This is a genomic window from Streptomyces mirabilis, assembly GCF_018310535.1.
GTDB lineage: Bacteria > Actinomycetota > Actinomycetes > Streptomycetales > Streptomycetaceae > Streptomyces.
Genome location: NZ_CP074102.1, coordinates 461,374 through 916,596, shown reverse-complemented (window position 1 = coordinate 916,596; position 455,223 = coordinate 461,374). Strand labels below are relative to the sequence as shown.

At 70.2% G+C, this 455,223-nt stretch carries 403 protein-coding genes, 2 tRNA genes, 27 pseudogenes and 1 riboswitch (1 of these 433 only partly in view); of the genes and pseudogenes, 253 read left to right on the top strand and 179 right to left on the bottom strand.

Annotated elements, in window-relative coordinates; translation table 11 throughout:
- The 3 genes from SMIR_RS04180 to SMIR_RS04170 all read left to right on the top strand — a co-directional run.
- Nucleotides 1-1,041 carry the 3' portion of a sensor histidine kinase gene (locus SMIR_RS04180; protein WP_168497299.1) on the top strand. 72 nt of this gene lie to the left of the window's left edge, so 1,041 of the gene's 1,113 nt are visible here — the last part of the coding sequence; its start codon lies beyond the left edge, outside the window; its stop codon occupies nucleotides 1,039-1,041.
- On the top strand, nucleotides 1,038-1,706 hold the full coding sequence (locus SMIR_RS04175) for a response regulator (protein ID WP_168497301.1): 669 nt from the start codon (nucleotides 1,038-1,040) through the stop codon (nucleotides 1,704-1,706). Before SMIR_RS04180 ends, SMIR_RS04175 begins: the two co-directional genes overlap by 4 nt.
- Before the next feature lie 61 nt (nucleotides 1,707-1,767).
- Nucleotides 1,768-2,328 carry a DUF4232 domain-containing protein gene (locus tag SMIR_RS04170; RefSeq protein WP_248003230.1) on the top strand — a complete coding sequence of 187 codons (561 nt, stop codon included), beginning with the start codon at nucleotides 1,768-1,770 and terminating at the stop codon, nucleotides 2,326-2,328.
- Between the two features lie 61 nt (nucleotides 2,329-2,389).
- Here the strand turns inward: SMIR_RS04170 and lplAB are convergent, their stop codons facing one another.
- The gene (lplAB, locus tag SMIR_RS04165; protein ID WP_168497304.1) at nucleotides 2,390-3,454 is read right to left on the bottom strand and encodes a lipoate-protein ligase LplAB; all 1,065 of its coding nucleotides are present in this window, start codon (nucleotides 3,452-3,454) and stop codon (nucleotides 2,390-2,392) included.
- Between the two features lie 143 nt (nucleotides 3,455-3,597).
- Between lplAB and SMIR_RS04160 the strand changes: the two genes are divergently transcribed.
- Together SMIR_RS04160 and SMIR_RS44835 are read left to right on the top strand one after the other, a co-directional pair.
- Nucleotides 3,598-4,167, top strand: coding sequence for a GNAT family N-acetyltransferase (locus SMIR_RS04160; RefSeq protein WP_168497306.1), 570 nt, complete (start codon nucleotides 3,598-3,600; stop codon nucleotides 4,165-4,167).
- Nucleotides 4,125-4,526 (top strand): DUF5808 domain-containing protein, encoded by a 402-nt coding sequence (locus SMIR_RS44835; RefSeq protein ID WP_422664396.1) that lies wholly within the window; start codon nucleotides 4,125-4,127, stop codon nucleotides 4,524-4,526. Before SMIR_RS04160 ends, SMIR_RS44835 begins: the two co-directional genes overlap by 43 nt.
- A gap of 512 nt (nucleotides 4,527-5,038) precedes the next feature.
- Here the strand turns inward: SMIR_RS44835 and SMIR_RS04155 are convergent.
- Nucleotides 5,039-5,509 carry a hypothetical protein gene (locus tag SMIR_RS04155; RefSeq protein WP_168486624.1) on the bottom strand — a complete coding sequence of 157 codons (471 nt, stop codon included), beginning with the start codon at nucleotides 5,507-5,509 and terminating at the stop codon, nucleotides 5,039-5,041.
- Nucleotides 5,510-5,551: 42 nt separating this feature from the next.
- Nucleotides 5,552-5,908: a hypothetical protein gene (locus tag SMIR_RS04150; protein ID WP_168497308.1), complete on the bottom strand. Its 357-nt coding sequence runs from the start codon at nucleotides 5,906-5,908 to the stop codon at nucleotides 5,552-5,554.
- A 278-nt stretch (nucleotides 5,909-6,186) separates the two neighbouring features.
- Here SMIR_RS04150 and SMIR_RS04145 point away from each other — a divergent pair, with 278 nt between their 5' ends.
- Entirely contained in the window at nucleotides 6,187-7,452 is a 1,266-nt protein-coding gene (locus tag SMIR_RS04145; RefSeq protein WP_168488627.1) for an IS701 family transposase, read from the top strand.
- Nucleotides 7,453-7,578: 126 nt separating this feature from the next.
- Here SMIR_RS04145 and SMIR_RS04140 read toward each other — a convergent pair whose 3' ends face one another.
- The 3 genes from SMIR_RS04140 to SMIR_RS04130 all read right to left on the bottom strand — a co-directional run bounded on the left by SMIR_RS04140 (nucleotide 7,579) and on the right by SMIR_RS04130 (nucleotide 9,884).
- A complete protein-coding gene (locus tag SMIR_RS04140) occupies nucleotides 7,579-8,133 on the bottom strand; it encodes a transposase (protein WP_168500633.1) in 555 nt (184 codons plus the stop codon).
- Nucleotides 8,103-8,660 (bottom strand): helix-turn-helix domain-containing protein, encoded by a 558-nt coding sequence (locus tag SMIR_RS04135; RefSeq protein ID WP_282190374.1) that lies wholly within the window; start codon nucleotides 8,658-8,660, stop codon nucleotides 8,103-8,105. The genes SMIR_RS04140 and SMIR_RS04135 overlap by 31 nt, the downstream gene beginning before the upstream one ends.
- A 153-nt stretch (nucleotides 8,661-8,813) precedes the next feature.
- Nucleotides 8,814-9,884, bottom strand: a complete 1,071-nt coding sequence (locus tag SMIR_RS04130) for an IS630 family transposase (RefSeq protein WP_168497310.1) — start codon at nucleotides 9,882-9,884, stop codon at nucleotides 8,814-8,816.
- A gap of 49 nt (nucleotides 9,885-9,933) precedes the next feature.
- Here SMIR_RS04130 and SMIR_RS04125 point away from each other — a divergent pair, with 49 nt between their 5' ends.
- The 7 genes and pseudogenes from SMIR_RS04125 (at nucleotide 9,934) to SMIR_RS44825 (ending at nucleotide 13,517) form a co-directional block, all read left to right on the top strand.
- Nucleotides 9,934-10,290 (top strand): hypothetical protein, encoded by a 357-nt coding sequence (locus SMIR_RS04125; protein WP_211118857.1) that lies wholly within the window; start codon nucleotides 9,934-9,936, stop codon nucleotides 10,288-10,290.
- A gap of 245 nt (nucleotides 10,291-10,535) precedes the next feature.
- Complete coding sequence (locus SMIR_RS44830; RefSeq protein ID WP_422664395.1) at nucleotides 10,536-10,856, top strand: nitric oxide synthase oxygenase; 321 nt, start codon at nucleotides 10,536-10,538, stop codon at nucleotides 10,854-10,856.
- Nucleotides 10,857-10,860: 4 nt separating this feature from the next.
- Nucleotides 10,861-11,463, top strand: coding sequence for a hypothetical protein (locus SMIR_RS04115; protein WP_212726533.1), 603 nt, complete (start codon nucleotides 10,861-10,863; stop codon nucleotides 11,461-11,463).
- 189 nt (nucleotides 11,464-11,652) lie between these two features.
- A complete protein-coding gene (locus SMIR_RS04110) occupies nucleotides 11,653-12,081 on the top strand; it encodes a potassium-transporting ATPase subunit C (protein WP_168497318.1) in 429 nt (142 codons plus the stop codon).
- Nucleotides 12,082-12,146: 65 nt separating this feature from the next.
- Nucleotides 12,147-12,572, top strand: a complete 426-nt coding sequence (locus SMIR_RS04105; RefSeq protein WP_422664394.1) for a DUF3592 domain-containing protein — start codon at nucleotides 12,147-12,149, stop codon at nucleotides 12,570-12,572.
- Between the two features lie 364 nt (nucleotides 12,573-12,936).
- Nucleotides 12,937-13,161: pseudogene (locus tag SMIR_RS04100) on the top strand (class I SAM-dependent methyltransferase); the annotation flags it as partial.
- Entirely contained in the window at nucleotides 13,074-13,517 is a 444-nt protein-coding gene (locus SMIR_RS44825; RefSeq protein WP_422664393.1) for a Ppx/GppA phosphatase family protein, read from the top strand. The pseudogene SMIR_RS04100 and the gene SMIR_RS44825, both read left to right, overlap by 88 nt.
- 408 nt (nucleotides 13,518-13,925) lie before the next feature.
- Here the strand turns inward: SMIR_RS44825 and SMIR_RS04090 are convergent.
- The 6 genes and pseudogenes from SMIR_RS04090 to kdpB (SMIR_RS04070) all read right to left on the bottom strand — a co-directional run.
- A pseudogene (locus SMIR_RS04090) lies at nucleotides 13,926-14,471 on the bottom strand (amino acid transporter); the annotation flags it as partial.
- 149 nt (nucleotides 14,472-14,620) lie between these two features.
- Complete coding sequence (locus tag SMIR_RS04085; protein WP_248003231.1) at nucleotides 14,621-14,983, bottom strand: hypothetical protein; 363 nt, start codon at nucleotides 14,981-14,983, stop codon at nucleotides 14,621-14,623.
- A gap of 52 nt (nucleotides 14,984-15,035) precedes the next feature.
- On the bottom strand, nucleotides 15,036-15,791 hold the full coding sequence (locus SMIR_RS04080) for a GNAT family N-acetyltransferase (RefSeq protein ID WP_212726532.1): 756 nt from the start codon (nucleotides 15,789-15,791) through the stop codon (nucleotides 15,036-15,038).
- Between the two features lie 60 nt (nucleotides 15,792-15,851).
- Entirely contained in the window at nucleotides 15,852-15,929 is a 78-nt protein-coding gene (locus SMIR_RS44820; protein WP_422664508.1) for a 50S ribosomal protein bL37, read from the bottom strand.
- Between the two features lie 31 nt (nucleotides 15,930-15,960).
- Nucleotides 15,961-16,779 carry an SDR family NAD(P)-dependent oxidoreductase gene (locus SMIR_RS04075; protein ID WP_212726531.1) on the bottom strand — a complete coding sequence of 273 codons (819 nt, stop codon included), beginning with the start codon at nucleotides 16,777-16,779 and terminating at the stop codon, nucleotides 15,961-15,963.
- A gap of 342 nt (nucleotides 16,780-17,121) precedes the next feature.
- Nucleotides 17,122-19,275 carry a potassium-transporting ATPase subunit KdpB gene (gene kdpB, locus SMIR_RS04070; protein ID WP_168497324.1) on the bottom strand — a complete coding sequence of 718 codons (2,154 nt, stop codon included), beginning with the start codon at nucleotides 19,273-19,275 and terminating at the stop codon, nucleotides 17,122-17,124.
- 701 nt (nucleotides 19,276-19,976) lie between these two features.
- On the opposite strand from kdpB (SMIR_RS04070), the gene SMIR_RS04065 reads away from it, so the two are divergent.
- Nucleotides 19,977-21,389 carry a GlnX family signal transduction membrane protein gene (locus SMIR_RS04065; protein WP_212726530.1) on the top strand — a complete coding sequence of 471 codons (1,413 nt, stop codon included), beginning with the start codon at nucleotides 19,977-19,979 and terminating at the stop codon, nucleotides 21,387-21,389.
- Nucleotides 21,390-21,656: 267 nt separating this feature from the next.
- On the opposite strand, the gene SMIR_RS04060 is transcribed toward SMIR_RS04065, so the two are convergent.
- The 3 genes from SMIR_RS04060 to SMIR_RS04050 all read right to left on the bottom strand — a co-directional run bounded on the left by SMIR_RS04060 (nucleotide 21,657) and on the right by SMIR_RS04050 (nucleotide 24,651).
- The gene (locus tag SMIR_RS04060; RefSeq protein ID WP_212726529.1) at nucleotides 21,657-22,178 is read right to left on the bottom strand and encodes a hypothetical protein; all 522 of its coding nucleotides are present in this window, start codon (nucleotides 22,176-22,178) and stop codon (nucleotides 21,657-21,659) included.
- Entirely contained in the window at nucleotides 22,115-22,792 is a 678-nt protein-coding gene (locus SMIR_RS04055; RefSeq protein WP_212726528.1) for a serine hydrolase domain-containing protein, read from the bottom strand. The genes SMIR_RS04060 and SMIR_RS04055 overlap by 64 nt, the downstream gene beginning before the upstream one ends.
- 266 nt (nucleotides 22,793-23,058) lie before the next feature.
- On the bottom strand, nucleotides 23,059-24,651 hold the full coding sequence (locus tag SMIR_RS04050) for a Na+/H+ antiporter (protein ID WP_212726527.1): 1,593 nt from the start codon (nucleotides 24,649-24,651) through the stop codon (nucleotides 23,059-23,061).
- Nucleotides 24,652-24,909: 258 nt separating this feature from the next.
- Here SMIR_RS04050 and SMIR_RS04045 point away from each other — a divergent pair, with 258 nt between their 5' ends.
- From SMIR_RS04045 to SMIR_RS04035, 3 genes are all read left to right on the top strand, one after another.
- A complete protein-coding gene (locus SMIR_RS04045; RefSeq protein ID WP_212728276.1) occupies nucleotides 24,910-27,453 on the top strand; it encodes a sensor histidine kinase in 2,544 nt (847 codons plus the stop codon).
- A 46-nt stretch (nucleotides 27,454-27,499) separates the two neighbouring features.
- On the top strand, nucleotides 27,500-28,273 hold the full coding sequence (locus SMIR_RS04040) for a DUF4118 domain-containing protein (RefSeq protein ID WP_249938338.1): 774 nt from the start codon (nucleotides 27,500-27,502) through the stop codon (nucleotides 28,271-28,273).
- A 157-nt stretch (nucleotides 28,274-28,430) separates the two neighbouring features.
- The gene (locus tag SMIR_RS04035) at nucleotides 28,431-30,359 is read left to right on the top strand and encodes an NAD-binding protein (RefSeq protein WP_349636891.1); all 1,929 of its coding nucleotides are present in this window, start codon (nucleotides 28,431-28,433) and stop codon (nucleotides 30,357-30,359) included.
- A 30-nt stretch (nucleotides 30,360-30,389) separates the two neighbouring features.
- On the opposite strand, the gene SMIR_RS04030 is transcribed toward SMIR_RS04035, so the two are convergent.
- Nucleotides 30,390-30,947: a hypothetical protein gene (locus SMIR_RS04030; protein WP_249938337.1), complete on the bottom strand. Its 558-nt coding sequence runs from the start codon at nucleotides 30,945-30,947 to the stop codon at nucleotides 30,390-30,392.
- A 163-nt stretch (nucleotides 30,948-31,110) separates the two neighbouring features.
- Here SMIR_RS04030 and SMIR_RS04025 point away from each other — a divergent pair.
- From SMIR_RS04025 to SMIR_RS03995, 7 genes and pseudogenes are all read left to right on the top strand, one after another.
- A pseudogene (locus SMIR_RS04025) lies at nucleotides 31,111-31,458 on the top strand (amino acid permease); the annotation flags it as partial.
- A gap of 301 nt (nucleotides 31,459-31,759) precedes the next feature.
- The gene (kdpF, locus tag SMIR_RS04020; protein WP_016434100.1) at nucleotides 31,760-31,849 is read left to right on the top strand and encodes a K(+)-transporting ATPase subunit F; all 90 of its coding nucleotides are present in this window, start codon (nucleotides 31,760-31,762) and stop codon (nucleotides 31,847-31,849) included.
- A gap of 8 nt (nucleotides 31,850-31,857) precedes the next feature.
- Nucleotides 31,858-33,522 carry a potassium-transporting ATPase subunit KdpA gene (gene kdpA, locus SMIR_RS04015; RefSeq protein ID WP_168489368.1) on the top strand — a complete coding sequence of 555 codons (1,665 nt, stop codon included), beginning with the start codon at nucleotides 31,858-31,860 and terminating at the stop codon, nucleotides 33,520-33,522.
- Nucleotides 33,523-33,557: 35 nt separating this feature from the next.
- A complete protein-coding gene (gene kdpB, locus SMIR_RS04010) occupies nucleotides 33,558-35,663 on the top strand; it encodes a potassium-transporting ATPase subunit KdpB (RefSeq protein WP_212726526.1) in 2,106 nt (701 codons plus the stop codon).
- Between the two features lie 6 nt (nucleotides 35,664-35,669).
- A complete protein-coding gene (locus SMIR_RS04005) occupies nucleotides 35,670-36,338 on the top strand; it encodes a potassium-transporting ATPase subunit C (protein WP_212726525.1) in 669 nt (222 codons plus the stop codon).
- Nucleotides 36,339-36,463: 125 nt separating this feature from the next.
- Nucleotides 36,464-37,147: a response regulator gene (locus tag SMIR_RS04000; protein WP_212726524.1), complete on the top strand. Its 684-nt coding sequence runs from the start codon at nucleotides 36,464-36,466 to the stop codon at nucleotides 37,145-37,147.
- Nucleotides 37,148-37,270: 123 nt separating this feature from the next.
- The gene (locus SMIR_RS03995) at nucleotides 37,271-39,817 is read left to right on the top strand and encodes a DUF4118 domain-containing protein (RefSeq protein ID WP_212726523.1); all 2,547 of its coding nucleotides are present in this window, start codon (nucleotides 37,271-37,273) and stop codon (nucleotides 39,815-39,817) included.
- Nucleotides 39,818-39,868: 51 nt separating this feature from the next.
- Here SMIR_RS03995 and SMIR_RS03990 read toward each other — a convergent pair whose 3' ends face one another.
- The 12 genes from SMIR_RS03990 to SMIR_RS03935 form a co-directional block, all read right to left on the bottom strand.
- Entirely contained in the window at nucleotides 39,869-40,252 is a 384-nt protein-coding gene (locus SMIR_RS03990; RefSeq protein ID WP_212726522.1) for a helix-turn-helix domain-containing protein, read from the bottom strand.
- 94 nt (nucleotides 40,253-40,346) lie between these two features.
- The gene (gene kdpA, locus SMIR_RS03985; protein WP_212726521.1) at nucleotides 40,347-41,996 is read right to left on the bottom strand and encodes a potassium-transporting ATPase subunit KdpA; all 1,650 of its coding nucleotides are present in this window, start codon (nucleotides 41,994-41,996) and stop codon (nucleotides 40,347-40,349) included.
- A gap of 2 nt (nucleotides 41,997-41,998) precedes the next feature.
- A complete protein-coding gene (locus SMIR_RS03980; RefSeq protein WP_212726520.1) occupies nucleotides 41,999-42,886 on the bottom strand; it encodes a potassium-transporting ATPase subunit C in 888 nt (295 codons plus the stop codon).
- A 2-nt stretch (nucleotides 42,887-42,888) separates the two neighbouring features.
- Nucleotides 42,889-45,054 carry a potassium-transporting ATPase subunit KdpB gene (kdpB, locus tag SMIR_RS03975; RefSeq protein WP_212726519.1) on the bottom strand — a complete coding sequence of 722 codons (2,166 nt, stop codon included), beginning with the start codon at nucleotides 45,052-45,054 and terminating at the stop codon, nucleotides 42,889-42,891.
- Nucleotides 45,054-45,143, bottom strand: coding sequence for a K(+)-transporting ATPase subunit F (gene kdpF / locus SMIR_RS03970; protein WP_101403875.1), 90 nt, complete (start codon nucleotides 45,141-45,143; stop codon nucleotides 45,054-45,056). The genes kdpB (SMIR_RS03975) and kdpF (SMIR_RS03970) overlap by 1 nt, the downstream gene beginning before the upstream one ends.
- 133 nt (nucleotides 45,144-45,276) lie before the next feature.
- Nucleotides 45,277-46,665, bottom strand: a complete 1,389-nt coding sequence (lysA, locus tag SMIR_RS03965) for a diaminopimelate decarboxylase (RefSeq protein ID WP_249938336.1) — start codon at nucleotides 46,663-46,665, stop codon at nucleotides 45,277-45,279.
- Nucleotides 46,666-46,674: 9 nt separating this feature from the next.
- Nucleotides 46,675-47,091: an SAV_915 family protein gene (locus SMIR_RS03960; RefSeq protein ID WP_212726518.1), complete on the bottom strand. Its 417-nt coding sequence runs from the start codon at nucleotides 47,089-47,091 to the stop codon at nucleotides 46,675-46,677.
- Between the two features lie 502 nt (nucleotides 47,092-47,593).
- On the bottom strand, nucleotides 47,594-48,373 hold the full coding sequence (locus SMIR_RS03955; protein ID WP_212726517.1) for a class I SAM-dependent methyltransferase: 780 nt from the start codon (nucleotides 48,371-48,373) through the stop codon (nucleotides 47,594-47,596).
- 305 nt (nucleotides 48,374-48,678) lie between these two features.
- The gene (locus SMIR_RS03950; protein ID WP_212726516.1) at nucleotides 48,679-49,470 is read right to left on the bottom strand and encodes an ABC transporter permease; all 792 of its coding nucleotides are present in this window, start codon (nucleotides 49,468-49,470) and stop codon (nucleotides 48,679-48,681) included.
- Nucleotides 49,467-50,462 carry an efflux ABC transporter ATPase subunit, DrrA-related gene (locus SMIR_RS03945; protein ID WP_168497326.1) on the bottom strand — a complete coding sequence of 332 codons (996 nt, stop codon included), beginning with the start codon at nucleotides 50,460-50,462 and terminating at the stop codon, nucleotides 49,467-49,469. Before SMIR_RS03945 ends, SMIR_RS03950 begins: the two co-directional genes overlap by 4 nt.
- Before the next feature lie 75 nt (nucleotides 50,463-50,537).
- Complete coding sequence (locus SMIR_RS03940; RefSeq protein ID WP_212726515.1) at nucleotides 50,538-51,380, bottom strand: DUF4097 family beta strand repeat-containing protein; 843 nt, start codon at nucleotides 51,378-51,380, stop codon at nucleotides 50,538-50,540.
- A gap of 82 nt (nucleotides 51,381-51,462) precedes the next feature.
- Nucleotides 51,463-51,981, bottom strand: coding sequence for a toxin-antitoxin system HicB family antitoxin (locus SMIR_RS03935; protein WP_212726514.1), 519 nt, complete (start codon nucleotides 51,979-51,981; stop codon nucleotides 51,463-51,465).
- 462 nt (nucleotides 51,982-52,443) lie between these two features.
- On the opposite strand from SMIR_RS03935, the gene SMIR_RS03930 reads away from it, so the two are divergent.
- The 5 genes from SMIR_RS03930 (at nucleotide 52,444) to SMIR_RS03910 (ending at nucleotide 59,514) form a co-directional block, all read left to right on the top strand.
- The gene (locus SMIR_RS03930) at nucleotides 52,444-54,264 is read left to right on the top strand and encodes a gamma-glutamyltransferase family protein (protein WP_168497332.1); all 1,821 of its coding nucleotides are present in this window, start codon (nucleotides 52,444-52,446) and stop codon (nucleotides 54,262-54,264) included.
- Between the two features lie 87 nt (nucleotides 54,265-54,351).
- Nucleotides 54,352-55,197 carry an inositol monophosphatase family protein gene (locus SMIR_RS03925; RefSeq protein WP_168497334.1) on the top strand — a complete coding sequence of 282 codons (846 nt, stop codon included), beginning with the start codon at nucleotides 54,352-54,354 and terminating at the stop codon, nucleotides 55,195-55,197.
- A gap of 691 nt (nucleotides 55,198-55,888) precedes the next feature.
- A complete protein-coding gene (locus tag SMIR_RS03920) occupies nucleotides 55,889-57,298 on the top strand; it encodes a phytoene desaturase family protein (protein ID WP_168497335.1) in 1,410 nt (469 codons plus the stop codon).
- Between the two features lie 157 nt (nucleotides 57,299-57,455).
- A complete protein-coding gene (locus tag SMIR_RS03915) occupies nucleotides 57,456-58,928 on the top strand; it encodes a glycoside hydrolase (protein WP_168501398.1) in 1,473 nt (490 codons plus the stop codon).
- 76 nt (nucleotides 58,929-59,004) lie between these two features.
- Nucleotides 59,005-59,514 carry an O-acetyl-ADP-ribose deacetylase gene (locus SMIR_RS03910; RefSeq protein ID WP_212726513.1) on the top strand — a complete coding sequence of 170 codons (510 nt, stop codon included), beginning with the start codon at nucleotides 59,005-59,007 and terminating at the stop codon, nucleotides 59,512-59,514.
- Nucleotides 59,515-59,738: 224 nt separating this feature from the next.
- Here SMIR_RS03910 and SMIR_RS43235 read toward each other — a convergent pair.
- Nucleotides 59,739-59,925: pseudogene (locus SMIR_RS43235) on the bottom strand (MBL fold metallo-hydrolase); the annotation flags it as partial.
- Nucleotides 59,926-60,095: 170 nt separating this feature from the next.
- Here SMIR_RS43235 and SMIR_RS03905 point away from each other — a divergent pair.
- Nucleotides 60,096-60,440 (top strand): annotated as a pseudogene (locus tag SMIR_RS03905) (DUF302 domain-containing protein); the annotation flags it as partial.
- On the opposite strand, the pseudogene SMIR_RS43230 reads toward SMIR_RS03905, so the two are convergent.
- Both SMIR_RS43230 and SMIR_RS03900 read right to left on the bottom strand, forming a co-directional pair.
- Nucleotides 60,441-60,733: pseudogene (locus tag SMIR_RS43230) on the bottom strand (heavy metal translocating P-type ATPase); the annotation flags it as partial.
- Nucleotides 60,734-60,765: 32 nt separating this feature from the next.
- Entirely contained in the window at nucleotides 60,766-61,041 is a 276-nt protein-coding gene (locus SMIR_RS03900) for a hypothetical protein (protein ID WP_168486626.1), read from the bottom strand.
- Between the two features lie 276 nt (nucleotides 61,042-61,317).
- Here SMIR_RS03900 and SMIR_RS03895 point away from each other — a divergent pair, with 276 nt between their 5' ends.
- The 8 genes from SMIR_RS03895 to SMIR_RS03860 all read left to right on the top strand — a co-directional run bounded on the left by SMIR_RS03895 (nucleotide 61,318) and on the right by SMIR_RS03860 (nucleotide 68,144).
- Nucleotides 61,318-62,013, top strand: a complete 696-nt coding sequence (locus tag SMIR_RS03895) for a response regulator transcription factor (protein ID WP_248003232.1) — start codon at nucleotides 61,318-61,320, stop codon at nucleotides 62,011-62,013.
- A gap of 6 nt (nucleotides 62,014-62,019) precedes the next feature.
- Nucleotides 62,020-63,417 (top strand): sensor histidine kinase, encoded by a 1,398-nt coding sequence (locus SMIR_RS03890; RefSeq protein WP_168497339.1) that lies wholly within the window; start codon nucleotides 62,020-62,022, stop codon nucleotides 63,415-63,417.
- 227 nt (nucleotides 63,418-63,644) lie between these two features.
- Nucleotides 63,645-64,064, top strand: coding sequence for a hypothetical protein (locus SMIR_RS03885; protein WP_168497341.1), 420 nt, complete (start codon nucleotides 63,645-63,647; stop codon nucleotides 64,062-64,064).
- Complete coding sequence (locus tag SMIR_RS03880; protein WP_168497343.1) at nucleotides 64,061-65,008, top strand: FAD:protein FMN transferase; 948 nt, start codon at nucleotides 64,061-64,063, stop codon at nucleotides 65,006-65,008. The genes SMIR_RS03885 and SMIR_RS03880 overlap by 4 nt, the downstream gene beginning before the upstream one ends.
- Nucleotides 65,005-65,775: a ferric reductase-like transmembrane domain-containing protein gene (locus tag SMIR_RS03875; protein ID WP_248003233.1), complete on the top strand. Its 771-nt coding sequence runs from the start codon at nucleotides 65,005-65,007 to the stop codon at nucleotides 65,773-65,775. Before SMIR_RS03880 ends, SMIR_RS03875 begins: the two co-directional genes overlap by 4 nt.
- Nucleotides 65,772-67,136, top strand: a complete 1,365-nt coding sequence (locus SMIR_RS03870; protein WP_249938335.1) for an NADH-ubiquinone oxidoreductase-F iron-sulfur binding region domain-containing protein — start codon at nucleotides 65,772-65,774, stop codon at nucleotides 67,134-67,136. Before SMIR_RS03875 ends, SMIR_RS03870 begins: the two co-directional genes overlap by 4 nt.
- A gap of 5 nt (nucleotides 67,137-67,141) precedes the next feature.
- Entirely contained in the window at nucleotides 67,142-67,387 is a 246-nt protein-coding gene (locus SMIR_RS03865) for a ferredoxin (protein ID WP_212726512.1), read from the top strand.
- A 118-nt stretch (nucleotides 67,388-67,505) separates the two neighbouring features.
- A complete protein-coding gene (locus SMIR_RS03860; protein ID WP_212726511.1) occupies nucleotides 67,506-68,144 on the top strand; it encodes a hypothetical protein in 639 nt (212 codons plus the stop codon).
- Between the two features lie 43 nt (nucleotides 68,145-68,187).
- Here SMIR_RS03860 and SMIR_RS03855 read toward each other — a convergent pair whose 3' ends face one another.
- Both SMIR_RS03855 and SMIR_RS03850 read right to left on the bottom strand, forming a co-directional pair.
- Nucleotides 68,188-68,625 (bottom strand): hypothetical protein, encoded by a 438-nt coding sequence (locus SMIR_RS03855; protein WP_212726510.1) that lies wholly within the window; start codon nucleotides 68,623-68,625, stop codon nucleotides 68,188-68,190.
- 457 nt (nucleotides 68,626-69,082) lie between these two features.
- Nucleotides 69,083-69,397 (bottom strand): annotated as a pseudogene (locus tag SMIR_RS03850) (GntR family transcriptional regulator); the annotation flags it as partial.
- Nucleotides 69,398-69,847: 450 nt separating this feature from the next.
- On the opposite strand from SMIR_RS03850, the gene SMIR_RS03845 reads away from it, so the two are divergent.
- From SMIR_RS03845 to SMIR_RS03830, 4 genes and pseudogenes are all read left to right on the top strand, one after another.
- Nucleotides 69,848-70,690 carry a hypothetical protein gene (locus SMIR_RS03845; protein ID WP_168497351.1) on the top strand — a complete coding sequence of 281 codons (843 nt, stop codon included), beginning with the start codon at nucleotides 69,848-69,850 and terminating at the stop codon, nucleotides 70,688-70,690.
- Entirely contained in the window at nucleotides 70,687-72,168 is a 1,482-nt protein-coding gene (locus tag SMIR_RS03840; protein ID WP_211118858.1) for an NADH-quinone oxidoreductase subunit NuoF family protein, read from the top strand. Before SMIR_RS03845 ends, SMIR_RS03840 begins: the two co-directional genes overlap by 4 nt.
- A gap of 554 nt (nucleotides 72,169-72,722) precedes the next feature.
- Nucleotides 72,723-72,998 (top strand): annotated as a pseudogene (locus SMIR_RS03835) (macro domain-containing protein); the annotation flags it as partial.
- A 45-nt stretch (nucleotides 72,999-73,043) separates the two neighbouring features.
- Nucleotides 73,044-73,562: an AAA family ATPase gene (locus tag SMIR_RS03830; protein ID WP_212726509.1), complete on the top strand. Its 519-nt coding sequence runs from the start codon at nucleotides 73,044-73,046 to the stop codon at nucleotides 73,560-73,562.
- Between the two features lie 10 nt (nucleotides 73,563-73,572).
- Here SMIR_RS03830 and SMIR_RS03825 read toward each other — a convergent pair whose 3' ends face one another.
- From SMIR_RS03825 to SMIR_RS03815, 3 genes are all read right to left on the bottom strand, one after another.
- The gene (locus tag SMIR_RS03825) at nucleotides 73,573-73,950 is read right to left on the bottom strand and encodes a Cif family virulence factor (protein ID WP_101401757.1); all 378 of its coding nucleotides are present in this window, start codon (nucleotides 73,948-73,950) and stop codon (nucleotides 73,573-73,575) included.
- Nucleotides 73,951-73,976: 26 nt separating this feature from the next.
- Nucleotides 73,977-74,690 carry an SDR family NAD(P)-dependent oxidoreductase gene (locus tag SMIR_RS03820; RefSeq protein WP_168497353.1) on the bottom strand — a complete coding sequence of 238 codons (714 nt, stop codon included), beginning with the start codon at nucleotides 74,688-74,690 and terminating at the stop codon, nucleotides 73,977-73,979.
- A 203-nt stretch (nucleotides 74,691-74,893) separates the two neighbouring features.
- Complete coding sequence (locus SMIR_RS03815; RefSeq protein WP_168497354.1) at nucleotides 74,894-75,814, bottom strand: LysR family transcriptional regulator; 921 nt, start codon at nucleotides 75,812-75,814, stop codon at nucleotides 74,894-74,896.
- A 188-nt stretch (nucleotides 75,815-76,002) separates the two neighbouring features.
- On the opposite strand from SMIR_RS03815, the gene SMIR_RS03810 reads away from it, so the two are divergent.
- From SMIR_RS03810 to SMIR_RS03795, 4 genes are all read left to right on the top strand, one after another.
- Nucleotides 76,003-76,305: a muconolactone Delta-isomerase family protein gene (locus SMIR_RS03810; RefSeq protein WP_168497355.1), complete on the top strand. Its 303-nt coding sequence runs from the start codon at nucleotides 76,003-76,005 to the stop codon at nucleotides 76,303-76,305.
- An 84-nt stretch (nucleotides 76,306-76,389) separates the two neighbouring features.
- Nucleotides 76,390-77,715 carry a YbfB/YjiJ family MFS transporter gene (locus SMIR_RS03805; protein WP_422664392.1) on the top strand — a complete coding sequence of 442 codons (1,326 nt, stop codon included), beginning with the start codon at nucleotides 76,390-76,392 and terminating at the stop codon, nucleotides 77,713-77,715.
- Nucleotides 77,716-77,734: 19 nt separating this feature from the next.
- Nucleotides 77,735-78,349 carry a GOLPH3/VPS74 family protein gene (locus SMIR_RS03800; protein WP_168497356.1) on the top strand — a complete coding sequence of 205 codons (615 nt, stop codon included), beginning with the start codon at nucleotides 77,735-77,737 and terminating at the stop codon, nucleotides 78,347-78,349.
- Nucleotides 78,350-78,354: 5 nt separating this feature from the next.
- On the top strand, nucleotides 78,355-79,410 hold the full coding sequence (locus SMIR_RS03795; protein ID WP_212728269.1) for an alpha/beta fold hydrolase: 1,056 nt from the start codon (nucleotides 78,355-78,357) through the stop codon (nucleotides 79,408-79,410).
- Nucleotides 79,411-79,438: 28 nt separating this feature from the next.
- Here the strand turns inward: SMIR_RS03795 and SMIR_RS03790 are convergent, their stop codons facing one another.
- Nucleotides 79,439-80,059 (bottom strand): TetR/AcrR family transcriptional regulator, encoded by a 621-nt coding sequence (locus SMIR_RS03790; RefSeq protein WP_168497358.1) that lies wholly within the window; start codon nucleotides 80,057-80,059, stop codon nucleotides 79,439-79,441.
- 627 nt (nucleotides 80,060-80,686) lie between these two features.
- Here SMIR_RS03790 and SMIR_RS03785 point away from each other — a divergent pair.
- The gene (locus tag SMIR_RS03785; RefSeq protein WP_168501404.1) at nucleotides 80,687-81,733 is read left to right on the top strand and encodes a polyprenyl synthetase family protein; all 1,047 of its coding nucleotides are present in this window, start codon (nucleotides 80,687-80,689) and stop codon (nucleotides 81,731-81,733) included.
- Nucleotides 81,734-81,940: 207 nt separating this feature from the next.
- A complete protein-coding gene (locus SMIR_RS03780; RefSeq protein WP_212726508.1) occupies nucleotides 81,941-82,792 on the top strand; it encodes a COG4705 family protein in 852 nt (283 codons plus the stop codon).
- Nucleotides 82,793-82,803: 11 nt separating this feature from the next.
- Here SMIR_RS03780 and SMIR_RS03775 read toward each other — a convergent pair whose 3' ends face one another.
- The gene (locus SMIR_RS03775) at nucleotides 82,804-83,700 is read right to left on the bottom strand and encodes a M56 family metallopeptidase (protein ID WP_212726507.1); all 897 of its coding nucleotides are present in this window, start codon (nucleotides 83,698-83,700) and stop codon (nucleotides 82,804-82,806) included.
- Nucleotides 83,697-84,080 (bottom strand): BlaI/MecI/CopY family transcriptional regulator, encoded by a 384-nt coding sequence (locus SMIR_RS03770; protein ID WP_168497359.1) that lies wholly within the window; start codon nucleotides 84,078-84,080, stop codon nucleotides 83,697-83,699. Before SMIR_RS03770 ends, SMIR_RS03775 begins: the two co-directional genes overlap by 4 nt.
- A gap of 218 nt (nucleotides 84,081-84,298) precedes the next feature.
- Between SMIR_RS03770 and SMIR_RS03765 the strand changes: the two genes are divergently transcribed.
- From SMIR_RS03765 to SMIR_RS03755, 3 genes are all read left to right on the top strand, one after another.
- Complete coding sequence (locus tag SMIR_RS03765; RefSeq protein WP_422664507.1) at nucleotides 84,299-85,804, top strand: glycosyltransferase family protein; 1,506 nt, start codon at nucleotides 84,299-84,301, stop codon at nucleotides 85,802-85,804.
- Nucleotides 85,801-86,748 carry a lysylphosphatidylglycerol synthase transmembrane domain-containing protein gene (locus tag SMIR_RS03760; RefSeq protein ID WP_168497360.1) on the top strand — a complete coding sequence of 316 codons (948 nt, stop codon included), beginning with the start codon at nucleotides 85,801-85,803 and terminating at the stop codon, nucleotides 86,746-86,748. The genes SMIR_RS03765 and SMIR_RS03760 overlap by 4 nt, the downstream gene beginning before the upstream one ends.
- Nucleotides 86,749-86,834: 86 nt before the next feature.
- Complete coding sequence (locus tag SMIR_RS03755; protein WP_168497361.1) at nucleotides 86,835-87,662, top strand: COG4705 family protein; 828 nt, start codon at nucleotides 86,835-86,837, stop codon at nucleotides 87,660-87,662.
- A 24-nt stretch (nucleotides 87,663-87,686) separates the two neighbouring features.
- Here the strand turns inward: SMIR_RS03755 and SMIR_RS03750 are convergent, their stop codons facing one another.
- From SMIR_RS03750 to SMIR_RS03735, 4 genes are all read right to left on the bottom strand, one after another.
- Nucleotides 87,687-89,051 (bottom strand): sensor histidine kinase, encoded by a 1,365-nt coding sequence (locus SMIR_RS03750; RefSeq protein ID WP_168497362.1) that lies wholly within the window; start codon nucleotides 89,049-89,051, stop codon nucleotides 87,687-87,689.
- 55 nt (nucleotides 89,052-89,106) lie between these two features.
- Nucleotides 89,107-89,769: a response regulator transcription factor gene (locus tag SMIR_RS03745; protein WP_168497363.1), complete on the bottom strand. Its 663-nt coding sequence runs from the start codon at nucleotides 89,767-89,769 to the stop codon at nucleotides 89,107-89,109.
- A gap of 91 nt (nucleotides 89,770-89,860) precedes the next feature.
- Nucleotides 89,861-90,466 (bottom strand): phosphatase PAP2 family protein, encoded by a 606-nt coding sequence (locus SMIR_RS03740; protein ID WP_212726506.1) that lies wholly within the window; start codon nucleotides 90,464-90,466, stop codon nucleotides 89,861-89,863.
- The gene (locus tag SMIR_RS03735) at nucleotides 90,463-91,164 is read right to left on the bottom strand and encodes a DedA family protein (protein ID WP_168497366.1); all 702 of its coding nucleotides are present in this window, start codon (nucleotides 91,162-91,164) and stop codon (nucleotides 90,463-90,465) included. Before SMIR_RS03735 ends, SMIR_RS03740 begins: the two co-directional genes overlap by 4 nt.
- Nucleotides 91,165-91,280: 116 nt before the next feature.
- On the opposite strand from SMIR_RS03735, the gene SMIR_RS03730 reads away from it, so the two are divergent.
- The 4 genes from SMIR_RS03730 (at nucleotide 91,281) to SMIR_RS03715 (ending at nucleotide 94,017) form a co-directional block, all read left to right on the top strand.
- The gene (locus SMIR_RS03730) at nucleotides 91,281-91,667 is read left to right on the top strand and encodes a BlaI/MecI/CopY family transcriptional regulator (protein WP_212726505.1); all 387 of its coding nucleotides are present in this window, start codon (nucleotides 91,281-91,283) and stop codon (nucleotides 91,665-91,667) included.
- Complete coding sequence (locus tag SMIR_RS03725) at nucleotides 91,667-92,608, top strand: M48 family metalloprotease (RefSeq protein WP_212726504.1); 942 nt, start codon at nucleotides 91,667-91,669, stop codon at nucleotides 92,606-92,608. The genes SMIR_RS03730 and SMIR_RS03725 overlap by 1 nt, the downstream gene beginning before the upstream one ends.
- Nucleotides 92,609-92,761: 153 nt before the next feature.
- Nucleotides 92,762-93,145: a carboxymuconolactone decarboxylase family protein gene (locus SMIR_RS03720; RefSeq protein ID WP_168497370.1), complete on the top strand. Its 384-nt coding sequence runs from the start codon at nucleotides 92,762-92,764 to the stop codon at nucleotides 93,143-93,145.
- Nucleotides 93,142-94,017: an NAD(P)-dependent oxidoreductase gene (locus SMIR_RS03715; RefSeq protein WP_168497372.1), complete on the top strand. Its 876-nt coding sequence runs from the start codon at nucleotides 93,142-93,144 to the stop codon at nucleotides 94,015-94,017. Before SMIR_RS03720 ends, SMIR_RS03715 begins: the two co-directional genes overlap by 4 nt.
- Before the next feature lie 72 nt (nucleotides 94,018-94,089).
- Here SMIR_RS03715 and SMIR_RS03710 read toward each other — a convergent pair whose 3' ends face one another.
- The gene (locus SMIR_RS03710) at nucleotides 94,090-94,467 is read right to left on the bottom strand and encodes an ArsR/SmtB family transcription factor (RefSeq protein ID WP_168497374.1); all 378 of its coding nucleotides are present in this window, start codon (nucleotides 94,465-94,467) and stop codon (nucleotides 94,090-94,092) included.
- A 34-nt stretch (nucleotides 94,468-94,501) separates the two neighbouring features.
- Here SMIR_RS03710 and SMIR_RS03705 point away from each other — a divergent pair, with 34 nt between their 5' ends.
- Genes SMIR_RS03705 through SMIR_RS03695 form a run of 3 tightly spaced genes read left to right on the top strand, consistent with a single transcriptional unit; the run spans nucleotide 94,502 to nucleotide 98,559 of the window.
- Entirely contained in the window at nucleotides 94,502-96,490 is a 1,989-nt protein-coding gene (locus SMIR_RS03705) for a heavy metal translocating P-type ATPase (protein WP_212726503.1), read from the top strand.
- 55 nt (nucleotides 96,491-96,545) lie between these two features.
- Nucleotides 96,546-98,027 (top strand): AlkA N-terminal domain-containing protein, encoded by a 1,482-nt coding sequence (locus tag SMIR_RS03700; protein ID WP_283959544.1) that lies wholly within the window; start codon nucleotides 96,546-96,548, stop codon nucleotides 98,025-98,027.
- A 49-nt stretch (nucleotides 98,028-98,076) separates the two neighbouring features.
- Nucleotides 98,077-98,559 carry a methylated-DNA--[protein]-cysteine S-methyltransferase gene (locus tag SMIR_RS03695; RefSeq protein WP_168497378.1) on the top strand — a complete coding sequence of 161 codons (483 nt, stop codon included), beginning with the start codon at nucleotides 98,077-98,079 and terminating at the stop codon, nucleotides 98,557-98,559.
- 41 nt (nucleotides 98,560-98,600) lie between these two features.
- Here SMIR_RS03695 and SMIR_RS03690 read toward each other — a convergent pair whose 3' ends face one another.
- The 7 genes from SMIR_RS03690 to SMIR_RS03660 all read right to left on the bottom strand — a co-directional run bounded on the left by SMIR_RS03690 (nucleotide 98,601) and on the right by SMIR_RS03660 (nucleotide 108,203).
- The gene (locus tag SMIR_RS03690; RefSeq protein ID WP_168497380.1) at nucleotides 98,601-99,332 is read right to left on the bottom strand and encodes an SIR2 family NAD-dependent protein deacylase; all 732 of its coding nucleotides are present in this window, start codon (nucleotides 99,330-99,332) and stop codon (nucleotides 98,601-98,603) included.
- Nucleotides 99,333-99,408: 76 nt separating this feature from the next.
- Nucleotides 99,409-102,780, bottom strand: coding sequence for an SAV_2336 N-terminal domain-related protein (locus SMIR_RS03685; RefSeq protein WP_212726502.1), 3,372 nt, complete (start codon nucleotides 102,778-102,780; stop codon nucleotides 99,409-99,411).
- A 91-nt stretch (nucleotides 102,781-102,871) separates the two neighbouring features.
- Entirely contained in the window at nucleotides 102,872-103,828 is a 957-nt protein-coding gene (locus SMIR_RS03680) for an AAA family ATPase (RefSeq protein ID WP_168497384.1), read from the bottom strand.
- A complete protein-coding gene (locus SMIR_RS03675; RefSeq protein WP_168497386.1) occupies nucleotides 103,825-106,044 on the bottom strand; it encodes a VMAP-C domain-containing protein in 2,220 nt (739 codons plus the stop codon). Before SMIR_RS03675 ends, SMIR_RS03680 begins: the two co-directional genes overlap by 4 nt.
- Complete coding sequence (locus SMIR_RS03670; RefSeq protein WP_060901035.1) at nucleotides 106,041-106,427, bottom strand: CU044_2847 family protein; 387 nt, start codon at nucleotides 106,425-106,427, stop codon at nucleotides 106,041-106,043. Before SMIR_RS03670 ends, SMIR_RS03675 begins: the two co-directional genes overlap by 4 nt.
- 70 nt (nucleotides 106,428-106,497) lie before the next feature.
- Nucleotides 106,498-106,989, bottom strand: coding sequence for an NUDIX domain-containing protein (locus SMIR_RS03665; protein WP_099944188.1), 492 nt, complete (start codon nucleotides 106,987-106,989; stop codon nucleotides 106,498-106,500).
- An 89-nt stretch (nucleotides 106,990-107,078) separates the two neighbouring features.
- Nucleotides 107,079-108,203: an ADP-ribosylglycohydrolase family protein gene (locus tag SMIR_RS03660; RefSeq protein WP_168497388.1), complete on the bottom strand. Its 1,125-nt coding sequence runs from the start codon at nucleotides 108,201-108,203 to the stop codon at nucleotides 107,079-107,081.
- A 178-nt stretch (nucleotides 108,204-108,381) separates the two neighbouring features.
- Between SMIR_RS03660 and SMIR_RS03655 the strand changes: the two are divergent.
- Both SMIR_RS03655 and SMIR_RS03650 read left to right on the top strand, forming a co-directional pair.
- Nucleotides 108,382-109,467: pseudogene (locus SMIR_RS03655) on the top strand (hypothetical protein).
- Between the two features lie 209 nt (nucleotides 109,468-109,676).
- Nucleotides 109,677-110,795 carry a glycerate kinase gene (locus SMIR_RS03650; RefSeq protein ID WP_168501408.1) on the top strand — a complete coding sequence of 373 codons (1,119 nt, stop codon included), beginning with the start codon at nucleotides 109,677-109,679 and terminating at the stop codon, nucleotides 110,793-110,795.
- A gap of 118 nt (nucleotides 110,796-110,913) precedes the next feature.
- Here the strand turns inward: SMIR_RS03650 and pssA are convergent, their stop codons facing one another.
- The 9 genes from pssA to SMIR_RS03605 all read right to left on the bottom strand — a co-directional run bounded on the left by pssA (nucleotide 110,914) and on the right by SMIR_RS03605 (nucleotide 122,312).
- On the bottom strand, nucleotides 110,914-111,732 hold the full coding sequence (gene pssA / locus SMIR_RS03645; RefSeq protein WP_101401789.1) for a CDP-diacylglycerol--serine O-phosphatidyltransferase: 819 nt from the start codon (nucleotides 111,730-111,732) through the stop codon (nucleotides 110,914-110,916).
- A gap of 22 nt (nucleotides 111,733-111,754) precedes the next feature.
- A complete protein-coding gene (locus tag SMIR_RS03640; RefSeq protein ID WP_095851695.1) occupies nucleotides 111,755-112,402 on the bottom strand; it encodes a phosphatidylserine decarboxylase in 648 nt (215 codons plus the stop codon).
- Nucleotides 112,403-112,582: 180 nt separating this feature from the next.
- Nucleotides 112,583-113,788: an acyl-CoA dehydrogenase family protein gene (locus SMIR_RS03635; protein WP_101401790.1), complete on the bottom strand. Its 1,206-nt coding sequence runs from the start codon at nucleotides 113,786-113,788 to the stop codon at nucleotides 112,583-112,585.
- 2 nt (nucleotides 113,789-113,790) lie between these two features.
- Nucleotides 113,791-114,303 (bottom strand): MaoC family dehydratase, encoded by a 513-nt coding sequence (locus SMIR_RS03630; protein ID WP_168497390.1) that lies wholly within the window; start codon nucleotides 114,301-114,303, stop codon nucleotides 113,791-113,793.
- Nucleotides 114,304-114,308: 5 nt separating this feature from the next.
- On the bottom strand, nucleotides 114,309-115,274 hold the full coding sequence (locus tag SMIR_RS03625) for an HpcH/HpaI aldolase/citrate lyase family protein (RefSeq protein WP_075029694.1): 966 nt from the start codon (nucleotides 115,272-115,274) through the stop codon (nucleotides 114,309-114,311).
- On the bottom strand, nucleotides 115,271-117,298 hold the full coding sequence (locus SMIR_RS03620; RefSeq protein WP_168497392.1) for an ethylmalonyl-CoA mutase: 2,028 nt from the start codon (nucleotides 117,296-117,298) through the stop codon (nucleotides 115,271-115,273). Before SMIR_RS03620 ends, SMIR_RS03625 begins: the two co-directional genes overlap by 4 nt.
- Nucleotides 117,299-117,307: 9 nt before the next feature.
- A complete protein-coding gene (ccrA, locus tag SMIR_RS03615) occupies nucleotides 117,308-118,645 on the bottom strand; it encodes a crotonyl-CoA carboxylase/reductase (protein ID WP_168497394.1) in 1,338 nt (445 codons plus the stop codon).
- Between the two features lie 912 nt (nucleotides 118,646-119,557).
- Complete coding sequence (locus SMIR_RS03610) at nucleotides 119,558-120,370, bottom strand: TetR family transcriptional regulator (RefSeq protein ID WP_212726501.1); 813 nt, start codon at nucleotides 120,368-120,370, stop codon at nucleotides 119,558-119,560.
- Nucleotides 120,371-120,506: 136 nt separating this feature from the next.
- On the bottom strand, nucleotides 120,507-122,312 hold the full coding sequence (locus SMIR_RS03605) for a 3-hydroxyacyl-CoA dehydrogenase family protein (protein ID WP_168497397.1): 1,806 nt from the start codon (nucleotides 122,310-122,312) through the stop codon (nucleotides 120,507-120,509).
- Between the two features lie 376 nt (nucleotides 122,313-122,688).
- On the opposite strand from SMIR_RS03605, the gene SMIR_RS03600 reads away from it, so the two are divergent.
- Complete coding sequence (locus tag SMIR_RS03600) at nucleotides 122,689-123,258, top strand: adenylosuccinate lyase (RefSeq protein WP_212726500.1); 570 nt, start codon at nucleotides 122,689-122,691, stop codon at nucleotides 123,256-123,258.
- 140 nt (nucleotides 123,259-123,398) lie between these two features.
- On the opposite strand, the gene SMIR_RS03595 is transcribed toward SMIR_RS03600, so the two are convergent.
- The 4 genes from SMIR_RS03595 to SMIR_RS03580 all read right to left on the bottom strand — a co-directional run bounded on the left by SMIR_RS03595 (nucleotide 123,399) and on the right by SMIR_RS03580 (nucleotide 127,244).
- Entirely contained in the window at nucleotides 123,399-123,935 is a 537-nt protein-coding gene (locus tag SMIR_RS03595) for a GNAT family N-acetyltransferase (protein WP_168501409.1), read from the bottom strand.
- Nucleotides 123,936-123,961: 26 nt separating this feature from the next.
- A complete protein-coding gene (locus tag SMIR_RS03590; protein WP_168497401.1) occupies nucleotides 123,962-124,360 on the bottom strand; it encodes a RidA family protein in 399 nt (132 codons plus the stop codon).
- A 56-nt stretch (nucleotides 124,361-124,416) separates the two neighbouring features.
- Nucleotides 124,417-126,021: an alpha/beta hydrolase gene (locus SMIR_RS03585; protein WP_168497403.1), complete on the bottom strand. Its 1,605-nt coding sequence runs from the start codon at nucleotides 126,019-126,021 to the stop codon at nucleotides 124,417-124,419.
- Between the two features lie 170 nt (nucleotides 126,022-126,191).
- Entirely contained in the window at nucleotides 126,192-127,244 is a 1,053-nt protein-coding gene (locus tag SMIR_RS03580; protein ID WP_212726499.1) for an Rv2578c family radical SAM protein, read from the bottom strand.
- Between the two features lie 206 nt (nucleotides 127,245-127,450).
- Between SMIR_RS03580 and SMIR_RS03575 the strand changes: the two genes are divergently transcribed.
- The 4 genes from SMIR_RS03575 to SMIR_RS03560 all read left to right on the top strand — a co-directional run bounded on the left by SMIR_RS03575 (nucleotide 127,451) and on the right by SMIR_RS03560 (nucleotide 134,022).
- Nucleotides 127,451-127,894 (top strand): SRPBCC family protein, encoded by a 444-nt coding sequence (locus SMIR_RS03575; protein WP_101401831.1) that lies wholly within the window; start codon nucleotides 127,451-127,453, stop codon nucleotides 127,892-127,894.
- Between the two features lie 184 nt (nucleotides 127,895-128,078).
- Nucleotides 128,079-130,463 carry an MFS transporter gene (locus SMIR_RS03570; RefSeq protein WP_168497408.1) on the top strand — a complete coding sequence of 795 codons (2,385 nt, stop codon included), beginning with the start codon at nucleotides 128,079-128,081 and terminating at the stop codon, nucleotides 130,461-130,463.
- Between the two features lie 159 nt (nucleotides 130,464-130,622).
- On the top strand, nucleotides 130,623-133,115 hold the full coding sequence (locus tag SMIR_RS03565) for a SpoIIE family protein phosphatase (RefSeq protein ID WP_212726498.1): 2,493 nt from the start codon (nucleotides 130,623-130,625) through the stop codon (nucleotides 133,113-133,115).
- Between the two features lie 160 nt (nucleotides 133,116-133,275).
- Nucleotides 133,276-134,022 carry a class I SAM-dependent methyltransferase gene (locus SMIR_RS03560; RefSeq protein ID WP_212726497.1) on the top strand — a complete coding sequence of 249 codons (747 nt, stop codon included), beginning with the start codon at nucleotides 133,276-133,278 and terminating at the stop codon, nucleotides 134,020-134,022.
- Between the two features lie 29 nt (nucleotides 134,023-134,051).
- On the opposite strand, the gene SMIR_RS03555 is transcribed toward SMIR_RS03560, so the two are convergent.
- The 4 genes from SMIR_RS03555 to SMIR_RS03540 all read right to left on the bottom strand — a co-directional run bounded on the left by SMIR_RS03555 (nucleotide 134,052) and on the right by SMIR_RS03540 (nucleotide 137,352).
- Nucleotides 134,052-134,684 (bottom strand): hypothetical protein, encoded by a 633-nt coding sequence (locus tag SMIR_RS03555; protein ID WP_168497414.1) that lies wholly within the window; start codon nucleotides 134,682-134,684, stop codon nucleotides 134,052-134,054.
- A gap of 130 nt (nucleotides 134,685-134,814) precedes the next feature.
- Complete coding sequence (locus SMIR_RS03550; protein ID WP_168497416.1) at nucleotides 134,815-136,728, bottom strand: zinc metalloprotease; 1,914 nt, start codon at nucleotides 136,726-136,728, stop codon at nucleotides 134,815-134,817.
- Between the two features lie 78 nt (nucleotides 136,729-136,806).
- The gene (locus tag SMIR_RS03545) at nucleotides 136,807-137,025 is read right to left on the bottom strand and encodes a hypothetical protein (RefSeq protein WP_101401837.1); all 219 of its coding nucleotides are present in this window, start codon (nucleotides 137,023-137,025) and stop codon (nucleotides 136,807-136,809) included.
- 108 nt (nucleotides 137,026-137,133) lie between these two features.
- On the bottom strand, nucleotides 137,134-137,352 hold the full coding sequence (locus SMIR_RS03540) for a hypothetical protein (protein ID WP_067362861.1): 219 nt from the start codon (nucleotides 137,350-137,352) through the stop codon (nucleotides 137,134-137,136).
- A gap of 227 nt (nucleotides 137,353-137,579) precedes the next feature.
- On the opposite strand from SMIR_RS03540, the gene SMIR_RS03535 reads away from it, so the two are divergent.
- The 9 genes from SMIR_RS03535 (at nucleotide 137,580) to SMIR_RS03495 (ending at nucleotide 147,771) form a co-directional block, all read left to right on the top strand.
- Complete coding sequence (locus SMIR_RS03535; RefSeq protein ID WP_067362236.1) at nucleotides 137,580-137,975, top strand: helix-turn-helix domain-containing protein; 396 nt, start codon at nucleotides 137,580-137,582, stop codon at nucleotides 137,973-137,975.
- Between the two features lie 687 nt (nucleotides 137,976-138,662).
- On the top strand, nucleotides 138,663-138,914 hold the full coding sequence (locus tag SMIR_RS03530) for a hypothetical protein (protein ID WP_248003238.1): 252 nt from the start codon (nucleotides 138,663-138,665) through the stop codon (nucleotides 138,912-138,914).
- Between the two features lie 53 nt (nucleotides 138,915-138,967).
- Nucleotides 138,968-139,780: an SAM-dependent methyltransferase gene (locus SMIR_RS03525; protein ID WP_212726496.1), complete on the top strand. Its 813-nt coding sequence runs from the start codon at nucleotides 138,968-138,970 to the stop codon at nucleotides 139,778-139,780.
- Nucleotides 139,781-139,934: 154 nt separating this feature from the next.
- A complete protein-coding gene (locus tag SMIR_RS03520; protein ID WP_168497422.1) occupies nucleotides 139,935-140,768 on the top strand; it encodes a M55 family metallopeptidase in 834 nt (277 codons plus the stop codon).
- 40 nt (nucleotides 140,769-140,808) lie between these two features.
- A complete protein-coding gene (locus SMIR_RS03515) occupies nucleotides 140,809-142,125 on the top strand; it encodes a M20/M25/M40 family metallo-hydrolase (RefSeq protein ID WP_212728265.1) in 1,317 nt (438 codons plus the stop codon).
- 10 nt (nucleotides 142,126-142,135) lie between these two features.
- Nucleotides 142,136-144,172 (top strand): prolyl oligopeptidase family serine peptidase, encoded by a 2,037-nt coding sequence (locus SMIR_RS03510; RefSeq protein ID WP_212726495.1) that lies wholly within the window; start codon nucleotides 142,136-142,138, stop codon nucleotides 144,170-144,172.
- Nucleotides 144,169-145,110, top strand: a complete 942-nt coding sequence (locus tag SMIR_RS03505; protein WP_168497426.1) for a S66 peptidase family protein — start codon at nucleotides 144,169-144,171, stop codon at nucleotides 145,108-145,110. Before SMIR_RS03510 ends, SMIR_RS03505 begins: the two co-directional genes overlap by 4 nt.
- A 26-nt stretch (nucleotides 145,111-145,136) precedes the next feature.
- Entirely contained in the window at nucleotides 145,137-145,688 is a 552-nt protein-coding gene (locus SMIR_RS03500) for a GNAT family N-acetyltransferase (protein WP_099919797.1), read from the top strand.
- Between the two features lie 109 nt (nucleotides 145,689-145,797).
- A complete protein-coding gene (locus SMIR_RS03495) occupies nucleotides 145,798-147,771 on the top strand; it encodes a DUF5107 domain-containing protein (RefSeq protein WP_168497428.1) in 1,974 nt (657 codons plus the stop codon).
- 143 nt (nucleotides 147,772-147,914) lie between these two features.
- On the opposite strand, the gene SMIR_RS03490 is transcribed toward SMIR_RS03495, so the two are convergent.
- A complete protein-coding gene (locus tag SMIR_RS03490; protein ID WP_101401843.1) occupies nucleotides 147,915-148,271 on the bottom strand; it encodes a VOC family protein in 357 nt (118 codons plus the stop codon).
- A gap of 180 nt (nucleotides 148,272-148,451) precedes the next feature.
- Here SMIR_RS03490 and SMIR_RS03485 point away from each other — a divergent pair, with 180 nt between their 5' ends.
- Entirely contained in the window at nucleotides 148,452-149,795 is a 1,344-nt protein-coding gene (locus SMIR_RS03485) for an NAD(P)/FAD-dependent oxidoreductase (protein ID WP_212726494.1), read from the top strand.
- Nucleotides 149,796-149,812: 17 nt separating this feature from the next.
- The gene (locus SMIR_RS03480; RefSeq protein WP_249938603.1) at nucleotides 149,813-151,660 is read left to right on the top strand and encodes a transketolase; all 1,848 of its coding nucleotides are present in this window, start codon (nucleotides 149,813-149,815) and stop codon (nucleotides 151,658-151,660) included.
- A gap of 169 nt (nucleotides 151,661-151,829) precedes the next feature.
- Here SMIR_RS03480 and SMIR_RS03475 read toward each other — a convergent pair whose 3' ends face one another.
- The 3 genes and pseudogenes from SMIR_RS03475 to SMIR_RS03465 form a co-directional block, all read right to left on the bottom strand.
- A complete protein-coding gene (locus SMIR_RS03475; RefSeq protein WP_101401845.1) occupies nucleotides 151,830-152,000 on the bottom strand; it encodes a hydrophobic protein in 171 nt (56 codons plus the stop codon).
- A gap of 42 nt (nucleotides 152,001-152,042) precedes the next feature.
- Nucleotides 152,043-152,864, bottom strand: a complete 822-nt coding sequence (locus SMIR_RS03470; RefSeq protein WP_212726492.1) for a class I SAM-dependent methyltransferase — start codon at nucleotides 152,862-152,864, stop codon at nucleotides 152,043-152,045.
- A 120-nt stretch (nucleotides 152,865-152,984) separates the two neighbouring features.
- A pseudogene (locus SMIR_RS03465) lies at nucleotides 152,985-153,557 on the bottom strand (phosphatase PAP2 family protein); the annotation flags it as partial.
- A gap of 426 nt (nucleotides 153,558-153,983) precedes the next feature.
- Between SMIR_RS03465 and SMIR_RS03460 the strand changes: the two are divergent.
- A complete protein-coding gene (locus SMIR_RS03460; protein WP_212726491.1) occupies nucleotides 153,984-155,603 on the top strand; it encodes an ABC-F family ATP-binding cassette domain-containing protein in 1,620 nt (539 codons plus the stop codon).
- 218 nt (nucleotides 155,604-155,821) lie between these two features.
- Nucleotides 155,822-156,058 carry a DUF6158 family protein gene (locus tag SMIR_RS03455; RefSeq protein WP_168497440.1) on the top strand — a complete coding sequence of 79 codons (237 nt, stop codon included), beginning with the start codon at nucleotides 155,822-155,824 and terminating at the stop codon, nucleotides 156,056-156,058.
- A 260-nt stretch (nucleotides 156,059-156,318) separates the two neighbouring features.
- Here SMIR_RS03455 and SMIR_RS03445 read toward each other — a convergent pair whose 3' ends face one another.
- Nucleotides 156,319-156,705, bottom strand: a complete 387-nt coding sequence (locus SMIR_RS03445; RefSeq protein WP_168497442.1) for a DUF2795 domain-containing protein — start codon at nucleotides 156,703-156,705, stop codon at nucleotides 156,319-156,321.
- A 146-nt stretch (nucleotides 156,706-156,851) separates the two neighbouring features.
- On the opposite strand from SMIR_RS03445, the gene SMIR_RS03440 reads away from it, so the two are divergent.
- Nucleotides 156,852-158,861, top strand: a complete 2,010-nt coding sequence (locus tag SMIR_RS03440) for a hypothetical protein (RefSeq protein ID WP_212726490.1) — start codon at nucleotides 156,852-156,854, stop codon at nucleotides 158,859-158,861.
- 201 nt (nucleotides 158,862-159,062) lie between these two features.
- On the top strand, nucleotides 159,063-159,857 hold the full coding sequence (locus SMIR_RS03435; RefSeq protein WP_168497446.1) for an RNA polymerase sigma factor SigF: 795 nt from the start codon (nucleotides 159,063-159,065) through the stop codon (nucleotides 159,855-159,857).
- Between the two features lie 3 nt (nucleotides 159,858-159,860).
- Here the strand turns inward: SMIR_RS03435 and SMIR_RS03430 are convergent, their stop codons facing one another.
- Nucleotides 159,861-160,988 (bottom strand): PAS domain-containing protein, encoded by a 1,128-nt coding sequence (locus tag SMIR_RS03430; RefSeq protein ID WP_212726489.1) that lies wholly within the window; start codon nucleotides 160,986-160,988, stop codon nucleotides 159,861-159,863.
- A gap of 293 nt (nucleotides 160,989-161,281) precedes the next feature.
- Between SMIR_RS03430 and SMIR_RS03425 the strand changes: the two genes are divergently transcribed.
- The 4 genes from SMIR_RS03425 (at nucleotide 161,282) to SMIR_RS03410 (ending at nucleotide 165,482) form a co-directional block, all read left to right on the top strand.
- Entirely contained in the window at nucleotides 161,282-161,869 is a 588-nt protein-coding gene (locus SMIR_RS03425; protein WP_422664391.1) for an ANTAR domain-containing response regulator, read from the top strand.
- Between the two features lie 157 nt (nucleotides 161,870-162,026).
- Nucleotides 162,027-163,019 (top strand): hypothetical protein, encoded by a 993-nt coding sequence (locus SMIR_RS03420; RefSeq protein WP_212728510.1) that lies wholly within the window; start codon nucleotides 162,027-162,029, stop codon nucleotides 163,017-163,019.
- A 94-nt stretch (nucleotides 163,020-163,113) separates the two neighbouring features.
- Nucleotides 163,114-164,361: an aminotransferase class I/II-fold pyridoxal phosphate-dependent enzyme gene (locus SMIR_RS03415; RefSeq protein WP_212726488.1), complete on the top strand. Its 1,248-nt coding sequence runs from the start codon at nucleotides 163,114-163,116 to the stop codon at nucleotides 164,359-164,361.
- Nucleotides 164,358-165,482 (top strand): MBL fold metallo-hydrolase, encoded by a 1,125-nt coding sequence (locus SMIR_RS03410; RefSeq protein WP_212726487.1) that lies wholly within the window; start codon nucleotides 164,358-164,360, stop codon nucleotides 165,480-165,482. The genes SMIR_RS03415 and SMIR_RS03410 overlap by 4 nt, the downstream gene beginning before the upstream one ends.
- Before the next feature lie 18 nt (nucleotides 165,483-165,500).
- Here the strand turns inward: SMIR_RS03410 and SMIR_RS03405 are convergent, their stop codons facing one another.
- On the bottom strand, nucleotides 165,501-166,151 hold the full coding sequence (locus tag SMIR_RS03405) for a DedA family protein (RefSeq protein ID WP_422664506.1): 651 nt from the start codon (nucleotides 166,149-166,151) through the stop codon (nucleotides 165,501-165,503).
- Nucleotides 166,152-166,189: 38 nt separating this feature from the next.
- Nucleotides 166,190-166,963: an MBL fold metallo-hydrolase gene (locus SMIR_RS03400; protein WP_168497454.1), complete on the bottom strand. Its 774-nt coding sequence runs from the start codon at nucleotides 166,961-166,963 to the stop codon at nucleotides 166,190-166,192.
- 85 nt (nucleotides 166,964-167,048) lie between these two features.
- Between SMIR_RS03400 and SMIR_RS03395 the strand changes: the two genes are divergently transcribed.
- The 6 genes from SMIR_RS03395 to dnaK all read left to right on the top strand — a co-directional run bounded on the left by SMIR_RS03395 (nucleotide 167,049) and on the right by dnaK (nucleotide 175,158).
- Entirely contained in the window at nucleotides 167,049-167,483 is a 435-nt protein-coding gene (locus SMIR_RS03395) for a hypothetical protein (protein ID WP_168497456.1), read from the top strand.
- Nucleotides 167,484-167,570: 87 nt separating this feature from the next.
- On the top strand, nucleotides 167,571-169,655 hold the full coding sequence (locus tag SMIR_RS03390; protein ID WP_212726486.1) for a phage holin family protein: 2,085 nt from the start codon (nucleotides 167,571-167,573) through the stop codon (nucleotides 169,653-169,655).
- Nucleotides 169,656-169,780: 125 nt separating this feature from the next.
- Nucleotides 169,781-170,842, top strand: coding sequence for an ATP-binding protein (locus SMIR_RS03385; protein ID WP_168497460.1), 1,062 nt, complete (start codon nucleotides 169,781-169,783; stop codon nucleotides 170,840-170,842).
- A gap of 71 nt (nucleotides 170,843-170,913) precedes the next feature.
- Complete coding sequence (locus SMIR_RS03380; protein ID WP_422664505.1) at nucleotides 170,914-172,650, top strand: vWA domain-containing protein; 1,737 nt, start codon at nucleotides 170,914-170,916, stop codon at nucleotides 172,648-172,650.
- An 86-nt stretch (nucleotides 172,651-172,736) separates the two neighbouring features.
- Nucleotides 172,737-173,162 (top strand): OsmC family protein, encoded by a 426-nt coding sequence (locus SMIR_RS03375; RefSeq protein ID WP_060901013.1) that lies wholly within the window; start codon nucleotides 172,737-172,739, stop codon nucleotides 173,160-173,162.
- 130 nt (nucleotides 173,163-173,292) lie between these two features.
- The gene (dnaK, locus tag SMIR_RS03370) at nucleotides 173,293-175,158 is read left to right on the top strand and encodes a molecular chaperone DnaK (protein WP_212726485.1); all 1,866 of its coding nucleotides are present in this window, start codon (nucleotides 173,293-173,295) and stop codon (nucleotides 175,156-175,158) included.
- Between the two features lie 62 nt (nucleotides 175,159-175,220).
- Here dnaK and SMIR_RS03365 read toward each other — a convergent pair whose 3' ends face one another.
- The 3 genes from SMIR_RS03365 to SMIR_RS03355 all read right to left on the bottom strand — a co-directional run bounded on the left by SMIR_RS03365 (nucleotide 175,221) and on the right by SMIR_RS03355 (nucleotide 177,617).
- On the bottom strand, nucleotides 175,221-176,087 hold the full coding sequence (locus tag SMIR_RS03365; protein ID WP_168497466.1) for a Sco1979 family transcriptional regulator: 867 nt from the start codon (nucleotides 176,085-176,087) through the stop codon (nucleotides 175,221-175,223).
- 55 nt (nucleotides 176,088-176,142) lie between these two features.
- On the bottom strand, nucleotides 176,143-176,994 hold the full coding sequence (locus tag SMIR_RS03360; RefSeq protein WP_212726484.1) for a helix-turn-helix domain-containing protein: 852 nt from the start codon (nucleotides 176,992-176,994) through the stop codon (nucleotides 176,143-176,145).
- A gap of 62 nt (nucleotides 176,995-177,056) precedes the next feature.
- The gene (locus SMIR_RS03355; protein WP_212726483.1) at nucleotides 177,057-177,617 is read right to left on the bottom strand and encodes a DUF6817 domain-containing protein; all 561 of its coding nucleotides are present in this window, start codon (nucleotides 177,615-177,617) and stop codon (nucleotides 177,057-177,059) included.
- Between the two features lie 178 nt (nucleotides 177,618-177,795).
- Here SMIR_RS03355 and SMIR_RS03350 point away from each other — a divergent pair, with 178 nt between their 5' ends.
- Nucleotides 177,796-178,707 (top strand): LysR family transcriptional regulator, encoded by a 912-nt coding sequence (locus SMIR_RS03350; protein WP_212726482.1) that lies wholly within the window; start codon nucleotides 177,796-177,798, stop codon nucleotides 178,705-178,707.
- Nucleotides 178,708-178,952: 245 nt separating this feature from the next.
- On the top strand, nucleotides 178,953-179,258 hold the full coding sequence (locus SMIR_RS03345) for a 4a-hydroxytetrahydrobiopterin dehydratase (protein ID WP_168497474.1): 306 nt from the start codon (nucleotides 178,953-178,955) through the stop codon (nucleotides 179,256-179,258).
- 33 nt (nucleotides 179,259-179,291) lie between these two features.
- On the opposite strand, the gene SMIR_RS03340 is transcribed toward SMIR_RS03345, so the two are convergent.
- Nucleotides 179,292-179,495, bottom strand: coding sequence for a YlcI/YnfO family protein (locus tag SMIR_RS03340; protein WP_249938334.1), 204 nt, complete (start codon nucleotides 179,493-179,495; stop codon nucleotides 179,292-179,294).
- 28 nt (nucleotides 179,496-179,523) lie between these two features.
- Here SMIR_RS03340 and SMIR_RS03335 point away from each other — a divergent pair, with 28 nt between their 5' ends.
- Both SMIR_RS03335 and SMIR_RS03330 read left to right on the top strand, forming a co-directional pair.
- Nucleotides 179,524-180,813 carry an RNA-guided endonuclease InsQ/TnpB family protein gene (locus tag SMIR_RS03335; RefSeq protein ID WP_168497476.1) on the top strand — a complete coding sequence of 430 codons (1,290 nt, stop codon included), beginning with the start codon at nucleotides 179,524-179,526 and terminating at the stop codon, nucleotides 180,811-180,813.
- A gap of 16 nt (nucleotides 180,814-180,829) precedes the next feature.
- Nucleotides 180,830-181,588, top strand: a complete 759-nt coding sequence (locus SMIR_RS03330) for a class I SAM-dependent methyltransferase (protein WP_212726481.1) — start codon at nucleotides 180,830-180,832, stop codon at nucleotides 181,586-181,588.
- Here the strand turns inward: SMIR_RS03330 and SMIR_RS03325 are convergent.
- Together SMIR_RS03325 and SMIR_RS03320 are read right to left on the bottom strand one after the other, a co-directional pair.
- Nucleotides 181,557-182,027, bottom strand: coding sequence for a hypothetical protein (locus tag SMIR_RS03325; RefSeq protein ID WP_212726480.1), 471 nt, complete (start codon nucleotides 182,025-182,027; stop codon nucleotides 181,557-181,559). The two genes, SMIR_RS03330 and SMIR_RS03325, sit on opposite strands and share 32 nt — an antisense overlap.
- The gene (locus SMIR_RS03320; RefSeq protein WP_211119084.1) at nucleotides 182,024-182,476 is read right to left on the bottom strand and encodes a hypothetical protein; all 453 of its coding nucleotides are present in this window, start codon (nucleotides 182,474-182,476) and stop codon (nucleotides 182,024-182,026) included. Before SMIR_RS03320 ends, SMIR_RS03325 begins: the two co-directional genes overlap by 4 nt.
- Nucleotides 182,477-182,615: 139 nt before the next feature.
- On the opposite strand from SMIR_RS03320, the gene SMIR_RS03315 reads away from it, so the two are divergent.
- The 3 genes and pseudogenes from SMIR_RS03315 to SMIR_RS03305 all read left to right on the top strand — a co-directional run bounded on the left by SMIR_RS03315 (nucleotide 182,616) and on the right by SMIR_RS03305 (nucleotide 185,419).
- Nucleotides 182,616-183,560: a helix-turn-helix transcriptional regulator gene (locus SMIR_RS03315; RefSeq protein WP_168497482.1), complete on the top strand. Its 945-nt coding sequence runs from the start codon at nucleotides 182,616-182,618 to the stop codon at nucleotides 183,558-183,560.
- A 98-nt stretch (nucleotides 183,561-183,658) separates the two neighbouring features.
- Nucleotides 183,659-184,207 (top strand): annotated as a pseudogene (locus SMIR_RS03310) (rhamnogalacturonan endolyase family protein); the annotation flags it as partial.
- Between the two features lie 546 nt (nucleotides 184,208-184,753).
- Complete coding sequence (locus tag SMIR_RS03305; protein WP_168497484.1) at nucleotides 184,754-185,419, top strand: nitroreductase; 666 nt, start codon at nucleotides 184,754-184,756, stop codon at nucleotides 185,417-185,419.
- Nucleotides 185,420-185,483: 64 nt separating this feature from the next.
- On the opposite strand, the gene SMIR_RS03300 is transcribed toward SMIR_RS03305, so the two are convergent.
- The gene (locus tag SMIR_RS03300; protein WP_212726479.1) at nucleotides 185,484-188,144 is read right to left on the bottom strand and encodes a cellulose binding domain-containing protein; all 2,661 of its coding nucleotides are present in this window, start codon (nucleotides 188,142-188,144) and stop codon (nucleotides 185,484-185,486) included.
- A gap of 235 nt (nucleotides 188,145-188,379) precedes the next feature.
- The gene (locus SMIR_RS03295) at nucleotides 188,380-191,301 is read right to left on the bottom strand and encodes a glycoside hydrolase family 48 protein (RefSeq protein ID WP_168497488.1); all 2,922 of its coding nucleotides are present in this window, start codon (nucleotides 191,299-191,301) and stop codon (nucleotides 188,380-188,382) included.
- Between the two features lie 256 nt (nucleotides 191,302-191,557).
- On the opposite strand from SMIR_RS03295, the gene SMIR_RS03290 reads away from it, so the two are divergent.
- Nucleotides 191,558-193,030 carry a glycoside hydrolase family 5 protein gene (locus SMIR_RS03290; RefSeq protein ID WP_168497490.1) on the top strand — a complete coding sequence of 491 codons (1,473 nt, stop codon included), beginning with the start codon at nucleotides 191,558-191,560 and terminating at the stop codon, nucleotides 193,028-193,030.
- A gap of 124 nt (nucleotides 193,031-193,154) precedes the next feature.
- The gene (locus SMIR_RS03285; protein ID WP_212726478.1) at nucleotides 193,155-194,870 is read left to right on the top strand and encodes a glycoside hydrolase family 6 protein; all 1,716 of its coding nucleotides are present in this window, start codon (nucleotides 193,155-193,157) and stop codon (nucleotides 194,868-194,870) included.
- Nucleotides 194,871-194,898: 28 nt separating this feature from the next.
- Here the strand turns inward: SMIR_RS03285 and SMIR_RS03280 are convergent, their stop codons facing one another.
- Nucleotides 194,899-195,669, bottom strand: coding sequence for a phytanoyl-CoA dioxygenase family protein (locus SMIR_RS03280; protein WP_249938333.1), 771 nt, complete (start codon nucleotides 195,667-195,669; stop codon nucleotides 194,899-194,901).
- A gap of 139 nt (nucleotides 195,670-195,808) precedes the next feature.
- On the opposite strand from SMIR_RS03280, the gene SMIR_RS03275 reads away from it, so the two are divergent.
- A complete protein-coding gene (locus tag SMIR_RS03275) occupies nucleotides 195,809-196,705 on the top strand; it encodes a class I SAM-dependent methyltransferase (RefSeq protein WP_168497496.1) in 897 nt (298 codons plus the stop codon).
- Nucleotides 196,706-196,715: 10 nt separating this feature from the next.
- On the opposite strand, the gene SMIR_RS03270 is transcribed toward SMIR_RS03275, so the two are convergent.
- Nucleotides 196,716-198,083 carry a glycosyltransferase family 39 protein gene (locus tag SMIR_RS03270; protein WP_249938332.1) on the bottom strand — a complete coding sequence of 456 codons (1,368 nt, stop codon included), beginning with the start codon at nucleotides 198,081-198,083 and terminating at the stop codon, nucleotides 196,716-196,718.
- Between the two features lie 255 nt (nucleotides 198,084-198,338).
- Between SMIR_RS03270 and SMIR_RS03265 the strand changes: the two genes are divergently transcribed.
- Both SMIR_RS03265 and SMIR_RS44815 read left to right on the top strand, forming a co-directional pair.
- Complete coding sequence (locus tag SMIR_RS03265; protein ID WP_212726476.1) at nucleotides 198,339-201,950, top strand: WD40 repeat domain-containing protein; 3,612 nt, start codon at nucleotides 198,339-198,341, stop codon at nucleotides 201,948-201,950.
- Nucleotides 201,951-202,035: 85 nt separating this feature from the next.
- Nucleotides 202,036-202,774 (top strand): annotated as a pseudogene (locus SMIR_RS44815) (SDR family oxidoreductase).
- A 37-nt stretch (nucleotides 202,775-202,811) separates the two neighbouring features.
- On the opposite strand, the gene SMIR_RS03255 reads toward SMIR_RS44815, so the two are convergent.
- Both SMIR_RS03255 and SMIR_RS03250 read right to left on the bottom strand, forming a co-directional pair.
- Nucleotides 202,812-203,507, bottom strand: a complete 696-nt coding sequence (locus tag SMIR_RS03255) for a glycoside hydrolase family 75 protein (RefSeq protein ID WP_168497499.1) — start codon at nucleotides 203,505-203,507, stop codon at nucleotides 202,812-202,814.
- A gap of 239 nt (nucleotides 203,508-203,746) precedes the next feature.
- Nucleotides 203,747-204,538: an aldo/keto reductase gene (locus tag SMIR_RS03250; protein WP_168501415.1), complete on the bottom strand. Its 792-nt coding sequence runs from the start codon at nucleotides 204,536-204,538 to the stop codon at nucleotides 203,747-203,749.
- Between the two features lie 366 nt (nucleotides 204,539-204,904).
- Here SMIR_RS03250 and pqqA point away from each other — a divergent pair.
- The 8 genes and pseudogenes from pqqA to SMIR_RS03210 form a co-directional block, all read left to right on the top strand.
- A pseudogene (gene pqqA / locus SMIR_RS44810) lies at nucleotides 204,905-205,000 on the top strand (pyrroloquinoline quinone precursor peptide PqqA); the annotation flags it as partial.
- 75 nt (nucleotides 205,001-205,075) lie between these two features.
- Nucleotides 205,076-205,786: pseudogene (pqqC, locus tag SMIR_RS03240) on the top strand (pyrroloquinoline-quinone synthase PqqC); the annotation flags it as partial.
- A gap of 281 nt (nucleotides 205,787-206,067) precedes the next feature.
- A complete protein-coding gene (gene pqqD, locus SMIR_RS03235; protein ID WP_282190335.1) occupies nucleotides 206,068-206,322 on the top strand; it encodes a pyrroloquinoline quinone biosynthesis peptide chaperone PqqD in 255 nt (84 codons plus the stop codon).
- The gene (gene pqqE / locus SMIR_RS03230; RefSeq protein ID WP_168497501.1) at nucleotides 206,319-207,404 is read left to right on the top strand and encodes a pyrroloquinoline quinone biosynthesis protein PqqE; all 1,086 of its coding nucleotides are present in this window, start codon (nucleotides 206,319-206,321) and stop codon (nucleotides 207,402-207,404) included. The genes pqqD and pqqE overlap by 4 nt, the downstream gene beginning before the upstream one ends.
- Nucleotides 207,401-208,600, top strand: coding sequence for a glycoside hydrolase family 88/105 protein (locus tag SMIR_RS03225; protein ID WP_168497503.1), 1,200 nt, complete (start codon nucleotides 207,401-207,403; stop codon nucleotides 208,598-208,600). Before pqqE ends, SMIR_RS03225 begins: the two co-directional genes overlap by 4 nt.
- Nucleotides 208,601-208,607: 7 nt before the next feature.
- On the top strand, nucleotides 208,608-209,402 hold the full coding sequence (locus SMIR_RS03220; RefSeq protein ID WP_168497505.1) for a Tat pathway signal sequence domain protein: 795 nt from the start codon (nucleotides 208,608-208,610) through the stop codon (nucleotides 209,400-209,402).
- A gap of 11 nt (nucleotides 209,403-209,413) precedes the next feature.
- Complete coding sequence (locus SMIR_RS03215) at nucleotides 209,414-214,921, top strand: glycosyl hydrolase family 28 protein (RefSeq protein WP_249938331.1); 5,508 nt, start codon at nucleotides 209,414-209,416, stop codon at nucleotides 214,919-214,921.
- 12 nt (nucleotides 214,922-214,933) lie between these two features.
- Nucleotides 214,934-216,961 (top strand): PQQ-dependent sugar dehydrogenase, encoded by a 2,028-nt coding sequence (locus SMIR_RS03210; protein ID WP_212726475.1) that lies wholly within the window; start codon nucleotides 214,934-214,936, stop codon nucleotides 216,959-216,961.
- A gap of 25 nt (nucleotides 216,962-216,986) precedes the next feature.
- Here the strand turns inward: SMIR_RS03210 and SMIR_RS03205 are convergent, their stop codons facing one another.
- Together SMIR_RS03205 and SMIR_RS03200 are read right to left on the bottom strand one after the other, a co-directional pair.
- Nucleotides 216,987-218,813, bottom strand: coding sequence for an AMP-dependent synthetase/ligase (locus tag SMIR_RS03205; protein ID WP_168497509.1), 1,827 nt, complete (start codon nucleotides 218,811-218,813; stop codon nucleotides 216,987-216,989).
- A gap of 333 nt (nucleotides 218,814-219,146) precedes the next feature.
- A pseudogene (locus SMIR_RS03200) lies at nucleotides 219,147-219,674 on the bottom strand (MFS transporter); the annotation flags it as partial.
- A gap of 638 nt (nucleotides 219,675-220,312) precedes the next feature.
- Between SMIR_RS03200 and SMIR_RS03195 the strand changes: the two are divergent.
- A complete protein-coding gene (locus SMIR_RS03195; RefSeq protein ID WP_248003243.1) occupies nucleotides 220,313-221,431 on the top strand; it encodes a PP2C family protein-serine/threonine phosphatase in 1,119 nt (372 codons plus the stop codon).
- Nucleotides 221,432-221,784: 353 nt separating this feature from the next.
- Here SMIR_RS03195 and SMIR_RS03190 read toward each other — a convergent pair whose 3' ends face one another.
- The gene (locus SMIR_RS03190; protein WP_249938330.1) at nucleotides 221,785-222,534 is read right to left on the bottom strand and encodes an FkbM family methyltransferase; all 750 of its coding nucleotides are present in this window, start codon (nucleotides 222,532-222,534) and stop codon (nucleotides 221,785-221,787) included.
- Nucleotides 222,535-222,805: 271 nt separating this feature from the next.
- Between SMIR_RS03190 and SMIR_RS03185 the strand changes: the two genes are divergently transcribed.
- Nucleotides 222,806-223,333 carry a P-loop nucleotide/nucleoside kinase family protein gene (locus SMIR_RS03185; RefSeq protein WP_249938329.1) on the top strand — a complete coding sequence of 176 codons (528 nt, stop codon included), beginning with the start codon at nucleotides 222,806-222,808 and terminating at the stop codon, nucleotides 223,331-223,333.
- Here the strand turns inward: SMIR_RS03185 and SMIR_RS03180 are convergent.
- On the bottom strand, nucleotides 223,291-223,689 hold the full coding sequence (locus SMIR_RS03180; protein ID WP_212726473.1) for a hypothetical protein: 399 nt from the start codon (nucleotides 223,687-223,689) through the stop codon (nucleotides 223,291-223,293). The genes SMIR_RS03185 and SMIR_RS03180 overlap by 43 nt on opposite strands.
- A 164-nt stretch (nucleotides 223,690-223,853) precedes the next feature.
- Here SMIR_RS03180 and SMIR_RS03175 point away from each other — a divergent pair, with 164 nt between their 5' ends.
- Entirely contained in the window at nucleotides 223,854-224,741 is an 888-nt protein-coding gene (locus SMIR_RS03175) for a hypothetical protein (RefSeq protein ID WP_212726472.1), read from the top strand.
- Between the two features lie 904 nt (nucleotides 224,742-225,645).
- Nucleotides 225,646-226,437 carry a hypothetical protein gene (locus SMIR_RS03170; protein ID WP_168497515.1) on the top strand — a complete coding sequence of 264 codons (792 nt, stop codon included), beginning with the start codon at nucleotides 225,646-225,648 and terminating at the stop codon, nucleotides 226,435-226,437.
- Nucleotides 226,438-226,541: 104 nt separating this feature from the next.
- Here SMIR_RS03170 and SMIR_RS03165 read toward each other — a convergent pair whose 3' ends face one another.
- Nucleotides 226,542-226,889: a hypothetical protein gene (locus SMIR_RS03165; RefSeq protein ID WP_168497517.1), complete on the bottom strand. Its 348-nt coding sequence runs from the start codon at nucleotides 226,887-226,889 to the stop codon at nucleotides 226,542-226,544.
- Between the two features lie 191 nt (nucleotides 226,890-227,080).
- Nucleotides 227,081-227,746, bottom strand: coding sequence for a hypothetical protein (locus SMIR_RS03160; RefSeq protein WP_168497519.1), 666 nt, complete (start codon nucleotides 227,744-227,746; stop codon nucleotides 227,081-227,083).
- A gap of 644 nt (nucleotides 227,747-228,390) precedes the next feature.
- Here SMIR_RS03160 and SMIR_RS03155 point away from each other — a divergent pair.
- Together SMIR_RS03155 and SMIR_RS03150 are read left to right on the top strand one after the other, a co-directional pair.
- A complete protein-coding gene (locus SMIR_RS03155) occupies nucleotides 228,391-229,671 on the top strand; it encodes a hypothetical protein (RefSeq protein ID WP_212726471.1) in 1,281 nt (426 codons plus the stop codon).
- A complete protein-coding gene (locus tag SMIR_RS03150; protein WP_212726470.1) occupies nucleotides 229,613-230,014 on the top strand; it encodes a peptidoglycan recognition protein family protein in 402 nt (133 codons plus the stop codon). Before SMIR_RS03155 ends, SMIR_RS03150 begins: the two co-directional genes overlap by 59 nt.
- Before the next feature lie 19 nt (nucleotides 230,015-230,033).
- On the opposite strand, the pseudogene SMIR_RS03145 reads toward SMIR_RS03150, so the two are convergent.
- Nucleotides 230,034-230,495 (bottom strand): annotated as a pseudogene (locus tag SMIR_RS03145) (transposase); the annotation flags it as partial.
- A 554-nt stretch (nucleotides 230,496-231,049) separates the two neighbouring features.
- On the opposite strand from SMIR_RS03145, the gene SMIR_RS03140 reads away from it, so the two are divergent.
- The 4 genes from SMIR_RS03140 to SMIR_RS03125 all read left to right on the top strand — a co-directional run bounded on the left by SMIR_RS03140 (nucleotide 231,050) and on the right by SMIR_RS03125 (nucleotide 232,872).
- Nucleotides 231,050-231,337, top strand: a complete 288-nt coding sequence (locus SMIR_RS03140) for a hypothetical protein (RefSeq protein WP_212726469.1) — start codon at nucleotides 231,050-231,052, stop codon at nucleotides 231,335-231,337.
- 2 nt (nucleotides 231,338-231,339) lie between these two features.
- The gene (locus tag SMIR_RS03135) at nucleotides 231,340-231,732 is read left to right on the top strand and encodes a hypothetical protein (RefSeq protein WP_212726468.1); all 393 of its coding nucleotides are present in this window, start codon (nucleotides 231,340-231,342) and stop codon (nucleotides 231,730-231,732) included.
- 78 nt (nucleotides 231,733-231,810) lie between these two features.
- Nucleotides 231,811-232,230 carry a hypothetical protein gene (locus tag SMIR_RS03130; RefSeq protein ID WP_212726467.1) on the top strand — a complete coding sequence of 140 codons (420 nt, stop codon included), beginning with the start codon at nucleotides 231,811-231,813 and terminating at the stop codon, nucleotides 232,228-232,230.
- Between the two features lie 366 nt (nucleotides 232,231-232,596).
- Nucleotides 232,597-232,872: a hypothetical protein gene (locus SMIR_RS03125; RefSeq protein WP_212726466.1), complete on the top strand. Its 276-nt coding sequence runs from the start codon at nucleotides 232,597-232,599 to the stop codon at nucleotides 232,870-232,872.
- Nucleotides 232,873-232,880: 8 nt separating this feature from the next.
- Here the strand turns inward: SMIR_RS03125 and SMIR_RS03120 are convergent, their stop codons facing one another.
- Both SMIR_RS03120 and SMIR_RS03115 read right to left on the bottom strand, forming a co-directional pair.
- Nucleotides 232,881-234,479, bottom strand: a complete 1,599-nt coding sequence (locus SMIR_RS03120) for an ISL3 family transposase (protein WP_212726465.1) — start codon at nucleotides 234,477-234,479, stop codon at nucleotides 232,881-232,883.
- Between the two features lie 163 nt (nucleotides 234,480-234,642).
- Nucleotides 234,643-234,816, bottom strand: coding sequence for a hypothetical protein (locus SMIR_RS03115; protein ID WP_212726464.1), 174 nt, complete (start codon nucleotides 234,814-234,816; stop codon nucleotides 234,643-234,645).
- A 95-nt stretch (nucleotides 234,817-234,911) separates the two neighbouring features.
- On the opposite strand from SMIR_RS03115, the gene SMIR_RS03110 reads away from it, so the two are divergent.
- Nucleotides 234,912-235,112, top strand: a complete 201-nt coding sequence (locus tag SMIR_RS03110; protein WP_212726463.1) for a hypothetical protein — start codon at nucleotides 234,912-234,914, stop codon at nucleotides 235,110-235,112.
- Nucleotides 235,113-235,150: 38 nt separating this feature from the next.
- Here the strand turns inward: SMIR_RS03110 and SMIR_RS03105 are convergent, their stop codons facing one another.
- Nucleotides 235,151-235,735, bottom strand: coding sequence for an HD domain-containing protein (locus SMIR_RS03105; RefSeq protein WP_212726462.1), 585 nt, complete (start codon nucleotides 235,733-235,735; stop codon nucleotides 235,151-235,153).
- Between the two features lie 12 nt (nucleotides 235,736-235,747).
- The gene (locus SMIR_RS03100) at nucleotides 235,748-236,863 is read right to left on the bottom strand and encodes a helix-turn-helix domain-containing protein (RefSeq protein WP_212726461.1); all 1,116 of its coding nucleotides are present in this window, start codon (nucleotides 236,861-236,863) and stop codon (nucleotides 235,748-235,750) included.
- Nucleotides 236,864-236,984: 121 nt separating this feature from the next.
- On the opposite strand from SMIR_RS03100, the gene SMIR_RS03095 reads away from it, so the two are divergent.
- The 8 genes from SMIR_RS03095 (at nucleotide 236,985) to SMIR_RS03060 (ending at nucleotide 243,087) form a co-directional block, all read left to right on the top strand.
- Complete coding sequence (locus SMIR_RS03095; RefSeq protein WP_212726460.1) at nucleotides 236,985-237,539, top strand: hypothetical protein; 555 nt, start codon at nucleotides 236,985-236,987, stop codon at nucleotides 237,537-237,539.
- Complete coding sequence (locus tag SMIR_RS03090; RefSeq protein WP_212726459.1) at nucleotides 237,539-237,943, top strand: ATP-binding protein; 405 nt, start codon at nucleotides 237,539-237,541, stop codon at nucleotides 237,941-237,943. The genes SMIR_RS03095 and SMIR_RS03090 overlap by 1 nt, the downstream gene beginning before the upstream one ends.
- Nucleotides 237,944-238,116: 173 nt before the next feature.
- The gene (locus tag SMIR_RS03085; RefSeq protein WP_212726458.1) at nucleotides 238,117-238,332 is read left to right on the top strand and encodes a hypothetical protein; all 216 of its coding nucleotides are present in this window, start codon (nucleotides 238,117-238,119) and stop codon (nucleotides 238,330-238,332) included.
- A gap of 240 nt (nucleotides 238,333-238,572) precedes the next feature.
- Nucleotides 238,573-239,691, top strand: coding sequence for a radical SAM protein (locus SMIR_RS03080; RefSeq protein ID WP_212726457.1), 1,119 nt, complete (start codon nucleotides 238,573-238,575; stop codon nucleotides 239,689-239,691).
- 1 nt (nucleotide 239,692) lies between these two features.
- Nucleotides 239,693-239,896, top strand: coding sequence for a hypothetical protein (locus tag SMIR_RS03075; RefSeq protein ID WP_212728509.1), 204 nt, complete (start codon nucleotides 239,693-239,695; stop codon nucleotides 239,894-239,896).
- A gap of 99 nt (nucleotides 239,897-239,995) precedes the next feature.
- Nucleotides 239,996-240,868, top strand: a complete 873-nt coding sequence (locus SMIR_RS03070) for a GNAT family N-acetyltransferase (protein WP_212726456.1) — start codon at nucleotides 239,996-239,998, stop codon at nucleotides 240,866-240,868.
- A gap of 813 nt (nucleotides 240,869-241,681) precedes the next feature.
- Entirely contained in the window at nucleotides 241,682-241,870 is a 189-nt protein-coding gene (locus SMIR_RS03065) for a helix-turn-helix domain-containing protein (protein WP_212726455.1), read from the top strand.
- Between the two features lie 359 nt (nucleotides 241,871-242,229).
- Nucleotides 242,230-243,087: a hypothetical protein gene (locus SMIR_RS03060; RefSeq protein WP_212726454.1), complete on the top strand. Its 858-nt coding sequence runs from the start codon at nucleotides 242,230-242,232 to the stop codon at nucleotides 243,085-243,087.
- Between the two features lie 362 nt (nucleotides 243,088-243,449).
- On the opposite strand, the gene SMIR_RS03055 is transcribed toward SMIR_RS03060, so the two are convergent.
- The 8 genes from SMIR_RS03055 to SMIR_RS03020 form a co-directional block, all read right to left on the bottom strand.
- Nucleotides 243,450-246,239, bottom strand: a complete 2,790-nt coding sequence (locus SMIR_RS03055; protein ID WP_212726453.1) for an AAA family ATPase — start codon at nucleotides 246,237-246,239, stop codon at nucleotides 243,450-243,452.
- A 71-nt stretch (nucleotides 246,240-246,310) separates the two neighbouring features.
- Nucleotides 246,311-247,138, bottom strand: a complete 828-nt coding sequence (locus tag SMIR_RS03050; protein ID WP_212726452.1) for an alpha/beta fold hydrolase — start codon at nucleotides 247,136-247,138, stop codon at nucleotides 246,311-246,313.
- Between the two features lie 44 nt (nucleotides 247,139-247,182).
- Nucleotides 247,183-247,419 carry a hypothetical protein gene (locus tag SMIR_RS03045; protein ID WP_212726451.1) on the bottom strand — a complete coding sequence of 79 codons (237 nt, stop codon included), beginning with the start codon at nucleotides 247,417-247,419 and terminating at the stop codon, nucleotides 247,183-247,185.
- A gap of 164 nt (nucleotides 247,420-247,583) precedes the next feature.
- Nucleotides 247,584-248,453, bottom strand: a complete 870-nt coding sequence (locus SMIR_RS03040; RefSeq protein WP_212726450.1) for an aldo/keto reductase — start codon at nucleotides 248,451-248,453, stop codon at nucleotides 247,584-247,586.
- Nucleotides 248,454-248,690: 237 nt separating this feature from the next.
- Nucleotides 248,691-248,969, bottom strand: coding sequence for a WhiB family transcriptional regulator (locus SMIR_RS03035; protein ID WP_212726449.1), 279 nt, complete (start codon nucleotides 248,967-248,969; stop codon nucleotides 248,691-248,693).
- Nucleotides 248,970-249,067: 98 nt separating this feature from the next.
- A complete protein-coding gene (locus SMIR_RS03030; protein ID WP_212726448.1) occupies nucleotides 249,068-249,901 on the bottom strand; it encodes an alpha/beta fold hydrolase in 834 nt (277 codons plus the stop codon).
- Between the two features lie 77 nt (nucleotides 249,902-249,978).
- Nucleotides 249,979-250,413: a GlcG/HbpS family heme-binding protein gene (locus SMIR_RS03025; protein ID WP_212726447.1), complete on the bottom strand. Its 435-nt coding sequence runs from the start codon at nucleotides 250,411-250,413 to the stop codon at nucleotides 249,979-249,981.
- A 32-nt stretch (nucleotides 250,414-250,445) separates the two neighbouring features.
- Nucleotides 250,446-250,748 carry a tautomerase family protein gene (locus SMIR_RS03020; RefSeq protein ID WP_212726446.1) on the bottom strand — a complete coding sequence of 101 codons (303 nt, stop codon included), beginning with the start codon at nucleotides 250,746-250,748 and terminating at the stop codon, nucleotides 250,446-250,448.
- 343 nt (nucleotides 250,749-251,091) lie between these two features.
- On the opposite strand from SMIR_RS03020, the gene SMIR_RS03015 reads away from it, so the two are divergent.
- The 4 genes from SMIR_RS03015 (at nucleotide 251,092) to SMIR_RS03000 (ending at nucleotide 253,256) form a co-directional block, all read left to right on the top strand.
- On the top strand, nucleotides 251,092-251,499 hold the full coding sequence (locus SMIR_RS03015) for a nuclear transport factor 2 family protein (RefSeq protein ID WP_212726445.1): 408 nt from the start codon (nucleotides 251,092-251,094) through the stop codon (nucleotides 251,497-251,499).
- Between the two features lie 55 nt (nucleotides 251,500-251,554).
- Nucleotides 251,555-251,845, top strand: a complete 291-nt coding sequence (locus SMIR_RS03010) for a YciI family protein (RefSeq protein WP_212726444.1) — start codon at nucleotides 251,555-251,557, stop codon at nucleotides 251,843-251,845.
- Nucleotides 251,827-252,006: a hypothetical protein gene (locus SMIR_RS03005; protein ID WP_212726443.1), complete on the top strand. Its 180-nt coding sequence runs from the start codon at nucleotides 251,827-251,829 to the stop codon at nucleotides 252,004-252,006. The genes SMIR_RS03010 and SMIR_RS03005 overlap by 19 nt, the downstream gene beginning before the upstream one ends.
- Nucleotides 252,007-252,269: 263 nt before the next feature.
- Nucleotides 252,270-253,256 (top strand): zinc-dependent alcohol dehydrogenase family protein, encoded by a 987-nt coding sequence (locus tag SMIR_RS03000; RefSeq protein WP_249938328.1) that lies wholly within the window; start codon nucleotides 252,270-252,272, stop codon nucleotides 253,254-253,256.
- 65 nt (nucleotides 253,257-253,321) lie between these two features.
- On the opposite strand, the gene SMIR_RS02995 is transcribed toward SMIR_RS03000, so the two are convergent.
- The 3 genes from SMIR_RS02995 to SMIR_RS02985 form a co-directional block, all read right to left on the bottom strand.
- Nucleotides 253,322-253,837: a cupin domain-containing protein gene (locus SMIR_RS02995; RefSeq protein WP_212726441.1), complete on the bottom strand. Its 516-nt coding sequence runs from the start codon at nucleotides 253,835-253,837 to the stop codon at nucleotides 253,322-253,324.
- A gap of 106 nt (nucleotides 253,838-253,943) precedes the next feature.
- On the bottom strand, nucleotides 253,944-256,733 hold the full coding sequence (locus SMIR_RS44250) for a helix-turn-helix transcriptional regulator (RefSeq protein WP_212726440.1): 2,790 nt from the start codon (nucleotides 256,731-256,733) through the stop codon (nucleotides 253,944-253,946).
- Between the two features lie 757 nt (nucleotides 256,734-257,490).
- A complete protein-coding gene (locus SMIR_RS02985; RefSeq protein WP_212726439.1) occupies nucleotides 257,491-258,000 on the bottom strand; it encodes a hypothetical protein in 510 nt (169 codons plus the stop codon).
- Between the two features lie 170 nt (nucleotides 258,001-258,170).
- On the opposite strand from SMIR_RS02985, the gene SMIR_RS02980 reads away from it, so the two are divergent.
- Both SMIR_RS02980 and SMIR_RS02975 read left to right on the top strand, forming a co-directional pair.
- Nucleotides 258,171-258,698: a hypothetical protein gene (locus SMIR_RS02980; protein WP_212726438.1), complete on the top strand. Its 528-nt coding sequence runs from the start codon at nucleotides 258,171-258,173 to the stop codon at nucleotides 258,696-258,698.
- A gap of 68 nt (nucleotides 258,699-258,766) precedes the next feature.
- Nucleotides 258,767-259,589: pseudogene (locus tag SMIR_RS02975) on the top strand (ISKra4 family transposase); the annotation flags it as partial.
- Between the two features lie 8 nt (nucleotides 259,590-259,597).
- Here SMIR_RS02975 and SMIR_RS02970 read toward each other — a convergent pair.
- On the bottom strand, nucleotides 259,598-260,479 hold the full coding sequence (locus SMIR_RS02970) for a PIN domain-containing protein (RefSeq protein ID WP_212726437.1): 882 nt from the start codon (nucleotides 260,477-260,479) through the stop codon (nucleotides 259,598-259,600).
- 228 nt (nucleotides 260,480-260,707) lie between these two features.
- On the opposite strand from SMIR_RS02970, the gene SMIR_RS02965 reads away from it, so the two are divergent.
- The 3 genes from SMIR_RS02965 (at nucleotide 260,708) to SMIR_RS02955 (ending at nucleotide 263,632) form a co-directional block, all read left to right on the top strand.
- Complete coding sequence (locus SMIR_RS02965) at nucleotides 260,708-261,829, top strand: IS630 family transposase (RefSeq protein WP_349636889.1); 1,122 nt, start codon at nucleotides 260,708-260,710, stop codon at nucleotides 261,827-261,829.
- A gap of 46 nt (nucleotides 261,830-261,875) precedes the next feature.
- Nucleotides 261,876-262,448 (top strand): S1 RNA-binding domain-containing protein, encoded by a 573-nt coding sequence (locus SMIR_RS02960; RefSeq protein ID WP_212726435.1) that lies wholly within the window; start codon nucleotides 261,876-261,878, stop codon nucleotides 262,446-262,448.
- Between the two features lie 686 nt (nucleotides 262,449-263,134).
- Nucleotides 263,135-263,632, top strand: coding sequence for a DUF2563 family protein (locus SMIR_RS02955; protein ID WP_212726434.1), 498 nt, complete (start codon nucleotides 263,135-263,137; stop codon nucleotides 263,630-263,632).
- Nucleotides 263,633-264,111: 479 nt separating this feature from the next.
- On the opposite strand, the gene SMIR_RS02950 is transcribed toward SMIR_RS02955, so the two are convergent.
- Nucleotides 264,112-264,300: a hypothetical protein gene (locus tag SMIR_RS02950; protein ID WP_212726433.1), complete on the bottom strand. Its 189-nt coding sequence runs from the start codon at nucleotides 264,298-264,300 to the stop codon at nucleotides 264,112-264,114.
- 862 nt (nucleotides 264,301-265,162) lie between these two features.
- Between SMIR_RS02950 and SMIR_RS02945 the strand changes: the two genes are divergently transcribed.
- The 4 genes from SMIR_RS02945 (at nucleotide 265,163) to istB (ending at nucleotide 269,904) form a co-directional block, all read left to right on the top strand.
- A complete protein-coding gene (locus SMIR_RS02945) occupies nucleotides 265,163-266,782 on the top strand; it encodes an ISL3 family transposase (protein ID WP_211119125.1) in 1,620 nt (539 codons plus the stop codon).
- Nucleotides 266,783-266,811: 29 nt separating this feature from the next.
- Nucleotides 266,812-267,240 (top strand): DUF4240 domain-containing protein, encoded by a 429-nt coding sequence (locus tag SMIR_RS02940; protein WP_168501690.1) that lies wholly within the window; start codon nucleotides 266,812-266,814, stop codon nucleotides 267,238-267,240.
- Nucleotides 267,241-267,445: 205 nt separating this feature from the next.
- On the top strand, nucleotides 267,446-269,083 hold the full coding sequence (gene istA, locus SMIR_RS02935) for an IS21 family transposase (RefSeq protein WP_212726432.1): 1,638 nt from the start codon (nucleotides 267,446-267,448) through the stop codon (nucleotides 269,081-269,083).
- 14 nt (nucleotides 269,084-269,097) lie between these two features.
- Nucleotides 269,098-269,904, top strand: a complete 807-nt coding sequence (istB, locus tag SMIR_RS02930) for an IS21-like element helper ATPase IstB (protein WP_283959543.1) — start codon at nucleotides 269,098-269,100, stop codon at nucleotides 269,902-269,904.
- Nucleotides 269,905-269,928: 24 nt separating this feature from the next.
- Here the strand turns inward: istB and SMIR_RS02925 are convergent, their stop codons facing one another.
- Entirely contained in the window at nucleotides 269,929-270,471 is a 543-nt protein-coding gene (locus tag SMIR_RS02925; RefSeq protein ID WP_212726430.1) for a hypothetical protein, read from the bottom strand.
- Nucleotides 270,472-271,021: 550 nt separating this feature from the next.
- Between SMIR_RS02925 and mycP the strand changes: the two genes are divergently transcribed.
- The 9 genes and pseudogenes from mycP to SMIR_RS44540 all read left to right on the top strand — a co-directional run.
- The gene (gene mycP, locus SMIR_RS02920) at nucleotides 271,022-272,332 is read left to right on the top strand and encodes a type VII secretion-associated serine protease mycosin (RefSeq protein ID WP_349636888.1); all 1,311 of its coding nucleotides are present in this window, start codon (nucleotides 271,022-271,024) and stop codon (nucleotides 272,330-272,332) included.
- 1 nt (nucleotide 272,333) lies between these two features.
- Nucleotides 272,334-272,768 (top strand): hypothetical protein, encoded by a 435-nt coding sequence (locus SMIR_RS02915; protein ID WP_212726428.1) that lies wholly within the window; start codon nucleotides 272,334-272,336, stop codon nucleotides 272,766-272,768.
- Nucleotides 272,769-272,792: 24 nt separating this feature from the next.
- Entirely contained in the window at nucleotides 272,793-275,126 is a 2,334-nt protein-coding gene (locus tag SMIR_RS02910) for a hypothetical protein (RefSeq protein WP_212726427.1), read from the top strand.
- Nucleotides 275,126-276,127, top strand: coding sequence for a hypothetical protein (locus SMIR_RS02905; RefSeq protein ID WP_212726426.1), 1,002 nt, complete (start codon nucleotides 275,126-275,128; stop codon nucleotides 276,125-276,127). The genes SMIR_RS02910 and SMIR_RS02905 overlap by 1 nt, the downstream gene beginning before the upstream one ends.
- 153 nt (nucleotides 276,128-276,280) lie before the next feature.
- The gene (locus tag SMIR_RS02900) at nucleotides 276,281-276,637 is read left to right on the top strand and encodes a hypothetical protein (RefSeq protein WP_212726425.1); all 357 of its coding nucleotides are present in this window, start codon (nucleotides 276,281-276,283) and stop codon (nucleotides 276,635-276,637) included.
- 307 nt (nucleotides 276,638-276,944) lie between these two features.
- Entirely contained in the window at nucleotides 276,945-277,367 is a 423-nt protein-coding gene (locus tag SMIR_RS02895; protein WP_212726424.1) for a hypothetical protein, read from the top strand.
- A gap of 102 nt (nucleotides 277,368-277,469) precedes the next feature.
- Nucleotides 277,470-277,676 (top strand): hypothetical protein, encoded by a 207-nt coding sequence (locus SMIR_RS02890; RefSeq protein WP_212726423.1) that lies wholly within the window; start codon nucleotides 277,470-277,472, stop codon nucleotides 277,674-277,676.
- Nucleotides 277,677-277,739: 63 nt separating this feature from the next.
- On the top strand, nucleotides 277,740-278,045 hold the full coding sequence (locus SMIR_RS02885) for a hypothetical protein (RefSeq protein WP_212726422.1): 306 nt from the start codon (nucleotides 277,740-277,742) through the stop codon (nucleotides 278,043-278,045).
- Between the two features lie 35 nt (nucleotides 278,046-278,080).
- Nucleotides 278,081-278,377 (top strand): annotated as a pseudogene (locus SMIR_RS44540) (phosphorothioated DNA-binding restriction endonuclease); the annotation flags it as partial.
- A gap of 50 nt (nucleotides 278,378-278,427) precedes the next feature.
- Here the strand turns inward: SMIR_RS44540 and SMIR_RS02880 are convergent.
- A complete protein-coding gene (locus SMIR_RS02880; RefSeq protein WP_212728508.1) occupies nucleotides 278,428-278,721 on the bottom strand; it encodes a hypothetical protein in 294 nt (97 codons plus the stop codon).
- Between the two features lie 328 nt (nucleotides 278,722-279,049).
- Nucleotides 279,050-280,234, bottom strand: a complete 1,185-nt coding sequence (locus SMIR_RS02875) for an ISL3 family transposase (RefSeq protein ID WP_283959542.1) — start codon at nucleotides 280,232-280,234, stop codon at nucleotides 279,050-279,052.
- Between the two features lie 214 nt (nucleotides 280,235-280,448).
- Here SMIR_RS02875 and SMIR_RS02870 point away from each other — a divergent pair, with 214 nt between their 5' ends.
- The gene (locus tag SMIR_RS02870; RefSeq protein ID WP_212726420.1) at nucleotides 280,449-281,057 is read left to right on the top strand and encodes a YdeI/OmpD-associated family protein; all 609 of its coding nucleotides are present in this window, start codon (nucleotides 280,449-280,451) and stop codon (nucleotides 281,055-281,057) included.
- A gap of 442 nt (nucleotides 281,058-281,499) precedes the next feature.
- Here the strand turns inward: SMIR_RS02870 and SMIR_RS02865 are convergent, their stop codons facing one another.
- Nucleotides 281,500-281,685, bottom strand: coding sequence for a hypothetical protein (locus tag SMIR_RS02865; protein WP_212726419.1), 186 nt, complete (start codon nucleotides 281,683-281,685; stop codon nucleotides 281,500-281,502).
- 293 nt (nucleotides 281,686-281,978) lie between these two features.
- Nucleotides 281,979-282,940: pseudogene (locus SMIR_RS02860) on the bottom strand (MFS transporter); the annotation flags it as partial.
- 157 nt (nucleotides 282,941-283,097) lie between these two features.
- On the opposite strand from SMIR_RS02860, the gene SMIR_RS02855 reads away from it, so the two are divergent.
- Nucleotides 283,098-284,042 (top strand): Lrp/AsnC family transcriptional regulator, encoded by a 945-nt coding sequence (locus SMIR_RS02855; RefSeq protein ID WP_212728261.1) that lies wholly within the window; start codon nucleotides 283,098-283,100, stop codon nucleotides 284,040-284,042.
- Here SMIR_RS02855 and SMIR_RS02850 read toward each other — a convergent pair.
- Nucleotides 284,017-284,910 (bottom strand): LysR substrate-binding domain-containing protein, encoded by an 894-nt coding sequence (locus tag SMIR_RS02850; RefSeq protein ID WP_212726418.1) that lies wholly within the window; start codon nucleotides 284,908-284,910, stop codon nucleotides 284,017-284,019. The genes SMIR_RS02855 and SMIR_RS02850 overlap by 26 nt on opposite strands.
- A gap of 179 nt (nucleotides 284,911-285,089) precedes the next feature.
- Here SMIR_RS02850 and SMIR_RS02845 point away from each other — a divergent pair, with 179 nt between their 5' ends.
- Nucleotides 285,090-286,103 carry a bile acid:sodium symporter family protein gene (locus SMIR_RS02845; protein ID WP_168501420.1) on the top strand — a complete coding sequence of 338 codons (1,014 nt, stop codon included), beginning with the start codon at nucleotides 285,090-285,092 and terminating at the stop codon, nucleotides 286,101-286,103.
- On the opposite strand, the gene SMIR_RS02840 is transcribed toward SMIR_RS02845, so the two are convergent.
- The 3 genes from SMIR_RS02840 to SMIR_RS02830 all read right to left on the bottom strand — a co-directional run bounded on the left by SMIR_RS02840 (nucleotide 286,036) and on the right by SMIR_RS02830 (nucleotide 290,248).
- Nucleotides 286,036-287,280, bottom strand: a complete 1,245-nt coding sequence (locus tag SMIR_RS02840) for a DUF5005 domain-containing protein (protein ID WP_212726417.1) — start codon at nucleotides 287,278-287,280, stop codon at nucleotides 286,036-286,038. The two genes, SMIR_RS02845 and SMIR_RS02840, sit on opposite strands and share 68 nt — an antisense overlap.
- Nucleotides 287,281-287,290: 10 nt before the next feature.
- The gene (locus tag SMIR_RS02835; RefSeq protein WP_212726416.1) at nucleotides 287,291-289,180 is read right to left on the bottom strand and encodes a sialidase family protein; all 1,890 of its coding nucleotides are present in this window, start codon (nucleotides 289,178-289,180) and stop codon (nucleotides 287,291-287,293) included.
- 153 nt (nucleotides 289,181-289,333) lie between these two features.
- On the bottom strand, nucleotides 289,334-290,248 hold the full coding sequence (locus SMIR_RS02830) for a quinone oxidoreductase family protein (protein ID WP_212726415.1): 915 nt from the start codon (nucleotides 290,246-290,248) through the stop codon (nucleotides 289,334-289,336).
- Nucleotides 290,249-290,351: 103 nt separating this feature from the next.
- On the opposite strand from SMIR_RS02830, the gene SMIR_RS02825 reads away from it, so the two are divergent.
- Together SMIR_RS02825 and SMIR_RS02820 are read left to right on the top strand one after the other, a co-directional pair.
- Complete coding sequence (locus SMIR_RS02825; RefSeq protein WP_212726414.1) at nucleotides 290,352-290,792, top strand: MarR family winged helix-turn-helix transcriptional regulator; 441 nt, start codon at nucleotides 290,352-290,354, stop codon at nucleotides 290,790-290,792.
- Between the two features lie 19 nt (nucleotides 290,793-290,811).
- The gene (locus SMIR_RS02820) at nucleotides 290,812-291,354 is read left to right on the top strand and encodes an isochorismatase family protein (protein WP_168497537.1); all 543 of its coding nucleotides are present in this window, start codon (nucleotides 290,812-290,814) and stop codon (nucleotides 291,352-291,354) included.
- Nucleotides 291,355-291,385: 31 nt separating this feature from the next.
- Here the strand turns inward: SMIR_RS02820 and SMIR_RS02815 are convergent, their stop codons facing one another.
- Nucleotides 291,386-292,105: an SDR family oxidoreductase gene (locus SMIR_RS02815; RefSeq protein WP_168497538.1), complete on the bottom strand. Its 720-nt coding sequence runs from the start codon at nucleotides 292,103-292,105 to the stop codon at nucleotides 291,386-291,388.
- 159 nt (nucleotides 292,106-292,264) lie between these two features.
- On the opposite strand from SMIR_RS02815, the gene SMIR_RS02810 reads away from it, so the two are divergent.
- Complete coding sequence (locus SMIR_RS02810) at nucleotides 292,265-293,101, top strand: LysR family transcriptional regulator (RefSeq protein WP_212726413.1); 837 nt, start codon at nucleotides 292,265-292,267, stop codon at nucleotides 293,099-293,101.
- A 91-nt stretch (nucleotides 293,102-293,192) separates the two neighbouring features.
- On the opposite strand, the gene fdhD is transcribed toward SMIR_RS02810, so the two are convergent.
- The 5 genes from fdhD to SMIR_RS02785 are packed head-to-tail and all read right to left on the bottom strand — an operon-like array spanning nucleotide 293,193 to nucleotide 299,639.
- Entirely contained in the window at nucleotides 293,193-294,050 is an 858-nt protein-coding gene (fdhD, locus tag SMIR_RS02805) for a formate dehydrogenase accessory sulfurtransferase FdhD (protein WP_168497542.1), read from the bottom strand.
- 7 nt (nucleotides 294,051-294,057) lie between these two features.
- Nucleotides 294,058-294,918, bottom strand: a complete 861-nt coding sequence (locus tag SMIR_RS02800; protein ID WP_168497544.1) for a 2Fe-2S iron-sulfur cluster-binding protein — start codon at nucleotides 294,916-294,918, stop codon at nucleotides 294,058-294,060.
- Nucleotides 294,915-296,747, bottom strand: a complete 1,833-nt coding sequence (locus SMIR_RS02795) for an NADH-ubiquinone oxidoreductase-F iron-sulfur binding region domain-containing protein (protein WP_168497569.1) — start codon at nucleotides 296,745-296,747, stop codon at nucleotides 294,915-294,917. Before SMIR_RS02795 ends, SMIR_RS02800 begins: the two co-directional genes overlap by 4 nt.
- Before the next feature lie 4 nt (nucleotides 296,748-296,751).
- A complete protein-coding gene (locus SMIR_RS02790; RefSeq protein WP_212726412.1) occupies nucleotides 296,752-298,671 on the bottom strand; it encodes a molybdopterin oxidoreductase family protein in 1,920 nt (639 codons plus the stop codon).
- Nucleotides 298,668-299,639 (bottom strand): 2-dehydropantoate 2-reductase, encoded by a 972-nt coding sequence (locus SMIR_RS02785; RefSeq protein WP_168497573.1) that lies wholly within the window; start codon nucleotides 299,637-299,639, stop codon nucleotides 298,668-298,670. Before SMIR_RS02785 ends, SMIR_RS02790 begins: the two co-directional genes overlap by 4 nt.
- Nucleotides 299,640-299,871: 232 nt before the next feature.
- Between SMIR_RS02785 and SMIR_RS02780 the strand changes: the two genes are divergently transcribed.
- The 4 genes from SMIR_RS02780 (at nucleotide 299,872) to SMIR_RS02770 (ending at nucleotide 303,316) form a co-directional block, all read left to right on the top strand.
- The gene (locus SMIR_RS02780) at nucleotides 299,872-301,209 is read left to right on the top strand and encodes an OFA family MFS transporter (protein ID WP_212726411.1); all 1,338 of its coding nucleotides are present in this window, start codon (nucleotides 299,872-299,874) and stop codon (nucleotides 301,207-301,209) included.
- Entirely contained in the window at nucleotides 301,175-301,348 is a 174-nt protein-coding gene (locus tag SMIR_RS44805; protein WP_422664390.1) for an MFS transporter small subunit, read from the top strand. Before SMIR_RS02780 ends, SMIR_RS44805 begins: the two co-directional genes overlap by 35 nt.
- A gap of 180 nt (nucleotides 301,349-301,528) precedes the next feature.
- Complete coding sequence (locus SMIR_RS02775) at nucleotides 301,529-302,476, top strand: beta-ketoacyl-ACP synthase III (RefSeq protein ID WP_212726410.1); 948 nt, start codon at nucleotides 301,529-301,531, stop codon at nucleotides 302,474-302,476.
- A 162-nt stretch (nucleotides 302,477-302,638) separates the two neighbouring features.
- Entirely contained in the window at nucleotides 302,639-303,316 is a 678-nt protein-coding gene (locus SMIR_RS02770; RefSeq protein WP_168497577.1) for a GntR family transcriptional regulator, read from the top strand.
- Nucleotides 303,317-303,375: 59 nt separating this feature from the next.
- Here the strand turns inward: SMIR_RS02770 and SMIR_RS02765 are convergent, their stop codons facing one another.
- The 4 genes from SMIR_RS02765 to SMIR_RS02750 all read right to left on the bottom strand — a co-directional run bounded on the left by SMIR_RS02765 (nucleotide 303,376) and on the right by SMIR_RS02750 (nucleotide 306,725).
- Nucleotides 303,376-303,672 (bottom strand): RyR domain-containing protein, encoded by a 297-nt coding sequence (locus tag SMIR_RS02765; protein WP_168497579.1) that lies wholly within the window; start codon nucleotides 303,670-303,672, stop codon nucleotides 303,376-303,378.
- A 3-nt stretch (nucleotides 303,673-303,675) separates the two neighbouring features.
- Nucleotides 303,676-305,037 carry a toll/interleukin-1 receptor domain-containing protein gene (locus SMIR_RS02760; RefSeq protein WP_168497581.1) on the bottom strand — a complete coding sequence of 454 codons (1,362 nt, stop codon included), beginning with the start codon at nucleotides 305,035-305,037 and terminating at the stop codon, nucleotides 303,676-303,678.
- Nucleotides 305,038-305,046: 9 nt separating this feature from the next.
- Entirely contained in the window at nucleotides 305,047-305,502 is a 456-nt protein-coding gene (locus SMIR_RS02755) for a DUF4231 domain-containing protein (protein ID WP_101403902.1), read from the bottom strand.
- A gap of 74 nt (nucleotides 305,503-305,576) precedes the next feature.
- Entirely contained in the window at nucleotides 305,577-306,725 is a 1,149-nt protein-coding gene (locus SMIR_RS02750; RefSeq protein ID WP_249938327.1) for a low temperature requirement protein A, read from the bottom strand.
- Between the two features lie 329 nt (nucleotides 306,726-307,054).
- Between SMIR_RS02750 and SMIR_RS02745 the strand changes: the two genes are divergently transcribed.
- The 16 genes from SMIR_RS02745 to SMIR_RS02670 all read left to right on the top strand — a co-directional run bounded on the left by SMIR_RS02745 (nucleotide 307,055) and on the right by SMIR_RS02670 (nucleotide 327,006).
- Nucleotides 307,055-308,236 carry an ROK family transcriptional regulator gene (locus tag SMIR_RS02745; protein WP_101401898.1) on the top strand — a complete coding sequence of 394 codons (1,182 nt, stop codon included), beginning with the start codon at nucleotides 307,055-307,057 and terminating at the stop codon, nucleotides 308,234-308,236.
- A 178-nt stretch (nucleotides 308,237-308,414) separates the two neighbouring features.
- Nucleotides 308,415-309,932, top strand: a complete 1,518-nt coding sequence (locus tag SMIR_RS02740; protein WP_212726408.1) for a sugar ABC transporter ATP-binding protein — start codon at nucleotides 308,415-308,417, stop codon at nucleotides 309,930-309,932.
- Nucleotides 309,929-310,951 carry an ABC transporter permease gene (locus tag SMIR_RS02735; RefSeq protein ID WP_212726407.1) on the top strand — a complete coding sequence of 341 codons (1,023 nt, stop codon included), beginning with the start codon at nucleotides 309,929-309,931 and terminating at the stop codon, nucleotides 310,949-310,951. The genes SMIR_RS02740 and SMIR_RS02735 overlap by 4 nt, the downstream gene beginning before the upstream one ends.
- Nucleotides 310,952-310,971: 20 nt before the next feature.
- Complete coding sequence (locus SMIR_RS02730; RefSeq protein ID WP_168497589.1) at nucleotides 310,972-312,030, top strand: substrate-binding domain-containing protein; 1,059 nt, start codon at nucleotides 310,972-310,974, stop codon at nucleotides 312,028-312,030.
- A 52-nt stretch (nucleotides 312,031-312,082) separates the two neighbouring features.
- On the top strand, nucleotides 312,083-313,387 hold the full coding sequence (locus SMIR_RS02725) for a Gfo/Idh/MocA family protein (protein ID WP_168497591.1): 1,305 nt from the start codon (nucleotides 312,083-312,085) through the stop codon (nucleotides 313,385-313,387).
- 13 nt (nucleotides 313,388-313,400) lie between these two features.
- Nucleotides 313,401-314,405, top strand: coding sequence for a sugar phosphate isomerase/epimerase family protein (locus SMIR_RS02720; protein WP_168497593.1), 1,005 nt, complete (start codon nucleotides 313,401-313,403; stop codon nucleotides 314,403-314,405).
- A gap of 80 nt (nucleotides 314,406-314,485) precedes the next feature.
- Nucleotides 314,486-316,990: a PQQ-dependent sugar dehydrogenase gene (locus SMIR_RS02715; protein ID WP_211118861.1), complete on the top strand. Its 2,505-nt coding sequence runs from the start codon at nucleotides 314,486-314,488 to the stop codon at nucleotides 316,988-316,990.
- A 15-nt stretch (nucleotides 316,991-317,005) separates the two neighbouring features.
- Nucleotides 317,006-318,349, top strand: coding sequence for a ThuA domain-containing protein (locus tag SMIR_RS02710; protein WP_212726406.1), 1,344 nt, complete (start codon nucleotides 317,006-317,008; stop codon nucleotides 318,347-318,349).
- Between the two features lie 119 nt (nucleotides 318,350-318,468).
- Nucleotides 318,469-319,602, top strand: a complete 1,134-nt coding sequence (locus SMIR_RS02705; protein WP_212728260.1) for an inositol-3-phosphate synthase — start codon at nucleotides 318,469-318,471, stop codon at nucleotides 319,600-319,602.
- Nucleotides 319,599-320,606 carry an SCO3242 family prenyltransferase gene (locus SMIR_RS02700; RefSeq protein ID WP_212726405.1) on the top strand — a complete coding sequence of 336 codons (1,008 nt, stop codon included), beginning with the start codon at nucleotides 319,599-319,601 and terminating at the stop codon, nucleotides 320,604-320,606. The genes SMIR_RS02705 and SMIR_RS02700 overlap by 4 nt, the downstream gene beginning before the upstream one ends.
- Nucleotides 320,603-321,544, top strand: a complete 942-nt coding sequence (locus SMIR_RS02695; protein WP_212726404.1) for a sugar phosphate isomerase/epimerase family protein — start codon at nucleotides 320,603-320,605, stop codon at nucleotides 321,542-321,544. Before SMIR_RS02700 ends, SMIR_RS02695 begins: the two co-directional genes overlap by 4 nt.
- On the top strand, nucleotides 321,541-322,245 hold the full coding sequence (locus SMIR_RS02690) for an EboA domain-containing protein (RefSeq protein WP_168497597.1): 705 nt from the start codon (nucleotides 321,541-321,543) through the stop codon (nucleotides 322,243-322,245). The genes SMIR_RS02695 and SMIR_RS02690 overlap by 4 nt, the downstream gene beginning before the upstream one ends.
- Nucleotides 322,245-323,093, top strand: coding sequence for a TatD family hydrolase (locus SMIR_RS02685; RefSeq protein ID WP_212726403.1), 849 nt, complete (start codon nucleotides 322,245-322,247; stop codon nucleotides 323,091-323,093). Before SMIR_RS02690 ends, SMIR_RS02685 begins: the two co-directional genes overlap by 1 nt.
- Before the next feature lie 3 nt (nucleotides 323,094-323,096).
- Nucleotides 323,097-324,266, top strand: a complete 1,170-nt coding sequence (eboE, locus tag SMIR_RS02680) for a metabolite traffic protein EboE (protein WP_212726402.1) — start codon at nucleotides 323,097-323,099, stop codon at nucleotides 324,264-324,266.
- The gene (locus SMIR_RS02675) at nucleotides 324,263-325,663 is read left to right on the top strand and encodes an alkaline phosphatase family protein (protein WP_212726401.1); all 1,401 of its coding nucleotides are present in this window, start codon (nucleotides 324,263-324,265) and stop codon (nucleotides 325,661-325,663) included. Before eboE ends, SMIR_RS02675 begins: the two co-directional genes overlap by 4 nt.
- A 176-nt stretch (nucleotides 325,664-325,839) precedes the next feature.
- Nucleotides 325,840-327,006, top strand: a complete 1,167-nt coding sequence (locus SMIR_RS02670) for a sugar phosphate isomerase/epimerase family protein (RefSeq protein WP_212726400.1) — start codon at nucleotides 325,840-325,842, stop codon at nucleotides 327,004-327,006.
- Between the two features lie 121 nt (nucleotides 327,007-327,127).
- Here SMIR_RS02670 and SMIR_RS02665 read toward each other — a convergent pair whose 3' ends face one another.
- From SMIR_RS02665 to SMIR_RS02645, 5 genes are all read right to left on the bottom strand, one after another.
- Nucleotides 327,128-328,531, bottom strand: a complete 1,404-nt coding sequence (locus tag SMIR_RS02665) for an OFA family MFS transporter (protein WP_168497607.1) — start codon at nucleotides 328,529-328,531, stop codon at nucleotides 327,128-327,130.
- A gap of 1 nt (nucleotide 328,532) precedes the next feature.
- On the bottom strand, nucleotides 328,533-329,921 hold the full coding sequence (locus SMIR_RS02660) for an OFA family MFS transporter (protein ID WP_097287090.1): 1,389 nt from the start codon (nucleotides 329,919-329,921) through the stop codon (nucleotides 328,533-328,535).
- 124 nt (nucleotides 329,922-330,045) lie between these two features.
- Complete coding sequence (locus SMIR_RS02655) at nucleotides 330,046-332,190, bottom strand: acetate--CoA ligase family protein (protein WP_212726399.1); 2,145 nt, start codon at nucleotides 332,188-332,190, stop codon at nucleotides 330,046-330,048.
- Between the two features lie 3 nt (nucleotides 332,191-332,193).
- Nucleotides 332,194-333,444, bottom strand: a complete 1,251-nt coding sequence (gene frc / locus SMIR_RS02650; RefSeq protein ID WP_168497612.1) for a formyl-CoA transferase — start codon at nucleotides 333,442-333,444, stop codon at nucleotides 332,194-332,196.
- A gap of 10 nt (nucleotides 333,445-333,454) precedes the next feature.
- Entirely contained in the window at nucleotides 333,455-335,140 is a 1,686-nt protein-coding gene (locus SMIR_RS02645) for a thiamine pyrophosphate-binding protein (protein ID WP_168497614.1), read from the bottom strand.
- Nucleotides 335,141-335,320: 180 nt separating this feature from the next.
- Between SMIR_RS02645 and sucC the strand changes: the two genes are divergently transcribed.
- The 3 genes from sucC (at nucleotide 335,321) to SMIR_RS02630 (ending at nucleotide 339,159) form a co-directional block, all read left to right on the top strand.
- Nucleotides 335,321-336,451 carry an ADP-forming succinate--CoA ligase subunit beta gene (sucC, locus tag SMIR_RS02640; RefSeq protein WP_168497616.1) on the top strand — a complete coding sequence of 377 codons (1,131 nt, stop codon included), beginning with the start codon at nucleotides 335,321-335,323 and terminating at the stop codon, nucleotides 336,449-336,451.
- Between the two features lie 14 nt (nucleotides 336,452-336,465).
- Nucleotides 336,466-337,365, top strand: a complete 900-nt coding sequence (gene sucD, locus SMIR_RS02635) for a succinate--CoA ligase subunit alpha (RefSeq protein ID WP_212726398.1) — start codon at nucleotides 336,466-336,468, stop codon at nucleotides 337,363-337,365.
- Between the two features lie 240 nt (nucleotides 337,366-337,605).
- Nucleotides 337,606-339,159: an aldehyde dehydrogenase family protein gene (locus SMIR_RS02630; protein WP_168497620.1), complete on the top strand. Its 1,554-nt coding sequence runs from the start codon at nucleotides 337,606-337,608 to the stop codon at nucleotides 339,157-339,159.
- Nucleotides 339,160-339,181: 22 nt separating this feature from the next.
- Here the strand turns inward: SMIR_RS02630 and SMIR_RS02625 are convergent, their stop codons facing one another.
- Complete coding sequence (locus tag SMIR_RS02625) at nucleotides 339,182-340,117, bottom strand: LLM class flavin-dependent oxidoreductase (RefSeq protein WP_212726397.1); 936 nt, start codon at nucleotides 340,115-340,117, stop codon at nucleotides 339,182-339,184.
- Nucleotides 340,118-340,178: 61 nt separating this feature from the next.
- Between SMIR_RS02625 and SMIR_RS02620 the strand changes: the two genes are divergently transcribed.
- Together SMIR_RS02620 and SMIR_RS02615 are read left to right on the top strand one after the other, a co-directional pair.
- A complete protein-coding gene (locus tag SMIR_RS02620) occupies nucleotides 340,179-340,640 on the top strand; it encodes a MarR family winged helix-turn-helix transcriptional regulator (RefSeq protein WP_168497622.1) in 462 nt (153 codons plus the stop codon).
- Nucleotides 340,641-340,869: 229 nt separating this feature from the next.
- A tRNA-Leu gene (locus tag SMIR_RS02615) sits at nucleotides 340,870-340,954 on the top strand.
- Between the two features lie 245 nt (nucleotides 340,955-341,199).
- Here SMIR_RS02615 and SMIR_RS02610 read toward each other — a convergent pair.
- Together SMIR_RS02610 and SMIR_RS02605 are read right to left on the bottom strand one after the other, a co-directional pair.
- Entirely contained in the window at nucleotides 341,200-343,101 is a 1,902-nt protein-coding gene (locus tag SMIR_RS02610) for a hypothetical protein (protein WP_212726396.1), read from the bottom strand.
- A complete protein-coding gene (locus SMIR_RS02605; RefSeq protein WP_168497626.1) occupies nucleotides 343,098-343,283 on the bottom strand; it encodes a hypothetical protein in 186 nt (61 codons plus the stop codon). Before SMIR_RS02605 ends, SMIR_RS02610 begins: the two co-directional genes overlap by 4 nt.
- An 828-nt stretch (nucleotides 343,284-344,111) precedes the next feature.
- Between SMIR_RS02605 and SMIR_RS02600 the strand changes: the two genes are divergently transcribed.
- From SMIR_RS02600 to SMIR_RS02590, 3 genes are all read left to right on the top strand, one after another.
- Complete coding sequence (locus SMIR_RS02600; RefSeq protein ID WP_212726395.1) at nucleotides 344,112-349,064, top strand: RICIN domain-containing protein; 4,953 nt, start codon at nucleotides 344,112-344,114, stop codon at nucleotides 349,062-349,064.
- 8 nt (nucleotides 349,065-349,072) lie between these two features.
- Entirely contained in the window at nucleotides 349,073-349,738 is a 666-nt protein-coding gene (locus tag SMIR_RS02595; protein WP_168497630.1) for a hypothetical protein, read from the top strand.
- 707 nt (nucleotides 349,739-350,445) lie between these two features.
- Complete coding sequence (locus tag SMIR_RS02590; protein WP_168497631.1) at nucleotides 350,446-350,892, top strand: RNaseH domain-containing protein; 447 nt, start codon at nucleotides 350,446-350,448, stop codon at nucleotides 350,890-350,892.
- Here SMIR_RS02590 and SMIR_RS02585 read toward each other — a convergent pair.
- Nucleotides 350,831-351,067: a hypothetical protein gene (locus tag SMIR_RS02585; protein ID WP_212726394.1), complete on the bottom strand. Its 237-nt coding sequence runs from the start codon at nucleotides 351,065-351,067 to the stop codon at nucleotides 350,831-350,833. The genes SMIR_RS02590 and SMIR_RS02585 overlap by 62 nt on opposite strands.
- A 926-nt stretch (nucleotides 351,068-351,993) precedes the next feature.
- Between SMIR_RS02585 and SMIR_RS02580 the strand changes: the two genes are divergently transcribed.
- The 4 genes from SMIR_RS02580 (at nucleotide 351,994) to SMIR_RS02565 (ending at nucleotide 357,707) form a co-directional block, all read left to right on the top strand.
- Nucleotides 351,994-353,538 (top strand): FMN-binding glutamate synthase family protein, encoded by a 1,545-nt coding sequence (locus SMIR_RS02580; protein WP_212726393.1) that lies wholly within the window; start codon nucleotides 351,994-351,996, stop codon nucleotides 353,536-353,538.
- Between the two features lie 7 nt (nucleotides 353,539-353,545).
- Nucleotides 353,546-354,337 (top strand): alpha/beta hydrolase family protein, encoded by a 792-nt coding sequence (locus tag SMIR_RS02575; RefSeq protein WP_168497637.1) that lies wholly within the window; start codon nucleotides 353,546-353,548, stop codon nucleotides 354,335-354,337.
- 1,013 nt (nucleotides 354,338-355,350) lie between these two features.
- Complete coding sequence (locus SMIR_RS02570) at nucleotides 355,351-357,057, top strand: IS1182 family transposase (RefSeq protein WP_168500831.1); 1,707 nt, start codon at nucleotides 355,351-355,353, stop codon at nucleotides 357,055-357,057.
- 254 nt (nucleotides 357,058-357,311) lie between these two features.
- Nucleotides 357,312-357,707, top strand: coding sequence for a hypothetical protein (locus tag SMIR_RS02565; protein WP_168497639.1), 396 nt, complete (start codon nucleotides 357,312-357,314; stop codon nucleotides 357,705-357,707).
- Nucleotides 357,708-357,714: 7 nt separating this feature from the next.
- Here SMIR_RS02565 and SMIR_RS02560 read toward each other — a convergent pair whose 3' ends face one another.
- From SMIR_RS02560 to SMIR_RS02545, 4 genes and pseudogenes are all read right to left on the bottom strand, one after another.
- Nucleotides 357,715-358,926, bottom strand: a complete 1,212-nt coding sequence (locus SMIR_RS02560; RefSeq protein WP_249938600.1) for a L,D-transpeptidase — start codon at nucleotides 358,924-358,926, stop codon at nucleotides 357,715-357,717.
- Between the two features lie 249 nt (nucleotides 358,927-359,175).
- Nucleotides 359,176-359,734: pseudogene (locus tag SMIR_RS02555) on the bottom strand (DEAD/DEAH box helicase); the annotation flags it as partial.
- A 279-nt stretch (nucleotides 359,735-360,013) separates the two neighbouring features.
- Nucleotides 360,014-360,163, bottom strand: coding sequence for a transposase family protein (locus SMIR_RS43200; RefSeq protein WP_248003734.1), 150 nt, complete (start codon nucleotides 360,161-360,163; stop codon nucleotides 360,014-360,016).
- Between the two features lie 242 nt (nucleotides 360,164-360,405).
- Nucleotides 360,406-361,320: an RNA repair domain-containing protein gene (locus SMIR_RS02545; protein ID WP_212726391.1), complete on the bottom strand. Its 915-nt coding sequence runs from the start codon at nucleotides 361,318-361,320 to the stop codon at nucleotides 360,406-360,408.
- 278 nt (nucleotides 361,321-361,598) lie between these two features.
- On the opposite strand from SMIR_RS02545, the gene SMIR_RS02540 reads away from it, so the two are divergent.
- The 6 genes and pseudogenes from SMIR_RS02540 to SMIR_RS02515 all read left to right on the top strand — a co-directional run bounded on the left by SMIR_RS02540 (nucleotide 361,599) and on the right by SMIR_RS02515 (nucleotide 368,745).
- Nucleotides 361,599-363,767 carry a hypothetical protein gene (locus SMIR_RS02540; protein ID WP_249938326.1) on the top strand — a complete coding sequence of 723 codons (2,169 nt, stop codon included), beginning with the start codon at nucleotides 361,599-361,601 and terminating at the stop codon, nucleotides 363,765-363,767.
- A gap of 251 nt (nucleotides 363,768-364,018) precedes the next feature.
- A complete protein-coding gene (locus SMIR_RS02535; protein ID WP_168497647.1) occupies nucleotides 364,019-365,191 on the top strand; it encodes a hypothetical protein in 1,173 nt (390 codons plus the stop codon).
- Nucleotides 365,192-365,434: 243 nt separating this feature from the next.
- Nucleotides 365,435-366,514, top strand: coding sequence for an SEC-C domain-containing protein (locus SMIR_RS02530; RefSeq protein ID WP_168497649.1), 1,080 nt, complete (start codon nucleotides 365,435-365,437; stop codon nucleotides 366,512-366,514).
- Between the two features lie 22 nt (nucleotides 366,515-366,536).
- Nucleotides 366,537-366,848 carry a hypothetical protein gene (locus SMIR_RS02525; RefSeq protein ID WP_168497651.1) on the top strand — a complete coding sequence of 104 codons (312 nt, stop codon included), beginning with the start codon at nucleotides 366,537-366,539 and terminating at the stop codon, nucleotides 366,846-366,848.
- Nucleotides 366,849-366,953: 105 nt separating this feature from the next.
- Nucleotides 366,954-367,649: pseudogene (locus SMIR_RS02520) on the top strand (RNA-guided endonuclease TnpB family protein); the annotation flags it as partial.
- A 349-nt stretch (nucleotides 367,650-367,998) separates the two neighbouring features.
- Nucleotides 367,999-368,745, top strand: a complete 747-nt coding sequence (locus tag SMIR_RS02515) for a PP2C family protein-serine/threonine phosphatase (protein WP_168497653.1) — start codon at nucleotides 367,999-368,001, stop codon at nucleotides 368,743-368,745.
- A 366-nt stretch (nucleotides 368,746-369,111) separates the two neighbouring features.
- Here SMIR_RS02515 and SMIR_RS02510 read toward each other — a convergent pair whose 3' ends face one another.
- Nucleotides 369,112-369,330, bottom strand: a complete 219-nt coding sequence (locus SMIR_RS02510; RefSeq protein ID WP_168497655.1) for a hypothetical protein — start codon at nucleotides 369,328-369,330, stop codon at nucleotides 369,112-369,114.
- A gap of 307 nt (nucleotides 369,331-369,637) precedes the next feature.
- Entirely contained in the window at nucleotides 369,638-369,763 is a 126-nt protein-coding gene (locus SMIR_RS44245) for a hypothetical protein (RefSeq protein WP_282190336.1), read from the bottom strand.
- 242 nt (nucleotides 369,764-370,005) lie between these two features.
- Here SMIR_RS44245 and SMIR_RS02505 point away from each other — a divergent pair, with 242 nt between their 5' ends.
- Entirely contained in the window at nucleotides 370,006-370,437 is a 432-nt protein-coding gene (locus tag SMIR_RS02505; RefSeq protein WP_168497657.1) for an SRPBCC family protein, read from the top strand.
- Nucleotides 370,438-370,682: 245 nt separating this feature from the next.
- Here the strand turns inward: SMIR_RS02505 and SMIR_RS02500 are convergent, their stop codons facing one another.
- The 4 genes and pseudogenes from SMIR_RS02500 to SMIR_RS43195 form a co-directional block, all read right to left on the bottom strand.
- A complete protein-coding gene (locus SMIR_RS02500; protein WP_168497659.1) occupies nucleotides 370,683-370,964 on the bottom strand; it encodes a hypothetical protein in 282 nt (93 codons plus the stop codon).
- A gap of 96 nt (nucleotides 370,965-371,060) precedes the next feature.
- Entirely contained in the window at nucleotides 371,061-371,537 is a 477-nt protein-coding gene (locus SMIR_RS02495) for a nuclear transport factor 2 family protein (RefSeq protein ID WP_168501425.1), read from the bottom strand.
- Nucleotides 371,538-371,684: 147 nt separating this feature from the next.
- Nucleotides 371,685-371,807 (bottom strand): hypothetical protein, encoded by a 123-nt coding sequence (locus tag SMIR_RS44240; protein ID WP_282190414.1) that lies wholly within the window; start codon nucleotides 371,805-371,807, stop codon nucleotides 371,685-371,687.
- A 214-nt stretch (nucleotides 371,808-372,021) separates the two neighbouring features.
- A pseudogene (locus SMIR_RS43195) lies at nucleotides 372,022-372,255 on the bottom strand (MFS transporter); the annotation flags it as partial.
- A gap of 428 nt (nucleotides 372,256-372,683) precedes the next feature.
- Between SMIR_RS43195 and SMIR_RS02485 the strand changes: the two are divergent.
- Nucleotides 372,684-373,559 carry a helix-turn-helix transcriptional regulator gene (locus SMIR_RS02485; protein WP_168497661.1) on the top strand — a complete coding sequence of 292 codons (876 nt, stop codon included), beginning with the start codon at nucleotides 372,684-372,686 and terminating at the stop codon, nucleotides 373,557-373,559.
- A 46-nt stretch (nucleotides 373,560-373,605) separates the two neighbouring features.
- Here SMIR_RS02485 and SMIR_RS02480 read toward each other — a convergent pair whose 3' ends face one another.
- Both SMIR_RS02480 and SMIR_RS02475 read right to left on the bottom strand, forming a co-directional pair.
- Nucleotides 373,606-373,923, bottom strand: coding sequence for an SDR family NAD(P)-dependent oxidoreductase (locus SMIR_RS02480; protein ID WP_168497663.1), 318 nt, complete (start codon nucleotides 373,921-373,923; stop codon nucleotides 373,606-373,608).
- Between the two features lie 127 nt (nucleotides 373,924-374,050).
- The gene (locus SMIR_RS02475) at nucleotides 374,051-374,335 is read right to left on the bottom strand and encodes an Atu4866 domain-containing protein (RefSeq protein WP_212726389.1); all 285 of its coding nucleotides are present in this window, start codon (nucleotides 374,333-374,335) and stop codon (nucleotides 374,051-374,053) included.
- Between the two features lie 298 nt (nucleotides 374,336-374,633).
- On the opposite strand from SMIR_RS02475, the gene SMIR_RS02470 reads away from it, so the two are divergent.
- From SMIR_RS02470 to SMIR_RS02450, 5 genes are all read left to right on the top strand, one after another.
- Complete coding sequence (locus SMIR_RS02470; RefSeq protein WP_168497667.1) at nucleotides 374,634-375,401, top strand: Atu4866 domain-containing protein; 768 nt, start codon at nucleotides 374,634-374,636, stop codon at nucleotides 375,399-375,401.
- Between the two features lie 150 nt (nucleotides 375,402-375,551).
- Entirely contained in the window at nucleotides 375,552-376,943 is a 1,392-nt protein-coding gene (locus SMIR_RS02465; RefSeq protein ID WP_168497669.1) for an amidohydrolase family protein, read from the top strand.
- A 154-nt stretch (nucleotides 376,944-377,097) separates the two neighbouring features.
- Nucleotides 377,098-378,336, top strand: a complete 1,239-nt coding sequence (locus tag SMIR_RS02460; RefSeq protein ID WP_212726388.1) for an MFS transporter — start codon at nucleotides 377,098-377,100, stop codon at nucleotides 378,334-378,336.
- Between the two features lie 177 nt (nucleotides 378,337-378,513).
- A complete protein-coding gene (locus SMIR_RS02455; protein ID WP_212726387.1) occupies nucleotides 378,514-379,158 on the top strand; it encodes a class I SAM-dependent methyltransferase in 645 nt (214 codons plus the stop codon).
- A 54-nt stretch (nucleotides 379,159-379,212) separates the two neighbouring features.
- On the top strand, nucleotides 379,213-380,262 hold the full coding sequence (locus tag SMIR_RS02450; protein ID WP_212726386.1) for a helix-turn-helix domain-containing protein: 1,050 nt from the start codon (nucleotides 379,213-379,215) through the stop codon (nucleotides 380,260-380,262).
- Here the strand turns inward: SMIR_RS02450 and SMIR_RS02445 are convergent.
- The gene (locus tag SMIR_RS02445) at nucleotides 380,238-381,686 is read right to left on the bottom strand and encodes an amidase (RefSeq protein WP_212726385.1); all 1,449 of its coding nucleotides are present in this window, start codon (nucleotides 381,684-381,686) and stop codon (nucleotides 380,238-380,240) included. The genes SMIR_RS02450 and SMIR_RS02445 overlap by 25 nt on opposite strands.
- 96 nt (nucleotides 381,687-381,782) lie before the next feature.
- Here SMIR_RS02445 and SMIR_RS02440 point away from each other — a divergent pair, with 96 nt between their 5' ends.
- The 5 genes from SMIR_RS02440 to SMIR_RS02420 all read left to right on the top strand — a co-directional run bounded on the left by SMIR_RS02440 (nucleotide 381,783) and on the right by SMIR_RS02420 (nucleotide 385,795).
- Complete coding sequence (locus SMIR_RS02440; protein WP_212726384.1) at nucleotides 381,783-382,634, top strand: helix-turn-helix domain-containing protein; 852 nt, start codon at nucleotides 381,783-381,785, stop codon at nucleotides 382,632-382,634.
- 297 nt (nucleotides 382,635-382,931) lie between these two features.
- Entirely contained in the window at nucleotides 382,932-383,519 is a 588-nt protein-coding gene (locus tag SMIR_RS02435) for a class I SAM-dependent methyltransferase (protein WP_249938325.1), read from the top strand.
- 78 nt (nucleotides 383,520-383,597) lie between these two features.
- Nucleotides 383,598-383,966, top strand: coding sequence for a BlaI/MecI/CopY family transcriptional regulator (locus tag SMIR_RS02430; protein ID WP_212726382.1), 369 nt, complete (start codon nucleotides 383,598-383,600; stop codon nucleotides 383,964-383,966).
- Nucleotides 383,967-384,205: 239 nt separating this feature from the next.
- Nucleotides 384,206-384,796 carry a hypothetical protein gene (locus SMIR_RS02425; protein WP_212726381.1) on the top strand — a complete coding sequence of 197 codons (591 nt, stop codon included), beginning with the start codon at nucleotides 384,206-384,208 and terminating at the stop codon, nucleotides 384,794-384,796.
- A gap of 456 nt (nucleotides 384,797-385,252) precedes the next feature.
- Nucleotides 385,253-385,795 carry a nitrobindin family protein gene (locus SMIR_RS02420; RefSeq protein WP_212726380.1) on the top strand — a complete coding sequence of 181 codons (543 nt, stop codon included), beginning with the start codon at nucleotides 385,253-385,255 and terminating at the stop codon, nucleotides 385,793-385,795.
- A gap of 316 nt (nucleotides 385,796-386,111) precedes the next feature.
- On the opposite strand, the gene SMIR_RS02415 is transcribed toward SMIR_RS02420, so the two are convergent.
- Nucleotides 386,112-386,702, bottom strand: coding sequence for a TetR/AcrR family transcriptional regulator (locus tag SMIR_RS02415; RefSeq protein ID WP_212726379.1), 591 nt, complete (start codon nucleotides 386,700-386,702; stop codon nucleotides 386,112-386,114).
- Nucleotides 386,703-386,838: 136 nt separating this feature from the next.
- Here SMIR_RS02415 and SMIR_RS02410 point away from each other — a divergent pair, with 136 nt between their 5' ends.
- The 6 genes from SMIR_RS02410 (at nucleotide 386,839) to ykgO (ending at nucleotide 390,310) form a co-directional block, all read left to right on the top strand.
- Entirely contained in the window at nucleotides 386,839-387,573 is a 735-nt protein-coding gene (locus SMIR_RS02410) for an SDR family oxidoreductase (protein ID WP_212726378.1), read from the top strand.
- Nucleotides 387,574-387,776: 203 nt separating this feature from the next.
- Entirely contained in the window at nucleotides 387,777-389,018 is a 1,242-nt protein-coding gene (locus tag SMIR_RS02405) for a cytochrome P450 (protein WP_212726377.1), read from the top strand.
- Between the two features lie 290 nt (nucleotides 389,019-389,308).
- Nucleotides 389,309-389,381 (top strand) — tRNA-Arg (locus tag SMIR_RS02400).
- A gap of 200 nt (nucleotides 389,382-389,581) precedes the next feature.
- Nucleotides 389,582-389,746 carry a 50S ribosomal protein L33 gene (gene rpmG / locus SMIR_RS02395; protein WP_054230143.1) on the top strand — a complete coding sequence of 55 codons (165 nt, stop codon included), beginning with the start codon at nucleotides 389,582-389,584 and terminating at the stop codon, nucleotides 389,744-389,746.
- A 65-nt stretch (nucleotides 389,747-389,811) separates the two neighbouring features.
- Entirely contained in the window at nucleotides 389,812-390,072 is a 261-nt protein-coding gene (locus SMIR_RS02390; protein ID WP_168497765.1) for a type B 50S ribosomal protein L31, read from the top strand.
- 115 nt (nucleotides 390,073-390,187) lie between these two features.
- Nucleotides 390,188-390,310 carry a type B 50S ribosomal protein L36 gene (gene ykgO / locus SMIR_RS02385; RefSeq protein ID WP_054244622.1) on the top strand — a complete coding sequence of 41 codons (123 nt, stop codon included), beginning with the start codon at nucleotides 390,188-390,190 and terminating at the stop codon, nucleotides 390,308-390,310.
- A gap of 111 nt (nucleotides 390,311-390,421) precedes the next feature.
- Here the strand turns inward: ykgO and SMIR_RS02380 are convergent, their stop codons facing one another.
- Nucleotides 390,422-391,540, bottom strand: a complete 1,119-nt coding sequence (locus SMIR_RS02380; protein WP_212726376.1) for a sensor histidine kinase — start codon at nucleotides 391,538-391,540, stop codon at nucleotides 390,422-390,424.
- Nucleotides 391,537-392,208, bottom strand: a complete 672-nt coding sequence (locus tag SMIR_RS02375) for a response regulator (protein WP_168497769.1) — start codon at nucleotides 392,206-392,208, stop codon at nucleotides 391,537-391,539. The genes SMIR_RS02380 and SMIR_RS02375 overlap by 4 nt, the downstream gene beginning before the upstream one ends.
- A 469-nt stretch (nucleotides 392,209-392,677) precedes the next feature.
- On the opposite strand from SMIR_RS02375, the gene SMIR_RS44800 reads away from it, so the two are divergent.
- The 3 genes from SMIR_RS44800 to SMIR_RS02360 all read left to right on the top strand — a co-directional run bounded on the left by SMIR_RS44800 (nucleotide 392,678) and on the right by SMIR_RS02360 (nucleotide 393,858).
- Entirely contained in the window at nucleotides 392,678-392,875 is a 198-nt protein-coding gene (locus tag SMIR_RS44800) for a hypothetical protein (RefSeq protein WP_422664389.1), read from the top strand.
- 163 nt (nucleotides 392,876-393,038) lie between these two features.
- Nucleotides 393,039-393,197: an SDR family oxidoreductase gene (locus SMIR_RS02365; protein ID WP_168497771.1), complete on the top strand. Its 159-nt coding sequence runs from the start codon at nucleotides 393,039-393,041 to the stop codon at nucleotides 393,195-393,197.
- 316 nt (nucleotides 393,198-393,513) lie between these two features.
- On the top strand, nucleotides 393,514-393,858 hold the full coding sequence (locus SMIR_RS02360) for an acetyl-CoA synthetase (RefSeq protein ID WP_249938324.1): 345 nt from the start codon (nucleotides 393,514-393,516) through the stop codon (nucleotides 393,856-393,858).
- 47 nt (nucleotides 393,859-393,905) lie between these two features.
- On the opposite strand, the pseudogene SMIR_RS02355 reads toward SMIR_RS02360, so the two are convergent.
- Nucleotides 393,906-396,550 (bottom strand): annotated as a pseudogene (locus SMIR_RS02355) (glycosyl hydrolase).
- A 300-nt stretch (nucleotides 396,551-396,850) separates the two neighbouring features.
- Here SMIR_RS02355 and SMIR_RS02350 point away from each other — a divergent pair.
- Nucleotides 396,851-397,048, top strand: coding sequence for an antitoxin (locus SMIR_RS02350; protein ID WP_168497777.1), 198 nt, complete (start codon nucleotides 396,851-396,853; stop codon nucleotides 397,046-397,048).
- Nucleotides 397,049-397,110: 62 nt separating this feature from the next.
- Here the strand turns inward: SMIR_RS02350 and SMIR_RS02345 are convergent, their stop codons facing one another.
- Nucleotides 397,111-398,292 carry a glycosyltransferase gene (locus tag SMIR_RS02345; protein ID WP_168501434.1) on the bottom strand — a complete coding sequence of 394 codons (1,182 nt, stop codon included), beginning with the start codon at nucleotides 398,290-398,292 and terminating at the stop codon, nucleotides 397,111-397,113.
- Nucleotides 398,293-398,851: 559 nt separating this feature from the next.
- On the opposite strand from SMIR_RS02345, the pseudogene SMIR_RS02340 reads away from it, so the two are divergent.
- A pseudogene (locus SMIR_RS02340) lies at nucleotides 398,852-399,248 on the top strand (alpha/beta hydrolase); the annotation flags it as partial.
- Between the two features lie 12 nt (nucleotides 399,249-399,260).
- Here the strand turns inward: SMIR_RS02340 and SMIR_RS02335 are convergent.
- On the bottom strand, nucleotides 399,261-399,743 hold the full coding sequence (locus SMIR_RS02335; protein ID WP_348774764.1) for a MarR family winged helix-turn-helix transcriptional regulator: 483 nt from the start codon (nucleotides 399,741-399,743) through the stop codon (nucleotides 399,261-399,263).
- Between the two features lie 181 nt (nucleotides 399,744-399,924).
- Between SMIR_RS02335 and SMIR_RS02330 the strand changes: the two genes are divergently transcribed.
- Both SMIR_RS02330 and SMIR_RS02325 read left to right on the top strand, forming a co-directional pair.
- Entirely contained in the window at nucleotides 399,925-401,460 is a 1,536-nt protein-coding gene (locus SMIR_RS02330) for an MFS transporter (RefSeq protein WP_422664388.1), read from the top strand.
- Between the two features lie 169 nt (nucleotides 401,461-401,629).
- Nucleotides 401,630-402,331, top strand: a complete 702-nt coding sequence (locus SMIR_RS02325) for an SDR family oxidoreductase (RefSeq protein WP_168497779.1) — start codon at nucleotides 401,630-401,632, stop codon at nucleotides 402,329-402,331.
- A 49-nt stretch (nucleotides 402,332-402,380) separates the two neighbouring features.
- On the opposite strand, the gene SMIR_RS02320 is transcribed toward SMIR_RS02325, so the two are convergent.
- Both SMIR_RS02320 and SMIR_RS02315 read right to left on the bottom strand, forming a co-directional pair.
- Nucleotides 402,381-403,763 (bottom strand): VWA domain-containing protein, encoded by a 1,383-nt coding sequence (locus SMIR_RS02320; protein ID WP_168497781.1) that lies wholly within the window; start codon nucleotides 403,761-403,763, stop codon nucleotides 402,381-402,383.
- Nucleotides 403,760-404,617, bottom strand: a complete 858-nt coding sequence (locus SMIR_RS02315; protein WP_168501437.1) for an AAA family ATPase — start codon at nucleotides 404,615-404,617, stop codon at nucleotides 403,760-403,762. Before SMIR_RS02315 ends, SMIR_RS02320 begins: the two co-directional genes overlap by 4 nt.
- Before the next feature lie 158 nt (nucleotides 404,618-404,775).
- Between SMIR_RS02315 and SMIR_RS02310 the strand changes: the two genes are divergently transcribed.
- Nucleotides 404,776-405,345, top strand: a complete 570-nt coding sequence (locus tag SMIR_RS02310; RefSeq protein WP_168497783.1) for a TetR/AcrR family transcriptional regulator — start codon at nucleotides 404,776-404,778, stop codon at nucleotides 405,343-405,345.
- Between the two features lie 9 nt (nucleotides 405,346-405,354).
- Here the strand turns inward: SMIR_RS02310 and SMIR_RS02305 are convergent, their stop codons facing one another.
- The gene (locus SMIR_RS02305) at nucleotides 405,355-405,708 is read right to left on the bottom strand and encodes an SCO4225 family membrane protein (protein WP_168497785.1); all 354 of its coding nucleotides are present in this window, start codon (nucleotides 405,706-405,708) and stop codon (nucleotides 405,355-405,357) included.
- Between the two features lie 154 nt (nucleotides 405,709-405,862).
- Entirely contained in the window at nucleotides 405,863-406,945 is a 1,083-nt protein-coding gene (locus SMIR_RS02300; RefSeq protein WP_168497787.1) for a beta-ketoacyl-ACP synthase III, read from the bottom strand.
- 308 nt (nucleotides 406,946-407,253) lie between these two features.
- Between SMIR_RS02300 and SMIR_RS02295 the strand changes: the two genes are divergently transcribed.
- Nucleotides 407,254-407,835 carry a dienelactone hydrolase family protein gene (locus SMIR_RS02295; RefSeq protein ID WP_168497789.1) on the top strand — a complete coding sequence of 194 codons (582 nt, stop codon included), beginning with the start codon at nucleotides 407,254-407,256 and terminating at the stop codon, nucleotides 407,833-407,835.
- Between the two features lie 10 nt (nucleotides 407,836-407,845).
- On the top strand, nucleotides 407,846-408,706 hold the full coding sequence (locus SMIR_RS02290; RefSeq protein ID WP_168497791.1) for a DinB family protein: 861 nt from the start codon (nucleotides 407,846-407,848) through the stop codon (nucleotides 408,704-408,706).
- Here the strand turns inward: SMIR_RS02290 and SMIR_RS02285 are convergent.
- Nucleotides 408,681-409,847 (bottom strand): acyl-CoA dehydrogenase family protein, encoded by a 1,167-nt coding sequence (locus SMIR_RS02285; RefSeq protein WP_212726375.1) that lies wholly within the window; start codon nucleotides 409,845-409,847, stop codon nucleotides 408,681-408,683. The genes SMIR_RS02290 and SMIR_RS02285 overlap by 26 nt on opposite strands.
- 58 nt (nucleotides 409,848-409,905) lie before the next feature.
- The gene (locus SMIR_RS02280; RefSeq protein WP_168497795.1) at nucleotides 409,906-411,108 is read right to left on the bottom strand and encodes a CaiB/BaiF CoA transferase family protein; all 1,203 of its coding nucleotides are present in this window, start codon (nucleotides 411,106-411,108) and stop codon (nucleotides 409,906-409,908) included.
- Between the two features lie 191 nt (nucleotides 411,109-411,299).
- On the opposite strand from SMIR_RS02280, the gene SMIR_RS02275 reads away from it, so the two are divergent.
- The 4 genes from SMIR_RS02275 (at nucleotide 411,300) to SMIR_RS02260 (ending at nucleotide 415,267) form a co-directional block, all read left to right on the top strand.
- Nucleotides 411,300-412,253 (top strand): LysR family transcriptional regulator, encoded by a 954-nt coding sequence (locus SMIR_RS02275; protein ID WP_212726374.1) that lies wholly within the window; start codon nucleotides 411,300-411,302, stop codon nucleotides 412,251-412,253.
- Between the two features lie 170 nt (nucleotides 412,254-412,423).
- A complete protein-coding gene (locus SMIR_RS02270; RefSeq protein ID WP_212726373.1) occupies nucleotides 412,424-413,302 on the top strand; it encodes an HTD2 family dehydratase in 879 nt (292 codons plus the stop codon).
- A gap of 61 nt (nucleotides 413,303-413,363) precedes the next feature.
- On the top strand, nucleotides 413,364-414,266 hold the full coding sequence (locus SMIR_RS02265; protein WP_168497801.1) for a helix-turn-helix domain-containing protein: 903 nt from the start codon (nucleotides 413,364-413,366) through the stop codon (nucleotides 414,264-414,266).
- On the top strand, nucleotides 414,263-415,267 hold the full coding sequence (locus SMIR_RS02260; RefSeq protein ID WP_168497803.1) for an SMP-30/gluconolactonase/LRE family protein: 1,005 nt from the start codon (nucleotides 414,263-414,265) through the stop codon (nucleotides 415,265-415,267). Before SMIR_RS02265 ends, SMIR_RS02260 begins: the two co-directional genes overlap by 4 nt.
- Before the next feature lie 118 nt (nucleotides 415,268-415,385).
- On the opposite strand, the gene SMIR_RS02255 is transcribed toward SMIR_RS02260, so the two are convergent.
- Nucleotides 415,386-416,426: a zinc-dependent alcohol dehydrogenase gene (locus SMIR_RS02255; RefSeq protein WP_168497805.1), complete on the bottom strand. Its 1,041-nt coding sequence runs from the start codon at nucleotides 416,424-416,426 to the stop codon at nucleotides 415,386-415,388.
- 375 nt (nucleotides 416,427-416,801) lie between these two features.
- Between SMIR_RS02255 and SMIR_RS02250 the strand changes: the two genes are divergently transcribed.
- The 3 genes from SMIR_RS02250 (at nucleotide 416,802) to SMIR_RS02240 (ending at nucleotide 419,799) form a co-directional block, all read left to right on the top strand.
- The gene (locus SMIR_RS02250) at nucleotides 416,802-417,326 is read left to right on the top strand and encodes a MarR family winged helix-turn-helix transcriptional regulator (protein ID WP_168497807.1); all 525 of its coding nucleotides are present in this window, start codon (nucleotides 416,802-416,804) and stop codon (nucleotides 417,324-417,326) included.
- Nucleotides 417,327-417,656: 330 nt separating this feature from the next.
- Entirely contained in the window at nucleotides 417,657-418,373 is a 717-nt protein-coding gene (locus SMIR_RS02245) for a response regulator transcription factor (RefSeq protein WP_168497809.1), read from the top strand.
- Nucleotides 418,374-418,536: 163 nt separating this feature from the next.
- Entirely contained in the window at nucleotides 418,537-419,799 is a 1,263-nt protein-coding gene (locus tag SMIR_RS02240; RefSeq protein ID WP_211118868.1) for an NAD(P)/FAD-dependent oxidoreductase, read from the top strand.
- Between the two features lie 55 nt (nucleotides 419,800-419,854).
- On the opposite strand, the gene SMIR_RS02235 is transcribed toward SMIR_RS02240, so the two are convergent.
- Nucleotides 419,855-421,372 (bottom strand): MFS transporter, encoded by a 1,518-nt coding sequence (locus tag SMIR_RS02235; RefSeq protein WP_168497812.1) that lies wholly within the window; start codon nucleotides 421,370-421,372, stop codon nucleotides 419,855-419,857.
- 124 nt (nucleotides 421,373-421,496) lie between these two features.
- Between SMIR_RS02235 and SMIR_RS02230 the strand changes: the two genes are divergently transcribed.
- The 3 genes from SMIR_RS02230 to SMIR_RS02220 all read left to right on the top strand — a co-directional run bounded on the left by SMIR_RS02230 (nucleotide 421,497) and on the right by SMIR_RS02220 (nucleotide 424,012).
- The gene (locus SMIR_RS02230) at nucleotides 421,497-422,717 is read left to right on the top strand and encodes a cytochrome P450 (protein WP_168497814.1); all 1,221 of its coding nucleotides are present in this window, start codon (nucleotides 421,497-421,499) and stop codon (nucleotides 422,715-422,717) included.
- Nucleotides 422,718-422,723: 6 nt separating this feature from the next.
- Nucleotides 422,724-423,407, top strand: a complete 684-nt coding sequence (locus SMIR_RS02225) for a TetR/AcrR family transcriptional regulator (protein ID WP_168497816.1) — start codon at nucleotides 422,724-422,726, stop codon at nucleotides 423,405-423,407.
- A gap of 119 nt (nucleotides 423,408-423,526) precedes the next feature.
- Complete coding sequence (locus SMIR_RS02220) at nucleotides 423,527-424,012, top strand: hypothetical protein (protein ID WP_168497818.1); 486 nt, start codon at nucleotides 423,527-423,529, stop codon at nucleotides 424,010-424,012.
- A 55-nt stretch (nucleotides 424,013-424,067) separates the two neighbouring features.
- Here SMIR_RS02220 and SMIR_RS02215 read toward each other — a convergent pair whose 3' ends face one another.
- The 3 genes from SMIR_RS02215 to SMIR_RS02205 all read right to left on the bottom strand — a co-directional run bounded on the left by SMIR_RS02215 (nucleotide 424,068) and on the right by SMIR_RS02205 (nucleotide 427,512).
- Nucleotides 424,068-425,369 carry a YhgE/Pip domain-containing protein gene (locus SMIR_RS02215; protein ID WP_212726372.1) on the bottom strand — a complete coding sequence of 434 codons (1,302 nt, stop codon included), beginning with the start codon at nucleotides 425,367-425,369 and terminating at the stop codon, nucleotides 424,068-424,070.
- 190 nt (nucleotides 425,370-425,559) lie between these two features.
- Entirely contained in the window at nucleotides 425,560-427,002 is a 1,443-nt protein-coding gene (locus tag SMIR_RS02210) for a DHA2 family efflux MFS transporter permease subunit (RefSeq protein ID WP_212726371.1), read from the bottom strand.
- 66 nt (nucleotides 427,003-427,068) lie between these two features.
- On the bottom strand, nucleotides 427,069-427,512 hold the full coding sequence (locus tag SMIR_RS02205; protein ID WP_168497824.1) for a DUF3291 domain-containing protein: 444 nt from the start codon (nucleotides 427,510-427,512) through the stop codon (nucleotides 427,069-427,071).
- Between the two features lie 122 nt (nucleotides 427,513-427,634).
- Between SMIR_RS02205 and SMIR_RS02200 the strand changes: the two genes are divergently transcribed.
- Nucleotides 427,635-428,261 carry a MerR family transcriptional regulator gene (locus SMIR_RS02200; protein WP_168497826.1) on the top strand — a complete coding sequence of 209 codons (627 nt, stop codon included), beginning with the start codon at nucleotides 427,635-427,637 and terminating at the stop codon, nucleotides 428,259-428,261.
- A 113-nt stretch (nucleotides 428,262-428,374) separates the two neighbouring features.
- Here the strand turns inward: SMIR_RS02200 and SMIR_RS02195 are convergent, their stop codons facing one another.
- The gene (locus SMIR_RS02195) at nucleotides 428,375-428,848 is read right to left on the bottom strand and encodes a hypothetical protein (protein ID WP_168497828.1); all 474 of its coding nucleotides are present in this window, start codon (nucleotides 428,846-428,848) and stop codon (nucleotides 428,375-428,377) included.
- Nucleotides 428,849-429,155: 307 nt separating this feature from the next.
- On the opposite strand from SMIR_RS02195, the gene SMIR_RS02190 reads away from it, so the two are divergent.
- Nucleotides 429,156-430,040 (top strand): dioxygenase family protein, encoded by an 885-nt coding sequence (locus tag SMIR_RS02190; RefSeq protein WP_212726370.1) that lies wholly within the window; start codon nucleotides 429,156-429,158, stop codon nucleotides 430,038-430,040.
- 55 nt (nucleotides 430,041-430,095) lie between these two features.
- Nucleotides 430,096-430,890: a maleylpyruvate isomerase family mycothiol-dependent enzyme gene (locus tag SMIR_RS02185; RefSeq protein WP_212726369.1), complete on the top strand. Its 795-nt coding sequence runs from the start codon at nucleotides 430,096-430,098 to the stop codon at nucleotides 430,888-430,890.
- 131 nt (nucleotides 430,891-431,021) lie between these two features.
- Here SMIR_RS02185 and SMIR_RS02180 read toward each other — a convergent pair whose 3' ends face one another.
- On the bottom strand, nucleotides 431,022-431,567 hold the full coding sequence (locus SMIR_RS02180; protein ID WP_168497834.1) for a MarR family winged helix-turn-helix transcriptional regulator: 546 nt from the start codon (nucleotides 431,565-431,567) through the stop codon (nucleotides 431,022-431,024).
- A 157-nt stretch (nucleotides 431,568-431,724) separates the two neighbouring features.
- On the opposite strand from SMIR_RS02180, the gene SMIR_RS02175 reads away from it, so the two are divergent.
- Nucleotides 431,725-432,240 carry a YceI family protein gene (locus tag SMIR_RS02175; protein ID WP_168497836.1) on the top strand — a complete coding sequence of 172 codons (516 nt, stop codon included), beginning with the start codon at nucleotides 431,725-431,727 and terminating at the stop codon, nucleotides 432,238-432,240.
- A gap of 65 nt (nucleotides 432,241-432,305) precedes the next feature.
- Here the strand turns inward: SMIR_RS02175 and SMIR_RS02170 are convergent, their stop codons facing one another.
- Both SMIR_RS02170 and SMIR_RS44795 read right to left on the bottom strand, forming a co-directional pair.
- A complete protein-coding gene (locus SMIR_RS02170) occupies nucleotides 432,306-432,995 on the bottom strand; it encodes a glutathione S-transferase C-terminal domain-containing protein (RefSeq protein ID WP_168497838.1) in 690 nt (229 codons plus the stop codon).
- A gap of 152 nt (nucleotides 432,996-433,147) precedes the next feature.
- Nucleotides 433,148-433,222, bottom strand: a complete 75-nt coding sequence (locus SMIR_RS44795; protein ID WP_351299548.1) for a putative leader peptide — start codon at nucleotides 433,220-433,222, stop codon at nucleotides 433,148-433,150.
- Nucleotides 433,223-433,258: 36 nt separating this feature from the next.
- Nucleotides 433,259-433,405, bottom strand: a riboswitch (SAM riboswitch).
- Between the two features lie 465 nt (nucleotides 433,406-433,870).
- Here SMIR_RS44795 and SMIR_RS02165 point away from each other — a divergent pair.
- The 9 genes from SMIR_RS02165 (at nucleotide 433,871) to SMIR_RS02130 (ending at nucleotide 442,780) form a co-directional block, all read left to right on the top strand.
- On the top strand, nucleotides 433,871-434,836 hold the full coding sequence (locus SMIR_RS02165) for an amino acid ABC transporter permease (RefSeq protein ID WP_212726368.1): 966 nt from the start codon (nucleotides 433,871-433,873) through the stop codon (nucleotides 434,834-434,836).
- Nucleotides 434,833-435,657, top strand: coding sequence for an amino acid ABC transporter ATP-binding protein (locus SMIR_RS02160; protein ID WP_212726367.1), 825 nt, complete (start codon nucleotides 434,833-434,835; stop codon nucleotides 435,655-435,657). The genes SMIR_RS02165 and SMIR_RS02160 overlap by 4 nt, the downstream gene beginning before the upstream one ends.
- Before the next feature lie 110 nt (nucleotides 435,658-435,767).
- Nucleotides 435,768-436,793, top strand: a complete 1,026-nt coding sequence (locus SMIR_RS02155) for an ABC transporter substrate-binding protein (protein ID WP_168497843.1) — start codon at nucleotides 435,768-435,770, stop codon at nucleotides 436,791-436,793.
- Between the two features lie 26 nt (nucleotides 436,794-436,819).
- The gene (locus SMIR_RS02150) at nucleotides 436,820-437,596 is read left to right on the top strand and encodes a GNAT family N-acetyltransferase (protein WP_212726366.1); all 777 of its coding nucleotides are present in this window, start codon (nucleotides 436,820-436,822) and stop codon (nucleotides 437,594-437,596) included.
- A gap of 28 nt (nucleotides 437,597-437,624) precedes the next feature.
- Entirely contained in the window at nucleotides 437,625-437,792 is a 168-nt protein-coding gene (locus tag SMIR_RS44535) for a putative leader peptide (protein WP_349636887.1), read from the top strand.
- Between the two features lie 75 nt (nucleotides 437,793-437,867).
- Nucleotides 437,868-439,103, top strand: a complete 1,236-nt coding sequence (locus tag SMIR_RS02145; RefSeq protein ID WP_168497845.1) for an LLM class flavin-dependent oxidoreductase — start codon at nucleotides 437,868-437,870, stop codon at nucleotides 439,101-439,103.
- A gap of 17 nt (nucleotides 439,104-439,120) precedes the next feature.
- Nucleotides 439,121-440,509 (top strand): NtaA/DmoA family FMN-dependent monooxygenase, encoded by a 1,389-nt coding sequence (locus SMIR_RS02140; RefSeq protein ID WP_168497847.1) that lies wholly within the window; start codon nucleotides 439,121-439,123, stop codon nucleotides 440,507-440,509.
- The gene (locus SMIR_RS02135) at nucleotides 440,506-441,639 is read left to right on the top strand and encodes an LLM class flavin-dependent oxidoreductase (protein WP_168497849.1); all 1,134 of its coding nucleotides are present in this window, start codon (nucleotides 440,506-440,508) and stop codon (nucleotides 441,637-441,639) included. The genes SMIR_RS02140 and SMIR_RS02135 overlap by 4 nt, the downstream gene beginning before the upstream one ends.
- Nucleotides 441,640-441,652: 13 nt before the next feature.
- The gene (locus tag SMIR_RS02130; protein ID WP_212726365.1) at nucleotides 441,653-442,780 is read left to right on the top strand and encodes an LLM class flavin-dependent oxidoreductase; all 1,128 of its coding nucleotides are present in this window, start codon (nucleotides 441,653-441,655) and stop codon (nucleotides 442,778-442,780) included.
- Nucleotides 442,781-443,052: 272 nt separating this feature from the next.
- Here SMIR_RS02130 and SMIR_RS02125 read toward each other — a convergent pair whose 3' ends face one another.
- The gene (locus SMIR_RS02125) at nucleotides 443,053-443,607 is read right to left on the bottom strand and encodes a cupin domain-containing protein (RefSeq protein WP_212726364.1); all 555 of its coding nucleotides are present in this window, start codon (nucleotides 443,605-443,607) and stop codon (nucleotides 443,053-443,055) included.
- A gap of 299 nt (nucleotides 443,608-443,906) precedes the next feature.
- The gene (locus tag SMIR_RS02120; protein ID WP_212726363.1) at nucleotides 443,907-444,674 is read right to left on the bottom strand and encodes an MBL fold metallo-hydrolase; all 768 of its coding nucleotides are present in this window, start codon (nucleotides 444,672-444,674) and stop codon (nucleotides 443,907-443,909) included.
- A 65-nt stretch (nucleotides 444,675-444,739) separates the two neighbouring features.
- Here SMIR_RS02120 and SMIR_RS02115 point away from each other — a divergent pair, with 65 nt between their 5' ends.
- Nucleotides 444,740-445,393, top strand: a complete 654-nt coding sequence (locus tag SMIR_RS02115) for a TetR/AcrR family transcriptional regulator (RefSeq protein ID WP_168497857.1) — start codon at nucleotides 444,740-444,742, stop codon at nucleotides 445,391-445,393.
- On the opposite strand, the pseudogene SMIR_RS44790 reads toward SMIR_RS02115, so the two are convergent.
- Both SMIR_RS44790 and kilB read right to left on the bottom strand, forming a co-directional pair.
- Nucleotides 445,353-445,820, bottom strand: a pseudogene (locus SMIR_RS44790) (hypothetical protein); the annotation flags it as partial. The gene SMIR_RS02115 and the pseudogene SMIR_RS44790 sit on opposite strands and share 41 nt — an antisense overlap.
- A 40-nt stretch (nucleotides 445,821-445,860) precedes the next feature.
- A complete protein-coding gene (gene kilB, locus SMIR_RS02110; protein WP_168497858.1) occupies nucleotides 445,861-446,325 on the bottom strand; it encodes a plasmid transfer protein KilB in 465 nt (154 codons plus the stop codon).
- A 252-nt stretch (nucleotides 446,326-446,577) separates the two neighbouring features.
- On the opposite strand from kilB, the gene SMIR_RS02105 reads away from it, so the two are divergent.
- The 4 genes and pseudogenes from SMIR_RS02105 to SMIR_RS02090 form a co-directional block, all read left to right on the top strand.
- On the top strand, nucleotides 446,578-447,078 hold the full coding sequence (locus tag SMIR_RS02105; protein WP_211118869.1) for a YfbM family protein: 501 nt from the start codon (nucleotides 446,578-446,580) through the stop codon (nucleotides 447,076-447,078).
- 493 nt (nucleotides 447,079-447,571) lie between these two features.
- A pseudogene (locus SMIR_RS02100) lies at nucleotides 447,572-448,399 on the top strand (IS701 family transposase); the annotation flags it as partial.
- Between the two features lie 251 nt (nucleotides 448,400-448,650).
- Entirely contained in the window at nucleotides 448,651-449,160 is a 510-nt protein-coding gene (locus SMIR_RS02095) for an allene oxide cyclase barrel-like domain-containing protein (RefSeq protein WP_248003251.1), read from the top strand.
- Between the two features lie 431 nt (nucleotides 449,161-449,591).
- Nucleotides 449,592-450,217, top strand: a pseudogene (locus SMIR_RS02090) (IS110 family transposase); the annotation flags it as partial.
- 254 nt (nucleotides 450,218-450,471) lie between these two features.
- Here the strand turns inward: SMIR_RS02090 and SMIR_RS02085 are convergent.
- Nucleotides 450,472-453,834, bottom strand: coding sequence for an AfsR/SARP family transcriptional regulator (locus tag SMIR_RS02085; RefSeq protein WP_249938323.1), 3,363 nt, complete (start codon nucleotides 453,832-453,834; stop codon nucleotides 450,472-450,474).
- 83 nt (nucleotides 453,835-453,917) lie between these two features.
- On the opposite strand from SMIR_RS02085, the gene SMIR_RS02080 reads away from it, so the two are divergent.
- Entirely contained in the window at nucleotides 453,918-454,250 is a 333-nt protein-coding gene (locus SMIR_RS02080; protein ID WP_168497862.1) for a hypothetical protein, read from the top strand.
- A 402-nt stretch (nucleotides 454,251-454,652) separates the two neighbouring features.
- Nucleotides 454,653-455,018, top strand: a complete 366-nt coding sequence (locus SMIR_RS02075) for a hypothetical protein (RefSeq protein ID WP_212726362.1) — start codon at nucleotides 454,653-454,655, stop codon at nucleotides 455,016-455,018.
- The last annotated feature ends 205 nt before the right edge of the window (nucleotides 455,019-455,223 follow it).

The window sequence follows — 455,223 nt, the reverse complement described above, 5'->3', positions numbered from 1 at the left end:
ATGACCGCGGCCGCGGTCGGCGACGGCGCGACTCCCGCCGACTACGCGCTGATCACCGTGGGCTCCCTCGCCCTCGCGGCCTACCGCTACGCCCCGCGCAGGGTACTCGCGGTCAGTACGGTCACCACGACGGCGTACGTTCTGCACGCCCACCCCGGCACCCTCGCCGCCCTCCCCGTCCTCGGCGCCGTCCACACGGCGGCCCGAGCGGGTCACCGAGGGGCGGCGGCGCTCGCGAGTGCCCTGTTCCTGGCGGCATTCGTGACGACGGACCTCACGGCGCGCGGAAGCGCCGAGCGCTCTCTCCTGCTCGCCGGCTGGTTCCTGTGCGCCCTGGTGACAGGCCTCGCGGACCGCAACTGGCAGGCGTATCTGCGCCAGACGGAACAGCGCGCGATGGAGGCGGAACGCACCCGCGAGGAGGCGGCCCTGCGCCGCGCGGGCGAGGAACGGCTGCGGATCGCCCGCGAGTTGCACGACTCGCTCACGCACAGCATCTCGATCGTCAAGCTCCAGGCGGGCGTCGCGGTCCACCTCGCCCGCAAACGCGGTGAGGAGGTCTCGCCCGCGCTGCTCGCCATCCAGGAGGCGGGCGGCGAGGCGATGCGCGAACTGCGGGCCACCCTGGAGGTGTTGCGCACCGATGAGCCGACCGGCACCCCCGCGCTGCTCGTGGAGCGGGCCCGCGCGGCCGGCCTCGCTGTGGAGCTGACGGTGAGCGGCGAGGAGCGCCCGCTCACGGCGACCGTGGACCGTGCCGCGTACCGCATCGTCCAGGAGGCCCTGACGAACGCCGCGCGCCACGCCGGCCGCGCCAAGGTGGCCGTCCAACTCGACTACAGCGCGGACGACCTGACGATATGCGTCGACGACGACGGCGGCGCCGACCCGTCCCGTCCACCCACCCCCGGCATCGGCCTCACCGGCATGCGCGAACGCGTCACGGCCCTCGGCGGCACCCTGCACGCCGCACCGCGCACCGAGGGCGGCTTCTCGGTGCGCGCCGAACTGCCGCTGGGCATATCGGAGGAGGTGCCGTGATCAGGGTCGCGCTCGTCGACGACCAGGCGCTGATGCGCGCCGGTTTCCGCGCCCTGCTCGACGCCGAGGACGGCATCGAGGTCGTGGGCGAGGCCGCCGACGGCGAGCAGGGCCTCGCGCTGGTGCGCGCGTCCTTGCCGGACATCGCCCTCGTCGACGTACAGATGCCGGTGATGTCGGGCATCGAGGCCACCCGCCGTATCGCCGCCGACCCGGAGCTGTCCGCCGTACGCGTCGTCATGCTCACCAACTACGGCCTGGACGAGTATGTCTTCGAGGCGCTGCGGGCCGGGGCCAGCGGCTTTCTGCTCAAGGACACCGAGCCCGCCGACCTGCTCCAGGCCATCGAGGTCGTCGCACGGGGAGAGGCGCTGCTCTCCCCGTCCGTGACCCGCACCCTGATCGGCGAGTTCGTCGCCCGGCCCCCGGACCGGGCCACCGCGCCCGGCCTGGAGTGCCTCACACCCCGCGAACGCGAGGTCACGGCGCTCGCCGCGCGCGGTCTGACCAACGAGGAGATCGCCGCGCACATGGTCATCAGCCCGTTCACCGCCAAGACCCACATCAGCCGGGCGATGACGAAGCTGGGCGCCCGCGACCGGGCCCAACTGGTCGTTTTCGCCTACGAGTCGGGCTTGGTGACGGCGCGGGGGAATGCGAACTGAGGGGTGCGTCGGAGGTGGTCGAGGCGGCGGGCGCGCAGAGGCGGCGTGGGATGATCGCTCGGTGATCGCGACAGACCTGGGACCGTTACGTGCCACCGCCCTCGTCGGTGCGCTGACGCTCGCCTTGAGCGGCTGCGGTCTCTTCACCGAACCCGCCCACAAGCCCAAGGCGGCCCGCTCGCCCGCCGTCGCGGTCCAACAGGCGCACGGCTGCCCGCCGTCCGGGGTGCGTCTCGGCACCGGCCCCGTCGACGGGGCCATGGGGTTGCGGGCCATGACCCTCACCCTCACCAACTGCTCCGAGCGGCCGTACGAGGTGAAGGGCTACCCGGCCATCCGCGTCCTCGACGAGAAGGGCGTCCCGCTCACGGGCGTGCGGACCGTCGAGGGGACGGACGAGGTATTCATGGCGCCGGAGGACCCCGGCGCCACGCCGCTCACCCTCGACCCGGGCGACAGCGCGCGGGCGGGCCTGTACTGGCGGATGGCCGCCGAGGACGGCACGTACCTCCGGGTCGTCCCGCAGCAGGGGCGCGAGGCACTGAACGTACGGCCCGCGGAGCCCCTCGACATCGGTCCGCAGAACACGCTCGGGACGACGGCGTGGGCGCCCGTGTCCTGAGAGAACCGGACCGGCTGTTCCTGAAAACCCCGGCCGGCCGCTCCTGGGAGCGCCCGTCCGGCTACGGCACCCTCGCCGTCCACTCCTCAGACCCGAACTTCGTCCGGGCCAGCTCCTCGGCACGGTTCAGTTCCTCCGCGGTCACCTTGCCGTCCGTCAACCCGTATCGGCCGCGGAACGAGTCGACCATCCGCCCGATGACCGCCTCGCGCGCGAGCCCGGTCTGCCGGCGCAGCGGATCCACCCGCTTCTTCGCGCTCCTGGTGCCCTTGTCGGAGAGCTTCTCGCGGCCGATGCGCAGCACCTCGACCATCTTGTCGGCGTCGATGTCGTACGACATGGTCACGTGGTGCAGCACGGCGCCGGGTCCGCCGCCCGGCCCGACCATCCGCTTCTGGGCGGCGCCCGCGATCTTCCCCTGCTCCGTGGCGATGTCGTTCAACGGCTGGTACCAGGCCTTGATCCCCATGTCGCCGAGCGCGCCGAGCACCCAGTCGTCCAGATACGCGTAGCTGTCCTGGAACGACAGTCCCTGCACGAGCGCCTCCGGCACGGAGAGCGAGTAGGTGATGGTGTTGCCGGGCTCCACGAACATCGCGCCGCCCCCGGAGATCCGGCGCACCACCTCGATGCCGTGCCGCGCGGCGCCCTCCGGGTCGACCTCGTTGCGCAGGGACTGGAAACTGCCGATGATCACGGACGGGGCGCCCCACTCCCACACACGCAGGGTGGGCGGGCGGCGGCCCGCGGCGACCTCGGCGGTCAGGACCTCGTCCAGGGCCATGTGCAGCGCCGGGGACTGCGGGCCCTCGTGGATCAGCTGCCAGTCGTAGTCCGTCCAGTCGGTGGCGTGCGCGAGCGCCCGGCGCACCGCGACTCCGATGCCTTCCGAGGTCAGCCCGTACATGACGGTGCCCTCGGGGAGCGCGGCGTCGACGCGAGCCGCGAGGCCCGTCGCGTCGGTGTCCGCCGGGGCGCCGTTCAGCGCGTGGTTCACGGCGCCCAGCGCCTCGTCCGGTTCGAGGAAGAAATCGCCCGCCACGCGCGTGTGGCGCAGCACTCCGTCCTCGACGTCCAGATCCACCACGACGAGCTTGCCGCCGGGAATCTTGTACTCACCGTGCACCGATGCGCCTCCGTTCCGTCCCAGGTGCGGCAACGTCCACCTGCGAGGATTGATTCCGTTCGGCGCGGGCCCAGCTCCGCGGGGTTCGACATGTTCGACATAACCGATCGACAGCCTGATCGTGATGGCGTTGGCTGGACGGCATGCCAGAACTGCGTACCGATCGTCTCCTGCTCCGCCGGTGGCGGGAGTCCGACCTCGAACCGTGGGCGGCGATGAACGCCGATCCCGAAGTCCGAGAACACCTGGGGGAACTGCTGACGCGGGAGCAGAGTGATGCCGCGGTGGCCCTCATGCGAGCCCAGTTCGACGAGCGAGGCTTTGGATGGTGGGCGCTCGAAGCACGGGAGACCGGTGCGTTCATCGGCCGCGTCGGCTTGGACCAGGTGGGCGAGGACATGCCGTTCGCGGGGGTGGATGTCGGATGGCGGCTGACACGTTCGGCGTGGGGCCACGGTTACGCCACCGAGGCCGCCCTGGCCTGCCTGGCCTTCGGCTTCGAGACCCTTGGGCTGTCGGAGGTCGTTGCGTCGACGACCGTCAACAACCTTCGCTCCCAGGCGGTGATGCGCCGGATCGGCATGACCCGGGACCCGGCGGACGACTTCGAGGACCCGAGCGTGCCCGAAGGGCCACTTCGCCAGTGTGTGCTGTACCGGATCCCCGCAAGATGCCCACGGGCTACACCACGCGGCGGAACACGACCGTCGTGATCACCGGACCACACGCTCTTCAACCCGGTCGTGACAACCGGATGTCGGACACCCTCCCTGCGTCCGCGAACCCCGGAATCGGAACTACTCAGCGACCAGAAACTTCCGCCGGTTGGCGATGCCGCTTTGCGAGGTATTTTTGTCCCACCAGGTCGGGTCCTCGGAGGTGGGTCATGAATCGGGACGCTGATCGCTACTGGTTCGGGCTCTTCTACTACAACCGTGACGATCCGCGCCTCGCAGTGCCCAAGCGCTACGGGTGGGGTTGGACCTTGAACTTCGGGCGTCCGATGGCCTGGACTCTCGGTGTTCCCGTTGCCGTGGGATTGATCGTTTATCTGAGTCAACGTTCACTCTGAAGCGCTGTTCACCCCTGGGTTGCTCGGATGATGCCGCCTGTCACCCGCACTTGGTTCCGGCGAGGGTCGGCGTGACAGGCGCAAGAGCTTCGCCTGGGCCGACTACCGCGACCTGCTGATCACCGCTCACCTTGTCGAGCGTGACCGGCTCACCGTCCACCAGTCGCACTCCTCCGTACCCGATCTCAACCCCGGCGAAGGCATCTGGGGTTGCTGCGCCGCACCACTCTGGCCAACCGCGCATTCATCGGCCCTGCAGACCTCATCGCCGCCGTCCGGCGAGGGCTGTGCCAACTCCACTACATGGGTCCGGTGCGAAGGGGCACGGGGACTTCCGTACCGGACGGTGGGATGGGCTATCGAACAAGACGCCCACCGCGGCGCGTCAGTATGTCGCCGGTCGGCTGTGTCACGGCATCGGATCCGGTGGGAAAGTGCCTCCGACGGAAACGGGAACAAGGAACTCGGAAACCCCCGTTCTCGCCGATCAGAGGCACTCTCCACGGAAACCGTCACCCAGCCGCCCAGCCCCCGCCGTTGGTTCCCGCCGGACGTGCAGGCGGGGCAACAGGGAGCGAATGAGTCTCCACCATGTGTCCGTCTTCATCGCGAGCTGACAACGAGATCTCTTCCACGCGGTCCACCGTCAGACCGAAGGCGGCAACGTTCACCCCAGGACAGCGAGGGATCGGGTACAGCTGAAGTGCGGTCGGCTCAGCCGATCCTACTGTCAGGGTCAGATGCGCGACGGACTCTGCGGTTCGCACGACGACTCCGAGGAAATCTCCCTCTCTGCCCCAGTAGAGGTTGAGGGTTTCATTCTCCGCAAGCGCCGGACCGCCCATGCCGCCACCGAATACCGCGGCGCCTTGCCTCGTGACGCTGAGCACCGTCATGACATTGTCCGACCGGACAGTGACAGCGAGCTGCCAGTCTTCTCCGGACGGAAAGACTCCATGGGCGACCACTTCATCATCCTGCATGTCGCTCCTGTTGAACGGGATTTCGTATGGACTACGACCAGGTCACCGATGCACAGTGGCACACGGATAGCCGGTGATTCGAGTCCATGCGTTGCACAGCTTGGTGTTCTGCGGGTAGGTCGTTTCCGGGTTCGTGTAGTAGTACACACCCGGGTTGTCGTTCGGCGGGCAGATGGGGGCCGATTCGAAGACCTGGTTCGAGTTCCGCACGTACTTGGCCTGGCTGCAACCCACGTTGGCGTTGGCCGTGGTGTTCCACTGGTTCACCTTGAGCCCCGTACCCTGGACGTCGATACACACCTGTGCGTTGCAGCCGAAGTGGCTCTGCGGCTCGATTCCGACAGATTTCGCCTGGGCTTCGAGGAACCCTGGGTGTGTCTGCAGATAGTCATTGGACACCTAGCCGTATGCGGCATCGCCATCCTGTACGGAGACCACTTCGTCCTGCGGTACGCCGGCTGACGCCGCCGATGTCGATCCAGCGAGGAGTGCAGCCGCAAGTGTGGTGCCGGCAGCGAGTATGCGGGTATGTCTCAAGACAACCTCCCGTTTTCAGCGAGTGCCCCGTTCCCCCGAGCGCTCGCCGTATGTTGCGGTCGATCGTGACGCTAGTAGGGCTTGGTCAGGTCGGTTGTGGTGGTGCGTGTCCTGTCGGCCCGGTGTGGCGTTGAGAGTGTGTGACTCCGGACGAGATTGCTGTGGTGCGTGGTGAGTTGGAGGCGTTCGCGGCGGAGGTGTTCGAGCCGTTCGCGCGCAAGGATCAGCGCCGGTGGGGGCAGGTTTATCTGCGGGGGCTGCTGACCGACGGGCAGCGTAAGTCGGTCGAGCCGATGGCCGCCCGGCTCGGGGAGGACGGCAATCGTCAGGCACTGGCCAACTTCATCACCACCAGCCCCTGGGACCCGGCACATATCCGGGCCCAGCTCGCCTGGCGGATGGAGAAGGTGATCGGGCCGGAAGCCCTGGTCTTCGACGACACCGGGTTCCTCAAGGACGGGACTGCCTCGGCATGCGTGTCGCGGCAGTACACCGGCACCGCGGGCAAGGTCACCAACTGCCAGGTCGGCGTCTCGGTCCACCTCGCGTCCGAGACCGCCTCGGCGGCGGTCAACTGGCGGCTGTTCCTGCCCCGGACCTGGGATCCCGCCTCACCGAAGGCCGATGCGGACAAGATCGCCCGCCGCACCGCCTGCGGCATCCCGGACGATGTCGGGCATGTGGAGAAGTGGCAGCTGGCCCTGGACATGCTCGACGAGACCCGCTCGTGGGGGATCGAGGTGCCGCTGGCCGTCGCGGACGCCGGATACGGCGACGCTGCCGCGTTCCGCCACGGACTGCAGGCCCGCGGCCTGAATTACGTGGTGGGGATCTCCACCACGCTGTCGGCTCAGCCCGCCGACGCGGTGCCGGTGGCCGAGCCGTACTCCGGGACCGGACGCCCGCCGGTGGCCAAGTATCCCGACAAGCCACGGTCGGTGAAGGAGTTGGTCATCGCGGCGGGGCGGAAGGCAGCTCGGCCGGTGCAGTGGCGTGAAGGCTCCCGGCCTGGCACCGGCCGCTCCGGCCGCAAGCGGATGTACTCCCGCTTCGTGGCCTTGCGCATCCGGCCTGCCGGACGCGAGGTTCGGCAGGCCACCAACGGCCCGGAGCTGCCAGAGTGCTGGCTGTTGGCCGAATGGCCTGCCGGTGAGAGCGAGCCGGTGCAGTTCTGGCTGTCCGACCTGCCCTCCGGCATGCCTCTGACCACGCTGGTCCGGCTCGCCAAGCTCCGCTGGCGCATCGAGCACGACTACCGGGAGATGAAGCAGGCCCTGGGCCTGGCCCATTTCGAGGGCCGGACCTGGGGCGGCTGGCACCACCACGTCACCCTTGTCTCTGTCGCACATGCCTTCTGCACTCTGCAACGACTGGCCCGGGCCCCAAAAGACACGGCGTCGGCCTGAGCCTCTACCAGGTCGTCCGCGAGCTACAGACACTGCTCGCGGTCTGGACCGGCGCCTGCCCGACCTGCCACCGCGACATACCAGCACCAATACAGACCTGACCAAGCCCTACTAGTGCTGGATTCCTCAAAGGAAGTACACATAGCGGCGGCGTAAACGCCTGGTGGGCGGTGCGGGTCTGCCCCAGATCCAGGGTCGGGCGCGGACGTTGAGCTGGGCCGTGGCCACTTCGGTGGCGTGGGTGATGTGGTCGCGGTCGCCGAAGGAGCGTCCGGCCAGGGCGGTCTTGCGGAAGATGCGCCACCAGCCCTCTTGGAGGTTGAGCCAGCAGGCGCCGACCGGGATGAACACATGCTGGATGCGGGGATGTTCCTCGAGCCAGGTCCGGGTGGACACGCTGTTGTGAGAGGACAGATTGTCGGTGATCACGTAGATGTCCCCGACGGGGTTGGCGTCCTCGACCAGCTGAAGGAACTGCTGGTAGAAGACACTGTTACGGGAGGTGGCCGTCATCGTGACCTCATGGCCGTCCCGGACGCGTAAGGCGCCGTAGACCCAGGTTTTCTCCGGTCCGCGGGAGTAGTCGAGCTCGTTTTTGATGCGGTGTCCGTCCGGCGACCAGCCCGGTGCCGGCGGGAAGGTGCGTGGGATCACCGGGCCGAGTTCGTCGGCGCAGACCACCGTCGCGCCGTCGGGCGGGCTGGTGTAGAGCTCGACGATCCGCGTCCTTTTCCCTCGAAGTCCACATCTCTCGAGCGGGTCCACGAGCGCGTGCGCCGCCAGCGCACCCCCTCGGCCAGCAGGATCCGACGCACCTGGGAGCGGCTGACCTCGATGCCCAGGTCCCGGGCCGCGGCGGCCAGCGCGTCCAAAGTCCACTCCGAGGGCCCCAACTCGTCCGCGGCCCACATCTCGTTCGACGGCTGCACCTCCAGCCGACCCGGCGGCGTCAGCTTGACCAGGCCGATGATCCTCGAGCGCTCGGCCTCGGTGATCCTTCGCTTGCGTCCCTGCCCGCCCAGATCCTCCAGTCCTTCCAGCCCCAAGCGGTTGAAGCGGTGCAGCCAGCGGCGCACCGTCTTCTGACCGCACCGCAGCTCGTCGGCTATCTGCGGGACCAGCCACCCGCCCCAGCTCAGCTCCACCATCCGGCAGCGCTCCACCACAACCTTCGGCGCCTTTCTGGCCGACGCCAGGCGGTGAACCACCGCTTGCTCGCCCTCGTCACGGCCCGGCCGTGCCCTCAGCACCACTACCCAGCACCCGCCCCCGAGCACCCACAACTGCCCCGCTACCAGCAGCTATACCCACCGAAAGAGGAATCCAGCACTAGTGCTGCTCCGCGTTAGTTCGTGGAGGTGTCATGCGGCTTTGAGTGGCCTGGCGTCGTAGGTCCAGCGGTAGGGCTTGGCGGTGGTGTTGTGCGCGATCACGTAGGCGTCCATTTTGTCGATGAGGTCGTCGCGGCTGGGGAAGTCGCCGTGTCGTAGAACCCGGCGGGTCAGGGCTGAGAAGAAGAGTTCGACCTGGTTGAGCCAGGAGGCGTGCGGCGGGGTCCAGTGCACGTGCCAGCGGGGGTGGTCGGCCAGCCATGCCTTGGTTGTCCGTGCGATGTGGGAGGCGCCGTTGTCCAGCACGACGTGGATGGCGTGGCACGGGTTGATGGTCCGCTCGAGCATCCGCAGGAAGTCGATGAAGGTCGCTGCGTTGTTGCGGGCGATGGGCTGCGTGAGGACCTCGCCGGTGCGCACATTGAGCGCGGCGCTGATCGAGACGGTGCCGTGGCGGATGTACTCAAATTCCTGGCGGGACGGCCGGCCGGGTCCGGCGGGACGGCCGGGGTGCTTGCGGGAGCGGGCGGCGATGGCGGTCTTCTCGTCGATGGACAGCACCACCGCGTCGTTTGGCGGGTTGAGGTAGAGATTGCAGATGTCGGCGGCCCGTTCCCAGAACTGGGGATTGTCGCGGCGGGTGAGCCAGCCGCGGACTTTGTGCGGCTTGAGGTCCAGGCCGGCCAGGATCCGGCCGACCTGGGACGGGGAGATAGCGGCGGACGTAGTGTCCGCGACCAGGGTGGCGATGGTCCGGTGCGTCCATGTCGACTCCGGGTGGGTCGGTGCACTGGTCGCGGAAGCCACCACGGCCAGCCGCACCCGGCTGTCGTAAAGGCGGGGCCGCCCTGGGCGTGGAGCGTCTTTGAGTCCCTCCATCCCGGCGGCGGTGAACCTCCCTCGCCACTTGCGGACCGTGTTCACGCTGACTCCCAGCGTGCGGGCGATCGCCGCGTTGGACGCTCCCGCAGCGGCAGCGAGCACAATCTTCGCCCGCAGCACCGCCCGCACTTGCCCGCGCGTGGAGCCGGCAAGGCTTGTCAGCCGCGCTCGTAACGCCTCGTCCAGCACCACCGACACTGCCTGCCTGTTCCCGCCCATGACTGGTGATCATGGCGCAGCGCGATCGTTGCCGGGCAGGATGGGGACCGTGCCGAAGAACCCGCCCGAGTCCATGCAGCACCACCTCCGCGTCCGCCTGCGCGACCGCGCGCGGGAACGCTGGCCCCAACTCTCGGGCATCCAGGTCCGTTTTCGGACCGGATTCGCCTACGTGGCAGGCGAAATGCCGGGCATAGAGGAACCGCTGCCACTGTGCCGTCTGCGCTTCACCGGCGTCCTGCACACCTGGGGCTTTGCCATCTACCTCGCCAGCAGCAGCAAATACCAAGACAACTTCCTTCCTACCGGCCTGCCATTCGGCTCACCCGAAGAAGCGCTCGACTGTGCATGCGGTCTCTACCTCAACGACCCCACCGCCTGGACCACACCACCCTCCACGAACTAACGCGGAGCAGCACTAGCTTCATTGAAGGGCCCATGACATGGAATGCGATTCCCCTTAGCGGTTCCTTAACCGAGCCTTCGAAGTTGGGTGGGGTTTGCGGTTGGCCTGCCTCGTCGTCACTGACGGTGAGAGTGAGGTGAGTTGAGCGCCTGCCCCCGGCTCGATACGTAGGCGGCGAAAACGCCGATCCGGCAGTGCGCGGACCGCTCGGCAGTGCCGGAATACCACCGCTGCACCCCGGTGAGATGACGTCCTTCTTGATGAACTCCGAGTCATTCGCGATCAGGACGCCGTCTGAATCGCCGGTTGCTCGCTCGCCACGTCATCCTGCCGGTCGCCTCGGAGCTCCTCGTGGTCCCATCGGCTCCACGACAGCGCCGCCGCACCTCTACCCGGCCCGACTGCTCGCTCACCCGCGCGGCTGCCCGGCCGACTGGTCCGCCATCGTGCCGGCCACCAGCGGCTCCACCACTCCGGTCTGGCAACGCCGATATGAGCCCACCAGGTCGCTCCCCAACTTCTCTCCCCACCCGGTGCCCTGGCCGACCGGCGGTGCCGAGGGATGAACGGGTGCAGCTCAGCTTGTTCGTGGTGCCGACCGGGGCGGTTCTCAACCTCTGCGGCAGCGGCGTCTACGCGCTGCGAACGCTGCGCGGATCGGTCCGGCCCAACCCCGTCACCTGGCTGCTGTGGGCCCTCGCGCCAAGCGTGGCGTTCGCGGCCCAAGTCGCCCGCCACGTCGGCCTGCCCGCCCTCACCACCCTCAGCGTGGGGCTCGGCCCGCTGCTGGTCTTCCTGTGCGCCCTCAGCCGCCCGGGGTTCCGCAGCACCCGGCCGAACCCCACCGAGCTCTGCTGTGTGGTGCTCTCGCTGGGCGCTCTCGCCGGCTGGTGGATCACCACGGACCCCAACACCGCGCTCGCCCTGAGTATCCTGGCTGACGGCTGCGCCGCTGTCCCCACGCTCGTCAAGTGCTACCGGCACCCTGAGACCGAAGACCGCACGGTCTACGGCCTCAGGGCCCTCAGCGCGGCACTGACCCTCGCCACGCTGCCCGCCTGGACCTTCACCGCCGCAGGCTTCTCCTGCTACCTGCTGACGCTCTGTGGCACCTTGCTGACCCTGCTGTGCCGCCGGTCGGGCCCGTCCGGCATCGGCGCGCTCCCGCCCTGACCCTCTGCGGAGCCCAACCCACGTCCTCGGGCAGGGCATCACTCACCGCCTGGTGACCCCGGCCGCCGGCAGCCCCACCGGGCCCTCGACCCGCGCGAGTTGCCAGTCACGCGGGCGGGCCCGGCCCTGCGGATCCGCAGGGCCGGGCCCGCCGGGCCTCAGCTCGGGCCGTAGGTGGGTCCCGACCCGATGTGGCAGGCTAGAGCGAAGAATCTGCCACCGCTCGGCGCTTACCCGGCCGATCGAAACCTCGCGGTCCAACAACACGGCCGCCTCCACACGGCGACCGCAACCGCGGACCTGCTCGATGAGCGGGACCAGAGCGTGGGAAGCGGCACAGACCGGTCCCGGGCACAAGCGAACCAGGAGCCTACGCGGACCAGGACACCCGCGTCGGGAAGCGGTGCCGACGGGTGCAGATCGATCCGGCGGACCGGTGCGATCTCCGCAGCGCACGCCTACGAACAGGTGGCCCGCGTCGCGAAGGCCCGCCACCTCGCCCCCGCCATGGTCAAGGCTCGGGTGGCCCGGCACGTCCAGGGGCGTGTTCTGGGATTCCTGGGTCAGGAACACGTCAACGTCGTCGAACTCAACCACGATCTGGCCGGGCTGGTGTGACCACAATGTGACGGCGTCGGCGACGGCGGCCGAGGCGGGGACGAACACCGGAATGGGGGCGTGGCGTGGACATGGGGGCCGTGGCCGTACTCGCGGGGATCGCCGCGTTCGGCGGCATGCTGGCCGTCCTCGTGGGGGCCTATGGGCTGCGCGAGGCGCGGCGCGTGAGCAGGACGGGCGTGCGCGTCGAGGCGCTGGTCAAGAGACGCCTGGGAGAGGCTCCTGAGGAGTCGCCCCCGCCACGCCCGGTGCTCCAGTTCGTGACGGAGGACGACAGAGTGATGGAAGTGGTCTGTCCCGTCCCCTCCACCCGGCGACAGCCGCTCCGCGCCGGCGGCAACGTACTTGTCTCCTACGATCCGGCCGACCCGCGAAACGTCGTCGTCCAGGGGCGGGAACGCCTCGGCCCCGAACGCGTGTTCATCGCCGGGGGCGCCCTGATCGTGCTGATCTCGGTCGTCCTGCTCGTTGTCGCGATCGCGGGGCAGTGACAGATCCGGACTGATGCTCGTCGATGCCTCTTGCGGGCGAAGTCCTACGAGTCGTGGCTGGGCGTCAGCACTGTGGACTGACCGGCGGCTCAGGACTTCGGCTTGTCCGATGGGGTCCGCGCCGCCGCGGTCCGCCGTGTCGAGTGCCGCCCCGACCTGGTCGGCCAGTGTCACCACGACCGGACGGGCGGCGAGTGAGAGGGCAGCCCCGGATGGGGGCTGGAGCAGGAAACGGCTGTGGAACCGTCCGTTGTGGAAGACCCGCAGTTCCAGCTCCCCGCCCGGCAAGACGTCACGGTCGCGTTCCGGCGCCGGTGGTCCAGGCAATGGTGCCGCCCTCCGTCAGACGCGGCGGGTGCCCGAGCTGTCCGCCCGGCTCGCCGAACGCCTGCCGGACGCGGAGATCGTCGCCGTGGACATGGACCCGCTGCGCCTGGAGCTGGGTCGTACGCACCACGCGGGCGTCGCCCGTTATGTGGATGCCGTGATCGGAACCGACGGGTGGACCGATGCCCTGGCTCTGCAGCGTCCCTTGGACGCGGTCGTCTTGACCATCGCCCTCCACTACCTTGCGGAGTCGACCCTCCTCGCGCAGGTGGCTCGTGCCACCGGAGGGTTCTGCCCGGTGAGGAAGAAGCGCGCCTGGCCTATGTGGCGGCCCGGCAGTGGGCGGGTTCCGAGACCGGCCCGCCGCTGATGCTGGACATCGGCGGCGGCACCGTGGAGATCGCCTCGGGCCGGGGAGCCCAGCCCCGCAGCGTGCTTTCACTGCCGCTGGGTGCCCGGCGGATCACCTGGGACTGCCTCCCGGGTGGCACCGTCCCGTCCACGGAGTGTTTGGAGGAGGTCCGGGAGTACCTCGGCCATGCCTTGAGTACGGCGCCCGGCCTGCCGGTGGCCGCGCGGGACGGGCGCGTCGTCGCCTGCTCCAAGACCTTCGAGTAGCTCGCCCGGATGGCCGGCACTCCACCCCGGCGCAGAGAACCTCATGCCGGGTGGTAGCTGACGCTGCCCCAGTTGCGGCGGTGGATCCCGGTGCTGGCCGGAGCGGATCCCGTCCCGCGGACCCGCTTGCCGGGCATCTCCCGGCACCGTGCGGGGCAGTCCCTGGCAGGCGCTCTGGTTGCCGAGGCTCTCCTCTCGGAGTGCGAGGCCGAGAGCGTCGACATCTGCCCTTGGTCCACCAGGGAAGGACTGCTGTTGGAGCAACTCGGCGTGGTCTCCCCGGCACCCCGGCATGACCTGCCTCTCGTCGGCTGACCGGGCTCCCGTGAAGACGCGGTACGACTCCGTACGGCGTCCTACGGCTTCACTGCCGACATCGGTCGGGGTACCGGCCGTGCCGAACTGACGCGCGAGATAGATCCCGACCAGGACGACGGCGACGCCGATCGCCTCCAGGAAGCCCTTGAGGAACACCGCGCCGAGGAGCGCCACCAGGATGAGCGTGATCAGCATCTGCTTGTCGTGCAGTGTGCTGGTGAGGTGGGGGTTCTCGACCAGGTGGGTAGAGGCGTCCGCGGCCGACAGGGTGATGGTGATCAGGAAGTCGGTGGCGGCGAAGCCCAGGAGGGTCAGGACGAAGAGCTTGCCCTGCCAGAAGGTCAGGAGCCGCTCCAGCATCGCGATGGAGCCCTCGCCGTGCGGGCTCTCCTCGGCGACCCGACGGTAGACGGGCAGTGCCCCTGCCAGGGTGACGATCACCAGCACGATCGTGGCCACCGGTGACAGCAGCCCGGCCGCGAGTGCCGCGATGCCCGGCTGGTACCCCAGCGTGGAGAAGTAGTCGACGCCGGTCAGGCACATCACCCGCCACCAGCGCTGCCCCCGGTGCACGGGCTCTGGCGGGGCCTGCGGGCCCTGCGGGGTCTTGCCCATGTCGGACAGGCCTTGCAGCATCCACCCACGCAATCGATTCGTACGGGCGTGTTCTGTGGTGGCCGTCGGCGTGCTCCTGACGTACCGGCGATGTGGAGGGTTCCGGCCATCACGCGGACGGCTGGGCCAGCGTATGCAACCTTGCCGAAAGGGGCGCCGCGAGGGGTGTGTCAGGGGCGAATGCGCAGGGTCATGTCGTACGCCGTCTCGCGGCTGTCTTGGACGAACGTGACACGGACGAGGAGGACTTGCGCCTCTGAAGCAGGGGCGGGCTGGCCGGTGAGGGAACCTTCGGTGCGGATTCCGTCTGGGCTCAGGCCGTAGGCGCCGCCCCAGTCGAGGTATTCGTTGCCCAGGTCGTCCTTCGCCTCCAGGAAGGGCAGAAAGGGGGGCGCGGCGCTGTCGGCGTCGGGCAGGGGCGGGGTGATCGAGTAGTGGATGGTGAAGGAGTCGTCCTGCAGTTTCAGCTTGCGGATCGTCAGCTCGTGGCCGCCGTCGAGGATCGGCAGGATGAGGAGGGGAACCCTGGTCACTTCGGATCTCTTTCCCGCGTGCGGTGTCTGGGGCCGTGCGGTGGTGTGGCTTCTATGCGGTGAGGCGGTCGTGCCGCGTGGGACTTCCGGCCATGTAGTGAACGTACTCGCGCTCCAATCGGAAACCGGCGGTCCAGGCGAGCAGGCGGCTGGGACGGTTGTCGCGGGAGCAGGACCAGCTCGCGGTGTGGCCGCGGGCCGCGATGTCCGTGCACAGGGCGGTGACGCAGGCGATGGCGAGGTGTTCGCGCCGGTGCTCGGGCACCGTGACGCAGGCGATGTCCTCGTAGGTGCTGCTCAGTAGGTAGGCGCAGGCGACGGCGAGGATGCGGTTCTTGTGGAGGGCGGCCCAGCCGAGACCGGAGGCAGCGAGAGCGGTCGGTCCGCCCCATGTGCCGTGGATCCACGCCGCATCGCTGCCGAGTTCGGCCAGGGCCGGGGCGTGCTCGGGCGTCAGCCGTCGCACCGTCACGCCCCACGGGAGACGGGGTGTCGAGGAGGGCGGAGTGCGCTGTACGTACACCATGCGCTCCCATGGGGTGACCTGGTCGAAGGTGGTGGCGAGGGCGGGGAGGAAGCAGTCGGCCAGCGGCGTGAGGTCGCCGGCGGTGAGGGCATCCGGGTCACCGCGCAGCAGGGCGTGGCCGGCACAGCGGACGGCGACGGTGCGGGGGTGTACCGCCCGGTCGGCCCACCATTGCCCGGTCCCGGTGGCCAGGGCGTGCTCGGCGAGGGCGGCGGGGCCGGGCGCCGCAGCGGGGAACCACCGGGAGAGGGCGGGCAGTTGGTGAGGAAGGAGCTGGATCACGGGGTTGCCTTTCACTGGGTACGGGGCGACCCCGGTGTGTGGTGGGGTCGCCCCTGGGGCTCAGCGCTGACCGGCCTTGCGGCCGTGGTTCGCTTTCTTCTTGCGGCGGCCCCTCTTCTTGCGGGCGCGCTTCGACATGGGCATCAACTCCGTTGTGTAGAAGGGAAGTTCAAGCGGTACGGCCGACGAGCAGGTCGGCGAGCTTGTTGAGGCGCTTGATCGTGCGGTCCTCGGTGGCCGCCGGAGCCGGTGCGACGCGCTCGGCGCGGTCGTAGTAGGCGCCGTTGACGATCTCGACGGTCGGGTCGCAGAGGCGGACCACGTACGCCGCACCCTCGGCCGGCGTGACGCCCTCGTGTGCGTACAGCGGCATAAGCGCCGTGTCGCACACACCCGGATGGACGGAGGCCGCGGTGACGCGGGGGTCGGCGGCGAAGACGGTGAGCGCGAGCTGCGACTGGGCGTAGGCGGCGAGCCGGGAGTAGCGGCGGGCGCGGTTGGGGTCGTTCCACTGGATGTTCGCGGTGCGGTGCAGGGACGACGAGACGTTGACGACTCGGCCGCCGGGGTCGCTGGTGAGCGCCGGTTCCAGCAGGCACGTCAGGAGGTAGTGGGCGAGGAAGTTGACCTGGAAGGCGATCTCGTTGCCGTCCGTGGTGACGGTGTGCCGCTCGGGCGCCGCGATGCCCGCGTTGTTGACGAGCACGTCGAGGTGCGGGTGTTCGGCGACGACATGGCTCGCCAGGGACTCGACCTCGTCGAGGTGTGTGAAGTCGGCTGCTACAGGGTGGAGTTGGGTGGCGTCGATGCCTGCCGTGGCGACCAGGCGGTCGGCGGCGGCGCGCGCCTCCTCGGTGGTGCGGCCGTGCAGCAGCACGGTGGCACCGCGTTCGGCGAGCTGCCGGGCGGTCTCCAGGCCGATGCCGGAGGTGGCCCCCGTGACGAGGAAGGTGCGGCCGGGAAGAGGGGAGAGGTCGTGGTCAGACATGGTCCATCCGGGGTTGCGGGCACGTCGGCGGCCCCTGCGCGGGGATGCCGAACATGTGCGGATACGAAGGACGGGGCGCCGGAACGAATCACGGCGCCCCGCGGGCTACGGACGACGCGTCGACGTCAGCGGAGAGCGGACGCGGGCGTTTCCGGGCAGCGCGGCGCACGACGGAGCGGCCGAGCGGGACTCGGCGGCCGGTCGAAGAGGAGCCAGGCGCTGTTCACAGGTTCCATCGAAGCGGTCCCGCACGCCCCGGACAAGCCGGAACCCCGTTCTCTGACGGGCTTCTGACGTGCGCATACGTGTCCTTGACGGCCGGGGCGCGGGAGCGTGCGCGGCTCAGCCAAGACCCGGCACCCCGGAGATCAGCAGATCGATCAGCTTGATGCCGACGAACGGCAGGACCAGCCCGCCGAGGCCGTACAGCATGAGGTTGCGTCGCAGCAGGTCGTGCGCCGAGGACGGCGTGTAGCGCACGCCCCGCAGCGCGAGCGGGATCAGCGCGACGATGATGAGCGCGTTGAAGATGATCGCCGAGGTGATCGCGGACGTCGGGCTGTGCAGGCCCATGACGTTGAGCGACTTCAGGCCCGGGTAGGCGCCCGCGAACATCGCCGGGATGATCGCGAAGTACTTCGCGACGTCGTTCGTGATGGAGAACGTCGTCAGCGCGCCCCGGGTGATCAGCAGTTGTTTCCCGATCTCGACGATCTCGATGAGCTTCGTCGGGTTGGAGTCCAGGTCGACCATGTTCCCGGCCTCCTTGGCGGCCGAGGTGCCGGTGTTCATGGCCACGCCGACGTCGGCCTGCGCCAGCGCCGGTGCGTCGTTCGTGCCGTCCCCGGTCATGGCGACGAGCTTGCCGCCTTCCTGCTCCCGTTTGATCAGCGCGAGCTTGTCCTCGGGGGTCGCCTCGGCCAAGTAGTCGTCCACGCCTGCTTCTTCGGCGATGGCACGGGCCGTGAGCGGGTTGTCGCCGGTGATCATCACCGTGCGGATGCCCATGCGGCGCAGCTCGGCGAAGCGCTCGCGGATGCCGTCCTTGACGACGTCCTTGAGGTGGATCAGGCCCAACACCCGTGGCCCGTCCCAGTCGTGCACGGCCACCAGGAGTGGGGTGCCGCCCGAACCGGCCACGGAATCCGCGAACCACCGTGCCTCGGACGGGACTTGGCCGCCGTACATCTGAACCCACTCGATGACCTGTTGGGCGGCGCCCTTGCGGATCGCGCACACCGCGCCGTTGTCCCAGCGCAGGTCGACGCCGCTCATCCGAGTCTGGGCAGTGAATGTCACCCACCGGGCGTGGCTCAGTTCGCCCTCGGCGGGCGCCCGTAGCCCGTAGCGCTCCTTCGCCAGTACGACGACGGAGCGACCCTCAGGTGTCTCGTCGGCCAGGGACGACAGCTGGGCGGCGACGGCGAGTTGGCCTTCCGTGATGCCGGGCAACGGCATGAACGCGGCGGCCTCGCGGTTGCCGAGGGTGATGGTGCCGGTCTTGTCGAGGAGCAAGGTGCCCACGTCGCCGGCGGCCTCGACCGCGCGGCCGGACATGGCGAGGACATTGCGCTGGACGAGGCGGTCCATGCCCGCGATGCCGATCGCGGAGAGCAGGGCGCCGATCGTCGTCGGGATGAGGGTGACGAGAAGAGCGACGAGGACGGTGGTGGACTGGGCGGCGTCGGCGTACTCGGCCATCGGCTGGAGGGTGACGACGACCAGTACGAAGATGATCGTGAGCGCGGCGAGCAGGATGTTCAGCGCGATCTCGTTCGGGGTCTTCTGACGCGAGGCCCCCTCGACCAGAGCGATCATCCGGTCGAGGAAGGAGTGGCCCGGGCGGGCGCTGACGCGGACGACGATGCGGTCGGAGAGGACGGTCGTGCCGCCGGTGACGCCGCTGCGGTCGCCGCCCGACTCGCGGATGACGGGTGCGGATTCCCCGGTGACCGCGGACTCGTCGACGGCCGCGACGCCGTCGATGACATCGCCGTCCGCCGGGATCAGCTCGCCCGCCTCGACCAGGACGACATCGAGCGGTTTGAGGTCGGTGGCAGCCACGGCCTCCGTCTCGGCGTGCCGCAGGTCGGTTCCGTAGTTCCAGTGACGCAGTCGTAGCGCGACCGTGTCCGTACGCGCTTTGCGCAGCGATTCCGCCTGTGCTTTGCCACGGCCCTCGGCGACGGCCTCCGCGAGGTTGGCGAAGATCACCGTCAGCCACAGCCAGGCGCTGATGACCCAGGTGAAGACGGCGGGATGGAGGACCGCGGAGAGGGTGGTGAGGACGGCTCCGACGGAGACGACGAACAGCACGGGGTTCTTGACCAGGACCCGCGGGTGCAGTTTGCGCAGCGCCTCGGGAAACGACTGCACGAGCTGCGCGGGCTCGAACAGCCCGCTCGATGCCCGGCGTTTCGCCCCTCCCTCCGATCCGGGCCGGGGCGCGCGCTGAGGGCGGGACGGCGGAGCTTGCTGGGGAGCGGCGGAGAACATGGGGACCTTCGTGCCTCGGTGGGGAACCGGGCCCACGCGCACAGAGGCACGCCGGCGACCGGTCGGGCTGACAGAGCGTGTGGTGGCCGCCGGGCTCTGCGGTGCCGGGGTCACGGCACCGCAGAGCTGCGCACGGGCGTCGGCGGCGCGATGACGACGAGAACGCCGCCGCGTGCTCGGCCGCCGGGAGGCCATTCGTACGTCTTCGGGGAGGAAGGCGTACGAGGATACTTCCGGGGTGAAGCCGTCATGTCACTGACGTCCGAGGCCTCTCCGGCGACCGAGGGGAAATCTAGCCCGGCCGCACCTTCGAAACGCCCGGGCGAGCGCGGAATTTGCGCCTCTCTTACGGCCGGTCGGAGGGCGACATCAAGGCCCCGTCAGGGTCGCCTCAGAATGCGTCAGGAGATCATCAACGGACGATGTCGGTGGCCGAAACCGGTCCCAGACTGAGCGGCACGAGGACACGGGCGACCGTCCGTGGCGTGACGTTGGAGGGCTCGTGACCTCCCCCAAGTTCTCGGCTTCGCTCGAACAGGGGGACCCCCATGGCCGTCACCACGCGCAGTCCTGAGGCGGGGGCCGGGACCAGCGCACAGCCACAGCACAGACCGGTCGCCCGGCCCGGGGGTGGACCCGGCCCGCGGCCCGGAGGGGGGCCGCGGCCGGGTGGCCAGGGGCGTCGCCTCCGTCGCGAGACCGTGGCCGCGTGGGCCGCTCTGCGCCGCCGCTACTGGGCCTCCCTGCCCGCGCGGCTGCGTCTCCTGCGCGTGGCCACGGTCTCGCTCGCCGCCGCCCTGGCCCTGTTGCTCGCGCTGGCCGGGCTCGCCGCGACCAGCACCTGGGACGCTGTCGCCGGCCGTGACGCGCCGCGCACCACCAGCGCGGCCGACCTCGACCTCGCCCTGAACGACATGGACGCGCAGGCCGCCAACATTCTGCTGTCCAGCGGGAACGCGGGCCAAGGGCGCCTGGCGACGCCGTACGAGAAGGCGGTCGGCTTCTACGGTGACGCCCGCCGCGCCATCGGCCACGACCTGCGCACGCTCGCCGTCGCCGCCCAGGGCGACCACACCGACGAGCACACCGTGGAGTCCCTGACCGACGACTTCGCCGAGTACCAGGAGCTGATAGGCCGCGCCCTGGAGAATGACAGCCGCACCGGCGGCAAACCGGCCGCACTCGCGGACTACCGCAAGGCCACCGACCTGCTGCGGAACCAACTCCTCCCAGACGCAAGGAAGTTGGTGGACTCCAACAACAGCGCGTTCAACACGCGGTACGCACAAGCCCGTTCGACCCTGGCAACCCAGCTCGTCGTCGCCGTCGTCCTCGGCGTACTGCTCCTCGTCTCGCTCGGCGTCCTCCAGTGGTACCTGGCCCGACGTTTCCACCGGATCCTCAACCCCGGCGTCCTGGCCGCCACGGTCTGCGCGGTGCTCGCCGTCCTGCTCGGTGTCCAGGCGCTGTCGGCCACCGCCGAGCACCTGCGCGGGGCGCGGCGTGATGCGTTCGACTCCGTCGTCGCGCTCTCTCGCGCCCGCGCGATCGCCTACGACGCGAACGCCGACGAGAGCCGCTATCTCCTCGACCCCGAGCGCCGGGACCAGTACGCGCAGGCCTTCCTCACCAAGTCGCAGGAGTTGTACGGGCTCAAGGGCGCGACCCTCGCCACGTACGACGACGAGCTGGCCACGACGTGGCAGGCATACGGCTCCGATCACGGCGACCTGCGCTTCACCGGAGAGTTCCGGCGAGAACTCGACAACATCACCTTCGCCGGCGAGCGGGCCGCGGCGGAGAAGACGGTCGAGACGTACGCCGTCTACCTGCGAGACGACCGCAAGATCCGCGCCCTGCTTGCACAGGGCAAGGAACGCGAGGCCGTCGCGTTCTGCATGGGCTGGGAGGCGGGTACGTCGAACGCCCACTTCGGGGCGTGGATGACGGCGCTGGACAAGGTGACGGACATCAACCGCCGGCACTACACCGCCTCGGTCCAGGCCGGCCGCTCGGCAGTGGGGGATCTGCTGCCCGGGGCCCTGGGAGCCCTCGTCTCGGCGGCCGCGCTCACCGCCCTCGGGCTGCGGCCGCGGCTCGCCGAGTTCCGCTGAGGCGCGGGGAGCGCTCGGCGCTGGCGGAACTGCTCGGTGATGCCCTCGGTGCGCACCGAGGGCTGGTCGTGCATCCGGTCCGGGGCCGTTCCGCCCTGGACCACAGAGTGCGCCCCTGACCGTCGCTGACGGTGTGGTCTTGATGGTGTGCTGCTTTCGCCTGCGCGAGACGCCCGCGCGCCGGCCCAGCCTGCCCGTTCTTGGGCGGCGGATACCTGGGGTTCCATCCCGTCGATCCGCAACGTGGCCTGCTCGCGGGTCAGTCCGTTACTGGGAGACCACGGAAACCCGATTGAACAACCGGCCGGCGAGGTCGGCCCCGACGATCACCCCACTCTCGTCGCGGGTGAAGAAGCCGCGTTGCCCCTTCAGGCCGCCGCCGGTGACGATGTATTCGTCCGCATCGCCGGGCAGCAGGCCGAGACCGGCCGGCGGTAGATCCGGGGGCAGTTCGGTGTCCGCCGCGCGGATCTCCGGCTTGATCCCGCATTCGATCGTCAACCCGGCCCCCTCCGTGGCGATGGTGAGCGTCATCATGTCGTTCGCGTAGCTCCCGACGATTTCCCGGGCCCGCTCCTCGTCGTAGGGGAGCGGCTCCGGGTCCCGGTCGACAGCCCCGAGGTAGTGCTCGAGCGCCCACCGGACTGCGGCCTGGTTGAAGGCGAGACCGCCTTCCGGGCCCGTGTTGGACAGTGCGACGACCGCGAAGTCGCGTTCGGGCACGATCAGCAGCTCGGCGAACTGGCCGTCGGCCGATCCACCGTGCCCGGCGGTGCGAACGCCGCCCACGTCGCCCAGGAACCAGCAGATGCCGAAGGCGTCGCCGAGCGCGGTGCCCCGCAGTTCGACAGGCCCAACGGCTCGAACAGAAGCGAGGTGATGGCCTGCTCGGTCAGCCCCGTGACCATTTCTATGATCCGCCCGGCCAGGTTGTACCCCAACTGGCTGTAGGAGGCCCGGGTACCAGGCGGCGCGATCAGATCCGACTCGGACATCCTTGCCACATACGCGGCCAGGGCATCGTCTCCCTCGCCGGTGTCGACGCTCATCCTCCAGTCGAAGCCCGCGGTGTGGTTGAGCAGTTGCAACACGGTGATCTCCGCCGCGGCCCGCTCATCCGGGAGCACGAGCTCGGGAACATACCGGCGCACCGGCGCGTCCAGCTCGACCCGCCCGTCCGTGACCAGGCGCATCAGCGCGGTCGCCGTGAAGGACTTCGTAACCGAGCCCATCACGAACAGCGTGTCCCGATCGACGGGCAGCGGATTCTCGACGCTCGTCACGCCATGGCACCCGTAGACCTCCCGGCCGTCCGCCCAGACCCCGACGGCAACACCGGGCACACCGATCTTCGCGGCCGCCGCCTCGACGAACTCCGACAGCGTGTCCTGCTCATCGCCCATGACAACTCCCTCATCGAGGAAGGAGAGGGTTCCCCCCCGTCTTCAGCCATGATCCTGGCCCGTCCCCGGCGTCGGCCGCTAGAAGATCGGGGAAGATGCGGGGCTGTTCTGGGCAGCCGGTCGGCCCGATGTGTGGCTCACCTGCCGGGAGTTGCTCCGGTCAGGAGTTGCACTGAAGGCGGCCGGCCGGCGTCATCGCTGCCGACCCGCCGGCCCAGTTGCTGAATCACCCACCAGCCGAGCCCCTCAGGCCGGGACACCCAAAATCAATCGCGGGGCTGCCCGTAGGCGTCCGCGAGTCGTGCCTCCTCCAGGTCCAGCGAGCGTTGCAGGCGGCGGCGGGTGGTGTCGCTGATGCGGTGTTCGTCGTACAGACGCTGGAGCTCGGCCTCCTCGACCGTGATCAGGTCGCGTCGTAGCTGGCGGTAGGTGAGGTCGGCGGATTCCGTCGGAGTGCCGTCGCCGTCGGCCTGCCCGAGGCGATCACTCGCGTCGTCGAGGCGGGCCGTCAGGCCCCGGCGGAGGCGGTCGAGGACGACATCGGGGACGGCCTCCAGTTCGGAGATCTCGTCCAGACGGCCCAGGCCCGCGTTCGCCAGGCTGCAGCGGGCCGCGGCCTCCTCACGTTCGGTGTGGTCGGGTTCGAGGGCGATGCCCGAGCGGCGGACGACGGAAGCCAGCGTGAACCCCTGGACGACGAGTGTGACGACCACCACCGAGGTGGTCAGGACGAGGACGAGGGGACGTTCCGAGAGCGTGGCCCCGGCCTTCGTCGTCACCGGGATGGACAGGGCGGCGGCCAGGGGGACTACGCCGCGGGTGCCCGCCCAGGTCAGTACGACCGGCACCCGCCAGTTCATGCGCTGGATACCGCCCTTGCGCTGCACCACCGCGGACAGCGGCGCCAGCCACAGCATGCGCATGGTGATCAGCGTGGCGGCGACGGCGAGCGCGTACAGCGGCCAGGCCCGGCTGCCGTCGGACAGGGCCCGCACCTGGGCCGGCAGAGCCAACCCGATGAGCGAGAACACCACGCTCTCCAGAAGGAAGACCACTGTCCCGTAGACGGCGTGCAGTTGGAGGCGGATGCGGGCGTTGGTGAGGCGATCGCCCCGGCCGCCGAGGACGACTCCGGCCACCACCACTGAGGTGACGCCCGACGCGTGCGCCGCCTCGGCCAGGACGTAGGCCGCGTAAGGCGTGACGAGGGCGATCACCGTCTCCAGGACCGGGTCCTCGGTGCGCCGCCGGATCAGCGTCACCACGCCCGCGACCGCCGCGCCGATGACCATGCCGCCACCCGCCAGCAGCGCGAACTCACCCGCCGCCGCACCCCAACCGACCGCTGCCGATGCCACGGCGACACTCACCGCGACCCGAAAGAGGACCAGGGAGGTCGCGTCGTTGAAGAGGCTCTCGGCCTGGACCAGGACCTGGACCTTGGGTGGCAGCGCCAGCCGTCTGCCGAGCGCGGTCACCGCCACCGGGTCGGTGCTCGCGAGCACAGCGCCCAGCACGAACGCCATCTGCCACGACAGTGGTGTGACCAGGGAAGCGACCGCCCCGACCGCGGCCGCCGAGGCCAGGACCAGGCCTATCGACAGCACCCCGACCGGTTTCCACACGGCGCGCAGCTCGCGCCAGGGCAGTTCCTCGGCGCTCGCGTACAGGAGTGGTGGCAGTACGACGAGGCCGATGATCTCGGGGCTGATCTGGATCTCCGGAGTGCCCGGTAGCAGTGCGACGGCGAGGCCCGCGACCACGAGCAGGGAGGGCGCGGGGATCCGCCAACGACGTGCGAAGGTGGCCACCACGGTGGCGAGGACCACGAGAGCCAGGACTGTCCCTACGCTGCGCATGCCATCCCTTTGGCCATGAGTAAGGAGACCTTGTGGCTCCCTGCCGACCAGACTTCCCGGCACACCGCCTTCACCCTATCGGGCCAGGGCCCGTCAAAGCAGTGTCAACGTCCACGTGACCGGCGCCAAGGATGCGTCAAGGAGCGCGCCGAACGACTCGCACAAGCGCTTCGGTGGGGGGAAGTAACCCTTCCCTCCGGGGAATTGATCTCCAGTGAGCGGAGCGCGTCGGCTGCGATGAGTGACGTACGGACCGATATGAGTGACGTACGGACCGGCTTGGGTGAGGTATGGACCGCCGCGGGTGACGTACGGCCCGGTCGGCTGAAGGTCTACCTCGGCGCTGCTCCGGGGGTGGGCAAGACCTACCGCATGCTCGACGAGGGGCGACGCAGGGCGGCGCGGGGTGCCGATGTGGTGGTGGGGTTCGTGGAGTGCCACGGGCGCTTGGGTACGGAGGCGATGCTCGACGGCCTGGAGGTCGTACCGCGCGCCCCCTGCTCCTATCGCGGCGGGGAGTTCGAGGAGATGGACCTGGCCGCGGTTCTCGCCCGTCGCCCGCAGGTCGCGCTGGTGGACGAGGTCGCCCACAGCAATGTGCCGGGAGGCGGTCGCAACGCCAAGCGCTGGCAGGACATCGAGGAACTGCTCGCCGCCGGGATCGACGTCATCACAGCCCTCAACATCCAGCACCTGGAGTCCCTCAACGACGTCGTCGAGAAGATCACGCGGGTACCGCAGCACGAGACGGTGCCCGACGAGGTCGTACGACGCGCGCAGCAGATCGAACTGGTGGACATTCCGCCGGAGGGGCTGCGACGCCGGATGGCGCACGGCAACATCTACGCGCCAGAGAAGGTCGATGCCGCTCTCGCCAACTACTTCCGCCCCGGCAACCTGACCGCCCTGCGCCAACTGGCCCTGCTGTGGGTGGCCGACCGGGTGGACGAGGCGCTCCAGTCGTACCGCTCCGAGCACGGCATCGGCGGGGTGTGGGAGACCCGGGAGCGGGTCGTGGTCGCGCTCACCGGGGGGCCCGAGGGAGACACCCTCATCCGGCGGGCCGCCCGGATCGCCGACCGGTCGGCGGGCGGCGATCTGCTCGCCGTGCACGTGACCCGCAGCGACGGTCTCGCCGCGGGCACCTCGCACGCCTCACTCGCCCGGCAGCGGCGGCTCATCGAGGACCTGGGCGGGAGCTACCACTCGGTCGTCGGCGACGACGTGCCGACCGCCCTCGTCGACTTCGCCCGCGCCGAGAACGCCACCCAACTCGTCCTCGGCACCAGCCGCCGGGGCCGCGTCGAACGCTTCGTCACCGGGCGAGGCACCGGCGAGACGGTCGTCGAACTCTCCGGCGACATCGACATCCACACGGTCACGCACGAACGCGCCGGACGCGGCACGCTGCTGCCCTCCCGCCGCCGTACCCTCTCGACCGTACGCAGGATCGCGGGCCCGGTGGCCGGGCTGCTGCTGCCCGTGGCGCTCACCTTCCTGCTCGATCTCGACTGGGCCCGGGACCGGCTCAACCTCACCAGCGAGGCACTGCTGTTCCTGCTCACCGTGGTGGGTGTGGCCTGCATAGGCGGGGTCGTCTCGGCGGTGATCGCCTCGGTCACGGCGTCCCTGCTGCTCAACTACTGGTTCATCCCGCCCGTCGGCCAGTTCACGCTGGACGACCCGAACGCGTTGCTGGCGCTGGCGGTCTTCGTGGTGGTTGCCGCAGTAGTGGCTGCCGTCGTGGACCGCTCGCTGCGCCTGTCGCGGCGCTCGGCGCGGGCCACCGCCGAGGCGGAGACCATGTCGTCGCTCGCCGGCAGCATCGTGCGCGGTGGTGCGACGATCCCGGCGCTGGTGGAACGGACCCGCGAGACGTTCGGCATGGACTCCGCGGAGCTGGTGGACGAGCCGCCCGGAGAGGACCGCGTGACAGCCGTGCCCGCGGGGCCCGGCGCCTTCCTGGTCCTGCGCGGTCGCACCCTTCCGTCGTCCGAGCGGCGTGTGCTTGCCGCCTTCGCCGCGCACGTGGGGTCGGCGGTCGAGCGGGCCAGGCTCGCCGAGGCCGCTGCTGAGGTCGAACCGGTCAAGGCCGCCGACCGGATGCGTACGGCGCTGCTGCGGGCGGTCGGCCACGACCTGCGGACCCCGCTCGCCGCCGGCTGGGCGGCCGTCGCCTCGCTGCGCAGCCGGGACGTCGACTTCTCCGACGAGGACCGGGACGAACTCCTCGCCACCGCGGACGAGTCCATGGCCAAGCTCAACCGCCTGGTCGAGAACCTCCTCGACCTCAGCCGCCTCCAGGCGGGCGCGCTCACGCTGAACCTGCGGGCCACGGCATTGGAAGAGGTCCTCCCGGCCGCGCTGGCCGACACCGCCGAAGTCGAGGTGGGGGACCTGGAGGAGGTTCCGGCCGTGCTGGCCGATCCACCCTTGTTGGAGCGGGTGATCGCCAACCTCGTCGCCAACGCCGCCCGCCACAGTCCGGCCGGGCGCAAGGTGCTGCTGACCGCCAGCGCCCACGCGGGCCGCGTCGAAGTCCGTGTCGTCGACCGCGGCCCCGGCCTGCCCCCCAATGACCGTGACCGCCTCTTCGAGCCCTTCCAGCGTCTGGGCGACACCGACAACACCACTGGCCTCGGTCTGGGCCTGGCACTCTCGCGAGGCCTGACCGAGGCGATGGACGGCACGCTCACCCCGGAGGACACTCCGGGCGGGGGCCTGACGATGGTGCTGTCGCTGCCCTTCGCCGAGCGGGCGGAGCACCCTGGTGGTACGCAGAGCGTAGGAGGCAGCGTATGAGCCCCGAAAGCGGCGTACCAGGAGGCGGGGGCTCGGAGCCGTCGTGATGAGCGCAGGAGGTGACGGCGTGATGACCGGCTATCCGCTCCGGGACCGGCTCGCCCTGGTGGCGGGCGTGGTGGGCCCGTTCCTGGTCGCGCTCGCGCTCGTGCCCTTCCGTACGGATCTCTCGCGCACGAACGCGGCGCTGATCCTGGTCGTGGTGGTCGTCGCGGTCGCCGCCATCGGGAACCGCCTGGCAGGCGCGCTCGCGGCGCTGTCGGCGGCGGCCTGGTTCGACTTCTTCCACACCCGTCCGTACCAGACCTTCGACATCACCGCGTCCGCGGACATCGAGACGGCTGTTCTGCTGCTGATCGTCGGCCTGATCGTGTCCCAGCTCGCGGCCCGCGCACGCCGCCTCGAAGTGATCACCGTGACGGACGCGGGTTACCTCGCCCGGATCCACGAGACGGCCGACCTCGCCCAGTCCGCCAAGTCCTCGGACACCGTGGTCGACCACGTCCGTCGCGAGCTGACCGAGCTGCTGGGCCTGCGCGGCTGCCGCTTCGAGTACGGCACCCTGATGGGGCAGCCGCCGCGCCTGGAACAGGACGGGAACGTGGCGGTCGGGCGGCGGCACTGGGACGTCGACGCGAGCGGCTGGCCGGACGGCGAGATCGAGCTGCGGACGTACGGCAACGGCCACTACCTCGGCCGCTTCATGCTCACCCCCGGCCCGGGCCCCGTACCGCCGCTCCCAGCACGCCTGGTCGCGGTCACCCTCGCCGACCAGACGGGCGCGGCCCTCGACACGGCGGGGCCGGTCAAGGACGGCTGACACCTGGGAGTGGCTGGGCGGGTGATGCCAGGGCAGCAGTCACGTCGGCACGGCTGAAGGACGCCTACGGGACGAGATGACAGACGCATACGGAACGTTGACGCCGAACCCTCGCCCACCAGGAACGGGTACGTCCGTGCTGCCGTTCTAGACTGATGTGACGTCAACTCTCCATCTCCGCACGGAACTTGGCCCCCGCTCCCAGCACATGGTGATCTGCGGCGACGACGGGCTCGCGCACCGGCTCGCCGTCGAACTGGACGCAGTGTGCGGCGAGGCCGTCACCGTCGTATTACCCTCCCGGCGCGACGAGCACGGCGCCGAGATCGCCGCGCTGCACCGTGACCCGCGCTCGCCCATCGAGCTGCTGGTGTCGGCGCACCCTGACGAGCAGACCCTGCGGGCTGCGGGCGTCCAGCGGGCCGCGGCCCTCGCGCTGACCTATGGCGACGACCAGGTCAACATGACCGCGGCGCTCCTGGCCCGGGGCCTCAACCCGTCGATACGCCTGGTCATCCGTATGTTCAACCGCGAGCGCGGCCGCCACCTGGAGCGCCTCCTCGACCGCGCGGCCGCCGAGATCATCGGCGGTGGCGACGACGATCCCCGGCCGGACATGTCCACCACGGTGCTGTCCGACGCCGACACCGCCGTGCCCGAACTGGTGGCCGCCGCCACGGTCGGCCACGGCCACACCCTCCAGGTCGAGGGCAAGGTCTTCCGCGGCGTCGTACGGGCCGCCGGATCGGCGCCCCGAGCGACCGATCTGGCCACGCTCGCCGTGCTCTCCGGCGCACACGAGGACGACCCGGCGAGCGAGGACAGCGCCGAAACGCCGGGAGAGGACGGCACGCAGCTGCTGCCGGACACCCGCACCGCCTACCACCGCCAGTTCACGCACGGCCGGCTGATGTTCGAGGAGGTCACCCATCACCACGCGCCCGAGCCGGCCGCCAGGGAGCGGCGCGGCTCTGTCGGCGGCTGGCTGCGAGCGCGGCTCGCGCACCTGCCGTGGCGGGTCTTCCTCTCCCATGACGTCCTCGCGGTCTTCGGGGCGCTGGCCGCGATCGTGCTGGCGCTCACCGTCGCCACGGCGCTGTTCGCCGACGAGCATCCGTGGTGGAAGAACGTCTACCTGCCGATGCTGGACATCTTCACCATGGGTGACCCGGCCACCGGCGAGGTCGTGGCCCGACGGGTGCTGCAGCTGATCGCGGGCTTCGTCGGGCTCGCCGTACTCCCACTCGTCGTGGCCGCCACCATGAACGCCACCGAGGCGTTCCGCACCGCCTCCGCCGGCCACCCGCCCGCCGACGACCTCAAGGATCACATCGTCGTGGTCGGTCTCGGCAAGATCGGCACCCGGGTGCTCGCACAGCTGTGCACCACCGATCATGAGGTCGTCGCGGTCGAACGGGACCCGCACGCGCGCGGCGTCGCCCTCGCCCGCGACCTCGGTGTACCCCTGGTGCTGGAGGACGCCGGAGCGCCGGGTGTCCTCGACCGGGCACGCATCCGGCACAGCAAGTCGCTGCTGGTCCTCACCCGCGACGACGGCGAGAACCTCGACATCGTGATGGCCGCACGGGAGACCAACCCGGATGTACGGGTGGTGATGCGGCTGTACGACGACGACTTCGCCGCCACCGTGCAGCGCACCCTGCGCGCCTCCTACCCCGACGCGCCCACTCGCAGCCGCAGCGTTTCGGCGCTCGCCGCGCCCTCGTTCGCCGCCGCGATGATGGGTCGCCATGTGCTGGGGGTGATGCCGGTCGAGCGGGGCTCGCTGCTGTTCACGGTGGTCGACGTGGCCGGGCACCCCGAACTCGAGGGCCGCTCGGTCCATGAGGCGTTCCGGGAGCACGAGTGGCGGGTCCTGGCCGTCGGCTCCGCCGCGGCGCACCCCGCGTCGTCCTCCGGGGACACCCTCGCCGGGATGCGGTTGCGCCGGCCCGGCTTCGACTGGCGTCCGCCGCACGGGCGGGTGCTTCGGGCGGGCGACCGAGTCGTGCTGGCGACGACGCGGCGCGGTCTGGACATCCTCATGACCGGGGTGCAGCCGCATCCGGTGGACAGACGGGGATGAGGGTGGTGCGCGGACGGGAGAGCGGGGGGCTCAGTCCAGGCCGGAGACCTTGAACACGGTCAGGGCGGTCTCGCGATCGATCCGTTCCGAGACCTTGCGCAGCGCGGTCGCCCCGCAGGTGAGTGATCCGGACGCCGCCGACCTCTGGGCGTCCTCGTCCAGGCGGCGCCACAGCTCGGGGTTGTTCACGAGGACCTGGGGGTTGATCTCGACCCGTACGCCGAACATGTCCCGCAGGAGGAGCCGCTGCGAGACGCCGTCCAAGCAGCGCACCGACACCAACAGGTCGGTTCGTACCCGCCGCTTCCGCAGCAGTCCGCGCGAGGCCAGCCAGCCCTCGCCCGCGCTGACCCTGGGCGGGTACAGCACGAGGAACAGGAGTACGCCGAGTCCGGCCCACAGCGCGCCGCGTAGGGCAGTGAGGGTGCCCTCTCCCCAGTCGATCAGCAGCAGAAGGGCGAGGAGTACGGCCGCACAGCGGATCGAGCTGCGCAGATCCCCCGCCCAGCGGCGGTCGTGCGTCACTTCCGCGGGCGGCTCTGCAGGAGTGTGGACCGCGTCGTCTCGCGCGTCGTTGCGGCGTCCCATAGTGCCGAAGGTAGAGATCCGGAGGACCCAACCCTCACACTTTGACGCGACCCTGATGGGCACCCTGCTCGTTTTTGACGCCTGGTCGTAGTGCATGCCGTCGGGAAGTTGTTTGCCCCGGTGTGAGTCGTGCGGGGCAGTGTGAGCACGGCGCCGAAACCACGCCGCCTCCCTCGGGGACGAGGTACGTGCCGTCACGGTGTGCCACCCCGACACCGAGGACCGCGCCCAGGTCGCGGCCCTGGAGCACGCCTGGGAGGAGTGGAACCCCGGGGTCCCACTCGTTCGGCTCGCCTCCGAGCGCCGGGCACTCGGCCGCCCCATAGCGTCGTACGTGTGTCGAATAGCGGTCTACGAGCCCGGCACCCGCATCACCGTGCTGATCCCCGAGGTCGAGCCGGACCGCCTGTGGCAGCGGCTGCTCCAGAACCAGCGGGGCGCGGTCGTCGCCCACGCGGTGCGCCGTGACACGGACGCGGCGATCTGCCGGCTGCGGTTCCGCCTCTCGTGACGCCTCACCTTGACCGCCCACACCTCGCTGGTGCGGGTCGTCGGCGTTTCAGGCGGACGGGGGTATCGGTTCCCGCAGATGGATGAGTCGGCCGTAAGAGTTCCATCAAAGGTGTACGAGGCTCCGTATGGGAGGCGTCAACGGCGCTCGAATCCGGCCAGAGAGGCGGTTTCCTCTATCCGTCCGTTCCCTTCATTCCGAACCTCTCCTAGGAGTTCGCGATGGCCGATCTGGCCTTCGTCGTCACCACGATCGCGGTGTTCGCGCTGGTGGCCCTCGTCGCCAAGGGGGTGACGAAGCTGTGACCGCCGAGAACATTGTCGGCCTGGTCGTGGCCGTCGCCCTGCTGGGCTATCTCGTCCTCGCCCTGATCTTCCCGGAGAGGTTCTGAGCCTCGATATGAGTCCCGTTCTTGCCGGCGTGCTTCAGCTGCTCGCGCTCATAGCGGCGCTGGCCCTCGCCTACGTCCCCCTTGGCGACTACATGGCCAAGGTCTACTCCTCCGACAAGCACTGGCGTGTGGAGAAGTGGATCTACAAGGGCATCGGCGCCAATCCGAACACGGAGATGCGCTGGCCCGCGTACCTGCGCGGCGTCCTCGCCTTCTCCGCGGTCAGTGTCCTCTTCCTCTACCTGCTGCAGCGCCTCCAGGGTCATCTGCCCGGCTCGCTCGGCTTTGCCGCGATCGACCCGGACCAGGCGTTCAACACCGCCGCGTCGTTCGTCACCAACACCAACTGGCAGTCGTACTACGGCGAGCAGGCCATGGGCCATGTCGTGCAGACCGGCGGCCTGGCGGTGCAGAACTTCGTCTCCGCCGCGGTCGGTATCGCCGTCGCCGTGGCGCTGGTGCGCGGCTTCTCGCGCTCCCGTACCGGTGAGCTGGGCAACTTCTGGGCCGACCTGGTGCGCGGTACGGTCCGTATCCTGCTGCCGCTCTCGGTGGTCGCCGCGATCGTCCTGGTCGCGTGCGGTGCGATCCAGAACTTCTCCGGGATCCACTCGGTGGGCCAGTTCATGGGCGGTTCGCAGCAGTGGAACGGCGGTGCGGTCGCTTCGCAGGAGGCCATCAAGGAGGTGGGTACCAACGGTGGCGGTTACTTCAACGCCAACTCCGCGCACCCCTTCGAGAACCCCACCCCGTTCTCGAACCTGTTCGAGATCTTCCTGCTGCTGGTCATTCCGTTCGCGCTGACCCGCACCTTCGGCCGTATGGTCGGCAGCCTGAAGCAGGGCTACGCGATCCTGGCGACGATGGCCACGATCTGGCTCGGCTTCATCGCCCTGATGATGTGGACCGAGTTCGCCCACCACGGTCCGGCGTTCCAGATCGCGGGCGGCGCGATGGAGGGCAAGGAGAACCGCTTCGGTGTCGGCGCCTCGTCGATCTTCGCGGTGTCGACCACCCTGACCTCGACGGGTGCGGTGGACTCCTTCCACTCCTCGTTCACCGGCCTCGGCGGCGGTATCACCATCCTGGGCATGCAGCTCGGCGAGATCGCGCCGGGTGGTACCGGTTCCGGTCTCTACGGCATGCTGATCATGGCGATCATCGCGGTGTTCATCGCGGGTCTGATGGTCGGGCGCACGCCCGAGTACCTGGGCAAGAAGATCGGCACCCGCGAGATCAAGTTCGCGGCCTGCTACATCCTCATCACCCCGGCGCTGGTGCTCGTCTTCACCGCCGCGGCGATGGCCCTGCCGACTCCGGGCCACTCCATGACCAACAGCGGGGCGCACGGCTTCTCCGAGATCCTGTACGCCTACTCCTCCGGCGCCAACAACAACGGCTCGGCCTTCGCGGGCCTGAACGCCGACACGCAGTGGTTCAACAGCACGATCGGCATCGCGATGCTGCTCGGCCGCTTCCTGCCGATGGTGTTCGTGCTGGCGCTGGCCGGTTCGCTCGCCGAGCAGAAGCCGGTCCCGGCCACCGCGGGCACCCTGCGCACCGAAAAGCCGCTGTTCACCGGCCTGTTGGTGGGCGCCATCCTGATCATCACCGGTCTGACCTACTTCCCGGCGCTCGCGCTGGGTCCGCTGGCCGAGGGGCTGGCGTCTTGACCACTCGCACAGATTCGCCTTCAGAAGAGGACTCGATGTCCACAGTCACTCCGACCCGGGCGCCGCACAGTGACGTGCCGACCGGCCACAAGACTGACGAAAGCCGTGTCGGCGCGGGTCTGTTCGACCCGAAGCAGTTGCTGAAGTCGCTGCCGGACGCCTTCCGCAAGCTCGACCCGCGGGTGATGGTCAAGTCGCCCGTCATGTTCGTGGTGCTGGTCGGGTCGGTCCTGACGACGGTCTTCTCCTTCAAGGCCCCGGGTGACTGGTTCGGCTGGGCGATCAGTGCCTGGCTGTGGCTGACCGTGATCTTCGCCAACCTGGCGGAGGCGGTGGCCGAGGGCCGCGGCAAGGCGCAGGCGGACACCCTGCGCAAGGCGAAGACGGACACGGTGGCGCGCCGGCTCTCCTCGGACGGCACGTCCGAGGAGGAGGTGCCGGGCACCGAACTGCGCGTCGGCGACCTGGTCGTCTGTGAGGCGGGCGACATCATCCCCGGTGACGGTGACGTCGTCGAGGGTGTGGCGAGCGTCGACGAGTCGGCCATCACCGGTGAGTCGGCCCCGGTCATCCGCGAGTCCGGCGGCGACCGCAGCGCGGTGACCGGTGGTACGAAGGTCCTCTCCGACCGGATCGTCATCAAGATCACGACGAAGCCCGGCGAGACCTTCATCGACCGGATGATCGCTCTGGTCGAGGGCGCGGCCCGGCAGAAGACGCCGAACGAGATCGCGCTGAACATCCTGCTCGCGTCGCTCACGATCGTCTTCCTGCTCGCGGTGGCGACCCTGCCGCCGTTCGCCGACTACGCGGGCACGCACCTCACGATGGTCGTCCTGGTGGCCCTGCTGGTCTGCCTGATCCCGACGACGATCGGCGCGCTGCTCTCGGCGATCGGTATCGCGGGCATGGACCGGCTGGTCCAGCGCAACGTCCTGGCCATGTCCGGCCGTGCGGTCGAGGCCGCCGGTGACGTCTCCACGCTGCTGCTGGACAAGACCGGCACCATCACCCTCGGCAACCGTCAGGCCTCCGAGTTCGTGCCGGTGTCGGGGACGACGGAGGCCGAGGTGGCCGACGCCGCGCAGCTGTCGTCGCTGGCCGACGAGACGCCCGAGGGCCGCTCCATCGTCGTGCTGGCGAAGGAGAAGTACGGGCTGCGCGAGCGGCACCAGGGCGAGTTGTCCGGGGCCGAGTGGATCGCCTTCACCGCGCAGACCCGTATGTCGGGTGTGGACGTCGACGGACGCAAGATCCGCAAGGGCGCGGCCGGTTCGGTCATCGCCTGGGTCCAGGAGCGGGGCGGCGAGGTGTCCGCGGACGCCGACACCCTCGCGGGCCGGATCTCGGAGGCGGGCGGCACGCCGCTGCTGGTGGCCGTCGAGGACACCGAAGGCGCGCGCATCCTCGGGGTCATCCACCTGAAGGACGTTGTCAAGGAGGGCATGCGGGAGCGGTTCGACGAGCTGCGCCGGATGGGCATCAAGACCATCATGATCACGGGTGACAACCCGCTGACGGCCAAGGCGATCGCGGACGAGGCGGGCGTCGACGACTTCCTCGCGGAGGCGACTCCCGAGGACAAGATGGCGCTCATCAAGCGGGAGCAGGCGGGCGGCAAGCTCGTCGCGATGACCGGTGACGGCACGAACGACGCCCCGGCGCTGGCGCAGGCGGACGTGGGCGTGGCGATGAACACGGGTACGTCGGCCGCGAAGGAGGCCGGCAACATGGTCGACCTCGACTCGAACCCGACCAAGCTCATCGAGATCGTCGAGATCGGCAAGCAGCTCCTCATCACCCGGGGCGCGCTGACGACGTTCTCCATCGCCAACGACGTCGCGAAGTACTTCGCGATCATCCCGGCGCTGTTCGCCGCGGTCTACCCGGGCCTGGACAAGCTGAACATCATGCACCTGTCCTCGCCCGACTCGGCGATCCTGTCCGCGGTCATCTTCAACGCGCTGATCATCATCGCGCTGGTGCCGCTCGCTCTGCGGGGTGTGCAGTACCGGCCGGTGAGTGCCGACAAGATGCTGCGGCGCAACCTCGGGATCTACGGCATCGGCGGCCTGATCGCCCCCTTCATCGGCATCAAGATCATCGACCTGCTCATCTCCCTCATCCCCGGAATCGGCTGATCGGCTATGAACAACTCGGTTACGAACACTGCCCGGTTGCTCTGGGCGGGCCTGCGGGCCCTGCTCGTGCTCACCGTCGTCTGCGGGGTGCTCTACCCGCTGGCCATCACCGGCGTGGCCCAGGGCCTGTTCTCCGACCAGGCGAACGGCTCGGAGATCAAGGCGAACGGCAAGGTCGTCGGTTCCTCGCTGATCGGCCAGTCCTACAACCTGCCGCTGAAGAAGGGCCAGGAGACCCCGGACGCCGACCTGAAGTGGTTCCAGGGCCGCCCCGCGAACGGGCTGGGCGCCAACAGCGTCAACACGCAGTACAAGCTGATCCTGTCGGGCGCCACCAACCGTTCGGGTGACAACGCCGACCTGATCAAGTGGGTCAAGGACGCCAAGGCCGCCGTCATCAAGGACAACTCGGTGAACGGCTACACGGTCAAGCCCTCCGACGTGCCCGCCGACGCGGTCACCTCCTCCGGCTCGGGCCTGGACCCGGACATCTCCCCGAAGTACGCCGACATCCAGGTGCACCGGATCGCGGAGAACAACGGCCTGCCCGTCGCCCAGGTGCAGAAGCTGGTCGACGAGCACACCGACGGCCGCACCCTCGGCTTCATCGGCGAGCCCCGCGTCAACGTCCTGGAGCTCAACATCGCGCTCAAGGGACTTGTGGCGAAGAGCTGATGGCCTTAGGCGCACCGCGCGGGAGTTGGCGGACGGGGAACAGACCCCGGTTCGTCAACTCCCGCGTTCACGAGGCCGGTTCCGTATGGTTCCGGCCCGCCGTACGACAGGAAAGGCGCACACTGATGACCCGGGTACTGGTGGTGGAGGACGACCCTCAGCTCGTCCGGGCCCTCGTGATCAACCTGCAGGCCCGCAAGTACGGCGTGGACCCCGCCCCCGACGGCACCACCGCACTGCGCATCGCCGCCGCCCGGCAGCCCGACGTGGTCCTGCTCGACCTCGGCCTGCCCGACATGGACGGCACGGACGTCATCAAGGCCCTGCGCGGCTGGACCCGCGTACCGATCCTCGTGCTGTCCGCCCGCCGGGCCTCCGACGAGAAGGTCGCGGCCCTGGACGCGGGCGCCGACGACTACATCACCAAGCCGTTCAGCATGGACGAACTCCTCGCCCGACTGCGCGCCGCCGTCCGCCGCACGGACGACGTTCCGCTGGCCCCCGAGACGACGCTCGTCACGACGGACGGATTCACCATCGACCTGCTCGCCAAGAAGGCCACCCGCGCCGGGCACGACGTACGCCTCACACCGACCGAGTGGCATCTGCTGGAGATCCTGGTCACCAACCCCGGCCGGCTCATCACACAGAGACACCTGCTGGCGGAGGTATGGGGAGTCAGCCAGAGCAACAAGACCAACTACCTGCGGGTCTACATGGCCCAACTCCGCCGCAAACTTGAGGCTGACCCCGCCCACCCCCGCTACCTCATCACCGAGCCGGGCATGGGATACCGCTTCGAAAGCTGAGCCTCTGGATGAGTTCCCACCCGGATTCCTGGCCGAGTCCCTGACCTGATCCTTGACCGAATCCCTTTCGAGACCGGCCCCGGCACCCCACGGCCCCGCCCGTGGAGACGAAGAGAAGAGAAGATGGCACGCGGCAAGCTTCGGATCTACCTCGGTGCGGCACCGGGGGTCGGCAAGACGTACGCGATGCTCTCCGAGGCGCACCGCCGGGTCGAGCGGGGCACCGACTGCGTCGTCGCCTTCGTGGAACACCACCACCGGCCGCGCACCGAGGTGATGCTGCACGGCCTGGAGCAGATCCCTCGCAAGGAACTGGAGTATCGCGGCACCGTCTTCACGGAGATGGATGTGGACGCGGTGCTCGCACGGCAGCCCCAGGTGGCCCTGGTCGACGAACTGCCCCACACGAACATCCCCGGCTCCCGCAACACCAAGCGCTGGCAGGACGTCGAGGAACTCCTCGCCGCCGGCATCGACGTCATCTCCACGGTCAACATCCAGCACCTGGAGTCACTGGGCGACGTCGTCGAGTCCATCACCGGCATCCGGCAGCAGGAGACCGTCCCGGACGAGGTCGTACGCCGGGCGGACCAGATCGAACTGGTCGACATGTCACCGCCCGCGCTGCGCCGCCGTATGGCGCACGGCAACATCTACAAGCCCGACAAGGTCGACGCGGCCCTGTCCAACTACTTCCGGCCCGGCAACCTCACCGCCCTGCGTGAACTCGCCCTGCTGTGGGTGGCCGACCGGGTCGACGAGTACCTGACCGAGTACCGCAGCGAGCACCAGGTCTCGAAGATCTGGGGCTCCCGTGAGCGGATCGTCGTCGGCCTCACCGGCGGCCCCGAGGGTCGCACGCTGATCCGCCGTGCCGTGCGCCTAGCGGAGAAGGGCGCGGGCGGCGAGGTGCTGGCCGTCTACATCGCCCGCAGCGACGGCCTGACTTCCGCGTCACCGAAGGAACTGGCCGTCCAGCGCACGCTCGTGGAGGACCTGGGCGGCACCTTCCACCACGTCATCGGGGAAGACATACCGACGGCGCTCCTGGACTTCGCGCGCGGCGTCAATGCCACACAGATCGTCCTTGGCGTGTCGCGCCGCAAGGGTTGGCAGTACGTTTTCGGACCCGGTGTCGGCGCGACGGTGGCCCGCGACTCGGGTCCCGACCTCGACGTCCACCTGATCACCCACGACGAGGCGGGCAAGGGACGCGGACTGCCCATGGCCCGGAGTGCGCGGCTCGGCCGGTCCCGGGTCGTCTGGGGCTGGCTGGTCGGCGTCGCCGGGCCGGCCCTGCTCACCCTGCTGCTGACCGGCGTCGCGCCCGAAGTCGGCCTGGCCAACGACATGCTGCTGTTCCTGGCGATGACCGTGGCCGCCGCCCTACTGGGCGGCCTCTACCCGGCGCTGGCCTCGGCGGTGGTGGGTTCCCTGCTGCTGAACTGGTTCTTCACCCCGCCCGTCCACACCCTGACGATCGCCGACCCCAAGAACATCGTCGCCATCGCGATCTTCGTCGGCGTGGCCGTGTCGGTTGCCTCCGTGGTGGATCTCGCGGCGCGGCGTACGCACCAGGCGGCCCGGCTGCGCGCCGAGTCGGAGATCCTCTCCGTTCTGGCGGGCAGCGTGCTGCGCGGCGAGACCAGCCTGGAGGCCCTGCTGGAACGGGTCCGGGAGACCTTCGGCATGGAGTCGGTCGCACTGCTGGAGCGGGCCAGTGACGTCGATCCGTGGACCTGCGCGGGCAGCGTGGGCACGCGAACGGCGGTCGCACGGCCGGAGGACGCGGACGTCGACATGCCGGTCAGCGACCGCATGGCACTGGCGCTCTCGGGGCGGGTGCTGCCGGCGGAGGACCGGCGGGTGCTCGCCGCGTTCGCCGCCCAGGCCGCGGTGGTCCTGGACCGGCAGCGGCTGCAGTCCCAGGCCGACCAGTCCCGTGCGCTGGCCGAGGGCAACCGCATCCGCACGGCACTGCTGGCCGCGGTCAGTCACGACCTGCGTACCCCGCTGGCCGGGATAAAGGCAGCGGTCTCCTCGCTCAGGTCAGATGATGTGGCCTGGTCGGAGGAGGACCGGGCGGAACTCCTCGAAGGCATCGAAGAGGGTGCGGACCGCCTCGACAACCTGGTGGGCAACCTGCTGGACATGTCCCGGCTCCAGACGGGCACGGTCACTCCGCTGATCCGCGAGATCGACCTCGACGAGGTGGTGCCGATGGCGCTCGGCGGGGTCCCCGAGGACAGCGTGACGCTGGACATCCCCGAGACGCTGCCGATGGTCGCCGTCGATCCCGGCCTGCTGGAGCGGTCGGTCGCCAACCTCGTGGAGAACGCGGTGAAGTACAGCCCGGCGGGCGCACCGGTCCTGGTCGCGGCGAGCGCCATGGCCGACCGGGTGGAGGTACGGGTGGTGGACCGTGGTCCCGGGGTCCCCGACGAGGCCAAGGACCGCATCTTCGAACCCTTCCAGCGCTACGGCGACGCTCCCCGTGGCGCGGGCGTCGGTCTTGGCCTCGCGGTCGCGCGTGGCTTCGCCGAGGCGATGGGCGGCACCCTCGCCGCCGAGGACACCCCCGGCGGCGGCCTCACCATGGTCCTCACCGTCCCGGCGGCGTCCGGCATCGAGCCGGTCCGCCCCGACCTTCCGGTGACTGCCACCTCTTAGCGCTCCGGATAGGGGCGAATGGGACGTGGCCGGCGGGTGGTCGGCACGCTGTCAGTCCTGCTGTGGTCGTTCCTCGAACGGGAACAGGATCGGGCTCAGCAGGTGAAGGCCCCGGTCCGGTGCGGGTTTGTTGTCCATTCTGGACACGATGGCGCCGCGCACCTCGCTGATGAGTTCGGCGAGTTCGTCCTGGCTGAGCCAGAGCGGGACCTGGATGTAGCCCACCGAGTCGGCGGTCGGGTCGGCGTGACCCCGGTCGAGGTAGGCGTTGAATTCGGCGAGCAGGGCGGCCATGGCCCCCGCGAACGCGTGGCGGTGCTCTTCCAGGGACATCGACGCGGCCGTTTCCGGATCGATCTTCGCCCGCGTTCGACGCAGCCGGTAGCGGCGCTCGACGGCACCGTGCACCCGCTGTTCGTCGGCGACCTCCAGCACTCCCGCCTCGGCCAGCAGGCCGACGTGGTCGTGTGTGTCGTGCCGTACCGGCTGAGCCTGTGAGGGATCGCAGGCTCAGCCGGTGCTCGGGCCGCTACAGCAGGCCGTCGGCGATCGTGCCGAGCGACAGCGCCGGAAGGAAGTTGAGCAGTGCCAGGACGACGGCCGCGGCGGTGGCCAGGACGACGAAGTTGACGCCCTGGGCGCGCAGCGTGCCGACCGTGACGACGCCCGGCTGCTGCTTGGCGAGGCGTCCGGCCAGGGCCAGCACGGCGACCATCGGGAGATACCGCCCTGCCAGCATCGCGAACACCATCAGCAGGTTGTGGAAGTCGGTGGCGCCGTTGAAGCCGGCCATCGCGCTGCCGTTGCTGTTGGTGTTGCTGGTGTACGCGTAGATGAGTTCGGTCAGGCCGTGTGCTCCAGGGTTCCCCATCGAGGTCTGGCCGTCGTCGAAGGCGAGCGCGACACCCGTGCACGCGAGGATCACGGTCGGCGGGATCAGCGCGTACACGACCACCCACCGCATCTCGCCGTACCCGATCCGCTTGCGCAGGTATTCGGGCGTGCGGCCGACCATCAGACCGCCGAGGAAGACGGCCACCAGGACCACCATGATCAGGCCGTAGAGCCCGCTGCCGGTGCCGCCGGGGGCGATCTCGCCGAGCATCATCGCGGACAGCAGCACACCGCCGCCGAGGCTGGAGAAGCTGTCGTACGAGGAGTTGGCCGCGCCGTCCGCGGAGCCCGTGGCCCCCACGCCGAAGAGCGTCGAGCCGGGGATGCCGAAGCGGGTCTCGGTGCCCTCGTACGATCCGCCGACCGCCTGGGTGACCGTGCCGGTGTGGGCGCTCTGCGCGAGCGTGCCCGCGGCGAGGAGCAGGCCGAAGAGGATGCCGACGACCGTGAGCAGGGTCCAGCTCTGCTTCAGGCTGCCGATCATCCGGCCGAACATGCGCACGCAGGCCGTCGGGATGAGCAGCATCAACACGATCTCGAAGGCGTTCGTCCAGGCGCTCGGGTTCTCGAAGGGGTGGGCGCTGTTGGCGTTGAAGACGCCACCGCCGTCACCGGTGAACAGCTTGATCGGTTCCCAGGAGCCCACCGGCCCGTCGAGGATCGTCTGCCTGGCACCCGCGACCGTGGTGACGGTGTGTCCGCCGCCGAGGCTCTGGATGACACCGCCCGCCATCAGGATCAGGCCGCCGACGACCGCCATCGGCAGCAGGATGCGGAAGATCGTGCGCAGCAGGTCGACCCAGAAGTTGCCGAGGTCGTCCGTGGACCGTCGGACCAGGCCCCGGACCAGGGCGAGGGCGACGCAGATGCCGACCGCCGCCGACGCGAACGCCTGGACGCCCAGGCCCGCCATGACGGCGAGATGGCCGGTGGTGGACTCACCGGCGTAGTTCTGCCAGCTGGTGTTGGTCGTGAACGAGACGGCGGTGTGCAGCGCGAGCCGCCACGGCATGCCCTCGTGACCCGTCGACCAGGGCAGCTTGCCCTGAAGGGTGAAGAGGGCGAAGAGCGCCGCGACGCTCATGACGGAGAAGGCGAGCAGGGCGGTGAGGTAGTGCCGCCAGGTCTGTTCCTTGTCCGGGTCGATTCCGCAGACGCGATAGAGGGTCTTCTCTCCCCTCCAGTGCTTCCCGCCGTCGAGGGCGCGGGCCATGTAGTCGCCGAGCGGGACGTGCAGCCCCACGACCACGGCGAGAATGATCGATGCCTGGATCCAGGCCGCCATGATCAGGCTCCCTGCTTCGGAGACGACGCGGATGCCGCGGTCGTCGGGTACTTGCGGTCGAGCGCGATGTTCAGCTCGACGACATTGACGCCCGGCTCGCCGAGCACACCGAGCGCACGCCCGGTGGTGTACTTCGCGATCAGCCCCCGTACGTCGGCCACGGTCGCGCCCCGCTCGCGTGCGACGCGCGGCGCCTGGAGCTTCGCGTACGCCGGGCTGATGTGCGGGTCGAGGCCGCTGCCGCTCGCGGTGACCGCGTCGGCGGGAACGACCGGGTTCGCCGGGGCGTCGCCGCGCACGGGGACGGTCACGGCGTGGCTGTAGTCCGCGCCGGGCTTCGCGCACGAGACACGAACCCCCTTGTACGTGGCGAGGAACGGCAGCGCGGGGCAGGCCTGGTCGAGGCTGACCACCTTGGTGACACGACCGCTCGTGCCACCCTCGTGGAAGACGCCGAGAACCGCGCCGACACCGTCGTCCGTGCAGTACGGGCGCGAACCGTCGACGCCTTCGAGGTCGCCGACCGCCTTGCTGCGCCCGCACACCAGGGTGAGCAGGCTCGGCTTGTCCTTCGTGTCGACGACGGACTCGGGGCCCTGGTTGCCGGCTCCGGACGCCGTGGCGTCGTATCCGGTACCGGCGTTGGAGGGCCGGGACTGGAAGTACTTCTTGACGGGGTTGCCCTTGGCGTCGGTGAAGGACTGGCCGATGAGTGAGGATCCGGCCGGTTTGCCGTCGGCGCCGGTGACCTCCGACTTGCCGTCGAGTCCGGGGACTTGGGCCGCGGCCACCATGGCCAGCGGATAGGCCAGGCCGGTCAGGAGAGTCAGGACGAGGACCACCCGGAGTGCTGCGATGTGCTGGGCGAGCCAGTGCGGGATGCGTGTCATGGTCAGATCCCCGGGATGAACTGGACGAGGGCGAAGTCGATGAACTTGATGGCCAGGAACGGGGCGACCACGCCGCCGAGTCCGTAGATCCACAGGTTGCGGGTGAGCAGGGCGGAGGCGCTGCTCGGCCGATAGCGGACACCGCGCAGGGCGAGCGGGATCAGCGCCACGATGACCACCGCGTTGAAGACGACCGCGGAGAGGATCGCGGACAGCGGCGAGTGCAGAGCCATGATGTTGAGCCGGTCGAGGCCCGGGTACACCGCGGCGAACATCGCGGGCAGGATCGCGAAGTACTTGGCGATGTCGTTGGCGATCGAGAAGGTCGTGAGCGCGCCCCGGGTGATGAGGAGTTGCTTGCCGATCTCGACGATCTCGATGATCTTCGTGGGGTCGGAGTCGAGGTCGACCATGTTGCCGGCCTCCTTGGCGGCCGACGTGCCCGTGTTCATCGCCACGCCCACGTCCGCCTGCGCGAGCGCCGGTGCGTCGTTCGTGCCGTCGCCCGTCATCGCGATGAGGTGACCGCCGGCCTGCTCCCGCTTGATCAGCTCCAGCTTGTCCTCGGGCGTGGCCTCGGCCAGGAAGTCGTCGACTCCCGCCTCCTCGGCGATCGCCTTGGCGGTCATCGGGTTGTCGCCGGTGATCATCACCGTACGGATGCCCATCCGGCGCAGCTCGTCGAAGCGTTCGCGCAGGCCGGGCTTGACGACGTCCTTGAGGTGGACGACACCGAGTACCTCGGCCCGGCCGTCGCTCGTGGACTGCGCCACGGCCAGCGGCGTACCGCCTGACGCGGAGACCTGTTGGACGGTCGCCTCCAGTGCGTGCGGAACCTCGCCGCCCTGCTCGCGCACCCACGCCGCCACCGATGCCGCCGCGCCCTTGCGCAGCCGTTGCCCGCTGGGAAGGTCGACTCCCGACATGCGGGTGGCGGCGGTGAACGGCACCCACTCGGCGCCGTTCGTGACCCGCTCGGTCAACTCGTGCTTCTCGTAGGCGAATTCGACGATGGAACGACCCTCCGGCGTCTCGTCGGCCAAGCTGGAAAGGAGCGCGGCCTGCGCCAGTCGCTCCATGGGGACCGCCCCGACCGGGAGGAACGCGCTCGCCCGCCGGTTGCCGAAGGTGATCGTGCCGGTCTTGTCGAGCAGCAAGGTGTTGACGTCGCCGGCCGCCTCGACCGCCCTGCCGGACATGGCCAGGACGTTGCGCTGCACCAGCCGGTCCATGCCCGCGATGCCGATCGCCGAGAGCAGCGCGCCGATCGTGGTGGGGATCAGACAGACCAGCAGCGAGACGAGGACGATGGCGGTGACACCGTTCGCGGTCAGCGCCGCGGTGTCGTGCGCGGCGGCCATCGCGTCCTTGGAGAAGATCGCCATCGGCTGCAGGGTCACGACCGCGACCAGGAACACGAAGGTCAGCATGACCAGCAGCAGGTTCAGCGCCAGCTCGTTGGGGGTCTTCTGCCGGTTGGCACCCTCGACCAGGGAGATCATCCGGTCCAGGAAGCTCTCCCCGGGCTCCTGGGTGATCCGTACGACGAGGTGGTCGGAGAGCACCCGGGTGCCGCCGGTGACCGCGCTGCGGTCGCCGCCCGACTCGCGGATGACCGGCGCGGACTCACCGGTGATCGCCGACTCGTCGACGCTCGCGGCGCCCTGGATGACGTCGCCGTCGCCGGGGATCAGCTCCCCGGCCGGTACGGACACGATGTCGCCGCGCCTCAACTCGGACGCTGCGACGGCCTCTTCGAGGTAGGCGTCCTGAGTTGCCCCGGGCTCCCAGCCCGCGAGGCGCCAGGCGGTGGTCTGCTGCCGGGTCCTGCGCAGCGAGTCGGCCTGTGCCTTGCCGCGGCTCTCGGCCACGGCCTCGGCGAGGTTGGCGAAGACCACCGTCAGCCACAACCAGCCGGTGATCAGCCACGCGAAGAGGCTGGGGTGGAAGACCGCGATGCCGGTGGTGAGGGCGGCGCCGACCTCGGTCACGAACATGACCGGGTTGCGGAACAGGGTCACCGGATTCAACTTGCGCAGCGCCTGGGGGAGCGCGCGCCACAGCTGCGTCGGATCGAGCATTCCGGCGCCGACCCGGCGCGGCTGCCCGGGGCCGGGCGGAGGGGAGTCCGGTACGGGCGCGGGCCGGGTCTCGGCGGGAGCGGACATCAGAACTTCTCCGGCTTGATCAGGGCTACCACGAGGTAGGCGAGCAGTGAGACGGCCACGATCAGGCCGACGGTGTTTTCGACGGTCATCGAGACCTCGTCCTCACACATAGAGGTATGCAGATAGGGGGCATTCAGTGATCTTTCGGACTGCCCGTGGTGTACAACGGGCAGTCCTCCGCCGAGGTGGAGCTCGGCGGAGGTCCAGGGAAGGGACTCGGTGTTACAGCCCGACGTCCCGGCGGCTCATGTCGTCCAGCGACTCACGCCGTACGAGCACACGCGCGATGCCGTCCGACACCGCGACCACCGGCGGGCGGCCGACGAGGTTGTACCCGGACGCCATGGACAGGTGGTACGCGCCGGCCGCCGGGACGGCGAGGAGGTCGCCGGGGTGTACGTCGCCCGGGAGCGCCACTTCGTCCGCGAGGATGTCACCTGCTTCGCAGTGGCGGCCCACGACGGTGACGAGGCGGGGCGGTGCGGAGGAGGGGCGGCCGATGAGCCGGGGCGCGTACCGCACTCCGTACAGCGCGGGCCTGGGGTTGTCGCTCATACCGCCGTCGACCGCGACGAAGGTGTGCGCGCCGGTGCGTTTGACGGCCAGCACCCGGTAGACGGCGACGCCGGCGGGGCCGACGATGGCCCGGCCGGGTTCGAGGGTGAGCCGGGGCACGGGCAGTCCGGCGCGGGCGCAGCCGTCCTCCAGCTCGGCGCGGACCCGCCCGGCCAGGACGGAGATGTTCAGGTGCTCCTCGCCGGGGCGGTAGGCGATGGCGTGGCCGCCGCCGATGTTCAGCTGGGGGAGGGCGATGCCGTGCTGGTCGCGGATGCGGGCCAGCAGTCCGACCATGCGCCGCACCGCCGCGACGTACGGTTTCACGGCGGCAACCTGTGAGCCGATGTGGCAGTGCAGGCCGACGAGTTCGAGATGCGGCTGGTCGAGTATCCGGGTGACGGCGTGCTGCGCGGAGCCGTCCGTGAGCGACAGACCGAACTTCTGGTCGTCGGTGCCGGTGCGTACCTTGGCGTGTCCGCCGGCCGCGATGCCGGGCACCACGCGCACCATCACCGGCTGGCGGGTCCCGGCGGGTGTGATCGCGGCGAGCCGGGCGATTTCGGAGGTGCTGTCCACGACGATGCGTCCGACACCGAGCCGGAGGGCTGTGCGGAGGTCCTCGGGGCTCTTGGCGTTGCCGTGCATCACGATCTTCTCCGGCGGGAAGCCGGTGGTGACGGCGAGCGCGAGTTCCCCGGCGGAGCAGACGTCCAGGCCCAGGCCCTCTTCCTGGACCCAGTGGGCCATGGCCCGGCACAGGAACGCCTTGGCGGCGTAGACGATGTCGGCGTCGGGGAACGCGGTGCGATACGTGCGGCAGCGCTCGCGGACCTCGTGCTCGTCGAGGACGTAGACCGGGGTGCCGAAGCGGTCGGCGGCCTCGGCGAGGGAGACACCGCCGACGGAGACGTCCCCGTGGGGTTCGGGGCGGGCGGAGCGGGGCCAGACGGAGAGGCCTTCGGCGTCTCGCGCGTCGGCGTGGGCTGCTTCGCCGGGGCTGTCGGTCCCGGGTGCCGGGTGGAGTTCCTGAGCGGACAGTTCCTGAATGGACATGACGCCTCCTCAGCCGATCAGCAGGTTCAGGCACGCGACGACGGCGGCGGCGCCGGTCACCCGCAGGGCGCCGACGTGCTGGGGATGCCAGCGGCGCCAGGAGTTCTCGCGCTCACGGGCCGTGGCCGCGGTGCGGTCGGCCGAGGGGGCGGAGAACTGCGGGTCGACGGTGAGGGCGGTGACTCCCAGAGGCGCGGCGAGAGCGCGCAGCGCGGGTTCGGAGAGCCTGATGGAGGCCTGGTCCGGGCCCAGTGTGGCGGTGAGTTTCGCCGCTGAGGTGAAGCCGACGGCCGTACGGCCGCCGAGGGGGGTGCGGAAGAACCGGGCCGTACAGCCCGCGGGCCCCGACCGGACGGGGACGAAGAGAAGTCCGGCCGGGAAGCGTTCAGAAGGCTCGGGGTCCTCGGAATGCTCGACTGGAGACATGGTGCGGCTCCTCGAAGAAGGCGACGTGCGCCGCGCGGTCGGATCGGCCGGGCGCTTCGATGAAGCTATGCCCGCCCGAGCGGGTGCGGGGCCCCTCACTGACGGATGCTTGACGGGAAGCCCCCGACCCATAACGCGACGCTGATGGGCAGGAGGATGCCTGGTCAGCGGTGCGTCCGAGACTGCGGGCAGAACCGCACCGGGGCAGCACTGGGGCAGCACTGGGGCAGCACCGGGGCCGCCCTCGGCCGCTGACGGGCAGGACGGGAGCGGCCGAAGGCGTGTCGGCGCGGGATCGTCAGGCAGGCCACCGAGGTGCCACGGCACGACAAGGCACCCGACGCAGTGGTTCACAGCGCGTACGGGCGCGTACGGGATCGAGTCGGTTACGTCGTGGGACGCAGTTGCCGCCGACCGGGCAGTCGCGGTTGCCCCGGCCTCCGCAAAGTATCCACACGGGCGGCGGTCCAAGGGGCGTCACCGAAGGTTTCCGTGTGATGCTTCACAGCCGCCGGACGCGCAGCACGCCGGTCAGCATCGGGAGGGTGAACTCGCCGCGGGCGGTCTCCGGTCCACTCGCGAGGAATGCGCGGATCCGGCCCAGCGTGGCCTCTTGTTCCTGTTCCGGCATCACCAGCACCCCCGCGCGTGTCGCGATGGTCGCGACGAGGGAGTCGGCGGTGCGGCGCTGCCCGTGCGGGAACTCGGCCTGCTCCGGCGAGCCGAACCGGGCGGCCACGTCGGTCTTTGGAAGGTGCATGTCTGCCGTCTCGGCGCGCCAGCCGGTGGGCGTGTCACGCGGGCCGATGGCCGCGCTCCCGCTGACCCGCGCGAGCCCGGCAACCCACTCGACCCGGTCGTCCATGACGTTCCACAGACCGGCCAGGATGCCGCTTGGTGCCAGGACCCTGGCGATCTCGGTTCCAGCGACGGCCATGTCGAACCAATGCATGGCGTTGCCGGCCAGCACGGCATCGACGGACGCGTCCGGCAGCGGTATCGCCTCGGCACTACCCGACAGGGCACGGACAGCCGGCAGCGAGCGGCGCAGTTCGGTCAGCATCGCCGGGTCGGGCTCGACTGCAAGGACTTCGGCACCCAGCGCGACCAGCGTGGCGGTCAGCTTGCCGGTTCCGGCGCCGAGGTCGAGCACGCGCGAGCCGGGAGCGGGCTCGAGCGCCCAGCGCACCGCGGCCTGCGCGTAGTCCGGACGGTGCTCGGCGTATGCGACCGCCGCTGCGCCGAACGACGAGGCGTGCAGTAGCCGTTCATCCTGGTCCACGCGGTTACGCTATCGGCGCTGCCGGCTGTCGGCCACCCCGCCTCACCACTTCGGCGACGGCCACCCGATCGGGTCGAACCACGGTGCCCGGCTGGGCGGTTGGTGCTCGGGTTGCTCGTCGACCTGCCCCGTAAGAACTGCTGGACGACTTCCGTGACTACGTCGCTGAGCACCTGACCGACGAGGCGGCGGTCGCCGCTACCAGCGGACACGCCCCGTGCGCCGGGCCCTGCGTGAGTACGCGTGCAACAAGCCGATGCGCGACGAGGCTCCGCGGTGGGAAGCAGCCCGCGCGCTCATCTCGCCTACTTCGGGTCGCGGTTGAACGACGCCGTCGACCAGCGGTAGCCGAGCACGGTCAGGCCGACGCACCAGGCGATCGCGATCCACCCGTTGTTGCCGATCTCGGTGCCGAGCAGCAGTCCGCGCAGGGTCTCGATGGCCGGGGTGAACGGCTGGTACTCGGCGATCGGCTGGAACCAGCCCGGCATCGCGTCGACCGGGACGAAGGTGCTGGAGATGAGCGGCAGGAAGATCAGCGGCAGCGCGTTGTTGCTGGCCGCCTCGGCGTTCGGGCTGATCAAGCCCATGCCGACCGCGATCCAGGTGAGCGCCAGGGAGAACAGCGTGAGCAGCCCGAACGCCGCCAGCCACTCCAGGGCGGTTGCGTCCGTGGACCGGAAGCCGATGGCCACGGCGACGGCGCCGACGAGGACCACGCCGGCGATGCACTGCAGCACGCTGCCGACGACGTGCCCGATGAGCACGGACCCGCGGTGGATCGCCATCGTGCGGAAGCGGGCGATGATGCCCTCGTTCATGTCCATGGAGACGGACACCGCGCTGCCGATCGTGGTGCCGCCGATGGTCATCATCAGGATGCCCGGGACGAGATACGCGATGTACGCGGAGCGGTCCGCCCCGCCGTCCCCGATGCCCGCACTCATCACGTCGCCGAAGATGTAGACGAAGAGAAGCAGCAGCACGACCGGTGTGAGCAGCAAATTCAGCGTCAGGGACGGGTAGCGCCTCGCGTGCAGCAGATTGCGGCGCAGCATCGTGGACGAGTCGCGGACGGCGAGGGAGAGGGCGCTCATCGGACAGTCTCCTTGGACTGGTTGGGCCGGCTGGGCACGTTGGTGGCGCCGGTCAGGGCGAAGAACACGTCGTCGAGGTCGGGGGTGTGCACGGTCAGCTCGTCCGCCTCGATGCCGGCCGAGTCCAGCCAGTCGAGGAGGGAGCGCAGTTCGCGCTGGCTGCCGTCGCTGGGGATCCGCAGCGCCAGTGCCTCGTCGTCGCGGGTGACCTCGCGCAGGGCGGAGGCGGCGGACTGGTATGCCGCAGGATCGGTGAAGCGGAGCCGGACGTGTCCGCCCGGGACGAGCCGCTTCAGCTCCTCGGCGCTGCCCTCGGCGGCGATCCTGCCGTCGTTGAGCACGGCGATGCGGTCGGCGAGCTCGTCGGCCTCGTCCAGGTACTGGGTGGTGAGGAAGACGGTGACGCCTCCGGAGACCAGCTCGCGGACGATTCCCCACATGTTGTGGCGGCTGCGCGGGTCGAGGCCGGTGGTCGGCTCGTCGAGGAAGATGATCCGCGGGTCGCCGACGAGGGTCATGGCGAGGTCGAGGCGGCGCTTCATGCCGCCGGAGTAGCTCTGGGCGGGCTTCTTGGCGGCGTCGACGAGGTCGAACCGCTCCAGGAGCTCGGCGGTGACCCGGCGCCCCTCGGGCTTGGACAGGTGGTGCAGGTCCGCCATGAGGAGCATGTTCTCCTCGCCGGTGATCAGGCCGTCGACGGCGGAGAACTGCCCGGTGACGCCGATCGCGGCACGGACCCCGTCCGGTGACGTGGCGACGTCGTGGCCCGCTACCTGGGCCTGGCCGCCGTCGGCGGTGATGAGCGTGGACAGGATCTTCACGGCGGTGGTCTTGCCGGCGCCGTTGGGCCCGAGCAGCGCGAACACGGACCCGGCCGGGACGCGCAGATCGATGCCGTCGAGGACGGTCTTGTCGCCGTACGACTTGCGCAGGCCGACGGTGGAGACGGCGGCCGGCGACGGCTGACCGTCACTCCGCCTGGATGTGGGCATGACAGATGAAGGCATGGAGTCCTCCCGTTCGGAGGCTGAAGTGACTGGGGAGCGGGCAAGTTCGCGGGGCGGTGCTCAGGCTTTGGCGCGGAGGATGTCGATGTTGCCCCAATTGGTCCGGGCGCGGATCTTGACGGTGTCCTCGGTCTCCGCCGGGGCCTCGGACGCGGGGAGCGCGTTGTGTACCTGCCCGCGGTTGGAGCTGACGTCGAGCCAGGCGGCCGTGCCCTCGCGAATGCCGACCTCGATGGGACCGTTGGCGGTCTCCAGCTGGACGGTGCCGCGGGCGACTTCGGCGACGCGAAGGCCGCCGTTGGTGGTGGTGGCGGTGACCGAGGCCTCGGCGCGCGCGATGTCGATGGCGCCGTTGGCGCCGCTCACCCGCAGCTCGCCGGTGACGATGCCTACAGCCGTGGTGCCGTGCGAGTTCTTCAGGACGGCGGGGCCATCGACCAGGCCGACGCGCACGTTGCCGGTGCTGCTGGTGATCTCGGCCATGCCTTCGACCCGTTCCACGCTGACCGAGCCGTGCGACGCCTTCAGTTGCAGTGGGCCGGTGGTGTCGAGGCGGACGTCGCCGGCCGAGGTCTTCACCCGGACCTCGCCGAGCCGGCCCTCGCCGAGCACACGGGACCCGGCGCCGGTCACGTCGATGTTCGAGCCCGCGGGCAGTTCGACCGTCACGTCTACGGTGCCGCCGCGCCCGAGCAGGTTGGCCTTGGGAGTAGTGACCGTCAGGACGCCGCTCGCGTAGGTGACCTCGGTCTGGTCGGCCGTACGTACGTCCAGGTCCTTCTTCGGGTCGCGTGGCCGCACCTCGACGACGGTGTCGAGGCGGTCGCCCGCGGTGAACCCGATGGAACCGGCGTACACGTAGGCGGTGACCGAAATCGGTTCGGGAGTGTCGAAAGAAGGCATGGCTGTCCCGTCCTCATGAGTCCTTGGGACGTCCCCGCTGGTGGGACGTGGTGTGAGTGAAGTGGTGCGGCCGTGGGCGCGGCTAGCGCACCCAGCCCGTGAAGCTCTGTCCGTTGGTGCGGGTCGTCTCCGTCGTACGCGGCCGCGTGCCGCCGTCGACCGCGGCCGACACGGCGCGCACCAGCCACGCGTTGACCGACAGGCCCTCGCGGCTCGCTGCCTCCTCGGCGCGGGCCTTGAGGGGGGCCGGCAGGCGCAGGTTGACGCGGGCGGTGCCGCTCTCGTCGCCGTCGGCCGGGGCCGGGGTCTTGAGCGGCTCGAGGGGCGCGGTCGGCTCCGCGGGGGCGCCGCGGTCGGCGGGCGGCAGCGTCACCACGAAGTCGGGGTCCAGTCCGCGCAGCCGTACGTCGACCGAGCCCGGGGCGAGTTCACGGGTGATCTCGTCCATCGCGGCGGAGAGCACGTTGAGCATGGTCAGCCGGGTCGCCGACTCCAGGGGAGCGGTGAGCCTCGCGGCCAGCTCGCGGGCTTCGTCGCCGCCGGCCTCGGCGGCCACCGCGAGTTCGCGGCGGAGGTTGTCGACATACGGAGTGAGGTCCATGACGCCATGGTGGCACCACTGTGGCGCCATGCGCAAGTCCGAGTGGCATCCTGCGTGAGGAGGCCTTGAGGAATGCCGCCCTGCCTGCGGAAACGTGAAGAAGGTATCCCGGGCCGTTGTGGTGCCATGCGTGCTCATGTGCTTTTGGGGGCGCGGAATGGCACCGGGTGGCGCCAGATGGTGTCAAGCGGTGCCACCGGTGCTCGCCAGGGCCGGCCTCATTCCCCCGCGCGTCAAGGGGGCGAAACCTTGGCAGTGTCAGGCGGCACCGAAGGACGGGTTCCATGTGCTGAGGCACACGTACGCATCCCTTGTACTGGAGGCGGGGAAGGAGGGCCGCGGGGCGATCGATAGCCTGCTGGGGGAGCGGCGCGAGGAGAGGTCTGACCCGAACTCCCCAGGATCGATCCCGAGCGCCGGTCGATCTGGCCGATGAGCGAAAACAGCGAGGTGAGAGGCCGTATGTTCACGACCCGCCCCACCCTCCAGGGCACCTTCGGCATGGTGTCCTCCACGCACTGGCTCGCCTCGCAGTCGGCGATGGCCGTCCTGGAGGACGGTGGCAACGCGTACGACGCCGCCGTCGCCGCGGGCTTCGTGCTGCACGTGGTCGAGCCGCACCTCAACGGACCCGCCGGCGAGGTCCCGATCATCCTCGCCCCGGCGGGCGGCGAGGTGCGTGTGCTGTGCGGGCAGGGCGTCGCGCCCGCCGGGGCGACGATCGCCCACTACAGGGGACTCGGTTTGGATCTCGTACCCGGCACCGGGCCGCTCGCGGCCGCCGTGCCCGGCGCCTTCGACGCGTGGATGCTGCTCCTGCGCGACCACGGCACGAGGTCCCTCGCCGACGTCATGAAGTACGCCATCGGATACGCGGAGGACGGACACCCGCCCGTGGAGCGGGTCGGCGAGACCGTGGAGTCGGTGCGCGCACTCTTCGAGACGGAGTGGACCTCGTCGGCCGAGGTGTATCTGCCCGGCGGGAAGGCGCCGCGTCCCGGCGAACTGTTCCGCAATCCCGCCCTCGCCGCGACCTGGCGCCGGCTGCTCGCCGAGGTCTCCGGGGAGACCGGCCGCGTGGCGCAGATCGAGGCAGCGCGCCGCGTCTGGCGCTCGGGCTTCATCGCCGAGGCCCTGGTACGGCAGGCCCGGCGGCCCACCATGGACACCAGCGGAAAGCGCCACACCGGCACCCTGGCAGCCACCGACCTGGCCTCCTGGTCCGCGAGCTACGAGGCGCCCGCGACGTACGACTGGCGCGGCTGGACCCTGTGCAAGGCGGGCCCCTGGAGTCAGGGCCCTGTCCTCCTCCAGCAGCTCGCCCTGCTCCCGCCCCGGCTGCCGCGGTACGGCTCCGCGGAGTACGTCCACCTGCTCGTCGAGGGCTGCAAGCTCGCCATGGCCGACCGGGAGGCCTGGTACGGGGACGCTACTGAGGTGCCCCTCGACGAGTTGTTGTCGCAGGAGTACAACGCCGAGCGGCGCGCCCTCATCGGCCACAAGGCCTCCAGCGAGCTGCGTCCCGGTAGCCCCGGAGGGCGCATCCCGGCGATCAGCGGCCACGCGCGCGAGGTCGCCACCGGGGAGCCGGGCTTCGACGCGCCGGCGGTGCCGGGCGCGGGCGAACCCACCGTCGCCAGGGCCGCGGGGGAGCCCGAGGTGGCCCGGGACGGCGGCACCCGGGGCGACACCTGCCACCTCGACGTCGTGGACCGCTGGGGCAACATGGTCGCCGCCACCCCCAGCGGCGGCTGGCTCCAGTCCAACCCGGTCGTCCCCGAGCTGGGCTTCCCGCTCGGCACCCGGCTCCAGATGGCCTGGCTGGACGAGGGGCTGCCCAACTCCCTCACACCCGGCCGCCGTCCCCGTACGACGCTGACACCCTCGCTGGCGCTGCGCGACGGAGTCCCGGTCATGGCGTTCGGAACCCCGGGCGGCGACCAGCAGGATCAGTGGCAGACCCACTTCTTCCTGGCCGTGGCGCTGCGCGCCGAGGTACGCGGCGGGCTCGACCTCCAGGGCGCGATCGACGCCCCGAACTGGCACAACGACAGCTTCCCGGGCTCGTTCTACCCGCGCGGCATGCGCCCCGGCAGCCTCACCGTCGAGTCCCGCACGGACGAGGCGGTCGTCGAGGAGCTGCGCCGTCGTGGCCATGACGTCCAGGTCGCCGAGGCCTGGTCCGAGGGCCGGCTGTGCGCGGTCGCCCGGGATCCGGAGACGGGTGTGCTGTCCGCGGCGGCGAATCCGCGGGGGATGCAGGGGTACGCGGTGGGGCGCTGATCAGCACGCTCCGGGAATTCACGGCGATTCCACCCGGAGTACACCGGAGGGGTGGGGATTGTCAGTGGCGCGTGTTGTCATGGAGCCATGATCGAAGACATCGAAACCATCGACGAGTTTCTCGCGCACCGCACGTCCGACGTCGAAGAAGCGGTCCGGCAGGCGGCCGCCGCCGAGATCATGCCGCGTTTCAGGCAGCTGACCGCGGACGAGATCGACGAGAAGAGCGGCCCGCACGACCTGGTCACGGACGCCGACCGCAAGGCCGAGGAGTACCTCACCGAGGCGCTCGCCAAGCTGCTGCCCGGCTCGGTCGTGGTCGGCGAGGAGGCGGTCCACGCCAATCCGGCGACGTACGAGGCGATCCAGGGACGGGCCCCGGTCTGGATCGTGGACCCGGTCGACGGCACCCGCCAGTTCGTCCACGGCGACACCGGTTTCTGCACGCTCGTCGCGCTCGCCGTGGGCGGGGTCGTCCAAGCGTCCTGGACCTTTGCCCCGGCCCGCGACCAGCTCGCCGTCGCCGTGCGCGGCCGGGGTGCCCGCCTCGACGGCGAACTCCTGCGCCCGGGGGCGCCCACGCCCGGCCGTGACCTCGAGATAGCCACCTCCCACCCCGACTACACCACCGACGAGCAGAAGCGCGCTCTCCTCGGACTGCGCACCGAGGGCGTGCGGCCGCGTCCCTGCGGTTCGGCGGGACTGGAATATCTGGCCGTCGCCCGTGGCGAGTTGGACGCGACGGCCTTCTCCTGGGAGGCGGCCTGGGACCACGCGGCGGGCCTGCTCCTCGTCGAGGAGGCGGGCGGCGCCCACCTGACCCTCACCGGCGAACCCTTCCGCATCACGGGAGGCAACACCCTCCCCTTCACGGCGGCCCGCGACGAGGCCACGGCCCGACGGGTACGGGGGTTGCTGACCGCCGGCCTCTGACCCCACCGACGCCCGCGTGAGCTTGGCCGGGGCCCAGCAGTACGAGCTTGCCGCCGCCGACGGCAACGAGAGCCCGACGGTTCTGGCGGAGGCGGAGGCCTGACGGCGCCGAGGGCCGCACGAGCGGCCCGAGGCCGACGACGGCCGGGGCCGGTGGGCGACCCACGGCCCCGAACGCGACCGCCTCCGACGCGACCGCCTCCGACGCGACCGCCCTCGACGCGGCGGCCTCCGGAATCGACGGTGCCGGACCGGACGACCCCGGGCCCAAGAATCCCAGACCCAAGCACTCCGGACCCCGGCGGCCCTCCGACCCCGGCGGGTTCTGGAGCCGGGCGGCCCTTGGACCCCGGCAGATCATGGACCCCGGCGGCCTTCCGACCTCGGCGGGTCCCGGACCCCGGCGGCCCAAGGCCCGACGGGTCCCCGGACCCCGGCGGTCCCGGACCTCGCCGATGACCCCGGCCCCCCGTCTACTGAAGGCCCCGCCCCCCGGGCGGCTCCGGGAACCCGGGGCCGGTCGGCATCGGGGATGGCCGGTGCTGTCGGGCAACGGGGCCTTGGTGAAAGCCCCCGTTCGCCGGACGACTCCCCGTCTCCCAACCCCCCGCGCCATCAAGGCTGTCAATCCCCCGGCATATCCTGATGTCCAGTGGCCGTCGGCTGACAAAGGAGTCCGAAGGTGCCGTCGATGCTCGATGCGGTCGTGGTGGGTGCGGGGCCGAACGGACTGACGGCTGCCGTGGAGCTGGCCCGCCGCGGCTTCTCCGTGGCCGTGTTCGAGGCACGGGACACCGTGGGCGGCGGCGCCCGCACCGAAGAGCTGACACTCCCGGGCTTCCGGCACGACCCCTGTTCCGCGGCCCACCCCCTCGGCATCAACTCACCCGCCTTCCGAGCGATGCCCCTGGAGCGGTACGGCTTGGAGTGGCTGCACGCGAAGCTCCCGATGGCGCACCCGTTCCCCGACGGCACCGCGGCGGTGCTCGCCCGCTCCGTGGCCGAGACGGCGGCCTCGTTCGGCCCGCGAGACGCCGGTGCGTACCGCAGACTGGTCGCCCCCTTCCTCCCCAAGTGGGACACGCTGGCCCACGACTTCATGTCCCTGCCACTGACCGCCCTGCCCCGCGACCCGGTGACGCTCGCCCGCTTCGGTCTGGCCGGGCTGCCGCCCTCGACCTGGCTCATGCGGCGCTTCCGCGACGAGCGGGCCCAGGCGCTGTTCGCCGGTCTCGTCGCACACGTCATGGCCCCGCTCGACGGCGTCGCAACCGGCGCCGTCGGCCTGGTCTTCGCGCTGGCCGCGCACGCCCGCGGCTGGCCCGTCGCGCGCGGCGGCTCCCAGTCCCTCTCCGACGCGCTCACCGCGTACCTCAAGGACCTCGGCGGCACCGTCCACACCGACTACGAGGTGAAGCGTCTCGACGACCTGCCGCCCGCCCGCGCCTACGTCTTCGACACCTCACCCGCCGCGCTGTCCCGCATCGCGGGCTTCGGGCGGTACTACGAGGACTATCGCTACGGGGCGGCCGTCTTCAAGGTCGACTACGCCCTGGACGGCCCCGTTCCCTGGACGGCCGAGGAGGCACGCACCGCCGGGACGGTGCAGGTGGGCGCGAGCCGCGCCGAGATCGCCACCGCCCTGCGCGCGGCCTCGCGCGAGGGCCGGGCGCCGGACGCCCCCTTCCTGATCACGGTGCAGCCCAGCGTCGTCGACCCCTCCCGGGCCCCCGAGGGCAAGCAGGTCTTCTGGGCGTACGGACACGTTCCGAACGGCTGGACGGGTGACCTCACGGACGCGATCGAGCGGCAGCTGGAGCGGTTCGCGCCCGGCTTCCGCGACCGCGTACTGGCCCGCGCCACCGCCGGCCCGCGCGAACTCGCCGCGCGCAACGCCAACTACGTGGGCGGCGACATCGGCTGCGGTGCCGCCTCCGGACTCCAGCTCCTGCTGCGCCCCAAGCTTTCCCTGTTCCCGTACAGCACGCCGCACCCGGCCGTCTTCATCTGCTCCTCGGCCACCCCGCCGGGCCCCGGTGTGCACGGCATGTCGGGGCACAACGCGGCGAAGGCCGTGTGGCGGCGCCTGCGCCAGTCCTGACCGGAGGCGGCCGCCCGTCCTGACCAGGGGCGGCGCAAGCCGTCACATCCGTACCTCGTTTCACAGGAAGAAAGCGCTGTCAGGCGTCTCGACAACGTCCTGCCCCGGCCCGATCATGCGATGGGGCCGTGGCATGACCGTGACAGGAGACTTCCACATGATCAAGCGCAGATCGGTGCTGGCCGCGGCGGGTGGTGCGCTGCTCGGCAGTGCGCTGGCCACGGGCACCGCTCGGGCCGACGCGACCGTCGGGGTCAACCCCGGTACGACGTACGGCAGTTGGGAGGGCTGGGGCACCTCCCTCGCCTGGTGGGCCAATGTGTTCGGCGCCCGGGACGACTTCGCCGACATCTTCTTCACCACCAAGTCCGTCGCGTACGGCGGCAAGACGCTGCCGGGCCTCGGCCTCAACATCGCCCGCTACAACCTGGGCGCGTCCAGCTGGAACACCGTGAGCGGCGCGAGCATGGTCGCCTCCGCCAACATCCCCGCGTTCAAGCAGATCGAGGGGTACTGGCAGGACTGGAACAACGAGGACCCCACCTCCTCCGCCTGGGACTGGACGGCCGACGCCAACCAGCGGGCGGCCCTGGTCAAGGCGACCCAACGCGGCGCCGTCAGCGAGCTGTTCGCCAACTCGCCGATGTGGTGGATGTGCCTCAACCACAATCCGTCCGGCGCGTCCGACGGCGGCAACAACCTCCAGTCCTGGAACTACCGTCAACACGCCTCCCACCTGGCCGCGGTGGCGCTCTACGCGAAGAACAACTGGGGCGTGAGCTTCAGCTCCGTCGACGCGTTCAACGAGCCCTCCTCCAGCTGGTGGACGGCGACGGGCACCCAGGAGGGCTGCCACATGGACGCCACCGTGCAGGCGGCCGTCCTCCCGTATCTGCGCAGCGAGCTCGACAAGCGTGGTCTGACCGGCACCCTGGTCTCCGCGTCCGACGAGACGAACTACGACCTGGCCCGCACGACGTGGAACTCCTTCAGCTCGACCACGAAAGCCCAGGTCAACCGGGTCAATGTGCACGGGTACCAGGGCTCGGGCGGTCGCCGTGACCTCCTCTACACCGACGTCGTCACCACGGCGGGCAAGCGGCTGTGGAACTCCGAGACGGGCGACTCCGACGCCACCGGCCTCACCCTGGCGAGCAACCTCTGCCTGGACTTCCGCTGGCTGCACCCGACCGCCTGGGTCTACTGGCAGGTGATGGACCCCAGCACCGGCTGGGCCATGATCGCCTACGACCAGAGCACCCTCCAGCCGACGACCGTCCAGACCAAGTACTACGTGATGGCCCAGTTCAGCCGGCACATCCGCCCCGGCATGACCATCATCGACACCGGTGTCGGATACGCGGCAGCGGCCTACGACGCGAGCGCGAAGCGCCTGGTCATCGTGGCCGTCAACTCCGGCGCCGCGCAGAACCTCACCTTCGACCTGTCCAAGTTCAGCCAGGTCACCGGGGGCAGCGGCGGACTCGTACGACGCTGGAACACCGTCACCTCCGGCGGCGGCGACCTCTACACCGCCCACTCGGACACCTATCTGAGCGGCAAGACGCTGACGGCGGCCTTCTCCGCCGCGTCCGTGCAGACCTTCGAGATCGATGGAGTGGTCGTCTGACAATCGGTTGTCGCGTGGCGGCCGGAGCGCGATGCGGCGAGGATCGAAGACCGCATACGAGGAAGCCGAGGCCGTCATGACCGCCATCACCCTGGTCCAGGGAGACATCACCCATCGGAGCGCCGACGCGATCGTCAACGCGGCGAACTCGTCGCTGCTCGGCGGGGGAGGCGTGGACGGGGCCATCCACCGACGTGGCGGCCCCGCCATTCTCGCCGACTGTCGCAAGCTCCGCGCCTCGCACTACGGCAAGGGCCTGCCCACGGGCCGGGCGGTCGCCACCACCGCGGGCGAGCTGGACGCACGGTGGGTGATCCACACGGCCGGCCCGGTCTTCAGTCGTGAGGAGGACCGTTCGGAACTTCTCGCTTCCTGCTACCGGGAGTCGCTGAAGGTGGCCGACGAACTCGGCGCCCGCACGGTCGCCTTCCCGGCCGTCTCCGCCGGTATCTACGGGTGGCCGATGGGCGACGCGGCCCGGATCGCGGTGGAGACGGTACGGGCCACGCAGACGGCCGTCGAGGAGGTCACGTTCGTCCTCTTCGACGAGCCGGCGTACGAGGCGTTCGCCGCGCAGGTCCGCTGACGGAACCACGGTTCGGGTTTCCCGTTGTTGCCTGAGTCCCCAAAGCAGTAATGCCCGGTGTGCGGGCGTCTCCTTGGAGGCGCTCGCACACCGGGCATTGAGCATCAGCCGCAGGCCGCCGTGCCGGTCGCCAGGTGCTTTGTCTGTGAAGGTCCAGCTTCGTCGATGTGTTTCCGATGACCTCGCACGTGGAGTGCGTGGCGATTTTGGGGCCTGCTCATCGGGCCGCCGGTAACGTAGTCGTTGTGGACGTGCGTCTCGACCACGTGGGATATCCGCACCCCGCGCCGCCGCCGCGATCACCTGATCGATGTCACGTGGCGGATCGTCCGCTACCGCTGTCCGCTCACCGCCGGCCAGATAGCTGCGGTTGCCGAGGCCGGCGATCTCAAGGGTGTCGACGAAGAACACGCGACACTCCCTTCCAGTGAAGAATTACCCCCAGGGGTATTAGTTGACAGTAGCCAATACCCAGGGGGGTATTTCATGGGACATGGAAAGCCCTGTGAAACAGCACACGGATGTCTGGCCCGCGGCTGGACACCCGAGCGCCGCGCAAGCGGACAGGAAAGGACGACACCATGCGCTACGACCGCACGGTGCACCTCGACACGGACTTCGCCACCGCCGTCACCCGGGTTCGCGAGGCCCTCGCCGAGCAGGGCTTCGGAGTCCTCACCGAGATCGACGTCACCGCCACCCTCAAGGCGAAACTCGACCAGGGCATGGAGGACTACGTCATCCTTGGCGCCTGCAACCCGCCACTGGCCCACCGGGCCCTGCAGGCGGACCGCACCATCGGCCTGCTGCTGCCCTGCAACGTGGTCGTCCGCGCCGACGGCGACCGCACCGCAGTACAGGCCCTCGACCCGCAGACGATGGTGGCCCTGACCGGACTCGAGGCCCTGCGCCCGGTTGCCGAGGAAGACGACGCCGAGACGGGAGGCGCGGGAGAGGCCGGAGACGATCGCGGCAGGAGCGGCCAACAACAGCGGACAAGGGGTGACGACCACCAGGACCGCGACCGCGCGCACTGCGGAGCTGCTGATCAACCAGGCCAGACCCGCCCCGCGAGCGGCAGGGGCAGGAACCGTGCGGCGTATCGGTCCGCCAGTCGCACGACGGGCGCGGACTCGACGCCGGCCTGCCGCGCCAGCCGCACGATCCCGGCATAGGTGCTGCCCTGCTCGGTGGCCGTGGCACGCAGTTCGTGCGCACCACGATGCCCGCCACTGGTGGTGGGATCAGGCATCAGGACGCTCCGGTCGTCGTCTGTGCCGGCTGTGTGGTGGAGGCCGGGGCGTTGGCCGGGGGCCGAGGGTGGTCGCGGGTGGAGTGCTGGGCCGCGCCGGACGCCGGGTGGGAGGTGCCCGGCAGCGCATGGGCGTAGCCGGCTCCGAGCAGAAGGGTTGCGGCCGTCGCGGCGGTGGCGGTCCGCCGGGTCGTGGTGCCTACTCGCCGGAGTCCGCGTTCGCGTCGCCGCACCGGGTCTGGGGCCGCCGCGGGTCCGGGCACAGTCATGGGCATGGGCTGACCTCCTTCGGACGAAGTCTGTGCCGCGAGGCGAACGTCCGGCTCGCGGACGCCATGTCATCAGCGTGCGTCGCGTCGCGTCGGAAAGCCGTTCAGGGAAGCTTCAGATGTGGCAAAGCCGGGCGGATACGGCGGCGGCCCTGCGCGTACCGTCCCCCGCCCGCCCCGCGTCCTCGCCCTTCGTCCCGCGTGCCCCTCGCTCCGTCCGTCCCACGTAGCCGGCCCTCCCTCGGTCCGGAGAGTGGTCCCCGTCGTCCTACGCTGGGTGCCGTGGAAGAGGAAAACGGCCATCGGGCGGATCCCGGCGCGCACACCGTGCTGGTCGTCGAGGACGACCCGGGGCTCGCCCGGTCGCTGGTGCGTGGCCTGGACCGAGCCGGGTACCGGGCGACCAGCGTTGGCACCGGACGCGGTGCGCTCACCCACGTTCCCGCACCCGACGTGGTCCTGCTGGACCTCGGCCTGCCGGACGTGGACGGCATCGAGGTCTGCCGCGTGCTGCGCCGCCAGTCGGATGTGGCGATCATCGTGGTGACCGCCCGCGGCGAGGAGGGCGACCGGGTTGCCGCCCTCGACGAAGGCGCCGACGACTACCTGGTCAAACCCTTCGGCCTGGCGGAGTTGCTGGCACGGATCAGGGCCGTACTGCGCCGCATCCGCCCGTCCGAGCCCGAGCTGTTGACCCACGGCCCGCTCGTCGTCGATCCGCGCACCCGCAAGGTGACGGTAGGCGGGGCGGAAATCGCGCTCACCCCCAAGGAATTCGACATCCTCCAATGCCTCGCCGCCGATCCCGGCCGGGTCGTGACGCGGCAGGAGATCCTGGAACGTGCCTGGGACGCCCACTGGTACGGGCCCACGAAGGTGCTGGACGTACACATGGCCGCGCTGCGCCGCAAGCTGGGCGTGCCCGGACTGGTCGAGACGGTCTACGGGCGCGGTTTCCGCCTCGGTGAAGTCGGCTGACGCGCCGTGACCCGCCGTATCGCACTCAGCGTCCTCGCCCTGATCACCGCGGTTCTGGTGCTGGCAGTGGTGCCGCTCGGGCTGATCATGACCCAGCGTGAGCAAACCTCGTTCCGGGACGAAGCGGCGGCCAGGACGAGGTCGATCGCCTCCGCCGCCGAGGAGTACCTGTCCGACCACAAGCCGGACGCAGCGGCGCGGAGCCTTGTCGAGGAGGCCCAGGCGAGAGGTGACTGTGCGACCGTCTACGACAGCGCGGGACATGTGCTGATGTCGACCGCGTGTTCCGACGTGGCCGGGGGCGATTCCGCGGGGCTGGCCTCCTCTGTGCTCGCCCGTCCCGACACCCTGGTGCGCCAGGACGATCAGTGGCTGACCACCGCCGTACCGATCGGCGACGCCTCGGGCCCCGTCGGGGTCGCCGTCCTGAGCCGGTCCGCCGACCCGCTGCACGACCGGATCCTGGCGATGTGGGGCTGGCTCGCGCTGATCGGCGTCAGCGGCCTCGGCGCCGCCGTGCTCATGTCGGTTCTCCTGGCCCGCTGGGTCGGCCGTCCGCTCCGCGTGCTGGACCAGGCGGCACAGCGGCTGGGCGAGGGGGCACTGGACGCGCGGGCGCCGGTCGAGGCAGGGCCGCAGGAGGTGCGCCGGCTCGCGGCGACGTTCAACACGATGGCCGGGCGCACCGAGGCCCTGGTGCACGGTCACCGTGCTGTGGTCGCCGATGTGTCCCACCAGCTGCGCACCCCGCTCGCGGCGCTCCGGCTTCGACTCGACCTGCTCGCCGCCGACGCCGAAGGGGACACTGCGGCCGAACTGGCCGATGCGCAGGGCGAGATCGCCCGCCTGTCCCGGCTGGTGGACGGACTGCTGGCAGTGGCCCGCGCCGAGCATGCGGTGCCGCGCCCGGTGCCGGTCGGGGTGGACCGCCTCGTGGCCGAACGGGTCGCCGCCTGGGAGCCCGTCGCCCACGCGGGCCCGGTCCGGCTCACCGCCGACTGCTGCCCCGGGCTCACGGCCTTCCTCGGTGAGGGCGATCTGGAGCAGGTGCTCGACAACCTGATCGCCAACGCCCTCGACGCCGTCCAGGAGGGCGGCCAGGTGCGGATCACCGGCAAGCGGCAGGGTGGAGCGGTTCAGCTGCGGGTCGTCGACAACGGCCCCGGGATGGTCCAGGCCGCGCGGGAGAGCGCGTTCCGCAGGTTCGGCAACCCCGAGGCGAGCGGAACGGGGCTGGGCCTGGCCATCGTCCACCGGCTGGTCACCGCCAACGGCGGAACCGCCGAGCTGCTGGATTCGCCCGGTGGCGGGCTGACGGTGGCCCTGTCGCTGCCTGCCTCCCGCCGCGGACGCGACCGCACCGGCAAGCCCGGCTCGGGCGATACGCGGACGAGTGGCGCCTGAGTTTCTCCCGGGGACATGCCGGTCGCCCCGCAGGCAGCCGCCGCCCCGCCCGACAGATCGCATCTCACCCTCCTGAACAGTGTCTTCGCTGATCTTTGCGGGTTCTGAAGGATTCCTGAACCGGATCCCGACAGATGTCTGCGCAGGCTGGTTGGACGGATGTCCGCAGGTGTGGCCGCGGGGTGACGAACGCTTCACGACGGCACACCGACGGCCGAGGAGGAACCATGTCCCACCCCGACCAGCCCACGTCGGCCGGCGCCGCCCGGCGCCGTGACCGCGGCCTTCGCCGGGTCGGAAGCACCACCCGCTGGGTGGCCGCCGCGGCAGCGGTCGGCTCCGTGGCGCTCGCCACCGGATACGCCCACGCCCTGCCCGGGAAGTCCTCACCCGCCCCTGGGAACACCTGGCAACCGTCCACCCCCGCGCCCGCGGCCACGTCGAGCACGCCCGCGGTCCCGCGGACCGCGTCGCACTCGGTGGCCCCGTCCAGGACCGCCGCCCCTTCCTCCCGCACGGCAACGCACACGACCGTCGCGAAGCACCGGACGACTCCCGCCACACATCCGGCAGCCCCCGCACCCACCGCGACGAAGCCGGCGACCCCGACCCCGCAGCCGTCGCACACCACGTCCGGTGCGTCATGACCGCTGCCGCCACAGGTCCGGCGTCGGTATCCTTCCCCGCGCTGGGTACCACCGCCTCGCTGCTCGTCGCCGACCCCGGCGCGATGGACGCGGCACGGCGGGTCCTCGACGCCGAACTCGCCGCCATCGACGCGGCGTGCAGCCGGTTCCGGCCCGACTCGGAACTGTCGCGTGCCAATGCTGCGGCGGGTGCCCCATGCCATGTGAGTACGTTGTTCGCCGAGGCACTGGACGTGGCGCTGCACGCGGCAGAGGTGACCGCGGGCGTCGTGGACCCCACCGTCGCAGCCGCTGTGACCGCGCTCGGCTACGACGTCACATTCGCCGCACTGCGACCGCAGGACCTGGGCCCCGCACGCCTCGCCGGACCGTCCGCGGGATGGCGGGCGGTGGCATGGGACCGGCCCATCCGGCGACTGCGGCTGCCCCCGGGCATCGCACTCGACCTCGGCGCGACCGCCAAGGCCCTTGCCGCCGACAGGGCCGCCCACCGCGCCGCTCAGGCGGCGGGCTGCGGCGTCCTGGTCAACCTCGGTGGAGACCTCTCCGTCGCAGGCCAGGCACCGCCGGGAGGCTGGCGGATCGCCATCGCTGACGACCATGCGGCACCCGACACCGTGGCCCGGCCCACGGTCGGCATCACCGAGGGTGGACTCGCCACCTCCGGCACCACGGTGCGGACCTGGCGCCGCGGGGGACGGCGACTGCACCACATCGTCGATCCCGCCACCGGCGACATTCCCGCCCCGGTCTGGCAGACCGTCAGTGTCGCCGCCGTCAGCTGCGTGGCCGCCAACACCGCCAGCACCGAGGCCGTCGTGCTCGGCGAACGCGCCCTCGGCCGTCTGCGCCGGGCGGGACTGCCCGCGCGGCTGGTACGCGTGGACGGAACCGTCGAGCGGGTCTGCGGCTGGCCCGAGGACAGCGTGGGAGGCACCCGGTGACCGGACTCGTGCCCCTCGCCGCCGGCCCCAGCCCGCTGTGGTTCGCGACCCGGGCCGGCGGCACCGTCGCCCTGGTGCTGCTCACCGCGACCGTCGCGCTCGGCGTCGCCGTGGGCGGCCGGTACACACCGCGGCGGCTCGCCCGCTTCGAGGTGAGCGCGCTGCACCGCAACCTGTCGGTGCTGACCCTGGTCTTCCTGGCCCTGCACATCGTCACCGCGATCCTCGACACCTTCGTCCACCTGGGCTGGCTGGTGACGGTGGTGCCGTTCACCGCCTCGTACCGGCCGCTCTGGCTGGGGCTCGGCACGGTCGCGTTCGACCTGCTGCTCGCGGTCGCGGCGACCAGCGCGGTACGGCTGCGCATGGGGCAGCGGCGGTGGAAGGCCGTGCACTGGCTGGCCTACGCGGCCTGGCCGGTGGCGCTCTTCCATGCCGCCGGGACCGGCACCGACACCCGGCTCACGTTGCAACTCGCTCTGTACACCGGGTGCGTCGCCCTCGTGGTCGCCGCCGTCTGGTGGCGGCTGTACCGGGCGGGGCCGGGCCGGGTCACGGCAAGGCTCTGGGCGGGGGTCGCCGCGGCGGCGATGCCCGTGGTGCTGGCCACGTTCGTGAACTCCGGTCCGCTGCAACCGGGTTGGGCGCACCGGGCGGGAGGCGCCACCGCCACGAGTACGAGCACCGGCACCGGCACAACCACGGGCACGAGCACCGTCCACCCGGCGCCCGCGACGACGACCGATGACGAGGGAGGCGACGAATGACCGACGCGATGACCGATGGGCCAGCAACCCTGACAGCCCTTCAGGCCGGCGGCGGCAGGGACGGCATGCTGGGCCCGTACGGCTCCCGGCTGCTGCACGGCTGGTACGAAACCGGCCGCGCGGCCGGCCTGGACGAGCACCTCCGCCGGTACGGCCCGCCGCCCCTTCCTCGTACCGCAGACACGGCCGGCCGACTGGTGCGCGCTGTGGAGGACGCAGGACTGACCGGCAGGGGCGGCGCCGCCTTCCCCACCGGCCGCAAGCTGCGCACCGTCGCCGCCGGCCGGGGTACTGCCGTGGTGGTCGCCAACGGCATGGAGAGCGAACCGGCCAGCCGCAAGGACGAGACCCTGCTCGACCTCGCCCCGCACCTGGTGCTCGACGGCATCGCACTGGCCGCCGCCGCGGTCGGCGCCGACGTGGCGCACCTCTGTCTCCCCCGCACCCGGCAGGACCAGGCACAGGCGCTGCGCGAAGCCGTTGAAGAACGCCGGCGGCTGGGCCTCGCCCCGGTGCCGGTGCTGGTGCACGAACTGCCCCACCACTACGTCTCCAGCGAGGAGACCTCACTGGTGCGCTGGCTGAACGGGGGTGACGCCCGCCCGCTGGCGACCCCGCCGCGCCCCTTCGAGAAGGGGGTCGGCCGGCGCCCCACCCTGATCGACAACGTCGAGACCCTCGCCCACCTCGCACTGATCGCGCGCTACGGTCCCGGCTGGTTCCGCGGCGCCGGGCGCCCCGACGCAGCGGGCACCGCCCTTGTGACCCTCTCCGGTGCGCTGCGTACGCCGGGCGTCTACGAAGTGGCGATGGGCCTGCCGCTCGGCCAGGTACTGGACACCGCCGGGGGACCTGCGGAGCCGCTCGGATCCGTGCTGCTGGGCGGCTTCTTCGGCAGCTGGCTGCCGGCGGAGCAGGCGCTGCGCGTCCCGTTCGCCAAGCAGGACCTGGCCGCGCTCGGCGCGGGACCCGGCGCCGGAGTGATCGTGGCGCTGCCCGCCCGCGCCTGCGGTCTGGCCGAGGCGGCGAGGGTGCTCGGCCACCTCGCGGCGCAGAGCGCACGCCAGTGCGGACCGTGCCGGCTCGGGCTGCCGGCCGTCGCCGCGGACTTCGCGGACCTCGCCTGGGGCCGTCCCGCCCCGGAGACGGTACGGCGCCTGGAGGACCGGGCGGGGCTGCTCGCCGGGCGCGGCGCCTGCCGGCACCCCGACGGCGCGTCCCGCTTCGCGGCGACCGCCCTGCGGGTCTTCGCCGACGACGTACGCCACCACCTGAGCCTCGGCCCGTGCGCCGCCGCGGGCGACGAGCCCGTACTGCCGGTTCCGGACACACCGGCACCGGACGACCGGGAATGGAGGTGATCGGCATGGCCGTCCCGCACTCCCTCGGAATCGACCGCATCGCCTGCGACGGTTACGGCCTGTGCGCCGAACTGCTCCCGGAACTCGTCGAGTTGGACGAGTGGGGCTACCCGATCATGGGATCGGCCCCTCTCGCGGGTGAAGCCCTCGGGCACGCGCGCCGCGCCGTGGCCGCGTGTCCGGCACTGGCGCTGCGCCTGGACCGGGCACCCGGGCGTGCCCCGGACCGGCGGCCGGGCCCGCGGTCGTGAACGATTTCTTAACCCCACGTCAGACATACTCCTGCCGCTCCGACGCGGAGTGCGGGAGCGGGCGGGACAGCACTGCCATCCGGGCCGGGCGGGGCCCGATCATCAGGAGGACGGACAAGTGACCGTGATCGGCGGCAGGACACCGGTCCACAGCACGAACGAGGCGGACGGCGCGACGGCCGGCGGCCCGGAGGGCAACGAGCGGCTGACCGCGGCGACCGGTGCGGTGCTGCTGGTCCTGTTCGCCGTCGAGGGCGTGACCATCCTTTTCCTCGGGCAGCTCCTCACCCTGCACTTCTTCATCGGGCTGCTGCTGACCGGCCCGGTCTGCCTGAAGATCGGCTCGACCGGCTACCGGTTCTTCCGCTACTACACGGGCGCGCCCGCCTACCGCCGCAAGGGGCCGCCCGCACCTCTGCTGCGCGTGCTGGGCCCCCTGGTCGTCGCCACGAGCGTCGCCGTCCTCGGTACGGGGGTGACGCTGGCCCTGCTCGGACCCGACACCGGCCCGGTTTCGGTGCTCCTGCTGCACAAAGCCAGCTTCATCTGCTGGATCGCCGTGACGGTCGTGCATGTCCTCGCCTACGTGTGGCGTCTGCCGCGCCTCATAGGTGCCGACCTGCGCCGCCGTCCGGCGCGCCACGGGATCGTCGCCCCGTGGCGCGCCGGACGCTGGTCACTTCTGGCGGTGGCACTCGGCGCGGGACTGGTTGTCGCGCTCGCCGGTGTTCACCTGGTCTCCGGCTGGAGCCGATAGCGCGCCGCCGTGCCGACGAACTGACAGCGCGCCCGGTAAGTGCTCAGACGTCGGCGGACCCGCGCGCCATCGAGTCCACGAGGCCCGACAGCCCCAGCACCACCACGACCGCTTCGACGAACATAGAAGCCAGCCCCAGCGGTTCCAGCCAGTTGCCGATGTCGTCCATGGCTCCCGGGAGACCGACGCTCCGGTTGACCACGTAACCGAGGAGTACGGAGGCGGCGAGCGCGGTCGCGGCCAGCCAGGCCCGGCGGTCATGACGCCGCATCAGATACTCGGCGACCGCCACGCTAGCGACGATGAGCACGATGTACGCGGCTCCGAGGTAGGGAGTCTCCTTGAGTTTGCCGGGCAGGTCGAGCAAGTGGATCAGGGCGATGCCCAGGAGGCCGAGTGCCGTTACCGCGCGTCTCGCGGGCTCGTCCCGGCGGCTGGGCTCGATGGCCCGGGACGCGCCGACTTCGGTGCGAATTGCCATGGCCGACGTCCTTCCTTCGTGGGGGGATTGGGTACAGAACGCTGTGGTCCAGGCGGTGCCGCGTGCGGGCTCATCGTCCCGAGCGGGGGTTGTTGCGGCAAGGCCAAAATCTGTCATGTACGCCGCGAGTTCTGGCGGTCGCGGGCTGGACGAACAAGGCGTTTCATTCCCTCACCGGCGTGGTCATCGACCCGTCCGGCAACGTCTGGGTCGCCAACAACTACAACCTCAACGCCGACGCCCCCGACCGGCGAAGGAACCCATGGGCGGCACCTACGCCACCGTTCTCATCGGAATGGCGGCATCCGTCAGGACACCCCTCATCGGCCCTCCCCAGAAACCCTGAGCGTCAGAGCGTTCGTCGGGTTGGCGGTTGGACGGGTGATGGCGGTCGTCCGACTCATCCGGTGGGGCGGACGACTACTGAGAACCACAGCCTGATCCCATCCACGCAGCACGTCCGCCGGGTGTGCGTGACGAGCGCGGCCTTCTGGATGCCGAGAAGCGAAGCGTCTTCAGCGGTCGCCTGCCGCGGCTCCGGCTGCTCCACGGCGTGGCTGTCGGTGACCCCGATCGCGGCCATGCGGTTCACGACGCCTGCCCCGGCATGCGGCCCTCCCTCCGGGAGGACGATGGGAGTGTCGGCGGTGATGTCGTACGCATCCCAGCTCGTTGACAGGTGCACCAGTCTGCCGTCGGCCAGGAACTCGTACGTCGTCCGGGCGCACGGGTAGCCCTCGGCGATGCCGCGCCGCGCCGCGATGTCCGCCGAGCTCTTCACCGCCGCAGCCGGCCAGCACCGGCTCTCCCGGCCCGCCGGTGTCTCGGCGTCCGCCATTCCGATCTCCGTGGGTAGCGCACTCTCCGTGATTGCCAGACTCCTGGGCCAGGCAATCGCCTGGCCCAGGATCTTGACGCCGCCGTGGCTCGCACGCGGGTGAGCCTGGTCACGGCGCTCTCGGCAACTACTAAGCACGGTCGTGGACCACAACTCCCACCGGCGCCCGAGAAACCGGCACGGACGCGGAGCCTCGCTACGGTCGTGGGCCGTAGCAGTGCGATTGTCGCTGGGCTGGGGTACGGGCTAACGATGGGCTCTGTCGTGCAGTGCCCCCGGTGCCACACTCCCGGCGGTGCCCTTCCCGACGCGGGCATTCGGAATCCCGATCCGGCCCCGCCACGGCCTGGCTGCGTGACCCGAGCACAAGGAAGGAGGTGCCCCATGTCCAGCGTTGCTCTGCTCGCCGATCCTGCGGTCGGCGCCGCGTCGGCCGGAGCAGCCGGCCGGATGATGGCCTTCCTGGACCACTTCGCCGGCGTCTTCACCCTGCTCTCACTGACTGCCGTGGTGACCTGCGGACTCGCCGCCACCGACCGGCTGGTGCTGACTCCCCGACTGCGGGTGGCCGTGCAGTCGGTGCACCGGGCGAGCGCCGTCGCGGCGCTCGGCTTCCTGGTCACCCACATCGCGGTCAAGGTCGTCGAGCGGCACGCCGCTCCGCAGACCGCGGTGGTCCCCTTCACCGGCGGCGCCGCTCTCGCGGCGAGCCTGGGCACCATCGCCGCCGACCTGCTCGCCCTGATCATGGCTACCGGCGTGCTCCGCGGTCGGTTCGCCGGCAGCCGCCCCTGGTTGTGGCGGGTGCTGCACTCGATGGCGTACGTCTGCTGGCCGATCTCCCTGGCGCACGGGCTGACGGCGGGGCGCAAGGCGCACGCGTGGGTTCTCTGGGGCTACGGCCTGTGCGCGGCCCTGGTGGCGCTCGTGCTGTTGGTCCGTGTCCTTTCCTGCCTGGGCCGCCACCGGACCCTGAGCCGGCGTCGTCGCAGCGCCAAGGCGTATCGGCCCGCTGCTGTCCGTCCGGCCGCGCTGGCCGCCCTGTCCAAGCGGTCCGCCCGGCCCAGCACCGGCGTCCGCCCGCTCGCCTGGGCCGCCCGGCCCGTGCCACCGACGACGGCGGCTCGCCGGTCCGCACCGGGCGCCGGCCTGCCCGGACAGCCCAAGCACGCCGCGAGACCAGGGCCCCGGCCGCTCTACCTGGCCCAGCCGGGAGGCAGCGAGTGAAGCACGCCCCGCTGAAGCTGCCCGAGGTGCGCTGGCTGGATTCGGCCCGGCTGACCGCTGGCCTGGACCGCCACCAGCGCCTGGATCTCGCCGCCCACACTCGTGTCCACCCGCCGCTCCTCCAAGCGGACCGGGACGGTCTGCTCGCCCTGGCCGAAGCCGTCGCCCTGTCCGGCCGCGGCGGCGCAGGCTTCCCGTTCGCCCGCAAGGCCCGGGCCACGCTCGCCGGCGCCGACCGCACCGGCGCGCCGCCGGTCATCGTGGTGAACGGCGCGGAGGGCGAACCGGCCAGCGCCAAGGACAAGATGCTGCTTGGCCGCGCGCCGCATCTGGTACTGGACGGCGCCTGCCTGGCCGCGGCCGCGTTCGGCGCCCAGGAGATCGTGATCGGCGTCGCCGCGGGCAGCCCCGGCGAGATATCGGTCCCGGCCGCCCTTGCCGAGCGCGAACTTCCCTGCCCGGTCCGCACCATATGCCTGCCCGAACGCTTCGTCTCCGGCGAATCCGGCGCCCTGATCCGTGGCATCAACGGTCTGCCGGTGGCACCGGCGCCGCTGAAGGCCCGCGCGGCCGAAGGGGGAACGGGCGGGGTGCGTCGCCGTCCGACGCTGCTCTCCAACGCCGAGACCTGGGCCCAACTCTCCATCGCGGCCCGGCTCGGACCCGACGCCTACGCCGCCGTCGGCACCGCCGCCGAACCCGGCACGGTCCTGCTCACCGTCAACCGGCCAGGCGCCGACCCGCTGGTGGTCGAGGTTCCGACCGGCACCCGGCTGGGCCCGGTACTGGACGCCTGCGGCCTCCAGCCAGGCGCCGGCGTGGTGGTGGGCGGCTACCACGGCGCCTGGCTGCACCCGTCGGACGCCATCGACGCGCCGCTCTCCCGCGCCGGGCTCGCCGGACTCGGCGGAACCCTTGGCGCGGGCGCGATCGTCACGCTCCCCAACGACACCTGCCCGCTCGGCGAGACCGCCCAGGTCGCGGCCTGGCTGGCGGCCGAGTCCGCCGGCCAGTGCGGACCGTGCAAGCGCGGCCTGCCCGAGGCCGCCGAGGCCCTGGCCGTGCTGGCCGCCGGTGCTGCCGAGCCCGCGGTGCTGGAGGACGCCCGGCGTGCCCTTGTCACGGCCCAGGGCGGTGGCGCCTGCTCGCACCCGGACGGCACGGCCCGCTTCCTGCTCACCGCACTGGAGGTCTTCTCCGAGGACGTCGACGCCCACCTGTCCGGCCCCGGCTGCGGCCGTCCCGTGCGCGGCGCACTGCCCCTCCCGCCTGCGAAGGGCGCCCGGCTGGAGGTGGACTGGTCCCGCTGCACCGGCCACGGTCTGTGCGCCGTGCTGGCCCCCGACCTCATTCGCCTCGGCCCGCACGGCTACCCCACCTCCACCACCATCCCGGTCGCCCCCTGGCAGGAGCACGGCGCCCGCCGCGCCGTCAACCAGTGCCCGGCCCTGGCAGTGCGTCTCCAGCATCGCGTGTGACTCCTCCCGTGAGGCCCCCTCGCGGCTGCCGGCGCCAGCGCTGTGGCGAGCCGGGCGTGACGCCGATTGCTGGCCGACGAGGTCCGCGCGGGACGTTGTCGCCTGGCAACGGAAGGCCGAATCAACGGAGACGCGGCTGTACCATGCCAACTGGGCACGTACACGCTGAACTTCGACGACAGGCGCCTTCACCTCGACCGGGCCTCGGCTCTGCGGTGGCTGCGGGACCACTTCGTCAGGACCGAGCCCGTGTAGGCGGTTGTACGGTTCCGCTGTGCCGCCGGCAGGGAACTGTACGGTTTCCCATGACTCGGGGCGCGCCCATGACGGGCTCAGCCACCGCGCGGCAGCAGCCGGCTCCCCTTCGCCCCGTCTCCGGGGCGTTCGGTCCGCTCACGCTGCCGCGTGCGTGCGTGGGTGGCGGCCGGCAAAAAGCCCTCCCGGAGGGGAGGGCTGAGACTGGCGCCCCGTGCAGGACTGGAACCTGCGGCCACGCGCTTGGAAGACTCCTGCCCCATGTGCTGCCGGGTGCGGCGCTGCGGCAGCGTGGGTAAATCCTTCACACCGTGGGCCCGGTCTTCAGCTGTGAGGAGGACCGTTCGGAACTCCTCGCCTCCTGCCACCGGGAGTCGCTGAAGGTGGCCGACGAACTCGGCGCCCGCACGGTCGCCTTCCCGGCCGTCTCCGCCGGTATCTACGGGTGGCCGATGGGCGACGCGGCCCGGATCGCGGTGGAGACGGTACGGGCCACGCAGACGGCCGTCGAGGAGGTCACGTTCGTCCTCTTCGACGAGCCGGCGTACGAGGCGTTCGCCGCGCAGGTCCGCTGACCACCCCTTTCTCGCGGCGGGGTCCGGCTCGATTAGGGTGCGGGGATGCGGCGGATCTTGGTGGTGGGCAGTACCGGTGCGGGTAAGTCCACGCTCGCCCGGAGCCTGAGCGGCCGCCTCGGACTGCCGTACCACGAGATGGACGCGCTGTACTTCACCGGCGCCGGGTGGGCCGTGAACGAGAAGCTCAGCGAGGACGTGCTGCGGATCACCGCCGAACCCCGCTGGGTCATCGACTCCATCGGCTATCCGGAGGTCCGTGACCTGATGTGGGACCGGGCCGACACGGTGATATGGCTGGACTATCCCAAACGGGTCGTCCTGCCCCGCGTCCTGCGCCGTTCCGTCCGCCGCACCGTCACACGCGAGCCGCTGTTCGGTGGCAACAGGGAGACCTGGGCCGGCTGGCTGAGCCGGGAACACCCCGTCTGGTGGGCCTGGTCCCAGCACGCGAACCGGCGCCGCGAGATCACCCGCCGCACCGGCGACCCCCGCTTCGCGCCCCTCGACACGCTTCGCTTCGGTCGCCCCGGTGACACCGCGGCTTGGGTGAAGTCCCTGTAAGGGAGCCGGGCTACTCGAGCCGTGACACCTGGTAGTGGTTGATGTACCAGGACTCCCCCACGCGTCGCACCAGCACGCCGAGTTTGACGTTGAGGGTGGGGCGGTCGGTGAAGGAGAAGTCGACGCTCAGATAACCGAGTACGAGGTCGTCGGTGAGGCGTCTGGTCTCGAGAATCCGGTACGCGGCGGCCATGCCGATGGGCTGGGAGGCGTAGTACGCCGCTACGCCCGGCCTTCCGACGCTGTAAGGGTGCAGCCCCTGGAAGATCGCGTCCTCGGTGAACCGGGCGGCGACCTGGTCCGGCTCGTGCCCGTCGACGGCGGCCTTCCACTGGTCGAGGACGCCGCGCAGGATCGCTTCCGAGTCGCTGTCCGTCGTGCTGTTCATCAGGATTCTTCCCTTGTCGTGTTCCGTCAGTGACCGGCGCTCATGCCGCCGTCGACGTGCAGGATCTCGCCGGTGACGAACGGGGCGTTCTCCAGGTAGATCACAGCATCGACGATGTCGCTCGTCTCGCCCATCCGGCCGACCGGGTGCAGCCCGGCGAGGGCCTCGTGGGTTTCCTCGGCGTGCATCGGGGTCTTTATGGTGCCCGGCGAAACGGCGTTGGCGCGGATGCCGCGCGTGGCGTACTCGATGGCGAGGGACTTGGTGGCCGACTGGAGGCCGCCCTTGGTCAACGAGGCGAGTACGGAGGGCACGTTGGAGTCGGCGTTGTCGACCAGGCTGGTGGTGATGTTGACGATGTGGCCGCCGCCCTGGGCGAGCATGTGCTCGACGGCCAGCTGGGTGATGCGGAAGAAGCCGTCGAGGTTCACGCCGGTCGCCGCGGCGTAGTCGTCCTGGGTGTACTCGTGGAAGGGCTTGGCGAGGAAGATGCCCGCGTTGTTGACCAGGGTGTCGACACGGCCGAACCGCTCGACCGCGGTGGCGATGACGCGTTCGGCGGTGGCGGGGTCGGCGATGTCACCCTGAACGGTCACGATGCCCGCGTCGTCGGCGGGAGCGATCGTGCGCGAGGTGGCGACGACGGCGTACCCGAGCTTGCGGTAGGCCTCGGCGATGCCCGCGCCGAGGCCCTGCGAGGCTCCGGTGACGACGGCGACCTTCTGGTTCTGAGAGCTCATGGTGATCTTCTCCGAGTTCCGTGATTCCGCGATGAAGCGGGGCTTCCTGACCGATCGCCATGTGTACTAGCCGACCGGTCGACTATTTGAAAGTTAGGCGGGGTGGAGAGGAGAAGTCAAAGGTCGACAGGGGTCTGGCCAGGACCGAAATCCTCCCTGCTGGTAGGCACGGCCTCCCAGTCCAGGTCAGTGGGCCGGTGCCCCTACCGGTGCGGATCCCCGTCCGGCAGCCAGGCGCCCGGGGTGCGGATGCCGAGGTCGCCCACGCCGTCGCAGAGGGCGTCGACGACGGCGAGGACGGCCGGGCGGTCCTCGCTCTCGCGCCAGACCAGCGACCAGGTCCAGTAGATCTCCGGCGCGGTGACCGGGCGCTGGACCAGATCGGGCGGCAGCGGGGTGGTCTGGCCCTTGGGAGAGTTGATCACCGGGTGGCTGCAGCGACGGACGTGATCGAAGAACGCCGGTCCGGTGATGCCGCCGTTGGAGATGCGTACCGCGCGGGCCCCGGTGTCCTGGGCCAGCTCTTCGGCGTAGACATTCCAGGACGACCAGGAGGTGGTGTCGTCGTCGAGGAGGACGGCGGTGTCCCGGGCGGCCACGTCGCTCGTGTCGTCGCCGCCTGCGACGGCGTAGAGCCGGTCGGCGCCGATGAGCCGGGCACGCAGGCCGCGTTCTTCCAGGTCCTCGGTCCGCACCCAGCACACCGCGAGGTCCAGACCGCCCGCGGCGACCCGGGCGGCCTGGGTGTGTGAGGGCGCGACCCATGCGTCGAGGTGGAGTTGGGCCACGGTGGCGGTACGGGCGGTGAGGTCCGACGGGAGCCAGTTGACGTAGCCGAGCCGTACCGGTTCCGATCCGGACAGTCGACCGGCCCGCCGCTGGAGGTCGTCGGCCCGCTCGAGCAGGGCACGGGTGTGGGGGAGCAGGGCCGAGCCGGCCGCGGTGAGGGACACCGAGCGACGATCGCGATCGAACAACCGCACGCCCAGGTCGCGTTCGAGCGCCTTGATCTGCTGGGACAGAGAGGGGCCCGCGATCAGCAGGCGCTCGGCGGCCCGGCCGAAGTTCAGCTCCTCGGCGACGGCGACGAAATACCGCAGTTGGCGCAACTCCACGCTGGTCATGCTACGTCGGTGCGAGGCCGCGCCTCCCAGCAGGGAGGAAGCCTGTCGTGGCATCGCCCCGGTGGCAGGCGGACGATGGAGCTCATGGAAGCCCGACGCCGGACGACCTCAGCGGTCCTCCGGCCGGCCACCATCACCCACGCGGCGTTCCGGTGCCCGCCGGACGCCCCATCGAGCGGAGCGGGACGATGCGAGAGTTCCTGGTCGAGATCACCACCACGATCCCCGAGGGCACCACTCAGGACGAGGTCGACCGGCGGCGCGCCGCCGAGGCGGCCCGTGCCCGGGAACTGGCCGCCACCGGCAACCTGGCGCGGCTGTGGCGCCCGGTCGGCGAGCTGCGCAGCATCGGCATCTGGTGTGCCGGTGACGAGGACGAGCTCCACGAGAAGGTGCTCGGCACACTGCCGCTGCGCCCCTGGATGAGCCTCACCGTCACCGCGCTCGAGTCCCACCCCAACGACCCAGGCCGGACCGACACCGCGCAGTGACGGCGGGGACCAGTGCCTGACACGCACCAGGACCTGACATGGACCAGGACCTGAGAAGGATCAGCACCCGACATGTACTTCGTCATGAGCGTACGACCCCTGCGCGCCTCCCCGGCCCGAGGTCCCGGCACGCCGCACTCACCCTGGGGGCACGTGGTCCGGGCCGCCGCGGCACTCGCCGCGGGCATGGGAGTCGGCCGGTTCGTCTACACCCCGATCCTCCCGCTGATGCACGCCGGGGCGGGGCTGTCCGCCGGCGCCGGCGCGAACCTGGCCACCGCCAACTACATCGGCTATCTCGTGGGCGCGTTCGTCGGCATCCTGGCCCCCGCGGCGGTCCGCTCGCGGGCCCTGCTGCGCACCTCGCTCGTCGTGCTGACCGGCACCCTGGCCGCGATGCCCGCCACCCACGACACCGCCGTGTGGTTCGCGCTGCGGCTGCTGGCCGGGGTTGCCAGCGCTCTGATCTTCGTCATCGCGGTCAGCTCGCTCCTCGGCCACCTGCGGGAGTACCCGGCTCACCTGCCCGGATGGGCGTTCGGCGGGGTCGGCGCCGGCATCGCCCTGTCGGGTCTTCTCGTCCTGGTACTGCGCCCCGTCGCCGACTGGCGGGCCGCCTGGTGGGCCTCGGCCGCGCTCGCCGCGGTCCTCGCCGTCGCCTCGTGGAACCTCCGTCCCGAAGCGCCTCCCACGACAACACAGGCCACCAAGGCCGCCAAGGCCAGCACAGTCACTGCGGCAACTGCGGCAACTGCGGCCACCGCGGCAACTGCGGATTCCAGCCGCGGGCCGCGCACGCATCGTTGGTTCTCCGCCCTGTTCGCCTCCTACACGCTGGAAGGCATCGGCTACATCATCGCGGGCACCTTCCTGGTCGCCGCGATCGAACAGAGCTCCCCGGGACCGCTCGGCGGCGGCGCCTGGGTGCTGGTCGGTCTGGCGGCCGTGCCCTCGTCCGCGCTGTGGGCCAGGCTCGGGCGCCGCTGGTCCCGCCCCGACCTGCTGCTCGCCGCGCTCGTCGTCCAGGCGGTGGGCATCGCCCTGCCCGCCCTGATCGGCGGAGCGCCGGCCGCCCTGGTCTCCGCGGTGCTGTTCGGCGCGACGTTCATCGGGGTCAGCACCCTCGCCCTCGCCACCGGGGCCCACCTGGAGTTCCCCCGCTCCGTCGCGCTCCTGACCGCCGGATACTCCGTCGGCCAGATCCTCGGCCCGTTGGTGGCCGCGCCCCTGCTCCACCACGGCTACCAGCAGGCCCTGATCCTGGCCGCTTCCGTGGTTCTCGTGGCCGCCGCGGCCGCCGCCGTGCTGCGCATCGGCTTCCCGCACCACATGGTGGTAGTGCGAGCCACCGCCCCGGTACGACAGCCCGCGCCGACGGAATCCGCCGCGGACGCGGGCAGCCACCGATGACTCAGACGTGGAGTCCGTCATGACCACACCGCGGGACCTGTTGATGATCGCCATGGACGTCCCGTCCAGCCGACCCGTCGAGCAGGGCGACCTGTCGCTGGCCCTCGCGGGAGCCGAACTGGTCGACCTCATCGAGGCCCAGGCCATCACGCTGGAGGACGACCGCATCGTGCCCGGCGCGCAGTGGACCATGGGCGACCGTCTGTTGGACGGGGCCGTGGCGTCGCTGGTGCGGCAGACGCCGTACGAGTCCGTGGACGACTGGCTGTGGCGCCGCGGCCGTGGGCTGTCCGCGGCCTATCACGCGGACCTGGAGGCTGAGGGACGGCTCGCCCGACCGCGCCACCGCTGGATTCCCTTCGGCGGCGGCCGTACGGAAGCGGCCGACTCACCGGACCGCAGCCACGCGGACGAACGCTGGACCTCGGGCGAGCCCATCCTGACCGTCCTCGCGGCCGCCGTGGGCATCCACGACGAGTCGACCGAGGAGGCCGCGGGGCTCGTCGACGACTCGGTCCTGACCGTCCTGGCCGCCGTCAACGGCGCGGTGACGGAACTGGAAGCGGTACGGCAACGGCGAAGCATCGAAGACGCGGCATTCGACAACATCTGGCGAGGCGGTGACGGCACTTGAGAAAGGTGAATGTCATAGACAGGCGCACGTTTTCCCGGATTCTCACCGTTGGAACAGCCGGAGCCTCGCTCCCGGTGCTCCCGGTGCTCCCGGTGCTCCCGGTGATGTCGGCCTCCGCCTCGGCTTCTCCGTCGGCCCCGGTGACCGAGCCCGGAACGCACACCTCTCTCGGCCCGCTGAAGCAGATCCGTGCCGGAGAGCTGAACATGGGATATGCCGAGGCCGGTCCCGCTCACGGCCCCGCGGTCGTCCTGCTGCACGGCTGGCCCTACGACATTCACAGCTATGTCGATGTGGCTCCCAGGCTCGCCGCGGCGGGCTACCGGGTGATCGTGCCGTACCTGCGCGGTCACGGCACCACACGGTTCCGTTCGGACAAGACGTTCCGCAACGCCCAGCAGTCGGTGATCGCGCTCGACATCATCGCGCTCATGGACGCGCTGAAGATCGAGAAGGCGATCCTCGCCGGTTTCGACTGGGGAGCGCGGACGGCCGACATCATCGCGGTGCTCTGGCCGGAGCGCTGCAAGGCCCTGGTCTCCGTGAGCGGTTATCTCATCACCAACCGCGAAAGAAACAAGGCGCCGCTGCCGCCGCAGGCCGAATGGGCGTGGTGGTATCAGTACTACTTCGCCACCGAAAGGGGTCGGCTCGGCCTCGCACAGTACAAGCACGATTTCGCGAAACTCATCTGGAAGAACGTCTCTCCGACGTGGCACTTCGATGACGCCACATTCGATCGGACCGCGACCGCCTTCGACAATCCGGACTGGGTTCCCATTGTGATCCACAACTACCGGTGGCGACTGAGTCTGGCCAAGGGTGACCCGCGATTCGACCGTCTGGAGAAGCGACTTGCAGAGAGTCCCGCCATCTCGCTGCCTACGATCACCCTTGACGGCGAACTGGATCCCTTCACGCCGCCGGGAAACGGCGCGTCTTATCGCGGTCGTTTCACGGGCGCGTACGACCACCGGACGCTGAAGGGCATCGGTCACAACCTGCCACAGGAAGCCCCTGAGGCATTCGCCGAGGCGGTGGTCGACGTCAACGCCCTCTGAGACCCTCTGAACGGTGTCGTGGCGGGCGTCAGGCGCCTGCCACGGCCTCCTGCGGGGCGCGGGCACCGAGCAGGGCCAGGCAGTTCGCCCACAGGGGGCTGAGCCGCCGGGTGTTGTTGTAGAGCTTGGCGAACAGCACCTGCCCCTCCAGCTGGGCGACCACCGCCCGTGCCGCTTCCCGGCTGTCGAGGGTGGTGACCTCCTCGCGCCCACGAGCCTCGGTGATGACCGACTCGACCATCTCGACCTGCGCGTCGAAGATCTCCTGCAGGCGGGTGCGGATGGGCTCGGTGTGGTTGCTCATCTCCAGGGTGAGGTTCCCGAACAGGCAGCCGGACACGGTGCCGCAGCTCTGCTGGCCGGCGCGCTGGGCGGCCTCCGTCTCCTCGAACAGTCGGTACAGCCGCCGCAGGGGTTCCTCGTCGCTGTTCAGGACGCGTGTCCAGGCGCTCTTCTGGGCCTCCCAGTGTTCGTCGAGCACGGCCAGGGCGAGGGCTTCCTTGGACGCGAAGAAGTAGTAGAAGCTGCCTTTGGGCACGCCGGCCGCCTTGCAGATCTCGGCCACCCCCAGGGCCGAGTAGCCGCGCAGCTCGATGAGCGACTGCGCGGCGCTGAGGATCTTTTCCCTGGCGTCGCTGGTTCGTCCCATGACGCAATTGTACGACCGGTCGACTACCTCTGACTGTGGTCGCGTCCGTGCCGCGAAACCGTCTGATCGGGTGGTGTGGAAGCACGAGCTCCGGTAGCGGGGCGAGGGCATGCCGCCATGGGATGCGCGTGAGCCGTTCCGGAGGGGTGGCGGGTCTGTTGGGGTGGGTACATCGCCACGCTCGCGCAAGCCGGTGACGGGGGAGCCTCCATGACCGAACTGCCCAGCGAGGACGCACCGGCCGACGCCGGGGCCCACCCCGAGGCACGGCCCCAGACGCGTCCCGAGGCACGGCCCCCGGTGCGGCCCGAAGCCCCGCCCCAGGTCCGTCCCGAGGCGCGGCCCGAATCCCCACCCCAGGTCCAGCCCGAGGCCCGGCCCGAGGACCGGCCCAGTACCCGACGCGGACCCCAGCTCCATCCCAAGCCTCAACCTGGCTCCGGGGCTCAGCCGAGTCTCCACCCCGGTCCCGGGGCACAGACGAAGCCTCAACCAGGCCCCAGGCTCCAGCCCGGGCCCGGGCCTGGGGCCGGGGCCGAGCCTCACCTCAGGCCTGCGGCCGGCCCGCATCCCGGCCTCGGCCCCGCGCCCAACCCCCACCCCGGCCCCAGGCCCATGCCCAGGCCCGTGCCCGTGCCCGAGTCCGTGCCCGAGCCCGTGCCTCAACCCCAGCCCGGATCCCCGCCCTACCCCCCGTCGCCCCGCGTCGAGTTCGCGGAGCTTCTGGAGGCGGAGTTCGTTCGTCGGTGGCCGGGGCGCTCGGCGGGGCTGGACGCCGTGCACCGGTACGCGATGGTCCCGCCGGGCAAGCTCCTGCGGCCCTCCCTCGTGCTGCACGCGGCGCTCACGGTGGGTGGGGAGCTGGGCGCGGTGCTGCCCGCCGCGGTCGGTATCGAGGGGGCGCACGTCGGCAGCCTCCTGCACGACGACATCATCGACCGAGACACCGAGCGGCGCGGTCGCGCGGCCGTCCACACCGAGTTCGGACCCGCCCAGGCCGTCGTCGCGGGCAACGCCCTGTTCTTCTCCTGGTTCGCGGCGCTTACCGAGTGCCGTCGCCTGGGAGTGCCCGCCGACCGTGTCGCACGCGCCGTGGCCGTGCAGGCCGAGGCCGGGGTGGCGATCTGCCGGGGCGCCTTCGACGAACTGGCGATGCGCGGTGACCTGGAGCTGGGCGTCGACGCGTATGTCGCGATGGCCCGGGCGAAAACCGCCGTGCTGCTCGCGGCCGCCTGCCGCGTGGGCGCCATCCTCGGCGGTGGCGACGCCCCGACGACGGAACTGCTCGGCGACTTCGGTGACCACCTCGGGATCTGCTTCCAGATCCGCGACGACGTGCTGCCGTACGACCCGATCGCCGCGCGCGCCATGGGCAAGCCCTCCGACAGCGACGTACGCAACCGCTGTCCCACGCTGCCCGTGCTGATCGCCCACCGGCGCGCGGACCCCGAGAGCCGCGCTGCGCTGCGCCACGCCCTGCTCGACGAGACCGAACCGGCGCTCGCCCTGTGCCGGATCCGCGCCGTGCTGGAGCGGACCGGAGCCCTGGACACCGCGCACGCGATGGCCGACGACTACGCCCGCAGGGCCCGCGAACTCCTCACCCGGCTGCCCGCCACCGCCCACGTGGCCCACGTCCGCGCCCTGGCGCTCCTCACCCGACCGGCGCACTGAGGCGTACCGGATCACCCAGGAGCCTGAGAGGGACGCCTGCGCGGAACGACCTGGAGGCATGATCGCGCGTTCAGGATGCGTTCAGACTGCGGCTGCCACGTTGATCGGCGTGGCGCGCAGGCATGCGCAACACTGAGCCAATGGACACGCGCCCTCCTTCGGCCGTGGCCTTGGGGGGACGTCGTTGCACCCCCCCAGGAGCAAACGTTGGACAAGACGGAAATCGTCGTCGACCCCCAAGTCGCCGACCCCGGCACCTCCGTGATGAAGAAGCTGCCAGAGGTGACCCTGGCCTTCTGGATCATGAAGATCGCTGCGACGACACTCGGCGAGACCGCGGGCGACCTGTTCGCGCAGACCCTCAAACTGGGCTACTTCCTCACCACGATCCTGCTGTTCCTGGTCTTCGTGGTCACGTTGGTCGTACAGCTCAGGTCGCGCCGGTACAACCCCTTCTTCTACTGGACGGTGATCCTTTCCACCAGCATGGCGGGCACCACGATGTCCGACTTCATGAACCGTGACGCCAGCGCCAAGTACCTCTCCGACGGGGCCACCTCGCTGGGCTGGGGTCCGCAGGGCCTGGGACTCGGGTACCCCGCGGGCGCCGCGATCCTGATCTCGCTGCTGGTCGTGATCTTCACCGTCTGGAAGTTCACCGGGATGACGTTCGTCATCCGCGACATCGTGACCTTGCGGGCCGAGGCCCTCTTCTGGTCGGCGATCCTCGTGTCGAACACCCTCGGCACCTCGATGGGCGACTTCCTGTCGGACAGCTCCGGGCTCGGTTACGCGGGCGGCGCGCTGCTCGTCGCCGGGCTGCTCGCTGTCCTCGTCGCGCTGATGCGCGTCCCCGCGGTGCCGAACGTGGTGCTGTTCTGGATCGCCTTCGTCCTCACCCGCCCGCTCGGCGCGACCGCGGGCGATTTCCTCACCAAGCCGACCGCCAAGGGTGGGCTCGACCTCGGTACGGCGGGTTCGTCGGCCGTGCTGTTCGCGCTGCTCGTCGGTCTCATGGGCTACGCCCACCTGCGCGAGCGCAGGACGCTCGCCACCTGAGGACCCCTGCGCTACCCCGGCAGGCTCTCGCCGAGCAGGCGGAGCAGATCGCCGGTGGCGTCCAGCGCGCCGAGCGCGGGCAGGGCGCCGAGGGCGAGGACGGCCACGCCGATGGGCCACAGGTTCGGCGGCGGGGCCGTCTGCAGGGCGGCGATCCGGCGGGTGACCGCGTGTTCGGAGAAGCTCAGGGCGCAGCCCGGCCGGGCGCGTTGGGAGACGAGGGCGGCCCGGGCGAGGGCGCGGGCGGTGGTACGGCGGTCCCCGACGCGCCGCGCGGCCTCCTCGTCGGCCCAGCGCTCCACCAGGAAGGCGACGGTGGTGCGCACGGGTGCGAGCACCGGGTTGGCGGCGGCGGCCAGGGTCACCGCGGTCGACAGTACCGAGTGGCGGTGGGCGAGATGGGCGCGCTCGTGGGCCAGCAGCACGCGCCGCTCCGCCGGTTCCAGCGCGCCGAGCATGGCGGCCGTGACCAGGATCCGGCCCGGCGTGCCGGGGATCGCGAAGGCCCGGGGCGTCGAGGAGGCGGCGACGATGAGTTCGCTGTCGGGCGGATGTCCCTCGCACAGCCGCTCGAGGACGCGGCGGGTCGTGTAGTGGGCGCGCAGGGCGCGTACGAGCCGGAAGCCGATCAGCCACAGGAGCATGATCGCGACGACGGCGATCGCCACCGGGACCGGTTCGGGCAGCCGCCGTCCGTCCTCGCCGGCCTCCGTGGCCACGTGCGGCGCCTCGTTGACCAGGGTGGCGGCGAGCAGGAGCAGCGCCCAGGTGGAGGCGGTGGCGGCCAGTACGGCGGCGACGGTGAGGACCCGGGCGGCCAGCGCGGGGGAGACCTTGAGGCCCACCTGCGGCGCGACGGCCGTCAGCAGCAGCGGCAGGATGAGGGGGATGTAGACGTCGATCCTCACGTCCCGCTCCCCCCGAGGAGATCCCGCAGGGCCTCTTCCTCGTGGGGGCTCAGGCCGGTGACGAACTGCTGGAGGGCCGCGATCGGGTCGGGTCCCCGGTTCAGCGCCTCGTGCATGGCCTCGGCGGTCAGTTCGGCGGCGTTCTTGGCGGGCCGGTACGCGCCGCGTCGGCCGTCGACGTCACGCAGGACCAGACCCTTGTCGTACAGGCGTTTGAGGATGGTGTGAACGGTGTTGTAGGCGAGGTTGCCGCCGATCTCACCCTGGATGTCGGCGGGGGTGAGGGCCGCGTCGGTGGCCCAGAGGGCGGCGAGGACCTCGCTCTCCAGCTCGCCGGCGCTGCGTCGTTCCGCTCTGCCGTGGGGGCCTGTGCGAGCCATGTCCGTCACCTTACAGCGCGTAGGGGTGCGGGAGTGGTGGGGGCGTACCAGTGCGCCCAGGGGCGGTACGAGGGTGTGTCCCCTCGGACCGCATCCCCGACATCCCCTGCGCGCCCGCTCGATCCACGGTAATTTGACCGTGTTTTGCGCAACTTCCTCCTTCACCCTACGTCTTGTAGGGTGAAGGACCCTACAGATTGTAGGGTGAAGGGTGGATGATGGCCAAGACTGTGAACCGTCCGTTCGTCGGCGCCGATCACCACAGTCCGACCTTGACGGGGCGCATCTCCAGACGGCCGCACGGTCAGCAGTGGCTGGCCCTGGTCGCGGGCGCCTTCACCCTGGCCCAACTGCTCCTCGTACGGCCGGGCATGGGGCTCGGCTGGGACGAGACCGTCTACGTCAGCCAGGTCGGCTCACACGCACCCGCCGCCTTCTTCAGTGCCCCGCGTGCCCGCGGAGTGCCACTGCTGGTGGCACCGATCGTGTCCTGGTCCTCGTCCACCGCCCTGCTGCGCGTCTATCTCGCGGTGCTCTCCGGGCTCGGCCTGTTCGTGGCGCTGCGCGTCTGGCGCGGACTGTTCCCGATGCGGGTGCTGGCGGCGGCGGGCGCCCTGTTCGCCACGCTCTGGGTGACCCTCTTCTACGGCCCGCAGGCCATGCCCAACTACTGGGTCGCGCTCGGCGCCCTGGCCTGCGTCGGATGCTTCCTGCGCGCCCAGGCCGACCGGTTCGACCGGGCGGCGCTGTGGGGCGTGGGCCTGAGCACCGCGATGATGGCGTGGATGCGGCCCACCGACGCGGTCTATGCGACCCTGCCGCTGCTCTTCCTCGTCGTGTGCGTACGCCGCTGGCGGCGCCCGAGGCTGCTGGTGGCGCTCGTCGCGGGTCTGGTCGCCGGCGCGGGCGAGTGGGTCGTCGAGGCGTTCGTCAGCTACGGCGGCCTGGCCCAGCGGCTCTCCGACGGCTCGAAGGTCCAGGGCGGCCTGGGCTGGAACATCGCCGTCGACGACCAGCTGCGCAGCCTCGGCGGGCGCGTCCTGTGCCGCCCCTGCACCGGAGCGATGCCCGCCCCGCCGGTGATGCTGTGGTGGTTCGCGCTGCCCGTCGTGGCCGTCCTCGGAGCGGTGATCGCCGTCAAGGCCCGGCGCGGAGTGAACAGCCTGCTGCTCCTGGCCTGCGCCGCGACGGTTGGCTTCCCGTACCTCTTCCTGATCGGATACGCGGCGCCGCGCTTCATGCTGCCCGTGTACATCCTGCTGGCCATCCCGGTCGCCGACGCCTTGATCCACCTGGTGACCGCGCCCGACCGCGGTCGGCGACCGGTGGCAGTCACCCTGGTGACGCTCGGCCTGGCCGGGCATCTCGCGGTGCAGTTCGCGGTGCTGGAGCACACCGTGCACGGCACCACCGTCTCCCACCGGGACTGGGCCGACACCGCGACGGAGCTGCACCGGCTGGGGGTGAATCCGCCCTGCATGCTGACCGGCTACGAGGACGTCCCGATCGCCTTCTACGCCGGCTGTTCCTCCGTGGACACCGGCGGAAACAACGCCAACACCACCGCCGACGCCATAGTGCGGGCCGGACAGCGGATCCCGGTCGGCGTGCTCACCATTCCGGACGCGAAGCCACCCGCGTACGCCAGCACGTGGGAAGCGCACCGCGTCGGCCATCTGATGGTGTACGTCGCCCCCGCCGTCCAGGCAGGCGGGGCGACATGACCATCCTTCCGCCCGGCGCCCCGACGACAACCGTGACAGCCGCGAGCAGGCGGGTCTCCCTGCATGCCGCGGCGACCCTCGCCGTGGTGGTGGGCGCGGTCTGTCTCGGCCGGCGCCACTGGCCGGTGATCGCGACCGGCGCCGGCCGGCTGGCCGTCGCAGACCGCGGCTGGCTGCTCGTGGCGGCCGTCGCCACCGTGGCGACCTGGGTGTGTTCGGCCTTCGCCCAACAAGGGGCGGTGACCCGGCCGTTGCCCGTCCGGCAGCTGGTGGCCGTGCAGTTCGCCGCCTCCGCCGCCAACCATGTGCTGCCCGCGGGACTCGGCGCGGGCGCGGTCAACCTCCGCTTCCTGACCCGGTGCGGTCTGCCGGTCGTCCGGTCGGCGACCGCGCTCGGCGTGAAGGCCACCGCCGGGGGCGTCTCGCGCGGCTTCCTGATCGCCGTGCTCGCGCTGGCCTGCCCCGGCCTGCTCCGCCTGCCGCACATCTCGGCGACGGCGGTCGCGATCGCGCTCGCCGTGCTGGCCACGGCCGCCGTACTGCTGCGGGGACCGTTGCGGCGCGCGCTGCGGGCCGTGCTGGCCGACGTCCGCGCCGTGCACGAGGTCCCGGCGCGCGCGGCCGCGCTGTGGGGCGGCTCGCTGGCCTTCGCCGCGCTGCACGCCACCGTGGTCGTCGCGGTGGCCCAGGCCCTCGAACTGCCGCTGCCCCCGGCCCAGGTGGCGCTGGCCTACCTCGCCGCGAGCAGCGCCGCCGTGCTCCTGCCCACGCCCGGTGGGATCGGTTCCCTGGACGCGGCGCTCGCCGTGGCCCTCACGCTGGCCGGAGCGCCGGGCAGCGCGGCGGCGTCGGCAGTTCTCGGCTACCGGCTGCTGACGGTGTGGCTGCCCCTGATCCCGGGGCTGCTGGCCCTGGCCGTACTGGCCCGCCGCAAGGTCCTCTGAACGACGTTCACGCGGCTCGTTCCCGTCGGCACCTGTCACCAGGCAGTCAGGATGTGTTCAGAGTCCCGCTGGCAGGGTCGGGCCTCATGACTGAGACTTCTGAGACTCCCGGGGCCTATGTCCGCAGTGGGGCGGCCCCCGGCCACCACCTCCGCTGGAACAAGGTTCCTGAGGTCACCGCGTACTTCTGGATCATCAAGGTGCTGTGCACCACGGTCGGTGAGACCGCGGCGGACTTCCTGAACTCGAACCTGGGCATGGGCCTGACCGGAGTGTCGCTGCTGATGAGCGCGGTGCTGGCCGTGGTTCTCGTCGTCCAGTTCCGCACCAAGGCCTACCGGCCCGGCGTCTACTGGTTCGCCGTGGCCCTGATCAGCATCGTCGGCACGCTGATCAGCGACAACCTCACCGACAACCTGGGTGTGTCGCTGACGACCTGCACCACCGTGTTCGCCGTCGCCCTCGCCGTCGTCTTCGCCGTCTGGTACCGCCGTGAGGGAACGCTGTCCATCCACAGCATCGACACGGTGTCCCGCGAGGCCTACTACTGGCTGGCCGTGCTGTTCACCTTCGCGCTGGGCACCGCGGCCGGTGACCTGGTCGCCGAGAAGATGGCCCTCGGATACTGGGTGTCCGCCGTCCTGTTCGGCCTCGCCATCGCCGCGGTGGCGGTCGCGCACTTTGCCCTCGGCCTGAACGCCGTGCTGAGCTTCTGGATCGCGTACATCCTGACCCGCCCGCTGGGCGCATCGATGGGCGACTACCTCTCGCAGCCGACCGGCGACGGCGGCCTGGGCCTGGGCACCACGGTCACCAGCGTGCTGTTCCTCGCGGTCATCCTCGCTCTGGTGGTGTACCTGGCGATGACCCGCAAGGACGTCACCGAGTCCGAGCGGCAGCTCAGCCCCCAGTAGTGGCCCCCAGTGGGGACGACGTGCTCAACCCGCGGGAAGCGTGACCACGAACGTCGCGCCGGAGGTGTGCCGCCCGTCGTGGTCCACCTCCCCGCCGGCGGAGCGGGCCAGGCGTCGCGCCAGCGGCAGCCCGAGGCCCGCTCCGCCGTGTCCGTCCTCGGGATCGGCGCGCCGGCCGGGCTGGAAGAGCTGCGCCGCGAACGACGCCGGTACGCCGGGACCGTCGTCCCCGACCTCGACGCTCACGCCGCCGGGATCAGCGCGGGCCAGGATCTCGACCCGGGTGCGCGCGTGCCGCAGGGCGTTGTCGAGGAGCGGGCTGACGATGCGCTCCAGAAGGGCGTCCGGCACCCCGGCCGACAACCGCGCGTCCGGGACGGTGACGACGACTTCCACGCCCTCCTTCGTGGGGCCGAGGCGGTCCACCAGGCGGTGCAGCACCGGCAGCACGTCGGCCGTGCCGGGCGCGGTGGCCGCGCTGTCGCGGGCCTCGTCGAGCAGGGTGTCGCAGATCGTGCGCATGGACTGGGCCGCGTCGGCGATCGCCGCGTGCGTGGCCTTGGTGTCGGCGTCGGAGCGGGGGCGGGTTCCCCACCAGTCGAGCTCGGCGATGATCCGGGCGAGCGGGTTGCGCAGCTCGTGCGACAGCTCCCGGGTGAGCTGCTGTTCGTGCCGCAGCAGCGCGCGGATGCGGTCGAGGAGGGCGTCCAGCGAACCGCCCAGCTGGGCGAGTTCGGTGGGGCGGGTCACGGAGCCGAAACGCTCCTGGGAGGCTATCGCGCTCCACTGGGTGGCGTGCTCGGTCATCGAGCGCACGGGACGCAGGGCACGGCCCACCGCCAGCCGCGTCAGCGCGTACGTGCAGGCGAGCATCGCGGCGTCGAGGGCGAGGGACGCGAAGAGCATCGTGTCGGCCGAACTGCGGTACGGGGAGAGGTCCAGCGCCGTGACGACGGCAGCGGCGCCCTTGCCACCGGGCACCGGGCGCGAGCACAGCCGTACCTCGTCGTGACTGTGCACGGTGACGCAGGTCCGGGCGTCGCGCGCCACGAGCCGGTCGGCGGCGCGGGTCAGCGGGCTGGTGGCGGTGGCGGACGAGGGCTTCTCGAGCAGCCGGCCGTCCGAGTAGATCCACACGTTCGTGTCGAGAAGCTCCTCGCCCGGGGTCTCCAGGACCCGCACCCGGGAGCCGTCGGTGACGACGGTCGCGGTGACGGCGGCGGCCCGGGTGCGCAGCTCGTCGTCCGCCTGGTGCTGAAGGTGACGGCGTACGACCGTGTTGAACGCGACCGTGAGGATCACCATCAGGATCGTCGCCGTGGTGAGCGCGACCAGGGAGAGCCGGCCCCGCAGGGTGCGCGGCCACCATCGTGAGGCGAACGCCCTCATGACCGTGCCTTCGCGCCGGCTGACAGGGCCCTCGTGGCACCGGCTGACAGGGTCTTCATGACAGCCGGTGGCCGATGCCGCGCGCCGTGGTGATGGTCAGCGCGCTGCCGCCGTCCCGGAGCTTGCGGCGCAGCCGGGTCAGATACTGGTCCAGCGTGTTGTCGCTGACCTGAGCGCCTTCCGGCCAGCCGGCCCTGATCAGCTCCCGCCTGCGGACGATGTCCCCGGACCCCGCCATCAGCGCCGCCAGCAGCCGGAACTCCGTCGGGGTGAGGCCGACCCGGGTGCCCTGGACGGTGAGGCTGTGCCCGACCGGGTCCAGGACCAGGTCCCCGGCCGTGGTGGCCGGGAGCGGTCCACTGCGCTTGAGCGCCGCCCGCAGCCGGGCGGCCAGCTCCGTCAGGTGGAACGGCTTGGGCAGATAGTCGTCGCCGCCGGCCGAGAAGCCCGCCAGCCGGTCCGTGAGGTGGTGATGGGCCGTCAGGAAGATGACGGGCGAGAGGAAACCATTGGCTCGGATCGCCTGGCACACGTCCCGCCCGTCCGCGTCGGGCAGCCCGACGTCCAGCACGGCCGCGTCGACGTCGTCCCCGGCCAGCCGCAGCGCGGTAGCCCCGTCCGGGGCGGGCACGGTGTCGAAGCCCTCGTCGCGCAGCCCGCGCAGCAGGACGTCACGCAGGGCGTGGTCGTCCTCGACGACCAGGATCGTGTGCCGCATGGTCCTCCTTCAGCAGCTCCGGAAGGGTGCTTGCCTGTTTCCCGTAGCCGTAGCCGTAGCCGTAGCCGTAGCCGTAGCCGTAGCCGTGGGCCTACGCCGAGACCAGCAGTGGCCGTAGCCGCGAGTCCGTCAGCCGGCCCGCCAGCGGGTCGGAGAGTCTGCGCAGAAGGGTCGTCAGCAGCATCGCGATCAGCGTGCCGACCAGGACACCGGCGACCACGTCGTGCGGATAGTGCGCGCCGACCCAGACCCGGGAGACGGCCATCAGACAGGCGGCCAGCAGGGCGATGGTGCCGAGGCGACGGGATACGTAGAGCAGGGCCACGGCGGCCGCGGCGGCGATGACCGTGTGATTGCTGGGGAAGGACCAGTCGCCCGGCGCCGGACACGCCTCCAGCGTCTTCACGTGCAGGCTCTGACAGGGGCGGTCCTCGCGGACGACCATTTTGAACAGGGAGTTCACCCCGAACGCCACGACGACGATCACCGGCACCGCGAGCGCGATTATCGCCGCCTGGGCGCTGCTGCGACGGGCCTGCCACCAGCCCACGAGCATGAGAACGGCGAACAGTGCCAGCCCGTACGTCGACCAGGCGGACACCAGGCCGTCCAGCCAGGACGGGGCGTCATGGGCGAGATTCACCACGTAGGTGTAGGCGGAGCCGTCGATCGACGACCCGTTGAACGCGAGCATCATCCCTCGGCGCCCTTCTGCGCGGTCGTGGCCGCGGCCTTGCGGGAGCGGCGGAACTCGGCGGCCAGCGGGATCAGGGACACGATGACGATCACGGCGATGATCGGGAGTAGATAGCGGTCGACGTTCGGAATCGACGAGCCCAGTGCGTAGCCCGCGAGGGTGAGGCCGATGCTCCAGACGAGACCGCCGACGACCTGCCACACGGTGAACGTGCGGGCGGGGACCTGGAGGGCGCCCGCCATCGGGTTCAGCACCGTGCGTACGACCGGGACGAAGCGGGCCAGCACGATCGCCTTCGCGTGGCCGTACCGCTCCAGCAGCTCCTCGGCGCGCTTGGCCCCCTCGTGCAGCCGGGGCGAGCCGCTGCGGGCGAGCAGGGCGCCGCCCGCCTTGCGTCCGATGAGGTAACCGCACTGGGAGCCGGCCAGCGCGCCCACGGCGGCGCAGACCAGGAGCGGCCCCAGGGAGAGCTTCAGGCCGCCGTGGCCCGACCCCGTGCACAGCAGGCCCGCCGTGAACAGCAGCGAGTCACCGGGCAGGAAGAAGCCGATCAGCAGCCCGGTCTCCGCGAACATCACCACGCCGACGCCCAGCACACCGAAGGCGGCGAGCAGGGACTGGGCGCTGAGGATGTTCACCGCCAGCTCCGACCCGAGGTGTGATCCGAGCTGTGACGCTGCGAACAAAGGTGCGGCCATCGCCGGGAGCCCTCTCATACTGGACGGGCGGGCGCGGTCGTGACGGCACCCGAGTGACTACAATCCTGTAGACGGTCTACTGAACTGTAGACGATACCGGGGTGAGGATCGTTCCCATGACCAGCGCGAAGGACGAACGCCGACCGGCGGGTGAGCTCGAGGCCTCCGTCATGGCCGCCCTCTGGGCCGCCGGCGCACCGCTGACTCCGGGCCGCGTCCAGACGGAGCTCGGCTCGGGGCTGGCCCGTACGACGGTGACAACGATCCTGTCGAGGCTGCACGAGAAGGGATTCGTCGGCCGGGAGCGGCAGGGGCGTGGCTTCGCCTACTTCCCCGTGCAGGACCCGCACGGCCTCACCGCCCGACGCATGCACACCGAGCTCGACCGGGACGAGGACCGTGAGACGGCGCTCGCCCGGTTCGTCGCCCAGCTCAGTCCCGACGACGAGCGCCTCCTGCGTGATCTTCTGGAATCGGGTGAGCCACTAGAATCGGGTGAGTAATGACCACTTTGCTGATCATTCCGCTGCTCATCCCGCTTCTGCTGCCCTTCGCGCTGCCGGGGCTGGCCCGCCGCTGCCTCGACCGCCTCGCGCCGGTCGCCGCGCTGTGGGCACTGACCCTCACGGTCCTCGTGCTGGCAGGCGCCTCCGTGGCCGCGCTCGGCGCGCTGCTCCTCACCGGCCTGCTCAAGCTGCCGGTCCTGGCGGGCCTGGGTGACCTCGTCCACCCCCTGCGCACCCCGTCGGACCTGATCGTCCTGCCCCTGGCGGCGGCGGCCACCGGCCTCCTGACCGTCGGTGCCGCGACCCTCGTACGCTCCGCCCTGCGCCAGTTGCGTGCCTTTCGCACCGCCCGCAGTCAGGCCGACCGCCGGCCCGCCGCGGGCGACCTGTGCGTGATCGAATCTCCCCACCCGGACGCCTACGCGCTGCCGGGCCGTCCGCACCGCATCGTCGTCACCACCGCGATGCTCCGCAGCCTCCGCCCCGAGGAGCGCGAGGTGCTCTTCGCTCACGAGCGGGCCCACAACGCGGGCAACCACCACCGCTTCCTCGTCGCGGCCGAGATCGCCGCGCACTGCCATCCCGGGCTGCGCGCGGTCCGTGACAGCATCGCGCTCGCCGCCGAGCGAGCCGCGGACGAGGCCGCCGCCACGGCGGTGGGGGACCGGCGGCTGACCGCGCGCGCCATCGCCCGCGCCGCCCTCGCCACCACGGCCGCCCGCTCCACCCGCCCCGACTTCGCCGCCGCCGCGACCACCGGACCCGTACCCCAGCGGGTCGCGGCCCTTCTCGCGACTCCCGGGCACCGCTCCCGCGCCGCATCCTGGATCGCCCTCCTCCTCGTCGCCTGCGCGACCGTCTCGGCCTCCGCGGCGGCGACCGGCGTCGTCACCTTCCATCACGAGGTGGAGATCGCCCAGGGCGAGGAGACCCGCTGACCCTTCCGGGCCGGTTTGCCGGGTCAAGGCCGTGACGCCCATCTATTTCCCTGCGGAATCTTCATTTACGCTCAGTGAGAGGGATGTTCTCCTGAGTGGAGAGCCCGTCCTGCCCGCGTGTCACACCACCGGATCGGCGGCAAGGGAGCACCCATGGAAGAGACCGACGAGTTGCGGGCCGCCCGCGCCGTGCGCCGGGCCGTGCTCGGCGACGCCTACGTCGACGGCGCCACCGCCGGCCCCGACCGGGCCGGCCGGGAGTTCCAGGACTACGTCACGGCGACCGCGTGGGGCGTCTGGGCCCGGGGCGGCGCCCTCAGTCCCCGGGACCGGAGCCTGCTGGTGATGGCGATGACGGCGGCGCTGGGCCGGATGGACGAGTTCCGTGTGCACGCGAGCAGTTCACCGCGCACCGGCGTCACCGACGACGAGATCGACGAGCTGCTGTTCCAGATCTCCGCCTACTGCGGCGTTCCCGCCGCAGTCGCCGCCCGGCGCGGCGTCAAGGCCGTACGGGCGGAGCGTGAGGGAGCGTGACGGCCGGGGAAGCACCGGTGGCGGTCGGCTTCGTGGGCCTCGGCAACATGGGCGGGGCCCTGGCGGCGAACGTGCTCGGGGCCGGCCTCGACCTGGTGGCCCACGACGCCGCGGGCCCGCGGCGCACCCCACCGGGTGCCGTCCACGCCGCTGACGTGGCCCACGTCGTCCGACGGGCGCACGTGGTGGTGCTCAGCCTTCCCGACGGCACGGCGTCCGAAGCGGTGGCGCGCGAGATCGTCGCCGCCCCCGGCCGCCGCCGTACCACCCATGTCGTCGACACCTCGACGATCGGGGTGAACGCCGCCCGCTCCGTCGCCGCGCTGCTCGCCGAGAGCGGGGTCTCCTACGTCGACGCCCCGGTGTCCGGCGGTGTGGCGGGCGCCAGGGCCCGCACCCTCGCCGTGATGTACGCCGGGAGCGACGAGGCCTGCGCCCGCGTCGAGCCGGTCCTCGCCGCCCTGAGCGATCGCCGCCACCGGGTGGGCGACCGCCCGGGCCTCGCCCAGGCCCTGAAGCTGGCGAACAACTTCCTGGCGGCCACCACGCTCGCCGCGACCAGCGAGGCGATCGCCTTCGGCAGGTCGGTGGGTCTCGACATGGCGACCATGGTGGAGGTGCTGGACGGGGCCAGCGGGCGCAGCGCCGCGACGAACGACAAGTTCCCGAACCATGTCCTCACGGGCCGCTACGCCGCCGGATTCACCAACACGCTCATGACCAAGGACGTGCAGCTCTACCTGCGCGCCGTCGAGGAGGAGGACCGGCCGTCACCGATCGGGGCGGCCACCGGCGCCCTGTGGGAGAGCTTCGCCGCGAAGGAACCCGGCGCCGACTTCACCCGCGTCTTCCCCTACGTCGAAGGAGCCTGACCCCGGTCCTCGTGAACCCGGCGGCGTACAGCGGCCGCATCCGCCGCGTCGCCGCCGGCCGGTCCGCCGGCGCTACTCGGACGCGTCGCTGAGGCCGAGTCGCAGATGCTCGACGTGGTAGACCGCCTGGTCGAGCAGTTCGGCGACATGGTGGTCGTGCAGCGCGTAGACCACCGACCGGCCGCGCCGCTCGCCGACGACCAGGCCCAGGTTGCGCAGCAGCCGCAACTGGTGCGAGCAGGCGGACTGTTCCATGCCCACCTCGGCGGCCAGCTCCGTCGCCGGAAGCGGCCCTTCGCGCAGCCGCGCGAGGATCAGCAGCCGTGAGGGGGTGGACAGGGCCTGGAGCGTGGTGGCCACCTTCGCGACATTCGCCGCGTCCAGACGCACGCGCGTGGTGACGTTCTGAGCGGCGGCGTCCTGCGCGGTGGTGACGGCTCCATGACCCATGGGCGTATCTTACTCATCACACATGAGGATATGAATGAGTCTTCATGTGTTCCTGTATGGTGTCAGGGTGTCCTCCACTCTTGACTCGCCACCCGTCCCCGCCCTTGACGCATCCGCCCGGACGGCCCCGCGCCGCCGCACCCGCGTCCTCGCGCTGCCGGAGGCCCGCTGGGCGCTCTTCGCGACCGCCGCCTTCCTGCTTGCGCTCCCGCTGCACTTCGCCGACGCGCCCGGCTGGACATACGCGCCGCTCTACGTGGTCGCGTACCTCGCCGGTGGCTGGGAACCGGCGCTGGAGGCGCTGCGGGCGCTGCGCGGGAAGACTCTCGACGTCGATCTGCTGATGATCGTCGCGGCCCTCGGTGCGGCCGCGATCGGACAGGTCCTGGACGGAGCCCTGCTGATCGTCATCTTCGCCACCTCCGGCGCCCTGGAGGCCCTGGCCACCGCCCGCACCGCCGACTCCGTACGCGGTCTGCTCGACCTCGCGCCCGCGACGGCGACCCGGGTCACCGCCGACGGTGAGGAGTCCGTCCCGGTGAGTCGACTCGCCGTCGGTGACGAGCTGTTGATCCGGCCGGGGGAGCGGATCGGAGCCGACGGACGGGTCCTCGACGGTACGAGCGAGGCCGACCAGGCGACCATCACCGGCGAACCGCTGCCGGTCCTCAAGACCCCGGGTGACGAGGTCTTCGCGGGCACACTCAACGGCACCGGAGCCCTGCGCGTCCGTGTCGAGCGCGACCCCGCCGACTCCGTGATCGCCCGGATCGTCACCCTCGTGGAGGAGGCCTCGCGCACCAAGGCGCCGACGCAACTGTTCATCGAGAAGGTCGAACAGCGCTACGCGGTGGGTGTGGTGGCCGCCACGCTCGCCGTCTTCGCCGTGCCGCTCGCCTTCGGCGCGGACCTCACCGGCGCGCTGCTGCGGGCGATGACGTTCATGATCGTCGCCTCGCCGTGCGCGGTCGTTCTCGCGACCATGCCTCCGCTGCTCTCCGCCATCGCCACCGCCGGCCGGCACGGCGTCCTGGTCAAGTCCGCGCTCGCCATGGAACGCCTCGGCGAGATCGACACGGCCGCCCTCGACAAGACCGGCACGCTGACGGAGGGCGCGCCCGAGGTGACGGCCGTACGTCCGGCGACCGGATCGGGGCTGGACGAGGACGCCCTGCTGGCGCTGGCGGCCGCCGCCGAGCACCCCAGCGAACACCCGCTCGCCCGCGCGATCGTCGCGGCGGCCCGAACCCGTGATCTGCGCCTCGCCCCCGCCTGCGACTTCACGGCGAAGCCGGGACATGGCGTCACCGCCACGGTCGACGGCCGGGTCGTCACGGTCGGCCGCCCCGACCCGGGCCTGGACACGGACACGGCCACGGACGTCGAACGCGGCACGGTCGTCCTCGTGGAACGTGACGGCGCTCCCGTCGGCACGCTCGTCCTGGCCGACCGCCCGCGCGCCGACGCCGCCGAGACGGCCGCGGGGCTCACCGCCCTGACGGGCACCTCACCCGTGCTTCTCACCGGCGACAACCCGCGCGCCGCCGCCCAGGTGGCCACCGCCACCGGCATCACGGACGTACGCGCCTCCCTGCTGCCAGAGGACAAGGTCACGGCCGTACGGGAACTGCAACGCGAGGGCCGCAAGGTCCTGTTCGTCGGCGACGGCGTCAACGACGCGCCCGCCCTGGCCGCCGCCCACTCGGGGGTCGCCATGGGCCGGGCGGGTTCCGACCTCGCGCTGGAGACGGCGGACGCCGTCGTCGTCCGCGACGAGCTGGCGGCGATCCCCGCGGTCGTACGGCTGTCCCGCGCGGCCCGTCGCCTGGTGGTCCAGAATCTCCTCGTCGCGGGCACGTTCATCACGGTCCTCGTCCTGTGGGACCTGCTCGGACACCTCCCGCTGCCGCTCGGCGTCGCGGGCCACGAGGGCTCCACCGTGCTGGTCGGGCTGAACGGACTGCGGCTGCTGCGGGAGTCCGCATGGCATCGGCAGGACGGAGGCCGACCTCGGTCGCTGTGAGGTTGATGTCGGATTCTCGCCAGCCCCGGACCCGCGGGTGCCCGATGCTTGAGGCATGCGGAACGGGATGCACACCGACATGGAGCGCTGTGTGCGCGCTGTCCAGTCGAAGGACGCGCGCTTCGACGGATGGTTCTTCACAGCGGTCCTGACCACGCGGATCTACTGCCGGCCGAGCTGCCCGGTGGTGCCGCCGAAACCCGAGAACATGACGTTCTACCCGAGTGCGGCGGCCTGCCAGCAGGCCGGGTTCCGGGCCTGCAAGCGCTGCCGTCCGGACACCAGCCCCGGCTCGCCCGAGTGGAACCAGCGAGCCGACCTCGTCGCGCGTGCGATGCGCCTGATCGGCGACGGGGTCGTGGACCGCGAGGGGATCCCGGGCCTGGCGGGCCGGCTCGGCTACAGCATCCGCCAGGTCGAGCGGCAGCTGCTGGCCGAGTTGGGCGCGGGACCGCTCGCGCTCGCCCGGGCCCAGCGCGCCCAGACCGCCCGGCTGCTCATCGAGACCACCACGCTCCCGATGGCGGAGATCGCCTTCGCGGCCGGGTTCTCCTCCATCCGCACCTTCAACGACACCGTGCGCGAGGTCTTCGCCCTCGCCCCGAGCGAGCTGCGCGACCGAGTGCCGAAGAAACGCGCCCCGGCCACACCGGGCGTCCTGAGCCTGCGGCTCCCCTTCCGCGCCCCGCTCAACCCCGACAACCTCTTCGGTCACCTCGCGGCGACCGCCGTACCCGGTGTCGAGGAGTGGCGCGACGGCGCCTACCGGCGCACCCTGCGCCTGCCCTACGGCCACGGGATCGTCGGGCTCACCCCGCACGTCGACCACATCGCCTGCCGCCTCACCCTCAGTGACCTGCGCGACCTGCCCGTCGCGATCAGCCGCTGCCGCCGCATGCTCGACCTGGACGCCGACCCGGTGGCCGTCGACGACCAGCTGCGGACGGATCCCGTGCTGGCGCCCCTGGTGGCGAAGGCCCCGGGCCGCCGGGTGCCGCGCACGGTCGACGAGGCCGAGTTCGCCGTACGGGCCGTCCTGGGCCAGCAGGTCTCCACCGCCGCCGCCCGTACCCACGCGGCCCGCCTGGTCACCGCGCACGGCGAACCCGTCGAGGACCCCGAGGGCGGCCTCACCCACCTCTTTCCCTCTCCTCGGGCGCTCGCGGCCCTGGACCCGTCCACGCTCGCGATGCCGAGCACCCGCCGCACCACCTTCACCACCCTCGTACACCAACTCGCTGACGGGACCCTTCGCTTGGGAGTGGAGAGCGACTGGGCCGAGGCCCGCGCCCGCCTCCTCGCCCTCCCCGGCTTCGGTCCCTGGACGGTCGACGTCATCGGCATGCGCGCGCTCGGCGACCCCGACACCTTCCTCCCCACCGACCTCGGAATCCGGCGCGCGGCCCAGGAGCTGGGCCTGCCGTCGACCCCAGCCGCCCTCACGGCGCGCGCGGCGGCGTGGCGCCCGTGGCGGGCGTACGCGGTCCAGTACCTGTGGGCGACGGACAGCCACCCGATCAACTTCCTCCCCGTATAAGCGACTTCACGCAAACCCACATGCTTCAGGCGACTCGAAGGTACGAACTGTGAAACAGCACACGGTCATCGACGGCCCGTACGGCCCCCTCACCCTCGTCGCCGACGACGGCGTCTTGTGCGGCCTCTACATGGTCGGCCAACGCCACCGCCCGCCGGAGGAGACCTTCGGCGAACGCGACGACATGCCCTTCGGTGAGGTCGCCGACCAGCTGAAGGCTTATTTCGAGGGTGAGTTGAAGGAGTTCACCCTCGAACTGCGGATGTCCGGCACCCCGTTCCAGCGCAGCGTCTGGGAGCAGCTGCGCCGCATCCCCTACGGCGAGACCCGCTCGTACGGCGAACTGGCCGAAGCCCTGGGCAACGCGGGCGCCTCCCGCGCGGTCGGCCTCGCCAACGGCAAGAACCCCATCGGCATCATCGTGCCCTGCCACCGCGTGGTCGGCGCGAACGGAAGCCTCACCGGATACGGCGGCGGCCTGGACCGCAAGCAGCGCCTGCTGGACTTCGAGAGCGGTACGGCTCTCTTCTAGCGCACTTCTCCAGCTCTCTTCGCCGCCGGCTCTCTGTGCCTCTAGCCCTCTTCGCCCAGCGTACGCAGCAGCTTCGGCAGGGCGGTGCCGATCGGTTCCCGTACGACCTGGTCGGCCCGGTCGTCGTACGGTGTCGGTTCGGCGTTGACGATGATCAGCCGCGCCCCGTGGTCGGCGGCGAGGCCCGCGAGCCCGGCGGCGGGCTGCACCTGAAGGCTGCTGCCGACCGCGATGAACACGTGGCACGCCTGGGTGATCGCCATCGCCTCACCGAGCACCACCGGGTCGAGCCGCTGCCCGAACATCACCGTCGCCGACTTCAGGATCCCGCCGCACTCCAGGCACGGCGGGTCCTCCTCGCCCGCCTCGACCCGCGCGAGCGCGTCCTCCATCGGCCCCTTGGCGTGACACTTGGTGCACACGACGGTACGCGCGGTGCCGTGCAGCTCGATCACCTTGCGGGCCGGCATCCCGGCGAGCTGGTGCAACCCGTCCACGTTCTGCGTGATCACCCGCACCGGCACCCCGGACCGCTCCAGCTCGGCCACCGCCCGGTGCGCCGCGTTCGGCTCCGCCTTCAGCGTCCGGTTCTTGCGCCGCATCTGCCACGACCGCCGTCGGATCTCCGGATCGCCCATGTAGAAGTCGTACGTCACGAGCTTCTCGGCCTCAGGATCCCGCCGCCACAGCCCGTTCGGACCCCGGTAGTCGGGGATCCCGGAATCCGTGGAGATACCGGCGCCACTGAGCAGGGCAACGAGGGGCTTGGTCATGGTGCCGAGGGTAGATCGCGCGGGGCGCGACGGCGAACGGAATTCGTGCGGGTGTACGTGGGGGTGCCGGCCGGGGTCAGGGGAAGATCGGGCGGGGGCCCAACAGGAGGGCGGCGAGGCGCAGGTACGCCTTGTAGGCCTCGGGGGTCAGCCAGGAGAGTTCGACCGTGCTGCCCATGGTGAGGTGGCCGTCGCGGGGGACCATGACGACGCCTCGGCAGCGGGAGCTCAGGCCGCGGATACTGGCGGCGTCGAGCGTCCAGCCGGCCGCGGGGCGGCTGTGGTTGAGGACGACGACGGCCTCACGGACCAGGTCCGGCAGGTCGAGGGTGACAAGACGGTCCATGGCCTGCTGTGCCTGGGTCAGACCGGCGGGGTCGGCCCGCGAGACGATGACCACGCGGTCGGCCGCCCTGAGCACCGTGGGCATGAACTTGTCGGAGTCGACCAGGGTGAGGTCGAAGTACTCCTGGGTGGTGCGGGCCACCCGGTGGAAGTCGTAGTCCGTGAACTGGCCGACCGACGCGATGCGGGAGACGGAGTCGTTGGCGAGAACCTGGAGCCCCGACCGGTGCGGGGACAGGAACAGCTGGAGATCCTCGAAGTGCCGCACCTCGCGCAGCGACTCGGCCAGGTCGGACAGGCTGGCCAGGGTGTTGCGGAAGACCCGCCCGCCGATCCGGACCTGGCTGCCCGTGTGGCGGTCGGCGTCGATGGCGAGCACCCGCTCCTGCCGCTGGTCGGCCAGTACGGCCCCCAGCACCATCGTGGTCGTGGTGCAGCCGACCCCGTCCTTGACGCCCACGAGCGCGATCCGCAAGGGCTCCGTCAAGGGGGTCCGGATGGTGCGCATCCACTCCTCGTGGTCGTCCTCTTCGTCGACCGCCGTCTCCGGCTCGACGGCGGGGCCGTCGTCGTCCCCGCCGGAGCCGCTCTCCACGTCCTCCCACTCCACCCCGCCCGGCAGCAGCGCCCCGAAGGCGTCCGCCACCTCGCGGGCGGTCGGCCGCCCCGCGGGCTCGGGCTCGACACAGCGCAGCAGCAACTCCGCGATCGTCTCGTCGAGTTGCGCGAGCTCCGGACTCCTGCGCAGCGCCTCGTTCTCGTACCAGCGCCACGGCCGGCCCGTCGCGGCCTGCAACAGGATGGAACCGAGGGCGTACACGTCGCCCGCCGTGATCCGGGACTCGCCCCAGTACGTCACCTCGGGTGCCCGGTAGGGGGAGTTGGCCGGAGTGGACGGTGTCGACGCGCTCCACGCGCCGTCGATGCGCGCCGACGTCCAGCCGATGAGGTGCAGCGTCGACTCCGTGACCAGCACGGTGCCCGGGGTCAGCGCGCTGTGCACGATGCCCTTGTGGTGGCAGCGGGTCAGCGCCCGCGCCAGGTTCCAGCCCAGCCAGGTGAACAGCGGGGTCCCGGGCAGTGCCCCGGCCGCGTCGAGCACGGCACGCAGCGTGGGCGCGGGCAGTCCACTGCTCAGCGTGTCCAGACGCAGCGCCAGCCACGGCGTGGGGCCCTCCAGGTCGCTGCGGACCACGGCGGGCGCGTACATCCCGTCCATGCGGCGCAGCGCCCGGCGTTCCACGTCGAGCAACTCCTGCGCCACGGGCGAGTCGAAGGAGTACGACACCCGCAGCAGTACCCGCTGCCCGTCCTCGTCCTCCCCGATGTACGCGGTGGGCTTGCCGCCCGTGCCGTCGCGTTGCAGCAGCGTGTACGGGCCCAGGGTGTGCAGGTCCTGAAGCCGCAGCGGCAGCCACGACGGGGCCGCGTCCAGGCCCGACGGCAGCCGCACCTCCTCGTACTCGGTGGTGCGCGGCGGCGTCGGCGCCATCGGTTTGGCACCCAGGTGGGTGAGGAGACGGTCCTCCAGCCAGGCGAACGGCCGGGTCCCGGGCAGGAGTTCACCCGTCCCGGAGGGGTGGGCGAGCCATGCGGGGAAGTCGGGGGAGCGGCCCACCAGGGTGCGCAGCCGCGCGGTGACCGCCCGGGTGGTGCGCAGCAGATCGATCGGGGACGCGGTGTCGAGCAGGATCTCCTGGGCCTCGCCGGCGAAACCGAACCGGCGGTGCTGGGCCGGCAGCCGCTCGTCGACCGGCTCCACCTGGCGCATCAGACCGCCGAGGAACACCTCGGCCAGATGCGCGGTGTCGGCCCGCCACGGCACGGCCGCCTGCACCAGCCGCATCACGGGCACCGTGAGCGGGGACACCGCCGCGAGATGAGCGGCCAGCCGGTAGGCCCCCGGCGACGCGGCGTCCCGGAACCTGAGCACGGCGTCCGCCGCGCCACCGCCCCGGGTGTCGGCCCCGGCCCGTGGCGCCTTCGCCTGCAACGGAGCCAGCAGGGGCAGCTCCGCGCTGCCGCCCGGCGAGGCCACCAGCCGCGCCCACGCGGCGACCGCCGGAGGATACGGCTCCAGTACGGGGACGGGGACCCCGGGGAACTCGTCACCGAGCCCCGGCGGCAGCAGCGGGTCGGCCACCTCCCAGGTGTCGTTCGCCGCGCCGCGCCGCCGGGTCGTCACCAGCCACGGCTCCGAGCGGATGCCCGACCCGTCCCACATGTGGGAGGGCAGTGCGTGCATGATCGCCGTCGGCCCCTGGTGCGCCCAGCGTTCCAGGGCCGCGTGCAGTCGCCCGTCCCGCCAGCAGGCGCCGACGCCGTCGCTGATCACCAGCACCAGCGTGCCGCCCGAGGGGTCGGCGACCGACGCGGGGGAGAGCAGCGGGGCGTGCGGGTCGAAGGGGCGGGAACGCAGCAGCGGCGCCCCCGCCGACCGGGTGTCCAGGCCATGCACACGGATGTCGCGGAAGGCGCCCAGGCGTTCCAGCAGGGCGCGCAGTTCCATCGCCAGCCGCCGCCACAACAGCATCGAGATGCCGTCGTCGATGAGGAGGGTGAGGTCGAGCCAGCGCTGCCGGGCGGGGCGGGTCACCACGTCGGGCAGGCCCGTCTCGGCCATGGCGGCCGCGGTGGCCTCCTCGTCGAACTCGCGCTTCAACGGTCCGGGCTGGGGCTGTTTCAGCAGGCGCAGCGCACGGCTGAGGCGCAGCTCGTCCGACCCGAGCGCCTTCTCCTCGGGGACCCGTACGGGCAGCGCGTCCTCACCCGGCGCACCGCGCAGCCCCGGCGCGGCGAGGTCCGCGAACTCGGGTGCGCTGCGCGCCGCCGCAGCCGCGTGCAGCGCGCCCAACAGCTGGGCGGGAGGCGGTGGTTGGGACGGCGTGGCGGGCGCGGGGGAGTCGGGCCCGGCCGGGGCGGGGCCGGTCGTGGAGCGCTCGGCGTCTCCCGCGCCGGCGCCCGGCGGCGGTCCGGCGTCCGCGGCCAGCGCGCTCGCGAGCGGCGCCGCGGCTCCCGGGGGAAGCCGCGTCGCCAGCCACAGGGTGTCGAGCAGTTCATGGATCGACAGCTCGTGCCCGGCCAGCCGGCCGAGTTTGCTCAACGGGGGCAGGATCGGCGAGGCACCCGGAACGGCCGGGCCGCCTGGCCCGCCGCCGGTGTCACGCGGGTCGCTCCCGTCGCCCCCGCGCACGCTAGACCATCCCGCCCAGGCGGTGGAGTACGGCGTCCAGCAGCCCTTCGGCGTCCAGATCGACTCCGCCCTTGCGCAGGAATACGGCGTTGAGCAGCTGGTCGGTGGCGAGTTCGCCCGGGGCCCGGCGGTTGAGGAAGGCGTGCAGCAGGTCGTCCACGTCGGACAGCGCGTCCTCACCGAGGTGCGCGGCGACGATGTCCCGCAGTCGGGCCTCGTCCGGGTCCGGCAGGTCCAGCCGTACGCAGCGGCGCATGAAGGCCGGCGGGAAGTCCCGTTCGCCGTTGCTGGTGATCACCACAACGGGGAACTCCCGGCAGCGCACCACCCCGCGTGTCACGGTGACCCGCTCGCCGCCCGAGCCATGGGTCAGCACCGGCACCTCGGACTGGGTCTCCGGCAGCCGGGACAGCTCGGGTATCTCGAACTCGCCCTCCTCGAACACGGTCAGGAGATCGTTCGGGAGGTCGACGTCGCCCTTGTCGAGCTCGTCCACGAGCAGCAGCCGCGGCCGGTCGCGCGGCACCAGCGCGGTACCGAGCGGCCCGAGCCGCACATAGGTGCCGATGTCGGGCTCGGGGTCCCCGCGCTCCTGACGCAGATGCGTCTCGCGCAGCCTGCCGATCGCATCGTAGCCGTACAGGGCGTCCTTGAGGACGGAACGGCTGTTGACGGGCCATTGGAGCACCGGTCCGAGGGACAGCTCGTGCGCGATGGCGTGCGCCAGTGAGGACTTGCCGGTGCCCGGGTGCCCGGTGACGAGCAGCGGCCGGCGCAGATGGAGGGCGGCGCTGACCACGTCCGCCTCCGTGCGCCCGATCAGATACGGACGGTGCCGTGTGCGGCCGCCCGATCCGTCGCCGAACTGCCGCCAGGGCGGCGCCTCGGGGAACTCCACCTCTCGGGCCACGCGGTCCCCGCGGAACAGCCGCCACCCGTCCTGCGTCTGCTGGGTCATCCTGTCCGCTCCGTTCCTTCCGAGGGGTCGGCGAGCTGGAGTTCGTCGGGCAGCGGCAGCCCGATGTCCTCCCACACCAGGGCGGGACGCGCGGGCACCGCCCGGTCCGCGTAGGCGCGGACCCTGAAGTGCCGTACGCGCTCCGGGAGTCCGTCCATGGGACCGTGGGGTGCCAGGGCGTCGAGCGGGGCGCAGTCGTCCGGACCGGGGGCGGCCCGGTCCCAGAGCACGACCGGCACCCCCATCACCAGGCACACGGGCAGCAACTCGCCGCGGTGCTCGGTGCTTCCGTGGACAAGGACGCGCGCGGTGTCCCGATGGGTTGTCTTCAGCAGCCCGATGAGTCCCGCCCGGCCGCCGATCCTGTGGTCCGCGAGGAGGGTGTCGCTCTGGTGGCGGGCGTTCCAGCGCCGCTTGAGATCGGCGGGTCCGGTGCGCGAGCGCCGCCGGATCTTCGGGCAGCGCAGCACGAGGTGGAAGTCCTCACCGAGCCGCGCGGAGATGTACTCCTCGGCGCCCGCCCCGTCCCACTCGTCGAGCGCGAGCTCCAGCGCGTCCGGCGGCACCGACACGGCGACCAGCGCGACCCCGTCCCCGGCACCCTCCGCGCCCCCGGCCACCTCCCGGATCAGCCGGGCGATCTCCCGTCCGGTGCGCGGCCGGTCGGACTCCGAGGCGGCGCGCGCCGGGGTGCCGTCGGGGCGCAGCCGCCATACCGAGCAGCGGTAGTGGCCGGCCGGATCCTTGGCGTACCGGTCCAGTTCCACGAGGACCCGCACACCGGCCGGCGGGGACCGCCGGGACCAGCGGTCCGCATCCCCGCGCCGCTCCTGCAGCGCCGAGGAGTGAATGCCCAGGCGGGCGGCGACCCGGGCGCTCCACTCCCGCAGCGCCTGCCGGGCCAGATCGCCGGACGTCTCCGCCGCCACGTACTCGACGACCCGCAGCAGCGCGGGCAGCCGGGGCGACTCGTCGGGCACGGGCGACCCGTCCCCGTACCAGCCCTCCAGTTCATGGACGACCGCGGGCACGGCGGACGGTGCCAGGCGGGCCGCCTGCAGCGAACGCGGCAGGTCCACGTAGGGCAGCGCGGCGGTCGCGGCCCGCGGCAGCAGGCCCGGATCGTGCTCGGTGAGGTGCTCCAACTTGACCACCAGCGCCCGGTGTTCGGCCACCGACAGCAGCCGCGCGGCCTCCGTCAGCCGGCCCAGGGCGAGCAGCCGGTCGAGCTCGGCCCGGCCGCGCGGATCGTCCGCCACCTTGGGCGCGAGCGACTCTGCGAGCGTGGGCAGCGCCCGCTCCGTGCCGCTGAGCAGATGGGCGAGCTCCTCCACGGTCGGCGCGCTCCCGTCGCCCGGGGTCCGCAGCGCGAGCTGGGCGGCGAGCACGGTGGCGTGGTCGGCGCGCGCCCGCGGGTCGCCCAGCAGGCTGTGCAGCGGACCGACCATCATGTCGCGCACCGACTCGGCCTCGGCGAGGGTCGCGGCCGACCGCTCCCGGCTGCCGTTCACCTGCTCGGGTGCCACCCCGACCCGGGCCAGCTCCCGCAGGACCGACTGCCAGCCGAGTCCCCAGCTGCGCCGCAGCGTGTGCTGGGCCGAGAATGCCCCGTCGGGTGCGGTGATCCGTCCCACGACCAGGCCGACGGCCGCACGGTCGGTCACCGACCAGAGGGGGCCGCCGCTGTAGCCCTCGTCCACCGCCGCGCCCGACAACTGCCCGTCGAGGTAACAGATCCGGCCGTCGTACGCCCCCACCCGCGCGTCGGCGTACGAGAACGGCTGCCCGCCGCCGTACCAGGCCCGCACCTGCTGACCGCGCTCCATCTCCAGCCAGCGCACCGGGCTCACGGGCGGGGGCGGCGCCTCCTCGAGTTCGAGGACGGCCAGATCGCCGTCCCACTCCAGGGAGCCGTCGGCGACCGGGCCGTACTGCGCAGACCGCGGCGGTATCCAGGCGACCAGCCGGGCCTGGTGCAGATCCGCGGCGGACAGCACCGGGAAGGACACGTCGAGGGTGACCTTCCCCGGGTTGTGCGGGCTGAGGCTGCGCAGCCCGAGCGCCAGGTTGATGACATGCGCGCAGGTCAGCAGCCTGCGGCCGGAGAGGTAGACACCCGCCCCCGCGGTTCTGCCGCGATCGCTGGACAGGACGCGCACCAGCGCGCCGCGGGCGTCGCCGGACGACGGGTCGTCCGGCGATCCGAACCAGGTCACGGCTCCGTCCGGCGGGGCAGCTGCCAGGTCGCCGAAATGGTCATGCTGGCCTGGCCGTTGGCCCCGACGATGCCGATCTTCAGGTCCTGTCCGATCTGGATGCCGAAGTCGACGGAGATCTCGTGCGGCGGATCGGGTATCCCGCGGATCGCGTCGTGCACCTGCTGCAGTACGGGCCCCAGCGGGCTCAGCACACTGCGCAGACCGTCCGTCGCCAGCGACGCGACCCGCGCGCCACGCCCGACCGGGACCACCCCGGAAATGCCGCCCGGCAGATCGGCGTCGACGGCCGGGGCCGCCGACGCCTCCCCCGCGGCCGCGAGTTCTAGCCGGACGTGGGCCCCGTCGTCGAGGGCGAACTCCATGTAGTCGTAGTGCGGCACACGGGCATTGTGCCGATCAATGCCCCGAGAAGGTAGTGAAGTTGACGAATTCGCCGTAGCCGATGGGGGGTTAGCCCACCCGGTGGCCGTTCTCCAGCTCCGCGGTTCCGCCGCCCTCCGTCAGCACGTCCAGCGCGGCGAGGACCCGGCGGCCGAGTGCGCCCGGCAGATACTCGGCCAGCTCCTCCCGTGGCACCAGCCGCCACGACAGCAGTTCCTCCTCCTGCAGCCGGATCGCCTTGAGTTCCCGCTCGCCGAGGACTCCGCCGTCGTACAGGTAGGCGACCAGCGGGGGCCGCGCCGTCCCGTGCACCCAGTCGACCGCGAGCAGCGGGCCGAGTTCGATGTCGAGCCCGATCTCCTCGGCGGTCTCGCGGCGCGCGCCCTGGCGCGGGGTCTCCCCGTCGTCCGACTCGACGGTGCCACCCGGAAGGGCCCAGCCCTCACGGTAGTTCGGCTCGACGAGCAGCACCCGGCCGTCACCGTCGCGGAAGAGCGCGGCGGCACCGGCGAGGACACGGGGGAGGCCCGCGATGTACGTGGCGAAGTCTGGAGTGGTCATCCCTGAAGCCTACGTACGAGAATTCGAGGTCGCCGCCGACGACCTGGGCGTCCTGGACGTCGGCGGCCCCGACACTCGTCGGACAGGCCCTAGGACAGGTCCTGGGCGTCGGGACCGGTACCGGACCCGCCCTGGGCCTCGCCCTCCGTCTCCGTCAGCGCGAGCGTCCGCGTGGCGAGCTCACTGATCCGTACGCCGTCGAAGCCGAACACCGCGCTGCGTACGGTGTCCTCCAGCGGGTCCTTCCACTGCGCGGGAATGGCCTCGGCCCCGCACAGGACCCCGGCCACCGAGCCCGCCGTCGCGCCGTTCGAGTCGGTGTCCAGGCCGCCGCGGACGGTCAGTGTGATGGTCCGGGTGAAGTCGCCGTCGCCGTAGAGCAGCCCGGCCGTGAGAACGGCGGCGTTCGGGATCGTGTGGATCCAGCCGAGCCCGGCGGTCTCCTCGGACACCGTGGTGAGCGTGTCCTCCCAGGTCATCCGGGTCTCGTGAAGCGTGAGCACCCGGCGTACGGTGCGGGCGAGGCGGCTGCTCGCGGGGATGACGGTCAGCGCCGTGTCCAGTGCGTGGCGGACCGTGGGCGCGGTGAACGCGGCCGAGACGAGCGCCGCCGCCCACATCGCTCCGTACACGCCGTTGCCGGTGTGGGACAGCACGGCGTCCCGACGGGCGAGGGAGGCCGCGCGGCGCGGCGCACCCGGGCTGGTCCAGCCGTAGACATCGGCGCGGATCAGGGCGCCGATCCACTCCTGGTAGGGATTGTCGTACGTCGCCGTCAGCGGCGGTTTGATGCCGTTGGCGAGGTTGCGGTACGCGGCCCGCTCCGCCGTGAACGTCTGCAGATATGGCAGCCGCAGCAGCCACAGGTCGCCGACCTGCTCGGTGCTGAAACCGAAGCCGTGCGTCTCCAGCAGGTGCAGGCCCAGGATCGCGTAGTCGACGTCGTCGTCACGGCAGCTGCCGTGGATGCGGCCGCGCACGCATTGCCGCCACTCGGGCCGCAGCTCGAACTCGCCGGCGTCACCGTCGGTGACGGGCTCGGGTAGATAGTCGGTGAGCGGCAGGGCGGCGGCCTGTCGCAGATAGCGGTCGATACGGTCCCGCGTCCAGTGGTCGCCCTGCTCGACCGGCTTGCCGAGCATGTTGCCCGCGATCCGGCCCAGCCAGCCCCCGAGAACGCGGTCCGCGAGTTCGGTGCCCACAGGAGCATTCATCTGCTGCCGCCTTTCTGCGCATTACGGCACATGAGTGCGTACGAGTGGGTGCGCCTTGCCCCGCTCGGTCGTACAGCCGGAGTGTTGGGGTGTTCGAGGTGAGAACGGGTGACCCTTTTCTGCGCGGCTCGTCGTCTTTTATGACGAGCGGATCAGATGCAAGAGAGGGGGTGACGCGGTGCTGGGGAGGGTCGGTCGGTTTTGGGTCTGCGGGTGCCCACCACGCCGTTCGTCGCTCCGGAGACCGACCCCGTTGTCTTCGTCGCGCTGGGCTGGGGCGAGCACCAAGACCACGCATGAACAGTGGGCGCTGTCGCGACGTTGCCAGGCCACGTACCTCCATACCCTGGAGGCCGGCATCCGGACGATTCAGCACCGTCTGTCGCGGCCCGTGGGCGAGAAGGGCTCCAAGGGGGTACCGGGCGGATACCGTTCCGTGCGGGAGTGGCATGCCAAGCCGCGTCGGCTGGCGGTGTTGGAAGCCAGATACGCGGTGGTGGTGGGGGACTGGCAGGCTGGTCGGGTGCGCGTGGTGCGTGGTGGCAAGCGACTGGCGAACGCCCGGCACCACCTGGCCGAGGCCGGGCTCACCGAGGCCGGATGGCGGGAGCGGTGGGAGGCGGAGCGTTGGTTCCTGGCCGCTGACGGGGAGTGCGGGAAGCGGTACGGGAACTAGACCATCCGCGTCAGCCCGGACGGCGGGATCAGCATCAAGCTTCCGGCCCCGCTGGTGGGGGCCAATGCCGATCACCTTGCCGCCTGGCGGCTCGACCGGCACGGCAATCCCGTTGGCAGTCCACGCCGCTTCTCTTACGACCTGACCGGCCGCGCGGATCACCGTGGCGCCCAGGTCCGCCATGCTCCGACCCGTCTGCTGAACTGGGCCAGGACCTGCCGCGTGCAGGTAACCGCCAAGTGGGGCGCCCGGTACTGGCAGCGTGCCACGACCAGCGCCACCCGCAAGACCAGCCGACACGATGCCGCGAGCATCGCGATCGGCAGACGCGCCCACGGGCACCCGATCCGGCGACGGACGGCACCGCCCCCACATGACCGGAGCGATCGTGTGGGGCATCGGACCGTCCAGGCCGGGCCGGGCATCCTCGGGCGTGAGGGAACCCGTCCCCGTGTTCCCGGACCGCGCACACGATGTGCCGGGCCCGGACACGGCGCGTATGCGGGAGACCAGCGTGCCCAACACCGTTCGGGACACGCGGCTGAGCCCGAGATCTGGCAACAGGACTCACTCCCACTCAGTCTCTAGGAACGGTCATAGCTCCGGTTTACCCAATTCCGGGCATGAGCGTGCGGTGTTCCACGGTCCGGTCGGGGCATGACGGCGGGGGCGTCCGCCGGTTAAGGTCGCAGCGGCGCGACTGCCTTGACGTGTGCGAGGCCGGAAAGCAAGGGGAATGCAAGGTGGCGGACTCTGCTGTGAAGACGACACGTGCGGGCACCGGGCGTGTTCCGCGTGTGCTGATCGCCGCGGACAAGTTCAAGGGGTCGCTGACCGCCGTGCAGGTCGCGGAGCGCGTCATGGCCGGGCTGCGCCGCGTCGTGCCGGGTGTCGAGGTCGAGGCGCTGCCGGTGGCCGACGGCGGCGACGGGACCGTGGACGCGGCGGTCGCGGCCGGGTTCGAACGGCGGGAGGTGCGAGTCGCCGGCCCGCTGGGCGACGAGCTCACCGCCGCCTTCGCGCTGCGTGGCGACACCGCGGTGGTCGAGATGGCGGAGGCGAGCGGATTGCAGCGGCTGCCCGCCGGAGTGTTCGCGCCGCTGACGTCGTCGACGTACGGGTCCGGGGAGCTCCTGCGGGCCGCGCTGGACGCCGGGGCCCGGACGATCGTGTTCGGCGTGGGCGGGAGCGCGACGACGGACGGCGGAGCGGGGATGCTGTCCGCGCTCGGGGCGCGGTTCGTGGACGCGGAGGGGGAGCCGGTGGCTCCCGGCGGTGCGGCGCTGAGCGACGTGGCGACCGCGGACCTGTCCGGCCTGGACCCCCGTCTGGCCTCCGTGGACTTCGTCCTCGCCAGCGACGTGGACAACCCGCTCACCGGGCCGAAGGGCGCGCCCGCCGTGTACGGCCCCCAGAAGGGGGCGAGCCCCGACGACGTGGAGATCCTGGACGCGGCCCTCGGGCACTTCGCCGCGGTTCTGGAGAAGTCGATCGGGTCCAGGGCCACGGAGTACGCCGCGGCGCCGGGGGCGGGGGCCGCGGGCGGCATCGGCTACGGTGCGCTGGTCCTGGGCGCCCGGTTCCGTCCCGGTATCGAGGTGATGCTCGACGTCCTCGGCTTCGCGCCCGCGCTGGAGAGGGCCACCCTGGTGATCACCGGTGAGGGGTCCCTCGACGAACAGACCCTCCACGGCAAGGCTCCGGCGGGGGTGGCCGCCGCCGCCCGTGCCGCGGGCAAGGAGGTCGTCGCGGTGTGCGGGCGCCTGGCACTGCGCCCGGAGGCGCTCGGCAGGGCCGGCATCCGGCGCGCGTACCCCCTCACGGAGGTCGAGCCCGACATCGCGCGGTGCATCTCCGACGCGGGGCCGATCCTGGAGACGGTGGCCCAGAACATCGCCCGTGACTTCCTGACCTGACCTGACCTGGGTACGGACCCGTCCTGGGGAAGATCTGGCCCGACCCCTCCTGGAGTACGACGAAGGGGCCCGAACCGGTTGTCCGGTTCGGGCCCCTTCGGGCGTGTACGAGGAAAACCTACGGCAGCTGCGCCGCGCGCGCCTCACGCCGGTTGTCGCGGAAGTTGTTCACCCGCCGAGCCGTCGCGAACAGCGGAATCACCGCACCCATGACGAGCTGCAGCGCACAGCCGGTCTGGAGCAGGAGCTGACCGCTGGGGGCGTCGAAGGCCCACGCCGCCAGCAGACCCATGGACAGGACGATCCAGGAGAGCATCGCCACCGCGAGGCGCCCCCGCGGCTTCGGGTACTCCACCCGGCTCACCATCAGCCACGCCGTGCCCAGGATCGCCATCAGCGTCGCCGCGAAGGGAAGCTCCAGGAGCACGATGGAGACCACCGTCAGCGCTCCGAACGGCGACGGCATGCCCTGGAACGTGCCGTCCTTCACCGTGACGCAGGAGAAGCGGGCAAGGCGGAGGACGACCGCGAGCAACACCACGATCGCGCCGAGCGCCGCCACTCTCTGGTGCGCGTCGTCCGCGACCATGCCGTAGACGAGGACGAAGTACGCGGGCGCCAGACCGAAGCTGATCAGGTCCGACAGGTTGTCGAGTTCCGCGCCCATGGGGGAGGAGCGCAGCTTGCGGGCGACGAGACCGTCGAAGAGGTCGAAGACCGCGGCGCAGAGCATCAGGATGACGGCCGTGGCGGCGCTGTGGCGCCCCATGCCCGACTCCTGGCTGCCGGTGAGGTGCGGGATCAGAATGCCCGTGGTGGTGAAGTACACCGCCATGAAGCCGCACGTGGCGTTGCCGAGGGTGAGGGTGTCCGCTATTGAGAGGCGGAGAGAGAGGGGCATTTCCTCCTCGTCGTCCACCTCGTCGGCCTCCGGCACCCAGCCGGCCTGAGTCTCAGGATCAATCACGGTCAATTCGAGTCACCCCAGCCACGGTCTTCTGACCGACTTCCACATCGACCTCGACACCCTCGGGGAGGTAGATGTCGACGCGCGAGCCGAAGCGGATGAGACCGATCCGGTCGCCCTGCTCGACCTTCGTACCCTGCGGGATATAAGGAACGATACGGCGGGCGACCGCGCCGGCGATCTGGATCATCTCGATGTCACCGAGTTCGGTGTCGAAATGCCAGACGACGCGTTCGTTGTTCTCGCTCTCCTTGTTGAACGCCGGAACGAACCCACCGGGGATGTGCTCGACCGAGGTCACCGTGCCGGAGAGCGGCGCGCGGTTGACATGGACGTTCAGAGGGCTCATGAAGATCGCGACGCGGGTGCGTCCGTCCTTCCACGGCATGATGCTCTGCACCACACCGTCGGCGGGCGAGATGACCCGGCCCGGGGCGATCTCGCGCTCGGGGTCGCGGAAGAACCACAGCATGCCCGCCGCGAGAGCGGTGGCGGGTACGGCCACGGCTTTGGCGGCGCCGGAGCGGCGCGCCTTGGCCAGGCTGAGTGCTGCGGTGGCAACGGTCGGGAGAAGCCACGGCGATGCTCCGCGCGCGAGGCGGACCCGGCCGCGAGGTGCAGAGGTTTGGCTGTGGGGCATGGATGACCTTCGTAGCGGATGATGCCGCGCTGGAACGGGGGACGGCGGCTTTCCCGGGATCGTACCGGTCGCGGGCCACAACTGGGCAAGCCAGGAAGCCGAGTCGGCGGCCGAAGAGTGTTGACGGGGTGTGATCTTCTTCTCGAAGAAAACACCCCGAACTGGGGCATCCGACCCTGCTTAACCCTGGAGTCGATACTCTTCGAGCAGTCGGCGCCCGATGATCATTTTCTGGATTTCGGCGGTACCTTCGCCGATCAGCAGCATCGGCGCCTCACGGTAGAGACGCTCGATCTCGTACTCCTTGGAGAAACCGTAGCCGCCGTGGATCCGGAAAGCGTCCTCGACTACTTCCTTGCAGTATTCGGAGGCGAGGTACTTCGCCATCCCTGCCTCGAGGTCGTTTCGTTCTCCGGAGTCCTTTTTGCGGGCCGCGTTCACCATCATTGCATGGGCCGCTTCGACCTTGGTGGCCATCTCGGCCAGCTTGAACTGGATGGCCTGGTGCTGCGCGATCGGCTTGCCGAAAGTGTGACGCTGCTGGGCATAGGAGACGCCCAGCTCAAAGGCACGCTGTGCGACGCCGCAGCCACGTGCCGCCACGTTGACGCGGCCGACCTCGACTCCGTCCATCATTTGGTAAAACCCTCGGCCCGTGGTGCCGCCGAGTACCCGATTGGCCGGTACGCGCAGTCCGTCCATGATGAGCTCGGTCGTGTCGACGCCCTTGTAGCCCATCTTGTCGATCTTCCCGGGAATGGTGAGGCCGGGACGGACCTCTCCGAAGCCGGGCTCCTTCTCGACCAGGAAGGTCGTCATCGACTTGTGGGGCGCGGTGCCCTCAGGGTGTCCTTCGTCACTTCGCACCAGTACGGCCACCAGGTTCGACGAGCCGCCGTTCGTCAGCCACATCTTCTGACCGTTCAGGACGTACTCGTCGCCGTCCCTGACCGCCTTCGAGGTGATCGCGGAGACGTCCGAGCCGAGACCCGGCTCCGACATCGAGAACGCGCCGCGCACCTCGCCCAGCGCCATCCGGGGCAGGAAGTGGTCCTTCTGCTCCTGCGTGCCGTGCTGCTTGAGCATGTACGCCACGATGAAGTGCGTGTTGATGATGCCGGAGACCGACATCCAGCCGCGGGCGATCTCCTCGACGCAGAGCGCGTAGGTGAGGAGGGACTCGCCCAGGCCCCCGTACTCCTCGGGGATCATCAGGCCGAACAGGCCCAACTCCTTGAGGCCGTCGACGATCTGCTGGGGGTACTCGTCGCGGTGCTCCAGCTCGGTGGCGACCGGGATGATCTCCTTGTCCACGAAGTCGCGGACGGTGGAGAGGATCTCCTGCTGGACGTCGGTGAGACCGGCGGTCTGGGCGAGTCGCGCCATGGCTACTTCTCCTGCTGCTTGAGTTCCGGACGGCCGGGCTGCTCGCCCCCGCGCTCCTTGATGTACGTCTCGGTCGGCACCATGACCTTGCGGCGGAACACGCACACCAGCGTGCCGTCCTGCTTGTAGCCCTTGGTCTCGACGTAGACGATCCCGCGGTCGCTCTTCGACTTCGAGGGTGTCTTGTCGAGGACCGTGGTCTCGCCGTAGATCGTGTCGCCGTGGAAGGTCGGCGCCACGTGCTTCAGCGACTCGATCTCCAGGTTGGCGATCGCCTTGCCGGAGACGTCCGGGACGGACATGCCGAGCAGCAGCGAGTAGATGTAGTTGCCCACGACGACGTTCCTGCCGAAATCCGTCGTCTTCTCCGCATAGTTCGTGTCCATGTGGAGGGGGTGGTGGTTCATGGTCAGGAGACAGAAGAGGTGGTCGTCGTACTCCGTGACGGTCTTTCCGGGCCAGTGCTTGTAGACCGCGCCGACCTCGAACTCCTCGTACGTGCGTCCGAACTGCATGCTGCTCAGGCCTCCGGGGCTTCAAACTTGCTGGTGCGCTGCATGCCGGCCGCCCGGCCCTTGCCCGAGATGACCAGGGCCATCTTGCGGCTGGCCTCGTCGATCATCTCGTCGCCGAGCATCGCGGAGCCCTTCTTGCCGCCCGCCTCGGACGTGTAGTACTCGTACGCGTCGAGGATGAGCTCGGCGTGGTCGAAGTCCTCCTGGGAGGGCGAGAAGATCTCGTTGGCCGCGGCGACCTGGTCCGGGTGCAGCACCCACTTGCCGTCGAAGCCCAGGGCGGCGGCGCGCCGGGCGACCTCGCGGTAGCCCTCCTGGTTGCGGATCTGGAGGTAGGGGCCGTCGATCGCCTGGAGGTCGTGCGTACGGGCGGCCATCAGGATGCGCATCAGGATGTAGTGGTACGCGTCCGCCGGGTAGCCCGGCGGCTGCTCGCCCACGACCAGCGACTTCATGTTGATGGAGGCCATGAAGTCGGCCGGGCCGAAGATGATGGTCTCTACACGCGGTGAGGCAGCCGCGATCTCGTCGACGTTGACGAGCCCCTTCGCGTTCTCGATCTGCGCCTCGATGCCGATCTTGCCGACCTCGAAGCCCATCGTCTTCTCGATCTGCGTCAGCAGCAGGTCGAGCGCGACGACCTGCTGGGCGTCCTGGACCTTCGGCAGCATGATGCAGTCGAGGTTCTGGCCCGCGCCCTCGACGACCGTGACGACATCGCGGTAGGTCCAGTGCGTCGTCCAGTCGTTCACCCGCACGACCCGCGTCTTGCCGGTCCAGTCGCCCTCGTTCAGGAACTTCACGATGGTGTGCCGCGCCTCGGGCTTGGCGAGCGGGGCGCAGGCGTCCTCCAGGTCCAGGAAGACCTGGTCCGCGGGGAGGCCCTGGGCCTTCTCCAGGAAGCGGGGGTTCGAGCCGGGCACGGCCAGGCAGGAACGCCGCGGGCGAAGGCGGTTGACGGGCGTGGTCATGCGGGGACCTCCAGGGGGTCGAGCTTGTTCGCTTTCCGGATCTCGTCGACGATACGGCCGATGATTCCGGTGATGTCGAAGTCCTTCGGTGTGAATACCGCGGCGACTCCCGCGGCGCGCAGCAGTTCGGCGTCGGCGTTCGGGATGATCCCGCCGGCGATCACCGGGATGTCGGCCGCGCCGGCCTCGCGCAGCCGTTCCAGCACGTCCGGCACCAACTGGGCGTGTGAGCCGGACAGGATGGACAGGCCGACGCCGTGCACGTCTTCGGCGACGGCCGCGTCCACGATCTGTTCGGGCGTGAGCCGTATGCCCTGGTAGACCACCTCGAACCCGGCGTCGCGGGCCCGCACGGCGATCTGCTCGGCGCCGTTGGAGTGCCCGTCAAGGCCCGGCTTGCCCACCAGGAAGCGGAGCTTGCCGACACCGAGTTCCCGGGCGGTCTCCTCGACCTTGCGTCGCACCAACGCCATCGCGGTGCCCTCCTCGGCGGTGACCGCGACGGGCGCGGACGAGACGCCCGTCGGGGCGCGGAACTCGCCGAACACCTCGCGCAGGGCCTCGGACCACTCGCCGGTCGTGACCCCGGCGCGGGCGCACTCCAGGGTGGCTTCCATGAGGTTGTCGGTGCCCTTGGCCGCCTCCTTCAGCCGCTCCAGCGCCTTGCAGGGGCGCGGGTGGTTGAACGGCGGCTGGTAGCGCGTGTCGCGCCACTGCTGGAGCGCGGCGACGACACGGGCCTCGACCGCCGGGTCGACCGTCTGGATCGCCGCGTCCAGGTCGGCGGTGAGGGGGTTCGGCTCGGTGGACTCGAAGATGTTGACGCCGACGATCTTCTCGGTGCCGCCCTCGATCCGGGCCCGGCGCTCGGCGTGCGAGGAGACGAGCTGCGACTTCAGATAGCCCGACTCGACGGCGGCCATCGCCCCGCCCATCTCGTCGATCCGGCCGATCTCGGCGAGCGACTCCTCGACGAGGGCCGCGACCTTCGCCTCGATGACGTGCGAGCCCTCGAAGATGTCCTCGTACTCCAGCAGGTCGCTCTCGTGTGCCAGCACCTGCTGGATGCGCAGCGACCACTGCTGGTCCCAGGGCCGGGGCAGCCCCAGCGCCTCGTTCCAGGCGGGCAGCTGCACGGCACGCGCGCGTGCGTCCTTCGACAGCGTCACGGCGAGCATTTCGAGGACGATCCGCTGGACGTTGTTCTCCGGCTGGGCTTCGGTCAGACCGAGCGAGTTGACCTGGACGCCGTACCGGAAACGTCGCTGCTTGGGGTCCTGGATGCCGTACCGCTCGTGCGTGACCTGGTCCCAGATCCGCCCGAACGCCCGCATCTTGCACATCTCCTCGATGAACCGGACACCCGCGTTCACGAAGAAGGAGATACGGGCGACGACGTCACCGAACTTCTCGGCGGGCACCTGCCCCGAGTCGCGGACGGCGTCCAGCACGGCGATGGCCGTCGACATCGCGTACGCGATCTCCTGGACGGGGGTCGCCCCCGCCTCCTGGAGGTGGTACGAGCAGATGTTGATCGGGTTCCACTTGGGGATGTGGGAGACCGTGTACGCGATCATGTCCGTCGTCAGCCGGAGCGAGGGACCCGGCGGGAAGACGTGCGTACCCCGCGACAGGTACTCCTTGACGATGTCGTTCTGCGTCGTCCCCTGGAGCTTGGTGATGTCGGCGCCCTGCTCCTCGGCGACGACCTGGTAGAGCGCCAGCATCCACATGGCGGTGGCGTTGATGGTCATCGAGGTGTTCATCTGCTCCAGGGGGATGTCCTGGAACAGCCGGCGCATGTCACCGAGGTGCGAGACCGGCACCCCGACCCGGCCGACCTCGCCGCGGGCGAGGATGTGGTCGGGGTCGTACCCGGTCTGCGTGGGCAGGTCGAAGGCCACGGACAGACCCGTCTGCCCCTTGGCGAGGTTGCGCCGGTACAACTCGTTGGACGCCTCGGCGGTGGAGTGACCGGCGTAGGTCCGCATGAGCCACGGCCGGTCCTTCTGGCGCTCTGTCATGGGTGAACCTCAGACGTTCCGGAAGCGGTTGATGGCGTCGATGTGCTGGGCACGCTTCTCCTCGTCGCGCACGCCCAGGCCCTCGCGGGGCGCCAGCGCGAGCACGCCGACCTTGCCCTGGTGGAGGTTGCGGTGGACGTCGTACGCGGCCTGCCCGGTCTCCTCCAGGGAGTACACCTTGGAGAGCGTCGGGTGGATCTTGCCCTTGGCGACCAGCCGGTTGGCCTCCCAGGCCTCGCGGTAGTTGGCGAAGTGCGAGCCGATGATGCGCTTCAGGGACATCCACAGGTAGCGGTTGTCGTACTCGTGGTTGTAGCCCGAGGTCGAGGCGCAGGTGACGATGGTGCCGCCCTTGCGGGTGACGTAGACGGAGGCGCCGAAGGTCTCGCGGCCCGGGTGCTCGAAGACGATGTCGACGTCCTCGCCGCCCGTCAGCTCACGGATGCGCTTGCCGAACCGCTTCCACTCCTTCGGGTCCTGGTTGTGCTCGTCCTTCCAGAACTTGAAGCCCTCGGCGTTGCGGTCGATGATCGCCTCGGCGCCCATCGCCCGGCAGATGTCCGCCTTCTGCTCGCTGCTGACGACACAGATGGGGTTGGCGCCACCGGCGAGCGCGAACTGCGTGGCGTACGAGCCGAGCCCGCCGCTCGCGCCCCAGATGAGGACGTTGTCGCCCTGCTTCATGCCGGCGCCGTTCCTCGACACCAGCTGCCGGTACGCGGTGGAGTTCACGAGCCCGGGAGCGGCGGCTTCCTCCCACGACAGGTGGTCGGGCTTGGGCATCAGCTGGTTGGACTTGACGAGGGCTATCTCGGCGAGGCCGCCGAAGTTGGTCTCGAAGCCCCAGATGCGCTGCTCGGGGTCGAGCATCGTGTCGTTGTGCCCGTCGCTGGACTCCAGCTCGACGGACAGGCAGTGCGCGACGACCTCGTCACCGGGCTTCCAGGCGTTGACGCCGGGGCCGGTGCGCAGGACGACGCCCGCGAGGTCGGAACCGATGATGTGGTACGGCAGGTCGTGGCGCTTGGTGAGCTCGCTGAGCCTGCCGTAGCGCTCCAGGAAACCGAAGGTCGACATCGGCTCGAAGATCGAGGTCCAGACCGAGTTGTAGTTGACGGAAGAGGCCATCACGGCCACCAGGGCCTCGCCCGGGCCGAGCTCCGGCACCGGCACGTCGTCCAGGTGGATCGACTTGCGGGGGTCCTTGTCGCGGGTGCTGAGCCCCGCGAACATCTCCGTCTCGTCCTTGTGCACGGTGATCGCGCGGTACGACTCGGGGAGCGGAAGAGCGGCGAAGTCGGCAGACGTGGCCGTCTGCGACTGAATCGCGTCCAGGATTTCCTTCACGGTGTTGCCTCCGGCGATGAGCGTCCTGAGGGAAGACGCTGAGGGTTACGTCGGTACTGCTGCTGGGAGTGAGGGGTGTGCCGTCGGTTCGGCGGAGGGGGTGGTGCGGTGGCAGCGCCGGGTTGGCGCAAAAGGTTGCCTGTGACGCAGGCGTCCGGGCGCGCTCGCCTGGGGGTACCCCCGGGCGGAGCCTGGGGGAGGCTTGCGGGGACAGCCGGCGTACGAAAGGTCTCTGCACGCCGGCCGCCCGGACAACATCAACGTATGGCACGCCGTGTCACCGTGCAAGGCACGGAGTGCCATGAGTTTCGCTCAGGTGAAATCTTTACGTAACACGTGAGCGATGATCGATCAGATCGACCGATGATCGATCAAAACGCGCTGGTCAGGGGCGGTATGGAGGGACCGTTCCACGGGCCGGAAGGGCGGGGCGGCGGGCCGCTTCGGAGAACATCTGATGTCGGTGGCACGGCGCGAGGGTGCCGGTGTGGGGGCGTGTGCGGGGGGTGAGGTCGGGGTGCGTCGGCGTCGCAGGGGGCCGGCGGGGCATCCCCGGGAGCGCCGGGCATCGAGAGCGCCGGACGGTCGATGACGAGGGGCGCTCGGCGGCGGAGCCGGGGTGCGGGCGACGGGACCAGAAGGGGGTACCGGCCTGAGGACGGCACTTTTCGGCCCACGACTCGCGGCGCCCGTCCGCCCCCTCGGCGCCGGCTTCACCCCCACACGCGCCCCCGCACCGGCACCCTCACGTTCGCGCAACCCGGACAGCGCCGCTTCCGCGTACCCACCCCACCCACAGGCCCGCGACACACAGCTCCGCACGGGCGCGGCGGCTGCGGGCGATCCGGCTCCTGCCGCGGTGCGCGGAGGTGACCGATCTCCTTGGGGCGCGGCACGGTCTGGACCCGCGCTCTACGACCTTTCCCGCAGCGCCTGCTCGATGGTCCGCATGACCTGGTCCAACGGCGCGTCGACCCGGGCCACGGTCACCAGAACGTCGCCCTCGGTGAACGCGGACGCCGGCGCCGTGCGGGGCGTGGTCTCCCGGCCGGCCCCGATCCCCGTCCCGAAGGTCTTGCGGACGATGGAGAAGGCGTGGTCCAGCTGCGCCTCGACGTCACCTTGACCCCCCGCCCGCAGCCAGCGTCGCAGGACATGGTTGTGCGCCGTGACCACGGCGGACGCGGCGACCTCCGCGAGCAGCGGATCGTCGTTGGCGTCGTCGTCGTGCGCGTGCTCGTCGAAGTGGCCCAGGAGATAGCGGGTGAAGAGCCGCTCGTAGCGGGCCACGGAGGCGATCTCGGCCTCCCGGAGCGTGGGTACCTCGCGGGTCAGCTTGTAGCGCGAGACGGAGATCTCGGGCTGGGCCGCGTACATCGTCATGACTTCCTTGATGCCGCGGCACACCGTGTCGAGCGGGTGCTCGTGCGCCGGAGCCGCGTTGAGGACGGCCTCCGCGCGGATCAGGGTGTCGTCGTGATCGGGGAAGATCGCCTCTTCCTTGGAGCGGAAGTGGCGGAAGAACGTGCGGCGGGCCACCCCGGCCCGGGCCGCGATCTCGTCGACGGTGGTCGCCTCGTACCCCTTGGTCGCGAACAGCTCCATGGCCGCGGCCGCCAGTTCTCGGCGCATCTTGAGCCGTTGGGCGGCGGCGCGACTGCCCGCGGCGCTCTCCGGAGCGTCGGGCGTGGTTGGTGTACGTGAGGACTTGGCGGGCTGGGACATGACCCGAACGTACTGCATGTGCGCAGGGGAACGCGCATGTCCGGGGAACCCCCCGCCCTCGACGGGCGGGGGGGCTGCGGCCGGGCCGAGCAGTCCGCCCCAGTCGGCGGTGTCGCGCAGCCGGTCGCCGGGACGCTCAGCGGCGGGCATATTCGCGGAAGCCGCGGCCCGTCTTGCGGCCGAGGCAGCCCGCGGCCACCAAGTGCTCCAGGAGCGGCGCGGGGGCGAGACCCGGGTCGCGGAACTCGCGGTGCAGCACCTTCTCGATGGCGAGCGAGACGTCCAGACCGACGACGTCGAGGAGTTCGAACGGCCCCATCGGGTAGCCGCCGCCCAGCTTCATCGCGGCGTCGATGTCGTCGAGGGTGGCGTAGTGCTCCTGGACCATCTTGATCGCGTTGTTCAGGTACGGGAAGAGCAGCGCGTTCACGATGAAACCGGCCCGGTCCCCGCAGTCCACCGGGTGCTTGCGGATCTTCCCGCACAGCTCGCGGACCGTGGCGTGCACGTCGTCCGCGGTCAGGACGGTCCGGACCACCTCGACCAGCTTCATCGCCGGGGCCGGGTTGAAGAAGTGCATGCCGATCACGTCCTGGGGGCGTGAGGTGGCACGGGCGCAGGCGACGACGGGCAGCGAGGAGGTGGTCGTGGCGAGGATCGCGCCGGGCTTGCAGACCTTGTCGAACACCCCGAACAGCTGCTGCTTGACCTCCAGGTCCTCGGCCACCGCCTCCAGGGCGAGATCGACGTCGGCGAAGGCGTCGTACGAGCCCGCCGGGACGATCAGGTCCAGGGTGCTCGCGGCGGCCTCCGCGGTCATCCGGCCCTTGTCGACCGAGCGGGCCAGGGACTTGCCGATGCGGGCCTTCGCGGTCTGTGCCTTCTCCTCGGTGCGGGCGGCGAGGACGACCTCGTACCCGGCCTTCGCGAAGACCTCGGCGATGCCGGACGCCATGGTCCCCGAGCCCGCGACGCCGACGGAGCGAACCGTGCGGCCGGGGACCTCGGGCCCGCCGGAGAGGGGGGTCAGCGCGTCCCGCACGACCGTCGCGCTGCCGGGCGCCTCGTAGGAGTAGAAGCCGCGCCCCGACTTGCGGCCGGTCAGGCCCGCCTCGCTGAGCTGCTTGAGGATGGGCGCGGGGGCGTGCAGCCGGTCGCGGGACTCGGCGTACATGGCCTCCAGGACCGTGCGCGCGGTGTCGACACCGATCAGGTCGAGCAGCGCGAGCGGGCCCATGGGCAGCCCGCAGCCGAGCTTCATCGCGGCGTCGATGTCCTCACGGGAGGCGTACTTGGCCTCGTACATCGCGGCGGCCTGGTTGAGGTAGCCGAACAGCAGCCCGTCGGCGACGAAACCGGGGCGGTCGCCGACCGCGACGGGCTCCTTGCCGAGGTCGAGCGCGAGGTTGGTGACCGCGCTCACGGCAGTGGGCGCTGTCAGCACCGACGACACGACCTCGACCAGCTTCATCGCCGGGGCCGGGTTGAAGAAGTGCAGGCCGAGGACGCGCTCGGGGCGGGCCGAGTCGGCGGCCAGGCGCGTCACCGAGAGGGCGTTGGTGCCGGTGGCCAGGATGGTGTCCGGACGCACGATGCCGTCCAGCGCGCGGAAGACCTGCTGCTTGATGTCGTACGACTCCGGGGTCACCTCGATGACCAGATCGGCGTCGGCGGCGGCCTCGAGGTCGGTGAAGGCGTGGAAGCGGGCCAGGGCGTCGGCGCGCTCCTGCTCGCTGAGGCGCTCCCGTCGCACGGCGCGGGCGGTGGAGGCTTCGAGGGCGGAGACGGCCTGGGCGGCCGCGGCCTCGCTGATGTCGATGCCGATGACGTCGCGGCCGGCCCGGACGAGGACCTCGGCGATGCCGGTGCCCATCGTGCCGAGGCCGACGACGGCAACGGTCTTGAGCGGGGACAGAGGGGTGTCGGACAGGGGAGTTGCCATCGCGGGACTCCAGAAAGAGGGTGACGACTGAGGAGCGCACGCATGTACGCCCAGGAGGCGCACGGAGTGCGGAGAGTGCGGGTGTTGCCGGGCTGACGAGCGCACACGCCCGGTGCCGTCCAAAGGGGGGTGCCCGCGAGGGCGCACCCAGGGAACGGTGAAGCCGACCGGCCCTGTCCCGGAGCCGTGTCGTACTGAGGTACCTGAGGTACCGAACCGACTGCTCTCACGATGGCTGCGTCACCAGGCCACCGCAAGCAAGACGCGAGTGGGTAACTCGCTCGTCTGAGCTTAACTCGCCGGTAACGAGCGCGCCAGCCCCCGAATTTGTGATGTACGTCCCGGAGTCATGGAGGCCGCGCCTAGGCTCGGCTTCATGGACGAAGAGTTGCGATCACTCACGGAGCGTCTACGAAACGAGGCGGGTGCTTCGCCGGCGTACGAGCGACTCGTGGCGACCGAGGACCCGGATGCGCTGGCGGCCGCGCTGACCGCGCCCGGACAGCCCTTGTGGGCACGGGAGTTGGTCGCCTTCCGGCTCGGACTCGCCGGGGACCGGCGGGCCTTCGAGGCGCTCGTCCTGCTGCTGAACCACCGCGACCCGCAGCGCTGCGCGTCCGCGGCACACGCGCTCGCCCGCCTCGGCGATCCGCGCACGGCCCGCGCGGCGGCCGCGCTCGCCACCAACGAACTGCGCGTCGCCTACGCGCTGCATCCCGTACGGCTCCTGGTCGAGCTGCGCGCCCCCGAGGCCGTACCGGCGCTGATCACCACCCTGGGGCGCAGGCTGCGCCCCCACGACCCCTACCGAAGAGTCGCCCTGGCCTGTGTGGAGGGGCTCGGGGCGCTGGGGGACGTACGTGCGAAACCCGTCCTGAACGAGGCGCTCGCCCATCCGGCACTCGCCGAGGCGGCGGTGCACGCGCTGGCCCGACTGCCCGGGTGACACGGCGGGCGGCCGACGGGCCGCCTCCCGCAGCGCCTCGTCGACCGTGCTCACCGTGTCGTCGCGCTCCGGACCCGGCCCTTCGAGCGTAGTCCGTGACGTCCGCACGGGAACGGTCGGAACCGCAAAGAGTTCCCGCGCTACCGGAGCGCCCCGGTGTCGGCGCCGGGGCGCGTGAGGGTGCGGGCGTACCGGACCTCGGGCACGGCGACACCGTCCACCTCGAACGGCTCCTCGCCACCGTCGGGACCGAACCCGGCCTGTGCGTAGAACCGGCGTGCCCCGGTGTTTGCCTTGAGGACCCACAGCAGCATCCGCGCGTGCCCCGCGGCGGTGCAGCGGGCGATCGATTCCGTGAGAAGTGCGCGGCCCACCCCGGCCCCGACCCGCTCGGGATCGACGTAGATCGCGTACAACTCGGCAGACCCGACGTCCTCGCCGCGGGCTTCGTCGTCCCGGTACGGGCCGTGGCAGGCCCAGCCGACCACCTCGCCGTCCCGCTCGGCGACCAGGTTCACGACCGCGCCGCCGCCGCGCCCGAAGCGCTCGCGCCGCCGGGCCGCGTCCTCGGTCACGCTGAGTGTGTCCAGGTACGACTGGGGCATCAGCCCCCGGTAGGCGGTCTGCCATCCGCGGATGCGGATCTCGGCGACCCGCTCGCAGTCCGAGCGGACCATCTCCCGGATCCGGACCGGAGCTGCGCTCACTCGCTCACCACCGCGTACGCCTCGATCTCCATCAGGAACTCGGGGCGGACCAGCGCGGCGACCTGGACCGCCGACGCGGCCGGGAGGCGGTCCGCGGGTATGTGGGCGTCGCGGGCCGCGCGGACGGCCGGCATATGGGCCATGTCCGTGACGAAGAAGGTGAGTTTGACGACGTCGTCGAAGGTCGCCTCGGCGGCGGCCAGACAGCGGCGCAGGTTCTCGAACACCTGACGGGCCTGCGCCGCCGCGTCGCCCGCGCCGACGAGCCTGCCGTCCTCGTCCAGGGCGAGCTGCCCCGAGACCGCAACGAAGCGGCCCGTACCGAGGACGACATGCGAGTACGCGGCGGCGGGGGCGACCCCGTCGGGGGCGGGAATGCGGGTCAGCTCACTCATGCGTCCATGGTGGACCATGGGTCTGACAACGCCCCCGACGGGCCGTCAGGGCGTGCTCAGCCGCGGTGGCCGAGCAGCCCGTGCAGCGTCGCGCCAGCCGAGGACGCACCGCCCGAGGCGGTGGACAACGCAGCCTTCGTGCTCTTCGGCTCCGGGTCCGGCAGCTTCTTGCACACCGCGTCGGCCACGCCGCTGCCGTGCGGCACCTTGCCGTTGGTGAGGTACGCCGCCAGGTACTTGTCCAGACAGGCGTTCCCGCTCAGCGTGATGCCGTGGTTCCCGCCCCCCTGCTCGACCACCAGGCTGGATCCGCGCAGTAGGTGGTGGACCGTCACGCCGCCCTGGTAGGGAGTGGCCGCGTCGTTCGTGGCCTGGAAGAGCAGCGTCGGCGGCAGCGCCCTGTTGGCGATGTTCACCGGCCGCAGCGTCTTCGTCGGCCAGAACGCGCACGGCGCGTTGTACCAGGCGTTGTTCCAGGCCATGAACGGCGCCTTGCCGTACACCGCCCAGTTGTCCTTGCGCCACTGGTTCCAGTCGCGCGGCCAGGACGCGTCACGGCACTGCACCGCGGTGTAGATGCTGTAACCGTTGTCGCCGGAGGCGTTGATGGCGCCGAGGTTCTCGTAGGCCGCGACGAGCGGGGCCGTGTTCTTGCCGTTCACGTAGGCCGCGAACGCCCCGGCGAGGGAGGGCCAGTAGCCGTTGTAGTAGCCGCCCGGGATGAAGGTGTCCTCCAGTTCGGAGGCGCCCACCTTCTTGCCCGCGGGGTTCTTGGCGAGCGCCCTGCGCATGGCGTACCACTTGGCCTCGACCTTGGCCGGGTCCGTGCCGAGCTTGTAGGTCGCGTCGTGCTTGGCGACCCATGCCAGGAACGCCTGGTGGCGGTCGTTGAAGGTGTAGTCCTGGCCGATGTTGTCCTCGTACCAGACACCACTGGGGTCGACGATGGAGTCGAGCACCAGACGGCGTACGCGCTGCGGGTAGAGCTTCGCGTACACGGCGCCCAGGTAGGTGCCGTACGAGTAACCGAAGTAGTTGATCTTCTTGGCGCCGAGCGCGGCGCGGATCGAGTCCATGTCCCGGACCGCGCTCACCGTGTCGATGTACGGCAGCAGGTCGGCGTACTTCTTGCCGCACGCCTTCGCGAAGGCCTTGGCGCGGTCGAGGTTGGCCTTCTCGATCGCGGGGGTGCTGGGCACGGAGTCCGGGCGCACCGGGTTGAAGGACCCGGGCTTGCAGTCAAGGGCGGGCTTGCTGGCGCCGACACCGCGCGGGTCGAAGCCGATGACGTCGTACTGCGCCGCCACTGCCTTCGGCAGCGAGGATGCGACGAATCCGGCCAGCGAGAGCCCGCTGGCGCCGGGGCCGCCCGGGTTCACCAGCAGCGGCCCCTGGTAGGTCTTCGCGGTGTGCGGGACGCGTGAGAGGGCGAGGGTGATCTGCCGGCCGTGGGGCTTGGTGTGGTCCAGCGGCACCGTCAGGGACGCGCATTGGAGCGTCGGATACTTGCTGGTCCCGCACTTCTTCCAGGTGGGTTTCGCGGTGGTGAGGGTGGTGCGCGGTGCGGTCGCGGAACCGGCGCTCGCGTCGGCGGGGATCGATGTGATCATCCCGGCCAGCACGGCGGCCGCCCCGCACAGAGCAGCTGCGCGTTTCTTCACAGAGCCTCCCAAGGACGGAGGATTTTGAGCCGTGCACGCCACGGCCTTCGCCGCATCGTCCCGGACAGGGGCCCCGGAAGAACTCGTTCTGGAAAGTCTTGACCCAATTGAGCCGCGTGATGCGCCCGGATGCCGTCAGGAACGGGCCGGGCAACGGTCGTTCGCCGTGGTCAGAGCAGGGTGAGCTGGGTCGGTTCCGGCGTGGCGGGCGCCACCGGCTCGGCGGACTCGGAGGGCGCGATGATCCTGCGGGGCATCCCCGCGCGCGTGGGACCGATGCCGTACTCCTGGGCCAGCTCGTGGACCTGACGGGTGATCCGGCGCTGGTACCACTTCGGGGCGTACGCGCCCTCCGCGTAAAGCCGCTCGTAACGCCGTACGAGATACGGGTGGTAGTGCTCCAGCCAGGCCATGAACCACTCCCGGGCGCCGGGCCGCAGATGCAGCACGAGCGGGGTCACCGAGGTGGCCCCGGACGCCGCTATCGCCCGCACGGTGGCACGCAGTTGGGCCGGGCTGTCACCCAGGAAGGGGATCACGGGGGCCATCAGGACCCCGCAGTCGATGCCGTGGTCCGTGAGGGTGCGCACGACGTCCAGGCGGCGCTCCGGGGCCGGGGTGCCCGGCTCGACGGTGCGCCACAGCTGGGAGTCGGTGAAGCCCACGGAGACCGAGATCCCGACGTCGGTGACCTCGGAGGCCTGCTTCAGGAGGTCGAGGTCGCGCAGGATCAGCGTGCCCTTCGTCAGGATCGAGAAGGGGTTCGCGTGGTCGCGCAGGGCCGCGATGATGCCGGGCATCAGCCGGTAGCGGCCCTCGGCCCGCTGGTAGCAGTCGACGTTGGTGCCCATCGCGATGTGCTCGCCCTGCCAGCGGCGCGAGCCGAGCTGGCGGCGCAGCAGCTCCGGCGCGTTGACCTTCACCACGATCTGGGAGTCGAAGTCGAGTCCCGTGTCGAGGTCCAGATAGCTGTGGGTCTTGCGCGCGAAGCAGTACACACACGCGTGTGTGCAGCCCCGATAGGGGTTGACCGTCCACTCGAAGGGCATGCGCGAGGCCCCTGGTACCCGGTTCACGATCGAGCGGGCCCGGATCTCGTGGAACGTGACACCACGGAACTCCGGGCTGTCGAACGTACGGGTGGTCACCGCGTCCGCGCCGAACAGCGCGGCGTCCCGGGCGCGGTCCCCGGCGGGGTCCGCTGTGAGGTTGTCCCAGCGCATGACGCCTCCTCGGTAGCACTGGCCACAGAATAGAACACATGTTCCCTTGATCGTGCGACCCGGTTTTCCGCGCACGTCGGAGCGCCCCTTCCGCGCCTCGGCGGGGACCCGTTCCGCGCCCCCTGGGGGCCCCGATTTGGGGGGTCGGGCCGCCGGGTGGTTGGCTTGCCGCACACCCCGAGTCACCAAGTGCTGGAGGAAGTGCAATGGCGCAGGTCGAGGCCACGACGGAGCGGGTCATCGCGGCGGACGCGGAGGCGGTGTTCGACGCCCTGGCCGACTACAGCGGCACGCGCGCGAAGCTGCTGCCCGAGCACTTCAGCGAGTACGAGGTGCGCGAGGGCGGCGACGGCGAGGGCACCCTCGTCCACTGGAAGCTCCAGGCCACCAGCAAGCGCGTGCGCGACTGCCTCCTCGAGGTCACCGAGCCCACCGACGGTGAGCTCGTCGAGAAGGACCGCAACTCCTCCATGGTCACCACCTGGCGGGTCACCCCGGCCGGCGAGGGCAAGTCCCGCGTCGTCGTCACCACCGTCTGGGACGGTGCGGGCGGCATCGGCGGCTTCTTCGAGAAGACCTTCGCGCCCAAGGGCCTCGGCAGGATCTACGACCTGGTGCTCGACAAGCTCGCCGCCGAGACGCAGAAGTAGCCAGGACGCACGCCTCTTTGACGGCCGCACGGCCCAAGAGGCAACTCTCCGGGGCGCGTTGTCACCCTCACCGGTTCGAGTGGATCTCCTCGCGACGCGGCGGTACGCCGTAACTCGTCGCGCTTGCTCACAGTTGTCGCGATAAGCGGGAATTGTGCGGTGGGCGCGACGAGGGGAGCGGTACGTGGGCGGGATCACTCTGGTGCAGGACGAACCGGCTGCCGCGCCCCCGCGGCACTCGCCTCCACCGGCCCCCGGGACCGCCCGGCTGAGCCCGCGCCAGGTGCGGCTGGTCTTCTTCGGACTCATGCTCGCGCTGCTGCTCTCCGCCCTCGATCAGATGATCGTGGCCACCGCGCTCCCGAAGATCGTCGGTGAACTGCACGGCCTGGGCAGGATGTCCTGGGCGATCACCGCCTATCTGCTCACCTCCACCGTCGGACTCCCCGTCTACGGCAAGCTCGGCGACCTCTTCGGCCGCAAGGGCGTCTTCCAGTTCGCGATCGTCGTCTTCGTGGCCGGTTCGGCGTGCTCGGGACGAGCCCAGAGCATGGACCAGCTGATCGCCTTCCGCGCGATCCAGGGCGTCGGCGCGGGCGGCCTCATGATCGGCGTGCAGGCGATCATCGCGGACATCGTGCCGCCCCGCGAGCGCGGCCGCTTCATGGGCCTGATCGGCGCCGCCTTCGGCCTCGCATCGGTCGCCGGGCCCCTTCTGGGCGGCTATTTCACCGACCACCTCTCCTGGCGCTGGTGCTTCTACATCAACGTGCCCTTCGGCCTGCTCACCCTGGCCGTCGTCACCGTCGTGCTGAAGCTGCCCAGGCCCCCCGCGCGCGGACGCGTCGACGTACTCGGTGTGCTGCTGCTGGCCGCCGCGTCGACCTGCCTGGTCCTGCTGACCAGCTGGGGCGGCACCGAGTACGCCTGGGGCTCACGGGTCATCATGGGGCTCGGCGCGGGCGCGCTCGTCGCGACCGTCCTCTTCTTCGTCGCCGAGCGCTTCGCCACCGAACCCCTCATCCCGCCGAGGCTGTTCAAGGACGGTGTCTTCAACATCACCGCCCTGGTGGGGCTCGTCATCGGCGTCGCCCTCTTCGGAGCGGCCAGCTATCTGCCGACCTTCCTGCAGATGGTCGACGGGGCCAGCGCCACCGAGTCCGGACTCCTCATGCTCCCCATGATGGGCGGCATCGTCGGCGCCTCCATCGTCTGCGGACAGCTCATCAGCCGTACCGGCCGCTACAAGATCTATCCGGTCCTCGGCAGCGCCCTGTCGGCCCTCGGCATGTGGCTGCTGTCCCGCCTCGAAGTCGACACACCCCGCCTGCAGTACAGCATCTGGATGGCCATCCTCGGCGCGGGCATCGGCATGGTGATGCCGGTGCTGGTCCTCGCCGTGCAGAACTCCGTGCGCCCCGCCGACCTTGGCACCGCGACCAGCGCCAACAACTACTTCCGGCAGATCGGCGGCAGCGTCGGCGCCGCCGTCTTCGGCACGCTGTTCGCCCGTCGGCTCTCGGACGCGCTCGCCGACCGCCTGCCCCCGCGCACCGGCCTGCCCGACCCCGAGTCCATCACCCCGCAGCTCGTCCACTCCCTGCCCGAGGCCCTGCGCGACGACTACATCCGCGCCTACGCGGACGCCATGCCGCGGATCTTCCTCTACCTCGTCCCGGTGCTCGTCCTGGGCCTGCTCATCGCCTGCTTCCTCAAGGAGAAACCGCTGGTGTCCCACAACGCCCCCATCGCCGACCCGGAGACCGCACGGGTGAACGCCCCGATCCCGCAGGCCCGTTCGTCCCACGCCGCCGGGATCCCCGTCTGCGGCACCGTGCAGCACCCCGACGGGACCGTCGTGCCGCGCGCCGCGCTCACCCTCATCGACATCGCCGGACAGCAGATCGGGCGGGGCGCCAGCGGCGAGGACGGGCGGTACGCGCTGTCCACGCCCGGATCGGGGTCGTACGTACTGATCGCCGCGGCCGGCGGCCACCAGCCGCAGGCCGTCTCGGTGACCATCGGCGAGCGCCCCGTGGAACTGGACGTCGTCCTCGGCGGCGCGGGACGCCTCGCCGGGAGTGTGCTGACCGCGGACGGCACCCCCGTGCGCGACGCCACCGTCACGCTCACCAACGTCCACGGGGAAGTCGTGGCCACCACCCGCAGCGGGCGCGAAGGCGGCTATGTCATCACGGAGCTGGTGGCGGGCGAGTACACCCTCGCCGCCAGCGCGCCCGCGTTCCGCCCGGCCGCCCTCCCCGTCACCGTGCAGGCCTCGCGCGAGACCCGCCAGGACGTCGAACTCGCGGGCGGCGCCGTGCTGCGCGGCACCGTGCGGGCGGGCGGCGGCCGGCCCGTCGAGGACGCGCGGGTGACGCTCCTGGACGCCGCGGGCAACGTGGTGGACACGCTCACCACCGGTGCGGACGGGGCGTTCCGGTTCGTCGACCTGTCCTCCGGCGAGTACACCGTCATCGCGGCGGGCTATCCGCCGGTGGCCACCGTGCTGCAAGTGGCCGGCGGGGGGCGCACGGAGCGGGATCTGCAGCTCGGCCACGAAGACTGAACGGCCGCCGCGGGAACCTTCGCGGAGGCGGGCAGTGCGCCGGAGCCGCCCCCTGGAAAGGTCAATTCCCGTATTGCCACACATCGCGACGGGCCGCAGCCGTACGGTAGTGAAGGCGGCACAGATCTTGCGGAGCCGTGGGGAGGAAGGGCCTCGGCCATGGACAGCGGCACAGCAAGTGGCACGGAAAGTGGCACCGCGAGTGGCACCGAAGTGGGCGCACCTCTCAGCCGCGGAGCTGGGGACGGCGCGGTGGAGCAGACCGGAGCCGGGCGCATCCCACTGGCCGTGGTGGTCGTCGACCGCGACGGACTGGTGTCGCACTGGAGCACCGGTGCCCGGCGGCAGTTCGGCGTGTCCAAGGAGGACGCGGTGGGCCGCCCCGCCGTCGACCTGCTCCCCGTCTCCGGCGCGCTCCCCGAAGAGGACGAGATCGGGCCCTACGGCGCGTACGCGGCGTACGACGGACTCGGCCCCGGCCTGGAGTCCTCCCTCGGCGGACGGTTCTCCTACCCGGCCGCAGGACGCGCCCGGCTCACCGTGCCCGAGCGGGACCGCGTGGACGTCCTGTGGTGGGCGTACCCGCTGGTCGGCCCCGGACCGGAGCGGCTGCTCGTGCTCGCCGCCGACGCTGACGCGCTGCGCCACGAGGACGAGGAGGTGGCGATCGAGCGCATCGCGCCCGGCTTCGCGCTGCACACCGACTTCCCCGGCGCCGAGGAGCTGGCCCGCAGACTGCCCGAGATCCTGCCCAGCATGAGCGTGGGCGAGGGCGCCCGCATCGTCTCCCAGGTACTCGAACTGGGCTACCCCGTCCTGGAGTTCAGCCAGAACGACCGGGTGCCGGTGACTCCCGACTGGGGTGTGCCCCGGCGCGCCGAACGCAAGGCGCGCCGTGAGCGGGCGGAGCGCGCCGCGGCCACCGGCGAGCTCCTGCCGCAGGAGCTCCAGGACGAGGAGGGCGAGGACCTCGAGTACGTCGCAGTCCGCGAGCGCCTGGAGTTCCTCAACGAGGTCAGCGGGCGCATAGGCACCTCGCTCGACCTCGCGCAGACGATCCTCGAGGTCAGCCGGGCCGTGGTGCCGCGCTTCACGGACGTGGCGGGCACCTATCTGCGCGAACAGGTCGTCGCCGGTGAGGGCTTCCCCGACGGTGTGCCCGACACGACCACCATGTGGCACCGCGTCGCCGTCGAGCACACCGACGAGCCGGGCCGCTGGGACGACGTCGTGCCGGTCGGCGAGGCCATGCCGTTCCCCGCGCACACACCGTTCTTCCAGTGCATGACCACCGGTGAACCCGTCCTCGTGCCGCGCATCAGCGAGCAGATGGGGCACATGATCGCCGCGCAGTTCGAGAAGCGCGACATCAGGCCGCTCATCACCAACCGCTCCATGCTGGTCGTGCCCCTGAAGGCCCGCAACGTGGTCCTCGGATTCATGATCCTGCTGCGCCACCCGGAGCGCGTCGAGTTCAACGACATGGACCGGGTCACCGGCGCCGAACTCGCGGCCCGCGCGGGCCTCGTCCTCGACAACGCGCGCATGTACACCTACCAGGAGAGCGTCGCCGAGACCCTCCAGGACAGCATGCTGCCGCACATCGCGCCCCGCATGGCCGGCTGTGACATCGCCACCCGCTATCTGCCCGGCACTCTGCTGGGACGCGTCGGCGGCGACTGGTTCGACTCGGTGAAACTGCCCGGCTCCCGTACCGCCCTCGTCGTCGGCGACGTGATGGGCCACGGCCTCAACTCGGCCGCGATGATGGGCCAGTTGCGTACGGCGGTGCAGACCATGGCGGCGCTCGACCTGCCGCCCGCCCAACTCCTGCGCAACCTCGACGATCTGGCTCAGCGGCTCGGTGAGCACTACCTCGCGACCTGTCTGTACGCGGTCTACGACCCCATCGCCGGCGAGCTGCACATCGCCAACGCGGGCCACATCCCGCCCGTCCTGGTCCGCGCCGAGGACGGCCACAGCGAACTGCTCGACCTGCCGACCGGCGCGCCCATCGGGGTCGGCGGCGTGCCCTTCGAGGCGGTACGCGTGCCGGTGGCGCCCGGCGACCGGCTCGTGATGTGCACCGACGGCCTCGTCGAGGTGCGCGGCGAGGACATCGGTGTCGGCCTCGCCACGCTCTGCGAGTCCGCCGCCCACCCGGCCGCGTCCATGGACGACGCCTGCGACACGATCATCCGCGCCCTCAACAGCTGTGGCGGCCGCAAGGACGACGTGGCGCTGCTGATGGCCCGGCTCAACGGCATCGAACCCGAGGACGTCGCCGAGTGGCGGCTCTCGCTCGACCCGGTCGAGGCCGGCCGGGCCCGCACCGTGGTCCGCGAGCAGCTCCACGACTGGGGCCTGGCCCGGCTGGCCGACCCGGCCGAGTCGATGGTCGGCGAGCTGGTGGCCAACGCCGTACGGCACACGCACAGCCGCCGGATCGAACTGCGGCTCGTGCGCGGCGACACCCTGCTGTGCGAGGTGGCCGACGATGACCACACCCTGCCGACGCTGCTCAGCGCGAGCCCCGGCGACGAGTTCGGCCGCGGTCTGCGTATCGTCAGCACGCTGGCCCGCGAGTGGGGCACGAGCCGCACCAGCGCCGGCAAGACCGTGTGGTTCGAACTGACCCTGCCGAGGCGCTGATCCTGCGTTCCTGGGGGCGCACGGGGGCGCGTACCGGCGTACGCGGATCGAAATGAACCGTGCAGGAATGCGCCGCATGCTTGTCGACGCACGCCCGGCGCGATAGACCGATCCCGCCCGCCATCCTCGGCGGGCCGCGGCGGCGACCTGGGGAGCGGGCATGAGCGTGACACATCGGTACAGGGAAGCCTGGGAGGGCTTCTGGCGCGAGGCCCCCGACGAGCAGGGAGCCGTCTTCTGGGACGCGGACCCCGCACTGACCGCGGGCGTCCACCTCGCCCTCTTCGAGCCGTACCTGTCGGCTCACGATCTGCCGGTCGTGGACCTGGGCTGCGGCAACGGCACCCAGACCCGCTTCCTGGCCGACCGCTTCCGGCATGTGGTCGGCGCCGACCTCGCGGACGCCGCGCTCGAGCACGCCCGCCTCGCCGATCCGGCGGGCCAGGCGACCTACCGGCGGCTCGACGCGGCCGAGAAGACCGAGGCGCAGACCCTGCACGCGGAGCTGGGCGACGCCAACGTCTATGTGCGGGGCGTGCTCCACCAGTGCGAGCCGGACGACCGCCAGCCGCTGGTGGACGCCCTCGCCACCCTGGTGGGGGAGCGCGGCCGGGCCTTTCTCGTCGAACTCTCCGAAGCCGCCCGGCCGGTCCTGATGGGCCTGGCCCGGAGCTCCGACGGACCACCGCCCAAGCTGGCCCCCATCTTCCGGCACGGCATCGCGCCCGGCGCGGTGTCCGACGACGCGGTCCCCGACTACCTCCGCGCGGCGGGTCTGACTGTCCTCGCGAGCGGTGAACTGCCGCTCGTGACAACCGAGTTCACGCCCGACGGCGCGCGGATCGAGCTGCCGTCGAAGTGGCTGGTGGCCGGGCGCACGGGTACGGCGTCACCTGCCGGTCGGTGACGCCGTACCCCTTCATGGTGGCCGTTGGGTCAGTGGCCGGGCCAGCCGTCCAGGTGACGGTGGACCGCGACGGCGGGCGCGTCCGGTGCCTTCGGTGCGCCCGCCACCGCGTCGTGCAGGACGGCGGTGACCTCCGCGGCCAGCGAGTCGGCCTTCGTCTTGAGGTCGGCGGCCGGGATGTTGGACCGGGCCAGGTCGTCCAGCCTGCGGTGGATGTCGGCGAGCTTGTGCTGCGCGGTGGCGTCCAGGGTGAACGGACGGGCGGTGGCCACCACGAACTGGTAGGCGCCGGCGAGGGTTTGGCAGCCGTCGCAGTGCTCGTTGGTCGCGTCGCTGAGGTTCACCGCGTTCAGGTGGGTGTTCTGGCCCGCCAGCGTGACGATCTGGAAGGACAGTGCGACCGACCTGCAGTGCGCGTCGACCGAGCAGCCGACGGAGATCGCGCCTGCCTGGTTGCGTACACCCACCGCCTTCGTCGTGCCGAGCTGCCGCACGGTGAAGGAGTCCTTGACCTGGGTCGGATGCGCCCGGTCGGCGTGACTGAAGGTGTGGTCCTCCGCGACGGCGTGGCGGGCGACCGTGCCCGCCGCCGCGGTGGCGGCCTGGGCCGGGACCGCGGCGGCGATACCGGCCGCGCCGGCTGCGAACAGGCCTATGCGCATGGCTCGTTGGGAGAGGCTCCGGCCGGCTGGGCTGGGCTTCCGGTGCGTGTTCGGATGGGTACTCACATGGGTCTCCTGCGGTCGTGGTTCGGCGGGACGACGGCCACCGGGCGGTGATCGCCGAGGGCGGTCACGGGGTGGCCGGGCTCGGTGCGCCGGTCGCGCTGACGGATTCGGTCGGCGTCGGCGGATCCGTCGAGGGCGCCGGTGCGGACGACGAGACGGACGGCGAAGGGCCGGGCGGCTCGGACGGACCCGCGGGCGGACCGGCCGAGGCGGAACCCGTCGTGCCCGGACCGCCGGCCGGTGTGGTCGGCTTGTTGGACGGGGAGGCGCCGGGTGACGTGGACGCGTTGGCGTCCGCGCTGGGCGAGGCCGACGCGCTCGGCGCGGTGGCGGCCGTGGAGCCGGAGGACGCGGCGCCGGACGGCAGGGCCGCCGAGGTGTCGGACGGGGACGTGTGCGGCCGGGGCGCGGTCGCGGGGCGGGCGGGCGGCTCGGCCGTGGACACGCCGGGCTGGAGGATCGGCGCGATCGGTGGACGCTTCGGCAACGGCTCGGGTGTCACACCGGACACCCACGCGTAGCTCAGCGAGCCGAGGCCCAGCAGTGCCAGCGCGCACAGCGCCACCCGCAGCCCGGGCTTGTCCGCCGTCGACCGCTTCGCGGCGCGGAAGACCCTGCCGCCCATTTTGAGCGAAAGATAGACCACGCCGGCCATCGGGCACAGCAGCATGAAGCAGCCGATCACGCCCATCAGGGCCGCGGCGATCTGACCGCCCGCGAAGGCGTCCCCGGTTCCCACGACCTGGTCGGTGAGCGAGCGGACCATCGTCGCGACGATCCGCGGCAGGTTCCACAGCGCGTACCCGAGCTCGCCGATCAGCAGCGGCACCATGGTGAGGACCCAGGTGGTGATGATGGTCCGGGACGACTTCTTGAGCCCGACGACCTCGGCGCGCGCCGCCTTGCCGCGCCGGCCCGGCACCGTGCTGAGCAGAATCGGTTTGATCTTGCCGTAGAGGTCCGGGACGCCGGCCAGGTCGCCCAGGATGTAGTAGCCGTCCAGCCGGACGGCCGGCATCAGCTGCTCCAGGATCTCGAAGTGCCCGAGATAGACCGTGGCCAGGAAGAACTGCTGCCCGGTGGCGAAGTACGCGCCCGCCATCCCGAGCATGAAGACGACGTTGAAGTACACCCCGCCCAGGTCGGTCCGGAGCCGTCCGGCCCGGCCGATCCGGTAGATGTCCGTCACGTCGGTGTACATGGACGGCCAGATGAGGAAGAGCCCGCAGCCGATGCAGCCCGGCCGTGCGCCCCCGTATCTGCACGCCGAGGCGTGGCCGAACTCGTGGAAGACCAGCGAGGCCACGGTGAGCGCGAACACGACGAGCATCAGGACCGGTTGGTCGAGGACCTGGAGCACGGGTTCCACCGCGCCGAAGAAGCCGAACAGCCAGACGTCCATGGCCACGGCCGCGGCGAGCATCAGCACGACCACAGTGGGGCGGTGCAGCCAGGCCAGCGAGCGGGCGATCCGGCCCGCTCTGCGTTCGTTGAAGATGATCCGGTGCCCCTTGAGGGCGAGGAGCAGGTCGGAGCGCGGTGCGGAGACCTCGTCCTCCTCCATGCCCTCCGGCACGGTGACGCCGAGCGGGTCGAGTTTCTCCTCGACCAGGAAACGCACGTTGTCGGCGCTGAGCTCGCGGCCGTAGCGGGCGCTGACCCGGTGCGAGATGGTCTCGATGTCGTTCACGCCGTCGATCGCGGAGGCGACCAGGTACAGCAGCCGTGACAGCTGCACGACCTGGCCGTCTCCGCGGCGCGCGATGTACTTCGGCTCGGTGAAGCCCGAACCCTGGTACTCCCCGTGCAGTTTGAGCCCGGAGCTCAGCCGAGGCACCGGCAGCGCCTCGACCCCGGCGCCGACTACCGGCAGGCTTCCCGTGGCGAACTGCTCGTAGGTGACCGGGATTCCCCCCGGTCCCGGCACCGGCGACCCGGTGTCGTACAGCAACGCGGGCCCGTCCCCCAGTGCCGTCATTTTGGTCCTTCCCCCCAAGGACGGACCGCGCCCGCCCCCGGGCGCGGTCCGCCGAACTGCCGTTGTGCGCGGCGGGTGTTACTGCGTGACGTTGATCGCCTGGTTGGCGCTGGACTCGGCCACCGACCAGCTGGAGTGGTCGTTCAGGGCGGCCGACTCGTTGTGGGCGCTGATGTTGGCGACGTGCTTGGTCACGTTGACGGTCTTGCCGAAGCTGAACTTCAGGCGGCCGAGGGCCTCGCGGCCGGGGAGCAGCTCGGCGGACTCGGACTGCAGCTCGTTCATGTCCATGCTCATGGGATGTCCTTTCGGGACGTGGTTCGTTGATGCGGGTGTGGTGATGGCGCAGCGGCGGATGCGGGCGAGCATCCCGTGATGCGGAGGCGGGCGAGCCTCCGGTGCCGATTACTGGTGGACGTTGATGGCCTGCGAGGCGCCCGACGACGCGTCCGACCAGCTGGAGTGGTCGTTCAGGGCGGCCGACTGGTTGGAGGCGTCGATGTTGGCGACGTGCTTGGTCACGTTGACGGTCTTGCCGAAGCTGAACTTCAGCCGACCGAGGGCCTCGCGACCCGGCAGCAGCTCGGCGGTCTCGGTGTCGAGCTCACGGTTGTCCATCATGATCAATTCCCCCTCAGGGATGGGCATTTCCGATCGGACAGAGGCTGGTTCCCCCCAAACTCTGTCCAATCTGGTCGGACGTGCTGTCCAACGAGATTGGACAGTAGTAGCCCCGGAGCTCGCCGCGCAAGCGGTTCGGGGAAAGACTTCTGGGGCCGGAGCGAAGCCCCCCGTAGAATCGATCCCGCTTGGAAGAGTTCCGCCCGGCGGCGAGCAGGAAGTGACCATCGGTGGCCAACGCACTGCAGCAGATCATCAGAGATCGCCTCGACCGCGAAGGCTGGTCCTACGGCGAGGTGGCACGTCGGGGCGGCATTCCGCGCTCCACCGTCCACCACTTGGCCACGGCCGAGCGGGTGGTGCGCATGCCCCAGCCCAGCACGCTGGAGGGGCTGTCCAAGGGGCTTGGACTGTCGTTGGACACCGTGCGGCGGGCCGCCGCGGAGGCGTGCGGCATCCATGTCTACGCGGCCGACGCCCCGCCCGCCGAAGGTGCGCCCGGCGCACCCGCCGACCCCGAGGTCGACCTGCTCATCGCCAGCGTCCAGCAACTCTCGGCCGACGACCGCCGCCATGTCGCCGCCCTGGTCGAATCCTTGCTGGGCCGCGACGCGCGACGCGGCTAGCCTCTGCCGGGGGCGGCATCGAGCGTGCGTCGGCGCCCGCGGGAGCGACGGGATGTTCGCCGTCGGGGCGGGCCCCAGCGGGCGCTGCCTGGCACCGGCCGGCAGGAGCCGTCCGCGGCGGGGTGCGCGGCGAGTGGTGTGTTGCCAGGAGCCCGCCGCTACGTGGCCGGCCCCGATGGCGGGGAGATGCCCGACGGCGGTCAGTAGTCGTCAGCCGTCACCGTCAGGGTGCTCCGGGCGCCGTGGGAGTCGTGTGGCCCGGCGGAGCGGAGGGTGGCGACGCCCATGCCCACGGGGGTGGGCCGATGTCCGGCGGTGTGCGTCCGCGTCTACGAGGGTGGCTCGCATCCGGGTGATGCGGGGCGGTATGGCGTCGTAGGGACGGATGGACTTGGGCGGCGGTGCTTTCGGGGATCTGCGTCGGATGCCGGAGCCCCTCGTCAAGGGGACGTTGACATCGGTTCGGTCCGTGCGTTCGCTCCGTCGCAGGCGCCCCGGAGGCTTTGGCCCGGTCAAGGGCCGTACGGCGAAGACGCCCGTCCGAGTGCTCCGGTTCCGCTTCCGGGGGTTCCCGGTAAAAGAATCCAGAACGGCCGAAACCCCCAAGATCCGCAGCTAGTCTCTCATTCTGCTCGGGGCACGTGAGCCGCACGACCCCTGTGTCACCCAGGGGGACATGTGCTGTTCGTGCACGGAGGACCCGCCACCGCAGTGGTGCGGGGCAGTACGGGAGAGTCCGTCGTCCTCCTCTCAGGTGAGCTGCCCGACATACTGACCGAGGGCGCACTCACCGAACTCCTCGACCTCGCCGCGGCCGTCCTCGACGAGGAGGAGCTCAAACTCTTCCAGCGCTGCCTGGACGCTCTCGTCCGAGGCGAGGGCGGCACCCCGCGCCGCATCGAACTCGACGGTGTCGTACTGACCGTTTACGAGGACTGATCCGGGCGATGCTAGCCCTCTGAGCCGTTGCCGGAGTGCCAGGAGGGGAAGCCGTGGGGGAGAGCAGAGGTCCGTCGGGAGAGCCGGGGAACCTGAACACGGGCGTGGCGCACAACGCCCGGGTCTGGAACTACTGGATCGGCGGCCGGGACAACTACCCCGTCGACCAGGCGGTCGGCGAGCAGGTCGCCACGATGTTCCCGGTGATCCGCTCCGTGGCCCGGGCCGACCGCGACTTCCTGGGCCGCGCGGTCCGCTTTCTGACCGGGGAGCGCGGGATACGGCAGTTCCTGGACATCGGCACCGGACTGCCGGCCCTGGACAACACCCACGACATCGCCCAGCGGATCGCCCCCGAGTCGCGGATCGTGTACGTCGACAACGACCCCGTGGTGCTCGCCCACGCCCGCGCGCTGCTGACCGGCACGCCCGAGGGCGCCACCGACTACCTCGACGCCGACGTCCACGACCCCGACGCCATCATCCGGGGCGCCGCGGGAACCCTCGACCTCGGCCGGCCCGTCGCCGTCATGATGCTGGGCATCCTCAACTTCGTCCTCGACGGCGACGAGGCACGCGACATCGTGCGCCGGCTCATGGCTGCGCTCCCCTCCGGCAGCTGTCTCGCCCTGACCCACCCCACCACCGACGCCGAGCTCGGCGGCGAGGGCAATGTCGCGGCCATGAGTTTCTGGAACGAGAACGCGACCCCGCCGATCACCGCCCGTGGCCGCGCCGAGATCACCACCTTCTTCGACGGCCTGGACCTTCTCGACCCGGGTCTCGTCTCCTGCGCCCATTGGCGCGCCCGGCCCGGCGACGGCGCGGCCCTCCCGCAGTACGGCGCGGTCGCCGTGAAACCCTGACGGGACCGGCCGGGACCGGCCGGGACCGGCCGGGGCTGGTCGGCGCCGGTCGGCGTGGTGACGTCCGCGGACGGCCTCCTGGCCCGGCCGTGCGGCGCCACGTAACGTGACACGACATGGAGACAGCCGCTGACCTGTGCCGGAAGGGTGTGTCGTGAAGATCCTCATCAGCGCCGACATGGAGGGCGCCACCGGGGTGACCTGGCCCGCCGACGTGTTGCCGGGGACACCGCAGTGGGAGCGCTGCCGGCCGATGTTCACCTCGGACGTCAACGCCGCCGTCCTCGGCTTCTTCGACGGCGGCGCCGACGAGGTGCTGATCAACGAGGCCCACTGGTCCATGCGCAACCTGTTGCTGGAGCAGCTCGACGACCGGGCCGAGATGATCACCGGACGCCACAAGACGCTGTCCATGGTGGAGGGCGTCCAGCACGGAGACGTCGACGGGATCGCGTTCGTCGGCTACCACACGGGCGCCGGCACAGAGGGCGTCCTCGCCCACACCTACCTCCCCAACTCGATCACCGGCGTGTGGGTGAACGACGTACGGGCCAGTGAGGGACTGCTCAACTCCCATGTCGTCGCCGAGTACGGAGTGCCCGTCGTGCTCGTCACCGGCGACGACCTGACCTGCGAGGACGCGCTCGGCTACGCGCCGGAGGCACTCAAGGTCGCCGTCAAGGACCATGTGTCGCGTTACGCGGCGGTCTGCCGCACACCGGCCAGGACCGCCGCCGACATCCGGGGCGCGGCCAAGGCGGCGGCAGCCCTGGCGGTGCGTCAAGAACCGCTGGTGAGCGGCCCGTTCAAGGTGGCGCTCGAATTCGACGCCGAACACCTGTCGATGGCGGCCACCGTCGTGCCCGGCGTGCGGCCCGTCGGGGAGCGCAAGGTGGTGTACACCAGCGACACCATGTACGAGGGGATTCGCACCTTCAAGGCGGTCACCACGATCGTCTCGGCCGCGGTGGAGGAGCAGTATGGCTGACCGGAGGACCATGGACGAGCGGGCCGCGGAAGCACGGGACATGAGTGAACGGGCCGTGGACGAGCGGTCGTTGGACGAGGTCGTACGGTTCACCTCCGATCTCATCCGTGTCGACACCACCAACCGGGGCGGCGGCGACTGCCAGGAGCGCCCCGCCGCCGAGTACGCCGCCGCGCGCCTCGCCGAAGCGGGCCTCGAACCCACACTGCTGGAGCGCATCAAGGGCCGTACGAACGTCGTCGCCCGTCTCGAAGGCACCGACCCGTCCGCCGACGCGCTGCTCGTCCACGGTCACCTCGACGTGGTGCCCGCCCAGGCCGACGACTGGAGCGTGCACCCGTTCTCCGGTGAGATCCGCGACGGGGTTGTGTGGGGGCGCGGCGCGGTAGACATGAAGAACATGGACGCGATGATCCTTGCGGTCGTACGCCGGTGGGCGCGCCTCGGCGTCAGGCCCCGGCGCGACCTGGTGATCGCGTTCACGGCCGACGAGGAGGCGAGCGCGGAGGACGGCTCCGGGTTCCTCGCCGACCGGCATCCGGGACTGTTCGAGGGCTGTACCGAGGGCATCAGCGAGTCCGGGGCGTTCACCTTCCACGACGGCGCGGGCCGGGAGCTCTATCCGATCGCGGCGGGGGAGCGCGGCACCGGCTGGCTCAGGCTCACCGCGCACGGGCGGGCGGGCCACGGCTCCAAGGTGAACCGGGCGAACGCGGTGACCCGGCTGGCCGAGGCGATCGCCCGGATCGGTGCGTACGAGTGGCCCCTCAGGCTCACCCCCACCGTCCGCGCCGCCCTCACCGAACTCGCCAAGCTGTACGGCGTCGACGCCGATCTGGACGACGTCGACGGGCTCCTCGACAAGCTCGGGCCCGCCGCCGCGCTCGTCGAGGCGACCGTCCGCAACAGCGCCAATCCGACCATGCTCAGCGCCGGTTACAAGATCAACGTGATTCCGGGGGAGGCCGTCGCCCACGTGGACGGCCGCTATCTGCCGGGCGGCGAGGAGGAGTTCCGCACGACTCTCGACCGGCTCACCGGACCGGACGTGGAGTGGGAGTTCCACCACCGAGAGGTGGCCCTCCAGTCGCCGGTGGACTCGCCGACGTATGCCAAGATGCGTGCCGCCGTCGAGGAGTTCGCGCCGGAGGGGCACGTGGTGCCGTACTGCATGTCGGGCGGTACGGATGCCAAGCAGTTCTCGCGCCTCGGCATCACCGGCTACGGCTTCGCCCCGCTCAAGCTCCCCGAGGGCTTCGACTATCAGGCCCTCTTCCACGGAGTCGACGAACGCGTTCCCGTCGAGGCGCTGCACTTCGGCGTCCGCGTCCTCGACCGCTTCCTGCGCACGGCCTAGAGAGGACAGGATGCAGAACCTGGCGTACGGATCGTGGCCCTCGCCCATCGACGCGGCGCTCGCCGCCGCGCACGACGGGCATCCCGAGTTCGTCGGCTTCGTCGGCGACGAGGCGTGGTGGACCGAACCCCGGCCCACGGAGGGCGGACGGCGCACGCTCGTACGCCGACAGGCCGACGGCACGCAGGAGCCGGTGCTGCCGGCCCCCTGGAACGTGCGCAGCCGGGTCATCGAGTACGGCGGACAGCCCTGGGCCGGCGAGATGCGCCCCGAGGGGCCGTTCGTGGTGTTCGTGAACTTCGCCGACCAGCGACTCTACGCGTACGAGCCCGACGCCCCGGACGCGCGGCCCCGCCCGTTGACTCCCGTGTCCCCGGTGGGCGGCGGACTGCGCTGGGTCGACCCGCGGTTGCGCCCCGAGCAGGGCGAAGTGTGGTGTGTGCTGGAGGAGTTCACCGGGGACGGATCCACCGACGTACGTCGGGTCGTGGCCGCGGTGCCGCTCGACGGGTCGGCGGCGCAGGACCGCGACGCGGTGCGCGAACTCACCGACGGCAGCCACCGGTTCGTCACAGGACCCCGGCTCTCGCCCGACGGCGGGCAGGCGGCCTGGCTCGCCTGGGACCACCCGCGCATGCCCTGGGACGGCACCGAACTGATCCTCGCCGACGTCACCGAGCACGGCACCCTGCGCGGCGCGCGGCCCGTCGCGGGCGGACCGGAGGAGTCGATCGCCCAGGCGGACTGGACCCCCGACGGCACGCTCCTGTACGCCAGTGACCGCACCGGCTGGTGGAACCTGTACCGGCTCGGGGAGGACACGCCCGTCTGCCCCCGGGAGGAGGAGTTCGGCGGGCCGCTGTGGAAGATCGGATACCGCTGGTTCGCACCGCTGGAGAGCGGGCTCGTCGCCGTCGTGCACGGCCGGGGCGCCACCGCGCTCGGGATACTCGACCCGGAGACCGGCGAGGTCGTCGACGCGGCCGGCCCCTGGACCGAGTTCACCCCGACACTCGCGGTCCACGGCAGCCGGATCGTGGGCGTCGCCGCCAGTCCCCGCAGCGCGTACGAGGTCGTCGAACTGGACGCCCGCACCGGCCGCGCCAGGGTGATCGGCGCCGGCCACGCCGACCCGGTGGACCCCGCGCACTACCCGGAGCCGCAGATCCGCACCTTCACCGGCCCCGCCGGGCGCGAGGTCCACGCCCACATCTACCCGCCGCACCACCCCGACCACGTGGCACCCGGCGACGAACTGCCGCCCTACGTCGTGTGGGCGCACGGCGGACCCACCGGCCGAGCGCCCCTCGTCCTCGACCTGGAGATCGCCTACTTCACCTCGCGCGGCATCGGTGTCGCCGAGGTCAACTACGGCGGATCGGCGGGGCACGGGCGGGAGTACCGCAACCGGCTGCGTGAGCAGTGGGGCGTCGTCGACGTCGAGGACTGCGCGGCCGTCGCGCTCGCCCTCGCCGAGGAGGGCACCGCCGACCGGCACCGGCTCGCCATCCGCGGCGGCAGCGCGGGCGGCTGGACCGCCGCCGCCTCCCTGACCGGCACCGACGTCTACGCCTGCGGCACGATCCTCTATCCGGTCCTCGACCTCGGCGAATGGGGCTCGGGGGAGACCCACGACTTCGAGTCGCAGTATCTGGAGACGCTGATCGGGCCGATCGCCGAGGTGCCGGGCCGGTACGTGGAACGCTCGCCCAGCGAGCGCGCCGACCGCATCACCGCGCCCTTCCTGATCCTCCAGGGCCTCGACGACGTCATCTGTCCGCCCGCGCAGTGCGAACGGTTCCTCGCCAGGCTGGCCCGGTCGACCGGGCGCCGCGTACCGCACGCCTACCTCACCTTCGAGGGCGAGGGGCACGGGTTCCGGCGGGCCGACACCATGGTGCGGGCCCTGGAATCCGAACTTTCCCTGTACGCCCAGGTCTTCGGCCTGCGTCCGCCCGGCATCCCCACCCTGCACCTCACCGCCCGAGAAGAGCCCGTCACAGCGCCGACGGGATCCGTCCCACCGATCGTGGAGTCCACCCAGTGAAAGCCCTGACCCGTCCAGCCCGTCTCGCCCCCGGGGCCCGCGTCGCCGTCGTCGCGCCCAGCGGGCCCGTGGTCGAGGAGCGGCTGGCCGCGGGCCTCGACATCCTGCGCGGCTGGGACCTCGACCCCGTCGTGGCACCACATGTCCTGGACCGGCACCCCGAGTTCAGCTACCTCGCGGGCACCGACGCCGACCGGGCCGCCGATTTCCAGGCCGCCTGGTGCGACCCGGACGTGGCCGCGGTGCTCTGCGCCCGCGGCGGCTACGGCGTCCAGCGCATGGTCGACCTCCTCGACTGGGACGCGATACGGGCCGCAGGCCCCAAGGTGTTCCTCGGCTTCAGCGACATCACGGCACTGCACGAGGCGTTCGCGAACCGCGCGGGGCTGGTGACCCTGCACGGGCCGATGGTCGCGGCCGTCGACTTCATCAAGAACACTCGGGCACAGGAGCACCTTCGGGCGACGCTCTTCGAACCGGAGGCGGTACGGGTGATCGAGTCCGGCGGGGGAGCGGCACCGCTCGTGCCCGGCCGCGCCTCAGGTGTCCTCCTCGGCGGGTGCCTGAGCATGCTCGCCGCCGACCTGGGCACCCCGCACGCCCGGACCTCCGCGCGCGGCGGCCTGCTCTGTCTGGAGGACGTGGGGGAGGAGACGTACCGCCTGGACCGGGCGCTCACCCAGCTCCTGCGGGCCGGCTGGCTGGACGGGGTCACCGGGATCCTGCTCGGCTCCTGGGCGCGCTGCTCGCCGTACGAGCGCGTGCGGACGCTGCTCACCGACCGGCTCGGCGGGCTCGGGGTGCCGGTCGTCGAGGAGTTCGGATTCGGGCACGGCGAGGGCGCGTTGACGATTCCGTTCGGGGTGCGGGCCGAACTCGACGCGGACGCGGGGACCCTGACGCTGGAGGAGCCGGCGCTCGCCCAGAACCTGTCGTGAAGGCCGTCGTCGCGTACTGTGTCGGGATGCCTGAGAACGCCTCCGCCTATCTTGCCGAGGGGCCCCGCGTGGGCATCCGGCACTTCACCCACGAGGACGGTGCCGAGTTCACCGCACGGGCCCGGGAGAGCAAGGCGCTGCACCAGCCCTGGCTCTTCCCGCCCCGTAGCGTCGACGCCTACGCCGCCTACGCGGGGCGGCTCATCGAGGACCGTACGAAGGCCGGGTTCCTGGTCTGCGAACGGGACAACGGGGCCATCGCCGGCTTCATCAACATCAACAACATCGTCGAGGGCGGCTTCCTGTGCGGGGCGCTGGGCTACGGCGCCTTCGCTCACGCCACCGGGCGCGGGCTGATGGCCGAGGGGCTCGGGCTCGTGGTCCGGTACGCCTTCGGGGCGATGGGGCTGCACCGGCTGGAGATCAACGTGCAGCCCCGGAACGCGGCCTCGATCGCCCTCGCCCGGCGCTGCGGATTCCGGCTGGAGGGGTTCTCGCCGGACTTCATCTACATCGACGGGGCGTGGCGCGACCACGAGCGATGGGCGATCACCTCGGAGATGCTCCCTTCGAGCTGAACCTCCCGTCGAGCCGAACCGACCTTCGAGCACCGTCGTCGCCTTTGCGGAATCCTGACCGGATCCTGACGAGCGGACACCCTGGTCAGGTGGTCGATGTCCCTGTTCCATGGTCATCGTGACGACGATCCGACGTGACGTACTGACCCTGCCGGTCGCGGAGTTGGGCCCGGACAACCCGCTGCCACCCCTGCGGCCGCTCGACGAGACACACCGCGTCGACGACCGCAGCGGCGCCGACCTGCCGCGCGACATGGCCCGGCAGATGCGCTACGAGCCGCTGCGGAGCCTCCTGCCCGAGCGCATCCGGGACGGATACGACAGACGGCGCGAGCCGCGCGGGATCGACACGATCGTGATCGAGAACGACCGGCTGCGGGCCGTGGTGCTGCCGGGCCACGGCGGCCGGGTGGCCTCGCTGTTCCACAAGCCCTCGCAGCGCGAACTCCTCTACCGCAACCCGGTGGTGCAGCCCGCCTGCTTCGCCCTCAACGGAGCCTGGTTCTCCGGCGGCATCGAGTGGAACATCGGCGCGACCGGCCACACCACCCTGTCCTGCGCCCCCGTGCACGCCGCCCGTGTCCCCGCCCCCGACGGCGGCGAGATGCTCCGCCTGTGGGAGTGGGAACGGCTGCGCGACCTGCCGTTCCAGGTCGACCTGTGGCTCCCGGACGGCTCCGACTTCCTCCACGTCGGCGTCCGCGTCCGCAATCCGCACGAGAAGCCCACGCCCCTGTACTGGTGGTCCAACATCGCCGTCCCGGAGGAACGCCGGGTGCTGGCCCCCGCGGACGAGGCCTGGCACTTCGGGTACGAGCGGCGGCTGCGGAGGGTGCCGGTACCGGAGCACGAGGGAGTGGACCGCACGTATCCGCCGCGCAGCTTCTTCCCCGCCGACTACTTCTACGAGGTGCCCGACGGGCAGCGCCGCTGGATCGCCGCGCTCGACGACACGGGCGACGGGCTCGTGCAGACGTCCACCGATGTGCTGCGCGGGCGCAAGCTGTTCGTCTGGGGCTCCGGTCCGGGCGGACGGCGCTGGCAGGAATGGCTCACCGAACCCGGCACCGGCGGCTACTGCGAGATCCAGGCCGGGCTCGCCCGCACCCAGCTGGAACATGTCCGGCTGGAGGCGGAGAGCGAGGTGTCCTGGCTGGAGGCGTACGGGCCGCTGGCGGCGGATGCGGGGGCGGTGCACGGGGCGGACTGGGCGCTCGCGCGGGCGGAGACGGAACGCCGGCTGTCGGAGGTCCTCCCTCGCGGGGACGTCGACGCGGCGTACGAGGCGTGGCTGCCGTACGCCGACACCGAGCCCGGTGAGGTGCTGGCCGTCGGGTCCGGCTGGGGTGCGCTCGAAGTGCTGCGCGCCTCCCACAAGCTGCCCGGCACGCCGTTCCAGGAGTCCACGCTGGGGGAGGCGCAGGCGCCCTGGGTGGAGCTCCTGCGGACCGGTGCCTTCCCGGAGCCGCGACGGGTCGGGCCACCCGGTGAGAGCCTGGTCGCTCCGCACTGGCGGGACATGCTGGAGACCGCGCCCGCCAAACCGCTCACCGAGTACCACCTCGGCGTCGCGCAGTGGCACGCCGGGGACCTGGCGCAGGCCGTGCGCAGCTGGGAGCGGGCGCTCGAACTCGCCCCGTCGCTCTGGCCGTTGCTGCGGTGTCTGGCCGTCGCCGACCAGGAGGCCGGCAACCGGGAACGGGCCGCCGACCGATACGCCGAGGCCTTCGACGACCTGTGTCAGGAGCGGCGTGACGACGGTCCGGCCTGGACCGCGGCCACGGCCGCGCTCGGGCGGGAGGCGGTGGGGGCGCTGCTCGCTGTGCGGCGTACCGGGGAGGCGCGGCGGGTCTGGGATCGACTGCGGCCCGTTACACGGGCGCGCGGCCGGTTCCGTCTGCTCGAGGTGGAGCTGCTTCTCGCGGAGGGGGACCGGGACGGGGCGCGGGCGGTCTTCGACGAGGCGTTCGAGGTCGCCGACCTGCGGGAGGGGGCGGAGACCATCACCGCCCTGTGGGCCCGTCTGACGGACGAGCCGCTCCCGCCCCACTACGACTTCCGCATGCGCCCGCCCTCCAACTAGCCTTTCCTCGTCCTCAAACGCCGGACGGGCTGAAGGATGCGCGCCGGCGCTCCTGAGGGGCGCGGGGAACTGCGCGATCAGCCCCCACTCACCCGCAGTCGAAGAACACACCCGGGGTCTGGGGCGAAGCCCCGAGGGAGCGGTCAGAGGGTCGGGGATCCGCGGTCGACGTACTCGTACACCACACCGTCCGGATGCATGGCGATCAGATTGCGCCCGGCCGGCGTCCCCACCGGTCCCGCCAGAATCCGTGCGCCCAGCTCGCTGAGCACCCGATGCGCGTCCTCGACGTCCTTGACGGCGATGGTCGCGGAGACCTTCCGCAGGACGTCCAGATCGGCCTCGGGTCCGCTCATGAGCAGGAAACAGCCCACCGCCGCCACCGACACACCGCCGCGCTCGAACCGCAGGGCCCGCCCACCGGCAAGTCTTTCGTAGAAGGGGACCGAAGCCTCCAGGTCGTCGACGCAGATCCGCAACGTGGCTCCCAGAATCTCCATGCGGACGAGCTTAGTTGGGCACGCCGGAGGACGAGATCGTTTCGGACGTCTCCTTCGGACGACCGAATGACCCCCGGGGGCGAGGAGGAATCACCGGAGCCCCCGGGTTTGGGTGCCCCGACCGCGGGGACGCGGAAAGCCCCCGTACGAGGCACGAGCGACATCGCCGGAGGCGAAACCGTGAGTCGACCCCGCATCGTCATCGTCGGTGCCGGCTTCGCCGGGTACCGAACCGCCCGCACGCTGGCGCGGCTGACCCGGCACAAGGCCGACATCACCCTTCTCAACCCGACCGACTACTTTCTGTATCTGCCCCTGCTGCCGCAGGTCGCCGTCGGAGTCCTGGAGCCACGCCGTGTCACCGTCTCGCTCCCCGGCACCCTGCCCCACGTACGCCTGGTGCTGGGCGAGGCCGACGGCATCGACCTCGACGCACGCACCGTGCGCTACACGGATCCCGAGAGCGAGCCGGGCACGCTGACGTACGATCGTCTCGTGCTGGCCGTCGGCGGCGTGAACAAGCTGCTGCCCGTGCCCGGTGTCGCCGAGTACGCGCACGGCTTCCGCGGACTGCCCGAGGCGCTGTACCTCCGCGACCACGTGACCCGGCAGGTGGAGCTGGCCGCCGCGTCCGACGACCCGAAGACCTGTGCCGCGCGGTGCACGTTCGTGGTGGTCGGCGCCGGGTACACGGGGACCGAGGTGGCGGCCCAGGGACAGCTGTTCACCGACGCGCTGGTACGCAAGCAACCGCTGCGGGAGGGCAAGCGGCCGCGCTGGCTGCTGCTCGACGTCGCGCCGCGTGTCCTGCCCGAGCTGGACGAGCGGCTCTCCCGCGCCGCCGACCGCGTCCTGCGGCGACGGGGCGTCGACGTGCGCACGGCGACCTCGGTCGAGGAGGCGACCCCGAGCGGCGTCCGCCTCAGCGACGGGGAGTTCGTCGACACGCGGACGCTGACGTGGTGTGTCGGCGTACGGCCCGATCCGCTCGTCGAGGCGCTCGGGCAGCCACTGGAACGGGGGCGGCTGCTCGTCGACCCATATCTCCAGGTGCCGGGCCGTCCCGAGGTGTTCGCGTGCGGCGACGCCGCCGCCGTACCGGATCTTGAGCGGCCGGGGCAGTACACGCCGATGACGGCGCAGCACGCCTGGCGGCACGGGAGGGTCGCGGGGCGCAATGTCGCCGCCTCGCTCGGCATCGGGAGCCGACGTGCCTACCGCCATCGCGACCTGGGCTTCACCGTCGATCTCGGGGGCGCGCAGGCCGCCGCCAACCCCCTGGGCATCCCGCTGTCCGGCCCCCTCGCCGGTGCCGTCACCCGCGGCTACCACCTCGCCGCGATGCCCGGCAACCGCGTCCGCGTCGCTGCCGACTGGCTGCTGGACGCCGTACTGCCGCGCCAGGCCGTGCAGTTGGGCCTGGTCCGCTCGTGGTCGGTGCCGCTGGATACCGCCTCGCCGGAACTGGCACGGGTGGCCGGTTACCCCGGCGACTTCGCGAGCCGTCCGAAAGGAGAGTCATGAACACCACCGTGAACGCCATGGACACCCGTCAACTCAAGGAACTCGCACAGCAGTTGCGTGTCGACAGCGTGCGCGCTGCCGCCGCCGCCGGATCCGGGCATCCCACGTCCTCGATGTCGGCGGCCGATCTGATGGCGGTCCTGCTGGCCAAGCACCTGCGCTACGACTTCGAGCGCCCCCAGCATCACGGCAATGACCGTTTCATCCTTTCCAAGGGGCATGCCTCACCGCTCTTGTACGCCGCGTACAGGGCGGCCGGGGCCATCAGCGAGGCCGAACTGCTCACCTTCCGCAAGCTCGGCAGCCGGCTCGAAGGGCATCCGACACCCCGGCGGCTTCCGTGGGTCGAGACCGCCACCGGCTCGCTCGGCCAGGGGCTGCCCGTGGGGGTCGGCGTCGCACTGGCCGGTAAACGGCTCGACCACACCGGCTACCGGGTGTGGGTGCTGTGCGGCGACAGCGAGCTCGCCGAGGGATCCGTCTGGGAGGGCGCCGAGCACGCAGGATACGAGCACCTCGACAACCTCGTCGCGATCATCGACGTCAACCGGCTGGGCCAGCGCGGCCCGACCCGGCACGGCCACGACCTCGACGCGTACGCGCGCCGGTTCCAGGCCTTCGGCTGGCACACCGTGGAGATCGACGGACACGATGTCGACGCCATCGACCGCGCGTACGCCGAGGCCGAGTCCACCGCGGGACAGCCGACCGTGATCATCGCCCGCACGCTCAAGGGCAAGGGCGTCGAGTCGGTCCAGGACCGCGAGGGCCTGCACGGCAAACCGCTGCCGGACGCCGAGGAGGCGATCGCCGAACTCGGCGGAGTGCGCAACCTGCACGTGGAGGTCCAACAGCCTCCCCCGGCAAGGGTGTTGCATGCCGTACGCTCCGGCCACCTCGAACTGCCCCGCTACGACATCGGGGACAAGGCCGCCACCCGCGACGCCTACGGACAGGCGCTCGCCGCGCTCGGCACCGCCCGTGGTGACGTCGTCGCCCTGGACGGCGAGGTGGGCGACTCCACCCGCACCGAGCTCTTCGCCAAGGAACACCCCGACCGCTTCTTCGAGTGCTACATCGCCGAGCAGCAACTCGTCGCGGCCGCCGTCGGCATGGCCGCGCGCGACTGGGTGCCGTACGCCACCACGTTCGCGGCGTTCCTCACCCGGGCCCACGACTTCATCCGGATGGCCGCGATCAGCGGCTCCGACATCAACCTCGTCGGCTCGCACGCGGGCGTCTCGATCGGCCAGGACGGCCCCTCGCAGATGGCCCTGGAGGATCTGGCGATGTTCCGGGCGCTGTACGGCACGACCGTGCTCTACCCGTGCGACGCCAACCAGACGGCCAAGCTCGTCGCCACGATGGCGGACTGCGAGGGCATCCGCTATCTGCGCACCTCACGTGGGGACACCCCGGTGATCTACAGCCCCACCGAGGAGTTCCCCGTCGGCGGCAGCAAGGTACTGCGCGCCAGTGACGAGGACCGGCTGACGCTCGTCGCCGCGGGCGTCACCCTCCACGAGGCGCTGGCCGCCGCCGAGTCGCTCGACCGCGAGGGCATCCAGGTCAGGGTCATCGACCTCTACTCGGTCAAGCCCGTCGACCGCCTCACCCTGCGCGAGGCCGCCGAACAGACCGGCTGCCTCGTCACCGTCGAGGACCACCGAGAGGAGGGCGGCATCGGCGACGCGATCCTCGACGCCTTCCTCGACGGCCGCCCGGTGCCGCGTCTGGTCCGCCTCGCCGTCCGTACGATGCCGGGTTCGGCGACCCCCGCCGAGCAACTGCACGCCGCGGGCATCGACGCGGAGTCGATCGCGGCGGCGGCGCGGCTGCTGGTGGAGACGGCGATCGTGCGCTGAGCCGAGCCGTACCTGCTGAATCCTGAAACCTGAATCTTGAGTCCGATGCCGGATTTGAATTCGACCTGGAAAATTCGAATACGACATGGAAATGCCCTGGAGATGCCTGCGGCCCGAGGCCTGAACAAGACCTCGGGCCGACTCCGGGAACAGCTTTACGGGAATGGCTTCACCAGCGATACCAGCGGCCCCTGCTCCCCGAGGCGCTCGTTCCGCGCACCAGGAATCCGAGCAGCCACAGGACAATGACCACCAGCGCCACCCACCAGAGCAGCTTGATCGCGAATCCGGCGCCGAAGAGAATCAGGGCCAGCAGTAGTACCAGCAGAATGGGAACCATAATGTGTACCTCCTGCTGTCCGTGTTTCCCGAAGCAGACGGATCACGCTTCCTTGCGGCAGAGAATTTCTCCGTGCAGGACGGAGAACCAGCCGTCCTCCTGGCGGGCCCATTCCCGCCACGCCTCCGAAACGGCCCGCAGTTGCGCGGTGGTCGCGTGTCCGCCCTCGGTGGCGCGCTCCGCGTACGCCGAGGCCTGCGTGCGATCGGCCCACAGCCCGCCCCACCACTCCCGCTCGTCCTCGGTGGCGAAGGTCCAGGTGTCCGACGTCGCCGTGACGTCCTTGATGCCGGCCGCCAGTGCCCACGACTTGAGACGGCGACCGGCCGCCGGTTCGCCCCCGTTGGCTCGGGCCACGCGCAGGTACAGGTCCTGCCAGTCGGTCAGGCCCGGCACCTCGGGATACCAGGCCATCGCCGAGTAGTCCGCGTCGCGGGCGGCGATGAAACCGCCCGGCTTGGTGACCCGGTACATCTCGCGCAGCGCCTGCACCGGGTCACCCACGTGCTGGAGCACCTGATGGGCGTGGACCACGCAGAAGGTGTCGTCCGGGAAGTCCAGGGCGTGCACGTCCGCGACCCCGAACTCGACGTTGTCCAGACCGCGTTCGGCTGCCACGGCGCGGGCCTGGTCCAGGATTCCCGGGGCGTGGTCGACGGCGGTGACGTGGCCTTCGGGGACCAGTTCCGCCAGGTCTGCGGTGATGGTGCCCGGGCCGCAGCCGATGTCCAGGATCTGCATGTGGGGCTTCAGCGAGTCGAGCAGGTAGGCGGCCGAGTTGGCGGCCGTGCGCCAGGTGTGCGAACGCAGTACGGACTCGTGGTGGCCGTGCGTGTAGACAGCGGTCTCCTGCGACTTCGACATGACCGTTTCCCCTTCGCGTCGTCTCGTCGGTTGTGCGTCACCGTACGCCTGCATGTCGCATGTTGAGACCCCAGTCTTGTCATGTGGACACGGTGGGCACGGTCACGGTCGGTGGCGTGCGAGGAGACCGCGTACGGCGTACGCGGCCGCCGTGCCCAGCGCCGCGCCCGCGAGGACGTCGCTCGGGAAGTGGGCGCCGGTGTAGACGCGGGACAGGGCCACGGCGGTGGCGAGCGGTACCACCGCGGCGCCCCAGCCGTGCGACTCCAGTGCCACGCCCGTGGCGAAGGCGGCGGCCGATGCGGAGTGGCCCGAGGGGAACGAGGTGGTGATCGGCTGTCGCTTGAGCCGGCGGGTCAGGGGGACCGGGGCGAGGGGTGGGCGGGGGCGGCGCACCGAGCGCTTGCCCACGGTGTTGATCGTGGCGGAGGCGAGGGTGAGGGAGGCGAGGCCGGTCGCGGCGGCTCGGCGGGCGTGGGGGGTGCGGGTCGCTGTGAGTGCCGCCGCGGTGGCGAACCACAGCAGGCCGTGGTTCGCGCTGCGGCTCAGTTTGGTCAGGAAGGGGTCGCAGCCCGGCCAGTGGCGGGATGCGATGGCTTCGAAGAGGCGGGAGTCTGCTGCGAGAAAGTGGTTTCGGAGGGTGTGGTGGTTCGGGGGGCGGGTGGTGAGGTCGATGTCCGGGGTGACGGTCATGGGCTCCCCGTACCCGCCGAACCACCGTTTCCTCGCCCCCGCCGCCCCTACTCGTCCCATCCTCGCCCTGGGGCTCCGCCCCCAGACCCCCCGGGTGGCCTTGACGTCTGCGGGTGTTTGGGGGCTGGGCGCGCAGTTCCCCGCGCCCCTGGGCGGGGAACTGCGCGCCCAGCATCGCTCACCGGGCCGATTCGCCTGGCCGCCCGCCGGTGGGGGCTGGGCGCGCAGTTCGCCACGCCCCTGAAAGCCTCCACCGCGACCCGCGTCTTCAGCCCGTCCGGCGTTTGAGGACGAGGCCGTCAGGCCGATGCGGGGGGCTGGGGGCGGCAGCCCCCTGGGATGGGACGGGTAGGGGCGGCGGGGGCGAGGAGGGTCGGGGGGATATGCGTTTGCTCCGTGGGCCCGGGGGCCGGAGAATGCCTGCCCATGGGACATCTCGAAGCCGCGCATCTTGAGTACTACCTTCCCGACGGGAGGGCGCTGCTCGGCGATGTGTCGTTTCGGGTGGGGGAAGGGTCCGTCGTCGCGCTGGTGGGCCCGAACGGAGCGGGCAAGACCACGCTGCTGCGGCTGATCTCGGGGGAGCTGAAGCCGCACGGGGGCACCGTCACCGTGACCGGCGGTCTTGGTGTGATGCGGCAGTTCGTGGGGTCCGTGAGGGACGACACGACCGTGCGCGACCTGCTCGTCTCCGTGGCGGCGCCCCGCATACAGGAGGCCGCCAAGGCCGTCGACGCGGCCGAGCACGCGATGATGACCGTGGACGACGAGGCCGCCCAGCTCAGCTACGCGCAGGCACTCTCCGACTGGGCCGAGGTACGCGGGTACGAGTCCGAGACGCTCTGGGACATGTGCACGACGGCCGCGCTCGGCGTCCCGTACGAGAAGGCGCAGTGGCGCCAGGTGCGCACCCTCTCCGGAGGAGAGCAGAAGCGGCTGGTGCTGGAGGCCCTGCTGCGCGGCACCGACGAGGTACTGCTCCTCGACGAGCCCGACAACTACCTCGACGTACCGGGCAAGCGCTGGCTGGAGGAGAAGCTCAAGGAGACCCGCAAGACCGTTCTCTTCGTCTCCCACGACCGAGAGCTGCTGTCCCGCGCCGCCGAGAAGATCGTCAGCGTCGAGCCCAGCCCCACCGGCGCCGACGCATGGGTGCACGGCGGCGGCTTCGCGACGTACCACGAGGCGCGACAGGAGCGGTTCGCCCGCTTCGAGGAGCTGCGCAGGCGCTGGGACGAGAAGCACGCCCAGCTGAAGAAGCTCGTGCTGAATCTGCGGCAGGCGGCTTCCATCAGCCATGAGTTGGCGTCCCGGTACGCGGCGGCGCAGACCCGGCTGCGGAAGTTCGAGGAGGCCGGCCCGCCGCCGGAGCCGCCGCGCGAGCAGGACATCAAGATGCGTCTGCACGGCGGGCGTACCGGCGTACGGGCCATCACCTGCAAGGGACTTGAGCTCACCGGGCTGATGAACCCGTTCGACCTGGAGGTCTTCTACGGCGAGCGGGTCGCCGTGCTCGGCTCCAACGGCTCCGGCAAGTCGCACTTCCTGCGCCTGCTCGCCGGCGACACCGTCGCGCACACGGGCGAGTGGAAGCTCGGCGCGCGCGTCGTGCCCGGACACTTCGCCCAGACGCACGCCCACCCGGAGCTCCAGGGCCGCACCCTTCTCGACATCCTGTGGAGCGAGCACTCCCAGGACCGGGGCGCCGCCATGTCCCGGCTGCGCCGCTACGAGCTGACCGCCCAGGCCGAGCAGCGCTTCGAGAAGCTCTCCGGCGGCCAGCAGGCACGCTTCCAGATCCTGCTGCTGGAGCTGGAGGGCTCCACGGCCCTGCTGCTGGACGAGCCCACCGACAACCTCGACCTGGAGTCGGCCGAGGCACTCCAGGAGGGTCTGGAGGCATACGAGGGGACGGTGCTCGCGGTCACCCACGACCGTTGGTTCGCACGCTCCTTCGACCGCTATCTGATCTTCGGCTCGGACGGCAGGATCCGGGAGACGGCGGAGCCGGTGTGGGACGAGCGGCGCGTCGAGCGTGCCCGGTAGGACTCCGGCCCGGTAGGACTCGGGCCCGCCAGGACTCGGTCCCGGTCCCGGTCGTCCGGTGCTTCCCGGAGGACCGGGGGCCCGGAAGTTCGTAGAGTGGAGGGAGGACGGCGAAATCCACGGTTCCCTCCCGGACGCCGCTCGGGCGCCGCGCACGGCAGCGCCTGCCCGGCGGCTACCCGGACCGCGCCGCAGGACACGACGAGCGGGGTACCACCATGACCGGAGTCGACCCGGACCGGCTGGACGACCAGCAGCTGATGAAAGAGCTGGAGACGATCCACCGCACCCGCCACGACACACTGCTGCACGGTTCGAACGACGCCCTGCGGACCCACAACATGCGCATGGCGCAGTTGGAGGGCGAGTACCTGCGCCGCCATCCGCGCCGTCCCGTCGCCGCGGGCCGTACGCGCGACGGAGCCCGGGAGCGGGGCCTCGCGGCGGAGTGCTGAACGAACGGCGGAGTGCTGAACGACGGGCCGGGCCGAACTCGCCCGGCCCGCACACCCGTTGCGGACCGCCCCCGCCGCCCCCGGTCCCCGCTGTCGCCGGTGGATCGAGGTGCGCCGGATGGTGGCGCAACCGCAAGGGCGGACACTCCGTCAGGCGGCCTGCCGGGCGAACTCCTCCAGGAACGCCTCGTCGAACCCCTTGAGGTCGTCCGGCTTGCGGCTGGTGACCAGGGTGTTGGGTCCCTGCTCGCACACGCTCTTCACCGCGTCCGCCGGGCGCGTACGACCGATTCGGCCAGTTCGTGGACCGTGGCGTAGCGCGCCTTGTGCGGGCGCCGCTCCACGGCCTCGATCAGGGGATCCGGTGCGTGTTTGTCGCGCAGGGTGTCGGCCAGGCCGCGGGGACCCGCGGGGAAGGCGGTACGGCTCAGGAACCGGGCCAGTTCCAGCCGCACCGTCTCGATGGAGTCGGGCGCGCGGTTCGGTGCCACGGGGCCGCGCGCGATCTCCGGGTCGTCGTCGGCCGTCGGCTCCGGGTCCTGCCACTCCACGGTCCGGGTGGGGTGACCCGACCTGAGCAGGCCCCGCAGTTCGTGTTTCATCTCTTCGTCCCGATGGACGCTCAGCCGGTCGCTGCCTCGCTGCATGACTCCCTCCAGGGGATCGGGGACGGTGATCGCGTACCCATGGACCCGGGGTCGACACGTCCGTGGGAAAACGGCACGACGAGCTCCACCGCCAGGCGGCATGATGACGGCCGGAGAACCGGTTCTCCGAGGTCATGGGGGTCGAAGTGACGGGGATATCGCTCGAGGCGCTGGACGCGGTGCCGTGGGACCGGCTCGAGTCGGCGCTGCCCCGGCACCCGGTCGAGGAGGTGCCTCGCGCGCTGCGGCGGCTGGCGCTCGCGGGCCGGGCCGCGACGGAGGAGTACTGCTACCCGCTGTACTCCTGCCTGGTCGCGGGCAACGGCGGGGTGCCCTCCGCGGCGACCGCGGCCCTGCCCTTCGTGGTGGCGCTCGCCGCCGACCCGGGGGCGGGCGCGCGAGTCGACCTCGTAGGACTGCTGGTGGCTTTCGGGCACGCGACCAGGACGGCTCGGCCGGACCTGGTGGACGAGGGGTGGCCCGCGGCGTGGAGACGTCACCAGGGTGCGGTCCTGGCGCTGCTCGCGGACCCGGACCCCGATGTGCGGCGGGAGGCCATTCCGCTCGCCGACGGTGTCGTACCGCTCCTGGAGCGGTGGCGGGCCGAGACGGACCCGGCGGTGCGTCTGCCGGTGCTGCTGCAGCTGGGATGGGTGGCCGCTGCTGCGGAAGCGGATGCCCGGTCGGTCGAGGAGGTGCGGGCGGTCCTCGACGGCGTCCTGCGTGACGGCGAGCCCGTCATGAAGGTCGCGGCCGTGATCGCCTGGGAACGGCTCGACCCGCAGGAGCCGGTCCGGCGGATCGACCCACTGGTGGAGACACTCTCCGACCTCGCCGTACGGCCCAGGTTCGAGGAGATCTGGTACGTGGTGGGCGTCGAGGAACCCTGGAGCCGTGAAGCGGTCGTCACCTGGGCCGCCGAACTGTTCGACCACGACGCCCGGACGGCCGCCTCCTTCGTGGTCCGGCTGGCCGACGCGGCGGCCCGCACCGGGGACACCGAACTGTCCGGGGCGGTGCTGGACGAGGCGTGGCGGCTGCTGGTGCTCAGGCCGTCCGCGGCGCCCGCGCTGCTGCCGGTGGCGGGCCGACTGCTGGACGACCCGGCCGACCCCGTGCGCCTGCGGGCGGCACACCTCCTGGCGGTGCTCGGCCGGCAGTCGGCCCGGTACGCCGACCGGCTCGCCACGCTGCTCGACGACCCGGGGAAGGATCCCTGCCTGGAGGGGACCGTCGGTGAGTACGCGCGCTGGGCGCTCACCCGGATCGGCGACCCGCGCGCGATGCCGGGGCTCGTCGAGCGGCTCTACGAGCCCTATCGGGAGCACTACGGACGTGGCTACTGCGTCAGCGACCCGCGACTTCCGGACGTCGACGCCGTGCTGGTTCCGCTGCGGGCGCATGCCGACGTCCTGCTGCCCGACCTGCGGGAGGTGATGCGGCACCACGCGGCGCACAACGGCGGCCACGGCCCGCTGACCGGCGCCTTCCTGAAGGTCCTCAAGGCGTGGGGGCCGGACGCACTGCCCGCGCTGCCGGAGGTCGTGGCGCTTCTGGACGACGCCACGGGCTCGCTCTCGATCGTCGAGGTGCTGGCCGCGATGGGGCCGGGCGCCGCGTCCGCCGAGCCCGCCCTGCGCGCCTGCAAGCCGCGCAACTGGCCGGAATACCAGCGGAACGTGGCGTGGGCCGCCTCGCAGATGGGCGGAGACCGTACGGCGGCGCTGCGGCTCATCGGCGACGCGGTGCTGACCGAGGAGGGTCCCTACTACGGGCCCGTCCACCTGCTGACCGAGTTCGGTCCCGCGGCCGCGCCGTACGCCGACCGGGTGCGGCACATCATGGAGAACACCGACGGATTTCGCCGGATCGAGGCCGCGCTCGCCCTTTGGTCGGGCACGGGCGAGCCCGAGCCGAGCATCTCCGTCCTGGCGGAGTTCGTCCTGCCGATCGCCGACGGCGGCGACGACTATTGGCCCTTCGGAGAGGCGCTGCGAGCCCTGGCCCGGATCGGCACCCTCACCCCCGCGACACGCGCCGCACTGCGGACGGTACGGGGCTTCGACGGCCGCCTGGCGCAGGAACGGAACTACGAGGCCTTCCTCCAGGACGAGGAGCTGCGCGCCGCGATCGAGTACCTGCTCGCCCTTCCCTGAGCCCAAGGCGCCGACAGGCGCGGGTGGTTGCCCCGGTGTTTGCCTCGCACAGGCCGGGGCAGGCGGAATTCAGTGCTTCGGACAGGAGGCACGTCCGTGGGAGCGGGGAAGTCCTCGCCACGGGTGTGCCGTTCGACGCACCTGTGCGCTCCCTCGGTGACCGTCCAACCCAAGGCACCTGCAAGGGAGTTGCGACGCACCATGCGAAACCAAGTGAGCGCGAAACGCCATCCGCACGACGACGCCCCCGACACCATGGAGGCATTCCGCAGGCTCGCCTCGCTCCCTCCGGGCCGGCAGCGCGACACGCTCCGCGAGCAGATCGTCGAGGCCTGGCTGCCGATGGCGGACCGGCTCGCGGGCCGGTTCCGCAACCGCGGTGAGAGCCTGGAGGACCTGCGCCAGGTCGCGGCGCTCGGTCTGGTCAAGGCGGTGGACCGGTACGACCCCGAGCTCGGCAACGCCTTCGAGAGCTACGCCGTGCCGACCGTCACCGGCGAGATCAAACGGCACTTCCGCGACCACATGTGGACCCTGCACGTGCCGCGCCGCGTCCAGGACCTGCGCAACCGTGTGCGGTTCGCCGTCCAGGAACTCTCGGGGACCATCTCGGGCCGCAGGCCCACCGTCGCCGAGATCGCCGAGCACGCCCGGATGAGCGAGGAGGACGTCCGGGCCGGCCTGGAGGCTCTGGAGAGCTTCACGGCGCTCTCCCTGGACGCCGAGGTCCCCGGCAGCGACGACGGCTACTCGCTCAGCGACGCCCTCGGCTCGGCCGACCCCGCGCTCGACGTCGTCATCGACCGCGAGGCCGTCAAGCCCCGGTTGCAGGCCCTGCCCGAGCGTGAACGCACCATCCTCTACATGCGGTTCTTCGGCGACATGACGCAGAGCCGGATCGCCGACGAACTCGGGATCTCGCAGATGCACGTGTCGCGGCTGATCAGCCGGTGCTGCCACCGGCTGCGCGACCAGGTGATGCGCGACGCCGCGTAGCCGCTACCGGGGCGCGCTCATCGCCAGGGCCACGTGGCGGGACATCATGTCCATCGCCTGGGCCTCCGCCATCGAGAACGCCCGACGGGCGCCGCAGCGGAACAGCGTCAGCACGCCCTGTACGGGGCCGGGCGCGAAGGTCAGGGGCACGCACAGCAGCGACGTCACGTTCGCGCGTACGAGGATCGGGGCGCCCGAGGCGTCACGGCCGAAGGCGTCCGGATCCTCGGGGCGCACCCGCAGCGCCGTGGATCCGCCCCGGGCCGCCTCGACGACGAGCGGACACGCGGCGGGATCCTGCGCGGCCACGTCCCTCGCCTCCTCCACTCCGTCGGAGGGGGCGAGCACCGTCGTACGGTACAGCCGTGCCGCCCCCGCCGCGTCGGCCACCACCCAGTCGGCGTACCGCCCGTGCAGCACCCCGGCCGCCCGCTCCAGCACTCCGGACGGATCGCCGACCGGGCCGCTGAGCAGTGCCGTGGTCATGGCGTCCACCAGGTCCATCAGCGCCGCGTGCCGGGTCGTCTCGGTCAGGGTCGGTACCGGGCCCGGCACGCGCTCGTGGGACGGCACCCGGCTGTCCGCGGGCTGCAGGACGACGAGGACGGCGGTGCGGGGTTCGCCGCTGGGCCGCAGCGCGGTGAGCGTCGCCCGCACCGGCACGGCGGGCTGCTGCTGGAGGTGCACGGTGAGACTGCGGTCGCCCTCGCCGCGCGCCACCGCCGCGGCCTGCGAGCGGAACGCGGCACGGTCGGCGTGCGCGAGGAAACCGGTGAGCGGCCGGCCCGTCGCGTAGCCGGCCCGGACGCCGGTGAACGAGGTCGCCGCGAAGTTCAGCCTGCGCACCACAGTCTCGCGGTCCACCAGCGCGACAGGCACCGGCACCCGCTGGAAGAGCGCCTTGAGGAGCTGTTGCTCCTGGCGGTCGACGGAGACGACGCCGGACGGGCCCGTCGAGGACAGACTCTCGTACCAGGGCCACAACTGGCCTGCCACGTGGTCGAGTTCGAAGATCGCCGCGTCGAGCACCGTCGGCAGGTCGTCGGCCGGTACCGATCGAGCCGCCTTGAGCTCCGCCACGCGGCGCACGAAATCCGCGAGTTCTTCACCGAATTCGTCCGTCTGCGCCATGCGATGAACGTAACCCGAAGGTCTGGTTCCGGGCGTGGCGGGGGTGTAACCCGCCGCGCCTGTTTTCCGCGCAGGTGAGCGGGAAGGCGCGGAGGGAGGAGGGGTGAACCATGCTGTATGCGGAGCGACTTGAGCAACGCGGTCAAAACGATCAGCACGGTCGGGGCGGTCAGGGCGGTCAACTCGGTCACCTGGGAACGCGGTCGCCGGAATCCGCACTCCCGGGGAGACGGCTGTCGGAGCTCGCCGAGCAGGCCGCCCGCTGCACCACCGATTGCTGCGGCGCCAGCTGCATGGTCTCCGAGGGCGGCCCTGAACGGCCCGCCGCGGTCACCCACCCCGACCTCGCCGCACTCGTCTCGGTCCAACTCCGCTCCGGAGACGGTCCGATCCCCGCCGCGCTGGAACGCGGTGAGCCCGTCGACTCGGCGGACCTGCTGCGCGAGGAGCGCTGGCCGGCGTACCGCGCGATGGCCCTCGACTCGGGTGTCCGCTCCAGTGTCACGATCCCCTTCCGGCGTTCCGGGCTGACCGTGACCCTCAGCCTCTACAGCTTCCGGCCCGGCGCCCTGGAGGACGCCCCGCACGGACCCGCCCGCGCGCTCGGCGACCTCGCCGTCACTTGCCTGGTCCGCGACCGCTCCTACCGGGCCGCGCTCACCGAGCTCGACCAGCTCGGCGCCGCGCTGCGCACCAGGCCCGTCGTCGACCAGGCGTGCGGGATCGTCATGCACGTACTGGGCTGCGACGCGGACGCGGCCTTCGGCGTGCTGCGCCGCATCTCGCAGGCGACCCAGCGCAAACTGTCCGATGTCGCCTCGGTCGTCGTGGACAAGCGCGGACGCGGCCTGGAACGGGAGCTCGTCTCCCTCTCGGACTGACCCGGTCGGCCGAGCTCCCGCTGTCACCCGCTCGGACGCCCGTGTCGCGCGAATGGTGTCCGGCCGCGCGCGCCCGGCGCCGGGGCGGGCTGTGATGGGGCGGGGGCGCGACGGCCGTGCCCCCTTCAGACAGTGTCTGTCCGAAGGAGCCCGACCCATGCGCCGTACCGTCCGTGTCCTGTCCGCCACCGCCCTGGCCTGTACCGCCCTGGGGGCTGCCGCCACGGCCGCGTCCGCGGATCCGGGCGCGGAGGTCGATCCCCGTTCCGTGGGCCCCGGTGGTCTCCTCTCCATCTCCGTCACCTGCGACGCGATCGGCGGTACCCCACCCGAGTCCATCGACGCCCACTCCCAGGGCTTCGAGGGGGGCAAGGTCCAGCTGCACCGGGTCACGGGCGGCGACGAGAAGACGGGCGGCGCCGCCTCGTACCGTGGGACGGCCCGTATCCCGGCGGGTGGGACTTCCGACGCTGGATCCGGTGGACTCGGAGGGGTTGGCGGACTTGGAGGGGCCGGCGGGTTCGGAGTGACAGGCGGGGCCGGCGAGCAGTTCAACAGCGATTCCGACGCCGGGAACCGCGAGGCCCAATGGGGCGTCAACGGCGTGTGTCCCGTCGCGCCGGGCGGCCAGGAGCGGCCGTGGAACGCCTCGTACAGCGTGTCCCACGGCACCGGCACCGGCACCGGCACCGGCGTCGGCGCGGGTGCGGGGCGTGGGACCGGTGCGGCTCATGACTCGGGTGCGGGGCGTGAGACCGGTGCGGCTCATGACTCGGGTGCGGGGCGTGAGACCGGTGCGGCTCATGACTCGGGTGCGGGGCGTGAGACCGGTGCGGCTCATGACTCGGGCGCGGGTCGTGACACCGGTACGGGGCATGACACGGGTGCCGGGCGCGAGACCGGCGCGGCTCATGACACCGGCGCCGGGCGTGACACCGGCGCGGATCACGACACCGGCGCCGGGCGTGACACCGGCGCGGATCACGACACCGCGGAGCGCCCCGCCGGTGCGCAGTACGGAGTGCAGGGCGGCGGGGGCGGCGCCTTCACCGATTCCGTCCCGGCCCTGATCACCGGCGGCGTCCTGATCGTGGGCGCGCTGGGCGCGGCCGTCCACCGGCTGCGCCAAAAGGGCTCCTCCCACCGCTGACGCTGCGACGGGCGCAACCCGGCCGGGCGCCCATGGCGGCACGGGAGCCTGGGTAACGACAGGGCACGGCACCACGGACTGCACGGAGGCACGTATGCGGCGGACGGTTCCGGAAGGGCACGGTCCGGTCCGCTACGGCCCTCCTCTTCCCGATCAGGGCCTGCCGGTACTGGCCGAGCTGCGCGCCGTGCTCGCCGACGCGGCGGGCCACGCCCACGCCGAGCCCTCCGGCGGCGGCCCGGTGCTCCTCGACGCCGCCTGCGGCTACTGGACCCGGCGGGGCCTGGCCGCCGACCGCGACCGGGTGGTCGCCGCCCCCGGCGCCCCCGCCCTGCTCCTCGCGCTGACCGGCGCACTCGGCGGCGACGTCCTGGTGCCGCGCCCGTGCGCCGCCTGGTGGGCACCGCAGGTCCGTCTGCTGGGCCGGTCCGTGTTCCACGCGGCGACGCCCGCGGAGTGCGGCGGCCTGCCGGATCCGTACGCACTTCTGGAGACCGTCCGCCGGGTCCGCGCCGAGGGCGGCGACCCGCGCCTGCTCGTGCTCTCCGTCGCCGACGACCCCACCGCCACCGTCGCACCGCCCGAGGTGGTGCACGAGACGGTGGAGGCCGCGGTGGGCGAGGGACTGCACGTGGTCAGCGACGAGACCTGGCGCGACACCCTGCACCGGCCGCACGACACCGTGCTGCTCAGCCCCGCCGAGATGCTCCCAGGCGAGGTCACTGTGCTCACGGACCTCGCGGGCGCCTTCCTGCCGCAGGGCTGGCCGGCCGCCGTCGCCCGCTTCCCGGACACCGACGAGGGCCTTCGGCTGCGCTCCCGCGTCCTCGACGTGCTCACCGTGCTCGGTGCCCGGGTCGCCGAACCGGTCGCCGCGGCGGCCGCGTACGCGCTCGGCGAGCCCGACGCGGTCACCGAGCGGCTGACCGCCGCCGTACGCCTGCACGCGCGCGTGGCTCTCGCCGCGCACCGCGCGGTGGTCGGGTCGGGGGCCCTCGCGCGGCCGCCGCAGGCCGGCAGACATCTGTACGTGGATCTCGGCCCGTTGAGCTCCGCGCTGACCGCTCTCGGCGTCGGGGACGCACAGGAACTGGAGGACTTCCTCACCGCCCGGCTCGGCATGCCCGCGCCGGGCGGCCACCGCTTCGGGGACGATCTCGAGGCGCTGCGCGTGCGGTTGGAGACCGGAGCGCTGCTCGGCACCACCGACGAGGAGCGGGCGGAATGCCTCAGTTCACCCTCCCCGTTGGAACTGCCACAGGTGCAACGCGCGTTGACCCTCCTGGGGTCGGCGTTCGACGATCTCCGTGACGACGCTCAGCGATGGGAGCCTCCTCGATGACGCAGCAGTCCCAGTCGACCACGAGCACGAGTACGTCCACGAGCACGTCCGAGTCCACGAACACGCAGGACGCCGAGGAGCCGGCGTCCTCCATGGCCCCGCCGGCGGGGCGTTCCTCACCTGTCCTTCCTCTCCGTCCGCTCGTCGAGCCCCCTCCTCTCGCCGAACCCCGTCCGCTCGGTGAGCGCCGTGTGTGGCCGCGGTCGTTCGTCGACCGGCTGACCGCGCCGCTGCCCGGGCTGCGGGCCTTCGCGCGGTTCGCACGTGAGGGGGCGCTGCGGCCGGGGCCCGAGGGGCTCGCCGGCATTCCGCTGCTGCCCTTCGAACCGGGGCCGCTGCCGCGGGTGGGCGCGCGTACCGTCGCCGTCTCCTGGGCGGGGCACGCGAGTTGGGTGATCCGCATAGGCGGGCTCACCGTCCTCACCGACCCGGTCTGGTCCCGCAAGATCCTCGGCACCCCGGCCCGGATCACCCCGGTCGGCGTGGCCTGGAGCGCGCTGCCGCGCGTCGACGCGGTCGTCATCAGTCACAACCACTACGATCATCTGGACGCGCCGACGCTGCGCCGACTCCCGCGCGGCACACCGGTGTTCGTGCCGGCCGGACTCGGGCGCTGGTTCCGGCGCCGCCGGTTCACCCGGGTCACGGAGCTGGACTGGTGGGAGGCGGTCGAACTCGACGGTGTGCGCTTCGACTTCGTCCCCGCGCACCACTGGTCCAAGCGCGGTCTCACCGACACCTGCCGCACGCTGTGGGGTGGCTGGGTGCTGACGGCGCCCGAAGGACAGCGGGTGTACTTCGCGGGGGACACGGGGTACGGGCACTGGTTCGCGGCCATCGGGCAGCGGTACCCGGGGATAGAACTGGCCCTGCTTCCCATCGGGGCGTACGACCCCCGGTGGTGGTTGAGTGACGTCCACTGCGACCCGGAAGAGGCTGTTCGGGCCGCTGTCGACCTGGGGGCTCGGCGGATGGCGCCGATGCACTGGGGGACATTCGTGCTGTCGGCGGAGCCCGTGCTGGAGCCGTTGACCCGGGTGAAGGCGGCTTGGGAGCGGGTGGGGTTGGAGCGGGGGAATCTGTGGGATCTGGCGGTGGGGGGTTCTCGGGTCCTGGGGTGACGACGGTGGTGGGGGTGCCTACCGGGCCGCGGTTCTGCGAACCCTCCGCCACACTCCCGGCGCCGCACTGACCGCCAGTGTCAGGACCACCGCCGCCACGACGCCCTCCCACGGCTCGTCGAAGAGGGAGCCGCCGAGGATGCCGATGACCTGGTAGGTGGCCGCCCAGGCGAGGCAGGCGGGGATGTCGCCGCGGGCGAAGGTGCGCAGGGGCATCTTCGCCAGCAGGCAGGCGAGCATCACCGGTATGCGGCCCGCCGGGACGAGGCGGGACAGGACGAGGACGGCGACGCCGTGGTCGTCCAGCTTCTCCTGGGCCTGGGCGAGGCGGTCCTCCGGGGCGCGCACACGGATGGCCTCCAGCCAGCGCGAGCCGTTCTTGGATCCCATGCCGCGCCGGCCGAGCCAGTAGAGCGCCACGTCACCGAGGAACGCCGCGAGCGAGCCCACCACGAAGACCAGCAGCAGGGCGAACGGCGCCGTCTCGTGAAAGGCCACCACGGCCGCCGAACTGACCAGCGCGCCCGTCGGCACCACCGGGACCAGCGCGCCGATCAGCACCAGCACGAACAGCGACGGATAGCCGATCGCCTGCTGTGTGCTCTCCGGTGACACGGCCGCGCCCGCGGCGGACAGGAACACGGCCGGGGCGGTGCTCTTGGCGGACAGGAATATCGCCGGGGCCGCGCCCAAGGCGGTCAGAGGCGTCACCGCGCGACCTCCGGGCGCACGCTCTCGCCGTGTTCGAGCCGGTGCACCGCCACTTGGGGCGCACGCTCACCAGCCAGGCGCACGAACTCATCACCCGGCGCATGAAATTCATGGGGGCGCACGCTGTCCATGCCGATGGGCCAGTACGTGCCGTAGTGCACCGGCACCGCGCTCCTCGGCATCAGCCGGGCCAGCGCCTCGGCGGCCCGCCCCGCGTCCAGGTGTCCCTCCCCGAGGAACGGGCCCCACCCGCCGACCGGCAGCAGCGCCACGTCGACCGGTCCGACCTCCTCGGCCATCGACTCGAACGGCCCGGTGTCCCCGGCGAAATACGTCCGCGCCTCGCCCTCCACCACGAAGCCCAGCGCGGGGGAGCGATGCGGTCCGACCGGCAGTCGCCGCCCGTCGTGCCGCGCCGACACCGTACGTACGACCAGGTCACCGACCTGGGTCAGGTCCCCGGGCGCCACCTCGACGAACCGCAGATGGTCCAGCCTGCGCAGCGCGGGCACCACGCGCGGTGCGCCCTTCGGCACCAGTACCAGCGTGCCCGGCGCGAGCCGCTGCAACGAGGGCAGATGGAGATGGTCGGCGTGCAGATGCGAGACCAGCGCCACGTCCGCGACCGCGGCCTCGGGAGGGGGCGGCGCCCCGCGCCTGCGCCGCAGGTGCGCGAGCCGGCGCGCGAAGAGCGGATCGGTGAGGACGCGTGTGCCGGAGTCCTCCAGCGTGCAAGTGGCGTGCCCCCACCAGGTGATCTCCACCGGCACTTCTTTGCCTCCTCCGTGCGACTCCCCTCGAGCCTACGTGCAGGAGTAGGGTCGGCGGCGAAACCCGGAGGTGAGGGGGGACGCCATGGGACACGCGAGCAGCGCCTCCGCCGTGCCGACCACAGTCCGCGTCACGGCCATCGCGAGCCTGACGCCCCTGGAGGAGCTCGACGCGGACCCCTTCCTCGTGGACTCCCGCAGCCAGTACGCGATGTGCGCCCGCTGGGCCGCCGAGCGCGGTTACGTCGTCACCCGCGAGCTCCTCGTCCGCGGTCTGCGCCCCGACCACCGCACCCTGTGGGCGGACGTCGAGGCGGGCCTCGTCGACCTGTTCGTCGCGCCGAGCCGTCGTGTCCTGGAGCGCGCCCTCGCCTCCGTGGACGAGTTCACCGCCGAGTGCGCCCGCCGCGGCGTACGGATCGAGACGGTCGGGTGCGCGGAACCGTCGTACGACGCCCAGATGAAGGCCCGGGTCCACCGCCGTCTGTCGATGCCGACCGCGGGCTACGACGGCCGCTGAGGGGGACACCGGGGGCCGCTCGACCGTTGTGACAGGGTGGGAGCGGCCTCGCACACCGGGCGGGCCGGGACGTGAGGTGGACAGGGCGTGGGCGGAAGGCGTTGGCGGCGACTTCTCAGCGGAGTGTGGCGGAGCATCGCGGTGTGGGCCGTGTCCACGGTCACCATGCTCGTCCTCGCCGGTGTGCTGCCCGACTTCCAGCTGGAGTCCAGCAACGGCGACAGCGCCACGCGGATCGCCGTCACCGCGGGGGTCGGCGCGGCCGTCTTCGGTCTGCTCTCCTCGCTCGTGTGGCCCCTGCTCGTACGGGCGCTGCTCCTGGTCCCCGCGCTGGTCCTCGGTCTGCTCGTCTTCTTCCTGAACGGCTCCTTGCTGCTGATAGCCCTGCGCATCAACCCCTCCGGGCAGGGCGAGGCCGCGCCCGAGACCGCCGTGGTCGTCGCCGCCGTGATGTCCGCGGTCGCCTCGGCCACCGGCGGTGCCCTCGCCGTCCGGGACGACGACGCCTACCGGCGCAGGCTCTCCCGGCTCGCCGACCGGCGCCGCAGGCGCGGTGACGGTCAGGCCTGGCCCGCGACCCCCGGTGCCGTCTTCCTCCAGCTCGACGGCGTCGGCCACGACGTGCTGGAGGAGGCGGTCGGCAAGGGGCTGATGCCCACCGTCGCGCAGTGGCTCGAGGGCTCCGGGGAGGGCGGCTGTCCCACCCACCGGCTCACCCCGTGGCGCACCGACTGGTCCAGCCAGACCGGCGCCAGCCAGCTCGGCATCCTGCACGGCAGCAACCACGACGTGCCGGCCTTCCGCTGGTACGAGAAGGACACGCACGAGGTCATGGTGTGCAACCGGCCCTCCAGCGCCGCCGAACTCCAGCGCCGGGCCATCGAGCACACCGGCGACGGGGGCCTGCTGACCGTCGACGGCGCCAGCCGCGGCAACCTCTTCAGCGGCGGCGCCGACCAGCTGGCCCTGGTGCTGTCCATGGCAGCGCGAAGGGGCAGGGAGAACCGTTCCCGCTCGGGCTACTTCGCGTACTTCAGCGACCCCGCCAACGCCGTCCGTACGGCCTTGTCCTTCGTCGCCGAGGTGCTGCGCGAGATGGGCCAGTCCACGTGGGCCCGGATGAAGAAGCGGCGGCCCCGGGTCAAGCGCGGCGGGCTGTACCCCTTCGTGCGCGCCTTCGCGACCGTCGTCGAGCGGGACGTCGTCGTCGCCGCGGTGATCGGCGACATGCTCGCCGGGCGCAACGCGGTCTACGCGGACCTGGTGGCGTACGACGAGGTGGCCCACCACTCCGGGCCGCGCAGCCGGGACACCGAGAAGGTCCTGGAGCGCCTCGACCGGTCACTCGCCCTGATCGCCAAGGTCGCCGAACACGCCCCGCGGCCCTACCGGATCGTGGTGCTGTCGGACCACGGCCAGAGCCCCGGCGAGACCTTCCTGACCCGCTACGGCCTCAGCCTCGGCAGCCTGGTCCGGGCCGGGTGCGGGCTGCCCGTGCCGCGCAAGGTACAGCGCACGCACAGCGGCACCGAAGCACGGGCGGCGGTGCGGGCCGCGCTGCGCAGACCCGTCGAGGAGCGTGGCGAGCACCACCGTCCCTCGCGCCGCTCCGAGCCCATCGTGCTGGCCTCCGGCAACCTCGGCCTGGTGTCCTTCCCCGACGTGCCGCACCGGATGAGCCGGGAGGAGATCGACCGCCGCCACCCCGCGCTGCTGTCCACCCTCGCCAACCACCCCGGCGTCGGCTTCGTGCTGGTCCGCAGCGAGGAGTACGGCGGACTCGTGCTGGGCGCGAACGGCGCGGAGGTGCCCATCGACAAGCTCGACGACGCGCGCCCGGGCCCGCTCGCCGACTTCGGCCCCGGCGCCGCCGACGCCGTACGACGTACGCACTCCTTCCCGCACGTCGCCGACATCATGGTCAACTCCTCGTACGACCCGATGGAGGGCGAAGTCCTCGCCTTCGAGGAGCAGATCGGCTCGCACGGCGGACTTGGCGGGGCCCAGGCACGCCCCTTTCTGCTGTCGCCGACGGCCCTGTCCGTGCCGGTCGAGGACGACGCGGATCTCGTGGGCGCCGAGCAGGTGCACCGCGTACTGCGGCGCTGGCTGCGCGAGTGCGACGGCCCCCAGGTGCCGCTGGCGGCGCCCGCGGACGAGCGCGCCGCCTGAGCCACGGGCAGGCGGCCGGGCCGAGGCGGCGGAAAATGGGCTGCGGTCGGCGAGCCCCGCGCACACACTGTTCGCATGGAGCACCGCGCACCCGCGGGGCACTTCCCGACCCCCGAGGATGTTGCGTGCAGGCAGCCGTGACCGTCACCCCCGCCCGCATACCGGAACTGCTGCTCGGCCTCGCGACCGTGCGGCCGGTCTTCCTCTGGGGCGCCCCCGGCATCGGAAAGTCCTCCCTGGTCAGGGAGTTCGCCGAGTCACTGGGCCTGGAGTGCGTCAGCCTGCTCGGCACCCAGCTCGCACCCGAGGACCTGATCGGCGTCCCGCAGATCCGCGACGGGCGCTCGGTGTTCTGCCCGCCGGAGGCGATCGCCCGTGACGAGCCGTACTGCCTCTTCCTGGACGAGCTGAACGCGGCGACGCCGGATGTGCAGAAGGCGTTCTACTCGCTGATCCTGGACCGCCGCATCGGCAACTACGAGCTGCCCAAGGGCTCGATAGTGATCGGCGCGGGCAACCGCGCCACCGACAACGCGCTGGCCCGCCCGATCGCCTCCGCGCTGATCAACCGCCTCACGCACGTGCACCTGGAGGCCTCCTCCAAGGACTGGCTCGGCTGGGCCGCGGCCAACGGCATCCACCCCTGGGTCGTGGACCACCTCACCGACCGGCCCGACCACCTGTGGTCCAAGCCGCCGAAGACCGAGGAGCCGTTCTCCACGCCCCGCTCCTGGCACATGCTCTCCGACGCGCTGCACTCCTTCGGGCCGGCCCTCGACGAGCCGACCCTGAAGGTGATCGCACACGGCACCCTGACGCCCGCGCACGCGGTCGCCTTCTGCGGCTATGTGAAGATCGTGCGCAGCCGGTTCGGCATCGAGGCGATCGTCAAGGGCGACGCCCGCTGGCCGCACCGCCCCGAGGACCGCGACCTGCTGTACTACCTCGCCGAGTCCTTCCGCGGCCGGCTCGTCAAGGAGCTGCCCGCCAGCAAGGAGCACCTCTCCGCGAGCGGACAGCAGACCGCGTATCGGGCCAAGTCGCTGCTCGTGCAGCTCGCCGAGATCTCCGTGGAGGTCGCGCAGAGCGTCATCGCTCCGGACACCGACGGCAATCCCCTCCTGCCCGCCTGGTTCCTGGTCGAGGCGGCCCGCGACATGCCCCGGCTGGTCGAGGCGCGGCAGTGAGCCGCACCCCGACGAGCCGCAGTAAGGGACAGCCGAAGAAGGACCTGGCGGCGGAGGCGTTCGCGGAGGGGATGCGGCTGGTGCGGGCCAACCGGGCGCTCGCCGCCATCGGCTTCAGCACCTGCCGCCAGGAGGACTGCCCCGACTCACCCCGCGACGGTCTCGTCCGTGTCGACTCCAACGGTGTACTGCACGTCCACCCCACCCGCCGCGCCGAGCCCGTCGAGTGGGCCTGGGCGGTCGCGCACGCCATCATCCACCTGGGCTTCGGCCATGTCCCGGCGGCGCCGAAGACGCGCGAGCAGCCCGACCGCCACGCCCTCGCCGCCCGCTGCGCGGTCGTCAACCGCTTCCTGCTCGGTTTCCCCATCGGCCTCACCCCAGAGGACCTGCCGCCCTCGTACCCCGACGGCGACGAGGAGCAACTCGCCGCCCGCTGGCGGCGCGAGGGGACTCCGGCCCCGTACGAGCGCTGCGGTACGGCCGGCGGCGAGCCGGACCAGCTGCTGGTGCCGTGGGACACCTGGAAGGGCGGCCAGGCCCCGGACTGGCAGCTCGAGTTCGCGCACGCCCTGACCCGCACCGTGGCCACGGCGATGGACGTGGCCGGCGGCCGCCGCGGCTCGATGCGCGGCGGGCCCACCCGGCTACAGCCCTGGGAGCGGGCGCTGAGCTGGTTCATCTCCTCCTACCCGCTGCTCGGCGGCATCGCGGCCGGCATCACCCTGGTCGCCGACGCCGAACTGGCCCGCGCCCACGACATCTCCGTCGCCGCCGTGAACGCGGAGGCGGGCGAGATCTACATCAACCCGCTGCGCCAACTGGAGGACGAGGAATGGCGGTTCGTCCTCGCCCACGAGATGCTGCACGCCGCCCTGCGGCACGGCGACCGCTGCGGCCCCCGCGACCCGTACCTCTTCAACATCGCGGCCGACTACGTCATCAACGGCTGGCTGTGCGAGATGCAGGTCGGCACGATGCCCGAAGGACTTCTGTACGACGCGGAGTTGAAGGATCTGTCGGCGGAGGAGGTGTACGACCGGATCGCGAAGGACCTGCGCCGGATGCGCCGGCTGTCCACGCTCCGCGGCAAGGGTGTTGGTGACATCCTCGGCGCCCCGCTCGGCTCCCCGCGCGACTACGTGGACCTGGACGAGCTCTACCGGCGCGGCCTGAGCCACGGCTTCGACCTGCACCAGCAGCTGGAGCGGGGCTATCTGCCGGGCGGTCTGGTCGAGGAGATCCGCGCGCTCAGCCATCCGCCGCTGCCTTGGGACGCCCGCCTGGCCCGCTGGTTCGACGAGTTCGTGCCCCGCCCCGAGCCGGTACGGACGTACGCGCGCCCCTCGCGCCGTCAGGCGTCCACCCCCGACATCCCGCGCGCGGGACGGTACTTCCCGCCCGAGGAGATCGCCCGCTGCACCTTCGGCGTCGTCCTCGACACCTCCGGTTCCATGGACCGCACGCTGCTCGGCAAGGCGCTGGGCGCCATCGCCTCGTACGCCGAGGCCCGGGACGTACCGGCCGCGCGGGTGGTGTTCTGCGACGCGGCGCCGCACGACGCGGGCTATCTGCCGGTCACCGAGATCGCCGGACGGGTACGGGTGCACGGGCGCGGCGGTACGGTGCTGCAGCCCGGCATCGATCTGCTGCACCGCGCGGACGACTTCCCGCCGGGCGCGCCGCTGCTGGTCATCACGGACGGCTGGTGCGACGTGCTGCGGGTGCGGCGCGAGCACGCGTATCTGATTCCGCAGGGCGCGTGGCTCCCGTTCACGGCGCGGGGACCGGTCTTCCGCGTGCGGTGAGCTGTCATTCTGGGTGAGTCGCGCGCAGGTGTGATCGGATGGTGCGCACGGACCCCGAAAACGGGACCCCATCGAAGGGAATCATCGTGGCAACCACGCGCACCGCGCACACCGTGTGGGAAGGCAACCTGCTCGAGGGCAGCGGCGTCGTCACCTTCGACTCCTCCGGCATCGGCCAGCAGCCGGTGACGTGGGCGTCGCGGGCGCAGGACGCCAACGGCAAGACCAGCCCCGAGGAGCTGATCGCCGCCGCCCACTCCAGCTGCTTCTCCATGGCGCTGTCGCACGCCCTCGCGGGCGCGGGCACCCCGCCCACCAAGCTCGTCACCAACGCCGACGTCACCTTCCAGCCCGGCGAGGGCATCACCGGCATCCACCTGACGGTGGAGGGTACGGTGCCGGGCCTCGACAACGACGGCTTCGTCGCGGCGGCCGAGGACGCGAAGAAGAACTGCCCGGTCAGCGCGGCGCTGACCGGCACGACGATCACCCTGACGGCCAAGCTGGCCTGACGTCCGGAAGCAGTACGGCGCCGCGGTCCCCACGCAGGGCCCGCGGCGCTGTCATGTCCGCCCCATTGACAAGAACGCACTCAAGTTTTGTGCTTGAAGGTGGGCAGCGCCCTGGCGGAAGGGGACGGACATGGCACGTGCGGTCGGGATCGACCTCGGAACGACGAACTCGGTGGTGGCCCTTCTCGAAGGCGGCGACCCCACCGTCGTGACCAACGCGGAGGGCGCGCGCACCACCCCCTCCGTGGTGGCCTTCGCCAAGAACGGCGAGGTGCTCGTCGGCGAGGTCGCCAAACGTCAGGCCGTGACGAACGTGGAGCGCACCGCACGCTCGGTCAAGCGCCACATGGGCGAAGCGAGCTGGCGCTTCCCGGAGCAGGGCTCCGTCGACGGCACCCGCTACCGTGCCCAGGAACTGTCGGCGCGCGTTCTGCAGAAGCTGAAGCGGGACGCGGAGGCCTACCTCGGCGAGGACGTCACGGACGCCGTGATCACCGTGCCCGCCTACTTCGACGACGCCCAGCGCCAGGCCACCAAGGAGGCGGGCGAGATCGCGGGCCTGAAGGTGCTGCGGATCATCAACGAGCCGACGGCCGCCGCCCTCGCCTACGGCCTCGACCGGGGCGAGGAGCAGACCGTCCTCGTCTTCGACCTGGGTGGCGGCACCTTCGACGTCTCGCTCCTGGAGATCGGCGACGGCGTCATCGAGGTCAAGGCGACCAACGGCGACACCCGGCTCGGCGGCGACGACTGGGACCAGCGGATCGTCGAACACCTCGCGCAGCGCTTCAAGGCCTCGTACGGCATCGATCTCGGCCACGACAAGATGGCGCTGCAACGGCTGCGCGAGGGTGCCGAGAAGGCCAAGATCGAGCTGTCCAGCTCCTCCGAGACCACCGTCAACCTGCCCTACATCACCGCCACCGCCGACGGCCCCCTGCACCTCGAGGAGAAACTGACCCGTGCTCAGTTCCAGGAGCTGACCGCCGATCTGCTCGACCGCTGCAAGACCCCCTTCCACCAGGCGGTCAAGGACGCGGGCGTCAAGCTCGCCGCGATCGACCACGTCATCCTGGTCGGCGGCTCGACCCGGATGCCCGCCGTCACAGACCTGGTCAGGGAGCTCACCGGCAAGGACCCGCACAAGGGTGTCAACCCGGACGAGGTCGTGGCGCTCGGCGCGGCTCTCCAGGCGGGTGTCATCAGGGGGGATGTGAAGGACGTCCTACTCCTCGACGTCACCCCGCTGTCCCTCGGCATCGAGACCAAGGGCGGCATCATGACCAGGCTCATCGAGCGCAACACCACGATCCCGACCCGCCGTTCGGAGATCTTCACCACCGCAGCGGACAACCAGCCCTCGGTCGGCATCCAGGTCTACCAGGGCGAACGCGAGATCGCCGCGTACAACAAGAAGCTCGGCGTCTTCGACCTCACCGGGCTGCCGCCCGCGCCGCGCGGAGTCCCGCAGATCGAGGTCGCCTTCGACATCGACGCCAACGGGATCATGCACGTCTTTGCGAAGGACCTCGCCACCGGGCGCGAACAGAAGATGACCGTCACGGGCGGCTCCGCGCTCCCCAAGAACGACATCGACCGCATGATGCGCGAGGCCGAGCAGTACGCCGAGGAGGACCGCGCACGCCGCGAGGCCGCCGAGACCCGCAACCAGGCCGAACAACTCGTCTACCAGACCGAGAAGTTCCTCCGTGAGAACGGCGAACGCATCCCCTCAGAGACGAAGCCCGAGGTCGAGTCCGCCGTCGCCGACCTCAAGCGCCTCCTGGAGGACTCCGCCACCGACACCACCGCCCTGCGCACCGGCGTCGAGAAGCTGGCCTCGGTGAGCCAGAAGATGGGTCAGGCCATGTACGCCCAGGCCCAGCAGACCCCCCGGGAGGAGCCGGCCGCCGAGCACACCACGGCGGCGGAGGACGGTGTGGTGGACGCCGAGATCGTGGACGACGAGAGGGAGACGAGGGGCGGCGCGGCGTAAGGGCTTTTGAGGAGAGGGGCTCTGTGTGAGCCCCTCCCTGGGAAGTCCTCGCTGGGAACTCCTCAGTAGGAGTCCCGGATCTCCCGCAGGATCTCCTTGGTGCGGGGCACGGAGGCGGCGTGGGCCGACATGTGGTCCAGCACTTCCAGGTGCATGGCCACCTCGGGGCGCGAGTCCAGGTAGATGGCACCGGTCAGGTACTCGCTGTAGACCATGTCGGGCAGTTCCGGCTCCGCGAAGCGGAACAGCGCGAACGAGGTGTACGTCCCCGGATGCGGGCCGCTCGCGTACTCGGCGACCTGGACGGAGATGTCGTCGCTCTCCATCTCCCGCAGCAGCCGGTCGATCTGGTCCCGCATGACCTCCCCACGGATGCTCACCGGGCGCCGCAGCGCGGTCTCGTCCATGATCACCCAGAGGTGGGGCCGGTGTTCGCGCCTCAGCAGCAGCTGCTGCCGCGTCATGCGCAGCGTCACATGCCGCTCGATGGCCTCGGGCCCCGTCTGGCCCACCGTTCCCGCCTCCAGCACGGCGCGCGCGTACTCCTCGGTCTGCAGCAGCCCGGGCACGAAGTGCGGCTCGTACGAGCGGATCAGACGGGCGGCGCCCTCCAGGCTGACGTGCATGCTGAACCAGTCCGGCAGCACATCGTGGAACCGCTGCCACCAGCCCGGCTGGTTCGCCTCCTCGGCGAGCGCGACGAAGGCGGCCACCTCGTCGTCGGCCACTCCGTACGTCGTCAGCAGCACCTGGAGGTAGGGGATCTTGAGGGCGACCTCGGCCATCTCCATCCGCCGCACCGTCGCCGGGGCGACACGCAGGACACGCGCGGCTTCTTCCCGCTTCAGCCCGGTGGCCTCCCGCAATTCCTGCAGCCGCCGCCCGAGCACCACTTGCCCCACGGTGGGCGCAGCCCGCCGCTCACTCACGCCACGCCCTCCCCAAGCGCCGAAGCCTCCACTCAAACGGATCGGCGACGCTCCGTCAAGACACCAGTGACTGAAGGTATTTGACCGTCGCCGGATCCGCGGGGAGAAACGTCTCGATGGCCAGCTCGGCGACAGTGACGTCCATCGGGGTGTTGAAGGTGGAGATGGATGAAATGAAGGACAGCACGCGCCCGCCGTGCTCGATCTGCAGAGGGAGAGCGAAATAGGGAACGGGCTCGACATCTTCATCCGGTTCCAGCGCCATTTTCCCTTCCTGTCCCTGGTCCGGTACCGGGTAGGCCGCCACCTCCTCGTAGAGCGCACGCAGTGGCTCGGAGCGGTCCAGGGCGATCTGCCGTTCCATCTGCGCGAGCAGGTGGTCGCGCCACTCGCGGTGGTTGCGGATCCGAGGCGCCAGGCCCTCCGGGTGGAGGGTCAGCCGCATCGCGTTCAGCGGCGGCGTGAGCAGCGACTCGGAGACGCCCTCCAGGAGCATGGTGATGCCCCGGTTGGCGGCGAGCACGGTGTACGTGGCGTCGACCACCAGCGCCGGGTAGGGCTCGTAGCCCTGGATCAGCCGCTCCATGCCCTGGCGCAGGGCGTCCATCGAGGGGTCGTCGAGGGGGGGCTCCGGGTAGTGGGGCGCGTAGCCGGCGGCCAGGAGCAGCGCGTTGCGCTCCCGTACGGGGACGTCGAGGTGTTCGGCCAGCCGCAGCACCATCTCCTCGCTCGGACGGGAGCGGCCGGTCTCGATGAAGCTGATGTGCCGGGCCGAGGAGTCGGCCCGCAGCGCCAGTTCCAGCTGGCTGACCCGACGCTGTTCCCGCCAGCCGCGCAGCAGCGGGCCGACGCCTTTGCCGACGGAGTTGGTTGAGGGCCTGGTCGGACCGGACGCGACGATGGACATACGCCGACCGTAACCGAGGAAGGCCGTGGGTGGTGCGTGGCGATCGCAACCCGATACGCGTCCTAGTCCTGCGGAGCCGCGGCAAGCACTGTGTGGCAGTCCGACCAAGCGGCTTGGCTCAACAGGGGCTGGAATCGGGTGAACAGGGCGAGGAGTTCGGCTCCCCACTGCTCGCGGAAGACGGGGTCAATGCGGGCAAGGTCGAGTTCGTTGGCGGCGGACAATTCGGCGAAGTCTCGTCGAAGTTGCGGCAGGGGAGTGTGGAGGCGGCCGGTGAACCGATTCCGGAAGGCCCCGTCGGCATCCGCGAGCGTTGGATAGGTGGCCTTCCGGTCACACGACGCGTAGAGATACACGATGGATTCAGTCTCGGCGCCGATCGCCTCTGCGAGTTCGGTGCGGCTGTCCGGAGAAAGCAAAGCAGTGGGGAAGCCGTCGGTGCCGTAGAAAGCGTGGCACAGGCCCGCGAGCTGGAGAGCGGGGCGGGCGCCCCATACGGCGAGTTGTCCCTGGACGCGCTGGAGATGGGTGACGAGAGTGCCGCCCGGATGGGCGATGTCCGCAGCGCCGAGCTTGCGCAGCAGCGCGATGGCCTGGCCGGCAGCGGCAGGAGAAGCAGGCACAGGGCGGTGTCCTTCCGTCGCTTGGGGTCGGCACCCGTCCGCGCCTTCGCCTGTGGTCCGGACCCCGCGAAAGCGCCGGACGGGTTGCCGCCTGGGCCCTGCACCGATCATCCTGGACCCCATAACCCCCAGTCAATCCTATGGATTTCTAGCTATGCCCAAGCTATAGCTTGGGGTTATGACTTTGGAGGACCTGCGCGTCTTCGTGGCCGTGTGCAGGGCGGGAAGCCTCAGCGCCGTTGCCCGGGAGCTGGACTGCACGCAGTCAGCGGTGAGCCAGCATGTGAAGCGATTGGAGCGAGAGGCCGGTGTGAGCCTCCTGGAGCGCCAGCCACGAGGTGTCGTGCCCACACATGCGGGGCGCGTCTTGTGCGAGGCCGCGTCGGACAGCATCGCCGGTCTGGATCTGGCCCTGCGGCGTCTCGGAGACCTTGTCAACGGCGACAGCGGCTCTGTGCGCGTCACCACGGGCGGAACAACCGTGCGGCACTTCATGTCCGACGCCATCGTCGCCTTCCGTCAGCGCTACCCGAAGGTCAGTCTGGAGTTCCAGACAGAGACCTCCAGCCGCAACTGCTTCGAGGCCCTCGCCGCCGGCAACCTGGACCTCGCCTGGGTCACGATCGCCGGCCCAGTGCGCGGAATCGAGCAGCGCCCCGTCGTCGCCCTGCCCTGGGTGCTGGCTGTCCGTGCCGACGATCCGCTCGCGGGCCGGCCCTATGTCAACACAGCCGAACTCAGCGACATCAGCCTCATCCGACTCCCCCAGAACTCCAGCTCAGGCGCCCGCCTCGATGCCGCGTTCGCCGAACTCGGTATCCGGAGCGGTTCCGACACCAGCGTCGCCGACTGGGACACCGCCCTCCTGTTGGCAGAGCTCGGCCTCGGCCACGCCGTCGTGCCTGTGCTGCCCGGCTGGGAGATCCCCGGTGACGGTCCCCTCCGCCTCGTCCCCATCTCCAATCTGCCCCCGCTCCCGGTCGGCTGGGCCGTCCGCCGCTGGGACGCCCTCACCCCACTCGCTCGGGTCTTCGCCGACACGGTCGCCCACAGCTGTACGCAGAGGGCCGCCAACACGCAGCTCAAGTAGCACGCAGATCGGGCAGCGCGGATCAGTAGGTTCGACCCATGAGCCTTGTGCGCAGCCCTACTTCTGTCCGACGGCTCACGCGCCCCTTCCCCTTCCGAGAGGAAGGGCGAAACGGAGCAGGTTTCGGGGGAATGCGACAGGACGCCGCGCGGTACGGAGCACCTTCGATCCCCTGGTCGGGGGACTGTGGCAGGCTGAGGACCAGCCCCCACCGCACCCCGCCGTACGAAGAACGGAGCGAGGCCATGCCCGTCGAACCGCTGTCGCAGAAGGAGATCGAGGAGCAGCTCGCGGAGCTGCCCGGCTGGTCGCTGGACGGCGACCACCTCGCCCGCTCCTACCACCTCCCCTCCCACTTCGCCGCGACCGCGATGGTCGTACACATCGCCCAGGTACAGGAGGAGCTCGACCACCATTCCGACCTCACCCTCGGCTACAACACGATCTCCCTCACCGTGAACACCCACAGCGTCGGCGGCGCCGTCACCGAGCTCGACCTCAAGCTCGCTCGCACGGTGGAGGCACTCGCTCCGGGACATGGCGCAAGCTGATCCGCCTCGGTTTCGGGCAGGGTGCCCGGTCCTTCAGGACTGGTGCGAATGCCCGCTCCCGCGTGGCGGGGCAGGGGTGGCCGAATCGCCTTCAGGGCGTTTTGGTGTCTTGCCCGACGTGACGGCCTGTCGCACGGCGGCGATCAGCCAGGAGTTCAGGGAACGGTCGTCGGCCTCGGCGGCGGCTCGGGCCTGTTCGTGCAGATCGTCGGGGAGTCTCAGGTTCACATGTTTCATGGGACCATGGTTGAGCTAGATTGGTCCCATGGCAAGGTTTCGGCTGTACCCCACGGGTGAGCAGGAGCAGCAGATGCTGCTGCACTGCGCGCACGCCCGGTACGTGTGGAACCTGGCCGTCGAGCAGCACTCGTACTGGTACAGGGGCAGGAAGGCCGCGCCCGGTTTCGCCGAGCAGTGCCGCCAGCTCACCGAGGCCCGCACCACCAGTGAGTGGCTGCGCAAGGGCAACGCGGATGTGCAGCAGCAGGCACTGAAGGACTTCGGGAGGGCCAAGCAGGCGCGGTTCACCTCCGGGTTCGGCGAGCCGACCTGGCGCAGGAAGCACCGGCACGAGGGCTTCCGCGTCGTCGGCACCGACCGCGTCCCGGAGTTCGACACCGACGGCGGCCCGAAGCTGAACGCGAAGACGGGCAGGCAGATCATGGGCCGCTCGGTGGTGGTCCAGAAGCTGAACCGGCGATGGGCACAGGTGAAGGTGCCGGGCTGCGGCTGGGTCCGCTTCCGTCTCACCCGGACCGAGCTGCCGCAGGCGAAGACGTTCCGGGTCACTTGGAAGAACGGGCAGTGGCACATCGCCTTCGCCGTCGTCCCCGCCCCGGTCATGGCGCCGGACACCGGCGAGGTCATCGGCATCGACCGCGGTGTCACGATCACCGCGGCCCTGTCGGACGGCCGGACCCTGAACTGCCCCCAGCTCACCACCCGTGAGCGGGCGCAGATCCGCAAACATCAGCGGCGTGCCGCCCGCGCTCCCAGGAACAGCCCGCAGAAGACGGCCGGGTACGCGAGGGTCGCCAAGCTCAAAGCCCGTGAAGCAGACCGGCGCAAGGACTGGTGCGAGAAGACCTCGACCATGCTGGCCAGGTCGTACGGCCTGGTGCGGTTCGAGAAGCTGAACATCAAGAACATGACCCGCTCGGCGAAGGGGACCATCGAGGAGCCGGGCAAGCGGGTGGCGCAGAAGGCCGGGCTGAACCGGGCGATCCTCGCGCAGGGCTGGGGTCTGCTGCGCCGGCGCACCGAGCACAAGGCTCCCGGGCGGGTCGAGGACGTACCCGCCCCCTACACCAGCCTGCGGTGCAGTGCCTGCGGATGGATCGACAAGAACTCCCGCAAGAGCCAAGCCGAGTTCGTCTGTTCCTCCTGCGGTTTCACCTGCAACGCGGACACCAATGCAGCAGCCAACGTCGCGGCAGGACAGGACGGCGAAAGCCGCCCCGGGTGCCAAGCCCGTGCCGGAGGGACAACACCGCCCAGACGGCGGTCGAGTGTCCGTGAACCTCAACCCACCCGGGTTGGAATCCCCCTCTTTTAAAGGGAGAGGATGTCAAATGCTCGACTACGACAAGGAAGCCGACGAATATGACGCCAGCAGGGGCGGTGAGCCCAGAGCCGCCGCGGCCGCGGCCGCCCTCCTCGGCCTCGTCCCCGACGACGTACAGGCCCTGCTCGACGTCGCCTGCGGCACCGGAATAGTCACGCGCCGCCTCGCCGCCGCCCGCCCGACGCTCCGGGTGACGGGCGCGGACGCCGCGCTGGGCATGGCCCGGATGGCGGCGGCACGGCTCCCGGGGGCGGTGATCCGCGCCGACAGCCGCCGACTGCCCTTCCCCGACGCCTCGTTCGACGCCGTCACCAGCGTCTGGCTGCTCCATCTGGTCGACGGCGCCGAGGACGTCCGCGCCATCGTGGCCGAGTGCGCGCGGGTCCTGCGCCCGGGCGGGGTGTACGTCACCACCGTCGACAAGGCCGCCGCACATGACGTGGGCAGCGACATCGACGCCGTACTCGCCTCCCGCCCGCGCCGCCCCGCCCAGGACCGCCCCGAGGACGTCGAGGCGTACGCCGTCGAGCACGGCCTCGCGCCGGCCGGCCGGGCCCGTTTCCGGGGCCACGGCCAGGGCCGCAGCCCGCGCAGCACGGTGGCGGACCTGCGCCGCGGCTGGTTCACCCGGATCGCTCCGGACGACCCGCTGACCGAGCGCTTCGTCACGCTGCTCGAAGCTCTGCCCGATCAGGAAGTCCCGCGCCCCGACCCGCAGTTCGCTCTCCGAGCGTTCACGAAGATCCCCGCCGCGCGAACTCCATGACCCAGTTGGTCACCCACGTCTTCTCCCCGTCCACGGAGAAGGCCTGCTCCCAGCGGGCCGTGGTCGGGGAGATCCCCGACCACACGAACCGCACCCGCACGTCCTTCCCGTCGTGGGTGTCGTCGCCGTGGAACTCACCGCGCCCGTCGGGCCCGAACCGCCCCACCACCGGCGGAAACAGCTTCCCGCTGCGGCTCGACGACCAGTTCAGCGACCACACCCGCGCCGCCGGGTCGAAGAGCCGCAGGGTGAGCCCCTGCCAGCCCTGACCGGGCACCGTCATCTCGTCGATGTTCGCGGCCCCGTCGAACAGGCTCCAGCAGCGGTTCGTGGCCCCGAACTCCTCCCACCCGCTGTCGGGGTCGAGGAAGTCGGTCAGACGCCTGTTGTGGACGTCCCACTCGCCGTGGAAGAAGTCGAAGTCGTGCGGGCTGCTCATGAGCGGTCTCCAGTCGTGCCCTCGGGGAGGGAGTCGGCAAGGTAGGCGTCGAGGTCGGGGGCGTCGGGCGCGAGCATGTGCCGCACCCAGGCGTCGCGTTCGTGAAGGATCGGCGGCAGCTCCCAGACGCAGCCGATCCAGGGGAGGTCGGGTGTGATGAAGTGCGTGGGGTCCCGGTCCGGGCAGCCCAGGACCGGCTGGCCCGCCGACGCGCCGCGGAAGTGCAGGACGTTGTCCCACACCCAGCTGTACGCGTTGAGGTAGGCGCCGTCGTCCCCGCCCCGGTGCAGTACGACGAAGGTCGCGGGCGGTGTGCCGTCGGGCTCCGGCAGCAGTTTCGGCAGCATCGCGTACGCCGCCGCCTCGACGTCGGGCGCGATACCGGCCGGGTCCGCGGTGACGTGGTAGCGCTTGATCCGTCGCCCCGCCACCTCGATGGGCGGCGGCACGGTCAGCAGTTTCTCCCTGAAGTTCCGAGGATTCGGGTCATTCTGTGGGTTCGGGTCGTTCTGTGAGTTCGAGGAGTTCGGGAAGGTCGTCGAAGCCATGACGCGCACGCTAGGCCGACTTCACTGACATCCTGTGTCAGTGAAGTCCAGTCGGCTCCTCTCGATCCTCCTGCTGCTCCAGACCCGCGGCCGGATGACCGCCGCCGACCTCGCCGAGGAGCTCGACGTCTCGGTGCGCACGGTCTACCGGGACGTCGAGGCACTGAGCACGGCGGGCGTCCCGTTGTACGGCGATGCCGGGCACGCCGGCGGCTACCGCCTCCTCGACGGCTACCGCACCCGACTCACCGGCCTCACGGAGGGGGAGGCCGAGGCCCTCTTCCTCGCCGGCGTCCCCGGCCCCGCCGCCGAGCTGGGCCTCGGCCCGGTCCTGGCCGCCGCTCAGTTGAAGGTGCGCGCCGCCCTCCCGCGCGAGCTGCGCAAGCACGCCGACCGGATCAGCGGCCGCTTCCACCTGGATGCCCCCGGCTGGTACGCGGACGCCGACGACACCCCGTACCTCCCCGCCGTCGCCGACGCCGTCTGGAACGCGCGGGTGCTGAACGTCCTGTACCGCCGCTGGCGCGAGCCCACGGATGTGCGGCGCCGCCTGGAGCCGTACGGCCTGGTCCTGAAGGCGGGCCGCTGGTACGTCGTCGCGGGGCCTGGACCGCGTACGTACCGCGTAGACCAAATTCTCGAACTCACGTCCACCGACGAGGAGTTCAGTCGCCCGGAGACGTTCGACCTGGCCGCTTACTGGACGGCGTACCAACGGGAGTTCCACGACCGCCTGCACCGCGCCGAGGCCGTGATCCGGGTGGCGCCGGGGACCCGTCTCACCGGTCCGGCGGCGCGAGCCGTCCAGGCCAACGGTCGCGCGGATCACGACGGTTGGACGCGTGCCGCCGTACCCATCGAGTCCATCGAGCAGGCCCACGACGAATTCCTTCGACTGGGCGCGGCGATCGAGGTGCTGGAGCCCGCCGGACTGCGGGACCGCATCGCGCACACGGTGGCGGCACTGGCCCGCCTGTACGCCTAGCGAGCACTTGCACACAGGTTCCTGGAGGCGGCAACTCCCTTGTACTCGGCGGCAACTGGGGGAGCAGAAGCAGTCTGTCCTCTCAGGAGGTAACCATCGTGCAGCACCCGCACAGGCAGCACCGCAGACGCGCCATCGGCTCGGCCCTGGTGGCCACGGCCTCCCTGATCGCCGCCGGGCTCACCGCCCTCGGCACCGGCACCGCGCAGGCGGCCACCGCCCGCCAGGTGGAGGCCCTCGACCGGGGTGTCGTCAGCGTTCACACCGACAGCGGCAACCTGGTCAGCTGGCGCTGGCTCGGCACCGACCCGAACGACGTGTCGTTCAACGTCTACCGGGCCGGTGCGCTGGTCAACCCGACGCCGATCACCGGCTCCACGAACTACTTCCACTCGGGTGCGCCCGCCCAGGCCGACTACACGGTCCGCGCGATCGTGAACGGCGTGGAGCAGGGCGACTCGGTGCACGCCGTCCAGTTCCGTACCGGATACAAGGACGTGCCGATCACCCCGCCCGCGGGCGGCACCACTCCCGACGGAGTCGCCTACACCTACGAGGCCAACGACGCCTCCGTCGGCGATCTCGACGGAGACGGCCAACTCGACTTCGTTGTTGGAGTGGACGCCCGAGCCGGTCAGCAGGCGGGTGTGTGGCGCTTTCCCTTCAGGCCAGTCCACCCCGTCCGGCCGTGCGGGGAGCCCGCCCGTTCGTGCGGCGGCACGGACGTTTTCCCGCCTGGACGGAGGCACTTCCTTGTCCGGCACCAGATAGAGGCATGGCCGGGACCGGGGCCATCAACTCCCGCGCGACGGGTCCGGGAACTCCGTACTCGGCGGCTGTCTCGTGAACGAGCCGCCAGTCGATCCATGTCATGCCCGCGATCGTGCCATGGGCCACTGACATGTCGCGGATCGTCGAATACGACGGCATCTTCGGCGCGAACCTTCATGGCAGCCGGGCAGATCCATTTCAGGTGACTTCCTCATCCGCCTCAGGGGACTCGACCGCTGCCGCGCTCGAGATGAAGCTCCCGAGCGCTCCCCGCTTGAACCGGTGGATTATCCGCAACTCGCCGCCTACCGGCGTCAACCGCCGATGCAGGGCCCGAGCTTCGCGTACCCGCAACTTCTGCGTGATCACCACGGTAGAGAGGTGGTTGTCGTCGAGTGAGTCGAGTGAGGGGACGAGCATCCGTGGATGTGTACGAGGCCGTGGACAGTCGCCGGGCTGTGCGGGCGTTCAGCGATGAGCCGGTGTCCAAGGAGGTACTCGAACGAGTGCTGGCTGCGGCGACGCGTGCTCCGTCGAGTGGGAACCTCCAGCCGTGGCACGTGTTTGTCGTGACCGGCGAGCCCTTGGCTGAACTGAAGAGGCGCGCGACGGCCAGGGCACTGGCGGGAGACCCGGGGGATGAGCGGGAGTATCCGATGTACCCGGCCGCACTGACCTCGCCCTATCTGGACCGCTTTTCCGCCGCGGCCGCCCAGCGGTACAAGGCGCTGGGAATCGGGCGCGACGACCCGGACAGGCCCATGAAGATCGCCGCCTTGAACTCGGAGGCGTTCGGGGCGCCGGTCGTACTGTTCTGCTACCTCGACCGGACGATGGGGCCCGGACAGTGGGGGGACGCGGGGATGTACTTGCAGACGGTCATGCTGTTGCTGAGGGCGGAAGGGGTGCACAGCTGCCCCCAGGTGATGTGGACGATGTATCGCAAGACCGTCAGTCAGATCGCCGGAGCGGATGACGGGCTCGTGCTGTTCTGCGGTGTCTCGGTGGGATTCGAGAAGGAAGGCGTGCCACGGCTGCGTACCGGCCGGGCGGACATGGCAGAAACAGTGAGCTTCATCGGAGCGTGACTGCCCGAGTGCGGGCCACTGGCGGTGCGCGTGCCGAAGTCGGCGCGCGCCCCACCCTCTCGGATCAGCTCACCGAGCAGGCCTGGTCTCCCAACTTGAAGGACATGGGTCTGGTGTTCGCACCCGTCCAGCCGGCCGTGAAGCCGAAGCTCACCGATGAACCCGTCGCCACGTTCGCGTTCCAGGTCAGGTTCTTCGCCGTGACCGTCGTGCCCGACTGGGTGGCGTCGGCGTTCCAGGCCTGGGTGATCTTCTGTCCGTCCGCGAAGGACCAGGCGAGGGACCAGCCGCTCCAGGCGGTGGTGCCGGTGTTGGTGAGCGCCACGTCGGCCTGGAAACCGCCCGACCACTGGTTGGTGATCTTGTACGTCACCGCGCACGCGCCCGTCGGCGGGGGTGTCGGATCCGTGCCGCCGCCCCCATCCCCGCCTCCGGTGTCCGAACTGTCGCCGTAGATGATTCCGCGCCCGTTGGTCGCGATGTACACGCGTCCGTAGATCCGCGGGTCGCCGGTGATGGCTCCGCCGGTCCAACCCCACTGGTGGGCGTCGTCGTTGATGCGGGTCCAGCTCGCGCCCTTGTTCGTCGAGCGGAAGATGCCACGCACCCCGCCGATCTTCGCGCTGGTGTAGAGCGTCTGGTACGAGGCACCGGTCGCCGCCTTGCCGAAGCCGATGGTGTCGGCCTGGTCGACGTTCGACAGCTTGGTGAAGCTCGCGCCGGCGTCCGTGGAGTGCCACAGCCCGTACGGGCCGTCGCTCGCGCCGCCCGCCAGCCACACGTCGCCCTTCGCGCCGGGCAGCGCCTTGAAGCGCACGCTGTCACCGCTCGGCAGTCCGCCGGCGGCGGAGGCGGTGAATGTGGCGCCGCCGTCCGAACTGACGTAGAACTTGCCGGACTTGAACGCGTAGAAGGTCTTCGGGTCGACCCGGTCCGATTCCACGATCGCGCCGGCCGGGATGCCGCCGGACGCCGACCACGACGTACCGAAGCCGGTCGTGTACTGCACGCCCGCGCCCGCCGGGCTCCACACGAAGCGGCTGCCGTCGGACGCCGCCGCGACCGTGCCGCCGCCGCTGACGCCCGAAGGGTCGGTGCCCGCGAACCAGTTGGCGCCGTTGTCCGTGGAGAAGGCGATGTGCGGGCCCGAGTCGAGGCTGCCGACGCGCACCACCGTGTTCGGGTTCGTCTCGGCGTAGTCGAGGCTCGTCGTCGTGGTGAAGTTCGGCGAGGTGTACATCATCGACGGCACCTTGGTGAGGTCCGTGTGCCGGAAGCCGCTGATGTCTCCGAGGGCGCTGAGGAGGGTGGCCCCGGAGGGTGGAGAGGCAAGGTCGTTGACGGCCGTCTCCTCCAGGCCCTGGACCATCGGCCGAATCGTGAACTGGCCGCCGCTGTCCCAGTTCGTGAGGTTCTCGGTGCCGTAGATCGTCGCGCCCGTTCCGTACATCATCCGGGCGGAGTTGAACGGATCGATCTCCAGCCCCTCGGTCATCCAGCCTAGTTTGGGGGCCTGCTCGGGGGGTGACGGGTTCGCGTCGAAGGTTAGCCAGGGCACGGACGACACGTCCATCGTGTAACGGTTCGAGCGGTTCGGGTACGAGGTGTAGTCCCAGGCCTTCGTCCAGGTGCCGCCGCTGTCGGTGGATCGGAAGATCTGGGTGTCGGGCCACCACGAGCTGTACGCCGTGGTCATCACCGTGCCCGGGTGCTGCCGGTCGAGGGTCAGTCCGCTGAATCCGTAGTAGGTGTCGCCCTCCGCGACCGGGCTGATGTTCGTCCAGGTCCCGGTCCTGGTCGCGTACCGCCACAGCTGGCCCTTGCCGCCGTCGTACGGGCCGCCCTTGTCGCTGTAGGCGAGGTAGAGGTAGCCGTTCGTGGCGTCGAGGACGCCCTTGTGGGCGAGGTAGCCGGTGGGCTGTCCTGGCAGCCGGGACCAGGTCGCGCCGCCGTCCGTCGAGCGGTAGACCGCGTTGTCCTTGTCGGCGACCCCGACGTAGATCGTCTGCGTGGCGCTTCCGGAGGTGCCCGTCGACTCGTCGAAGGTGACCCAGACGATTCCCTGGTTGTCGGAGGCGTAGCCGCTGGTGTCGGTCGCGTCCTGCACGTAGTTGCCGACGTTCGGGAAGTTGGTCACCTGCGACCACGTGACACCCGAGTCCGTCGACCGCCACAGACCCTTGCCGCTGGGCGCGCCGAGGTACAGCACGCTGTCCTTGTCGGGGTCGATCGCGAGGCGCTCACCCATGCCCCGGCCCGGCATGTTCCCGCCCAGCTTGAAGGGCAGGTCCGTCTTCTGCCAGCTCGCGCCCCGGTCTGCGGAGCGCAGCACGGCACCGTTGCCGGGGTCCCAGCTGTTCGTGTACGTGCCGACCGCCGCGTACACCTTGTTCGGGTCGACGGAGTCGGACGCGAGGCTGACCACCCCGGTGTGGCCCCACTGGTCCCAGCCGATCGAGTCCGTGAGCGGGGTCCAGGTCTTCGTCGACTCCTGCCAGCGGTAGGCGCCGCCGATGTCCGTACGGGCGTAGGCGAGGTTCTTCTCGGAGCGGTTGAAGACGATGCCGGGGACGAAGCCGCCGCCGTCGATCCGGGCGTTCTTCCAGGTGTACGTGTCGGCGGCGAGCGTCGTTGTCGGGGTGCTCGCGGCGAGGGCGGACGGGCTGCCCGCCAGTAGGCCGGCGGCGAGGGCCAGTACAGCGGTGAGGATGCGGGTTCTTCGCACGGTGGGGTCCTCTCTGAAGGAGGGCATGACGACCGGGCGGCCCCCAGTGCGGGCGGGGGCCGCCCGGCGAGGTGGCCCCGTCGTCAGGTGACGGGACCACGCACGCGGAGCTTCGGGCGCCCGGAGAGGCGCGGTGCTGGGCCTCGCGCCCGCCTGGGGCGCGGGGAACTGCGCGACCAGCCGCAACCGGCCCGCAGCTCAAGTACCGCCTTTCCCTCGGAGCGCCCGGCGGGGACTATTCGAGAAGCTCCGCGTACGAGCCCATGGCCAGGGCGATGTCCGCCTGGGCCCAGAACCGGTGGTACGTGAAGGAGGGCGCGGCTCCGCCCGCCAGATAGGCCTCGATCTTCGACCAGTTCGGGTCGTTCTTGTAGAAGGATCTGAGCGAGGTGAAGGTGGAGGAGGAGTTGATCGTGTCGCCGTTCGGCATCTTGCCGCTCCAGCCGCTCGGGACGTAGACCGTGTCGTCGAAGCGGTTGTAGTCGGCACGGGTCTCCGGGACCGCGATGCCCAGGCTGTCCTGGTAGTTGCTCCACATGCCGTCGAGGAGTGCCTTCGCCGTCGTCTTCGCCTGTGCGTTGCCGGACTTGGCGGCGTAGTACGACAGGGTCTTGGCGTACGCGGCCGCCACACCCACGTCGTTGGTGTAGTCGGCGACCGTCACGTGAAGTCCGCTGTTGGCGCCGGGACTCGATGCGTTCCAGGTGTCCGGGGCGCCGGACCACTGGAGCGTGGAGGGGATCTGGTAGGTGCCGTCCGGGTTGATCGTGGTCTTGGACAGCGCCCAGGAGACCCACTTGTCGAGGATCGCCTTCGCGCTCGCGTTCCCCGTCTGCTGGTAGTACTCGGCGACCCGCTCCATGGACCAGGCCTGGAAGCCGAACCACTGGTTGGACGGCGGGTCGTGGTACACGGGCTGCTGGTCGTAGTACATGCCGTAGAAGGTCGGTGTCCCGGCCGGCGGGGTCGCGTAACGGCCCGCCCAGCTGTTGGTCGCGCCGCCCGCGATGGCGCCCTCGTTGGACTGCAGCCAGCGGTAGAACTCCAGCTGCCGGGTGAGGGAGTTACCCCAATCGGCCGCACCGGTCGCGGACTTGGGCTTCAGATCGGCGTACGAGCTGAGCGCGTACGCGGCCAGCGGGTTCTGGTAGCCGCCGTGGACATGGCTGGAGCCGATGCGCCAGGCCCAGCCCGCGGAGGTGTCGGTCGCGCCGCCCCAGGCGTAGTACCAGGAGAGCAGATAGTGTGAGGCGTCCTTGCCGGTGCCGGCCGCGCAGGTCGACGGGCCGACACAGTTGCCGATCTTCTTGAAGTACTTGTCGTACATGGCGTAGCGCAGATAGTCGCCCATCTTCGCCGCCTTGCCGACGGTCGCGGACACATCGCCGCCCTTGCCCTGCGCCTTGGCCCACACGTCGGCCCAGTACGCGGCCTGCACGGCCCGTGCGTCGGCGTCCGGCGCGTCGGTGTACTTCCACTGCTTGGCGTACGAGGAGTCCCCGGTGAAGAGGTCCAGGTAGCCGTTCGTGGAGCCGTACTTGAAGGCGTCGCAGGTCGGCTGCGGCACGGTCTCCCACACCGACTCCTGCGCGCCGCGCTGGAAGGTGTTGATGTACGACGGTCCGGTCGCGGTCGGTCCGGCCTCGCACTTGCCGGGCTCGTTGCCGTAGCCGTAGACGTTGTCGACGTCCTGGAGCCAGTGCATGCCGTACACGTCGTCCGTGCCGTACGCGCTCTTCAGCTCGGCCGCGATCGGGTCGGAGCCGACGGAGACGCCCGTGTCGAGCTTGGCCGGGTACTCGTTCGGAGTGTCCAGCTCGGGCGCGTACGTGGCCGGCTTCGAGGCGTTGTAGAAGGAGTTCGTCGGCTGGTCGGCGTGGGTGGGGATCATGTACGTCTCCATGGTCGTCCACGCGGCGTTGAACTTGGACCAGTCGCCGGTGACCTTCCCGTACATCGCCTGCAGCCAGATCAGATAGCTGTACGCCTCCGACGTCGTCTCATGACCCTGGTCCGGCGCCTCGACGATCAGCGTCTCCACCGAGTGGTAGGGGATGCCCTCAGGGGAGAAGTAGCCGTTCGCCGGGTTGGTGATCTTGCCGTAGAGGTCCAGGAAGCGCGCGTCGTACGCCTTCGACGCGGCCAGCTCCGTCACGGTGACCGTCGCCGTGGCGTACCCGGTCGCCGAGGCCGTGAAGGTCGCGGCGCCGGTCCCGGAGGTGTCGGCGGTGATGGTGACGTTCTGCGCCGTGTTCCAGTTGGCCGTGGTGAAGGTGAGCGAGGCGCCGCCGGTGACGGACAGTCCCGTATTGCCGTCCGTACGGGCGGTCGTCACCGTCACGTTCGCGGCCGGTTGTTTCGAAAGCTGTACGGCGAACGTTCCCGACTTGCCCTGCTGGACACCGAGTTGGGTCGGCGAGGCCACCACGGCGGGACCCGAGGCGACCGTGATGCCGACCGGTGTGGACGTCGCGGAAGCACCCAGGCTGTCGTACGCCTTGGCCATCAGCGAATGACCGCCGACGGTCAAGCTGGAGGTCGACAGCGTGTAGGGGGAGCTGGTGTCCGTGCCCAGCAGGGTCGTGTCGTCGTAGAACTCGACCTTGCCGATCGTCGCATTGTCGGCGGCCGCCGCGGTCGCGGCCAGCGGGATCGCGTCGCCCTGCGTGTAGACCGCGCCCGCGGCCGGGCTGGTCAGCACGGTGACCGGCGGCTGGTGGGCGCCGGTGCAGGTGGTGCCGTTGATCGCGAAGGAGGCGGGCGCCGTGTTGGTGCCGCTGTAGGTGAACTGCGCGCCGGTGGAGACCGCTGCCCCGGCGGCGATCGCCCCGTTCCAGGAGGCGTTCTTCGCGGTGACCGTCCTGCCGGACTGCGACCAGGTCCCGTTCCAGCCGCTGGTCAGCGTCTGGTTGCCCACGTAGTCGTACGTCAGGGTCCAGCCGTTGATCGGGTCGGTGCCCCGGTTGGTGAGCGTGAGATCCGCGGTGAAGCCGGAGCCCCAGTCATTGGTCTTGTAGTCGACGCTGCACTGAACTCCTGCCGCCTGAGCGGGAGTTGAGCCATTCGTGAGCATGGTGAACGGAAGCGCGAGGGCCGCCACCACGGCGGTCCACAGGCGCCGGGTCCTCCGGCGTCTGCTTCTGGAACTCGGTTGCATGTCCTGGTTCCTCCTTGCGGCTCGGAGAAGTGGGGGCGGAGCAGCAACAAGCCTTGAACCAGTGGGAGCGCTCCCATATTGGAGAGGGGGGTCGAAGGGGTCAAGGTGCTTGAAGAGTCGAAATTGTTCGATTGATCAACAGTGCGACGCCTCTGTCCTTTACTGACACTTGGCGCTAACTTCATCCGCACCAGTGGGAGCGGTTCCATCAGTCGACGCGTCCGTCACGACGCGCCCGAGCTGCAAGGAGTCGCTCATGCGACACCCTCCGCGTTCAGGACTTTTAGTGGTCGGCGCCGCGGTCGCCCTCGTGGGCACCGCGATCGCGCCGGTCGTCACGGCTTCAGGAGCCACACCCGCGTGCACGGTGGACTACTCCGTCACGAGCCAGTGGGACACCGGCTTCCAGGGCGCCGTGAAGATCACCAACAACATGGCCGCGCTCAGCGGTTGGAGTCTCACCTTCGACTTCGCGGGCGGTCAGAAGGTCAGCCAGGGCTGGAACGCCAAGTGGTCCCAGTCCGCGACGACGGTCACCGCGGTCAATGAGAGCTGGAACGGTTCGCTGGGCTCAGGGGCCAGTGTCAGCGCCGGGTTCCTCGCCTCGTGGTCGGGGAGCAACGCCGTACCCACGACGTTCAAGCTCAACGGGACGACGTGCAACGTGGACACGGAGCCGTCGCCTACCCCGACGGACCCGCCGCCCACGACCGGCACGGCACCGAAGCTGCACGTCTCCGGGAACAAGATCGTCGACGCCGACGGCACGCCGCGGCGGCTGCTCGGCGTCAACCGCTCAGGCGGCGAGTTCATGTGCGTCCAGGGATACGGCATCTTCGACGGCCCGGTCGACGACGCCTCGGTCAAGGCGATCGCCGACTGGAAGGCCAACACGGTCCGCATCCCGCTCAACGAGGAGTGCTGGCTCGGCCTGTCCAACATCAAACCGGAGTACGCGGGCGCCAACTACATCTCCGCGGTCAAGGACCTGGTCGCCAAGGTCGAGGCACACGGGATGACGCCGCTCGTCGAACTGCACTGGAACTACGGGCAGTACACCGGAAACTCGGCGGGCTGCTCCGACGTGCACGCCACCTGCCAGAAGCCGATGCCGGACGCGCAGTACAGCCCGGCGTTCTGGTCCTCGGTCGCCAGTACGTTCAAGGACGACCAGGCCGTCGCCTTCGACCTGTTCAACGAGCCCTACCCGGACCGCGCGACCTCCACCACCGCCCAGGCGTGGGCCTGCTGGAAGGACGGCGGCACCTGCCCGGGCATCGGCTACGAGGTCGCCGGGATGCAGGACCTGGTCGACGCGGTGCGCGGCACCGGTGCCAGGAACCTGATCCTGGCCGGCGGGCTCGCGTACTCCAACGACCTGAGCCAGTGGCTGACGTACAAGCCCAGCGACGCGACGGGCAACCTCGCCGCCGCCTTCCACACCTACAACTTCAACACCTGCGCCAGTGAGAGCTGCTGGAACTCGACGCTCGCCCCGGTGGCGGCCCAAGTCCCGCTCGTGGCGGGGGAGATCGGCGAGAACACCTGCTCCCACGGCTTCATCGACACCGCGATGAAGTGGTTCGACGACCGGGGGCTCTCCTACCTCGGCTGGACCTGGAACACCTGGGACTGCTCCTCCGGTCCCTCCCTCATCTCCAGTTACGACGGCACTCCCACGTCGTACGGAGTCGGGCTGCGTGATCATCTGCGCGCCCTCAACGGATGACCGGTGCGCGCCCTCAACGGATGACCCGCGCAGGAATCAGACGCACACCCGCGCAGGAATCAGACGCACACCCGCGCAAGAAGTCAACGGACACCCGCACAAGAAGAGATGGGAACCCGCACTCATGAGTCGTACCAAATCCGCGCTCTTAGGGGCGCTCGTCCTGCTCGCCGGCGCCTCGGGCACCGCCGTGGCGGCCGTTCCCGCGGACCCCGCCGGGATCGCCGCCATCCCCTGCACCGTCGACTACAAGGTGCAGAACCAGTGGGACACCGGCTTCACCGCCGCCGTCACGGTCACCAACAACAGCGCCGCCAAGACCTCCTGGGCGGTGAAGTGGGCGTACGCCGGGAACCAGAAGGTGACCTCGGGCTGGAACGCGAAGATCAGCCAGAGCGGCACCGCCGTCACCGCGGCCAACGAGACCTACAACGGGGCGCTGGCGACCGGCGGTTCGGTCAGCTTCGGCTTCAACGCCTCCTACAGCGGCACCAACGCACTGCCCACCTCCTTCACCCTCGACGGGGTGACCTGCAACGTCGACGACGGCAGCGGTGGCGGAGGCGGCGGAGGGGGCAGTGACCCCTCCGGGAGAGTCGACAACCCGTACGCCGGTGCCAAGGTGTACGTGAACCCGGAGTGGTCCGCGAAGGCGGCGGCGGAGACCGGCGGCAGCCGGATCTCCAACCAGCCCACCGGCGTCTGGCTCGACCGGATCGCCGCGATCAACGGGGCGAGCGGCAGCATGGGCCTGCGCGCCCACCTCGACGCGGCGCTCGCGCAGAAGGGCAGCGGCGAAGAGGTCGTCCAGCTGGTCGTCTACGATCTGCCCGGACGTGACTGCGCGGCCCTCGCCTCCAACGGAGAGCTCGGCCCGACGGAGATCGACAAGTACAAGACGCAGTTCATCGACCCGATCGCGGCGATCCTCGCGGACAGCAAATACGCCTCGCTGCGGATCGTCACGACCATCGAGATCGATTCGCTGCCGAACCTCGTCACCAACACCGGCAGCCGGGCCACCGCCACCCCGCAGTGCGACACGATGCTCGCCAACGGCAACTACGTGAAGGGCGTGGGCTACGCGCTCGCCAAGCTCGGCGCGATCCCGAACGTCTACAACTACCTGGACGCCGGCCACCACGGCTGGATCGGCTGGGACGACAACTTCGCCCCGTCCGCCACCCTGTTCAAGCAGGCGGCCACCAGCGAGGGCGCCACGGTCGACGACGTCGCCGGGTTCATCACCAACACGGCGAACTACAGCGCCCTGAAGGAGAACAACTTCACCATCAACGACACGGTGAACGGCACCTCCGTCCGCCAGTCCAAGTGGGTCGACTGGAACCGCTATGTCGACGAGCTGTCCTTCGCCCAGGCCTTCCGCAACCAGCTCGTGTCGGTCGGCTTCAACTCCGGCATCGGCATGCTGATCGACACCTCCAGGAACGGCTGGGGCGGCGCCGCCCGGCCCACCGGTCCCGGCGCGACGACCAGCGTTGACACCTACGTCGACGGCGGGCGCTACGACCGCCGTATCCACGTCGGGAACTGGTGCAACCAGGCCGGTGCCGGTCTCGGCGAGCGCCCGCAGGCCTCCCCGGCCACCGGGATCGACGCCTATGTGTGGATGAAGCCCCCGGGTGAGTCCGACGGCTCCAGCTCCGCCATCGCCAACGACGAGGGCAAGGGCTTCGACCGGATGTGCGACCCGACGTATACGGGCAACCCCCGGAACAACAACAACATGTCCGGCGCGCTGCCGAACGCCCCGCTGTCGGGGCACTGGTTCTCGGCGCAGTTCCAGCAGCTGATGACGAACGCGTATCCGCCGCTGTAGGGCGCCCGACCTGGTGATCCGCCGGGGGTCAGGCCTCCTGGGCCAGCCCCCGGCGGATCGCGAACTCCACCGCCGAGTAGTCGCCGTCCGCCCGCTCCAGCTCGTAGGGCACCGCCGGATACAGCGGCGGCTGAGCCATGAAACGAGGGCGCGTGCCGTGGTGCGGCTGTGCCGCGTGCACCAGGAACGGGTGGCAGAGAAATACGTCGCCGGGGTGGCCGGTGGCGTGGGCGAGCGGGCGGTGCGCGGAGGCCTCGGCCACCTTCGGGCCGAGTTCGAGGAACGAGGCGCCCGCCTCGCCGTACGGCTCCAGAACCGGGGGCACATCGAGGTGCGAGCCCACCCTGATACGGGTCGGGGCGTCGGCCTCGGTCACCTCGCTGAACAGGAAGAGCATCAGCAGCGCCCGGCCCCGCGAGCGGAGATTGGAGTGGTAGAGCGTCTCGCCGTCGGGGAGGTAGCTCCCTTCGATGTGCCAGCCCGCGTCGTCCGGCTCCTCCGTGTGCGGGAACCGCAGCGGGAAGCTGCCCAGCGCATAACGCGGCTCCCAGCGTCTCTCGCCGACCAGCAGATCGAAGGCCTGGTGCAGGGCGGGGGAGTTGGCCGCGGCGGCGAAGGGGCCCTGCGCCATGCTGCTCACCCAGTGCACGGGATCCTTCCAGGTGCCGGGGTCGTCCGGGTCGTAGCCCGTCTCCTTCCACAGCAGCCGGGCGCAGCTCTCGGCGACGCGCGGCGGGAAGGCGCCCTCGATCTTCACGAACCCGTCCTCGAGGAACCGCTCCACCATCTCGTCGTCCATGGGGCCATGCTCGGGGACGGACCGCTTCGGACGCATCAGATTTTCCGACCGCTGTTTTTGCTGTTCGCGCAACATCGTTGGCCGTCTCCGGGAGCCGAGGAGCACGCTGTGTACGCACCCGGACGAGAGGCGGACCACCATGGCGCACGACCACCACCACAAGCAGGAGAACGCCCAGCACGCTCACGACCACACCCACATGGACTTCGCCAGGATGATCCCCATGCTGGAGCAGGAGGCGGAGCTCTTCAGCCCCCAGTACACCGAGGCGGCGGGCTGGTTGCGGGATCAGCGGTCCGGGACCGGGCTGATCGTGGACGCGGGCAGCGGCCCCGGTGTCATCTCCTGTTTTCTCGCGGACGCCTTCCCCGCGGCGCGGGTCGTGGCCGTGGACGAGGTGGAACCCCTGCTGGAGCGGGCCCGCGCCCGCGCCGACCGGCTCGGCGTCGGCGACCGCTTCAGTACCCTGCGGGCCGAACTCGGCGGCGGACTCGATGAGTTGGAGTATCCGGCCGACCTTCTGTGGGCGAGCAGGTCCCTGCATCACGTGGGCGACCAGCGCGCCGCGCTCGCCGGTTTCGCGCGCGCCCTTGCGCCCGGCGGCACCCTCGCCCTCATGGAAGGCGGCCTGCCCATGCGCTACTTCCCGCGCGAGATCGGCATCGGCCGCCCCGGCCTTCAGTCCCGCGTCGACGCGGTCCACGACGAGTGGTTCGGCCGGATGCGGGACGAGCTGCCCGGAGCGGTGCGAGAGACGGAGGACTGGCCCGCTCTGATGGCCGCCGTCGGCCTGCGCCACACGGCGACCCGCACCTTCCTCGTCGACCTCCCCGCCCCGGTCTCGGACGAGACGCGCGCCTTCGTCGTCACCTCTCTCACCCACCGCCGCGACGCCCTCGCTCCCGGCCTCGACGCGGACGACCTCGCCATCCTCGACCGTCTCCTCGACCCGGACGACAAGGTGAGCGTGTTCCACCGGCCGGACGTCTTCCTGCTGACGGCGCACACCATGTACGTCGCGGTGAAGCCGGAGTAGTTCCGGCCGGTCAGCACGTGCCCGGGCGCGCGTACACGGTGACCCGGGCGCCCTGGACCCGGCGGGTGCCGCACTTCTCGAAGTACGTGGCCAGGACCCGCCGTTTGACGATCTCCCCCGGGGTCGCGTCGAGCGGCTGCCCCGCGGGATCGCTCACGGCGACGATACGGGTCGCCGTGATCATGCGGGCGCGGATGACCGGTGCCGGAACCTCGCTGCCGTACAGGGTGTGCGAGGCGGCGGGTGTACGGTCGAGGGCCAGATCGCGCAGCCCGCGCACGGATCCGGGGTCGGGCAGGGACCACACCCGGCGCCGCGCCGGCAGATAGAGGACCCCGTCACCCGGCGCACCGGCCTCGGCGACGGCGCGGGCGATCGCGCCCACGTCGTCGACCCGGCTCTGCGGTGCACGCAGCTGCAGGGTGACGGGGAGCAGCGCGAGAACGGCCATGCCCGCGCAGGCCAGAGCCGCCGTGCGGGTCCGCCGGGCCCGGGTGAGCCGGTCCAGCGCCGCGCCGGTCAGCAGGGCGGTGCCGCTCTGGCCGTAGAGCACATAGCGGTCCACGTACAGGGGTGTGACGAGCGAGACCAGCAGGAGCAGCAGGGCGGGCAGGACGAGGAGCCCGAGCGCGAGGGCGGGCAGCCGCACGCCCCGGAGTACGCGCGAAGTGGTGTTCCGGCACATCGCCGCGCAGACCAGGGCGACGGCGGCCGTTCCCGCGAACCCCGCGAGCGCTCCGGCGCCCGGTCTGCCGATCCACGACACCTGATCCGACTGCCGCGTACTCAGGACGGCGAGCGGCGCCGCCGCCCCGGCCCAGGCCCGGCGGGCGGCGCGTGGCACGGCGACCGCGTGTGCGGTGAGCGCCAGTACGGCGAACTCGTGCAGCAGCCCGGCCGCCACCAGCACCGCACCGTAGGCGACCCAGGTCCGGCCGTCCCGGCTCGCCACCGCCCGCACCAGCAGATACGTCGCCCACACGACCAGCGCGCACACGATCGCGTACGACCGGCCCTCCTGCGCGTACCGCTGGACCTGTGGCAGCAGCGCGAAGACGGCCCCCGCGAGGAGACCCGCGCGGGGGCCGGCCAGTCGGCGTCCGAGGAGGGCCAGCGTTCCCGTCGCCGCGGCCGTGGCGAGGACCGACGGGAGCCGGAGCACCAGGAGCGGGTCGAGCCCGCCGGTGACCTCGAACAGCAGGTGCATGAGCAGGTAGTACAGGCCGTGTACGGCGTCGGCGCCGGCGAGCGTGGACCACAGGTCGGGCAGGGACCGCCGTGCCATGTCGTAGGTCACCGCCTCGTCCCGCCACATCGTGCCGCCGCGCCGTATGCCCCACAGTCCGAGGGTGAGCGAGAGCAGGGCGGGGGCGTACACCGTCAGTGGGGTGCGCGGGGCGGGCGACGGCAACCGTGCGGGGGCGAGCGGCGGTCTGGAAGTGTGTGTGGTGGCGATGGCTGACTCCGGCGCGTGGTCGATGCCTCGCGGTCCCCTCCGACGGGGCCCCGAGGACGTGCACCGTCGAGTCCAGCCGCCGGACGATTGATGGGCAGCCCCGTCGCGGGGCACCTATCAATGCAGGTGGGGAGCGGTGCCGACGGATCGGGCCGCCGTGGACGGGGGGAGTCACCGGTGGGACGCCGAGAGAAGCCGTTGGACCCGGCGCAGGGCGCGGTGGCGCGGTTCGCCTTCGAGCTGCGGGGGCTCCGCGACGAGGCGGGCGCTCCGACGTATCGCGCGATGGCCCGCCGGGCGGGCTACTCGGGGCCCACACTGTCCGCCGCGGCGGCGGGCGAGAAGCTGCCGACCCTGCCGGTGCTCCTGGCGTACGTCAGCGCGTGCGGAGGGGACAGCTCCATGTGGGAGCGGCGCTGGCGCGCGGCGCTCGCGGACGAGGCGGGCACGCCCGCACCGGACGACGCCGAGGGCCCGTACCCGGGACTCGCCCGGTTCGAGCCCGCCGACCAGGACCGATTCCACGGCCGCGACGACCTGATCGCCGAACTGCTGCGACTCGTCGGCCGCAGGCGGGTGTCGGCTGTCGTCGGCGCCTCGGGCAGCGGCAAGTCGTCCCTCTTACGGGCGGGGCTGATACCGGCGCTGCGCACGGCGGCCGATGCGAGGGAAGCGGAGCCGGCCGCCGCGGTGCGGACGCGCGCGTCGCTCCCCGGCCGACGCAGGTCCCCCGTGGCCGCATTCGGGACCACGGCCACCGAGCCCACTCCGCCCGACTCCGACTCCCGGCTGTCCGCCACGCACCGTCCGGCCCCCGCCGCCATCCGCATCCTCACCCCCGGCGCGCACCCGGCCCGCACCCATGGCGCGCTGTTCGTCCCGTACGACGCGCCCGGCGACACCCTGCTCGTCATCGACCAGTTCGAGGAGCTCTTCGCGCTCTGCGCCGACCCCGGCGAACGGGCTCTGTTCATCGAGCGGTTGCTCACGGCGTTGGACCCGGCCAGCGGACTCCGCGTGATCATCGGGGTTCGCGCCGACTTCTACGGGCGGTGCGCCGAACACGGCCCGCTCGCCGAGGCGCTGCGGGATTCCACCCTGCTCGTCGGGACGATGACCCCGCAGCGGCTGCGTGAGGCGGTGGTCCGGCCGGCCGTCGCGCAGCGCGTCGTCGTCGAACGCGCCCTCACCGCACGCATCGTGGCGGACGTGGCCGGCGAGCCGGGCGGTCTGCCCCTGATGGCCCACGCGCTGCGCGAGATCTGGCGGCGCCGCAGCGCCCGCACCCTCTCGCTGGCCGCGTACGAGGCGATCGGCGGCGTCCAGGGCGCCGTCGCGCACACCGCCGAGGAGGTGTACGCGCGCTGCACCCCCGTCGAGGCGGCTGCCGTACGGGCACTGCTGCTGCGGCTGGTGAACCCCGGTGACGGGGCCGAGGACACCCGGCGGCCCGTCCATCGTGACGAACTGGGGGATGCCGACACCACGGCACGGGTGCTCGAACAGCTGGTGGCAGCACGCCTGTTGACGGTCGACGGCGACACCGTCGACCTCGCGCACGAGGCCCTGATCAGTGCCTGGCCCCGGCTGCGCGGCTGGGTGGACGAGGACCGCGAACGGCTGCGGCTGCATCGCAGGCTCACCGAGGCGGCGCGCACCTGGCAGCAGCTGGACCGGGACGCCGGGGCCCTCTACCGCGGGCTGCGCTTGACAGCGGCGCGGGAGGAATTCGGTTCCGGACAGGGCGAGTTGAGTCCGCTGGAGAGGAACTTCCTGGGCGCGAGCGTGACGGCGTACGAGTCGGGTCGTCACGCCGCCGCCCGCGCGGCCCGCCGTCTGCGGACTCTGACCGTGTCTCTCGCCGTGCTGCTCTGCCTCGCCGTCGTGGCCGGTGTGGCCGCCTGGCGGCAGAGCGGGGTCAGCGCACGGCAGCGGGACGAGGCGGAGGCCCGTCGGGTCGCTGCCTTCGCGGACACGCTCCGGCCGACGGATCCGCGCGCGGCGATGCGTCTCGCGCTCGCGGCCTGGCGGACCGCGGACCTGCCCGAGACCCGCGAGGCGGTCCGGACGGCCGCCGCCCAGAGCGACCAGGCCGCCTTCACCCAACCCGCACAGGTCCGCGACCTCAACGCGCCGTACTGGCTCGGCTCGGACGGCCGGATCTTCACAACGGTAGTACAGGGCAAGGCCGTTCAGTGGGACGTAAGCCGTCAGCGGCAACTGCGTGAGGTCGCGTTGCCCGGCCTCTCGGAGGGGATCACCGACGTGAGCGCCGACGCACGCTGGATCGCGTACCGCGGTCGCGACGGCGCGACGGTCAGGAATCTGGCCAACGGCGCGAGCCACCGCATCGCGCCGGGACCCTGGACCGACACGGACGGGGCGTTCGGGCCGAGCGGACGCACCTTCGTCGTACGGCGCGAGGGGCGCGAGGCCGGAGACGAGCGTGCCACGGTCGAGGTGTGGGACGTACGACGGGAGCGGGTCCTCTTCCGGTACGCAGGGGGCGATCCGGACGGACCGCTGCCGGTACTGAGCCCGAACGACCGGTTCCTGGCCTGGTGCACCCATGACGGTGAACAACTGCGCGTCTGGGACGTCGTCGAACGGCGCCGGGTCGCGACCGATCCGCCCGCGCGGACGCAGCGGCTGCTGTGCCGGTCGGACGAGTTGACCTTCACCCCCGACAACCGCGCGCTGGCCGCGGGAACCACGGACGGCGTCGTCACCTGGGACTTCCATGCCGACCGGGGGCGTCCCCTGCTGCCGATGCCCGGCGAGGGCGTCAACGCGGTGGCATTCGACCCCACGGGCGCCTACGTCCTCACCTGGGGTTCGGCCGGCCTGGCCCTGTGGCGTACGGACGGTCCGGCCCCGGCGGACGGCGGGCCGCGCAGGCCGGTCGTCACGTTCCCCGTCGAGACGCCCGCCGTCACCGACATCCGGCTCGACCCGCGTCAAGGCGTGTTGCGCTACCGCGAAGGCTCCCAGGCAGGAGTCGTACGCACCCTCTCGCTGCATGGGCTCATCAGCCCGGCGTGGCGGAAGAAGGAGCGGACCGAGGCCGCGTTCGACGCCGACGGGAAGCCGGCCGCATCCGCGCCACGGTATGGAGCCCGTGCCGTCGCCGCCGACGGCACAGTGCACACCGCCGTCAACACCCGCGACGGGATCCGCGTCACACGACAGGGCCCGCACCCCGGCTCCCGCACCATCGGAACGCGGACCGAGGACGCCATCGCGATCGACCCGGCAGGGCGCACGGTCGTGACCGCCGAAGGGGCCCTGATCGACGTCGGGACGGGCAGGCGCAGGAAGGGGTTCGCGGGTGAGGATCTCCTGCGCACCGCGGTCTTCAGCCCCGACGGACGCTTCTTGGCCGCCGCCGACACTCAGGGGCGCCTCACTCTGTGGGACGAAGGCGGGCAGCACCGGATCGCCGTCCTGGCAGCCGCCGACTCCACCGTCGAGCGGCCTGCCCTGGCTTTCTCGGCCGACGGTTCACTGCTGGCCGCGAGCCGGGCCGACGGCTCGGTCCGCGTGTGGGAGACGGCCTCCCCGCGACTGGCGGGAGCGACCCTGCCGACCGGTGACGGACCCGTCCTCGCGATCGGATTCACCCCGGGCGATGGGGAGTTGCGCATCGCGACGGCCCATCTGCCCTGGCGTACCGCGCAGTTGACGCCGGAACGTGCGGCGGACGATGTGTGCGCCCGGGCGGGGGGCGGGGCCACCCGGACCGAGTGGCGCAGATATCTTCCGGACGTGCCCTACCGGCAGACGTGTTGAGGGAGGTCGGCGGCTCTGCCCTTGACTTCGAGAGAGCTCCACGTGATGTACTCCCGCTGGTCTTCACACACATACCGGGGTATCCATGACCGCCTCACCTGTCGCACTCATCACCGGTGGCGATGGGGGTACCCCCTGCTCGAGCGAAGCCGAGAGCTTGGGGGAGGTATCGGCGCCGCGGTCGCGCGGCGACTGCTCGATGCCGGCCACCGGGTCACGGTCACCGGCCGCGGTGAGGAGCGGCTTCGTGCCTTTGTCGAGGAACTTGGACGTCCCGAGGGGCTGTTGACGGTCGTCGGGCACGCGGCCGAGTACGACCAGGTGCGTGCCGCGGTCGAGCTGACGCTCAAGGAGTTCGGCCGCCTCGACACCGTCGTCGCCAACGCGGGCTTCGCCGCGCACGACACCGTCGCCGGCGGTGACCCGGCCGGCTGGCCCGAGATGGTGCTGACCAATGTGCTCGGTCCCGCGTCTCCTTCAGGGCTTCCATCGACGCCCTGAAGGAGACGCGGGGCCGGATCGTGCTGGTCGGGAGTGTGGCGGGCCACGTCCACGGTCCCGGCAACTTCTACGGGGCCACCAAGTGGGCCGTGACCGGGCTTGCCGAGAACGCACGTCGCGAGGTGACCGAGTTCGGTGTCGGCGTGACCCTGATCTCGCCGGGCCGGGTGGAGACCCCGTTCTGGGACAGCACCGGGAGCCTGCCACCCGGTCATCTGCTGACGGCGGACCAGCTCGCCGAGTCGATCGTCTGGGCGATCGGACAGCCGTCGGGCGTCGATGTGAACACCGTGGTGGTACGTCCGATCGGCCAGCCCAACTGACGTCGCAACCGCGGACGCCTCAGTTGTCGCGGAAGCCTCAGTTGTTCTGCAGGAACTGCTTCGCCAACGAGTCCCCGAGCGACACCGCCGCGCTGTGACTCTCGATCGGCGACACCTGGGAGTTCTTGAACAGGATGTACGTCACCCCGGAGTCGGCCCCGCCCGTCGCAGGGTCGGGGTCGATGCCGAGGGCCTTCGCCGTGGCGTACGACGCCTCACCGATGATCTTCGTGGGTCCGGTGTCGCCGACCACCGCGTACTCGACCTTGTTGTTGTAGATCACGGCGACGACACCGCCGCCCTTGATGCCGTAACTCGTGTACTTCCAGATGCTGCTGGTGCTGGGCACGACCACATACGGCAGTGACTCGGCGCGCAGCGGCTTCCCGTCGGACTGGTGGAACGCCGTGTCGTCCTGGAACCAGGGGTCGGCGTCGCCGTTGCACTTGCTGGTGACCTGACCGTCGCAGTCGATGTCCATGTCGGCCTTCCAGAACACCGCGCCGTTCTTGCCGCACACGGGGATGGTGGCCGAGGTCTCGTCGTCGGTCTTGTACTTGCCGCTCGAAATCTGCGAACAGGACGTCACTTTGGCGAGCAGGTCGGCCGCGCTGACCGAACCCTCCTGGGCGGAACGGGGGGTGACGGAGCCCGACGCGCTGGCCGGGAGTGCCGCGGTGGCGAGGAGCGCGGCACCGGCGACGGCCGCGAGGGTCAGTGTTCGAGAGCGCACTGTGGGGGACCCTTCTGTTAGGAAAGTTTCCTTACCGGGTTGCCGTACAAGGTGGCCCTGCTTGCATGACCGCGTCAAGCCCCCCAGCGGAGTTGGTCCGGTCCAGGAGCTGAAACCGGCGTGGAGGGGGGTGTCGATGCGTGTCGATGCGTGCGCGGGAGAACGCCGCCGGCCCGGACGCGCGGTGCGCGTCCGGGCCGGCGGCGGGGTCGGGGCAGGTCAGCCCATGGGGATCAGGCTCAGCCCATGTCGAACGTCGCCGGGTCGGGACCCAGGCGACGGTCCTCGTTCAGCGCGCTGATCGCCGCGATGTCCTCGGTGTCGAGCGAGAAGTCGAAGACTTCGATGTTCTCCTTGATCCGGGACGGGGTCACGGACTTGGGGATCACCACGTTGCCCTGCTGGATGTGCCAGCGCAGCACGATCTGGGCCGGAGTGCGGTTGTGCTTCTGGGCGATGGCGACGATCGCCGGGACCTCCAGCAGGCCCTTGCCCGAACCGAGCGGGGACCAGGCCTCGGTGGCGATGCCCTGCTCCGCGTGGTACTCGCGGGCCGCGTGCTGCTGGAGGTGCGGGTGCAGCTCGATCTGGTTGACGGCCGGGATGACGGACGTCGCCTCGATCAGCTTCTCCAGGTACTCCGGGTAGAAGTTGGAGACTCCGATGGCCTTGACCCGGCCGTCCGTGTAGAGCTTCTCGAAGGCCTTGTACGTGTCGATGTACTTGCCCCGGGACGGCAGCGGCCAGTGGATCAGATACAGGTCGAGGTAGTCCAGGCCGAGCTTCTCCAGGGAGGTGTCGAACGCGCGGAGCGTCGAGTCGTACCCCTGGTCGCTGTTCCAGAGCTTGGTGGTGACGAAGAGGTCCTCGCGGGGGATGCCGGAGGCGGCGATGGCCTTGCCCGTGCCCTCCTCGTTGCCGTAGATCGCCGCGGTGTCGATGCTGCGGTATCCGGACTCCAGCGCCGTGGCGACGGCCTGCTCCGCCTCGTCGTCCGGGACCTGCCAGACACCGAAGCCCAGCTGCGGCATCTCGACGCCGTTGTTCAGGATGATCGGGGGGACCTTGCTCACGAGCTCTCGATCCTTCAGTCGTCGGGTGGTACTCACATGGTCAACGATCACCGGTCGTCATGCATTCCTGACCGGCGGATTCGCTGTGGATTCCTGGTGAGGGTCGGAGATTGGCCGGAAATGGATCCGACGTTATCGGTCCGGACCATTGACCGGGTTCCGTCATCCGACCACTCTGTAGGGCGTCACCGAACGGGTTCATGAACTCGGTGCATGCATGTGAACACCAGCACCTGTCTGGGCTCTACACCCCCCACCCATCAGGAAAGCAGGTATGCGCACATGAACAAGAGCGCCCTCGAAGGCCGCCGCGCGGAGCATGTCATTCGGGAAACATCGGAGGAAAGGGTCTGGGAGACCCCCGGGTATCTGGTCGTCGAGACCGCCCTCGAGGTCACCGCGTACGCGCTCGGCGACCGCGTGGGCCCGGTGGCCGAACGGGCGCCGGCCGGGCGACACCTGGCGCGTACGGCGTAGCCCCGCGGCTGTCGGACCGTGACCGCGACACCGGCGCGCGACGACGGTGCCGCGGCCCCTTGGGGAACCGCCGAGTTCACCGAGCGGCTGCGCGCCGTCGCCGAGGACCGCTACCACGACCGTCATCCCTTCAACATCCGCATGCACCAGGGCGAGTTGACCCCGGCCGAGCTGCGCCGCTGGATCATCAACCGCTTCCACTACCAACGCCACATCCCCGTCAAGGACGCCCTGATCCTGGCCAAGTTCGACGATCCCGCACTGCGGCGGATGTGGGTCCGCAGGATCCAGGACCACGACGGCACGGCCGTCGGGCGGGGCGGCATCGAACGCTGGCTGCGGCTGGGCGAGGCCGCCGGCCTCGAACGCCCGGCGCTGTGCGACGCCGCCCGGGTGCTGCCCGGCGTCCGGCTCGCGGTCGAGGGCTACGTTAATTTCTGCCGACTGCGCCCTGCGCTGGACGCGGTCGCCGCCTCCCTCACGGAACTGTCCGCACCGGGACTGATGCGCACGCGGATCGCCGCGTTCGAGCGGTATTACCCCTGGATCGAGGCCGAGGGGCTCGCGTACTTCCGTACCCGCATCGGGCAGGGCGGCCGTGACAGCGAGGAGGCGCTCGCCCTGGTCCTGGGCTGGGCCCGCACCCGTGAGCAGCAGGAACGGGCCGTGGCGGCGCTGACGTTCAAGTGCGAGGTGCTGTGGGCGCTCCTGGACGCGGTGGACCGGGCGAGCGACTCCGTGCCGACGGGCACGTCGGACGGGGTGTCGCGGGGTGGCCCCCGGGGCGACGCGGCCGCCGCACCGGAGGGCAGCCCGCCGCGCGCGCCGGGTCGCGGCCATCGGGGTGCGTCAGGGGAAGGTCCGGTTCACCTGCCGGGTGCCTCCGGCGGGGTGCCGGGGGGTGCCTTGTCCGCACAGGCGCCGGGCTCGCCCGCGCAGGTCCGGCATCCCGGTGCGCGGCCCGTGCACACGGACACCCCGGTGGTACCCGGCCCCGCAGGGGGCTCACCGTGACCTGGCGCCCCGCTCTCGCCCGCCCCGTCATGCTCCGTCATGATCCTGTCCGCGGGACCGACTTGTTGCTCATGCCCGAACGCGTCGTCGTCCTGCGCGGCCACGCCGGGAGTGTCGTCCGGCTGTGCGACGGCAACCGTCAGGTGCCCGAGATCGTCGCCGCGCTCGTCGAACGGTTCCCCGGCGCGCCGGTCGCCGACGAAGTGCCCCGATTCCTCTCGGTGTTGCGCGAGGAGGGCTGGCTGCGATGACCGCGACCGTCGATCTCCCCTGGGCCCTGCTGGCCGAACTCACCCACGGCTGCCCGCTGCGCTGCGCATATTGCTCCAACCCCGTCGAACTGATCAGTCGGTCAAGAGAGCTGACCGCCGAACAATGGACCGACGTCTTTCGTCAAGCCGCTGACCTGGGCGTTGTCCAGACCCACCTGTCCGGGGGCGAACCCCTCCTCAGGCGCGATCTCGCCCGGATCGTCGCCGCCGCCGACACCGCGGGCCTCTACACCCAGCTCGTCACCAGCGGTGTGGGCCTGCACGAGCGAAGGCTCGCGGAGCTGCTGGACGCGGGACTGCGCAGCGTCCAGCTCTCCGTACAGCACACCGATCCCGGGGCCGCCGAACTCATCGCGGGGGCCCGCGCGTTCACCGCCAAGGAGCGCGCCGCAAGGCTGGTGCGGGCGGCAGGGCTGCCACTCGGCCTGAACGTCGTGCTGCACCGGGCCAACATCGACGCCGTCGACGACCTGATCACGCTCGCCCTCGCCTGGGGCGCCGACCGGATCGAGCTCGCCCACACGCAGTACTACGGCTGGGCCTCCCGCAATCGCACCGCCCTGCTGCCGACCCGGGACCAGGCCGAACGGGCCCGCGTCACCGTGCGCCGCCGGCGCGAACAACTCACCGGCTGCCTCGAACTGGTCTGGGTAGCCCCCGACCTTCTCGACGCCACCGCGAAACCCTGCATGGGTGGCTGGGGAGCAGTCTCCCTGACCGTCGCCCCGGACGGCACCGCGCTCCCGTGCCCCTCCGCCGCGACACTCCCCGCACTCGACGCGCCGAACGTGCGCACACACCGCCTCGACTGGATCTGGCGCGAGTCGAAGGCCTTCAATGCCTACCGGGGCGAGGCCTGGATGCCTGACCCCTGTCGCGGCTGCGCCCTGCGCACGACCGACTTCGGCGGCTGCCGCTGTCAGGCGTACGCGCTCACCGGCGACGCCTCCCGCACCGACCCGGCCTGCCGCCACGCACCCGACCACCACCTCGTCCGCGCGCTCGTCGACGAGGCACCGCTCAGGAACTCCGCCTACGCCTACCGAGAGGGAGGAACATGAGACGACGACTGCGGGCAGCGCTGATGGCGGGCGTGCTCACCACCGCCGGCCTGACCACGGTGGCCGCCACCGCACCCCCGGCACCGTGGCCCCAAGCACCTGTTGGAAGGCCCGTCGCCGCCCGGGACTGGTCCGTCGCACTGATCGACTCGACCATGGCCCGCTACACCCCGAGCACGATCGGCGGCTGGTCGTACCCGGTCGGGCTGTACCTCTACGGCCAGTACCTCACCTACAAGCGCACCCACGACGCCCGCTATCTCGCCTACATCAAGAGCTACGTCGACCGCTTCGTGTCGAGCGACGGTTCGATCAGCCAGAGCTTCAACAGCCTCGACAGCATGCAGGCGGGCCGACTGCTGACGATCCTGCACCACGAGACGGGCCAGGACCGCTACCGCAAGGCGGCCCTGAAGATCCGGAACCGTCTGAACACCTACCCACGCACCGCCGACGGAGGCTTCTGGCACGCCGACACCAGCAGTCGGGCCCACCAACTCTGGTCGGACGGCGTCTACATGGTGAACCCGTTCCTCGTCGAGTACGGCAAGGAGTTCGGGGACGCGACCTACGCGAACGACGAGGCCGCCAAGCAGCTCTACGTCTACGGTAGCCATCTCCAGGTGACGAACGGCCTGTTGAAGCATGCCTACGACGAGTCGAAGACGGCGAGCTGGGCGGACCCTGCGACCGGTCTCGCCCCGGAGCACTGGTGCCGGGCGGTCGGCTGGTACGCGATGGCGATCGTCAACGTACTCGACGCGATCCCGGTCAACCATCCACGACGGGTCCAACTGGTCGGCATTTTACGGAGGTTGGCCGCGGGTCTGGAGAAGTACCAGGACCCGGCCACCGGCCGCTGGTTCCAGGTGATCGACAAGGGTGCCCGCAGCGACAACTGGACCGAGACGTCCTGCTCCAGCATGTTCACCTACGCCCTCTCGCGCGGCGCCCAGCAGGGCTACCTCGACCCGCACTACGCGTCCGTCGCCGGGCGCGGTTACCAGGGCGTCCTCGCCAGGATCTCGGTCGGCTCCGACGGCCGCACCAACCTCACCGACATCTCCATCGGCACCAACGTCGGCGACTACGCGTACTACATCGCCCGCGACCGGGCCACGAACGACTTCCACGGCCTCGGCGCCTTTCTGATCATGAACGAACAGCTCACAGCCCACCCACTCAGGACGAGGTGAGTCAGCCATGAGCACCACCAGAAGAACCCTGCTCGGCGCGGCGCTCGGCGGCGCCGCCGGAGCCGCGGTCGGCATCCCGGCGACGGCCACCGCCGCCCACGCCGCCTCCTGGCAGCTGAAGTGGTCCCCATCGGCGAGCAGCGACAAGCTCGGCGCCTTCGAGACGATCGAGGACGACCGCGCCGACTCGCACCCCGCGGGCCGGCCGCACATCTTCGCCACCGGCGACAACTGGCGCTTCAACATGCATACCGTCGACCGCGACACCTCGACGGACCGCCAGCGCCAAGAAGTCACGGGCCTGCGTAACGGCAGCGGCAGTGACTACCTCAAGTGGACCGTGGGCCAGACCTGGCGGGTCACGTACTCGATGTACATCCCGAGTTCGCTGAAGGCGACCACCACCTTCACCCACATCATGCAGATGAAGCAGCCCGGCACCGGCACCTCGCCGATCGTCGTGCAGTCACTGCGGCGGGTGAACGGGGTGCAGACCATCGAGTTGAAGCTCGCGATCGACGACATCCTCGTCGGCCGCACCGATCTGGAGCCGCTGCAGAACAAATGGATCGACGTCGACTTCCAGATCAAGGTCGGCAACGGCTCCGCGGGCACCATCCGCTGGATCCTCAAGAACGGCTCCACCACCGTCATCGACGCGTCCAAGTCCGGCGTCGACACCTTCCTCGCCGACCGGGTGCGCCCCAAGTGGGGCATCTACCGGTCCCTCGGCGACACCTCCGGGTCCCTGCAGGACTGCTACCTGCTGCTGACCAACCTGCGCGGCTACCAACTGGTGTGAGGAGCCGTTCCATGAAACCCCCTATGAGAAAGCGGAGTTGGTCGGCGAGCGTCTTCCTCGCCTTCGCCGTCGTACTCGGCCTGACCCACCCCGAGGCCCTCGCGGCCCCCCGAACCGCCACCGCACCTACGTCCACGTCCACGTCCGCCGAAGCGCCCCACGCCGCCGTCTTCGACGTCCACGCCTACGGAGCCAAGGGCGACGGCTCCACCAACGACACCCCCGCCATCAACAAGGCCGTCACCGCGGCGAACGCGGCCGGCGGCGGCACGGTGCGCTTCCCGGCCGGCCAGTACAAGTCCAAGAACACCATCCACATGAAGAGTGATGTCACGCTCCAGGTCGACAAGGGCGCGACGATCCAGGGCTCCAGCGCGGACACCTACGACCCGCCCGAGGCCAATCCCAACGACGCCTACCAGGACTACGGGCACAGCCACTTCCACAACGCGATGATCTACGGCGACAAGCTGAAGAACATCGGGTTCGTGGGCGAGGGCGTCATCGACGGCCTCGGCAACCTCATCACCGGCAACCCCAAGTCCGGCGAGGCCGACAAGATCCTCTCGCTGACCCGCTGCGACGGCCTGCACCTCGGCGACGGCCTCACCCTGCGGCGCGGCGGGCACTTCGCGGCCCTCATCAACGGCTGTACGAACGTCACCTCGGACCACCTGACCATCGACACCGCGAGCGACCGCGACGGCTGGAACATCATCAGCACGACCAACGTCACGGTCACGAACGCCGACATCAAGGCCAACGACGACGCCCTCGTCTTCAAGAGCGACTACGCGCTCGGCGCCAAGCTCCCCAACGGCCATGTGCGGGTGAGCGATTCCTATCTGTCGGCGGTGTGCTGCAACGCCCTGATGTTCGGCTCCGAGACCTGCGGCGACTTCTCCGACTACCAGTTCGCCAAGATCCGCATCGAGGGCTCCGACAAGTCCGGGCTCGGTATGGTCTCCATGGACGGCGCGAAGATCTCCGACGTCCACTACCGAGACATCACCATGACCGGCGTCCACTCGCCGATCATGCAGAAGATCGGCACCCGAAAGCGCTGCGGCAACAGTCCCGGCGTCGGCTCGATCAGCAACGTCACGTACGACAACATCACGGCGACCGGGGTGAGTCCGTCCTTCAGCCCGACGCTGTGGGGCGAGAGCGGCCACCGGATCAACGGGGTCACCTTCACCAACGTCAACATCACCGTTCCCGGCGGCAACGGCACCATGTCCACCGCCGTGCCGAGCAACGACCCGGGCGACTACAACCCGAAGGCCATCGGCACGCGGCCCGCGTACGGCTGGTACCTCCACAACGCCGACAACGTCACCTTCACGGACAGTTCGGTGAAGTACGCGGCCGACGACGGACGCCCGGCCTTCATCGCGAACGCCGCGAACGGGATCAGGATCACCCGGTTCACGGCCCAGCGGGGGAGCAACTCACCCCACGACATGGGCTTCCAGAACGTCACCGGCTACTGCCTGACGGACAGCCACAACACCTCGGGCGGCACGCTGAGGGTCTCCAACAGCGGCTCCAGCGAGAACTGCGGTACGGCAGCCAAGAGCACGGCGGTGACGACCAAAGCCGTGCAGCAGCCGCACACAGGTGTGAAGCCGCTCGACCTCGAAAACCCCCGCCAGGCCTTCCTGCGCGGCTCCGTCGGCGGACTCTTCCTGCACTGGGGCGAACGCACCGCCCCCGCCCACACCAGTTGCACCGCCTGGGAGAACGACGTCACCAACGGCGGCTGGACCCCCGACTACTGGGTGAACGAGGCCCAGAAACTGCACACCCAGTACCTCGTCCTCGCCACCTTCCACAGCCGCCTCGGCTACGCCCGCCCCTGGCCCTCGAAGATCCCCGGCAGTTGCTCCACCAAGCGGGACTTTCTCGGTGAGCTGATCACGGCAGCCAAGGCCAAGGGTCTCAAGGTCGTCCTCTATATGACCGACGACCCCCAGTGGCACGACGAGGGCGGTCACGAATGGCTCGACTCGGCCGCGTACTCCGCCTACAAGGGCACCGACGTCGACCTCACCACCCGCGACGGCTTCGGCCGCTTCAGCTACGACAACTTCTTCGAGGTCATGGACCGCTATCCGGACCTCGGCGGCTTCTGGATCGACAACGACAACGCGTACTGGGAGAGCCACGACCTCTACGCGCAGATCCAGCAGAAGCGCCCGAACTACACGCTCAGCAACAACAACGAAGACACGCCGATCATGGACATGATCAGCAATGAGCAGAAGACGGGCATGAACCCGTCCTACGACTACCCCCAGGCCGTCTACACGGCCCAACCCCGCCTCACCGAGGCCGACTTCAAGCTCCCGTCGAGCGGGGCGTGGTGGTACGACGGCTCCAACCCGTCCGTCGACAAGATGCTCACCCTCGGCCGGCTGATCACCAACGCGGGCTCGTCCGTGAAGGCGCTGATGGCCGAGACCGCGCAGGTCAACGGCAAGTTCCCGTCGAACCAGGAGGCCTTCAACAACTTCGCCAACTCCTACCTCGGCCCCATCTGGCAATCGCTGCACGGCACCGAGGGCGGCGGCTACATGTACGGCGGCCTCAAGCCCGGCTTCTGGAACGACGGGGCCCACGGCGTCACCACGGTCAGCAAGACCGACCCCGACCTCCACTACATCCACGTACTGACCCCGCCCAGCACCGGCACCCTGCGCATCCGCGACAACGGCTACCGCATCGCCTCCGTCACCAACCTCCGTACTGGGGCGGCCGTTCCGTGGTCCCAGTCGGGCGGCGTGCTCACCCTGAGCGGCCTGGCGAACTGGGACCCGTACGACACCGTCTTCAAGGTCACCACGGGTGGCCGCCAGGGCATCGCGTCCGGCGTCACGATGTCCGCGAGCGCCTCGGCGAGCGGTCACGGCGCGGCGGCCGCGGGCGACGGCGACTACCTCACCTACTGGGACAGCAACAAGACGCTGCCCGTCAACCTCACCTTCGACCTCGGCAGCGCGAAGAAGGTCCAGTACATCGGCCTCAACCAGCGCGAGGACTCCGTCGCCTACGCGCGCTCCGACACCGAGCAGTCCGCACGTATCAAGGACTACAAGGTGTTCCTCAGCAACGACGGGGCCACCTGGGGCAGCGCGGTCAAGACCGGTCAGCTCGCCGGCCGTCGCGGCATCCAGGGGATCGACCTGACCGCCGCCAACGCCCGTTACGTACGCCTCGAAGTCGACAGCACCTGGGCCGCGTCCACCGACACCACCCGTTACAAGCGGCTGCGGATCGACGAGGCCTGGATCGGCACGTCGTACGCCACTCCGGCGGCCACGTCCAGGTCCACGTCCCCGCCCTCGTTCGGCACCTACTCGGACAACGGTCAGTCCCTCCGCCCCGCCATGGGCTGGAGCAGCTGGAGTTTCGTGCGCCGCTGGCCGACCGAGGCGAAGATCAAGGCCCAGGCAGACGCGCTCGTCGCGAGCGGGCTCAAGGACCACGGCTTCGTCCACATCAACCTCGACGACTTCTGGCAGAAGTGCGACGCGAACGGATTCGTCGTCGACTCCTACGGACGCTGGAGCGTCGACACCGCCAAATTCCCCTCCGGGATCAAGGCGCTGGCCGACTACATCCACTCCAAGGGACTGAAGTTCGGCTTCTACGTCACGCCGGGCATCGCCAAGAACGCCGTCACCAAGAACACACCGATCGAGGGGACCTCGCACCACGCGGCCGACATCGCGGACACCTCGAAGACCGAGAAGAACTACAACTGCAAGAACATGTACTACATCGACTACGGGAAGCCGGGCGCCCAGGAGTTCGTGAACTCATGGGCCAAGCAGTTCGCCTCCTGGGGAGTCGACTACCTGAAGATCGACGGCGTGGGCAGTGCCGACATCCCCGACGTCCAGGCCTGGGACAAGGCACTGCGGGCCACCGGCCGGCCCATCACCTTCGCCCTCTCCAACAACCTGCCGATCGCCGATGCCTCCACCTGGAAGTCCCTGGCGAACAGCTGGCGCACCCAGGGCGACGTCGAGTGCTACTGCGGCTCGGGCGCGAACGGCAGCGGCTATCCGCTGACCGACTGGTCCCACGTCTCCGCCCGCTTCACCTCGGCCGCCAACTGGCAGGCGTATGCGGGACCGGGCGGCTGGAACGACCTCGACTCGCTGGAGATCGGCAACGGCGACCAGGTGGGCCTCACCGCGGACCAGCGCCGCTCGCACTTCACCCTGTGGGCGATGGCGGGCGCGCCCCTGCTCCTCGGCACGGACCTGACGAACCTCGACTCCGTCGACAAGCCGATGCTGACCAACGACCGCCTCATCGGCGTCGACCAGGACGGCGTCGCCGCGAAACGGATCGTCAGCAGTGGCGTCAAGCAGGTCTGGAGCAAGAAGGAGAGCGACGGCCAGTACGTCGTCGCCCTCTTCAACACCGGCACGTCGGGCAACTCCACGGTCGGTGTGAACTGGTCGCAGGTCGGCTTCACCGGCTCCGGTGACGTCACGGACCTGTGGTCGGGCTCCCACAAGGGCACGATCGCCGACTCGTACAGCGCGACCCTGCGCCCGGGGGAGACACGCCTGATCCGGGTGAAGCCGGTGAGCACCGCCCCGAAGGCCGCCGCGGCCTCACCCGGCATGGCGGTGGCGCCCTACGAGTACCTCGGCTGGGGCAGCCCGCAGAACCCGACGTCGGTCATGTCGGCGACCGGGGTGAAGTGGTTCACGCTCGCGTTCGTCCTCTCCGACGGCTCCTGCAACCCGAAGTGGGACGGCTCGCGCCCGCTGACCGGCGGCAACGACCAGTCGAAGATCAACGCGATCCGCTCGGCCGGCGGTGACGTCGTCGTCTCCATCGGCGGCTGGAGCGGCGCCAAGCTCGGCGAGAAGTGTTCCAGCGCCTCGGCGCTCGCGGGTGCCTACCAGAAGGTCATCAACGCCTATGGCCTCAAGGTCATCGACATCGACATCGAGAACACCGAGTGGAGCAACGCCACCGTCCGGCAACGCGTGATCGACGCGCTGAAGATCGTGAAGGCCAACAACTCCGGGCTCAAGACGATCATCACGTTCGGTACGACGACCAGCGGCCCGGACTCCACCGGCGTCGACATGATCAAGCGGGGTGCCGCCTCGGGCCTGGCGAACGACATCTGGTGCATCATGCCGTTCGACTTCGGCGGCGGCACCACGAACATGGGCACGCTCACCACCCAGGCCATGGACGGCCTCAAGGCGCGGGTCAAGTCGGCTTATGGATACAGCGACGCGACGGCGTACGCGCACATCGGCCTGTCGTCCATGAACGGCAAGACCGACGACTCCGGCGAACTGGTCCGCGTCGCCGACTTCAAGACCATGCTCGCCTACGCCCAGCAGCACCACATCGGGCGTCTCACCTACTGGTCGGTGAACCGCGACCGGGCCTGCGGCTCCGGCTCCGACGGTGACTCCTGCAGCGGCGTGTCGCAGCAGCCGTACGACTACCTCAAGGTCTTCGCCCAGTACACGGGCTGAGGGGACGAACCCATGAAACTCAACAGAGCGCTGCCCTGGTGCCTCTCGCTCGTCCTGGCCGTGCCGCTCGTCGCACTGACCGGCACGGCGGCGCAGGCGGCCACCGACTACCAGGCCGAGGACGCCACGATCTCGCAGGGCGCCGTCGCCACCAACCACACCGGCTACACCGGCACCGGCTTCGTCGACTACACCAACATCTCCGGCTCATATGTGGAGTTCACGGTGAGCGCGGCCACGGCCGGCACCTCCTCGCTGGCCCTGCGCTACGCCAACGGCACGAGCACCGACCGCCCGATGGACCTCTCCGTCAACGGCACGGTCGTCGCCTCCGGGGTCTCCTTCCCGGCCACCACCGACTGGAACACCTGGGCGACGAAGAGTGTGAACGTCCAGCTCGACGCGGGTTCCAACAAGATCCGCGCGACCGCCACCACGGCGAACGGCGGTCCCAACCTCGACCGCGTCAGCGTCGGTGCCTCGGCGGACACCCAGGCCCCGTCGCGACCCGGCCAGCCGAGCTGCTCGGCCATCGGCGAGGACGCCCTCACCCTCTCCTGGGGCGCCTCCACGGACAACGTCGGCGTGGCCGCGTACGACCTCTACGAGCACGGCAACAAGCTCGGCGAGGCGGCCGGCGACGCGACCTCCAAGGTGCTCACCGGCCTGAGTCCGAACACCACCTACAACCTCACCGTCATCGCCCGCGACGCCGCCGGCAACGCCTCCCAGGCCAGCCCGGTCGTCGACTGCACGACTCGGCCCAGCTCCGACACCACCCCGCCCGGCAAACCCGGCACCCTCACCTCCTCGAACGTCACGGCCACCAGCGCAGACCTGAGCTGGGGCGCCTCGACCGACGACAAGGCGGTCGTCGGCTACGACGTGCGCAGCGACACGACGGTCTACAAGAGCGTCACCGGTACGTCGACCACGCTCACCGGACTCGCCTGCAACAGCCCGTACACGCTGAACGTGGTGGCGCGCGACGCGGCCGGCAACGTGTCGCCGCAGAGCAACACGGTCACCTTCACGACCAAGGCCTGTGCCACCGACGGCGGGGTCCCCTCGTCCATCGGGACCGTCTCCAGCGGCTGGACGATCCCGTGGGGCACGTACTGGATGCCCGACGGGCAGACGGCGCTGGTCACCGAGCGGGACGACTTCCGGGTCTGGAAGGTCGCCAAGGACGGCACGAGGACCCAGGTCGGAACCGTGCCGAACGCCGTCACCACGAACGGCGAGGGCGGACTGCTGGGTGTGGCCGTCGACCCGAAGTGGGCGACCAACCACTACGTGTACTTCATGCACACGGCCTCCGAAGGCAACCGCGTCGTGCGCATGACCTACGACGGCAGCTCCCTCACCGACTACACGATCCTCCTCCAGGGCATCAAGAAGAACCGCTACCACAACGGCGGACGCCTCGCCTTCGGTCCCGACGGCTATCTCTACGTCTCCACCGGTGAGGCCCAGACACCCGAACTGGCCCAGGACAAGACGTCGTTGAACGGCAAGATCCTGCGGATGACGACGGACGGCAAGGCCGCCCCCGGCAACCCGTTCGGCAACTACGTCTACAGCTACGGGCACCGCAACCCGCAGGGCCTCGCCTTCGACCGCAACGGCCGTCTGTGGGAGGCCGAGTTCGGCAACAGCTCCAAGGACGAACTCAACCTCATCAAACCGGGCGCCAACTACGGCTGGCCGACCTGCGAGGGCAGTTGCAGCATCTCCGGGATGACCAACCCGAAGGCGACCTGGAACGTCTCCGAGGCGTCACCCAGCGGCATCGCGATCGTCCGCAACGTCGTCTACATGGCGTCCCTGCGCGGCGAACGGCTGTGGCGCGTCCCCATCACCGGCGACACGGAGAACGTCGGCACGCCGACGGCGTACTACGTCGGTACCTACGGCCGCCTGCGCACGGTCACCAAGGTACCCGGCGCCGACCAGCTCTGGCTCTCCACCACCAACTGCGACAACAACGGAGGAGCGGCGGACGGCTCGGACAAGATCTTCAAGGTGAGCATCAACTAGCCGGACCGGAGGCGTCGTACCGGGCTCATGACCGGTACAACGCCTCCACCTCCGTCGCATACGCGTTCTCGATCGCCTTCCGCTTCAACTTCAGCGAAGGCGTCAGCAGCCCGTGCTCCTCGGTGAACTGGTTCGCCAGTATCCGGAACGTACGGATCGACTCGGCCTGCGAGACCAGGGTGTTCGCGGCGACCACCGCACGCCGCACCTCGGTCTCCAGGTCCGGGTCGCGCACCAGGTCGGACGGGGACAGCCGCGCCTTGCCCCGCATCTGGAGCCAGTGTTCGACGGCCTCGGAGTCGAGGGTGACGAGCGCCGCGATGTACGGCCGGTCGTTGCCGACCACGATGCACTGGGCGACCAGCGGATGGTCGCGGACACGCTCCTCCAGGACGCCCGGCGAGACGCTCTTGCCGCCGGAGGTCACCAGGATCTCCTTCTTGCGCCCGGTGATGGTGAGAAAGCCATCCTCATCGAGGGAACCGAGGTCGCCGGTGGCGAGCCAGCCGTCGTGCAGTGCGGCGTCGGTGGCCTTGGGGTCGTTGAGATAGCCCTGGAAGATGTTGCCGCCGTGCAGCCAGATCTCGCCGTCGTCCGCGATGTGCACGGTCGTGCCCGGAATGGCCTGGCCGACCGTCCCGTACCGGGTCCGCTCGGGCGGGGTGACGACCGCGGCGGCGGTGGTCTCGGTGAGCCCGTATCCCTCGTAGATCTGGATGCCCGCGCCGGCGAAGAACAGCCCGAGCCGACGGTCCATCGCGGAGCCGCCCGACACCGCGTGTCTGACCCGGCCGCCCATGGCGGCGCGCATCTTGGTGTAGACGACCTTGTCGAAGAACTGGTGCTGCATCCGCAGGCTCGCCGACGGCCCGGCGCCGATCCCCCACGCCTTCGCCTCGATCGCGTCCGCGTAGCGGACCGCGACCTCCACGGCCTTCTCGAAGGCTCCGGACTTTCCGTCCTTCTCGGCCTTGCGGCGGGCCGCGTTGAAGACCTTCTCGAAGATGTACGGCACCGCCAGGATGAACGTCGGCTGGAACGCGGCCAGGTCGGGCAGCAGCACGGCGGCATGCATCTGCGGCTGATGGCCCAGCTTGACCTTCCCGAGGACTCCCGCGACCTGGACCATCCGCCCGAAGACATGCGCGAGCGGCAGGAACAGCAGCGTGGACGCACCGTTGTCGCGCTTGGAGGTGAAGATCGGTTCCATGAGCCCGATGACCGTGCTCGCCTCGGCCATGAAGTTGGCGTGCGAGATGACGCAGCCCTTGGGGCGGCCCGTGGTGCCCGAGGTGTAGATGATCGTCGCGATCGACTCGGGGGTGACGGCGCGCCGGTGCCGGTGCACCACCTCGTCGTCGATGCCCGCGCCCGCCTCGTAGAGCTCCTGCACCGCGCCCGAGTCCAGTTGCCAGAGCTTGTGCAGCTGGGGTAGCCGGTCGATCACGGTGGCGATGGTCATCGCGTGGTCCTCGTGCTCGACCACCGCGGCCGACACCTGTGCGTCGTGCAGCATCCAGAAGACCTGCTCGGCCGAGGACGTCGAGTACATGGGGACGACGTGGGCGCCGATCGTCCACAAGGCGTAGTCGAAGAGTGTCCATTCGTAGCGGGTACGGGACATGATCGCGACTCGGTCGCCGAATCGGATTCCCTGGGCGAGCAGTCCCTTGGCAAGGGCGAGGACCTCGTCGCGGAACTCGGCGGCCGTCACATCGCGCCACTGTTCGTTCTCGTCCTTGCGGCCGAACGCGGCCCGCAGCGGGTCCTCCTGGGCATGGTCGAACACGACGTCGGCCAGGCCGCCCACCGGCGGCGCCGACGCCAACGGAGGGTTGGTGAACTCGCGCAATCCCGCTCCTAGTGGCGCTCCGCACAGCGCCTTGGAAGCTACCCCACCCAGCGGCCGGGCGGGAGAGGGGTCAAAGCGCCGGAGGGTGCGGCATATGCACTGGTCAGTCGAGAAAATGCCCGCACAAGGGGAAGGGACCGGACATCTTCCCTACGCTCGCGTAAGTTTCGGCCCCGTAATCTCCACGGAATCTGTACGACCCTCCTACGGGGCACGGGGCGCCGAATACCGGACACGGATGTTCCGATTCCGTGCCGTGCGGCTTCCGCCGGAGCCGGTCCCGGTGGCTCCGGAACCGGCTCCGCCGGTGTCATGACCGGGCCCTCACCGGTGTCATGCGCGGGACGCCGCCGCCCGCTTCGCCGGTGCCTCGGCCGTGTCCGTCACAGCGCGCGGCGTCCGCACCAACACCAGTACCAGCGCACCGGCGACCATCCCCGTCACGCCCGCCGCCACCGACGCCGAGTCCAGCCCCGAGGCGAACGCGGCCCGCAGGGTGTGCTCGGAGAGAGGGCCGCGCAGTGCCCCGGCGCCGCCGCCGGCCAGGGTGTGGGCCGCGTCGTGCGAGAGAGTGTCCTGCATGCGGGAGGTCAGCACCGTGCCGAAGACGGCGACCCCGAGCGCGTACCCCAGCTGGCGGACCGTGTTCACCGCGCTGCCCGCCATGCCCGCCCGCTCCGGCGGTACGGCGGCGAGCGCGGCGCCCGCGATGGCGGGGGACACGAAGCCCGTGCCGACGCCGACCAGGACGAGGCCGGGCACCAGCACCGTCCAGCTCGTGCCCGCGTCCAGCACGGCCTGGCAGAACGCGCCCGAGCCGACCAGGAGCAGCCCGCCGCCTATGGTCAGCCGCGCCGGAACCCAAGCGGCGGGCTTCCGGTTGACGAGCTGGCCAGAGGAGCCGTAACCCTCTGACATGCTGGAAGGCGTGGCGCACCGTACGTACCCGAACCGGGAGCGCGCGCTCCGGAATGACAACCGCCGGGACGCAGCCGGCCCGACGCCCCTCCAGCGTCGGAGCGCGGCCCAGCCACAGGAGGATCAGCGGGAGTCGTACTCCGTGGACGAGTACCGGATCTCGACGCGCTGAGAAGCTGTGTCACATCCTCTTTTCGCAGGTCACGGGGTCGTGACGCGCGGTAGCGATCCCGCTTGACGTTGGGTTGGGCGTCGATGGGCGGGCGCCCGAACGGTAATGGAAGGATCTTCAGGCGGCTGCGAGAGGGGCTGGCTGCTGCTCAACTGGTCAGGAGAGCGATCGCGGCCCTCATGGGCGGCATGGAACCGGAGCTCACCGAAGATGAACCCCGGTGACCTTCTGCGCATCTTCTCCATCGATCTCGTCCCCGAACGGCACGGTGACCTGGTGATGGCTGCGCGTCACCACCAGGTCACCGGATTGTTCGTGGGCTACGGGCGAAGGGCGATAAAATTACCCAAATCGGTGGCCTGGCTTCCGGGCCCAGGCTGCCGCTCGACCTGTGCGAGGGAGCGGCACGGTGGCGAGGTCTCCTCAGGAACGCGGAGTCCCGCACAGCGCCGGTGCGCGGGACAGGTTGCTGCCCGTGCTGCCTGCTCTGCTGCTGTTCGGCGGCCTGCTCTTCGGCCTCTTCACACCCCGCGATGTGAGGCCGGATGCCTTCCTCGCCACGGCCATGGTTTCTGCCGCCGCGCTGCTGTCCCTGCGGGGGACCGTGCTCACCGGAGTGGGCGCGTGCGCCATCTTTGTCGGCCTGATGGTGGACTTCAATGGGCTGCGGGATGCGACCGCCTACTCTGAGCTGGCCACCCTCGTGGCGATTGCGGCATTCGCCGTCTTCTTCAACCGTCTGCTGGGCCGACGTGCCCATCAGCTGGTTCAGGTCCGCTCGGTGGCCGAGACCGCCCAGCTGGCGGTGCTGCATCCGGTACCGCGACACCTCGGGCACGTCACGCTCGAGAGCCTCTACCTGGCCGCCGCGGCGGAAGCCCGGATCGGCGGCGACCTGTACGAGGCGATACGCACCCCGCACGGCGTACGGCTGCTCATCGGCGACGTACGCGGCAAGGGCCTGCTCGCGGTGCGGACGGCCGCGACGCTGCTCAGCGCCTTCCGCGAGGCCGCCCACGACGCGCCCGACCTGCCCCACCTCGCGTGCCGCCTGGAGACGAGCATGAGCCGCCACGCGTCCCAGTACCCGGGGGTCCCGGGCTCGGAGATCGCTGAACGCTTCATCACTGCGCTCCTCGCCGAGATCCCGGACGACGAACCGGTCGTCCGGACCGTCACCTGCGGCCACCCGCCCCCGCTACTGATGCACCGCGGCGAGGTCCGGGAACTGCAGCCCGCCGCTCCCTCGCCGCCGCTCAACCTGGGCATGCTGATGAGCGACGGGTACCACGTCGACCTCGCCCCCTTCCACCCCGGAGACCAGCTCCTGCTGTACACCGACGGAGTCACTGAGACACGCGACTGCTCCGGCGCCTTCTACCCCCTCGCCGAACGCATCCGCTCATGGAGCGGCGAGGCGCCCCACCAACTCCTCGACCATCTCCACCGCGACCTGATCACCTACAGCGGCGGCGAGCTCCACGACGACATCGCTGCCCTCGTCGCCCGGCGGCGCCCGAACCGCTGAGCCTGAGACGAGGCGCTGACCTGCGCAGGTTTCAGGCGCCGGAACTCGTTCGAGGTGCCTGAAGCCGGTGTCTTGGGCGACGACCTTGCCCTCGGCGACGACGTCGGTCGTACGGTGGCCTGCATGGGCAGGGACGCGGTGCCCCGGCCGAGGCCGGTCGTGGTCACGGACGACGACGCCGGGCCCCGGTTGTGCCGTGGGTGCGGCATCCGTTACTGCCGTTCGGTCGCCCGTCCATCGACGACCAGCCGAACGGCAGACCGGATCATGATCACACATCACAATGCCATGACCTGCAGAAAGAGGATGTGACAGCTTCTGAGGGGCCCGACCAGCGCCTGACCGCGCGACTCTCACCGGATCGGCGGGAGGACCTCGGCCTTCGTGCGGGACAGAACGAGGTCGGTCATCTCGGTGATCGGCTCCCTCCAGCGCACGGGCGGCACAGGCCGGCGCACCGCCCCCGGGTAGCTGGCCGCCGCGTAGTCGTTGGCGATCCGGTACACGTGGAATCCGTGCTCGCGCAGCGGCCCCAGGACGTCGTCCACGGTCTGGCCCTGCTTGGCCAGGAGGCGTGGAGTGACCTCGACGAGGATCTCAGCGTCATCCCGGAGCCGGGGGAGCGCCGGGAGCAGCCCGTGTACCGCCCCAGCCTCGCCGCCCTCTACGTCGCTCTTGATCAGGCGGGCGGTGGCCAGTTCCTCCTCGCGTACGAGCCGGGGAAGCGGCGCCGCGTCGGCTTCGAACGACGACTCCACGGTGCGCGGGCGGACAGCGGTGGTGCCGCCGAGGTTCGTGGAGCGCTCCAGATAGAACGTCATCCGCCCAGGGCTGTCGGAGACGGCGGCGTTGACCGTACGGACGTTGCCGCAGCCGTTGCCCTGCACGTTCGCGACCAGCGCTTGGTGGAAGTCGGGGGAGGGTTCGACAGCCACCACGCGGCCGGTCGGGCCGACGAGCCGGGAGGCGAGCACGCTGTAGTAGCCGATGTTCGCGCCGACATCGACGAAGGTGTCCCCGGGCGTGAGCCGGCCGGAGATGAACGCGGTCAGGTGCGGCTCCCACACGCCGAACAGGTACAGGTACCGCTGGAATGTCGTCACTGGTCACCACCGGGAAGACCATGCCCGAGCCGGTGCGGGCGGTCGTCGTGAGCGGGTGTTCCTTGAGCAGGGTGTTCAGATGTCCGGCCAGCCACGGCTTCCCGAGATGGCCAGGAGCGTGCCGGACGTACGCGCGCAGTACGCGGAGCGCGAGCGATGGGATCACGATGGTTCCCCATGGGTGAGGTGCGGCCGTTGCGCCGCACGGGCTGCATGGATGGTGGCAAGCTGGGCCTCAGGTGCATCCCCGCGGCGAAGGAGGACAGTGCAGGTGAAGGCCGCGCCGAGCCCGACAACCGGCCAGGAGCCAGAGCCCGTGGTGTATCTGCTGGTCGGGCTGACCGGGTCGGGTAAGACGACATACGCGAAGCGGCGGCTGGAGCCGGTCGGGGCGGTTCGGCTGTCCGTCGATGAGCTGGTATTCGAGCGGCACGGTCGGTACGGCGTCGACTACCCGGAACGCCAGTACTTCGAGCTGGAGGCCCCGGTGGTCGCCGAGGTCCGCGAGCGCCTGGCCGGGCTCCTCGCGGCCGGCAGGGATGTGGTCCTCGATCACGGCCTGTGGCTGCGCTCCGACCGCGAGGAGTGGAAGAAGCTTGTGCAGTCCGTCGGCGGCCGGTGGCGGCTGCTGTACTTCCCCGTCGAGCGGGCCGAGTTGCTGCGCCGCCTCGACGAGCGCAACAGGCGCGGGGACGCCAATGCTCTTGCTGTGACGGAGTCGGCCCTGGATGACTTCTACGTCCGGTTCGAGCCCCCTCAGGATGAAGGCGAGGAGATCATCGAGCCTGGCTCGTTCTGACCCGCTCCTGCTGCTGGGGGCCGCCACGTGTTGACCAGCCGGGTGGCCTCCTCCTCCCACCAGCCGGGGACCGTATCGAGCGACACCGGCCGGAAGAGCAGGTCCTCCGCCGAGTCGACGCCGATCCTGCCGCCGTGCCGCCGCAGATGGTCCAGCAGACGCCGGGCCTCGGCCAGCCGGGCCGGGGAAGCCGTCCGCCACGTGCCGTCCGCCGAGTGGGCTGCCCGCCGTTCCACGTCCTGTCGTACGCCAGCGCGCCACTTGAAGTGGTGGACGATGACCGGCGGCCGGTTCACCGGCCGGTGCTCCGGAGCGCGGTGGTTCCCGGAGGCCACGGCGACGCTGGCTGTGGTCATCACCGCAGCAACCGCGTTGATCGCTTCCACTTTCGCCGCCAGGCGCCGGAACTGACGGCGGCTCAACACCCTGCGCGGAGCAGGCCGCCCCGGCCGCGACCCTCGGCCTGTGCCTGGCCGACGGCACGCCGATCGCTGTGGTCGTCACCCGGGACTGTGACGGCGTGGTCACCCAGGACGGGTGGATCAACCTCACCACCGGCACCTTCTCCGCCGGGGCGCCCCCGGTCGGCGCCGCCGCGTGCGGGGACTCCCGGGCGTTCGAACTCGCCGGGCTGCTCTGTGATGTGGACCCGGCAACCGGCGACGTCCTCGGCCTGGTGCTCGTGGAGTACGAGTACAACCCGGACGGCTCCCTGTCCTCCGTGCGCCTGGTCGACCCGGGCACCGGCAACACCTACACGCTCCAGGGGGAACTGAGCATCTGTCCGGGCGGCACCGGGACGCCCGCCGCGGACCTGGACCTGACCGTCCTGTGCGACGTCCAGGCGGACGGCACTGCGGTCGCGTTCCTGCGGGACTACCGGCGCGATGCCACCACTGGCCTGATCAACGGGCACACGGACTACGGCTTGGACGGCACGCCGTACGCCGCCACCGGCACCGTCGGCGTGTGCGCGGAACCGTGCAGCAACGCGAACACGCTGCTGCTGTGCGACCTCCCCGACGACGAGCCATCCACCGGCGTCCCTGTCGCGACGGACACGCCGCAGCAGTTCATCGCGGACATCCCGAACGGCGACTTCATCGCCCGGCCAGGCGGCGGAGCCACGCTCTGGTCGGCGGAACGATCACCTTCGGCCCGGACGTCTCGACCAACCCGGGCGTCATCACTCAGGTCCACCGGTTCGTCGCCGCCACGCTGCAGGCGGACGCACCGGGCTGCAACGCCGGCACCGCGCACCTGTCGCTGTCCGTCGTGGTCGAGAACTTCGGCCCTGGTGCAGGCTGCTCCGGCGCAGGCCGCTTCCGGCTCTTCCACACGGACGGGTCGGTCCTCGCGTCCGGTACCAGCCTCTTCAACACCCCCGTCGGCGTACCCCAGACGCTGACCATCGAGGCGGACGTCCCCGCGGCGGACCTGGCCGCCGGCGACGTCGCGGTCTGGCTCGACGTGGAGGCGTTCCAGACCGCGACGTGCCCGCCGCCGGACCAACGCCAGTGGGAGGCCCGGAACTTCACCGCCGCGTACGCCTACGACACCGACGGCTGCGGCGCGCAGTTCCTCCGCACGATCACCACCGACTGTGCCACCGGCGCTGTCCTCGCCGTCACGGACACCACCCTCGACGGCGACCTGTACACCGTCACAGGGCAGGCCGCACAGTGCGCGTCCACGGGCGGCGGCACTGTCGTTCCCGGCACGTGCACGGACGTCGAGACGCTGCCGCTGTGCGACACCGACAGCGGCGGCACCGTGACTGCCTTCCTGCGGCACCTGACCTACAGCTGCGACGGCACCCTCACCGGCACCGAGGACACCACCCTCGACGGCACCACCCCGTACGCCGCCGTGGGCGTAGTCGGCCAGTGCACGCCGCCGTGCCGGAACACCAGCACGCTCCTCCTGTGCGACCTGCCCACCGACGGCACGCCGAGCCCGACCATCACCGACACCCCGCCAGCGCCCTACTACCCGTACACCACGGGCGTGGCCACGGCCGGGGCCCCAACCCTGTGGGACGGCGGCACACTCACCCTCCCCGCCACCGCCGGGCCACAGCCCGGCACGACCGGAACCGTACGGACCGCTGCCGCCACCATCCAGGCGCCCCGGCCGGCATGCGACGACGGCACAGCCCACGTGACCGTGACGGTCGACGCCACCCAGCTCGGCTCGGACGTCGGCTGCGCCGTCACAGGCTTCCTCGGCCTCCACAACGGCACCGGCGAAGCGAATCGCGTAGCCCTCGCCCTCCGAACAACACGCCCGTTGGGTGGGCAGGGACGCTCACCGTGGAGGCCGACGTCCCGGCCGCCGACCTGGCCGCCGGGAACATCGCCGTCGTGGTGGCATTCGACGCCTACGACGACAGCGGGGCCAACTGCCCGCCGCCACGCCACACCGCGTGGCAGCTGTCCGCGTTCAACGCCGCAGTGGTCTACGACCAGACCGGTTGCGCGGTGCAGTTCCTCCGCAACGTCATCACGGACTGTGAGACCGGCGAGGTCACCGTGGTCACGGACACCATCCTCGACGGACAGCCGTACACGGTCACCGGCGAGGCGGGCCAGTGCGAGGCGGCCGGAGGCTCGTGCTGCGCGGAACAGCCTTGCCCGGCACGGAACGTCATCGAAGCGTGCCGGTGCGACGACACGGACGGCGACGGCATCGCGGACGTCGATTACGTCGAGCTCTTTGCCGGCGACTGCACGGGGGCCGTCACCAGCATCGGCACGTACACCGCGGACCTCTCCGCCCCGTACACGCCGGTCGCCCCGACCGACTGCTCCGAGACCGACGAAGGCGCCGAGGCGGCCGTCGGCGTCCAGGTCCGCCGCGTCGAGCTGGCTGCCAGACAGACGTGGAATGCGGCCGCGTGGCCGACCCTCCAGTCCGTCACCGCAGTTGCGCACGGCGGCACTGGCACCATCACCACCGCTGACGGCCCCAGCACCCTGCACACCGGCGAGGCGGCGACCTGGTCCATCGCCCGCGACACAGACGCCCTACTGACCGGCCCTCTCGCCATCGCGGTGAACACCGGAACCGTGACCATCACCTGGACGAGCGCGATCACGCTGTAAACGGGTGTGGCCCGCTGCACCGAGGGTGCAGCGGGCCACCTGGTCCCCGCCTGTTTGGACTGTTGGTCACCCCACCGGGCAGCTCACTCTTCGAAAGCGCGAGACTATTCCCTCTTGGGAGGGTGCGGATCCCATCCCGCGGCAAAGGACCATGTGATGTCTGAGGATGGCGACGGGGTGAACTTGAAGTACGCCTCTTTATGGTTGGACGCAAACCGTACTTCGTTGAATGTGGGTGTGACGTTCCCCTCCGAGCACGTCAGTGGAAAACTGAGCCCGGTCGGTTCCAAGGTGACCCGCAGAATTCCGTCGCCTTGGCAATTCACCGCTGTGGCCAGCGTCTTGCCCGCCCGGATGCCTCCCTTGAGGGGATATTCCGCGCTGCCTTTGAGGGCGGCAGCGGAAACCAGCACCGGGACTCCATCCTCGGCAAGGTTGGGGGGCTTGGTCACCGAGGCGGTGTGTTGTGGGGCTTGCGACGTATCCGAGGGTGTGGGCTTTGGCTCGGTAGTACTGACGTTTCCGGTTGTCTCGGATGCCGTGGGGTGTGCTGCCGACGAGGAGTGACCGCTGGTGCATCCCGCCGCGGCTACGGCGGAGAGCACGGTGGCACAAGCCAGGCGACCAGTCCGCTGGAAGGCGCTCATCCGTTCTTCGTTTCCCAGATGTACCAGCCTATGTGGTGAGGCGTGTAGCTGGTCACGGTGACGTGCGAAGTGGTGACGCAATTGGTGTAGTAGTGGTAGCTGACCCCTTGGTTGCGCAGTCGGTAGACGCCGTACTTCCCGTACGTGGAGTAGTGCGCCGGCGTCGTGATGGCGGATGAAGTGGAGATGCCGACCGCCACGGAGGCGCTGAGAGTCACGTCGTACTTCGCCTCAATCTTGGCTATCCTGACTTGGACGCTGGTGGAGAGGTGGCCGGCAACGGCGACGCCAACGGTTCCGGTGGTCGTCGACGTGAATGTTGACGTCATACTCCTGCTGGTCGCGTTGGTGTTGGACTGCGTGACGCCAATGCCCTTCATGTGATATCCGCCCTTGTATGTAGGCGTGTAGACATTGATTGGGTCGCAGTACTCACTTCCCGGGTGATTGCCCGGTCCAGGGTCAGTGCTGGGAATGTCGGGTTCGGTGTCCACCTGATTCGATGGCACCTCTACTGCATCGGTCTCATCGACCTCATCCGGTGCCGTTTCGTGCACGGTCGCCGAATTGCCCGTCGTGTCACCGTCATCTGCGAATGCGGCTTGCGTCCCGAGGCCGCCGAACAGCACCAATGCTGTAGAGCCCCCCACTACGGCCTGCATGACACGATGGCGCACTGAATTGCCGCCTAGCAAATTGATCCCCGCCCCTTGTTTTAGGTTGCGCTAGTCAGGCGCTCCCGCTCCGAAGAGCTGTGACGACAGTGATCGACCAGCTGTTGATCGTCAAGAGTCATCTTTTGGCTTGAGGATTACCTGAGGTTCGAATATCCCCCGCCGTGACGCCAACGGAACCCACCCCACTCGCCCCTCATCTGCCTAGCTGGTGAAGTGCCATCCCTGTAAACCCCCAGCTACAAGGGATTCTGATGGAGCGTCACATGATTTTGAATTCGACCGTCCCCTTCAACGACTCTCTGCGGTGCTGCCGCTGTCGATGGCTCACCGTCATGCCATGTCTTTACGGTCGCGACTCACCGGGCCTCGGTCGGTCGACGGTCCTCTTTGTAGCCGTGGCCAGCTCAAGGTGTTCGGTGAGAGGGTCGCCGGTGTTCCCGCGCCTGCGGCGTTCGCCCTGCATTACTCGTTTGCTCCCCGTGTGGGTTCTGCTGCTGACGGTAACCTTGGGGACGCTGCTGGTTCTGGGCCGGGCGATGAACCTCCCGTGAGGAAGCGTCCATGCCCGGAACATTCCTACGTCTATCGCCGCTTGCCCCCGGTCGCCTCGGCACGCGGGGGGTGACTCTGTGAGCGGATGCTGCGGGGGCGGCTCGGTCATCGTCAGCGGCGTAGCGGCCACGCGCCGCGTCGACGTCGAGACCGTCCTCCTCTGCGACGTACTGCCTGACGGAAGCGTGGCCGGCCTGGCCCTCGTCGAGCCGGTCTACGACACCACCAGCGGCGACCGGGTCGGCACCCCGGCCACCGGCGCGGCCTACACGCCGACCGGGACGCTCAGTGTGTGCGGCGGCCAGAGCAACGGCTGCGCCCGGCAGATCACCACCCGCACCCTGTGCGACGACACCAGCGGCGACGGCACCGCGGACGTCACGTACGTGGAGGTGTGGGCCCTCGACCCGTGCAACGGCGGCGCTCCCACCCTCCTCGGCGCGTTCCTGGATGGTGACTTCGCGCAGCCGTACGCGCCAGTCGCGCCGGTCGACTGCCCGGCGGAGGACACCACCGCGGATACCCCCGTCGTCCTCGGCACCGTCTGCTACGACGACGGCGCCGGTGGCACCGGCACGGCGGTCGTCCTCAAGTGCGCCGCCTGCGGGGATCCGGCCGTCACATACCTCGATCTTGCCACCGGCGCCGTCCTGGCCGCGCCGTCCATCGTGCCGTGCCGGACCGCCGCGGACCGGACGGCGCAACTCGTCTGCGACGTCCAGGCCGATGGCACCTCCGCCCCGTTCCTGCGCACGTTCATCACCGACGACGCCGGAACCACCACGGCGGACACGCTCCTCGACGGCACCACGGCCTACACGCGGACCGCCACCGTCGGCGTCTGCCTGCCGGTGAACGACTGCGCCTCGCCGACCACGCCGACCGCCACCATCGGCCTGTGCCTGCCGGACGGGACACCGATCGCCGTCGCCGTCGTCCGCGACTGCGATGGCGTGGTCACCTCCGAGGGATGGATCAACCTCCAGACCGGCGCCTACAGCGCAGGCGCGCCCCCGGTCGGCACCATTGCCTGCGGCAGCTCCCAGAGCGTCCAGGTCTGGTGGACCACCCGTGGCCGGGACGCTGCCACGGGCAAGAAGTTCGGACCGGTCTACGGCAGTTTGAACCACCACACGGCCGGGACGAACTCCCTCCACGCGATCGCCTACAGCGGGCAGAGCTCCACGGTGCCGGCACCCCTCGCGCACACGTACCTGCCCAAGAACGGCGTCCTGGTCCTCGTCGCCGCCGGTCGCGCCAAATGCCGGCCTCGCGGCGAAGAAATCGTTCGACGCGATCGTGGCCGAGCGGCCGATCCCCAAGCCCGACAAGTCGACTGGCACCGTCGACGGCAATGACGCCTTGTACGGGATCGAGGTAGAAAACCTCGGCAACGGCGTCGACCCCTACACCCGCGCCCAGTACGACACCTGGGTCCGGTACAACGCGGCCCTCTGCCGTCATCACGGCTGGTCCAGGGGAAGCGTCGCCGGACACCTGGAAACGAGCGTCGAGGGCAAGCCCGACCCGGCCGGGATCGTCGAGGGCTACGGCCGCCGCGGGCGTTTCACGTTCACCATGGCGCAGCTCCGGGCCGACGTCGCCGAGCGACTGGCACACCCGGCGAGCTGGAGCCCCAGCGCACAGGAGACGGACACCGTGCCCGACTACGTCAACCTCGGCCTCGTCCACAGCTACTAGGGCGCGTATCGAGTCGTGATCAATGGGTGGTCCGGGTGAGGTCTTTGATCCAGATCATCGAGGCGCGTAGGTGGAGGCCGGCGAGGTAGCTGTCCGGGGTCTTGTCGTATCGGGTGGCGATGCCTCGCCAGGCCTTGAGCTTGTTGATCAGGCGCTCGACGGTGTTCCTCTCCTTGTAGAGGTCGGCGTCGTGGCTGACGGGGCGGCCGCCCCCGGAGCCCTTCTTCTTTCGGTTGGCGGCCTGGTCCTTCTTCTCCGGGATGACTGCCTTGATGCCGCGTTGGCGCAGGTGGGCCCGGTTGCCGCGGGACGAGTAGGCCTTGTCTCCGGCGACCGCGTCCGGCCGGGTGCGGGGACGGCCGACGGGGCCGCGGACCCTTAACTTCTTGAGCACCGGGATGAACTGCGGACTGTCCGCGGCCTGGCCCGCGGTCACTCGCGTCACGCAAGAAGGCCTACCGGACCAGACCCCGCCGCGAGAGCAAATCCCGCAGATTGATCACGACTCGATACGCGCCCTAGTGCTGTGACCGCATAGGTTCGCCGTGTTGCAGAGACGATCGCTCCTGGGATGCCTCGTGGCCTGCCAGCGAGCGTGGATAATGCCCGGTGTGACCCCAGAGATAGATCGCCCCAGGTGGTGGTTCGGGCTTCGCGGCTTTGCGTTCACCCTGGTGGGCGGTGGCCTTGGCTTCTTCGCGTACGCTGCGGTCGTTTCGCATCGGCCGGGCGGGGCGCCGTGGGTATGGCTGCTATTCGGAGCGATTGTCTCCGGGACGCTCAGCGCACTGTTTCCGAAGCGGCGCCGGCGTTGAGCCATGTACTGCCCGGGCGGTGGGATCAGGCTGTGCGGTTCTCAGTGGTCGTCCGCCCCACCGGATGAGTTGGAACGAACGTCACCACTCATCCAACCGCCAACCCGGCGAACCTATGCGGTCAAAGCACTAGCTCGCGCCGGGCCTGTGGGACGACGTCGAGTTCACCACCGAGTGGACCGACGAGCCTGACGGCCACGCGACGAACAGCCCGACCTTCGTGAAGGGCGCCGCGAGGTTCACCGGCTCGCTCAGCCTGCGGTTCGAGGGCCTGCCCGAGGGCGAAGTCGTGCAGGTCCGCATGAGCGAGTACGACGACGCGGGCGCGTTGAAGGCGGACCACCCGATCCACGAGGTCATCGGCACGGCCGGAGGCTCCTATGCCATCGTGCCGCTGACGAAGCGTCTGGCGGCGGGCCGGAACATGCGGGTGCGGCTGCTGAACCAGTCGGACGACCAGGTCGAGGTCGCGAGCGCCGTCCTGACCACGCTCGTGTGGGAGGGCTAGGCGTGGACGTCACAACGGGCGTCCCCGCCGTCGACACGGTGCTGGTATGGGGCGGGGCCATATCGGTCCTCGTCGGCGGCGGCACCGCCCTGTGGCGGCTGATCCGGGCGGCTTCGCACCTGTTCCGTCGCACCAGCCAGTTCCTCGACGACTGGTACGGGGAAGAGGGCCGCCCCGGGGTCCCGGCGCGCCCGGGCGTGATGGAGCGGGTATCGGGGATGGAGGAACGCCTCGGCCACGTCTGGCACGAGGTGTATCCCAACAACGGCAGCAGCCTTCGAGACGCCGTCGACCAGGCGAACGAGCGCCTGGCCCTGCTCTGTCCCGACGCGGCCCCGCACCCTTCGCAGCCGACTGCCCTGCCCGCCCCGCCGGACGATCCGGCCGACCCGTGACCGGACGCCCGCCCTGCACGTCGGGGCGGGCGTCCCCCTTTGTGGCATTCTGTCCCACCGTACGAGACAGAGGACACCGTGACCACCGACGCCGACCTGGACGATCTCCTCGCCGCGCTGCCGCTGAAGTCGCCGCGCGAGGTGTTTGACGAGATCGAGGCCGCCCGCCGCGCGGCCGAGCTCGCGCCGTCACCGGAGGCGACGATCATCCCGATGCCCGAGTACCCGTACATATGGCCGCACCCGCGCAGCGGCATCGTTCGCTTCCCGTGCGCTCTCGGCTGCGGGTGGGCACGCGACGAAGACGCCTTCGCGGAGGGCCGAGAGCCGATCATCGTGCCATTGGGGGGGGGCAGCTCGCAGGACATCAACCGGATCTTCAACGAGCGGTCACGGCACCGCGCGGCCGTGCTGCGGGGGCGGATCGAGACCGCGATCCGGGGCCACTTCACCGCGGCTCACCCGGGCCGTGAGATCCCTACGCGGGGAGAGCGGTGAAGTCGTACAGCCGGCCCACCGTTGGTCGTACCCGAGCGCGGAGCGGGCGCTGAGTCAGGTCGGGCGGGCAGCGCTACCGCTGTGCCCGGGGGGTGCGCGCGGGCGGGGTCTCGGCTCATGCCGCGAGTGTGAGCTTGGGCAGGCGTTGATCCAGGAGCGGTTGCGCGGGCGAGGCGTGGCGGCCTCTCGTGCTGACGTAGGCGTCGAGCCGGTGGACGGTTGCGGGGACGGGCGATTGGCCCGACTGGCTTTGTACGTGACCGCGGGCTCTGGTCCACTTTCTGTGGATGCCTCACCGACAGTGATGTCAGTGGCATGTGGTGAGGTGGCCGCGCTCTATCAGCCGCCTGGTGGGAGATCGTTCCGATGCCTGTGTACCTTTCGCTGACCCGTGCTCTGGCTGAGGCTTTGGTCGATGTCCTCTGGTTCGTTGAGGGGTGCGAGGACGAGCAGATGGATCCGGATGACGCGGTCAAGGTCTTGGAGGGTGTCGCTCATCTGGTGGCTCAGCTGTCGAGTGATCAGCGAAGCGAGTTCATCGACCTACTCGGTTCGATGGCTGCAGAGGAAGCCGACCCTTCGCGCCGCGAGTTCTTGGAGGGGTTCCCTGATGGTTTTGGACTCGTTGAGGACGACTCCTGACCTGGGATCTATGCGTAGAGCAGGACGCGCTTGCGGAGGAGTTCGAAGCCCGCGCGACCGAACATCTGACGCTTGAGCATCTTGATCCGGTTGACGTGGCCTTCGACGACGCCGGAGTTCCAGGGTTGTGAGAGGCCGGCGATAACGGCGTCGAGGTCGCGTTCGAGATGCTGGGCGAATCGGCGGAGACTGGGCAGTTCGGTGGTCGCGGTCGCCGCTGCGATCCAGTCGGGTAGTTGGTCGCCTTGCAGGTGGGTGAGCATGTGGGCGAAGGAGCGCACGTGCTCGGCGAGTGCTGCGAGTTCGGGGCAGTTGGCCAGGGCGGCTTTGAGGTGAAGTCGGTCGTTCTCGTTCAGTGCGTCGGGGTGGGTGAGGATCCAGCGTGTGACGGCTCGGGCAGATGGCGGCCGGGACCCGACCGGCTGGGGCTTGCCGCGAAGTGTCCTGCTGACGTAGTCGCGGACGCTGCCGTAGCCGCGTGGATAGCCCTGTTCTTTGATCTCCTCCCATAGTTTCCAGGCGTTGGTGCAGCCTTCCTGCCAGCGCTGGTCGAGGTAGGGCTTGTAGGGGTCGAGTTTGGTCGCTCGACTTTGCCACTGGCCGGTGAACAACTCCTCCGGGGTGGTGGCGCGGGAGAAGCGCAGGATGGTGTTGAGGGTCATGCCGAGTTGCCGGGCGACGGACCGCTTGCTGTGTCCGGCGTCAAGGAGCGCGTGGATGGTGGCGTGCTTGGCGCGGGTGCGTTCGGCGAACCGGTACCCCGTCGGCCAGGGCGATGACGCAGCCGGCTCCGCCTTCTCCTGCGGTTGGTCCGCCGGGGCCGGAACGGGACGCAGGCAGCCGCGATGCTGGTAGACGCATTTCTCGGCGGCTTCGCACAGGTTGTGCCAGAGGTGCCATCGGTCGGCGACCTGTATGGCCTGCGGGGCGCCGCGGGTGGCGCCTTCGGCGAAGAAGGGGGCACGGTCGCGGCAGACGATCTCGATGCCGGGGCGCTCGGCGAGCCAGGCCGCCAGCGTGTCCGCCTCCCGGTCCGGCAGGAGGTCCACCGGGCGACGTGTCTCGACGTCGACGAGGACAGTTCCGTAGATATGTCCCTTGCGCTGGGCGTATTCGTCCACACCGACCACGCGGGGCGTGGCGGTAGGCGGGTCCGGTAGCGAGGCGATCAGTCTCAGCAGGGTGTTCCGGCTCACCGGCGCCCCGAAGGTGTCCGTCATCCGGGCGCCCGCCCGGCCCGCGAGCGCAAGACCGACCGAGACCAAAATCGCTCGCAGTCGCTCGGTCCGCCGGCCGAACCGGCGGGTGAGCCCGGGTACCTGCTCGGCGAAGGTTTTGCGCGGACAGGAGTCCTCCGCGCAGACGAATCGACGCACCCGTAACGACACCACGACGAACTTGCCGACGGCTGGCAGATCACAGGGAAATCGCAGGTACGAACCGTGTATTCGGCCCGACCAGCACCCGCATCCCGGGCAGACCGCCCGCCTGACGGTCGTGCGGGCCTCGACCCGGACACTCGTGTCGGTCACCTCGACCGACTCTACGAACACGCCCTCCACCGAGGAGAACAGCAACTCATCCAGCTGCGGCCGTACTTCGTTCACGGCGCAGCACTGTCGACCACACCGCATTCCGGCCGGGCGATTTTCGGGCGACCTGACCGCCGCCACACGAAGCCCGACAGTCACGCTGCGTACGTGACCACAAGAAGTGGACCAGAGCCCTCAGAAAACTGACACAGCCACCCGACCCCGCTTTCGACCGACGTCAGGCCGCTTTGGTCACGTCGTCGCGCGAGAGGGCCGTCCACAGCGAGAGCAGGCGCCGGTACCTCTCGGCGCGCTCGGTGGAGGCCGGTTCGTCCATCAGGCTGCGGATGCGGTCGTTGACCTCGTTGAGGGCGTGCGGCACCTGGCCGTCAGGCCCGGGGGAGTGGGACATACCCTCACCGTACGGGGAGGGTCTGACAATCGAGACGCGTGTTCTATTCTTTGTTCGAGGCGATGATCGCTCGTCGCCCAGATGAGGACACAGACATGACGACCCCAGTGCTGCCGATCGCGGAGCCCGACCCCAGCACCATGATCTGCCCTGGTAGTCACGTCGGACTGTGCGCGGGATGCCAGCGGCAGACCTGGCGGTACGGCCCTGGCGGGCTCCCGCTGTGCACCTGGTGTTTTGCCGCGCAGCGGGAGAAGTGGGGCAGCGGGGTGCGGTTCACCAGCACCCGCGGGTAGCCCGGCCTTGCCCGAGATCGGCAAGGCCGGACCGCGCGTCAGCCCTGCTTCTCGCCGAGCGCCGAGCGCAGCCAGTCCAGCGAGCCGGTCTCCAGGACCGCGTCCGCCAGGACGTTCCCCGCCTTGGTGACGATGCGGCCGCGGCTGTTGTCGATCCAGCGCTGTGCGTTCTCGTAGCCCTGGGCCTTGTACTCGATGCCCTGGATCATGCACTCCAATTTGTCTGCGTCGCGGGCGCAGATCGCCTCCGGGGAGTCCTTGGCCTCGTACTCGGCGACCAGCTCGGTGAGAGCCTCGGCCAGGATGCCCGGCATGCCGGCGACCTGGTCGGCCGTGATGTCGCGAGGGTCGGCCTCCCCGGCCGTGTACTTCTTGCCGAGGTGGTTCACGTCACCGGTGCGCGTCTCTCCGGTGTCGTGCCACACGGCGAGGAACGCCGCCCGCGCCGGGTCCGCGCCTTCGAGCTTGGCAATGATCGTCGCGATCAGCGCAGTGCGCCAGGAGTGCTCTGCCACTGTCTCGGGCTGGCGTACACCCGCCATCCACCACCCGGTGCGAGCGGTGTGCTTGAGCGTCCCGGCCTCGTACAGGAAGTTCGCCACCGCTGACAGGTCCTCTGTCACCTCGGACTCCTCTCACGCCTCAGCGAGGCGGATTGCGTACTGGATGCTCTCCAGCTCCCGGCGAGCGCGCGCCGACAGCTCCCGGCTATCCAACATCACAGTGAGGCGGTCGCGTAGAGCGCGGCCTGCTGCACCGGATCGCAGCAGGTTGGGGCGGATCTGGAGAAGAGACCACACGCTGTGGACGTTCAGGTCCACGTACCCGTGATGCGAGGCGAGGCCAGCAGAGAGGTGCGCGAGGAGCCGTTCGCCAGGCCATGGGCCGGGCGTGCGGCGTGCGATGAAGTCGTCGGACAACTCCAGGTGCTGGGTCTCCCCGAGCCAGTACGCCCAGTAGTTGAGGTTTGCGGCCTCGCCTGCCTCGTCACCTGTGAGGTCGTTGTCGATGAAGTAGTTCATGCGGTCGCGGTCGCCTTGCCGGGCGGCGACTGCCGCGACGGAGCGGCTGTTGAGCCAGCGGGTGAGCCAGTCTTGGGGCCGCTCGATGCTCTGCTGGTAGGCGAGCCATTCCGAGGTGTCGGCCTGGTTGTCGTATCCGGAGAGGTAGAGGGCCTGGCGGCGGAGGAGGAACTGCTGCTGGCCACGGGCCTGCTCGGCCGTACGGCGCATCTGCCCGAAGAACGTGGCCCGGTCGCCCGACGGCAGCTCAGGCCCGGCGGGCGCGGGGCCTCGGCGCGGCCGGGGAGGCGAGGGGAGCTCACGTACGGGCTGAGGCGCTACGCCGTTGAGGGGCCAGGCCAGCACCTCGACCAGGTCGCGTTGCATCACCCAGGCCCCAAGCGGGCTCTCCTCGACTGCGGCCTCGTCGTCTAACGCGCTCGCGAGGAGGACGTCCGCTTCGAGGGCGCGCTCAAGGGCTTGGAGGAGAGCGGGCGCGGTGCCCATCTGCATGAGCCGGTGGCGGTGCATGAGCATCTGCCCGGTAGGTACAGCGGTCAGGGGACGGCGTCCGGTTTCCCAGCCGGCGATCGTGTCCGCGCTGACTTTTAAGAGCTCGGCCGCCTCTTCCTGAGTGCGCCCCTGCTGCTCTCGTATCACGCGAAATACGTAGCCCGAGATGACGCCCGCGCGGGGGCGACTGGATGAACCCTGACTGCCGGTCAGGGTGGGTGGCGAACTAGGCCGCATGACTGCCCCAATCCCGGTGACTGACGGCAACTTACCCGTACTCCTGGTCACTTCAGCAGCTGAGCGAGGGGTTCTACCGTCGTAGTCATCACCAGACGAGCCTAGTAGGGAGGCTCTCCGCATGTGCTCCGATGCTGAAGCCCGCGCCCCGATGAAGGCGGCCCCCGGGGTGATGGTCCACCCCGGGCAAGACCGTGACCTCGCGGTGGAGCACTGGTTGTGCTGTGCCTCGCAGGAGCCGCAGGAGGCACGTCAGGCCTGGTGGGATGAGGAAACGCCACTGCTGCGATGCGGCATCCTGTTCACCGCCGTCAGCTTCCCCGGCTACCTCATCCACGGTGTGGCTGGGAGCACGGAACCCGCCGAGGTGGACGCCTTCCTGGCCCAAGCCCTGGAGGGAGGCCCGGTCATCGCGGCGGGCGGCCTCATGCAGTACTGGGCGCTGGTGCCTCCCAGTGCCGTCGACGGGTGGACGGACCCGGCCACCGTGTGCCTCGCACCCGGGACTTTCCTAGGGGTGCCACCCATCCATCGGAAATGGCACCAGCCGGGTCTGTCGTACTGGTCGGTGGCCATGGACAGCCCAGCCGTCCTCTGCTCTGCGGGTCTCGTCAGCCGGCTGTCCCGGATGGGGCAGACCCGCCACCGCGCCCAACTCGAGCGTGAGGGAGCCTGATGAGCAGAGCCCGCCTCGCCGGCACACCGGTAATGAGTGAGGTGCTGCCGCGCGAGCTGGAGTCCGTTCCCGTCGCGCGGCACGTCGTCCGCGACATCCTCGACCACTGGGATCTGCCCGAGCTGGCGCAGGACGCGGAAACCGTGATCTCCGAGCTCACCACCAACGCCATCCTCCACGCCCGAATGGCCGCGATCCGCATAACCGTCACCCGCGTCGACGAGCGCACCGTGCGCCTGGCCGTCATCGACAGAAGCCGCGTCCTGCCTGTGCTCCGGTCATCGGACACAGATGACGTGCACGGGCGCGGCATGGGAATCGTGGATGCCCTCACCAGGTGTTGGGGCACGGACCGGCTCCCGTGGGGGAAGCGCGTGTGGGCCGAGCTGCGGGACCAGAGGTGAGGGGTGGCTACGGACGCCGATGGCGTAGGGGGGCGCAGATGCCCGCCCCAGCCTCCCCGGCCGGCCAGGTCCTCTACACGCTTTCCGTCGCCACGCTCCTTGCCGCACTCATCTACGGCATTACCACGAGGTAGCAGCCACCCCGCCCGCCACTCCCCACGACGAGGACCCTCATGAAATCTCACCCCTCCAGTGGCAACCGCACCCCCGTACAGGTTGTAGCGATCAGCATCAGCGCCTCCGGCATCCGGGCCCGCGCCGACGGACGTACGGGGCGCGAGGCGTGGCGGATTATCCGGGAGCGGCACCCCAGGGCGGTCTGGGCCGTCGCGGCGTACACCGCCGTCTTGGTGATCGTAGCTTCCCTGGGCGTCACGTCCCTGTTCTGACCTTCCTGTCTTTGACTCCCGCCCTTGGCCGGTCGTGGCACCGGTCCCCAGCCCGGACCTGCAGCCTCCCTGCAGGTCCCCGGCCAGGGGTGGGACCCACGTCCCGGCTGGCCCTCCGTGGGGGAGTGACGGCAGTCCGGGACAACGGGCCCCGGCCGTCACCGAGACCAGCGGTCGGGGCCCGGGCCCCTCACTTTCCGCCCCGGCCGAACGGAGCGGACCACCCCGACGGGAGACCTCATGCACTCACTGATCGCGAGCCCGTTCCTGGAACAGCACATGCTCGTACGGCCGGGAAGCCGCGGCGGAGCCCTCCTGCCCGCGCCCCGCTACGAGGAGCTGCGCGCTCTCGACCCCGCCGAGCCGGCCCCGGCCTGGCTCGCGGACACCGTCCGGGACCAGTGGGACGACCTGGACGTGGCGGGCCGCCCTGCGGGTGAGTACCTGCTCGTCCGGCAGCCGTCCGCCTGGGGCTACTCAAAGGCCAGCTGGGAGGTGAACCTCGGCTGCAACTACGCCTGCAAGCACTGCTACCTCGGGCTCAAGGTGAACTCGGGCATGCCGCTGGAAAAGAAGCTCCAGTGCCTGGAGGTCATGGCCGAAGCCGGGGTGCTGTGGCTCCAGATCACCGGCGGTGAGCCGACCATCGACAAGGACTTCATGCGGTCATACCGCCGGGCGTTCGAGCTGGGCATGATGCTCACGCTCTCGACCAACGGATCGCTCCTGTGGCGCGAGAACCTGCTTCGCCTTTTCGATGAGTGCCCGCCCTACCGCGTCACGGTCTCCATGTACGGTGCGACGAAGGCCAGTTACGACGAGCTGACGCAGCGGGACGGTGCCTGGGACCTGTTCGTCCAGGGCATGAACGCCGCCCGCCGGGCTCGGCTGCCACTGCGCATGAGCATCATCGTCACCGAGGACAACGCGCCGGAAGAACAGGCGATGATCGACCTCTGTGAGCAGTGGGGCGTGGAGTACAACGTCTTCACCAACATGACCCCCACCATCTACGGGGGCGGTGAGGTCCTCACCGCGCAGTCCAAGGACCACTTGCGGATGCGGAAGCCGTTCACGGGCTGCAACGCCGGCCACACCTTCTTCCACACCGACCCGCACGGGCTGGTGTCCATCTGCAAGATCGGCCGCGACGACCAGATCAGCCTCCCCCGCGAGGGGATCCAGGGCCTCGCCCGGCTGGATGCGATCGCGGACCGCCTCATGCTTCGCACCGGAGGCTGCTCAGGTTGCCAGCTCTCCGGTTCCTGCACCGTGTGCAGGCCCCTGGCCAAGCACTACCAGGAGGCGAAGGCACCACTCGCAAGTTACTGCCAGCACGGACAGAAGAAAGCAGGCTGAAATGACCGCTGTAGCAGTCGAAATCTCCCCGAGGCGCCCGCTGCCCGACGACGGGCCCACCCAGAGCGGAGGCCTGCCGTACTTCACGCGGCCCGTCCTCGCAGCCACCCCGCCGGTCACCGAGATCACCGCCATCACCGACATGGACGAGGTCATGGACAGCGTGAAGTGCTCGTGCAACGCGGGCGACGACAACCCCCACTGACCTGATCCGATCTGCGTCTGACCCGGTCCTGAATACGCAGGCCCCGGCGTGTTGGCGCTGGGGCCTGCGGCAGGTGCGCGGCATGGGTAGCGTGCGAGCATGCGCTTTCACTGGGGCTGGATCGAGCCCGTGATGCCCGTGCCGTACGTGCCGACTCTCGGCCCTGTCCGTCGAAAGGACCCGCTCCCCGACCTGTTCGAGGCAGTCGTGGAGGTCGCCGGAACCGGCCGTTTCCTTCCGTACGACAAAGACCGCCGCTGGTCCGACACCAAGGCCGAACGCGTCCTGGCCGACGCCATCGAGCATGATCACCGCCAGACCCTCGTGCCCACGCTGGTCGAGCGCGGCGCCGGCGTCGTGAAGGTCCACGTGTACGGGGCTGCCCCGGACAGCCTGTCCGCCGGCGCCGACCTGGCTCGGAAACTCGCTTCCGTCCACGGTGCCGCCAAGGCCCGGGTCGTCTGGTTCCTCGGCCCCGACCAGCCCGAGGCGTACGCCCAGGGCGCGGGAACCCGCGTTCAGCTCAAGGAATTCAATGACGGACCTGGACAGGCTCCGGGCGTGCCGGTCCACGAGGACAAGCAGATTTCCGAGGAGGCCGGTTTCGGTGCCTTCGCCGAGCAGATGGCGGCTGACGGGTTCGCGTTCCTGCACGAGCAGATGCGCGCCAGGACCGTTGGCCCTGTCCTCACGGTCCTGCACGACGGCCGCGTGGCCGGCGCCATCGGCCCGATGGAGACCATGGCCGACGCCAGCGGAGCCGCTCGCCTGCTGCCCCAGTACTTCGGCGTGCTGCCGCAGTTCCGCGGCTGCGGCTACGGGCGGGCCCTGTGGCGCGCGGCGATGCGCTGGGGGCACCAGCACAGCGCCGCGTACCAGGTGCTCCAGACCGAGGTGGGAGGCGCCTCTGACCGCCTGTGCGCGGCCGAGGGCCTGACGTCGCTGGGGTTCGTCAACCAGAGGGATGTGTGACACCAGCCGACCGGCTAGAGGAGGTCCACGAGCGGGTGGGCGCATATCTGGCGAGGGTTGGACGTTGACCGGCTGGCGCGGCGGGTCGTGAAGGCGGACCTGTGTGCGGCACTCCATGCTCAACTGCGCCTGAAAGGTACAGACTTATGGTGACTTGTTCGTCCGGCCGGACGAATCATCTAGTCCGCGTGCACTAGTTCATCACGGTGATGTACAACCCTGTCTATATGTACAGACGATCGTCGTAGATTGGAATATTCCGCTTGGAGTGGGGCGGAGTGGTCGAGGCGCAATGAACATGCCGAAATCGGCCATGGTCGTTTTGTGTCGGTGCTCCCCCTCGTGCGATTCGCGGGAGGGGTGGGGCGGTTCCTGTCCTTACTCCGCAAAGTCGGGCGTGGAGCCGCAGATGGGCCCGGCATACCCATTGCCGGGCCCATCGTTCATCCGGAGACGTTGCCGGGATGGATTGGGTTGCGTGCCCAAGTGCACGCCCGTGGGAGCACGCTTGGGCGGAGGCGGGGCGTCTGCCGTCATGGCGGATGGCTGGGGCCGCTGCTGTGCCCGGCGGGCAATGGGTGAGGCGGGTGGGCGACAGCTTTCGGGCAACTTGGCGGCCGGTGCGGACTCGTGGAAGCCGGAGCGGGATACCTGCAGGTCAGGCATCTACACGTTCACGGTTCCCGCCGTGGTGTTCCCATGGGAACACCACGGCGGGCTGAAACGGCTTGATGCGGGCCGGAACGTGTCGATACGGGCCGAAACGGTGGGCGTTTGTGCAGGTCGGAGAATAACCGCAGTTCAGGGCGTCGAATGGGGCCCAAGGTGGCGGAGATCCGGCGCCGCCACGTGCCCGGCACTGGCCCGTACAACCGGGGCAACAGCCGCGCCCTTGCCGAGGAGTTCGGCGTGGGCGTGACGACGATCCGGGCCATCATCCGGGGCGAGAACTGGGGATGGCTGAGGAAGGAGGCGGCGCGTGCCGACGCTGGAGGAGATTGAGGCGCAGGTCGCCGCTCTCGTGCGCGCGGGGGACACCAAGACCCTCCGCGCGCTGCGGGACCGCGTCAAGGGCCAGCACACCAGCAAGCGCGCCCGGCGCGCCGCGCGGTACATGTACGACCCCGTCGGGTGGGCGCGGGACTGCATCGCCTGGGGCGAGGGGGAGGGCCTGACCCCTTACCAGACGGACATCCTGGGCGCGCTCCCCGTCCACCGCCGCGTGGCCGTACGCGGCCCCCACGGCCTCGGCCATCACCGTCCTGTGGTTCGCCACCACCAGGGAGGCCGCCGGTATCGACTGGAAGGTCATCATGACCGCCAGCGCCTGGAGGCATCTCTCAGTTTCCTTGGTCCCGGAGGTGAGGAAGTGGGCCAAGCGCATCCGGTGGGACGTGCTCGGCCGGCCGCCGTTCTCGGAGCGCACCGAGCTGCTGGCGCTCAACCTGAAGCTGGTCAACGGCGCGGCCACCCCCGTGGCCTCCAATAAGCCGGAGCTGATCGAGGGCGCGCACGCCGACTCCCTGCTCTACCTCATTGACGAGGCCAAGATCGTCCCTGACGGCACGTGGGATGCCATCGAGGGCGCTTTCTCAGGCGGCCGCATGGACGGCCTTCCGGAGGCTTTCGCGTTCGCCATCTCCACCCCGGGCCCGCCCGCCGGACGGTTCTACGACATCCACAAGCGCGCCCCCGGCCTGGAGGACTGGCACGTACGGCACGTGACGCTCGAGGAGGCCATCGCCGCCGGCCGCATCTCGCCCCAGTGGGCCGAGCAGCGCGCCAAGCAGTGGGGCCGGGACTCCGCCATGTTCGCCAACCGCGTCCTGGGGGAGTTCCACGCCTCCGACGAGGACAGCGTCATCCCCCTGTCGTGGGTGGACGCCGCGATCGAGCGGTGGCACGAGTGGGACCAGGCTGGCCGCCCCGAGCCGGATGGCCGCCGCGTGCTCGGCGTGGACGTCGCCCGAACCGGCGGGGACTCCACCGTCCTGGCCCACCGCTGGGGCCTGATCGTCGCGGACCTGGACATCCACGACCGCGAGGACACCATGCAGACCACCGCGCGCGTCCAGGCCGCCCCGGGGGAGGAGCCCGGCGGCGCCGTCGCCGTCGTGGACTCCGTCGGTGTGGGCGGTGGCGTCATCGACCGCTCCAGGGAGCTGCGCGTGCCCGTGCTCGCCTACACGGGCGCGGCCGGGACTGAACCTTCCCCTTGATCGTGGACACCTGGAGACTGGGACCTGAGATTCCAGAGGAAGTAGCACCAGGTGGGAAGCAAGTACACGAAGCGGTACACCGAGGAGTTCAAGCGGGACGCGATCGCGCGTTCCAACTGCCCCTCGTTTGGTTGCCGGGCCCTGGCAGACCTTCTCGGCCTCTGCTGGCCCGCCTCCGGCGAAGTCAGGCCAGCGCCTGAATGGTTTGGCGACGACGGTGCCGACACTGACGCGATGTCCGAGATCCTGCTGGATGCCCAGACGGATCGACCACCTTCTCGCCCGCCCCGATGGGACAGGTGAGGATGTCGTGGCGAGATTCGACGGAGACTGGTCTGGGCCGGGACTTGTCCGGCGAGACGTCAAGGCGGCAGCTCCTCGTTTGCCGTGAGGGCGGTGAGTGCGTCGCGTAGGCCGGCGCGGGCGGTGACGCCGAGTTTCGGGAACACGTTGTAGAGGTGTCCGCTGACCGTGCGGGCGGACAGGTGCAGCCGTTCGCCGATCGCCTTGTTCGTCAGCCCCGAGGCCGCGAGCGTGGCGATCTGCAACTCCTGAGGAGTGAGCAGGGTGTCCGTCGAACCTGTCTGCCGCCGGGACACACCGGTCGCTCCCAGTTCATTTCTGGCGCGTTCGGCCCATGGTGCGGCCCGCAGCCGATCGAAGATCGTCAGCGCGGCGTTGATGCGGATGCGTGACTCCACGGTGGCCCGCTCCCTGCGCAGGTGCTCGCCGTAGGCCAGCAGCACGCGCCCGCGTTCGAAGGGCCACAGGTTCTCGGGCGCCGCTGTGAGGGCCCGCTCGAAGTGGGCGTTCGCCACTTCTCCCTCGGACACCAGACCCTGCGCCCCGGCCACGAGCATTGCCCAGCGGGAGGAGATCTTGGCGATGTCCATCCGCAGCATCGCCTCGACGTAGTTCCGCGCCTGGTCCGACCGGCCGGTGCGGACGGCTGCCTCGACGAGGTCGTAGGCGACGAACAGTTGCAGTTGCCGGGCGGTGCCGGGTTCCAGTCCGCGTGGGCTGATCTTGGTCGCTTGTGTGTACGCCGTCTCGAAGTCGCCGCGGCCGATCGCTGCGAGGGTTCGTACGCGGTACACGTGCTGCGGCACGATGAAGGCCTGGCGGGGGATCGACCAGGCCAGCATTCCCTCCAGCGGTTCCTCGGCCTCTTCCTGCTGCCCGAGTGCGGCTGCGGCGAGCGCCCTGCTGTAGTGCAGGAACCAGATGAAGTTGACGTATCCGTAGGACTCGGCGCGCTCCAGTCCCTCCTCCGCGAAGCGCTGGGTGTCGTCCCATCGGCCGGCGAGGTAGCTCTCCGCGCACAGCAGCATGAGCGCGTTGGTGACGGAGGCGACGGCCCCCGTGCGGGCGGCGTCCTGCCAGACACGCAGCAACGGTTCCCGCAGGTCGGCGAGGCGGTCGACGTCGTTGGCGACATACCCCACGCGGATGATCTGCCCGGGGTCGAGCTCGGTCGTCAGCGTCGCGATCTCCTGGTCCAGGGTATGCAGTGCCTCCGGGGAGACGAGGGCCGGATTGGACACGACCTCGGAGCGGACGATCAAGCCCTCCGGCAGCAAGTCGCGGTACTTGTCGACCAGTTCGAGGTAGGGATCCCACATCTCCTTGCGTCCGTTGAGCGAGGCGATCACCGAAAGGACCCAGATCGCGGCGTTGATCTCCTCCGCTGTCGGCTCCGCCTTGGGGGCCCGCAGGGCGGTGGTGAGCACCCGGAAGGCCGAGACGACGTCCGCGTCGGAATACAGCATGAGCGAGGCCGCGGCCGAGGCGGTCGCCAGCGAGCCGACGTTGGCGTCCAGGCGGCGCGCGTCGGTAAGCAGCTGCGAGACCGACTGGAGGTCTCCCATCACCTCGGCCGCGAAGTACGCGGCCCCGGCCAGGCGCTGTGATCGGTGCTCGGGATCCGGGCTCAGATCGGCCGACCGTGTCATCGCAGCCACCGCCGCGGAGGGGTCTCCGCGTTTGAGTGCCCGGATCGACTCGTGCTGAAGGAGGGTGGCCACCTCCTCGTCGGGGCCGAAGGATGCATCGGCGAGATGCCAGGCGCGGCGTCCCGGATCGGCGCGTCGGCAGCCGGCGAGTGCCTGGTGGGCCCTGCGCCGTTGCTCGGGCCGGGCCAGTTCGACGACGGCGGAGCGCACCAGCGGGTGGCGGAAAACGACCGAGTGTCGGCTGTCGACGACGACGATGCGCTCACGTTCGGCGATGTCGAGCTGATTGGCGGCATCGGGTCCCACCACACTCTCGGCGGACATTGCCTGGCCCGAACCGTCCAGGGCGAGTAGTAGGAGCAGGTCCCGGGTCTCCGGTGCGAGCGTGGCGACCCGGGCGGTGAACATCCGGGTGAGCCGCTCGGTCAGCGGCAGCACGTTGGGAAGCGCGTCCGCCGTGGGGTAGCGGTCCGAGGTCAGCGTGGCCGGTAGCTCGACGAGGGCGAGAGGGTTCCCCTGGGCCTCGGAGACGATGCGCCGGCGCACATGCTCGGCCAGGTGCGGGTAGCGGGCGAACAGTAGGGCTTCGGACTCCGAGTCGTCCAGGGAATGCATGGTGAGGCTGTTGACGTCGCCGCGAATGCGCAGGGGCTCCCCGGTCGTACGGACTGTCGAGAGCATGCGCACACGGGTTCCGGCGACCCGCCGGGCCACGAAGGACAGGACGTCGGCGCTGGCGTCGTCGAGCCACTGGACGTCGTCGATGATGGCGACCAGCGGCTGTTCTCGTGCGGCGAGCAGGAGCAGTGACAGGACCGCGGTCGAGATGAGGATACGCGAGGGGGTGGCGCCGTCGCCGAAGCCCAGTGCCACCCGCAGAGCACTCTCGTGGTCCGGGCCGAGTTCCGCGAACAGCGGGACCAGTGGCACCAGCAGCTGGTTGAGGCCGGCGAACGCGATATTGGCCTCGAACTGAGCGCCGGCAGCCCGCAATGTCCTCATACCCCTGGCGCGGGCGAGACCGGCGGCGGCGTCGAGCAGGGCGGACTTTCCCACACCGGGATCACCGAACAGGGTCAACGAGCCGCCGAGTCGGGCGGTGTCGTCGATCACTGCCCTGATGAGGTCCAGTTCGCTGGACCGGCCGGTCAGACCGGTCCCAACGCCCTGGCCTTCGGAGCCCAGGTGCTCTGCGCTCATGAGGAGGCGCCTCTTTCCCCTGTCTGTCTCGACTCTATTCGACGCCGCACCGCACTGCGTCGTCCTGTTCTCTAGGGGGCAGTGGTCGTGGCGGCGTCCTCGATGAGGTGGGTGACGGTGCCGGGGTGGGAGATCATCGCGACGTGGGAGCTGTTGATCTCGATGGTGTGCGAGTGGGCACGCCGGGCCTCGAATCGCTCCACCGGTGCGCCCAGCGCCTCGTCCTGCCTGGCGACCAGGGCCCAGGAGGGGATGGTGTGCCAGGCGGCGGCCGTGGCCGAGGAGGCGAACGCGGCGGTGGCGACGGGGCGCTGTTCGGCGGCCATCACGACGGTCTGGGAGGCGGGCAGGTCGGCCGCGAACACGGCCCGGAAGCGGGTGGGGTCGACGTACAGATCCGAGCCGGCGGTGCCGTCGGAGTTGCTGAAGGGCACCGGGCGCAGGGCGGGGGCCAGTTCGTTGGTACCGGGGAACTTGTTCGACAGCGCGCTCAGTTTCTCGCCCTTGTCCGGGACGAGCGCGGCGATGTAGACAAGGGCTTTGACCTGGGGGTCGCCGGCGGCGGCCTGGGAGATGACGGCGCCGCCGTAGGAGTGGCCCACCAGGATGACCGGACCCTTGACACTGGCCAGGACGCTGGCGACGTAGGTGGAGTCCTCGGCCAGGCCGCGCAATGGGTTGGCCGGAGCGATGACCGGGTAGCCGTCGTGCTGCAGGCGCTCGACCACGCCGTTCCAGCTCGAAGCGTCGGCGAAGGCGCCGTGCACCAGTACCACCGTGGGCTTGGGGGCGGCGGGGGTGGTGTGGGCGGAGGCCAACGGGATCAGGGACAGGCTGGCCGAAGCCGTGACGGCGGCGGTGATGAGCAGGGTGCGCAGCCGGGGACGGGGGATGGACATGATGGATCTCCTTGGGAGGGGGTGGGGGTGAGGGGAAAACTGGGTCAGGCGGCGCTGAGGGCCAGGTGCCCGGAGGTCGGTGCGGGTACGGGTTGCCCGTGCTCCTGGACCAGGTCGGCGGGCAGGGGGTGCGGGGCGCACACGAGGGCGAGGAAACGGGCGACCGCGGCACTGACGGGTCCGATGCGGACCGTGGTGCGCTCGCGCACGGCGCGTGCGTGGCAGCGCAGCAGGGCCCGCCCACCGCTCCCGTCGCGTGGATCGTCTTGTCCTGGCGCCACCGGTCAAGGCCTCCATGGGCTGTCAGGACGAGGTCCAACAGGTCGGTCATGCCATGAAGTCGCTTTCGTGATGGAACCCCCTGAGACGGGGGGACGCGCGACCCGGCCCAGGGGGTGGCTGCGGGGAGGGGAGTGCACAGGGCCCGCCAGGGTTGGGGCGCTGGTCAGACGGCCTGGCTGAGTGCCTGGAACTGGGCGTCGGTCAAGGTGACCTGCGCGGCCTGGGTGTTCTCCTCCAGGTGGGCCACGCGGGAGGTACCGGGGATGGGCAGCATCACCGGGGAGCGCCGCAGCAGCCAGGCCAGGGCCAGCTGGGAGGGGCTCGCGCCGTGCTCCTTGGCGAGCGTGTCCAGCGGGCCGCCCGGGCGCGCCAGCTGGCCGGTGGCCATCGGGAACCACGGGATGAAGCCCAGGTTTTCCCGCTCGGCGTACTCCAGGACGTCCTCGGCACCGCGATTGGCCAGGTTGTACAGGTTCTGCACGGAGACGATGTCCGCGATCTTCTGGGCTTCCTCGATCTGCTCCACGGTCACCTCCGACAGGCCGATGTGGCGGATCTTGCCCTCCTGCTGCAGTAGGAGCAGCTCACCGACCTGGTCGGCGAGCGGGACCTTGGGGTCGACGCGGTGCAACTGGTAGAGGTCGATCCGCTCCGCGCCCAGGTGGCGCAGGCTCAGTTCGGTCTGCTGCCGCAGGTACTCGGGGCGGCCGAGCGCGCGCCAGTCGTCCGGGCCCGAGCGGGAGAGTCCGCCCTTGGTGGCGATCACCAGGTGCTGGGAGTACGGGTGCAGGGCTTTGCGGATGAGCTGCTCACTGACGAACGGGCCGTAGGAGTCGGCGGTGTCGATGAAGTTCACGCCCAGCTCGGCGGCCCGGCGCAGCACGCGCACGGCCTCCTCGGGGTCCTTGGGGTCGCCCCACACTCCGGGGCCCGTCAACTGCATCGCACCGTAGCCGAGCCGGTTGACGGGCAGGTCGCCGCCGAGGCGGTAGACCCCGGAGGCGTCGACGGGGCGTGCGGTTTCCTGTGTCATGATCTGCCTTCCTGATCGAATAAACGTTCGTCTAAAAGTTCGGGCGGGGTGCCGACGCTTGCGTGGGTCGGCTGGTGGAGCGCGGCGGGAGCCTCTGTTGCCGGGGGTGGGTCGGCCGACGCTGCGGCCTCAGGGGGTGGTGGTCATCGGCTACTCGGTGGGTGCGCTGCGCGGTGATGCACAGTCTCGGGAAGGGGCGAGTGGGCGCGTCCTTGGGATGGGGCAGGTCGGCTGCGTTCATGCGGCCCTCGACTCGGGGCGTGGGATGTCACGCTGGCGTTCGGTCAGGCCGCCCCAGACTCCGAACGGCTGACGGGTGCCCAGCGCGAACGCGGCGCACCTGTCGAGGACCGGGCAGGCCCGGCAGACTTCTACGGCGCGCTGTTCGCGCCTGCGCCGGCGGTGGCCGCGTTCGCCGGGAGGCGAGAAGAACACGGCCGATGCCATGCCCCGGCAGGCGGCGTCTGCCTGCCATTGCCAGGCGTTGAGCAGGGGGACGAAGGGACTGGCGTTCATGGTTGATTTCTTCTCCGCGGAAGTAGCAGTAGCGGGCGGGCGGTGTGCGGGCGGGCAGGAGGTGGCAGTGGCCGGGCTCCCGCCCGCCCGCGTGACGACTAGGAAGCCAGGAAGTCGACGAGCGCGGTGTTGACCTGGTCCGCGTGGGTCCACAGCAGCCCGTGGGGGGCGTCGTCGATCTCGACGTACTGCGCCGCGGGCACCGCCTTGGTGAACTGTCGCCCGGTGGCGTCGATCGGCAGGATCCGGTCGGCGGTTCCCTGCAGGATGAGCGTCGGCACGTCGATCTTCGCGATGTCGGCGCGCATGTCGGTGTGCCAGCTGGGCACCACGGCCGAGGACGCGAACGGGGACATGCGCGTGGCGGTGATCCAGCTGCCCCGCACCGCCTCCTCGCTGATGCGGGTGCCCAGGTTCACGTCGAGGTTGTAGAAGTCGTTGAAGAAGCTGGTGAACCAGGCGTACCGGTCCTGCTGCGCGGCCGAGATGATCCCGTCGAACACGCTGGCAGGCAGGCCGGTGGGGTTGTCGGGAGTCTGCAGCAGGAACGGCTCGATGGGTGCCAGGAACGCGACCTTGCGCAGGTTGGCGGTGCCGTGGGTGCCGATGTAGCGACCTATCTCGCCGGTACCCATCGAGAAGCCGACCAGGGCGACGTCCTTGAGCCGCAGCACGTCGAGCAGCACGTCGAGATCGTTGGCGAAGGTGTCGAAGTCGTAGCCGGTGGTGGGCTGGCTCGACTGGCCGAAGCCCCGGCGGTCGTAGGTGATGACGCGGTGTCCGGCCTCAAGGAGCGCCGGGATCTGCAGCTCCCAGGACTTGCCGTCCAGCGGGTAGCCGTGGATCAGCACGACGGGCGAGCCCTCGCCGTGGTCCTCGTAGTACAGGTCGACATCGGTGGTGTTTTCCTTGGCGACGGTGATGTAGGGCATGGCTTCGCTTCCTGAGCGGGAGGGATCGGATGTGACGCGGTAGCGCGGGGAAAGGGGGGAGGAGGAGGGCCGCCGGTTCAGGGCCGGCGCAGGGCCTGGACCGCGAAGGCGGCGACCTCGTGGTCCTGCGCGGGTGATCCGCCGCCCGCTCCCAGCGCCCCGACGACGACCCCGCGGGCGTCGGTGATCGGGACGCCGCCGGCGACGAAGGCCAGCGGGAGCGTGGTGGCGGTCTGGATCGAGGACAGCGGGGCGCCGGACTGCACCGCGGGGGCCAGATCCGCGGTCGCGGCGCCGAAGTACACCGCGGTGCGGGCCTTGGCCCGGGAGGTGTCGATGGAGGCGAGCGCCGCGCCGTCCATCCGGGTCACCAGCACGGTGTTGCCGCCGCCGTCGAGGACCGTGAAGGTGTACGGGACCCCGAGCTCAGTGGCCTTGTGGACGCCTGCGGCGGTGGCCGTGGCCGCGTCGTCCAGGGTGAGGATGACGGGCGAGATCTGCGTGATGGGCATGGCCGTTCCTCTTCAGGTCGTGCGGGGTGGTGTTACTTCTCCACGTAGGGGGCGGCCTTGGCGAGGTCGGGGCGGGTGACGGGGTGGCCGTCGATGGTCTGGTAGGTGGCGGCGGAGCGGCCGAGGGTGTCCAGGAGGGAGGCGGGGCCGGCGAAGGGCTTGCCGCCGATGTGCCAGCCGTCGGTGTGGAGTTCCTCGATGAGGACCCAGACGACCTCGCGGAAGGCCTCGGATCCCTCGAACTTGACCATCACCTCGGTCAGGGCGGCGGCCATGTCGTGCTTCTCCTGGGGGGTGAACACTCCGTCGACCAGCTTGACGTTGACGAACGGCATGGGGTGCTCCTTGGGTCGGGATGCGTTGTCCCGCCGAGCGGCGGGGACAACTGAATCGTCATCCCGGGGGCATCCGGCCCGCACCAGTCATCCGACCTGACTGCGAAGGGCCTTTGTGCGGCGCCGCCCTCGCACCAGAGCCGTGCGGCCCGCGGCAACACCACCGCACCGGGTGTGCTGTGCGCCTGCGACGGGCGCACCGGGCCGGTGGCCGTACCCGCCCAGGTGGGCCAGGGTCGGTGAAACCCGGGTCGGATGACTCATGCCCGGCCGTGGGGCGGCGACGACCATGGATAGGGACGGCACAGCCGCCGAATCCCTCACCGATGAAACGAGAAACCCCATGTCCGAGAAATCCAACAAGCAGCTGGTCGCGGAGGCGTTCGACGCCTGGGCCGCCGGTACCGGCGGGGTGTTCGACCTCCTGGCCGAGGACGCCGACTGGACCATCGTCGGCAACAGCGTCGCCTCCGGCACCTACCCCACCCGCGAGGCGTTCCTCTCCACGGTCATCGCCCCGTTCAACGCCCGGATGAGCAGCCCGCTGGTGCCGTCCGTCCGCGCGCTGTACGCCGACGGGGACACCGTGGTCGCCCTGTTCGACGCGAGCGCCACGGTGCGGGACGGCTCGCGCTACGACAACACCTACGCCTGGTTCCTGACCATGCGTGACCAGCGGATCGTCAGCGCTGTCGCGTTCTTCGACAGCGTCGAGTTCAACGACTTCTGGGCCCGGGTCCAGCCCGCCTGACCCCTACCGCCTCACCCCCCTTGACCGCCCCGTCCGAAGATCGGAAGTGCACGCCATGTTCATCGTGATCCTGAACTACACCGCGCCGCTCGAAGAGATCGACCGCCACCTGGAAGCCCACAACGCCTGGCTGGAGGAGAACTACGCGGCCGGCCACTTCCTCGCCTCGGGCCGCCAGGAACCCAGGACGGGCGGCCTCGTCCTGGCCCGGGCCGCCGACCGCGAGGCACTGGGCCGAATCCTGGCCCTGGACCCCTTCGGCATCGCCGAGGTGGCCACGCACACGGTCATCGACTGGCGCCCCTCACGCGCGAGCACCGAGGCCCAGTGGCTGCTACAGCCGTGATCCCCGCAGCGACGACATCCGTGGGCTCTGCCGGGCTCGGCACCCCGCGCACCGTGCGGGCCGGTGTCCTGGACGTCGCCTACTTCGAGACGGGCCGGTCGGGGCAGCAGGCGGCGCTGGGGGCCGACGTCGTCGCGGCGAACGCGGACGGCGCGGCCTGAGCGGCAACCGCCGCGACATCGCCGAGGTGATCCGGCGGCGCAACTCACCCGACCGGGACTTCGACGACGCGCTTCTGGACCGCACCGCACAGGCCTTTCCAAACGAGGGCTATGTGGACGTGGTCGTCCACTCCTACCGACACCGGCTCAGCCCGGCTTCTCGCAGTTCTCGACCTGGCGACCCCCGCGCGACCGGCCCATCCCCAGCTCCACCGCCCCTCATGACGGCGGCCACCACCCGGACCCACCGAAAGACAGTGACCATGCGCGCAGCCGTGCTCAGACAATTCGCCACCCCGCTGGAACTGGCCGACATCGCCACACCGGTGCCCGGCCCCGGCCAGGTCCTGGTCAAGATCGCCGCCAGCGGCGTGAACCCCCTGGACACCAAGATCCGTGCCGGTCTGGCCGCACACGCCCGTGCTGTCCTGCCCGCGGTGCTGGGCCTGGACCTGGCCGGCACTGTCGAGGAGGTTGGGTCGCAGGTAACCGGCTTCGCCGTCGGCGACGAGGTGTACGGGCTGAGCGGCGGTGTCGGTGACCTGCAGGGATCACTGGCCCAGTACGCCGCCGCCGACGCCCGCCTGCTCGCCGACAAGCCCGCCACCTTGACCATGCGCGAGGCCGCGGCGCTGCCGCTGTCGGTGGTCACCGCATGGGAGGGGCTGGTGGACCGGGCTCAGGTCGGTGCCGGGCACAAGGTCCTGGTGCACGGCGGAGCGGGCGGCATCGGCCACGTCGCGGTACAGATCGCCCGCGCCCGCGGTGCCGAGGTCTTCGCCACCGCCTCGGCCGCCGACGCCGAGACCGTCCGCCAGCTCGGCGCCACCGCGATTGACTACGCCACCACCGAGGTGGAGGAGTACGTCGCCGCCCACACCGGCGGCGAGGGTTTCGACATCGTCTTCGATACCGTCGGGGGCACCGTCCTGGACAACTCCTTCGCCGCGGTGCGCCCTTACACCGGCCACGTCCTGAGTGCCCTGGGCTGGGGCAGCCACAGCCTGGCCCCGCTCTCGTTCCGTGGCGCCACCTACTCCGGGGTCTTCACCCTGCTGCCCATGCTCACCGGTAACGGCCGCGAGCACCACGGCGAGATCCTGCGCGAAGCCGCCGCCCTGGCCGACGCAGGCCTGCTCAAGCCGCTGCTCGATCCCCGCCGCTACAGCCTGGAGACGATCGCCCAGGCCCACGCGGCCGTCGAGGACGGCTCGGCCCACGCCAAGATCGTCATCGACATCGACGCCTGACCCAACAGCAAGGAGCCCGGTAGCGCCACCATCGCGCTACCGGGCTCCTTGCTGTTCAGCTACCGCTACGGCGCGGCGGGCAGGCCCGTGTCGTACTTGGCCAGCAGGCCCAGCATCCGCTCGTCGATACGCTCGGGCCCCCACGGCTGCACCTGCATGCCTGGGCGGGGCTCGTCGCCGCCTTCGACGAACAGGCCCTCGGCTCCTCCTGGGGTGTACATGAACACCAGCTTCGCCGGGTGCAGCCCGGTGTTGGTGAACCGGTGGGTGTTCCCTCGCGGGCAGAACACCAGGTCGCCGGTGCGCGCGGTGAACTCCCGGTCGCCGTCGAGGAACTCCAGCTCCCCGGAGACGAGGTAGAACGTCTCGTCGGTGTGCGCGTGGACATGCGGAGCAGGCCCGCCGCCCGGAGGCACGCTGGCCTCCACGAAACCGAACGCCCCGTTGGACTGCTCAGCGGTGAGCTTGGTCGTGTATATGTCTCCGTTGAACCACGTGGTGATGCCCTCGGCGGCGGGAACGTGCAGGCCACCACCCCGGGGCTGCGGGCCGGCAGGGGATTCGGGTACGACGAAACTCATCAGTGGCTCCTGTACGGGTTGTCCCGCCGAGCGGCGGTGACAACCGAATCGTCATCCCGGGGGTATACGGCTCGCACCAGTCATCCGACCTGGTTGTTCCCTCTGGTTACGGAAACTCCGGATCATGGTGCTGCTCGCCCAGGGCGGTGAGCGCGTCGCGCAGGCCGGCGCGCGCGGTGACGCCGAGCTTGGGGAACACGTTGTAGAGGTGCCCGCTGACGGTGCGCGCGGACAGGTGCAGCCGTTCCCCGATCGCCTTGTTCGTCAGCCCCGACGCCGCGAGCGTGGCGATCTGCAGCTCCTGCGGGGTGAGCTGGACCTGGCTCGCGTCGGCCGGGCGGCGCGACAGGCCGGTGGCCCTCATCTCGTTCCTGGCGCGCTCGGCCCACGGCGCGGCCCGCAGCCGATCGAACAGCGCCAGCGCCGCGACCAGGTGCACACGCGACTCGACGGTGGCCCGCTCCCGGCGCAGGTGCTCGCCGTACGCCAGCAGCACCCGCGCACGCTCGAAGGGCCACAGATCCTCCGGCGCCGCCACAAGGGCCCGCTCGAAGTGGGCGCTCGCCACCTCCCCCTGGGACACCAGCCCCTGGGCCCCCGCCACGAGCAGCGCCCAGCGCGAGGAGATCTTCGCGATGCCCATGCGCAGCATCGCGTCGACGAACCCCCGGGCCTGTTCGGTGCGGCCGGTCCGTACGGCCGCCTCGACCAGGTCGTAGGCCACGAACAGCTGCAACTGCTGGGCGGTGCCGCCTTCCACCCCGCGCGGGCTGATCCGGGCCGCCTCGGCGTACGCGGTCTCGTAGTCGCCGCGGCCGATGGCGGCGAGCGTCCGCACCCGGTACACGTGCTGCGGCACGATGAAGGCCTGGCGCGGGAGCGACCAGGACAGCATCCACTCCAGCGGTTCCTCCGCCACGTCCTGCTGGCCCAGTGCGGCGGCGGCCAGGGCCTTGCTGTACTTCAGGTACCAGACGAACTCCAGGTACCCGTACGCCTCGACGAGATCCAGGCCCTCCTCGGCGAAGCGCATCGTGTCGTCCCAGCGCCCGGCCAGGTAGCTCTCCCCGCACAACAGCATCAGCGCGTTGGTCACCGAGGCGACCACACCCGCCTGCCTGCCTTCGCGCCACACCCGCAGGAGCGGTTCGCGCAGGTCGGCGAGGCGGTCCACGTCGTTGGCGACGTAGGCGATGCGGATGATCTGCCCGGGGTCGCGCTCGGTGGCCAGGTCCGCGATCTGCCGGTCCAGGGTGGCCAGTGTCTCGGGCGAGGCGGTGGCGGGGTTGGTGGCGATCTCGGAGCGGATCAGCACGGACTCGGGCAGCATGTCGCGGTACCGCTCCACCAGCTCGCGGTAGGAGTCCCACATCTCCTTGCGCCCGTTGAGGGCAACGGTCAGCGACAGGATCCAGATCGCCGAGTTGACCTCCTCCGCGGCGGGCTCGACATCCGGGGCCCGCAGCGCGGCGCTGATCACCCGGTAAGCGGAGATGACGTCCCCGTCGGAATACAGCAGCAGTGAAGCCGCCGCGGAAGCGGCGGCCAGCGAGCCCACGCCCGCGTTCACCCGCCGGGCATCGCTCAGCAGGCTCGACACCGACCGCAGGTCGCCCATGACCTCGGCGGCGAAGTACGCGGTCGCCGCCAGCCGCTGCGAGCGGTGCTGGAGGTCAGGGCTCAGGTCCGCCGAGCGGGTCATCGCCGCCACCGCGGCCGTAGGGTCCCCGCGCTTGAGGGCCTGGATCGCCTCGCGTTGCAGCAGGCTGGCCACCTCCTCGTCGGGACCGAAGGAGGCGTCCGCCAGGTGCCAGGCCCGGTGCCCCGGATCCAGGGCCCGGCCCTTGGCGAGCGCCCGGTGGGCCCTGCGCCGGGCCTCGGGCCCGGCCAGTTCGACCACCGCGGAGCGCACCAGCGGGTGGCGGAAGACCACCGTGTGCTGTCGGTCGACCACGACGATGCGCTCGTGTTCGGCGATGTCCAGTTGGGCCGCGGCACCGGGGCCCACCACCCCCTCGTCCGACAGCGCCCGACCCGAGCCGTCCAGAGCGAGCAGCAACAGCAGGTCCTGGGTCTCGGGAGCGAGTGCGGAGACGCGGGAGGTGAACGTCCGGCTGAGCCGCTCGGACAACGGCAGCACGGCGGGCAGGGCGTCGGCGGTCGGGTACCGGTCCGGGGTCAGCATGGCCGGCAGTTCGACCAGGGCGAGCGGGTTCCCCTGCGCCTCGGTCACGATGCGCCGGCGCACGGGCTCGGCGAGATCCGGGTAGCGCCCGATCAGCAGAGACTCGGCCGCCGCGTCGTCGAGGGAGTGGATGGTGAGGCTGCTGACGTCGTCGGCCGGCGGCTGCTCGGCGGTGCGGACCGCCGTCAGGACACGCGCCGCGGTGCCGGCGACCCGTCGGGCCACGAACGCCAGCACGTCGGCGCTCGCGCCGTCGAGCCACTGAGTGTCGTCGACGATTACCACCAGCGGTTGATCCTGCGCGGCGAGCAGGAGCAGCGACAGTGTCGCGGTCGCGATCAGGAGGCGCGAGGGAGTCGGACCGTCGCCGAAGCCTAGCGCCACCCGCAGGACGCTCTCGTGGGACGAGTCGAGCCGAAGGAACATCGGAGCCAGCGGCACCAGCAGTTGGTTGAGCCCCGCGAACGCGATATTGGCCTCGAACTCGGCCCCGGCCGCCCGCAGCGTCCGCATGCCGTTCGCCAGGGCCAGATCGGCGGCCGCGTCGAGCAGCGCGGATTTGCCCACTCCGGGTTCGCCGAAGAGTGTGAGCGAGCCGCCCAGCTTGCCGGTGTCCTCGATGAGGGCCTTGATGAGGTCCAGCTCGCTGGAACGTCCCGTCAGGTCGGACGCGGCCGGGCCGTGCCCGGATCTTTCCCGTTCCGCGGTCATCGGGATGGCTCCTCTTGCCGTGTGAAACCTTTTGTCGATCACCTCACGGAAGCGCAAGGAGGTTGCGTAAGCACACCGTGCGCAGGTCCTGGGCCGGGCACGACCAGGGCGCCTCGCCGTCGCGACTGCCGCATGATCATCCGCTGTGTCCGAAATCCCCCTCGGTTGTCCCAACCCTATGCGACGGCGCGCCGCATAGCCCCTCTGTCCGCAGGGCCGGGGAGTCGGGTGATTTGTCCCAAGCAGTGCCCGGTAGGTCCTGAACCGCCTGACGCATGCCCCGGCCAACGGGGTCGTCCGAAGGTCCCAGCGATCGAGACTGCTCTTTCCTCAAGACCCTGCACCGTGGGCAGGTCGTCACGGGAACCGTGACTGAGATCGCTGGAAATGGGGGCCTTCTCCGGAGCGACCTGCGGGAGGTCCGACACGTGTGTGAAGGGGTTGTCGAAGACCGACAATCTCGGTGACCCTGCTTCCCGCCACCAGCAAAGACCCCCCGGTGGCCAGCCGGTGGCCGGACGCCTTTGGACGGCGCAGCATCAGGTGGTACGAGTCAACCTGCCACACATGCTCTGATCAGGCACAACGTCACCACGCAGCACGACGAATCACAGGGCGACATGATCGCTCACGGTCTCGCAATGCGTAGGTTTCTCGGGGGTGAATCCCGAAGCTGGCCAGCGAAAGCCCGAGGTTAGCGCCACCTTGCCCGAAAACCGGGATGGGTGCGGATCCTTTGAAGTGATGCTCGGTTCGGTCAGCGCCCGCCGTCGTGCCTTGGTCGTTTGCTCAGGAACTGGTTGGCAGCCTCGACTGCTTCCCGGTTGAGCTCTTCACGTGAGACACCCCAGCTCTCTTCCCAGCCGTCCAGATTGTGTGCGCAGTGGACTAGGGGCTCCAGATCTTCTGGATTTCCAAGGTCGTAAGCGATGTCTGCCCAGATGAGGTGTGTGCCGGTGGCCGGGTCGAGAGACCCGTCCGCGATCTGGCCGGCGATCCAGTAGGCCATCGCCCATTTCGCGGCCCGGGGGTCGGCCGGCGGGTGAAAAGCCAGCCCCAGCTCCTCCAGCACCTGGTCGAATAGTGCAGGTGCTTCGGGCTCCTCGCTGCGCAGGAGCCCCGCCAGCATGGCGAGTGAGGGACTCTCAACGCCGGCCATCAGGGCATCCACCCCGGCCTGGATGAGTCGGTCGGATCCGACATGCCTTTCGAACGCCCTCTCGCGCGCGATATGGCTGAGCTGCTCGAGTGCCTCGTCGTGCGTCATCTGGGCCTTCTCCATCGGTGCCTGGGGACGGCAGCCTCGCATCCTCCTCGCGTCAGCGCCAACGAGTTCGGATGTGATTCCTCTCGGGGTAGCTGACCTGGGTAGATATTCATTGGCAGGGTGGAAGGCGGCGGCTTGCTTCTACCGTTGCGGGGTGGAGGTGGGACGCCATGGTGTCTTTGCCGAAGGAGCTTGAGGCGCGGGAGGCCGCGGCTCGGCAGCGAGTAGAGGAACTCCAAACCGAGGCGGCGGAGTTGGCCCTCCGGCTGGAGAAGGCGCGGGAGGATCTGTCGCGTCTTGAGATCACGCGGGAGACCGTCGCGCAGGTGCTGGCGGAGCTGTCGGCCTCGGACACCGAGCCGGACGTTGCGGCGGGGGATGTTCAGGGACCGCACGAGACGTCGGCGCCTCATGGCGTCGGGGTGATGATGGTGCCGCCGTGGCGGGAGGGTCTGGTCGTGGCGGTGTTGCCGGATGTCTACCGGGACATCGTAGAGATCATCGCTGACGCGCCGGGACCGGTGCAGGCCAAGCAGATCATGCCGCGGATCGGTCTGCCGACGACGACCAGGAAGATCGAGGGGACCCGGGGAAAGTTGAAGCGGCTGGTGGAGCGGGGTTGGCTGGACGAGGGCGCGCCGGGACAGTTCACCCTCGCCCGACAGGGCCCGGGGCGGGACCGCGTCAACTCCCAGTGACCAAGGGGCTCTTCTCCGTAGATTCGTAGGTGCCAACCAAAACGAATCACTCTCGAAGAAGAGCCCCGATGGAACCGTATGACGCCTTGGGTGAACCTGATCCGTACTTTGCCTCCCGCGATGCCTTCGAACGCCTCATCTCGACGCTGGCCGACGGCCCGGCAGCGGACATGCCTCATGACGAACTGGAAGCCCAGCTCGAACAGTTGGGGCGTGAACTGCTGCGGCAGCTGATGCAGGACCACCTCGATCGGCGAGCCAGGAAGGAGGAGGACACAGCGCGAGCGGAAGGAGAACGGCCGGTGGTACTGGGGCCGGAAGGACAGCCTCGGACCTGGCGGGAGAGGGATCACCGACGCCTGCTGACCTGCATGTTCGGGCCGGTGCGAGTGACCCGGATCGCCTATCGCGGCCGCGGCGTTGCCAACGTGCACCCGGCGGACGCGGCACTGTCGCTGCCCGCCGGCCGGCACTCACGCGGGCTGGCCCGGCTCGCGATCCTGGGAGCGGTCCGCAGTTCGTTCGACCAGGCCGCCGCCGCGATCGAGGAGAGGTGCGGGAAGGTACTGGGCAAGCGCCGCCTCAAAGAACTGGTGGTCGCCGCCGCCGTCGACATCGCCGCCTACTACGCGGTGAAGATCCCCACCCTACGCGGTGAAGATCCCCACCCCGTGCACCCGCGAGATGCCGCTGATCATCCAGATCGACGGGAAGGGCGTGGTGATGCGGCCCGAGGCCCTGCGCGAGGCCACCCGCCAGGACACGGCCAAGAGTGCGGCGGCCGGGCGGCGCGGCCGCCTGGCCCCGGGCGAGATACCCAACCGCAAGTCCCGGGCGCTGACACGGCGGTCCTACCCTGGCAGCAGCCTCACTCTGCAACCAAGACGCCCGGACCGGTCTCACCACAAGTCCTGCTCTGGGGTCAACCCCCGAAGCAGTTCGAGCGTTGACCACTTAGCCAGAATCAAGCCGGTGAGGCGCCAACGCACCGTAGCGGTGCACCACACATGCTCACCGATGCGATAGGCGCTCACGTCGCTGACTAGTCCCCGGTGGATCTTAGGCCCGTGCAACCAGCCTGTGGCGAGCATCCGCGCACCGGGCATTTCGCTACCGTCCGTGTTGGCGGACGGCCAGAGCGAGCAAGCGAAGCGAGGAACGCCGGGTTCCCAGTACCGGGTTGCGTCGAACGTCCACTTGGCCGCTGCCTCCGCGGAGATGGCGGCCGCCGCCTCGGGGCTTCCCAGGCGATCCAGTACCGCAGCCTCGTCCAACTCGGTGGGCTGAGTGAACTGGGCGACGACCGGGTCCAGGGAGGTGTAGTGCTTGAACCGCTCCTCCAGACCTTGAAGGTCTGTGCTCATCGGCGCCTTGTATGAGGAGCCGTCCCCGAAGTCGTTCGTGTTCTTGCTGACGAAGTACACAGTCTCATCCGGGTTCTGACGCGCGTACTCGACAGCGGTCAGCCAGATCGCGGCGTCACGGGAACCGGTCTTCACCGGGTGTTTAACGTCCTTTACCGCGACCCGCTTGCAGGGCGCGAGAACGTTCGCCTCCCGGAATGCAGCCTCTTGCAGCGCCCACGCGCTCGGCGGCAGCACCTCCACGATGGCGCCGAGAGCATCTCGCCAGTGCTGGCGCACCTTTTCCGGCTCATAGTCCGGTAGACGCGTGGATATGTGCCAAGGTGTGTTCTTGCGCAGCTCCTTGACGGCCTCGTATGCGGCGTCGTACTTCTCCTGATGCCTCAGCGCCGTGCTGAGGCGGCAGACCTTGCTCAACTGCCCCTGAAAGGCCCGGACTTAAGGTGACTTGTTCTGCGGGGCGGTCGGGAATAGACCGCACTCTACGATCCGGACGATCCAGTTCATCTTGGTGATGTATGACCTTTCGGTGGGTAACACGATCATCTGCGTAGTTTGCTAGTGCTCTGACCGCATAGGTTGGCCGGTTTGGTGATCGTGGCGGTTGGATGGGGGGTGACGTCCGTTCCGACCGCTGGAGGTGCGGTGGCCGAGCCTGTCCGTGTGCGCAGACTGACCGACCAGGAAGGGCAGAAACTGCAGCAGATCGTGCGCCGGGGCAGCACCAACTCGGTGCGCTACCGGCGCGCGATGATGCTGCTGGCCTCGGCCGGCGGGAACCGGGTGCCCGTGATCGCCCAGCTGGTGCAGGCCGACGAGGACACCGTCCGGGACGTGATCCACCGCTTCAACGAGATCGGCCTGGCCTGTCTGGACCCTCGGTGGGCGGGAGGCCGTCCCCGCCAGCTCAGCCCTGACGACGAGGACTTCGTCATCCAGACGGCCATCACCCGCCCGACCAAACTCGGCCAGCCCTTCACCCGCTGGTCCCTGCGCAAGCTCGTCGCCTACCTGCGCAAAGTCCACGGCCACGTGATCCGGATCGGCCGCGAGGCGTTACGCTGCCTGCTCGCCCGCCGCGGCGTGACCTTCCAGCGCACCAAGACGTGGAAGGAATCCCCGGACCCCGACCGCGAGGCGAAGCTGGACCGGATCGAGGAGGTCCTGGACCGTTTCCCCGACCGGGTCTTCGCCTTCGACGAGTTCGGCCCGCTCGGGATCCGTCCCACCGCGGGCTCGGGCTGGGCCGAGCAGAATCGTCCCGACCGGCTGCCCGCCACCTACCACCGCACTCACGGCGTGCGGTACTTCCACGGCTGCTACTCGGTCGGCGACGACACCCTGTGGGGCGTCAACCGCCGCAAAAAGGGCGCCGCCAACACGCTGGCCGCGCTGAAGTCGATCCGTGCCGCCCGGCCCGACGGCGCCCCGATCTACGTGATCCTGGACAACCTGTCCGCCCACAAAGGCGCCGACATCCGTCGCTGGGCGGGGAAGAACAAGGTCGAACTGTGCTTCACCCCGACCTATGCATCCTGGGCGAATCCGATCGAAGCCCACTTCGGACCGCTGCGGCAGTTCACCATCGCCAACTCCAACCACTCCAACCACACCGTCCAGACACGGGCCCTGCACGCCTACCTGCGCTGGCGCAACGCCAACGCCCGCCACCATGACGTCCTGGCCGCCGAACGCAAGGAACGCGCCCGCATCCGCAGCGAGAAAGGCATCCGCTGGGGCGGACGTCCCCTCAAGACCGCAGCGTGAGCGCACTTCCTACCCAGTGCGCAGCTCCTCGTGAAAGGCTGGGAGCATGATGGGTGGACCGTCTGAGAACCCAGAACTCTGGGCATTCCTAGAGTCACTGCACCGCGGCGAGTTCCTTTCCGGCACCGTCACAGCGATCGAACGGTTCGGTGTGTTCGTGGCGCTGGACGACGGACCCGACCATCCGGTCTTCCCCGGCGTCGGGTTCATCTCCTTCGCTGAACTGTCCTGGCGACGCTTCGAGGCAGCCACCGACGTCGTGCAGGTCGGGCAGCGCGTCTCATGCGAGTTTCTCCAGTTCGACACATGGAACCTGGAGGCCAGACTGTCCTTGAAAGCCACACAGCCGGACCCCTTTCAGGTATTCGCCGACACCATCGCGGTGGGGCAGAAACTGCCTGGCCAGGTCACCAAGCTGATCCCGTTCGGCGTCTTCGTCCAGGTCGCCGACGGGATCGAGGGACTGGTTCACCTGCGCGAGCTCGCCTGGACACCGGTGGAGACTCCAGCAGATGTCGTCCAGGTCGGCGACGAGATCACGGTGGTCGTCACCGAGATCGACCGAGGGCGACGCAGGCTATCCCTCTCCCGACGACAAAGCTCATCCGCCGGCGTGTGACGCGCAGCGTTCCTGCGACGGTTCCCTTGCCCGAGTGCTCCTGAACATCTGCTCAGCCAAAGGAAGACACACGCCCCAGGCCGGTGAACCTTTGCGGTCACAGCACTAGCAAGCCCTTTCGATGGCGATTGTTCGCGCTGTGGGGGACCCGCTGTGCGGAACCGCCGGATGCCGGAGGTGACCAGGTCGCCGCCCTTCAGCCGGGACTGGTCGCCGGCCATGACGACGGCACTGACTGCATTCCCGTCGCTGACGGGCGAGGGGGTGCTGTCGCGATCTGGTGGTGAAGGCCCAGGGGTTGAGTTCGGCGAGCCGACAGACACGCTGCCTCAGATCTGCGGTGCCGCCCGAGCGCAGGTTGGCCTCGGCCATTCACGGCCTGCTTCGTGTGCCGGGCCGCAGACACCGTTCATGCTCAGGCCCTGGGTGCTATGAGTGAAGAGACGGCGTCAGTGGCGCAGCCGTGACGCTAGTCAGGAGCGCTTTCCAGCCAGCTGCGCTCCTCGTCGGCGTCAGAATTCCGTGAAGGCTCAAGATCACAGCTATCGTGCCGGAGTTGCTTCTGTTACGGATGGAGATGTCAGGGGCACTACCAGTAAGTAGCCTAGAGTGCTTGCTGAGGAACTGACTGTACGGCGGGGGATCCGCAGGCAACTGCCGCTGCACTGGAGGCGGCTGCCGGGGCAATGGCGGCGTCCGGTATCGGACCGGTTACGGCTGCCGGTGTCGGCATGGCCCAGGCGTTGCGCGTCGAGGGTGAGACGCTCACGATCTTCAAGAAGCGGGTGGATGCCCTCCTGACTCAGCTGGACAAGTCGAAGGCTGCGCCGCACAGGATCGCGGACGGTGCCCTGCCAGCCGGGCGGCTGGGCAACTTCGACGAGGCTGATGCGCTGCACGCCGCCTACACGCGGGTGCACTCCCAGTTGGAGAAGCTGTCCAAGATGCTGGCGCTGCAGATCGAGGGGCTGGTTGTCACGGTCGACGCGTCGAAGGCCGGCTACCACAGCCTCGACGAAGACATCCGCGACCGTCTGAGCCGGATCCGGGTCGAGGCCGACAAGCTACTCGGTGACCAGGCGGGGCACGGGGTGAAGGAACGTACCAGCAGCGCCTCTTCGGGGGTGCCTGGCCGTGACCAGCAGGCGTCCGGGTCCTCGGACGCGGATGCGGGGAGTCTGTGATGCCCGTGTCGGCGATGGAGAGCATCGCGGTGTTCGCGGCGGAAAAGGCGGGGTGGCTCCATGTCTGATCTGGCCAGCCGGGCGTGGCAGTCGATCCGGCAGTCCCGGTTCCTGGTCCAGGACCCCGAACAGCTGTGGTCCATGGTCGAGGCCGCGGACGGAGCCACAGCCTCAGACCTTGGCGATCTGCTGACCCAGGCCGCGAAGACGATCAACGAGATCGGTACCGATCTGCGGCACCACAGCCTAGCGGTCGAGTGGGAGGGCGAGGGCGGCGAGGCGTTCCGAAAGTGGATCTACCAGGCCGCCCAGACCACCTTGAGCCTGGGCGATTACAGCGGGAACGCGGGCAAGTGGCTGAGCCATGCGGCGGACACACTGCACGAGGTCAAGCCCCAGCTGGAGATCCTGCGGAAGCAGAGTGTCACCGCACGGTCGGTGCTCGACGCGCACGCGGCCAAGGCGACCGATGTCGGCAATCATGACGGCGGCCCATCGGACGCCGAGATGAAGACAGCCAAGACCTCGTACGCCAACGACAGTGCCGAGGCGGGCGGCTTGATGATGAAGCTCGCCCAGTCGTACACCGCCTCGACGGAGCGGATCAATGCACTGGAGGCGCCGAAGTTTCCGGAGCTGCCGGGGCAGTTCGTGCCGGAATCGCTCAATGGAGGAACGCACATCACTGCCCCGTCCTCCGACGGCGTGGTAAGCCGGGAACCGATATCACGGGCGCAGTCGCCCCACCACGCGGCTGTCCTCGGCGCGAGGTCAAGCGAGACCGACCCGGTGCCGCTGGGTGTCTCGCGTCACCACGCGACGAGTGAGCCGGTACTGCCACATGCGACGCCTGAGCGTCGTGCAGACCCTACGAACACGGCGATCGACAGCGTGGGCACCCTCCCATCCATTCCAACTGCTCCTTCCACCCCTGCGGTTCCCCACTCGGGGGGCAGCGCTCCAGACATCAGGACGCCGTCGCCAACTGGTCTGCTGCTGCCTGCGTTCGGGGGAGGGGCGACGCTTCCACGGGGTCCTGGAGGGCGCGGAGGAGCTTCCCCATATGGTGGCCGGAGTTCAGTGCCCACGCCGTCAGGGCCCAGCACGTCCGGAAGCCCACGCGCATCGATCCCGGGGCGTGGGCTACTCGGCCCCGCTGGCCCTGGGGGCCAGCCTGCGCCTGGGCGTGGATCGTCCAGTGCTGCCCCGGTTCGGGGCGCCAACGGCATCACTGGTGGCCGTCCCGTCTCTCCGACTGCAGGACGGCCCACTGGTGCGATCCCACGCGGCAACGTCATCGGCGGCACCCCGAGCCAACAGCAGACTCCCATGGGCCGTCGCGGCAGCACCGGGGGCACGAGCCCGGGTGCCACGCAAGCCCGTGGCGGAGGCCGTATGGCCGCCCCCGAGGGCGGAACGCAGCGTGCAGGGCTGCCAGCTGGCTTTGTAGGTGAGTCCTGGGATCAGGCACAAATTCCGTGAGGAGGATCAACGGGGTTCGGTCTCGGTGACGTGGCGTCATCTGGGACCGTGGTGCGGTGTGATGAGCTCGTCGGTGATCTGTTTCCGCACCTCAGCGCGTTACTGCTGGAGCGTGTGTTCTTCGAGTGCGGAGTGATTCGCCTGATGGCGAGAACTCGGGTGGCTGAGGTCGCCTGCCCCGGATGTGCGGTGATGTCCAAGCGGGTGCACAGTACGTATGGAAGATGCCTTGCCGACACGCCGGTTGGAGATCGACCGGTGCTGATCGAGTTGACCGTGCGGCGTCTGTACTGCGAGAACGTTCGTTGTTCGCGGCGTACGTTTGCCGAGCAGGTCGAGGGGCTGACCGTTCGCTATGGCCGTCGTACGCCTGCCGCCCGGCGAGTTCTGGAGGCTGTCGCCGTCGCGCTCGCCGGCCGGGCCGGGAGCCGTCTCGCTGCTGTTCTGCACGCTCGGGTGAGCCGGACGACACTATTACGGATGGTGATGGCCCTACCCGATCCGGCCTGGACCGTTCCGAAGGTGCTGGGCGTCGACGACTTCGCCACCCGCCGCGGACAGCATTACGGCACTGTGTTCATCGACTGCGAGACCGGTCAGCCTCTGGACCTGTTGCCCGGCCGTGATGCTGCGACCCTGGCCAACTGGCTGCGGGAACATCCCGGTTCCGAGATCATCTGCCGTGATCGCGCCGGTTCTTACGCCGAGGGCGCCCGCACCGGTGCCCCGAACGCGATCCAGGTCGCTGACCGTTTCCACCTCTGGCAGAACCTCGGCACGGCCGTCGAACGGAGCGTGCGCCGCCACAACAACTGCCTGAAGTCGGCTGCCGTCAGTGACGAGGGCCTGACGAACGACGCCGTTGCCGATCATGCGGACGCCGAGAAGGAAATGTCGCCCATCGAGGCACGCTTCCGCGAACGCCATGCGACCGTCCACGCCCTGTTAGCACAGGGACACGGCATCCGCGAGATCGCCCGGGAACTGCACATGGGCGGCAACACCGTGCGTCGCACCGCCCGCGCCGAGACCCCCGAACAACTGTTGACCGGACGGCGCCAGCCCCGGCCCAGCCAACTCGATCCCTACAAAGCTCACCTGGACAAACGCTGGGCAGAAGGATCCACCAACGCAATCGATCTGCACACCGAGCTCCAGGACCTCGGCTACCGCGGCAGCTACCAGACGATCAGCGACTATCTGCGACCGCGGCGGCGGCTACGGATCCGCGTTGTCGCCCCAGCACCTCCGGGCGTCCGTCAGGTCACCGGCTGGATGATGCGGCACCCCGAGCACCTGGGCGACAAAGAACGGCACCAGTTCACCGCAGTCCTCGCCAAGTGCCCCGAACTCACCGCCCTACATGGGCACGTCCGCACCTTCGCCGAGATCCTCACAACACGCTCCGGCCAGCACCTCAAAGACTGGATCACCGCCACCCGCACCGAGAACCTGCCCGGCCTGCACACGTTCACCCGTGGTCTGGAGAAGGACTGGGACGCTGTAGTTCAGGGCCTGACCACCTGCTGGAACTCCGGTCCAGTGGAAGGCCGTGTCAACCACATCAAGATGATCAAACGCCAGATGTTCGGACGAGCCAAGCTCCCCCTGCTCCGCAAACGTGTCCTCCTGACGGCAGCAGGAAACAAGGGGACACCGCAGCCGTAGTGTCAGACCGGTGCGTCATGCTCACCGGCATGAACGAAGACGCCTTCTGGCAGCTCATCGAAGAGTGCAGGCCCACGGGACCGGACCCTGACGCCGAACGGCTTGCAGCTGAATTGACCGACCGCCTCGCCCAGTCCCCGCTGTTCGTGGTCACCGGCTTCGCCGAACAGCTGTCATGGACGCTCTACCGTCTGGACCGCAAGGAACACGGAGAGGGAATGTCCAGCGACGCCTTCCTCTACACACGCTGCGCGGTCGTCGCCGCCGGCCGCACCGCGTTCGAAAGCGTCATCCGAGACCCTGCGGACTTTGTCCCGTACGCCACCGACCACAGCTGGGCCGAGAGCCTGCTCTACACACCGGACCATGCATACGAACGCATCACCGGCGAAAAATGGGATCGCAACACCCGCTACTCCTATGAGTCGTACTCGAACACCGCGGGATGGGCTGACTGAACGCCGTCGCTCACGTCTGGCGACGAAGTCGAACCCGTTGATCCTCCTCACGGAATTTGTGCCTGATCCGAGTCCTGACTCCAGCAGTAGGTGGGTTCTGACGCCAGTGGAGCGGGGCGAGATTGGGTGTCGGTGAGATTTGACTCCACCGAGGGCCTTGCGGTGGGAGGATGCGAAGCGCATCAGGTACCCCTGGGTGGCCCAAGTGCCCGTTTCGAAGGTCGAGTTATACGCGGCGATCCGCCATGACGCTCGGGTCGAAGGGCTGTCCAGCAGGGCGTTGTCGGCCAAGTACGGGGTTGGCCGCAGGACGGTCGCGATGGCTCTGGAGTCGGTCTGGCCAACACCGCGCAAGCAGCTCCCCGCCCGGGGCTCGCGCCTGGACGCGTTCAAGGCGACGATCGACCAGATCCTGCGCGACGACCTGGATGCGCCGCGCAAGCAGCGGCATACCGTCAAGCGGGTCTTCGATCGGCTGATCGAGGAGCACGACGCCCAGGGCGTGACGTACTCGATGGTCCGCGCCTACATCTTCCAGCGCCGCCCGGAGATCCGCATCGAGGAGGGCCGCGGGCCGCCTCAGGCGTTCGTGCCGCAGACCCACCGCCCCGGTGACGAGGCGGAGGTCGACTTCGGTGACGTGTGGATCCACCTGCAGGGCGTGCCCACGAAGGTGTTCCTGTTCTCGCTGCGGCTCTCGTTCAGCGGTAAAGCCGTCCACAAGATCTTCGCCTCGTGCGGGCAGGAAGCCTTCCTGGAAGGCCACGTCCACGCCCTTGAGGTGCTCGGGGGCGTGCCGCGCGGCAAGGTCCGCTATGACAATCTGCGCGCCGCGGTGAGCAAGGTTCTGGGCCGCACCCGCGGGCGGGTGGAGAGTGACCGCTGGACGGCGTTCCGGTCGCACTTTTCGATCAACAGTTTCTACTGCAATCCGGGCATCGAGGGCGCCCATGAGAAGGGCGGCGTCGAGGGCCAGATCGGCTGGTTCCGCAGGAACCACCTGGTCCCCGTCCCGAAGGTCGAGTCGCTGGCCGAGCTGAACGCGATGGTGGAGCGCTGGGACCGGGAGGACGACGCGCGCCGGATCCTGCAGAGGGCACTGACGATCGGTGAGATGTTCGCGGTCGAGCGCCCGCTGCTGGTCCCGCTGCCCGAGGAGGAGTTCGAGACCGGACTGGTCTCCTCGCTGCGGGTGGACAGATACGCGCAGGTCAGCGTGCGCACCAACCACTACTCGGTGCCGGTGCGGCTGATCGGGCGGATGGTGCGGGTCGTGCTGCACGCCTCCGAGCTGGTGGTCTACGACGCGCACAAGGAAGTCGCCCGGCACGAGCGGCTGATCGCCAAGGGCGGCTCTCGCCTGGAACTGGACCACTACCTGGAAGCACTGGTCCGCAAGCCAGGTGCGCTGCCCGGGGCCACCGCCCTGGACCAGGCCCGGTCGGCGGGCAAGTTCACCCCGGTCCACGACGCCTGGTGGCAGGCGGCCTGCAAGGCCCACGGCGACGCGGAGGGCACCCGCGCGCTGATCTCCGTGCTGCTGCTGCACCGGCACATGGTCCACGAGCACGTGGTCGCCGGGATCGCGACCGCGCTGCGGGCCGGCGCCATGACCGCCGACGCGGTCGCGCTGGAGGCGCGCAAATGGGGCGACGCCGACCAGCCCACCGAGGCCGCCGAGCAGGAGCGGCCGCATCGGCGGATGGACGGCGGGGCGACAGTGACCTCGCTGACCGAGCGGCGCCTGGCCGTCCTGCCGCCCGACCCCAGGCCGCTGCCGTCGGTGGCCGCCTACGACCAGCTGCTGCGATTCCGCCGGCGTCCCGCCGACGGCCCGGCATGACAGGAAGAGGCACCATGACCGCCAAGCGCAACCGCGGACTGACCGAGCAGGCCGCCGACACCGCCGTCGACGCCTCGTGCCGGATGCTCCGGCTGCCGACCATCCGCACCCAGTATCCCGAGCTGGCCGAAGCCGCGCTTCGCGACCAGATGACCTACCGCGGATTCCTCGCCGAGCTGCTGCTGTCGGAGTGCGATGACCGGGCCCGGCGGCGTTCCGAGCGCCGGATCAAGGCGGCTGGCTTTCCGCGCGACAAGTCGTTGCGGCAGTTCGATTTCGAGGCCAACCCTGCCATCGACCCGGCCACGATCAACACGCTGGCGAAGTGCGAGTGGGTCAAGAAGGGTCTGCCGCTGTGCTTGATCGGCGACAGCGGGACCGGTAAGTCGCACCTGCTCATCGCACTGGGCACCGAGGCGGCGATGCACGAGTACCGGGTCAAGTACGTGCTGGCGACCAAGCTCGTCAACGAGCTGGTGGAGGCCGCGGACGAGAAGATGCTGGCCAAGACCATCGCCCGCTACGGCCGTGTCGATCTCCTTTGTATCGATGAACTTGGATATATGGAGCTTGATCGTCGGGGAGCGGAGCTGCTGTTCCAGGTTTTGACGGAGCGTGAGGAAAAGAACTCCGTGGCGATCGCTTCGAACGAATCGTTCGGAGGGTGGACGAAGACCTTCACCGACCCCCGGCTCTGCGCGGCGATCGTGGACCGGCTCACCTTCGGCGGCAACATCATCGAGACCGGCACCGACTCCTACCGCCTCCAGCAGACCCGGGCCCGCGCCGAACAGCAGGCGGAGCGCCTAGCCGCCGGCTGAAAGCGGTCATGCGTGGCATTCCGACTACTGGCAGATCGTGCAGGAGATCAGGGCGGCGAAGGCCTCGTTGGCCGCCGACGGGCCGAAAAGGCGGGTCCGTGCCACCGCTCCCGGGCTGAACAGGACGTAATGCGTCGCCAGGTAGGAGAGGTCGCCCCAGGGCTCACGGGTATGGGCCCGGCCGAGGACCTGCTGGCAACTGGTGCATGCGATCCAGGGGACCACGAGTTGCTCGGCCAGCTCCCTTTGGCTACCGATCACCGGCCCTGGCACGGGAACGGCATCAGCGGGAGCGATCACCCGCACATCGCCATCGCCGTCTGCATGACGACGGCACTGAATGATCTTCGGTTCGAGTGCCTCTCGCTGACCCCAGACCTCCGCGGTCACCGCCAACTGGGCGCGCGACCGATCGCTGATCGGCGTCTCCCGTCTCAGCAAGCTCGCGACGAGGATGTCGAGTCCAGCCTCCTGCTCGCCGATTGCCCAGCAGTCCATGACCTCTTGGGCATCCACCGGCGGCAGAAGGTCAGCCAGTTGCTGCCACCCACCTGCGTCATCCGTCACAAGATCAGGCTATCCACCCTCCGTCCGCGTTCCGCGCGGCAGGCGCAGTTGCGCTTCCGAGGGCACACCGACCTACGGCACAGCCAGAACCAACAGCTCCGCCTCGGGGCCCCACCAGGTGGAGTCAGATCTCACCTACCAAACTGACCTCCCCAGCCGCTGGGTGGAGTCAGAACAGCCCTATAGATGGAGTCGATCGACACCGACGAAGCCAGCCAGCCCGCGCTGACGGGATCGCTGGTGGCCGGCCGAAGCCTTCCCAAGCACGCGGAAGGACGCCTCTTACGCCGGGGAGCACCCGAGTCGTACGGGGAGCGAACGCCGACGGCACCCATGCAAAGCGCAACGCAACAGCCCAAGACGCCTCTGCCTCTTCCCCGAAACGACGTGCTGAGGGATCTTCCTCGAATCGTGGTGAGCGCGCCGCTCACGACGAGCGCTCCGAAAGCCGTCCAGATCAGAGGACGGAGTCGGAGGAGGAGTACACCCGACTGAGCCCACCGCGCCTGCCCAGTGGTCCCGATGGACACGCACAACGAGAAGGATGACCATGCCCACCCGTACCAAGCAGGCCATACGGCGTGGCCAGGTCGTATCAGCCATCGTGGGCGTCCTGCTGGCGACTGGCGCCGTGACGCCCGCGCACGCCGACACCGTCCGCGACCAGCAGTGGTACCTGGACGCCATGCGGGCTGAGCAGATGTGGAAGACCAGCACGGGCAAGGGCATCACAGTCGCGGTGATCGACAGCGGTGTTCAGGCAGACATTCCAGACCTGCGCGGTCAGGTGGTGCGGGGCAAGGACTTCTCCAAGCGGGCCGGGGACGAACGCACGGACTACGACGGCCACGGCACCACTATGGCCGTCCTCATCGCTGGTACGGGCGCCAAGGGTGCCACCATGGGCTCGTACGGCTTGGCTCCCGGCGCCAAGATCATGCCGATCCGCATCCCGGGCTTCATCGAACGCAACCGCACTGACGGCAACCAGGACGATTTCCCAACCGCTGCGGCGAAGGCCATCCGCTTCGCGGCCGACTCCGACGCCCAGGTCATCAACATCTCGGCGGGGAGCACTGAGCATTCACAGCAGCTGACCGATGCCGTCGCCTACGCGCTGTCCAAGGGCAAGCTGATCTTCGCGGCTGTAGGCAACACCGGCGCCGGTCTCGACGAACTGGAGTACCCGGCGGCCAATCCCGGCGTCGTGGGCGTCGGAGCGATCGGCAAGGACCTCAAGGCAACGAAGGAGTCGCAGCACGGCCCCCAGGTCGACCTGGTCGCACCGGGCGCGGACATGGTCGCCGCATGTCTCGGCGGTACGGAACTGTGCAATACGCACGGCACCAGCGACGCCACCGCCATCGCCTCCGCGTCAGCCTCTCTGATCTGGTCCAAGCACCCGAACTGGACGAACAACCAGGTCCTGCGGGTCATGCTCAACACCGCGAGCAAGCCCAAGAACGGCAAGGAGCGCACCGATTACCTCGGCTACGGCACCGTCCGCCCCCGCATCGCGCTGACGAACCCTGGCGACCCTGGCCAGGCCGACGTGTACCCGCTGCCCGACTTCAAGGAGGCCGCGGCGTCCTCGTCTGCGGGATCGTCCTCCGCGTCTTCGAAGCCCGGGAGGGAACCGGCGGCCGCGGCGGCCGAATCCACCAGCGGCGGCACCCCAACGGTTTGGATTCTCACGGGTGCTGGAGTGGTCGTGCTCGCTGGTGGTGCGGTCCTGGGCGCCATGACTGTCCGCAGGCGTCGGCGCGCCGCATCCGCTGATCTCATGCATGCGGCCGTGCCGCCGGTGCCGGGCCAGGCGAGTTGGCCGTACGGAGACAGGAACTACGGGGGAAGGCCCTGAGATGGCATGGGACGAGTGGGAGCAGCTGAAGGCCGACGCGTTGGCTCGCCGGCAGGGCCAGATGCGACTGGACAGCGCTGCCGCAGCGGGCGGAGGCGGAACTGGGGGCGCGCCCGACCTCAAGACCAACAAGACCGGGCAGAAGACAGCGGTCTCGGCACTGGATGACATCCACAGAGACACGGGCAAGGCGGGCAGCCACGCCGACGAGTCCTCGGCCACGGCCGTGCGGGAATTCACCGGCTGGGACACCGGCTCCGGCCTCAAGGACGCGCATGCGGAGTGGGTACTGCAGGTCAAGAACCTTCAAGGGCGCCTGGTGAAGGACCAGGAATCGTTGAAGGACTCCCATCAGCAGTTCCAGTACGTCGACTACGGCGTGCGGAGCGAGATAGCACAGATCGACGCCGGGCCCGATCCCCGGCGCGAGGCATAGACGACGGGGAGCGGGGAAACGGGGATGCTCACCTATCAGGACGTGGTCACCATCAAACTCGGTGTGCTGACCACGGCGGCCACCGACTGGGACGACATGGCCGACGGATTCAAGGACCTGGAGACCCTCTACGCGGCCAAGGTGGAATCGGTCGCGACGGACGGCATCTGGCACGGTGTCAGCCAGGCTGCGGCCGCCGTGCAACTCGGGGCAACACGGCAGCAGTTTGCCGACGCGCAAACGGAGGCCCGCGCCATCGCCTCGCTCCTTCGGGACGCGTATCAGCAGTTCGCCAAGTTGATCGGCCACGTGAACGACGTGGTCGAGCGGGTGAAGGCTGACGAGATGTCCGTCAACAGCCAGGGCGAGGCGGTCTACGACTTCCGCAAGCTCACTCCCATGCGGCACGACGAGGACTACCCCAAGTACGTGTCGAAGGCGAAGGACGCCGAGGCCGCCTGGACGAAGAAGATCAAGGAAGCCGTGCAGGCGGTCGACGACGCCGACCAGGGCGTCAAGCTCGCCCTGGACGAGGCGGCTGGCGTCAAGAGCTGGTTCGAGCGAGCGCTGGATCCCTTCGGAGGACAGGCCCACACGTTCAACGGCTCCGCCGTCGGCGACATCGAGGTGTACGAGGCCCGCGAGGCCAAGCAGTACGCGGACCGGCTGCTTCACGGCGAGAAGCTAACAGCCGACGAACGGGCAGAAATGGACCGGGACTTCCGGGACAACGCACACAACAAGGCGTTCAGCCAGACGTTCCTCGACTCGCTGGGCCCCGAGGACACCCTGAAGTTGTCCAACCGCTTCAACGATCTCGCATACAACGAGGACACCACCCACAAGACGCAGTACCTCGGCCTAGAGCAAGGGTTGGCCAACACGGTGTCCGGGGCGACCAGTGTTCCCGATTTCAGGGGACCGGACGGGAAGCGGCTGACGTACGGCTCCAAGGCGTACCAGGAAGCCTTCTCTGCCTGGAAGAAGACTCCAGATGCATCGTTCTACAACGATTGGCGTGACGGTCTGCGGAAGGCGGGGCTGGAGAAGTACGACCTGGACGCGGCGGCAGACAATACCAACACCGTCGCCAAGGGGCATGGGCAGCAAGTGCGGGGTTACCAGAGCTTCGTGACCCTGATGGAAGAGGGCAGCGACCACCCTTCCTCGCAGTTCATGGCGGACGTCACCGACGACATGATCACCGCGGAGAAGCACGACAAAAACGTCTGGGACCTGTACGGCAACTTCGACCACACCAACGGCAAGTCCTGGTTCGCGAACGACCCCGTGGACGGCGCCCTCGGCATCATGGGCCGCGACCCCGAGACGTCCACCGGCTACCTCGACCCGCATTCCGGCGGCGGCAGTAACGACCGCCTCCACTACCTCCTCAAGGAACGAGACTGGAACGTCACCAACACCACTGAGTGGCAGGGCGAGCGGGAGATAAGCGCTCCTGATGCCGCTGACGGCGACAACCGCGTCGGGCTCGGTGCCGCGATCGAGGCCGGGGCCACCGGCCACCCCGCCGGGGACACGACCCAGCAAAGCGACGGCAAGCACAGCGCGGCCGAAGCGCGCATCATGCAGTCGACAGTGAACCTCCTCGACCAGGGCACAAACGGCGACAGCATCACAGCCAACCTGCGCGACCCGATCGCCAGGGCCCTGGTGGACTACGCCCCGGACACCCACAACACCCTGACGCACGACCCCCGTTACACATACACGGAAGGCGGCTCTGTCTTCCAGGACGCCAACGGCGGTCACCTCAACGTCTCCCAGGACTCCCTGACCCGCGTGCTGCGGGGCGTCTCCGACAACCCGCAGAACTTCGCCCACCTCTACGACGCCGAAAGAGCCCAGGCCGCCCACACGCTCGCTGGCGCCGACGCGACCTACAGCAACAACAAGGACTGGGAGAACCGGGTCGCCGACGTGGGTATGGGGGCTGGCGTCTTCAATGCCATCGGAGCCGATGTCATCCTCGACGACCGCGACGCCCGCAAGGCGTGGGCCGACGATGTGGCCCGCTACTCCTACCACGCGATAGGCGCACCCCTTACGATCATCCCCGGCGTCGGAGACACAGCACAACGCATGGTGGACGGCGCCACCTACGAATGGTCCAAGGACGTGAAGGCGGAGGCAGACCAGGTCGCCAACATCGGTGTGGCCAAGGCGATGGGAGCCAAATCTCAGGGCGCTCTCGACCTGGTCCAGCAGTGGGAGACCACACGTGGTATGGACTACACCAAGGATCCCGTCGCGAACTACCTGCAGGACTACATGAACTTGCACTACGGCTCAGCCCGCAACCAAGCACTTGCCGACCTGCACCGGGGGCTGTCCTGATGAGGAGATCCATCATCGCCGCTTCGGTAGCGGCAGTTCTGATAGCGGGCGGCGGCATCGTCTACGCCACCGGCTCCTACGACGACTGGCGTGACGCGAGAGCGCTCGATGACTCCTGCCGAGGGCTGGTCGATGCCGCCGAGATGCAGAAGGCGCTGGGCGCAGACCGGGTCAGCGGCAAGGACACCGGCGGTGCGGGATGCCGCGCCTACGACCCCGGTGACACGAAGGCTTCCCTGACGATCTCCGTACAGCGTGGCCAGGACCCGGAGTCGATCAAGCTGAACGCCGACCGGATCCTCGCCCAGGACCCCGCTGAGATGCTCGTCCCGGTGAGCCACGGATGGCCCGCCCTGGTCTCCGCGGGCAGTGGCGCCGAACCCTACGCCACCGCCTTCCTGCCTTGCGGGAAGGGGACAAGCGACGACCTGGTGCTGAGCCTGACCGCCACCCGGGCCATCTCGACCGGCAGCGTGCAGGAGCGACGAGACGGCATGACCGTCCTGGTCACCCGGGCCCTGAAACAGGCTGCCAAAAACCAGGGGTGTCCCATGCCCGACGCCGACACGGTGCACAGCGCACCCTCCGGCGCGTTCGAGGAGCTGAAGAAGGCCGGCACGGCTACCGGCACATGCAAGGGCATTAACGCTTCCGCCTACGAAGCCGAGGCAGACGGCGCGTCGCCGATCGAGCAGTGCCTACTGGCCGACGCGTCGGGCAAACCGACCTTCCGCGTCGCCGCGTATTACGGCCCTTACACCAACGCCCCACGCCATAACCCCCAGCGCAACCCGTACGACTATGTCGGCGCCGGCGGCACCAACGACGGCAAGTCCTGGACCACCGCGTCATGCCCCACCGGCACGGCGCTGTACACGCTGGAACCCCTCGCCTCCCACGCCACGGCCGACGCCTCAGAGCGCCAGGCGCTCCTGTCCTTCGCCGCGCAGTCAGCCAAGCGGCACGGCTGTAGCAGTCCCAACCAAACGAGCAACAAGTAGTCATGAGAACCGCGCATCCCAGGCTAGGCCGTGACTGGTTTTGATCGAGTGTGCGGCAGAGGTGGTTCACATTTCGTGCGCGGTCCCACCCTACGGCGGCGAGATGTGCGCTCTGGCAAGGACGTTGAACACCAGCCGGATCACGGCCCCGCCTTGGACGCCAAGCAGGTCATGGAGATGACGAAGCAGATTTCCAAGAGCGAGCATTCCTATGGTCTGCTACATGAAGGCATGAACTACGCCATTATGGACGAAATCCACGACCGCTCCAGAAAGCCAGAGGACACCTTGACTTCGTCCGGCTATGCGGTCGGGTTTATGGAGGAAGCTCGGTACAACGCGCTCAAGGGAGACCAGCACGACTACACCTGGGACAAGGCGTGGAGCCACCACACCTCTGGGGCGCTACTCAACTTCATCCCGGTGGTGGCGATATCGCCCAGCGTGGAGCCGGCGTGGTCGCAAGCGACTGGATCATGGACGAACAACAGCACCAGGCTGACAAGCTGACCAGCGATAATTAGGCGACATATGACCTTCGCAGGAACCAGCTCAACTCCATCGCGCAGCAGTGGCACACCGTCAACTCTGACTGGGCTTCGAGCCCAAACCACCCTGGATACTCCTAGGGTGACGGCGTGTACAAGCAGATAGCAGCGGCGGCCAACGACGGCAACAAATTGGCAGACGGTACAGCAGGAGACCAGTAGTGAAGAGAATAGGACAAGGGGTTGCGGCCCTCCTGTGTGCAGCTACGGCGGGGATGGCGGCAGGTTGCAGCAGTGGCAAACTTGCCATTCCGGATAGATTCTGTCGCGTGCCTGTTGAGAAATCCTCCTTGTCGCCACTGATCCCAGATGGAGATCGCCTCAAACAAACGTATGAGGATTTGGAATCGCGTCCGGGATCGAGTTGCATTATGAGTGTGGGCGGCCATTCTGTCTTGGCCGTCAATCTATTGCGCTGGGATCGAGCCCCGGATCCGGTGGACTGGAACAAAGTGGGTTCCCCGTACAAGCATGCCGCTAGGCGAAAGGTCTCGTTCCCGGGCTATGCGTCGATCGGAAGCAGCCATGCCATAGTCCAGGCGACATGTAACACGCGCACTGCCTACATGTCGTTCGTAGTCGATTTTTCCGGTGATCGCGTTGAGAACACTTCGACCGGCTACAAGAAGCTGCAGCGATTTATCGATGACTTCGTACCTCAGGAAACGAAGAAGTTCGACTGCACCAAGTAGCTCGTGTACCTTTGTGCGACATGTGGATTTCGCCAGGAGGTTCGGGGGCCCCGTAGTGCGGGCGAATGGCCCCTGCGGGAATGTGGGAGGGGGAATGAGTCAATGTTCTTCGTGATGATTGGAATCATTTTCTTCGTGTTTGGGATTCTCTTCGCAACGAACGTCGGCGGTGCGGCTGAACGCGCCTTTCCTGTCTTCGCTCAAACGAACCCGACGGCTGGAACCGCCACATCGAAAACGTTGCGCTTCGTGGGCGGTTTTTGGATACCTCTTGGGGCATTCTTCATCGCTGTAGAATTCTTCAGATGACACGTCTTGGTCGACGTCGGGGACACCGGATCATATGGCGGAGATCGTGACCGGAGGAATCCCGTGAAGCTGCGAAACCTGACGTTGATTGGCCTGCTGTTGACCGTGATGCTTGTTGTTACGGCTTGCGGAGCACGGCAGGAAGGAGACGGCGCCGCAACGCCGAAGCAGAGCACGTTAAACGAGCAACAGGAAATTAAGCGTGCCAAGAAAATCATTCACCAGGCGGTGGACGGCATGTCGCCCAAACCGAAACTCGATCAGGTGGGCTCCGCGCCGGTGGGAGCCTGTATCGTCCGGGACGACGGCGGCTCGGATGATCGGTTGCAGGTCAGCCTCGCCTACAAGCTGACTGGAGTGCCGGGGTAGCAAAGCCAAGTCGCTTGTGCGGCAGGCCCGTGACGCAAGCCGCACATGTCCAGTGGCACAGTCAGGACGGCCCGGATGAGGTACACAACGCGCCGGCCCTGTGCTCCCTGTACCACTCCCTCTTGGATCTGGGTGTGCTCGGGCTGCTCCCTGACCTGCGGATCCAGGTGTCCCCGTTGTACGTAGCGCGGAGTGAGGCCGGGCAAGCCGTCGACGCGCTGCACGGCCGACCACTGGCCGCGCCCCGCCCAGGGCGGCCTCCTGTCGACGCGCAGTTCGTCCGCTGGCACAGGCAACAGGTCTTCAAGCTCCCTGGAGCGAAAGCCGCATGAGCTTGAGGCTCGCGAGGCTGGCAGTCCACACTGGCACATAGTCCGAGCCGTCACGGCGTCCACGAGTCGGACGGCGGTCCCGACGGAATCGGACCATGGATCCCGTCATCCGTGGGCGGAGCGTACTGCCACATGTCCGTCGGTGTACTCAACGGCGTCGGGGTGGGATCCGAGGGATACGCGAACGGCCCCGCGTGGTTGTGCATGAGAAGGAGCATCCCTCCGGCGAAGAGGATGCTGATGACGATCAAGGCGAAGCCGATGGGGTTCCGCGGGTTGTATTCGTAGCGATTTGTTCCCAACGGGCTTCGCTTCAAGACCGGTTCGTTGTCATCGAAGTGCACACGCAGCAGCCTACGTGCGCGTGCGAGCCGCTGAGAGGCCACCGCTTGAGCCCTCGCGCTGGCGCTACGCCCCCAACGTACTCCTCACGCCAACGGCTTCGGTTACGCAGCAGCGGCACAGGTACGGCGCTGGTGGTGGAGTCGTCTGCCGTGGTGTCTTCCAGGGCCGCGATCTGTAGTTCCAATGCTCTGGCGTTCTCAGCGTTGTTGACTGTGGCGACCCCCTGGACGGTGACCGCCAGGGGGTCGGAGACGAGCATCGCCTTGCGCTCTCGCAGAACCTCAATCGCGACGCTTCAACTGTGCCGAGGCGTTCATATCGGGGTCTTCAAAGTTGAGCGGTGGGGAGGTGTCCGCGGGCTCGGCGGGTCGTGACGCAGCGTGTGCGTAGGCGTTGGTTGGCGGGGTTGCGGAAGCCGAACGCGTTGCGGGCGATGAGCTTGATCACGCGGTTGATCCCTTCGCTCTTGGCGTTGCTGTGTCCGGTGTGGATGAACGCGGCGACCTCGGGCCACCAGCGGTCGACGGTGGTGGCGAGCTGGCGGACTTCGGGGATGTCGGAGTCCGCGCGCCAGGTGAGGAACTTCCAGCGGGCGTTGCCGACTTGGTGGCGGTCGGCTCCGGTGCGGGCCAGGGCGAGGAGGGTGCGCAGGTTCTCCTTGGCTATCCAGGCCGTCAGCAGCGTCTGCCCGATCTTCCTCTCGCCCAGGAGCGTGTTCCACATCGTGGCGAACTGGTCGTCGGTGAGGTCCTCGCGGCCCAGCAGAAGCCGCCGTCTGGCCTTCCACTCCGGGTCGCTCGCCCGTCCGCGCCGGCCGCGGGTCTCGGCGGTGGTGCGGCGCCTGACCATGGACAGCATCTTGTTGGCGAGCTGGACGACGTGGAAGTGGTCGACCACGACCGTGGCGTGCGCCAGGCCGATACGGATCGCGGCGCGGTAGGTGGCCGACATGTCGATGGCGACATAGCCGATGCCCCTTCTCCAGTCCAGGCTGGTGGTGGCGAGCCAGGCCAGGACATCGGCGACGGTGGGGCCCTCGACTTGTCCGAGCAGCCCGCCGTGGCCGAGGGCGTCGACGAAGCCGGTGTGCCACCGGTCCCGGGTCAGGCGCCACTTGCCGGTCTCCGTATCCTGTTCCCAGCTCGGCCGTCCGCGGCGGGTCTCGTCGATGCCCAGGACTGTGACCTGCGGCAGAGGTGCCTCGGTGACGTCGCGGGCCTGCGTGCGGAAGGCTTCCATCACGGTCGGCCAGGACAGATGCAGATCCCGTGCGGCGTGGATAACCGTGGAGCCGGCATCCCGTATGCGGCGCCCGGCCGTATCCCGCAGCCGGGCGGTCAGTCTGGCACCGGCCGGGATCTGCGGGATCTGCTCGGTGAAGGACCGGCGAGGGCAGCCGGCCTCGCGGCACCACCAGCGGCGCTTGTGCCAGCGGAACTCCAATCCGCTCTCGCCGTAAGGGAGATCGCGTGGCCGGGTCACCGCCGAGCCCTTAACCCAGGTGGCGAACACCTTCTGGCTGTCTCGTCGGCCGTGACCAGGTGAACTCGGCGCCTTCCGTCGGCCAGCCGCTCAACCCGCGCGACGGACACCCCGTCGAGGTCGAGCAGCAACGTCGTATCGTTGACCAAGCCCGTGGCTCCTGCATGATCGTTCTGCTTCGAGAACAGAGATGATCACGCAGGCCCACGGGCATCCCGCATCCGGGGCCGCGCCCGAATGCCTCATGACAATCGGCCGAGTGTGGTTCGCTGCTGGGGTGACTCAGGACTTGGAGATCGTCGCATGCGAATCCGCCGAGGCATTCCAGGCATGGCTCGGCGAGAACCACGCCGTCTCGCCCGGCATCTGGCTCAAGCTTCGCAAGAAGGGCCCCGGAATCGCCGCGCTGGACTACACCCAGGCGCTCGACGTGGCACTCTGCTACGGCTGGATCGACGGCCAGAAGGCCAAGTTCGACGACCAGTGGTGGCTCCAGCGGTTCACCCCGCGCAAGCCGCGCAGCAAGTGGTCCAAGGCCAACCGGGACAAGGTGGCCGCCCTGATCAAGCAGGGCCGGATGCATCCCCCGGGACAGGCCGAGGTCGACCGCGCCAAGGCAGACGGCCGCTGGGAAGCGGCCTACGACGGCGCGAAAACCGCAGCAGTGCCGGACGACCTCACGGCGGCCCTGACCACCGACCCGGCCGCAGCGGAGTTCTTCGAGACACTGGACCGGCAGAACCGCTACGCGATCCTGTACCGGATCCAAGACGCCAAGAAGGCCGAGACCCGGGCGCGTCGGATCGAAAAGTACGTAGCGATGCTGGCGAAGGGCGAGAAGCTGCACCCGTAATCACGGAGAGGGACCGTGGCCGTGTGCTGCCCTGGACTCCCGGCGCGCCTGCGGCCCCGGCAGCAGCCACCAACCGCCGTCGCTGAGCGTAACGAAACGTCAGAGGCCCTGAGCAGGCGCACCGCTCAACTTCGAAGACCCTCATATCGGGCGTCGAGGCCTTCCCGGTCCGCTTCGCCGAGTTCGGAGCGCAGGTAGGCGTACTGGATGTCGGTGAGCATCATGACCTTTCGGGTTCGTCCGCCGCCGACTTCGCACGGCGTGTGGGGCGAGGCGGCCTTGGCTCAGTGGGTTGCGCGGGCTCTGGCACCCAAACGTCAGGGTGCGTGATCTGCTCCGCGACAGCCGGGTCCACGACCTCAGTGCCAGCCGTGAGCACGAGCGTCTCGTGGGTCTTCGGGTCGGCTACGAAGACCGTCTCAGCAAGGATGCGTCCGGGCATTCAGAGCACCTTCGCGGTGATGTGGATGTCCGGTACGTACAACACCGGCATCGCGACGGCGGCGCCCTTCATCCAGACCTGGACCGGGTCGTCCTGATGCCCCTGGGTGATGACGATGCCGGGTGCATCCTCGCGGAGGATGGCCGGGTTGGAGCCGGAGGACAGGACCAGGGACTCGGCTGTCACTCCGTACTGGGTTTCCGCCCAGGACTCGGGGAGAGGCAATGCTGAAAAGTCTCAATGGGCGAGGCGGGTGGGCGACAGCTTTCGGGCAACTTGGCGGCTGGTGCGGACTCGTGGAAGCTGGAGCGGGATACCTGCAGGTCAGGCATCTACGCGTTCACGGTTCCCGTGTGGTGTTCCCATGGGAACATGACGGCGGGCTGAAACGGCTTGATGCGGGCTGGAACGGGTCGATACGGGCCGAAGCGGTGGGCGTTTGTGCAGGTCGGAGGATAACCGCAGGTCAGGGCGTCGAATGGGGCCCAGTGCAGCAGCTTCCCGGCGAGGATCGCGACCACCATCGTCGCGCCGGTCAGCGGGAGCAGGGTGAGCCCACCGCGCACCGGGCTCATGCCGAGCACGGTCTGCATCCAGATGGACAGGTACGGGATCACACCGAATGCCACCCCGTTGAAGGCGAGCGCGCCCGCCATCACACCCACGAACGCGGGCTTGCGCAGCAGCGACAGGTCCAGGAGCGGATGGGCGACCCGCCGCTCGACGAGGACGAACGCGACCAGCGCCAGCGCCGCCGTCCCGAACGAGCCCGTCACCGCCCCGACGTCCAGCCGTCCGCCCCGGCCCGCACCACTCCGTACGTGATCGCCCCCGCGAAGCAGGCGAAGGCGACCGTGCCCGCCCAGTCGATACGCCTTTCGCGCGGTCCGCGCGACTCCGGCACCACCCGCAGCGTCAGCCACACCGAGGCCACGCTCACCGGCAGGTTCACGAAGAAGATCCACCGCCAGCCCGGCCCCTCGGTGAGCAACCCGCCGAGCACCGGCCCGACCGCCGCAGCGCCGCCGCTGACCGCGCCCCACACCCCGAGCGCCGTCGACCGCTGCCGCCCCTGGTAGACCGAGCCGAGCAGCGGCAGGGTCGTCGCGAGCATCGCCGCCGCGCCCACCCCCTGCAGCCCGCGCGCGGCCACCAGCATCCCAGGCCCGGACGCGAGCCCGCACAGCAGCGACGCCACCGCGAACAGCATCACGCCCGCCACGTGCACCCGGCGCCGACCCAGAATGTCGGCGGCGGCCCCCACTCCCAGCAGCAGCGCGGCGAGCGCGAGCGCCTACCCGTCGATCACCCACTGCAGATCAGTCAGCGACGCGTGCAGCGCCCGCGCCATGTACGGCAGCGCGACGACCGCGATCGTCACGTCCAGCAACAACATGAACGTCCCCAGGCACACCGCCGTGAGCGGCCCCCATGTACGCATGTCCTCAACTCCTCCAGAACCCCGTGCCGTGGATGCGTATGCCTCCGTACGATGAGCTCCTGAGGGGTGATCGCGGTGGCCTCGGGCACCGGATCACCGGAATCCGACAAGGACGGCCTCCACGGAGACGGAATCCCACACCTTCGACAAGCTCGATCTGCGACTGCTGGCCGCGCTGGAACTGGACGCCCGCGCGCCCTTCAGCCGGATCGCGGCGGTGCTGGGCGTCTCCGACCAGACCATCGCGCGCCGCTTCCGCAGGCTCTCCGCCGAGGGCGGACTGCGGGTGGTCGCGGTGCGCGACGCCGAACGGCTCAGCCAGAGCCAGTGGATGCTGCGGCTGCGCTGCGCGCCCGACAGCGCGGAGACGATCGCGGAGGCCCTGGCCAAGCGGCCGGACACCGCGTGGATCGGACTGGCCTCGGGCGGCACCGAGGTGGTCTGCATGACCCGGCCGCGCAGCCCCGGGGACCACGACGACCTGCTGCTCGGCAAGCTGCCGCGCACCCCGAGCATCATGGAGATCCGCGCCCACCAGATCCTGAACCGCTTCTTCGGCGGACCGACGGGCTGGATCAGCAGGTTCGACGCGCTGACGGACGAACAGATCGCCGCGCTGCGGCCGCGGCTCTCCGACCCCTCGGGCCCCGTCCGGATCGACCCCGAGGACGAACCGCTGGTCGCCGCGCTCGAACGCGACGGACGCGCCACCTATCCCGAACTCCAGCGCGCCACCGGTCGTTCCGAGTCCGTCGTCAAGCGCCGCCTCGCCGCCCTGCTCGCCTCCGGCGCCGTGTACGTCGATGTCGAGTACCACTCCGAGACCCTCGGCTACGCCTGCGCCGCCGTCCTGTGGATCACCACGGCCCCGGCGGCACTGCATTCCGTCGGCGAGGCCCTCGCCACCCACGACGAGATCGCCTTCGCCGCGGCGACGGCCGGCCCCTCCAACATCGTCGTCACCGCCGTCGCCCGCGACACGGCGGGCCTCTACGCCTACCTCAGCGGTCGCCTCGGCACCCTCGAAGGCGTCCAGCACGTCGAGACGACCCCGTTCCTGCGCCGCATCAAACAACTCACGTACGCGAGACCGACGCGCTAGCCCCGCCACCCCGGAGCAGCCGGTCCCCGCCGCCCAGGATCGCGGCCGCGAGCGCGTCCGCCGCCCCCTGCGCGGACGTATGCCGCTGCCCGTGCACCAGGACGAAGTCGACCTCGCCCAGTTCCGGCAGGCCCGCGCGGTCCGGGACGCGGACGAGGCCCGGGGGGATCAGCCCACGAGAGTGGGCCATCACACCGAGGCCCGCGCGGGCCGCCGCGACGAGGGCGTTCAGACTTCCGCTGGTGCAGGCGATGCGCCACGCGCGGCCCTCGCGCTCCAGGGCCTCGAAGGCGAGGGCGCGGGTGATGCCCGGGGGCGGGTAGACGATCAGGGGGACCGGGCGGTCGGGGTCGAGCCGCAGGCGTTCCGCGCCGATCCACACCAGGCGGTCGTGCCAGACCAGCTCGCCGCGCGGGTCCTCGGGCCGCCGCTTCGCCAGCACCAGGTCCAGCTTGCCCGCCGTGAGCTGTTCGTGCAGCGTGCCGGACAGCTCGACCGTCAGCTCCAGGTCCACCTCCGGATGGTCGTACCGGAAGCCCTCCAGGATCTCCGGGAGCCGGGTCAGTACGAAGTCCTCGGAGGCGCCGAAACGCAGCCGGCCGCGCAGGCGGGTGCCCGTGAAGAAGGCGGTCGCCTGCTCGTGCACCGCCAGGATGCGGCGCGCGAAGCCGAGCATCGCCTCGCCGTCCTCGGTGAGCTCCACGGAGTGCGTGTCCCGCGAGAACAGCTGCCGTCCCACGGCGTCCTCCAGGCGGCGTACGTGCTGGCTGACGGTGGACTGGCGCAGCCCGAGCCGCCGGGCGGCCTGCGTGAAGCTCAGGGTCTGGGCCACCGCCAGGAAGGTACGCAGTTGGGAGGGGTCGTACACACCCCCACGTTATCGCGAATCGCGATGACAGTCAGAACGGTATGACGGATTCCCGATCGCGGGCCGGAAGAGGACGATGGAGAGGGCACGACCCGCCCCGGCCCCCCCGTGCCGGGGGCCGACCCCGTACGACGTCTGAGCAGTGGAGCACCGTGAAACGCCTGCAGTGGCCGAGTTGGATGCCGATCGACCCGTACATCCTGCTGTTGCTCGGGACAGTGGGCCTCGCGGCGCTGCTCCCGGCGCGGGGTACGGGCGCCGACGTCGCGTCGGGCGCGTCCACGGCCGCCATCGCCTTCCTCTTCTTCCTCTACGGGGCCCGGCTCTCCACCCGTGAGGCGGTCGAAGGCCTCAAGCACTGGCGACTCCACGTCACCGTCCTGGCCTGCACCTTCGTCGTCTTCCCGCTGCTCGGCCTGGCCGTCCGCGGCCTCGAACCGGTGCTCCTGACCCACAACCTCTACACCGGTCTGCTCTTCCTCACGCTCGTCCCCTCGACCATCCAGTCGTCGATCGCCTTCACCTCCATGGCCCGCGGCAACGTGCCCGCCGCGATCTGCGCCGGCTCCTTCTCCTCCCTCGTGGGCATCGTCGTCACCCCGCTGCTCGCCGCGGCACTGCTGGGCAACAGCGGCGGCGGATTCTCCGCGGACTCGCTGGTCAAGATCGTGCTGCAACTGCTGGTGCCGTTCCTCGCCGGGCAGGTACTGCGCCGTTGGATCGGGGGGTTCATCACGCGTCACAAGAAGGTCCTCGGGTACGTCGACCGCGGCTCGATCCTGCTCGTCGTCTACACCGCGTTCAGCGAGGGCATGGTGCAGGGCATATGGCACCAGGTGAGCGCGGTCAGACTGGCGGGACTGCTCGCGGTCGAGGCCGTGCTGCTCGCGGTGATGCTGACGCTCACCTGGTACGGCGGCAGGGCACTGGGCTTCCACCGCGAGGACCGCATCGCGATCCAGTTCGCCGGGTCGAAGAAGTCCCTCGCCTCGGGGCTTCCCATGGCCAGCGTGCTGTTCGGCGCGCACGCCTCGCTCGCGGTGCTGCCACTGATGCTCTTCCACCAGATGCAGCTGATGGTGTGCGCGGTGATCGCCAAGCGCCGCGCCCACGACCCCGAGGAGGCTACGACCCCGGTTCGCCCAGTCGCAGCGTCACGAATCGCGGTCGGTACAGCGCCACGTTCCGACTGAGGTTCGCCTGCGCCGAGACACCGCCCGTCGTGTCCAGCCAGTTCACGTCATAGCTCAGGACCAGCCGGTCGCCGTCGCTCAGCGCCGCGTGCACCTGCGGGTTGTACGCGGCCACCTGCCCCTGCGGCAGGGACGGACTGAAGCTCCGGGTGGGCCCGTGCCAGGGGCCGGTCGGCGCGCACGCCCAGTACGAGGTGATCGTCGTCAGGCCCGCGGTGCCCGCCGCCATCGTGAACAGGACGTACGTCCCGCCGTCCCGCACCACGGTGAACGCGCTGCCGACCCCCGTCCGCCGCCCGTCGCCGAGCACCGGCCCCGGCCGTACCCGCACCGCCCATCCGCTGCCGTCCCAGTACTCCCAGGCCGCCGGCTGCCCGAGCCGGCCGCGCGGCACCCGCGCCACGTACGCCTGCGAGGCGGGGCGCGAGGCGGCCTGCCCGTCATCGCCGCCGAAGACATACGTCCAGGCGCCCGCGTCGACCGTCGAGGTGCCGAACAGCACCCGTCGGGAGGGATCCGCCACGGAACTCTGGTCCAGGACCGTGGTGATGCCTTCGAGCCGCAGGTCGGGCAGCGAGAGCGTGGCGACCTCGGTGGACGTGGGCACGCCGTAGATCCAGGGGGCCTGGCCGGCGGTACGGGTCCACAGCAGGACGCGGACGACCTGCTCCGAGGAGCCGGGGGAGCGGGGTTCGACACGGGCCGCGACCGGCCACCGCCACCGCCCCGGCCCCGGGTCCGGGAACACCGGCGTCGGCAGCGTCGTCTCCAGCCGCCCGTCCTTCGACATCACCACGGCCGAGTTCCGCACCAGGGGCGCGCTCGTGTCGCGCCACGCGTACGACTCGCCGACCGGGTTCGGCGGCCCGTGCACCTGGCCCAGATACGTGTCCGAGAACAGCCACAGCACCCGCCCGTCCGGCAGCCGCACCGAGTGCGTGCCGTCGCCTCCGGTCCAGTCGTCGACACGGCTCGCGTCGTCGCCGTATCGCGCGAACTCGCCCGTGAGCCGGGCGTCCGCACTCCAGGACCGCAGCGTACGGGCCGTGCACGCGCCGCCGCCCTCCCGGTCGTGGTCGGGGAGGGCGGTGAGCAGCACGGCCGCGCAGACCAGGGCGAGCAGGACACCGAGGCCGGCCCCGGTCCGTCGTCGTCGTGCTCGTGCGTCGTCGGGCACGGACGGGACGTTAGTGTCCGCCGCGCACTTGGTCCATGGGCAGATACAGGACGGTGTCCCGGGTCACTTCCCGGGACGGCGGCGCGGACAGCTCGTCGTCGCTCAACGCCCGGTCGTAGACGCGTACTTCGTCGATCGCTCCGGTGAAGTACGCCCGGCTGTCCATCCGTTGCCCGACATGGACCCCGAACGGCGAGTTGCGGCTGACCGATCCGGGCACGTCCGCGGCGCCGACCGCCGTACCGTCGACGGAGAGTGTGAGCAGCCCTCCGCTCCTGCGCAGCGCGAGATGGTGCCACTGGCCGTCGTTGTAGGCGCTCGCGGTGCGCACGGAGGCGGAGGTCGGGGCCGCGGCTCCGTTCCTGGTGGTGATCAGCGCGGTGATCCTGTGGGACGCGGGCTCGGCGCGCATCCACACCTGCGGCTGGGTCGTCCCGATCCCGCCCATCCACAGCAGCGGCTGCGCCCCGCCGGTGGCCGTATAGCGGAACCACAGCGACGCGGTGAAGTCCTTCGTCCCGAGCGGGAGTCGGTCCTGATACGGCAGTCGTACGGCGTCGTCGGTGCCGTCGAACTCCAGCGCGCCACCGCGCACGCCCGCCGTCTCCCGGGCGCCGCCGAGGACCGCGGCCGGCTCGGCGTGCCGGGCGAGGTCGGCGGTCGTCGGGTCGGGGCCGCGGCGCGGGGTGAGCCAGTCCTCGGTGAAGCGGGCGAAGCGGATCTCGTCGCGCGCGTCGACCGCGCCGCCCTCGTACAGCAGCCCCACGGCGCCGTCGCCGATCCGGACCAGGTCGGAGTAGCCCGACCAGTCGGTGGTCACGACCGTGCCGCGGTCCACGCTGTCCCAGGTGCGCCCGCCGTCGTACGAGGAGCGGATCATCATGGTCCTGCGGCGGTCGGGGTCGCCGGGGCAGGCCAGCAGGACGCGGTCGCCGAGGCGGAGTACGGAGCCCTGGACCTGGGGCGCGTAGAGGCCGGGGAGGTCGCGGAAGGGGGCCGTGAAGCTGTCGCCGCCGTCGCGGCTGACGGTCTGGGTGCGGTGGCCGAGGTCGGTGCCGTCCTGCTCGCGCCCGCTGACGAGGACGGACCCGTCGGCGCGTTGAGTGAGCGTCAGCTCGGACGGCTTCTGGCGGAAGGTGCCGTCGTCCGCGATCGGCCAGGAGTCGCTCGCGCCGATCCGCCAGTGGTCGCCGCCGTCGTCGCTGGTGATGAGGGCGGCGTTGTTGGCGGTGACCCGACTGCCGTTCCAGGTCTCGGTGTTGACGCCGAAGGCGAGCCGCCCGGCGTGCCTGCCACGGGTCAGCTGGATGCCGTGCACGGGACCGGTGGCGTACCAGGAGTTCCAGTCCGGCGGGAGGATCTCGGAGCTCAGGTCGCGCGGTGCGGACCAGCTGAGGCCGTCGTCGTCGCTGTACTGGAGATGTGGGGTGCGGTCGCAGGGGACGTCGCAACCCCGCCCGTCCGTGCGGCCCGTGTTGTACGTCTCCGCCAGCACGATGCGGCCGGTCTCGCGGTCCACGATCGGGGCGGGGTTGCCGTGGGTGTCGCCCGCTCCCTCGTTGACGACCTGGAGCGGCCCCCAGGTGCGGCCGCCGTCGGTCGACCGCTTGACGACGATGTCGATGTCGCCCGCGTCGCCGCAGTCGTGCACGCGCCCCTCGGCGAACGCCAGCAGGGTGCCGTGGGTGCTCCGCACGACGGCCGGAATGCGGAAGCAGGCGTAGCCGGGATCCTGGGAGGCCCTGAAGAGCACCTGTTGCTCGAACAACGCACCGGACGCGTCCGCAGCGTCCGGTGCGTCCGCCCTCGCGGGGTTCGGCAGCGCGAGCACGCACAGTGCGGCGGCCGTGAGGACGGCGGTCAGGGTCGATCTCAGACGTGCGCGGAGACGTGCCGACATGGTGCGACCTGCCCTTCATGCGCCTGGCTGATCCGGACATTGGACATCCGACATCCGACGTCCAATGTGTGTGCCGCAGACGCTACTTGGGCCTTCAACGGCCCCACAAGAAGCGAGTGCCGGTCGTGTTCACGCCAAATCTGAACGCGCATGTCAGGGGCGCAGCACCACCTTCCCCAGGTTGCTCCGCGACTCGATCGCCGCGTGCGCCTTCGCCGCGTCCTCCAGGGCGAACTCCCCGTGCACGGCCGGCCGCAGGGACCCCTCCGCGAACAGCCGCCACAGTTCCCCGCGCCACCGCTCGTACCGTCCCGGCTCGTTCCGGGCCATCTGGAAGCCGATCACGGACTTGGCGCCCACCAGTAGGTCGTACGCCCGCACGCTCCCGCCGCCCGAGCTGTACGCGACGAGCCGCCCGTTCGGGGCGAGGGCGGTGACGGCCGGGGTGAGCAGGTCGCCGCCGACCGCGTCGAGGACGTAGTCGACGGGCTCGCCCCAGTCCTCGGAACCGTACGCGATCACTTCGTCCGCGCCGAGCCCCCGCACGAACTCCGCCTTGCCGAAAGCGAGCCCGGACACGGCTCCGACGACACGTGACGCGCCCCGCAGCCGGGCGAGTTGGACGGCGAGATGGCCGACCCCGCTCGCCGCGCCGGTGATCAGCGCCGCCTCGCCGGGTGCGGGGCGCGCCGCCTCCAGGGCGCCGAGCGCGACCAGTCCGCTGCGGACGAGGGCGACGGCGTCGACCGCGCTCGCGCCCGCCGGGACGGGGGTGGCCATGGTCTCGTTCAGCAGGGCGCGGTCGGCGTACCCGTGCCCGAAGCAGAGTCCGGTGACGCGGTCGCCCGCCGCGAAGCGGGTGACGCCCGCGCCGACGGCGACGACCTCGCCGGCGATCTCACCGCCGAGCGGGACCGGCTCCGCGGCCTCGGTGACCTTGCGGACGACGGGAAGGGTGACGCCGATCGCCTCGGCGCGCACCAGCAGTTCGCCGGGCCCGGCGGCGGGTACGGGGACGTCCTCCAGGAACAGGGGGCCGCCGGTGTGCTCGTATCGGACGCGACGCATCGCACCTCCAGGGGGTGAGGGGGCGAGCCCTCGATTCGTTGGGAGGCCCAACGGTATCCGAGATTCATTGGGAATCCCAACGGTTATTCGCTAGTCTGGTCCCATGCCCGCCTCCGCCCCCCTGTCCGCCATCCGGGCCCTCCCCAGCTGGCTCCTCGGTCGCGCCGCCGCCCGCGGTCGTGCCCTCGTCGCCGAGGCGCTGGCCGCCGAGGGCCTGAAGATGTGGCATCACGTGGTGCTCTCCGCCGCCTCCGATCTCGGTCCCGTCGCCCAGGCCGAACTGGGCCGCAGCATCCAGCTCGACCCCAAGGACCTGGTCGGTGTCCTCAACGACCTCCAGAACGCGGGCCTGGTCCTGCGCGAACCCGACCCCAGGGACCGTCGCAAGAACGCGGTGTCCATCACCGAGGAGGGCGCACGCCTCCTCGCGCGCTGCGAGCGGGCGGCGCGCGAGGCCAACGACGCGCTCCTCTCGCCGCTCTCGGCGGCCGAGCGGGAGCAGTTCATGGCCTTGTTGATCCGGATTTCCGGTACGGACGGCTAAGGCGGGCTAACGTTCCGTCATGACCGCACCCGAAACCGAACCCCGACTCGCCCTCGACCCCGCGCGCACCGCCCTGGTGCTCGTGGATCTGATGGAGCGCATCGTCGGGCTGCCCGTGGAACCCCGCAAGGGCACCGAAGTCCTCGCCGCCGCCGAGGAGCTGGCGGCCACCTTCCGCAAGGCGGGCGCGCTCGTCGTGCTCGTCCGGGGCGAACGGCCCGGGCTGCCCGAGCAGCCGCCCGGCAGCGGACTCGTCGCCGGGCTAGCGGTGGAGGGTGACCTCGAGGTCGTGAAGCGGACCATCGGCGGGTTCCAGGGCAGCGGTCTCGACGAGCGGCTGCGGGAGCGCGGCATCTCCACCCTGGTCTTCGGCGGGATCGCCACCAACCTCGGCGTCGAGTCCACCGCCCGCGCCGCAGGCGACCTCGGCTACGACCTCGTGTTCGCCGAGGACGCGATGGCCGCCCTCACCGCGCCCGAGCACGAGGCGTCGGTCCGCCTCGACTTCCCACGTCTTGGCACCGTCGTGACCGCCGCGCAGGTGCACTTCAGCGCGGGCTGAGGCGCGGGGCGGGGCAGGGGATTTCGCGCGGTCACACCAGCACCGTGCCGCCGTCCACGACGACGGTCGAACCGGTGCTGAACCGGCCGCGCATCAGGTACAGGTACGCCTCCGCCACGTCCTCGGGCTCCCCGACCCGCCCGACCGGCAGCGACTGCGCGGCGGACGCGAACAGGCCCTCGCGGTCGGCCTCCGGCAGCTCCCGCCACACTTCGGTGCGGACCACACCGGGGGAGACCACGTTGACCCGGATCGGCGCCAGCTCCAGTGCCAGTGCGCGGGTGAGGGACTCCATCGCCCCGCACAGGCCGGCCGCCACGGTCGTGCCCGGCATCGGACGCCGGCCCGCGGTGCCCGTGGTGAGCACGATGGAACCGCCCTTCCTGATCGACGGTGCGCCGTGCTTGACCGCCGCGTACGCGCCCCAGAACCGGGTGTCCAGGAAGCGCCGGGCCCGGTCGATGTCCGCGCTCGCCAGATCCTCCAGCAGCAGTGAATCCCCGGCGGTGAACACCAGGTGGTCGAAGTCCCCGATCCGTGCGAAGAAGCCGCGCACCTCGTCCTCGTCCGTCACGTCGAGCACATGCCCCTCGGCCCCTTCCGGCAGCCGTCGCAGCGCGCCGTCCACGGCCGCCTGCCGGCGCGAGGCGACCACCACGTCCGCCCCCTCCCGTGCGGCGGCCTCCGCCACCGCGAGCCCGATGCCCGCCGTGCCGCCGATGACCACGACCCGCTCTCCTCGCAGACTCATGTCCGTTCCCCTTTCCTCTTCCGTCTTCCTCTTCCGTGCTTGCTTGACGTGTTCCAGCCTGCTGCCGCGGGGAGCCCGCCGTCCAAGACCTCTTTCGGCGTCGGCGATACCCTGAAGGCATCGCCACCGCGACGCGGGACGACGACGGAAGGTGCGGCCATGGACCTCGACCTGCGGAAGATCCGCTACTTCGTGGCGGTCGCCGAGCTGCTCCACTTCGGCCGCGCGGCGGAGCGGCTGCACATCGCCCAGCCCGCACTGAGCCGTCAGATCAGGTCCCTGGAGAAGGACCTGGACGCCGTGCTCTTCGAACGCGACAGTCACGGGGTGCGGTTGACGGACGCGGGACGACAACTCCTTGACGACGCGACGCCGTTGCTCTCCACCGCCGATGCCACCCGCCGTCGGGTGCGCCGGGCGGCCCGCGGACCGCGTCGGCTGGTCGTCGGCTTCCGGGCCGGCGTCGTCGTGACCCGCGCCCTGCGCGCCTTCGGGGCCGCCCACCCGGACGTCGAGGCGCACGCCCGCCGCGTCGAATGGGACGACCAGGAGCGGCTGATCCTCGACGGAACCGTCGACCTCGCCTACGTACGCCGCCCCATCCGCGAGCAGGGCCTCACGCTGCTGCCGCTGTACAGCGAGGCGCGCGTGGCGATGCTCCCCGCCGACCACCGGCTCGCGGGCAAACCGGAGCTTGCCCTGGCCGACCTGGCGGACGAACCGCGCCTGAGGTACGCCGACCCCGGTCCCGGCGAGCTGCCGATCCGCACCATCGAAGAGAAGTTCGAGTCCGTGGCGAGCGGGGCCGGCATCACGCTCGTACCGGAGTCCGTCGCCGAGCAGTACTCGCGCCCGGACATCACCTACGTACCGGTGCCGGACGCGGAGCGGGACGAGGTGCTGCTCGCCTGGGAGGCGAGCCGGCGCTCGCCCCTGATCACCGCCTTCGCCCCGCTCGCGCCTCTCGCCGACCCGGCGCGGGCGGAGGAGGAGTGAGCCCGGTCGCGCCGGGCTGAGGCGGGGCCCCTACGGCGCAGGGGGCGCTCCCCGCCGGTCGGGGCCCCGCCGCCGTGCCGCGGGGAGCCGGTCAGCCCTGGGCGGCCGCGGCCCGCAGGGCGATGCGGTGCTCGCCCGCGTACACGTTCATGGAGGGGCCGCGCAGGAAGCCCACCAGGGTCAGCCCGGTCTCGGCGGCCAGGTCCACCGCCAGCGAGGACGGTGCCGAGACCGCCGCCAGTACGGGGATCCCCGCCATGACCGCCTTCTGCGCCAGCTCGAAGGAGGCCCGGCCCGAGACCAGCAGGATCGTGCGGGAGAGCGGGAGGTCGCCGCGTTGCAGGGCGCGCCCGACCAGCTTGTCGACCGCGTTGTGCCGGCCCACGTCCTCCCGTACGTCGAGCATCTCCCCGTCCTCCGTGAACAGGGCCGCGGCGTGCAGACCCCCGGTCCGGTCGAAGACCCGCTGGGCCTCGCGCAGCCGGTCGGGGAGGCCGGCGAGGAGAGCGGGCTCCAGCCGGACCGGGGGAGTGTCGGCGCCGTCGTCGATGGCCCAGCGGGCCGTCGTACGGACCGCGTCCAGGCTCGCCTTGCCGCACAGGCCGCAGGACGAGGTCGTGTAGACGTTGCGCTCCAGGGTGATGTCGGGCAGTACGACTCCGGGTGCCGTCCGGACGTCCACGACGTTGTACGTGTTGGAACCGTCGACGGTGGCGCCCGCGCAGTAGACGATGTTCTGCAGCTCGTCGGCCCGGCCGAAGACCCCCTCGCTGACGAGGAAGCCCGCCGCGAGCGCGAAGTCGTCGCCCGGGGTCCGCATGGTGATCGCGAGCGGTTTCCCGTTGAGGCGGATCTCCAGTGGTTCCTCGGCGACGAGCGTGTCGGGGCGGGTGGAGATGGCCCCGTCCCGGATGCGGATCACCTTGCGTCGTTCCGTGACTCGTCCCATGTCCTGATCAGTCCCGGTTCTGTACGTGCTGGTAGCCGAAGCGGCCCTTGATGCAGAGATTGCCGTGGGTCACCGGGTTGTCGTGCGGGGAGGTGACCTTCACGATCTCATTGTCCTGCACGTGCAGGGTGAGGTTGCAGCCCACACCGCAGTACGCGCACACCGTCGTCGTCTCGGTCTGCGCCGACTCGTCCCACGTACCCGCCGCGCGCATGTCGAACTCCGACCTGAACGACAGCGCCCCCGTCGGGCACACCTCGATGCAGTTGCCGCAGTACACGCACGCCGAGTCGGTCAGCGGGGCGTCGTGCTCGACGGCGATCCGGGCGTCGAAACCGCGCCCCGCGACCGAGATCGCAAAGGTGTTCTGCCACTGGTCGCCACACGCGTCGACGCACTTGTAGCAGAGGATGCACTTGTCGTAGTCGCGGACGTAGAGGCCGTTGTCGATCTTCGGTTCCTCGTCGAGGCGTGCCGCGTCGGGGCCGAAGCGGTCCGGTTTCGCCTCGTACTCCTTGATCCACCCGGCCACCTGCGGGGTGGTCGACAAATCGACCGAGGAGGCGAGGAGCTCGATGACGATCTTGCGGCTGTGGCGGGCGCGCTCGGTGTCCGTGCGCACCGCCATGCCCGCCTCCGCCTTGCGGGAGCAGGCCGGGACGAGGGTCCGGGCGCCCTCGAGCTCGACGACACAGACCCGGCAGGCGTTCTTGGGGGTGAGCGTGTCGCCCTGACAGAGGGTGGGGACGTCCTTGCCCGCCGCCCGGCAGGCGTCGAGGATCGTCGAGCCCTCGGGAACCCTGGCCTCCTGCCCGTCGAGGGTGAACTCGACGAGCCGACGCGGCACTCCCAGCGGTATCGCGGTCATTCGTAGGCCCCCAAGCGGTCGATCGCGGATTCCACGGCGTTCCACGCGGTCTGCCCGAGACCGCAGATCGAGGCGTCCCGCATCGCGCGGCCGACCTCCCTGAGCAGGGCGATGTCGTCGGCCGCCGCCGCACCGGTCCGCTCGGCGATCCGGTGCAGCGCCTCCTCCTGCCGTACGGTCCCGACCCGGCACGGCACGCACTGCCCGCACGACTCGTCGCGGAAGAACTCGGCGATGCGCAGCAGGAGGCGGGGGAGCGGGACCGTCTCGTCGAAGGCCATGACCACGCCCGAGCCGAGAGTCGTGCCAGCCGCCCGGGTCCCCTCGAAGGTGAGCGGGATGTCCAGCTCGTCGGGCCGTACGAAGCCGCCCGCCGCGCCGCCGAGCAGCACCGCGCGCAGCCGCTCACGTACGCCCGCCAGCTCCAGCAGCTCGCCCAGGGTCGATCCGAACGGCAGTTCGTAGATCCCGGGCCGGTCCACACTGCCCGACACGCAGTACAGCTTCGGACCGGTGGAGCCCGGGGTGCCGATCGCCGCGTACGCCTCGGCCCCCCTCGTCAGGATCGGCAGGACGTTCACCAGGGTCTCGACGTTGTTCTCGGCAGTGGGTTTGCCGAACAAACCCTTCTCCACAGGGAAGGGCGGTTTGGAACGCGGCTCTCCTCTGTACCCCTCGATCGAGTTGAACAGGGCGGTCTCCTCGCCGCAGATGTACGCGCCCGCGCCCCGCCGGATCTCGATGTCGAAGGCGTATCCCTGGCCGAGGACGTCCTCGCCGAGCAGGCCACGCGCGCGTGCCTGCCCGATGGCGTGCTCCATGCGGTGCAGGGCGCGCGGGTACTCGCCGCGCAGATAGAGGTAACCCTTGTGCGCGCCGACGGCGTACGCCGCGACCGTCATCGCCTCGACGAGGGCGTACGGGTCGCCCTCCATGACGACCCGGTCCTTGAAGGTGCCCGGCTCGGACTCGTCGGCATTGCACACCAGGTAGTGCGGATGGTCGGGCTGGGAGGCCGTGGCCTGCCATTTGCGGCCGGTGGGGAAGGCGGCGCCGCCGCGCCCGACCAGACCCGCGTCGGTGACCTCGCGGATGACCCCGGCCGGCCCGAGTGCGAAGGCCCGCCGCAGCGCCGCGTACCCGCCGTGCGCCCGGTAGTCGTCGAGCGAGGCGGGGTCGACCACACCGACACGGCTCAGCAGCACGAGTGAGGGATCTCCCGCCTGGGGCACCGCGAAGGCCGCGGGCGGCTCCTCGGGCGCGGAGTCGGGGGCGCTCGCCGCCATTGCCGCCCACGCGACGGTGGTGGGCGCCGACACGGCCGTACGCACCGGATCGCCCGCCCTGACCGCGAGGGCCGCCGGAGCGCGCTCGCACAGACCCAGGCAGGGGCTGCGCTCGACGCCGACGCCGCTGCCGGGCCCGAGGCGGGCCTCGACCCCGGCACACAGCTCCGCCGCACCCGCCGCCGCGCACGCGAGGTCCGTGCACATGTGCAGCACGGTCGCGGGGCGCGGTTTCACCGAGAACATCGCGTAGAAGGTCGCGACCCCGTACGCCTCCGCCGGCGGCACGGTCAGCCTGCGGCACAGGTAGTCGAGCGCGCCCTCGCTGATCCAGCCGATCCGGTCGTTGACGGCGTGCAGCCCCGGCAACAGCAGGTCGCGGCGTTCGCGCGCCTCCCGGCCGCCGCGCGCCCACCTGAGGTCGGCGGCCCTCATCTCATCGCGCGCGGCGCCCTCCCACGAGGACTCCGCAGGACCGAGCAGCGCGTCGATCGCCGCCCGCTCCTCGTCCGTCGGCTTGCTGTCACCGAAGTGCAGATCCACCACATCACCTCACTTGAATCGCGACCGGCAGCTTCTCGATCCGGATGGCCGACGCCTTGAACTCCGCCGTCCCCGCGATCGGGCAGTTCGCCTCGATCGTCAGCTGGTTGGTGTCCACCTCGTCGGGAAAGTGCATGGTCATGAACGCCAGTCCGGGCCGCAGCGCGGTGTCGATCCACACGGGGGCCACGACGGATCCCCGTCGCGAGGAGATCTGGACCTCCTCGCCCACCACGACCCCGTAGTGCTCGGCGTCCTCCGGGCAGAGCTCGACGTACTCGCCGCGTCGCAGCGGCGAGGCGAAGCCGCCGCTCTGCACACCGGTGTTGTACGAGTCGAGCCGCCGTCCGGTGGTGAGCCGGATCGGGTACTCCTCGTCCGTCAGGTCCACGGGCGGGTCGTGCTGGACGATCCCGAACGGCGCGGGCCGGCCGCGCTCGGCGGGGTCCAAGGCCCACAACCGGCCGTGCAGGTAGGTGGGTTCGAGCCGCCCGGTGTCGGGGCAGGGCCACTGGATGCCCTGGTGCTCCGCCAGACGTTCGTACGTCATCCCGTAGTGGTCCGGCGACACCGACCGCAGCTCGTTCCAGACGGCCTCGGCGTCCTCGTACTTCCATGCGTGCCCGAGGCGCGCGGCGAGGTCGCAGAGGATGCCGATGTCCTCGCGGGCCTCACCGGGCGGGGTCACCGCGGCGCGTACACGCTGCACGCGCCGCTCGCTGTTGGTGGTGGTGCCCTCCGTCTCCGCCCACCCGGCGGTCGCGGGCAGTACGACGTCCGCCAACTGGGCCGTCTTCGTGAGGAAGATGTCCTGCACGACGAGGAAGTCGAGGGCACTGAGCCGCCGTACCGCCTGTTCGCTGTCCGCCTCCGACTGCGCCGGGTTCTCGCCGATGCAGTAGACGGCCTTGAGCGTGCCCTCCTCCATGGCCTCGAACATCTCCGTCAGGTTCAGCCCGTAGTGCGGCTGGATGACGGTGTCCCAGGCGGACTCGAACTTCAGCCGCGCCTCGGGGTCGAGGATGTCCTGGAAGCCGGGGAGGCGATTGGGGATGGCGCCCATGTCTCCGCCGCCCTGCACGTTGTTCTGCCCGCGCAGGGGCTGGAGCCCGGAGCCGTGGCGGCCCACGTGCCCGGTCAGCAGGGTCAGGTTGATCAGCGCGCGGACGTTGTCGGTGCCGTTGTGGTGCTCGGTGATGCCGAGGGTCCAGCACAGCTGGGCGCGCTCGGCCCGTGCGTACGCGTGCGCCAACTCCCTTATCGCCGCCGCCGGTACGCCCGTCACCTTCTCGGCGAGCGACAGCGTCCAGGGCTCGACCAGCGCCTTGTACTCCTCGAAGCCGCTGGTCGCCCGCTCGATGAAGGCGTGGTTGGCGAGGCCCGCGTGGATGATCTCGCGGCCGATCGCGTGCGCCATCGGGATGTCGGTGCCGACGTTCAGACCGAGCCAGCTCTCCGCCCACTCGGCCGTGGACGTACGGCGCGGGTCGACCGCGTACATCCGGGCGCCGTTCCTGATCCCCTTCAGCACGTGCTGGAAGAAGATCGGGTGTGCGAAGCGGGCGTTGGAGCCCCACATCACGATGAGGTCGGTCTCCTCGACCTCCGCGTACGAGGAGGTGCCGCCGCCGGAACCGAAGGCGGCGCTCAGGCCCGCGACGCTCGGGGCGTGACAGGTGCGGTTGCAGGAGTCCACGTTGTTCGTGCCCATCACGACCCGGGCGAACTTCTGGGCCACGTAGTTCATCTCGTTGGTCGCGCGGGCGCAGGAGAACAGGCCGAAGGCGCCGCGGGCGGCACCCAGTCCCGCCGCCGCATGGGTCAGGGCCTCGTCCCAGGTGGCCCGCCGGAAGGGCTGGTCGCGCGCGTCACGGACCAGGGGGTGCGTGAGCCGGGCGTAGATCTTCGATTCACGTTTCCTCATGCGGCACTCCTCAGCGCGAGCAGGTCCGAGATGGCGTGGACGGTGCGCAGGGTGGGCACCTCGACGCCGGTGATGTCCGCCAGCTCGACGACCGCCGCCAGCAGTACGTCCAGTTCGAGCGGCTTGCCGCGCTCCAGGTCCTGGAGAGTGGAGGTGCGGTGGTCGCCGACGCGCTCGGCGCCGGCCAGCCGCCGTTCGATGGAGACGCCCACCTCGCAGCCGAGCGCCTCGGCGACCGCGAGCGTCTCGGTCATCATGATCTCGATGACCTTGCGGGTGCCGCCGTGCAGGCACATCTGCCGCATCGTCGCGCGGGCCAGCGCGCTGATCGGGTTGAAGGAGATGTTGCCGAGCAGCTTGAGCCAGATGTCGTTGCGCAGATCCCGTTCGACCGGGCACTTGAGGCCGCCTGCCGTCATGGCCTCGCTGAACGCCGCGCACCGCTCGGACAGGGAACGGTCGGGCTCGCCGACGGAGAACCGGGTGCCTTCCAAGTGCCGTACGACGCCGGGTCCTTCCAGCTCGGTCGCGGCGTACACGACACACCCGATGGCCCGTTCGGGCGCGAGCACCGCACTGACCGCGCCGTCCGGGTCCACGCTCTCCACACGGTGGCCGTCGTGCGGGCCGCCGTGCCGGTGGAAGTACCACCAGGGGATGCCGTTCTGGGCGGCGATCACCGCCGTGGTGTCGTGCAGCAGAGGCTCGATCAGCGGCCCGCACGCCGCGTACGAGTTGGCCTTCAGGCCGAGCAGGACGTAGTCGACCGGGCCGACCTCGGCCGGGTCGTCGGTGGCGTGGGTGCGCGCGGTGAAGTCGCCGCGCGGACTGAGGACTTGGACTCCGTGCTGCCTCATGGCCGCAAGATGCGGTCCACGGGCGATGAGGTGCACATCGGCGCCGGCGCGGTGCAGCGCGGCGCCGACGTAGGCGCCGATCGCACCGGCGCCGAGAACGGCGACTTTCACTGTGGCTCGCTCCGTTCGGTCGAGGGTACCGAGGAACTGCCGAACTCTGTCGACGAAATATTGTCTACAGTATGGAACTTGGGGCGGCAAGGCTTCGCGCAACACCTCGACGGGCCACCGCGAGGACCCGCCGACCGTTCGTCGCGCGACGGATACCGCTCACCGCATACCGTCGACGAGTTGGTGTCGAACGGCTTCACAACCGGGCAACCGCTTCCTATCGTCCGGGATCATGAGTCCCCCCGTCGCGCCACCCGGCTGGAGCCGCTGGCTCGTCCCGCCCGCCGCACTGTCGGTCCACCTCTCCATCGGCCAGGCGTACGCCTGGAGCGTCTTCAAGCCGCCGCTCGAATCCGCGCTCGGCCTCAGCGGGACCCAGAGCGCGCTGCCCTTCCAGCTCGGCATCGTCATGCTCGGACTGTCCGCCGCGTTCGGTGGCACCCTCGTCGAGCGCAACGGACCGCGCTGGGCGATGACCGTCGCCCTGGTCTGCTTCTCCACCGGCTTCCTGATCGCCTCGCTCGGCGCCGCCACCGAGCAGTACTGGCTGATCGTGTTCGGCTACGGCTTCGTCGGCGGCATCGGCCTCGGCATCGGTTACATCTCGCCCGTGTCGACCCTGATCAAGTGGTTCCCGGACCGGCCCGGCATGGCCACCGGCATCGCGATCATGGGCTTCGGCGGCGGTGCGCTCATCGCCTCGCCGTGGTCCGCGCAGATGCTGAAGTCCTTCGGTTCCGACTCCTCCGGCATCGCGCTCGCCTTCCTCGTGCACGGGCTGTCGTACGCCGTCTTCATGACGCTCGGCGTCCTGCTGGTGCGGGTGCCGCGCGGCGACAAACCGCCGGTCAAGGCCGGACCCGCGCCGCTCGACGGGGTGCAGGTGTCCGCGAACAGCGCCGTGCGCACCCCGCAGTTCTGGTGCCTGTGGGTCGTGCTCTGCATGAACGTGACCGCGGGCATCGGCATCCTGGAGAAGGCCGCCCCGATGATCACGGACTTCTTCGCGGACACCTCCACCCCGGTGTCGGTCTCCGCCGCCGCGGGCTTCGTGGCGCTGCTCTCGGCCGCGAACATGGCGGGCCGGATCGGCTGGTCCTCCACGTCCGACCTGATCGGCCGCAAGAACATCTACCGCGTCTACCTCGGCGTGGGCGCGATCATGTATCTGCTGATCTCGCAGTTCGGGGACTCCTCCAAGCCCCTGTTCATCGTCTGCGCCCTGGTGATCCTCTCCTTCTACGGCGGCGGCTTCGCGACGATTCCCGCCTACCTGAAGGACCTCTTCGGCACCTACCAGGTCGGCGCCATCCACGGCCGGCTGCTCACCGCCTGGTCCACGGCCGGCGTCCTCGGCCCGCTGATCGTCAACTGGATCGCGGACCGCCAGAAGGAAGCAGGCAAGCACGGTGCGCAGCTCTACGACACCTCGTTCCTGATCATGATCGGGCTGCTGGTCGTCGGGTTCGTCGCCAATGAGCTGGTGCGACCCGTACACGCCCGCCACCACATCCCCGCCCCGAGGGAGGCCGCCGATGACGACTCCGTCCAGCCCCAGCAGTCCGCCTGACCTCCCCCACTCTCGGCTTCGCTCGAGCGGGGGGACCCCCATTCCACTGATCGCCTTCGCCTGGCTGTGGGTGGGGGCGCCGCTCTGCTACGGCCTGTACGAGCTCGTCCTGAAGGCCAAGCAGCTGTTCGCGGGATAGGGCCCGGCGTACGGATTCAGACGCCGGGCGTGCGTGCGGACGTTGCCAGGACGTCCGAAGGTCTGACAGAAGCCGACAAGCCTGACGCCGCTTTCCTGTGGCAACACCTGCCGTCGTACCCGTGAGTCACTGATCAGACTGGAGGATCCCCCTACCCAAGGCAATGAGGGAGACCCCCCAATGAACGGCTCACGCATCGCGGCCGTCGGCCACTACCAGCCCGCCAAGGTACTCACCAACGAGGACCTGGCGGGCCTGGTCGACACCAGTGACGAGTGGATCACGAGCCGGGTGGGCATCCGCACGCGCCACATCGCCGGTCCCGACGAGCCCGTGGACGAGCTGGCCGCGCACGCCGCGGCCAAAGCGCTCGCGGCGGCCGGTCTGACCTCGGGCGACATCGACCTGGTACTGGTCGCGACCTCCACAGCGATCGACCGCTCCCCGAACATGGCCGCCCGGGTCGCCGCCCGCCTCGGCGTCCCCTCCCCGGCCGCGATGGACGTCAACGTGGTCTGCGCGGGCTTCACGCACGCGCTCGCCACCGCCGACCACGCCGTGCGCGCGGGGGCGGCGACCCGCGCCCTCGTCATCGGCGCGGACAAGATGTCCGAGGTCACGGACTGGAGCGACCGTACGACCTGTGTCCTCGTCGGGGACGGGGCGGGGGCCGCGGTGGTCGAGGCCGCCGCCCCCGGCGCCGAGCCCGGCATCGGGCCGGTGCTGTGGGGATCGGTGCCCGAGATGGGGCACGCCGTACGCATCGAGGGCACGCCCCCGCGGTTCGCGCAGGAGGGGCAGAGCGTCTACCGCTGGGCGACGACACGACTCCCGGCGATCGCCCGGCAGGCCTGCGAGCGGGCCGGGCTCGCGCCCGAGGACCTCGCCGCGGTCGTTCTGCACCAGGCGAACCTACGCATCATCGAACCCCTCGCCGCGAAGATCGGCGCCGTGAACGCCGTCGTCGCGCGTGACGTGGTCGACTCCGGGAACACCTCCGCCGCCAGCATCCCGCTCGCCTTCTCCAAGCTCGTCGAACGCGGCGAGATCAGCACCGGCGACCCGGTGCTCCTCTTCGGCTTCGGCGGCAACCTCTCGTACGCGGGGCAGGTCGTCCGCTGCCCCTGACGTGCGCGGACACCCGGGTGTGACGCGTCCGACTCTCCCCGGGCCTGGCCATGGTGCGCCGTAGACTGTAGACGAAAGACAATCGATACTGTCTGTTGACACCTGCTGTCCGGTGACGGCGACGGTGGCGGTGACGGGATGGCTCGGCAGGAGGGGACCGCGATGTTGTCGACAGGACTGCCGCCGGGGGCGGTGCCCAAGCTCGAGCGGCCCGGCCCGCTGCGCGACCGCGTCTACGAGGCGCTGCTCGAACTCATCACGACCCGCGCCCTCCAGCCGGGCCAGCACCTGGTCGAGAGCGAGCTCGCCGGGCATCTCGGCGTCTCCCGGCAGCCGGTCCGCGAGGCGCTCCAGCGGCTGAACACGGAGGGGTGGGTCGATCTTCGGCCCGCCCAGGGCGCCTTCGTGCACGAGCCGACCGAGGAGGAGGCCGACCAGCTCCTCACGGTCCGTACGCTGCTGGAGGCCGAGGCCGCCCGGCTCGCCGCCGCCAACGCGGGCACCGCCGGCATCACCGCACTCGAGGAACTGTGCGCCGAGGGCGAGCGTGCGGTCGCCGCCGACGACGTGGACGGCGCGGTCGCGATGAATGCCCGCTTCCACGCGAAGGTCATGGAACTCGCGGGCAACACGGTCCTCGCCGAGCTGGCCGCCCAGGTCGACCGCCGGGTCCGCTGGTACTACACCCCGGTCGCCCGGCAGCGCGGCCACCAGTCCTGGATCGAGCACCGCGACCTCATCGCGGCCATCGCCGCCCGCGACGAACCCCGCGCCACCCAGGTCATGCGCGCCCACACGGAACACACGCGCAAGACGTACCACGAGCGCGAACGGTCCTGACCCCGTTTTCGACCGACCGGCGCCGCCTGCCGTCACCGTGTGGGGCGCTGTGCCGCGGTCTACGCCGGGGGGACGATGCGGTACCCGAGGCCGAGGACGACCTTGAGGGTCTCCACGGCGAGCTCCCGGTCGTACTCCTTCTCCGGCTCCGGTAGCTCCGGGTAGGGGACGAGGAGGGGATGAGTCAGCGCGGTGTCGCTGCGCTCCGCACCGGGACGCCAGCCTTCCGCGAAGCGGCGCCGAGCCCAGCGGGCATGCGCGTTCTCCGCCAGTTCCTCGACGAGCGCCAGCAGGCCTGCGTCGAGTTCGATCCCGCTGGTGTCGAGGGGAGCGGGCGTCCAGCCGTTCTCTGCCATGCCTCACGTTCCGGAGTAGTCGGAGGCGATCTGACCGGTGAAGAAGCCGTCCATGTCCTGGACGATCAGGGCGACCCGCTCGGCCTCGGTCAGGTCGGAGATGTCGGCGCCCTGCTCGGGAATCAGTTCCTCGGAACTGCCGTCGAGGAAATAGGGAATGATGGTCAGCCGCCCCTCGTCGCTGAGCCGACGCGCGGTCGCCAATTCGCGTCGGCACCACTCGCTGCGCCAATAGGCCTGACTCACCAGCGGGACGAACACCTGGCTGGCCGCGAGCTGCTGCTCCAGCCGGTCCTGCCATTTCGAGCCGCGCGGGATCGTGTTGTTGTACACGTAGTGGAAGAAGGTGAAGTTCTGGAGCTTGAGGGCACGTCCGACCTCGCGTGACAGCGCGTCGTCCGGTCCCGCCGTGCTGAGGAAAATCTTGCCGTCGGCGCGGCCGGTGCTGCGGATGTAGCCGATCCCCTCGTCGAGGTTGCGGAACTGCTGCCGGGGGAGGTCGAACCGCTCCAGTTGCTGTTCCAGCCGGGCGGCGAATTCACCGGGGCTGTTCCACCACAGCACGGGATCCTGCTCGAAGGTGGCGTGGCGCAGGGTCTCGCCCACGACCAGGTCCGGGACCCGGGGCCGCGGACCGTTCGCGGGGTCGTGGTGGATCACGTTCAGGGTCGGGATGGACCGGCCGAGAAGCAGGTGGAAGAGCCGGTCAAGAGGCTCATGGTCACTGATGTCGATGACGACGAAGTCGAGCGGGTCGAGCTGGAGGGGGATCTCCGCCGGATCCGTGAAATCGACCTTCACCTCTTTGACGGCGTACCCGAACTTCGCCAGGGTCTGCGTGATCAGGGGCTTCGCCGCCCGGTAGGCGGGAGTGTCGGGTACCGCGAGCCCCACCTCGCCGACGAGTTGATCGCCCGCGGAGGAGTAACCCCGCGCCTTGAGGGCGAGCTGCCGGATCGGCTGTTCGAAGCCGTCGTACGTGTCCAGCTCGTCCCGGTCGAAGATGAACCGCTCCTGGACGTTCGGGAAGTGATAACCGGGGACGCCCTTCTCGACGAAGACCAGCAGGGGTTTGATCGCCCGGGCCGCCAGCACCCGGGCCGCCAGTCCGTACTCGTAGACGACGAACGGCGAACACTTGTAGGCGGGCTGATCCCGGCGCAGGGTGACCACGCCGACGAAGCAGGCACTGCGCCGCATCATCATCTCCAGATGACAGGTCGACAGCGCGCCGGCGGACTTCGGGTCGACCGTGAACCCGAATCCGTGCGCCTCGAAGGCGCGCCAGAAGAACTCGTTCACATCGCGGTCTTCCCGCCGATAGCTGTGGCTGAAGTAGGTGGGAATCCGTCGTGCCGCGACCATGACCGCTCTTCACTTCCCCGTGGACTCGTTGCGCGGGCTCGCGAGCTGAACCCAGGTGCCCATTTCCCGCTGTTCGATCCGCGACACACTCGCGGCGAGGTTCCTGTCCCGGGTGCTCTCGTCGTCGTACGGCCTGGAGCCTGTCAAATACAGCCGACGCTCCGCCTCGACGGCCTCACGGGCCTGGCTGAAGCGAAGATAGTCGTCCTGCCAGTGGAAGGTGGAGCGCAGCCCGGTGATGACCACGACCAGGCCGCCCAGCACCGCGGGCAACCGCGCGTTCCCCGGCACCATGACCGCCGACACCGGAATGGCCGCGGAGAGGACCAGCTGCAGGACATCGGTCAGCCGGAAGTACCTGCGGGCCTTGATGGCGGCGGCCCGATACCACTCGTAGGACCCGTTGGCGATGCCCAGGGCATAGCCGGGATCAGGGAACTCCTCGCGCGAGGTCTCCGGCACCATGCGCTCCCCCAGCACTTGACGACCACGCGGACGTGACGACCACTCCTGTCCGCAGGGACAGCGTAGCCGCGCGGTCACCTGGCTGAATCCCGCTCGGCCCAACGCGCCTCGACCGTCAGCATGGTCACCAACAGGGCGACCAGGGCGATGAGTTGGGCGAGTGCCGACAGGTGGGTGCCGAGCAGAGCGGTTGCCAGGGCGATCGGTACGGTCGTGGCCCGGTAGGCCAGCGGTGTCAGTCGCAGCACCGCACGGAACGCCACGTCCCCGGCGAGGAACAGCGCCACCCCGCCCGCGACCGCGACGGCGGGACCGGTGTGCAGTTGCTCCGTGAGGTGCCCCAGCGACTTCTTCACGCCCGCCGCGAGATAGGCGATGCCGAGCAGCATGGGCAGGAAGGCGTAGTAGTACGCGTTCATCGCGAGCCGCCAGCGGCGGTCCTGCGGGGTCGCGGCGAACACGGCCTCCGCGCGGTCCTCGTCGCGCACGAAGTATGTCCACCACAGCGCGCTCGCCAGCGCGAGGGCCAGGAAGGCTCCGCCGAACACATTGGCCGTGAACGGCAGATCGCCGATGCCGATGCCGATCGCGATGACGGACTCGCCGAACGCGACGATCAGCAACAGCCCGTGCCGTTCCACGAAGTGCGCCGGGTCGAGGCCGCCCAACTGGGCGCGCAGAAAGGCTGCTTCGCGCCCGTCCCGGCGGCGCGGACCGTGCTCGGCCAGGAACGGCGTGACGAACTGCAGCACCAGCGCGAGCAGCCACAGCCCGTCCGCGGCGAGTCCGTCGAAGAGTCCCGCGGCCGTCACCGACAGTGCGGCGAGGGAGTTCGGCACCGCGTACCAGATGACGTCCCGGCCGTGGCTGCGCGTGTAGAGCGTGCTGTGCACAAGGACGACGGCCAGGAAGCCGAGGCCGAAGACGACCCCGCCGTCGTCGAAGGCGCGCGGGATGGCCAGCGCGCAGACCAGGAAGGACGCCATGCCCAGCATCAGCAGGATGCGGCGTGAGGGGCGGTCGGGCGGCACCTGGTTGGTGAGGTACGCGTAGGCGCCGTACATCCAGAACAGCACAACGAAGATCAGTGCGACGTGCCCCGCCGTGGCGAACGACAGGTCGGCGGTCAGCATCACGGTGAGCTGGGTGAGCGTGAAGACGAAGACCAGGTCGAAGAAGAGTTCCAGGGTGCTGACTCTGCGTTCCGGCTCCGCCGCCGGCACGGGATGTGTTCCGTCCGCGGCCTGTTGACGTGGTTCGTCGGCTGCCGGCCGATGTGGTCCGTCCGCTGCCGCGGGTCTTGGTCCGTCCGCTGCCGTGCTCATGTGCGTCCCCCTGACACGATCCGTAGGGAGATCGTATGCGGCGTCCTAGCCGCCGCTCCCGGACCTTGCTTTGTCCACTCAGTGGAGAAAGTTGACAGCAATCTCTGCGCAACTTCTTCCCACTCCCGGCAGCCGCTGCTACGTTCCCATCGAAAGCAAGCCACGGTGATGTGGCCAAAACCCGTTGGACACTGGCCGATTGAGGCGGGGAGGGGCTCGTGAGACGCATGACGGCACGACCCGCGAACGCGCACCAGGCGCGACTGCTGCGCCTGCTGCGCGACGGCGGCCCCAACTCCCGTGCCCAGCTGGGCGATCAGGTCGACCTCTCCCGGTCGAAGCTGGCCGTCGAGGTGGAACGGCTCCTGGAGACCGGACTCGTGGTCGCCGACGGCCTCGCCGCATCCCGCGGCGGCCGCCGCTCCCACAACATCCGGCTCGCCCCTGCGCTGCGCTTCCTCGGCATCGACATCGGGGCCACCTCGATCGACGTGGCCGTCACCAACGCCGAGCTGGAGGTCCTGGGCCACATCAACCAGCCCATGGACGTCCGCGAGGGACCGGTCGCCGTCTTCGAGCAAGTCCTGGCCATGGCAGCCAAGTTGAGGTCATCGGGGCTCGCGGAGGGATTCGACGGCGCCGGGATCGGCGTCCCGGGTCCGGTCCGCTTCCCCGAGGGCGTTCCGGTCGCACCGCCGATCATGCCCGGCTGGGACGGCTTCCCGGTCCGCGAGGCGCTCAGCCAGGACCTGGGCTGCCCCGTCATGGTCGACAACGACGTGAACCTGATGGCCATGGGGGAACAGCACGCGGGCGTCGCACGCTCCGTGGGCGACTTCCTCTGCGTCAAGATCGGCACTGGTATCGGCTGCGGCATCGTCGTCGGCGGTGAGGTCTACCGCGGTACGACGGGCAGCGCCGGCGACATCGGGCACATCCAGGCCGTACCCGACGGGCGTCCGTGCGCCTGCGGCAACAGGGGCTGCCTGGAGGCCCACTTCAGCGGGGCCGCGCTCGCCCGGGACGCCACGGAGGCCGCCCAGCAGGGGCTTTCGGCTGAGCTTGCCGCACGGCTGGAGGCGGCGGGCACGCTGAGCGCCGTCGACGTCGCCGCCGCGGCCGCCGCGGGCGACGCCACCGCTCTCGCGCTGATCCGCGAGGGCGGCAACCGCACGGGGCAGGTCATCGCCGGCCTCGTCTCGTTCTTCAACCCGGGCCTGGTGGTGATCGGCGGCGGCGTCACCGGCCTCGGCCACACGCTGCTCGCCGCCATCCGCACCCAGGTGTACCGCCAGTCACTGCCGCTGGCGACCGGCAACCTGCCCATCGTGCTCGGGGAGTTGGGACCGACCGCCGGGGTCATCGGCGCGGCCCGGCTCATCAGCGACCACTTGTTCTCGCCCGCGTAACCCTGCCAGAGCCGCACGAAGCACTCCTGCCAGAGCCGCACCAGAAGTCACCTCACCAAAGTCAGCTCACCAAAGCCACCCCACCTGTACAGCGCCCTGCTCTGCCCTGCCCGAAAACGCCCGCTCCGCGGACGCACCGCCCTGAAACCGGCCCGCACGCCCGCCAAGGGGAACCGTCATGGCACCAGAAACACCGCTGCTCACCATGTCCGGCATCACCAAGTCGTTCCCCGGAGTCCGGGCCCTCGACGGCGTCGACCTCGACGTCCAGACCGGCGAGGTGCACTGTCTGCTCGGCCAGAACGGGGCCGGAAAGTCCACCCTCATCAAGGTTCTGGCCGGCGCCCACCAGCCCGACGGCGGCACCATCGGCTGGCGCGGCGAACCCGTCACGCTCCGCTCCCCGATCGCCGCCATGCGCCTCGGTATCGCCACCATCTACCAGGAACTGGACCTGGTGGAGGGCCTGTCGGTGGCCGAGAACGTCCACCTCGGCCATGAACCCACCGCCGCCGGTTTCGTCGTACGGGGAAAGGCGGCCAAGGCGTCAACGGCGCAGTTGCTACGCCGACTCGGCCATCCGGAGATCGACCCGGCACGGCTCGTCGGTGAGCTGTCGGCCGCCCAGCAGCAGATCGTCTCCATGGCGCGGGCACTCTCCCACGACGTACGCCTCATCGTCATGGACGAGCCGTCCGCCGCCCTCGACCCCGACGAGGTCGACAACCTCTTCCGTATCGTCGGCGACCTCACCGCGGACGGCGTCGCCGTCGTCTACATCTCGCACCGGCTGGAGGAGATCCGCCGCATCGGCGACCGGGTGACCGTACTGAAGGACGGCCGCGCGGTGGCGGGCGGACTGCCCGCGAAGTCCACCCCGACCCGCGAGGTGGTGGCGCTGATGACGGGCCGCAACGTCGAGTACGTCTTCCCGCAACGGCCCACGCGTCAGCCCACGTCCGAGCCGGTGCTCAGAGTCCAAGGACTCGCACGGGCAGGCGAGTTCGAGCCCCTCGACCTCGAACTGTGCCCCGGTGAGATCGTCGGCCTGGCCGGGCTCGTCGGCTCCGGGCGCTCCGAGATCCTGGAGACGATCTACGGGGCCCGCAAGTCGACGGCCGGTCAAGTCAGCGTCGACGGGAGAGTGTTGCGGCCCGGAAGCGTACGCGCCGCCGTCCGCGCCGGACTCGGACTCGCCCCCGAGGAGCGCAAGGCGCAGGGCCTGCTGATGCTGGAGTCCGTCACCCGCAATGTGTCCGTGTCCTCCATGTCCCGCTTCTCGCACGGGGGTTGGATCGACCGGAGCGCCGAGCGAGGCGCCGCCCGCGCAGCGACACGTGAGCTGTCGCTGCGCCCCGACAACCCGTCCGTCCCGGTCCGGACGCTGTCCGGCGGCAACCAGCAGAAGGCCGTCCTGGCCCGCTGGCTGCTGCGCGGCTGCCGCGTCCTGCTCCTCGACGAACCGACCCGCGGTGTCGACGTCGGTGCCCGCGCGGAGCTGTACGCGGTCATCCGCCGCCTCGCCGACGAGGGCCTCGCCGTGCTGCTCGTGTCGAGCGAGGTGCCCGAGGTGCTGGGACTCGCCGACCGCGTGCTGGTGCTCAGGGAGGGCCGCGTCGTGCACATGGCGCCCGCCCAGGAGCTCGACGAACACCGCGTACTCGACCTTGTCATGGAAGGAAGCCCGGCGTCATGACGCAGCCCGTGTCCCCGCCCCGGGGCAGCACCGAAAAGGTGCCGCCGATGGGCGAACTCCCCGCGTGGCGGACCCTCGCGGCTCGCGCCGACGTCCGCACCCTCTCGCTGCTCGGAGTGCTAGTCGCCTTGATCGTCATCGGCGGCATCACCAAGCCCGACGAGTTCCTCGACACCCGCAACCTCCAACTCGTCCTCACCCAGGCCTCGGTGATCGGCGTCGTCACCGTCGGCATGACCTTCGTCATCACCTCCGGCGGCATCGACCTGTCGGTCGGCGCGATCGTCGCGCTGTCCTCGGTGTGGGCCACGACGGTCGCCACCCAGGAGTACGGCTTCGCGGGCATCCTCTTCACCGCGGTGCTCGTCGGCGTGGGCTGCGGCCTGGTCAACGGCCTGCTCATCGCCTACGGCGGGATGGTCCCGTTCATCGCGACGCTCGCCATGCTCGCCTCGGCCCGCGGCCTCGCCCTCCAGATCACCGACGGCAAGACCCAGATCGTCACCATCGACGGGATCCTGAAGCTCGGCGAACGCGACTCGTACATCCTCGGCATCCCGCCGCTGGTACTGGTCTTCGCCGTCGTCACGATCATCGGCTGGCTGATTCTCAACCGCACCACCTTCGGCCGCCGCACGGTCGCCGTCGGCGGCAACGCGGAGGCGGCCCGGCTCGCCGGCATCGACGTACGGCGCCAGCGGCTGTACCTCTACCTGCTCTCCGGACTGTGCTGCGGCATCGCCGCCTTCCTGCTGATCATCCTGTCCGGCTCCGGCCAGAACACCAACGGGAACCTGTACGAACTCGACGCCATCGCCGCCGCGATCATCGGCGGGACCCTGCTCAGCGGGGGCCGCGGCACCATCACCGGCTCGGTGCTCGGTGTCCTGATCTTCACCACGATCACCAACATCTTCGCGCTGAACAACCTGCAGAGCGACGTCCAGCAGATCGCCAAGGGCGCGATCATCGTCGCCGCGGTCCTGGTCCAGCGGCGTACGGCAGCAACCAGCACCTGACACGGGAAGGGCCCACCGCCATGCCAGAATCCACGCGCTCCACCAGCTTCACGAGCCGCAGAGGACTCCTCTTCGGGACCGCCGCCGCCTCGGCCGGCGCCCTCCTGGTCGGGTGCACCAGCAACGACACCAAGGACGAGAAGACGGCCGCGGACACCCGGCCGGCCGCCGACGACAAGCCCGGCAAGCACATCACCATCGGGTTCGCGGGCCCGCAGGCCGACCACGGCTGGCTCAACGCGATCAACGACAACGCCAAGAGCCGCGCCAAGAAGTACTCGGACGTGACGCTGGAGATCACCGAGGGCTCCAACGACACGGCCGCGCAGATCGGCCAGATCGAGACACTGATCAACAAGAAGGTCGACGTCCTCGTGGTGCTGCCCGCCGACGGCAAGGCGCTCACCCAGGTCGGCCTGAAGGCGATGCGCGCGGGCATTCCGGTCGTCAACCTCGACCGGATCTTCAACACCCCACAGGCGTACCGCTGTTGGATCGGCGGCGACAACTACGGCATGGGCCTCAGCGCCGGCCACTACATCGGCGAGAAGCTGAAGGACAAGCAGGACGCCAAAGTCATCGAACTCGCCGGGCTCGACAACCTGGAACTCACCAAGCAGCGCACCCAGGGCTTCGACGCGGCGCTGAAGAACTACCCCAACATCAAGAAGGTCGCCCGTCAGGCCGCCGACTTCACCGTCGAGTCCGGTCAGGCCAAGATGGCCCAACTCCTCCAGGCCCAGCCGAAGTTCGACGCCCTGTGGAACCACGACGACGACCAGGGCGTGGGCGCACTGCGCGCCATCAAGCAGGCCGGGCGCGAGGACTTCCTGATGGTCGGCGGCGCGGGCGCGCTCTCCGCCTTCCAGGCCATCCAGGCCGACAACAGCGTCCTGAAGGCCACCGTCCTCTACCCGCCGACCATGGCCGCCTCCGCGATCGACCTCGCTCGCGCGCTCGGTCAGGGCAAGGGGATCGGAGGGCTCGCCGAGTTCGAGATCCCGGTCTCGCTCACGCTCTACTCGACCGTCGTCGACAAGGACAACGTCGGCCAGTACATGGCCACCGGCTTCAGGTGATCCGCCCCGCTCACACCCCCCACAGCGTCACGACGACGAGGAGGACATCCGTATGGGACAGCCGCACCAGGGCGAGGCAGCCGGGGTGGAGGCGGGGTTCGTCGCCGGGCCCGGGGCCGAAGCGGGGCTCGCTTCCGGGCCCGGGGCGAAGGCGGCCGGGGCGAACGCGGGTAGGCCGACGCTCGGCGTGGGCATGGTCGGTTACGCCTTCATGGGCGCCGCCCACTCCCAGGGCTGGCGTACCGTGGGCCGCGTCTTCGACCTGCCGCGCAGCCCGGTCCTCGCCGCCGTCTGCGGCCGGGACGCGAGCGCGGTGCGGGCCATGGCCGACCGGCACGGCTGGGCGGCGTCCGAGACCGACTGGCGGACGCTGATCGCCCGGGACGACGTCGACCTCGTCGACATCTGCACCCCCGGCGACAGCCATGCCGAGATCGCCCTCGCCGCCCTGGCCGCCGGCAAACACGTACTGTGCGAGAAGCCCCTCGCGAACACGGTCGAGGAGGCGGAGGCGATGACGGAGGCCGCCGAGGCAGCCTTCGCCCGCGGCCAGGTGTCCATGGTCGGCTTCAACTACCGCCGAGCGCCCGCGACTTCACTCGCCCGGAAGATGGTCGCCGAGGGGCGGCTCGGAGCCCTGCGACACGTGCGGGTGACGTACCTTCAGGACTGGCTGGTGGACCCGGACTTCCCGCTCACCTGGCGACTGCGCAAGGAGCTCGCGGGATCGGGCGCGCTCGGCGACCTCGGGGCCCACATCGTCGACCTCGCCCAGTACCTGGCGGGCGAGCCGGTCGTCGGGGTCTCCGCGCTCACCGAGACGTTCGTAAGGGAGCGCCCGCTGCCCGGCGGAGTGTCGAGCGGACTGTCCGCCGTATCGGGGGCGAGCCCGCGGGCGGGGGGCGTCGGCACGGTCACCGTCGACGATGCCGCGCTGTTCACCGGCCGCTTCGCCTCCGGCGCCCTCGCCTCCTTCGAGGCGTCCCGCTTCGCGACCGGGCGCAAGAACTCCCTGCGCATCGAACTCAACGGCGAGCGCGGCTCGCTCGCCTTCGACCTGGAACGGCTCAACGAACTCTCGTACCACGACCACACCGAGCCCGGCACGCACGCGGGCTTCCGCCGGATCCTCGTCACCGAGCCCGACCACCCCTACCTGGACGCCTGGTGGCCGCCGGGCCACGGCCTGGGCTATGAGCACACCTTCACCCACCAGGCCCGCGACCTGGTGCGGGCCATCGCCGCGGGCAGCCGCCCGGAACCGTCCTTCGCCGACGGGCTGCGCGTACAGCGCGTCCTCGCGGCGGTGGAGGAGAGCGCCGAGAAGAACTCCGTCTACACACCCATCGCGGTCTGAGGAGGCCCCGGACATGCCGCGCACCTTCACACTCTTCACCGGCCAGTGGGCTGACCTGCCCCTCGAAGAGGTCTGCCGTCTCGCCCGGGACTTCGGCTACGACGGCCTCGAACTCGCCTGCTGGGGAGACCACTTCGAGGTCGACAAGGCGCTCGCGGACCCCTCGTACATCGACTCCCGGCACGCGCTTTTCGACAAGTACGGCCTCAAGTGCTGGGCGATCTCCAACCACCTGGTCGGCCAGGCCGTCTGCGACGCCATCATCGACGAGCGGCACCAGGCGATCCTGCCCGCCCGGATCTGGGGTGACGGCGAACCCGAGGGCGTACGGCAGCGGGCCGCCGCCGAGATCGCCGACACCGCGCGCGCCGCGGCGGCCTTCGGCGTCGACACCGTCGTCGGCTTCACCGGCTCGGCGATCTGGCACCTGGTCGCGATGTTCCCGCCCGCCCCCGAGTCGATGATCGCGCGCGGCTACGAGGACTTCGCGATGCGCTGGAACCCCATCCTGGACGTCTTCGACGCGCAGGGCGTGCGGTTCGCGCACGAGGTACACCCGAGCGAGATCGCCTACGACTACTGGACAACACAGCTCGCACTCAAGGCAGTCGACCACCGACCGGCGTTCGGACTGAACTTCGACCCCTCGCACTTCGTCTGGCAGGACCTGGACCCGGTCGGCTTCCTCTACGACTTCCGCGACCGCATCTACCACGTCGACTGCAAGGAAGCCCGCAAGCGGCTCGACGGCCGCAATGGCCGTCTCGGCTCGCACCTGCCCTGGGGCGATCCCCGGCGCGGGTGGGACTTCGTGTCGGCCGGGCACGGCGACGTCCCCTGGGAGGACGTCTTCCGCATGCTCCGCTCCATCGACTACACGGGCCCCATCTCGGTCGAGTGGGAGGACGCCGGCATGGACCGGCTCCAGGGCGCACCCGAGGCCCTGGCCCGTCTCAAGGCGTACGACTTCGAGCCGCCGTCCGCATCCTTCGACGCGGCGTTCGGCGGCAACGACTGACTTCTCCTGTGTCTCCGGGGTGACGGCGCACCCCGGCGCAAGCACCCGCTCGTACAACCAGCCCCTTTCTGGAGGCATTCGTGCACGGGAAAGACCGCGCCACCCGCACCGACAGAACCGAGACCCACAGACGACGCCCCGCATTCCGCCGAGCGCTCGCCCTGCTGAGCGGCGCGCTGCTCGCGGCCGCCTCGCTCACCCTCACCGCACCTCCGGCCGGCGCAGCCGTCGCCGACCCGGGGAACACGGCAGCGGCCGAGGACTTCCAGCAGGTCACCCTCGCCAAGGGCGAGCCCGAGGTCGGCGAGCCCATGTCGCTCGCCGTGCTCCCCGACCGCTCGGTCCTGCACACCTCGCGCGACGGCGAACTCCGCCTCACCGACGCGGCCGGAAACACCAGGCTCGCGGGCAAGCTCGACGTCTACACGCACGACGAGGAAGGCCTGCAGGGCGTCGGCATAGACCCGGGCTTCGCCGACAACCGCTTCATCTACCTCTACTACGCGCCGCCCCTGAACACCCCGGCGGGCGACGCCCCCGAGACGGGCACGGCGGCCGACTTCGCACCCTTCGACGGCGTCAACCGTCTCTCCCGCTTCGTCCTCAAGACGGACGGCACCCTCGACACCGCCAGCGAGAAGAAGATCCTCGACGTCCAGGCCACCCGCGGCATCTGCTGCCACGTCGGCGGCGACATCGACTTCGACGCGGCGGGCAACCTGTACCTGTCGACCGGGGACGACTCCAACCCCTTCCAGTCCGACGGCTTCACGCCCATCGACGAGCGCCCCGACCGCAACCCGGTCTTCGACGCCCAGCGCTCGGCCGGCAACACCAACGACCTGCGCGGCAAGATCCTGCGCATCAAGGTCAACGCCGACGGCTCGTACTCCATCCCCGACGGCAACCTCTTCCCGCCCGGCACGGACAAGACGCGCCCCGAGATCTACGCGATGGGCTTCCGCAACCCGTTCCGCTTCAGCGTCGACAAGGCGACGGGCATCGTCTACGTCGGTGACTACGGCCCCGACGCGGGCGCGGCCGATCCGGCGCGCGGCCCCGGCGGCCAGGTCGAGTTCGCCCGCGTCACCGGCCCAGGCAACTTCGGCTGGCCGTACTGCACGGGCAAGAACGACGCCTACGTGGACTACGACTTCGCGACGAAGACCTCCGGCGCCGCCTTCGACTGCAACGCCCCGAAGAACACCTCCCCGCACAACACGGGACTGACGGACCTGCCCCCGGCTCAGCCCGCCTGGATCCCCTACGACGGCGCTTCCGTCCCGGAGTTCGGCAGCGGCTCGGAGTCCCCGATGGGCGGCCCGGTCTACCACTACGACGCCTCGCTCGACTCGCCCGTGAAGTTCCCGCAGGCGTACGACGGGAACTTCTTTGCCGGAGAGTTCGGCCGCCGCTGGATCAAGCGCATCGCGAGCGACTCCGCGGGTACGGTGCAGTCCATCAACTCCGTGCCATGGACCGGCACGCAGGTGATGGACATGGCGTTCGGACCGGACGGCGCCCTGTACGTCCTCGACTACGGCACCGCCTGGTTCGGCGGCGACGAGAATTCGGGTCTCTACCGCATCGAGAACGCCACCGACGGCCACTCGCCCGTCGCCCAGGCCGCGGCCGACCGCACCTCGGGGCAGGCATCGCTCAAGGTCCAGTTCTCCTCGGCCGGTTCGTCCGACGCGGACGGCGACGCCCTCACCTACAGCTGGGACTTCGGCGACGGCGGCTCGTCGACGGCGGCGAACCCGTCCCACACGTACAAGACGAACGGCACCTACACGGCGACGGTGACTGCCAAGGACGCGACCGGCCGCACCGGCAGCGCGAGCGTGCAGATCGTGGTCGGCAACACCGCACCCAAGGTCGTGATCGAACAACCGAGTGACGGCCAGCTGTTCAGCTTCGGCGACCCCGTGCCGTTCAAGGTGAAGGTCACCGACCCCGAGGACGGCCGAGCGATCGACTGCGCCAAGGTGAAGGTCACCTTCATCCTCGGCCACGACAGTCACGGCCACCCGCTCACCTCGGCGAACGGCTGCTCCGGCACCCTCCAGACCAGTGCCGACGGCGGCCACGACCAGGACGCCAACATCTTCGGAGTCCTCGACGCCGAGTACACCGACGGCGGAGGCGGCGGCCAGGCCCCGCTGACCACCCACGACCAGAACGTGCTCCAGCCCAAGCACCGCCAGGCCGAGCACTACGGCAAGGCCTCCGGCATCACCGTCCAGTCGAAGACCACCGCACACGGCGGCAAGACCGTCGGCGACATCGACAACGGCGACTGGATCTCCTTCACGCCCTACTCCCTGAGCGACGCCAAGAAGGTCACGGCACGCGTGTCCTCCGCCGGCGCGGGCGGCACCCTCGAGATCCGCGCGGGCTCCCCGACCGGCCGCACGCTGGGCCGGGCGACCGTACCGGTGACGGGCGGCTGGGACACCTTCCAGGACGTGAGCGCCGATCTCGCGCACGCCCCGCGCGGCACCACCACGCTCTACCTCGTCTTCAAGGGAAGCGGCACCGGAGCGCTCTACGACGTGGACGACTTCACCTTCACGACGAGCTGACGGGGGGCGACGGTCATGCGCACATCGATACGCATGCTGACCGTGGGTGCCGCTGCCGGCCTGTTGCTCGGCTGTGTGTCGGGACCGGCGGCGTCGAAGGGCGCGGACGGTGCCGACAGGAGTCGGGTCCTGGTCTTCTCGAAGACCGCGGGCTTCCGGCACGACTCGATCCCCGAGGGGATCGCGGCCGTACGGGAGATCGGGGCCACGGGCGGCTTCGCGGTCGACGCCACGGAGGACGCAGGCGCCTTCACCGCACGCAACCTGGCGCGGTACGACGCCGTCGTGTTCCTCTCGACGACCGGTGACGTCCTCGACACCACCCAACAGTCCGCCTTCGAGCGGTACATCAAGCGGGGCGGCGGCTATGTGGGCATCCACGCGGCCGCCGACACCGAGTACGACTGGGCCTTCTACGGCGGCCTCGCGGGCGCGTACTTCCAGTCGCACCCCGCGATCCAGCCCGCGACGGTCACCGTCGAGGACCGCTCCCACCCGGCGACCTCGGGGCTCCCGAGATCCTGGGAGCGCACGGACGAGTGGTACAACTACCGCTCCGATCCGCGCGACCGGGCCCACGTCCTCGCCTCGCTCGACGAGTCCTCGTACACCGGCGGCACGATGAGCGGCGACCATCCGATCGCCTGGTGCCAGGAGTACCGGGGCGGCCGCGCCTTCTACACCGGGGGCGGCCACACCAAGGAGTCGTACGCCGAACCCGCCTTCCGGCAGCACCTGCTGGGCGGCATCCGGTACGCCATCGGCGCCGCCCAGGCCGACTGCCGCCCGGAGAACGGCTACCGACCGCTCTTCGACGGCACGACCGAGTCGCTGACGGCGTGGAAACAGGCGGGCCCGGGCTCGTTCTCGCTGAGCGACGACGGGACGCTGACGTCGCACGGCGGCCTGGGGATGCTCTGGTACGCCGGTTCAGAGTTCGGCTCGTACTCGCTGAAGCTGGACTGGCGGGTGGCCGGGGACGACAACTCCGGAGTGTTCGTCGGGTTTCCGGAGTCCGACGACCCCTGGTCGGCCGTCGACAAGGGCTACGAGATCCAGATCGACGCGACCGACGCCCCCGACCGCACCACCGGGGCCGTGTACAGCTTCCAGTCCGCCGACCTGAAGAAGCGCGACCGTGCGCTGAACCCGCCGGGGGAGTGGAACACGTACGAGATCCGCGTGGAGGGCGAGCGCCTCCGCGTCTGGCTCAACGGCGTGAAGATCAACGATTTCACCAACACCGATCCGGTACGAAGCCTGCGCGACGGACACATCGGCCTCCAGAACCACGGAGCCGACGACCAGGTGTCCTTCCGCGACGTCCGGATCAAGGAACTGCCCACGAAGGGCGACTGACCGGCGGCGGGCGGGGGACGCCGGACCCCCGCCCGCCGTCTCGCCCGCCGCGCATCTCTCTCCTCTCTCCTCATCTCCTGTGTGGCTGACGTACGACAAGGAGGCTGCCCATGTCCCCCATGCCCGCGTCCCTTTCCGAACCTCGGGTGGGGGTGTGGCTGATCGGAGCCCGCGGCTCCGTCGCCACCACCGTCATCGCGGGCTGCGCGGCCCTCACCGCCGGCCTGCACCCCCCGACGGGCATGGTCACCGAGACATCCCTCTTCGCCGAGTGCGGCCTGCCCACCCTGTCCTCCCTCGTCTTCGGCGGCCACGACACCGTGAACTGCCCACTGCCGAAACGAGCCGAGGCCCTGGCCGCCGGTGGTGTGCTGCCATCCGGCCTCCCCTCGGCGATCGCGGCCGAACTGGAGGCCGCCGACGCGGAGATCCGCCCCGGCGGCCCTGCCCCCGGCGACACACGGGACGACTCCGAACTCGTGGACGCCTTCGCGGCCGACCTGCGCGACTTCGTACGACGACGGGACCTGACCCGTGCGGTCGTGCTGAACGTGGCCTCCACCGAACCCGCACCCGTGGGCTCCGCCCTGCCTCCGAGCTCGCTGTACGCGGCGGCAGCGCTGGCGGCCGGCTGCCCCTACGTGAACTTCACCCCGTCCACCGGCCTGCACCACCCGGCGCTGGCCTCGACGGCACGCGCCGGCGGCCTCCCGTACGCCGGCCGCGACGGCAAGACGGGCCAGACCCTGCTGCGGTCGGTGCTCGGCCCGATGTTCGCGCAGCGCGCGCTGGCGGTTCGCGCCTGGTCCGGCACCAACCTGCTCGGCGGCGGCGACGGCGCCGCCCTCGCCGACCCGGCCGCCGCCGCGGCCAAGAACGTCGGCAAGGAACGGGTCCTCGCGGACACCCTGGGCGGGTCCCCGCAGGGCGAGGTGCACATCGACGACGTACCGGCCCTCGGCGACTGGAAGACCGCCTGGGACCACATCGCCTTCGACGGCTTCCTCGGCACCCGGATGATCCTGCAGACCACCTGGCAGGGCTGCGACTCCGCACTGGCGGCGCCCCTGGTCCTCGATCTCGCCCGCCTGGTGTCCCGCGCGCACGAGGCCGGACTCTCCGGTCCCCTGAGCGAACTCGGCTTCTACTTCAAGGACCCGGTGGGCGATGGGCCCGCGGCGCTGGGTGAGCAGTACGCGGCCCTGGCGGGGCTCGCGCAACGGCTCCGCGCACTCCCCGGGGAGACCCGATGACGCCGCGCTCGCCCAGGCCGGACCGACCGATCACGACGAGCCCGCCGCAGAGCCCACGAGCGAGGACGACGGCAGGGGCCGAAGCCTGGGCAGGGCCAGGGCCAGGGCCAGGGCCCGGGGCCGGGGCCAGGGCTTGGGCCGAACTCCTCCGCCTGCCCGCCCTGTTCACCGTCCCGGGCGACGCCCTCGCCGGCGCCGCTTCCACCGGCACCCGCCCGAACCCCCGCACCTTGCTCGCCATCGCCTCCTCCCTCTGTCTGTACGAGGCGGGCATGGCCCTCAACGACTGGGCCGACCAGACCGAGGACGCCCTCGAACGCCCACACCGCCCGCTGCCCTCCGGACGCGTCCGACCGTCCGCGGCTCTCGTCGCCGCAGGCGCCCTCACGGTGATGGGCCTGGCCCTGGCAGCACGCGCCGGACGCCCCGCCCTCGCCGTCGCGGCCCCCCTCGCGGCCACCGTCTGGGCGTACGACCTCGCGCTCAAGCGAACCCCCGCCGGGCCGGCGGCGATGGCCACCGCGCGCGGCCTGGACCTGCTCCTCGGCGCGACGGCCACCGGCGGCAGCGCCCGTCCCGCCCTGCCCGCCGCCCTGACCCTGGCCACCCACACCCTTGCGGTGACCACGGTGTCCCGCGGTGAGACCCGGGGCGGTTCGCCGCTCGGACCGCTCGCCGCGCTCATCACGACGGGCACGCTCGCCTGGAGGTTGACGAGGACCCCGGGGGCCCCGGGCGAGGCCCCCTCCCGGCCCCTCCCCGCGGACGCCCTGCGCACCGCCCTCGCCGCCGCCTTCGTCACCACCTCGGGTCGCCCCCTCCTCCACGCCACCCTCAACCCCTCACCCCCGCTCACCCAGCGAGCGGTCGGTGGCGGAATCCGCGCCATGATCCCCCTCCAGGCCGCCCTCGCGGCCCGCTCCGGCGCCCTCGCCTCCGCCCTTCTCACGGCCGCCCTCGCCCCGGCGGCCCGCAGATTCGCGAGGAAGGTGAGCGTCACATGACCCCGGCCCCCCGCCGCACGAACCCTCGGCCTCACGCCACGAACGCCCACCCCCTCCGTTTCGGCTACGGCACCAACGGTCTCGCCGACCTCCGCCTCGACGACGCCCTCGCCCTCCTCGCGGACCTCGGCTACGACGGCGTCGGCCTGACCCTCGACCACATGCACCTGGACCCCCTGGCCCCGGACGTCGCCGCCCGCACCCGGAAGGTGGCCCGCAGGCTGGACACCCTCGGACTCGGCGTCACCGTCGAAACCGGCGCCCGCTATGTCCTCGACCCGCGCCGCAAGCACGGCCCCTCGCTCCTCGACCCGGACCCTGCCGACCGGGCCCGCCGCGTCGACCTGCTCATCCGCGCCGTCCGGATCGCCGCCGACCTCGGCGCCCACGCCGTCCACTGCTTCAGCGGCGTACTCCCGGCCAACCCAGCCAACCCGGCCGACACAGCCGAGGACACCGCTTGGAAGCGCCTTGCCGAGGCCCTCACCCCCGTACTGGACGCGGCCACCCACGCCGGCATCTCGCTCGCCGTCGAACCCGAACCCGGTCATCTGCTCGCCACCCTCGCCGACTTCCACCACCTGCGCCGCATCCTCGGCGACCCGCCCGCCCTCGGCCTCACCCTCGACATCGGCCACTGCCAGTGCCTGGAAGCCCTGTCTCCCGTCGACTGCGTCCGCGCCGCCGCCCCCTGGCTGCGGCACGTCCAGATCGAGGACATGCGCCGCGGGCACCACGAACACCTCCCGTTCGGGGACGGTGAGATCGACTTCCCGCCCGTACTCGAAGCCCTGGCCGCCACCGGTTACCAGGCGCTGACTGTCGTCGAACTGCCCCGCCACTCCCATGCGGGCCCCCACTTCGCCGCACGGTCCCTCCCGTTCCTCCACCGCGCGGCCCGGGCGATCCCCGACGGCGCCGAAGGGAGCACCCCGTGAACCACCACCCGCACGCACCCCACGGCAGCACGGCCAGCCACCCGGCCGAACCCGCCCTCGCCGCCCTGCACGCCCGCCTGAACACCTCCCTCGCCCCGGCCGCCCGCGTCTGGCTGGACCAGGCCCTCGACGAGGCCGCCGACCACCCCGGCTCCCACGGACCCATCTCCGTCTGGGAGTTGCGCATCGCAGAGGCGGGCCGCCGCTGCGGCCCCGAGCACGCCGACGCCGCCCGCGTGCTTCTCCTGCACGCCGCCCGCGCCGACCCGGACGCACTCGCCCGCGTCTACCGGCAGGGCACGGCCGCCGAACGCCGGGCCGTCCTGCGCGCCCTGCCCCACCTCGTGCCCGGCCCCGACGCGCTGCCCCTCGTCGAGGACGCCCTGCGCACCAACGACACCCGGCTCGTCGCCGCCGCCCTCGGCCCGTACGCCGCCCGCCACCTGGACGCCCACACCTGGCGGCACGCCGTCCTCAAGTGCCTGTTCACCGGCGTACCCGTGGACGTCGTGGCCGACCTGGCGCCGCGCGCCCACGAGGACGCCGAACTCGCACGGATGCTCGGCGACTACGCGCGCGAACGCACCGCCGCGGACCGTCCCGTCCCCGAGGACCTGCACCGCGTGCTGGCCCTGACCGAGCCCACCGCCGCCCCCGCAGGCCCGTGCGGTACCTCCCGCACATCCGGCAAGGAGTCCTGATGCGCATCTTCGACCCCCACATCCACATGACGTCACGGACCACCGACGACTACGAGGCCATGCACACCGCCGGTGTCCGCGCCCTCGTCGAGCCCTCCTTCTGGCTCGGCCAGCCCCGCACCTCGGTCGCCTCCTTCCTCGACTACTTCGACTCCCTCCTCGGCTGGGAACCCTTCCGCGCCGCCCAGTACGGCATCGCCCACCACTGCGCGCTCGCCCTCAACCCCAAGGAGGCGAACGACCCCCGCTGCGTCCCCGTCCTCGACGAGCTGCCCCGCTATCTCGTCAAGGACCAGGTGGTAGCCGTGGGCGAGATCGGCTACGACTCGATGACCCCCGCCGAGGACACCGCCCTCGCCGCCCAGTTGCAGCTCGCCGCCGACCACGGGCTCCCCGCGCTCGTCCACACTCCGCACCGCGACAAGCAGGCCGGCCTGCGCCGCACCCTCGACGTCGTCCGGGAGTCCGCGCTGTCCCCGGACCGCGTCCTGGTCGACCACCTCAACGAGAAAACCGTCAAGGAGGCCAAGGACAGCGGCTGCTGGCTGGGCTTCTCCGTCTATCCCGACACCAAGATGGACGAGGAACGCATGGTCGCCGTCCTGACGGAGTACGGGCCGGAGCGGGTGCTGGTCAACTCGGCCGCGGACTGGGGAAGAAGCGACCCCCTCAAGACCCGCCGCGTCGCCGACGCCCTGCTGGCCGCCGGTTTCACCGACGACGACGTCGACCGGGTGCTGTGGCGCAACCCCGTCGCCTTCTACGGCCTCAGCGGACGGTTGAACCTCGACGTCACCACCCCCGACGTCACCCACGAAGGCAACTCCATCCTGCGCGGCGGGGAGTGAGCGATGCGCTTCCGCCACCCCGACGGCTCCACCGTCCACCTCGCCTACTGCACCAACGTCCACCCGGCCGAAACCCTCGACGGCGTCCTCGCCCAACTCCGCGACCACTGCGAACCCGTCCGCCGCCGCCTCGGCCGCGACCGCCTCGGCATCGGTCTGTGGCTGGCCAGGGACGCCGCCCACGCCCTCGTCACCGACCCCTCCGCGCTGCGCGGCCTGCGCACCGAACTCGAACGCCGCGGCCTCGAAGTCGTCACCCTCAACGGCTTCCCCTATGAAGGCTTCGGCGCCGAAGAGGTCAAGTACCGCGTCTACCAGCCGGACTGGGCCGACCCCGAACGCCTCGCCCACACCACCGACCTGGCCCGAGTCCTCGCCCAGCTCCTGCCCGACGATGTCACCGAAGGCAGCATCTCCACCCTGCCCCTCGCCTGGCGCACCGCATACGACCAGGAGCGGGCGACGGCGGCGCACACCGCGCTGACCACGCTCGCCGAACGCCTCGACGCCCTCCACGAACTCACCGGCCGCTCCCTGCGCATCGGCCTGGAACCGGAACCCGGTTGCACCGTCGAGACCACCGGCGACGCTCTCGCCCCACTCACCGCGATCGGTCACGACCGCATCGGCATCTGCGTCGACACCTGCCATCTCGCCACCTCCTTCGAAGACCCGCACACCGCCCTGGACGCGCTCACACAGGCCCGCGTCCCGATCGTCAAATCCCAGCTCTCAGCCGCCCTGCACGCCGAACACCCCCATCTCCCCGAAGTCCGCGCGGCCCTCGCCGCCTTCGACGAACCCCGCTTCCTGCACCAGACCCGCACCCTCACCGCCGCGGGCCTGCGCGGCACCGACGACCTCGGCGAGGCCCTCGCCGGTGACGCCCTGCCCGACGCCTCCCCGTGGCGCGCCCACTTCCACGTCCCGCTGCACGCGGCCCCCGCCGCACCCCTCACCTCCACACTCCCCGTCCTGCGAGCCGCACTGACCCACCTCGTCGGCGGCCCGCACCCCCTCACCCACCATCTGGAGGTCGAGACCTACACCTGGCAGGCCCTCCCGCCGGAGCTGCGCCCCCGTGCCCGCGCCCAGCTCGCCGACGGCATCGCCGCCGAACTCACCCTCGCCCGAGACCTGTTGACGGACCTCGGCCTCAAGGAGCTGCCGTGACCCCATCACCACAGGAGCCGGCCGGTCCCACTCCGCTCCTCGTCCTTGACGTCGTCGGCCTCACCCCCCGTCTCCTCGACCACATGCCCCACCTCAAGGCCCTCGGCCAGTCCGGCTTCCGCGCCCCGCTCGGCACCGTCCTGCCCGCCGTCACCTGCGCCGCCCAGTCCACCTTCCTCACCGGGACCCATCCGTCCGAGCACGGCATCGTCGGCAACGGCTGGTACTTCCGCGAGCTGGGCGACGTACTGCTGTGGCGGCAGCACAACGGCCTGGTGTCCGGCGACAAGCTGTGGGACGCCGCCCGACGCGCGCATCCCGGCTACACGGTCGCCAATATCTGCTGGTGGTACGCCATGGGCGCCGACACCGACATCACCGTCACTCCCCGTCCCGTCTACTACGCCGACGGCCGCAAGGAACCCGACTGCTACACCAGGCCCCCGGCCCTGCACGACGAACTCATTCAGAAATTCGGCACGTTCCCCCTGTTCCACTTCTGGGGCCCCGGCGCCGACCTCGTCTCCAGCCGCTGGATCATCGACGCGACCCGCCACATCAACCGCACCCGCCGGCCGGACCTGACCCTCTGCTACCTCCCTCACCTCGACTACGACCTCCAGCGCTTCGGCCCCGACGACCCGCGCTCCCTCCAGGCGGCCGCGGACCTCGACGCGGCCATGGCCCCCCTCCTCGACGACGCGAAGGCGGAAGGCCGCACCGTCGTCGCGCTCTCCGAGTACGGCATCACCCGCGCGGACCGCCCCGTCGACATCAACCGCGCCCTGCGCCACGCCGGACTCCTCGAAGTGCACACGCAGGACGGCATGGAGTACCTCGACCCGATGGCGTCCCGAGCGTTCGCGGTCGCCGACCACCAGATCGCCCATGTCTACGTGCGCCGTCCCGAGGACCTGGAGGCCACCAAGGCAGCCCTCGCCGACCTGCCCGGCATCGAGCGGCTCCTCGACGACGAGGGCAAGAAGACCCATCGCCTCGACCATCCGCGCTCCGGCGAACTCGTCGCCGTCGCGGAGCCGGACGCCTGGTTCACGTACTACTACTGGCTCGACGACGCCCGCGCGCCCGACTTCGCGCAGCTCGTCGAGATCCACCGCAAACCCGGCTACGACCCGGTCGAACTCTTCATGGATCCCCTCGACCCCTACGTCAAGGTGAAGGCGGCCACGGCACTGGCACGCAAGAAGCTCGGCCTGCGCTACCGCATGGCGGTCGTGCCGCTGGACCCCTCACCTATTCGCGGCAGCCACGGCCGCCTTCCCACGAGCGACGACGAAGGTCCGCTCCTCATCTGCTCCACCCCCCACACCGCTCCCGGCCGCATCGCGGCCACCGAAGTGAAATCCCTGCTGCTCGATCTGGCCGGACTCGCATGACCAGGCCGTAGGAGCCACGACCACCAGTCACGACCCGTCACGAGCAACTACGCAAAGTGAAGCACGCGCCACTGACAACGCGTCCGGCGAGCGCTTCGCACGCCTCTGACCTGCGCACGAGCAGCGGACCACCCGGCACCCGACACCGCCGCACACCGATCCGAAAGAGAGAAACCGTGACCGCGTTCAACGACGAATCCGCCGCCGGCGACGCCCTGCGCCGCACTCTCGGCATCCATCGCCGCCGCTTCCTCAGCACCTGCACCGCCGTCGCGACCGCGGCGATCGCCGCACCCGTCCTCGGCGCCTCACCAGCCCTCGCCCAGGACCGGGGCAGAGGCCTGGGCCACGACCACGGCGGTGACGTCCTCGTCCCCGCGAACAAGCGCGGCATCATCCTCTACACCGTCCGGGACGCCACGGGCCGCGACCCGCTCGCCAGCGACCTGCCCTCCGGTTTCCGCGAGGTCTTCAAGCAGCTCTCGCGCTTCGGCTACCGCCAGGTGGAGTTCGCCGGATACGGCCAGCACGCCAACGCTCCCGGCGGCGCGAGCCTGGAGTCCGTACAGGGCGCCAAGCTGCTGCGTTCCTGGCTCGACGCGTACGGGCTGCGGGCGCAGGGCAACCACGGCTTCATACCTCCGTCCTGGCCTCTCACCACGGCCGATCTGGACACCTTCAAGAAGCACCTGGAGATCGCCAACATCCTCGGCATGGCGCACATGGGCACCGGTGGCGACCCCACCGGCAGTGCCTACCGCGCCGACTGGGACGTGGCCGCCGACAAGTGGAACGCGCTCGGGGAGATCGCCCGCCGCGAGGGCATCAAGCTGTACACCCACAACCACGACGCGGCGTACGGCTTCCTGCTCGACGGGGGCCCGCTGGACGCGCAGGGCAACCCGACCCGCAGCTCCGGCATCCGCAAGCTGGAGTACTTCCTGAAGATCACCGACCCGAAGGTGGTCTGGCTGGAGATGGACATCTTCTGGGCGCACGTGGCCCAGTACAAGTTCCACACGTACACGGCCCACGACGGCTCCACCCGGGAGAACGTGTTCGATCCCGCCGGGCTCGTGGTCCGCAACAACAAGCGCTACCCGCTCTTCCACGCCAAGGACGGCGTCGTCAACACGACGAACGGCATGGGCTACGACATGGTGCCGTTCGGCACCGGCGTCATCGACTACACCACGTTCTTCTCGCGCGTCGGTGACCGGAACTACCACAACCCGATGGTCGAGCAGGACAACGCCCCGAGCGCCACGGACCCCGGGCAGTCACTCACGCACGCGAAGATCGGCTACGACAACCTCGCGGCCCTCCGCAGGCGGCGTCACTAGCTTCTAGGCAGTGCACCGGGCGGCCCTCCCCACAACGCGCCACGTGGGGAGGGCCGCCCGATCTGTGCTCCGTGCTCTGTGCCGGGAGGAAAACCTTTCGTTCCGTTGACCAGGAGACCTCTCAGCTCGCGGGCTGCGGCTGAGGAGTGCGTACCTCGCTGTCGAGCCCCGGCTGCTTCAGCAGCAACGCGATCGCCGCCGCCAGCATCGAGATACCGCCGGCCAGCGCGTAGGCGCCGTTGTAGCCCCAGGCCGCGACCACCATCGAGCCGAGACCGCCGCCGAACAGGCCACTGACCAGCTTGCCGCTGTACACCAGGCCGTAGTTGGTGGCGTTGTAGTTCTCGCCGAAGTAGTCCGGGGTCAGGGCCGCGAACATCGGGTAGAACGCGCCGCCGCCGAACCCGGAGAGGAAGGCGAAGAACAGGAACAGCCACTCGCTCTTGATGTCACCGGCCCAGATCACGCCGAACTGCGCGAGTCCCAGCACGACGATGACGAACACCAGGGTCAGCTTGCGGCCCCAGGTGTCGGACAGCCAGCCCACCGCGGCCCGGCCGATGCCGTTGATGACGGCCATGATGCCCATGGAGGACGCCGCCACCAGCGGGCCGAAGCCCACCTCCTTGGCGAAGTCGACCTGGAAGGAGATCCCGAAGATCGACACGCCCGCGGTCATGACCAGCGTGATCCACATCAGGGGTAGCACACCCGTCCTGATGGCCTCCTTGGGCGTGTACTGCTTCACCGCGGGAGGGTTCTTCGCGAGGGCGGCGGCGGTCTTGCCGTTGCCGCCGTACGTCAGCGGGTCGATGTCCGCGGGCCACCAGTTCTTCGGCGGGTCCTTGAAGAAGAACGCGCAGGACAGCACGACGATCAGCACGTAGCAGCCGATGAGGTCCAGGACGCGGTGGTAGTTCCCGGTGTCGAACGCGTAGTTGAAGATGAAGATGAACGGCAGGGAGCCGTACGCGAATCCGCCGTTGACGAACCCGGTCCGCGCGCCCCGGCGCTCGGGGAACCACTTGCCGACCATGTTGATGCAGGTCGCGTAGACCAGGCCGGAGCCGAGGCCGCCGATGACGCCGAAGCCCAGGATGGCCAGGAGCACGTTGCTCAGGTGCGAGAGGGCCAGGAAGCCGATCACACACATGACCGCGCCGATGTACATGGCCCTGCGGGCGGTGAGAATGCCCCGCTCTCGCAGCCAGCCGGCCGGGAAGGCTATGCCGGCCTGGAAGAAGACCCAGACGCTCAATATCCAGAAGGTGTTGCTCTGCGTCCAGCCGTGGGCATGGGACAGGGTGTCCTCGGCCGAGCCGTACGCGTATTCGAAGACGCTGATGGCCATCATGGCGATCCACGGCAGGTACACCATGAACTTGCGGGAGTGGCCCAGGATGTCGCGGTCCGTCTCACCGATCCGGTAGACGCGGCCCCGGGCGTCGGTGACTTCGCGGTACGAGCGGTTCGAGGCGCCGGCGGTGGCCGACGCGCCCTGGGTGGCGATGGGTTCTGTCGTCATGTCACGCCATCTCCTCGCCGAGCGGTTGCGGGTTGGGGACGATGCTGCGGGCCTTCGGCCGGCCCGGTGATTTGAGGAACAGCGCCAGCACGGCGGAGGCGAGGCCGATGGAGCCCGCGAGTACGAAGGCCCCGTGGTAGTCCCACGCGCCGACGACGACCGCGCCCATGCCCGAGCCCACGAGGCCCGAGATCAGCTTCGAGCTGTAGACCATTCCGTAGTTGGACGCGTTGTTGTTCTCGCCGAAGTAGTCCGCCGTCATGGCCGCGAACAGCGGGAAGATCGCGCCGCCGCCGAATCCGGAGACCATGGAGCAGAACAGGAAGAACGGCATGCTGCCCATCTGGCCGGAGACCAGCACCCCGAACTGGGCGGAGCCCAGCACCAGACAGACGATGATCAGCGTGTTGCGGCGTCCGAAGCGGTCGGAGATCCAGCCGATCACGCCGCGTCCTGTGCCGTTGACGATCGCCTTCAGGGACATCGCGGTGGCCACGATCCCGCCCGCGAATCCCATGTCCTTGCCGAACGGCACCTGGAAGGCGATGCCGAAGATGTTGATCCCGGCGGTGCACAGCAGACAGAACCACATCATCCAAAGAACGGGCGTACGGGCGGCCTCCTTGGGGGTGTACTGCTTCACGGCGGGCGGGTTCTTCTCCAGCGCCCGGCGGATCCTCGGGTCGTCGGACACCTTCAGCGGGTCCACGTGCGGGGGCCACCAGCCCTTGGGCGGGTCCTTGAAGAACCAGCCCGCGAAGGCGACCACGGCACAGCAGACCAGGCCCACCGTCACCAGGACGCCCTGGTAGTTCCCGAGGTCCATGTACGAGGTGAACAGGAAGACGAAGGGCACCGAGCCGTAGGCGAAACCGCCGTTGACCAGGCCCGTCTTGCCGCCCTTGCGCTCCGGATACCACTTGCCGACCATGTTCACGCAGGTCGCGTAGACCAGGCCGGCGCCGATGCCGCTGAACATGCCGAAGCCGATGTACGCGACGGTCACATGCGGCGCGAACGCCAGGGAGAGGTACCCCAGGACCGTGCCCAGCGCGCCGAGCATCATGGCGTACCGCGCGGGCAGCCGTCCGCTCTCCCGCAGTTGCCCGGCGGGGAAGGCGACGGCGGCCTGGAAGAAGATCCAGACGCCCATCAGCCAGAAGATGTGCCCACTGCCCCAGAGATGGGCGTCGTGCAGGGTGTCCTCGGCGGAGGTGAACGCGTACTCCGAGGAGCTGATGCCCAGCATCCCCATCCAGGGGAAGAGCACCATGGTCCAGCGTGGTCGCCCCATGATGTCCCGATCGGTCTCACCGATGCGGTACAGGCGGCCGTTGCGATCCGTCACCTCCCTGTAGGGGACGGATGTCGATAGGTCGGTGGTTGTCATGTCGGTTCAGCACCCCTTGCGTCGAAAGCTCTGGCCAGCGCCCCCTGTCCAAATGCCTTTCGTGTGCGCACGGGTCCTGGGGGCGGCCGACGCGCACCGTCGGCCGCCCCCGCTCTGGTTCACCTCATGAACCGCCCCCCAACAGGCCCGCCGCCCGCGCCCAGCGATACTTCGCGCCGAGCACGGCCACCGGCTTCTCCGTCGTGTACGGGTACGCCACGACCCCCCGCTCGTACAGGTACTGGCAGGCCTCCTCGACCTCGACATCACCCGCGAGCGACGCCACCACGGGCTTCTCGACGCCGCGCTCACGGAATTCGGCCACCACGCGCGCGGTGAGCTCGGCGAAGACCATGGGCGGGGTCACGATGGTGTGCCAGTAGCCGAGGACAAGGGCGTGGATGCGCGGGTCCTCCAGGCCCAGCCGGATCGTCGCCTCGTACGTCGACGGAGGCTCGCCCCCGGTGATGTCCACCGGGTTGCCCGCGGCCCCGAAGGGCGGGATGAAGGCCCTGAAGGACGCGTCCAGGTCCGGCGGGATCTCCATCAGGGACAGGCCGTTGTCCGTCACCGCGTCGGACAGGAGCACACCACTGCCGCCCGCGCCCGTGATGATGACGACGTTGTCCCCCTTGGGGGTGGGAAGCACCGGCAACGCGCGCGCGTACTCCAGCATTTCGTTCAGCCCGGGGGCCCGGATGACGCCGGCCTGCTTCAGGATGTCCTCGTACACGGCGTCGTCGCCCGCGAGCGCGCCCGTGTGCGAGCCGGCGGCCTTCGCCCCGGCGGCCGTACGCCCCGCCTTCAGGACGACGACCGGCTTCTTCGGGACCGTCGCGCGCGCCGCCGCCACGAAGGCGCGGCCGTCCTTCAGGTCCTCCAGATGCATCGCGATGCACTCGGTGTGCGGGTCCTCACCGAACCAGGTGAGCAGGTCGTCCTCGTCGAGGTCCGACTTGTTGCCGAGCCCGACGATCGCGGAAACACCCGTCTTCGTAGTGCGCGCGAAGCCCAGGATGGCCATTCCTATGCCACCGGACTGCGAGGTGAGCGCGACGCCGCCCTTCACGTCGTACGGGGTGCAGAACGTGGCACACAGGTCCTGCCACGTCGAGTAGTAGCCGTAGATGTTCGGCCCGAGCAGCCGGATGCCGTGCCGCTCGGCGATGGCCACGATCTCGTCCTGGAGTTCGTGCTCGCCGGTCTCCGCGAACCCGGAGGGGATCAGTACGGCGTTGGGGATCCCCTTGCGTCCCACCTCCTCCAGGGCCGAGGCCACGAACTTGGCGGGGATCGCGAAGACCGCCACATCCACCTCACCGGGAACGTCGGTGACACTCTTGTACGCCTTGCGGCCCTGAATGTCATCGGCCTTGGGGTTCACCGGATGGATCTCGCCGGAGAAGCCGCCGTCGACGAGGTTGCGCATGACCGAGTTCCCGATCTTGCCCTGCTCGTTGGAGGCGCCGATCACGGCCACGGAGGAGGGCTCCATCAGCCGCCGCATCGACGTGAGGATCTCCTCGCGCGTGTACTTGCGCCGCTCCTTGGGGACCGAGTCCGCGAGGATCACACGGATGTCGGCGGCGACCGCGCCCTCCGGAGTGGCGATCACCGGGTTGAGGTCCACCTCGGCGATCTCGGGGAAGTCCGCGACGAGTTCGGAGACCCGGCGGATCTGCTCGGCGATCGCCCACCGGTCCACCGGCGGCGCGCCGCGCACCCCGCGCAGGATCTCGGCCGCCCTGATCGAGTCCAGCATCGACAGCGCCTCGTCGGCGTCCACGGGGGCGAGCCGGAAGGTGACGTCCTTCAGGACCTCCACCAGCACCCCGCCGAGCCCGAAGGCGACGACCTTCCCGAACGTCGGGTCGGTCACCGCGCCGACGATGACCTCCTGTCCCTGGGGGAGCAGTTCCTGGACCTGGATGCCTTCTATGCGGGCCCGCGGGTCGTAGGACCGCGCGTTATCGACGATCTTGTGGAAGGCGGCGCGTACGTCCGCCGCGCCCTCCACGCCCACGATCACACCGCCGGCGTCGGTCTTGTGCAGGATGTCCGGCGAGACGATCTTCATCACGACGGGCCCGCCGAAGCGCGCCGCGTACGCCACCGCCTCGTCGACGTCCGTCGCCAGTTCCTCGCCCGGTACGGCGATCGCGTACGCGTCGGCGATCACCTTTCCCTCGGGCGCGGTGAGCGCGGTCCGCCCCTCGGCCCGCACGGCGTCGAGCAGCGTGCGCACCCTCAGCACCCGGTCTTCGGCCATCACTCAGATCACTCCGTTCGACTTGAGCAGGCGCAGCTCCTCGTCGCCGAGGCCGAGCTCGCCGATGTAGACCTCTTCGTTGTGCTCGCCGAGCAGCGGCGAACTGGTCACGTCCACGGGGGAGTCGGAGAGCTTCAGAGGGCTGCCCACGGTCACGAACTCGCCCCGCTCGGGATGCGGCACCGACACGACCATCTCGTTGGCGACCAGCGACTCGTCCTCGATGATCTCTTTGGTGGACAGGATCGGGCCGCACGGGATGTTGTGCGCGTTGAGCTTCTCCAGCACCTCCCACTTGGGGAGCGCCGCCGACCATTCCTCGATGAGCTGGAACATCTTGGTGAGCTGGGGCAGCCGGGCCTCCGGGGTCGCCCACTCGGGGTCGTCCGCCAGCTCCGGCCGGCCGATGAGCTCGGTGATCGGCTTCCAGCCGACGGGCTGCACGATGACGTACACGTAGTCGTTGGGGCCGCCCGGCGCGCACTTGACCGCCCAGCCCGGCTGGCCGCCGCCGGACGCGTTGCCGGAGCGGGGAACCTCGACGCCGAAGTCGTCGTTGGGATATTCAGCGAGCGGGCCATGTGTCAGTCGCTGCTGATCGCGCAACTTCACCCGGCAGAGGTTGAGCACGGCATGCTGCATGGCCACGTTGACCCGCTGCCCGCGCCCGGTGTTCTCCCGCTGGTACAGCGCCGCGAGAATCCCCGCCACGGCGTGCACGCCCGTGCCCGAGTCGCCGATCTGGGCTCCCGTCGCCAGCGGCGGCCCGTCCTCGAAACCGGTGGTCGACATCGACCCGCCCATGGCCTGCGCGACGACCTCGTACGCCTTGAAGTTGGTGTACGGGCCGTCCCCGAACCCCTTGATGGAGGCATAGACGATCCGCGGATTGATCTCCTGGATGCGGTCCCAGGTGAAGCCCATGCGGTCGACCGCACCCGGTCCGAAGTTCTCGACCATGACGTCGGAGCGCCGGATCAGCTCGGTGAGGATCTCCTTGCCGCGCTCGGTCTTGGTGTTGAGGGTGATGCTCCGCTTGTTGCAGTTGAGCATCGTGAAGTAGAGGGAGTCGACGTCGGGGAGGTCGCGCAGTTGCTTGCGGGTGATGTCACCGGTCGGCGCCTCCAGCTTGACGACGTCAGCGCCCAGCCAGGCCAGCAGCTGCGTGGCCGACGGACCCGACTGGACGTGCGTCATGTCGAGGACACGGACACCTTCGAGAGCCTTGGTCGACGTTCCTGCGATCGGGGTCATCGGGGGCACCTCACTTGTACATCGTCTGGTTCATGGTTCCGGGGGCGTACGCGTCCGGGTCGACCCAGACGTTGATCAGCGACGGCTTGCCCGACTCCCGAGCGCGCTGGAGCGCCGGGCCGATGTCGGCGGGATCGCGGACCTCCTCGCCGTAACCGCCCAGCAGCTGCGCGAACTTGTCGTAGTGGACGTCGCCGAGGGTGTTGCCGACCCGCTCGCGCTCCAGGCCGTACTTCTGGGCCTGGCCGTAACGGATCTGGTTCATGGAGGAGTTGTTGCCGACGATGCCGACGAAGGGGAGGTTGTAGCGGACGAGGGTCTCGAAGTCCCAGCCGGTGAGGGAGAAGGCGCCGTCCCCGAAGAGGGCGACGACCTCCTTGTCGGGCCGTGCCTGCTTGGCCGCGAGCACGAACGGGACGCCGACGCCGAGCGTGCCGAGCGGGCCCGGGTCCATCCAGTGCCCGGGGGACTTGGGCTGGACGACCTGCCCGGAGAAGGTGACGATGTCGCCGCCGTCCCCGATGTAGATCGAGTCCTCGGTGAGGAAGTCGTTGATCTCGCTGACCAGGCGGTACGGGTGGATCGGCGAGGCGTCCGACTTCAGGCTGGGCAGCCGCTTCTCGATGGCCGTCTGCTCGGCGGCCCGCAGTTCGTCCAGCCACTCCTTGCGCTTGGACGCGCCTCCATTGAGGCGCCCGGAAGCCGCTTCGGTGACCGACTTCAGGATAAGACCCGCGTCGCCGACGATTCCGAGGTCGATGTCCCTGTTCTTGCCGACGGTCCGGTAGTCGAGGTCGATCTGCACGACGGTCGCGTCCGGGGAGAGCCGCTTGCCGTAGCCCATGCGGAAGTCGAAGGGCGTACCCACGATGACGATGACATCGGCGTTGGAGAAGGCGTACCGGCGCGAGAGCTGGAAGTGGTGCGGGTCCCCGGGCGGCAGCGTGCCGCGCCCGGCGCCGTTCATGTACGCCGGGATGTTGAGGGTGCGGACGAGTTCGATGGCGGACGCGGTGCCGCGCGTCGTCCACACCTGGCTGCCCAGCAGGATCGCGGGCTTCTCGGCGTGGACGAGGAGGTCGGCGAGCTTCTCGATCGCCTCGGGGTCACCGGCCGAGCGGGTCGAGGCCCGGTAGTGGCCGGCGGCCGGGATCCGGGCCTTCTCCACCGGCACCTTGGCGTCCAGGACATCGCGCGGGATCTCCAGGAAGGAGGGGCCGGGCGCGCCGTGGAAGCACTCCCGGAACGCCATCGACACCATGTCGGCGGCGCGCGCCGTGTCCGGCACCGTCGCCGCGAACTTGGTGATCGGCGTCATCATGTCGACGTGCGGCAGGTCCTGCAGGGACCCCATCTTGTGCTGGGTGTGCGCCCCCTGGCCGCCGATGAGCAGCATCGGGGACTCGGCGCGGAAGGCGTTCGCGACGCCGGTCACGGCGTCGGTCGTACCGGGACCCGCCGTGACGACGGCGCATCCGGGCTTGCCGGTGATGCGTGCGTAGCCGTCGGCGGCGTGGGCGGCGACCTGTTCGTGACGGACGTCGACGACCTCTATGCCTTCGTCGACGCAGCCGTCGTAGATGTCGATGATGTGGCCGCCGCACAGGGTGTAGATGACCTCCACACCTTCTGCTTTGAGTGCCTTGGCGACCAGATGCCCACCGGAGATGGAGTCCTGGCTGATGTCGTCGGGCATGGCGAAGTCCTGTCCCTTCGTAGGGGGTTGGAACGCTCTCGCGGTACATTGCATACAGTCGACGAATACTGTATGAAGCTTGTTATCCCGCATCCGGTGGGTGGTGTCCAGGGGGCGTGCGGCATTTTCCGAGGGTCTGGGGCTCGCTCCCCGGATAGACACAGCAGTCAGGAGCCGGTGATGGACCTGTACGAGCACCAGGCAAGGGAACTCTTCGAGGAACACGGCATCTTGGTGCCGAGGGCCGAGGTCACGGACTCGCCCAAGGAAGCGCGGGTGATCGCCCGTCGGCTCGGCGGCCGAGTCGTCGTAAAGGCCCAGGTGAAGACCGGTGGACGCGGCAAGGCGGGCGGCGTCGAACTCGCTGCCGACCCGGCCGCCGCCGAGCTCACGGCACGTCGGATTCTCGGCATGGACATCAAGGGCCACACGGTCGGCAAGGTGATGCTGGCCCAACCGGTCGACATCGAGAGCGAGTTCTACGTCAGTTACGTCCTCGACCGCGCCGCAGGACGCTTCCTCGCGATCGCGTCGGCCGAGGGCGGCATGGAGATCGAGGAGGTGGCCGCGAGCCGCCCGGAGGCGGTCGCGCGTGTTCCCGTCGACCCGGCCGTGGGCGTCACCTCGGCGAAGGCGAGCGAGATCGCCGAGGCCGCGGGACTGCCCCCGGAGACCGTCGACGTTCTCGTACGCCTCTGGGGGGTGCTGACCCGCGAGGACGCCGTGCTCGTCGAGGTGAACCCCCTCGTACGCACCGCCCGGGGACAGATCCTCGCCCTGGACGGCAAGGTCACCCTCGACGACAACGCCCGTTTCCGTCAGACGCGTTGGGGTGAGCAGGAGGCCGCGCACGAAGACCCCCTGGAGGCGGCGGCCGCTGCCAAGGGCCTCAACTACGTCAAACTGGACGGCGAGGTCGGCATCATCGGCAACGGAGCGGGCCTCGTCATGTCGACGCTCGACGTGGTCGCGGGCTGCGGCGCCCGCCCCGCGAACTTCCTCGACATCGGCGGCGGGGCCTCCGCCCAGATCATGGCCGACGGCCTCTCCGTGATCCTCTCCGACCCCGCCGTGAAATCCGTCTTCGTCAACGTCTTCGGCGGCATCACGGCCTGCGACGTGGTCGCCGACGGCATCGTGCGGGCGCTGGAGACCGTGCGGTTGACCAAACCCCTCGTGGTCCGCCTCGACGGCAACAACGCCGTCCGCGGCCGCGCCATCCTCGACGGCCGCGCGCACCCCCTGGTCCAGCAGGCCACCACCATGGACGACGCCGCACACCGCGCGGCCCGACTCGCCACCGCCGACTGAAAGAGGAACAGGACATGGCCATCTTCCTCACCAAGGAGAGCAAGGTTCTCGTCCAGGGCATGACCGGTGGCGAGGGCATGAAGCACACCCGGCGGATGCTCGCCGCCGGCACGGACGTCGTCGGCGGGGTCAACCCGCGCAAGGCCGGCCGGACCGTCGACTTCGACGACCGGGCGGTGCCCGTCTTCGGCTCGGTGCGCGAGGGGATGGCGGCGACCGGCGCCGACGTCACCGTCGTGTTCGTACCGCCCGTGTTCGCCAAGGCCGCGGTGGCCGAGGCCGCCGACGCGGGCATCGGGCTCGCCGTCGTCATCACCGAGGGCATCCCCGTCCACGACTCCGTCGCCTTCCACGCGTACGCCGCCACGAAGGGCACCCGCGTCATCGGCCCCAACTGCCCGGGCCTGATCACTCCGGGGCAGTCGAACGCGGGCATCATCCCCGCCGACATCACCAAGCCGGGGCGCATCGGCCTGGTGTCCAAGTCGGGCACGCTGACGTACCAACTCATGTACGAACTCCGCGACATCGGCTTCTCGACGTGCGTGGGCATCGGCGGCGACCCCGTCGTCGGCACCACCCACATCGACTGCCTGGCCGCCTTCCAGGACGACCCCGACACCGAACTCGTCGTCCTCATCGGCGAGATCGGCGGCGACGCCGAGGAACGGGCCGCCGCGTACGTCCGTGACCACGTCACCAAGCCCGTTGTCGCCTACATCGCCGGTTTCACCGCGCCCGAGGGCAGGACGATGGGCCACGCGGGCGCGATCGTCTCCGGCTCGTCGGGCACCGCACAGGCGAAGAAGGAGGCCCTCGAGGCGGCCGGAGTACGGGTGGGCGGCACCCCGACCGAGACGGCCCGGCTGGTGCTGACCCGATTGGAATCGGAGCGTGTCGCCGCACAGGGGTGAGATGAGACGTCACTCATAGTTGATGTGAGGTGACTGTCACGAGCGGAGCCTCCTCAGTACCTTCCTCCGTACGTACGCGACCACCCTCCCGCGTACGAACCCTTCCCTCCGTGCGGACGCGACCACCGTCCTCCTCCGCACGGATGCGACCACTCCTCGTCCGGGCCCGTGCACCATGCAGCTCGGCAGGAGCCAGGCACCTCCCGCCCCCGACTGTGCACCGAGAGCGGAGACATCCGAATGGCATCCACCCTCAACACCCCCCTCGTCCTGAAGTCCGGTACGTCCTGGGCCGACGCCTGGCAGCGCTGCCTCGCCGTCGCCCCCGAGGCGTTCCAGGAGGACCGCGTCCTCAATCTCTGGGACGCCTCCTGGCGGGCGGACGGCCGGGCACTGCCCGCCACAAGTCCGGTCGACGGAAGCCCCATCGCGGGGCCGCCCCGCCTGAACGCCGCAACCGCCCACCAGGCCGTACGGGCCTCACTCGACCAGCACCGGGCCTGGCGCCACGTCCCGCTCGCCGAACGACGGGCGCGCGTCGCGGCCACCCTCGACGCCCTGACCGAGCACCGCGAGCTGCTCGCCCTGCTCCTCGTCTGGGAGATCGGCAAGCCCTGGCGACTCGCGCAGGCCGACGTGGACCGGGCGATCGACGGCGTGCGCTGGTACGTCGACGGCATCGAACCCATGGTGGACGGCCGGGCTCCGCTCGAAGGGCCCGTGTCCAACATCGCGAGCTGGAACTACCCGATGAGCGTGCTCGTTCACGCAATGCTGGTACAGGCATTGGCAGGGAACGCGGTCATCGCCAAGACCCCGACCGACGGCGGCGTCGCCTGCCTCACCCTGGCCGGCGCGCTCGCCGCACGCGAAGGGATCCCCGTCACCCTCGTCAGCGGCAGCGGAGGCGAGCTGTCGGAGGCGCTGGTCCGCGCGCCCGAGATCGGCTGCGTCTCCTTCGTCGGCGGCCGAGACACGGGCGCCGCGGTGGCCACCGCCGTCGCCGACCTCGGCAAGCGGCATGTACTCGAACAGGAGGGACTCAACACCTGGGGCATCTGGAACCACACGGACTGGGACGCACTGACAGCCGTCATCCCCAAGCTCTTCGACTACGGCAAGCAGCGCTGCACCGCCTACCCGCGCTTCGTCGTCCAGCGCTCGCTGTTCGACGAGTTCCTCGCCGCCTACCTCCCCGCCGTCCGCACCCTGCGGGTCGGTCACCCACTGGCCGTCGAGCACCCCGAAGACCCCTACCCCGCACTGGACTTCGGGCCCGTCATCAACGCGGCCAAGGCGAAGGAGCTGCACGACCAGGTGGCGGAGGCCATCGACCGCGGCGCCGTCCCGCTGCACCACGGCAAGCTGACCGACGCACGCTTCCTGCCCGGCCAGGACACGGCGGCGTACGTCCAACCGGTCACGCTCCTGAACCCGCCGCCGTCCTCACCGCTGCACCACGCGGAGCCCTTCGGCCCGGTCGACACCATCGTCCTGGTCGACACCGAGGCGGAGCTGCTCGCCGCGATGAACGCGTCGAACGGCGCGCTCGTCGCCACGCTCTCCACGGACGACGAGGCGACGTACGCCCGACTGGCCCCGCAGATCCGCGCGTTCAAGGTCGGCCGCGGCAAGCCCCGCTCCCGCGGCGACCGCGACGAGCTCTTCGGCGGCCTCGGCGCGTCCTGGCGCGGCGCCTTCGTCGGCGGCGAGCTGCTCGTGCGCGCCGTCACACAGGGGCCGGCGGGGGAGCGGCTGCCAGGCAACTTCCCCGAGTACCAGCTCGTTCCGTGAGGTGGGGTGGGCGGTACCCGCTTCAGGGCGCCGCCTGCTCTCCCGGACCCCTGCGGACTCCTGCGATGATCTCGTCCACCAGCCATCGGGCGACACCTGGTGGGTAGGGCTGGGGCAGACTGAGCACGACATGGTTCACGCCGATGCCGATGAGGTCGGCGACGGTGGCGCGGGTGGCGGCGGGATCGTCGTACGAGACGACGACCTGTACGGAACGGGTGATCTCGCGCGGATCCCGCCCGATGTCCACACAGTGCGCGTCCAGCACCCGACCGCGCTCGGCGACGAACTCGATGCTGTTGTGCGGCGGTCCGGGGATGTTCCAGATGTCGGCCTGCTCGGCGACGAGCCGCAGCAGTCGAGTCCCCCAGCCGCCGATCAGCAGGGGCGGCCCGGGCCGCTGCACCGGCTTGGGCTCGTTCCGCGTGCCACGCAGCCGGTAGTAACGCCCCTCGAAGTCGAAGGGGTCGTGCTGCGTCCACATCCGGCGCAGGATCTCGACCGTCTCGCCGAGCCGGGCGACCCCCTCGCCCGGCGGGACGAGGGAGAGCCCGTACGCCTCGTACTCGGTGATCGCCGGATTCTCGCCGGCGATCCCGCCCGCGCCGGGCGGCTGGTGGGTGCCGCCGACACCGATGCCCATGACCAGCCGACCGCCGGAGATCACGTCCACGGTCGAGGCGATCTTCCCGAGGACGGCGGGTGGGCGGATGCGGTTGCTGGTGACGAGGAGACCGAGCCGCAGCCGCTCGGTCTGGGCGGCCAGGGCGCTGAGCAGCGTCCAACTCTCATGGATCTGGCCGTCCTTGGGTCCGCGGAGCGGAAGCAGATGGTCCCAGAGCCAGGCGTCCTCGATCTCGGGCAGGGCGTCGGCCTCCTGCCAGACACGGCGGATGTCGTCGTAGGAGACGTGCATGGGGGTGGTCTTGATACCGAAGCGCACACGTTGATCGCTCATGTCGGTCAGCGTAGTAAATCATCAGCAGTGCTGACAATCAGTCTTCGGTACAGTTCTGGGCATGACCGGTGAGCGCTCTTCCGTACCTCCCGTGCCCCTTGAGTCCCGGCTCGGCTATCTGCTCAAGCATGCCCAGCAGCGGCTGGCGCGGGCGTCCGCGGAGGCGCTGGCCCCCTTCGGGATCGACGGCCACGAGCTCGCGGTGCTGGCGGTGCTCGCCGCCGAGTACCCGTTGTCCCAGGTCGAGGTGGCCGGACGGCTCGGCGTCGACCGCACCACGATGGTCGCGCTCGTCGACGGCCTGGAGGACCAGGGGTTGGTCGAGCGGCGCCGCAGTCCTCAGGACCGGCGCAAGAACATCGTCGAGCTGACGCCCGAGGGCCGGGACTGCCTCGACCGGGCCGAGCGTGCGCGCCTCGCGCTGGAACGGCGCTTCCTCGACCCGCTGGGCGAGGAAGCGGCGGCCGCGCTTGTGCGGGCCTTGCGGATCCTGGTGGTGGAGGAGCGTCGGATCGCGGAGTGACGGTGCGGGTCTGGTCTCACGGAGTTTGTGTGCGCCACCGCCACCGAGGTGCCGTCCGCGGTCGCCTCCGCGGCATCCGGTAGTCACCCGATTGCGCACCGTGAGCACCCTGGTTGCCCCGCGCAGGTGCTCCCGCGACCCGGATATGCAGGTGAAAGGCACTGCGAAACCTTGGTATTGTTGTCCATGTCGCCGCGGGGAACACCCCTGGTCGGGCGGCAGACACCTAGTCCGGGTGGCGGAATGGCAGACGCGCTAGCTTGAGGTGCTAGTGCCCTTTATCGGGCGTGGGGGTTCAAGTCCCCCCTCGGACACTCGCTGGGACGTTCACGAGATCGTCCCGAAGCGTTCACGAATTACCGGTCGAGTCATGTGACTCACCGGTATTTCGTCGTTTCTGGGGCCTTGAGCCTCGTGATCGGCTCGATGAGGGGGTGAGGCGGTGGCGGTCCAGGTACTGCGCCTCTCACCTGCAGAAACAGGACATGCCTGCGCGACGGCTGGTAGCCGTGGGGCAGGCATGTGGGGTTTTCAGGGGGCGGATCGCGGCGGAGGTGTGTCACTCGCGTGGCGGAGGCTCGACCTGCTCGGTCGGAAGCGGTCGCGCCTGGGGCGGGTCGGAGGGCTCACCGGGTCGGGTCGCGGTGCTCTGCGCGCTGGCTTTGCGGGGCTGGATGCCCTGGTCGCGGAGGAACCGGCGGATGGCTCTGAGGTTCGCCACGAAGATGATGACGGCATTGAGCAGGGTCTGTGCGACGCGTCCGTGCGGCAGGCGGAGCTGGGGATTGTCGATGCTGTCGAGGGCGGACTTCTTGAGGTCGCCGTTGCCGCCCTCGTTCTGACTGCGCAGTCCGGACCAGGCTTCCTGCCACAGAGGGGTGAACAGGGGGTATTTCTGCCGCCACTTGGCCAACACGGTGCCTGGGACGGTGATGCTCTTCCCCCTGCAGATGTCGGGGTAGACGGGGGTGTCCCGCTTGGGCCTGGGGATGGTGGGCAGGGCTGCCGGGGTACGGGCAGTGGGGGCGTCGAGGTCGACGACGGTGGACGGGCGTGGCTGGGGCCGGCGGTAGCAGGTGACCGTGGCGTGGGACCCGAGGGCGGGGCACTGTCGACGCTGGTCCCCTGCGGGCCCGTACTCCTTGATCTTGGTCTGGTAGTCCTTCCGGGACTGGATCAGGTTGAGTGCGTGGGCGCGGTCCTCGTCCGTGCGGCTGTCGATGTATGTGGCGCCCGCAGTGATGAGCGGGGTGGGCATCAGCGGGCAGTAGAACTCGCCGCCGACCAGCTGCATGCCGCGGAACTCTCCCTGCCGGTCGACCTTGTCGTCGTTGTAGTGCTTCACCGCGTTGAGGCCGAGTTTGAGCAGCTGCAGATGCAGGTTGTGAGGCTTGGCCTGGGTGATGCCCCGGTCGGCGCAGAACAGGTCTTTGACCAGGCCTCGTTCGAAGGCCGGCTGGATGGCGCGCAGGGCGGCTGGGCCGGGTTCGGTGCCCGGGGTGTGAAGGATCATGCCGAGGCAGACCGCCGGGTAGGCGCCGGCGAGGTCGCCATGCCCATGGCCCGGGAATGCGGCCATCATGGCGTAGCGGAACTCTCTCTTCTCCGGCGCCTTGGCCTTCTTCTCCTGTCCCGACTTGGTCTTGCGAGGCGGTGGCTTGTTTGTCGTGCCGCGCCGGGTGCCACTGTTCGTGGAGGCCGCAGCTTTGCCGCTGGGCCCCGACTTCTTCTGCGTTCCTCCCTTCACGTGCATCCCGGCGGTGATCTCAAGCGAGGCCCGGTCCTGGTGGTAGTCCGGCTCTTTGCCCCAGACCGGAACCGGTGTGTCGTCGACCGCGATGTGGCCAGGCCACCGAGCGAAGTCGCCGCGCCGGTAGGAAGCCATCACCGGAGCGAGAATCAGATCCTGCGCGATGGCCTCCAGATTGCGCACAGTGTCCTCATTGGCGCGGGCATTCCACTTCCGTCGGATCTTCTTGGCCTCGCTGAGCGACAGCCGCTTGCGGCGGTCGTGTGGTGCCGGGTCGAGGCGCCGGGTCATCGAGGCCCAGGACCGGTAGACGCGCTTCGACGTCGCGTACTGGTGGTGCGCGACGCGGTCGATCTCTTCTCGGGTTGCACCCTCGCGGATGTGCAGGTCGACGTCGGGGACGTCAAGAAGGGCTTTGGACCCTGGAGACAGGGCGAAGAACAGCGTCTCCCATGCGTCGTTGATGTTCGCGCTCTTCCCCATGTACTGCGACAGGATCAGGCCGATCAGCACTGTGCGGAACGGCAAGCCCTTCGGACCTGGCCGGTGCTCGTTGGAGGGAAGGCGTTCCAGTACTCCGCTGTGGCGCACGAGGTCGAAGACCTGCCTCACAACGCGGTCGCTGAGGGTACGGCCGGGGGCCTGCGGTGCAGGGCGTAGGGCGAGGCCGGTACGCCGGCAGGGTTTGTCCTCCGGGTTCTTCCTGCTCATGCCGCCGCCCCCCGCAACAGATCGGATGCCTCCGCTTCGGGCAGGTCGTGGAGGAAGACGAGGTAGCGCGAGAGGCTGTGCAGGGTCCCGAGTCCCGACGCTTTGAGGATCACCTTCAGCGGAATACCTGCATTCAGCAGTTCGACGAGCCAGGTCGTACGCAGCCGCTGGGTCTGCAGCACTGCACCGTCACAACGGCCGATATGGCTACAGCTGGCTTGAGGTTCTCCGCGATGATCCACAGGATTTGACAGCTACTCCTGCCCCGATGAACTTGGGACCATTCCTGCATGCACAGGGACCAGAACTCTGCGACGAACGAGAGATCGCACTTGTAGGGACCCGGCGGCTCGGGTGTGGCCACGTTTCTCACCACAGACAGACTATGCAGCGGATGAAGTGAGTGTCCTGAGCCGCCAGGGCGCCTGCAGACTCGTCCTGTTCGGGACGGGCCGGGTGCTGGCTGAGCACGTCAACGCACATTCGCCTTTCAGGGGCGCTGGCTCCTGCGGGTGTATCGCTCTCCGCTTTTGTGTCGTGACATGTATCACCTGGTGGCGGGTGCGGAGAGTTGCCGGAGGCTTCAGCCGCGATTCCACTTCACAGGAATCACACAGGTCCCGCATGGGATGCGCACGTGAACGACGTATTCCGGAACGGGTGTCGTCTCCCCGCAGCGGCGTGTGCGTGTGACTGTAGGCCCTGAGTTTTCCCTGTTCCGGTCACGTGTTCTGTGTCTATGGTGAGCGCCGCGTGCGGTGGATCTTGACCAGTCCGGACACACGCGTCTGTCATTCGGCGACCGGGGGAACACCGTCGCCCACGGGGAGGGGCTGCTTCGCCATGCCGTCATATCGGCTGTCTGCGCACGCTGGTCCAGCCCGGGCTGTGTGCACCTGACTCCGGCTCAGGACCGCCGTTCTCCCTTGTCTTCGACCGGGCCTAACCGGGCCCGCCCCCCTTTGAACGAAGAAAGAGATGCTCTGTTGCGCCCCAGACCGTGGTTCCGTATGCCCGGAACACGAAGATCCAGATTCTTCACTCCCGTCGTCACGTCCGTGGCCGCGCTGGCCGTCCTCGGCGGCCTGGCGGTCCAGCCCGACCTGCTCGGCCGTGGAGGGGACGCCGCCCCGGCGGCTGACTCCTACGACTGGAATGTGGACACGGCTGCCGAGCAACTGCGGCAGGACCAGTGCCTCATGGCTGATGTGCTGCGGCGGGGCGGCCCGTCCATGGCCACGACCGCGCAGGACGGCCTGAACCAGCCTGCGGACAAGCTTCATACGCTGGCCGACCGGAAGAGCTGGGAGAAGACTCCGCTTGCCACCGCGTACCAGACGGACCGGGACGCGGCGGGCAAGGAACTGGATGCCCTCCATGCTCTCCGGGACGGATGGCAAAAACCTGTCGTCGGTCTGACGACACCGGCCGGTTTCACCGAAACCGACTTCCACTGGCCTCCGGGGTCCCCAGGGGACGGCAAGGAGGACTTCTACGGCCAGACCGGTCTGACGAAGTGGACCGCCGACCGGTTCTGGAAAAACGACGGCGACTTCTACGCCGACTCCACGCCCACGGCGGACGCGGCGACCCTCAAGGCCGTCGACGACCTGGGCAGCCCTCTCTACGGCAAGGACCCCGACCCCGCCGGGCTGCCGACCGACGAATGGAACCGCGCCCTCGCCGAGCGGGACGCGTTCAAGTGGCTGCACGGGGCTCCCGGGGAGAACGCGGGCGCGGACAACGCCCGTATGTTCCTGGCGTCCGGGGGATTTCCTCGTAGCGCCCCGCAGCCGGGCACGGCGGAGTACCGCATCGCGGTCGAGGACCTGAAGTCCCGGTTCGCCGCGTGCGCGTGGCGGGACCCGATCGATCCCGACCACGTTCTGGGCGACGTCTCCGGCACGGCCGCCACGGAGTGGCAGCAGGAGATCGCCTCACAGACAACGCAACGCAACCAGATCCTGAACGCCAACAAGGACGCCACCAAGTCCCTGGCGACCGGCGCCAAAGCGCTGGGTGACCTGCTGGGGTACTCGTGGGTCGCCGACCACCTCGCGCGCTGGCAGGACTACTGGTCCGCGGGCGGGGTTGGCTGGGTCGGCGACGCCCCGGCGGTGATCGAGGTGCACGCCGCGCAGGGCAAGTGCCTCGACGTCGAGGGCGCGAAGAAGGACAACGGCACCCCCGTCCAGCTGTACACGTGCAACGGTTCGGCGGCGCAGGAGTGGAAGGTCTACGGCGACGACCGGGGACTGCACCTGCAGAACGTCAACTCCCTCAAATGCCTGGACGTTTCGAACAACAACCCGGCGAACGGCACGAAGATCCAGATCTGGACGTGCAGCGGCTCCCCGGCGCAGACGTGGGAGTTCAACCTCCGCGCCACCGGCAGCCTGCGCAACGTCGGCACCGACAAGTGCCTTGACCTGCACGAGTACACCAACGGCTACAACTCGTGGCTGTACACGTGCAACGGGACGGGGCCGCAGCAGTTCGACGTCACGCCCTCCGGGCACACCGGCACCGTGCCGCCCAAAGCCCAGTTCGACAAGGCCAAGACCGGCATCACGGCCGCCCAGACGGCGGCGAAGAAGCAGCTCGACGTCCTCAAGACCCAGCTCACCGCCGTGAAGAAGGCCGCCACCACCTCGGACACCGCCGAGCAGGCCTCCTACACCATCGCCGACACCAACGGCGCGCCGCGGGGGCGCGGTCTGCTGGTCGGGCAGCAGAAGGCACAGGTCACCCAGGGCGCCGCGGCCGCGCTTGAGGCGATGGTGAAGGCCGGCGAGACCGCCGAGGCCGCCACCCGCGCCTCCGGCGGCGACAGCCAGACCATCGCGGAGCGCGCGCTCGCGCAGGCCGCGCAGGTGAAGGCGGAGTTCCGCAAGAAGGCCGCGGAGAAGGCCGAGTTGCAGGCCAAGGCCGCGGCCGACGCCGCGAAGGTGCACCGCGACAACGCCAAGAAGGACAAGGAGACCGCGGAGACCAAGCTCACCGACGCGCTGAAGGCCGAGGGCGACGCGAAGGCGGCCGCCGCCGACGCGCACGCCAAGCGGCTCGCCGCTGAGGCCGAGGAGAAGACGGCCAAGGCGGAGAAACAGAACGCCGCCGCCAGCCGCGCCGAGGCCGCCGAACACCGCAAGAACGCCGAGTCCCAGGCGACGAAGGCGAAGGACGCCAAGGACAAGGCGGAAGCCTCCGAGAAGACCGCCGAGGACCGGCGCGACGACGCGGTCAAGGCGAAGGACCACGCCCAGTCCCTGCGGGACGACGCCTGGGACGCCGAGCAGAAGGCCGACGCGGCCCGCGCCAAGGCCGACGCCAAGAACGCCTACGCCGACTCCCTCGACTCCGGTGACGCGGCGACCGCTGCCCGGGCCGCCGCCAACGACGCGGACAAGGCGGCCGACGACGCCGAGACCGCGGCGGGCAGGGCCCGCTCCGAGGCCGACGCCGCCACCCAGGCGGCCGCCGACGCGGACGCCGCGGCCACCCGCGCCGAAGCATCCGCCAAACGGGCCCGCTCCGACGCGGACGCCGCCCAGGCGGACAAGCTGAAGGCCGACGCGGCGGTCAGGACCGCCACCAGCGCGGTCGCGGACGCCATCAAGGCCTCCCAGGACGCCTCCGCCGAGGCCAAGACAGCCGTCAAGCTCGCCGATGAGGCGGAACAGCACGCCAAGGACGCCAGGACCCAGGCCAACGCGGCGAACACAGAAGCCGGCAAGGCACTCGCGGCCGCGGCGAAGGCCGCCGGCTACGCCCACGTCACCGCCCAGGCCGCCGTCGACGCCGGCGCAGCCGCCAAACAGGTCGCCGACCCGGCCAACGACGCCATCCAGCTCGGCTCCGCCTACGCCGACACCGACTCCGCCGCCGGCCTCGTCGTCCTGACCGGACAGAACTCCAAGACGATCGCCGAACAGCAGCGGGCCGTCGCCGACGCCCACGCCAAGAACGCCGCCGCCGAGGCCCAGGCCGCCAAGAACCTCGCCGACCAGGCCAAGGGCGACGCCAAGGAGGCCTACCAGCACGCGGCCAACGCCGCCCAGTACGCCGCCGACGCCCGCACCTACTCCAAGGACGCCCTCGGCTACGCCGCCGATGCCGCCAAGGCAGCGGCGGCAGCCTCAGCGTCCCTGGCCCGCACCATCGACTACGACCAGCAGGCCACCGCCGACGCCGCGGCCGCCGACACGGCGGCCGGCAACGCCGAGGGCTACGCCAAGGACGCCCGCGACAGCGCCGACGCCGCCGAACTCGACGCCTCCGCCGCTCGCTCCGCCGCCACCCAGGCCGAACAGGACGCCAAGGACGCCCGAGCGGCCGCCACCCGCGCCGACACGGCCGCGACCGAAGCCGAACAAGCCGCCAAGGACGCCGACAAGTACGCCAAAGAGGCGCAACAAGCCGCCGAACAGACCGAGGACAAGAAGAACGGGAAGCAGGTCCAGACCGGAACCATCCTCGACGCCGAGGGCCACATCGGCAACGTGTTCTATGTCGTCGACCACTACGAGAACATCGGCGACCCGGAGACCCTGTCCAAGACGTCGGCCTGCGACGACTGGAAAAGCAGGATCGTCTACACGGGCGACTGCACCATCACCGCGAAGATCACCTACAAGGCGATCCTCAACCTGTACCTGTGCACCGCGGATGACCTCAACCCGGCGTACAACATCTGCCCCTCCGAGTCGGCGGTGTACCTCGGCCAGCAGCCGTCCGAGAAGATGACCAAAGAGGTCACACACACCATCACGATCGCGGAATTCAACGCGAACATCGACCCGATCGACATCCTCTTCGGCAGCTGGATCGACTGCGGCAAGAAGATCGGCTCGATGCTCAAGATCACCTCGGGCGGTGGGGGAAACTGGGGCGGATGCGGCTGGGCCGCCCTCGATGTCGCCAGCCTGTTCGCGGGCAAGATCGTCCGGCCGATCGCAGACGCGGTGCGCGCCGTGGACGCCTCCCTGCGCACCGGCATCGGAGTCGCCGACGCGCTGAAGGCGCTGCGCACGCTGCGCATCGACGCAGACGCGTTGGCGGGTATCGAGCGGTCGGCGCGCATCTCCGAGGAGTTCCGCGCCGCCTGCGAGACCAACAGCTTCCCCGGCTCCACCGAGGTGCTCATGGCGGACGGCTCACGCCGCCCCATCAGCCAGGTGGGTGTAGGGGACCGTCTCAAGTCCATGGATCCGGTCACCGGCCGGCTGCAGACGCGGCAGGTGACCGACACCTTCAAGCACGACACCCAGCGGCTGGTGGACATCACCGTTGCCGACGGGGGGAAGCTGGCCAGCACCGCCGGCCACAAGTTCTATGTGGTGAACCGCGGGTGGACGCTGGTTTCCGACCTGCACGTCGGCGACCGGCTGCGCACACCGGACGGCTCCGTCCACCCGGTGACCGCCCTCCTCGACCGCTCGGGCCTGACTCCGCGTACGGTCTACGACCTCACCGTCGACGACCTGCACACGTTCTTCGTGCTCGCGGGCGCCACCCCGATCCTTGTTCACAACTGCAAGGTCGCCTTGGGGTGGCAGAGAGATGGGGCGCTCGACGCGTGGGCTCGGCTTCCCGGGAACAAGTTCACCACCTTCTCCATCGCGCGCGCGCAGGATTTCGCTCCGCTGGCGAGGAAGGCCATCGCCGACCCGAACGTGGAGCTGCACGTCAACATGACGGGACTGGAACGATTCGGAGACTTCATGGACGCTGCCAAGCGCGGCCTGCTGGCTGGTGAAGCCGGTCGTGCCACAGACTACGAGATGTCCTTGATCGCGAGAGCCGTCGCCAATGGTCAACGCGCATGGAGTTCGGTGAGGTTCTATTATCCGACGGGCGCCGGTGACGTCGTGGAGCTCAGAAAGATAGACATGCCGGATCTGTCAAAGTTGGGGGAACTTAAGCCCGTAGACGGGGGCAAATTTGGGTACTGCCATCACTGCTAAGGAATCCGATGAATATGGACGCCCACCGGAAAGACCTGTACCCGGACGTGACTGCTTCGGGTGGCCTTGGGCCAGCCATACGAGACGCAGCACAGCTGCGCGGGTGCGACACCGGGCTGGGACCGTGGGCCGTCGACGTCGTCAGCATCCAAACGGCGAGGGGTTTCCTGTCGGTCGATCCTGCGACCGAGGAACGCCTTTTCCGGTTGAGTGTCGGCATTCCCGGGTTCGACTGGGAGATCGGCTCCACGGGGGACCTTGGACTGCTTGTGGAAGCGGTCGCCGCATGGCGGGAAGGCATACCGCTCGACGAGTTGGAGGAGAGATTCGAGTTCATGGAGCTCGACGAATTCGTCGGGGCGCTCGAACGCGGAGAGCCCACCTCTTCGCAGTGGACCGAACTCCTGTCGTCTGACTTCAACCGGCGCCATTGGAACCTCCTGCGCCGCCTCCGTGCGGATGAGGTACTGCGGGACATGTTCCCGACCATCTCGCACGGTGCCGTGCGCCTGTGCGTGGATGCGATGGACGGAAGGAGCCGTCAGGTTCTGGTGGACGAGGTGAACGGGGAACTCTATGAGGTCATGCGCGTAGGGGTGCCCGGGGCCAGCTGGGTCGAGGTGCCGGCCGGTGATCTGATCGCCTACCTGCGAGCTGCCTTGAACGAAGAGTGATCTCGACAGATCGATGAGGTCGAACCCCGCCAGGTAATTCCTGGCGGGGTTTCTTTGTGCGTGCCAACGTGGGAGCACAGGGCGGCTTCAGAGGGCACGTCTGGGCGATGAACGGACGTTGTTAGTAGGGTTGGGGACTGGCGCGGTGGCTGATGCTCCGTTTTCAGTCCCCGCCGCTTCAAACCGGGCAGGCGGTTCTCCCGCACCCGGCTTTCTGACATCGTTCACCGCCGTGCACGCGCCGTTGCCCCGCGTACGTTTCCGGGGTATTCGAATTTGAGCGGTGCGGGTCGGCTCTTACACTGACCAGTCGTCACGGTCAGTGCTTAGTGGGTTGGTTGGACCCTGGATGCAGGACGCCCGTGGTCCTGGTTGGTTATTTCTGTTCTCTACGCAGAAGGATCACCGAGGAGCCACGGGCTTGGTCAACGGTATGACGTTGCTGCTGGACCTCGACGGGGTGTCCGTCATCCGGGTCGAGCGGCTCGAGGATGGCAGGAGCCGGGTTCATCTGGCCACGGCGGACGCCTCGGCCAGGGCCTGCCGGTGTGTGAAGTGTTCGCGTCCTGGGCGAAGGGGGCGGTGACCACCCGGCCGCGTGTGGAACTCCCTCACCAGGCCGTGGTCACGTCAGCGGCGGAAGAACGCGTAGACACGCCCAGGGCGGGAAGTCGGCCGGCACCGCCCGCCACCTGGTGCCATTTGCCATGGACGGCGTCGCCTGCCGGCGGCTGTGGAAGGGCCTGAACAACAAGGCCCAGGGGCAGCCACCCGAGCCCAGCACCACCTGGCTCCCGGGCTCCACGATCGCACCCAGGTACCGGCCGGTCGCCGTGATCCGCCTCAACACCACCGACGAGGAGGTCCCGCGCCCGGTACAGGTGACCATCACCGACGAGGACGAAAGCGAGATCAAGACCAGGGAACGCACCACACAGGTCTTCCGGATCGACCCGGATCCGGATCTCGGCGAGCAGTGCACCTGGCTGCTGGTCAACACCACCCACCAGTTCGACGGCAATGGCGCCGGCAGGCAGGGATCGAAGAAGACCCGCTATGGCGCACTGCCGTGGAACAAGGGGAAGAACGAGATCAAGGCGAACTACCCACGATCACCCCGCCGACGATCAACCAGCCGTTCGGCGCGGCGGTGATCAGCAGCGAGAGAGTCGCGATCAGCGTGAAGGTCCCGAGCACCAGTCCGAGCCCGCTCCAGTCCGGATTGGCGGCCAGCAACGACAGCCCGACGATCACCGGCGGACCGAAAAACGCCATCGTGGTGAGGCGGCGGACCTGCCGGGACGAGGTGGCGGTGGCTATTCGAGGCACGGCGTCAGTGTGACGAACGGGGGGCGTCAGGCTGAAGAGCGGGGTCCGTTACTACAGTCGCGCTCTCGATGAGCACCTGTGATCCGAGCGATGTGGCATGCCTGACGCACCGGCCAGGTGTGTCCAGCACTCGGCGGTGTCGATGTGGACGCCGAGGATCGCCGCGGACGTCGACGCCGTGGGCGACCGGGCGGCTGGAGAGGTGGTGGCCTGCGTAGTGGCGGCCGGGCAGGCGGCTGGGGAACAGCCAGCGGCGCCGAGCTTGGCCGGGTTGGCTCTCCTGGAGGCGTTGGATGGGTTCGGCTTGTTGCTCGACCAGGCGGTCCATCGCTGGGGGTAGGAGGGTGCGGTGGCGTCCGAGGGCGATAGTGCTGCTGCTCTTCGCGGTGCGGTGGACGTCGTCCGTCTTGAGGAGTGGAGATGCGGGTGATCTTGGCGCCGTAGAGCAGGACGAGTGCGCCGACTGCCCGGACGTCGGCGGGCAGGTCGGTGTCGCTGACGCATCGGGTGAGCAGGGCGACCTGCTCGTCCTGGTCGACGAAGTCCGCCGGTTCGCTGTCGCGCCATCCGGCGACGGCCGGACAGGCGCCCACTTTAGCGCTGAGCTGGGCAAAGCCTTCTGGGTCACCCCTGCGGACCACACAAACCCCGGCCCTATGACGGACTGGCGACGGGTGGGGCCCTAGCCCGGAACCCCCGCCGGTTGCCATGCACCGATTACACGCGGGGCGCGGGCGAGGCCTGGGCCCGGTCGTTCGGGTGGTGTGATCGTCGTCGCTGTGCATATTCGTCTGACCTTTTAGAGTCGTCTCGCTTTCTTCGATGGCGCCGGCGCGCCCTTGACTGTGTGCGCCGTCTGGCGCCCGATGTGACCCAAGCGGCCTCCATCGTGTGGCGATAGAGCCGTGCCTCGAGGAGGAACGTTCATGCAGGCCAGGAGGATCGGCGCGGTCGCCGCAACAGCAGTGGCGCTGGTGGCAGCCCGCGACCTTGTCCAGAAGCGGCACGCGCTGCTGCGGAACTTCCCGGTGATCGGGCACGCCCGGTACCTGCTGGAGACGATCGGGCCGGAGCTGCGGCAGTACATCGTGACCTCCAACGAGGAGGAGCGCCCCTTCAGCCGTGACCAGCGCACCTGGATCTACGCGTCGGCGAAGGAGGAGAACAACTACTTCGGGTTCGGCACCGAGGTCGACGTCGAGCACGTCCAGGGGCACGCCTACCTGAAGCAGCGCACCTTCGCCGACGCTTTGCCCGACGCGCACGACCCGCAGGCCCCGTTGCCCTCGGCCAAGGTGCTGGGCGGTCCGCGCGGGCGCGCCAAGGCCTTCCGGCCGGCGAGCGTCGTGAACATCTCGGCGATGAGCTTCGGCTCGCTCTCCGGCGCGGCCATCACGGCGCTCAACAAGGGAGCGGCGCTGGCGGGCACGATGCACAACAGCGGCGAGGGCGGCCTGTCGCCGTACCACCGCAATGGCGGCGACTTGGTGCTGCAGATCGGCACCTCGTACTTCGGCTGCCGCAACGAGGACGGCAGCTTCAACCTCGACAAGCTCAAGGACGTGGTCGCGAGCGCCCCCGTCAAGGCGATCGAGATCAAGCTCTCCCAGGGTGCCAAGCCGGGGCTGGGCGGGATGCTGCCGGGCGCCAAGGTGACCCCGGAGATCGCCGAAATCCGCGGCATCCCCGTCGGCAAGGACTGCGCCTCCCCGTCGCGGCACACCGCGTTCAGCGACGTCGACTCGATGCTCGACTTCGTCGAGCTGCTCGCCACCGAGACCGGTCTGCCGGTCGGAGTCAAGAGCGCGGTGGGAGAGATGGGCTTCTGGCAGGAGCTGGCCACGCTGATGGCGCGTGGCGACCGTGGCGTTGACTTCGTAACCATCGATGGCAGCGAGGGCGGCACCGGAGCGGCGCCGCGGATCTTCGCCGACTCGGTATCGCTGCCGTTCCGGATGGGCTTCTCCCGGGTCTACGGCACCTTCGCCGAGCTCGGGCTGACCGACGACCTGACCTTCATCGGCTCCGGCAAGCTCGGCCTGCCCGAGAACGCCGCGGTCGCCTTCGCCCTGGGCGCCGACATGATCAACGTGGCCCGTGAGGCGATGCTGTCGATCGGCTGCATCCAGTCGCAGAAGTGCCACACCGACAAGTGCCCCACCGGCATCGCCACCCAGAACCAGTGGCTGGCCCGCGGCCTGGACCCGACCTCGAAGGCCACCCGGACCGCCGTCTACCTGCGCACCCTGCGCAGGGAGCTGATGAAGGTCTCGTCGGCTGTCGGCGTCGCCCACCCGGGACTCATCACCGCCGACGACATCGAGATCATGAACGGCGACTACGAGGCCCGCACCCTGGCCGACGTCTACGGCTACAAGGACGGCTGGGGCGAGCTCGGCCCGCACCTTGCCAAGGAGATCACCGAGCTGCTCGTCTCCACGCCGACCTCCACGAACACCCGGCCGGAGTGATCGCAACGTGTCCGAAGAAGTGAGATTCAAGAGCGTCGTCGGCCCCGAGCTGGCCGGGTCGATCGACCTGCCGGAGGGCGAGGTCCGGGGCTGGGGGATCTTCGTCCACGGATTCACGCTCGGCAGGAACTCGCCGGCCGCCTCGCGGGTCAGCAAGCAGTTGGCCCGCGAGGGGATCGGCATGCTGCGCTACGACAACCTCGGGATCGGAGACTCCGACGGCGACTGGGGTGACGGTTCCTTCACCGTCAAGGTCCAGGACACCGTCCGCGCGGCAAACCTGATGGCAGAGCGGGGGACTCCGGCGGATCTGCTGGTGGGTCACTCGTGGGGAGGCGCCGCCGCCATCGCCGCGGCGGCCGAGGCAACCGGCGTCCGCGCGGTCGCCACAATCGGGGCGCCCGCCGACCCCAGCCACGTGGAGCACCAGTACGACGCGGTCGTGGACCGCGTGCTCAGTGAGGGGCAGCACGAGTGGTTCGTCGGCGGGCGGACCCTGGTCCTCAAGCGTGCCTTCGTCGAGGACGTCCGCCGTGCCCGTCTGTACGAGCGGGTGTGTGAGTTGGACCAGCCGCTGCTCGTGATGCACTCGCCCACCGACGACACCGTCGATATCGCCAACGCCGGGGAGATCTTCCGCAAGGCGCGGCACCCGCGAAGCTTCGTCTCGCTCGAAGGAGCAGACCATCTCCTGACCGCACGAGGGCACGCGCAGCGAGCCGCCCACATCATCAGCGCCTGGGCCGACCAGTACATCCACGCCTCACGACCCGCAGGAAAGGACGTTTTGGGTGCTTGAGAGGTCGTTTTCGCCTGATTAGAGCGACTTCAGGCACCCCAGTACTGCGCTCTCGCCTCTCGTGTAACAGGCCCAGGGGCGCAGTGACGCCTCAGAAGTCGCACCTCGACGGTGGAGCTATTTTTCACGTTCTTGCTCTTGCGCAGGCAGAGGTCTACGAGAGGCCTGACGGCCATGGGTGCCACACCGTCCGGGGACGGCAGGGCAGGCGCCCATTTCAGCGCTGAGCTGGGCAAAGCCTTCTGGGTCACCCCTGCGGATCACACAAACCCCAGCCCGGTGACGGACTGGCGACGGGTGGAGCCCTGAGCCGGAGCCCCGCACGGCTGCCCTGCGCGGCGAGTTCGCCGTGCACGCACCGTCAGCCCCACCCGGGATTCTCCGGTACGAGGCGCAGGACGAGGGCCCGGACGGAGCCGACGGCGCGGGGACGGCCTGGGCGTTCGGGGCGGGGCAAAGGATCTGGAGATCCTGACCCTGCGCCACCGACTCGGCCCACTGCACAGGCAGGTGGACAAGCCACACTCGACCTGGCCCGATCGAGCGCTGCCTGCCGCAGCTGCTTCACCGTCTCCCGCGGTTGCAGCTCCGCCAGCTCCCCCTGATCATCTCTCCCGACACCGTGCTCCGTTGGCACCGTGACCTCCCACGTCGGCGCCACGCAAAAGCCTCACTCATCGGCAACAGCCGTACAGGGCTGAAGGCGGTGGACAAGGCGAGGTACGGCAGTCGCACCAGCACAGTCGCCATCCTCGCGACCGGCCCGCGCATGCTCCAAGAGCCTCTTCCACGCGCGGGAGGCTGCCCCGTCAAGCGCCGTCCGATGACGTCGAATCAGGTCTGTCACCGGCGTGGACGCGATATTCGGCACGTACGGGATCTTGGTGGTTAATCCCAATTCGCTTGTCATGTCGCGGAGTTGATCGCTGCGGGAGCGACGGATCCAGTGGATGGCATCATGCTGATCGTTGATCTTGTCGTGGTTCCTTGGGGGATCGGAGTGTGTCGTGTCGATGCAGCCGCAGTCCTGGCCTGAGCCGGATCCGCAGGTCGCGGCGGCGATCCGGGCGATGTATCGGGGCAGGCGGGAGGCGCCGCTGGCGGTGCAGGTCCGTGACCGGCTCGGGGAGCTGTTCCCGGACGCGGCCTTTGCTGACGCGTTCGGCCAGGTGGGCAGGCCAGGCTGGTCACCGGGGCGTCTGGCGCTGGTCACGGTGCTGCAGAAGGCCGCGAATCTGACCGATCGGCAGGCTGCTGACGAGGTTCGCGAGAACCTCGCCTGGAAGTACGCACTCGGCCTGAACCTGGAGGATCCGGGCTTCGACCACAGCGTGCTGTCAGAGTTCCGCTCCCGTGTCGTCGCCCACGGCCTGGAGGAACGTGTGCTGGACCTGTTGCTGGAGCGCCTGCAGACCCTGGATCTGGTGCAGGCGGGCGGCAGCCAGCGAACCGACTCCACGCACATCGTTGCCGTGGTGCGAGATCTGAACCGACTCGAGTTGGTCGGCGAGAGCGTCCGCGCGGCCCTGAACGCGCTGGCCGCCGCATGCCCCGACTGGGTCGATCAGGTGCTGGTCGTGGAGGAGTGGAGCCGCCGCTACGCGGACCGGATCGACAACTGGCGACTGTCCGCCTCGAAGACCAAGCAGCACGAACTCGCCGTGCAGTACGCCACCGACGGCTACACGCTGCTGCAGGCCGTCTACGCGCCCGCCTCGCCGGGGTGGCTGCGCGAGCTGCCTGCGGTGCAGACCCTGCGGTGCGTGCTGGTGCAGAACTACATCCGCACCCCGGACCGGGCCGGCAGGCTGCGGATCCGGCAGCGCGAGCGGGCCGAGGACGGCGGCGACGGCCTGCCGCCCGCCCCGATACGCCTGGCCTCGCCCTACGACACTGACACTCGCTGGTCCGCCAAGCGTGACCTGTTCTGGAACGGCTTCAAGCTGCATGTCTCGGAGACCTGCCACCCGCAGGCCGACGGAGACCGGCCGGCTGGCCCGAACCTGATCACCAACGTCACGACCACCTGCTCCACCCTGCCGGACAGCAAAGCTCTGGACACGATCCACCAGAGTCTTCACCGCCGCCACCTGCTGCCTGCCCGGCACTACCTCGACTCCGGCTACCCCAGCGCCGACCTGATCGTCTCGTCCGCCAAGGACTACGGCATCGCCTTGGTCACCCCGGTCCTGCTCGACACCTCCCCTCAGGCCAAGGCCCAACAAGGCTTCGCCGCCCACGACTTCACCATCGACTGGGATCGCAAGCGGGCCGTCTGCCCGGCCGGAAAGATCAGCGCCACCTGGAACGACGTCGTCCAGGACGGCGTGGCCAAGACCGTCGTCGCCTTCGCCGCGCTGGACTGCATCCCCTGCCCGACCAAGGAGCAGTGCACCAGCTCACGAAAGGGCCGTCGGCTCAGCCTCTACCCCCGTGAGCTCACCGAGGCCATCCGCACCGCCCGCGCCCAGCAACAGGACGGAACCTGGCAACGCGACTATGCACTCCGCGCCGGCGTCGAGGGCTCCATCCGCCAGGCCACCCACACCACCGGCCTGCGCCGAGCCCGCTACCGCGGCCTCGCAAAGACCCACCTCGACCACACCACCAGCGCCACCGCCCTCAACCTCATCCGACTCAACGCCTGGTGGAACGGCCACCCCCTCGACCGCACCAACCATAGCCACCTCGCCAGACTTCAACTCCGCCTTGCAGCTTGAGAGTTGGGATTAACCACCAAGATCGTACGGCAACCGCTGCGGATCGCGAGGACCTGCCGGCCGCGTGGAACGGCGTGGAACGGCACGGAACGCCCAACCCTCAGGTGGTCACGCCGGGCTGCACAGGCCGCGCCCTTGAGAGGGTGCGCGGCCTCGAACCGGTCGGCTCCACCGAATCAGCACATGGGACGAGAACCGGGACAGGGATGAACATTTCGAGAAAGTGCCGGTTGTTCGCAGCGGTCGGGGCACTGGTGACCTCGCTGGCCGTGTCCGGCGGCACCGCGTCGGCCACCGTGCCCGCAGGGGCCGCCGACCGCGCGGCGGACTCGCAGAACTTCAGCATCACTTCCGACGACCAGCAGAACCAGTTCGTCCAGGCCGTCGGCACCCCCAACGCGACGGTGATGATCGCGGGGAACGTGAATCTGGACCTGAGCGGCCTGTCGGCCAAGGCGGTGGGCGCACAGTACGGGTGTCGAACAGCCCACCGGTCCGCCGACATCGGTCGTCTGTTGGGCGACGTGACGCAACCGCGGTCCCACGCGCGGCGAGGGCTGCTCGAGCGCCCTGACGCCGCAGGCGGCGGGCGACTCGGTGTCGCCCGCCGCCTGGCGGAAGGGATTCAGGTTCAGATGCTTGGGGAGTGACGTGGCGTCAGCCGGTCGCGCTGCCCGCGACCCACTCGCTCCACGGCATGTTCCAGTCGCTGAGGCCGTTGTCCGGTGCCAACATGGTCTTGTCTTCGGAGTTCTTGACGATCACGACGTCACCGATCATCGAGTTGTCGAAGAACCACGCGGCGGGCTGCTTGCCGTCGCCGCCGCCCGTGACGTCCTTCAGGCCCACGCAGCCGTGGCTGGTGTTGACCTTGCCGAAGACCGCGTCGGTACCCCAGTAGTTGCCGTGGATGAAGGTGCCCGAGGCGGTCAGGCGCATGGCGTGCGGTACGGCCTCGATGTCGTAGGAGGGCTTGCCGTCCTTCTTCGTGAGGCCGACGGTCGCACCGTTCATGTGGATCTGCCTGAACTTCTCGGAGATGACCATCTGACCGTTGTACGTCGGGTGCTCGGTGCTGCCGGACGAGATCGGGATGGTCTTGATCGTCTTGCCGTCCCGTACGACGGTCATCTGCTTCGTCTTGGCGTCGACCGTGCTGATCTGGCTCCGGCCGATCTTGAACGTGACCGTCTTCTGGATGCCGTGGAGGTTGAGCGTGACGGTGACGGTGGAGCCGGGCTTCCAGTAGTTGTTGGGGCGGAAGTCCAGGCGGTCGTCGTTGAACCAGTGGCCGACGACCTGCTGGCCGCTGCTGGAGCTGACCTGGATCTTCGACTCCATGGCGGCCTTGTTGCTGATCGCCTTGTCGAAGTTGACCGTCACCGGCATGCCCACGCCGACGGTCGAGCCGTCCTCGGGGGAGAGGTGCCCGATGAAGTTGTTCGCCGGGGAGACCGTGGTGATCGTGGCGTTCCCGGTGACGGAGCGGCCCTTGGCGTCCTTGGCCTCCGCGGCGACCTGATACTTGGTGGCCCGCTCCAGCCGGCCGTTCGGCTTCCAGGACGTGCCATCGGCGGACAGGGTGCCCGGAACCTCGGCACCGGTCGCGACGGCGGTCATGGTCACCTTGGTGAGCTTGCCGTTGCTGACGGTGACCTTGACGGTGTCGTTGATCCCGACGTCGTAGGCACCTTGCCTGGGCGTGATCTTTATTCGGGCGTCGGAAGCCTCCTGGGTGGCCGCCTGATCCGCCCGCGCCTGCGGTTTCGCGTGATTCCCGGCGTCGTTACCGCTGGTAGCAGCGTTGCTGGTACCGCCGAGGGCCGTGAGTGAGAGCACACCGCCGAGTACACCGACCGCAGCCACCAGCCGGGTGCGTCCTTTACGTGCCGTGATCAAACGCTTCTCCCGTGTCACTGGTCGTTGAATCCCTGGAGCTGGATGCCGAGGGAGTACAGCTAGCTATAAAACTACTTATATAGGCCCATCCGTCCTTAAATCAGCAAACTGTGGTGAGGGCCACGCGCCGTCGAGCGCGTCGCCGAGGCCCTGCTCGGCTGACGGATGGCGCGTAGTCGATCCGCTCTCGCCGCCCGGAGCCGGTCATGACGGGGATGCCCGGTTCAGGCGGAGCGCCCGGCCGATGTTCTGCACGATCTCGACCTGGGAGCCGCGGGTGTCGGCGAAGCGGATGGCCTCCACTCCGCGCTCGCCGGTGATGTCGACGCCTTCCCCGAGGACCCGCCCGGAGGCGACGAAGGCCCTGTGCGCGCGCCGGCCCGCGGCGTCGATGCCGTTGGCGAACTGTCGAAGCACTTCGCGCCGTTCGGCCACGAGGTGGTCGCCCCACAGCAGTGCCGACCACACCCGGTCCGGGCGACGTGGCGGTCGGCCTCCAGTTCGTAGAACTCCGCGTCGATCGAGGACCTAGGCAGCCGGTCCGCCTTGGCCAGGTCGTCGTGGGCGGCGTCGGTGACGTACAGCTCCGCGGCCGTCTCCGGCAGGTTCTCCGCGAAGGTGGTGGCATCGGGGCGGTCTGCTCGACCTTCTGGTGGAAGGTCATGACGGTGCGCAGGTTGTACGCCGCCGCGTGCTCCAGGAGGGCGAGGCGTCGGCCCCGCAGCGCGCCCTCCGAGAGCCCGGCCGCGGGGGAGGGGGCGCGGATCTCCAGGACGTCCGCTACCCCTACCCGGCCCTGAACGGCTTCGACCGGCTCGCCGCATCCGAAGTGCTCAGCGCCATCGCCGAGACCGAGAATGCCGACGGCTCGACGAGGAGGAGTATCCGCACCTTCAACTGACCAACGCGCGAAGCGTCAGGTGATGGCGATGCGCAGCCGTTCGGCGAGATCGTCGTCGTCGAGTGTGTCGATGAAGAGCTCCATGTCCTGGTAGCCCGGTCGGGAACCGTGGCAGGGCACGTCAACCTGTCACCCAAACCTGCAGCAGACCCAAGGTCACACGCGTGCAGCCGGTGCGTCGCAGAACCGGCGGCGTACGGTCAGCTCGATGCACACTTGCCGGCCGCCGACTGCGTCATCCGCGAGACGGCGCTGGTATCCGCTGTGCCGTCGAACCGACGGCGTTCCGCAGTCCGGACACGGCACCGAATCCCGCTCCGGGCTTGCGGCCACGATGCGCAACACCCCGCCCTCCGGGCTCACTTCCTCCACCAGCACCCCACCCAGGTGCGGTAACACCGTCTTCAGCAGCTCCTCACACTCGGCGAGGATCGCCCTGCCGGTAACGGATCGTCAGCAGCGCACGGAAGCGTGATCGACTTCACGAAAATCTTGACTGAGCCAGCGTTCGGCCGTCGTCGAGACTTTGTCTCACCTGGCTATGTGCCTCACCTGTCGGTGATCTCGGAGAGCCAGGCCGTGTCCTCCGGGCCCGGCGCTTCGGGGCCGGGCGCGGGCAGCCGACGGACCTCGCCCGTGCGCAGGGCGACCGTGGCCCGTGGCCGCATCGGCCCGTCGCCCCTGCGTGAGAGCAGGACGAGGTCCCAGACTGTCGCCGTCATGGCGTCGAGCCGGGTGGCGCAGTCGGCGGTGACTTGCCGCGGATCCCGGGTCCGGCCCAGGGACAGATGTGGGGTGAAGTTCTGGGCGGGCCCACGACAGCGCGGGAACCGCTGCCGCAGTACGCGGTGCAGGTCCGCCCACGGCGCCTTGCCGGCCGCCGTCGGGTCGAGCCACACGGTGAAGTACGCCCTGTGCCGGAAGGTGCGCACCGCGTCCAGCCGGGCGGTGAAGACCGGCGTCTCGGCCGTCGCCGCGGCGAGCAGCGGGGCCGCCCGCTCGAAGTCGGACTCCGGCACGAAGCCGAAGAGCACATTGACGTGCGGCGGCCAGCGGTGGATCTGCGGATCGTAGTCCCGGCGGATGTCCTGGATCGGCGGCCACAGCTCCGCAGGCGGGATCCAGGCCACCGCCGTGCGGGCCGTCGGGGACACGTCGAGGACGCCGGCGGGCTCGCGCCTGCCGGAGCTCGTGTCGAAGCTCAGGTCCGCTTGCGGGTCCCGCACCCGGCCGACGCCCGACGCGTCGATGCGGTCCACACCCGTGGCCCGGTCCCAGACCACCTCGCCGTCCGCCTCGATGAACACCACCCGGTGCCACGGGATGTCGCCCCCGGGCACGAAGGAAGACAGCGGGATGCGTTTGAGGGCATCCCTGCGCTGGCTGATCCCCAGCACGAACCGGCCCGGGTCGAACCGCGGGTCCCAGCGGACCCGGTGATAGATCTCGTCGCTGGTCCGCATCACGCCTCCTCGCCCGCCTTCACACCTTCTCTTCCTCCAGGGTGCCGCCTTCCCTGCCTTCGACGGTTGTTTCGCTCGCACCGCGACGCATCAGGTGCGGTGCGCCTGACGAGGGACGGCAAGGAGAGCCGGTGCGCCTGTGCGGTGAGCACCCGCGGCAGCGTGGCCGTACCTCTTCTCGATATCCTGTCGGTTCTGGGACCGGCTTGTTCGTCGCGGCCGGTAGCGTGGGCAACGAGACAGAGCCCTGCGAAAGACAAGAGCGGGAAACCATGCGGATGATCTTCAATCCCGCGGAGGAGAACGAGTACCAGGCGGTTTGTGGTCTTCTTGTCCACCGGTTCGAACAGTGGGCCCGGGAGAACGGGATCGACGCCGATCCGTTTGTCGTCGAAGCCGCGCTGGACTACCGCCATCTCGGTACGCCGGACGGCAGGCTGGGACTGTGGGACCAGCCGCACATCGAGGAGTTCCTGCTCGACTGGGTTCCGCGGACGGTGACCGTACTTCCCGACGAGGAGCCCGCCGATGCGCCAGGCACTTTGCGGTGCCTGCTGCGGTATCTGCACGCCGTCCATCTTGCCGATCCCCGAGGGGCGTCCCTGCCCGAGGTGCTGGAGGCCGTCGACGCGGCGGCGCCCCGCTACGCGGAGGCGATGGCCGACCGCAGCCTCTGGGGCCTGGCGAAGTTCTGGATCACCACCGCCGCGGAGCAGGGCGTCGACGTCCACGACGAGCAGGCGTTGCAGGACTTCGTGGGGCGGGCACAGGGCGGCGAGGTGCCCTACGACCCGGAGGTGCTTCAGACCATCGTCGAGCGGCACACGCGGAGTTCCGGGCCGGTACGGTCCGAGCCTCAGCTCCCGGTCGCGCTCCCGGGCGACGATGTCCTGCGGGAGCAGGCCGGCCGGTCACCGGTCCTGCGGCAGCTGCGCGAGCTGGCCGAGTGGGCTGGGCGCGACCGCAGAACGCTCACCGGTTCCGGCAGGCTGCGTCTGTCGGATGCCCGGGAACTCGTAGAGCGGCTGGACACCGGAGATGACACGGACTCGGTCCGCTCGTCCGCGGACCTGCCGCGCCTCAACCTCCTTGTGGAGTGGGCGAAGACAGCCAGGCTGATACGAGTCGCCAAGGGGAGGCTGTACGCGGTGGCCAAGGCTGAGCCTGTACTGAACGACCCGCTTGCACTGTGGCGGCGCGCGTTCGACGCGTTCCGCGAGCTGTCCAGCCCCGTGAGGGGCGGGCGCGGCGGCAGGTACGGAGAATCCGTGCTGTTCGTCGAGTACGACATGTACGACGTCGTCCTGCCCGACGTACTGGCAACCCTCTACAGCCTGCCGTACCCCATGCCCTGGCCCGGGCTGCGGGACAGCGTCCACCTTGCCTACCGCTCGAGTTCCCTGCTCGAGGTCTTCGCCACGGACTCCATCGGGTTCGAACAGGCCGATGACGATCTACGTACCGTGCTGGGTGTTTTGGAGGACCTGGGGGCGATCGAGTGCCACCAGGGGATGGCCGACCCCGTCTTTGCGGATCTGGCGATGAGCGAGAACGACCTCGAGGGGTGGGCCGGAATACCGACCGAGGGCGATGACGACCTCGAGACGCCGTCCGGCATACTGCCAGGGATGCCGACCGGACTTGCCGGGCTGCTGAACGACGCCCTGCCGGACGAGACCCTGCCGGGTGACGCCGTGTTGAGGGACGCTCAGCTGGATGACGAGGCCACCCAGCGGGCCCGGAAACTGAAGTCCGAACTGAGCTCGGGCCCGGTCGAGTTGATCCGTCTCACTGACCTCGGAACGGACTCCGTGCGCCGTCGGCTGCTGGCCGAAGGCCGGGATGCACCCCTGATCGGCGAGCTTGCCCAGGCCTCGCCGGCCGGTTTGCTGGGCGTCCTCGCCGATCACTACGATCCAGAGTCCGCCCGGGCGGAGCTCGCCGCGTGGATCGCCGTCCACGGCGACCGGTCCGCGGCGCTGAAGCAGCTCGTCCACGCGGTGCGGACCATGCCGTTCCGTACCCGGGCCGAGGCCATGCTGGACGTCCTCGTCTCATCGCTCGACGACGGGGAGCTCCTGCTGCGAAGCCTGCGTTCGGACTCCTCGCTGGCTCCCACCGCGCTGAGCCTCCTGGCCCGCCGGGAGATTCTCACCCCCGAGGACCTCACGGAGCCGGAAAGCCTGCTCATGGTCGCTGAGAGCCTGTTGCAGCTCTGTGAGGCGACCGGCGCCGACGGGGTGAGGGAAGTACTACGCCAACAAGGTCGCGAGGCCGAAGAGGCCCTCCGGGCGGCTCTGGCCTCCGGTCACCCGGACCGGGAGGGCCTCGCGGACCTTCAGGCCCTCGCCGAGTGTGTGTCCCGGGAGCGCAAGGCCCACGTCGGCCTTGTTCAGCAGCGCGGCCACCGAGAGAACGGCAGACGGGGCGGCAAGCGGCGCCGCTGAGGACCTGACGCTCCTGGCGCTCAAGGGCGAGGTCGGCGGCAGAGTGACCGCATGACAGGGATACCGGCTGCCTTGAGGGACTCCGCCTGTGGGGCTCGTAAAGTCATCGCTGCAGGTAGGTGAACGCGGTGCCGGAGATCGTCAACCCAAATCATGGTTGCCTCAAGCGAGGCTTTCCGCCAAGCCGTGATCATTCCGGCAGCGAAGCCGAAGACCAGCGTGCTCCCGTCGCGCAGGTAGGCTGCCGGGCCGTGAGCGAGTACCAGTACTACGAGTTCCTGGCCGTCGACCGCCCGCTGACCCAGGCCGAGATCGCCCAGGTGAGAGCGCTGTCTACGCGGGCCCGGATCACCTCCACCAGCTTCGTCAACGAATATCAGTGGAGTGACTTCCACGGCGATCCCACCAAGCTCGTCGAGCAGCTTTACGACGCCCACCTGTACTACGCGAACTGGGGCAGCCGCCGCCTTCTGCTGCGTATCCCCGCCTCCGTGCTCCCGGCCAAGACCGCGCAGGGCTACGCGCTTCAGGAGACACTCGCGGTGTGGACGCGCGGCGGCCATACCCTGCTGGACTTCTCCCTGAGCGCCGAGGACGGCGGCGAGTGGGATTTCGAGACCTCCTTCGAGCTCGCCTCGTTCGCGGGGCTCCGCGCCGAGCTCGCGGCTGGGGACCTTCGCCCGTTGTACCTGGGCTGGCTGGCCGCCATCGCCGTCTGGGAGCTCGCGGACGATGACGAAGAGGAGTACCAGCGCGAAACGGAGCCATCCGTCCCCGCCGGGCTGGCCGAGCTGACCGGGCCGCAGCGAGCCCTCGCGGACTTCCTGCGCGTCCCGCAGGACCTGCTCGCCGTCGCAGCGTCCAACAGCACTCCGGCCACCGAGTCGGCGGCCGCCCCGGACAGGCTCGCCGCCTTCATCGCCGGACTTCCGGCGCCAGAGAAGGACACCCTGCTGCTCCAGGCAGCCCTCGGCACAGCCCCCCAGCTCGGCCCCGGACTCCTGGCCCGCTTCCGGCAATCCCTACGCCCCAGCGAGGGCAGCCCCGGGGCACGCCGCAGCGCGGCCCAGCTCCTGGACGCGGCCCACCGCCACCGCACCGTGAGCGCCCAGCGGGAACGGGCCGCACGCGGGGCGGCGGAGCAAGCCCGAGTACGGGCAGTTGCCGAGGCCCGCGACGCGCGCCTGGATCACTTGGCCCGCGACCAGGCGACCGCCTGGCGCACCGTCGACAACCTCATCGCCCAGCGCAAACCGGCCGCCTACGACCAGGCCGTCGCGCTGCTCAGTGACCTGCGCGCACTCCACGCACGTCAGGGCAGCGCCGCCGACTTCGACCGCAGATCCGGCGAACTGCGCACCGCCCACCGAGGAAAGCCCTCGCTCATGCGCCGATTCGACGCCCTGGGCTTCCCCAACCCCTGACCGTCCGGCCGGGCGAGCCGAGCCAAGACGCCTTCATACAGGGGTGTGCGCCAAAGCCACCCACTAGGCCGGGCGGCTTCGGCACGGAGTTGGGGACGGCCAGAGGCGGGCGCGTGCGGCACGTCCAGGCACAGCCCGGCCGCAGCGCGGTGATGTCGGCCGTCGATACCACATGGCCCGTCACGGTGTCAGGCCCATAAACGAAAGGGGAGTTGGGCTGCCGGTCCTCGGTAGGGTCGCGGTATGAGCGGCGCATCCCCTTCACCTGTCCAAGCTGTCGACTCCCCGCACAAGCAGTTCCTCGCGACGGTGGGCAGACAGCCGACGGCGGCGCAGTGTGAACAGTGGGCCGACGAGCACCCCGGGGATCCGGACCAGGGCCGCGCCCTGGTGCACGCCGGATGGCTGACCGCCCGCGGCGAGCAGCAGCAGGCCGGCGACGACGCAAAGGCGCTGGAGCTGTTCACTCGGGCGACGAAACTCAGCGGCGCGGCCGGCCGACAGGCGCAGATCGGGGTGGTGGAGACGCTCTACGCGCAGGACCGCGAGCGGGACGCCGAACAGGCCGAGCAAGCCCTGCGCAAGGAGCTGACCGAGCAGCCCGATGAGGCCGTGGCCGATCTGCAGGTCTTCGACGACATGGTCGACATGCTCGGGGAGATCGGCAGGTCCGAACGGGCCCTTGACTGGTGCCTGGCCGCCCTGGCACACCCCGCAGCGCGGGAGAACGAGGGGACCGGTGGCGGCGAGGCCGCCCGACTGCGCCGCGAGCTGCGCATCAGTCGGGCTCTCCTGCGCCGGGACCTCGGTCTGGAGCCCACCGACGACGACCTGGCCGCCGAAGCCGAGACCGACGCCGAACTACGGGAATTCGGCGAAGAGTTGGACCGGTCACTGAGTGGGCTGCCGTCGGGGAGGCCGGTGGAGGTGCCCGAGGACACAGCGGCCTTCGACGGGATCGTGCTGCGCTGGGTACGCGAGGACTTCGCCGCGGTACGCACCCGCTGGCCCGAGTCGACCGACTCCTACGGGGACGACTACACCGCCTACGCACAGCGGTTGCAGACCGACGCGCGCACCTACGCGGAGGCCGGCGCCGCCCGGGTGCATATCGTCAGCGCCACCCTGGCCGCGTACGAGGAGTTCGCCGTCCGTGAAGGGCGCGATGCCGACACCCCGGGCACCCGCCGCGCGTTCAGCAGGCATGTGGTGCGCGCCCACCCGGACGAGTCGCTAGCCTGGCCCCCGCCGCGGAACGGGCCATGCTGGTGCGACTCGGGCCGAAAATACAAGAAGTGCTGCGGCGCCTCGGCCAGGAACTGATCTCGCAGGGAAGGACCACACAGTGGAGGGTCTGTCGGACCAGGACCTCGACGCCATGATCGCCGAGGCGCTCGTTGACGCCTACGGCGAGGACGAAGAGCTGGTCGGCTTCCATGCCGTGCTCAGCGACCGCGTTACCGTGCCCTTCACCACCGAAGTGTTGGGAGTCGACGTCATCGTCGAGGAGATCGACCTGCGACCAGGCAGCGGAGTAGTAGCGATCTGCCGCCGCGGACAGATCCTCCAACCCATAGGTCTGCGAGACCTCCCGCTGCCCGAGCCTCCGCCCGAGGGCGCCGAATGGATCGAAGCTTTCCGCCACTGGGCCCTGTGAAGCCCTTCGGTGAAAAGCGTCCCGAAGAGGGAGGGATTCGTGCTCCGGAATCGACAGGGCCCTTGACCCTGCCCCTTGATAAAACCGGGACCAGAGAGCTGCATGGAGGCGGAGTCCGGTATCGACCTCGGCCTGTCCGCCTTCGCCGTCCTGCCCGACGGCCGGAAGATCGACAGCCCCCGCTTCCTGCGCCGGGCGGAGAAGAAACTCAAGCGCCTTCAGCGGGAGCTGTCCCGCAAGGCCAAGGGATCGAAGAACAGGGCCAAGGCCCGCATCAAGGTCGCCCGCCAGCACGCCAGGATGGCGGACCGGCGCCGGGACTTCCACCACAAGGCATCCACACAGATCATCCGCGAAAACCAAGCGGTGTACGTGGAAGACCTCGAGGTGTCCGGCCTCGGCCGCACCCGGCTCGCCAAGTCCGTGCACGACGCGGGATGGTCCGCGTTCGTCGGCATGCTGGAGTACAAGGCGGTCAGACACGGCCGCACCTTCGCCCAGGTGGACCGCGCATTCCCGTCCTCTCAGGTCTGCTCGGCCTGCGGATTCCGTGACGGCCCCAAGCCCCTGCACGTCCGGCAGTGGACGTGCGGCGCGTGCGGCACCGTGCACGACCGCGACCACAACGCAGCCCGCAACGTCCTCTTCGAAGGACGCCGTATCGTCGCCGCCGGACGGGCGGAGACGCCAAACGCCTCGCAGAGCGCCGGTAAGACCAGGACGAAAGTCCCGGCACAGCGCCTTGAAGCAGGAAGCCCCCGGAAAGGTCAGACGACCCAGGCCGGAATCCCTGGACCTTAGGGGAGCACGTCAAGTCGCCATCGCCACAGCCGCAACCCTCGAGCCACGGCAGGCCACCGCGGCCGTCCGTGGAGGCTGGCCGGAGGGCGCGCCGGAGCGGAGAATGGTGCTGTCGCCCCGCTCGCCGATTGGGCGGTGGTCGGTTTGACGCACCAGTACCTCGCCGGGGAGGCGTCCGTGCTCCCGGCGGAGTTGCAGGCTTCCCGCACTGAGACAGGGCCGGTCAGCGGGCTCGGCCGGGTGGCTGCGCGCGAGCTGGATCCGGCCGTGAGGACCTCGTGTGCGAGTGTCAGCAGGTCCGGGGCCCGGCCTCCGGCGGTGTTCCGGCGCAGGAAGGCGGTGGCGCTCCATGTCGTACGTCGCAGTGAGTGCTCTGAGCCACCCCGGGCTGCTCCGCGAGCGGAACGAGGACAGCCTCGTCGTCGGACCGTGGACACTGTGCGCCACCGTGACCGAGAGTCCGCAGACCCTGGTTTTCCCGCTGGGGACGCCCCTCGTCGTCGCCGTCGCCGACGGGCTCGGCGGACATCCCGGCGGCGACGTGGCCAGCGCCCTGGCCGCCCGCCGGATCGCGTCGATCGGTCCCACCCTCAGCAGCGAGGACGCCGTCCGCGACGCCTTGAACTCCTGCAACCGCGCCGTGTACCTGGCCGCCGGCGGCGCCGGAAGCGAGCTGGCCATCATGGGGACGACCGTCGCCGGCATCGTCGTACAGCCCGGCTCGTTGCTGGCGTTCAACGTGGGTGACAGCCGGGTCCTCGCGGCCTCCCGCGAGGGGCTGCGCCAGGTGAGCGTCGACGACAGCCCGCCGCTCGAACCTGGGGAGCGCACCACGTCCGTCGTCACCCAGTGCCTCGGCGGTACGCCCGGCTACCGCGCCATCCGTCCTCATGTGACGGCGGTGTCGCTGTCACCCGGCGACCGCTACCTCATCTGCACAGACGGCCTGACCGACCCGGTGACGACGGACGTGCTCGACGCGGTGATGCGGGAGCACGACGACGGCCGGGCGGCCTTCGAGCTGTGGAAGGCCGCCATTACGGCGGGCGGGCCCGACAACATCACGCTGGCGGTCGTACGCATCGGAGGCGAGTAGGGGGCGGGGACGGCGGGAAGCGGCCATGATGAGGGCCATCTGGAACGGCACGGTGATCGCGGAGGCGGAGCACACCGTCGTCGAAGGGGACCAGCGGGACCACCGGTAGCGACATCGCCCACCCGAATGCCCGTATGTGGGCGCCCTCACATACCTGTATGCGGGCCCGGTCACGACACGGCGCAGTCACATCGAAACCCGTGGAGCATGAGGAGGCCGTGCTCCAGTCGGACCTTGTGGGCGTACTGGCGGCAGCGATCGCCGGCGGGGCTGTGGCGGGCGTCGCCCGCGCCGTTCAGGCGCAGTGGGCCGCGGAGTGGGCATGGGGCGATTACACGGCGGGGCGGACAGAGTGGGTGACGGTGGCTACGCCGTGTTGTTCCAGTCGTACGGTCCGCCGCCACGCCACTCGATCAGCTCGGCGTCGTCGACGGCGCGGTCCTCGGCGGGCAGACCCGCACGGTGCAGGAAGTCCAGCACGTCGAACAGGCTGTACGCGGTGCCCATGGGCTCGCCGTCGATCGTCACCCGTCGCCCCCCGTCCGACTCCGGCGGATGCACGACCACTGGAGGGTGCACGTCCATGGCACCAGCATGCGCCGGGACCGGTCGTCCCGCGGCTTTCGGTTTTCTGGGCACCGAGTCCGGGACCCGTAGGAAGCCGCCGGGCATGGCCGACGCCGGGTGTGCCGGACCGCGGCAGCCGGATGGCCTCCGCCCTGTCCAGGCCTCGTGGTCCCGTCGGGTCGACGGGACCACGGGGCCTGGGACGTGTGCCCGGGCGTGGTGCCCGGGCGTGGCGTCGGTCAGTTTGCCGACTGGCCGATGTTGACCACCCCACCCGGCACCGCCGCCACCGGGGACTGCGGCTCCCGCACCGGCCGGGGCGCGCTCAGCACCAGTGGCTGTCGTCGCGGTCCCCGAGGATCTCGACCTGCACGGAACCGCCGGCCGGCCTCTCCACCGTCATATACGCGGGCGTACCGTCGATCCGCTTGGTGAAGCAGTCCTCGGCCACGACCCGTCGCCCCTTCGCCTGCGCGACTTCCCGAGGTCGATCGGCTTCGCTCGCACCCCCCGTCCCACATGGCATGTGTCGGACGCGAACGGAGACACACAGAGGGGTTTCAACATTGCATCAACCGCACTGGCCTGTCACATGGTGGTCAGTCCGTCTCGCGTGTCGGCCGATGGGCCGGTGTCGGGCGCACACTGGACGCAGAGGGCCATGCGTCATGAGTCGAAACTTGGAGGTGGGCCATGAGCACCCTCGAAGAACGCGTCGACGTCGGAGTTCCGATCGACAAGGCTTGGGACGACCTCCACCGGGTGGAGAACTATCCGCGCTTCGTGGAAGGAGTGCGCGAGGTCCGTACGGAGGCGGGGGGCCGAGCGCGTGTGGACGTCGAGGTCCGCGGCCGGGCCAGGGAGTTCGAGGCCGAGATCTCCGACCGCAAGGGGGAACGCGTGATGGAGTGGCACACCACTGGCGACCCCGAACTGGCGGGCTCCTTCTCGCTGCAGCCGATCGACCAGAACAGCACCCGGATCCAGGCACGGCTCGAGTACGACCCCGACACGATCAGGGAGACCTTCGGCGGGCTGAAGGGATTCGCCCAGGCGAACGCGATCGAACGGCTCGTCCGCAGTGATCTGGAGCATTTCAAGGAGTGCGTGGAACAAGGGCGGTGAGCGGTAGAAGGCGGGTGCTGCAGGCTGTCGAGGCCGGCAGCCTCCGATGGGATCCTCCGCCGTGCGGCGGGGGATCCGACGGATACGGAGTGGGCCCGTCCGGAGCCGCATGCTCCGAAGTCGGCGAGCGGAAGAGCGATTCCCCCGGAGGCCGTTGAAACGAGCGTGTGGATACAGGACAGTGGCGGACTCCTCCGACAGCGCAGCGACGTCAGGCAGCCGCTACGCCGGTCAGGTTACGCCGGTCAGGTCTCGATGACGGCATCGCAGTCGGAACAGACCACGGACGCATACTCCGCGGGGTGCCAGGGCGCCCCAGGGTGCTCGGAGGGCTTCCAGCGGGCCGTCTCCATGGCGAAGGTGTCCTTGCCGCAGAGGGTCCGCGGTCCCGTCGAGGAGGGCGCCCCCGGGGCGGAGGGCGCGGCGTGCACCTTGCGGACGGACCGTTCCTCACCAGCCGGTGTCCCCGGGGAGGAACGTCTGGCCATCGGCTTGCCGAGCTCATACACGACGACGATTTCGCCCATGCCTCCACAGTAGGCGGCCGCGCGGCCGACCCGCCCGCGGCCTCGGGTCGGGTGGCCACACAGCCCCGTCCACCGGTTCGAGCCTGGCGGGAAGCCCTACAGGCCTGTCGGCAGGTTCGAACTCTTCCCCGTCCAGCGATCCTCCGCCGGCCATCCGATGGCGCGGAAGACGGCGACGGGGTCCAGGTAGTCCCGCCAGTGCGTCACCCTGCGGTCCTTGACGGTGATCACGGACACGAAGTGGTTGTCGTAGGCACGCCCGGTGCGGACCGCCCGTCCGTGCACCGCGTACTCGAGCACGACCACGGACGTCTGGAGGTCTTGGTGGACAGCGAGTCCGTCCGCGCTGTGCAGGACCATGACATCGCCGTAGCCGCGGTACAGGTCGGCAACCACGCGGCGTCCCTGAACCCGGCGCGGGTAGCCGGGTACGGAGATCACGTACTCGAAGACCACGTCCTCGGCCAGGAGGTCGAAGAAGTGCTCACCGTCGACGAGGCCCGCCAGCCCCTCCCGGATGACCCGGAAGAACGGGTCCAGCGCCGCGAAGTCGGTGATGTCGGCGATGGACATGGTCACCCCGCCACCGGAGAGGTCCAGACGTGGACGCTGCGCCGGGCGAAGCGAACGCGGCCGGCAGCAGCCCGGCCGCGGTGACAGCCCGACTCTCTAGGCGGAGGCCCAGCCGTGCCGGGGCGCCTGCGCGACCGCGTAGACGAGCTATAGCAGGCCGCCGGTGGCGGTCAGTGCGCCGGGAACATCGATCCGCGCGCGCTCCGTCGTGAGGGTGTCGGGCGGCAGCACCCGGGGAGCCGCGACCAGCGCGGCAATGGCCATGGGCACCGGCAGTGCGAACACCAGGCGCCACGAGACTCGGTGAGTACACCGCCCAGGACGAGACTGCTGACGAAGCCGCTCGCTCCGGCGGTCGCATACCAGCCCAGGGCACGCCCACGGGCGGCGCCTTCGGACCGGCTGGTCGTGATGACGGACAGCGCGGCGGGGCGAGGAAGCCGGCGGCGATGCCCCTGACGAGACGGGCGGCGAGGAGCAGTCCGCCGGTCGGAGCGAGGGCGCCCAGCGCGCTGACGATCGCGAACACGGCGACGGAGACCATGAAGACGCGGCATCGGCCCAGCAGGTCGGCGTCACGGCCGCCCAGCAACAGAAAGCCGCCGTAGCCGAGGGCGTACGCGGAGATGATCCACTCCAGAGAGCCCGAGGTCATGGCGAGGTCGTGCTGGATGGCTGGCAGCGCGACGCCGACGTCGGACAGACCGATCGCGTCCATGAAGTACGAGGCGCACAGCGCCAGCGGGGGCCGACATGTCGGGGACGGTGGCATGCGCTCTGGCCGTGACCAGCCCGTGCACTTCGCGAGAACGAGAAGCGGACGCGGAAGTCATGCATCCACCTTGGTGAGGCGCTGGAGGAGCAACCAGGTCGCGGTTGTCCCGGGTGCGCGGCTCCCAGGTGAAGCGCGCCCACCTTCGCCCCCGCAACAAGGCGCCGCGGAGCCCTAGCCTCGACATATGGACCCCCGACAGAGGGGCACCGACTGAGTACGTGCTCGCGGCCCGAGTACGCGCTCGCGGCCCTGCGAGAACAAGGCCCGGCCCGGTGTTTCCTGGGTGTGCCAGGGCCAGGATCACGGCTCCCCATCCGGGCGGACGCGAAGGAGAATGACGCCATGACCCGGATCATGATGAGGTGGGGTTCATGAGCGACGGCACTCCTTTGGGAGAGTTCCTCAGAGCACGGCGTGAAGCGCTCAAGCCGCAGGACGTGGGTCTGCCGGAGCACGGCCGCAGGCGGGTGCCGGGGCTGCGCCGCGAGGAGGTCGCCATGCTCGGGGGTGTGAGCTCCGACTACTACATGCGTCTGGAACAGGGCCGCGAGACCAGCCCGTCGCCGCAGGTGATCGACGCGGTCGCCGCCGCTCTCCACCTCGACGACGAGGCACTCGACCACCTGCGCAGACTCACCAGGGCACCTCAGGAGCGCCGTAGCACTTCCGCCGGGCACGACAGGATCAGCCCCCAGCTCCTCCGGCTGCTCGACAGCTGGCCCGACACCCCCGCCTTCGTTTTGGGACCTGCCCTGGATGTCCTGGCGCACAACGCGCTCGCCGCGGCCCTGCACAGCGGATTCCAGCGGTTCGACAACCTGGCCCGCATGGTCTTCCTCGACCCGGCCGGGCGCAGCTTCTACCGGGACTGGGAGAGGGCCGCGAACTCCTGCGTCGCCGAAATCCGCGCGGCCTACGGATACGATCCCGATTCCCCGCGGATCACCGAGGTCGTCGACACGCTCTGCTCGAAGAGCCCGGAATTCGCCGAACTGTGGGCACGGCACGAGGTGAAGGGCAAGACCCAGCAGGCGAAGAACCTCACACATCCCGAGGTCGGTGCTCTGGAGATCCAGTTCTCGGCATTCACGGTCAACGGTGCTCCGCATCAGCAACTGGTCGTCTACCAGGCCGAACCCGCCAGTTCCACCGCGGCTGCCTTCGCGGAACTCCGTTCCCATTCCGACCGTGGGGAATCCGCACGGACTCGGCAGGAAGAATCCGGCCGGGCTCTCAGCGACACCTGACTTCGACGTGGCGCGCACGGGGACGGGGGCGGGGTAAGCGAACGGCTCAGGTCTGGCTGGCCGTGGGACGGACAATGATCTCGCTGACGTCGACGCGGCCGTGCCGACTGTAGGCGGAGTCGATGAAGGCCCGTACCTGTTTGGCACCGGTCACATCCAGGGCGTGGTACTCGGCGCTGCCGCCGGCCGCGTGAATGTCCTCGGTGATTTCCTTGAGCCGTTCGGCGTGGCGGCCGCCGGGCACGACATGGTGACCTCGCTCGGCGAGCAGCTTGGCGGTCGCCGCGCCGATGCCGCTGCTGGCGCCGGTGACCAGCACGACTTTCCGGCCGATGGACATGGACGTGGGCACCGACATGGCCATGGCCGGGACTCCTTTCACAGGGCAGCAGCCGACGCGGCGAGTCGTTGTTCGAACCGCGTCGGCCGCCGGTCAAGGGGTGAACAAGGTGCGGAGGGTGCAGAGGCCGAACTGTGGATCTTGGTCGTGGTCAGGCTCGCCGCCGGGCGCGCTCGTCGCCCTCGCGGTAGAGCACCAGGTGCTCGTGGAAGAGAACGCCGTCGCGGACGTCGCCGGTCGCGGTGAAGCCGGTGTCGTCGACGTAATCGAGGTGGTTGCCGGTGACGGCGTAGCTGCCGGTGTAAGCGCTCTGGCGGTTGCCGCGGGCCTCGTCGTAGCGGCCGTTCGGCAGTAGTTCCTGGCGGATGAAGCCGTCCGCGGGCACCCACATCCCGACGTACGGGTGTGGGTCGCGGGGCGTGTCGTTGCTGGTCATGGCTCTACGGTCCGCCCGGCGGCCGGTGACAACCAGGCCGCGGTCTCCCCAGGTGAGGGCTTCCTGGGTGCCGCGCACCCAGTATCGCGAGCATCCGGGCTCTTCGTGCGGTGCGGCAGCGGTGCGGGCCGCCCGAGACCGTCCCAGGCCCTCTCCGCCGCACGCGGCTGGACGGATGGTGGGTGCCTGACACCTGGGGACACGGCGGCCTGGTTCCGATGCCATCGCGAGACGAACCTGGTGGTCAGGCAGCCGCAGTAGCTGCTGAACAGCCGCCGACTCCACTGGGGAGCATGCAATGAGCATCACCGACACCGGCACCGGCACCGGCACCGTGAGCTGGAACCCCAACGCCCTCGACGAGATCCTCTCGAACGACGAGGGGCGTCCCGTCCTGTTCACCAACGCCCGCATCCTGACGATGGACCCGCTGATCGGGACCATGACCGGCGCCGACCTGCTGTTCGTCGGCTCCCTGGTCGTAGGGGTCGGCCCCGCCATCGTCACCGCGGCACAGGACGACAACGCGATCGTCGTCGACTGCACCGGCATGACCATCGCCCCCGCGGTAGTGGACACTGTCGCGCTGGCCGGCGGCCGTGGTCACCGCTCGGAGTACGTCGCGACGCTGACCCCGGGCAACACCTCCGACTTCCTGGTGGTGCGCGACGAGTTCGCCGCCGACGTGCCGAGTGCGGTGGCCACTCTCATGACCCGGCCGGAGCAGGTCCGCGCACTCGTCGCGGCCGGTCGGCCCGTCCTGTGGGTCGGCACCGAAGCCCCCGGCCGGGCCGCCGCCCCCGAGGCGGGCATATCGGCCTCCGGTGACCTGACCGGCAGCCCGCGCGTCGGCGTCTGGATCGACAAGAACGACTTCCTGCACCAGGAGCTCACCGCCGACGGTCGCTACGACGAGACCCGGGGCGGCCGTCCGCACGCCTACCAGGGCCGGTACTGGATCGACGGCGACCGCATCGACTACCTGGACGACCTCGGCTTCTGGGCCTACGGAGAGTTCCAGGGCGACGAACTCCACCACGCGGGTTACGTCATGAAGCTGGGCTGACCTTCCCTCCGGTCGCCCTCCGCGCCCTCTCCGCCTTCCCCCTTCCCCGGCGTACGGCCCACTCTTCGGGCCGCTCACTCTCCCCGCCCCCTTACCCCCCGGCCCCCGTAACCTCCCGGCCCTCTCACCCTTACGGAGACAAGACCCCTCATGAACGTCAACGTCACCACCAGCGCCGCCGTGCTCGAAGAGCTCCGGCGCCGGCCCGCCGACCGGCGGCGCATCCTGTTCACCGGCGCGACCATCGTCACCATGGACCCCGACCTCGGTGTCATCGACCGCGGCGACCTCCTTGTCGAGGGCGACACGATCACCGCGGTCGGCCCCGGCCTGAGCGCGGGCGACGCCGTGGTCGTCGACGCCACGGGCACGATCCTCGCCCCCGGCTTCGTCGACACCCACCGCCACGCCTGGGAGGCCCAGCTGCGCCGGATCATGCCCGACGTCGACGACCTCGGCGGCTACGTCATGGCGACCCTGGCCGGCTATGCCACGGTCTACCGGCCCCAGGACATGTACATCGGCACCCGCCTGGCCGCGCTCACCGCGATCGACAGCGGCATCACGACCATGCTCGACTTCTCCCACAACTCCCGCACCCGCGAACACTCCGACGCCGCCATCCAGGCCCTCCTCGACACCGGCATCCGCGGCGTGCACGCCTCCATGGGACCGCACTTCGGCACATGGGACCGGCAGTGGCCCGGCGACCTGACCCGTATCAAGGACCGGTACTTCAGCAGCGACGACCAGTTGCTCACCCTGCGCCTGGCGACCCTGGCCACCGACGAGATCGCCGGACCGGCCCTCGCCTACGGTCCCGAACTCGCCCGCGTCGCACAGGACTTGGGTATCGGAGTGAGTGTGGACGCCGTCTTCGGCACATCCTCCTCCGAGGCGGTCCTGCGCTGGGCCAGGGACGGCATTCTCAGCCCCGACGTCACCCTCATCCACTCCACCGGACTGACCTCCGAGGCGTGGAAGGCGATGGGGGAGACCGGCACCACCGTCGCCCTTGCCCCCACGTCCGACGCGCAGATCGGCCTCGAGACGGCGATCCCCGCCATCGACGAGGCCCTGTCCGTCGGCATCCGCCCCGGCCTGAGTATCGACGTCGAAGTCGCCCTCGCCAGCGACATGTTCACACAGATGCGGGCCCTGCACGCCATCCAGCGGATGCGCGCGGTCAACGCCGCGTACGGAACGAGCGGCGATCTCTCCCGCATCACCACCCACGACGTCCTGGACTTCGCCACCCTCCAGGGCGCCCGCACCAACGGCCTGGCCGGCGTCACCGGCTCTCTCACCCCGGGCAAGAAGGCCGACCTGCTGGTCGTCCAGGCCGAGGACCTGAACAACATGCCGCTCAACGACCCCATCGGCACCCTCGTGCTGGGCTCCGACGCCCGCAACATCACCGCCGTCCTCATCAACGGCGAGCCCCGCAAGTGGGACGGACAGGTCCTCGACGTCAACCTGCCCGCCCTGCGCAGCGAGGTGCACGCCTCGCGCGAGTACGTCCTGAACACCCCGGCCGCCTGAGCATCTCCCCGCCACCCGACCGTTCCCCTCCATCGTCCCCCGGCCGTTCCTCCCGCGGCCGGGGGCACTCACCCGCTCCCGGTGGTGCCATCGGCCGATCGTGCCGCGCACAAACACGCGGGGCGGCGACCAGACGCCCCCTTCTGGAGTTCCCATGTCCCACCCCACTTCCATCACTTCCCCCCGGCACACAACGGCCGCGCCCAGCACCCCGGACCAGCCGCCCTCCTGGGCGCCCGCCGCCCCGACCATCGCGCTGCTGACCGCACTCGGCGTCCTGATGGTCGGCCAGATGTACACCGTCCTGGCCCTGCTGCATCCCATGGCCACCGCGCTCGGCACAACACCAGAGCAGGTCACCTGGACGGCGACGGCGTTCGGCTTCGCCTACGCCGCCGGGTTTCTGCTGGCCGGTCCGCTGTCGGACCGCTACGGTTCGCGCGCCGTGATCACGGCCGGGCTCGTGGCCGCCACGTCAGCCACCCCGGCGGTCAGCGCCGCCCTCAACCTCCCCACGGTGATCGCCCTGCGCAGCCTGCAGGGACTCACCGCAGCGACCTTCGCGCCCTCCGCGCTCTCCTACGTCGTCCACCACATCGCGCCACAGCGTCGCGGCACGGCTCTGACCTGCATCACCAGTGGCATGTTCGCCGCCGCCGTGCTCCTGCAGATCGGCGCCCAGGCCGTCGCGGAGGGGCTCGGCTGGCGCGCGGTCTTCTGGCTCGGCGCCGCCCTCATGGCCCTGAGCCTGATCCCGGTGCGCCGCGTCCTTCGGCCCACCCTCCGTCATGGCCCCGGCGGCGGGCTGAGCCAGGCGTTCGCGGCGATGCCGCGACTACTGCGCCGGCCGCGCATGGTCGCCCTCTACCTGTCGACCGTGGCCCTGATGGCCTCCTTCGTCGCCGTCTACACGGCGGTGGCCATCGCCGGGCCGGCCGGCATCGCCGGGAACTCCTCCGCGATCCTCGCCCTGCGAGCCAGCGCGCTGCCCGCCCTGATCGCCATCCCCGTGCTCGCCCGTGTGCTTCAGCGCCTGGCCGCACCCCTGCGCGCGGTCCTCGCCTTCGCGCTGGCCGCCCTCACCGTCGCGGCCGGCTCCTTCCTCGGCGGTCACACCGTGCCGCTGGCCATTGCCCTGCTCCTGTTCGTGGCAGCCGTCGCGGCAGCGGCACCCGCCGTCGTCGAGACCATCAACGCCACGGCCCCGCACGCCCGCGGCGCGGCCGTCGCCCTCTACGGATGCAGCATGTTCATCGGCGCCAGCCTGGGCCCGCAGCTCACCGGAGCTCTGGCCGGCCTCGGCTTCGGCGGCATCCTGCGCGTCGTCGCCGCCGCGCTCGTCCTCGGCGTCCTCCTGGCCCTGCCGGCCCTCCGCCACCACCGCACCCAATGACCCGGAGCCGGACCGCCGGCCCACCCCCGATCCCGCGCAGCAAGGCCGCCGCCTGGGCATTGCCGCCCCCCGTGCCCCCTCCGCATGGAACAGGGCTTCTACCAACTCCTGTCTGCCCTCGATGAGATGGCCCCGCGCGACGAGCTAGTGTCCTCGCTTGTGACCGAACCCTCCTCTGTGACCGAACCCTCCTCGCATCTCGGCGCGACAGCGGATGCCTACGACGCCGTCGCAGTACGCTACGCCGAACTCTTCCGTAATGATCTCGACGCTCTTCCGCTGGATCGCGCGATGCTCGCCGCGTTCGCCGACCTCGTACGGACCACCGGCGCCGGGCCCGTCGCGGAGCTGGGATGCGGCCCGGGACGCATCACCGCGCACCTGCGGGACCTGGGGCTGGATGTCTTCGGCGTCGACCTGTCGCCGGTGATGATCGATCTCGCCCGGGAGGCATACCCGGACCTGCGGTTCGAGGTCGGCTCCATGGCCGCCCTGGACCTGGCCGACGGCCGGCTGAACGGCATCGTGTCCTACTACTCGGTCATCCACACCCCACCGCAGGAAGTGCCCTCGTACTTCGCCGAGTTCCGGCGGATACTCGCGCCTGACGGACACCTCTCGCTCGCGTTCTTCGAGTCGGAGGGTGAGCCGGTCACAGCGTTCGACCACAAAGTGGTGACGGCGTACCGATGGCCGATCGACGACCTCGCCGGGCTGGCCGGTGAAGCCGGGTTCGTGGAGGTCGGCCGGATGCTGCGTGCGCCGCGCGAGCAGGAACGCCAGTTCCGCCATGGCCATCTGCTGATGCGCGCAGCCAAGTAGCTCAGGTGTGGACATGGGTGGCCACGGTCTTGGGGCCAGGGGAGCTGAGACGGAATGATCGGGACCGTGTTCCGAAGCGAGGACGTGCCTGCGGAGGACAGGTTCGAGTACTGGCGGGAACTGGTCGGCCGGACGCGATCGAGCGACCTGGTCAGTGCTCACACCGCCGACTACTGGGCGGAGTACCGGCTGATGGAGCTGGGGCCGGTGACCGTATGGCCGTCGTCGTTCCTGCCGACCCGCTACCGGCGGAGCGGGAAAATGGTGCGGCGGTCCGACCCCGAGTCGTACCACCTGACGCTGCTGCTCGATGGAGGACTGGCTCTCGAGCACGCCGGGCGGACCGACACGTTCGGCCCGCGTGACCTGCACATGGTCGACGGCTCGCGGCCGTACGACCTCCGGCCGGCGGACGACAGGGATCGCCGTGCCGTCAAGGGGGTGGGCGTGGACTTCCCCAAGGCGTTGCTGCCCCTGCCGCCGCGCATGGTCCGGGAGTTGCTGGGCCGGGGGCTGTCGGGGCGGGAGGGTACCGGGGCTCTGCTGACAGAATTCCTCGTCGGTTTGGACCGGCAGGCCGAAACCCTTCAGCCGTCCGACGCGCCACGCCTGGGTACGGTCGTACTCGACCTGGTGTCGGCCTGGTTCGCCCAAGTACTGGACGCAGAGGCCGCCCTTCCGCAGGAGACCCGCCAGCGTGCCACAGCACAACGCATCCAGGCGTTCATCCGGCAGAACCTCCACGACCCGGAGCTGACGCCGCCCGCGATCGCCGCCGCGCACCACATCTCCCGCAGCTACCTGTACCGGATCTTTCAGCAGCAGTCGCAGGGCGAGACGGTCGCGGCCTGGATCCGCCGCCAGCGGCTGGAGAGCGCCCGCCGCGACCTGGCCGACTCCTCGCTGCGCACCACGCCGATCCACGCCGTCGCCGCCCGCTGGGGCTTCCCCCGTGCCTCCGAATTCACCCGCGCCTTCCGCACCGCCTACGGGCTCTCCCCCAAGGAATACCGGCTCCAGGCACTTTCCGAGCGGGAGCAGATGCTCAGCCATTCCCTGCGGACTGACTCCCTCCCTACTCAGCTGACGGGCGGGCGGCGATAGGTCCAGGGGTGTGCCAGTTCGAGGGTGCGAGACACCTGGAGCAGGAGATCCTCCCGCCACGGAGCGGCGACGATCTGGACTCCGACGGGCAACCCGGTGGCGTCGTCGTGGTGGACGGGGACGGAGATCGCCGGCTGGCCTGTCACGTTGAACACCGACGTGAACACCCCCATCGGGTAGCTGTTCCGCAGTGCCGTCAGGGGATCGGCGTCGGAGCCTGCCCGCCAGGCACCGACGAGCGGCGGGAGGCACGCCATCGTGGGCGTGACCAGGAGGTCGAAGCCGGCGACGAAGCCCTCGACGATGCGTCGCGACAACTGCTGGGTCTTCCGCACCCCTTCCGCGTAGGACCACGAGTCGATCGATCGTGCCGCGTCCCGCAGGGCACGGTTGTGGGGCTCGACCCGGTCCGGATCCGCCAGCGCGACTCCGCTGGCGCCGATGTTCCAGATGGTCGTGAAGGCCGCCACCAGCTCGTCGGTCGGGGGGAGCGGGAGGCGAGTGTCGACGATGTCGTGACCGGTCGATTCGAGCGTCCGAAGAGTGACGGTGACGGCTTCAGTACACGCCGGGTGCACGTGTATCCCGTCGATCGGGGAGTCCGTGAGCACACCGATCCGCAGCCCGGTCGGCAGGTCCGTCTGCATCGCGGTGGCGAAGGACCTGTGCGGGGTCGGGGGTGACCACCACGCGGCCGGATCATGGCGCGCCAGCACATCGAGGGCGGCCGCGGTGTCGGCCACCGTGCGGGTGAGCACGCCGCTGGTGCCGAGACCCTCGACGCTGACGGTCGCGTTGGTGACCAGGCCGCGGGTGGGTTTGAGCCCGACGAGACCGTTGCACGACGCGGGGATGCGGATCGACCCGCCGCCGTCCTCGGCGTGGGCGATGGGCGCCATCCCGGCGGCGACGGCAGCGCCCGCTCCGCTCGACGATCCGCCCGGCGTGCGATCCGGGTCCCACGGGCTGCGCGAGATGCCCAGGGCTTCGTTCTCGGTGAAGGGCAGGGCACCGAACTCGGACGTGGTGGTCTTGCCGAGCAGGATGAACCCCGCGTCCACGAACCGTCGCACGACCGGGTCCGATGCCGCGGCCGGCGCCCGGCCGGCACCGGCGGACCCATGGGTGGTGGGCCATCCGGCCACGTCGAGCAGGTCCTTGATCGGCAGCGGGACGCCGAGGAACGGCGGGAGGTCTTCCGCCGACGGGGTCCGCGCCACCGCATCGGCCGCGGCAGCCGCGGCTTTGCGGACGTCGTCGTCGGCCCGGTGGCAGAAGGCGTTCAGCCGGGGGTCGAGCTCGTCCATCCGCTCGAGATAACAGTCGGCCACCTCGACCGGGCTCACCTCCTTTCGTCGTATGGCTGCGGCGAGTTCGACGGCCGGCGTGAACGGGTCGAACGGGTCAATCGGCGAGAGCCTCACGAGCGGTCCCTTCTGGTCCGCGGTGCTTGCGGAAGCCGTCAGTGTCGTCGCGTCTCCGATATCCCGTCTTGGACGAATGTCGCGTAGCTTGACGACATGCGATCCGCCGAGTCGGCTCATGACGCTGCGGCGGTGTGGGACATCGCCACCCCGTCCCGGCCCGGCCTGCTGCCAGGGGTCAGCATGGCCGGATTCAGCGCTCGTACCACGGAGTTCTTCGACCTGAGCGTGATCCCGTACCCGGCTGTCACGGTGGCCGTCAGCCTCGGCGACGAGCCGTTCACCGTCGACGACAGCAACGGCCGACAGCAGAACGGCAGTGTCGTCGTCGGACTCGTGCCCAGCGGCGTTCGAGGGCGCGGCCGTGACATCGAGTGCCTGCAGGTGCGGCTGTCGCCGGTGATCGCGCACGCCGTGCTGGGCGTCTCTTCGGAGTTGGGCGGGACGGTGGTCTCCCTCGATGACCTCTGGGGCCGTGATGCCGCGCGAACCCAAGAGCAACTGCGCGCTGCCAGGTCATGGGGCGACCGGTTCGCGATCGCGGAGGCGGCGCTCGTTCGACGACACGAGGCAGGCCGAGCGATCGAGCCCGAAGTCGCCTTCGTGTGGCGGCAGATGGTGACGAACCTGGGAGGGGTCCGGGTCGAGCGGCTGGCAGCCGAGGTCGGCTGGAGCCGTAAGCGACTGTGGTCCCGGTTCCGCGCCCAGATCGGTCTCCACCCCAAGCGCGCTGCTCAGCTTGTCCGTTTCGACCACGCGGCCCACCGTCTGGCCGCGGGGCACAGCGCCGCACGGGTGGCGGCGGAGATCGGCTACGTCGACCAGTCCCACCTCCATCGGGATGTCATGGCCTTCGCCGGTGTGACGCCCACGGCCGTCGCGGCTGCGCCGTGGCTTGCGGTCGACGACGTCGCGTGGGCCGCCCCCGAGTACCTGTCCAAGTCCTGACCCGACGGCCTGCACTCGACGGCCTGCACCCGACGGTCTGTACCCGACACCCGACGGTCTGCATCCGGCAGGCGCGAGGCCGGTGGCGCGTCGGCCACGGGGGAACATTTCTACAAGCCGCCCGGCAGTCGAGCTTGTGACACTGCGCGTATGTCCAAGAACCGGGATGACTCCCCACCGCCGCGCTTTCAACGGCCGCGCTACGGCGTAGACGCTCCAGCGTTCCCCGCGACACTCGGCGCCGTCGGCGCGGCCTGTTGCCTGGCCGCCGGCCGGTGGCGGCCAGGGCGGAACGCGATGGTGACCGCGGGGACGGTACTGCTTGCCAGCACCGGCATCTACCTGCACACGACACTGCACGGCAAGCTCCGCATCTGGAGGCAGGAGCTGGACCGGGCCGGCCTGAAGGGTGACGAGCAGCTGCTGGACCTGGGCTGCGGTCGCGGCGCGGTGCTGATCGAGGCGGCCAGGCGGCTGCCGACGGGACACGCCGTGGGCGTGGACCTGTGGTCCGGAAAGGACCAGAGCGGCAACCGGCCCGAAGCCACGCTCGCCAACGCCGCTGCGGCAGGGGTCGCCGACCGGGTGGAAGTACGTACGGCCGACATGACCGCGTTGCCGTTTGCGGACGACTCCTTCGACGTCGTGACGAGCGCGCTGGCGATCCACAACATCCCGTCGTCCGAGGGGCGATACCGTGCGGTGGACGAGGCCATGCGGGTGCTGCGCCCGGGCGGGCAGTTGCTCGTCGCCGACTTCTGGCCCATGGCCAGGAAGTACGCCGAGCACATCGGCCAGGGCACGCTGCGCGGACTCGGCCCCGGTTACTGGTACGGCGGCCCGTGGCTCGGCATCACACTTCTGCATGCCGTCAAGGGCCGCTGAGCATGTTGCCCACGGAAATGCGACAGGTCAGCCGTCTACTATGGCTCTACGTATTCGGTGGCGTGAGGGAGCCGGGCCATGCGGCGGCTGGGGGATCTCGAGGCGGAGATCATGGATCGCCTCTGGACGTGGGACCGTCCGGCGACCGTGCGTGAGGTCGTCGACGACATCAACAAGACCCGCCCCATCGCGTACACCACGGTCATGACCGTCACCAACATCCTGTACACGAAGGGCTGGCTGCTGCGGGGCAAGCAGGGCCGCGCCTGGCTGTACGCGCCGGTCCGCAGCCGTGAGGCCTACGCCGCCGCGCTCATGGAGGACGGCCTGGGGGAGAGCAAGGACCGCTCGGCCGCGCTGCTCCACTTCGTGGAGAACATGTCGGAGGAAGAGATGACCGCCCTGCGCAGGGCTCTGCGAAACGTGGGCCGCCAGGCGAAGCCGTGAACGCCGCCTCGTCCTGGTCGGCTGCACGGCGGCCGTGGGTTTCGTCGCTCAGTACCTGCTCCTGCACGCCCGCCGGCCGCGCCGGGCGCCCGCCCGGCGTCGGCTGACCGCCAACTGAGCTTCCTGAGTTCTCCGTCGCAGTCGGTCAAGGCTTCGCCATGTGCCACCGGTGGCTGAGCGGGCGGGAGTTGCTCAACGTACTAAGGGAGTAAGTAGAACGACCGCCGAAGGGAAACTCCGTGATCCAGCGACGCATCGTCCTCCTCTCGGCCGCAGGGCTCGCCTCCGCGTTCCTTCTGGCGGCGTGCGGCAGCTCGACGGAAAAGACCTCCACCGGTACGAGCCCCGGCAGCGCCGTTCCGGTCGCCACGGCCGCGTCGGAATCCGCGACCTCCGCTGCGACCGCCGCGGAACCCGCGCCCTCCGCACCGGCCGCCAGTGGTGACTCCGGCAGCGGGCACACGGCCGCAACCACCATGGTGATGGCCAGGACGGTCAACGGCACGAGCAGCGTGGTGACCGACGACAAGGGGATGACCCTCTACCGCTACGACAAGGACGAGGCGAATCCGTCCAAGTGGACGTGCGCCGGCGCGTGTACGAAGACGTGGATCCCCGTCATTGTGCAGGACTCCGTACAGACCATGGGGGTCGAGAAGAGCCTGCTCGGCACGGTCCACCGGAACGGCATGAAGCAGCTCACCCTCGGCGGCTGGCCGCTGTACCGATACGTGGGCGACACACAGGCCGGACAGACGAACGGCCAGGCCAAGGGCAATACGTGGTACGCCGTCACCCCGTCAGGCGCGAAGTCCACCATGACGGGCTGAGCCCGGACGTACGACCGCGGGGCTGCCGTCGCACACCTCCTTCGGATCCGGGAACCCGGGGGAGGCGACGCGGACGGCGGTCAGTTGCTCCGGCGGGCGTGAAACCGCTCTCGGCACGGCTGCCACTGTGCAGCCGCACCGTGCGGGACTCCGCCCGGTAGCCGGTCGCATTGGACGATGGTGGCCGAGATGTCGTGGTGCATGTGGTCTGCGGCATGCCGCGCCGCGTGGAGCCGAGTCACTGCGCGAACGTATGTACAGGGAGGCTGGCTGGGCGCCCGCCGTGTTCACGGCGACCGTGCTGTCCACCGCGTCCGCCGACGAGTTCGTGCGTCCCAGGACTGCGGCCGTGATGGGTAGTAGGACAGCCCTTCCCGCCCGTCCCCGCGTGTATCGACATCGACAACCTAGGCTGCGATCCGGCACCGGCCCCGATCCCACCCAGGAGCGCACACCGTGTTCGACCCCGCACCGGAGTATCCGTACCCCGACGTCCACCGACCGGATGAAGCACCCACCCCGCACGCGCTTCTCGCGCCGGTGATCGGACTCCTGGGTACCTGGCACGGACGGGGTCACGGCGGGTATCCCACGCTCGCCGGGGAGTTCGCGTACGCGCAGGAGGTCACCTTCAGCCATGACGGCCGCCCCTTCCTCCGGTACGAGGCCCGGGCCTGGCTGCTGGACGCCGACGGCGCACCGCTGCGCCCGTCGGCTCGGGAGAGCGGCTGGTGGCGGCTGCAGCCCGACGGCCGGGTGGAGGCCCTGATCACCCAGCCCACCGGCATCGCCGAGATCGCCGTGGGCCGTGCGGCCGACAACACGGTCGACCTCTCCACCCACGAGGTTGCCCTCACGCCCACGGCCAAGGAGGTCAACGCAACCCGCCGGACCTACGCCCTGACCGACGACGACACGCTCACGTTCGTCCACGAGCTCGCGGCGGTGGGGCAGCCGTTGCAGCACCACCTCTCGGCGACGCTGCGGCGCAGGAGGTAGGCCCGCGGCGAGGTTGTTGAGCAGTATCGCTGGGACGTGGTGTGGGCGGGGGTCACTCGGTTCGGCAGCTGCCACATGGTTGCGCAGTGCGGCCTCGATTTCGTTGGCGTCGCCGGTTGTCGGGAGGGGCCACGGGGTCTCGTGGCCGGTTTCCCTGACGGAACTGCTCAGGCAAAGCACGCTGGTTGTCGAGGGTGGGTACGAGTCGCCGCGTTTTCCTTGGCGTTGTGGCCCGGATGACCACCGGGTCCGTCGGTGCCCAGCGCTCACCCGCCGACCCCGTCCGGCGCCGGACGCACCGCATGGAGCATCGGCGTCAGTTGTCGGGCACCTGCGGCGGCGTCGGTCGCAGCCCGTCCAGGGTGAGGTCGAGGAGGCGTTCCGCCTGTTCGCGTTGGTCGGGGCCGGCCGAGGTGAGGGCGATGCCGGCGAGGGCGGCGAACATGTCGGTCGGGCTGATGTCGGTGCGGATCGTGCCGGCGGCGGTTCCGGCGTTCATGAGGGAGGTGAGGGCGGCCTGAATCAGCTCGTGGCTCTCGGCGTAGGGGTTGGTTCCCGAGGCGACTACCGCTCGTAGGGCGTCGGCCATGCCCAGTTTGGCGGTGGCGTAGTCGATGAAACGACGCGTCCAGGCGCGTAGGGCCTCGCGGGGCGGCATCGTCCCCAGGAGCTCGGGGACGGCCTCGCACAGCCGGGCCACCTCGTTGCGGTACGCGGCCTCGATCAGGGCCTCCCGGGTCGGGAAGTTGCGGTAGAGGGTGCCGGTGCCCACGCCCGCTTCCTTGGCGATGCGCTCGAAGTGCGCGTCCAGCCCCTCCTCGGTGAACACGTCTACAGCGGCGGCCAGGATCTTGTCCCGGTTGCGCTGTGCGTCAGCCCTCAGTGGACGTTCTGCATCGCGGGCCATCGGCGTCGCTCCTTGCTCTCCCGTTGCTAAGTGGCGGCGCCTCCGCTTAGGGTGGGTGAAGTGGCGGCGCCTCCACTTTCACTGTAGGGCATGGATGTGACCTGCCCTCGTCTCTCCTGCGAAAGGACCGTCGATCATGTCAGGAATCAAAGGCAAGGTAGTGGCGATCACAGGTGCCGGCAGCGGCATCGGTGAGGCGACCGCGCTCCTGCTCGCCGAGCGCGGCGCCCGGGTCGTCCTCGGGGCGCGCCGTGCGGAGCGTCTCGAGGCCCTGGCCGCCCGTATCGAAAAGGTGGGCGGTGAGGCCGCCTGGGTCCGTACGGACGTGACGCGGCGCGAGGATCTGTCCGGCCTCGTATGGCTGGCCCGCGAGCGGTACGGCAAGCTCGACGTCCTCGTCAGCAACGCCGGAGTCGGTCTGATCTCCCCCCTGGACGACCTCCGCGTCGAGGACTGGGAGGAGATGATCGACGTCAACCTCAAAGGCGTGCTGTACGGGATCGCCGAAGCGCTGCCGGTCTTCCGGGAGCAGGGCTTCGGGCACTTCGTCAACATCGTGTCCACCTCCGGACTGCGCGTCACTCCGCTCCAGTCGGTGTACGCCGCCACGAAGAACGCCGTCCGTACCCTCTCCGAGGGCCTGCGCCAGGAGGCCGGCGAGGGCCTGCGCGTCACCGTCGTCTCGCCGGGGTTCGTCCGTACGGACTTCGCCGACCGCATGGATTCCGAGGTGAAGGTCCAGATCGTCGAAAAGATGGACAGCATCGCGATCCCGCCGGCCGCGGTGGCTCGCGCCGTCGCCTTCGCCGTCGAGCAGCCGGACGGTGTCGACGTGGGTGACATCGTCGTGCGTCCCACCGCGCAGGATTGAGGTCCGTTCGCCGCCGCGTCATGCCATGCCGCGTCATGGCCTGCCGACGCCCGGATGTGGGGCGCCTACGCGTGATCCGAGTCACGTCAGGTTCCCGTCAGTGAAGTGGCCCGAAGCCGTCAGTCTGCTCCGATCTCATAGGCCCCAGAGCCCCTCTGAGACCCCGCTCCCCGTTCCGAGGGAGCCCCCCACCGAGGAGTGACATGGCTGAGACACTGACTGGAACCGCGAGCGACACGGCCGAAGAGGTCCCCGAGTTCGTGCCGCCCAGGTCGGCCGCCTGTCCGTTCGCGCCGCCGCCGGCCCTCGCGGAGATCCGCGAGGAGAAGCCGATCAGCAAGGTGCGAATCTGGGACGGCAGCACGCCCTGGCTCATCACCCGCCACGAGGACCTGCGGGCCGTCCTCGGCGACCCCCGCGTCAGCGTCGACGACAAGCGGCCCGGCTTTCCGTTCCCGAAGAAGGCCATGGCGGAGAACGCGCACCACCACCCCGACACGCTTTTCAACACGGACGCCCCCGTCCACACCCGGCTCCGCAGGATGCTGACCTCTTCCTTCACCGCCAAGCGGATGGCGGCCCTGCGCCCCGCCATCCAGAAGGTCACCGACGAGCACATCGACGCGATGCTGGCCGGACCGAAGCCGGCCGACCTGGTCCAGGTACTGGGTCTGCCCATTCCGACGCTGATGATCTGCGAACTGCTCGGAGTCCCTTACGAGGACCACGAGTTCTTCCAGTACCACGCCACCGTCGCGGTCAGTCAGACGTCGTCGGCCGAGCAGGACCGCGAGTCGAGCGTCGCCCTCGGCGAGTACCTGGCCCGACAGATCCATGCCAAGACGGAGAACCCGGCCGAAGACACGCTGTCCGACCTGGCGGCCCTGGTCAAGGCCGGTGAACTGACCATGGGTGAGGCGTCCCTCATGGCCGTCATCCTGCTCATCGCCGGGCACGAGACCAGCGCGAACATGATCGCGCTCGGCACCCTCGCGCTGCTGGAGCACCCGGAGCAGCTCGCCCTGCTGCGTGAGACGGACGATCCGAAGATCGTGGCCGGAGCGGTCGAGGAACTGCTGCGCTATCTGACCATCGCCCACACCGGCCAGCGCCGGATCGCCCTGGAGGACATCGAGATCGGCGGCGAGGTCATCCACGCCGGGGACGGAATCATCGTCTCCCTTCCCGCCGCCAACTGGGACCCGGAGGCCTTCCCGGAGCCCGACCGCCTCGACCTGCTCCGCGACGCCCGCCAGCACAACGCGTTCGCCTTCGGCGTCCACCAGTGCCTGGGCCAACAACTCGCCCGCGTAGAGCTCCAGGTCGTCTACGGCACGCTCTACCGGCGCGTCCCCACGCTGCGACTGGCCACCACGCTGGAGGAGATCGACTTCAAGGAAGACGCGATGGCGTACGGCGTCGCCGCGCTGCCGGTCACCTGGTAGCCCGTAGCCCTTCGACACCAGCAGGGCGTACGAAGGGACATGCGCAGAGGCATACGAAGGGGCATACGAAGGGACATGCGAAGGGACGAGGGCCCCTGATCGTGCCGAGCGCGTGCGTCGAGGACGTCCGTGTCCATGGCCCGGAGGCCGTCGGCGAGCCGCTGGATGAAGCGTTCCAAGTTCTGGATCTCGTCCCGGACACGCGGCAACCCTGGTGGTGTCACGCACCGTTCCGGCTGCGCTATGATTGATCTTGAGCAGCCCGCCGGAATACTTCGGCGGTAGGCCTCGCGTTGGTGGTCCAAGGAAAGACGTCCCGCTTCCTGCGGGGAGATGCAGGTGCAAGGCCTGCCCGGCGCTCCACAGCCCCGCCTCCTGTACTCCGGAGGCGGGGCTTGTTTCATATCGCCCAAAGCCTCCCTGTCGCCCGCTGTCTCCCTCCCATCCCTGCCTCTGGCCCCCTGCGCCTGCCCCGGGAATGCGCCGACCAGGTCCGCTGTTACAGCACACGTAGCTGACATGCGCGAGTCAAGATCGCGTGATGTGGGCGGAAGGAGCACCTCATGGCACGCAACAGCGCGCGACCCGTCGTCACGCTGAGGTCGACAGCCGGGACCGGCGTCACCTACGTGACGCGGAAGAACCGCGGAAACGACCCCGACCGGCTCGTCCTGCGTAAGTACGACCCGGTGGTCGGTGAGCACGTCCCGTTCCGGGAGGAGCGCTGAGCCGAGCCCGGCGCCACCGGGCGGACCGTCACAGGACCGTCGACCGTCACGAGGGAGGAAACCTCATGAAGCCCCGCATCCATCCCGAATCCCGTCCCGTCGTCTTCCGTGACCGGGCCGCGGACGTCGCGTTTGTGACCCGTTCGACCGCGCACTCGTCGAAGACGATCGAGTGGGAGGACGGGAGCACCTACCCGGTGATCGACGTCGAGATCTCGTCGGCGAGCCATCCGTTCTACACCGGGACCTCGCGGGTCCTGGACACCGCAGGCCGTGTGGAGCGCTTCGAGCGTCGTTACGGCCGTACGGTCTCGCCGCGGCACTGACGGCGGGCCGATCGCCGGCACGACCGGCTTCCATTACGACCGGCTTCCGTCACAACCGGTGTCAAGCATGACCGGTTCACAGCATGACCGTTCCCCGCACGAGGAGGGCAGATCCATGAAGGTGCGCAAGTCCTTGCGTTCACTGAAGTCCAAGCCGGGTGCTCAGGTGGTCCGTCGACGAGGCGTGGTCTTCGTCGTCAACAAGAAGAACCCGCGCTTCAAGGCCCGCCAGGGCTGACGGTGCCCGGGGGGCGACCGTCGCACACCACGCCCGTACCGCACGCCCAAAGCCGGCATGCGGTACGGGCGTGAGCCTTTGCCCCGAGACGTACGGGCCATTGCGTCGCGCTCAGTCCGCGTCCGCCGGGATGCGGAGCGTCACGCGGTAACCGCCGTCGGGGGTGGGGCCGGACTCGAACGTGCCGTTCAGGAGTTCGGCGCGCTCCCGGAGACCGACGAGACCCTGTTGGGAGCCGGGCAGGGGCAGGGAGGGGCGGGTGGGGGCGTTGTTGGTCACTGTGACGCCGAAGCGGTCGCCGGTGTGCCACAGGTGGACGGTGGCGGCCGCGCCGGGCGCGTGTTTCCGTACGTTGGTCAGGGACTCCTGCACGGTGCGGTAGAGGGCGCGTTGCGTGGGGGTGGCGATGACGGAGGGGAGATCACCGGTCAGGGTCGCCTCGATGCCGCTGGTCGACACGAGCTTGTGCAGGTCGGCGAGTGTGGGCTGCGGGGTGAGTTCGCCGACGCGGCTCCCTGAGGCCCGCAACAGCGCGACCATGTGGCGCAGTTCGTCGAGTGTGTCGACGCTCAGCGAACGGATGGTGCGGGCGCCCTCCTTGAAGTCCGCGTCCTTGGCGGCGACTTGAAGCGCACCCGCCTGTACGGCGATCAGGCTCACCTGGTGGGAGACGACGTCGTGCATCTCGCGGGCCAGCTGGGCGCGTTCCCGGGCCAGGACGGCCTGGGAGTGCAGCAGCCGCTCGTGTTCGCGGGCCGTCTCGATCTCCGCGAGCCGGTCGGCGAGGTCCCGCCGGGCCTGGACGAGTTGGCCGAGCAGGACGGGGGCGGCGGCCGTGGCCAGGGTGTAGAAGAAGATGATCAACGTCCAGGCGCGTTCGTGCGAGCCGACGTTGCCCAGGGGCCAGGGCACGGCGGAGACGCCGGCGAACAGAAAGGCGCTCGCGACCAGGAGCCGACGGTTGCGGGAGCGCTCGGCGAGGGTGAACAGCGCGGCGAACGAGGCGAAGACGATGTCCACCATCAGGCTGGCCGGGAGCGTGAACAGGAACACCGTGAGCGGAAAGCGGCGACGCAGGGCGAGCGCGGCACAGGCGACCGCTGTCGCGGCCGTCGGGAGGCGGCTCGAGTCCCCCAGGTTGATCAGGACGTCCACGGCGGCCACGGCGACGACCACGGCATCGACGACCGGATCCGGGATCCGCGCCCACCACGGCCTGCCCGCGTTCATCCCCGGTCCTCCGACCCGTTCCGCTCGTCCAGCAGGCCCGCCCGCTGGGCGAGCAGCGCGGCCCGCACCCGGCTGTTCACGCGCAGCTTGGTCAGGATCGCGCTGACGTGGTCCTTGACGGTGCCCGCGCTCAGGTGGACGCGGCTGCCGATGTCGGCGTTGGACAGCCCCTCCGCGATGAGCACCAGCACGTCGCGCTCCCGCTCGGTGAGCCGTCCGACGCGGGCGGCCTCCTCGTCGTCCGCGGCGGTCGCACCCGGGTGGCTCTGCCACACGGCACGGGACGCCTTCGGTGACATCACGACACCGCCCGCGCACAATGTCCGTACCAGTTGGGCCAGTTGGTCCGGCTCGGTGTCCTTGAGCAGAAAGCCGGCCGCCCCGGAGCGCAGTGCGGTGAGGATGTACTCGTCGGCGTCGAACGTCGTCAGCATCGCCACCACGGGCGCGTCCGGCAGCGCCCGCAGGTGCCGCAGTACGGTCAGACCGTCGACGTCCGGCATCCGGATGTCCAGCAGTACGACGTCCGGTCCCTCCCGCCGTACCGCGTCCACCGCCTCCGCGCCCGTCGTGGTCGCGACGACGTCGATGTCGTCGGCCGCGCCGAGGATGAGCTCGAAGCCGGACCGCACCAGGGCCTCGTCGTCCACCACCACTACCCGGATCACGCGCGTTCCGCCTCGTCCTTGATGTCATCGATGTCCTCGATGTCGATTGTCTTCACTGTGACCGTAGAACGGGAAAAGCCCGGTGCGGTGCTCCTGCGGGACGGCCCAGCCACGTGGCGGGTCGGTTCCAGTCGTCCGGGGGGTGTGGAGCGGACGCCTGTCGGATATTGGGCGATTGCCGTTCTCTCCAGCCTGTGAGCCATGACGCAGAACGCGGACGACACGGCGCTCGTGCCACCGCCTCGACCGGAGCCCGTGGCACCGCCCCGACAGGAGGCGTCCGAGCCCCCGCAACAACCCGATACCCGGCCCCCGGTGGGACGCCTGATCGGAGTGGACCTCGCCCGGGGGCTCGCGGTCTTCGGGATGTACGCGGCCCACGTCGGCCCCGATCCCTCCGAGGGCGCTGTACTTCCTGCTGGTCCTGCCGCTGTACCGGATCGGCGCCCGACCGTCGGCGGTCGTCGCCGTGAGCACTGCACTGATCCTCCCTGAGGTCTTGTCCGTGGTGCAGCGGGCCCTCAACCCGGGCGGCGACGGAGGTGGTCCGGGCGGGATCTGGCTCCTGTCGGCGGCCGCGGCGACCGCTGTCCTGGGCGTCCTGTGCCCGGACCTGTACGCCGGCGCCGTCGACCACGTCGTCACCACGTTCGTCGGACACCATTGACGGGAGGTGGGCGCAGCGACCGTCAGGGCCCGGGTCGTACGCCCGTCACCTCTCGACCCCGGCGCAGGGCGGCGACTCGGGCCGCCGCCCTCAGTGAGGCTTTCAGCCCGTCGACGTCACTTCTTCAGCGCAGGGCCGGCAGGAGGCGGCGACCCACGGCTCCATGCAGTGGCTCATCGACGCGACACCGCTGGGCCGGACCGGCCGGTCCGAGGACGTCGCCAGTGTCGTCGCCTTCATGCTCTCGGACGACGCCGGCTTCCTGAACGGCATCGACGTCCTCGTGGACGGTGGTGTGTTCGCCGCCGTGCGCGGCGACTGACGCGGACGCGAGCACTCCAGTTCGGCGCTCACGCCGCGCGGTTCCAGGGAGGCGGGCATGCTGGTGTTCGTCGGGGAACGGGCCGGACGGGCGGAGGTGCGCGATGCGGTGGTGGGCCGGTTGGACGGCGGTCGCCGGGGTGGTCCTGCTCGCGGCGTGCGGTGGATCGGGAGGCGCAGGCCGGGGGCCGTCGTCCGGACCCACGAGTGCCTCCGCGACTTCCTCCGCGACTGCCTCCGCCAGTGCTTCTACGAGCGGTTCGGCGGAGCCGGGGCGAGGGGAACCGTCCGCGTCGGGCCCCGGATCCGCCGCCCCGGTGGCCAGTTGCTCCGCCGGGCGGGTGGAGGTCACCGTCTCGCCCGGGGACGCGGTCGAACGGCGGTTGTGCGTGCGGACCGGGGCGGTGGTCTCGGTCACCCTGCGGCCGCGTGCGGACGACCGGCGCTGGACGGCCGTCCGGAGTGCGGCGCCCGCAGTGGTGCTGGTCTCCGGATGGCGCGTCGACGCCGACGGGACCGGCCGTGCCACCTTGCGCTGCGCGAGCGTTCGGGGTGGGGCGGCCGGGATCACGGTGACGGCGAAGGCTCCGGACGTGGCGGGCGCGGCGCGCACCGCGTTCACGCTCCGGGTGAGTGTGGTCCCGTACGCGAAGGAGGGGTGAACCCGCCGCTAGCTGCGGCGGGTTCACCCCTCCTTCATGCCTGCGGGTCAGCCGCAGTCGCGCACCTTGATCGTGTAGATGCCGCGGCCGTGGGTGGCCGCGTACAGCGTGCCGCCGTCCGGGCTCAGCTTCAGCTGGAGCACGGCGACCGCCGGGAGCCGGCCGACGCGCTGCCATGTCGTACGGCCCGGGGCGCGGTAGACCACGCCGAGGTCGGTGGCGACGGCGAGGCCCCCGCCCGTCGTGACGACCGCGGAGTTGGTCGGCACGTCGGGAAGGTTCGCGGAGATGTCGGTCCAGGTGGTGCCGCCGTCCTTGGACTCGAAGACATGGCCCACGCCCGCGCCGGGGCCCTCGGTCCAGTGCCGGGAGAAGCCGTTGACCTCCAAGTACACGTGGTCGGCGTTCTTCGGGTCGACGGCGAAGCCGCTGAGGTAGCGGTTGGGCACGGTCGCGTCCACCGGCAGGGTCACGTCGTGCCAGCCCGTGCCGTCCTCGTTGCCGACGGAGATGCCGCGCGCGAAGCCCTGGTTGTTGCAGGGGCCGCACCAGGCCGCGTACACCTTGCCGCCCGACGCGGCGACGGCGGTCGCGGTGCGGCCCGCGCCGAGGTCGTACAGGCTGGTCCACTCGGAGCCGCTGCGGATGGCGTAGCCGTGCGTCTGCACCCACACGTGCCGGCCGCCCGCGATCCACGTCGAACTGTTCTTCATGTCGGCGGCGAGCGGGGCGATGAAACGGGCCTCACTGGTGGCGTTGTCGGCCGGGGCGACGTTGTACGAGGTGACCTTGCTCGCGTCGTTGGCCCAGGAACCGTCGTTGACGGCGCAGTTCTGGGTGATTTGGACGGCGAGGTAGACGTACTCCTCCGCGATGTTGCAGCCGTTGGCCGGGTCGGTGAGCGTGTCACCGCCGTCACCGCCGAAGTCGGAGCCCATCACCTTGTCGTCGCTGCGAAGGATGGACTGGCCGTTGTCCTGCAGGCCACCGGTGACCGAGACGCCGCCGTGGGCGAGGTCCTTGCCGATGCCCACCGAGTAGTACTGGAGCGTGTCGATCGTGCCGTCGTTCAGGGACGTCCAGTCGGTGGCGTGGCCGGAGGAGTCCTGGGCGCCGTCGAGCGGCCGCCGATAGGCTCCGCCGTCGTTGCCGACGTACACGTAACTCCTGCCGTGGTAGCGGCCGATGGCGACCCCGTGCTGGTCGGAGTGGGTCGTGGCGTTGCAGTCGCCGGTCTGCTTGGCGGGGTCGATGCTCCAGAGGGGAAGCCGAAGTTCCAGTACGGGCCGACGGTGGACCAGGTGCCGCCGCCGTCCTTGGTCTCGTAGACCTCCTCCAGACCCGCGTACACGTGCTGCGCGTTGGCCGGGTCGACGGTCAGGAACTGGTTGTACCAGGCCTGTACGCCGGGCATGTAGCCGCTGGAGGTGAGGGCCGAGCCGTCGGCGGCGAGCTGCTTGTAGTCGGCGATCTTCGTCCAAGGGCCGGAGGGAGAGCCGGACTTGGCGACGTAGATACCCTCGAGACCGCTGTCCGGGTTGCTGTTCAGCTGCTCCGGCGACTGGTCGATGGCGTAGTAGCGCGAGCCGTCGGCGGACCGGGCGAAGGTGACGTTGCCGACGTTGTCCGCGTCGGACGGCAGGTCGCCCAGGCCACTGGTGATCCGCGTCCAGGCGCCCCGCACCTTGGTGTAGAAGCCGTTGTAGTCGTCACCACTGCGCCAGCCGACCGCGAGGACCACCTTGGAGGGGTCCTTCGGGTCGATCGCGATGTCGTTGGCGAGGTTCTTGTACGGGGCGGAGGGGTCGCTCGCCAGCGATCCACCGGGGAGGTAGCCGGGGTTGGGGGCGAACTCCAGCTTCCAGGCGCCGCCGAGCGTCTTGGTGGAGTGGCTCCACACGCCCTGGCTGGTCGCCGCCCACACCTTCCCGCCGCCGAAGCGCAGCTGGTGGATGGTGGTGCTCTCCAACTCGTCGCCGCCGACCCGGCTGCGCGCGGAGAACGTGCCGTGGTGTGAGTCGGTCAGCACATACACTCCGCTGCCGAGGTATGCGTCCGCGTTGGTGTTCGCCTCACCGGTGCCCAGCCACAGCCGCCCGGACCCGTCCAGGGCCAGCGCGCCGGTGGACTGCGAGGACAGCCGGTCGCTGATGGGCTCCCAGTGTCCGCCGCCGGACCGGGAGCGCCATACTCCGCCGCCCGCGCTGCCCGCGTAGACGTACCCGTCGTCGTCGGCAGCCATCGCCGCCAGGCGGCCGGTGACGTTGCCCGAACCGCCGCTGGAGTTGGAGTCGAAGTCGCGGTAGCGCGGGTCGTCGGAGTTGTACGGCAGATCGGTGACGTTGCGCCAACTCCCGTCGCTGGAAGGCAGGTTGTTCAGACTGGTCCAGGCCGCGCCGTAGGCGCCCGGCGCGACGACGCCCGGTGAGGTGCGGGCCTCGGCGTACTGGTCGGCCCCCTCGGCTATCTCGTCGGACTCGTTGCCGCCATCGGAGTCCTGCGCCGTCACCTTCGGGGTGATGCCGCCCGTCGACTGTGCCCGGGTTGCGGCGAGTTGGGCGAGCGTGCGAGCCCCGAAGGGGCGGCCTCCGTCCGGGCCGGGCGCGGCGCCGGCGGGTAGAGCGACGAGCGCGGCTGACGCGGTGACGGCACAGATCGTGAGCCATCGTCTCTTGCGGGTGGGTACTGGCACCTGGTCCTCCCAAACGGCGTTGACACAGCCTTGGGACAGACAGGACCACGAGGGACGGGTGAGCGTCCCGGGGCTTGCCCAACTCTTGTCCGGAACCTGCCACGATCTAGGTGTTGTGCGGTGCGTGGCCGGGCACCGGCGCCCCCGCGCACGGGGGCGCGTCGGGATCCGGCGGGCCGGACCGATCCGCGCCGTGCGCTTCCACTGCCCAAGGGCGCCGCGCCGTGGGCCTGTTGTCCGCCGAGGGTCGGGTGGGATCGTGACCTTGATCAGGCGGTGCCGCCGGAGAAGGAGTCACGCGTGTTCGACAACCTCAAGAACCTCAAGGACAAGGCCGAGGAACTCGCCGAGGCCCACGGCGACACGATCTCCGACGGACTGGAGAAGGCCGGCGACATCGTCGACGACAAGACGGACGGCAAATACACCGACAAGATCGAGACCGGTGTGGACAAGGCGCAGGAGTACGTCGAGGAACTGGGCGAGAAGAAGGCCTGACCCCGCGCGGCGATCGCAGGTCCCAGGGCGCCCCCGGGGGCGCCCCTTCCCGGCGGGTTCTCTCAGAAGGGTTCCGGGAGAGGCACCCGGCCCGACCTGCTGCGCACCTGTTCGATGAGCGCGGCGTACGCGGCGATCATGCGGGTGCGGCTGAACCGTTCGCGGCTGAGGGCAAGGGCCGGTGCGAACTCGGCGCCCCGTGCCACCGCCTCGGACCAGGCCAGGGCGATCGCTTCGGGATCGGGCGGGGTGAGGAAGCCGTGCCCGGTCACGATCGAGGCGCTGTCGCCGACATCGGTGGCGACCGGAACTGCCCCGCACATCATGCCCTCGATCAGGCACAGCGGTGCCGCCTCGCCGCTGGCGGAGGTCAGCGACACCACGTCGGCGGCCGCGTAGACGGTCTCCATGTCGTGCCGTACGCCGAGCAGGGAAAGGCGGTCGGCGAGCGGGGCGTCCTCGCCGAACGCGGAGGCGATGTCCTCACGCAGGCAGCCGTTGGCCCGCGTCATGCCCGCGCCGCACATCAGGACGTGGCCGTCGGGCTGCCGGCGCAGCCAGGCTCGGGCCGCCCGGAGGAACAGCGGTACGTTCTTCATCGTGGCGTAGCGTGCCGCGAAGACGATCACGGGCGCACGCTCCGGGACGCCCAGGGACGTTCGCAGCTGAGCGCGCCTGAACGGGTCGGGACGGAATCGCAGCAGATCCACGCCGTTCGGGATGACGTGCAGCAGGCCGGCCGGGATCCCGGCCGCGGCGTACGCGGCGCGTGTCGACTCGGCGCAACAGATCCCGGCGGCGATCCGGCCGTCGGCGACCGCCGTCCGCAGCTCGTCCAGGGCCGCCCCCTGGTTCTCGGGGTCGGAGCGGTGCAGACAGACCACGACGGGCCGCCGGGGCAGACCGGCCTGGTTGAGCAGGCCCAGTGGCTGTTCCTTGAGGGACAGGATGACGTCCGCGGCGGCCACCGCCCGCGTGGTGGCGGCCAGCTCCGGCCCGGTGAACGCCTCGGGGCCGCCGGGTGCCCCGGGGGTGCGGCCCAGCGAGGTGACCGGCACACCCGCCGCGGTCAGTGACCGATAGCAGACGTCGTCCTCCATCCGCTGCCGGGTCTCCTCCCGATACATTTCGCCATTCACGCTCAGCACCGCATGCCGCTGGCCACCCTCGTGGAGCCCCAGCACCACATCACTGTGCACGATCCGGGCCCCGCCCGAGAAGAATCCTTCATAGATCGACAGCACACGCAGTTCGTCCATCACGCGCACCTCTTGGCCCGTCTCGCAGAAAGGGAGGAAACCTTTTCAACCCCTGTGATCTGCGGGTTCTCCGCTATGGACACAGGAGAAACTTGCGAGCCTGTGAACTCGTCGTTTCGAATTCGGACACGATTGGTTACGGCGTACTGTTCGGTTGATCAGCCGGATGAAGACGCAGAGGTCGCGGGCCTGGCGGCCGTTCTCACACCAGCCGACTGGTAAAAAACAGGCCAGAAATTTCCTGGCCCGGGGATGCGTGACACGTAGAATCCGCGACCCTTCGGCCGGGCCGCCGGGCCGCCGGGCTGCGGGCGTCCGGCGACGCTGATCGTCAACGCGGTCGAGCTCGACCACGGCCACTTTCGTGCCGGACTTCTCCGTGGCGAAGGACAAGTCCGTCGGCGCCCCGGCCGAGCCTTCTCCGGCGGGGCGGCGACCACGTCGGCGGCGTCACCCGCACGGTCCGCACCGCCGTCGTGCGCAGCGGTGACGTCATCGCCCTCTACGCGGGGCTGGACGGTGCGGCCGCGGCGACGGAGAGCCCATCCGCGGCGCGGGCCGGGTGTCCGGCAACGCCCACACCCACGACCGCCCGGTCCGCGAACTGGCCGTCGGCGCCGAGGCCGCCGTGGTCTTTCCCGAGTTCGACCTCTCGCCCGAGGCCCGCTGTCCCGTGGCCATCGAGCAGAGCTACGCGGTGGAGCGCGGCGATGTCCGGCTACTTCCTGCGCCGCGACGGCATGCAGTGGTTCTGGGACCAGGACGCGACCGACGAGGCCGAGCGCGCCCAGATCACCGCGTCCCCGCTGCGCGCCACCACCGATCAGCTCACCGGCCTGCCTCCGGCCCTGGTCATCACCGGCGAGGCCGACACCCACGCCGCCCGTGCGGCCACCGCTCAGGCGGTCGGCGTCCTGCGCACCGCCCTCGGAACCGCCTGACCCGTCCGGGGGTCAGGAGTCCCGGCCGTCCTTGGCGACGAACAGGCGCGAGAGCAGGCCTTCGAGGGTGGACCGCTCGGCGTCAGTGAGTGAGTCGAGGGCCTGGTGGGTGCCGTGCATGCCGTCACGGATGCTCGACACGGCGGCTGCCCCGTCCTCCGAGAGGACGACGTTCTTGACCCGCCGGTCGGTGGGGCTGGGTTCGCGGTAGACGAGGCCGCGGGCCTCCAGTCGGTCGATGATCCCGGTCATGTTCGAGGCGTCGCAGCGCAGTGTGCCCGCGAGGGCCCGCATCGGAGCCGGGCCCTGGCGCAGCACGTTGAGCGCCTTGGCCTGGCTGTAGGTGAGGCCGTGCGCGGCGGCGGCGCTGGTGAGATCCGCGTAGAGGCTGACCATCGACGCCCAGAGGGTGTCGAGAAGCATGACGTTGGAGACGGCGAGGGGTCCGGCGTCGGACGCCTCGGTGGAGCGGCTCGTTCCAGATGTCGCGGACATGGACCCAGGGTAACCCGAAACTTGACTACCTCAATCTTCGATGCTTACCTCTATCGAGTTACTTGAGGACCTCAAACTTCAATGTTCTACAGCTTTGCGGACTTCAAGTTTCGCGGCATCACCCTCCGTGATTGCTCGACGCCCTGACCAACTCGACGCCCTGACCAAACGGAAGAACACCGTGACACCCACAGATCGCGTGGCGCCCGGGCGCCCCACCGGCGACCTCTCACTCGTCCTGGTCCTCGGCCTCGCGGCCATGATCGTCTCGATGATGCAGACCCTCGTCGTACCGATCCTGAGCATCATCCAGAGCGACCTCGGTACCACCACCGCCAACGTCAGTTGGGTCACCACCGCGACCCTGCTGTCCGCCGCGGTCTTCACCCCGCTGCTCGGCCGGTTCGGCGACATGCACGGCAAGAAGCCCACGCTGATCGGGGTTCTGCTGTTGATGATCGCCGGTTCGGTGCTGGCGGCGACCACCACCTCGCTGCTGTGGCTGATCGTCGGGCGGGTGCTCCAGGGCGCGGCCACCGCGATCTTCCCGCTCGCCCTCTCGGTCCTGCGCGAGGAGATACCACCGGCGAAGCTGCACGGCGCGATGGCGCTGGTGAGCGGCACGCTCGCGGTCGGCAGCGGACTCGCCCTGGTGGCGGCCGGACTGCTCACACGGGGCTCGGATCCCGACTACCACCGGGTGTTCTGGCTCGCCGTGGCGCTCGCGGCCCTCGCCCTGGTCGGCGTCGTCCTGCGCGTCCCCTCCTCACGCTCGACGACCGGCGGCCGTACCGACTGGCTCGGCGCGGGAACGCTCGCCGCGCTGCTCGTCCTGCTCCTGCTGCCGATCTCGCAGGGGCACGAGTGGGGCTGGTCCTCCGCCCGCACCGTCGGCCTGTTCATCGCCGCGGTCGTCATGGCGGCCGTCTGGGTCCTGGTCGAGCGCAAGGTCCGCGCGCCGATGGTGGACATGGGGATGTTCGCCCACCGTCCGGTGCTCTTCACGAACCTCGCCGGCCTCTTCCTCGGCTTCGCGATGTTCTCCCAGTTCATCGGCGTCGCTTACCTGGCGCAGATGCCGAAGGAGCTCACCGGCTACGGATTCGGCGCCTCGGTGCTGCGCGCCTCCGTCGAGTACCTGCTGCCGACCACGCTGATCTCGCTGCTCGCCGCACAGTTCGGCGGGATCCTCGTCGGGCGGATCGGGGCGCGGTTCACTCTCGCCGTGGGCGCCGTGTTCGGTGTCGCCGGCTTCGCGTGGCTGACCCTGGCGCACGACACCTCCGCGTCGATCATCCTGGCGGGCCTGCTGATCGGTGTCGCGATCAGCTTCGGCTACGCGGCCATGCCCGCGCTCATCGTGGCGAGCGTGCCGCACCACCAGACCGGCATCGCCAACGGACTCAACTCCATCTCCCGTTCCGTCGGCAGCGCGATCGCCAGTGCCGTGATCACCTCGCTGCTGGCGTCCAAGACCATCCAGCACCTGCCGGCCGGCGCGCCCGCGCTGCCCGCCGAGAGCCAGTTCACGCTGAGCTTCGCGATCGCCGGAGTCGCGTTCGTGCTGATCGTGGCCGTGGCGCTGGTCGGTCTGACCAGGGGGGCGGCCCAGGAGCACACGGTCGAGACGAAGGCCTCCGCCACCGACGACGATGCCGTCACCGAGGACGCCGCGGCGGGCGAGGCTGTCGTGGAGACGGCGGGCGTCACGTCCTGATCCGGACACGGTCAACGGCTCGCCCCGTCCATCGGGGCGAGCCGTTTTCGTGTCCGCTCCCAGCCCCTACCTGCCCCCTTCGTGCCTCCCGCCTTGCCCTTGGAAACCGATCGGTTTACTCTTCGGGTGAAGGGAAACCGATCGGTTTCCCGTGGCTTCGGGAGTTCTCATGACATCCATCGAAGGTTCGGTCGTCCTGGTCACCGGCGGCAGCCGCGGCATCGGCCGCGCGCTCGTGCAGGACCTCTACGAGCGCGGCGCGTCGAAGGTGTACGCCACCGCACGCGACCCGCGGACCGTCACGCACCCCGACGCGGTGCCGCTGGCGCTGGAAGTGAGCGACCCCGCGTCCGTCGCCGCGGCCGCCGAGCGCGCGCAGGACGTCACCGTCCTGATCAACAACGCCGGCGCGTCCGTGAACGCGAACTTCCTGGACTCGCCCGTCGAGGACGTCCGCCGTGAGTTCGAGACGAACTTCTTCGGCCCTCTCCTCGTCACGCGCGCCTTCGTGCCGATCATCGAGCGCAACGGCGGCGGGCACATCCTCAACGTCCACTCGGTGCTGTCGTGGGTGGGGCTCCTGGGTTCCTACAGCGCCTCCAAGGCGGCCTTCTGGTCGCAGACCAACTCCCTGCGCCTCGACCTGAAGCCGCGCGGCATCGACGTCACGGGACTCCATGTCGGTTACGTCGACACCGACATGGCCGCGAAGGTGGACGCGCCGAAGTCCTCGCCCGAGAGCGTCGCGGCACAGGCCCTCGACGGCATCGAGTCCGGTGCCTTCGAGGTGCTGGCGGACGACCTCTCCCGGCAGGTCAAGGCCCAGCTGGCCGAGGATCTGGGCGTGATGTACCCGCAGCTGGTCGCGTAACGGAGGCAGGGAGACGGGGCGGCCGGTCCCGTTCTCCGTCCCCCGGCGGTCACACCGGCAGCAGTCGGCCGATCAGCCCGCTGAGTTGTCGTACGTTGCGGCACTCGTGCATCTCGACGAGCCCGGCGTACTCGGGCGCCGCCGAGTCGCCCGTACCCCACTGGGAGAGCGGCTCGGGGTTCAACCAGTAGACACGGCGGGCCCGTTCGGAGAACCGCCGGACGGCCGGCAGATTCGGGTCGCCCATGTTCGTACGGGCGTCCCCGAGGACGAACACGGTCGTGCGCGGCCCCACCGCGTCGACGTACCGCTCGGCGAACTCGCCGAACGCGACGCCGTAGTCGCTGCTGCCGTGCCAGCCCGTCAGCGTCGCCTCGGAGCGGATCCGGGCACCCAGCCCCTCCGGATCGGCCGCGCCGTGCACGAGCAGGCCGGTCACCTCGTCGATCCGGTTGACGAAGGCGAACACCCGCACCTTGCTGAACTGGTCGTGCAGCGCCTGCACCAACAGCATCGTGAAGTCCGAGAAACCCGCCACCGAGCCCGACACATCGCACAGCAGCACCAGTTCGGGCCGGACGGGGCGGCGCCTGCGCAGCACCGGCCGCATCGGCACCCCGCCCGTGGACAGCGAACCGCGCAGGGTCCGCCGCAGGTCGATGGTGCCGCGCGCGGCCCGGCGACGGCGTGCGGCGAGCCGGGTGGCCAGCTTGCGCGCCAGCGGCTGCACCGTCCTGCGCAGCTCGGCGAGCCGGTCCCGCCCCGCGAACAGGAAGTCGACCCGGTCGGCGGTCGGGGCCACCGCCCGCCGCGCCAACTCGTCCCGGCCGCGCCGCTCGGCGACCCGGCGTCGCGCCTCCGTGGCGACCAGCGCGCGGAACATCTCGATACGCCGCCGGATCTCGTCCTCCAGCAGCCGGTCGGCGAACCCCGCCGCGCCGTCCTGGCGCGCCCGGACGCTGTCACGGACGCGCGCCATCAGCGTCTGCGGGCGGAGCCGGTCGAGCGTCTGGTACGACGACCAGCCGTCCGACCCCGGCGAGGAACCGTAGCCCCCGAAGCCGTCCACCGCCTCGATCGCCAGCCGCTCCAGCGTCTCCCGGTCGCCGGCGGCGAGCGCGGCCGCGAGCCGGTCGCGCAGCTCCTCCCGGTCGGCGGCGAGAGCGTCGCTCTCCTGCCCTTCGGACATCGGTGCCCCGACGAGACGCGGGAAGTACAGGTCGAAGACGGGGTCGAACACCCGGCGCTGCCCCGTGCCGTGCAACAGCGTGGCGGCGAGGCCCTCACGCAGCAGTTCCCGGTCGGTCAGGCCGAGCGCCGCCACCGCCTGCGCGGCGTCCACGGTCTCGCCGGTGCCGATCCGTACGCCGTGTGCGCGCAACGCGCCGACCAGCCCCGTCAGCCGCTCGGCGACGCCCGTCGGCGCGTTCACATGGCGTCCAGGTCGAGCTTGGCGGCCGCCTTGAGGATGTCGTCCTGGTGCTTGAGGAGCACGCCGAGGCTGTCACGTACGACGGTCTCGTCGAGGGTGTCGGCCCCGAGCGCGAGCAGGGTGCGCGCCCAGTCGATCGTCTCGGCGACCGAGGGGACCTTCCGCAGGTCCATCTCACGCAGTGCGCCGACCACCCGCACCACCGACTCCGTCAGCGTCGCGTCCAGCCCCGGCACCTTCAGCCGTACGATGCGACGCTCCAACTCCTCCTCCGGGAAGCCGATGTGGAGGAAGAGGCAGCGGCGGCGCAGCGCCTCCGACAGCTCACGGCTCGCGTTCGAGGTGAGAACCACGAAGGGCCGGCTGGTCGCGGCGATCGTGCCGAGCTCGGGGACGGTGACCTGGAAGTCGCTGAGCACCTCCAGCAACAGCCCCTCCACCTCGACGTCGGCCTTGTCGGTCTCGTCGATCAGCAGCACCTTGGGATCGTCGCCGCGGATGGCGGTCAACAGGGGGCGCGCCAGCAGGAACTCCTCGCTGAAGATGTCCGTGCGCGCCTCGTCCCACGTCTCGTCGCGGCCCGCGCTGATGCGCAGCAGTTGCTTGGCGTGGTTCCACTCGTACAGCGCCCGGGACTCGTCGACGCCCTCGTAGCACTGAAGCCGGACCAGTCGCGCCCCGGCCACCTGGGCGACGGCCTTGGCGAGTTCGGTCTTGCCGACCCCGGCAGGGCCCTCCACCAGCAGCGGCTTGCCCAGGCGGTCGGCCAGGAAGACCGTGGTCGCGACCGCGGGCGAGGCCAGATAGCCGGTCTCGGCGAGACGCGCCGAGACATCGTCGACGGATGTGAACAGCAACGGGGCCTCCAGCGCGGCACGGCGGGGTGGGACACACTGTCCGATCGTCACTATCCAAGCGCTTGTTCAGTCGATGTGTCACGTGTGATTGCGCCCACGCGGCCCGGGGAGACCGATCGGTTTCCCAATCTCGTCCCGCGCGGTAGCCTGCCCTTATGGCCACTACAGACAAGGCGTCCACCAGGGACCGGTTGCTGGACGCGGCGGCCGACCTGATCTACCGCGAGGGCGTATCCGTCGGCATCGAGGCGCTGTGCCGGTCGGCCGGTGTCTCGAAGCGGTCGATGTACCAGCTCTTCGAGAGCAAGGACGACGTCCTGGCGGCAAGCCTGGAACGGCGGATTCCGCGGTACGAGAAGCAGCTCGCGCCGGATCCGGAGGATGCCGGGACGCCGCGCGAGCGCATCCTGGGCATCTTCGAGCGGATGGAGGCGGCCTCGGTGCGGCCCGAGTACCGCGACTGCCCGTTCCTCGCCGCGCTCGTCGAACTCAAGGACCCCGGGCACCCGGCGTCGGTGGTCGCGGGCGGTGCGAAGGGGCGTATGAAAGAGGTGTTCCGTGCGCAGGCCGAGCTGGGTGGTGCGCGTGATCCCGAGCTTCTCGCCCGGCAGCTGATGCTGGTCTTCGACGGCGCGAGCGCCCGGGCCGGTGCCGGGATCGAGACGCTGGAAGGGCTGACCACGACGACGGTGACGGCGCTGCTGGATGCGGGCGGGGTGAAGTAGGCGGGCCCTTCAGGCGCTGGGCGCGGTACCGGGGAACGGCTGGCGGAGCCTGCGGACGACGTGGCCCATGAAGGCGGCGTTCGCGAGGGCGGCGAAGGCGATCCCCGCGAGGTAGAGGGCGGTGAACAGGCCGGTGCTCGTGCCGGAGAGGGTGCCGTCGGGCAGGAGGGTGTACAGCAGGCTCAGCGGGGCGGTCAGCAGCCAGGGCACCACGGCGGCCATGGAGGCGTCGGGGTGGTCGACGAAGAGGGCATCGAAGAGGAAGTAGCCGGTCGCGGCGGTGACGGCGGCCAGGTAGACACGGGAGAGCCAGTTGTCCGTGGCCCGGATGAGTGCGGTACGGGTACGGCGCGAGATGTTCATGATGTCCTCCGTCGGGTGAAGCCGGTGGCACGGTCCCCCTCTTCGTGTGGGTGCCGGAGGGGTGTTGACATCACGATGGCGGCCGCGTCCGCGAGCGGGCATGAGTACGACTACTCATCCGATCCGACTGCTGCACTCAGGTGGCATACGGGTGTCACGGCCGCGGTCCGTTCTGACAGGGCACCGGCACCGGAGCCGGGACTGTGGCCGGGCGGTGCGCCGCGGGGACCGGGAGAGGCTGGTGGACCGGCACCGCGGCCGGCCATGACAGGGCGATGGAACCCCAGGTCAGGCCCCCGCCGAAAGCGGTGAGCAGGCTGCGCTCGCCGGGCCGTACGAGGTCACGTGCGGCGGTGTCCGCGAGGGCGAGGGGGATGGAGGCGGCGGCGGTGTTGCCGACCTCGGCGATGTTCCCGAAGCGGTGCGGGGTGCCGATGCCGAGCCGGTCGCCCACGGCGTCGAGGATCCGCTGGTTGGCCTGGTGGCCGACGAAGGCACGCACCGACTGCGGCGACCAGCCGGCCCGCTCCAGCACGAGCCGCGAGGAGGCGGTCATCCGGTGCACCGCGTGCCGGTACACCGTACGGCCCTGCATCCGGAAGTACCTTTGCGAGCGTGGGAGTTCGCCGTCGGCACGGGGGCGGCGGGAGCCGCCCGCGGCCACCGTGATCAGTTCGCCGCCCGAGCCGTCGCTGCCGAGGTCGACGGCGCGCAGCGCTCCCGGCTCCGTGGCCCCGCCCTCGCGCAGCACGACCGCCCCGGCCCCGTCCCCGAAGATCACCGCGGTGTCCCGGTCGAGCGGGTCGATGATCGATGTGTACACCTCGGCGCCGATCACGAGCGGGCGGGCGCAGGTCCCGGACGCCATCAGGGATCTCGCCACCGTGACCGCGTACACGAATCCGGAGCAGACCGCCGAGATGTCCATGGCCGGTACCTCGCCGAGCCCCAGGCGATGCGCCACCTCGGGCGCGGTCGCCGGGCAGGGACGGTCCGGCGTCGTCGTCGCCAGCAGGACGAAGTCGGCGCCGTGCCCCGCGGAGTCCAGCGCGGCCCGTCCGGCGGCCACCGCGAGATCACCGGTACTGGTGCCCGGGTTCACGATCCGGCGCCGTGTGATGCCGGTACGGGAACGGATCCAGGTGTCCGAGGTGTCCAGCCGGGCGGCCAGGTCGTCATTGCTGACGACACGCTCCGGCAGGCATGTGCCGATCCCACAGACCACAGCAGCTGACATCACAACCACCTCTCCCCGCGTCGGCTGCCGGTCAGCAGCATGGTGCTCACCTAACCCGTTGTGGATCAACAGGGACAAGTGCGCTCAGGGGGCGTGCACTTGGGCAAAGAAGCACTCCACCGACGTGCCGCGCATCCGATGGACGAAGTGCGGAATGCCTTGCTCCGGGCGCCCGTCGAACACCACGCCCGCCCACCGGAGGAGGTGTTTGGCGTGGGTGCGCGGCGACCGCCGGGCGATGTCAGTGCCTCGGTCCATACTCGGTCCCGCGGAGTCACCTGGGCTGCGCACCGACGGAGGGGGCCGACATGGCTGAAGTACTGCTGTTCCACCACGCGCTCGGACTGACGCCCGGCGTGCACGCGTTCGCCGAGTCGCTCAGGGGAGCGGGACACGCCGTCCACGTGCCGGATCTGTATGAAGGGCGGGTCTTCGAGAACCTGGAAGAGGGCGGCGCGCACGCCCAGGGCATCGGGTTCGGCACCCTCGTCGAGCGCGGCCGGGCCGCCGCGGCCGAGCTGCCCGCCGAGCTGGTGTACGCCGGTTTCTCGCTGGGCGTCCTGCCTGCGCAGTACCTCGCCCAGACCCGGACCGGCGCGAAGGGCGCGCTGCTGTTCCACTCCTGCGTCCCGGCCTCGGAGTTCGGCGGCGACTGGCCGCAGGAGGTCCCGGTCCAGATCCACGGTATGGAGGCGGACGAGTACTTCGTCGACGAGGGCGACCTCGACGCGGCCCGCGCCCTCGTCGAATCGGCCCCCGACGCCGCCGAACTGTTCCTCTACCCCGGCAAGCAGCACCTGTTCGCCGACAACAGCCTGCCGTCGTACGACGAGCACGCCGCCACCCTGCTCACCCGGCGCGTGCTCGTCCTCCTCGACGGCATCGAGTAGGGGCCCGCCCATGGCAGCGGCACAGTACGGTCCGCACCGGTGGTCGGCGGGGGAGTACGACAGCGACCACACGGACGCGCTCCGCGGTGCGCGCTTCGCGGTCGCCGACCTCACCGCGACGACCTTCGTCGACTGCGACCTGAGCCGGGTCAAGATCGTCGATTCGTGGCTCGTCGACGTCGACGTGTCCGGTCACGTCAGCAACTTCGTCGTCAACGGCGTCGACGTCACCGCGTTCGTGGCCGCCGAGCTGGACCGACGACACCCCGAACGCGTGCAGTTGCGGGGCATGCGGACGGCCGACGACCACCGCGCGATGTGGGACACGATCGAGCGGCTGTGGTCGGACGCGGTCGCCCGCGCCGAGCGGCTGCCCGATGCGGCCCACCACCAACGGGTCGACGACGAGTGGTCGTTCGTCGAGACCCTGCGCCACCTCGTCTTCGTCACCGACGCCTGGGCGTGTCGTACGGTCCTCGACGAGCCCCTGCCGTACCACCCGCTCGGCGTCCCCCAGACCGCGTATCCGCGCGCGGACGCGGCGGCCCTCGGCATCGACCTGGCCGCGCGTCCGTCGTTCGCGGAGGCGATGTCGGCGCGCGCCGACCGCATGGCGCTGATACGCGGCCTGGTCGACGCTCTCACCGACTCCGAGCTCGAACGGCCCTGCACACGGACGCCCGCGCCCGGCTACCCCGAGGAGACACACACGGTCGGCAGCTGCCTGGAGGTGGTGATGGACGAGGAGTGCGAGCACCTCCGCTTCGCGGTGCGTGACCTGGCGACGCTGGAGGTGGCGAGCCAGGGCCGGGTCCTGACCGGCTCGCGGGCGGGGCGGGACCGGCTCACGCGTCCAGCCCACCCCGCTTGACGAGCTGGCGCGCGATCACGTTGCGCTGGATCTCGTTGGTGCCCTCGCCGACGATCATCAGCGGGGCGTCCCGGAAGTAGCGCTCCACGTCGAACTCGGTCGAGTAGCCGTAACCCCCGTGGATGCGTACGGCGTTGAGGGCGATCTGCATGGCGGTCTCGGAGGCGAACAGCTTGGCCATGCCCGCCTCCATGTCCACGCGCCGGCCGGCGTCGGCCTCGCGCGCGGCGTGCAGGGTGAGGTGGCGCGCGGCGGAGAGGGACGTGGCCATGTCCGCGAGGTAGTTGCCGATCGACTGGTGCTGCCAGATGGGCTTGCCGAAGGACTCCCGTTCCTGTGCGTACGCGAGCGAGTCCTCCAGGGCCGCCCGGCCGACGCCGAGAGCTCGGGCGGCGACCTGGAGCCGCCCGGTCTCCAGCCCCTTCATCATCTGGGCGAACCCTTCGCCCTCGACTCCGCCCAGGACGGCGTCGGCCGGCACGCGGTGGTCCTCGAAGGACAGCTCGCAGCTCTCGACGCCCTTGTAGCCGAGTTTCGGCAGGTCGCGGGAGACGGTGAGCCCGGGGCCGTGCTCGACGAGGAGGACGGAGATGCCCCGGTGGGCGGGGGTGGTGTCCGGATCGGTCTTGCACAGCAGGGCGATCAGCCCGGACCGCCGCGAGTTGGTGATCCACGTCTTCGAGCCGTTGACCACATAGCCGTCCGCGGTCCTGCGGGCGAGAGTCCGCATCGCCTGGAGGTCGGACCCGCCGCCGGGTTCGGTCAGAGCCATCGTCGCCCGGACCTCGCCGGTGGCCAGCCGCGGCAGCCAGCGGCGCTTCTGCTCCTCGGTGCCGAAGTGCAGCAGCAGTTTGGCCACCACGGTGTGGCCGCCCATCGCGCCCGCCAGGCTCATCCAGCCGCGGGCGAGTTCCTCCGTGACGAACACATAGCAGGAGGTGGAGACCGGTGTACCGCCGTACTCCTCGGGGACGGCGAGTCCGAAGACCCCGAGCTTCTTCATCCGCTCGATCAGGGCTTCGGGGTAGGTGTCGGTGTGCTCGAGTTCTCGGACGACCGGCTTGACGTCCTTGTCGACGAACTCGCGCACGGCGGCGACGACGAGCCGCTCGTCCTCGGACAGGATGTCGAGAGTGCTCATGCTGTGCCGCTCCTTGGGGGACGGGCGAGGAGGAGAGAGGAAGCGCCGGGCCGGGGATTCAGACGACGCCGTCGGCCCGGAGGGCGTCGATGTCGGCCGCGCTGTGTCCCAGCGCGGCCAGGATCGTGTCGGTGTGCTCGCCGACGGCGGGAACGGCGTCCATACGGGGAGTGACCCCGGCCAGGTCGACGGGCGGCAGCAGCGCGGGCACCGGCCCCGCGCCCCCGGGCAGTCGTACGTCCTGCCAGCGGTCGCGCTCCTCGAGTACGGGGTGGGTGAGGAACTCCTCGACCGTGTTCACACCGGAGTTGGCGATGGCCGCCGCGTCCAGCAGCTTCATCGCCTCCTGACTGTCCAGCGTGCGGAACCGCTCGGCCACGATCGTGTTCAGCTCCTCCCGGTGGGACACGCGGTCCGAGCCGGTGGCGAAACGCGGGTCGTCGACGAGGTCCGGGCGCCCCAGGAACCGCTCGCACAGCGCGGCCCATTCGCGCTCGTTCTGGATCGAGAAGAGCACGTCCTTGCCGTCGGCCGCGGGGTAGGCGCCGTACGGGGCGATGGTGGCGTGCTGGGTGCCGAGCCGTGGCGGCTGGGTGCCGCCGTGGCGTGTGTAGTACGCCGGCTGTCCCATCCACTCCGCCAGCGCCTCGAACAGCGAGACCTCCACTGCGCGGGCGACTCCCGTGGTGGCGCGCGTGAACAGGGCGGTGAGAACGCCCGAGTAGGCGTACATCCCGGCCGCGATGTCGGCGATCGACACCCCGGCCCGGGCGGACCCGTGCTCGTTCCCCGTCAGGGAGACCAGCCCGGTCTGGCACTGCACGAGCAGGTCGTAGGCCTTGCGATCGGCCCAGGGCCCGCTGGTCCCGTATCCGGAGATGGTGCACGGGATCAGAGACGGGTACCGCTCCCGCAACGCCGGGGCGTCCAGCCCGAGCCGGGCGGCCGCGCCCGGCGCCAGGTTCTGTACGAAGACGTCGGCGCCGGCGAGGAGCCGTTCCAGAACGTCCCGGCCCCGGGCCGACTTCAGGTCCAGGGTCAGGGACTCCTTGGAGCGGTTGAGCCATACGAAGTAGCTGGACTCGCCGTGCACGGTGGTGTCGTAGCGACGGGCGAAGTCGCCGCCTCCCGGGCGTTCCACCTTGATCACCCGGGCGCCGAGGTCGGCCAGCTGACGGGTGGCGTAGGGCGCCGCCACCGCCTGCTCGACGCTGACGACGGTGATACCGGAGAGCGGAAGCGCTTCGGAGAGCTCGGTCATGGGGCGACCTCCAGAGGCTGGCCGGGAGACCGCGGCGACGCGGCCGTGATGCCATCATGGTCGCTCATGGAGGCCTCGGTGAAATAGCAAGACCTGATGGCTCCATGCTGGATGCGGATACGGATACGGATGAGGGCGCCGCCGAAGGTGCGGAGGCGCGTGCGGGGGCAACGGATGCACGGGAGGCGGCGGTGGACGTGAAGCAGCTCAAGGCGCTCGTGACCGTCGCCGAGGTCGGCAGCGTCACGCGGGCGGCGGAACTGCTGCACCTGGTCCAGCCCGCGGTCACCCGGCAGATCCGCACGCTGGAGGAGGAACTCGGCGTCGCCCTGTTCGAGCGCACCCGCCAGGGCATGCGCCCCACCGAGGCCGGCACCCTCATGGTCGAACGCGCCCGCCGCGCCCTGAACGAACTGGAGCGGGCCCGCGCCGAGATCCAGCCGGCCCCGGGGGCGGTCACCGGCATCGTGACCGTGGGTCTCCTGGAGAGCGCGACCGACCTGCTGGCGGAGCCGCTGGTGTCCGCCCTCGCCCGCGGCCGGCCCGGCATCGAACTGCGCCTGATGACCGCGTACTCCGGCCATCTCCAGCAGTGGCTCGACGACGGCGACCTGGACCTGAGCCTGCTCTACAACCTGGCCAGCACCCCGTCGCTGAACGCCCATCCCCTCGTCCGCGAGCACCTGTGGGCCGTCGCGCCGCCGGACGGCGGCCTGCGCCGCGACCGGCCTGTTCCCTTCGCGCGGGTGGCCGCCCACCCGCTGGTGATGCCCACGGCCGGTCACGCGCTGCGCAGCCTCATCGACGCGGCCGCCGCCCGTGCCGGAGCGAAGCTGGACGTGGCCGTGCAGACCAACTCCATGCGGGTACAGAAGCGGCTCGTCCTCGCCGGTCACGGCTGGACGATCCTGCCGGGCGTGGGCATCGCCGAGGACGTCGCCACGAGCACCCTGAGCGCCGCGCCGCTGACCGAGCCGGACGTGTGGCGCTCGATCGTCCTCGGGATGCCGAGGACGGGGCGTACCCCACCGGCCGTCGAGGTCGTCGCCCGCGAGCTGACCCGCCAGGTCCGCACGGCCGTACACGAGGGCAGATGGCCCGCCGCACAGTTGCACGCACAGGGCGTGGCGACCGAGGGGGAGTGAGGTGCGAGCGGGGCGGGGGAGCCGGGAGAGCCGATACGGCAGACAGGGCCGGCGGGGCCGAGCGAGCCGGGGAAGCTGACCGGGCGGACCGGGCTCTCATACCGGCGGGCTATAGACGCATCAGAACCTTCTATTGTCCAACTTCGTTCATCTGCGCACATGATGGAGGAATGCACCGCACCCCAGGCCCGCTCCGCTCCTACGTGGAGACGTGGGCCCCCGAGGCGGTGACCGACGTGGACGACCTGTCCGCCGCCCCGGTCGCCGCGCTGTCGACCCTCCTGGACGAGCCCGCACCCGCCGCCACCACCGGCGACCCCCTGCCGCCCCTGTGGCACTGGCTCCACTTCCTGCGCTGGCCGGCCCAGCGGGACCTCGGAGTCGACGGCCACCCCCGGCATGGGCACTTCCTCCCGCCGGTCCCCGACCGGCAGCGGATGGTCGCCGGAGGGCGGTGCACGGTCGAGGAGCCGCTGCGCCTGGGCGAGCGCGCCGAGCGCGTCAGCAGCCTGGGGGCCGTGACCGCCAAACGGGGCAGGAGCGGCGAGCTCCTCTTCGTGACCCAGCGCCACGAACTCCGCCAGCGCGGCCGCACCTGTCTCGTCGAGGAACAGGACCTCGTCTACCGTTCCGGCCGCACCTCGACTCCCCACACCCGGGCGGCGCTCGACCCCTCGGCGGCACCCCGGCCGGACGGCCACTGGCACCTTCCCCTGCACCCCGACCCGACCCTGCTGTTCCGGTTCAGCGCGCTCACCGCGAACGCCCACCGCATCCACTACGACGCGCCCTACGCCCGGGACGTCGAGGGCTATCCCGGGCTCGTCGTGCACGGCCCGCTCCTGGCCCTCCTGATGCTGGAACTGGTGCGCCGCGACGCCCCCTCCCGGCAGGTCCGTTCCCTTTCCTACCGGCTGCGCAGCCCCGTCTTCGCCGGCGAACACCTGCTGGCCCGCGGGACGCCCCGCGACGACCGCGCCGACCTGTCCGTCGCCACCCACCGGGACGCCGCGCACGCCACGGCCGAGGTGACGTTCACCGAGCGCTGAGCCCTCGGGTATCCCGATCAGGGTGTGGTTGGCCCTCGCGGGGGAGCCCAATACTCGGCGCATGGACGGAAAACGACAGCTGGGTGAGTTCCTGCGGGTGCGCCGCTCGCAGCTGCGGCCCGAGGACCTCGGCGTGGTCACGTACGGCGAACGCCGTCGCGTGCCGGGACTGCGGCGCGAGGAACTGGCCCGGCTCGCCGGGGTGAGCGAGTCGTACTACGCGCGGCTGGAGCAGGGGCAGTCCCAGGCCTCCCCGGACGTCCTGGACGCGATCGCCCAGGCACTGCGGCTGAGCGAGGCCGAACGACGGCACCTGCGGGAGCTGTCCGCCGGAGCGCGGCGCCGGCCCCGAACGCGCCGCCCGGCGCCGGAACGGGTCTCACCCGCGGTCGCCCAACTCCTGGGTGTGCTCTCGGAGGTGCCCGTGGTGGTCACGGGCCGGTACAGCGACGTACTGGCGTGGAACCACGCCGGGCACGCGCTGTACGCCGGACACCTCGACCCGGACGGCCCGGACCGGCCGGGCGACCGTCCCAACATGGCCCGGCTGGTGTTCCTCGACGCCCACACGCGCGATCTGTACGCGGACTGGCCGGCCAAGGCCAGAGCCGTCGTGGGCACGTTGCGCCTGGCGTCCGGGCAGTACCCCGACGACCCGGCACTCGCCTCGCTCGTCGGCGAACTGACTCTCAACAGCGCCGAGTTCACGGCGATGTGGGCCGACCACCGGGTCAAGACCAGCGATGTCGCGGTCTACGCGATGCGGCATCCGCTGGTCGGCGCCATGGACGTCACCCAGCAGACGCTGCACACCGAACACGGACAGTACGTCGTCGTCGCGACCACCGAGGCCGACTCGCCGTCCCGGGCCGCCATGACCCTCCTCACCCACAGCACGGCGGCGGCCGGCCCGTCCGCCGTGCGCCCGAAAACCATCGCGAAGGAAACAGCGAAAGAAGCATGAGAAAGAAACTGACCGCACGGAAACTGACCGCACTCGCCTGCACGGTCACGGCCGCCGGAATGACCGCAGTGACCGCCCTCACCGCGTCCCCCGCGGCAGCCTCCACCGGGCCTCTCGCGAAGCCCCGTATCGCCGCGCACTTCGACCTGGCACGGGGGCAGACGCCCGAGAACATCGCGCTGGAGCCCGACGGTACAGCTGACGTCACCTTCGCGGCCGCCCGGCAGGTGGCCGCCGTCAGCACGGCGGGCGCGACCCGCGTCCTGGCCACCCTGCCGGCCCCCGCCGACGGCGGAGTGCACACCCCGGTCCTCGGCTTCGCCCTGACCACCGGCATCGCCCGCGCCCACGACGGAACGCTGTACTTCCTCTACGCCACCGGCACTTCGGACCTGACCGGCCTGTGGCGGCTGCGCCCGGACGGCACCCCGCAGCGCATGGCCGCCCTCCCCGCGGACGGTCTGCCCAACGGACTGGTGCTGGACGAACACCGCGGCAGGCTCTACATCGCCGACTCCGTACTGGGGAAGATCTACACCGTCCCCACGAAGGGTTCCACCGACAGCGAACCGGCCACCTGGTCCGCCGCCCCCGAACTCGCCGCGACCGGCTTCCTCGGCGTCAACGGTCTGAAGATCCACGACAACGCGCTGTGGGCGACCAACCTCGACCGGGGCACCGTGCTGCGCATCCCGTTCGGCCCGGGCGGCGAGCCCGGCCCCGTCCGGACCCGGGCGACGGATCTCACCGGCATCGACGACTTCGCCTTCACCGGCCACGGTGACGAGATCCTGGCCGCGCTCAACGGCCCCGACACGGTCGTACGCATCCGCCGCGACGGCACCTCGTCGACGGTACTCACCGCCGCCGACGGCCTGCAGAACCCGACCTCCGTCGCGCTGCGCCGAGGCACGCTCTACGTGCTCAGTGCCGCCTACACCACGTCCACCGACCCCAACCTGCTGCTGGCTCCCGCGTCGATCGGAAGGAGCCGGAAGTAGTTCGTCCGAGTCTCAACTCCTCGAGCAGTGCCCGCGCCCCGGTCTTTGAGGGGCGCGGGCACTGCTCGACCAGCCCCCACGCACCCACACCCACACCCGACAAAGCTCCGCGGGACTACTACTTGTCGTCGAAGGTCACGACGACCTTCTCCGCCGCACCCGGCGTCAGCGCGAGCTCGAACGCGTGCTTGGCGTCACCGAAGGGAACACGGTGGCTGATGAGCTTGGCGAAGCGCTCGTGGTGCTCGACGAGTTCGGGGGTGACCTCGAAGATCTCGGTGGGGTAGCCCTGCGAGGCGATGAGCGTCAGCTCACTGCGGAGCATCCCACCGAGATCGATCGCGTCGGACTTCTTCTGCACGGCCACCATGACCAGCTTGGCCCCCCACTTCGCCGACTCGACCGTGGTGTTGATGACGGCGGCGACACCGGCCGCGTCGATGTAGATGTCGGTGGCGGGACGGGGCTGCCCGAGCGCGTTCGCGGCCTGGCCGTGCAGCTCGGTCAGCCGCTCGGTCACCTTCTCCTCGGCGGAGTTGATGACGGCGTCGGCGCCGACGGCGAGCGCGGTCTCCAGACGCTCGGGGATGACGTCGGCGACCGTGACGTGCTGGATGCCCCGCAGCTTCAGCCAGATCGCCGCGCCGAGACCGATCGGACCGGCGCCGAAGATCACGACCTTGTCGGTCGGCTCGGCCCCGGACCGGTTGACGCAGTGGCGGGCGACGGCCATGGGCTCGTTGAGGGCCGCGACGTCGAAGGGAACGGTCCCGGGGAACACGGCGACGCTCTTGCCGATCTCGGCGTTCTCGATGAGGAGGTACTCGGTGAGGGCGCCGTACTTGCCGCCGCAGCCGATGATGCCGGAAGGGGCGTCCTGGGGGTTGACCACCACACGGTCGCCCACCTTCAGGTCCTCGACCTCGGCGCCGACCTCGACGATCTCACCCGCGGGCTCGTGACCGAGGGGGATGGAGACCATGGAGCCGTCGGGGCCGAAGGGCGCGCCGCCGATGTGCAGGAAGAAGGTGTCGGTTCCACAGATGCCACAGGCGCGGATGCGCATGAGGACGTCCTTGGGACCGGGTACGGGGCGCTCGACCTCGACGATGTCGATGGCGTTGACGGGGCCGGTCTGTACGGACTTCATGGTGGCCATGGAGGGGTTCACTTTCTGAAGACGCTGCGACAGTTGCTTGCTTCTGGCTGGGACGAGCCGGGACCGGTGCGCGCGGTTCGCGACCCGATCGGATCAGGGGCCGTCATCAGACGGCGGACAGGGGAGAGGTGACGCGGATCGGTGCCCTCGGGCCCGGCGGCGGACGGGGGAGTGAAACCGGCCGCCGGGCCCGGGGCTGCGCCGTCCCCGTCCCCACGGGTTCGGCGCGGCGAGGCCGCCTCCGCTCGAGGAGGCCCCGGTCTGTGTGTCGGCCACCGGCTTACTTGAGTCAGGCAAACATATGTGAAGTACTTGAGTCAAGCAAATGATTCCCTAAGTTACTTGACTCAGGCAATCATATGCTAGACTGAGCCCATGCCCACACCGCCGCCCGCAGACGTCCCCGTCTCGACCGCCATGATGGAGATCGAGCGCGCACTGAGCCGCATCACCTACCTGGCCAGAGGGATCCGCCAGCACGATCGGCTGATGGCGCTGGCCGGAGTGGCGCTGGACCGCGCCGCGACGGCGCTGCTGCGGCAGATCGCCGACTCCGAGCCCATGCGCCCCGGCGAGCTGGCGGCCCGGCTGGCCGTTGAGGCGTCCCACATCACCCGGCAGGTGCAGCAGCTGCAGAAGGCCGGTCTCGTGACCCGGGTTCCGGACCCCGACGACCGCCGTGCGCAGCGCATTCAGATCACCCCGGCAGGCGAGGAGGCGGTCCACCGCGTCCGCGAGGCGAGCACGCGGGGTATGCAGATGGCTCTGGCGGACTGGTCGCCGCAGGAGCTGCAGCAGCTCGCCGGCCTGTTCCACCGGATGGTGGACGACTTCCTCTCCTACGCCATCGAGGACGAGGAGACCTCCCGGGAGCCGGCCGGGGCTGCCCACCCGGCTTGATCCACCGTTCAACAGCAACCCACGCACCCCGCCGAACCGCCCGCGGCAACCCGCACCACCCCCAGCCCGACCACTCGGAAGTGCCGCCCCTGGAGCCCGCTCAGAAGTGCCGCAGCACACTCCACGGTGGCGGACGTCCCTTCGGGGACCCGCGGAGGAGTCCCCGTGAGTGCACCGTTCCCCTCACCCGTACGCGTCCGACGTACCCCTCCCGCCGCACGGCGGACCCGGCGGAGACCTCCGACCGCGCCCCTCTCGTCGCTCGGTGTCGCTCCCGCGTGAAGTTCGGCCCTACACGAATGGTCTTTCCATGTCACGAATGGTCTTTCCATGTACGGATACGTGAGTGAGCGGCGGTCGCCGGTGCGTGGGCAGGGTCAGCATGTCCTCGTGGTCGTCGACGGACCCGAAATCACCGAACTGCTCTCGACCACACTGGAATTGGCGGGCTATCACGTCAAAGTCGCGGCCGACGGCGCCGAGTTGACGGCCCAGCTCGCCGAGCACCACTTCGACCTGGTGGTCCTCGATACGATGACGACCGACCTGGGCGGCGTCCCCCGCAGACACCGGCTCGCGCCCACCGGGCGACCGCCCGTGCTGTTCCTCACCGAGTGCGACTTTCTGGGCAGTCTCATCCCCGATCTCGGCCTGGGCGAGGTGGACTACGTCACCAAGCCCTTCCGGATCGCCGAGGTGCTGGCCCGGGTGCAGGTACTGCTGCGCGGCAGGGGCGCGGGGCGCGGGGACGGCTCGCCCCACTATGGCGACCTGGTCCTCGACGACGCGGCCTGTCAGGCGCGGCGCGGACAGCGGGTGCTCGATCTGACCCCCGCCGAGTACCGGCTGCTGCGGCATCTGCTGGTCAACGCGGAACAGGTCTTCTCGAAGAACCAGATCAGCCGGCACGTCTGGGGTGAGGTCCGTGCCGAGAACGCGATCGAGAAGCTCGTGTCCCGCCTTCGACGCAAGGTGAACCAGGAGGAACCGGCCCTCATCCACACCCGCCGGGGCTTCGGCTACTGGTTAGGCCGCGCCACCCTCTGAAACCGCAAGCATGTGACCTCGATCACGTCAGCTTGAAGTCAGGGAAAAGGCCGGAGGGTGTCAGCCCGGTTCGGTTGCCTGGGCTCAACCAGGTCTTCAACCGGGTCTTCGACTACCTTGTTCGGCCTGCGGCTGAGGTCGGACCCCACGACCGAGGAGTGACATGGCCGACACACAATGGCGTGATGATCCGGCTGATGGACAGGCGAGGCGGATTCTGGTCGTCGGCGCCTCGGCCGCCGGGCTCGCGGCGGTGGAGACACTGCGCGGGGAGGGGTACGACGGCACGCTCACCCTGGTCGGTGAGGAGGCGCACGCGCCGTACGACCGGCCGCCGCTGTCGAAGCAGGTCCTCGGCGCGCAGTGGGAGCCCGAACGACTGGCGCTGCGCGCGCAGGCGGAGGTGGACGGGCTGGATCTCGATCTGCGGCTGGGGGTCGCCGCGACGGCTCTCGACCCGGCCGCCCGTACGGTCCTGCTGGCCGACGGCACGCAACTGTCGTACGACGGTCTGATCGTGGCCACCGGGGTGCGCCCGCGCAGGCTCCCCGGCGAGGGCGCTCACGTACTGCGCACGGTGGACGACGCGCTCACGCTGCGGGAACGGCTGGGACACGGACGGCGACTCGTGATCGTCGGTGCCGGGTTCCTCGGTGCGGAGGCCGCCGCCGTGGCGCGCGGCATGGGCACGGAGGTCACACTTCTCGAACCGGCACCGGTTCCGCTGGCGCACGCGGTGGGCGAGGAGGTCGGACGGGTGTTCGCGGCGGCCCACCTGGAGCACGGCGTCGATCTGCGGACCGGTGTGATCGTCACCGAGGTGACGGAGGACGGTGTGCGGCTCGCGGGCGGTGAACTCGTGGACGCCGACGAGGTGTTGGTCACGATCGGATGTGTGCCGAACACCGGGTGGCTCGCGGGCAGTGGCCTCAAGGTGGCCGACGGCCTGGTGTGCGACCGGTTCTGCGCGGCCGGGCCGGGGGTGTACGGGGCGGGGGACGTCGCCCGTTGGTACAACCCGTTGTTCGGTACGTCGATGCGGATCGAGCACCGGACCAACGCCGCCGAGCAGGGCAGCACCGCCGCCTACAACCTGCTCCACCCCGGGGCCCGCAGGCCCTTCGCCCCGATGCCGTACTTCTGGTCGGACCAGTACGACATGAAGGTGCAGTCGTTCGGCCATCTGCGCGGGCACGACGAGATCGTCGTGGTGGAGGGCGAGATGAGCGAGCGCCGGTTCCTGGCCATCTACCGCACCGGTGACCGGCTGGCCGGAGCCCTCGCGGTCGGGATGCCGCCGAAGGCCATGCGTCCCTGGCGGCAGGCCATTGCCACCGGCACCAGCTGGCACGAGGCGATCAGGGCGTGGGCATGGGCGACGGACGCCGATGCCAAGGAGGTCGTCCACGGCGAACCCTCGTTCTGAGTACCGCCCGCAGGCGGGCCCGTGTGTCGCCACGCGGGCCCCATCGGCCCGTGGCCTACGGCCTCGTCTCCACGGCCGTACCCGCCGAAGTGCCCGCGGAAGTGTCCTCGGGTGTGGACGGCTCCCCGGTCACCGTAGTCGACGGGGTGCCGGCGAGCGGGCTTCGGCGGGGCAGGCAGGCGGCGAAGCCGAAGGCGACCAGGGCGGCACCGGAGCCGATGGCCATGACCACCCGGAAGGCGTTCTCCGAGGGCAGGGCCACGGAGCCGAACGTGGTGGTCATCTGGGCCAGGGTGACACCCGCGACCGCGCTGGAGACCGAGGTGCCGATGGACCGCATCAGTGTGTTGAGGCTGTTGGCTGCGGCGGTTTCCGACACCGGCACGGCCCCCATGACGAGCGAGGGCATCGCGCCGTAGGCGAGCCCGACGCCGGCCCCGATGATGCTGGAGACGAGGACGAGCTGCCAGATGGCGGACATCAGCGTGACGCTGAGGCCGTAGCCGGCGGCGACCACGAGGGCGCCGAGCATCAGCGTCACCTTGGGCCCCTTGGCCTTGGAGATCCGCGCGGACAGCGGTGCCGTGGCCATCATCACCAGGCCGTTGGGCGCCATGACCAGGCCGACGACCATCATCGACTGCCCGAGGCCGTAGCCGGTGGCCTTCGGCAGTTGCAGGAGCTGCGGCAGCACCAGGGCCATGGCGAACATCGAGAAGCCGAACACGGCGGAGGCGAGATTGGTGAACAGCACCTGACGCCGCGCGGTGGTCCGAAGGTCCACCAGCGGCTGCCCCGCACGCAGTTCCCAGCGGCCCCACACCAGCAGCACGGCGACGGCCACCGTGAACAGGGCGAGGGTCGTGGCGCTCGCCCAGCCCCAGTCGGCGCCCTTGGAGATCGCCAGCAACAGGCACAGCAGCGCGGCCGACAGCCCGGCCGCGCCCACCAGGTCGAAGCGTCCGCCGGTGCGCATGGACGACTCCGGTACGAGCGTCACGACGAGTACGGCCGCCACCACGCCGAAGCCCGCCGCGGTCCAGAACAGCAGGTGCCAGTCCGCGTGATCGGCGAGAAACGCGGCCGCGGGCAGACCGAGCGCGGCACCGATGCCCAGCGAGGCGCTCATCATCGCGGTCGCCCCGCCGAGCCGCTCGGCCGGCAGTTCGTCGCGCATGATGCTGATCCCGAGCGCGATCACACCGGCCGACAGGCCCTGCAGGGTCCGTCCGACGACCATCGGGGCCAGGCTGTCGCTGAGCGCGCACACGGCGGATCCGGCCACCAGCATGGCGAGGCTCGCCAGAAGCATCCGCCGCTTGCCGTACATGTCGCCGAGACGCCCCACCACCGGGGTCGCGACGGCGCCCGCGAGCAGGGTGGCCGTGATCGCCCACGTGGTGTCCGAGGCCGAGGCGCCCAGGTACCCGGGAAGCTCTGGGACCAAGGGGATCACCAGGGTCTGCATCAGCGAGACGACGATCCCGGCGAAGGCCAGCACCGCCACGACGGTGTCCGGCCGTGGCGGACCGCTCGTCCCGGAGTCGGAGGGGTGAGCAAGGGCCTCGGGCATGGCGGAGCCTCCGTCTGGGTGCTGCGATGGCCGGATTTTAAGTCAGTTGATTGACTTAGATTACTGGCTGAGGTTGCCTGATCGTGTGGAGACGGCTGAATCGGAGGAGACGGAGGAGACCGCGATGGACGTACGTGACGACGAGCCGGCGTTGACCTACCCGATCCCCGGCGCGACACCGCTGGGACCACCGCAGGAGTGGGCGAGACTGCGACAGCGGTGCCCGGTGGCGCGCGTGACCCTGCCCAGCGGCGACGAGGCATCCCTGCTGACCCGCTACGCGGACGTCAGGCAGGTGCTTTCCGATCCCCGCTTCAGCCGCCTGCTGAACGCGGACGACGCCGCCCGGATCTCCGCCACCGAATCGGGTGGGGCCTTCAACAACGAGATGTCCAACGCCATGCCGCAGACCGGCGAGGCCCACCGGCGCTGGCGGCGGATGGTGAGCAAGTGGTTCACCGCCAAGAGGATGGCCGCGCTGCGCCCGGGAATGGAGGCGATGGCCGACCGCCTCCTCGACACCATGGTGGAGCACGGCCAACCCGCCGACCTGAAGGCCCACTTGGCCTTTCCGCTGCCGGTGTGGGTGATCTGCGATCTGCTCGGCGTTCCCGACGAGGACCGGGACCGGTTCTCCTACTGGTCGGACACCCTGCTCAACCTCACCAAGTACCCGCAGGCGGAAATCGACGCGGCACAGGCCGAGTTCGTCGCCTACATGACCGTCCATGTCGGCGCCAAGCGGGCGCACCCGGGTGACGACCTGCTCAGCGACCTCCTCACGGCCACCGACCCGACCGGATACCGGCTCACGGAGCAGGAGTTGGTGTACACCGGCCAGGGCCTGCTGGTCGCCGGGCACGAGACCACGGCGAACATGATCGGGAAGATGGTCGCCATGCTGCTGGCCGACCGGCGGCACTGGGAGCGGCTGCTCGGAGACCCGTCGCTGGTGCGGCCAGCGGTCGAGGAGGCGCTGCGCATGGACGCCAACCCGGGACTCGGCATGCCGCGTTACATCGGCGAGGAAACCGAGGTCGGCGACACGGTACTGCCCAAGGGCACCACCGTGCTGTGCAGCATGGCCGCCGCGAACCGGGACGAGACCGCCTTCGAGGACGCCGGGGAGATGATCCTCGACCGTACCCCGAACACCCATCTGGCGTTCGGCGTCGGCCCGCACTCCTGCCTGGGACAGGCGCTCGCCCGGACCGAGCTGGGGGCCGTCCTCGACGTACTGCTGCGTAGGCTTCCCTCGCTCGATCTGGCCGTTCCGGTCGAGGAGCTGCGACGGCTCGAGGGACTGGTCGTCGGAGGGCTGCGCGAGGTCCCGGTGAGGTGGTGACCGGCCATGGCGGCCAGAACCGTACGGGCCGAACAGGTCAGTGCGACGCGTGAGTCGATCCTGACCGCGGCGGAGCGGCTGTACGCCGAGCAGGGGGTGTACGCGGTCTCCAATCGCCAGGTCAGCGAGGCCGCGGGGCAGGGCAACAACGCCGCCGTCGGCTATCACTTCGGCACCAAGGCCGACCTGGTGCGGGCGATCGTGCGCAAGCACTTCGTGCGGATCGAGCAGGTGCGCCTGCGGCTGCTGGCCGAGATCGACGAGGAGAGCGCCGACATCCGCGACTGGGTGACCTGCCTCGTACACCCCCTCACCGAACATCTGGCCGAGCTCGGCCGGCCCTCCTGGTACGCCCGCTTCACCGCGCAGGTGATGACCGACCCGGCGCTGCGCCAGATCGTGATCGACGAGACCCTCAGCTCCCCGTCGATGCGGATGGTCCTCGAACGGCTGCACCGGTGCCTCTCCGACCTGCCGGTCGAAGTGCACGCCGAGCGCAGTGACATGGCGCGGGAGCTGATGGTGCACATGTGTGCCGAGCGCGAGCGATCCCTCGCCGACAACACCCCCACGCCCCGGTCCAGTTGGCACGACACCGGACTCGGCCTGACCGATGCCGTCGTCGCGCTGTGGCTGGCCCCGATCACACCCTGCCCGCGTCGGCGGCGGGGTGAGATCTGCCGCGACTGATCCCGCCCGACACGGACCGGAGGACGTCGTCCTGGCAGCCCGTCGTGAACAGGGCCCGACGTCCCTTCGTATCTCCCTTCGAGTACGCGCGAACCGCACCGCAGAAGGAAAGAGACGACGTGCCCCAGCAGCGACGGCAAGGACGCCTCGGCCGAACGCCTTCCCCCACCCGCCTCGTACGCAGGGCCGCGGTCGCCGGGGGCCTCGCCCTGCTTCCCCTGGCCGTGGGCTGCGACGCCGGAGGGGAGGAGGCGGCGGACGAGCGCAAGGCGTCGAAGAAGACCGCCGCCGTCGAGGTGGTGGCGCCCGCGGACGTCGAGGTGATCGCGAACCTCACCGGATGCAAGGTCACGATCCGCATCGACGCGCAGGAACTCCGCGAGGGTGCCTGCCACACCGAGACCGGCGACTACCTCATCACGACGTTCCCCGAAGAGCGCTACAAACTGACCTGGCTGGACAGCGCCGCGATCTACGGCGGCACCTATCTCGTCGGCCCGCGCTGGGCGATCAGCGCACAGCCGAAGGTCCTCGAACCGCTGCGCGCGAAGGTCGGTGGAACCGTCCAGCGACTGCGAGGTTCCGACGCCACGACAGGGCCTTGACGGGAATCCGCCCCCAGGGTGCGCCCGCCCTCTCCGCGTGACGTCTTCTGCGGGATCAGTCGGAGGGTTGGGGGGTGAGGCGCTGTAGTCCCTTGCGGTCGTAGTAGCGGGTCATGGCGAGGCCGAAGAGGAGGGCGAGCGCGGCGCCGACGGCGATCATGATCCAGGCGCGGGTGAGGCCCGCGTCGGCGCGGGCGTCGAAGAAGAGGATGGCGCGGACACCGACGCTGAGTTGGCGCATGGGTTCGAAGATGCTCAGGAAACGGTAGAAGGCCGGGACGGCTTCGAGGGGCACGGTGGAACCGGAGGAGGGCAGGCCCAGGACGATGAACACGAACATGGAGACGAGTTGGCCGATGCCCCCGAAGGCGGCGTTGATGGCCTGCACGCCCAGGCCGACCGCCAGCGACGCGCAGTAGGAGTAGACCCACAGCAGCGGCAGGTGCGAGGCGTCCATGCCGAGGATCCCGACGGTGGCGATCACGACCAGTGTGGTGGTGAGGACGGTGATCCCGGCAGTCATGACCATCTTCAGCAGCAGCGTCTGGGTGCGGCTGATGGGCACGGTGGGACGGCGGGTGTGCCAGGGGCCGATCTCGTTGTCGGCGTAGCCGAGGGCGGTGTCGACGCCGTTGCTGATGACGTTGCCGCCGAGGAACCCGGCGAGGACGAGGAGCAGGGTGTAGTAGAACGCGCTCAGTCCCAGGCCGCTGTGGTCCCCGATCGGGTGGCCGACCTGGGTGGCTACGGCGACGGGGTCGGCAAGCACGAGTCGGGTGGTGGCGTCGGCCTGTGCGGTGGCGGGGGAAGCCATCAGCTGCTCGCCGATGGCCAGGGAGGCCTGCTGGGCGGCCTGTTGGGTGATCCGGCTCGCGAGGGAGGAGCCGAGGCTGCCCATGCCGGGGTTGGTGAGCACCGTCAGGGTGGGCCGCGTGGTGGCGTTCGCGGTGGTGAGGGCGGCGGTGGTGGTCGTGAAGTCGGCGGGGACGACCAGGGCGCCGTAGATCTTGCCGGAGGCCAGTCTGTCCTGGGCCTGGGCGAGAGTGAGGTGTTGCCAGTCGGCCTTGCCGGAGGTGCCGGAGGTGCCGGCGGTGACCGAGCGGCTGATCTGTGTGCCGAGGTTCGTGGTCTGCCCGGGCAGCGGTCCGCCCTGGTCGGTGTTGACGATGCCGATGGGCAGGTGGCGCAGTTCCCCGTTCGGGTTCACGATGCCGCCCATGTAGAGCAGCGAGAGCAGAAACGCCAGCAGCCCGCACAGCACGGTCGGCACCAGCCACAGCTTCGGTCGGTGCAGGAGCGCGGCGGCGCTCGCCCGGACGGGGGTGTCGTCGGCGGTGGGCGTGCTGTCGGCGGCCATGGCTCTCCGTGGGTGGGTGCGGCGCGGACCTGCGTGGGCGGGTACTGGCGCCCGTACCAGGCCAGGATGGGGGCTGCGGCGGCGCGGCGGACAGCGACGCGCCGCGCACGGAGCGCCACGGTGGCACCGCGCCTCTCACGGAGCACCACGGGGCCCCGCGCCTCTCACGGAGCGCCGAGCGGACCGGCGTTCACACGTCCGCCCCCTCCGACCGCGGCCTGCGCGGGATGCCCAGCGCGCACACCGCGCCCACGAGGACGACCGCGACGCCGACCCACACCGCCGGGTGCAGACCGGCGATGAACCGCTGGGGCGTGCCCATGCTGCCGTGGGCGACGAAGACCGAGCTGAGGACCGCGATACCGAGGGCGCCGCCGATCTCGCGGACGGTGGTGTTGGCGCCGGAGGCCTTGCCGGCGTGCTCCTTGCTGACCGAGCCGAGAACGACCGCGGCCGTCGGGGCGAACACGAGGCCCATACCGACACCGGCGACGATCATCGGGGCGACGAGGGAGGAGTACGGGGTGTCGATGTCCGCGACCACGTCGATCCAGCCGAGACCCACGCCCTGGAGGAAGAGCCCGAGGGCCATCAGCCGGCCGCCGCCCACCCGGTCGGAGAGCAGTCCGGCGACGGGGGCGACGAACATGGGCATCAGGGTCCAGGCGAGGGTGCGCACTCCGGCTTCGAACGGTGTGCGCTGCGGCACCATCTGGAGGTACTGGGCGAGCAGGAACAGTGAACCGAAGACGCCGAAGTACATCGCCGCGGAGACGACGTTGGTCAGGGTGAAGGCCCGTACCCGGTAGAACGAGAGCGGCAGCATCGGCTCGGGAACCCGCGCCTCCCAGGCAACGAAGGCGGCGAGCAGTGCCGCGCCCCCCAGGAACGCCCCCAGCACCTTCGCCGACGTCCAGCCGTCCGTGTCGCCGTGCACGATGCCCCACACCACGGCGCACAGTCCGGCGGCCGCGAGGACCATCCCGATCAGGTCGAGGCGGATGCCCGGAAGCGAGCTCTCGCGCAGGGTGAGCAGGATGAGCGGTACGGCCACGACCCCCACCGGCACGTTGATCCAGAAGATCCACCGCCAGTCCAGCCCGTCGACCACCGCGCCGCCGACCACCGGGCCCATCGCCACCGCCAGCCCGCTGATGCCCGACCACAGACCGAGTGCGAGGCCGCGCAGCCGCTCCGGCACGGCCTGGGAGAGCAGGGTCAGCGACAGCGGCATCACGGCCGCGGCACCGAAGCCCTGGACGGCGCGGTAGGTGATCAACTGCGCGCTGCTGTCGGCCAGTCCGCAGCCGGCGGAGGCCAGGGTGAAGACGACGATGCCGATCACGAAGACCCGTCGGCGTCCGAACCTGTCGCCCAGGGCGGCACCCGTCATCAGCAGACAGGCGAAGCTGAGCACGTACGCGTTGACGAACCACTGGAGCTGCTGGGTGGACGCCTCCAGGTCCACGGCCAGGGTGCGCAGTGCCGTGGAGACGACGAGGTTGTCCAGCGCGACCATGAACATGGGCACGCTGCACGCGACGATCGCGAGCCACAGCGGCACCCTTCGTCGTTCGCGCGCCCGGGCGACCGGGGGGTCGTCCAATGCCGGGCTTTCCTTGGACAGCGTCATGTCGGTACGTCTCCTTGGGAGATGACGAGTCGGTCCAGGGGAGGGGCGGGGAGGAGCGGGGGAGTGTCAGGCGGTGCCGGGTCCGGCGCCCGAGGGTCCGCGCTCGCCGGTGGCGTCGGCGCGCTCCTGCTCGGCGAGCCGTCGCCGGGCGTCCGCCCAGTCGAGGGGGAGTTCCGAGGCCGGAAGCTCCCAGAAGGTGAAGACCGAGCCGCTCGTCGTGGACCGCAGCCCGGTCATGATCGAGCGGTGCGGTTCGGTCTTCGCGTACGTGTAGAGGGCCCGCTTGTCCTCCCAGGCCGACAGCGTCCAGAAGGTGCGCTTGAGCGGCTGGGCGACGAGCGTGGCGCCGTACGCGCCGGGCGCGCTCTTCACCTGCTTCCACGCGGCCAGGGACCGCAGGAAGAAGCGCGGTACGTCACGGAAGGAACGGACCTCGAAGCGCGAGGCCATGACGAACGCCCGCGAGTCCGGTGCGGGCACGTTGACGGTGGTCCAGGGGAGTGTGGGCACGGTGGCGCCTTCTTCCACGGAGGCAGGACGACGGACGGAGGTCCAGGGGAGCGCTCATTGGATACCTCCGCTATCCATGTTAGACAGTAGAGGTATCCAATGACCAGAGCGGAGCCGATCCGATGCGTATGTCCGAGCTGAGCCGCCTCAGTGGGGTCTCCGTCACGACGATCAAGTACTACCTCCGAGAGGGGCTGCTCCCGGCCGGCCGGCAACTGTCGGCGACCCAGGCCGAGTACGACGGGAACCATCTGCGCAGGCTCCGTCTGATCCGCGCGCTGACCGGCGTCCGGGGGCTGTCCGTCAATACCACCCGGGAGGTCCTGGGGGCCCTGGCGGAGCGCGCCGGCGACACCCATCGCCTGCTCGGGCTCACCCTCGGTTCGATCGGGCCCGCCGAGGATTCCGCGCAGGACTCCACTGAACGGGCCGAAGTCGACGCGCTCGTGGAGGAGTTGGGCTGGGACGTCCACGAGTCGGCGCCCGCGCGGGCGACTCTGGCCGAGACCCTGGGCTCGCTGCGCGGCCTCGGTGTCCCGCTCGACCGGAGCGCACTCGTGCCGTACGCCCGGCTGGCCGAACGGACCGCGGCGCTCGACCTCGACCAACTGGACGGAATCGACGACCCGCTGGAACTGGCCGAGCGCGCGCTGCTGCTCACGGTCCTGCTCGAACCCGCGCTGATGGCGCTGCGGCGCATGGCCCAGGAGGACGAGTCGGCGCGGCGCCACGGGGGCGGTCGCCGTTGACCGGACCGTCGCCGTTGATCCGACGGTCGCCGTTGATCGGACGGTCGCCATGGGGCGGACGGTGTGGTCCGGATGATGCTGACCGGGGAGCGCCGGTCAGGTGGCCGTCGCGATCAGTGCGGGTCTTCGGGGAGACAGTTGAGCAGGGCGTTCAGACCGTCGTGGTCGAGGACGGAGACGCCGAGGGCCACGGTCATCACCGCCAGCAGATGCAGGGCCCCCGGGAGGTCGGCGTCGGCGGCGCGGGTCAGGGACTCCGTGTCGCCCGCGGCCCAGGCCCGGACTGCCTGCCCGAAGGCGAACTCGTAGTGCGGGGGAGCCGCCGTGGCCGCCTGCTCGGCGGCCCGGCCCACGTCGCGGGCCGCGGGTTGGGCGGTCAGGGTGAGGCGCAGGGTGACGTCCATGACGGCACAGAGATGGGTGTACGTGTCGTCGAGGGCGGTCTCGTCCAGGGTGTCCAGAGCCTTGGCGACTGCCCGCGCGTCGCCGTCGGTGTACCCGCGCAGCAGGAGCAACGCGGTGTGCCGGGCGGGGTGGGGGCCGGTGATCCGGTCGTTCGGCGAGGGAACGGAGGGATGGTGCGACACGCGGTGGACTCCTTCGGCGGGCAGCCCGAACTCCGGACGGTCCACCGCTGAGCTGCGCCTGACCGTGGACTCCTGCCGACCCTAGTGAAGCCCGTCGGCCACCGCGTCCAACGGGCGTCCGATCACGCATACGAAGATCGGACTACTTCCGATTGCGTACGGCGTCGTCTTTCTCGGGGCCTCCAGCGCCACCATCCGCGGCCGTTTGGTTGACGTCTCAAGTGGGACGACCTACAGTCAAACTTGAAGGTTCAACTTAAAACCTGAGCCCGCGAGCCGGGGCACCCTCACTCACGTAAGGACCGGCATGAACTCCCTCCTCGATCCCGAGGTGCCCGCCGGAGCGTACGACCGGTTCCTGGTCGACGCGCTGCCGCGAGCCCGGTCCCAGCGCGTGTGGACGCCCGCGGACGGACCCCTTCCCGCGCTGTACCTGAGCCACGGCGCGCCCCCGCTGTTCGACGACGGGCCGTGGCTGCGGGAACTGTTCGAGTGGGCCCAGTCCCTGCCGAAGCCGAAGAGCGTCCTGATCGTCTCCGCGCACTGGGAGGCGGCACCGCTGTGCCTCTCCGCCCCGGCGGCGCACACCCCGCTCGTCTACGACTTCGGCGGCTTCCACCCGCGCTACTACACGATGACGTACGACACTCCCGACGCGACCGCCCTCGCGCACCGCGTGGCCGGGACCATGCCGGACGGCGAGCCGCTGTACCAGCACCCCTCCCGCGGTCTCGACCACGGCGCCTGGGTGCCGCTGATGGCCATGTACCCCTTGGGTGACATCCCGGTGCTCCAGCTCAGCATGCCCACCCACGACCCCGGTCGGCTCCTCGAACTCGGCGCCCGGCTCGGCACGTTGCGGGAGGAGGGCGTCCTCGTGATCGGCTCGGGGTTCATGACGCACGGACTGCCCTTCATCACCCGCGAGATGCTGACACGGGGCGAAGTGCCGGGCTGGTCCTCGGACTTCGACACCTGGGTCGCCGACGCGCTCGCCCGCGGGGACGTCGACGAACTCGCGGCCTTCCGGACCAGGGCGCCCGGTATGCCGTACGCCCATCCGACGGTCGACCACTACATCCCGCTGTTCGTCACGCTGGGCGCCGCCCCGAGTGCCGACCGGGCGGTGCGCACCACCGTCGATGGTTTCATGATGGGCTTCTCCAAGCGGTCCTTCCAGACCGCGGTGTGAACCCTTGAACCCTCCGTACCGACACAGACCGCTTTCACCTCAACGGAGTTGAGACATGAACGACCGTGCCGACCAGACCATCGACGCCCTGCGCGGCGGACACGACTACCTGACCGCCGTGGTGCACGGGCTCGCCACCGCCGACCTCACCCGGCCGTCCGGGGCGTCTGAGTGGGACGTGTCCCAGGTCCTCAGCCACCTGGGCAGCGGCGCGGAGATCGGCCTGGCCTCCCTGGAGGGCGCGCTGAACCGAACCGGGCCCAAGGGCGGCGACTTCAACAAGTCGGTGTGGGCGCGCTGGGACGCGATGTCCCCGGTCGAGCGCGCCGAGAGCTTCGTGACCGCCAACGAGGCGCTGGTGCGTGGGTACGAGGCTCTCGACCCGCGGGCCCGTGCCGAACTCCGGGTCGACCTCGGCTTCCTGCCCGCGCCCGTGGACGTCGCGACGGTGGCGGGTCTGCGGCTCGGCGAGTTCACCCACCACACCTGGGACGTGGAGGTGGCCTTCGACCGTACGGCGGTCCTGGCGCCCGCCGCGGTCGAGCCCCTCCTCGACCAGGCCGGACTGCTCATAGGCTTCCTCGGCAAGGTCGAGGCCCTCGGTGGACGGCGGGTTCGCCTCGCCGTCCACACCACCGCTCCGCGGCGCGCGTTCGGGCTCGACCTGGTCGACGCGGTCGTGCTCACCGACGAGCCTGGCGAGCCCGACGCCGTCCTGAGCGCACCGTCGGAGTGGTGGCTGCGGCTCGTCACCGGCCGCCATGCCGCCGACCACACCCCGGCCGAGGTGACCCTCAAGGGAGACGCTCTCACCCTCGACGACCTGCGACGCGTCTTCCCCGGGTTCTGATCCGCCGCTTCGCCCCAGGCATCCGCCGGTCCGCCCCCCGGCATCCGTCGGTTCGCCCCCCGATACCCGGCGTTCCGCGCCGCCCGGCGTCCAACTCCGGGCCCCCGTAGGCCTGTCCGGCCCTGAAGGGGCTACTTCCTCGGCCCCGCGGGGGCCGCATCGCCACCCTCGACCTGCCCGGAGTCCGCACCGGGACGCGGCGAGGGTGGCAACAAGTCGTGCAGTGCCTCGTACCGCTGCGCGCAGGCCGTCTGCGCGATGGCCTGCGAGACGGCGTCGGCCAGCGGCCCGGTGGACTCGCGCAGCAGCCGCCGCGCCTTGTCCGTGAGGACCACCTCGATACCGCGCCGGTCGCTGCACGCAGACCGCCGTGTGATCAGTCCCGCGTGCTGCAGACACGCCACCTGATAGGTCAGCCGCGTCTTGGGGCGGCCCAGCAGTTCCGCGATCTGGGTCATCCGCAGGCTGGACCCGGGCTGGTCGGCCAGCAGGCACAGCACCAGGAACTCGTCGTGCGAGACGTCGAGGGTGTCCTTGACGCGGGCGCGCAGCTGCTGCTCGATCGCCCCGGCCGCCGCCAGGAGACGCATCCAGGCCCGCAGCGGGGCGGGCAGCAGCTCACTGTCACCCGACGGCTCGTGTTCGGGCAGGTCAGCGGGGGCGGAAGGGTCGGCCATAGTGTCCCAGTCTACCGGTTGTCCAAATTTGAAGAACCGGCTAGCGTGGAGTCATCCAAATTTGGATGACCGCGTTGTCCCCACAGTCCCCGTGTGCCGCGCGCCCCCGTGCGTCGCGCACCCCTGTGCACCGCCCGTAACCGTCTGGAGAACTCTCATGACCGTCGCCGTCGAAACCGGCCTGTGGCAGCTCGACCCCGCCCGTACCGTCGTCGCCATCAAGCACAAGACGATGTGGGGCATGGTCACCGTGAAGGGCACCTTCACGGGAGTCACCGGAGAGGGCGAGGTACAGCCCGACGGGACCGCCCGCGGCACCATCACCCTGGACGTCGCGTCCCTGGACACGAAGAACGCCAAGCGGGACAAGCACCTCCGCTCCGTCGACCTCTTCGACGCCGACCGCCACCCCACGATCACCTTCGCCGTCCGCGACGCCGTCCTCGGTCAGGACGACACCGTGGAGATCAACGGGCAGCTGACCGTGCGCGGCATCAGCCGGCCGCAGCCCGTCACCGGCCGCGTGACCGGGGCGAGCGCCGACAGCGTCACGCTCACCGCGGAGTTCACCGTGGACCGCGATCAGTTCGACATGGGCTGGAACCAGATGGGCATGATCCGCGGCCTGACGACCGTCACCGGCACGCTCGTCTTCACCCGCGCCAAGGCCTGAGCCGACGCGGCGCCGGGGCCCGGGCCCTGCGGCCCTACCGGCCCCGGCGACCTTGGCGTACGCGCTCAGCGCACCTTTCCGTGGAAGGCAGGGTGGGCGTCGAGCCGACGTACGTAGTCCCGGAGCCGACCGAACGGGGCGAGGGATTCCGTCGGGTCGAATCGGGTCAGGGCCACCCAGAGGTCGACGTCCGCGGCCGTCAGCTCGTCGCCCAACGCGTAGGCTCGCGGGGCGAGTTGCCGGTCCAGTGACTGGAGTGCCGTCGTGCGCGCAAGCGGCGGCGCGGTGGGAGTGACGTCCCGGTCGAGAAGTTCGCGCAGGGCGTCGATGTCCGCGGTGAGGGCCGGTGGGTTCAGCCGGGGGAGGCGGGCGTCGTTCTGGCAGACCGGCAGCCCGGCGAGGTCACGCAGGATGTCGGGCGTGTGGTTGCTCACGATCCGTCCGCTCCAACGGTCGCACAGCGCGGGCGCGGTGAGCGGACCGTCGTAGTGGTGCCAGGTGGCCTCGTACGCGCCGCGCAGTGCGGCGAACGCGTCGGGTGTCTCGGCGGGAAGCGTCAGCAGCGTGGTGGCGACCGAGTCGTGGAGACCGAGCAGCTCCAGGGTGACCGAGATGCGCAGCGAACGCGGACAGCCCTCGGTGAGGTACAGCTGATAGCGGTGCGGCGCCGGGTAGAAACCGCCGGCCAGGCCGACGCCGATGCGGCTGCGGATGCGGTGGGGGCGAGGCGCGGCGAGCGAGACTGTCTTGGGCATGACTCTCCAGGGAACGTCGAAGCCCCCGCGGCCCGTTGGGCGGCGGTGGCGGAACGGAGTGACTGCGCTGACGTACGGACCGGTCCGGATCGTGGGACGTGCCCGACCGGACGGACCGCATGGACCAGTACGCGCTGGACGGACCGCCTGGACTAGTACGCGCTGGAGACCCGCTGCAGATCGATGTGCAGGCGCCTGGTCAGACCGTTCGTGCTCCTCCTGGCCATTCCTATCGCTCCCGTGTCCGGGGCTCGCGAGAGGCGAGACCACGCTTGTCCCGCCGCACCGGCGGAACCCGGTCGTCACCCGGGGCACCCCGTCGCGGTGGAAGGGTTGCCTGTCAGTGGGCCGGGGCCGATAACCGCGTCGAACGGGAGAAACCCGCACGACGGGCGCTGACAATCGTGACCGTCCCCGTCAGTCTCGGTCCGGTCCGCGGAGCCGTCAAGAAGGCATATGCGCGGTCTCACCACGTGGTCATTCCGGCCGGTGCGCGTTGACATTCGTTTGGGGCCATGCCTAACTTACGCCGCATCGGACCGGATCGATTCCGGTGCGTTCGAGGCCCAGCGGGGCGGAACGGTGACGGTGAACGCGATGTACGCAGCTGACGGGACGACCGCTTCGCGGCGCCACGGCTGCGCCGCCACCGCACTGTGTTGTACCTCCCGCGGCGCCCGCTGTCTCTGTCAGGGCTGACCGCTTCCGCCTTCCGCGACGTTGAACGTCCGCACGGCTCAACATCCCTTGCCCGCCACCCTGTCGGTGCGCTGCCGGTGAGCCTCCCCCTCCGTACTCCCTGACATCCGTCTGTCCCCGCGCGCACCGCCGTCGTACGGGCCGCGGCGGTGTGTCCGCATTCGTTGGAGCCCTCCATGAGTGAATCCCTGGGCTCCGCCGTGCCGTTGAGCACGACGGAGCCCCGCCCGGCCGCGGCACAGCGCGTGCTGCCCCTGCGCCACCCCGGCCGCTGGATCGCCTCGGCGATCGTGCTCGTCGTGGTCGCCCAGATCGTCCACGGGCTGGCGACCAACCCCTTCTTCCAGTGGGACAGGTTCCAGTACTGGTTCCTGCGTCCCGCGATCCTCGACGGCCTGCTCATCACCCTCGAAGTGACCCTCTACAGCGCCGTGTTGGGCCTGCTCGGCGGCATCCTGCTCGCCCTGGCCCGGCTCTCCAGGAGCCCCGTGCTGCGCGCGGTGAGCTGGATCTACATCTGGCTGTTCCGCTCGGTGCCGCTCATCGTCGTCCTGCTCTTCCTCTACAACTTCAGCGCGCTCTACAAGACGCTGAGCCTCGGTGTCCCCTTCGGCCCCGCCTTCCTCACCTTCGACGAGTCCCGGCTCGCCACCGACATGGTCGTCGCGGTCGTCGGATTGAGCCTCAACGAGGCGGCGTACGCGGCGGAAGTGGTCCGCGGCGGCATCCTCTCCGTCGACCAGGGCCAGCACGAGGCGGCCTCCGCACTCGGTCTGCCCAAGGGCTACCAGTTCAGGAAGATCGTGTTCCCGCAGGCGCTGCGCTCCATCACCCCGAACTACGTCAACCAGCTGATCGGCCTGATCAAGGGCACCTCGCTGGTCTTCTACGTCTCGCTGCTCGACCTCTTCGGCTCGGTGCAGAGCATGGGATCCACCTACCCCGGCGACATCGTGCCGCTGCTGCTGGTCGCCACCGCCTGGTACCTGATCCTCACGAGCGTCGTGTCCGTCGTCCAGTTCTACGTCGAGCGGTACTACTCGCGGGGCGCGCTGCGCTCCCTCCCGCCGACCCCGTTGCGGAAGGTCCGTACCGCTCTGCGTGACCTGCGGGCCCGGGTCCGCAAGGAGGCGGCGATATGACCGGCGAGACGCTCGCGATCCGACCGGCCGCCGTCGAGGTGCGCGATGTGCACAAGTGGTACGGCACCCAACGCGTACTGAACGGAGTGGAGTTGACGGTACGGCCCGGAGAGGTCACCGTGATCCTCGGTCCGTCCGGCTCCGGCAAGTCCACCCTCCTCAGGGTGATCAACCACCTGGAGAAGCCCGAGATCGGCCATGTCAGCCTGAACGGCGAGCTGATCGGCGTACGCCGGCACGGCGAGCGAAGCAAGATGGGGGTCCCCCCGGCCGAAGGCCGGGGGAGGCTCAAGGAGCTGACCGAGCGGGCGATCCTGGCCCAGCGCGGCCGGATCGGGTTCGTCTTCCAGAACTTCAACCTGTTCCCGCATCTGACGGTGCTGGACAACGTGGCGGCCGCGCCGGTGGCGACCCGACGGCTGAAGCGGCCCGAGGCCCGGGAACTCGCGCGCACCCTCCTCGACCGCGTGGGTCTCGCCGACAAGGCCGACGCCTACCCACGGCAGTTGTCGGGCGGCCAGCAGCAGCGGGTCGCCATCGCCCGCGCCCTCGCGCTGCGACCCGGAGTCATCCTCTTCGACGAACCCACCTCAGCCCTCGACCCGGAGCTGGTCGGTGAGGTGCTCGCCGTCATCAAGGACCTGGCCACCAGCGGCACCACGCTCGTCATCGTGACCCACGAGATCGGCTTCGCCCGCGAGGTGGCCGACCGGATCGTCTTCCTCGACGAGGGCCGCGTCGTCGAACAGGGCTCGCCCACCGAGGTGTTGGACCACCCAGCACACGAGCGGACCAGGGACTTCCTGAGCAAGGTCCTCTGAACTTCCCTCCCTCACCTCACCTTCACCCACCGCCCCTGCACCCACCTCACCTTCATCCACCACGCCTTCCCTCACCACACGTCACTCACGAACATCGGACAAGGACAGCCATGCACACCCTCACCCTCCGCAGCAGACTCCTCCGTGGCCTCACCGCCTCCACCGCCGTCGCCGCCCTCGCCGCCGGGCTCGCCGCCTGCGGGGGCGAGAGCGACGCGGCGACCACCTCCGACAGCGCTGCCTCCGGCACCGTCACCGTGGGCGCGCTCTCCAACGGCGCCGCGCGGCAGACCGACCTCAAGGTGTCCGAGGTCAAGTCCATCAGCGCCGAGCTGCCCAAGTCGGTCGCCAAGAGCGGCAAGCTGGTCGTCGGCGTCGGCGCGCTGCCCGCCGGGTTCCCGCCGCTGGCGTACGTCGGCCAGGACCAGAAGACCCTCACGGGTGCCGAACCCGACCTCGGCCGACTGGTCGCCGCGGTCCTCGGACTGAAGGCGGAGGTGAGGAACTCGACCTGGGAGAATCTGTTCGTGGGCATCGACAGCGGCAAGGTCGACGTCGCCTTCTCCAACGTCACGGACACCGAGGAGCGCAAGAAGAAGTACGAGTTCGCCTCCTACCGGCAGGACAACCTCGCCTTCGAGGTGCTGAAGAAGAGCACCTGGAACTTCGCCGGCGACTACGAGAACCTGGCCGGCAAGACCGTCTCCGTGAGCGCGGGAACCAACCAGGAGAAGATCCTGCTCGAGTGGAAGGCAAAGCTGGCGAAGGAGGGCAAGAAGCTCAACATCAAGTACTTCCAGGACAGCAACAGCACCTATCTGGCACTGTCCAGCGGGAAGATCGACGCCTCCTTCGGGCCCAACCCCGGTATCTCGTACCACATCACCCAGACGGCGAAGACGCCCAACCCGACCCGCAACGCAGGCAAGTTCTCCGGCGCGGGCGCGACCCTCCAGGGGCTGATCGCGGCCACCGCGAAGAAGGACAGCGGGCTGGCCAAGCCGGTCGCCGACGCGATCGACCACCTGATCAAGGACGGGCAGTACGCCAAGTGGCTCGCCGCCTGGAACCTCTCCAACGAGGCCGTCAGCACCTCGCGGATCAACCCGCCCGGCCTGCCGCTCGACAACTCCTGACCGCTTCCCGGAGGTCCGACACCACCATGTCCACCGTTGCCCGACCTACCCCGCCGCAGAGCCCGGCGGCACCCCACATCCTGGACAACGCCGCCTGGGCCGCGCTGACCGGCCCGCACGCCCACCTCGCCGAGCGCGTCGGCCGCGCCGCCCGCTACCCCCTGGACGTCTCCCCGTTCACCGCCCTCGCCGACCCGGCCGACCCGCGCGCCTGGGACGACCTCGCCGCGCTCGGCGGACCCGGCACCGTCACCCCCGTGACCGGGGCGAAGTCGGTGCCCGAGGGCTGGCAGACGGTACAGCACGGCCAGGGCGTACAACTGGTCGACACCGCGCTGCGCGCCGAGCCCGCCCCCGAAGCGGTACGGCTCGGTCTGGACGACGTCCCGGAGATCCTGGGCCTGATCGCCCTGACCGAGCCGGGGCCCTTCCTGCCCCGCACGGTCGAACTCGGCACCTACCTCGGCATCCGGCACCGTGGCCGGCTCGTCGCCCTGGCCGGCGAGCGAAGCGAGATGGGGGTCCCCCCGGCCGGAGGCTGGGGGAGGTTGCGCCCGCCCGGCTGGACGGAGATCAGCGCGGTCTGCACCGCCCCGGACCACCGAGGCAAAGGCCTGGCCACGCGACTCGTCCGCGCGATCGCGGCCGGTATCAGGCAGCGCGGAGACACCCCCTTCCTGCATGCCTCCGCCACCAACACCGGCGCGATCCGGCTCTACGAGTCGATCGGCTTCACCCTGCGCCGCCGCTCGCAGTTCCTCCTCGTCCGAACTCCGGGCGCCCAGCAGGAACAGACGGCGTAGGCGGGCCGTTGTGTTGAAGAGGTTCACGATGTCGGCGCGGCCACAGGCCCGCCGGGACGCAAGGGCGGAGGTGAGTGACGTGCGAGTCGGGTCCGATCTTCGCGTCATGGTGCTCACCCCGCGCCGCCGTGTACGTCTTTACTCCCGGCCGCACATCGATCTGCAGCGCGTAGCCGGCGCGCTCTGTCGTCCCTGACCTGTCACCCCGCCGCCGCGCCCTTCGCGTAGAGGGCCGCGCTCTCGTACGGTCGACCAGGAAGGCACCCCCTCCGTGTCCGCTTCATCTTCGCTGCCCGATTCCTCCCCCTCGTCCTCCCCTCTGCACCTCGCCGTCGCACTCGACGGCGCCGGCTGGCACCCGGCGGCCTGGCGCGAGCCGGTGGCCCGCCCCCGTGAGCTGCTCACCGCCGGGTACTGGACGGACCTGGTCACCGAGGCCGAGCGCGGTCTCCTCGACTTCGTGACCATCGAGGACGCCCTTGGACTCCAGTCCTCGCACCTCACCGAGCCCGACGGCCGCACCGACCAGGTCCGCGGGCGCCTCGACGCCGTCCTGATCGCCGCCCGCGTCGCCCCGCTGACCAGCCACATAGGACTGGTCCCGACCGCCGTCGTCACCCATACCGAGCCCTTCCACATCTCCAAGGCGATCGCCACCCTCGACTACGTGAGCACGGGCCGTGCGGGCGTACGGGTGCAGGTGTCGCCCCGCGCCCACGAGGCCGCGCACTTCGGCCGCCGTACGTTCCCGCCGCTGCGCATCGAGGACCTGGACACCCCGGCCGTACGAGAGCTGACGACCGACCTCTTCGACGAGGCCGCGGACTACGTGGAAGCGGTGCGCCGGCTCTGGGACAGCTGGGAGGACGACGCGGAGATCCGGGACGTCGCCACCGGACGCTTCGTCGACCGCGACAAACTGCACTACATCGACTTCGAGGGCAAGCACTTCAGCGTCAAGGGCCCCTCGATCACCCCCCGCCCGCCGCAGGGCCAGCCGATCGTCAGCGCCCTGGCCCACGCGACCATCCCCTACCGGCTGGTGGCGCGGGCCGCCGACATCGGTTACGTCACCCCGCACGACGCCGGCCAGGCCCGTGCCATCGTCGAGGAGATCCGCGCCGAGCAGACGGCGGCCGGCCGCGCCGACGAACCCCTGCACCTCTTCGGTGACCTCGTGGTGTTCCTGGACGACGACCCGGCCGAGGCCGCGGCGCGCCGCGAACATCTCGACACGCTGGCCGGCTACCCGTACACCGGCGACGCCCGCATCTTCACCGGCTCACCCGCCCAACTGGCCGACCTGCTCCAGGAGTTGGCGGAGGCAGGCCTTTCCGGCTTCCGGCTGCGGCCCGCCGTCCTCGGCCACGACCTGCCCGCCGTCACCCGGGGCCTCGTGCCCGAACTCCAGCGCCGGGGCGTCTTCCGGCAGTCGTACGAGTCCGACACCCTGCGCGGGCTGCTCGGCCTCTCCCGCCCCGTCAACCGCTACGCCGCCACCGCCTGAGCCGGAGGGACCCACTCATGAGCAGCACGTCACAGGACAAGCCCCGCAAGCAGGTCCACCTCGCGGCGCACTTCCCCGGCGTCAACAACACCACCGTGTGGAGCGACCCCGAGGCCGGCAGTCACATCGAGTTCAGCTCCTTCGCCCACTTCGCGCGCACCGCCGAGCGCGCCAAGTTCGACTTCCTGTTCCTCGCCGAAGGGCTGCGACTGCGCGAACAGGGCGGCCAGATCTACGACTTGGACGTCGTCGGCCGCCCCGACACCTTCACGATCCTCACCGCGCTCGCCGCCGTCACCGAACACCTCGGCCTGACCGGCACCATCAACTCCACCTTCAACGAGCCCTACGAGGTGGCCCGCCAGTTCGCCAGCCTCGACCACCTCTCCGACGGCCGCGCCGCCTGGAACGTGGTCACCTCCTGGGACGCCTTCACCGGCGAGAACTTCCGCCGTGGCGGCTTCCTCCCGCAGGAGGAGCGCTACTCCCGGGCCGAGGAATTCCTGCACACGGCGAACGAGCTCTTCGACTCCTGGCACGGGGACGAGATCGTCGCCGACCGGCGGACCGGCACCTTCCTGCGCGACGCGAAGGCCGGAGCCTTCGTACACCAGGGCCAGCACTTCGACATCCAGGGGCAGTTCAACGTCCCACGCAGCCCGCAGGGACGCCCGGTGATCTTCCAGGCGGGGGACTCCGACGAGGGGCGCGAGTTCGCCGCCTCCAGCGCCGACGCGATCTTCAGCCGGTACGCCACCCTCAAGGAGGGCCAGGCGTTCTACACGGACGTCAAGGGACGCCTCGCCCGCTACGGCCGTACACGCGACCAGCTGCTGATCCTGCCCGCCGCGACCTTCGTCCTCGGCGACACGGACGCCGAGGCGGAGGAGATCTCCCGCGAGGTGCGCCGCCAGCAGGTCAGCGGCGCCACCGCGATCAAGCACCTGGAGTTCGTCTGGAACCGCGACCTGTCCGCGTACGACCCGGACGGCCCCCTGCCCGACATCGACCCGGACCTCGGCGAGCACACCATCGCCCGGGGCCGCGCCCAGGTCCGGATGTACCGCGACCCGCTCGCCACCGCCCGCGAATGGCGCGAGCTCGCTGCCGCCAACAAGTGGTCCATTCGCGATCTGGTCATCGAGACCGGCAACCGGCAGGCCTTCGTCGGCTCCCCGGCCACCGTCGCCGAGACCATCGACTCCTTCGTGCAGGCCGACGCCAGTGACGGCTTCATCCTCGTCCCGCACATCACCCCCGGCGGCCTCGACACCTTCGCCGACACCGTGGTCCCGCTGCTCCAGGAGCGCGGCGTGTACCGCACCGAGTACGAGGGCACGACCCTGCGCGACCACCTCGGCCTCGCCCACCCGGACGACGTGCGCGACGAGCGTGCGGCGTCATGAAATTCCTGGCCATCACCCTGATCGTGCACCGGCCGGACCCGATCACCGGCGTGCAGAAGCCCACTCACGACCGGTTCCGCGAGGTCCTCGGCAACGCCCTGCTCGCCGAGGAGCTGGGCTTCGACGGCTTTGGCGTGGGGGAGCGGCACGAGCGGCCGTTCATCTCGTCCTCGCCGCCCGTCGTGCTCAGCCACATCGCCGCGCTCACCCAGCGCATCCGCCTCTTCACGGCCGTGACGACGCTCAGCCTTCTCGACCCGGTACGCGCGTACGAGGACTACGCGACCCTCGACCACCTCTCCGACGGTCGCCTGGACCTGATCATCGGCAAGGGCAACGGGGCCGCCCAGCGCGACCTCTTCGACGTCACCCCCGAGGACCAGTGGGACCGCAACGCCGAGAGCTACGAGGTGTTCCGCAAGATCTGGCGCCAGGACCAGGTGACCGCCGAGACCCGCTTCCGCCCGGAACTCAAGGACGCGGAGGTGTGGCCCCGGCCGTACCAGCAGCCGATCCGGGTCTGGCACGGCAGTGCGACCAGCAAGGAGTCGGTCGACCTGGCCGCCCGCTACGGCGACCCGCTCTTCTCCGCCAACGTCACCAACCCCATAGAGCCTTATGCCGAGTTGATCCGCTACTACCGCGAGCGTTGGGAGCACTACGGCCACGACCCGGCCGACATCGCGGTGGGCGCGGGCACGGCGGGCCTCTACGTGGGCCGTACGTCGCAGGAGGCGCTGGCCGCGTACCGCCCGGTGTTCGAGGGGAACCTGGCCTTCCAGAAGAGCCTGGGCCTGGAGCCCGTCTTCCCGACACTGGAGGACTTCGTCGAGCGCAGCTCGGCCCTCATCGGCAGCCCCCAGCAGATCATCGACAAGGTGCACCGCTACCACGAGCGGTTCGGGCACACGGTGCTGCATCTGCACGCGGACGCGAGCGGTCTCGGCGACGCCCAGCACCGCGACTCCCTTGCGCGCTTCCAGTCGGAGGTCGCTCCGGTGCTGCGCCGCGAGATCCCCGATCCGCCGTTCCCGTGGGGGCCGGTGCTCGCGACGCCCGAGGCCGAGGCAGAGCCGTCGTCCGAGCCGGTGCCCGCCCCCGCGCCCGCGTCCATCCCCGCCGACCGCTGAGGAGCACCGCCCCATGTCCGACATCCCCCTCGGCGTCCTCGACCTCGTCCCCATCTCCTCCGGCTCCACCGCGACCGAGGCCCTGCGCAACTCCATCGACCTGGCCCGGCAGGCGGAGCGATTCGGGTACGCCCGCTACTGGTTCGCCGAGCACCACCTCAACCCGGGAGTCGCCGGCACCTCACCCGCGCTGGTCCTCGCCCTGACCGCCTCCGCCACCTCCACGATCCGGCTCGGCTCGGGCGCCGTACAACTCGGGCACCGCACCGCGCTCTCCACGGTCGAGGAGTTCGGTCTGATCGACGCCCTGCACCCCGGCCGTCTCGACCTGGGCCTCGGCCGCTCCGGCGGGCGCCCGCCGGGAGGGCCCACCGCCTCGCTGCCGACCGCGACCCCCGTGGTCGACGGCCGCGCCCCGAACGGTCTCCGCATCCCGCCCCGGTTCTCCTTCGAGCACCTGCTCGGCTCACCCCGCGTCGCCCTCCAGCGCACGCTGCTCCAACAGCCGCACGCCCGGTCGCAGGACTACGGCGAGCGGATCGACGACATCCTCGCCCTGCTCGCGGGGACGTACCGGTCGGCGGACGGCATCGAGGCGCACGTCGTCCCGGGCGAGGGCGCGGACGTACAGGTGTGGATCCTGGGCAGCAGCGGCGGGGAGAGCGCCACGGTCGCCGGCCGCAACGGGCTGCGGTTCGCGGCGAACTACCACGTCAGTCCGGCCACGGTACTGGAGGCGGCGGAGGGCTACCGCGCCGCCTTCCAGCCGTCCGACGCCCTCGACAAGCCGTACGTCAGCGTGTCCGCGGACGTGGTCGTCGCCGAGGACGACGGGACCGCGCGCGAACTCGCCACCGGATACGGCCTCTGGGTCCGCAGCATCCGTACCGCCGAGGGCGCCATCGAGTTCCCGACCCCGAAGGAGGCCCGCGCTCACGTGTGGAGCGACACGGACCGGGCTCTGGTCGCCGATCGCGTCGAGACCCAGTTCGTGGGCTCCCCGGGACACGTCGCCGACCAGTTGGAACAGCTTCAGGAGGCCACCGGGGCCGACGAGTTGCTGATCACGACCATCACCCACGGCCATATGGACAGGGTGCGCTCGTACGAACTGCTGGCCGAGGAGTGGCGACGCAGGTGACGAATGACAGATGACAGATATCAGATATCAAATTTCGGACGACAGATAGCCAACTCCTGGTTCGCCCTCCCCAAGGCGGTCTGACCACCGGCGCTCCGCAGGCGGCTCTGGGGGGGAATCCATGACCCGGTCGAGGACATCGGCCGCATGCTGCTGGGGCTGAGGGGCACGTGACGAAGCCCCGGTCGGCGCCGCTGCGCGATGCCGCATCCTCAGAAGGTGCTCGGGCCGACGGTCTCTCGGCCCGAGCACCGTTGCTGTGCTGTCCTCGCTCAGGCCTCGTCGGCGGGCATGTTGAAGTCCGCTTCCTCGGGCAGCACCTCCATGTCGATGTCTTTCCGTCCGAGGAGCGCCGCCAGCGCCAGGCCGCGCTCCGGCGGCCAGAACTCGGGCTTCCCGCCGGGGACGGGGTCGTCCCCGGCCTCCAGGAACAGCGCCTCGCCTCCGCCGGGAGTGTAGAAGGCCACCATGTGGGTCTCTTCGTCGGTGATGTTCCGGAACCGGTGCCGTGTGCCCTTGGGCACGAAGACGAAGTCACCGGCGTTCGCCACGAAGGTCTGATCGCCGTTCAGGAATTCCAGCGCACCCGAGATGAGGTAGAAGGCCTCGTCAGCACTCTTGTGCACATGCGCTACCGGGCCGTTGCCCGGGGGCACTCGGCAATCTATGAACCCCAATGCGCCGTTGGTGGACTCGGTCGTCGCCTTGACTTCGTAGACGTCGCCGGACATCCACTTGACCACGCCCTTCCCAGCGGGGACGTGCAAGACGCACGGACGGTAGTAGTCCGGCGTCTCCACGTCGCTGTTCGGCGGTGCAGAACTCATGTCGTTTCCTTAGAAGGTGATGGATATCGTTGCGCCAGGCGGGCCGCCGCCTGGAGATCTGGTGTACGGCGCCGCGGCACATCTCGCTGTCGAGCTGCGCGCAAGCGGCTGCCGGAGGCTCGTGCCACCGAAGATCGGCCTCAAGGTGTGGCCCGCTCTTCGGTGAGAGGCGCTCGGTCGGCCCCGCGGCGGACCGACCACGAAGCTCCCTCGCGCCTGCGACGGGCAGGGACGGCCCCGGAGGCGCCGCACGCTCGAGGTCACGTTCGCGCCCTTCGACGTCGCCTCTGCGTGGGAGGTCAGCGCACGCCGAGTTGCCGTGCCTGCCGGGTGGCGGTGCGGATGCCGTCGGTGAAGGGTGCGCCGTGACCGGGCAGCAACAGGTCTGCGGTCAGTTCGTCGAGGCGGTCGAGGGCGGTGAGCGCGGCCCGGCTGTCGTGGGTGAAGCAGCGGCTCACGATCGTGGGTCCGGTGTGGCCTGACAGTCCGTCCTCGGTGACCAGGGCGTCGCCGGTGAAGAGCAGCCCGCGGTCGGCGAAGAGGTACGCGGCGCTGCCGGGTGTGTGGCCGGGCAGTACGACGGCCTGCGGGGCGCCGGGGACATCTTCCAGCACCTTGTCGGCGTCGAAGACCCGCGCATTCTGGACGGCGGGAGCGGTGAAGGCTCCCGCGCGGACCAGCTGGAAGGGGAGGGCGAGCGAGGAGGGTCTGCGCAGCAGGTAGGGGAGCATCGAACGCTCGGGCTTGGCGTGGCGGGTCGCGCTCCGCGGGCCGTCGTACAGGATGGCGGCGTCCCGCTCGTGGATCCAGATGACGGCTCCGGCCTCCTGGAGGGTGTGGGCCAGGCCGGTGTGGTCGAGGTGGCCATGGGTCAGGAGTACGGCACGGACATCGGCCACGGAGTGGCCGAGGCCGGCCAGCAGCCCGCGCAACTGCTCCAGATGGGCGGGCACCCCCGAGTCGATCAGGATGAGACCGTCGGGGCCCTCGATCAGGTAGAAGTTGATGCCGTGATCGCCGAGGCGGTGGACGCCGGGTGCCACCTGCGTGGGCGCGGGACGGGACATACGGACCTCCTGCAACCGAGCAGAATTCGATACAGTCGACTGTAGCAAATTTGGAGGGTGTACCGATGGCAAGCGAGACACCACGCCGGCCCTACAATTCCGAGCGCCGGCGTGAGGCCGCGCACCGCAACCGCGTCGCGGTGCTGGCGGCATGCCGTGAGCTGCTCTTCCAGGACGGCTACCACGCCACGACCGTGCGTGCCGTGGCCGAGCGGGCGGGTGTCTCCGCCGAAACGGTGTACAAGACGTTCGGCGGCAAACCGGGCATGGTCAAGGACCTGTGGGACATCACGTTGGCCGGAGACGACGAACCGGTGCCGATGGCGGATCGCCCCCAGACACGAGAGATCCTGCGGACGAGGGACCCGGACGCCAAGCTCCGGCTCTACGCCGCGTACGTGCGCGGAATCCATGAACGGATCGCCGCGCTGTTCACACTGCTGACTCAGGCCGGGCCGGACGTCGGGGAGATCCTGGAGACCAGTGAGCGGGAGCGGCTCACCGGCGTCACCGCGTTCGTCACCCACCTCGCCGAGGCCGGTGCGCTGGGCCCGGAAGCGGATCCGGCCCACCTGGCGGACGCCCTCTGGGCCCTGGCCGGCCCACAGCTGTACACCCAACTCACAGCAGGACGGGGCTGGTCGACCGACACGTACGAGGAATGGCTGGCCGCCACGCTCACCGCCACGCTCCTGCCCCGTTCGCCCCGGCTGCGGTAGACGCCCACCGCACCCGCCGCGGCGGGGTGGGGGTGAGTTCGGTGCCAGCATGGCAGCCGTCGATCGGGGCGGGTGCGAGTTGGTCGTCGTCGGCGAAGGCGGTGTTGACCGGCGGGCCGCGCCGTAACAACGACCGGCCGAACAGATGCCCTCTGACGCATTCAAGTCAGTTACGCAAGAGCGCAGTTGTGCGATGGTGAGCCGGTCGTGCTTGCGGTGGCGGCGCGGCCGGCAGATGAGCCGAGACGCTTCTCCCTGCTCGCGGCAGCACATGGCGGCGATCGACCGGCGACGCCAGGATCTTCCGCGTACCCGCGCCCGGGACAGGCGCGTGCCCACGCCGGTCCCGGGCGCGGGCACGCGGCGGTGTCATCAAGAACCCCGCCTCGTCCTCGAAGAAGACGATTTCCTGCCGGTGTGCGCCTGTCTCTGGAGAGGCCGTACGGAAGGGTGCGTCCGCAGGTGCCTCAAAGATGTCGCTTCGCCGCTCTGACGAGTCGGCTGATGTCGTCACGGGTCTGTACTCGGCGCTGGTCGAGCCGGTTTCTGGTCTCCGTCTTGGCCAGTGCCGTGACGTCGGCGAGTACGGCCTCTGCGGCCTGACTCAAGGTCTCGTCGTCCGTAAGCATCTGGACCCGGAACAGGGCCTCTTGCGCGCTGGAGCGCAGGTCGTACGCGCGGATCCGGACGGCGTCCGGATCTTCGGGTGGCGGTTGTTCGTGCTCGCAGAACCACAGGTGCACCAGGCAGCGGCGGTAGTTGATCAGCGTGCCGGCGTAGGCGGAGTAGGCGTCGAGTCGTTCTTGCCGGAGTTTCTCACGGCGGGCGAACCGGTGGCTTCTGTCGGTGGTGCGTTGCTGAAACGCCAGTGTGATTCCCGAGCCGAGCAGGGTTCCGAGGACGGCTATGGCACTCGCGATGATGGTCTCCACGGCCCAAGCTGATCACGTGTCGTGTATCCGGGTGAGACGCATGGCGACTTGAGCGCCACCAACACGCTTTCCAAGTCTGTTGGTGGGGTGGTGGGCTGTGTGTGGGGGCGTTCGCCCGGGTTCATGAGCGACTCACCCCCGGGGTGGGATCCGATCCCGGTCTCGGCTGACCGTCGGTGAACCGGGCTGAACGAGAAGGAAAGCGAGACGGGCGCGGCGGCCGGTGTCAGTGGCCGCGTCTAGTCTCCGCCCATGAGCATGATCGGTGAGTACCTGCGTGTCACGCCTGCTGAGCTCGATCGAGCGATCCAAGACCCGGACTGGGCTCTGGACTTCGTCGAAGAGGTCCAGGACGCCGAGGAGGAGTCAGAGCCTGTGCCGGCCGATGCACGCCACTTCAGTACGTACAAGGCCTGGGACATGCTCCGCTTTCTGCTGGCGCGCGCCGAGTTCCCGGTCAACGTGATCCACGGGGAGGAGCCGTTTGCCGATGATGAGGACTGGGGGTACGGGCCTCCCAGGTACCTGCGGCCTGAGCGGGCCCATCTTGCGGCGCGAGCTCTTCGCTCCACCACGTACGCCCAACTCATCGCCGGCGTGGATCCTGCCGACCTGACCAGGGCTGAGGTGTATCCGCTGGGGTGGGATGAGCCTGGAGCGCTTGAGTGGGGGCGCCACTGGTACGACGGCCTGACGGAGTTCTTCGGGGCCGCCGCCGCAGCGGATGACGCATTGCTCGTCTGGCTCGACTGACAGGTGCACGTACCGACGGGGCGTTTGGCTTGGGAAGCTCCGGTTACCTACGGGCGGTTGCTGCGCTGACCTGCGGCGGAGCGACGGCAAGGCTTGCCTGGCCGTCGACATGGTGCCTGCCATTCCCCGTGGTTCCCCACACGATCTCGCACGGTTCTGGCACGACCTCTTCGTCCCGAACTGTCGGCGGCAAGGTCATTGCAGCGTAGGACCTTGATCGTTCGGCTATACGCGGCCGTTGGCGCTCACCTTTCGTCTCGACGGTTGCGGTACTTCGCTGCTGCACCGCAACTCACCAAGGCCTCTACTGCCTGCATCGGCTCACTGTCCGACCCCGGTGAGGGCGCGGCGCTCGCGCTGGAGCGGGCTTTGAGGTCTGGCCTCATCCCTATCAGGTCGACCACGGGGTATCGGCGGCATCGGACAACGGCCCACAGTCGTCGGCCCACAGCCAACTGGTTCGCCTACTCGGACTGGTCCGTGCACCGTTTGTTCCTGGACGGGCGATCCGGATCGCTGCCGGGCGGCGGGGCTCGGCGAGGACACCGTTTTCGCGACCAAGCCGGACCTGGCCCTCAGGATGATCGAACGGTTCTGGGATACCGGACACCGCGTCGGCTGGGTCACGGGTGACGAGGTCTGTGGCGGCAACCCGAGACTGCGCGCGGCGCTGAAGGAGCGCGGCATCGGCTATGTCCTTGCCGTGGTCTGCTCGGCCGAAATGGCCACAGGTGCAGGAAGGTTCCCCGCCGATGCCCTGGTGAAGAAAGTGCCGAAGCGGGCCTGGCAGAAGCTCTCGGCCGGACGCGGTGCGAAGGGACAACGGTTCTACGACTGGGCCGTCGTCGACCTCGTCGACCCGACGCCGGGCAGCCACCAGCTCCTGATCCGCCGCAGCCGCACCACCGGTGAACTCGCCTATTACCGCAGTCACTCCACCGAGCTGGTCCCGCTGACTGCGCTGGTCAAGACCGCTGGTTCGAGGTGGCGTGTGGAAGAGACCTTCCAGGCCTAGAAAGGGCTGGCGGGACTCGACGAGCACCAGGTCCGCCACTACCGTTCTTGCACCCGCTGGGTCACCCTCGCGCTGCTCGCCCACGCCTTCCGCGCGGTAGTCCGTGCCGACGAACACGCCCGCAGCTCCACCCCGGACAGCCCGGTCCTGCTGTCCTGCAACGCGATCCAGCGCCTGTTCATCACGGTCGCCGTGCAGCCTCGCCACGACATGGCCCACCGGCTCGGCTGGTCGCACTGGCGGCGGCTCCCTCAGCAGCGATCCCTCACCAGCCATTACCGGCGACAAGCCGCATCCCAGACATGAGTGCCTGCTTCCGGTCCCAGGGGCGGCACTGGTCCGAGTCGGGGGCCAATGTGCTGCACCAGCGTCAACCCGCCCGCCCGCCCGCCCGCCCGCGCGACGCGTCCGGTCGGGCGGGCCGTCTCTCGTCCCAAGTTGGTCCGATTGGTCGGATCTGCCGGTGGGTCGCGCCGGGACGTTCCGGGCGGCGGCAGAGCCGAGGTTATGAATGCGTCACCTGACCATCCATGTGCATCAACCTCAGGAGTCACACGATGCGTCCCGTGAGAGCAGCCTGTCTCGGCACGGCCACTGCGCTGGTTACCCTTCTCGCCTGTGCCCCTGTCGCGGCCGCCGCCGCGACGGACACCGATTCCGCCCACACCACGGGCGGCGACCGGGTCATCACACTCATCGGCCGGCTCGTGCAGCAGACGCGCTTCCCCGTCAACCCCGGCGGCGCCCCCGCCCAGGGCGATCGGACCGTCTTCCGCTCGACCCTCTTCGACCAGTACGGCAACCAGGTCGGCGACACCGACGGTACCTGCACCACCACCCGGGTAGACAACGGCGGAGCGGAGGAGTGCGTCGTGACCTACAACCTCCCGGGCGGCCAGCTCTCCGTGCAGGGGATGGTCTTCGGCATTCTCAACCCGGGCCCTCCCTCTTCGTTCGACAACGGGATCACCGGCGGCACCGGGGAATTCGACCGGGCTCGTGGCTCGGTCCACGCCGACACGATCGCTCCGGGCACGAGGCGCTTCACGATCGACCTCGACCGCTGACTGACTCTGCCCCCGCCCGGTGAGAGGGCCGGCCCGTCCACGGCACGGCCCACCGGCTCGACTGGTCCCACTGGCGACGCCGCCACCAGGCTCGATCCCAGACCATCCCCTATCAGCGACAAGCCGCCCAGACATGAAGATCGCGATCTACAGCTGGAGTACTGGTAGGACTCCGTTAGGTCCTTCTCTCGGTCCTGTCTGAGAGGGGCGTGGGGGGTGGACGCATTTGAGGTGAACCGTGCTCGGGCGAAGTTGGCGCTACTGGGTGTGGCTATCAGCGGGCTGCCGTCTCGTGGCTTCCTTCGCTTCGCCGCCGGGCACCCCACGACGACTCGGCCGCCGATCAGGAAGTGCGAACAAGTCCTGTGTAGAGCAATGCCGGCGAAGTCGTCCGTGGCACGAACAGAACAAACACGTACGTCAGGGGCACGATGAGCCGGATATGGGCGGGGATCGACAGCGGCAAGGGCCATCATCACGGCCTTGCTCTGGACTCGGACGGCACGACGCTGCTGTCGCGGCGGGTCGCCAACGACGAGCCTGAGCTGCTGAAGGTGATCGGTGATGTCCTGGACCTGGCCGACGGCCGTCAGGTCATCTGGGCCATCGACATGACCGGCGGGGAACCCGCACTGCTGCTGGCCCGGCTCGTCAGCCACGGCCAGGAGATCCTCTACATGTCCGGCCGTCTGGTGAACCGGGCATTCGACGGCTACCGCGGCGAGGGCAAGACCGACGCCCGCGACGCCTACGTGATCGCCGATCAGGCCAGGATGCGCCGCGACCTGCGAGCCATCCGCCCCGGTGACGAAGCCGCCGTCGAACTCAAGCTGCTGACCGGCCGCCGGTCTGACCTGGTGGAGGACCGAGCACCCGCGTCGTCAACCGTCTGCGCAGCACCCTGCTGAGCATGTTCCCCGCCCTGGAACGAGCGCTGGAGGTGACCAACACCGGCCCGCTCAGGCTGCTGACGGGCTACCAGACGTCGGCCGCCATCCGCCGCGTCGGCGTCACGCGGCTGACGAAGTGGCTGGCCAACCGCAAGGTCCGAAACGCGGTCTTCCCAAGCAGCACTCGGCAGGCTCCGGTGACCCGTAGTGCCTCCGCTCATCGCCTTGGGGGTCGTCTTGAAGTAGCGAGCGTGCGTCCGCTCACGTCCCGGACGAGACGTGGAAGACGCGCCGGCGGCCCCTTCGGTCCCTGGGGCGCCCCAGGGACCGAGCGGGCTTTGCGCAGGAGCTGGCTCGAGGTCCCCGCTGCCGGTTGGCGCGCAGTCCGGGAACGGGGCCGACGGGCTCGGCTGAGGAGACGTCACCGGTCGAGATCCGCGTACTCCGTCTCGGGCACGCCGATGTCCGAGAAAATGGCCCATGCCTCTCGCCTCATCAGTTCGGCGGCGGCGCCGTCGGTCTTCCGGTGGGCGCGGGCGAGTGCCATGAGGGTGCGGGCCTCGCCGAGTCGGTGGCTGGTCTCGCGGTGTATGGCGAGGGCCTCCTGGCCGAGCTCGACGGCTGTGCCGTGTGCTTCCTCGGCCGCTGCCGTCTCGCACAGGGCTGTCAGGGCCTGGCCCTCCACCACGCGGAACGAGTGGTCGCGGGCCAGGGCCAGCGCCTGTTCGGCGTGGGTGCGGGCCTCGTCGTACCGGCCCGCTTCCTTGTGGGTGAGGGAGAGGCATATGAGGCTGTCCGCCTCGGCCCGTCCGAATCGCGACTCGCGGGCCAGGGCGAGAGCCTGCTCGCCGGACTGAAGAGCCCGGTCCAGCTGTCCCAGTCGTCGGCGGGCTGCCGCGACCGTGTTGAGGATGCCGGACTGAACCCAGTGTCGTTTCGTGTCCTCGACCAGCGCGAACGCTCGCTCGGCGTGCTCCAGTCCTTCGTTGTGGCGGCCGAGTTCGATATTGATCTTCGCGATGGCGTCGAGCATCATCGCGTGGCCGTCGCGGTATCCGGCCCGCTTGTCGGAGGCCACCTCCGGGCCCAGGAGGTCGAGTCCGTCGGTGAGACGGCCGAGTTCCCAGTACACCCCACCCAGGATCTGCAGGGCCGAGCCGGCGTCCCACCAGCTGACCTCTTCTTCGAGGGCGACGGCACGTTCGAGGTGATCGGCGGCCTCGTGCAGTCGGCCCAGATCCCGACAGGCCATACCGAGGCCGACCACCCCGAATCCTTCGAAGTAACGGTTCCCGGTCTCACGGAAGATGCGCAGGCCGACGGTGAAATCGTCGTGCGCACTGTCGAGGCGCGCCATGCTCCAATACGCCATGCCTCTGAGGCCGACACCCGACGCCTCGCCCGTCGCCCAACCGAGCTCCCGGCTGATGTCCAGTGCGCGTGTGGCGTGTTCCATCGCCTGTCGGACATGCCCCCGGTCCCACCGTGCTGCTGCAAGGCTGGAGTGCATCGCTGCCTGACCGAACAGGTCCCCTTCGGTCTCGGCCGCGTCCAGTGCCGTCTGCGCGGTGGTCTGCCAGGTCTTCCGTGCCAGATGGATCCAGAAGTCGCTGAACAGTGCTGAGGTCAGGTGCCAGGCGACGGGGCGGGGGCCGTGGTGGGCGGCATGGTTGATGACGGCGAGCAGATTCGTCCGTTCGGCATCCAGCCATGGTCGAGGCGCGGTGGCCGACGGCATGCCCGGGTGCCTGCCGGCGCGGAGGCTGCCGGGCAGCTCCGGAAAGAGCCCGGCCCCCGCGGTGGTTCGGGTGGCGTTCAGGTACCAGATCAGCAGCCGTTCGAGGGCGGCTTCACGGTCCGGCGCTGTCTCCTCCACCAGCGCACATTCCTGTGCGTACTCACGAAGGAGATCGTGGAACCGATAACGCCCCGCCGTCGCGGGTTCGATCAGGTGGGCCGAGGTCAGGGCACCGATCAGACGCCGGGCCTGCGACAGCGGCGCATCCAGGAGCGCCGCCGCGACCTCGGCGGTGAATTCCGCTCCCGGGAACAGTCCGAGCAGGCGGAACAGCCGGCGTGCGCCCGGTGTCAGGACCCGGTACGACACCGAGAGGGCCGTGCGCAAAGGAGAGTTGGCGTCACCGTCCGGCTCCAGTGCCTCCAGCTTGTTGCCCTCGGTCATCTCGGTGACGAGGTCGGCCGTCCGCAGGGCCGGGTCGCCCGCGAGCCTGGCGGCGGCCACGCGCAGGGCCAGGGGGAGGCTGCCGCAGAGCCTGATCAGTTCGTCGACCGCGTGCTTGTCGTCGTCGACCCGGTTCGTGCCGAGGGCCCGGCTCAGCAGTGCGCGGGCCTCGTCCGGCTGGAGGAGATCCAGGGGCAGGGCGTGGGCGCCGTCGTGGGCGACGAGGTCGCCGAGGCGGTTGCGGCTGGTGACGAGGACGCAGCAGGTCGGGCCGGACGGCAGCAGTGGACGTACCTGATCGGCGGAGGCCGCGTTGTCCAGCAGGACGAGCATGCGCCGGTCGGCCAGCAGGGTCCGGAACACGCGGCCCTGGGCCTCGTGGTGCGGGGGGATCTCCGACGCCGCGAGCCCCAGGCTGCGCAGCAGCAGTTCAAGGGCCTCGCCGGGTTCGAGGGGCTGCCGGTCGTGGTCGAAGCCGTGCAGGTTGACGTAGAGCTGGCCGTCCGGGAAGCGGTCGCGGACCTGGTGTGCCCAGTGCACGGCCAGCGCGGTCTTGCCGATGCCGGCGGCGCCGCCGATGGCGGAGATGACCACCGTGTTCCCCGTCCCAGTCCCCGTCCCAGTCCCCGTCCCCGTTCCCGTCCCCTGCGCCCGAGCGGGTGCAAGGAGCGAGTGGAGTCGTTCGAGTTCGCCGGTGCGGCCGGCGAAACCCGGAGTGTCGTGGGGGAGTTCGGCGGGTACGGCGCTCTCGCGCGGTGTGGAGAGCACCGACGGGGGCGGACGCAGGAGGAAGGCGTCGTCCTGGTGCAGTACCGCTTCGTGCACGCGGCGCAGTTCCTCGCCGGGATCGGTTCCGAGCTCGTCCCGCAGTTGTACGCGCAAGTCCTCGTAGGTTTTGAGTGCTTCTGCCTGACGTCCGCGGCCGTACAGGGCCCGCATGCGCAAGGCCGTCAGCGACTCGTCGTAGCGGTCGGCTGCCGAAGACGCCGACAGTCCGCTCAGGTCGTCGAGGGCATCGCCGAACCGGCCCAGCAGGACGAGGCACTTGAGCCGCTCCAGTCGGAACGTCCGTCGGTGTTCCTCCAACCGCTGTCGCTCGTTCTGCGCGAACGGTCCCAGCAGCCCGGCCAGGGGTTCGCCCCGGAACAGTCCGATGGCCGCGGAGAGTTGGTCCGCGGCGGTGGCCAGGTCGCCCGACGCGACGGTGCGCAGAGCCTGGGCTCCCCGTTCGTCCAGATCCGCCGTATCGAGTCGGACCTCCTCGACGACGAAGCGGTACCAGCCTTTGCCGCTGCGGATCACCGACGCCGCGGGCGGGGTGCCTTCCGGATCGAGCACTCTGCGCAGCGAGTTGACGTGAGTGGGCAGCACTTTGTGGCCGCCTGCGGGAGGCTCCTCGCCCCACACCGCGTCGAGCAGCCGCTCATGACTCACCACGGCTCCTCGGCGCAGCAGCAGAGCGGCCAGCACGGCCTGCCGCTTGACCGGCCCCAGCTCCAGCGGCGTTCCGCCCCGCCATGCCCGTAACGGTCCGAGCACTTCGAACCGCAGCAGCTGAGGAGATCCGTCGTCCACCCCGAAGCCTCCGCTTCCCCACGTCATCGAAATTTCATCAGAATTGCAGCACCCCCAGCCATGGTGACGGACACGACATCGCACAACCCGCACAACCGAAGGGGGTCCGCGTGACCGAAGCGGATTTGGTGGCCACCGCGTTGGCCATGGGGGCGGCGGCCGGACTCACCGACACCTCACGAGGAATCGTCCACGACCTCCACGCCATGCTGAGTGAGGCGGTGCGCCGACGGTTGTCCGACGGCGGCGACGGCGTGCGGGGCGGATACGGCCTACGGGTGCTGCACGCGTACGAGACGGACCCCGATGTGTGGCGGACGCGGTTGCTCCAGATCCTGGCCTCCGGGCTGGAGATGGACGAGGAGATCCTCGAGGCGGCCCGCGCAGTGCTCCGCGCGGACCGTCGAACAGGGCGCGTCATCGTGGACGTGGTCCGCTCATGACGCGGTGGACAACTTAGGTACACGTACGACATCACGTCCCGGTGGCGCGGACCCGACCGCGGCTTCCGCGAGGCAGTGGGCAAAGGGTTGCGGCGCGCGGAGCAGATGAGGGACGGACGACCGGGGCCGGAGCTGACCCTCCGCCCGCACCTGCTCGGCCGCCTCTTCGAGGTCACCCTCGTCGACGAGCTTCCGGAAAGCGCCGAAAGCGGCCGACCGAGTCCCGCTCCTGGGCCGGTGGGGGATGTGACCGCGGCCTGCTGCATTGGCATCACGGACGTCACCGGGTCGGGGGATTGCGCCGCCGCCCGCCAGGCCGGATATCCCGGACAAGTGCGACTATCGCACCAAGGTGACATGGCGACTCCGAGCCGTCACCACATCTGGCAGGAGGACCCATCGATGAACCTCACTCTGACGCGCCTGCTCGGCGTTACCGCAGCGATGACCATGGGCGCGGCGGCCCTGCTGGGCCCCGGCGCCGGCACCGCCGGCGCCGCGAGCCGCGCGCATTGTGACCGCGCCGAACAGGACATGTGGAGCAGCGGGCCCAGTCGTAACCTGACCGGCCACCGCTGCAGCATCCCGAACAACAAGCGGCGCTGGTACACCATCGAGATCGACACCCTCGTACAGACCCACTACAAGAGGGACACTCTGGATGGAGGGGTCGTCCGGACCGAGACCCTGCACAACAGAACCGTCAGATGCATGGGCTATACCTCCGGCAACGGCAGGGTGAACTGGTTCGGATGCCCGGCCGCCTGACATACCCTCCGGAGGCTCCTGGGCCGAGGCCCCTGCCCCTCGGCCCGGCCGGACGTTCCCGAACGCCGTCGTGCGCACTCGCCGGCAGTCACTTCGACGACTGGCCTGCGTATGCGGCGGCGACTGGCTCCGAGACAGGGGGCGACGGACGCGGCGGCTCTGGCCGATGGTGCGCCTGAAACGCCGAAGGGCCGGCCCGGAAAGT

Bases quoted from the DNA above. Each gene is read 5' to 3' on its own strand.
- SMIR_RS04160 (WP_168497306.1), top strand. From the start codon at position 3,598: ATGCCAGAACTGCGTACCGATCGTCTCCTGCTCCGCCGGTGGCGGGAG.
- SMIR_RS44835 (WP_422664396.1), top strand. From the start codon at position 4,125: ATGCCCACGGGCTACACCACGCGGCGGAACACGACCGTCGTGATCACC.
- SMIR_RS04155 (WP_168486624.1), bottom strand. From the start codon at position 5,509: ATGCAGGATGATGAAGTGGTCGCCCATGGAGTCTTTCCGTCCGGAGAA.
- SMIR_RS04130 (WP_168497310.1), bottom strand. From the start codon at position 9,884: ATGGGCGGGAACAGGCAGGCAGTGTCGGTGGTGCTGGACGAGGCGTTA.
- SMIR_RS44830 (WP_422664395.1), top strand. From the start codon at position 10,536: ATGACGTCCTTCTTGATGAACTCCGAGTCATTCGCGATCAGGACGCCG.
- SMIR_RS04110 (WP_168497318.1), top strand. From the start codon at position 11,653: ATGTGGCAGGCTAGAGCGAAGAATCTGCCACCGCTCGGCGCTTACCCG.
- SMIR_RS44820 (WP_422664508.1), bottom strand. From the start codon at position 15,929: ATGTCGAAGCGCGCCCGCAAGAAGAGGGGCCGCCGCAAGAAGAAAGCG.
- SMIR_RS04075 (WP_212726531.1), bottom strand. From the start codon at position 16,779: ATGTCTGACCACGACCTCTCCCCTCTTCCCGGCCGCACCTTCCTCGTC.
- kdpB (WP_168497324.1), bottom strand. From the start codon at position 19,275: ATGTTCTCCGCCGCTCCCCAGCAAGCTCCGCCGTCCCGCCCTCAGCGC.
- SMIR_RS04055 (WP_212726528.1), bottom strand. From the start codon at position 22,792: ATGGGCGATGAGCAGGACACGCTGTCGGAGTTCGTCGAGGCGGCGGCC.
- SMIR_RS04050 (WP_212726527.1), bottom strand. From the start codon at position 24,651: ATGCGCAGCGTAGGGACAGTCCTGGCTCTCGTGGTCCTCGCCACCGTG.
- SMIR_RS04045 (WP_212728276.1), top strand. From the start codon at position 24,910: ATGAGTGACGTACGGACCGGCTTGGGTGAGGTATGGACCGCCGCGGGT.
- SMIR_RS04040 (WP_249938338.1), top strand. From the start codon at position 27,500: ATGAGCGCAGGAGGTGACGGCGTGATGACCGGCTATCCGCTCCGGGAC.
- SMIR_RS04030 (WP_249938337.1), bottom strand. From the start codon at position 30,947: ATGGGACGCCGCAACGACGCGCGAGACGACGCGGTCCACACTCCTGCA.
- kdpA (WP_168489368.1), top strand. From the start codon at position 31,858: ATGAGTCCCGTTCTTGCCGGCGTGCTTCAGCTGCTCGCGCTCATAGCG.
- kdpB (WP_212726526.1), top strand. From the start codon at position 33,558: ATGTCCACAGTCACTCCGACCCGGGCGCCGCACAGTGACGTGCCGACC.
- SMIR_RS04005 (WP_212726525.1), top strand. From the start codon at position 35,670: ATGAACAACTCGGTTACGAACACTGCCCGGTTGCTCTGGGCGGGCCTG.
- SMIR_RS04000 (WP_212726524.1), top strand. From the start codon at position 36,464: ATGACCCGGGTACTGGTGGTGGAGGACGACCCTCAGCTCGTCCGGGCC.
- SMIR_RS03995 (WP_212726523.1), top strand. From the start codon at position 37,271: ATGGCACGCGGCAAGCTTCGGATCTACCTCGGTGCGGCACCGGGGGTC.
- kdpA (WP_212726521.1), bottom strand. From the start codon at position 41,996: ATGGCGGCCTGGATCCAGGCATCGATCATTCTCGCCGTGGTCGTGGGG.
- SMIR_RS03980 (WP_212726520.1), bottom strand. From the start codon at position 42,886: ATGACACGCATCCCGCACTGGCTCGCCCAGCACATCGCAGCACTCCGG.
- kdpB (WP_212726519.1), bottom strand. From the start codon at position 45,054: ATGTCCGCTCCCGCCGAGACCCGGCCCGCGCCCGTACCGGACTCCCCT.
- kdpF (WP_101403875.1), bottom strand. From the start codon at position 45,143: ATGACCGTCGAAAACACCGTCGGCCTGATCGTGGCCGTCTCACTGCTC.
- lysA (WP_249938336.1), bottom strand. From the start codon at position 46,665: ATGTCCATTCAGGAACTGTCCGCTCAGGAACTCCACCCGGCACCCGGG.
- SMIR_RS03960 (WP_212726518.1), bottom strand. From the start codon at position 47,091: ATGTCTCCAGTCGAGCATTCCGAGGACCCCGAGCCTTCTGAACGCTTC.
- SMIR_RS03950 (WP_212726516.1), bottom strand. From the start codon at position 49,470: ATGAGCGCCCTCTCCCTCGCCGTCCGCGACTCGTCCACGATGCTGCGC.
- SMIR_RS03945 (WP_168497326.1), bottom strand. From the start codon at position 50,462: ATGCCCACATCCAGGCGGAGTGACGGTCAGCCGTCGCCGGCCGCCGTC.
- SMIR_RS03940 (WP_212726515.1), bottom strand. From the start codon at position 51,380: ATGCCTTCTTTCGACACTCCCGAACCGATTTCGGTCACCGCCTACGTG.
- SMIR_RS03935 (WP_212726514.1), bottom strand. From the start codon at position 51,981: ATGGACCTCACTCCGTATGTCGACAACCTCCGCCGCGAACTCGCGGTG.
- SMIR_RS03930 (WP_168497332.1), top strand. From the start codon at position 52,444: ATGTTCACGACCCGCCCCACCCTCCAGGGCACCTTCGGCATGGTGTCC.
- SMIR_RS03925 (WP_168497334.1), top strand. From the start codon at position 54,352: ATGATCGAAGACATCGAAACCATCGACGAGTTTCTCGCGCACCGCACG.
- SMIR_RS03920 (WP_168497335.1), top strand. From the start codon at position 55,889: ATGCTCGATGCGGTCGTGGTGGGTGCGGGGCCGAACGGACTGACGGCT.
- SMIR_RS03915 (WP_168501398.1), top strand. From the start codon at position 57,456: ATGATCAAGCGCAGATCGGTGCTGGCCGCGGCGGGTGGTGCGCTGCTC.
- SMIR_RS03910 (WP_212726513.1), top strand. From the start codon at position 59,005: ATGACCGCCATCACCCTGGTCCAGGGAGACATCACCCATCGGAGCGCC.
- SMIR_RS03900 (WP_168486626.1), bottom strand. From the start codon at position 61,041: ATGCCCATGACTGTGCCCGGACCCGCGGCGGCCCCAGACCCGGTGCGG.
- SMIR_RS03885 (WP_168497341.1), top strand. From the start codon at position 63,645: ATGTCCCACCCCGACCAGCCCACGTCGGCCGGCGCCGCCCGGCGCCGT.
- SMIR_RS03880 (WP_168497343.1), top strand. From the start codon at position 64,061: ATGACCGCTGCCGCCACAGGTCCGGCGTCGGTATCCTTCCCCGCGCTG.
- SMIR_RS03870 (WP_249938335.1), top strand. From the start codon at position 65,772: ATGACCGACGCGATGACCGATGGGCCAGCAACCCTGACAGCCCTTCAG.
- SMIR_RS03865 (WP_212726512.1), top strand. From the start codon at position 67,142: ATGGCCGTCCCGCACTCCCTCGGAATCGACCGCATCGCCTGCGACGGT.
- SMIR_RS03855 (WP_212726510.1), bottom strand. From the start codon at position 68,625: ATGGCAATTCGCACCGAAGTCGGCGCGTCCCGGGCCATCGAGCCCAGC.
- SMIR_RS03845 (WP_168497351.1), top strand. From the start codon at position 69,848: ATGTCCAGCGTTGCTCTGCTCGCCGATCCTGCGGTCGGCGCCGCGTCG.
- SMIR_RS03830 (WP_212726509.1), top strand. From the start codon at position 73,044: ATGCGGCGGATCTTGGTGGTGGGCAGTACCGGTGCGGGTAAGTCCACG.
- SMIR_RS03825 (WP_101401757.1), bottom strand. From the start codon at position 73,950: ATGAACAGCACGACGGACAGCGACTCGGAAGCGATCCTGCGCGGCGTC.
- SMIR_RS03820 (WP_168497353.1), bottom strand. From the start codon at position 74,690: ATGAGCTCTCAGAACCAGAAGGTCGCCGTCGTCACCGGAGCCTCGCAG.
- SMIR_RS03815 (WP_168497354.1), bottom strand. From the start codon at position 75,814: ATGACCAGCGTGGAGTTGCGCCAACTGCGGTATTTCGTCGCCGTCGCC.
- SMIR_RS03810 (WP_168497355.1), top strand. From the start codon at position 76,003: ATGCGAGAGTTCCTGGTCGAGATCACCACCACGATCCCCGAGGGCACC.
- SMIR_RS03805 (WP_422664392.1), top strand. From the start codon at position 76,390: ATGAGCGTACGACCCCTGCGCGCCTCCCCGGCCCGAGGTCCCGGCACG.
- SMIR_RS03800 (WP_168497356.1), top strand. From the start codon at position 77,735: ATGACCACACCGCGGGACCTGTTGATGATCGCCATGGACGTCCCGTCC.
- SMIR_RS03790 (WP_168497358.1), bottom strand. From the start codon at position 80,059: ATGGGACGAACCAGCGACGCCAGGGAAAAGATCCTCAGCGCCGCGCAG.
- SMIR_RS03770 (WP_168497359.1), bottom strand. From the start codon at position 84,080: ATGGCTCGCACAGGCCCCCACGGCAGAGCGGAACGACGCAGCGCCGGC.
- SMIR_RS03765 (WP_422664507.1), top strand. From the start codon at position 84,299: ATGGCCAAGACTGTGAACCGTCCGTTCGTCGGCGCCGATCACCACAGT.
- SMIR_RS03760 (WP_168497360.1), top strand. From the start codon at position 85,801: ATGACCATCCTTCCGCCCGGCGCCCCGACGACAACCGTGACAGCCGCG.
- SMIR_RS03755 (WP_168497361.1), top strand. From the start codon at position 86,835: ATGACTGAGACTTCTGAGACTCCCGGGGCCTATGTCCGCAGTGGGGCG.
- SMIR_RS03750 (WP_168497362.1), bottom strand. From the start codon at position 89,051: ATGAGGGCGTTCGCCTCACGATGGTGGCCGCGCACCCTGCGGGGCCGG.
- SMIR_RS03745 (WP_168497363.1), bottom strand. From the start codon at position 89,769: ATGCGGCACACGATCCTGGTCGTCGAGGACGACCACGCCCTGCGTGAC.
- SMIR_RS03740 (WP_212726506.1), bottom strand. From the start codon at position 90,466: ATGATGCTCGCGTTCAACGGGTCGTCGATCGACGGCTCCGCCTACACC.
- SMIR_RS03735 (WP_168497366.1), bottom strand. From the start codon at position 91,164: ATGGCCGCACCTTTGTTCGCAGCGTCACAGCTCGGATCACACCTCGGG.
- SMIR_RS03730 (WP_212726505.1), top strand. From the start codon at position 91,281: ATGACCAGCGCGAAGGACGAACGCCGACCGGCGGGTGAGCTCGAGGCC.
- SMIR_RS03725 (WP_212726504.1), top strand. From the start codon at position 91,667: ATGACCACTTTGCTGATCATTCCGCTGCTCATCCCGCTTCTGCTGCCC.
- SMIR_RS03720 (WP_168497370.1), top strand. From the start codon at position 92,762: ATGGAAGAGACCGACGAGTTGCGGGCCGCCCGCGCCGTGCGCCGGGCC.
- SMIR_RS03710 (WP_168497374.1), bottom strand. From the start codon at position 94,467: ATGGGTCATGGAGCCGTCACCACCGCGCAGGACGCCGCCGCTCAGAAC.
- SMIR_RS03705 (WP_212726503.1), top strand. From the start codon at position 94,502: ATGAGTCTTCATGTGTTCCTGTATGGTGTCAGGGTGTCCTCCACTCTT.
- SMIR_RS03700 (WP_283959544.1), top strand. From the start codon at position 96,546: ATGCGGAACGGGATGCACACCGACATGGAGCGCTGTGTGCGCGCTGTC.
- SMIR_RS03690 (WP_168497380.1), bottom strand. From the start codon at position 99,332: ATGACCAAGCCCCTCGTTGCCCTGCTCAGTGGCGCCGGTATCTCCACG.
- SMIR_RS03680 (WP_168497384.1), bottom strand. From the start codon at position 103,828: ATGACCCAGCAGACGCAGGACGGGTGGCGGCTGTTCCGCGGGGACCGC.
- SMIR_RS03665 (WP_099944188.1), bottom strand. From the start codon at position 106,989: ATGACCACTCCAGACTTCGCCACGTACATCGCGGGCCTCCCCCGTGTC.
- SMIR_RS03660 (WP_168497388.1), bottom strand. From the start codon at position 108,203: ATGAATGCTCCTGTGGGCACCGAACTCGCGGACCGCGTTCTCGGGGGC.
- SMIR_RS03640 (WP_095851695.1), bottom strand. From the start codon at position 112,402: ATGCCCCACAGCCAAACCTCTGCACCTCGCGGCCGGGTCCGCCTCGCG.
- SMIR_RS03635 (WP_101401790.1), bottom strand. From the start codon at position 113,788: ATGGCGCGACTCGCCCAGACCGCCGGTCTCACCGACGTCCAGCAGGAG.
- SMIR_RS03630 (WP_168497390.1), bottom strand. From the start codon at position 114,303: ATGCAGTTCGGACGCACGTACGAGGAGTTCGAGGTCGGCGCGGTCTAC.
- SMIR_RS03625 (WP_075029694.1), bottom strand. From the start codon at position 115,274: ATGACCACGCCCGTCAACCGCCTTCGCCCGCGGCGTTCCTGCCTGGCC.
- SMIR_RS03620 (WP_168497392.1), bottom strand. From the start codon at position 117,298: ATGACAGAGCGCCAGAAGGACCGGCCGTGGCTCATGCGGACCTACGCC.
- SMIR_RS03610 (WP_212726501.1), bottom strand. From the start codon at position 120,370: ATGTCCCAGCCCGCCAAGTCCTCACGTACACCAACCACGCCCGACGCT.
- SMIR_RS03605 (WP_168497397.1), bottom strand. From the start codon at position 122,312: ATGGCAACTCCCCTGTCCGACACCCCTCTGTCCCCGCTCAAGACCGTT.
- SMIR_RS03600 (WP_212726500.1), top strand. From the start codon at position 122,689: ATGGACGAAGAGTTGCGATCACTCACGGAGCGTCTACGAAACGAGGCG.
- SMIR_RS03595 (WP_168501409.1), bottom strand. From the start codon at position 123,935: ATGGTCCGCTCGGACTGCGAGCGGGTCGCCGAGATCCGCATCCGCGGA.
- SMIR_RS03590 (WP_168497401.1), bottom strand. From the start codon at position 124,360: ATGAGTGAGCTGACCCGCATTCCCGCCCCCGACGGGGTCGCCCCCGCC.
- SMIR_RS03580 (WP_212726499.1), bottom strand. From the start codon at position 127,244: ATGCGCTGGGACAACCTCACAGCGGACCCCGCCGGGGACCGCGCCCGG.
- SMIR_RS03575 (WP_101401831.1), top strand. From the start codon at position 127,451: ATGGCGCAGGTCGAGGCCACGACGGAGCGGGTCATCGCGGCGGACGCG.
- SMIR_RS03565 (WP_212726498.1), top strand. From the start codon at position 130,623: ATGGACAGCGGCACAGCAAGTGGCACGGAAAGTGGCACCGCGAGTGGC.
- SMIR_RS03560 (WP_212726497.1), top strand. From the start codon at position 133,276: ATGAGCGTGACACATCGGTACAGGGAAGCCTGGGAGGGCTTCTGGCGC.
- SMIR_RS03555 (WP_168497414.1), bottom strand. From the start codon at position 134,684: ATGCGCATAGGCCTGTTCGCAGCCGGCGCGGCCGGTATCGCCGCCGCG.
- SMIR_RS03550 (WP_168497416.1), bottom strand. From the start codon at position 136,728: ATGACGGCACTGGGGGACGGGCCCGCGTTGCTGTACGACACCGGGTCG.
- SMIR_RS03545 (WP_101401837.1), bottom strand. From the start codon at position 137,025: ATGAGCATGGACATGAACGAGCTGCAGTCCGAGTCCGCCGAGCTGCTC.
- SMIR_RS03515 (WP_212728265.1), top strand. From the start codon at position 140,809: ATGAGTGAACGGGCCGTGGACGAGCGGTCGTTGGACGAGGTCGTACGG.
- SMIR_RS03510 (WP_212726495.1), top strand. From the start codon at position 142,136: ATGCAGAACCTGGCGTACGGATCGTGGCCCTCGCCCATCGACGCGGCG.
- SMIR_RS03500 (WP_099919797.1), top strand. From the start codon at position 145,137: ATGCCTGAGAACGCCTCCGCCTATCTTGCCGAGGGGCCCCGCGTGGGC.
- SMIR_RS03495 (WP_168497428.1), top strand. From the start codon at position 145,798: ATGGTCATCGTGACGACGATCCGACGTGACGTACTGACCCTGCCGGTC.
- SMIR_RS03490 (WP_101401843.1), bottom strand. From the start codon at position 148,271: ATGGAGATTCTGGGAGCCACGTTGCGGATCTGCGTCGACGACCTGGAG.
- SMIR_RS03480 (WP_249938603.1), top strand. From the start codon at position 149,813: ATGGACACCCGTCAACTCAAGGAACTCGCACAGCAGTTGCGTGTCGAC.
- SMIR_RS03475 (WP_101401845.1), bottom strand. From the start codon at position 152,000: ATGGTTCCCATTCTGCTGGTACTACTGCTGGCCCTGATTCTCTTCGGC.
- SMIR_RS03470 (WP_212726492.1), bottom strand. From the start codon at position 152,864: ATGTCGAAGTCGCAGGAGACCGCTGTCTACACGCACGGCCACCACGAG.
- SMIR_RS03460 (WP_212726491.1), top strand. From the start codon at position 153,984: ATGGGACATCTCGAAGCCGCGCATCTTGAGTACTACCTTCCCGACGGG.
- SMIR_RS03455 (WP_168497440.1), top strand. From the start codon at position 155,822: ATGACCGGAGTCGACCCGGACCGGCTGGACGACCAGCAGCTGATGAAA.
- SMIR_RS03445 (WP_168497442.1), bottom strand. From the start codon at position 156,705: ATGCAGCGAGGCAGCGACCGGCTGAGCGTCCATCGGGACGAAGAGATG.
- SMIR_RS03435 (WP_168497446.1), top strand. From the start codon at position 159,063: ATGCGAAACCAAGTGAGCGCGAAACGCCATCCGCACGACGACGCCCCC.
- SMIR_RS03430 (WP_212726489.1), bottom strand. From the start codon at position 160,988: ATGGCGCAGACGGACGAATTCGGTGAAGAACTCGCGGATTTCGTGCGC.
- SMIR_RS03425 (WP_422664391.1), top strand. From the start codon at position 161,282: ATGGTCTCCGAGGGCGGCCCTGAACGGCCCGCCGCGGTCACCCACCCC.
- SMIR_RS03420 (WP_212728510.1), top strand. From the start codon at position 162,027: ATGCGCCGTACCGTCCGTGTCCTGTCCGCCACCGCCCTGGCCTGTACC.
- SMIR_RS03415 (WP_212726488.1), top strand. From the start codon at position 163,114: ATGCGGCGGACGGTTCCGGAAGGGCACGGTCCGGTCCGCTACGGCCCT.
- SMIR_RS03410 (WP_212726487.1), top strand. From the start codon at position 164,358: ATGACGCAGCAGTCCCAGTCGACCACGAGCACGAGTACGTCCACGAGC.
- SMIR_RS03395 (WP_168497456.1), top strand. From the start codon at position 167,049: ATGGGACACGCGAGCAGCGCCTCCGCCGTGCCGACCACAGTCCGCGTC.
- SMIR_RS03380 (WP_422664505.1), top strand. From the start codon at position 170,914: ATGCGGCTGGTGCGGGCCAACCGGGCGCTCGCCGCCATCGGCTTCAGC.
- dnaK (WP_212726485.1), top strand. From the start codon at position 173,293: ATGGCACGTGCGGTCGGGATCGACCTCGGAACGACGAACTCGGTGGTG.
- SMIR_RS03360 (WP_212726484.1), bottom strand. From the start codon at position 176,994: ATGTCCATCGTCGCGTCCGGTCCGACCAGGCCCTCAACCAACTCCGTC.
- SMIR_RS03350 (WP_212726482.1), top strand. From the start codon at position 177,796: ATGACTTTGGAGGACCTGCGCGTCTTCGTGGCCGTGTGCAGGGCGGGA.
- SMIR_RS03345 (WP_168497474.1), top strand. From the start codon at position 178,953: ATGCCCGTCGAACCGCTGTCGCAGAAGGAGATCGAGGAGCAGCTCGCG.
- SMIR_RS03340 (WP_249938334.1), bottom strand. From the start codon at position 179,495: ATGAAACATGTGAACCTGAGACTCCCCGACGATCTGCACGAACAGGCC.
- SMIR_RS03335 (WP_168497476.1), top strand. From the start codon at position 179,524: ATGGCAAGGTTTCGGCTGTACCCCACGGGTGAGCAGGAGCAGCAGATG.
- SMIR_RS03330 (WP_212726481.1), top strand. From the start codon at position 180,830: ATGCTCGACTACGACAAGGAAGCCGACGAATATGACGCCAGCAGGGGC.
- SMIR_RS03325 (WP_212726480.1), bottom strand. From the start codon at position 182,027: ATGAGCAGCCCGCACGACTTCGACTTCTTCCACGGCGAGTGGGACGTC.
- SMIR_RS03295 (WP_168497488.1), bottom strand. From the start codon at position 191,301: ATGCAACCGAGTTCCAGAAGCAGACGCCGGAGGACCCGGCGCCTGTGG.
- SMIR_RS03290 (WP_168497490.1), top strand. From the start codon at position 191,558: ATGCGACACCCTCCGCGTTCAGGACTTTTAGTGGTCGGCGCCGCGGTC.
- SMIR_RS03285 (WP_212726478.1), top strand. From the start codon at position 193,155: ATGAGTCGTACCAAATCCGCGCTCTTAGGGGCGCTCGTCCTGCTCGCC.
- SMIR_RS03280 (WP_249938333.1), bottom strand. From the start codon at position 195,669: ATGGACGACGAGATGGTGGAGCGGTTCCTCGAGGACGGGTTCGTGAAG.
- SMIR_RS03275 (WP_168497496.1), top strand. From the start codon at position 195,809: ATGGCGCACGACCACCACCACAAGCAGGAGAACGCCCAGCACGCTCAC.
- SMIR_RS03250 (WP_168501415.1), bottom strand. From the start codon at position 204,538: ATGCCGCAGCTGGGCTTCGGTGTCTGGCAGGTCCCGGACGACGAGGCG.
- pqqE (WP_168497501.1), top strand. From the start codon at position 206,319: ATGACCGCGACCGTCGATCTCCCCTGGGCCCTGCTGGCCGAACTCACC.
- SMIR_RS03225 (WP_168497503.1), top strand. From the start codon at position 207,401: ATGAGACGACGACTGCGGGCAGCGCTGATGGCGGGCGTGCTCACCACC.
- SMIR_RS03220 (WP_168497505.1), top strand. From the start codon at position 208,608: ATGAGCACCACCAGAAGAACCCTGCTCGGCGCGGCGCTCGGCGGCGCC.
- SMIR_RS03215 (WP_249938331.1), top strand. From the start codon at position 209,414: ATGAAACCCCCTATGAGAAAGCGGAGTTGGTCGGCGAGCGTCTTCCTC.
- SMIR_RS03210 (WP_212726475.1), top strand. From the start codon at position 214,934: ATGAAACTCAACAGAGCGCTGCCCTGGTGCCTCTCGCTCGTCCTGGCC.
- SMIR_RS03180 (WP_212726473.1), bottom strand. From the start codon at position 223,689: ATGACCACAGCCAGCGTCGCCGTGGCCTCCGGGAACCACCGCGCTCCG.
- SMIR_RS03160 (WP_168497519.1), bottom strand. From the start codon at position 227,746: ATGCAGGCCGTAGTGGGGGGCTCTACAGCATTGGTGCTGTTCGGCGGC.
- SMIR_RS03125 (WP_212726466.1), top strand. From the start codon at position 232,597: ATGCCTGTGTACCTTTCGCTGACCCGTGCTCTGGCTGAGGCTTTGGTC.
- SMIR_RS03115 (WP_212726464.1), bottom strand. From the start codon at position 234,816: ATGTCCCACTCCCCCGGGCCTGACGGCCAGGTGCCGCACGCCCTCAAC.
- SMIR_RS03110 (WP_212726463.1), top strand. From the start codon at position 234,912: ATGACGACCCCAGTGCTGCCGATCGCGGAGCCCGACCCCAGCACCATG.
- SMIR_RS03100 (WP_212726461.1), bottom strand. From the start codon at position 236,863: ATGCGGCCTAGTTCGCCACCCACCCTGACCGGCAGTCAGGGTTCATCC.
- SMIR_RS03095 (WP_212726460.1), top strand. From the start codon at position 236,985: ATGTGCTCCGATGCTGAAGCCCGCGCCCCGATGAAGGCGGCCCCCGGG.
- SMIR_RS03090 (WP_212726459.1), top strand. From the start codon at position 237,539: ATGAGCAGAGCCCGCCTCGCCGGCACACCGGTAATGAGTGAGGTGCTG.
- SMIR_RS03085 (WP_212726458.1), top strand. From the start codon at position 238,117: ATGAAATCTCACCCCTCCAGTGGCAACCGCACCCCCGTACAGGTTGTA.
- SMIR_RS03080 (WP_212726457.1), top strand. From the start codon at position 238,573: ATGCACTCACTGATCGCGAGCCCGTTCCTGGAACAGCACATGCTCGTA.
- SMIR_RS03075 (WP_212728509.1), top strand. From the start codon at position 239,693: ATGACCGCTGTAGCAGTCGAAATCTCCCCGAGGCGCCCGCTGCCCGAC.
- SMIR_RS03070 (WP_212726456.1), top strand. From the start codon at position 239,996: ATGCGCTTTCACTGGGGCTGGATCGAGCCCGTGATGCCCGTGCCGTAC.
- SMIR_RS03065 (WP_212726455.1), top strand. From the start codon at position 241,682: ATGGGGCCCAAGGTGGCGGAGATCCGGCGCCGCCACGTGCCCGGCACT.
- SMIR_RS03055 (WP_212726453.1), bottom strand. From the start codon at position 246,239: ATGAGCGCAGAGCACCTGGGCTCCGAAGGCCAGGGCGTTGGGACCGGT.
- SMIR_RS03050 (WP_212726452.1), bottom strand. From the start codon at position 247,138: ATGTCCATCCCCCGTCCCCGGCTGCGCACCCTGCTCATCACCGCCGCC.
- SMIR_RS03040 (WP_212726450.1), bottom strand. From the start codon at position 248,453: ATGACACAGGAAACCGCACGCCCCGTCGACGCCTCCGGGGTCTACCGC.
- SMIR_RS03035 (WP_212726449.1), bottom strand. From the start codon at position 248,969: ATGAACGCCAGTCCCTTCGTCCCCCTGCTCAACGCCTGGCAATGGCAG.
- SMIR_RS03030 (WP_212726448.1), bottom strand. From the start codon at position 249,901: ATGCCCTACATCACCGTCGCCAAGGAAAACACCACCGATGTCGACCTG.
- SMIR_RS03025 (WP_212726447.1), bottom strand. From the start codon at position 250,413: ATGCCCATCACGCAGATCTCGCCCGTCATCCTCACCCTGGACGACGCG.
- SMIR_RS03020 (WP_212726446.1), bottom strand. From the start codon at position 250,748: ATGCCGTTCGTCAACGTCAAGCTGGTCGACGGAGTGTTCACCCCCCAG.
- SMIR_RS03015 (WP_212726445.1), top strand. From the start codon at position 251,092: ATGTCCGAGAAATCCAACAAGCAGCTGGTCGCGGAGGCGTTCGACGCC.
- SMIR_RS03010 (WP_212726444.1), top strand. From the start codon at position 251,555: ATGTTCATCGTGATCCTGAACTACACCGCGCCGCTCGAAGAGATCGAC.
- SMIR_RS03000 (WP_249938328.1), top strand. From the start codon at position 252,270: ATGCGCGCAGCCGTGCTCAGACAATTCGCCACCCCGCTGGAACTGGCC.
- SMIR_RS02995 (WP_212726441.1), bottom strand. From the start codon at position 253,837: ATGAGTTTCGTCGTACCCGAATCCCCTGCCGGCCCGCAGCCCCGGGGT.
- SMIR_RS44250 (WP_212726440.1), bottom strand. From the start codon at position 256,733: ATGACCGCGGAACGGGAAAGATCCGGGCACGGCCCGGCCGCGTCCGAC.
- SMIR_RS02985 (WP_212726439.1), bottom strand. From the start codon at position 258,000: ATGACGCACGACGAGGCACTCGAGCAGCTCAGCCATATCGCGCGCGAG.
- SMIR_RS02980 (WP_212726438.1), top strand. From the start codon at position 258,171: ATGGTGTCTTTGCCGAAGGAGCTTGAGGCGCGGGAGGCCGCGGCTCGG.
- SMIR_RS02960 (WP_212726435.1), top strand. From the start codon at position 261,876: ATGATGGGTGGACCGTCTGAGAACCCAGAACTCTGGGCATTCCTAGAG.
- SMIR_RS02955 (WP_212726434.1), top strand. From the start codon at position 263,135: ATGGCGGCGTCCGGTATCGGACCGGTTACGGCTGCCGGTGTCGGCATG.
- SMIR_RS02940 (WP_168501690.1), top strand. From the start codon at position 266,812: ATGAACGAAGACGCCTTCTGGCAGCTCATCGAAGAGTGCAGGCCCACG.
- istB (WP_283959543.1), top strand. From the start codon at position 269,098: ATGACCGCCAAGCGCAACCGCGGACTGACCGAGCAGGCCGCCGACACC.
- mycP (WP_349636888.1), top strand. From the start codon at position 271,022: ATGCCCACCCGTACCAAGCAGGCCATACGGCGTGGCCAGGTCGTATCA.
- SMIR_RS02915 (WP_212726428.1), top strand. From the start codon at position 272,334: ATGGCATGGGACGAGTGGGAGCAGCTGAAGGCCGACGCGTTGGCTCGC.
- SMIR_RS02910 (WP_212726427.1), top strand. From the start codon at position 272,793: ATGCTCACCTATCAGGACGTGGTCACCATCAAACTCGGTGTGCTGACC.
- SMIR_RS02905 (WP_212726426.1), top strand. From the start codon at position 275,126: ATGAGGAGATCCATCATCGCCGCTTCGGTAGCGGCAGTTCTGATAGCG.
- SMIR_RS02890 (WP_212726423.1), top strand. From the start codon at position 277,470: ATGTTCTTCGTGATGATTGGAATCATTTTCTTCGTGTTTGGGATTCTC.
- SMIR_RS02870 (WP_212726420.1), top strand. From the start codon at position 280,449: ATGACAATCGGCCGAGTGTGGTTCGCTGCTGGGGTGACTCAGGACTTG.
- SMIR_RS02845 (WP_168501420.1), top strand. From the start codon at position 285,090: ATGCCGATCGACCCGTACATCCTGCTGTTGCTCGGGACAGTGGGCCTC.
- SMIR_RS02835 (WP_212726416.1), bottom strand. From the start codon at position 289,180: ATGTCGGCACGTCTCCGCGCACGTCTGAGATCGACCCTGACCGCCGTC.
- SMIR_RS02830 (WP_212726415.1), bottom strand. From the start codon at position 290,248: ATGCGTCGCGTCCGATACGAGCACACCGGCGGCCCCCTGTTCCTGGAG.
- SMIR_RS02825 (WP_212726414.1), top strand. From the start codon at position 290,352: ATGCCCGCCTCCGCCCCCCTGTCCGCCATCCGGGCCCTCCCCAGCTGG.
- SMIR_RS02820 (WP_168497537.1), top strand. From the start codon at position 290,812: ATGACCGCACCCGAAACCGAACCCCGACTCGCCCTCGACCCCGCGCGC.
- SMIR_RS02815 (WP_168497538.1), bottom strand. From the start codon at position 292,105: ATGAGTCTGCGAGGAGAGCGGGTCGTGGTCATCGGCGGCACGGCGGGC.
- SMIR_RS02810 (WP_212726413.1), top strand. From the start codon at position 292,265: ATGGACCTCGACCTGCGGAAGATCCGCTACTTCGTGGCGGTCGCCGAG.
- fdhD (WP_168497542.1), bottom strand. From the start codon at position 294,050: ATGGGACGAGTCACGGAACGACGCAAGGTGATCCGCATCCGGGACGGG.
- SMIR_RS02800 (WP_168497544.1), bottom strand. From the start codon at position 294,918: ATGACCGCGATACCGCTGGGAGTGCCGCGTCGGCTCGTCGAGTTCACC.
- SMIR_RS02790 (WP_212726412.1), bottom strand. From the start codon at position 298,671: ATGAGGAAACGTGAATCGAAGATCTACGCCCGGCTCACGCACCCCCTG.
- SMIR_RS02780 (WP_212726411.1), top strand. From the start codon at position 299,872: ATGAGTCCCCCCGTCGCGCCACCCGGCTGGAGCCGCTGGCTCGTCCCG.
- SMIR_RS44805 (WP_422664390.1), top strand. From the start codon at position 301,175: ATGACGACTCCGTCCAGCCCCAGCAGTCCGCCTGACCTCCCCCACTCT.
- SMIR_RS02775 (WP_212726410.1), top strand. From the start codon at position 301,529: ATGAACGGCTCACGCATCGCGGCCGTCGGCCACTACCAGCCCGCCAAG.
- SMIR_RS02770 (WP_168497577.1), top strand. From the start codon at position 302,639: ATGTTGTCGACAGGACTGCCGCCGGGGGCGGTGCCCAAGCTCGAGCGG.
- SMIR_RS02765 (WP_168497579.1), bottom strand. From the start codon at position 303,672: ATGGCAGAGAACGGCTGGACGCCCGCTCCCCTCGACACCAGCGGGATC.
- SMIR_RS02760 (WP_168497581.1), bottom strand. From the start codon at position 305,037: ATGGTCGCGGCACGACGGATTCCCACCTACTTCAGCCACAGCTATCGG.
- SMIR_RS02755 (WP_101403902.1), bottom strand. From the start codon at position 305,502: ATGGTGCCGGAGACCTCGCGCGAGGAGTTCCCTGATCCCGGCTATGCC.
- SMIR_RS02745 (WP_101401898.1), top strand. From the start codon at position 307,055: ATGACGGCACGACCCGCGAACGCGCACCAGGCGCGACTGCTGCGCCTG.
- SMIR_RS02740 (WP_212726408.1), top strand. From the start codon at position 308,415: ATGGCACCAGAAACACCGCTGCTCACCATGTCCGGCATCACCAAGTCG.
- SMIR_RS02735 (WP_212726407.1), top strand. From the start codon at position 309,929: ATGACGCAGCCCGTGTCCCCGCCCCGGGGCAGCACCGAAAAGGTGCCG.
- SMIR_RS02730 (WP_168497589.1), top strand. From the start codon at position 310,972: ATGCCAGAATCCACGCGCTCCACCAGCTTCACGAGCCGCAGAGGACTC.
- SMIR_RS02725 (WP_168497591.1), top strand. From the start codon at position 312,083: ATGGGACAGCCGCACCAGGGCGAGGCAGCCGGGGTGGAGGCGGGGTTC.
- SMIR_RS02720 (WP_168497593.1), top strand. From the start codon at position 313,401: ATGCCGCGCACCTTCACACTCTTCACCGGCCAGTGGGCTGACCTGCCC.
- SMIR_RS02710 (WP_212726406.1), top strand. From the start codon at position 317,006: ATGCGCACATCGATACGCATGCTGACCGTGGGTGCCGCTGCCGGCCTG.
- SMIR_RS02705 (WP_212728260.1), top strand. From the start codon at position 318,469: ATGCCCGCGTCCCTTTCCGAACCTCGGGTGGGGGTGTGGCTGATCGGA.
- SMIR_RS02700 (WP_212726405.1), top strand. From the start codon at position 319,599: ATGACGCCGCGCTCGCCCAGGCCGGACCGACCGATCACGACGAGCCCG.
- SMIR_RS02695 (WP_212726404.1), top strand. From the start codon at position 320,603: ATGACCCCGGCCCCCCGCCGCACGAACCCTCGGCCTCACGCCACGAAC.
- SMIR_RS02685 (WP_212726403.1), top strand. From the start codon at position 322,245: ATGCGCATCTTCGACCCCCACATCCACATGACGTCACGGACCACCGAC.
- eboE (WP_212726402.1), top strand. From the start codon at position 323,097: ATGCGCTTCCGCCACCCCGACGGCTCCACCGTCCACCTCGCCTACTGC.
- SMIR_RS02665 (WP_168497607.1), bottom strand. From the start codon at position 328,531: ATGACGACAGAACCCATCGCCACCCAGGGCGCGTCGGCCACCGCCGGC.
- SMIR_RS02660 (WP_097287090.1), bottom strand. From the start codon at position 329,921: ATGACAACCACCGACCTATCGACATCCGTCCCCTACAGGGAGGTGACG.
- SMIR_RS02655 (WP_212726399.1), bottom strand. From the start codon at position 332,190: ATGGCCGAAGACCGGGTGCTGAGGGTGCGCACGCTGCTCGACGCCGTG.
- frc (WP_168497612.1), bottom strand. From the start codon at position 333,444: ATGACCCCGATCGCAGGAACGTCGACCAAGGCTCTCGAAGGTGTCCGT.
- SMIR_RS02645 (WP_168497614.1), bottom strand. From the start codon at position 335,140: ATGCCCGACGACATCAGCCAGGACTCCATCTCCGGTGGGCATCTGGTC.
- sucC (WP_168497616.1), top strand. From the start codon at position 335,321: ATGGACCTGTACGAGCACCAGGCAAGGGAACTCTTCGAGGAACACGGC.
- sucD (WP_212726398.1), top strand. From the start codon at position 336,466: ATGGCCATCTTCCTCACCAAGGAGAGCAAGGTTCTCGTCCAGGGCATG.
- SMIR_RS02630 (WP_168497620.1), top strand. From the start codon at position 337,606: ATGGCATCCACCCTCAACACCCCCCTCGTCCTGAAGTCCGGTACGTCC.
- SMIR_RS02625 (WP_212726397.1), bottom strand. From the start codon at position 340,117: ATGAGCGATCAACGTGTGCGCTTCGGTATCAAGACCACCCCCATGCAC.
- SMIR_RS02620 (WP_168497622.1), top strand. From the start codon at position 340,179: ATGACCGGTGAGCGCTCTTCCGTACCTCCCGTGCCCCTTGAGTCCCGG.
- SMIR_RS02610 (WP_212726396.1), bottom strand. From the start codon at position 343,101: ATGAGCAGGAAGAACCCGGAGGACAAACCCTGCCGGCGTACCGGCCTC.
- SMIR_RS02600 (WP_212726395.1), top strand. From the start codon at position 344,112: ATGCCCGGAACACGAAGATCCAGATTCTTCACTCCCGTCGTCACGTCC.
- SMIR_RS02595 (WP_168497630.1), top strand. From the start codon at position 349,073: ATGAATATGGACGCCCACCGGAAAGACCTGTACCCGGACGTGACTGCT.
- SMIR_RS02590 (WP_168497631.1), top strand. From the start codon at position 350,446: ATGGACGGCGTCGCCTGCCGGCGGCTGTGGAAGGGCCTGAACAACAAG.
- SMIR_RS02580 (WP_212726393.1), top strand. From the start codon at position 351,994: ATGCAGGCCAGGAGGATCGGCGCGGTCGCCGCAACAGCAGTGGCGCTG.
- SMIR_RS02570 (WP_168500831.1), top strand. From the start codon at position 355,351: ATGCAGCCGCAGTCCTGGCCTGAGCCGGATCCGCAGGTCGCGGCGGCG.
- SMIR_RS02545 (WP_212726391.1), bottom strand. From the start codon at position 361,320: ATGCGGACCAGCGACGAGATCTATCACCGGGTCCGCTGGGACCCGCGG.
- SMIR_RS02540 (WP_249938326.1), top strand. From the start codon at position 361,599: ATGATCTTCAATCCCGCGGAGGAGAACGAGTACCAGGCGGTTTGTGGT.
- SMIR_RS02530 (WP_168497649.1), top strand. From the start codon at position 365,435: ATGAGCGGCGCATCCCCTTCACCTGTCCAAGCTGTCGACTCCCCGCAC.
- SMIR_RS02515 (WP_168497653.1), top strand. From the start codon at position 367,999: ATGTCGTACGTCGCAGTGAGTGCTCTGAGCCACCCCGGGCTGCTCCGC.
- SMIR_RS02510 (WP_168497655.1), bottom strand. From the start codon at position 369,330: ATGGACGTGCACCCTCCAGTGGTCGTGCATCCGCCGGAGTCGGACGGG.
- SMIR_RS02505 (WP_168497657.1), top strand. From the start codon at position 370,006: ATGAGCACCCTCGAAGAACGCGTCGACGTCGGAGTTCCGATCGACAAG.
- SMIR_RS02500 (WP_168497659.1), bottom strand. From the start codon at position 370,964: ATGGGCGAAATCGTCGTCGTGTATGAGCTCGGCAAGCCGATGGCCAGA.
- SMIR_RS02495 (WP_168501425.1), bottom strand. From the start codon at position 371,537: ATGTCCATCGCCGACATCACCGACTTCGCGGCGCTGGACCCGTTCTTC.
- SMIR_RS02485 (WP_168497661.1), top strand. From the start codon at position 372,684: ATGAGCGACGGCACTCCTTTGGGAGAGTTCCTCAGAGCACGGCGTGAA.
- SMIR_RS02480 (WP_168497663.1), bottom strand. From the start codon at position 373,923: ATGGCCATGTCGGTGCCCACGTCCATGTCCATCGGCCGGAAAGTCGTG.
- SMIR_RS02475 (WP_212726389.1), bottom strand. From the start codon at position 374,335: ATGACCAGCAACGACACGCCCCGCGACCCACACCCGTACGTCGGGATG.
- SMIR_RS02470 (WP_168497667.1), top strand. From the start codon at position 374,634: ATGAGCATCACCGACACCGGCACCGGCACCGGCACCGTGAGCTGGAAC.
- SMIR_RS02465 (WP_168497669.1), top strand. From the start codon at position 375,552: ATGAACGTCAACGTCACCACCAGCGCCGCCGTGCTCGAAGAGCTCCGG.
- SMIR_RS02460 (WP_212726388.1), top strand. From the start codon at position 377,098: ATGTCCCACCCCACTTCCATCACTTCCCCCCGGCACACAACGGCCGCG.
- SMIR_RS02450 (WP_212726386.1), top strand. From the start codon at position 379,213: ATGATCGGGACCGTGTTCCGAAGCGAGGACGTGCCTGCGGAGGACAGG.
- SMIR_RS02440 (WP_212726384.1), top strand. From the start codon at position 381,783: ATGCGATCCGCCGAGTCGGCTCATGACGCTGCGGCGGTGTGGGACATC.
- SMIR_RS02435 (WP_249938325.1), top strand. From the start codon at position 382,932: ATGGTGACCGCGGGGACGGTACTGCTTGCCAGCACCGGCATCTACCTG.
- SMIR_RS02430 (WP_212726382.1), top strand. From the start codon at position 383,598: ATGCGGCGGCTGGGGGATCTCGAGGCGGAGATCATGGATCGCCTCTGG.
- SMIR_RS02415 (WP_212726379.1), bottom strand. From the start codon at position 386,702: ATGGCCCGCGATGCAGAACGTCCACTGAGGGCTGACGCACAGCGCAAC.
- SMIR_RS02410 (WP_212726378.1), top strand. From the start codon at position 386,839: ATGTCAGGAATCAAAGGCAAGGTAGTGGCGATCACAGGTGCCGGCAGC.
- SMIR_RS02405 (WP_212726377.1), top strand. From the start codon at position 387,777: ATGGCTGAGACACTGACTGGAACCGCGAGCGACACGGCCGAAGAGGTC.
- rpmG (WP_054230143.1), top strand. From the start codon at position 389,582: ATGGCACGCAACAGCGCGCGACCCGTCGTCACGCTGAGGTCGACAGCC.
- SMIR_RS02390 (WP_168497765.1), top strand. From the start codon at position 389,812: ATGAAGCCCCGCATCCATCCCGAATCCCGTCCCGTCGTCTTCCGTGAC.
- ykgO (WP_054244622.1), top strand. From the start codon at position 390,188: ATGAAGGTGCGCAAGTCCTTGCGTTCACTGAAGTCCAAGCCGGGTGCT.
- SMIR_RS02380 (WP_212726376.1), bottom strand. From the start codon at position 391,540: ATGAACGCGGGCAGGCCGTGGTGGGCGCGGATCCCGGATCCGGTCGTC.
- SMIR_RS02365 (WP_168497771.1), top strand. From the start codon at position 393,039: ATGCAGTGGCTCATCGACGCGACACCGCTGGGCCGGACCGGCCGGTCC.
- SMIR_RS02335 (WP_348774764.1), bottom strand. From the start codon at position 399,743: ATGTCCGCGACATCTGGAACGAGCCGCTCCACCGAGGCGTCCGACGCC.
- SMIR_RS02325 (WP_168497779.1), top strand. From the start codon at position 401,630: ATGACATCCATCGAAGGTTCGGTCGTCCTGGTCACCGGCGGCAGCCGC.
- SMIR_RS02310 (WP_168497783.1), top strand. From the start codon at position 404,776: ATGGCCACTACAGACAAGGCGTCCACCAGGGACCGGTTGCTGGACGCG.
- SMIR_RS02305 (WP_168497785.1), bottom strand. From the start codon at position 405,708: ATGAACATCTCGCGCCGTACCCGTACCGCACTCATCCGGGCCACGGAC.
- SMIR_RS02300 (WP_168497787.1), bottom strand. From the start codon at position 406,945: ATGTCAGCTGCTGTGGTCTGTGGGATCGGCACATGCCTGCCGGAGCGT.
- SMIR_RS02295 (WP_168497789.1), top strand. From the start codon at position 407,254: ATGGCTGAAGTACTGCTGTTCCACCACGCGCTCGGACTGACGCCCGGC.
- SMIR_RS02290 (WP_168497791.1), top strand. From the start codon at position 407,846: ATGGCAGCGGCACAGTACGGTCCGCACCGGTGGTCGGCGGGGGAGTAC.
- SMIR_RS02285 (WP_212726375.1), bottom strand. From the start codon at position 409,847: ATGAGCACTCTCGACATCCTGTCCGAGGACGAGCGGCTCGTCGTCGCC.
- SMIR_RS02280 (WP_168497795.1), bottom strand. From the start codon at position 411,108: ATGACCGAGCTCTCCGAAGCGCTTCCGCTCTCCGGTATCACCGTCGTC.
- SMIR_RS02270 (WP_212726373.1), top strand. From the start codon at position 412,424: ATGCACCGCACCCCAGGCCCGCTCCGCTCCTACGTGGAGACGTGGGCC.
- SMIR_RS02265 (WP_168497801.1), top strand. From the start codon at position 413,364: ATGGACGGAAAACGACAGCTGGGTGAGTTCCTGCGGGTGCGCCGCTCG.
- SMIR_RS02260 (WP_168497803.1), top strand. From the start codon at position 414,263: ATGAGAAAGAAACTGACCGCACGGAAACTGACCGCACTCGCCTGCACG.
- SMIR_RS02255 (WP_168497805.1), bottom strand. From the start codon at position 416,426: ATGGCCACCATGAAGTCCGTACAGACCGGCCCCGTCAACGCCATCGAC.
- SMIR_RS02250 (WP_168497807.1), top strand. From the start codon at position 416,802: ATGCCCACACCGCCGCCCGCAGACGTCCCCGTCTCGACCGCCATGATG.
- SMIR_RS02245 (WP_168497809.1), top strand. From the start codon at position 417,657: ATGTACGGATACGTGAGTGAGCGGCGGTCGCCGGTGCGTGGGCAGGGT.
- SMIR_RS02240 (WP_211118868.1), top strand. From the start codon at position 418,537: ATGGCCGACACACAATGGCGTGATGATCCGGCTGATGGACAGGCGAGG.
- SMIR_RS02235 (WP_168497812.1), bottom strand. From the start codon at position 421,372: ATGCCCGAGGCCCTTGCTCACCCCTCCGACTCCGGGACGAGCGGTCCG.
- SMIR_RS02230 (WP_168497814.1), top strand. From the start codon at position 421,497: ATGGACGTACGTGACGACGAGCCGGCGTTGACCTACCCGATCCCCGGC.
- SMIR_RS02225 (WP_168497816.1), top strand. From the start codon at position 422,724: ATGGCGGCCAGAACCGTACGGGCCGAACAGGTCAGTGCGACGCGTGAG.
- SMIR_RS02215 (WP_212726372.1), bottom strand. From the start codon at position 425,369: ATGGCCGCCGACAGCACGCCCACCGCCGACGACACCCCCGTCCGGGCG.
- SMIR_RS02210 (WP_212726371.1), bottom strand. From the start codon at position 427,002: ATGACGCTGTCCAAGGAAAGCCCGGCATTGGACGACCCCCCGGTCGCC.
- SMIR_RS02200 (WP_168497826.1), top strand. From the start codon at position 427,635: ATGCGTATGTCCGAGCTGAGCCGCCTCAGTGGGGTCTCCGTCACGACG.
- SMIR_RS02190 (WP_212726370.1), top strand. From the start codon at position 429,156: ATGAACTCCCTCCTCGATCCCGAGGTGCCCGCCGGAGCGTACGACCGG.
- SMIR_RS02185 (WP_212726369.1), top strand. From the start codon at position 430,096: ATGAACGACCGTGCCGACCAGACCATCGACGCCCTGCGCGGCGGACAC.
- SMIR_RS02180 (WP_168497834.1), bottom strand. From the start codon at position 431,567: ATGGCCGACCCTTCCGCCCCCGCTGACCTGCCCGAACACGAGCCGTCG.
- SMIR_RS02175 (WP_168497836.1), top strand. From the start codon at position 431,725: ATGACCGTCGCCGTCGAAACCGGCCTGTGGCAGCTCGACCCCGCCCGT.
- SMIR_RS02170 (WP_168497838.1), bottom strand. From the start codon at position 432,995: ATGCCCAAGACAGTCTCGCTCGCCGCGCCTCGCCCCCACCGCATCCGC.
- SMIR_RS02165 (WP_212726368.1), top strand. From the start codon at position 433,871: ATGAGTGAATCCCTGGGCTCCGCCGTGCCGTTGAGCACGACGGAGCCC.
- SMIR_RS02160 (WP_212726367.1), top strand. From the start codon at position 434,833: ATGACCGGCGAGACGCTCGCGATCCGACCGGCCGCCGTCGAGGTGCGC.
- SMIR_RS02155 (WP_168497843.1), top strand. From the start codon at position 435,768: ATGCACACCCTCACCCTCCGCAGCAGACTCCTCCGTGGCCTCACCGCC.
- SMIR_RS02150 (WP_212726366.1), top strand. From the start codon at position 436,820: ATGTCCACCGTTGCCCGACCTACCCCGCCGCAGAGCCCGGCGGCACCC.
- SMIR_RS44535 (WP_349636887.1), top strand. From the start codon at position 437,625: ATGTCGGCGCGGCCACAGGCCCGCCGGGACGCAAGGGCGGAGGTGAGT.
- SMIR_RS02140 (WP_168497847.1), top strand. From the start codon at position 439,121: ATGAGCAGCACGTCACAGGACAAGCCCCGCAAGCAGGTCCACCTCGCG.
- SMIR_RS02135 (WP_168497849.1), top strand. From the start codon at position 440,506: ATGAAATTCCTGGCCATCACCCTGATCGTGCACCGGCCGGACCCGATC.
- SMIR_RS02130 (WP_212726365.1), top strand. From the start codon at position 441,653: ATGTCCGACATCCCCCTCGGCGTCCTCGACCTCGTCCCCATCTCCTCC.
- SMIR_RS02125 (WP_212726364.1), bottom strand. From the start codon at position 443,607: ATGAGTTCTGCACCGCCGAACAGCGACGTGGAGACGCCGGACTACTAC.
- SMIR_RS02120 (WP_212726363.1), bottom strand. From the start codon at position 444,674: ATGTCCCGTCCCGCGCCCACGCAGGTGGCACCCGGCGTCCACCGCCTC.
- SMIR_RS02115 (WP_168497857.1), top strand. From the start codon at position 444,740: ATGGCAAGCGAGACACCACGCCGGCCCTACAATTCCGAGCGCCGGCGT.
- SMIR_RS02105 (WP_211118869.1), top strand. From the start codon at position 446,578: ATGAGCATGATCGGTGAGTACCTGCGTGTCACGCCTGCTGAGCTCGAT.
- SMIR_RS02095 (WP_248003251.1), top strand. From the start codon at position 448,651: ATGCGTCCCGTGAGAGCAGCCTGTCTCGGCACGGCCACTGCGCTGGTT.
- SMIR_RS02085 (WP_249938323.1), bottom strand. From the start codon at position 453,834: ATGACGTGGGGAAGCGGAGGCTTCGGGGTGGACGACGGATCTCCTCAG.
- SMIR_RS02075 (WP_212726362.1), top strand. From the start codon at position 454,653: ATGAACCTCACTCTGACGCGCCTGCTCGGCGTTACCGCAGCGATGACC.